The organism is Enterobacter sp. 4974935, from assembly GCF_058661735.1.
Map to the genome: position 1 here is coordinate 1,135,302 of NZ_JBZWGT010000003.1, position 461,373 is coordinate 1,596,674.

A 461,373-nucleotide genomic window follows, 5' to 3' on the forward strand; every position below is an offset into this window, starting at 1 on the left:
ACCCCCTCCGTGTAAAGGAGATGCTCTACCAACTGAGCTAATCGCCCAATCTCAATTCTTATCTACACTGCGAGTCTACCGAAGTAGATGGTGGGTGATGACGGGCTCGAACCGCCGACCCCCTCCGTGTAAAGGAGATGCTCTACCAACTGAGCTAATCACCCCCGCTGTGTGGAGTCGCATTATAGGGAGAGTTGAAAATGAGTCAACGCATTTTCTAAAGTTTTTATTCGTTCGTCGTAAAATTAGTCAAAACGATCGCAAAACGGACTGTGGTGCATGATTTCTAAACAAAAACAGCAATCTCGAACCGGATAAAGTGATCGACATTGAGGAATCGGCCCACAGTGATAGAATATTGCCCATTGTTTTCTTCCCAGGATTTGCCGATTACCGGCATCTTTATAACGTAAGGCCATTTCATGAAAATCAAAACTCGCTTCGCGCCGAGCCCGACAGGCTATCTGCATGTCGGTGGTGCACGTACTGCTCTCTACTCCTGGCTTTTCGCACGCCACAACAAAGGTGAGTTTGTGCTGCGTATTGAAGACACCGACCTGGAGCGCTCAACGCCGGAAGCAATTGAAGCCATTATGGATGGGATGAACTGGCTGAATCTGGAGTGGGACGAAGGCCCATACTTCCAGACCAAACGTTTTGACCGCTATAACGCCGTAATTGACGAGATGCTGGTCGCAGGCACGGCCTATAAGTGCTACTGCTCAAGGGAGCGTCTGGATGCGCTGCGCGAAGAGCAAATGGCAAAAGGCGAAAAACCGCGTTATGACGGTCGTTGCCGTCATGACCACAGCGAGCATGCTGCTGATGAGCCTTGCGTAGTGCGTTTTGCTAACCCGCAGGATGGCTCTGTTATCTTTGATGACCAGATCCGTGGCCCGATCGAATTCAGCAACCAGGAGCTGGATGACCTCATCATTCGTCGTACTGACGGCTCGCCAACCTATAACTTCTGCGTGGTTGTGGACGACTGGGATATGGAAATCACTCACGTGATCCGTGGTGAAGACCATATCAATAACACCCCGCGTCAGATCAACATTCTGAAAGCGCTGAACGCGCCTGTACCGGTGTATGCGCACGTATCGATGATCAACGGTGACGACGGTAAAAAGCTGTCCAAACGTCATGGCGCGGTGAGCGTGATGCAGTACCGTGATGACGGCTATCTGCCGGAAGCGCTACTGAACTATCTGGTGCGTCTGGGCTGGGCTCATGGTGACCAGGAGATCTTCAGCCGCGAAGAGATGATCGAGCTTTTCTCTCTGAACTCGGTAAGCAAATCAGCCAGCGCGTTCAACACTGACAAACTGCTGTGGCTGAACCATCACTACATCAATACCATGCAGCCAGAGTATGTGGCGACTTATCTGCAATGGCACATTGAGCAGGCAAACATCGATACCCGTACGGGCCCTGAGCTGGCGGATCTGGTGAAGCTGCTTGGCGAGCGTTGCAAAACGCTGAAAGAGATCGCCGAGAGCTGCCGCTACTTTTATGAAGAGTTTGACGCGTTCGACGCCGATGCGGCCAAGAAACACCTGCGTCCGGTTGCGCGTCAGCCGCTGGAAGTGGTGCGAGATAAACTCGAAGCCATTACCGAATGGACTGCAGAAAATGTTCACCACGCGATTCAGGCAACCGCTGATGAGTTGGAAATTGGCATGGGTAAAGTCGGTATGCCGCTGCGCGTTGCGGTGACGGGGGCAGGCCAGTCTCCGGCGCTGGACGTGACCGTTCATGCCATTGGCAAATCACGTAGCGTTGCGCGTATCAACAAGGCGCTGGGCTTTATTGCTGAGCGCGAAAGCCAGCAGTAATGCTCGTGAAATACAAATAACGGCAGGGTAACCTGCCGTTTTTTATGTCTGTTATTCAGCAATACCAAGACGCGTGAGAAAACCCTGCAAACCTTCGCGAGCGAGCAGCTTGTGCAAACGTTCCTGTTCGACAGTTGTCATGTTTTCCAGCGAGTCGATAATTTGTGGAAGCAGGCTGGATGAGGTCGCCACGCCATAGAGTGAAGGGCTTTCTGCCACATGGTAAACAGCCCGACTGTTACGAATGGCGGGAAGGCTAATGATGTGCTCCTTAACGTGCGCATCAATACATATCACCCTCGCTCTTCCGCCTTTTACACCGTTGATACCCTCCGTTTTCCATCCTTTCTGTCGTATCCAGCGATTAACGGTTTGTCGGGCGACGCCCAGACTGTCCGCCAGCTCTTCCGTGGTCATTTTGCTGCGTAATCTTTTCATATTAGCGTTGGTCGCGAATCCCTAAGCGTTGTAACAATCCGGTAATCCCTTCCCGCAGTAACAGAGATGTCATCTGCTTTTGCTCATCCGGCGTCATTTCATTCGCCAGCGTCAGGAGCAGGGCGTGAAGCGAGCCTTCGTGGTACGCCTTTTCTGGCATTTCCGGCGACTCTGTTACCCTGCGTGCGCTGCGAATAAAGTCGCGCACTTTTTCATTGACGTGTACCAGACGCGCCTTGCCGCCCTGAACGCCTGGTTTTGGCGATGTAATCCAACCCTCTTTGCGTACCCATTTATTGATGGTCTGTCGGCTATAGCCAGTCAGCAGGGCTAACTCTTCTGGCGTCATTCGTTCCTTGATCATACAATTTCCTGAATATCTGTGGGGTTAATTAGTGGTTCATTTTATAGCACCGTTTTACGTGAAAACGTGACAAGCTTAACTCCTGGCTGCGAGCAGACTCGCAAAGTGATTCATTTGCATGATTTTTCGGCGGTTGAAAGGCTGAGGTTGAATTTGCCGTTGACACTGTGCGGCGGAATTCATATTATGCCGCCCGTCAACATGACAGCTTTACGATGGGGCTATAGCTCAGCTGGGAGAGCGCCTGCATGGCATGCAGGAGGTCAGCGGTTCGATCCCGCTTAGCTCCACCAAACTCTGAACCCAACAGAGTACGGTAGGTAAAGTAACATGTGGGGCTATAGCTCAGCTGGGAGAGCGCTTGCATGGCATGCAAGAGGTCAGCGGTTCGATCCCGCTTAGCTCCACCAAAATTTAAACCCTCGTCGCCAGACGGGGGTTTTTTATATCTTGTAAAATATTTAGACTGTTTTTGTTGCAATTAACGTCATTTTCTATACCTCACCTCAATCCAAATCAATAAATAAGTCCATAAATAGACCTAAACTTGATTCGTCCAATTAATAAACCTATTATCGATCCGGTCAATAAGACGATGGTTAAATAGATTACCCGGATTAATGAATAGAAAAATTTACAATAATGTAAAAATATTTATGATTGCCCTGGCGCTAAGCCTGATTGCGATCCCCTTTTCCCGTTATATCTCTCCGCGCGCTATCGTTAACGAAAATGATGTTTATTTAGCGTGGCTGCCCTTAAGCGCCATGCTCGCCATCGTGTTGTTATTTGGACGACGGGCAATCATTCCTTTGTTGCTAAGTTTTAGTGTTACTAATGCTTATTACTTTGATTTAGCCCCGCTACAATCTATCGTTTTATTATGTTGTCAGACGTTTTCCGTCTTCGCCGCCTGTGGCGTTATCCGTTTGATGCTGGGCAAGCGCTGGCGCCACAGCATGCCGAATAAGTACATTGGTATACGTATTTTATGGCTCGGATTTATGGTGCCTGTGGGCATCAAATTATCGATGTATCTGGCGGGGTATTTATTTGATTTCCCGGTAACAATCTCCTCCTATTTCGGCGAAGGCTCTGCAATTTATAACGTTATCGATATTCAGAGTCTGATTTGCGCCGCCCTGATTTTCACCATGATGTTCTATTATCCATTAAGAATGATTATTAATCCTCGCTATGCCCGAACATTCTGGCGGCGAAGCGTGAAGCCCCTCTTTTGCAACAAAAAAGCGTTATTTATCGTTGTGTGGCTGATGCTGTTGGTCTCAATGATCGCTATTTTATGCGCGCCTTTTGAGTCGCAGTTTATTGCGGGTTATTTGATGCCGACCGTTTTCATTCTTTTTACCCTGGGTATTGGTCGTTTGAGCTATGCGCTCATCTCTTTATTCTGGGCAGCCTCAGCGCTCATGTTGTTGACCTATAATTATAATTTTCTCAATGGCGTTGAATCGGGCCACTCGCTCTCCTTTATTCTGTCGGTACTCATCTCTTTCGCTATCTGCCTGCTTTACATGTCGCAGATCTATCAGAAAAGTGAATGGCTGAAACAGGGGTGGCAGGATAGGGCGCTTACCGATCCGCTCACCGGTCTGCCTAACATTCGTGCGCTGGAAGTTTTTCTACAGCATCATCCTGAGGCCAAAGTCTGCTGCTTGCGTCTGGATAATCTGGAATTCCTGAGCCGTCACTACGGCATCCTCATGCGCGTGCACTGTAAAAAGATGATCACCGCGTCGCTGCAGCCGTTATTGCAAAAAGACGAGAAGCTCTTCCAGTTACCAGGCAGTGAACTGATGTTGGTCTTGCTGGGACCGGGCACGGCTGAACGTCTGCAATTTATGGTTGACCATCTGAACAGCCGTAAAATTATCTGGAACAAGACTGAGCTCGACATTGAGTTTGGTGCCTCCTGGGGGGAAGTGCCAAATGGAGAAAGCGTGCATCACACGCTGGGTCAGTTGAGCTGGCTGTCCGAGCAGTCCTGTTCCGGGCATAACGTCCTTGCGTTAACCAACAGTCTGGATGATGTTTCTGGTCATACGACGGACAGGGTGCTAATGCTGGCCCGTATAAAACGCGCCCTTGATATCGGTGGTCTCCATCTTTACGCGCAGCCAATTCACAACGCGCGCGGAGAAGGGTACTTTGAAATCCTTTCGCGTCTTGAAAGTGATGGTGAGATCATCACCCCTGACCGCTTTATTCCGCTGATTGCTCAGTTCAACCTGAGCCACCGATTCGACCTGAACGTGGTGGAAAAATTGCTGATGTGGATGCGCAGTCATCCATCCGGACGGGCCGGAACGCGGTTCTCCGTTAATCTGATGCCGCTGACGCTGATGCAGAACGAGATTGCAGCTGAGATCATCGCGCTTTTTGAACGCTACGCCGTTGCACCGCAAGATATCGTCATTGAGATCACCGAGGAACAGGCTTTCTCTGACTCGGGAAGCAGCATCAACAATATCCAGCAGCTGCGGGATTATGGCTTCCGCATTGCTATCGATGACTTTGGTACCGGCTATGCCAACTTTGAGCGCCTGAAGCGACTGGAGGCCGATATCATTAAGATCGATGGCTGCTTCGTGAAAGATATCTGCACCGACAGCATGGATGCGATGATCGTGCAGTCCATTTGCAACATGGCAAAAACGAAATCGCTTTGTGTGGTGGCTGAATATGTGGAATCGGCTGAACAACGCGAGATGTTGCTGCGATACGGCGTTGATTATTTGCAGGGCTATTTGATTGGTAAACCACTGCCCCTGACGGCGCTGGAGACATAAAAAAACCGGGAGCGATGGCTCCCGGTTTTCATTGAGCGGTATGGATTACAGCACCAATGCTGCGATAGAGGCAGACAGGACGCTCACCAGCGTTGAACCGTAAACCAGCTTCAGGCCAAAGCGAGAAACGACGTTACCTTGCTCTTCGTTCAGGCCTTTAATCGCACCAGCGATAATACCGATGGAAGAGAAGTTCGCGAAGGAGACCAGGAAGACGGACAGGATCCCTTCCGCACGCGGGGAGAGCGTGCTGGCAATCTTCTGAAGATCCATCATCGCCACGAATTCATTGGATACCAGTTTCGTTGCCATGATACTGCCCACCTGCAACGCTTCGTGAGCGGGCACACCCATTACCCAGGCGACCGGGTAGAAGATATAGCCCAGAATACCCTGGAACGAAATACCAAGTACGGCCGCAAACAGGGCGTTCAGCGCAGCGATCAGTGCGATAAAGCCAATCAGCATCGCGGCAACGATAATCGCAACCTTGAAACCCGCCAGAATGTATTCACCCAGCATTTCGAAGAAGCTCTGTCCCTCGTGCAGGTTTGACATCTGAATGTTCTCTTCGCTGGCATCCACGCGGTACGGGTTAATCAGCGAAAGAACAATAAAGGTGCTGAACATATTCAGAACCAGCGCTGCAACCACGTATTTAGGTTCCAGCATAGTCATATACGCGCCCACGATAGACATGGAAACGGTAGACATTGCTGTCGCCGCCATGGTGTACATGCGGTTACGGGACATCTTGCCGAGGATATCTTTATACGCAATGAAGTTCTCAGACTGACCCAGGATCAGCGAGCTGACTGCGTTAAAGGATTCCAGCTTGCCCATGCCATTAACTTTCGATAACAGGAAGCCGATTGCACGGATAACCACCGGCAGAACACGAATGTGCTGGAGGATCCCGATCAGGGCAGAGATGAAGACGATAGGGCAGAGCACTTTCAGGAAGAAGAAGGCCAAACCCTGATCGTTCATGTTGCCAAAGACAAAGTTAGTCCCGTCGTTGGCAAATCCGAGCAGTTTTTCGAACATTTCGGAGAAGCCTTTCACGAAGCCGAGGCCTACGTTGGAGTTCAGGAAGAACCACGCAAGTAAAACTTCAATGACCAGCAGCTGGACAACATAGCGAATACGAATATTTTTGCGGTCAGTGCTGACCAGCAATGCGAGTGCAGTAACGACAACGAGTGCCAGGACAAAATGAAGGACGCGGTCCATATTTGCTCCAAATATGAGGCAGGTTTAATTTCCGTGCACATTCTATGTAACAAGCACAAAGAAAACGAGATCAAGCCCACACTATAGTTACATCCTGTGACGAGTCTCAAAAATAGTGATCAACAATACATTTTTGTTATGTTAGGTAAATGAGTGAAAAGTTAAGTTTGTGTGCTACGCTTCACAAATGTCTGCGCATTTTCACATTCTGTGACCTTGCTCCACCTGCCTGTCCATTGTCCCTGGCTATCAGAGTAATCATGTTAACCATTACAAATGAACTTGATAATCATTCTCATTTTGATAGCATAAAACATAGCACAGGCTATATTTCCAGAGGCAGAAATGACGAATAGTCGCGTAGAGAGTAGCAGCGGCAGGGCGGCACGCAAGCTGCGGTTCGCATTAATGGGACCTGCATTCATTGCCGCGATTGGCTACATCGATCCGGGTAATTTTGCGACCAATATTCAGGCCGGGGCCAGTTTCGGCTATAAGCTGCTGTGGGTTGTGGTGTGGGCCAACCTGATGGCGATGCTGATTCAGATGCTTTCCGCGAAGCTGGGTATTGCCACCGGGAAAAACCTGGCGGAGCAAATCCGCGATCATTATCCGCGTCCGGCGGTATGGTTTTACTGGGTCCAGGCGGAAATTATCGCCATGGCCACCGATCTCGCCGAGTTTATCGGGGCGGCGATCGGCTTTAAGCTTATTCTGGGCGTCTCCCTGCTACAGGGCGCCGTGCTGACCGGTATCGCCACGTTCCTTATTTTGATGCTCCAGAGGCGGGGACAAAAACCGCTGGAGAAAGTCATCGGCGGCCTGCTGCTGTTCGTCGCTGCCGCCTATATTGTTGAGCTGATTTTCTCCCAGCCGAATCTGGTGCAGTTGACGAAAGGGATGGTGATCCCGTCGTTACCCACCTCTGAAGCCGTATTTCTGGCCGCCGGGGTGCTGGGGGCGACCATTATGCCGCACGTAATTTATCTGCACTCTTCTTTAACCCAAAATCTGCACGGCGGGACGAGTAAAGAGCGCTACTCCGCCTCGAAATGGGATGTGGCAATTGCGATGACCATTGCCGGATTTGTGAATCTGGCGATGATGGCGACTGCCGCCGCCGCGTTTCACTTTAACGGGCATACCGGGGTTGCCGATCTCGACCAGGCGTACCTGACGCTGGAGCCGTTGCTGAGCCATGCCGCTGCCACTATTTTTGGTTTAAGCCTGGTTGCTGCGGGACTTTCCTCTACGGTTGTGGGGACACTGGCCGGGCAGGTGGTGATGCAGGGGTTCGTACGTTTCCATATTCCACTGTGGGTTCGCCGTTCGGTAACGATGCTGCCTTCCTTTATTGTAATTCTGATGGGGCTGGATCCGACCCGCATTCTGGTGATGAGTCAGGTGCTGCTGAGTTTCGGTATTGCGCTGGCGCTGGTGCCGCTACTGATATTCACCAGCAACAAATCGCTGATGGGCGATCTGGTGAATTCGACGTGGGTGAAACGCGCCGGGTGGGCCATTGTGGTCGTGGTGGTGGCGTTAAACATGTGGTTGCTGATAGGCACAGCAGCAGGCCTGTAAAAGAAAAAGGAGCCGTGAGGCTCCTTTTTGCTGTTAATGGTGATGGCCGTGACCATGGCCTCTGCCTTTTCCGTGCCCCCTGCCGCCACGGCGGTCGTCACGATCGTTCCAGCCTTCGCGGTAGCCGCGCTCGTAGGCCTTACGCTTATCCCAGCCACGGTGATAGCCGTTATCGTGTTTCCACCAGCGGTTTTTACGCCACTCATAATGTCGGTGCCAGTAGTCACGGTCGCGCCAGTAGCCACCGTCCCAGTATCTGCCGTAGTCATCACGATCGCCAATTTGTAATTTAATCGATGGCAACAGGGTGATTTCGCCCGCATTGGCGACCAGCGGGGCCGAAGCCAGTAGTACCGCTGCAAGAATCAGTGACCTGAACATACTCTTCTCCTTCACGATCGGGGCCGCTGTGCGACCTGTTAACGCAATTTTACGAGTTGGTAAACATTCGTTTCATCGCCTCAACTCCTAAATCATGAACGAGAGCACTTTTTGCTAAAAGTGTTTTTAATCTGAACTGGACAGGATCGCTTCTATCGTCTTCAGCTCTTCTGCGGAGAAATGACGATTTTCAAGCATGCCTGCAGCATCATCAATTTGTCCGGTTTTGCTTGCGCCGATGAGCACGGATGTCACCGCATCGTGGCGCAGGATCCAGGCCAGTGCCATTTGCGAAAGCTTTTGCCCCCGTTTTTCCGCCAGCGCATTCAGCTTGCGTACCTTTTCCAGCTTTTTGTCGGTGACCTGTTCCGGATTAAGGAACTTACTGCCGCTTGCTGCGCGAGAATCTGCCGGGATGCCGTTCAGATAGCGATCGGTCAACTGTCCGCCCGCCAGGGGAGAGAAGGGGATACATCCCACCCCATTTTGCTGCAATACGTCCAGCAACCCCTCTTCAGGCGCACGTTCAAACATGGAGTACTTCGGCTGGTGGATTAGACAGGGCGTGCCCAGATCCTCCAGTATTTCAATCGCCTGCCGCGCCAGTTCTGCCGGGTAGTTGGACAGGCCGATGTACAGCGCTTTGCCCTGGCGCACCACATGGTCAAGCGCTTTCATCGTTTCACGTAGCGGCGTTTGTGGATCGGGGCGGTGGTGATAGAAGATATCAACGTACTCCAGCCCCATACGCCTGAGGCTCTGGTCCAGGCTGGAAATCAGATATTTACGCGAGCCCCAGTCGCCGTAAGGCCCGTCCCACATGGTGTAGCCCGCTTTGGTGGAGATGATTAGCTCATCGCGCCAGGGCAGGAAATCCTCCTGCAGGATGCGCCCGAAGTTGCGTTCGGCTGAACCAGGAGGTGGGCCGTAATTATTGGCAAGGTCAAAATGTGTAATACCCAAATCGAAGGCGCGCTGTAAAAGTTGACGGCTGTTTTCGAGCAGCGTCGCGTCGCCAAAATTATGCCAAAGCCCCAGCGAGATGGCGGGAAGCTTGAGGCCGCTTTGTCCACAGCGGCGATATTGCATTGTCTGGTAACGATTTTTGTCAGGTTGATAACCCATGAGCGAGACCTCTGGCGCTGGAAAGAAAAATCAGTGTATGCGTTTACACTAACCTGAAGAAAATGAGCATAGCTCAGCTTTTTTCGTAAAGCATTCTTTCCAGCCCCTGATTGTCGCCAATTCTGGACACCCTTCACGCTTATTTAATACTCAGAGTGAGGTCAACGTCAGAAGGACACCTATAATATGCGTACCCCCTATTGCGTCGCCGATTACCTGCTGGACCGACTAACAGATTGCGGTGCCGATCATCTGTTTGGCGTGCCGGGCGACTATAACCTGCAGTTTCTCGACCATGTGATAGACAGCCCGGACATCTGCTGGGTGGGCTGTGCCAACGAGCTGAACGCGTCTTACGCCGCAGACGGCTATGCCCGCTGTAAGGGATTTGCCGCACTCCTGACGACTTTCGGCGTTGGGGAGTTAAGCGCCATGAACGGTGTGGCGGGCAGCTTTGCCGAACATGTCCCCGTGCTCCATATTGTGGGGGCTCCGGGTATGGCGGCGCAGCAGCGAGGAGAGTTACTGCACCATACCTTAGGCGACGGCGAGTTCCGCCATTTCTACCACATGAGCGAACCCATCACCGTTGCACAGGCGGTGCTTACCGAACAAAACGCCTGCTATGAAATTGACAGAGTCCTGACCACCATGCTGCGGGAGCGCCGTCCGGGCTACCTGATGCTGCCCGCCGATGTGGCGAAAAAAGCCGCTACGCCCCCTGTAAGCGCTCTCACTCTTAACTCCGCACCGGCCGATTCAGCCTGCATGCAAGCGTTCCGTGAGGCTGCCGAAAAGCGTTTGTCAACGAGCAAACGCACCGCGCTGTTAGCGGACTTCCTGGTGCTGCGCCACGGTTTGCGCGCGGCCCTTCAGACGTGGGTGAAAGAGGTGCCGATGGCACACGCCACCATGCTGATGGGCAAGGGCATTTTTGACGAACGACAGAGCGGTTTTTATGGCACCTACAGCGGATCGGCGAGCGCCGCGGCGGTCAAAGAGGCAATCGAGGGGGCTGATACGGTGCTGTGCATTGGCACGCGCTTTACCGATACGCTCACAGCCGGGTTTACCCACCAGTTGACGCCAGATCAGACGATAGAGGTTCAGCCCCACGCGTCCCGCGTCGGCGACGTCTGGTTTACGGGTATCCCGATGAGGGAGGCCATTGAAACGCTGACAGCGCTGTGCAAAACGCATGTACGTGATACGCGAGCGCCATCGGATCACAGCAGCTCTTCTTTCCCCACTATCGAAGGGGCGCTGACTCAGGAGAGCTTCTGGCGAACCCTGCAAACGTTTATTCGCCCCGGAGACATTATTCTGGCTGACCAGGGGACGTCTGCTTTCGGCGCTATCGATTTGCGTTTACCGGCAGACGTGAACTTTATCGTCCAGCCGCTTTGGGGATCGATCGGCTACACGCTCGCGGCGGCGTTTGGCGCGCAAACAGCGTGTCCGAACCGACGCGTGATTGTCCTGACGGGTGACGGTGCCGCGCAGTTGACCATTCAGGAGCTGGGATCGATGCTGCGCGACAAGCAGCGCCCGATTATTCTGGTGCTTAACAACGAGGGATACACGGTTGAGAGAGCCATCCACGGGCCGGAGCAGCGCTATAACGATATCGCCCTCTGGAACTGGACGCAGATCCCGCAGGCGCTGAGCCTGGCGCCAGAGGCAGAATGCTGGCGCGTCAGCGAAGCGGAAACACTGGCGGAGGTGCTGGATAAAGTAGCACACCACGAGCGACTATCGCTGATCGAGGTGATGCTGCCGAAAGCCGATATTCCGCCGCTGCTGAGCGCGCTGACCAAAGCGCTGGAGGCGCGCAATAACGCCTGATTACCTGTCGTTTCGCCATGCCATCAACATCGGTTTGCCCGCCAGCAGGAGCCAGGCGGGCAACATCACGATACAAAGGAGCGGCAGAAGCGTGGTATCCGGCACAACAACGGCCGCCATAAACAGACTCAGCCATGCATCGCGCGTTACCACCAGTACCAGCCCCAGAATGGAGCAGGAGACGGTAATCGCCGCAGGGACAGCGTCGACGTGCTCATGCAGCATCAGCCCCAGCGCGACGCCAACAAATACCGCCGGGAAGATCCGTCCTCCCCGGAAACCACAGGCCGCAGCGATCACCAGCGCCGCCAGTTTTACCAGCGCGAACAGCAGATAATCGGAGACGCTAAAGACCTGGCTGAAGGCCAGTTGCTGCATCTCGTCCAGACCCTTAAACAGCGTAACCGTCCCGCCGATAGCGCCTAAAACGCCCAGAATAAAACCGCCCATACCCAGAATCAGCACCGGATGCTTCAGCCTGTGCATCAGACGATGCAGGCGCGGAAGACACCACACTGCGATCATTCCCAGCGCAATGGCTATCGCGACGACGACGGCACCGCTGACAATATCGGTGAGTTGCATCTGGCCATAGTGGGGGATGGGGAGTGAAAAATGGGGATGGAAAAACAGGCTGGTTGTGAGGGCCCCTGCTGCTGCGGCCATCAGTGGCGCAAAGAGTTTATCCCACAGCGGCACATCATTGTCGCTGCTGAGCGTTTGCGAAAAGATGAGCGCAGCCGCTATTGGGGTACCAAACAGTGCCCCGATGGTACCGGCGGAAGCCAGAATCGTCCAGTCCAGCGCGCCAACGCGCGGGAAAAGACGCGCTCCCAGAAAGACCGCCAGCGCGATATTAACCGCCATAATGGGATGTTCAGGCCCGAGGCTTACGCCGCCCGCAAGACCGATAATCAGCGCGATAACAAGCCCCGGCAGAGCAGAGGGAGATACTGGCGCACCAATCAAGGGTTCCAGTGCCGGGTCCGGCCCGGCATGGCCCGGGCTATAGCGGATCACCAGACCTACGGCAATTCCGGTCAGGGTCAGCATCATCATGATCCACCCTGGCGAGTCAGTGCTGATGCCAAGCTTAACCGGCAGCGCGGTCCATAAAATCGTTTGCAGCACTGCCGCTACTTTCATGACGACGATGAGCACCAGGCTCGACGCTACGCCAATAATTAGCGCCGGGACAGCCAATAACAGCATGGTTCTGGCTCGCGGATGGAGCATGATGATTTCCTTGTACAAAACGGCTTAACGTTACTTTGCACAATCAGCATTGTGGCAATAGTGCAAAAGGTGCTGAAACGGTAAAGTTATTATGTGACGAAGATCGATAATCCATGGGCAGTCACCTTCTGGTCGTTGTTGTTATCACGCCTTGAATTTACAGTGTCCCAAAGATTTATTCTGACTTTAGCGGAGCAGTAGAAGAATGACAAAGTATGCTTTGGTAGGTGATGTAGGCGGCACCAACGCGCGCCTTGCCCTGTGCGATGTAAACAGCGGTGAAATTTCTCAGGCGAAAACCTATTCAGGGCTGGATTACCCAAGCCTGGAAGCGGTAGTTCGCGTCTATCTTGAAGAGCATAAAGTGAGCGTTGAAGACGGTTGTATCGCCATCGCCTGTCCGATCACCGGCGACTGGGTGGCGATGACCAACCACACGTGGGCCTTTTCAATTGCCGAAATGCGGAAAAACCTCGGCTTCTCGCACCTTGAAATTATCAACGATTTCACTGCGGTTTCCATGGCTATCCCAATGCTTAAACCTGAGCATCTGATTCAGTTCGGCGGTACGGCCCCGGTTGAAGGCAAGCCCATTGCTGTTTACGGTGCCGGAACCGGTCTGGGGGTGGCGCACCTGGTTCACGTCGACAAACGCTGGGTCAGCCTGCCGGGTGAGGGCGGCCACGTGGATTTTGCGCCGAACAGCGAAGAAGAGGGCATTATTCTTGAGGAGCTACGCGCCGAGATTGGTCACGTGTCGGCCGAGCGCGTGCTTTCTGGTCCGGGTCTGGTGAACCTGTATCGGGCGATTGTAAAATCAGACGGTCGTCTGCCGGAAAATCTGCAGCCTAAAGATGTGACCGAACGCGCGCTGGCCGACAGCTGTATTGACTGCCGTCGTGCTTTGTCGTTGTTCTGCGTCATTATGGGGCGTTTCGGCGGCAACCTGGCCCTGAATCTCGGCACCTTTGGCGGGGTCTATATTGCGGGCGGGATCGTGCCGCGCTTCCTCGATTTCTTTACCGCCTCCGGTTTCCGTGGTGGCTTTGAAGACAAAGGCCGCTTCAAGAGTTACGTGCAGGACATTCCGGTTTACCTGATTGTCCACGACAATCCGGGCTTGCTTGGCTCCGGGGCGCATCTGCGTCAGGTACTTGGCCAGATCCTCTGACATCCGTCTCCCTCTCCTGCGGGAGAGGGAACGCGCTACAGGTGCATGAGCTGGCGGAACGCTTTCACTCTGCTGCGGCTTACCGGCACCTGAAAATCCAGATCCTTCAGCCGCAAAATATAGGTGTTATTAAACCAGGGTTCGATCTCGCGGATCTTGTTCAGATTGACGCAGAACGAGCGGTGGCAGCGGAAGAAGTGCGCTGCCGGGAGTTTGTTGCAAAATTCGGTGATGTTCATCGCCATTACGTAGGCCTCACGCCGCGTATAGACAAACGTCATTTTTTCGTGCGCCTCAGCATAGTAAATATCGTCGACAGGCGTGACGATGATCCGTTCGTCCTTGACCAGATTAATGGTGTCGTTTTCCCGCGCTACCGGACTGGCACTGGCGGGCAGCGACTGCTGCTGCCATGCGGCTTCCAGCTTATGCAGCATGCTGATAATACGTGACTCCTGATACGGCTTGAGAATATAGTCAAACGCCTCCAGCTCGAAGGCTTCCACGGCATGCTCTTTCCACGCGGTGACAAACACAATAAACGGCTTGTGGGCGAACTGATTGATATTTTGCGCCAGCAGAACGCCGTCCAGAGACGGAATATTAATATCGAGAAAAATCGCGTCGACCCGGTTATGCTGCAAAAATTTCAGCACGTCCAGACCATCCTCAAAACAGCCAACAATCTCCATCTGGCTGTGGGTTTTAATAAGCCAGCTCAACTCCTGCTGAGCCAGAATTTCATCTTCTACGATGATGACTTTCATCTGTTACTCCGGCCTACGGCAACAAGGATATGGGGGCATTAACGGGCGTTCGTTCGTTCGGGACATAAAAAGCAATCTCGGTGCCCGGCTCAAGGCGGTGAATGTGCAGCCCGTCACCGTACAGCAGCTTGACCCGGTGGTGTACGTTCAGCAGCCCGATTTTATTTCCCGGCATTTCGTTTGATTCGACGCGCTCGATAACTTTCGGATCGATGCCGTGTCCGGTATCGCGCACGGCGATTCGCACGCGGTTACCGCTTTCCGTCACGCTAATCGTGACCACGCCTTTTCCTTTACACGGCTGAATGCCGTGAACAATGGCGTTTTCCACCAGCGGCTGGATCAGCAGGCTTGGGATCACGCAGTTGACCTCTTCATCAATATCGTAAATGACCGTCAGCTTATCGCCAAAGCGTGCCTGCTCAATCGCGATGTAATCCTTGATTTGATACAGCTCTTTTTTGATGTCGATCTGCTCGTCGTCTTTTAACTCAATGTTGTAGCGCAGATAGCGCGACAGATTAAAAATCAGCTGCCGCGCGGTATCCGGATTAAGACGAATGGAAGAGGAGATAGCGTTCAGCGCGTTAAACAGGAAATGGGGATTGATCTTGCTTTGCAGGGCACGCAGCTCTGCCTTATTTGCCATCTCGCGCAACTGCTCCGCACGCGAAACTTCGAGTTGGGTGGAGATGATCTGCGACAGGCCAATCGCCATCTCCTGGAGCGAGGAGGTGATTTGGTGCGCATGGCAGTAGTAAATTTTCAGCGTCCCCGTGACCACGCCTTTTTCCCACAGCGGGATCACCAGCATTGAGTGGATCTCTGGCGTCCGGTGGGCTTCATCATTGTTTTTAATGATGATTTTTCCGTAGTTAATCGCCTGTCTGGTGGTCGGGCTGATGGTATCGTCGCTGTCGCGATAATTGTGCTCACCGACGCCAACATAGGCCAGCACGTGGTCAATATTGGTGATGGCAACCGCATCGGCGTGAATATCCCGGCGGATGATATCGCAAACCTGACGTAAAGATTCGGTGTTAACGTGTCGGAAAAGCGGCAGCGTTTTGTTGGCAATATCCAGTGCCAGCTTCGCCTGACGCGCGGCGCTGGCCTCTTTTTCGCCTTCCACGCTTTGCACCAGCAGCACGATAAAGCCTATACAGACGCTCCCGAGGATCATCGGAATACCGATCTTCGAGACGATATCCAGCCCCAGCGCAGTGGTCGGTGCCCAGACGACGACCAGGATCATGGTCAGCGTTTCGCAGACCATCCCCGCGATAATCCCCGCACGCCAGTGCTGTTTTTTCGGGATTTTGCGGTTAATCCAGCCGGAGAGTACCCCGGCAATAATGCTGGTGATAAAGCAGGGGACTGCCGTCACGCCGCCAATATCAATCAGGTATCGATGGGTGCCGGCGATAATGCCTGTGATAATCCCGACCCAGGGACCAAAGAGGATCCCGCCCGACATGACGGCGATGATGCGCACGTTCACCAGCGAGCCTTCTACCGGCACGCCGGACCAGGTGCTGAACAGGGCAAACATCGAAAAGATAAACGTAACGGCCAGCAGCTCTTTTGGCGAGTGGGCAGATTTATGCAACAGTTCGCGAAACAAGCGGATGCGGATAAGGAAAAAGAGACAGATCAGCATTAATGCCGCGCGGTCGAACACCGCCAGGAGCATATTGAAGATTTCGTGCACGGTCAGGCCTGGGAAAACGGGAAAAATCTATGATAGAAAACATAGGGCCAGATGACCAGCTATCCATCAGATTTATCAAATGGGGAAAAACCATAATTCTCAAAGGGGATTGCTGGCTTTTGACTGAAAGTCGCTGCTTTTTCGTTTGTGGAGAAACGTCAGGTAACGATACTGAAAACATTGTGTTAAATCGCAGCGCTTAAAACTGCCTGTTCACGCTAAGAGTTCCGCTTTTCACTGCAATCGCATTCCCGTTTTAGCGCAATATATTGTTTTGCCGTTATCCCCTCGACAGCGTCTTTTTCTTCAGGTTATTTTCTAAGCATGCCACACGGGTGGCAGCGTCGCTCGGACGGTCCGGGCGCTAACGTGACTCTGAGGAATCTATGGCTGAATTCAGTCCTGAACGCCGTTTTACGCGTATCGATCGTCTCCCCCCTTATGTTTTCAATATCACTGCTGAACTGAAAATGGCTGCGCGTCGGCGCGGTGAAGACATTATCGATTTCAGTATGGGTAACCCTGACGGCCCAACGCCGCCGCATATCGTTGAGAAACTCTGCACAGTTGCCCAGCGTCCCGATACCCATGGGTATTCAACCTCACGCGGCATTCCACGCTTGCGTCGGGCGATCTCCCGCTGGTATCAGGATCGTTATCAGGTGGATATCGATCCTGAAAGCGAAGCGATTGTGACCATTGGCTCCAAAGAGGGGCTGGCCCACCTGATGCTGGCGACGCTCGATCACGGCGATACCGTCCTGGTGCCGAATCCGAGCTACCCAATTCATATTTATGGGGCGGTGATTGCTGGCGCGCAGGTGCGTTCTGTCCCACTGGTGGAAGGCGTCGACTTCTTCAACGAGCTGGAACGGGCGATTCGTGAAAGCTATCCGAAGCCGAAAATGATGATCCTCGGTTTCCCGTCAAACCCAACGGCACAATGCGTTGAACTCGAATTCTTCGAGAAAGTGGTCGCGCTGGCTAAGCGTTACGACGTGCTGGTGGTACACGATCTCGCCTACGCCGATATCGTTTATGATGGCTGGAAAGCGCCGTCAATTATGCAGGTACCGGGTGCCCGTGATGTGGCGGTTGAGTTTTTCACCCTGTCGAAAAGCTACAACATGGCGGGCTGGCGAATTGGTTTTATGGTGGGAAACAAAACGCTGGTGAGCGCTCTGGCGCGTATTAAAAGCTACCATGACTATGGCACCTTCACGCCGTTACAGGTCGCGGCTATCGCGGCGCTGGAAGGAGATCAGCAGTGCGTGCTCAATATTGCCGCTCAGTACAAACGCCGCCGTGATGTGCTGGTAAAAGGGCTTCATGAAGCAGGCTGGATGGTGGAAATGCCTAAAGCCTCCATGTACGTCTGGGCGAAAATCCCCGAGCCGTATGCGGCGATGGGTTCTCTGGAATTTGCCAAAAAACTGCTTCAGGACGCGAAGGTTTGCGTCTCTCCAGGCATTGGCTTTGGTGACTACGGTGACACGCACGTGCGTTTCGCGCTGATTGAAAACAGCGACCGTATCCGTCAGGCAGTGCGGGGCATTAAAAGCATGTTCCGCGCGGATGGCCTGCTTGCAGCGAAGAGCGTTGCGGAACAACCCGAGTCGTAACGGACACCAAAAAAAACAGGCGCCAACGGCGCCTGTTTTTTTGACTGCATTTTCTTAACTAGATCATCAGAGCAAACGTTCCGGCCCAAACTAAAACAATAACCGAAATGCCCATAAAGAAATATTTCACGTTTCATCGCTCCGCGTATCTTCCGGTACGCATTAAAAAAACAGAGTCCAACTGAGTATAGAGAGTTGAAATCATGCGAAAGGGGAAATCGGAATTATCCCGTTACGTCGCTAACTTCAGCTCTGAATTCTGTGCTTTCCTGTCGCCAGACGGCGCTAATGTACGCCTAAATTTCAGGAGTGACAAGAGGCATTTTTTTAAATAATTTCCTACACTTACGAGTGTCGTGGAACGGCGACAGTTTGATTTCGGTACGCAATAAATGCCTGTTGAGCGACGGTCGAAAAAAGCCGTTACGCACTGCGATTACAGGTGCTTGAAAAGGTTAGTTTCTTAGCGAAACTAACCTTCGAAAGGGGTTAGATATAAAGTGAGGCTTCGCCCAGAGGGCGGGTTTTAAAGCGGCGGTGCATCCACAGATACTGCTCAGGTGCTCGCATAATCTCAAACTCAATCACCTTATTGATAAAGGTCGCGGCTTCACTCTCATCCTCAGGATAGTTCGCCATCTCCGGTGAGATATGCAGACGATAGCCTGACTTATCCGCTTTTCTGACCATGGTCACCGTTAACATCGAGGCGCCAGAAAGACGTGAAATCACAAAGGTACCGTTCGTCGTAGCGACATCTTTAACCGCAAAGAAAGGGGCAAAGCTGCTGCCTTTAGGGCCGTAGTCCTGGTCCGGGGCAAACCAGACGGCTTCACCTTTTTTCAGGGCGCCAACCATACCGCGCAGATTGTTACGGCTGATCATCGCCTTATTTGAACGCATGCGGCCCCGCGTTTGTACCCATTCCATCAGTGCGCTGTTATGCGGGCGATAGGTTGCCATCATCGGCTGACAAAGACCCATAACGCGGCCGCCCAGCTCAAGCGACATAAAATGCACACCCACAACCATCACGCCGCGTTTTTGCATCTGGGCATGTTTGAGGTTATCCAGACCTTCAACGTCAAACCATTTACGGACACGCTCGTCTGGCCAGAACCAGGCCATACCGGTTTCAAGCAGCGCCATACCGATAGATTTAAAGTTTTCAGCGATCAGCGTTTCACGCTGCTGCGCGTTGTAATGCGGAAAGCAAAGTTCAAGATTTTTTCGGGCAATGGACTCGCGACGCTTAAGAAAGTGACGCGATGCGCTGCCGAGCTTCGAACCCAGGAAGCGAATCACGGGATAAGGAAGCTGGACCAGCAGCCAAAGTACGCCAAGGCCGAACCATGTAAACCAGTAGCGCGGGTGCAGAAACGCCCGCTGAAATTTGGATTGAGACAAAATAGTGGAACCTTTGTAAAGCCTGTGAAGGTAGCGCAGACTTCGCGATACCACGTGCCATTGAGACCGTAGGACGAGGTCATGGTTGCAGGCTTTACCGTTCTTTACGACGTTGCCTGGCCATTGCTGACTTGGGTGGGCGGCTTAATGTAGCACCGTTATACATTATGAGCTATTACTCGTTTTTGCTTAAAAAAGCGGCAATTGCAAAGCGGATTGATAAATCAGGGATTATAGGGGGAAATTAAAAGTGTCCCCTGCAGGAATCGAACCTGCAACTAGCCCTTAGGAGGGGCTCGTTATATCCATTTAACTAAGGGGACGAAGCGGCAAGAGTATAGCGTTATTTACACTTCTCGTTAAGCGCATTGCCGCCTGACTGGTCAAAGAGTCACCGTTCACGCCGATTTTTCGGCAGTTTTATCCTTTTTTTCCTGAGCCTTAAGTTCGGCCTTACGCTTGTTGGACATGTCGTTACGGATTTGCGCATGGCTCAGCAGTGCAAAGATAAAGGTTCCGCCACAAATGTTGCCTGCGAGAGTAGGCAGGGCGAACGGCCAGAAAAAGTCGCTCCAGTGGAGTGTGCCGTTAAATACCAGATAAAGGATTTCAACGGTCCCGACAACAATGTGCGTGGTATCGGCGAGTGCGATAAGCCAGGTCATCAGGATAATCACCACGATTTTCGCGCTGCCCGCTGACGGGAACATCCAGACCATAGTGGCGATGATCCAGCCGGAGATAATGGCATTAGAGAACATTTCAACCGGCGTATTTTTCATTACGTCCATGCCAATCTTCACAAATGCGTCGCGGGTCGGTTCATCAAAAATTGGCATATACTCGAAGGCCCAGGCTGCAACGCCCGTACCGATCAGGTTCCCCAGCAGCACGACGCTCCACAGGCGCATCAGTAAACCAAAATTACCAAGGGTCGGATTTTGCATGACGGGCAGTACGGCAGTGACGGTGTTCTCCGTGAAAAGCTGCTGTCGCGCCATAATGACGATAATAAAGCCGAACGTGTAGCCTAAATTCTCCAGCAAAAAACCGCCCGGCACGCCTTCCAGCTGAACGTGAAATATACCTTTGGCGAGCAGAGAGGCACCCATCGACAGACCGGCTGCGATGGCCGACCACAGCAGGGCCATTGCGTCACGCTCCATCTCCTTTTCGCCATCCTGGCGAATATGCTCATGAATGGCCATGGCGCGCGACGGCAGGCGATCCTCATCGACTTCTATCTCTTCTCCCCGGTCTTTCTCCTCACTTTCAATCTCATGTTCCTCATTGTTCTCGCCAATTTTTTCTTCGTTAATATCTTTCATAACTGCTCCTTCGGGGTAATCGCTCATTTAAGCGTAGCGGCTTTTGGCGCCTTGCCCGTGGGGAAGCTCTTAAATTGCTGAAAATGGCAATAAAGGTGAGACATCTCTTTCAAAGCCAATATAAAATTGCCAGCGAAACGAATTCTTAAAGACAGGCTATGCTGAAATTAGCGTGATGACACGAGCGGGTCGTCATTGTCCTCGTAGACATCGGTAAGCGTGCTGTTACAATCACTTGCACGTTTCAGGCGGAGCCTCACAGGCTCCGTCACAGATGGCATTCAACGATAGCCATATTGAACAGGGAGAAATATATGAAGCTTCGGCTGTCGGCGCTTGCGCTGGGCGTAACGATGCTTGTGGGCTGCGCCAGCTCTGGCGAGCAAACGGGACGCTCCGATCCTCTCGAAGGATTTAACCGTTCAATGTACAACTTTAACTATAATGTGCTGGATCCATATCTGGTTCGTCCGGTTGCCGTGGCATGGCGTGACTACGTTCCGCAGCCAGCGCGTAACGGGCTGAGCAACTTTACCAGTAACCTGGAAGAGCCAGCGGTGATGGTGAACTACTTCCTCCAGGGCGACCCGTATCAGGGGATGGTGCATTTCACCCGTTTCTTCCTGAACTCTCTGCTGGGTATGGGCGGCTTAATAGATGTCGCAGGCATGGCGAACCCGAAATTACAGCGTGAACAGCCGCATCGTTTCGGCAGCACACTGGGGCATTATGGCGTAGGTTATGGGCCGTATGTGCACCTGCCATTCTACGGCAGCTTTACCGTGCGTGATGATGGCGGCGACATGGTGGATACGCTGTATCCGGTGCTGTCATGGCTCACCTGGCCGCTGTCGATTGGTAAATGGACCGTGGAAGGGATTGAAACGCGTGCGCAACTGCTGGACTCTGACGGTCTGCTGCGTCAGTCTTCCGATCCGTACATCATGGTCCGCGAGGCCTATTTCCAGAACCATGACTTTATTGCCAACGGCGGTAAGCTGAAGCCGGAAGATAATCCGAACGCGAAAGCCATCGAGAACGAATTAAAAGATATCGATTCGGAATAAATAAAAAAGGTGAGCGATGCTCACCTTTTTTAATCGTGTTGGGATTAGAACGCGTAGTTGAAGTTGGTACCAAACAGCCAGGCTTTACCTTCAGAGGTAAACTCGTAAGGGCCTTCCTGGAAGGTCACTTTCTGTCCATGCATGTACGACACGCCCGCGTCGATAGAGGCATTCTCGTTGAACGCGTAGGTTGCCCCCGCACTTACCCAGAAACGGTCCTGATCCGGAATGGAGATAGAACGCTTATCTGCCGGTACCGGACTGTCATCAAATGCCACGCCGGTACGGAACGTCCAGTTGTCATCCATATAATAGGTCGTACCAAGTGCGATACGGTAAGCATCGTGGAAGCTTTCGTCTTTATAGAACAGCGTCTGGCCGTTGCTGCCGGTGGCTTTCAGCTCCTGGAACTGGCTCCAGCTGGTATACGCGAGGCTATAGTGAATAGCCCACTGCGGCGCAACGCGGTTATAACCTGACACTTCCCACATTTCTGGCAGATGCAGTGACAGTGAACCCGGTACGGTTTGATTCGAGGTACCCCATGGAATGGTGGTGCCTGCGCCCGGTACCATACCGTTGACTGGGCTCAGGATGCCGCTTTTGTAATCGCCATCGAAGTCAATCTTCACTTCTGAGCGGTAGGTCAGACCCCAGCGGTTGTTTTTATCCAGTTCATACAGGATACCGGCGTTCCAGCCGTAACCCCACTCGTCACCTTTCAGGCTGGCAATTTTATTGCTGTTTTTCGGCAGCGCAGCAGTTTGCTCCCCGGAATAACGCTCGATTTTTGCATCAGCGTAGACAGCATCAAAGCCCAGACCAAAGCTCCAGTTATCGTTCAGACGATATGCGCCGCTCAGGTTAAGGTTCAGGGTCGTCAGGTCGGTTTTACCGCCGTATTCCCCGGCCGGGTAGTTGTTATTGAACTCCGTTGCCAGGCCATAGTTAGAGGTGACAGAGGCACCCCAACCAAACTGTTCATTGATTGGCGCAACAAAGTGCAGGTTAGGCACCCACGCCGTTGGTGCAATGTTATCCGCCTTCAGATCTGCGCCGGTATACTGAGATTTGCCAGAAATGTTGACATCAGGATCGATGTAAACCGCACCGGCAGAGAAGGTAGGGCGATCAAACATCATGATAAGCGCCGGGTTACGGCTTGCGTTGCCTGCGTCATCGGCAATCGCACCTTCCCCGGAATACGCACGGCCAAGGCCAGAGGAAGAAAATTCGTTTAACTGGAAGCCCGCTGACCAGGCGGACGTTGAGACGATTGCCACTGCAACTGCTAAAGCAGTTTGTTTGAACAGGGTTTTCTGGCTCATGACCATAACCTCATTGAGTTATTTTTATTCAATAATTGTTACATACCGTAACAGGAGCGCGAAGTGTAGGGTCTGAGGTATGACATACAAATCAGACCAGTGGCGAGAGTATAGGTCTGACCAGCTGGGATGTTGCAAGTTTGTTTATTAATATTTTCAAACATGTTTCATGAAACGAGATCTGGTTGGCAAAATTGTGACCAGTACGATTCATCCGAAAAGGTGAATTTTGTTTTAGATCATTTTTTAGTGTGATATTGCTCACTTATCCGGTTTTGCGCCATTAACGGCTGGAGGGGGCTCGTCCGGGGGCGTAAAATAGTCGCATCGTGTTTATCTCGCGCGCTGCGCGAATACAGAGGAAATTGAGCTATGAGTAAATGCAGTGCTGATGAAACCCCGGTTTGCTGCTGTATGGATGTTGGCACCATTATGGACAACACCGATTGCACCGCCTCTTACAGCCGCGTATTCCCTAACCGCGCTGAAGCGGAAGAGACGCTGGCCGCGCTGAGCAAGCGTGCGCGTGAAGTCGAATCCGATCCATGTGAAATCAAATCTACCTTCACGGAAGTGGAAGGCGGCGTACAGCTGGATATCGACTTTGTGTTCGCCTGCGAGGCAGAAACGCTGATCTTCCAGCTGGGCCTGCGTTAATTCCTGCGGTCTGGTGCCCTCACCCCAACCCTCTCCCACGGGAGAGGGCGCAAACACTAAAAACGGTAACCCACGGGTTACCGTTTTGCTTTTACCCTGGGCATTTTCTTTTTCTTCTCTGTGCCTTAGCTCGCAATTTTTCGCTTCCCCGATTGGCTCAATGTAAAAAAATAGTTAAGACTATTATCAGGTCAGACCACTTAACGTGCGCGCAAAATTTTTTTACAGGGGAGTGTTATGAGTCAGGCATTACCGCTTATCACCCGACACGGTGACCGCATTGCCATTGTCAGCGGGTTACGTACGCCGTTTGCACGTCAGGCAACCGCGTTTCACGGTATACCGGCTGTCGATCTGGGAAAAATGGTGGTGGGGGAGATGCTGGCTCGCAGCGAGATCCCGCCAGAGGTTATTGAGCAACTGGTTTTCGGCCAGGTGGTACAGATGCCGGAAGCACCCAATATCGCGCGTGAAATCGTGCTGGGTACCGGCATGAATGTTCATACCGACGCCTACAGCGTCAGCCGCGCCTGCGCTACCAGTTTCCAGGCGGTGGCGAACGTGGCGGAAAGCCTGATGGCGGGGACCATTCGCGCGGGGATCGCCGGCGGCGCTGATTCCTCCTCCGTGCTGCCCATCGGCGTCAGCAAACAGCTGGCCCGCATCCTCGTGGATGTCAACAAAGCTCGCACTACCGGTGCAAAGCTTAAACTCTTCTCGCGTTTACGCCTGCGCGACCTCATGCCCGTGCCACCTGCCGTTGCTGAATACTCCACCGGCCTGCGCATGGGCGATACAGCCGAGCAGATGGCAAAAACCTATGGTATTACCCGCGAACAGCAGGATGCGCTGGCGCATCGCTCGCATCAGCTGGCAGCGAAAGCCTGGTCGGAGGGCAAACTGACCAACGAAGTGATGACCGCCTATGTACCGCCTTACCGGGAACCGCTCGCGGAAGATAACAACATTCGCGGCACCTCAACCCTGGCAGATTACGCAAAACTGCGCCCGGCCTTTGACCGTAAACATGGCACCGTTACGGCGGCCAACAGTACGCCGCTGACGGACGGTGCCGCCGCCGTGATCCTGATGACGGAATCCCGGGCGAAAGAGCTGGGCATCACACCGCTGGGCTATTTGCGCAGCTACGCCTTTACCGCCATCGATGTCTGGCAGGACATGCTGCTCGGACCGGCCTGGTCCACGCCGCTGGCGCTGGAGCGCGCGGGGCTAACGCTCTCCGATCTCACGCTAATTGATATGCACGAAGCCTTTGCCGCACAAACGCTGGCAAACGTGCAGCTTATGGCGAGCGAACGTTTTGCCCGTGACGTGCTGGGCCGCGCGCATGCCACAGGCGAAGTGGATCAAAGTAAATTCAATGTGCTGGGCGGCTCTATTGCCTACGGTCATCCGTTTGCAGCGACCGGGGCGAGAATGATTACCCAGACGTTGCACGAACTGCGTCGCCGTGGCGGCGGCTTTGGTCTCGTCACCGCCTGTGCGGCGGGTGGCCTGGGCGCAGCAATGGTTCTGGAGGCTGAATAATGGAAACGACATCTGCATTTAACCTTGCTGTTCGCCTTGATAACGTGGCCGTTATCACCATTGATGTGCCCGACGAAAAAATGAATACCCTGAAGGCGGAGTTCGGCGTTCAGGTGCGTGCGATGCTCAGACAGATCCGCGAAAACAAAGCGATACGTGGCCTGGTATTTATCTCGGCAAAGCCGGATAACTTTATTGCCGGGGCCGATATCAACATGATTGCCCGGGCGACAAGCGCTCAGGAAGCAGAAGATCTGGCGCGTCAGGGGCAGCAGGTGATGGCGGAGATCCATGCGCTGTCGATACCCGTTGTCGCTGCGATCCACGGGGCTTGCCTGGGCGGCGGGCTTGAGCTGGCGCTGGCCTGCCACAGTCGCATCTGTACCGACGATGCGAAAACCGTACTCGGACTGCCTGAAGTACAGCTTGGATTGCTTCCCGGTTCAGGTGGCACGCAGCGCTTGCCGCGGCTGGTGGGCGTCAGTACGGCGCTGGAGATGATTTTAACCGGTAAACAGCTGCGCGCCCGTCAGGCGTTAAAGGCGGGTCTGGTTGATGAGGTCGTTCCGCACGCAATCTTGCTTGAGGCTGCCGTTGAGCGGGCGCTGAAAGGTCGTCAGGCGAAACGCCCCCTGCCGGTGCGTGAGCGTATCCTCGCCGGGCCGCTGGGGCGCACGCTGCTGTTTAATATGGTGGGTAAAAAAACCGAGCAAAAAACCAGAGGGAATTATCCGGCAGCGACGCGCATTCTGAAGGTGATTGAAACCGGTTTATCCCAGGGCAGCAGCAGCGGTTATGCCGCGGAAGCGAAAGCGTTTGGCGAGCTGGCGATGACGCCGCAGTCGCAGGCGCTGCGCGGCATTTTCTTTGCCAGCACGGAGGTTAAAAAAGATCCGGGCAGTGAAGCTGAACCGGCTCCGCTGCGCGCCGTTGGGGTTCTGGGTGGTGGGCTGATGGGCGGCGGCATCGCGTTTGTCACCGCCAGCAAAGGCAAATTGCCCGTACGTATCAAAGATATCAATCCTCAGGGCATCAACCACGCGTTGCAGTACAGCTGGCAGAACCTTGATCGCAAAGTGAAACGCCGCCATATCAAGGCCAGCGATCGCGATAAAACCCTCGCGATGATCACTGGCGCCACCGACTACAGTGGGTTTGCACACCGCGATCTGGTGATTGAAGCCGTGTTCGAAGATCTGGCCCTTAAGCAGCAGATGGTAGCGGACGTTGAACAGCATTGCGCGCCGCACACCATTTTCGCGTCAAACACCTCGTCTTTGCCGATCGGCGACATCGCGGCGAAAGCCATGCGCCCGGAGCAGGTGATAGGGCTGCACTATTTCAGTCCTGTCGAAAAAATGCCGCTGGTGGAGGTTATCCCTCATGCCACAACCAGCCCGCAAACTATTGCCACCGTGGTGAAGCTGGCGAAAAAACAGGGCAAAACTCCTGTTGTGGTCGCGGACAAAGCCGGCTTCTACGTCAACCGCATTCTGGCGCCGTATATTAACGAAGCGATGCGGTTGCTGACGGAAGGGGAGAAAATTGAGCACGTCGATGACGCCCTGGTGAAGTTTGGTTTCCCCGTCGGCCCAATCCAACTTTTGGATGAGGTAGGAATTGATACGGGGACTAAAATTATCCCTGTGCTGGAAGCGGCTTATGGCGATCGTTTTGCGCCGCCTGCAAACTTTGTTTCCGCAATTTTGAAGGACGATCGCAAAGGCAGAAAAAATGAACGCGGTTTCTATCTTTACGCCGCGAAAGGGCGTAAAAGCAAGAAACAGGTCGACCCTTCGGTTTATGCGCTTATTCCTGTCACGGGTCAGGGAAAATTGTCGGCGGTTCAGTGTGCTGAGCGCTGCGTGATGATGATGCTCAATGAAGCGGCGCGCTGCTTTGGTGAGCAGGTGATCAAAAGCGCGCGCGACGGCGACATCGGTGCCGTGTTTGGTATCGGTTTTCCGCCATTCCTTGGCGGCCCGTTCCGGTATATGGATACCCTCGGGGCGGGTGAAGTGGTTGCGATCCTGCAACGTCTGGCCTCGCAATACGGTCCACGGTTTACACCTTGTGACGAATTATTGCAGATGGCGGAACGGGGTCAGACATTCTGGCCCGCAAGGGAAACTGATTGCGTAAACTGAAGTCAAAGAAGGGTAAATCCTGAGGTGATGGAACCTGTTTTGGCGAAATTGTAAACAGAGATTGACTATACTTACGCCATTGAGGTAAAAAACAGCGTTTCATTCACCGAATGGATCAGGCACAATGCCCGGCCATCGGGTTTTCTACCTCAGAGCATTAATCGCGGGTAGTTAACGCCGGTGATTCTGGTTAACAAAAGCGGTGCAATATGCAAGTTTTTATCATGCGTCACGGCGACGCGGCACTCGATGCCGCCAGTGACTCAGTACGTCCTTTAACCGTCTGTGGCTGCGACGAATCCCGTCAGATGGCGACATGGCTTAAAGGTCAAAAAGTGGACATTGAACGCGTTCTGGTGAGTCCGTTCCTGCGGGCAGAACAGACGCTGGATGTGGTAGGAGAGTGTATGAACCTGCCATCCAGTGTGGATGTTCTCCCTGAACTCACGCCGTGTGGCGATGTTGGCCTTGTCAGTGCTTACCTTCAGGCGCTGTGCAACGAAGGTGTCGCTTCCGCACTGGTCATTTCCCACCTGCCGCTGGTCGGCTATCTGGTATCTGAGCTGTGCCCGGGCGAAACGCCACCAATGTTCACAACGTCCGCCATTGCCAACGTCACCCTCGACGAAACCGGCAAAGGGGTCTTTAACTGGCAAATGAGTCCGTGCAACCTGAAGATGGCTAAAGCTATCTGACGTGACGTGCGATATGGCGGGGTGCCGCGTGCCTCCCGCCATCCTGTCAGGGCAACTCTGGCGGCTGCCACTCCTCAACCTCAATCAACACCAGCAATGCGGCATCTCCGCCGTACTCTTTTGGTGCCTGATGAAAAGCCATTACGTGCGGATGCTGAGCCAGCCACAGCGGCGTCTGTTGTTTGAGAATATGTTTGCCGTGACCGTGCATCACGCAGGCGCAAAAAACATGCTCGCGTCGGCACGCCGCGATCAACGCCCCCAGCTCCTGCTTCGCCTGCATCTGGGTCAACCCGTGCAGATCGAGGAACAGCTCCGGCGAGTAATCTCCCCGGCGTAATTTTTTCAGTTCAAAATGGCTAACGTCTTCGCGCACGTATTTCACCGCGCCCTGCGTATTTAGCAGCGGCTGAAACTCATCTGAAAAATAGTGGCTGTTATCGGCCTGCTCCTGGAGCAGACGTTTGACCGGAACCTCGCTGATTTTTTTACGCTGCGGGCGATGGACAATGGTGTCGTGCGTGATTTTACGCGTCCCGGTCATCAGCTGGCGGAAGAGAGCCTGATCCTCCTCGCTGAGCGATGTTTTCTTTTTCATTCGTCATTCTCATCTCGTATTTCCGATAGTGTACCCGACTAAACGCATTTTTTAACCTCAAGCGACACGCGTCATTGCTGATTTATCGCCGTCTTCATGGCAAACTAGCCGCCGAAAATTATGCGAGCATGCCCTGGAGGAAAGAGTGGATAAAATTTTTGTCGATGAAGCAGTAAACGAGCTGCATACCATACAGGACATGTTGCGCTGGTCGGTTAGCCGCTTCAGCGCCGCCAATATCTGGTACGGACACGGCACCGATAACCCGTGGGATGAGGCCGTCCAGCTGGTGCTGCCGTCACTCTACCTGCCGCTGGATATTCCGGAAGACATGCGCACCGCGCGCCTGACCTCCAGTGAAAAACACCGCATCGTTGAGCGCGTGATCCGTCGCGTGAACGAGCGTATTCCGGTGGCTTACCTGACCAACAAAGCCTGGTTCTGCGGCCATGAGTTCTATGTTGATGAGCGTGTGCTGGTGCCGCGTTCGCCGATTGGCGAGCTGATCAACAACCACTTTGACGGCCTGATTAACCATCAGCCGCAGCACATACTTGATATGTGCACCGGCAGCGGCTGCATCGCGATTGCCTGCGCGTACGCCTTCCCGGAAGCGGAAGTGGACGCCGTCGATATCTCCACCGACGCGCTGGCCGTCACCGAACACAACATTGAAGAGCACGGCTTGATCCATCACGTCACGCCTATCCGCTCTGACCTGTTCCGCGACCTGCCGACGCTGCAATACGACCTGATCGTCACCAATCCACCGTACGTGGATGCCGAAGACATGTCCGATCTGCCGAACGAGTACCGTCACGAGCCGGAGCTGGGCCTGGCGTCAGGCTCTGACGGGCTGAAGCTGACCCGCCGCATCCTGGCCTGCGCGCCGGATTATCTGACCGACGATGGCGTTCTGATTTGTGAAGTGGGTAACAGCATGGTACATCTGATAGAGCAGTACCCGGATGTGCCGTTCACCTGGCTTGAGTTCGACAACGGCGGTGACGGCGTCTTTATGCTGACCAAAACGCAACTGCTTGATGCACGCGAATACTTCAGCATTTACAAAGATTAATCCAGCGGGCTTCGGCCCGTTTCACAACGCTCAAACACAAACAACAACATCGGAGCCGTGATGGCAGGAAACAGTATTGGACAGGTATTCCGTGTGACCACCTTTGGCGAGTCGCACGGTCTGGCACTGGGTTGTATCGTTGATGGCGTCCCGCCAGGCATCGAACTGACCGAAGCCGATTTACAGCATGACCTTGACCGCCGTCGTCCGGGTACCTCTCGCTACACCACGCAGCGTCGCGAGCCGGACCAGGTCAAAATTCTCTCCGGCGTTTTTGAAGGCCGTACCACCGGGACCAGCATTGGTCTGCTGATTGAAAACACCGATCAGCGCTCCCAGGACTACGGCGCGATTAAAGACGTCTTCCGTCCGGGCCACGCCGACTATACCTACGAACAAAAATATGGCTTTCGCGACTATCGCGGCGGTGGACGTTCTTCCGCGCGTGAAACCGCGATGCGCGTGGCGGCAGGTGCGATTGCCAAAAAATATCTCCAGCAGAAATTCGGCATCGTTATCCGCGGCTGTCTGACCCAGATGGGCGACATTCCGCTGGCAATCAAAGACTGGGATCAGGTAGAACTTAACCCGTTCTTCTGCGCCGATGCCGACAAGCTGGACGCGCTGGACGAGCTGATGCGTGGCCTGAAAAAAGAGGGCGACTCCATTGGTGCGAAAGTCACCGTGGTGGCCGACGGTGTGCCGGCTGGCTGGGGCGAGCCGGTATTTGACCGCCTCGACGCTGACATCGCCCACGCGCTGATGAGCATCAACGCGGTGAAAGGCGTTGAAATCGGCGACGGTTTTGACGTGGTTAAGCTTCGCGGCAGCCAGAACCGCGACGAAATCACGAAGGCGGGTTTCCAGAGCAACCATGCGGGCGGCATTCTGGGCGGCATCAGCAGCGGGCAGCAAATTATTGCCAATATCGCGCTGAAGCCAACGTCCAGCATTACCGTGCCGGGCCACACGATTAACCGCTCAGGCGATGAAGTAGAGATGATCACCAAAGGGCGGCACGATCCATGCGTGGGGATCCGCGCGGTACCGATCGCAGAAGCGATGCTGGCGATCGTGCTGATGGATCACTTCCTGCGCCAGCGCGCGCAGAATGCGGATGTGTCGACCACCATTCCACGCTGGTAACTATGAAAAAAACCGCAATCGCTCTGCTGGCGCTGCTGGCCAGTGGAGCAAGCCTGGCCGCCACGCCGTGGCAGAAAATCACCCACCCGGTAGCGGGAAGCGCGCAGTCCATTGGCGCTTTCTCCAACGGGTGTATCGTCGGCGCGCAGGAACTTCCGCTGCAGTCGGACACCTATCAGGTGATGCGCACCGACCAGCGCCGTTACTTCGGCCATCCTGACCTGGTGCTGTTTATTCAGCGTCTTGGCAACCAGGTGCATAACCTGGGGCTGGGGACGATGCTGATTGGCGATATGGGGATGCCTGCAGGTGGTCGCTTCAACGGCGGTCACGCCAGCCACCAGACCGGACTGGATGTGGACATCTTCCTGCAACTGCCGAAAACGCGCTGGAGCTCAGCGCAGCTGCTGAAACCGCAGGCGCTGGATCTGGTCTCGGCCGACGGTAAACGGGTCGTGGCCTCGCGCTGGTCGCCGGAAATTTCCAGCATGATTAAGCTGGCGGCAGAGGATAACGACGTCACACGGATCTTTGTTAACCCGGCCATAAAGCAGCAGCTTTGCCTGGATGCGGGAACGGATCGCGACTGGCTGCGTAAAGTGCGCCCATGGTTCCAGCACCGGGCGCATATGCATGTTCGCCTGCGCTGCCCGGCGAACAGCCTGGAATGTGAAGATCAGCCGCTGCCACCGCCTGGCGATGGTTGTGGTTACGAACTGCAAAGCTGGTTTGAACCGGCCAAGCCTGGAACCTCTAAGCCTGAGAAGAAGACACCGCCTCCGTTGCCGCCTTCCTGCCAGGCGCTACTGGATGAGCATGTACTTTAATGGATAATTTCGTCGATCTGTTTATGGTGTCACCGCTGCTGCTGGCGGTGCTCTTTTTTGTTGCGATGTTAGCCGGATTTATCGATGCCCTGGCGGGCGGTGGCGGGTTGCTCACCGTTCCGGCGCTGCTGGCGGCAGGCATGAGCCCTGCCCAGGCGCTTGCCACCAACAAACTCCAGGCATGCGGCGGTTCGCTCTCCTCATCGCTCTACTTTGTTCGGCGCAAAGTGGTGAATCTCGCCGATCAGAAGCTCAATATCCTGATGACGTTTATTGGCTCGACGGCGGGCGCGCTGCTGGTCCAGCACGTACAGTCCGACATTCTGCGCCAGATCCTGCCGATTCTGGTTATCTGTATTGGCCTCTATTTCTTACTGATGCCAAAGCTCGGCGAGGAAGACCGGGCGCGGCGACTGCACGGCCTGCCGTTTGCGCTGATTGCCGGTGGCTGCGTCGGTTTTTACGACGGCTTCTTTGGTCCGGGAGCAGGCTCGTTTTACGCGCTGGCATTCGTGACGCTGGCCGGGTTCAACCTCGCCAAATCCACCGCCCACGCCAAAGTCCTCAACGCAACCTCCAACGTTGGCGGTCTGCTGCTGTTTATCATTGGCGGCAAGGTTATCTGGGCTACCGGATTTGTGATGATGGCGGGGCAGTTTTTGGGCGCGCGCGCAGGCTCGCGTCTGGTATTAAGCAAAGGGCAAAAGCTGATCCGCCCGATGATTGTTGTCGTCTCGGCGGTGATGAGCGCCAAACTTCTTTATGACAGCCATGGACAGGAGATCCTCACCTGGTTGGGGATGAACTAATGAACAGTACGCATAAATACGAACAGCTGATTGAGATCTTCGACAGCTGTTTTGCTGATGATTTTAATACCCGTCTGATTAAAGGCGACGACGAACCGATCTATCTTCCTGCTGATGACCAGGTTCCATACAACCGCATCGTCTTTGCCCACGGCTTTTACGCCAGCGGTTTGCACGAGATTTCGCACTGGTGCATCGCGGGGAAAGCGCGTCGCGAGCTGGTGGACTTTGGTTACTGGTACTGCCCGGACGGGCGCGACGCCGCCACCCAGGGGCAGTTCGAAGATGTGGAGGTGAAACCGCAGGCGCTGGAGTGGCTGTTCTGCGTGGCGGCGGGTTTCCCGTTCAACGTCAGCTGTGACAACCTTGAAGGCGACTTCGAGCCAGACCGTATCGTCTTCCAGCGCCGCGTGCATGCGCAGGTGATGGAATATCTTGAGAAAGGCATCCCGGAACGTCCGGCACGCCTGATCGAGGCTTTACAAAATTATTACCATACGCCGGAGATCACGGCGGAATGCTTCCCGTGGCCGGAAGATTTATAACAGAGGAAAGAAGATGATCGCAGAATTTGAATCACGCATTCTGGCGTTAATTGATGACATGGTGGAACACGCCAGCGATGATGAGCTGTTCGCCAGCGGTTATCTGCGTGGTCACCTGACGCTGGCGGTAGCCGCGCTGGAAGCAGGGGACGATCACTCTGCCGACGCCGTTCACGCGGAAGTTACTCGCAGCCTTGAAAAAGCCATTCTGGCCGGGGAACTGTCTCCACGCGACCAGTCTTTAGTGCTGGGCATGTGGGACAATTTGTTCCAGCAGGCTAAACGCTAAGTTGCCGCCTTCTCTTCCCTCTCCCTTTTGGGGAGAGGGCCAGGGTGAGGGCACCAGACCGCACCCTACTTAACCCTTTTCCCCTTCAGCAATTTCCGCACCCATAGTCGGTTCGGATTAAGCCCCGCGAGCGTAACCCTGTCCAGCGGAACCGGCTCATCGCTCATTTGCGCGGCTAGCACTTCAGCCAGCAATGGCGCAGAGCATAATCCCCGCGAGCCTAAGCCACCCAACATAAACAGTTCCGGATAAACGGGCGCACTTACCGCCGTTTCTTTGTTGTCTGCAAGATCCTGATAGACTTCAAGCGTGGCGTCATAGTCCGGCACGTTTCCCGCCATCGGCAGGTGATCGCGGGTCGCGCAGCGTACGCCGCAGCGCGCCTGACCCTCACTGACATCAACCTCTTTCGCCCACGACGCATTCGGGAAACAGTCGAGCAGGCGCTGGCGGTTTTGCTGCTGATCCGCTTCGCTGTATTGCATATCTGTTTCACCGCGATGATAGCTGGCACCGATGCAGTGATGGCCGTTGGACGGATTTTGCGGCGTCGCGTAGCCGTCGTAACACAGCACCTGACGCAGTTTGCTCAGTTCGGGCGCGGTCGGGATATGGCTCACCTGGCCGCCGACTGGATAAACCGGCAATGACGCTGTCTGGGTAAACTGAGTGATGTGATGTCCGTTGGCCAGCACAACGCTGGCATGCTGCGACGCTTTGCCGTCAGCAAAACGCAGTTCCCAGTGGGCTGTGCGAATAAGCGATTCAACCTTGTGGGCATAATGCACTGTCAACCCACGCGACTGCCCGAGGGCTATCGCCGCAGAAGTCAGTTCAGCCGGACACAGCCAGCCGCCGAGTGGATACTGAATACCCCCGCAGCCGGTGTCGACGCCAGCGGTCTCAGCAACCTGCTGTGCCGTCACTGCATGGGCGATGGCCTCCGGCAGACCCAGCGACAGCATTTGTGTGATTTTCTGCTGGCTCTTCTCGTCCCAGCCGAGCTGCGTCACGCCGCACCAGTTGTGGTCGAACGCAACCGGCAGGCTATCGTAAAGGCGACGAGCAAACGTAAACGCAGCCGGGAAGAACTGGAACAGTGCTGGATCGTGTGAACTTAATAAGGGATAAAGCGCGCCCTGACGGTTGCCTGATGCACCCATCGCCGGTGCCTCGTCAGCGCAGTAGAGCGTCACCTGCCAGCCACGGTGCAGCAGCGCCAGTGAGAGCAGGGCGCTGGCAATACCTCCGCCCACAATGGCGACCTCACGCGACGCACTGGGGCGGCGAGCAAACCAGGGTGCCTGTGCCGGGATCGCCAGATCGTGTTCCATCACCCCCACCAGCATGTCGCGTTTGCGGCCAAAGCCTTTGGTTTTCCGCATGGTAAACCCCGCCTCCTGCAACCCACGGCGGACAAAGCCCGCCGAGGTGAAGGTGGCAAGCGTCGCGCCCGGGCGTGCCAGACGTGCCATTGCGCTGAACAGGTGCGGACTCCACATGTCAGGGTTTTTGGCGGGCGCAAAACCGTCCAGGAACCAGGCGTCCACTTTCTGATGCATTGAGTCATCGAGCTTATCGGTCAGGTCGTTAATGTCGCCAAGCCACAGGTCGAGCGTGACGCGTCCGTCGTCCAGAATCAGACGATGACAGCCGCCGATAGCCGGTGGCCACTGGGCCTGAAGCTGTTCCGCCCAGTGGGCAAGCTCCGGCCAGCGCTGATGGGCAAGCCGCAGATCGTGTGCGGTAAGCGGAAATTTTTCGAAACTGATGAAATGTAATCTTTGTAAGGTAGCCTCGGGGTGTGCAGCGCGAAACTGGTCGAAGGCCTGCCAGAGGGTCAAAAAATTCAGCCCGGTGCCGAAACCGCTCTCCGCGACGACAAACAGGCTGCGCGGATGCTCAGGGAAGCGGGTGCTGAGATGATTTCCTTCGAGGAAGACATAGCGCGTCTCTTCCAGTCCGTTATCATTAGAAAAGTAGACGTCATCAAAATCTCGGGAAACAGGTGTACCCTCAGCGTTGAATTCGAGGTTGGCAGGTTGTATGGCGTTTTGTTTCACGTAAGTTACTCGTCCGACAGGCAGTGGCACGATCTTAGCGATGTGAGCCCATCGGTGCAAATTTCCACAGAAAATCGCTGATCGGACTTGTTCGGCGTACAAGTGTACGCTATTGTGCGACTCGAAACTTTTTATAGTGCGACTTACAGAGGTATTGAATGAAACGTGCAGTGATTACTGGCCTGGGCATCGTTTCCAGCATCGGTAATAACCAGCAGGAAGTCCTGGCATCTCTGCGTGAAGGACGCTCCGGGATCACTTTCTCTGAAGAGTTTAAAGATTCTGGAATGCGTAGCCACGTATGGGGTAACGTTAAACTGGATACCACCGGTTTAATTGACCGTAAAGTGGTTCGTTTCATGAACGATGCCTCTATCTACGCCTATCTTTCCATGCAGGAAGCGATCAAGGATTCTGGTCTGAGCGAAGACGCTTACCAGAACAACCCACGCGTGGGCCTGATTGCAGGCTCCGGCGGTTCCTCTAAAGCTCAGGTGTTCGGTGCTGACGCCATGCGCAGCCCGCGCGGCCTGAAAGCGGTCGGTCCATATGTTGTGACCAAAGCCATGGGTTCAGCGGTTTCCGCGTGCCTGGCAACGCCGTTCAAAATCCACGGTGTGAACTACTCCATCAGCTCCGCATGTGCGACCTCCGCACACTGTATCGGTAATGCGGTTGAGCAGATCCAGCTGGGCAAACAGGACATCGTATTTGCTGGCGGCGGCGAAGAACTGGGCTGGGAAATGGCCTGTGAGTTCGACGCGATGGGCGCACTGTCCACCAAATACAACGAAACGCCAGACAAAGCATCCCGTACCTATGATGCACACCGCGACGGTTTTGTTATCGCTGGCGGCGGCGGTATGGTTGTGGTTGAAGAGCTGGAACACGCGCTGGCGCGTGGCGCGCACATCTACGCTGAGATCGTGGGCTACGGCGCAACGTCTGACGGCGCTGACATGGTTGCTCCATCCGGCGAAGGCGCGGTGCGCTGCATGAAGATGGCGATGCACGGCGTTGATACCCCAATCGACTACCTGAACTCTCACGGCACCTCAACGCCGGTAGGTGACGTGAAAGAGCTGGGTGCGATCCGTGAAGTGTTCGGCGACAACAGTCCGGCGATCTCTGCAACCAAAGCCATGACCGGTCACTCTCTGGGTGCTGCGGGCGTGCAGGAAGCGATCTACTCTCTGCTGATGCTGGAAAACGGCTTTATCGCGCCAAGCATCAACATCGACGAGATGGACGAGCAGGCGGCTGGCCTGAACATCGTGACTGAAACCACCGAACGTGAGCTGACGACCGTTATGTCCAATAGCTTCGGTTTCGGCGGCACCAACGCCACGCTGGTGATGCGTAAGCTGAAAGCGTAAGCGTTTGAAGATATAGTAGAAGGGAGCCACGCGGCTCCCTTTTTTTATGCCTGAACACGGAGTTATGCATGACGGCTGTTACCCCTGAGAAGAGCGCTCCTTCCGGGAACCTTTCCCTTTTCCGCATCGCCTTTGCGGTGTTTCTGACCTACATGACCGTTGGTCTGCCGCTGCCGGTGATCCCCTTGTTCGTTCACCAGGAGCTGGGCTATGGCAACACCATGGTCGGTATTGCGGTGGGCATTCAGTTTTTAGCGACGGTTTTAACCCGGGGCTACGCCGGTCGCCTGGCGGATCAGCACGGCGCAAAACGCTCGGCGTTGCAGGGCATGTTTGCCTGCGGGCTGGCGGGGGGAGCCTGGCTGCTGGCGGCGCTGTTGCCGATAGATGCAGCGTATAAATTCGCGCTGCTGGTGGCGGGGCGCCTGATCCTCGGCTTTGGCGAAAGCCAGCTGCTGACCGGCACCCTGACCTGGGGAATGGGGCTGGTGGGACCTGCGCGTTCCGGAAAAGTGATGTCCTGGAACGGGATGGCGATTTACGGCGCGCTGGCGGCAGGCGCACCACTGGGGCTGCTGATCCACAGCCAGTTTGGTTTTGCGGCGTTGGCAGGCACCACCATGGTATTACCGCTGCTGGCGTGGGCGTTTAACGGTTCGGTGCGTAAGGTGCCCGCCCATAAAGGCGAGCGTCCTTCGCTGTGGAGCGTGGTGGGGCAAATCTGGCAACCGGGGCTTGGGCTGGCGCTTCAGGGGGTAGGCTTCGCGGTTATTGGTACCTTTGTCTCCCTCTATTTCATGAGCCGCGGCTGGGCGATGGCTGGCTTTACGCTGACGGCCTTTGGCGGCGCGTTTGTATTGATGCGCGTGCTGTTTGGCTGGATGCCGGATCGCTTTGGCGGCGTGAAGGTGGCGGTGGCGTCACTGGTCATTGAGACCGTGGGTCTGGTACTGCTCTGGCAGGCGCCGTCCGCATCCGTTGCGCTGCTGGGTGCGGCGTTAACCGGCTGCGGCTGTTCGCTGATCTTCCCGGCGCTGGGCGTTGAAGTGGTGAAGCGCGTCGCTCCGCAGGTGCGCGGCACGGCGCTAGGCGGCTATGCGGCGTTTCAGGATATCTCTTACGGCATCACCGGGCCGCTGGCGGGGCTGCTTGCAACGTCGTTTGGCTATCCTTGCGTATTTCTCGCCGGTGCGGTGTCAGCGGTGGTGGGGATTGTGGTGACGCTGGTGACGTTTCGCAGGTCGTAGTTCTTGCCCGGTGGCGCTCCGCTTACCGGGCCTACAACCGCGCGAACCGTAGGCCGGGTAAGGCGTAGCCGCCACCCGGCAGTTTTAAGCAACCAGCCAGAAAATCGCCAGCGCAATCAGCAACGCGATAAACATCAATCCCGGACGTGCAGAAAGCGTCTTGAACGTGTCAACAACGGGGGCAAACAGCGGGTTGTAGATCGGCTGAATGTTTCTTACCTCCGGCACGCCGCCTTCCCGCTCGGCGCGGCGAACGAAGATCTGATTCAGTAAATCCTGTACCTGCGCGGTGGTCAGCACGGTTTGCGGTGTCGCCTGCCAGCTCTGCTGGGCGTAATCCCGGATCATATCGAACTCGTGCGGTTCCAGCGGTTGTTTCAGTGCCGCCTGTACGCTGTGCAGGGTCGGAGCGCTCTGGGTGCTGAGCGTCTGACGCGCCTGGAGCCAGGTGACCAGATGGGTAAACTGTTTTGCCGGGATCATCTCGCCCGCTTTCACACCGGAAAGTTCCAGCATGGATTGCCAGATAAGCTTTGTCGGTTCGCCGGTGGCGGCAGCCAGCTTAGTGACCATCTGCTTGAGCGTATTATGCTCCGCAGGCTGTAATGGCCGCTCTGTAGACGGGCGCTGTTGCGGCTGCGGGATAGAAAGCTGATTGCTTTGCAGCAGGGTCAACACGGTTTTCAGCTGTTCCGGCGAAAGCTGGCTCAGGGCGGTATGACCGTACTGTTGACGGATAAAATCACTCACTGCCTGACGATTATTCCCCTGGCCCAGCAGCTCGGTCAGCTGCGAGATAATCTGGCGGGTAGTATGTTGCTGCTGTGCGCTGGTAAGACGCTGGTTCAGGTTTTGTTCGGCGGCAGGGAAATGGCGCGACTGTAGCGGCGCATCGTTTCTGACGCCCAAATCGTGCTTAACGCCGGCCCATACCTCTGCGTTTTGCTGTGAGGTCAACGCAATAAGACGCGTGATAAGACGCTCCAGTACGGTGCGTTGCTGCGTGGAGAGCGGTTGTTCGCCTGGCGTGTTGGGCGTTACGGGGCCTTCACCCGGAGGGCGCGGAGGCGTACCTGAAATGGGCTGCATCGTCAAAAATCCTTAAAGTCAAACTCTGCGTAACCGGGCGGAGATATATGCCCGGCGGCGAGATTATGGCACACTTGGCAGGTTTACTTCCTCTCAAACAGGTACTCAGACGTGAAAATCCTCGTTGATGAAAATATGCCTTACGCCCGTGAGCTGTTCAGCCGCCTGGGTGAGGTTAAGGCTGTCCCTGGTCGCCCGATTCCGGTCAGCGAACTGGACGATGCAGACGCCCTGATGGTGCGCTCGGTGACCAAAGTAAATGAGGCGCTGCTCACCGGCAAAGGGGTTAAATTTGTCGGGACGGCAACGGCCGGGACCGATCATGTGGATGACCAGTGGCTTAAGCAGGCGGGGATTGGTTTTTCCGCGGCACCAGGCTGTAACGCCATTGCCGTCGTGGAATATGTATTCTCCTCGCTATTGATGCTGGCCGAGCGCGATGGTTTTGCGCTGAAAGACCGCACCGTCGGGATTGTGGGTGTGGGCAACGTGGGCGGACGTCTGCAAAAGCGTCTGGAAGCCTGGGGCATCCGCACTCTGCTGTGCGATCCGCCGCGTAAGGATAACGGCGATGAGGGCGATTTCCGCACGCTGGATGAGCTGGTCGACGAGTGCGACGTCATCACCTTCCATACGCCGCTCTTTAAAGAAGGGCCGTACAAGACTCTGCACCTGGCCGACGAAAAGCTGATCCGCCGTCTGAAGGCTGGCACTATTCTGATAAATGCCTGCCGGGGACCGGTGGTGGATAACGCGGCGCTGCTGACATGTCTCGACGAGGGTCAAGATCTTAGCGTCGTACTGGACGTCTGGGAGCCAGAGCCGGATCTCAACGTCGCATTGCTGAATAAGGTGGACGTGGGTACCGCGCATATCGCGGGTTATACCCTTGAAGGCAAAGCGCGTGGTACAACCCAGGTGTTTGAGGCTTACAGCGCCTTTATCGGCCATCCGCAGCAGGTCGCGCTGGATACGCTGCTGCCCGCCCCGGAATTTGGTCGCATTACCCTTCATGGACCGCTGGATGAGGCAACGCTGAAAAGACTGGTGCATTTGGTGTATGATGTGCGCCGCGATGACGCGCTGCTGCGTAAAGTGGCGGGTATTCCGGGTGAGTTTGACAAGCTGCGCAAAAATTACCTTGAGCGCCGCGAGTGGTCCTCCCTGTATGTGATGTGCGATGACGCCCCCGCGGCGGCGCTGCTGCATCAGCTGGGATTTAACGCCGTTCACCACCCGGCACGTTAATGTCTTCTTAATGCTCCCTGTCGGATATTCCGGCAGGGACGCTTTTTTATTTCTGGAGTAAACCACCATGTCTGAAGGCTGGAACATTGCCATTTTGGGTGCCACTGGTGCCGTGGGCGAAGCCCTGCTTGAAACCCTTGCTGAGCGTCAGTTCCCGGTGGGCGACATTTACGCGCTGGCGCGTACCGACAGCGCAGGAGAACATCTGCGTTTCGGCGGGAAATCCGTGATGGTGCAGGATGCCGCCGCGTTTGACTGGACACAGGCTCAGCTGGCGTTTTTTGCCGCAGGTGCGGAAGCCACGGCATCCTACATTGAAGAAGCGACCAATTCAGGCTGTCTGGTGATCGACCTGAGCGGCCTGTTCTCCCTGGAGCCGGATGTGCCGCTGGTGGTGCCGGACGTCAACCCGTTTGTGCTGGCTGACTACCGCAACCGCAATATCATTGCAGTACCGAACAGCCTCACCAGCCAGCTGCTGACCGCGCTGAAGCCGCTGATCGACGACGGTGGCCTGTCGCGTATTTCCGTGACCAGCCTGCTGTCAGCCTCCGCTAACGGCAAAAAAGCCGTAGACGCACTGGCAGGGCAGAGCGCGAAGCTGCTGAACGGTATCCCGATCGACGAAGATGATTTCTTTGGCCGCCAGCTGGCGTTCAACATGCTGCCGCTGCTGCCGGATCGTGAAGGTTCGGTGCGGGAAGAGCGTCGTATCGTCGATGAAGCACGCAAAATTCTGCAGGATGACGGTCTGATGATCTCCGCGAACGTCGTGCAGTCTCCGGTCTTTTACGGCCACGCGCAGATGGTCGGGTTTGAAGCCCTGCGTCCGCTGGCGGCTGAAGAAGCCCGCGACGCGTTTGGCCGCGGAGAGGACCTTGTCCTGTCCGAAGAGAGTGAATTCCCGACGCAGGTGGGCGACGCTACCGGCAGCGCGCATCTCTCTGTGGGCTGCGTGCGTAACGATTACGGTATGCCTGAGCAGGTGCAGTTCTGGTCCGTTGCCGACAACGTGCGTTTTGGCGGCGCGCTGATGGCGGTCAAAATCGCGGAAAAACTGGTGCAGGAGTATCTGTACTGATGTCAGATGTGGAACAAAAGCCGGTCCACAGAATTGCCCTCGGCATTGAATACGATGGCAGTAAATACTATGGCTGGCAGCGGCAGAATGAGGTGCGCAGCGTCCAGGAGAAGCTGGAGAAAGCGCTCTCTCAGGTGGCGAATGAACCGATAAGCGTCTTCTGTGCGGGCCGCACCGATGCCGGCGTTCACGGCACGGGGCAGGTGGTGCATTTTGACACCACCGCCGTGCGCAAAGACGCGGCCTGGACGCTGGGTGTAAATGCGAATTTGCCTGGTGACATTGCCGTGCGTTGGGTGAAAGCTGTGCCGGATGATTTTCACGCGCGTTTCAGCGCGACGGCGCGGCGCTACCGTTATGTCATCTACAACCAGCGCCTGCGCCCGGCGGTGTTAAGCCAGGGCGTGACGCATTTTTATGAACCGCTGGATGCAGAACGTATGCAGCGTGCGGCGCAGTGTCTGATTGGAGAGAATGATTTTACGTCGTTTCGTGCGGTGCAGTGTCAGTCCCGTACGCCGTGGCGTAACGTCATGCACATTAACGTCAGTCGTTATGGCGCGTATGTGGTGGTGGATATCAAAGCCAATGCCTTTGTACATCATATGGTGCGGAATATTGTAGGCAGCCTGATGGAAGTGGGCGCCGGACACCAGCCGGAGAGCTGGATTGCAGAACTGCTGGCAGCGAAGGACAGAACGCTTGCGGCAGCAACGGCGAAAGCGGAAGGTCTGTATCTGGTTTCGGTGGATTACCCGGACCGGTTCGACCTGCCAAAACCGCCAATGGGCCCGCTGTTTTTAGCGGACTAAACAAAGGCGCAATTAGGGCTTAGACAATATGGACGTAATACGTTTTCTGATTGATTTCATCCTGCACATTGATGTTCACCTGGCGGAGCTGGTCGCGCAGTACGGCGTCTGGGTATACGCCATTCTGTTCCTCATTCTGTTCTGTGAAACCGGCCTTGTGGTTACGCCGTTCCTGCCGGGAGATTCACTGCTGTTCGTGGCGGGCGCGTTATCCGCACTGCCAACGAATGACCTGAATGTCCACCTGATGGTCGTCCTGATGATCATCGCCGCGATTATTGGTGATGCGGTCAACTACACTATCGGGCGGGTGTTTGGCGAGCGGTTGTTCAGTAATCCGGACTCGAAGATTTTCCGCCGCAGTTATTTAGATAAGACCCATGCGTTCTATGAGCGCCATGGCGGTAAAACCATTATACTTGCCCGTTTTGTGCCTATTGTGCGCACATTTGCACCGTTTGTAGCGGGAATGGGTCACATGTCCTATCGTCATTTTGCCATGTACAACGTGGTGGGCGCGCTGCTGTGGGTACTGCTGTTTACCTATGCGGGCTACCTGTTTGGCGATCTGCCGGTGGTTCAGGAAAACCTTAAGTTACTGATTGTAGCGATTATTGTGCTTTCCGTTCTGCCGGGTGTGATCGAAATTATTCGTCACAAACGCGCGGCGGCAAAACAAGCGAAGTAAATGCACGCTGGCGGTTCGACCACTTTTTTATCCAAAGTTTCGGGCTGTTATGTTTTAATGTGCAACATTCATGGTCTGTTGGAGGCAAAAATGGCATTATTCGCCTCTTACAGCAAAACTGGCATACGACCAGGTTCAGGCAGAAAGGTTATCAATGAGCTGGATTGAACGAATTAAAAGCAACATTACCCCAACGCGTAAAGCGAGCATTCCTGAAGGGGTATGGACGAAGTGTGATAGCTGCGGCCAGGTTCTGTATCGCGCAGAGCTGGAACGCAATCTTGAGGTGTGTCCGAAGTGTGACCACCATATGCGTATGTCGGCGCGCAACCGCCTGCATAGCCTGCTGGACGAAGGTTCTCTGGTAGAACTGGGCAGCGAACTGGAGCCAAAAGATGTGCTTAAGTTCCGCGACTCCAAAAAATACAAAGATCGTCTGGCCTCTGCACAGAAAGAGACCGGCGAGAAAGACGCGCTGATCGTCATGAAAGGCACCCTGCATGAGATGCCGGTGGTTGCCGCCGCGTTTGAGTTCGCCTTTATGGGCGGCTCAATGGGCTCTGTGGTTGGTGCGCGTTTCGTGCGTGCCGTTGAGCAGGCGCTGGAAGACAACTGCCCGCTGATCTGCTTCTCCGCCTCCGGTGGCGCACGAATGCAGGAAGCGCTGATGTCCCTGATGCAGATGGCGAAAACCTCTGCCGCGCTGGCGAAAATGCAGGAGCGCGGTCTGCCGTACATCTCGGTACTGACCGACCCAACCATGGGCGGCGTTTCTGCAAGCTTCGCGATGCTGGGCGACCTGAACATCGCTGAGCCAAAAGCGCTGATCGGCTTTGCCGGTCCTCGCGTTATCGAGCAGACCGTACGTGAGAAACTGCCGCCGGGCTTCCAGCGCAGTGAGTTCCTCATTGAGAAGGGTGCTATCGACATGATCGTCCGCCGCCCGGAGATGCGCCTCAAACTGGCAAGCGTCCTGGCGAAGCTGATGAATCTGCCGTCGCCGAGCCCGGACGAGCCGCGCGAAGGCGTGGTGGTACCGGATCAGGAACCCGAGGCCTGATAACTGAAAAGGGCAGGGCCAAATGGCGCTGCCCTTTTGCTTTCTAAACCGTTAATGACAACCGGGCATCATGGAAAATAAAAGCATTCCTCAAGCCACGTCGCCCCTGGCCGCGTGGCTTTCTTATCTGGAAAACCTGCACAGTAAAACTATCGACATGGGCCTTGAGCGCGTAAGCCAGGTTGCCGCGCGCCTTGACGTGCTGAAACCTGCGCCTTTCGTGTTTACCGTGGCCGGCACTAACGGTAAAGGCACCACCTGCCGCACGCTGGAATCTGTCCTGATGGCAGCCGGTTATAAGGTAGGCGTTTACAGCTCGCCGCATCTGGTGCGCTACACCGAGCGGGTGCGGGTGCAAAACACCGAGCTGGCCGAATCGGCCCATACGGCGTCGTTTGCCGCTATCGAAGCCGCGCGCGGCGATACCTCATTAACCTATTTCGAATACGGCACCCTGTCGGTGCTGTGGCTGTTTAAGCAGGCGCAACTGGACGTGGTGATCCTGGAAGTGGGGCTGGGCGGGCGTCTGGATGCCACAAATATGGTAGATGCGGATGTCGCCGTCGTCACCAGCATCGCGCTGGATCACACCGACTGGCTGGGGCCCGACCGCGAAAGCATTGGCCGTGAGAAGGCCGGTATTTTCCGGGCCGATAAGCCTGCCGTGGTTGGCGAACCGGACATGCCACATACCATCGCTGAAGTGGCGAAAGAGAAGGGTGCTCGACTGCTGCGTCGCGGCGTGGACTGGCAGTATGAGGTGCAGGACAACGGCTGGCGCTTCAGCGACGCGCAGGGCGTGCTGGAGAATCTGCCGCTGCCGCAGGTGCCACAGCCTAACGCGGCGACTGCGCTGGCAGCCCTGCGCGCCAGCGGGTTAACGGTGAGCGAGCAGGCAATCCGCGATGGCATTCAGAACGCACTGCTGCCGGGACGTTTTCAGATTGTGAGTGAGTCACCGCGTCTGATTCTGGATGTTGCACATAACCCGCATGCGGCGGCGTACCTCGCAGGACGTCTCAAATCGTTACCAAAAACCGGGCGCGTGCTGGCGGTTATCGGTATGCTTCATGATAAAGATATCGGCGGCACGCTGGCCTGCATGGAGAGTGTGGTCGATAGCTGGTATTGTGCTCCTCTGGAAGGGCCGCGCGGCGCGACTGCTGAGCAGTTGATGGAACATCTCGGCAAAGGCGAAATCTACAGCAGTGTGGTTTCGGCCTGGCGTGCCGCGATGGCGGAGGCTAAACCAGAAGATACCGTGCTGGTGTGTGGGTCATTCCACACGGTGGCACATGTCATGGAAGTGATGGACGCGGGGAGAACCGGTGGCGAGTAAGTTTCAGAACCGTTTAACAGGAACCATTGTGCTGGTCGCGCTCGGGGTGATTATTCTCCCGGGATTGCTCGACGGGCAGAAAAAGCATTACCAGGATGAATTTGCGGCCATTCCGCTGGTACCCAAACCGGGCGATCGCGACGAGCCCGATATGCTGCCAGCGGCAACGCAGGCGCTGCCAGCCCAGCCGCCTGAAGGCGCAGCGGAAGAGGTGCGCGCAGGTGATGCAGCCGCGCCGTCTCTTGACCCGTCGCGTCTGGCGACGAACAATAACATCGAGATTGATCCGGTGCCGGTAGAACAGCCTAAGCCTGTTGAGAAGCCGAAACCGGTGGAGAAGCCGCAGCCGAAACCGCAGCGGGATAAAGCGGCCGAGCAACTGGCAGCCGCTTCAGAAACGCCACCGCCGGCGAAACAGGACGCGGCCCCTACCGGCAAAGCCTATGTCGTTCAGCTCGGTGCATTGAAAAATGCAGATAAGGTCAATGAGATTGTGAGTAAACTGCGCGGCGCGGGATACCGTGTTTATACTTCACCCACCACGCCGGTACAGGGTAAAATTACCCGTATCCTCGTGGGGCCGGATGCGTCTAAAGATAAGCTCAAAGGTTCGCTTGGCGAGCTGAAGCAAATCTCCGGCCTGAGCGGTGTGGTGATGAACTACAGCGCAAACTGATAAGGCTCCCCTCACCCCGGCCCTCTCCCCAAAGGGGAGAGGGTTAGGGTGAGGGGGAGAAAGCAGACGTCCACAGAGACGTCAGGCGGAGGGGCGTTGAGCATTTTTTCAGCGCCTTTTTTATTTACGCGTGGGAAGGAAATCCCTACGCAAACGTTTTCTTTTTCTGTTAGAATTCGCCCCGAACTGGATGACAGGGCGTTTAATCGTGGGACACATATGGTCTGGATTGATTACGCCATCATTGCGGTGATTGGTTTTTCCTGTCTGGTTAGCCTGATCCGTGGCTTTGTTCGTGAAGCGTTATCGCTGGTAACCTGGGGTTGTGCTTTCTTTGTTGCCAGTCATTACTACACTTACCTGTCTGTCTGGTTCACGGGCTTTGAAGATGAACTGGTCCGAAACGGAATCGCCATCGCGGTGCTGTTTATCGCGACGCTGATTGTCGGCGCTATCGTCAATTACGTGATAGGTCAGCTGGTCGAGAAAACCGGTCTGTCAGGAACGGACAGGGTGCTCGGCATCTGTTTCGGCGCGTTGCGAGGCGTGCTGATTGTGGCCGCGATCCTGTTCTTCCTGGATACCTTTACCGGGTTCTCCAAAAGTGAAGACTGGCAAAAATCGCAGCTCATTCCGGAGTTCAGCTTCATCATCAGATGGTTCTTTGACTATCTGCAAAGCTCGTCGAGTTTCTTGCCCAGGGCATAAACCCTGAGATGTGGCTTAACGAGGAAAAGACGAATGTGCGGTATTGTCGGTATCGCCGGTTTCATGCCGGTAAACCAGTCGATTTATGACGCGTTAACGGTGCTTCAGCACCGTGGGCAGGATGCTGCGGGTATCATCACCATTGATGCAAACAACTGCTTCCGTTTACGCAAGGCGAATGGCCTGGTAAACGATGTGTTTGAAGCCCGCCATATGCAGCGTCTGCAAGGTAATATGGGGATCGGTCACGTTCGTTATCCTACTGCTGGCAGTTCCAGCGCCTCTGAGGCTCAGCCTTTTTACGTTAACTCCCCGTATGGCATCACGCTTGCCCACAATGGCAATCTGACCAATGCCCACGAGCTGCGTAAAAAGCTGTTCGAAGAGAAACGTCGCCACATTAACACCACCTCTGATTCTGAAATCCTGCTCAATATCTTTGCCAGCGAGCTGGATAACTTCCGCCATTATCCGCTGGAAGCAGACAACATTTTTGCCGCCGTTGCCGCGACTAATCGCCAGATCCGTGGCGCGTACGCTTGCGTGGCGATGATTATCGGTCACGGCATGGTGGCCTTCCGCGATCCAAATGGCATTCGCCCGCTGGTGCTCGGCAAACGTGACCTCGGCGATGGCCGTTCCGAGTACATGGTTGCCTCCGAAAGCGTGGCGCTGGACACGCTGGGCTTCGAATTCCTGCGTGATGTCGCGCCAGGCGAAGCGGTCTATATCACCGAGAAGGGCCAGCTGTTTACCCGCCAGTGCGCCGACAATCCGGTGAGCAACCCGTGCCTGTTCGAATACGTTTACTTCGCGCGTCCGGACTCGTTCATCGACAAAATTTCCGTTTACAGCGCGCGCGTCAACATGGGGACGAAGCTGGGCGAGAAGATTGCCCGCGAGTGGGACGATCTCGACATCGACGTCGTGATCCCAATCCCTGAAACCTCCTGTGATATCGCGCTGGAAATTGCCCGTATTCTGGACAAGCCGTACCGTCAGGGCTTCGTGAAAAACCGCTACGTTGGCCGCACCTTTATCATGCCGGGCCAGCAGCTGCGTCGTAAGTCCGTACGTCGTAAGCTGAACGCTAACCGTGCCGAGTTCCGCGACAAGAACGTGCTGCTGGTGGACGACTCCATTGTGCGCGGCACGACGTCTGAGCAGATCATTGAGATGGCGCGTGAGGCCGGGGCGAAGAAAGTATATCTCGCCTCCGCAGCGCCGGAAATTCGCTTCCCGAACGTGTATGGCATTGATATGCCAACCGCTAATGAGCTGATTGCGCATGGCCGAGAAGTGGATGAGATTCGCCAGATCATCGGGGCCGACGGCCTGATTTTCCAGGATCTGAACGATCTGATCGATGCGGTGCGCGCCGAGAACCCGGATATTCAGCAGTTCGAATGCTCGGTATTCAATGGGATCTACGTGACAAAAGACGTAGACCAGCAGTATCTCGACTACCTTGATTCTCTGCGTAACGACGATGCGAAAGCCGTCCAGCTGCAAAACGATCTCGAAAGCTTAGAGATGCACAACGAAGGTTGATGCTCCGGCAAGTGAGGGGGCTCGCCCTCACTTGCAACTCCCCGTAAAATCCTGCACAGTCAGCCCTGAAATCAGCAAGGGCAAAAATCATGAAAAGACTCATTGTAGGGATCAGCGGTGCCAGCGGCGCGATTTATGGCGTCCGGCTGTTACAGGTGCTGCGTGACGTTGCAGGCGTAGAAACTCATCTGGTGATGAGCCAGGCGGCGCGTCAGACCCTCTCTCTTGAAACCGATCTCTCTCTGCGCGACGTTCAGGCGCTGGCTGATGTTGTCCACGATGCCCGCGATATCGCCGCCAGCATCTCTTCGGGCTCGTTTAAAACGGCCGGCATGGTTATTTTGCCCTGTTCGATTAAAACCCTCTCCGGTATCGTAAACAGCTATACCGACACGCTGGTGACGCGTGCGGCGGACGTGGTGCTGAAAGAGCGTCGTCCTCTGGTGCTCTGCGTGCGGGAAACGCCGCTGCACCTGGGACATCTGCGTTTAATGACGCAGGCAGCCGAACTGGGAGCTGTGATAATGCCGCCGGTCCCCGCGTTCTATCATCGTCCGCAAACGCTGGACGATGTCATCAACCAGACCGTTAACCGCGTGCTGGATCAGTTCGATATAGACCTGCCGGAAGATCTCTTTACCCGCTGGCAGGGGGCGTGAAGCTGTGCACAAACAAGGTGCATGAAATGACTGTTTGCCCTGTTTCAGGGCAAAACTGCAACCGCGATCATATCCTCGACATTTAATTCGCTTTTTCCCTTTTTCTCTTTCCGGTTCGTTCGGCAGACCTGCTATCTTTCACCATTAAGGCAGTATCGCAACGTTTTATTAACATATTTAACGTCGTAGTTTTAACCCGACGACAATGTGGCATAAGACCTGCAAGAGCAGCCTGCAACACAACACACAACATAAACCATAATAAAATCACGGTTCTTGAGGGTAAATGTATGAAGAAGACGGTTCTGGCTCTGTCTTTGCTCGTGGGCTTGAGTGCAGCAGCAAGTAGCTATGCAGCGCTACCACAGACAGTTCGTATCGGTACAGACGCAACCTACGCGCCATTCTCCTCCAAGGATGCGAAAGGCGACTTCGTGGGGTTTGATATCGATCTGGGAAATGAGATGTGCAAACGCATGGAAGTGAAATGCACATGGGTGGGCAGTGACTTTGACGCGCTGATCCCGTCGCTGAAAGCCAAGAAAATTGATGCCATTATCTCTTCTCTCTCCATAACGGAAAAACGTCAGCAGGAGATCGCCTTCTCAGAGAAGCTCTACGCTGCCGACTCACGTTTGATTGCCGCGAAAGGCTCGCCAATCCAGCCGACCATCGACTCGCTGAAAGGCAAACATGTTGGCGTGCTTCAGGGCTCGACCCAGGAAGGTTACGCCAATGCTAACTGGCGCGAGAAAGGCGTCGATGTGGTCGCTTACCAGAACCAGGATCTGATCTACTCTGACCTGGCGGCAGGCCGTCTGGATGCCGCGTTTCAGGATGAAGTCGCCGCGAGCGAAGGCTTCCTGAAACAGCCTGCGGGTAAAGAGTACGCCTTTGCCGGCCCGTCGGTGAAAGACAAAAAATACTTTGGCGACGGCACCGGTATTGGCCTGCGTAAGGATGATACCGAGCTGAAAGCCGCCTTCGACAAAGCGTTTAATGAGCTGCGTACAGACGGTACCTACGACAAACTGGCGAAGAAATACTTCGATTTCAACGTCTACGGTGATTAATACCTGAATGAGATGCACTGATGTGGTGCATCTTTAGGGGGAGTGTTCCAGTATGGTGCAAGCAATGCACCATATTGGAACGCTGTGTGCATAGTTAAGCATTTTAAATGCAAAAATTCCCGTTCAGAGGCATTAATCTTTGCCTGAGTGAGGGGATTAATGGCACATTAACGGCACCCCATAGTCGTAAAATCTCGTATTTAGACAGTTTGTTGAGGACAGATATGAAAAAACTGGTGTTGTCACTTTCTCTGGTACTGGCCTTTTCCAGCGCCACCGCAGCATTCGCAGCCATTCCGCAGAAAATTCGTATTGGGACTGACCCAACCTACGCGCCTTTCGAATCGAAAAATGCGAAGGGGGAACTGGTCGGTTTTGACATCGATCTGGCTAACGAGCTGTGCAAACGCATTAAAGCGCAATGTACCTACGTTGAAAACCCGCTGGACGCGCTAATCCCGTCCCTGAAAGCGAAAAAAATTGACGTGATCATGTCCTCCCTGTCTATCACCGAAAAACGTCAGCAGGAGATTGCCTTCACGGACAAACTCTACGCGGCTGACTCACGTCTGGTGGTGGCGAAATCTTCTGACATTCAGCCAACCCTTGAATCTCTGAAGGGCAAACGCGTGGGCGTGTTGCAGGGTACGACGCAGGAAACCTACGGTAACGAGCACTGGGCGCCAAAGGGGATTGAAATTGTCTCTTACCAGGGTCAGGAAAACATCTACGCAGACCTGACGGCAGGCCGTATTGACGCGGCATTCCAGGATGAAGTGGCGGCAAGCGAAGGCTTCCTGAAACAGCCTGTGGGTAAAGATTACAAGTTCGGCGGTCCGTCCATTAAGGACGAAAAACTCTTTGGCGTTGGCACCGGTATGGGCCTGCGGAAAGAAGACAACGAACTGCGTGAAGCCCTGAACAAAGCGTTCGCCGAGATGCGCGCGGACGGCACTTACGACAAGCTGGCGAAAAAGTACTTCGATTTTAATGTTTACGGCGGCTAATCGCCCCGTCTGATAACGTGCGGCCCCTCCCGTTGCGGGAGGGGAAAAGACACGGTTCCACCACTCACGAGACGACAGGGCACGCGGTATGCTGTACGGATTTTCTGGCGTTATTTTACAGGGCGCGCTTGTCACCCTTGAGCTGGCTATCAGCTCCGTGGTGCTGGCGGTGCTGATAGGCCTGGCGGGCGCGGGGGCAAAGTTATCCGCCAACAGACCGCTGGCGCTGATATTTGAAGGCTATACCACGCTGATTCGCGGCGTGCCTGACCTGGTGCTGATGCTGCTGATCTTTTATGGCCTGCAAATCGCACTTAACGGTGTCACGGATGCCATCGGCATGGATCAGATCGATATCGACCCGATGGTGGCCGGTATTATTACCCTTGGTTTTATCTACGGTGCTTATTTCACTGAGACCTTTCGCGGCGCTTACATGGCCGTGCCGAAAGGGCACATTGAAGCGGCGACCGCCTACGGTTTTACCTCCTCACAAACGTTTCGCCGGATCATGTTCCCGGCCATGATGCGCTACGCGCTGCCGGGCATCGGTAACAACTGGCAGGTTATTCTCAAGGCAACGGCGCTGGTCTCCCTGCTGGGTCTGGAAGATGTGGTGAAGGCCACGCAGCTGGCGGGTAAAAGTACCTGGGAACCGTTCTATTTTGCGGTGGTCTGCGGCGTAATCTATCTGGTCTTTACGACCGTCTCCAATGGTGTGCTGCTTCTGCTCGAACGTCGCTACTCCGTGGGTGTGAAGAGGGCTGACCTGTGATTGAGATTATTCAGGAGTACTGGAAATCCCTGCTGTGGACGGATGGCTACCGCTTTACTGGCGTGGCGATCACGCTGTGGCTGCTGATCTCCTCGGTGGTCATGGGCGGCATTCTGGCGGTGTTTCTCGCCATTGGCCGCGTGTCGAACAATAAATTTATCCAGTTTCCGATCTGGCTGTTCACCTACGTGTTTCGCGGTACGCCGCTGTACGTGCAGCTGCTGGTGTTCTATTCCGGAATGTACACGCTGGAGATCGTGAAAGGCACCGAGATGCTGAACGCGTTCTTCCGCAGCGGTCTGAACTGTACGGTGCTGGCGCTGACCCTTAATACCTGCGCCTATACCACCGAAATCTTCGCCGGGGCCATTCGTTCCGTGCCGCACGGTGAGATTGAGGCGGCGCGCGCGTATGGCTTCTCCTCCGTGAAGCTCTACCGCTGTATTATTCTGCCTTCAGCGCTGCGCATTGCGCTGCCGGCGTACAGCAACGAAGTGATTTTAATGCTGCATTCGACGGCACTGGCGTTTACCGCCACGGTGCCTGATCTGTTAAAGATTGCCCGCGATATTAACTCTGCCACCTACCAGCCGTTTACGGCGTTTGGCATTGCGGCAGTGCTCTATTTGATCATTTCTTACGTCCTGATCAGCCTGTTCCGTAAGGCTGAAAAACGCTGGTTGCAGCATATAAAACCGTCGACGCACTGAGAATTTATGATGGCTGAGAACAAATTAAACGTAATTGATTTGCACAAGCGCTACGGCGAACATGAAGTGCTGAAAGGGGTGTCGCTGGAGGCTAACGCGGGCGACGTGATCAGTATTATCGGCTCATCAGGTTCGGGTAAAAGTACCTTCCTGCGCTGCATCAACTTCCTCGAAAAGCCGAGCGAAGGATCGATTGTGGTGAGCGGACAGAACATCAACATGGTCCGTGATAAAGACGGTCAGCTTAAAGTGGCGGATAAAAATCAGCTGCGCCTGCTGCGTACGCGCCTGACCATGGTATTCCAGCACTTCAATCTCTGGAGCCACATGACGGTGCTGGAGAACGTGATGGAAGCGCCGGTTCAGGTGCTCGGCTTAAGCAAGCAGGAAGCCCGCGAGCGTGCGGTCAAATACCTGGCGAAAGTGGGTATCGACGAGCGGCAGCAGATCAAATATCCGGTGCACCTGTCAGGGGGACAGCAGCAGCGTGTTTCCATCGCCCGCGCGCTGGCGATGGAGCCGGAAGTATTACTGTTTGACGAACCGACTTCCGCGCTGGATCCTGAACTCGTTGGCGAAGTGCTGCGCATCATGCAGAAGCTGGCGGAAGAGGGCAAAACGATGGTGGTGGTGACGCACGAGATGGGCTTTGCCCGTAACGTTTCTAACCACGTTATCTTCCTGCATCAGGGCAAGATTGAGGAGCAGGGGCATCCGGACGAAGTGCTGGCGAACCCGCAAAGCCCGCGTTTGCAGCAGTTCCTGAAAGGCTCGTTGAAGTAATCTTTCGCCTTTCTCCCTCTCCCTGTGGGAGAGGGCCGGGGTGAGGGCATCAGGCCGCAGAGCCGCCCAATCGCCCGGTGGCGCTTCGCTTACCGGGCCTACAAAAACCGTAGGCCGGGCAAACGCAGTGTCGCCCGGCATTCAGACCGCACCACACTCCAGCCGATACACCCAGTCGTCATACCGTACGCCGTTAATCTCGTACGCCTTCTCCAGTACCTGCGTGCGCACAAAACCTGCTTTCTCAAGAACCCGCACCGACCCAACGTTATCCGCAAGCACGTACGCGTTTATCGCCTTCACGCCCGTCTGGTTAAATGCATACTCACACACCGCCCGCAGCGCCTCGCTGGCAATGCCTTTTCCCTGCGCGGCAGGCACAACCGTGTAGCCAATGTCCGCCTCTTCACGGTTCGCCGCACTGATTTGCAGGCCGATATCCCCGAGCGGCGTAACGTCGTTATGCAGACGGATCACAAAGACATGCTCCGCCATCAGGCGCGCGGCAAATACGCGGCGCGTCTCTTTTTCAGGCATGATAGCGGCCATATAGCGCATGATGTTGGGGTCTTCGCGCAGAGAGCGAAAGAACGCCCAGTCAGAAGGTTCGAAAGGGGTGAGGTGAAGCCGGGTTGTGGTGATGGTTGCCATAGTTACGCCATATCATCCAGAGATGGCGTATAACTCTAACATATTCACTGCACCACATCCCCCAGCGCCTCTTCCAGGTCATACCAGCGGAACGTAAATCCGGCCGCTTCCAGCCGTTTTGGCAGCGCGCGCTGGCCGCCCAGCACCAGCACAGAAGATTCGCCCATCAACAGCCGAATCGCCGTCGCAGGCACGCGCAGTACCGCCGGGCGATGCAGGGCATGACCCAGGGCGTGAGCAAACTGTTCATTACGTACGGGGTAGGGAGATACCATGTTAAACGGCCCGCGCAGGTCGTTATCCAGCAGCCAGAGAATACCGTTGACCATATCGTCGATATGGATCCACGCCAGATACTGACGACCGTTGCCGATGGGCCCGCCAAGCCCCATTTTAAACGGCGGCAACATTTTACCGAGAATACCGCCTTTCGGAGCAAGCACCACGCCGGTGCGCAGCAGGCAGACGCGGGTGTTATCGCTCTGCGCCCCGCAGGCGATACGCTCCCACTGGGCGCAGAGTTTATGGGTAAACTCGTTGTGCGGCGGCTCTTCTTCGGTCACCACCACTTCACCAAGATCGCCATAGTAGCCTGTTGCAGAGCCGGAAATCAGCACCGAGGGCGGCATCTCGCTGTTACGAATCAGCTCAACCAGCCTTTCGGTCATGTTCCAGCGGCTGCTGCATAAACGCTGTTTTTGCTCTTCGGTCCAGCGTTTATCAGCGATAGGCTCGCCTGCGAGGTTGATGACGGCGTCAAAGCCGTTCAGATCCTGCCGTTCCGCCAGGCCTTTCCAGATCTCAACGCCGGTGCCCAGCACCTGGCGCGCTTTCTCCGGGCTGCGCGTGACCACGGTAATGTCGTGATGCAACGCCTGCAAACGTGGAATGAGATGGCGACCAATCAGCCCCGTACCGCCGGTGAGCAGGATCTTCATACAACCTCCAGGTTTACGCCTGGCGCTGCCAGCTTAACGTCATGGAGACGGAGTCGGCGTAGCGCAGGGCGTGAAGTTTATCGATCTCCACTTCAGCATAAGTGACCCAGTGGTGTTCGCGTGCGATGTCGAGCACATCCTGAGTTAATTTTTCCAGTAGCGCAAAACGGTTGTTCTCAACGTACTGGATGATGCTTTTGGTGATCGTGCGATAGTTCAGCGCGTCATTGATGTCTTCGCTGGCGCGCGCCTTGTCTGCCGGGTAATGGATCACTACATTCACCACGATATCCTGGCGATTCGCGATCTCCTCCTCTTTGATACCAATGAATGTGCGTAAGCGTAGGTTTTTTATACGAATAATAGCGTCATGCTGGGACATTGCAGGTCTTCTCCGTGTCAGTATTTTTACCTCATCATACATGAGGAGAACACCTGCACCCAACGGGGCACAGGCTCAAATCTGATGGATTTTTTGCATGGCGCGTTCGGTTGCCGGGCGGGTCCGGATGCGCTCAAACCAGTTGTTCACCGCCGGATAAGTGGCCAGGTCGATCCGGTGGCGTTCATGGGTGTTGATCCACGGCCAGCAGGCGATATCTGCGATGCTGTAATGCTCACCTCCCAGCCATGGTGATTTTTCCAGCCGACGGTTCAGTACCCCGTACAGGCGCTGGGTTTCGACCTGATATCGCTCAATGGCGTAAGGGATCGTCTGCGGCGCATAGGCGGTAAAGTGATGATTCTGCCCCAGCATCGGCCCCAGGCCGCTCGACTGCCAGAATAACCATTGCAGCGTGTGATGACGCTCGCGCAACTCCCCGCTCAGGAGCTTGCCGGTTTTCTCTGCCAAATAAAGCAAAATCTCTCCGGACTCAAACAGGCTTAACGGTTTGCCCCCGTCAGAAGGCAGGTTATCAATGATGGCCGGAATTTTATTGTTGGGCGAGATGGCCAGAAAAACGGGGCGGAACTGATCGCCTTTGCTGATATCCACGCGAATGATCCGGTAGTCCAGTTCGGCTTCTTCAAGAAAGAGGGTGATCTTATGGCCATTAGGGGTGGGGGCATAATAGAGATCTATCATTCTCAACTCCTGTCAGTGCGAATAGTGTTGCCATGAAAAATCAGTATAGGTGCTTGTTGTAAATCGTGAGTTTTCATCAAGTGACAGCGAGGCAAAGAGATTATATGTTGAGTGAAAACCGATCAGCCGATGAGGATGTTATGAGCCAGCCTGTAATAACGTTGTGGTCCGATGCGAACTTTTTTTCTCCTTATGTCATGAGCGTTTATGTGGCGCTGGCAGAAAAGGGGCTAACTTTTAGTCTGAAAACCGTTGACCTGGACAGCGGCGAACATCTGAAGCCTCAGTGGCAGGGCTACGCGCTCACCCGCCGTGTCCCTGTGCTGGAGATTGACGGTTTTGAGTTGAGTGAATCCTCAGCGATTGACGAGTACCTTGAAGACCGCTTTGCCCCACCAGAGTGGGAACGCATCTATCCTCACGATCTGCAAAAGCGCGCCCGCGTCCGCCAGATCCAGGCGTGGCTGCGTAGCGACCTGGTGCCGATTCGCACAGAACGCTCCACGGACGTGGTGTTCGCTGGCGTCAAAAAGCCCGCCCTCAGCGAGGAAGGCTTATCCAGCGCCCGGAAGCTGATTGATACCGCGTCATCGCTGCTGTCACAGGGTAACCCAAACCTGTTTGGCGAGTGGTGTATTGCCGACACCGATCTGGCGCTGATGCTCAATCGCCTGATCCTCAACGGCGATGACGTCCCACAGCTGCTGGTGGATTACGCCACCTTCCAGTGGCAACGCGCGTCGGTACAGCGCTATCTGGCACTCTCTGCTAAGCGCGCGGGCTGATAAGACGGGGCGCTTGAGGTATGATAGGGCAGTCTGTATTCCCGAGGAGTAACTGATGAAACTGATGTTTGCGTCGGATATTCATGGATCGCTGCCCGCGACCGAACGCGTGCTTTCTCTGTTCGTCCAAAGCGGGGCGCAATGGCTGGTGATCCTAGGCGATGTGTTAAACCACGGCCCACGCAATGCGTTGCCGGAAGGCTATGCTCCCGCGCAGGTGGCGGAAAAACTTAATCTTTTTGCCTCGCGCATTATCGCCGTTCGCGGCAACTGCGACAGCGAAGTTGACCAGATGCTGCTGCAATTTCCCATCACCGCTCCCTGGCAACAAGTGTTGATGGAAAACAGCCGTTTGTTCCTGACCCACGGGCACCTGTTCGGCCCGGATAACCTGCCGTCACTCGCCGCTGGCGATGTCCTGGTTTATGGTCATACTCATATTCCGGTGGCGGAAAAACGCGGGGCGTTTTACCACTTTAACCCCGGGTCTGTCAGCATTCCTAAAGGCGGTAACCCGGCAAGCTACGGCATGTATGAAGACGGGACATTAAGCGTTATCGCACTTAATGATCAGCAAGTTATTGCGCAGATAGCGATTAATCCGTAAGTTACACCACAACTGCAAACGCGCCGAAAGAGCGCTTAGACGAGAAGGTTTCCCGATGGTGGAGCAGAATCATTTGGCAAGTACTGAGTGGGTTGACATTGTCAGCGAAGAGAATGAAGTGATCGCGCAGGCCAGCCGCGAACAAATGCGTGCGGAGCGTCTGCGTCACCGCGCGACTTACATCGTTGTTCATGACGGCATGGGCAAGATTCTGGTCCAGCGTCGCACCGACACCAAAGATTTTCTTCCTGGTATGCTGGATGCCACAGCGGGTGGCGTCGTGCAGGCCGATGAAGTATTGCTGGATTCCGCGCGTCGTGAAGCGGAAGAAGAGTTAGGTATCGCTGGCGTGCCGTTTGCCGAGCACGGACAGTTTTATTTCGAAGATGAGCATTGTCGCGTCTGGGGCGGGCTGTTTAGCTGCGTTTCCCACGGACCTTTCGCCTTGCAGGAAGAGGAAGTGAGCGAAGTGTGCTGGATGACGCCGGAAGAGATCACCGCGCGTTGCGACGAATTCACGCCGGATTCCCTTAAAGCACTGGCGCTGTGGATGACCCGCAACGCCAAAAACGAATCCGCTAAACCGGAAAATAAGGCGGAAAAAGAGGAAGAGGCTGAGTAAGCCTTAACAGCTTTCCCGCAGACACAGGCTGGACGCGATGGGTTTATGGTCGCGCCAGTCTCCGTCATTCAGACGTTCCAGTAACGCTTTCCCGGCTTCAATCCCAATCTTGCGATGCGGTACTGCCATCGTCGTCAGCGGCGGCTGACAGACGCGGCTGACGTCGCTGTCGCCAAAGCCCACGACCGCTAAATCGTCCGGCACCTTGATGCGCCGACGCTGGCACTCATATAGCGCGCCGCAGGCCAGTTCATCTGATACGCACACCAGCGCATCCAGCTCCGGCCACGCCAGCAGAAACTCTGGCAATTGTGCCGCACCGGTGGAGAAGTTCGGCGGCATGGCGGCATTAATCACTCTGTTTGGCGACAGGTGGTGGCGCAGCATCGCCTTGTACCAGCCCTGCAAATGCTGCTGAAAAATCCACTGCTCCTGGTTAGCGCACAGCAGGCCGATATTCTGGTAGCCGCGCTGAATCACCATTTCGGTAAGTTCATACATGGCGGCGACGTTATCAATCCCGATATTCATATCAATAGGATCGGCACGCATTGCACCCATTTCCATCACCGGGATAGAGGCGTTTTTTAGCCAGTGTCGCACGGTATCGGAGTGCTCGACGCTGAGCAGTATCGCCGCGGCGATGTTCGAGGCCAGCAGCGTTTCAAGCAGTTTCTCTTCCTGTTCAAGACGATGCTGAGATTCCGCCAGCATAATCTGATATCCGGCTGGCTGGAGCACCTGCTGTAGCCCGGCGAACATCTCGGAACAGCCAGCTTCGGAAAGATTGGGTACTACCATCGCAATCGTCCATGACGATGCCGATGCCAGTGCGCTGGCGGCAAGATTGGGCATGTAACCCAGCTCCTGCACCGCGGCTTCAATTTTTTCACGCAGTTTATCGGAAACCTGTTCGGGCGTGCGGAGGGCACGGGAAACAGTCATCGTGCCTACGCCGGCAAGCTGCGCGACATCCGCGAGCGTTACTTTTCCGGTACTGCGCCGTTTTCGGGTTAAAGACATACATCTTCCTGCTGACAGGACGCGATTTAGTTTCATCCTTCATTTTACGTGACAGGCAGTATACGCCTTAAATCCCTTTTTTTGCTGTGATTTCGCACCAGGATAGCAATTTGATAGCGCTATCACAGTTCTGCATGTTGGTCGTTGGTAGCGCTATCTTTGTGATCGCGATCGCAGTCATTAATTGATGGGTTGAATAGAGTTTGCCCATGTCTGGTCTTTAGCGGGAGTGAAAAATGCTCAAAAAGTGGATATATGATACAACCATCATCCTACAGGATAGCGTTGAAAGCTGGCCCCAGGCGCTGGAACTGTGCGCGAAACCGCTGCTGGATTTGCAGGTCATTGCGCCGGAATATGTCACGGCTATCATTGAGCAGCATCACAGGTTAGGTCCCTACTATGTGCTGGCTCCTGGGCTGGCAATGCCACATGCGCGACCGGAAGAAGGGGCGAAAGGACTTGGCCTGTCATTATTAAAACTGAAACAGGGCGTCTCATTTGGTGCTGGTGAGTTTGACCCCGTCGATGTGATTGTGATGCTGGCGGCGCCGGACAAACATAGCCATATCGAAATGATCTCTGCCTTAGCAGAATTATTTTCCAGCGACGAAGATATGGCTGAATTACATCGGGCGAATACGCTGGAGGAGATAAAAACCGTCATCAATCGCTTCTGATTTAATTATTTAATCCGATTCATCTCAACATTACGCGTCAGCGTGATGGGGCGTACTCTACTCAAAAAAGGGGATAACAATGAAAATTATGGCTATTTGCGGCTCCGGCCTGGGCAGCAGTTTTATGGTCGAAATGAATATTAAAAAGGTGCTCAAAAAACTGGAAATTGAGGCAGAGGTTGAACACTCCGATCTCTCCTCGGCCACGCCTGGCGCGGCGGACCTGTTTGTGATGGCGAAAGACATTGCCGCCAGCGCCAGCGTGCCGGAAAGCCAGCTGGTGGTGATCAACAATATTATCGATATCAATGAACTCGAAGCGCAGCTGCGCGCCTGGTTCGAAAGACAATAATCCTGAAAAGGCGAGGTGGATATGTTTATCCTTGAAACGCTGAATTTCGTTGTTGATATTTTAAAAGTCCCTTCAGTCCTGGTCGGGTTAATTGCCCTGATTGGTCTGGTGGCGCAGAAAAAAGCCTTTTCAGATGTGGTAAAAGGCACAATTAAAACCATTCTCGGCTTTATTGTACTGGGCGGCGGCGCAACCGTGCTGGTGGGCTCTTTAAATCCGCTCGGTGGTATGTTTGAGCACGCCTTTAATATTCAGGGCATTATTCCCAACAATGAAGCTATTGTGTCAATTGCCCTGGAAAAATATGGTGCCTCCACCGCGCTCATTATGGCTTTCGGGATGGTGGCGAATATTATTGTCGCGCGCTTTACCCGCCTGAAGTACATCTTCCTGACCGGGCATCACACCTTCTACATGGCGTGCATGATTGGCGTGATCCTGACGGTCGCAGGCTTCGAAGGGGTAGGGCTGGTCTTCACCGGTTCGTTGATCCTCGGCCTGATTATGGCCTTCTTCCCGGCGATTGCGCAGCGCTATATGAAGCGTATTACCGGCAACGATGAGATTGCCTTCGGTCATTTCGGCACGCTGGGCTACGTGCTGTCCGGCTGGATTGGCAGCAAGGTCGGTAAAGGCTCGCGCTCCACCGAAGAGATGAACCTGCCGAAGAACCTCAGCTTCCTGCGCGACAGTTCGATCTCCATCTCACTGACCATGATGATTATCTACCTGATTATGGCGGTGAGCGCCGGGCGTGAGTACGTGGAGGCCACCTTCAGCGGCGGCCAGAACTACCTGGTGTACGCCATCATTATGGCCATCACCTTCGCGGCAGGCGTGTTTATCATCTTGCAGGGCGTGCGCCTGATTCTGGCGGAAATTGTCCCGGCCTTTACCGGCTTCTCGGAAAAACTGGTGCCCAATGCGCGGCCTGCGCTGGACTGCCCGGTGGTCTACCCGTATGCGCCAAACGCGGTGCTGATTGGCTTCCTGTTCAGCTTCCTCGGCGGGATTGTAGGCTTGTTCATCTGCGGTCAGTTTAGCTGGGTGCTGATCCTGCCGGGCGTCGTGCCGCATTTCTTCACCGGTGCAACGGCGGGCGTGTTTGGGAACGCCACCGGCGGACGTCGTGGGGCGATGATTGGCGCCTTTGCTAACGGCCTGCTGATCACCTTCCTGCCGGTCCTGCTGCTGCCTGTTCTGGGCGCGATTGGCTTTGCGAATACGACCTTCTCGGACGCCGACTTTGGCGCCGTCGGGATTGTGCTCGGCAACCTGGCGCGCTTCCTGTCGCCGCTTGCCATCACCGGACTGGTTGTTGTGTTGTTTGCGCTGCTGGTGGCCTACAACGTCTTCGCTAAAAACAAACCTGCCAGCGGTAACGCGCAGGAAAACCCCGGAGCCAAATCATGAATGAAAATGAAATAACCGAACTGGCGCGTCAGATCCGCCTTGAGACGCTGAAATCCCTGACGCAGCTGGGTTTTGGTCACTACGGCGGCAGCATGTCAGTCGTTGAAACACTGGCCGTTCTGTACGGCGCGGTAATGAAAATTGACCCGGCCGATCCGGACTGGCCAGAGCGCGATTACTTTGTGCTGTCGAAGGGACATGCGGGCCCGGCGCTGTACAGCACGCTGGCGATTAAGGGCTACTTCCCGATTGAAGAGCTGAGCACGCTAAACCAGAACGGAACGCGTCTGCCAAGCCACCCGGATCGCCTGAAAACACGCGGCGTGGATGCCACCACCGGATCGCTGGGGCAGGGGATCTCCATTGCAGGCGGCATGGCGCTGTCGCACAAGCTGGCAGAAAGGCCAAACCGGGTGTTTTGCATCGTTGGCGACGGGGAGCTGAACGAAGGGCAGTGCTGGGAAGCCTTCCAGTTTATTGCTCACCATCGACTGAACAATCTGACGGTGTTCGTGGACTGGAACAAACAGCAGCTCGACGGCGAGCTGGACGAAATCATCAGCGCCTTCGATCTGGAAGGCAAATTCCGGGCCTTTGGTTTTGACGTGGTGACGGTGAAAGGGGACGACATTCCGGCGCTGCTGGAGGTGACCGCGCCGATCCCTGCGACCGATGCGCGTCCGCGGGTTGTGATCCTCGACAGCATCAAAGGGCAGGGGGTGCCATACCTGGAACAGCTCAGCAACTCGCATCACCTGCGATTAACTGAGGAGAGCAAAGCGGCGCTCAACGAGACGATTCGCCAACTGGAGGCTTCACATGATTAAGGTTGCACCGACAGTACAGAAAGATGCCGTTGAGATGCGTAAGGTCTATGCGGGTTTTGTGGCAAAACAGATTGAGGCCGGGAGCGAGATTATTGCGCTCGAAGCGGATCTGATGAGCTCGATGGCGATGGACGGCGTAGCGCGTGATTATCCACAGCACGTCATCAACTGCGGCATTATGGAGGCTAACGTGATTGGGACGGCCGCCGGGCTGTCGCTCACCGGACGTAAGCCGTTCGTCCATACCTTTACCGCCTTTGCCAGCCGTCGCTGCTTCGACCAGCTGTTTATGTCCCTGGACTACCAGTGCAATAATGTGAAGGTGATTGCCTCGGATGCGGGCGTGTCGGCCTGCCACAACGGCGGGACGCATATGTCGTTTGAGGATATGGGCATCGTGCGCGGTCTGGCGCATTCAGTAGTGCTGGAGGTGACCGATGCGGTGATGTTCGAAGATGTGCTGCGTCAGCTTATCGACCTGGAAGGCTTCTACTGGGTGCGGACCATCCGTAAACAGGCGCCGAGCGTCTATGTCCCGGGGTCAACCTTCACCATCGGCAAGGGCAACGTGCTGCGCGAGGGAACCGATATTACCCTGATTGCTAACGGCATTATGGTGGCGGAAGCGCTGGAGGCGGCGCGCCAGCTGGAGCAGGAGGGGGTAAGCGCAGCGGTCATCGACATGTTTACCCTGAAGCCCATCGATCGGATGCTGGTGAAAAATTATGCCGAGAAAACCAGGCGTATTGTGACCTGCGAAAACCACAGCATTCACAACGGGCTGGGGTCGGCGGTGGCGGAAGTGCTGGTGGAAACCTGTCCGGTGCCGATGCGGCGGGTTGGGGTGAAGGAGCGTTACGGTCAGGTAGGCACGCAGGACTTCCTGCAGAAGGAGTATGGCCTGACGGCACATGACATTGTGTCGGCGGCACGAGAGTTGCTGTAATAAAAAAGGCGACCGTTGAATGGTCGCCTTTTTTGCCGGATGGCGCTTCGCTTATCCGGCCTACAAAACCCTGGGCCCGGTAAGCGCTAGCGCCACCGGGCTTTTTAGCTTACTGCTGCTGCGAAGACTGGATCGCCGTCAGCGCGATGGTGTAGACGATATCGTCAACCAGCGCACCACGAGACAGGTCGTTCACAGGCTTGCGCATACCTTGCAGCATTGGCCCGATGGAGATCAGGTCTGCTGAACGCTGTACCGCTTTATAGGTGGTGTTACCGGTGTTCAGATCCGGGAAGATGAACACGGTAGCGCGACCTGCAACCGGCGAGTTAGGCGCTTTAGATTTCGCAACGTCAGCCATTACCGCGGCATCGTACTGGAGCGGGCCGTCGATCATCAGATCCGGACGTTTTTCCTGCGCAATGCGGGTCGCTTCACGGACTTTCTCTACGTCGCTGCCTGCACCAGAGGTACCGGTGGAGTAGGAGAGCATCGCGACGCGCGGTTCGATACCGAAGGCAGTCGCGGAGTCCGCAGACTGGATAGCGATTTCTGCCAGTTGCTCTGCGGTTGGGTCCGGGTTGATCGCGCAGTCGCCGTAAACGTAAACCTGTTCAGGCAGCAGCATGAAGAACACGGAGGAGACCAGAGAGCTGCCCGGTGCGGTTTTGATCAGCTGCAACGGTGGACGGATGGTGTTCGCGGTGGTGTGAACCGCACCGGAAACCAGGCCGTCAACTTCGTCCTGCTCCAGCATCAGCGTACCCAGCACGACGTTGTCTTCCAGCTGCTCGCGCGCAACGGCTTCGGTCATGCCCTTGTTCTTACGCAGCTCAACCAGGCGGGCAACGTAGCTTTCGCGAACCACTTCCGGGTCAACGATCTCAATGCCAGCGCCCAGCTCAACGCCCTGAGACGCCGCAACGCGGTTGATCTCATCCGGGTTACCCAGCAGCACACAGGTCGCGATACCGCGCTCTGCACAGATGGCCGCCGCTTTAACGGTACGTGGTTCGTCACCTTCTGGCAGAACCACGCGTTTGCCCGCTTTACGCGCCAGCTCGGTCAGCTGGTAACGGAAGGCTGGAGGAGACAGACGACGGCTGCGCTCGGACGTCGCCGTCAGGGATTCGATCCAGTCTGCGTTGATGTAGCCCGCAACGTATTCCTGAACTTTCTCGATACGCTCGTGGTCATCAACCGGCACTTCGAGGTTGAAGCTTTGCAGGCTCAGGGAGGTCTGCCAGGTGTTGGTGTTCACCATGAATACTGGCAGGCCAGTGGCGAACGCACGTTCGCACAGCTTGCTGACGCGCGGGTCCATCTCGTAGGCACCGGTCAGCAGGATCGCACCGATTTCCACGCCGTTCATCGCAGCCAGGCACGCTGCAACCAGCACGTCTGGACGGTCAGCAGAGGTCACCAGCAGGGAACCTGCGCGGAAGTGTTCCAGCATGTGCGGAATGCTGCGCGCGCAGAAGGTCACGGACTTCACGCGGCGGGTGTTGATATCGCCTTCGTTAACGATGGTGGCATTCAGGTGACGCGCCATATCGATTGCACGGGTGGCAATCAGATCGAAGCTCCATGGCACCGCACCCAGCACCGGCAGTGGGCTGGAATCCTGCAGCTTAGCCGGGTCAACTTTGATGACTTTCGCTTTGGAAGAGTCGTCGAAGATTTCGGACAGGTCAGGACGCGTACGGCCCTGCTCATCTACTGGCGCGTTCAGCTTGTTAACAATCACGCCGGTGATGCTGGTGTTTTTCGCACCGCCGAAGCTGCTGCGCGTCAGTTCGATACGCTCTTTCAGCTGCTCTGGGGTGTCAGTGCCCTGAGACATCACGAAAACAATCTCTGCGTTCAGGGTTTTCGCGATTTCAAAGTTCAGAGACTGGGCAAACTGGTGTTTACGGGTCGGGACCAGGCCTTCAACCAGCACCACTTCAGCGTCCTGCGCGTTTGCGTGGTAGTTGGCGATGATCTCTTCCATCAGCACGTCTTTCTGGTTGCTGGAGAGCAGAGATTCAACGTGGCTCATCTTCAGCGGTTCAGCCGCTGGCAGATTGGAGTTCTTACGAACGATGGAGGTGGTCTGGTCTGGCGCATCGCCACCGGCACGTGGCTGGGCGATAGGCTTAAAGACGCTCAGACGAACGCCTTTGCGTTCCATAGCGCGGATCACGCCGAGGCTGACGCTGGTCAGGCCGACGCTGGTTCCGGTAGGGATCAGCATAATAGTACGGGACACGGTTTATCCTCTTTCGTTACCGCCGCGTTGGGCGGGCTACAAAACAGCACCGCCAGCATTGCTGGCGGTGTGGAATCAGGCAGTCAGGCGGCACGCGTCTTGCGCGATGACCAGCTCTTCGTTAGTTGGGATAACGATAGCCGGGCGGGTGCCTTCTTTGTTGATGAAGCCAGACTTGCCGAAGCGGGCAGCCAGGTTACGCTCGTGATCGACTTCGAAGCCCAGTACGCCCAGTTTGCCCAGGGACAGCTCACGTACCATTGCCGCGTTCTCACCGATGCCGCCGGTGAAGATAACCGCGTCCAGACGACCGTCCATCAGCGCGGTGTAAGAACCGATGTACTTCGCCAGACGGTGGCAATAAACGTCCATTGCACGTTTAGCGTCAGCTTTTTCTGCGTAGTTGTCTTCAACGTAACGGCAGTCGCTGGTGACTTCGGTCAGACCCAGCAGGCCAGACTCTTTGGTCAGCATTTTGTTGATGTCGTCAACGCTCATGCCCAGGGTGTCGTGCAGGTGGAAGATGATCGCCGGGTCGATATCACCGGAACGGGTACCCATCACCAGACCTTCCAGCGGGGTCAGACCCATAGAGGTATCAACACACTTACCGTTGCGGATAGCAGAAACAGAACCACCGTTGCCCAGGTGGCAGGTGATGATGTTGACTTCTTCAACCGGCTTGTTCAGTACTTTTGCGGCTTCCTGAGTCACATAGAAGTGGCTGGTGCCGTGTGCGCCGTAGCGACGTACGCCGTGCTCTTTGTACAGGCTGTATGGCAGGGCATAGAGGTAAGACTCTTCCGGCATGGTCTGATGGAACGCGGTGTCAAACACGGCCACGTTTTTATCTTTCAGATTCGGGAAGGATTTCAGTGCTTCAGCGATACCGATCAGGTGAGCCGGGTTATGCAGCGGTGCGAAAGACGCAGAGTCTTTGATGCCCTGAATCACAGAGTCGTCGATTACCACGGAGCTGGTGTATTTTTCGCCGCCGTGGACGATACGGTGACCAATCGCAGTCAGCTGAGCAGACAGTTCTGGTTTTTGTGCCAGAATAGTGTTAACGATAAAGTTCAGCGCTTCACTGTGAGCGGCGCCTGCACCTAAAGCCGCTTCTTGTTTGCTGCCGTCCATCTTCCACTTGATACGTGCTTCAGGCAGATGGAAACATTCGGCCAAACCAGAGAGGTACTCATCACCGTTGAGCGCATCGATGATGGCGAATTTCAGTGAAGAGCTACCGCAGTTCAGAACCAGTACTAACTTACTCGACATGGAAGTACCTATAATTGATACGTGGCTAAAAAAACGTCAATGAGTCTAAAGCGTAACGCATGCTGACTCAGACATTTATGATTAACATCATGCCAAACGAACATTCTGGCAGGATGGAAGAAATACCTATGATTTTAAGCCATTTTGAACATTTTTCAGACAATGGCATAATATGCGATAATTTGACGAGTTAACGCTTCTCGTCTACGGCCTATCAGGCTGGCACAGGATACCCGATACGGGGTAGCGATGACAAAATATTTTGAACGTTGTCATAGCCTGTTGTGGTTTTGCACGAAAATTTTAATTTTTATATGTGAAGTTGAGGTACAGCCATGTCAACACCTGAAATCCCGTCCGTGAACTTTTTTAGTCTGTTTCGTCGGGGACAGCATTACGCAAAGACATGGCCGATGGAAAAGCGCCTCGCGCCCATGTTTATTGAAAATCGCACTATTCGCGCCACGCGCTATGCGATTCGCTTTATGCCCCCGATCGCCGTCTTTACTCTTTGCTGGCAAATTGCGCTGGGTGGACAGCTTGGACCTGCCGTCGCGACGGCGCTCTTTGCGTTAAGCCTGCCGATGCAGGGATTGTGGTGGTTAGGTAAACGTTCCGTCACGCCACTTCCGCCTTCTATTTTACACTGGTTTTATGAAGTGCGTGGAAAACTGGAGGAGGCCGGCCAGGCGCTCGCCCCGGTTGAAGGCAAGCCGGATTATCAGGCGCTGGCGGACACCCTCAAGCGCGCGTTTAAACAGCTTGATAAAACATTCCTCGATGACTTGTGATTGATCATCGAAACGACGACCAAAAGAAGGCACAGTAACAATCAGTTACCGTGTCTTTTTTTTACAGTGCAATGCGCTACAGGAGTCGAAAGATGGAAATGACCCATGCTCAACGTCTGATTTTGTCTAACCAGTACAAGATGATGACTATGCTTGATCCCGATAACGCTGCGCGCTACAGCCGCCTGCAAACCATTGTTGAACGTGGTTTTGGCTTGCAGATGCGCGAACTGGATCGCGAATTTGGCGAACTGAAAGAGGAAACCTGCCGTATCGTTATCGACATCATGGAGATGTACCATGCACTGCATGTGTCCTGGACCAATCTGAAAGACCAGCAGTCCATTGACGAGCGCCGCGTAACGTTCCTGGGCTTTGATGCCGCGACAGAAGCGCGCTATCTGAGCTATGTGCGCTTTATGGTGAACACCGAAGGGCGCTACACTCATTTTGATGCGGGTACGCACGGCTTCAACGCCCAGACCCCAATGTGGGATAAGTATCAACGTATGCTGAGCGCGTGGCACGCCTGTCCGCGTCAGTACCATTTAAGCAGCAACGAAATTCAACAAATCATTAATGCCTGACGGAGGTGCGTGTGCAGTGTAAAGGTTTTCTGTTTGATCTGGACGGTACGCTGGTGGATTCGCTGCCGGTAGTGGAGCGTTCCTGGTGTCATTGGGCCGACAGGCACGGCATTGACCATCAGGATGTACTGAATTTCATCCATGGCAAACAGGCCATTACCTCATTGCGGCACTTCCTGGCGGGACGTCCTGAGGAAGAGATTCAGGCGGAGTTCAAATATCTGGAGCAGATTGAAGCTACCGACACTGAGGGCATCACCGCGCTGCCCGGTGCGCGCGAATTGCTTGAGCATCTGAATGAAGCGCAGATCCCGTGGGCTATCGTCACCTCCGGCTCGGTTCCTGTCGCGCATGCCCGCCATAAGGCGGCCGGTTTACCGACGCCGGACGTCTTCATTACCGCTGAGCGCGTAAAGCGCGGCAAGCCCGAACCGGATGCGTTTCTGCTCGGCGCTGAACTGCTCGGCCTTGCGCCAGCGGAGTGCGTGGTGGTGGAAGACGCGGCGGCAGGCGTGCTGGCCGGGCTGAACGCCGGAAGCCACGTCATTGCCGTTAACGTCCCGGCGGGGTCCCCCCGGCTGGAGGAGGCGGATTTTGTGCTTAATACTCTGACCGCCATCGACGTCTCGAAGGCATCAGACGGCGTTGTAACCGTCTCGCTAAAAATGTAATCCCATGATATAGCCCCGCATTACCGGGGCTTTTTTATGGCAAAATTGCTTCTCCTCCACTGACAAGGACATGTTGTGAACGGTGAACTGATTTGGGTCCTGAGCCTGCTGTTAATCGCCATCATTCTTTTTGCCACGGGCAAGGTGCGCATGGATGCCGTCGCCCTGTTTGTGATTGTCGCGTTCGTTCTGAGCGGTACCCTTTCCCTGCCGGAAGCCTTTTCCGGGTTTAGCGATCCCAACGTTATTTTGATTGCCGCCCTGTTTATTATTGGCGACGGGCTGGTACGCACCGGCGTGGCGACAATGATGGGGTCGTGGCTGGTTAAAGTGGCGGGCAGCAGCGAAACCAAAATGCTGATTTACCTGATGCTGACGGTCGCCGGACTGGGTGCGTTTATGAGCTCGACGGGGGTCGTGGCCATCTTTATTCCGGTTGTGCTGAGCGTCTGCATGAGGATGCAGATCTCCCCGTCGCGGCTGATGATGCCGTTGAGCTTTGCCGGGCTCATCAGCGGCATGATGACGCTGGTCGCGACCCCGCCGAACCTCGTCGTGAACAGCGAACTGATCCGTGAGGGGCTTGAGGGGTTTAGCTTTTTCAGCGTCACGCCGATCGGGCTGGTTGTACTGGTGATGGGCATTATCTATATGCTGTTGACCCGTTTCGCGCTGAAAGGGGAGAAGCAGGACAAAGCCAAAGAGGGCTGGAAGCGGCGAACTTTTCGCGATTTGATCAAAGAGTACCGTCTGACCGGGCGCGCCCGTCGGCTGGCTATCCGCCCCGGTTCGCCGATGATAGGCCAGCGGCTGGACGACCTTAAGCTACGCGAACGCTATGGCGCGAACGTCATCGGGGTTGAGCGCTGGCGTCGTTTTCGTCGGGTAATCGTTAACGTGAATGGGGTGTCAGAGTTTCGCGCGCGTGACGTCCTGCTGATTGATATGTCCACCGCGGACGTGGATCTGCGAGAGTTTTGTAGCGAGCAACTGCTGGAGCCGATGGTGCTGCGCGGCGAGTATTTCTCCGACCGGGCGTTGGATGTGGGTATGGCCGAGGTGTCTCTAATCCCGGAATCGGAGTTATTGGGCAAAACCGTGCGCGAAATCGGCTTTCGTACCCGCTATGGCCTCAACGTGGTGGGCCTGAAGCGCGATGGCGTAGCCCTTGAAGGGGCGGTGGTGGATGAGCCGATCCTGCTGGGGGATATCTTCCTCGTGGTCGGCAACTGGAAACTGATAAGCCAGCTCGGGCAGAAAGGCCGCGATTTTGTGGTGCTGAATATGCCGATTGAAGAGAGTGACGCGTCACCGGCGCACAGTCAGGCGCCCCATGCGATTTTTTGCCTGGTTTTGATGGTCGCGTTGATGCTGACGGACGAGATCCCTAACCCGGTGGCGGCGATAATCGCCTGTCTGTTAATGGGCAAATTCCGCTGTATCGACGCCGAAAGCGCTTACAAAGCGATTCACTGGCCAAGCATCATTCTCATCGTTGGGATGATGCCCTTCGCCCTGGCGCTACAGAAAACCGGCGGGGTGGATTTGATCGTAAAAGGCTTAATGGACGCGGGCGGGGGATATGGTCCGTACCTGATGATGGTTTGCCTGTTCGTCATGTGCGCCACCATTGGTTTGTTCATCTCCAATACCGCAACGGCGGTGCTGATGGCGCCTATTGCGCTGGCGATGGCAAAATCGATGGGCGTTTCGCCCTATCCGTTTGCGATGGTGGTAGCGATGGCGGCGTCCGCGGCATTTATGACGCCGGTATCTTCCCCGGTCAATACCCTGGTGCTGGGGCCGGGAAACTATCGATTCAGCGATTTTGTAAAGCTGGGCGTGCCGTTCACCGTGCTGGTGATGCTGGTATGCGTGGTGCTGATTCCGGTGTTATTCCCGTTTTGAGAACATCGCCGGGTGGCGGCTACGCCTTACCCGGCCTACGTGATTCGTAGGCCCTGCAAGCGCAGCGCCGCTGGGCGAAAAACTACAGCGGCGAATCCTGACTGATCTCATCCAGCGACAAATGGAAGCTCGGCACAAACACCTGCATAAAGTAATCCATCTCTTCGCTACGGCGGGAGTCGAGCGTTTTCTCCAGGCGCGTTTTCGCCAGCAGGAACTCGTTATTCCCCGCGGATAACTCTTCCAGACATTTCAGGTAGGCGCACAGCGCATCGGCCTGCTTAACCAGGGATTTCTCCTCTTCCGTATACTGATGCTCGTCGATCAGCGGCCCGAAGATATCACGCAGCTCATCAGGCACCATATCGATCAGCTTCTGCTGGGCAATCTTCTCAATGGCCTTATATTCCTGGGCAATCTGCGAGTTGAAATATTTCACCGGCGTAGGCAGATCCCCGGTCAGCACTTCCGATGCATCGTGGTACAACGCCAGCAGGGCGATACGTTCGGCATTAACCTGCCCGTTGAATTTGCGGTTTTTAATTGCTGCCAGCGCATGAGCGACCATAGCAACCTGCAAACTGTGCTCAGACACATTTTCAGTGCGCACGTTGCGCATCAGCGGCCAGCGGTTGATGAGTTTCAGGCGGGAGAGGTGGGCAAAGAAATGACTCTGACTCATAGGTTACCTTATGTCTTCACTGCGACGGACTTCATTGTGCGGGGAGGGGAGGGAAGATGCAAATTTGCAGATGTTACAGGCCGGGTAAGCGCAGCGCCACCCGGCGGAAAGTCAGCGTTACTGATGGTACCCCGAAAGGAATCGCCCGAAGCGGCTGATGGCCATTTCGAGATCGTCTTCGCGCGGCAGGGTTACAATACGCACGTGATCCGGCCACGGCCAGTTAAACGCCGTCCCCTGAACCAGCAGCACTTTTTCCTGCAACAGGAAGTCGAGCACCATTTTCTGGTCGTCGTGAATATTGAAGCGCTTCGCGTCGATTTTCGGGAACATATACAGCGCGCCGTTAGGCTTCACGCAGGAGACGCCCGGAATATCATTAATTAATTCCCATGCACGGTTGCGCTGTTCATAGAGGCGGCCGCCTGGAACGATAAACTCGCTGATGCTTTGATAGCCCCCGAGTGCTGTCTGGATCGCATGTTGCGCCGGTACGTTGGCGCACAGACGCATGGATGCCAGCATCTCCAGCCCTTCAATGTAGCCTTTCGCATGTTTTTTCGGACCGTTCAGTACCATCCAGCCCTGACGGAAACCGGCAACGCGGTAAGTTTTAGACAGTCCGTTAAAGGTGACCGTCAGCAGATCGGGCGCCAGCGCGGCGATAGAGTGGTGCTGCGCCGCGTCGTACAGGATCTTGTCGTAAATCTCGTCGGCAAAGATGATCAGGTTGTGCAGGCGGGCGATCTCGACGATCTCCATCAGCAGCTCTTTTGAATAGACCGCGCCCGTCGGGTTATTCGGGTTAATGATCACGATTCCCCGGGTGCGCGGTGTTATTTTGGCGCGAATGTCATCCAGATCCGGGAACCAGTCCGACGATTCATCGCAAAGATAGTGCACCGCTTTACCGCTGGAGAGCGATACCGCAGCCGTCCACAGCGGATAGTCTGGAGCGGGAACCAGCATTTCATCGCCGCTGTTCAGGAGCGCCTGCATCGCCTGAACGATCAGCTCCGAGACACCGTTGCCAATGTAGATATCTTCAACGGTGACGTCGCGCATACCGCGAGCCTGATAGTGCTGCATAATGGCTTTACGGGCGGAATAAAGCCCTTTTGAATCGCAGTAGCCTTGTGCAGTGGGCAGGTTACGGATCACATCCACCAGGATCTCATCCGGCGCTTCAAAACCAAATGGCGCGGGGTTGCCGATGTTGAGTTTCAGAACCTTATTGCCTTCCTCTTCAAGGCGTTTTGCCTCTTTGAGTACCGGGCCACGGATGTCGTAACAGACGTTGTCGAGCTTGCTGGATTTTTCGATAGGGGACATGAACCTTTAACCTTTTCGCTATTATTGCAACTTCCTGCCGTGGAAGCAGCACGGAACAATGTACTCCCACCGCGCTTCGTTTTGAAGGGCGCACAGAAGAAGATTTTGTCCAACCAGGCAGCACTGCTGTGATTGCTTAATCTAATGATGGAGTGATTTTGCGCCTGAAATTACCGTGAAAACGCTTATTGTTGGGTTTTTTATGCTGAAAGTTTCACATAAATATTAATATTATTCTGATTTAAATAAAAAGACGATCCGGGCTGAAGCGTTAGTCCCCCTGAGTGACCATTCGTAAAACCTGAATGCTGAGATACAGTTTGCTCTATTAGCAAAGCCAGGTTAAAAGTTACTCATGTGAAATTAATGTTAAGTGTTATTAATGAATGGCCTGAATCTAAATTAAACTTTATTTATTATTAACGACGAAAATGCAACTTTCGTTAATTTTAATAAAAAGAGTGTAGTTGCTTATCATTGGCGTTAAATCCGTTATATTGCAATAAGACTTATAAATATAGTGGATTTGGGTTAAGATGTGTTTTGGGAATGCAGCGTAGCGATAGGCCTGTTACGTATATCAGCTTCTGCCTTCCTGTATTAATCGATTGTTATTGTTAAAGTAATCTCTGGCTGATTGGGTAAGTCACATCTTGCTACGCTGGCAACGCTGCGATATAGATGGCAGAAAACATGTCTTACTCTTAATGGAATTTACATCTACCTTCAGATAACGAAATATCCTGAACGCAAGAGAATAAAAATAACGTCATGAAACGTGATTTCTGACTGTTGATATACCAAAGTACAATAACTATCTGTCAGGCAGTCTGCCGGGCCGGGACGCGAGGGAAACTCTTCAGAAGGAATTGCTTAACTGTTACACACAGCTTCAACCCGGGCAGCTCCGCACGAGCAACCTGAAAGTGAAAAGATATGATAAATGCAAATCGTCCGATAATGAATCTCGACCTCGATCTGCTGAGAACGTTTGTTGCGGTCGCCGATCTCAACACTTTTGCAGCAGCTGCTGCCGCCGTTTGCCGTACCCAGTCCGCCGTGAGTCAGCAAATGCAGCGGCTGGAACAACTGGTTGGTAAAGAGCTTTTTGCGCGTCATGGACGTAATAAGCTTTTAACAGAACATGGTATTCAGCTTCTGGGTTATGCCAGAAAGATACTGCGCTTTAATGATGAAGCCTGTATGTCATTAATGTTTAGCAACCTTCAGGGAGTGTTAACATTAGGGGCGTCAGATGAATCAGCAGATACCATTTTGCCCTTCCTTCTCAACCGAATTAGCTCGGTTTATCCGAAGCTTGCCCTGGACGTTAGCGTTAAACGCAATGCCTTCATGGTTGAGATGCTGAAAGAAAACGAGGTTGACCTGGTGGTCACCACGCATCGACCTGGCCAGTATGACTGCCTGACGCTGCGTACTTCTCCTACGCACTGGTACTGTGCCGCGGAGTACGTATTGCAAAAAGGTGAGCCAATACCCCTGGTCCTGCTGGACGATCCTAGTCCGTTCCGCGATATGGTGCTGACTGCGCTCAACGAAGCCAGTATTCCGTGGCGCCTGGCGTACGTTGCGTCAACGTTGCCTGCGGTACGAGCGGCAGTGAAGGCCGGACTTGGCGTAACAGCCCGTCCGGTGGAGATGATGAGCCCCGATCTGCGTGTGCTGGGTCAATCTGAGGGACTCCCGTCGTTGCCGGATACGGAGTACCTGCTGTGCCATAATGCCGCCAGCAACAACGAGCTAGCGAAAGTGGTATTCGAGGCAATGGAAAACTACCACAATCCATGGCAGTACGCGCCTGTTACTCCGGAAGGAGGGGATGACTCCCTGATTGTGGAAAGGGATTTTGAGTGATCATTCCCCCAAAATTCTCGTAACAAAATGTAAGTGCAAAAAAGAGCCACTCGCATGATTTTTTCCTGCGAGTGGTTTTTTTTGCTATTCATAACCGCGAACGGAGCAGGGTTAAAGCAAATACCGCTTATTTATCAATGCAGAAAATGCTTTTGGTTAAGTTGTAAACGATACCTCTTCTAACTTGCTTAATACCCCGCCGATGTTAAAAAAACAGGAAATATGTTGCTGTTTTTTTGATTGAATTAACAAAAGCGTGTCTCAGATCAAGAAAATACTCCCATTTGGGGGGAGGAATCGTTGGCAAATCCTGTCAAAATAGGAGGGTTATTTTTTTTACTTCCAAAACGGACACGATTCAACAAGATGCATTTGACGTAAAGTCATGTACCCACCAGGGTTAAAGGGCACCAAATGTTAATGAGAATCGCACGTTGTAATTTAATGTGAAGAAACCTTTGTTAAAGTTGACAAAAGGTTATAGAAAGGAGTAAAAAACCCCATCATTTTGCTGTCTATGTCTCATTTCTGACAGTTAGTGTAAGGTTATTTTGTTCCTCCCCATGAATCGATGTGATGCCCATCTGCCAGCAAGAGCAGTGTCGTCGGTATCACTTTTGATGAGTAAGCAATGAGTATGTCAACATCCACAGAAGTCATCGCTCATCACTGGGCATTCGCAATCTTTCTTATTGTAGCCATTGGCCTGTGCTGCCTGATGTTAGTCGGCGGCTGGTTCCTGGGCGGTCGCGCCCGCGCAAGGCACAAAAACACACCTTTCGAATCAGGTATTGATTCAGTAGGTACCGCTCGCTTACGCCTGTCTGCCAAGTTCTACCTGGTAGCCATGTTCTTCGTCATTTTCGACGTGGAAGCGCTTTACCTCTTCGCGTGGTCTACCTCCATTCGCGAAAGTGGTTGGGTGGGCTTTGTCGAGGCCGCAATTTTCATTTTAGTGTTACTGGCCGGTCTGGTTTATCTGGTGCGTATTGGCGCGCTGGACTGGACACCTGTGCGTTCACGCCGTGAACACATCAACCCGGAAAACAGTATCTCTAATCGTCAGCAGTAACAGCGAGGCAATAAGATGGATTATACGCTCACCCGCATAGATCCTAACGGTGAGAATGACCGTTACCCCCTGCAAAAACAGGAGATCGTTACCGACCCCCTGGAGCAAGAAGTCAACAAAAGCGTGTACATGGGCAAACTCGAACATGCCATGCACGATATGGTCAACTGGGGTCGTAAGAACTCCATCTGGCCATACAACTTTGGCCTTTCTTGCTGCTACGTTGAAATGGTGACGTCATTCACTGCGGTGCATGACGTTGCGCGTTTTGGGGCCGAGGTACTGCGTGCTTCTCCACGTCAGGCTGACCTGATGGTGGTGGCCGGGACCTGCTTTACCAAGATGGCACCGGTTATTCAGCGTCTTTATGACCAGATGCTGGAGCCAAAATGGGTAATATCCATGGGCGCATGTGCAAACTCCGGCGGTATGTACGACATTTATTCCGTTGTGCAGGGCGTTGATAAGTTCATTCCGGTGGATGTGTACATCCCGGGCTGCCCGCCGCGTCCAGAGGCCTATATGCAGGCGCTGATGCTGCTGCAGGAGTCAATCGGTAAAGAACGCCGTCCGCTCTCCTGGGTTGTTGGCGATCAAGGTGTCTATCGCGCGAACATGCAGTCTGAGCGCGAGCGTAAACGTGGTGAACGTATTGCCGTCACCAACCTGCGTACGCCTGACGAAATTTAATTTGCGCCTGTGGGCCTGGAGAACACCTTCGCATATCACTACTCAAATAGCGCGAAGCCAGGCTTAACAGTCACCACGGACCATTTGCAATGGTGAACAATATGACCGACTTAACCGCGCAAGAAGCCGCCTGGCAGACCCGGGATCATCTCGATGACCCCGTCATTGGCGAACTGCGCAACCGTTTTGGGCCGGATGCCTTTACTGTTCAGGCCACCCGCACCGGGGTACCCGTTGTTTGGGTGAAGCGTGAGCAATTACTGGAAGTTGTCGATTTCCTCAAGAAATTGCCAAAACCTTACGTCATGCTGTTTGACTTACACGGCATGGACGAACGTCTGAGAACGCACCGCCAGGGTCTCCCTGCTGCGGATTTTTCCGTTTTCTACCACCTGATCTCAATAGACCGCAACACGGATATCATGCTCAAGGTGGCATTGTCTGAAAACGACATGCATCTGCCGACGATCACCAAACTTTTCCCAAACGCTAACTGGTACGAGCGTGAAACCTGGGAAATGTTCGGCATGACCTTCGACGGCCACCCGCATCTGACGCGCATCATGATGCCGCAGACCTGGACCGGCCACCCGCTGCGTAAAGACTACCCGGCACGCGCCACCGAATTCGACCCGTTTGAGCTGACCAAAGCCAAGCAGGATCTGGAGATGGAAGCGCTGACCTTCAAGCCGGAAGACTGGGGCATGAAGCGCGGCACCGAAAACGAGGACTTCATGTTCCTTAACCTCGGTCCAAACCACCCGTCTGCGCACGGTGCATTCCGTATTATTCTTCAGCTTGACGGCGAAGAGATTGTCGACTGCGTGCCTGACATTGGCTACCACCACCGTGGTGCTGAGAAGATGGGCGAGCGTCAGTCCTGGCACAGCTACATTCCGTATACCGACCGTATCGAATACCTCGGCGGCTGCGTAAACGAGATGCCATACGTGCTGGCTGTTGAGAAACTGGCAGGCATCACCGTCCCGGATCGCGTTAACGTGATTCGCGTGATGCTGTCTGAACTGTTCCGTATTAACAGCCACCTGCTGTACATCTCCACGTTCATTCAGGACGTCGGCGCGATGACGCCGGTCTTCTTCGCCTTTACCGACCGTCAGAAAATCTACGATCTGGTGGAAGCGATTACCGGTTTCCGTATGCACCCGGCCTGGTTCCGCATCGGCGGCGTGGCGCACGATCTGCCGCGCGGCTGGGACCGCCTGCTGCGTGAATTCCTCGACTGGATGCCGAAACGTCTGGCGTCTTACGAGAAAGCCGCGCTGCGTAACTCCATCCTGAAAGGCCGCTCCCAGGGCGTTGCCGCCTACGGCGCGAAAGAGGCGCTGGAGTGGGGGACCACAGGTGCTGGCCTGCGCGCAACCGGGATTGATTTCGACGTGCGTAAAGCCCGTCCTTACTCTGGCTACGAGAATTTCGACTTTGAAGTCCCGGTTGGCGGCGGCGTTTCCGACTGCTACACCCGCGTGATGCTGAAAGTGGAAGAGCTGCGCCAGAGCCTGCGCATCCTTGAGCAGTGCCTCAACAACATGCCGGAAGGCCCGTTCAAGGCGGATCACCCGCTGACGACGCCGCCACCGAAAGAGCGCACGCTGCAACATATCGAAACCCTGATCACCCACTTCTTGCAGGTTTCCTGGGGCCCGGTCATGCCGGCACAAGAATCCTTCCAGATGATTGAAGCGACCAAGGGTATCAACAGCTACTACCTCACCAGCGACGGCAGCACCATGAGCTACCGTACCCGCGTGCGTACGCCAAGCTTTGCGCACCTGCAGCAGATCCCGGCCGCCATTCGCGGCAGTCTGGTCTCCGACCTGATTGTGTATCTGGGTAGTATCGATTTTGTTATGTCAGATGTGGACCGCTAATTATGCACGAGAATCAACAACCACAAACCGAGGCTTTTGAGCTGAGTGAAGCAGAGCGTGCCGCCATTGAGCACGAGATGCACCACTACGAAGACCCGCGTGCGGCGTCCATTGAAGCGCTGAAAATCGTACAGAAACAGCGTGGTTGGGTGCCGGATGGGGCGATCTATGAGATCGCAAAAGTGCTGGGCATTCCGGCGAGTGACGTAGAAGGCGTAGCCACGTTCTACAGCCAGATCTTTCGTCAGCCGGTCGGCCGCCATGTGATCCGCTACTGTGACAGCGTTGTCTGCCACATTACCGGTTATCAGGGCATTCAGGCTGCGATTGAGAAGAAACTTAATATTAAGCCGGGCCAGACCACGTTCGACGGACGCTTTACCCTGCTGCCAACCTGCTGCCTGGGTAACTGCGACAAGGGACCGACCATGATGATTGATGAGGACACTCACAGCCATCTGACGCCGGAAGCGATTCCTGACCTGCTGGAGCAGTACAAATGAAAACTGTAATTCGTACTGCTGAGACGCATCCGCTGACCTGGCGTCTGCGCGATGACAAACAGCCGGTCTGGCTCGACGAATATCAGAGCAAAAACGGCTATGCCGGTGCGCGTAAAGCCCTCGGCGGCATGGCGCCAGACGACATTGTTAATGCGGTAAAAGATTCTGGCCTGAAAGGGCGCGGCGGTGCGGGCTTCTCCACCGGTCTGAAGTGGAGCCTGATGCCGAAAGATGAATCCATGAACATCCGTTACCTGCTGTGTAACGCCGATGAAATGGAGCCGGGTACCTATAAAGACCGCCTGCTGATGGAACAGCTGCCGCACCTGCTGGTGGAAGGCATGCTGATCTCAGCGTTCGCGCTGAAAGCGTACCGTGGCTACATCTTCCTGCGCGGTGAATACATCGAAGCGGCTGAAAACCTGCGTCGCGCGATTGCCGAAGCCACTGAAGCCGGACTGCTGGGTAAAAACATCCTGGGCACCGGGTTTGACTTCGAGCTATTCGTGCACACCGGTGCCGGGCGTTATATCTGCGGTGAAGAAACCGCGCTGATTAACTCCCTGGAAGGCCGCCGCGCGAACCCGCGCTCCAAGCCACCGTTCCCGGCAAGCTCCGGCGTGTGGGGTAAACCGACCTGTGTAAACAACGTCGAAACCCTGTGTAACGTTCCGGCTATCCTTGCGAACGGCGTGGAGTGGTATCAGGGCATCTCATCAAGTAAAGATGCCGGTACCAAGCTAATGGGCTTCTCCGGTCGCGTGAAGAATCCTGGCGTCTGGGAGCTGCCGTTCGGCACCACCGCACGTGAAATTCTTGAAGACTACGCCGGCGGCATGCGCGATGGCCTGAAATTCAAAGCCTGGCAGCCGGGTGGGGCAGGGACAGACTTCTTAACCGAAGCCCACCTTGACCTGCCAATGGAGTTCGAAAGCATTGGTAAAGCAGGCAGCCGTCTGGGTACCGCGCTGGCGATGGCCGTCGACCACGAGATCGGCATGGTATCCCTGGTGCGTAACCTGGAAGAGTTCTTCGCCCGCGAGTCCTGCGGCTGGTGTACACCATGCCGTGACGGTCTGCCGTGGAGCGTGAAGATCCTGCGCGCTATCGAACGTGGCGAAGGCCAGCCTGGCGATATCGAGACACTTGAGCAACTGTGTCGATTCTTAGGGCCAGGTAAAACCTTCTGTGCCCACGCACCGGGTGCCGTCGAGCCGCTGCAGAGCGCGATTAAATATTTCCGCGACGAATTCGAAGCAGGCATCAAGCAGCCGTTCAGCAATACCCATTCTATCAATGGTATTCAGCCGAACCTGCTGAAAGCACGCTGGTAAAAACAGAATTTTGATTAACGCTCGGTTTCGGCCGAGCCAACTGGAAGCATGCTAATGGCTACGATTCATGTAGACGGCAAAGAATACGAAGTCAACGGGGCGGACAACCTGCTGGAAGCTTGTCTGTCTCTTGGCCTCGATATTCCGTACTTTTGCTGGCATCCGGCGCTGGGCAGCGTCGGTGCTTGCCGCCAGTGTGCGGTGAAGCAATATCAAAACGCGGAAGACACGCGTGGTCGACTGGTGATGTCCTGTATGACGCCAGCCACCGAAGGCACTTTTATTTCGATTGATGACGAAGAAGCCAAACAGTTCCGCGAAAGCGTAGTGGAGTGGTTGATGACCAACCACCCACACGACTGTCCGGTGTGTGAGGAGGGTGGTAACTGCCACCTTCAGGATATGACCGTCATGACCGGTCACAGCTTCCGTCGCTATCGCTTTACCAAGCGTACCCACCGAAATCAGGATCTGGGGCCGTTCATCTCTCACGAAATGAACCGCTGCATCGCCTGCTACCGCTGCGTGCGTTACTACAAAGATTATGCAGACGGTCAGGATCTGGGCGTGTATGGCGCGCATGACAACGTTTACTTCGGTCGTCCGGAAGACGGTACGCTTGAAAGCGAATTCTCCGGTAACCTGGTAGAAATCTGCCCGACCGGCGTGTTCACGGATAAAACCCACTCCGAGCGTTACAACCGTAAATGGGACATGCAGTTTGCGCCAAGCATCTGCCAGCAGTGCTCCCTCGGCTGTAACACCAGCCCGGGTGAACGTTACGGTGAACTGCGTCGTATCGAAAACCGTTACAACGGTACCGTTAACCACTACTTCCTCTGCGATCGCGGTCGTTTTGGCTATGGCTATGTGAACCTGAAAGACCGTCCGCGTCAGCCGGTTCAGCGCCGTGGCGACGACGTCATTACTCTCAACGCTGAACAGGCGATGCAGGGCGCGGCAGATATTCTGCGCCAGTCGAAGAAAGTGATCGGCATCGGCTCCCCGCGCGCCAGCATCGAAAGCAACTTCGCGCTGCGCGAGCTGGTTGGGGCGGAAAACTTCTATACCGGTATCGCCCATGGCGAGCAGGAACGTCTGCAACTGGTGCTGAAAGTGCTGCGTGAAGGCGGTGTACACACGCCTGCGCTGCGCGAAATCGAATCCTATGATGCGGTTCTGGTGCTCGGGGAAGACCTGACGCAGACCGGCGCACGCGCGGCTCTGGCGGTTCGTCAGGCGGTGAAGGGTAAAGCACGTGAAATGGCAGCGGCGCAGAAAGTGGCTGACTGGCAGATTGCGGCGATCCTCAACATCGGCCAGCGCGCGAAGCATCCTCTGTTTGTGACTAACGTCGACAACACCCGTCTGGACGATATCGCCGCGTGGACCTACTGCGCACCGGTTGAAGATCAGGCGCGCCTCGGCTTTGCCATTGCCCACGCGCTGGACAGCAACTCGCCGGCCGTTGAACTGGATCGCGACCTGCAGAACAAGGTCGACGTGATTGTTCAGGCGCTGGCGGGGGCGAAAAAACCACTGATCATTTCCGGTACCAACGCCGGTAGCGCTGAAATCATTCAGGCCGCAGCGAACGTTGCCAAAGCCCTGAAGGGCCGTGGCGCTGACGTCGGTGTGACCATGATTGCCCGTGCGGTGAACAGCATCGGACTGGGCATGATTGGCGGCGGCTCGCTGGAAGAAGCGTTAAGCGAACTGGAATCCGGTTCTGCTGATGCGGTGGTAGTGCTGGAAAATGACCTGCATCGCCACGCTTCCGCCGCTCGCGTTGACGCCGCGCTCTCCAAAGCACCGCTGGTGATGGTTATCGACCATCAGCGCACCGCGATCATGGACAAAGCACACCTGGTGCTCTCTGCGGCAAGCTTCGCAGAAAGCGACGGGACGGTGATCAACAACGAAGGCCGCGCACAGCGCTTCTTCCAGGTTTATGACCCGGCCTACTACGACAGCAACACCGTGATGCTGGAAAGCTGGCGCTGGCTGCACTCTCTGCACAGCACCGTGCAGAGCCGTGAAGTGGACTGGACGCAGCTCGACCACGTTATCGACGCGGTTGTTGAGAAACTGCCTCAGCTGGCGGGCATTAAAGACGCCGCGCCTGACGCAAGCTTCCGTATTCGCGGCCAGAAACTGGCGCGTGAGCCGCACCGCTACAGCGGTCGTACTGCGATGCGTGCCAACATCAGCGTGCACGAACCGCGTCAGCCGCAGGATAAAGACACCATGTTCGCCTTCTCGATGGAAGGGAACAACCAGCCGTCTGCGCCGCGTTCGCAAATCCCGTTTGCATGGGCACCGGGCTGGAACTCCCCGCAGGCATGGAACAAATTCCAGGCTGAAGTGGGTGGTCATCTGCGCCACGGCGATCCGGGCGTGCGTCTGATTGAAGCCTCCGAAACCGATCTGGACTTCTTCTCTAACGTTCCGGAACGTTTCCAGGCTCAGGAAGGCCACTGGCGTATTGCGCCGTACTACCATCTGTTCGGTAGCGACGAAATGTCCCAGCGTTCTCCGGTATTCCAGCAGCGTATGCCGCAGCCGTACATCAAGCTCAACCCGGCGGATGCCGCGAAGCTTGGCGTTAACGCGGGTGCGAACATTGCCTTTAGCTACGACGGCCAGACAATCAGCCTGCCGCTGATTATTTCTGAAAGCCTGTCAGCAGGGCAGGTGGGTCTGCCGATGGGTATGCCTGGCATCGCGCCGGTCCTGGCGGGTGCGCATCTTGATAACCTTCAGGAGGCAAAAGCATGAGTTGGTTAACGCCGGATCTTATCGACATCCTGCTGAGCATTCTGAAAGCGGTCGTCATTCTGCTGGTGGTCGTCACCTGCGGCGCGTTCATGAGCTTTGGTGAACGTCGTCTGCTCGGTCTGTTCCAGAACCGTTACGGACCGAACCGCGTGGGCTGGGGTGGTTCACTCCAGCTGGTGGCGGACATGATCAAGATGTTCTTTAAAGAGGACTGGGTTCCGCGCTTCTCGGACCGCGTGATCTTTACGCTGGCGCCGATGATCGCCTTTACCTCGCTGCTGCTGGCGTTTGCTATCGTTCCCGTCAGCCCGACCTGGGTGGTGGCTGACCTGAACATCGGCATTCTGTTCTTCCTGATGATGGCAGGCCTCGCGGTGTACGCGGTGCTGTTCGCAGGCTGGTCCAGTAACAACAAATACTCGCTGCTGGGTGCGATGCGTGCTTCCGCGCAGACGCTGAGCTACGAAGTGTTCCTGGGGCTCTCCCTGATGGGCGTGGTGGCGCAGGCCGGTTCATTCAACATGACCGACATCGTCAACAACCAGGCCGACATCTGGAACGTTATCCCGCAGTTCTTTGGTTTTGTGACCTTTGCTATCGCGGGCGTGGCGGTGTGTCACCGTCACCCGTTTGACCAGCCAGAAGCCGAACAGGAACTGGCCGACGGTTACCACATTGAATATTCCGGTATGAAATTCGGTCTGTTCTTCGTGGGCGAGTACATCGGTATCGTCACCATTTCCGCGTTGATGGTAACGCTGTTCTTTGGTGGCTGGCATGGCCCGTTCTTACCGCCGTTCATCTGGTTCGCGCTGAAAACCGCGTTCTTCATGATGATGTTCATTTTGATTCGTGCGTCCTTACCGCGTCCGCGTTATGACCAGGTAATGTCCTTCGGCTGGAAAGTGTGCCTGCCGCTGACGCTCGTCAACTTGTTGGTAACGGCGGCTGTCATTCTCTGGCAGCAGCCATAAGGGGCTTTGAGATCATGACCTTAAAAGAATTACTCGTAGGCTTTGGCACCCAGGTACGCAGTATCTGGATGATCGGCCTGCACGCGTTTGCCAAACGCGAAACCCGGATGTATCCGGAAGAGCCGGTATATCTGCCGCCGCGCTACCGTGGCCGTATCGTGCTGACGCGCGACCCGGACGGTTCCGAGCGCTGCGTAGCCTGTAACCTGTGTGCGGTAGCGTGTCCGGTAGGCTGTATCTCTCTGCAGAAAGCCGAGACGGTAGACGGCCGCTGGTACCCTGAGTTCTTCCGCATCAACTTCTCACGCTGCATTTTCTGCGGTCTGTGTGAAGAAGCGTGCCCAACCACGGCGATTCAGCTGACTCCAGACTTCGAGCTGGGTGAGTACAAGCGTCAGGACCTGGTGTACGAGAAAGAGGATCTGCTGATTTCCGGTCCGGGCAAATACCCGGAATATAACTTCTACCGGATGGCGGGTATGGCAATCGACGGCAAAGATAAGGGCGAAGCAGAGAACGAAGCTAAGCCTATCGACGTCAAGAGCCTGTTACCGTAAGGAGAGGGCAATGGAATTCGCTTTTTATATCTGTGGCCTTATCGCCATCCTGGCTACGCTGCGAGTGATCACGCACACCAATCCGGTGCATGCGTTGCTGTATTTAATCATTTCGCTGCTGGCTATTTCCGGGGTGTTCTTTGCGCTGGGCGCGCATTTTGCCGGTGCGCTGGAAATTATCGTCTACGCGGGTGCCATTATGGTGCTGTTCGTGTTCGTGGTGATGATGCTCAACCTGGGCGGCTCTGAAATTGAGCAGGAACGTCAATGGTTAAAACCGCAGGTGTGGATTGGCCCGGCAATTTTGTCGGCCATCATGCTGGTGGTGATTGTTTACGCTATTCTGGGCGTTAACGACCAGGGCATTGACGGCACGCCAATCAGCGCCAAGGCTGTTGGAATTGCGCTGTTTGGTCCGTACGTTCTGGCGGTTGAACTGGCCTCTATGCTGCTGCTGGCGGGCCTGGTTGTTGCCTTCCACGTCGGTCGCGAAGAACGTGTTGGTGAGGTGCTGAGCAACCGCACTGATGACCGTGCGAAAAGAAAAACGGAGGAGCGCGCATGATCCCCTTAACACATGGACTGATCCTCGCTGCGATTTTGTTCGTTCTGGGCTTAACCGGTCTGGTTATCCGCCGCAATCTGCTGTTTATGCTGATCGGTCTGGAAATCATGATCAACGCTTCCGCGCTGGCCTTTGTGGTCGCCGGCAGCTACTGGGGCCAGGCCGACGGTCAGGTGATGTACATTCTCGCCATCAGCCTCGCGGCTGCCGAAGCGAGTATTGGCCTGGCGCTGTTGCTGCAGCTCCATCGTCGCCGCCAGAACCTGAACATCGATTCAGTAAGTGAGTTGCGTGGATGAACATGCTTGCCTTAACCATTATTTTTCCGCTGATTGGCTTCGTGCTGCTGGCATTTTCTCGCGGCCGCTGGTCTGAGAATCTGTCTGCCACCGTGGGCATTGGCTCAATCGGTCTGGCTGCGCTGGTGACAGCGTATGCGGGTATCGATTTCTTTAACAATGGACGTCAGGCCTACAGCGTGCCGCTGTGGAACTGGATGTCGGTCGGTAACTTCAACATCGGTTTCAACCTGGTGCTGGATGGTCTGTCTCTGACCATGCTCTCCGTGGTCACCGGCGTGGGCTTCCTGATCCACATGTTCGCCTCCTGGTATATGCGCGGTGAAGAGGGATACTCCCGCTTCTTCGCCTACACCAACCTGTTTATCGCCAGCATGGTGGTTCTGGTGCTGGCCGATAACCTGCTGCTGATGTATCTGGGCTGGGAAGGCGTGGGTCTGTGCTCTTACCTCCTGATCGGTTTCTACTACACCGATCCGAAGAATGGCGCAGCGGCCATGAAAGCGTTCGTCGTGACCCGCGTGGGTGACGTCTTCCTCGCTTTCGCGCTGTTCATTCTCTACAACGAACTGGGCACGCTGAACTTCCGCGAAATGGTGGAACTGGCGCCAGCGCACTTCGAAGCAGGCAACAACATGCTGTGGTGGGCAACGCTGATGCTGCTGGGTGGTGCTGTGGGTAAATCCGCACAGCTGCCGTTGCAGACATGGCTTGCCGACGCGATGGCGGGTCCAACCCCTGTCTCCGCGCTGATCCACGCCGCGACCATGGTCACCGCCGGTGTCTACCTGATTGCGCGTACCCATGGCCTGTTCCTGATGACCCCGGAAATTCTGCATCTGGTGGGTATCGTCGGTGCGGTTACGCTGGTGCTGGCAGGCTTTGCCGCACTGGTGCAGACCGACATCAAACGCGTTCTCGCGTACTCCACCATGAGCCAGATTGGTTACATGTTCCTGGCGCTGGGCGTGCAGGCGTGGGACGCAGCCATTTTCCACCTGATGACGCACGCGTTCTTTAAAGCGCTGCTGTTCCTCTCATCCGGTTCGGTGATCCTGGCCTGCCACCACGAGCAGAATATCTTCAAAATGGGCGGACTGCGTAAGTCCATCCCGCTGGTCTATGTCTGCTTCCTGGTAGGCGGCGCGGCGCTGGCGGCACTGCCGCTGATTACCGCAGGCTTCTTCAGTAAGGATGAAATCCTGGCGGGCGCCATGGCGAATGGTCATATCAATCTGATGGTTGCGGGTCTGGTCGGTGCGTTTATGACCTCCCTGTACACCTTCCGTATGATTTTCATCGTCTTCCACGGTAAAGAACAAATTCACGCCCACGCAGGGAAGGGGATTACCCACCACCTGCCGCTGATTGTGCTGCTGGTACTCTCCACCTTCGTTGGCGCGATGATTGTGCCACCGTTGCAGGGCGTACTGCCGGCAACAACCGAGCTTGAGCACGGTCGCGTTCTGACGCTTGAAATCACCTCCGGCGTTGTGGCTATCGCGGGCATCCTGATTGCCGCATGGCTGTGGCTGGGCAAACGCACGCTGGTGACTGCCGTTGCCAACAGCGCGCCCGGCCGTCTGCTGGGCACCTGGTGGTACAACGCATGGGGCTTCGACTGGCTGTACGACATGATCTTCGTGAAGCCGTTCCTGGGCATTGCGTGGCTGTTGAAGCGCGATCCGCTGAACAGCCTGATGAATATCCCGGCGATCCTCTCTCGCTTTGCAGGTAAAGGCCTGCTGTACAGCGAGAACGGCTATCTGCGCTGGTATGTGGCATCCATGAGCATCGGTGCGGTTGTCGTGCTGGCGCTGCTGATGGTGTTGCGATAGTGGTTTTTGCCCGGTGGCGCTGCGCTTACCGGGCCTACGAGACCGTAGGTCGGGTAAGCGTGAGCGTCACCCGACACCACAAACCGCACTAACACGTGAATTTTGTCGAATTCGTTGAAAATCGGTCCCTGAGGGACTTTAACAAGGAATAAAAATCGCCATGTTATTACCCTGGCTAATATTAATTCCCTTCATCGGCGGCTTCCTGTGCTGGCAGACTGAACGCTTTGGCGTGAAGATGCCGCGCTGGATCGCGCTGATCACCATGGGATTGACGCTCGCGCTTGGCCTGCAACTGTGGTTGCAGGGTGGCTACTCATTGACTCAGTCTGCGGGCCTTCCGCAGTGGCAGTCTGAGTTCATTCTGCCGTGGATCCCACGTTTCGGTATCACGATCCACCTTGCGATTGACGGTCTGTCGCTGCTGATGGTCGTGCTGACCGGTCTGCTCGGCGTTCTGGCGGTACTCTGCTCCTGGCGAGAAATCGAAAAATACCAGGGCTTCTTCCACCTGAACCTGATGTGGATCCTGGGCGGCGTTATCGGCGTGTTCCTGGCCATCGACATGTTCCTGTTCTTCTTCTTCTGGGAGATGATGCTGGTGCCGATGTACTTCCTGATCGCGCTGTGGGGCCACAAGGCATCCGACGGTAAAACGCGTATCACGGCGGCCACCAAGTTCTTCATCTACACCCAGGCGAGCGGTCTGGTGATGTTGATTGCCATCCTGGCGCTGGTGTTTGTGCATTACAACGCCACCGGCGTCTGGACCTTCAACTATGAAGATCTGCTGAAGACCCCGATGTCCCACGGTGTGGAATACCTGCTGATGCTCGGCTTCTTCATCGCCTTCGCGGTGAAAATGCCGGTGGTTCCGCTGCACGGCTGGCTGCCGGACGCGCACTCTCAGGCGCCAACGGCGGGTTCCGTTGACCTGGCGGGTATCTTGCTGAAAACGGCGGCCTACGGTCTGCTGCGTTTCTCCCTGCCGCTGTTCCCGAACGCCTCCGCAGAGTTCGCGCCGATTGCCATGTGGCTTGGCGTGATCGGTATCTTCTACGGTGCATGGATGGCCTTCACGCAGTACGACATCAAACGTCTGATTGCTTACACCTCCGTTTCCCACATGGGCTTCGTACTGATTGCCATCTACACTGGCAGCCAGCTGGCGTACCAGGGCGCGGTGATCCAGATGATTGCGCACGGCTTGTCCGCTGCCGGTCTCTTCATCCTGTGCGGTCAGCTGTACGAACGTCTGCATACCCGCGACATGCGTATGATGGGCGGCCTGTGGGGCAAAATGAAATGGCTGCCTGCACTCTCCATGTTCTTCGCGGTTGCCACCCTGGGTATGCCAGGTACCGGTAACTTCGTTGGCGAATTTATGATTCTGTTCGGCAGCTTCAAAGTGGTTCCGATGATTACCGTCATCTCCACCTTTGGTCTGGTGTTCGCCTCCGTGTACTCGCTGGCGATGCTGCACCGCGCCTACTTCGGTAAAGCGAAGAGCGAAATTGCTGCTAAAGAACTGCCGGGGATGTCGCTGCGTGAGCTGTCCATCATCCTGCTGCTGGTCGTACTGCTGGTGCTGCTGGGCTTCTATCCGCAGCCGATTCTGGATACCTCGCACTCCGCGATGGGTAACATCCAGCAGTGGTTTGTTAATTCTGCTTCTACTACAAGGCCGTAATTCGCCATGACAATAACTCCACAACAACTGATCGCGCTGCTACCGCTGCTGATCGTCGGATTGACGGTGGTGGTTGTGATGCTCTCCATTGCGTGGCGACGCAATCACTTCCTGAATGCGACCCTGTCCGTTCTGGGTCTGAACGCTGCGTTAGTCTCCCTCTGGTTTGTTGGCCAGGCGGGCGCAATGGACGTCACGCCGCTGATGCGCGTTGACGGCTACGCCATGCTCTACACCGGTCTGGTGCTGCTGGCGAGCCTGGCAACCTGTACCTTTGCGTACCCGTGGCTCGAAGGGTACAACGACAACAAAGAAGAGTTTTACCTGCTGGTACTGATTGCCGCACTGGGCGGCATTCTGCTGGCGAACGCGAACCACATGGCCGCGCTGTTCCTCGGTATTGAGCTGATCTCACTGCCGCTGTTCGGCCTGATTGGTTACGCTTTCCGTCAGAAGCGCTCTCTGGAAGCGGCGATCAAGTACACCATCTTGTCCGCTGCTGCGTCGTCGTTCCTGCTGTTCGGTATCGCGCTGCTGTATGCACAGACGGGTAACCTCTCCTTCCTGGCGCTCGGTAAGAGCCTCGGCGACGGTATGATGCACGAGCCGCTGCTGCTGGCGGGTCTGGGCATGATGATTGTTGGCCTTGGCTTTAAACTCTCTCTGGTGCCGTTCCACCTGTGGACGCCAGACGTTTATCAGGGTGCGCCAGCGCCGGTCTCTACCTTCCTGGCGACGGCGAGTAAAATCGCTATCTTTGGCGTGGTCATGCGTCTGTTCCTGTACGCCCCGGTGGGTGACAGCGAAGCGGTTCGCGTGGTGCTGGGCATTATCGCGTTCGTTTCCATCATCTTCGGTAACCTGATGGCGCTGAGCCAGACCAACATTAAGCGTCTGCTGGGCTACTCCTCAATCTCCCATCTGGGCTACCTGCTGGTGGCGCTGATTGCGCTGCAAAGCGGTGAGATGTCGATGGAAACCGTGGGTGTGTATCTGGCCGGTTACCTGTTCAGCAGCCTCGGCGCGTTCGGCGTGGTGAGCCTGATGTCCAGCCCGTACCGTGGCCCGGATGCAGATTCCCTGTTCTCCTACCGTGGTCTGTTCTGGCACCGTCCGATTCTGTCTGCGGTAATGACCGTGATGATGCTCTCTCTGGCGGGTATCCCGATGACGCTGGGCTTTATCGGTAAGTTCTACGTGCTGGCCGTCGGTGTGCAGGCGGGTCTGTGGTGGCTGACTGCCGGTGTCGTTATCGGCTCCGCGATTGGTCTTTACTACTACCTGCGTGTGGCTGTGAGCCTGTACCTGAGCGCGCCTCAGCAGCTCAACCGTGATGCGCCGTCCAACTGGCAGTACAGCGCCGGGGGGATCGTGGTGCTGATCTCCGCGCTTCTGGTGCTAATCTTCGGTATCTATCCGCAGCCGCTGATTGAGATTGTGCAGCGCGCGATGCCGCTGATGTAAAAGCAAAAAACCCGCCTCGGCGGGTTTTTTATTGCCCAACGGCGCTACGCTTGCAGGGCCTACAGGTCTTGTAGGTCGGGTAAGCGAAGCGCCACCCGACTAAGCTAACTGCTTCCTGCTTATAAGCGGCCCGTCAATCTTCTTCATCGAGCGGTCCAGCACCTCTTCAATCACCGACGACAGCTCATTCAGCTCAAACTTCGCCACATAGCCGTCAGCCTTCACTTTGCGTATATGATCTTCGTTCGCGTTGCCGGAAAGAGACGAGTGGATCACCACCGGAATATCTTTCAGTACCGGGTCAGTTTTGATTTTGCGCGTCAGCGTAAAGCCGTCCATCTCCGGCATTTCGAGGTCGGTTAATACCAGGGCAATCTTATCGGTAACGGGGACGCCCTCAGCCTGAGCCTGCGCGGCCAGCTGAGTGATTTTCTCCCATGCGTCTTTGCCGGTGATATGCAGCTGAGCCGGGATCTCCATTGCCTGCAATCCCTTCTCCAGCATTGAGCGCGCTACTTTCGAGTCTTCAGCAACAATCGCGACAGAGCCAGGCTTGATGTTGAATTTGGTGGTTTCCAGATGGGGGGCGTGCAGATCGTGGTTCGCCGGGGTGATGTCATACAGGATCTGCTCCACGTCGAGCACCATTGCCAGATCGTTGGTATCGGTCTTATCGTCCAGACAGGCAATGCTGGTGATGTAGCGACCGCTGACGGCGGTTTCCGCGGCGTGCACCTGCTTCCAGTCGAGACGCATGATGTTCTCCACCGATTCCACGGCAAACGCCTGCACGCTGCGGGCATATTCGGTGATCAGCAAAATGTTTAGCCCGGTGGCTGGCTTGCAGCCGGCGACGGCGGCCAGATCGATCACCGGGATCACCTGGTCGCGAATATTTACCATCCCCATCAGCGGAGACTTCATTCCCGCTGGTTTGGTGAAGGTCGGCATCGGCACAATTTCGCGCAGTTTGAACACGTTGATGCCGAACAGCTCGGATTTATTTTCGTTCAGAGAGGTGCCAAGACGGAACAGCAACAGTTCAAAACGGTTGGACTGGGTCAGGTTCGCCCTGTCATCAATATCTTTCTGGAAATTATCCATTCTACCCTCAAGAGAAATGCTTGCCTTTTAATCGTTATCGGCACCCTGAGGGAAAAATGAAGGACTAAACGCTGACCTGAGCAAAATCTTCCGCCAGCTCGCATGCCGGGAACACCTCCCGACACTCTGCCAGCAGGCTTTCACAGCCGCGGACGTCATAGCGTGAGCTGACGTGAGTGACAATCAGTTTCCGGACGCCAGCCTCGCGCGCCAGCTGCGCGGCCTGACGCGTTGAGCTGTGCCCCCGGCTGTTGGCTTTCTCTTCCATCGCCGCTTCCAGCGTTGCCTCATGCACCATCACATCCACACCCCCGGCAAGCCGGAGCGCCGAAGGGCAGGGGGCGGTATCCCCAAAAATAGCCAGTTTTTTGCCCGGCTGCGGCGGCGCAAGGTAATCCTGACCGTTGATAACGCGCCCGTCTTCCAGCGTGACGGTCTCGCCGTGCTTCAGACGCTGGAACAGCGGGCCAGGTTTCACCCCATCGGCCTGCAACGCGGCAGCGTTCAGCGCCCCGGGCTTGTCATGCTCCTCAACGCGATAGCCGTAGCATTCCACCGGATGGTTAAGCGGGTAAGCGCGCACCTGGTAATCTCCGTCGTCGAACACCAGACCTTCGCCGATCTCAACCACCTCCAGCGGATAATCGGTCCACGAGCCGCTCAGGCGCAGCGTGGTCTCAACGAATGCCTGAATACCCGCAGGGCCATAAATGGTCAGCGGGTTAGCGTTACCGGCCATCGAACGGCTACACAGCAGGCCCGGCAGGCCAAACAGATGGTCGCCGTGCAGATGGGTGATAAATATTTTATCCACTTTCCCCGGGTGGTATGAGGTATGCAGCAACTGATGCTGCGTACCTTCGCCGCAGTCAAACAGCCACAGCCCGCCGCGGGTAGGATGCTTAAGATCCAGCAGAATAGCCGTCACGTTTCGTGAGCGGGTTGGCACGCCCGCGGACGTACCCAGAAAAATCAGTTCCATAACGCAATCAGCCCTTTGCCGAATGGGAAGGGGTTTAGTATAACGTGATGAACCCCAGGAAGGAGAAACACATGATCCAGTGGCAAGATCTACACCACAGCGAACTGACTATTCAGTCACTCTACGCCCTGCTCAAACTGCGCTGCGAAGTTTTTGTGGTTGAACAAACCTGCCCGTATCAGGATATCGACGGCGATGACCTGGTCGGCGAGAACCGGCACATCCTCGGCTGGCGCGATAACGAGCTGGTGGCGTATGCGAGGATTCTGAAAAGCGAAGAGGATTTTGACCCTGTCGTCATTGGCCGCGTCATTATCAGCGGAAGCGCGCGCGGTGAAAAGCTGGGCTATCAGCTGATGGAAAAAACACTGGACGCATGCCAGAAACGGTGGCCAGACAAGGCGTTATACCTGGGCGCGCAGGCGCATTTGCAATCATTCTATGGCCATTTTGGTTTTACCCCGGTCACGGACATTTACGATGAAGATGGCATCCCACACATCGGTATGGCGCGCGAAGCGAAACAGGCGCAATAGCGAGACGTTGTCTATAGTTATCGGACTGGTGTACTAACATGGAGAAAAATATGTCATTTCAATCCTGGGATACCCGAGCAGACGACGATCTAACGCTGTTAAGCGAAACGCTGGAAGAAGTACTGCGCTCTTCAGGCGATCCTGCCGATCAGAAGTACATTGAGCTTAAAGCCCGCGCCGAGCAGGCGCTGCATGACGTGAAAAACCGCGTCAGCAACGCATCCGACAATTACTACTACCGCGCCAAACAGGCGGTTTATCGTGCCGACGATTATGTGCACGAAAAGCCGTGGCAGGGCATTGGGGTCGGTGCGGCCGTAGGGCTGGTGCTGGGCCTGCTGTTAGCCCGTCGTTAAGCCGGTAAACCCCTCCCTACACGTGGGTACTGCTATTTATCATCAGTACCCCGTATAATGTAAGGTTTTAACAGGGAGAGGTTCGCGTGCATTCGATTTCCATCGCGCTGGAACGCCTGCGCACTCAGCTTGCGCAAGCGTTACCCGCTACACCCGGTTTACGCCATTTCGATGTCTCTTTCCCGTTAAACGACGCCTTCGATCCGCTGGCCTGGCTGGGTGTGCAGCGATGCTATCCCCAGTTTTACTGGCAACAGCGGAGCGGTGATGAAGAACTTGCCGCGCTCGGAAGCCTCGCCCATTTTGACTCTCTGGCCTCGGCCTCCCGGTTTTTGCACACCCATGACGTAGCCAATGATACCCGTATCTGCGGCCTGAACGCCTTCAACCCGGCACAGGGAAAGCTGTTTTTACCGCGCCTTCTCTGGCGACGGTCTGGCGGGGTCGCCACGCTGCGCCTGCAACTGTGGAGCGAAACGTCGCTGTGTGACGATGCCGGTGACGCACTGAAGTTTATTGATAACCTGCGCGACGCCGCGCCGATCCGCCCGTTGTCCGTGCAGATTGTGCAGGAAACCCATCATCCGGAAAAACCGGAATGGCTGGCGTTGATTCGTCAGGCGACGGATACCCTTGCTCGCGGCGATTTTGAGAAAGTGGTGCTCGCACGTGCTACAGACGTGCAGTGCCAGCAGCCCGTGAACGCCATCGCGCTAATGGCCGCCAGCCGCGCGCTAAACCTCAACTGCTATCATTTTTGTATGGTCTTTGACGCCAGCAACGCGTTCCTTGGCTCGACGCCCGAGCGACTTTGGCGGCGACGCGGCATGCTGCTGCGCACTGAAGCGCTGGCAGGCACCGTCGCCAGCCATTCTGACGATAAGCAGGCCCAGCGTCTGGGCGACTGGCTGATGAACGACGACAAAAATCAGCGGGAAAATATGCTGGTGGTGGAAGATATCTGCCAGCGTCTTCAGCACCATACCCGGACGCTGGAGATCCTCCCAGCGCAGGTGCTGCGTCTGCGCAAGGTGCAGCATTTACGCCGCTGTATCTGGACTGAACTCAAACAGTCTGATGACGAGCAGTGTCTGCATATTCTGCAACCGACGGCGGCGGTGGCCGGGCTGCCGCGTCAGGCAGCGCGAGAATTTATTGCGAAAGTGGAGCCGTTTGACCGGGAGTGGTACGCCGGATCGGCGGGCTATTTATCGCGCGATCAAAGCGAGTTCTGCGTGGCATTACGCTCCGCCCGCGTTCATGACGCCGCGCTGCGTCTTTATGCGGGGGCGGGCATCGTCAGCGGCTCCGATCCAGAGCAGGAGTGGCAGGAGATCGAAAATAAGGCCGCCGGGCTGCGTTCCCTCCTCCTGAGGGATTAATACTGATTCGTGCAATCCCGATTCATATCAAAATTCTGACTTTTTCTATTATTTATACTGTGTCGCATTCTTGATACTGGACAATCTCATGTCAGTAAGTTCTTTTAACCGACGCTGGGCGACGGTGATCCTTGAAGCCCTGACCCGCCATGGTGTCAGGCATGTGTGTATTGCTCCGGGCTCTCGCTCCACGCCGCTCACCCTTGCTGCGGCGGAAAACAGGGCTTTTATTCATCACACCCATTTTGACGAGCGTGGTCTCGGCCACCTGGCGCTCGGGCTGGCGAAAGTCAGCAACGCGCCCGTGGCGGTGATAGTGACTTCCGGCACGGCGGTGGCAAACCTCTATCCGGCGCTGATTGAAGCGGGGTTAACCGGCGAAAAGCTGATTTTACTCACCGCCGATCGTCCTCCGGAACTTATTGACTGCGGCGCGAACCAGGCGATTCGTCAGCCTGGCATTTTTGCCTCGCATCCTTCACAGACGGTCTCGTTGCCGCGCCCCACCCAGGATATTCCCGCCAGCTGGCTGGTCTCAACTCTCGACCACGCCATGAACGCACTGCGCAGCGGCGGGCTGCACATTAACTGCCCGTTTGCCGAACCGCTGTACGGCGAAATGAACGAGACCGGCCTAGCCTGGCAACAGCACCTGGGAGAATGGTGGGAGAGCGAAAAGCCCTGGCTGCGTGAGCAGACGCATCTGGAAAGCGCTAAGCAGCGCGACTGGTTCTTCTGGCGCCAGAAGCGCGGGGTGGTGATTGCCGGGCGGATGAGTGCGGCGGAAGGCAAGCTGGCGGCGGAGTGGGCACAAACGCTTGGCTGGCCGCTGATTGGTGACGTGCTTTCCCAGACGGGCCAGCCGCTGCCCTGCGCTGACCTCTGGCTGGGGAACGCGAAAGCGGTCACCGAGCTGGCGCAGGCGCAAATTGTCGTCCAGCTGGGCTCGAGCCTGACGGGCAAGCGACTGCTCCAGTGGCAGGCCACCTGTACGCCAGAAGAGTACTGGCTGGTGGACCCGCTCGAAGGACGCCTTGATCCGGCGCACCATCGCGGTCGCCGCCTGGTGAGCGATATTGACAGCTGGCTGGAATTGCATCCGGCGGAAAAACGCAAACCCTGGGCGGTGGAGATCCCGGCGCTGTCGCGTCAGGCGTGGGAACTCACCAAAGCGCAGTGCGAGGAGTTCAGTGAAGCCGGGCTGGCGCACCGTATCCGCAAATATCTTCCCGAGCAGGGGCAACTTTTTGTCGGTAACAGCCTGGTGGTGCGCCTGATTGACGCCTTTTCGCAGCTGCCCGCGGGTTATCCGGTATACAGCAACCGGGGCGCGAGCGGCATTGACGGACTGATCTCCACCGCCGCTGGCGTACAGCGTGCCAGCGCAAAATCCACGCTGGCGATTGTGGGGGATCTCTCAGCCCTCTACGATCTCAACGCGCTGGCGCTCCTGCGTCAGGCGTCGGCTCCGTTCGTGCTGATTGTTGTTAACAATAACGGCGGACAGATTTTCTCCCTGCTGCCGACGCCGCAAAGCGAACGTGAGCGCTTCTATCTGATGCCGCAAAACGTGCAGTTCGAACACGCCGCCGCCATGTTCAGCCTGAAGTACCATCGCCCGGAAAACTGGGACGCGCTGGAGACGGCGCTGAACACCGCCTGGCGGCAGCCTGGCGCGACGCTGATTGAGCTGGTGGTAAACGATTCTGACGGCGCGCAGAAGCTGCAACATCTGCTGGCGCAGGTGAGTCACCTGTGATCCTCGCTGGCGTCACTCAGCCCGGAAAACCAGGCTACCCCTGGCTGGTTTTCCTGCACGGTTTTTCCGGCGACTGTCGTGAGTGGCAGACCGTTGGGGTGTCGCTGCATGACTACCCCAGGCTCTACCTTGACCTGCCCGGGCACGGTGGTTCAGCGGATACGGGCGTGACGGGGTTTGCAGAGGTAAGTGAATTGCTCACGTATACCTTAATTAGTTACAACATACTAAATTACTGGCTGGTAGGGTACTCTCTCGGTGGCCGCATTGCGATGTTCCATGCCTGCCAGCATCCTGCGGGGTTAGACGGGGTGATTGTGGAAGGTGGACACCCTGGGCTGCAAGACGTCGAGGCGCGCCAGGCGCGGCTGACCTCGGACCGCCGCTGGGCGTTACGTTTTCGCAGTGAGCCGCTTGAAGCCGTCTTTGCCGACTGGTATCAACAGCCGGTCTTTACCTCCCTTACGGATGAACAGCGCAACGCGCTGATCGCGCTGCGTAGCCGGAACAACGGCCCGAGGCTGGCTGAAATGCTGGAAGCCACCTCGCTTGCCGTTCAGCCTGATTTACGTCCCGCGCTCACCGCGCGTGATTTTTCTTTCGACTATCTCTATGGCGAACGTGACGGGAAGTTTGCAGCCATCGCTGCTGAACTTAACGCCATGCGTCATGCTATCCCTCATGCCGGACACAACGCCCACCGGGACAACCCGGAAGCGGTTGCCGCGAGTCTGGCTCAGATACTACGTTATCGAACAAAGGACACGCTATGATCTATCCTGATGAAAACATGCTTTACGCGCCGGTTGAATGGCAGGACTGCTCCGAAGGCTACACCGACATTCGCTACCACAAATCCACCGATGGTATCGCCAAAATCACCATCAATCGTCCACAGGTACGCAACGCGTTTCGTCCGCTGACCGTAAAAGAGATGATCCAGGCGCTGGCGGATGCCCGCTACGACGACAACATCGGCGTCATCGTCCTCACCGGGGAAGGGGAGAAAGCCTTTTGCTCGGGCGGCGATCAGAAAGTCCGCGGCGACTACGGCGGATACCAGGATGATGCCGGCACGCACCACCTGAACGTGCTGGATTTCCAGCGCCAGATCCGCACCTGTCCAAAACCGGTGGTTGCGATGGTGGCAGGTTATTCCATCGGCGGCGGTCACGTGCTGCACATGATGTGTGACCTGACTATCGCGGCGGAAAATGCCATTTTCGGTCAGACTGGCCCGAAAGTTGGCTCCTTCGACGGCGGCTGGGGGGCATCCTACATGGCGCGCATCGTCGGCCAGAAAAAAGCCCGCGAAATCTGGTTCCTGTGCCGTCAGTACAACGCCCAGGAAGCGCTGGACATGGGGTTGGTTAACACCGTGGTGCCGATCGCCGATCTGGAAAAAGAGACCGTGCGCTGGTGTCGCGAAATGCTGCAAAACAGCCCAATGGCGCTGCGCTGCCTGAAAGCGGCCCTCAACGCCGACTGTGACGGTCAGGCGGGACTTCAGGAGCTGGCGGGTAACGCCACCATGCTGTTCTATATGACCGAAGAGGGTCAGGAAGGGCGCAACGCGTTCAACGAAAAACGCCAGCCAGACTTCAGCAAATACAAACGGAACCCGTGATGCGTCGCGCGCAGGTTTACCGCTGGCAGATACCGATGGACGCGGGCGTGGTACTGCGTGAAAGGCGGTTAAAAACCCGTGATGGCTTTTTCGTGCATCTCCGGCAGGGCGAGCGGGAAGGGTGGGGCGAAATCGCCCCGCTTCCGGGCTTTAGCCTGGAAACGCTGGATGAGGCGCAGGCGGCGCTGATGGCCTGGACACACGAATGGCGTGAGGGGGCAGATCCGTCGCTGCCGGACGTTCCTTCCGTCGCGTTCGGCATCAGCTGCGCGCTGGCAGAGCTGGACGGCTGTTTGCCGGATGCGGCGAATTATCGCGCCGCGCCGCTCTGTTCCGGCGATCCGGATGAACTTTTCGCGCTGCTCTCCGGGATGCCTGGCGAGAAGGTGGCGAAAATTAAGGTCGGCCTGTACGAAGCGGTGCGCGACGGAATGGTGGTTAACCTGTTACTGGAAGCCATTCCCGATCTGCACCTGCGCCTGGACGCCAACCGCGCCTGGACGCCGCTCAGGGCGCAGCAGTTTGCGAAGTACGTCAACCCGGCGTACCGCAACCGCATCGCGTTTCTCGAAGAGCCGTGCAAAACGCGCGACGACTCTCGCGCCTTCGCCCGGGAAACCGGCATTGCCATTGCCTGGGATGAGAGCCTGCGCGAAGCCGGTTTTACGTTTGCCGCCGAGCCGGGCGTCGGGGCCGTGGTCATTAAGCCAACGCTGACCGGCAGCCTCGACAAGGTGCGCGAGCAGGTTGCGGCGGCCCATGCCGCAGGGCTGACGGCGGTGATCAGTTCATCCATCGAATCCAGCCTCGGGCTGACGCAGCTGGCGCGCATCGCTGCATGGTTAACGCCGGACACCGTTCCCGGTCTTGATACGCTAAACCTGATGCAGGCCCAACTGATTCGCCAGTGGCCGGACAGCACCTTACCGTGCCTCGACGTCGGGACGCTGGAGCCGCTGCAATGACTTTTACCGACTGGCCGTGGCGGCACTGGCGCTCCAGGAGTGCCGATACACCCGCGCTGCGTTTAGACGATATAACGCTCAACTGGTCACAGTTGGGCGAGCGTATCGATCGTCTGGCAGCCGGTTTTCAGTCTCAGGGTGTCAGGGACGGTGACGGCGTCATGCTGCTCGCCCACAACCATCCGCAGACCCTGCTGGCCTGGCTGGCGTTGCTTCAGTGCGGCGCCCGCATTTTGCCGGTGAACCCTCAGCTTCCCCGTCCGCTGCTGGACGTCCTCCTGCCGCAGATGACCCTGCGCTTTGCGCTGGTGCTTAACGGTGAGTATGACGGTCTGCCTGGGCTGGTATTAAGAGAGGGCGAGGAGCAGGGCGGCGTGACGTGGCGGGCAGAACGGCTGGCCTCAATGACGCTCACCTCCGGCTCCACCGGCTTGCCGAAAGCGGCGGTGCACACCTGTGCCGCCCACCTTGCCAGCGCAAAAGGCGTGTTGTCGCTGATGCCTTATGGCGGTGATGACGACTGGCTGCTGTCCTTGCCGCTGTTTCACGTCTCCGGTCAGGGGATTTTGTGGCGCTGGTTGCAGGGCGGAGGCCGTCTCACCGTGCGTGAAAAACAGCCGCTGGAGCAGGCCCTGCAGGGCTGTACCCACGCCTCGCTGGTGCCGACGCAGCTGTGGCGGCTGCTCAATTCACACCATCCCGTTGCGCTGAAAGCCGTGCTGCTCGGCGGGGCGGAAATCCCCGTTGAGCTGACCGAACAGGCGCGCAAGCAGGGGATCCGCACGTTCTGCGGCTACGGTCTGACCGAGTTCGCCTCCACCGTCTGCGCCAAAGAGGCCGACGGCGCGCCGGACGTGGGCAGCGCGCTGCCGGGCAGAGACCTTCAGGTGGTGAACGGTGAAGTCTGGATCCGGGCGGAAAGCATGGCGGCGGGCTACTGGCGAGACGGCGCCTTACTGCCGCTGGTCAACGAGCAGGGCTGGTTCGCCACCCGCGATCGCGGCGAGTGGCATGACGGACGCCTGACCATTCTGGGCCGAATGGACAATCTCTTTTTCAGCGGCGGAGAAGGGATCCAGCCGGAAGCGCTGGAGCGCGTTATCGTCACACATCCGCAGGTAAGCCAGGTGTTTATCGTCCCGCTGGATGACGCCGAATACGGGCAACGCCCGGTGGCGGTAGTGGAATGTGAGCCGGGCACGGATATCACGCTGTTGCCGGAGTGGGTTCAGGGCAGGCTGGCACGCTTTGAGCAGCCGGTACACTGGCTGGCGCTGCCGTCAGAACTGAAAAATGGCGGGATAAAGATCTCCCGCCAGGCGTTAAGGCAGTGGGTCAATGCCCTGTTGAGGGGCTAATCAGCCGATATCCGGCTGCGGTTTCTGCTGGCGTCGACGCATCCAGCGCAGCACCGGCGGCACGACAATCACCATGATCGCCATCGCCAGCAGGATCTTCGTCACGCTGCTCTCCCACAGGATCGCCATGTTGCCATTGCTGATGGAGAGGGCGCGGCGCAGGTTCTGCTCCAGCATTTCGCCCAGCACAAACCCTAAAATCAGCGGCGACATCGGGAAGTGCATCTTGCGCAGAATGTAGCCCAGCACGCCGAGCAGCACCATTAACACCAGGTCGAAGGTGGTGCTGTGCACCGCGTATACCCCAACCGCAGAGACGGCGGCGATGGCCGGGACCAGGAACCACAGGGGAATGGTCAGCATACGGGTGAATAGCCCGATCAGCGGGATGTTCATCACCAGCAGCATCACGTTGGCGATCAGCAGGGCGGCAATCAAACCCCAGACGATATCGGGCTGCTCGGTAAACATCGCCGGACCGGGAGTGATGTTATAGAGCGTCAGCGCGCCCATCATCACCGCCGTGGTGCCGGAACCCGGCACGCCGAGGGTCAGCATCGGGATAAACGAGCCGCAGGCCGAGGCGTTATTCGCCGCCTCCGGTGCCGCCACGCCGCGGATATCGCCTTTGCCGAAGCTGTCGCTGTTACCGCTCAGCTTTTTCTCGGTCATGTAGGTGATGGCGCTGGCGATAGTCGCCCCCGCGCCGGGCAGAATGCCGACGAAGAAACCGATCACCGCTGAACGCAGGGTGGCACCCACACACTGCGCCCCCTCTTTGGCATTAAAGAGCATACGTCCGGTTTTACGCACCAGCGTCTGCCCGCTGCTGGTATGTTCCAGCATCAGTAAGATTTCTGAGACAGAGAACAGACCAATCACCACGACGATAAACTGCACGCCGTCAGACAGGTGGACGCTGTCGAAGGTAAAGCGATAAACCCCGGTGTTGGCATCCACGCCGACGGTGGCCAGACTGAGGCCAATCAACGCAGACAAAAACGACTTCAGCGGATTCTGCGCCATCATGCTGCCGAGACAGGCGATGGCGAATACCATCAGGGCAAAATACTCGGCCGGACCAAACGCCAGCGACCACTGGGCCAGCGCCGGGGCGAAGAGGATGATGCCGCCAATGGCGATCAGGGAGCCAAAGAACGAGCTGACGGCGGAAATAGAGAGCGCCACGCCGCCGCGTCCCTGCTGTGCCATCGGATAGCCATCCAGCGCGGTCATAATGGCGGCGGCATCGCCGGGAACGTTAAGCAGTATTGAGGAAATACGCCCCCCGTATTCGCAGCCGATATAAACCGTCGCCAGCAGGATCAACGCCGATTCCGCAGGCAGGTGCAGCGCAAAGGCCAGCGGCAGTAAAATCGCCACGCCGTTGATAGGCCCAAGGCCCGGCAGCAGGCCAACGATCGTCCCGACGAAACAGCCGATCAGGGCGATCACCAGGTTTTCCGGGGTCATCGCTACCGCGAACCCCTGAGAGAGATAGATCCAGGTATCCATAGCGTGCTCCGTTAGTTAAACCATGCGCCGAGCGGCAGGGTCACGTCAAGCAGGCGGTCGAAGGCGTACCAGAGTAAAATGCCCAGTACGACCCCGGAGATCCCCGCCGCAGGCAGCGAGGCGTTAAACAGTATGCCAATCACCATCGTCAGCAGGGCGGTGGCGATCGGGAAGCCGAGCCACTCAAAGCCCCACGCGTACATCAGCAGAACAATCACCATTACCAGCAGACGTTGCAGCGTGCGGCGTGGCGGCCACTCCACGGTGTCCGGATGGCGCAGCAGCAGGGCCACCGAGCAGAGCAGCATCAGGCCGACAATGCCGACGGGAAAGGGGCGTGGCCCCACGGGTTCATAGCTGTATTCGCTGTGGATCTGCCAGGCGACGAACAGGCCGCCAATGCAGAGCAGCAGCCATATCCCGGCAAAAATGCGATCGCTCATAGCGCCTCCGGTTATTTCGCAAGACCAAAGGCTTTCGCCTGTTCGCGGTAGTCATTCACCTGTTTTTTCACGTACTCGTCCAGCTGCTTGCCGTTCAGGTTGAACTCAAACAGCCCGCGCAGATCGCGCTGTTTTTTGAACTCCTCGGTTTGCTGAAGTTTTGCGAAGGTATCCACCCACCACTGGTACTCGGCGTCGGTCACTTTTGGCCCGACGAAGAAGCCACGGATGATCGGCCAGACCAGGTTATAACCCTGCTCTTTGGCGGTTGGGACGTCTGCCAGCTGGCCCGGCAGACGGTTTTCCGAAAAGACCGCCAGCACGCGGATCTTATCCCCGCTCAGGTAGGGCACCATTTCGCTGAGATCGCCCGATACTGCCTGCACGTGATTGCCCATCAGCGCCGTCACCGGCTCACCGCCGCCTTCAAAGGCCACGTAACGCATTTTGTGCGGATCCACTTTGGCCTGCTGCGCCAGCAGCGCGGCTTTCATCCAGTCCTGGCTGCCGATAGAGGCGCCTGCGCCAATCACCACGCTGTTCGGATCTTTTTCCATGGCGGTCAACAGATCTTTCAGGGATTTCCACGGGGAGTCCGCGCGAACGGCGATCATGCCGTAATCGGTGCCCACGGTGGCGAGCCAGCGCACGTCATTTACGTCATAACGACCAAATTTCCCCTGCGACAGGTTCAGCAGCGAGCCGCCGGAGAAGGCCACCACGGTGCCGGGTTCAGCAGGGCGCTGGGCGACGATGGCGTTATAGGCTACCGCGCCCACGCCGCCGGGCATGTAGGTGACGCGCATTGGTTTCTCGATGGCCTTCGTCTCCAGCAGGCTGACCTGAATCAGCTTACAGGTCAGGTCGAAGCCGCCGCCGGGTTTGGCCGGGGCGATACACTCGGTGCGGGACGGGGTGTCCTGCGCCTGGACGACAGAGGCACTCAACAGCAATACGCTTGCAGCAAGGGTAGAAAGTAATTGTTTTTTCATCGTTTATCCTCACGCCGGAGAACCGGGAGTACGGGTACGGGTGTCTTTTTTCTGATTATGTGAACCACCTTGTAGCGGTTCCGTTGCGTGATTGTTAAAACAATAACCTTTCATTTCCCTTTCACTGCGACACCAACTTTACAGGATGTGATATGCGTCTCTTACTGGCGGAAGATAATCGTGAGCTGGCTCACTGGCTGGAGAAAGCGCTGGTACAAAACGGATTTGCCGTGGATTGCGTCAACGATGGACGGGCGGCCGATCACCTTTTACAGGGGGAAAACTATGCCGTCGCGATCCTTGATATCGGCATGCCCGGCTTCGACGGGCTGGAAGTGGTGCATCGTCTGAGAAAGCGCGGGCAGACGCTGCCGGTGCTGTTTCTTACTGCCCGCAGCAACGTGGCAGACAGGGTGAAGGGGCTGAATGCCGGGGCGGATGACTACCTGCCGAAACCGTTCGAGCTGGAGGAACTTGATGCCCGTCTGCGCGCGCTGCTGCGCCGCAGCGAAGGACGAACCCAGGAGCGCCAGCGGCTGGGAGAGCTGGAGTACGATGATGAAGGCTTTTTTCTGCTGCGCGATGAACCCCTCTCCCTTACGCCGCGGGAACTCTCTTTGCTGAAGGTGCTGATGCACCGCCGGACCCGTCCCGTCTCCCGGCAACAGCTTTTCGACCAGGTGTTCAGCCTGAACGACGACGTCAGCCCCGAGAGTATCGATCTCTATATTCACCGCCTGCGTAAGAAGCTGACCGGCAGCGGCGTGCGGATCACCACCCTCCGGGGACTGGGCTACGTGCTGGAGTGCGGCGATGAAGTGGGTTAAGCCGCAGTCGCTTTACCTGCAACTTTTGCTCTTTCTGGGTTTGCCGCTGCTGCTGTTATGGGGGCTGTCAGCCTTTAACAGCTACGTTAGCGCGCTACAGGCGGCGACGCAGGCCTATGACCGCACGCTGTTATCCTCGGCGCGCACCGTGTCTGAGCGGCTGGTGGTGCACAAGGGCAAGCTGCTGGTGAACGTGCCCTGGGTCGTGCTCGACAGCTTTGAGCTGAACATGAACGATCGCCTCTACTACAAGGTGGTTGACCCTGACGGGCGGACGATCTCCGGCTATGACGATCTGCCAAATATGCCTCCCTCCACGTCGCGCACCACTCACTATCCGGCGCTGGCGTGGTTTTATCATACCGAGTATCGCGGGCAGGCGATCCGCGTGGCGAAGCTGCTCCAGCCGGTTAACGAAGATAATGTGTTCGGGATGGCGGAAATTTACGTCGCAGAAACGTTGCAGTCGCGGCGCTATCTGGCCACTCAGCTGCTGTTTTCCTCACTCGTGTCGCAGGGGCTGCTGGTGCTGCTGACGCTGGTCCTGACCGCCTGGCTGCTGCGCCGCGTGCTGCGCCCAATGCGGCAACTCTCTTCGCTGATGGTGCGCCGTGAGCCCGGGCTGCTGGCCCCGCTGCCGGAGCTGCTGCCCTGGTCGGAAACGCGGCTGCTGATTGTGGCGTTTAACCGTTACATCGACCGGTTGCGCGGCGTACTTTCGCGGCAGGAGCGCTTCAATGCCGATGCCTCACACCAGCTCAAAACGCCGCTGGCGGTGCTAAAAACGCAGGTATCCGTTGCTCTGACGCGTAACGATCCGGCGCTGTGGCAGGAGAGCTTACGGGCAATGAACGTTACGCTGGATAACACCATCGTGCTGACGGAAAGGCTTTTACAGCTTTCGGCGGTGAAGCGGAAAGAGCAGGGGGAGCGACAGTTTGCCCCTGTCGATCTGGTCCAGGTGGTGCAAAACTGCTGCTTTTCGCGGCTGGCACAGGCGCGCAGCAAGGGTATCGATCTCGGTTATGACGGCGTACAGCAGCCGGTAATGATTGAGGGGGATGACGTTTTGCTGGGCGAACTCTGCGCTAACCTGCTGGAGAATGCGATCAAATACACGCCGGAGCAGGGCATCGTGACGGTATACCTGCGCATGGATAACGATGCCGTTGAGCTGAGCGTGGAGGACAGCGGACCGGGTATTGCCGAAGACCAAATCTCCCAGGCCATGCTGCCGTTTCATCGGCTGGATAACGTGGGCGATGCCGCCGGGTCCGGCATTGGCCTGGCGCTGGCCAACGATATTGCCCGCCTGCACCGCAGCCATCTTCAGCTGATGCCCAGTGAAAATCTGGGCGGCCTGTGCGTAAAAATGCGTTTTTTATTGATGATATAAATACCGATATTATCAAATCGTTACAAACTAATTGCCCGATGTCCACTGAGCGCATTGATCCCACAGACAGTCAGGTTAAAATCTCGCGGTTTTTGGACATCTCTGAATATATTGTGCGGGATCACGACAATGAAAAAAGTGGCATTAATGGGCTTAGGCCTGATGTTTGTATCGGCAGCAGCCAACGCTATTTCCTTCAACGGCTCGGCGGGCGAAGATTATACCCACCTGGGCTTTGGTCTTGGCACGGATAGCGCAGGCCTGGCGATGACCGGCGGCTGGACGCATAACGACGACGATGGGGATGCGGCAAGCCTGGGGCTGGGCTTCAACGTACCTTTGGGTCCTTTCCTGGCGACCGTCGGCGGTAAAGGGATTTACACCAACCCGAACGACGGCGACGAAGGTTATGCGGCGGCAGTGGGCGGCGGTTTGCAGTGGAAAATCGGCGACAGCTTTGGCCTGTTCGGTGAGTACTACTACTCTCCGGATTCCCTCTCCAGCGGTATCGATAGCTATGAGGAAGCCAACGTGGGTGGACGCTGGACCATCATCCGTCCTGTCACCATCGAAGCGGGTTATCGTTATCTGAACCTGGCGGGTAAAGACGGCCACCGCGACAACGCGCTGGCAGATGGTCCCTACATCGGTGTGAGCGCAGGTTTCTAATCCTTTCGGCGCGGCGTTCAGTCGCGCCAGTTTCTCTCTTCCCCCGGTCTTCGATTGCGCTATAGTGTTTTGACCATTGAAATGGGAGAACACAATGATAAACGTGGAAATGTTATCCACTGGCGACGAAGTGCTGCATGGGCAAATCATTGATACCAATGCCGCCTGGCTCGCCGATCTCTTCTTTGAGCAAGGATTACCGTTAACGCGCCGCAACACCGTGGGTGACAATCTTGAGTCGCTGGTCAACGTTCTGCGCGAGCGCAGCGAACGCTGCGACGTGCTGATTGTGAACGGCGGGCTTGGGCCCACCAGCGATGATCTCAGCGCGCTGGCCGCCGCCACGGCCAGAGGTGAAGGCCTGGTCCTGCACGAGGCGTGGCTGGCACAGATGGAGCGATTTTTCTCCGAGCGTGGCCGCGTGATGGCCCCCAGCAACCGCAAGCAGGCTGAAATTCCCGCCAGCGCGGAACTGATTGATAACCCGGTCGGCACCGCCTGCGGGTTTGCCGTTCAGCTGAACCGCTGCCTGATGTTCTTCACTCCGGGCGTGCCGTCGGAATTTAAAGTGATGGTCGAGCAGCAGATCCTGCCGCGCCTGCGCGCGCGCTTCACGCTGCCTGAACCGCCGCTGTGCCTGCGTCTGACCACCTTTGGCCGCTCGGAAAGCGACCTGGCCCAGAGCCTCGATCACCTGCAACTGCCTCCCGGCGTGTCGATGGGCTATCGCTCCTCCATGCCGATTATTGAACTGAAGCTGACCGGACCGGCGTCAGAGAAAGCCGCTATGCTGGCACTATGGCCGGAAGTGCAGCGCGTCGCCGGGGAAAGCCTGATTTTCGAAGGAACGGAAGGGCTGCCGGCGCAGATCGCAGCGCATTTGCAGTCCCGCCAGCTGAGCGTGACGCTAAGCGAGCAGTTTACCGGTGGGCTTCTGGCGCTTCAGCTTACCCGGGCGGGTGCGCCGCTGCTGGCCAGTGAAGTGGTGCCGTTCCAGCAGGAGACGCTGGCGCAGACGGCGCGCTGGGCATCCGAGCGCAGAGTGAAGCATTTCGCCGGACTGGCGCTGTTTGTGGGCGGGCTGGATGAAGAGCATCTCAACTTCGCCCTGGCAACCCCGGAAGGAACGCACGCCCTGCGGGTCAGGATGAGCATTACCCGCCACAGTCTGGCCGTGCGTCAGGAGGTGTGCGCGATGATGGCGCTGAACATGCTGCGCCGCTGGCTGAACGGGAAAGAGGTCGCCAGCGAGCACGGCTGGATCAACGTCGTGGAATCGCTGTTTGTAGAGTGAGAATGTGCCGGGGGAGTGTCCCCGGCAACGGTTACGCCAGTGCGTTTGCCAGCAAGGTAATGGGATGTTCACAGCGTTTGCTGGTGGACATCTCGATCTGCCACTTGCAGGTTTCACAATCCGTCACCACGATATCTGCGCCGCTCTCTTCAATCTGCCGGAACAGCGGCGCGCCAATGGCCTGTGACGTTGGGTAGTTTTCACGCTTGAATCCGTAGGTGCCAGCGATGCCACAGCAGCGTGAGTCCAGCACCGTCAGCTCCAGCCCCGGGATCAGCCGCAGCAGCTCCAGCGTATAGATCGACCAGCCCATCTTCTCCATATGACATGGCGTGTGATACACCACCTTCAGCGGCAATTTGCCCAGCGGTAACGTCTGCCCACTGTCAAGCTTGCGCCAGAGAAAGCGGGTCGCCAGCTCAATGTGCTCGCGCAGGCCGGTGTTATCCACCTCCAGCAGATGCGGATATTCATCGCGCAGCGTGAAGGTACAGGTTGACGACGTCGCCAGTACCGGTATCCCTTTGTCGACGATCGCCTCACGTAAAGAGGTGACGTTGCTTTTCGCCTGCCTGCGCGCTTTGTCGGTAAAACCGTTGGCAATCAGCGGAACGCCGCAGCACTTCTCTTTGCTCAGCAGCTGAACGCCCGTCCCCATGGCGTTCAGCACTTTCAGCAGGTCTTTTCCCAGCTGCGGATGGTTGTAGTTCACGTAGCAGCCGTGGAAGAAGGCAACCTGCTCAGCGAACTGCGCCTGTTCTGCCGCCACGGATTTATACCAGCGGCGGAAGGTGCCGTGAGAATATTTCGGCAGACTGCGGTGATGGTCGATTTTGAGCGTAGCATCCAGCAGTCTGCGCACCGGCTTCAGGGCGGTGGCGGCATTGACGACCGGCGCGAAAGGCGCCGAGAGGCTGCCCATCAGATCGGTGTGGCTTAGTATCGCGTCGCGCAGCGTCGGTTTTTGCGTACTGTAGCGGGCGCGGGCGCGCTGGATGATATCGCCTATTTTCACGTCCGACGGGCAGGCAACTTCGCAGCGTTTACAGTTGATACAGTATTTCAGCGCCTCGTCGTAGAGCGCGCCGTCCTTCAGGCGCAGACGTTCCCCGTCGGGGCCGGCCTGTTTCGGGCCGGGATAGCGCGGATCGACGCCGCTGACCGGGCAAACCGTGGTGCAGACCGTGCATTTGATACAGCTTTCAAATCGGGTGTCGTTCATTGTGCTCCCTCCCTGCGCTGGATAATCTGCTCCGCGACATGCAGCGCGGTGACGGCGCAGACGCCGCCACCGCAGCCCTGTGCCACGGGATCGTACCCGCCCAGAACCGAGCCGATGGCGTAAAGATTTTCAACCGGTTCCCCGCCCAGCTGCGGGCGCAGCTGGGTATCGACGATCACGCCGAACTGCTGCCAGGGCTGCGGGGTGAAGAAATCGCTTTGATACCAGTCCGCGCGGGAAGCGCTTTGCCGGACATCCAGCCCGAGAATTGCCTCACGCACGCCATCCCGGCTGCTCAGCAGACCGTTACTGAAGAAGCTGCCGCTTGCCAGCACCGTATAGCGTGCACGAAGCGGGATGTCGCCGTGGTTGCGGGTCCAGATTTCGCTTACCGCGCCCTCTGCCAGGGTGATTTTTTTCACCTCGTCGCCTGCCAACCAGACGCCACCCTGGGCGACAAACTGACGTTGAAGCTGGGTATGCAGACGAATGCCGGGCACGGAAGGGGGGAGCGTCGGCAGTAAACCGAGCGTACAGGGCAGGCGCGCCGAGAGCCAGCGCCAGAGCCGGTTGTCCGTTAAGCCAAAACAGGCGGGCATAAACAGGGCGTCGCAGGTCTCGCCGAGCGGTTGAAGCGCTGCGTACAGCTGCGGCCAGTAGCGTTCATTATCAAGCAGGCGGGCAATGTTCACCGCACGAAACTCGCTGGGGTTTTCGCGCAGCACGTCGTGCTCGGGGAGATCAATCTCCGCCGTATCCACCTGAATCCCTTGCTGTCTGAGAGACGCGGCGGCAAGATGCGGCTGGAAATCGAGGAAACCGCTGATCCCTACCACGCGCACGCGCCCGGCAGCGATGGGGGCGACAGGCACCTCTTCCGGGCTAAGCCAGGCGGCGCGCAGAGTGCCGAGCGGCGTGACGCGCTGATGATTTTGCTCGGCGTCACCCTGCATGCGTGCGCCGCAGGCGGTCAGCAGGTGTTCGGTTTCGCAGGCAAAGCGGGCCATATTCTCTGCGCCCGTCAGGCGGTAGGGATGTTCAGGCGGCAGATCGGCGAACGATAGCGCGCCCAGTAAATCCAGCGAGCCGGAGGAGAAGTGCAGGGCACTTTGACCGCGAGTGACAATGGCGCAGCGCAGACCCCGCTGCGTCAGTTTGAGACCGCACAGCAGGCCCGCCAGCCCTCCACCCACAATCACGGTATCAAATTTCATGGTTGTGCTCCTTCTCCAGACCGCAAAGTCCCTGATAGACCCAGCGGGTAAACTCACTTTCGCGCAGGGCATCGCCCCAGGCGACGGGCTGAATGCCTTTCCAGCGCTCATTTAAAAAATCGCTGAGCTGGGCGAGCGACTGGGTTGAGGAGGTGGCATGAAAACGTTGTAGCAGCCCGGCGGCACGGCAGGCGCACAGTTCCCCCTGACAGGTGCCCATCCCGACTCGCGTGCGGCGGCGTAAATCAAGCAGGTTGTTCACCGTCAGGTTTTCCACGGCATATTGCACCTCGCCTGCGGTCACGGCTTCGCATTCGCACACCAGACTGCGGCTGAGTCGCCCTTCACCAAGCCAGGTCGGGGTGCGGTCGCCGTGGCGGTAAATCGCCGAACCGCGAAGCGGGGCAGGAAGTGAAATGATTTTGTGCAGCGTTTTTTCTGTCGATTGCTGCGAGCCGGGCAGAGCCTGTTCCGCCGTCACGCACGGCGCGGTGTTGCCGAGCTTACGGCAGACGGCATCGGTGGCCCACTCCGCCATCAGCCGGTAGGTCATCAGCTTGCCGCCGGTAATGGTGATAAACCCGTCCATGCCGTCGCGTTCGGCGTGATCGAGCAGCACGATGCCGCGGCTGACGTTACGCCCGCTCGGATCGTTGTCGCTGGCGATGAGGGGACGCACGCCCGCGTAGGCACGCAGAATACGCGTCTGCGCCATCACCGGGGCCAGCTTTTCCCCTTCGCGCAGCAGAATATCCACCTCTTCGGCGGTAACGCGGTTGTAATCAATTTCGCTGTAGTCCACATGCATTGAGGTCGTGCCGATCAACGAAATGGTGTCCCCCGGCACGAGGATGTCGGCGTCAGACGGTTTACGGCAGCGGTTGATGACATGGTTATTGATGCGATGGTCGAGGATCAGCAGCGAGCCTTTGGCCGGGAACATGCGGACGGATAAATCGGCGTATTCCGCGATGCGCTGGCCCCAGATCCCTGCCGCGTTGACCACGACGGTGGCATACAGCTCGCGGTGTTCATTGTACTGCGTATCACACACGCGCACCCCGCGCACGGTATTACCTTCACGAATAAGCCCGGTGACGTGATGCCCGGTCAGGATCTGTGCGCCGTGTTCCCGCGCGTCGAGCATATTGGCGGCGGTCAGGCGGAAAGGATCAATGGTTCCGTCAGGCACTTTTACCGCGCCCAGTAATGCCGGGTTCACCGAGGGTTCCAGACGGCACGCCTGCGCAGGATCGAGCGCCTCGGCCTGAATGCCTGCCGCCGTGCAGGCGGTGATAAAGGTTTGCTGAAAGCCGAGGTCATCCTCGGGAAGGGTGATAAAAAGGCCGTTGGTCGGTTCAACGCAGTGGCGGGCGATGCGCCTGAGGATCTGGTTTTCAGCAATACACTCGCGCGCGGACTCAGCGTCAGTGACCGCATAGCGGGCGCCGCTGTGCAACAGACCGTGGTTACGCCCCGTTGCGCCGGTGGCGATGTCGTGGCGTTCCAGAAGCGTGACGCTCAATCCCCGCAGGGCGCAGTCGCGTGCGATGCCGGCACCCGTCGCGCCACCGCCAATGATAATCACATCGCTGAAGCGTGGATCGTGAATTGTCATTGCCTTTCCTCTATGTTCGTTTTTTAGCATTTAGCCACATTGATCGTGTGGTTTGTTTGATTTCGAACATAAACGCGCGAAATTCGAAAGTGAAACGTGATTTCATGCGCTTTTTTGCGCATTCTGTCATATTTCTGTAACAATCTGTGCGTTGATTCACAGTAACATTCACCGTGATTTCTTAACATCGCCGCCTCTGTAGCCGGGCGCGAGATGCCCGGTCATTTTTGAAAGGCCACGGAGGCTGTTATGCTCAGTATCTTTAAACCTGCGCCACACCGGGCGCGACTGCCAGAGGCAGAGATTGATCCTCTCTACCGCCGTCTGCGTTGGCAAATCTTCCTCGGGATCTTCTTCGGGTATGCGGCGTACTATCTGGTACGTAAAAACTTTGCGCTCGCCATGCCGTACCTGGTGGAACAAGGCTTCTCCCGCGGCGATCTGGGCTTTGCGCTGTCGGGGATCTCCATCGCGTACGGTTTTTCGAAGTTCATTATGGGGTCGGTGTCGGATCGCTCGAATCCGCGCGTGTTCCTGCCCGCCGGTCTGATCCTCGCGGCAGCGGTGATGCTGTTCATGGGCTTTGTGCCATGGGCGACCTCCAGCATTGCCGTCATGTTCGTACTGCTGTTCCTCTGCGGCTGGTTCCAGGGGATGGGGTGGCCGCCATGCGGACGTACCATGGTGCACTGGTGGTCACAGAAAGAGCGCGGTGGGATTGTATCGGTCTGGAACTGCGCGCATAACGTCGGGGGCGGGCTTCCGCCGCTGCTGTTCCTGCTGGGGATGGCCTGGTTCAACGACTGGCACGCGGCGCTCTATATGCCTGCCTTTGGCGCCATTCTGGTGGCGATTATCGCCTTCGCCCTGATGCGCGACACGCCGCAGTCCTGCGGCCTGCCGCCGATTGAAGAGTACAAAAACGACTACCCGGATGATTACAGCGAGAAGCACGAAGAAGAGCTGACCGCGAAACAGATCTTCATGAAGTATGTGCTGCCAAACAAGCTGCTGTGGTACATCGCGGTGGCGAACGTGTTTGTCTACCTGCTGCGCTACGGCATCCTCGACTGGTCCCCGACTTACCTGAAAGAGGTGAAGCACTTCGCGCTGGATAAATCCTCCTGGGCCTATTTCCTGTATGAATACGCGGGCATTCCCGGCACGCTGATCTGCGGCTGGATGTCGGACAAAGTGTTTAAGGGCAACCGTGGGGCGACGGGCGTGTTCTTTATGACGCTGGTGACCATCGCGACGGTCGTTTACTGGCTTAACCCGCCGGGTAATCCGGGTGTGGATATGGCCTGTATGATCGTAATCGGCTTCCTGATTTATGGTCCGGTTATGCTGATCGGCCTGCACGCGCTGGAGCTGGCGCCGAAGAAAGCGGCAGGCACGGCGGCAGGCTTTACCGGTCTGTTTGGCTACCTCGGCGGTTCAGTGGCGGCAAGTGCCATCGTCGGTTACACCGTCGATTTCTTCGGCTGGGACGGTGGCTTTATGGTGATGATTGGCGGCAGCGTGCTGGCGGTTCTGCTGTTGATCGTCGTGATGATCGGTGAAAAACGTCACCATGCCGAGGTGCTGGCGCGTCGTCAGTAAGGAGCATTGCGATGAAATTAACTCAGTTAGCGACAGGCCTGCTGCTGGCGGGCCTGATGACAGGCTCCGCGCTGGCGGCGGATAAAATCGTGATCGCCCACCGTGGCGCCAGCGGTTATCTGCCGGAGCATACGCTGCCGGCAAAAGCGATGGCCTATGCCCAGGGCGCGGATTATCTGGAGCAGGATCTGGTGATGACGAAGGACGACCAGCTGGTCGTTCTGCATGACCACTATCTTGACCGCGTGACGGACGTGGCGGAGCGTTTCCCGAACCGCGCCCGTAAAGATGGCCGCTACTACGCCATCGACTTCACGCTGGCGGAGATCCGCTCGCTGAAGTTTACCGAGGGCTTCGAGATTGAGAACGGTAAGAAGGTGCAGGTCTATCCGGGGCGTTTCCCGATGGGCAAGTCTGACTTCCGTATTCACACCTTCGAAGAGGAGATCGAGTTTGTTCAGGGGCTGAACCACTCGACGGGCAAAAATATCGGTATCTACCCGGAAATCAAAGCGCCGTGGTTCCACCATCAGGAAGGAAAAGACATTGCCGCGAAGACGCTGGAGGTACTGAAAAAGTACGGCTACACCAGCAAGCAGGATAAGGTTTTCCTGCAATGTTTCGATGCCGCGGAACTGAAGCGCATCAAAACTGAGCTGGAGCCGAAGATGGGAATGGATCTCAATCTGGTGCAGCTGATTGCCTATACCGACTGGAATGAAACTCAGGAAAAACAGCCGGACGGGAAGTGGGTGAACTACAGCTACGACTGGATGTTTAAGCCGGGCGCGATGAAGCAGATTGCGCAGTACGCCGACGGCATCGGGCCGGATTACCACATGCTGGTGGCGGAAGGCTCAACGCCGGGCCACGTGAAGCTGACGGCGATGGTGAAAGAGGCGCATGCGAGCAAGATGCAGGTGCATCCGTATACCGTGCGTGCAGACCAGTTGCCGGAGTATGCGACGGACGTGGATCAGCTTTACGACGTGCTGTATAACCAGGCGGATGTGGACGGATTGTTTACGGATTTCCCGGATAAAGCGGTCGAATTCATTCACCGTAAGTAGGTTTTGTAGGTCGGGTAAGGCGAAGCCGCCACCCGACAATCAGGCTCTGCGGCCTGATGCCCTCACCCTAACCCTCTCCCACCGGGAGAGGGGATAAGGACAACATCACATCTCGATCTCTATATCGCCTTTTGCCCGGCAGCAGCAGGGCAAAATTTCCCCTTCACTGATAAAGGCTAGCGGTTCGGTCAGCCAGTCTACCTGGCCTGCGACCAGACGGCAGCGGCAGGAGCCGCAGTAGCCTTCACGACACTGGTACTCGACTTCTACCTGATGTGCTTCAAGCGCCACCAGCAGAGAAGGGTGCTCTTCCTGGCACAACACCTCTGTACCCGAAAGGCTCAGCGTTACGCGGCTCATCAGAGCTGGAAATCGCTCAGGTCGTCGGTGTTGACTTCAGAATCAATCTGACCGACCAGGTAAGAACTCACTTCCACTTCCTGCGGCGCGACCTGCACGTTATCGGACACCAGCCAGGTGTTGATCCACGGGATTGGGTTAGAGCGCGTCTGGAACGGCAGGTCGAGACCGACGGCCTGCATGCGGATGTTGGTGATGTACTCAACGTACTGGCACAGAATGTCTTTGTTCAGGCCAATCATGGAGCCGTCGCGGAACAGGTAGTCTGCCCACTCTTTCTCCTGCTGGGCCGCCAGCACGAACAGGTCGTAGCATTCCTGTTTGCACTCTTCCGCAATTTCCGCCATCTCCGGATCGTCTGCACCGCTGCGCAGCAGGTTCAGCATATGCTGAGTCCCGGTCAGGTGCAGGGCTTCGTCACGGGCAATCAGACGGATAATTTTGGCGTTGCCTTCCATCAGTTTGCGCTCGGCAAACGCGAAGGAGCAGGCGAAGCTCACGTAGAAGCGGATTGCTTCCAGGGCGTTGACGCTCATCAGGCACAGATAGAGCTGTTTTTTCAGGATCCGCAGGTTTACGGTGACGGTTTTACCGTTCACGTTGTGCGTACCTTCGCCCAGCAGATGCCAGTAGCTGGTCATCTCGATCAGTTCGTCATAGTAGTGCGCAATGCCTTCGGCGCGCTTCTGGATCTGTTCGTTGGTGACGATATCATCAAACACCACCGCCGGATCGTTCACGATGTTGCGGATGATGTGGGTGTAAGAGCGGGAGTGGATCGTCTCGGAGAACGCCCATGTCTCAACCCAGGTTTCCAGCTCAGGAATCGAGATCAGCGGCAGCAGCGCCACGTTCGGACTACGACCCTGAATGGAGTCCAGCAGCGTCTGGTATTTCAGGTTGCTGAGGAAGATGTGCTTTTCGTGTTCCGGCAGCGCCTGGAAATCGATACGGTCGCGGGAAACGTCAACTTCTTCCGGACGCCAGAAGAAAGAGAGTTGCTTTTCAATCAGCTTTTCGAAGATGTCATATTTTTGCTGATCGTAGCGTGCCACGTTGACCGGCTGGCCGAAGAACATCGGCTCTTTGAGCTGGTCGTTTTTCGTCTGTGAAAAGGTGGTATATGCCATTGCGGTGAGTCCTGTGGTGTTATTTCCCCTCACCCCGGCCCTCTCCCACAGGGAGAGGGGGAAAGAGTTCCCTCTCCCTGTGGGAGAGGGTTAGGGTGAGGGAATTTATTAGATCTTACATGCGCCGCTTTCGCAGCCATCGTCCTGAATTGACGGCGCCAGGTCGTCCTGCGCGTCTTCCGCACCATCACGGGTGTTGTGATAGTACAGCGTTTTCACGCCAAATTTGTAGGCGGTGAGCAGGTCTTTCAGCAGTTGCTGCATCGGAACCTTGCCTGACGGGAAGCGCGTCGGGTCGTAGTTGGTATTGGCAGAGATCGACTGGTCGATAAACTTCTGCATGATACCCACCAGTTGCAGGTAGCCATCGTTGTTTGGCATTTCCCACAGCAGCTCGTAGTTATTGCCCAGCGTTTCGTAGTCCGGTACCACCTGACGCAGCACGCCGTCTTTCGACGCTTTGATGCTGACGTGGCCGCGCGGTGGCTCAATACCGTTGGTGGCGTTGGAGATCTGCGAAGAGGTCTCGGACGGCATCAGGGCAGAGAGCGTGGAGTTACGCAGGCCGTGAGTTTTAATGGACTCGCGCAGGCCTTCCCAGTCGAGGTGCAGCGGCTCGCTGACGATCGCATCCAGGTCTTTTTTGTAGGTGTCGATCGGCAGAATGCCTTTCGCGTAGGTGGTTTCATTGAACCACGGGCACGCGCCTTGCTCTTTCGCCAGCTCGTTGGAGGCTTTCATCAGGTAGTACTGAATGGCTTCGAACGTCTGGTGCGTCAGATTGTTGGCGCTGCCGTCGGAGTAACGCTTGCCGTTTTTCGCCAGCCAGTAGGCGAAGTTGATCACGCCGATACCTAAAGTGCGACGGCCCATTGCGCCGCGTTTTGCCGCCGGGATTGGGTAATCCTGGTAGTCCAGCAGGGCGTCGAGCGCACGAACCGCCAGCACGGCCAGCTCTTCCAGCTCGTCCAGGCTCTTAATCGCACCCAGGTTGAACGCAGAGAGCGTACACAGGGCGATTTCACCGTTTTCATCGTTCACATCGTCCAGCGGTTTGGTCGGCAGGGCGATCTCCAGGCACAGGTTGGACTGGCGCACTGGCGCAACCACCGGATCGAACGGGCTGTGGGTGTTGCAGTGGTCAACGTTCTGGATGTAGATACGGCCGGTAGAGGCACGTTCCTGCATCATCAGGGAGAACAGATCGACCGCCTTCACGCGCTGCTTGCGGATGCTGTCGTCTTTTTCGTATTTGGTGTACAGACGCTCGAATTCGTCCTGATCGGCGAAGAACGCGTCGTACAGACCCGGGACGTCGGATGGGCTGAACAGGGTGATATCTTCACCTTTCAGCAGGCGGGTGTACATCAGCTTGTTGATCTGCACGCCGTAGTCCATGTGACGCACGCGGTTGCCTTCCACGCCGCGGTTGTTCTTCAGAACCAGCAGGCTTTCCACTTCCAGGTGCCACATTGGGTAGAACAGGGTGGCAGCGCCACCGCGCACGCCGCCCTGAGAGCAGGATTTTACTGCCGTCTGGAAGTGCTTGTAGAACGGGATACAGCCGGTGTGGAACGCTTCACCGCCGCGGATCGGGCTGCCCAGCGCACGGATACGACCAGCGTTGATGCCGATACCAGCACGCTGGGAGACGTATTTCACGATGGCGCTGGAGGTCGCGTTGATGGAATCCAGGCTGTCACCACACTCGATCAGTACGCAGGAGCTGAACTGACGGGTAGGGGTACGCACGCCAGACATGATTGGCGTAGGCAGAGAAATCTTGAACGTAGAGACCGCATCGTAGAAACGCTTCACGTAGTCCAGACGGGTTTCACGTGGATAATTAGAGAACAGGCAGGCGGCCACCAGAATATAGAGGAACTGGGCGCTCTCGTAGATTTCGCCCGTCACACGGTTCTGAACCAGGTATTTGCCTTCGAGCTGCTTCACCGCCGCGTAGGAGAAGTTCATGTCGCGCCAGTGATCGATAAACCCGTTCATCTGCTCGAACTCTTCTTCCGTATAGTCTTCCAGCAGATGCGTGTCGTATTTGCCCAGCTCAACCATTTTCACTACGTGATCGTAAAGCTTCGGCGGCTCGAACTGGCCGTAGGCTTTCTTACGCAGGTGGAAAATCGCCAGACGCGCAGCGAGGTACTGATAATCCGGTGCGTCGCGGGAGATCAGATCTGCCGCTGCTTTGATAATGGTTTCGTGGATATCAGACGTTTTGATGCCGTCGTAGAACTGAATGTGAGAACGCAGTTCGACCTGGGATATAGATACGTTGTTCAGTCCTTCTGCTGCCCAGTCGAGAACTCGATGGATTTTGTCCAGATTGATACGCTCGGTAGTACCGTCGCGCTTTGTCACCAGCAGACTCTGATTCATGTGGGTTTTTACCTGTCCGTGAAATAAAAAAATATCCCCCGCTTATCCACAGAACCGTCTTGTGACTAACTCTGTGGATAAATACTACATATAGGGGTTTTGCGATAAGAAGAACGCTATATGGTGAGTATTCTAGTATCGAATCTTTTCAGCACAAGGGTTGATTTTGACGTTAAATTGAGGTTGTGAAAGGGTAAAAAAGGCTAAGTCCTCGTACCGTAAGGCCTGGAAGAGATGTCAATATTCCAGAAAAAAAATTCAAAATTTGATCGAGTGCTGATTTCTTCAACGGGAGGTCAGAATTGCGCAACATGATGTCGCGCAATCTTTATAAGAATAACGAATGACGTTAGTCGTTTTTGGCGGTTGTGTGCAACATATAGTTAACATCCACGCCCGGGGCAAGTTTGAATTTATCCGTCAGAGGATTGTAGTGCAGACCCGTCATGTGCTGCTCCTTAAGCCATGTCTGGTCAACCCAGCCCAGCAGTTCGGCAGGCTTGATGAACTTCTTCACGTCGTGCGTCCCTTTCGGCACCATGCGCAGCACATATTCCGCGCCTACCACGGCCATCAGCCAGGCTTTGCCGTTGCGGTTGATGGTCGAGAAGAAGACCTGTCCACCCGGTTTCACCAGTTTTGCACAGGCGCTGACGACCGACTGCGGATCGGGAACGTGCTCCAGCATCTCCATGCAGGTCACCACGTCATACTGGTGCGCATGTTTAGCCGCGTGCTCTTCCACGGTTTCCTGGACATATTCTACCTGTACGCCGGACTCCAGCGCATGAAGACGCGCAACCTGTAGAGGTTCGAAGCCCATGTCCAGACCGGTGACGGTGGCCCCTTCGCGCGCCATGCTTTCCGCCAGGATGCCGCCACCGCAGCCGACGTCGAGCACTTTCTTACCGAACAGACCGCCGGAACGCTCCGCGATATAGCCCAGACGTAGCGGGTTAATACGATGCAGAGGTTTGAACTCACCTTCGAGATCCCACCAGCGGGACGCCACCGCTTCAAATTTGGCAATCTCTTCGTGGTCAACGTTGTGAGCCACCGGGGATTTTTCGGCATTCATGGGCGCTTTTACTCCTTATTTAGCAAGACAAATGAGTATATCAGGCAATCCCTGTGAATAAAGCGTATAGGTTTACCTGTATCACCGCGGCTGTGTTATAATTTGCGACCTTTGAATCCGGGATACAGTAGAGGGATAGCGGTTAGATGAGCGACCTTGCGAGAGAAATTACACCGGTTAACATCGAGGAAGAGCTGAAAAGCTCCTATCTGGACTATGCGATGTCGGTCATTGTTGGCCGTGCGCTGCCGGACGTCCGCGATGGCCTTAAGCCGGTACACCGTCGCGTACTATACGCCATGAACGTATTGGGCAATGACTGGAATAAAGCCTACAAAAAATCTGCCCGTGTCGTTGGTGACGTAATCGGTAAATACCATCCCCATGGTGATTCCGCGGTGTACGACACCATTGTCCGTATGGCGCAGCCTTTCTCGCTGCGTTACATGCTGGTAGATGGTCAGGGTAACTTTGGTTCTATCGACGGCGACTCCGCCGCGGCAATGCGTTATACGGAAATCCGTCTGGCGAAGATTGCCCATGAGCTGATGGCTGACCTGGAAAAAGAGACGGTTGATTTCGTTGATAACTACGACGGCACGGAAAAAATTCCTGACGTTATGCCAACGAAGATCCCAAACCTGCTGGTGAACGGTTCGTCCGGTATCGCAGTGGGTATGGCAACCAACATTCCGCCGCACAACATCACGGAAGTGATTAACGGCTGCCTGGCCTACATCGACGATGAAGACATCAGCATTGAAGGGCTGATGGAACACATCCCGGGCCCGGACTTCCCGACGGCGGCAATCATCAACGGCCGTCGCGGTATTGAAGAAGCGTACCGTACCGGTCGCGGCAAGATTTACATCCGTGCCCGCGCCGAAGTGGAAGCGGACGCCAAAACCGGTCGTGAAACCATTATTGTTCACGAGATCCCGTATCAGGTGAACAAGGCGCGTCTGATTGAAAAAATCGCCGAGCTGGTAAAAGAAAAACGCGTTGAAGGCATCAGCGCGCTGCGCGACGAGTCTGACAAAGACGGTATGCGCATCGTGATTGAAATCAAGCGCGACGCGGTGGGTGAAGTTGTGTTGAACAACCTTTACTCCCAGACTCAGCTTCAGGTCTCCTTCGGTATCAACATGGTTGCGCTGCACCATGGCCAGCCGAAGATCATGAACCTGAAAGAGATCCTGAGCGCGTTCGTGCGTCACCGCCGTGAAGTGGTGACTCGCCGTACCATCTTCGAACTGCGCAAAGCGCGCGACCGTGCCCATATCCTTGAAGCACTGGCCGTTGCGCTGGCGAACATCGACCCGATCATCGAGCTGATCCGCCGTGCGCCGACGCCAGCAGAAGCGAAGGCGTCGCTGGTTGCGCGTCCATGGGATCTGGGCAACGTGGCGGCGATGCTGGAACGTGCCGGCGATGACGCTGCGCGTCCTGAGTGGCTGGAGCCGGAATTCGGCGTGCGTGACGGTCAGTACTACCTGACTGAACAGCAGGCCCAGGCGATTCTGGATCTGCGTTTGCAGAAACTGACCGGCCTTGAGCATGAAAAACTGCTCGACGAGTACAAAGAGCTGCTGGAGCAGATTGCCGAGCTGCTGCATATCCTGGGTAGCGCAGAGCGCCTGATGGAAGTGATCCGTGAAGAGCTGGAGCTGGTTCGCGATCAGTTCGGCGACGAGCGTCGCACCGAAATCACGGCCAACAGCTCTGATATCAACATTGAAGATCTGATCAACCGCGAAGACGTGGTCGTGACGCTGTCTCACCAGGGTTACGTGAAGTATCAGCCGTTGACCGACTACGAAGCACAGCGTCGTGGCGGTAAAGGCAAATCTGCGGCGCGTATTAAAGAAGAAGACTTCATTGACCGTCTGCTGGTGGCCAACACCCACGACACGATCCTCTGCTTCTCCAGCCGGGGCCGTCTGTACTGGATGAAAGTCTATCAGCTGCCGGAAGCGAGCCGTGGCGCGCGGGGTCGACCTATCGTTAACCTGCTGCCGCTGGAAGCGAACGAACGTATCACCGCCATTCTGCCGGTACGCGAGTACGAAGAGGGCGTGAACGTCTTTATGGCAACCGCGAGCGGTACCGTGAAGAAAACCGCGCTGACCGAATTCAGCCGTCCACGTTCCGCCGGGATCATCGCGGTGAACCTGAACGAAGGCGACGAGCTGATCGGCGTGGATCTGACCTCTGGTTCTGATGAAGTGATGCTGTTCTCTGCGGCCGGTAAAGTGGTGCGCTTTAAAGAGAACGCTGTGCGCGCAATGGGTCGTACGGCGACCGGCGTGCGTGGTATCAAGCTGGCGGGTGAAGACAGCGTGGTTTCCCTGATCGTTCCGCGTGGCGAAGGCGCAATCCTGACCGTCACCCAGAACGGCTACGGTAAACGTACGGCGGAAAGCGAATACCCGACCAAGTCTCGCGGCACGCAGGGCGTTATCTCCATCAAAGTGACCGAGCGCAACGGTTCCGTTGTTGGCGCGGTACAGGTGGACGACGCGGACCAGATCATGATGATCACCGATGCCGGTACGCTGGTGCGTACCCGCGTGTCAGAGATCAGCGTGGTGGGTCGTAACACCCAGGGCGTTATCCTCATCCGTACTGCGGAAGATGAAAACGTCGTCGGTCTGCAACGCGTTGCTGAGCCGGTGGATGACGAAGAGCTCGACTCTATCGACGGCAGCGTCGCGGAAGGGGATGATGAAATCGTCCCGGAAGCGGACACCGATGATGAAGCAGCGGATGACGCTGACGAGTAACGTCTCCTGACGCATAAAGGGCCGGTTTCCGGCCCTTTTGTTTTGCGCAAGCAGACAAGTGAACGTTGCGACAAGCCGCGTTTACCGCTACCTTAACCACATTCTTTTTTCCCCGATGGCGGAGCCTCGCCCCTTTGAAATACCTCGTCTCCTTTCGTACCACGTTAAAAGTTTCTCGCTATCTGTTTCGGGCGCTTGCGCTACTGCTATGGTTGCTGGTGGCACTGCTCTCGGTGTTTTACATCGTTAACGCGTTACACCAGAAAGAAGCGGAGATCCGCCAGGAGTTTAACTTAAGCTCGGATCAGGCCCAGCGCTATATCCAGCGCACGTCTGACGTGATGAAAGAGCTTAAGTATATCGCTGAGAATCGACTGACGGCGGAGAACGGCATTCTTGCCCTCCGCGGTCGGGATGAAAAAACCGAAGTACCTGATTTCGAACCGCTCTTCCCGGACTCCGATTGTTCCGCGATGGGCAAAGCCTGGCGTGGCTCACTGGAGTCCCTGTCATGGTTTATGCGCTACTGGCGCGATAATTTTTCGGCCGCTTACGATCTAAACCGCGTCTACCTGATTGGCAACGAAAATCTTTGCATGGCGGACTTCGGTCTGCGAGATATGCCCGTCGAACGCGAAGACGCGCTGAAAAGCCTGCATGAGCGCATAGTGAAATACCGCAATGCGCCTCAGGAAGAGCGCGGGAACAACATCTTCTGGATAAGCCAGGGGCCGCGCATGGGTGTCGGCTATTTCTATGCCCTGACTCCGGTTTACCTCGGAAACCGCCTGCAAGCGCTGCTGGGGATTGAACAAACCATCCGCATGGAAAACTTCTTCACGCCGGGCAGTCTGCCGATGGGCGTGACCATTCTGGATGAGAACGGCCACCCACTCATCTCCCTTACCGGGCCTGAAAACCGCCTGAAAGTGGAGCCCAGCTGGATGCAGGAGCGGTCATGGTTTGGCTATACCTCCGGGTTCCGCGAGCTGGTGCTGAAGAAAAGTTTACCGCCATCGTCGCTGAGCATTGTCTATTCGCTGCCGGTGGACAAGGTGCTGGAGCGCATTCGCATCCTGATCCTTAACGCCATTTTGTTGAACATCGCGGTAGGCGTCGCGCTGTTTATGCTGGCGAGAATGTATGAGCGGCGGATCTTTATTCCGGCGGAAGCGGATGCTCAGCGTCTGGAGGAGCACGAGCAGTTTAACCGTAAGATTGTCGCCTCGGCGCCGGTAGGGATCTGTATCCTGCGTACTCAGGACGGGACAAATATCCTCAGTAACGAGCTTGCCCATAACTACCTGAACATGCTCACGCATGAAGACCGCCAGCGGTTAACGCAGATCATCTGTGGGCAACAGGTTAACTTTGTGGATGTGCTGACCAGCACGCACACCAATCTGCAAATCAGCTTCGTCCATTCGCGCTACCGCAATGAAAACGTGGCGATTTGCGTGCTGGTGGACGTCTCCGCGCGCGTTAAGATGGAAGAGTCATTGCAGGATATGGCGCAGGCGGCGGAGCAGGCCAGCCAGTCGAAATCGATGTTCCTCGCGACCGTCAGCCATGAGCTGCGTACGCCGCTGTACGGCATTATCGGTAACCTCGATCTTCTCCAGACCAAAGAGCTGCCGAAAGGGGTCGACCGCCTGGTGACGGCCATGAACAACTCGTCCAGCCTGCTGCTGAAAATTATCAGCGATATTCTCGACTTCTCTAAAATTGAATCCGAGCAGTTGAAAATAGAACCGCGTGAGTTCTCCCCGCGCGAGGTGATGAACCATATCAGCGCCAACTATCTGCCGCTGGTGGTGCGCAAACAGCTGGGGCTGTACTGCTTTATCGAGCCGGATGTGCCGCTGACGCTGCATGGCGATCCGATGCGTCTGCAACAGGTCATCTCGAACCTGCTAAGCAACGCCATCAAATTCACCGATATCGGCTGTATTGTGCTGCATGTCTGCCGGGCAGGGGAGTACCTGACGATTCGCGTACGCGACACGGGTGTTGGCATTCCGGCGAAAGAGGTCGTTCGCCTGTTCGATCCGTTCTTCCAGGTGGGGACGGGCGTCCAGCGTAATTTCCAGGGGACCGGGCTGGGTCTGGCGATTTGCGAGAAGCTTATCAGCATGATGGACGGGGATATCTCCGTCGATACCGAGCCGGGTATGGGCAGCCAGTTCACCATCCGTATCCCGCTCTACTCGGCACACTATCCGGTGAAAACCACGGTCGACGGGCTGAGCGAAAAGCACTGCTGGCTGGCGGTGCACAACGCCTCCTTACATGATTTCCTGACCTCGATGCTGACCAGCAGCGGCGTGCGGGTCTCACGCTATGAAGGCCAGACGCCGGACGCAGATGACATGCTGATTACTGACGTTGAGCCAGACAAGGCGTGGGCGGGGCGGGGCGTGGTGATGTTCTGCCGCCGTCATATCGGTATTCCGATTGAGCGTTCGCCCGGGGTATGGGTGCACAGCGTGGCGACACCGCACGAAATGTTGGGCTTGCTGGCGCGTATTTACAGCGTACAGCTTGAGGACAGCGATGGCGCTACCGTGCTGGCTTCCCCTGATGAGCTGGCATCGGTGAATGACGATATGATGATTCTGGTCGTCGACGATCATCCGATTAACCGTCGTCTGCTCGCAGACCAGCTTGGCTCTCTGGGCTATCAGTGTAAAACGGCCAATGATGGCGTGGATGCCCTGAATGTCTTAAGTAAGAATCATATTGATATTGTGCTCAGCGATGTGAACATGCCTAACATGGACGGCTATCGTCTGACGCAGCGTATCCGACAGCTGGGGCTGACGCTGCCGGTGGTGGGGGTGACAGCCAACGCACTGGCGGAGGAGAAGCAGCGCTGTCTGGAGTCGGGAATGGACAGCTGCCTGTCGAAGCCGGTCACGCTGGATGTACTGAAGCAGACGCTATCCGTGTATGCGGAGCGGGTGCGAAAAGCAAGACAATAAAAAAGGCCCGAAAGGGCCTTTTTTATTTGTCCGACGGCACTGCGCTTGCGCGGGCCTACGGGGTCTTTAGACCGGGTAACCGCGAGGGGCACCCGGCGTAGACAGCGACGATCAATCTTTGTCCGTTGCGCTCAGCGTCACGGAAGAGAGATAGTTCAGCAGGGCGATATCGTTATCCACACCCAGCTTCATCATCGCGGATTTTTTCTGGCTACTGATGGTTTTGATACTGCGGTTCAGCTTCTTGGCGATTTCAGTAACCAGGAAACCTTCAGCGAACAGACGCAGAACTTCACTCTCTTTAGGCGAGAGACGCTTGTCGCCATAGCCACCTGCGCTGATTTTTTCAAGCAGGCGTGAGACGCTCTCAGGCGTGAATTTCTTCCCTTTCTGTAGCGCCGCCAGCGCTTTAGGCAGATCGGTAGGTGCGCCTTGTTTCAGCACAATCCCTTCAATATCAAGATCCAGAACGGCGCTCAGGATCGCCGGGTTATTGTTCATGGTCAGAACAATGATCGAAATGTCCGGGAAGTGGCGTTTAATGTATTTGATGAGCGTAATCCCATCACCGTATTTATCCCCAGGCATGGAGAGATCGGTAATGAGCACGTGCGCATCAAGTTTAGGCAGGTTGTTAATAAGGGCTGTGGAATCTTCAAATTCACCGACTACATTCACCCACTCGATCTGTTCAAGTGATTTGCGAATACCGAACAGTACAATCGGATGGTCATCGGCAATAATTACGTTCATATTGTTCATGTATAAGGCTACCTTGCTACAGCAAGCTCTTGACGTAAGCGTCAATGTCGCTGATGTATTTTTCAATGCCAGAGGCATCTTTCTCACGAATTAGATGTTCCAGCGTTTCACATAACTGCTTGCCGGGAACCAGATTAAGCATGGCAAACACCCCTTTAAGCCGGTGTGCTGTCTGTGCCAGCGCTGCAAAATCCTGCGCAGCGGACTCAGTATACAACCGCTTAACATCATCTGGTACTGTATCAACGAAGAGCGAATAATATCCGCTGGCATGGAGTTCGGCATTTTCATCGCCGCCTAACGGTGACTCCAGGATCTCTTCCTGCGCCAGATTCTCTTCAATCAGTTGTAATACAGCTTCCTGCATTGCATTGCTCATATTAAAGTTGACGCGCAGCTGCCCAGGGCCGATTTTCCGCACGCCTGGCTCATCATCGCTTAAAAGCAAGCCGGAGGCAGTAAGATTAGACGGATTATCAGTTAAAAATAGATCAAATTCTTGACTCGCGAGCCTTTCGTCCGGGGTAATGCAGGACGCGCCCCAGTTTTCCAGCTGACGAACGACGATATTACGGATCTCACTGGAGGTCACGTCCACCATCACCACCACATCATCCAGCAGACGCTCTTCATCCTCTTCCTGAGGATTCGCCGCCATTTTAACATGCAAGGAGTAGCGGGTGCCGAGGGATTCGCGCGCCTTAATGTTCAGATGACCGCCCAGCTTACGCGCCAGCTGATCGCAGAGCCAGAAGGTGAGGGCATTCGCCTTACCGTAGTGGTCGCGCTGGGTATCGTTCAGGAACGGGAAGTGCAGGTTATCGATTTCGCTCACGGTGACGCCTTCGCCCGTATCCAGAATACGGAACGTCAGACGATCGTCGGTGGACTCATCGGTGCTGACTTCAAGGGTGATCTTGCCGATCTGTGTCGTGGTGACGGCATACTGAATCAACATCATCAGGATGCGACGCAGGGCATCGCGATCGCCGTGACGCTCGTCGTTGGCCGGTAAATGGTTGTTGATCAGCAGCTGGAGCCCTTTGCGCTTGATCACCGGCAGGACTTCCGGAACCACCTCATCAATCAGATCCTGGATGGAGAAGAGCGTAGGGGTGCCCTTCCAGATGTCATTCTCCAGCATGTTCGCAAGCTGGATTTCGTCCACCAGACGAACCAGCGAGTCGGCCTGGCTGCTAAGCTGTCGGCTTTCCGGCGTGCTTAAATCAGCAATCTGCGTGGCGAGTGACTTCAGCGGCTGTTTAAAGGCATCGCCAATGTTTTGCATAAACGCCGCGCGGCCATGCTGGTTTTTCTCATACAGCCTTTGCGCCTGCTTGAGCTTTTTATTCACCAGCACTTCGCGATCCTGATCGCGGATGATGAAGATTTGCGTGCGCGAGGCGACCTGACTGCGGAACTGACGGATCTCATACAGTTCATTATTAATGGTGGCCTGAATGACGCCCTGATGCTGGTCCGCCATGGCCGTAATATTTTGCAGGTTAAGATGCGGCAGAAGGTGATCGGCAATTTTGTTGCTCATCACCGTCCGGTTTGCCTCCTGATCGTGAACAAGCACCCCAAGCGGCAGCACGGAAATAATCTCTTCATTCAGGGCACGAAGAACACGCAACTCGTTGCTGGTCCCGGCTGATACCGATGTCGAGTCGCTCTGGCGGCCCGACTGGAAACGGAAGGTGCTGTAGCCAAACAGCGCCAGCGCCAGCAGGCCGATATTCAACAGCAGCGGCAGCATAATGTTTTGCAGGGTATCAAGCATCAGGGTGCCAAAAGGCACCTGCCACACCAGCCGCATACCGGTTGAGTTGAGCGATGAGGCAATCTCAATCTTCGAGCCATTAAAGGAGATCGCTACGCTGTCCGGGCCTTCTTTATCCGACGGCGTGCGCATATTTTGGGTGCTGTTGTCTGGCTCCAGTCGGAAACTGTCCAGCGGCATATCCGGCGGGATAAGATCGTTAATTGGCAGATCGAAGGCAACCACGGTCGCCAGATGGCCCGGCTGGTTAAAGGTGGTTCGCAGCGTAAAGTAGTGGCCATTCTGCCAGGCAAGACGGCGTAATGACGAGAAACTTTCGCGCTCGTCCAGCGCGTTGGCCTGTTGCAGCATTTCTGCCCGACGGGAATCGACAATGCTGCCAACGGTGGTCTCTTTAAAGCCCGACGAGAGATCCTTAAGCGGCAGGGTCGAGATTAGGATCATGCTGTTGTCCTGACCGTTCAGGTAATACATGGACCACGGTACGGTCTCGGCGCCCCACAGGGTGTCCAGATAGGAGGAGATCCGCTGCGTCATCTCAAGCGTTGCGCTGTCGTGCGAGCCGAAAATCAGGGCTTCCGTCTTGCGCTGCGGTTTTTCAAGGTAATACACATCCTGCTTAAGGCGCGTTTCCTGCAACCCTTCGCCTGATGAGGTGGCAGGTGCGGCGGCGATATTGTCGTAGATTTGCCAGGTCGCGTAGCGCCACGTATCAATGCGCTTATGCACCGCATGGGTGATATCGACAATTTGATAGCTTTTATCTTTAAGCCAGGTATTCACGGCGCTCTGAACCATCACTCCCATTGTGACTAACAGCACAACGATCAACAGAAGAAAGAAACGGGTGATGCTGCCCGGTAGAAGGGAGAATTTGCTCGGGGCGGTAGTTTCAGTCTGACTCATCGATGTGTTTAACCCGTAATGGCCGCGCGGTAATGGGATAGGGCAGTATAAAGGGTAATAACTGAATTTCCAGCGTCGTTATCGGTATGACCTTGACTTTTTATCTGTCGCAACCCGCTTCAACGTCATCCGTGTGAAAGATGTACAAAACCCAGTGAAATGTACAAATATGCTGTTACAACGGCAGTAAAATAGCACGAATTAACAAGAAATTAATTTTGAAAGTGAAAAGGAAAATCTGTAAACGCCGGGCGATGGATTTAGTTAATAGTCGTTATCATTACAGACGGGTAGCACATAAAATGTCTGTTGACGTAAAGAAAGGTAAAAAAAAACCGAATGCGGAGCATCCGGTTCAATTAGGGATAAACAGACATTCAGAACTGAATGACGGTAATAAATAAAGTTAATGATGATAGCGAGGGTTATTTTAGTGGTGTTGACGGGAATTTTTTTGTCATTCAGTGCTGTACTCTTTTTTAAGTTAGTCTTTTGAATTTTATAGGATATATTTTTGTTTTGATTATCCGTGCTATATTTTTAAACTTTTGATGCTTTGTGAAAGTTCCTTGAAATTTACATATTGAAACATCTTGGTGGTAAAGTGAAACATCTTCAAAGTTTTCGTATCATATTCCTGTTGGATTATTCTGCATTTTTGAGGAGAATGAACTTGCCGACTGGTTAAGAGGGTTGATCAGTAAGCAGTGGTAAATAATAAGGCATATAACAGAGGGTTAATAAAATGAAAGTTAAAGTACTGTCCCTCCTGGTACCAGCTCTGCTGGTGGCAGGCGCAGCAAATGCGGCTGAAATTTATAACAAAGACGGCAACAAATTAGATCTGTACGGTAAAGTGGATGGCCTGCACTATTTCTCTGATGACGACAGTGCAGACGGCGACCAGACCTACATGCGTCTGGGCTTCAAAGGCGAAACTCAGGTTAACGACCAGCTGACCGGTTACGGCCAGTGGGAATACCAGATCCAGGGTAACTCTGGTGAGAACGAAAACAACTCATGGACGCGTGTGGCGTTCGCAGGTCTGAAATTCGCTGATGCGGGTTCATTCGACTACGGTCGTAACTACGGCGTTGTTTACGATGTGACTTCCTGGACCGACGTTCTGCCGGAATTCGGCGGCGACACCTACGGTTCTGACAACTTTATGCAGCAGCGTGGTAACGGCTTCGCGACCTACCGTAACCAGGACTTCTTCGGTCTGGTTGATGGTCTGAACTTCGCGTTGCAGTACCAGGGTAAAAACGGCAGCGCAAGCGGCGAAGGCCAGACCAACAACGGTCGTGAGGCACTGCGTCAGAACGGTGATGGCTACGGCGGCTCTCTGACCTATGATCTGGGCGAAGGCTTCGCACTCGGTACGGCAGTCACCAGTTCTAAACGTACTGCTGACCAGAACGCTGCGGGCTACTACGGTGAAGGCGATCGCGCAGAGACCTACACCGGTGGTCTGAAATACGACGCGAACAACATCTACCTGGCTGCACAGTATACTCAGACTTACAACGCGACCCGCGTTGGCGATCAGGGCTGGGCTAACAAAGCGCAGAACTTCGAAGTGGTTGCTCAGTATCAGTTCGACTTCGGCCTGCGTCCATCCGTGGCTTACCTGCAGTCTAAAGGTAAAGACATCGAAAACTATGGCGATCAGGATATCCTGAAGTATGTTGACGTGGGTGCGACTTACTACTTCAACAAAAACATGTCCACCTATGTTGATTACAAAATCAACCTGCTGGATGAAAATGACTTCACCCGTCAGACAGGTATCGGTACTGACGATATCGTCGCGCTGGGTCTGGTTTACCAGTTCTAATTGCTCATACAGCAACAAAGGGGCCAACAGGCCCCTTTTTTCATGCTTTTTTAGGGTCTTACAAATACGCTGTTTTAGTGTACTCTTGCCGCCCTGGCATGAGGATAATAACCAATGGATATGACTTTTTTACGCGCCAGCGTTCTGGCGACTTTTTTACTCCTGACCGCGTGTGACTCTTCTACACAGCCCGCAAAAATCGACGCACCCGCCGCGACGGTGCTGGAAGGGAAAACCATGGGGACCTTCTGGCGCGTCAGCGTGATGGATATTGATAAGTCCCGCGCTGAAGAACTACGCGGTAAAATTCAGGCGCAGCTGGATGCCGACGATCAGCTACTCTCTACCTATAAAAATGACTCAGCGCTGATGCGTTTCAATCGCTCCAGCAGCACCTCGCTGTGGCCGGTGAGCGAAGCAATGGCCGATATCGTCACGGAAGCCATGCGCGTGGGCTACAAAACCAACGGCGCAATGGACGTGACCGTGGGGCCGCTGGTGAACCTGTGGGGATTTGGCCCCAACAAGCAGCCGGTGACCACACCCGATCAAGCCGCCATCGACGACGCCCGCGCGCGTACAGGGTTACAGCATCTGGCGGTGATCTCCCAGTACGGTCAGCAATACCTGCAAAAAGACATTCCCGACCTGTTTGTGGATCTCTCCACGGTAGGCGAGGGGTATGCTGCGGATCATCTCGCGGCCCTGATGGCGCAGGAAGGTATTCCCCGTTATCTGGTTTCAGTCGGGGGCGCGCTCGTCAGCCGGGGCATGAACGCCAGCGGCAGGCCGTGGCGAGTGGCCATCCAAAAACCAACCGATCAGCAGAACGCGGTGCAGGCGATTGTCGACATCAACGGGCACGGTATCAGCACCTCCGGAAGCTACCGCAACTATTACGAGCTGGATGGCAAACGTATCTCGCATGTGATTGATCCGCAAACCGGACGCCCGATTACCCACAACCTGGTGTCCGTGACGGTGATAGCGCCAACTGCGCTGGAAGCCGACGCCTGGGATACCGGATTGATGGTGCTCGGCACGGAGAAGGCCAAAGAGGTGGTGCGTCAGGAAGGGCTGGCCGTTTATATGATCACCAAAGAGGCTGACGGGTTTAAAACCTGGAGTTCACCGCAGTTCAACAGCTTCCTGGTGAGCGAAAAAAATTAAAAAGCAAGGTTGCGGGTTTTTGTTCGGTGGCGTTCAGGCAAGCTGAGCGTATGCTTGTAAGAGGAGCCGATGATGAAAAACACAACCTATCTTACCGATGAGGATCGCTGGCAGGCTGTTCTGGCCCGCGATCCGCGTGCGGATAACCAGTTTGTCTTTGCCGTGCAGACGACCGGCATTTATTGTCGTCCGTCCTGCCGTGCCCGCCACGCGCTGCGTAAAAATGTCTGCTTTTATCCTGATGCTCACCAGGCCGCGCAGGCGGGTTTCCGCCCCTGTAAGCGCTGTAGGCCGGACCAGGTCGACCCTATGGCGCAGAAAAAGGCCAACGTTGCGCTGGCCTGCCGACTGCTTGAGCAGGATGCCGCGCTGAACCTGGAGGCCCTGGCGCAGCAGGTTGGCATGAGTCCGTTCCATTTCCACCGCTTGTTTAAATCCGTCACCGGCATGACGCCGAAAGCATGGCAGCAGGCCGCGCGTGAACAACGCCTGCGTAGCCTGCTTGCACAGGGCGGTAAAATCACCGACGCCGTACTGGCCGCTGGCTTCCCGGACGGCAGCAGCTACTACCGTAAAGCCAACGGCGCGCTGGGCATGACGGCGAAACAGTACCGTAACGGAGAGGCTGCGGTCCGCTATGCCATCAGCGACTGCTCGCTGGGCCACTGTCTGGTGGCGGAAAGCGAGCGCGGGATCTGCGCAATACTGCTGGGTGATGACGACGCCGGGCTGACGGCTGAGCTGCTGTCACTGTTTCCGCTTGCCGTCCGTGAACCGATGGAAGGCGCATTTGCCGGGCGTGTTCGTCAGGTGATTGCCTCTGTCGACAGCCGCGCGACGCCGTTGACGTTACCGCTGGATATCCGGGGTACCGCCTTCCAGCAGCAGGTCTGGCAGGCGCTGCGGGCTATCCCCTGCGGTGAAACGGCGAGCTATCAGCAGGTGGCGAAGGCCATTGGTAAACCCAATGCCGTACGTGCCGTGGCGGGGGCCTGCGGAGCCAACAAACTGGCGATAGTTATCCCCTGTCACCGCGTGGTGCGTAACGACGGTGCGCTGTCGGGTTATCGCTGGGGCGCAGCGCGTAAGGTGCTATTGTTGAAACGTGAGGCGAACAACCCGGAGGGATAATGCTCGATCTTTTTGCTGATGCTGAACCCTGGCAGGAGCCGCTCGCGCCGGGGGCGACGATCCTGAGACGTTTTGCGCTTTCCCGCGCGGCGGCGCTGTTCGACGGTATTGATACCGTCACCGCCCGTTCGCCGTTTCGCCATATGGTCACGCCGGGCGGGTATACCATGTCCGTGGCGATGACCAACTGCGGCGAACTGGGATGGGCGACGAATGAGCGGGGCTATGTATATGCCGCGAACGACCCGCTGACGGATAGGCCGTGGCCGCCGATGCCGGAGGCGTTTCAGGCGCTGTGTCACGATGCCGCCGTCGCGGCCGGCTATCCTGATTTTCGTCCCGATGCCTGTCTGATCAACCGCTATGCCGTCGGGGCAAAACTCTCCCTGCATCAGGATAAGGACGAGCCTGACCTGCGCGCGCCGATTGTGTCGGTATCCCTTGGGTTGCCCGCTGTCTTTCAGTTTGGCGGCCTGCGGCGCAACGACCCGCTCAAACGGCTGATGCTGGAGCATGGCGATGTGGTGGTCTGGGGCGGTGAATCACGGCTTTTTTATCACGGCATTCAGCCGCTTAAAAATGGCGATCACCCGGTGGCGGGGGCGTTTCGCTACAACCTCACGTTCCGCCAGGCAGCGTACAGAGAATAAAAATAAGAATTATTCTTGATGTGTGTGAAAGGCAGTTTACACTGCTGGCTGATTTTTCTTGTCCGGATTGCTCTGCATGCAACTACTTCTTCTTGTCTGGCGGCAGTATCGCTGGCCTTTTATCGCGGTGATGGCGCTAAGCCTTGCCAGCGCGGCGCTGGGGATCGGCCTGATTGCCTTCATTAACGTGCGTTTGATCGAAATGGTCGACACGTCACTCTCCGTCCTGCCGGAATTTCTGGGTTTACTGCTGCTGCTGATGGCAGTCACGCTCGGGTCACAGCTGGCGCTGACCGCGCTCGGCCACCACTTCGTTTTCCGTCTGCGCAGTGAGTTCATCAAACGGATCCTTGATACTCAAGTGGAACGCATCGAACAGCTGGGAAGTGCTTCTCTGCTGGCGGGGCTGACCAGCGATGTGCGCGCCATTACCATCGCCTTTGTGCGCCTGCCGGAGCTGGTGCAGGGGATCATCCTGACCTTTGGCTCGGCAGCCTATCTCGCCTGGCTCTCCAGCAAAATGCTGGCGGTAACGGCGCTGTGGATTGTTATTACCATCTGGGGCGGGTTCCTGCTGGTATCACGCGTCTATAAGCACATGGCGGTGCTGCGCGAAACGGAAGACAAGCTCTATAACGATTATCAGACAGTGCTGGAAGGGCGCAAAGAGCTGACGCTGAACCGCGAGCGCGCCGAACATATCTTCAACCATCTCTATATCCCGGATGCGCACGAATATCGTCATCACATTATTCGCGCCGATACGTTCCACCTGAGCGCCGTGAACTGGTCCAACATCATGATGCTGGGTGCCATTGGCCTGGTGTTCTGGATGGCGAACAGCCTGGGGTGGGCGGATACCAACGTGGCGGCAACGTACTCCCTGACGCTGCTGTTTTTACGCACGCCGCTGCTGTCGGCCGTTGGCGCACTACCGACGCTGCTGAGCGCACAGGTGGCCTTCAACAAGCTGAAGAAGTTCGACCTTGCGCCGTTTAAGGCTGAGTTCCCGCGCCCGCAGGCCTTCCCGAACTGGCAAACGCTGGAGCTGCGTAACGTTACCTTCCGCTATCAGGATAACGCCTTCTCCGTGGGGCCGATAAATCTGACCATTCACCGCGGCGAACTGCTGTTCCTGATCGGCGGTAACGGCAGCGGCAAATCCACGCTGGCGATGCTGCTGACGGGCCTCTACCAGCCGCAGTCGGGTGAAATTTTGCTGGATGGTAAAGCGCTGAGCGCGGAGAAACCGGAGGACTACCGCAAGCTCTTTTCGGCGGTATTTACCGACGTCTGGCTGTTCGACCGGCTGCTGGGCCCGGAAGGGCAGCAGGCGGATCCGGCGCTGGTGGAGAAGTGGCTTGCGCACCTGCAAATGTCGCACAAGCTGGAGCTTCAGGATGGCAAAATCCTGAATCTCAAGCTGTCGAAAGGGCAGAAGAAGCGCGTGGCGCTGCTGCTGGCGCTGGCCGAAGAGCGCGACATCATCCTGCTGGATGAATGGGCCGCCGATCAGGACCCGCACTTCCGTCGCGAGTTTTATCAGGTCCTGCTGCCGCTGATGCAGGCGATGGGGAAAACCATTTTTGCCATCAGCCATGACGATCACTACTTCATTCACGCCGACCGTCTGCTGGAGATGCGCGACGGCAAACTGAGCGAGCTGACCGGCGATGAGCGCGATGCGGCGTCACGGGACGCGGTGGCGCGCACGGCCTGATTGCAATTGTGCCGGGTGGCCCCCGGCACACTCATTTTTCATATATGCCGTTTTTTTCTCCATCCCGACCCGCCGTTTATTCTTATTTACATATCCCCGCGCTATGCTTAACGCCAACTCATTTAATGGATTTATGATTGATGTCGGTATTAAAGAAAAACAGCGCCAGGCAGCGTGACCAGGAGCGTGCGCGGCTCATCTGGCTCCTGACGACCGATAAAGCGGTCACGTCAACGTTATTGGGTAAGCTAACCCTGGCTGAGCAATATGATGTCGGCACGCTGGCCGACGATATTGCTGAGGTAGGTGCGCTGGTTGCACATTTACCACCTCCGGATCTGGCGGACACCCTGGAGGCATTGCCTTCCGAGGAGCGCCACGCCCTGTGGCGGCTGGTGCAGGATCATGAGCGCGGTCAGGTGCTGCTTGAAGCCTCGGAAAACGTCTGGGATGACCTTATCGATGAGATGAGCGATCGGGACATTCTTGACGCCCTGCAAACGCTGGATATCGATGAGCAGATTTACCTCGTTCAGCATCTTCCGCGCAACCTGACCGGACGCCTGCTGGCTTCCCTGCCTGCCGAGGAGCGGGCGCGCGTGCGTCAGGTGATGCACTACGAGAAAAATAGCGTCGGCGCGATCATGGAGTTTGGCGTCATCACCGTGCGTCCGGACGTCACCCTGGGTACGGTGCAGCGCTATCTTCGTCGCCTGGGCAGTATGCCGGACAACACCGATAAACTGTTCGTCACCTCGCGGGATAAAACCCTGCTCGGGGAGCTGGAGCTGAAAACGATCCTGCTGAACAGCACCCAGCAGCGGGTAAGTGAGGTCATGGAAACCGAGCCGATGGTCTTCTCGCCGGAAGACGATGCCGAAAAAGCCGCGCGTACCTTCGAACGTGATGACCTGGTGAGCGCGGCGGTGGTGGATTCGGTGGGCAAGCTGATGGGGCGTCTGACCATTGATGAGATCGTTGACGTGGTCTATGAAGAGACCGATAACGACCTGCGTGCCCTTGGCGGTATCAGTGCCGAAGACGATGTTCATGCCTCCGTCGGCAAGGCCGTCAAAACCCGCTGGGCGTGGCTCGCCATCAATTTATGCACCGCGTTCGTGGCGTCCCGCGTTATTGACGGCTTCGAACATACTATTTCCCAACTGGTGGCCCTGGCGTCGTTGATGCCGATTGTGGCGGGGATCGGCGGGAACACCGGCAACCAGACTATCACCATGATCGTTCGCGCCCTGGCGCTGGAAAACATTCAGCCGGGTAATTTTTCGTGGCTGATTTTCAGGGAGATGGGCGTCGCGCTGATTAACGGCCTTGTCTGGGGCGGCATCATGGGCGGCATTACCTGGTGGCTGTACGATGATATGGCGCTGGGCGGGGTCATGATGCTGGCGATGGTGCTGAACCTGCTGGTGGCGGCGATGATGGGCGTGATTATCCCATTAACGATGACCCGGCTGGGGCGCGACCCCGCGGTGGGGTCGAGCGTGATGATCACCGCCATTACCGATACCGGCGGTTTCTTTATTTTTCTTGGACTGGCGACGATTTTTCTTCTGTAGCCAGTGCTTTTTGCTTAAGTCGGGCAGGGAGGATGAACATCATCACAATCCCGCCCAGCACGCCAATCGCCAGGTTGCCGGTGGAAACCGTTGCCACAACCGTCACCAGCATCACGACGGTTTCAGCCACCGGCGCGTTTTTCAGCGTTCCGGGCTGAACGCTATGCCAGCTAAAGGTCTTGACGGCCACAATGGCCATAATACCCGCCAGTACCGCCATCGGGATTTTGGCCATCACCTCGCTGAGCGCCGTAACCAGCACAAGCAGTACGATACCCGCCGCAAGGGTGGAGATACGGCTTCTGCCTTTCCCCATCTCCACGTTAACGATGGTCTGCCCAATCATCGCGCAGCCCGCAATGCCGCCGTAGAACCCGGCCATAATATTCCCCACGCCCAGACCGATGCTCTCGCGGCGCTTGCTTGAAGGGGTAACGGTCAGTTCATCCACCAGTTTTGCCGTCAGCAAGGATTCCAGCAGGCCAACAAAAGCGATACTTAGCGCACACGGCCAGATAATGCTCAGGGTTTCCAGATTGAGCGGCACCAGCAGTTGCGTAAAGCCCGGCAAACCGCCGCTCATGGAGCCTTCATCCCCTACCGTTGGCAGGATTTGCCCGCTGGTGACGGTGAACAAAGTCAGCAGCACAATGGCAATCAGCGGGGAGGGTACGCTTTTAATATAGCGTGGCACCCACAGCACAATCAGCAGCGTCAGCACGAACAGGCCTACTATCAGCGGGCTTCGGCTCCAGAAATGGGGCACCTGGGCAAAGAAAATCAAAATGCCAAGGGCGTTAACAAACCCGGTCATCACCGACTGGGGAATAAAGCGCATCAGCCGCGCCATTCCCAGCGCGCCGAACAGGATCTGAATCACGCCAGCCATCACCACCGCGGGCAGAATGTACTGTACGCCGTGTTGATGGACCATCGGGCCAATCACCAGCGCGACGGAACCGGCCGCCGCCGTCACCATGGCCGGACGCCCGCCGAGCAGGGAAAGGGCGAAACAGAGCACCACGGAGGCGATAAGGCTCACTTTCGGATCCACGCCCGCGACCACGGAAAACGAAATCACTTCCGGGATCAGCGCCAGCGCGGTAATCACGCCGGCCAGGGTTTCGCGCATCAGACGTTGAGGCGAACGTAAAACGGTGGCGACATGGCCTTCTTGGGGTACAGACGAGTGAGGTAATGACATAACAATTCGCTGGTAGGGGCAGGCTTCCGTGCGCGCGATCACAAAGTGCAGCATCATAGCCAGGAAAATCGTCGGGTGCCAGCCTGTATGCCAAAACCCTACAAACAATCCATCATTAAATTTCACAATTACAATAATTTCGTAACCTTTAAACAATATTTAAAAGTTGCTACCGTGCCACCGCAGCGTGTTTCACCTGTAATTTCTACGCATCAAGCACTATTCAACTAAGGCATAAATGATGAAAAAAATGACTGCCGTGCTCTTTTCTCTGGCCGTGGGGCTGAACGCCGTCTCGCTGGCGGCGAAGGCTGACGCACCAAAAGAGCAGGAAACGGATGTCCTTTTAATTGGTGGCGGCATCATGAGCGCCACGCTGGGCACATATCTTCAGGAATTAGAGCCGAACTGGTCCATGACCATGGTCGAGCGCCTTGATGGCGTGGCGCAGGAAAGCTCTAACGGCTGGAATAACGCCGGGACGGGGCACTCGGCACTTATGGAACTGAACTATACGCCGCAGAAAAAGGACGGTTCCATTAGTATCGAGAAGGCGGTAGAGATCAACGAAGCGTTCCAGATCTCACGTCAGTTCTGGTCTCACCAGGTGAACAGCGGTGTGTTGCACAATCCGCACTCCTTCATCAACACCGTTCCGCACATGAGCTTTGTGTGGGGCGATCAAAACGTCAACTTCCTGCGCGCGCGCTACGCAGCCCTGCAACAGAGCACGCTGTTCCGCGGGATGAAATACTCTGAAGATCACGCTCAAATCAAAGAGTGGGCGCCGCTGGTTATGGAAGGCCGCGATCCGAACCAGAAAGTGGCGGCGACCCGCACTGAAATTGGTACTGACGTTAACTACGGTGAAATCACCCGTCAGCTGGTGGCCTCTCTGAAGAAAAAAGAGAACTTTAACCTGCAACTCAGCTCCGAAGTACGTGGTTTCAAGCGCAACGCGGATAACAGCTGGAGCGTGACCGTTGCCGATCTGAAAAACAACGAAGCCGAGCATGTGATTAAGGCGAAGTTCGTGTTTATCGGTGCTGGCGGCGCGGCGCTGAAACTGTTGCAGGAGTCCGGTATTCCGGAAGCGGACGACTACGCCGGCTTCCCGGTTGGCGGCCAGTTCCTGGTGTCAGAAAACCCTGAAGTGGTTAACCGTCATCTGGCTAAAGTGTACGGTCAGGCTTCTGTTGGTGCGCCACCGATGTCCGTTCCCCATATCGACACCCGTATGCTGGACGGTAAGCGCGTAGTGCTGTTCGGGCCGTTCGCCACATTCTCCACCAAGTTCCTGAAAAACGGTTCCCTTTGGGATCTGCTGAGCGCGACCACGACGTCGAACGTCAAGCCAATGATGGACGTGGGACTGGATAACTTCGATCTGGTGAAATACCTGATTAGCCAGGTGATGCTCTCTGATGAAGAACGCTTCGAGGCGCTGAAAGAGTACTATCCGCAGGCGAAGAAAGAAGACTGGCGTCTGTGGCAGGCGGGTCAGCGCGTGCAGATCATCAAACGCGATCCGAAAGAGGGCGGTGTGCTGCGTCTGGGTACCGAAGTAGTAAGCGATAAGGATGGCACTATTGCCGCGCTGCTGGGAGCATCCCCGGGGGCGTCTACCGCTGCGCCAATCATGCTACACCTGATGGAAAAAGTGTTTAAGGACAAAGTATCCAGCCCGGAATGGCAGGCGAAGCTGAAAACCATTATTCCATCCTACGGTACGAAGCTGAACGGTAACGTTGACGCCACGGAACAAGAGCTGGAATACACCAGTCGCGTTCTGCAACTGCAATACGTCAAACCGCAGGCTGCGGATGCTGCGCCACAGGCAGAGCTGAAGCCTCAGGCGGAAAACAAGCCGGTTGCGGATATCGCGCTGTAAGGTAAACGCAAAACGGTAACATCCGTTACCGTTTTTCGTGTTTTCTCCCTCTCCCACCGGGAGAGGGTTGGGGTGAGGGCACCAGAACGCACCCTTTCCAGGTCGGGTAAGCGTGAGCGCCACCCGACTTATTTTTAACGAACTACTGCTTGTCCTACCGTCTCATCCGCCTTCCATACGCGATATTTCACATCCACGTTTTCCGGCGTATAAACGACAATCGGCAGCTTGCTGTTATAGCGCAGCAGACTGTTATCACCCAGATAGGCGGTGATAAATTTCTTCTCTTTCTTGCCGTCCGGGCACGCCATCATGGTGGAGACTGGCGAGGTTACTTTGTCGAAGACATAGTAGTCATAACCCCAGCCTTCCAGCGTTTTGCTTTCCAGTTGGCCGCCCAGACGATGCTGGTTGCAGTCCACTTCCAGCGTCTGGCCGATTAACAGCTCGACTTTGAAATTCCCTTCATTCTGCTGAGCCGGGAGCTGAATAACCTGGCGCTTCATCCCTTTGTCCGCTTGCGGATACGGGGCAACTTTTTCCAGCGGCTGCTCTTTTGGGGTTTCGCTGGCGAAAGCGCTGGTGCTCGCGCACGCAGCGGCGATAAGGGCGATGGCAAATTTAGGTGCGTTTTTCACTGTCATTCCTTTTTGTTAAAACGATCCCGGAAAGACTAACATAATGTATGTGAATGGTTGGCGTAATTTACTCACATTTTCATTTTAAACGGAGTAAAGCACTGCTTTTATGCTCTTTTATTGGTGTTTAATGCTGTGGTGGAGTCGGTGCAGAGATCGTGTTATTTTACGCGTTAATTATTGTTATTCATCTGTAAAGGGAGAAGAGATGGTACGGGAAAAACTGAAGACACCTGAAGGCCGCAAGTTCCTGCTGGCGTTACTGGTTGTGTTTATGATTGCTGCTGCATGCGTGGGGCGAGCAACCATTGTCGGCGTGATCGAGCAGTACAACATCCCGCTCTCTGCGTGGACAACCAGCATGTTTGTCCTGCAATCAGCGATGATCTTTGTTTACAGTCTGGTGTTCACCGTCCTGCTGGCGATTCCGCTGGGGATTTTCTTTCTCGGTGGGCGTGAGAAGCACTAAGCATTGTGCATGCGAAGACAGGCAATAAAAAACCAGCCATAAGCGGCTGGTTTTTTTGTGTAGTTTTGGTCGGCACGAGAGGATTTGAACCTCCGACCCCCGACACCCCATGACGGTGCGCTACCAGGCTGCGCTACGTGCCGACGCATAAAAGGAATACTACTCGATTCCTTTTTGATTGCAAGGGGGAAGCAACGCTAACTGATTCATAAATAATCAGTTAGCGATAAAGCGCTTCTCGTCTGTCAGCACCTGCAACAGCAAGCTGAGCTGCGGTTTCTGGTCTTTCAGCTTCTCACCTTCGAGGCTGTACGTCTGGTAATTGCCGTTGCTGTTCAGCACAAGGGACAGCGTCGGCGTGGTCACCACCAGCGTGTTTTCGCCAGCAGCCGTGACCCAGTTATGACGCCGCGTGGCGTTAAAGAGGTCTTGTCCCTGCGAGTATTCAATTGCCGGCGTGCTAACGTGCAGCAGCCGCTGCATTAACGTGGTCATGACGTCTTTATGGTCGGTCAGCATATTGATGCGTTGCGCGGGAGTGCCCGGCCAGTGGATCACCAGCGGGACATGCAGGTTCGGGCGCGACCAGTCCATGCCCTTCGCTTCGTCGCCGAGCGGCACGCCATGCCCCGCCGTGATAATGACGACCGTATTGTCCAGCTTGCCCGCGTCGCGCAGGGCGGTCAGCACGCGAGCGATCTGCGCATCGACATCACCCGCCGCACGGCTATAGCGGCGCGCGAAGCCTTTCTGATTGCTGTCATCAAGATTTGTGCCGTTAAACGCAACCCAGGAGAACCAGCGGTTATCTTCCTGTGCATAGCGCTTCAGCCAGTCTATCCACTGGTCAGCAGTCCGATCGTCAGACTGGCTCTGCGCGGCTGGCAGTGAGAAATCAGACAGCAGCGCCTGGCGGTACAGCGAGCTGTTGAAACCATCAGAGGCGAACAGCCCCAGCTGGTAGCCCTGCTGATTAAGCCCGGTAATCAATGCAGCCGGAATACGGGCCGACAGCACGCCGTCCATATAGCTCGGTGAAATGCCGTAGAACAGACCGAAAATACCCGCGTCGGTCGAATTACCGGAACTCATATGCTGAGTGAATACGATGTTGTTCTCAGCGAATTCAGCCAGGGCAGGCATCTGCTTCTCATAGCGAGAATAGTTCAGGCCATCGACGGTAATCAGCAGCACGTTCTGACCGCGCCCCATGTCGCGATATTTCAGATCGCTCAGGGGATACTGCACGCTGACCGCTTCCGGATTACCCTGTTCGACCAGACGACGCTGATACTCCTGCGCGTCCAGCAGACCGTGTTTTTCAAGGAAACGACGTGCCGTCATCGGATAGGAGAGCGGCAGATTCGCGCGCTGCATGGTAATAGGGCGGTAGAAGTTCGCATCTGCCCAGATATACATCAGGTGCGAACCGATAAATGAGGCGAAAAAGAGCGCCGCGACGGGCTTCGCATAATGTCGGCGTCGGGTCAGGCTGCGGAGCTTTTGCCAGCTCCACGTCGCGAACAACATTTCGATCAGCAGGATAATCGGCACGCTGATAAACATCAGCTGCCAGTCGCGGGCGGTCTCGTTCTGATCCGGGTTAATCACCAGCTCCCAGACGACAGGATTCAGGTGCAGGTGGAACCGGGTAAAGACTTCGCTGTCGATAAGCAACAGCGTCATGCCCGCCGTCGCAAGAATGGCGGACAGGAAGCGCATCAGCCGCTGCGACATGACGATAAACGTCAGTGGGAACAGGATCAGCAGATAGGTGGCGAAGACCAGAAAGCTAAAGTGACCAACAAGGCTCATCCACGAGTAGATACGCCCGGTTAACGTGGTTGGCCAGTCTGCCACAAACAGATAACGGCAGCCGAGCACCATCGCCAACAGAATGTTGAACAGGGCAAACCAGTGCCCCCAGCTGACCATCTGGGAGACTTTTTCACGGTAGCGCTGACGATTCGTCACCATAAACTGTTGTTCGTTTCCCTTAGTGTGCCTGGTCGTCGCTAACGGATGACTGCAAAGCCTGGGCGAAAGATTTGGCGATCGCCTGACGCTGAGCCGGAGCAACGCTGGTATTGATCAGGTTGGTAACCATATTTCCCAAAACCATCAGGGAGAGATCGGTTGGCGTTTTATGTTTTTCCAGTACGTTGACCAGCTCACTGAGCAGTTGTTCAACGTGTTCGTCACTGTAGCGGGAATGTTGTGGCATAAATCAAAATCAGTTTGTTGAGAGAAGGGCGACATATTACCGTAGCAACAGCTTTTTTTCCCCTTTTTTATCTTCTGTTGCACACATGCGTTGGTGGTGGTTGAATACCGCCCGGTCTAAAAGGAGAGTTTATCATGAGTCTGGAAATCAACCAGATTGCCTTGCACCAGCTTATCAAGCGTGATGAGCAAACCCTTGAAGTGGTGCTACGCGATTCGTTACTGGAACCAACGCCTACCGTTGTCGAGATGATGGCGGAGTTGCATCGCGTCTACAGCGCGAAAAATAAAGCCTATGGCTTGTTCAGCGAAGAGAGCGAGCTGGCGGATAGCCTGCGCCTGCAACGTCAGGGCGAAGAGGATTTCCTGGCATTCAGCCGCGCTGCAACCGGCCGTCTTCGTGACGAACTGGCGAAATATCCCTTCGCCGATGGCGGTATCGTCCTGTTCTGCCACTACCGCTATCTGGCGGTAGAGTATCTGCTGGTCACCGTGCTGAATAATTTAAGCAGCATGCGTGTGAACGAGCAGTTGGATATCAGCTCAACGCACTATCTGGATATCAACCATGCGGATATTGTGGCGCGTATTGATTTAACCGAATGGGAAACCAATCCGGAATCGACGCGCTACCTGACCTTCCTTAAAGGCCGCGTGGGCCGCAAAGTGGCCGATTTCTTTATGGACTTCCTCGGTGCCAGTGAAGGGCTGAACGCCAAAGCGCAGAACAAAGGTCTGCTCCAGGCGGTGGATGACTTTACCGCTGAGGCGCAGCTGGATAAATCTGAGCGTCAGACCGTGCGTCAGCAGGTTTACAGCTACTGTAACGAGCAGTTACAGGCCGGGGAAGAGATTGAGCTGGAGTCGCTGTCCAAAGAGCTGGCGGGCGTCAGCGAAGTCAGCTTCCAGGAATTTACCGCAGAAAAAGGCTATGAGCTGGAAGAGAGCTTCCCGGCGGATCGCAGTACGCTGCGTCAGCTGACGAAATTTGCCGGTAGCGGCGGTGGGTTAACCATTAACTTTGATGCCATGCTGCTCGGGGAACGTATCTTCTGGGATCCGGCGACCGACACGCTGACCATTAAAGGCACGCCGCCGAATCTGCGCGATCAGCTCCAGCGTCGCACCTCAGGCGGTAAGTAGCGGCCATAAAAAAACCCCGCAGAAGCGGGGTTTTTCTCGACAGGTTTGCGATTACGCGCGAACGAAGTCGATGTGAGACAGTTTTGGCTTGAACGGGTGACGCTGAACAGCCTGAACTTTCACTTTTTCTTCTTTACCGCCAACAACGATGGTCAGAACTTCGCTGTAGAATTCAGCTTTGTTCTGCATGTTCCACACTTTGTCGTGATCCAGTTCGATTGCAACTGGAGCAGCTTCGCCACCGTAAACGATAGCCGGGAACTTGTTAGCGTTACGCAGGCGGCGGCTCGCACCCTTACCCTGCACGTTACGTACTTCTGCTTCGATAGTGAACATTGATTTCTCTCTGTATTTAAAACCCTGCTACAGGCGACCCAGCAGCAGGTGAGTGTTCTGCCTCACGGATGTGAAGCGGGCGGCATTTTATACTCAAATGGCTCGCGCATCAACGAAAAGTCCCGTTAACCGCGCAATTCGTTTGCCCGGCGAAAGCGTCCTTCATAGTCAAAGACCTTCTCACGCACCTGCCAGAACTGCCCTTTTTTACGGGCGACAACAAAATCAGGATGGCGCAGCAGCGCCTGCTGGCGCACGATATCGGCAACGGTTATCCAGCGCAGCGGCACGCCGGGCGTGCGGGTATGCGGGCGGATAAAGAGCTGTTCGAACGCGGTGCGCTGGGCGGGCGTCTGGACCCTGAACCGCTCGCTGACGTCTGCGCCGTCCTCGTCGTAATAGGTAATCTTTAGCCACTCGCCTTTTTCATCCGCACCGGGCTGTAAGACCATGCCGGAACAGCGCAGCACCAGCGCATCTTTCAGTTTCAGCGCCGCTTTCAGCATGTCATCCGGGTCGACCAACACCGTGTCACACTCCCGACAGCGGCGGGCAGCGATATCGTTCTCGGCGTTGCACTGCGGGCAGTTTTTGAAGCGGAAGCGGAAATCACACTGTTCGCGATGGCCTTCATCGTCTTCAAACCAGCCCTGACAGCGGCGGCCAAAATGTTCGATCAGCGTGCCGTCGGCGGTAGTTTTGCCCCAGAAAGTGTTGGCAAACCCGCAGGCCGGACAAAACACCTGTACCGGCACGTTGTCGCTCTTGCCTTTTGGCGTGCCCACTTCCGGGGAGTAGAGATCGTGCGGATTACCGGCATAATCGAGGATCAGACAGTCGGTTTTGCCCGGTGCCAGGCGCAGGCCACGGCCGACAATCTGCTGGTACAGGCTGACGGATTCGGTCGGGCGAAGAATCGCAATCAGGTCAACGTGCGGGGCGTCAAACCCGGTGGTTAATACGGAGACATTCACCAGGTAGCGGAACTGCTGGGCTTTGAAAGCCTCAATCAGGCTGTCGCGCTCCGGCCCGGGGGTTTCACCGGTAATTAACGCCGCGTCGTTGGTGGGCAGAAGCCCCGTGATTTCACGCGCGTGTTCGACGGTAGCAGCAAAAATCATCACCCCTTTGCGCGTTTGCGCAAACTCTTCAATCTGGCTGATGATATGCGGCGTGATCCGCTTCTGTTTTTTCAGCTCATGGTTAAGATCCGCCTCGCTGAACAGCCCGTTGCTCTGCGCCTGTAAGCGGCTGAAATCGTACTGCACGACCGGCATATCCAGCCGCTCCGGTGGCGTCAGATAGCCATGCTTGATCATGTAGCGCAGCGGAAGCTCATAGATACAGTCGCGGAACAGGGCCTTTTCATCGCCACGCACCATGCCGTGATAATGAAACTGATAAATCCAGCCCTTGCCCAGACGAAATGGCGTGGCGGTCAGGCCAAGCAGGCGTAAGTGAGGGTTCACCTCTCTCAGATGAGTGAGGATTTGCTGATACTGGCTGTCGTCGTCATCGCTGATGCGGTGACACTCATCGACAATCAGCAGGGAAAACTCGCTGCGAAACAGGTCCAGGTTGCGCGCAACGGACTGTACGCTGCCAAACACCACTTTCCCGTGGCTCTCTTTGCGCTTCAGCCCGGCGGCAAAAATATCGGCCTCCAGGCCGAGCGCGCAATATTTGGCGTGGTTTTGCGCCACCAGCTCTTTTACGTGCGCCAGCACCAGCACGCGCCCGCGAGCCAGGCGCGCCAGTTCGGCAATCACCAGGCTTTTACCGGCTCCGGTCGGGAGCACGATGGCGGCGGGTTCCCGGTGCTTGCGAAACCAGGCGAGGGTGGCATCAACGGCTTCTTGCTGATAGGGGCGTAGTGTGAACGTCATGGCTTCTCTATTCAGTTAACTCGCATATAGTATGCCACGAAACTTTTTCCCTTGAGTGGCGCAACCAGACCATTATACTGAACTGTTTCTGAATGCTTCTTTTTCGGACGCGTAGTCCGACTTCCAGCACCATTAAGGCTAAAAAGATTTCATGCGACTTGATAAGTTTATCGCTCAGCAACTCGGCGTAAGCCGCGCTATTGCCGGGCGTGAAATTCGCGCCAGCCGCGTAACCGTGGACGGCGACATTGTGAAAGACAGCGCTTTTAAACTCCAGCCTGACCACCAGGTGGAGTATGACGGCAACCCGCTGACCCAGCAGAATGGCCCGCGCTACTTCATGCTCAACAAACCGGAAGGTTACGTCTGTTCAACGGACGATCCGGATCACCCGACGGTGCTCTACTTCCTCGACGAACCTGTGGCGCACAAGCTGCATGCGGCAGGGCGACTGGATATTGATACCACCGGCCTGGTGCTGATGACCGATGACGGTCAGTGGTCGCACCGCATCACCTCCCCGCGCCATCACTGTGAGAAAACCTATCGGGTGACACTTGAGTCGCCGGTCTCGGATGACACGGCAGAGCAATTCGCGAAAGGCGTTCAGCTACATAATGAAAAAGATCTGACCAAACCGGCGGTGCTGGAAGTCATTACCCCAACGGACGTCCGTCTGACCATCAGTGAAGGCCGTTACCACCAGGTGAAACGGATGTTTGCCGCCGTGGGCAACCACGTTGTGGGGCTGCATCGTGAACGTATCGGCGCGATTGAACTCGATCCAGACCTGGCGCCAGGGGAATATCGCCCGCTGACGGAAGAAGAGATTGCCAGCGTCGGGCTGCTTTCACGCTAAATTCAGGAGAACCCTGTGACCACCAGGCCACACTCGTCGTTTAAAATCGTATTTATCCTTGGCCTGTTGGCCATGCTGATGCCGCTGTCTATCGATATGTATCTGCCCGCGCTGCCGGTGATTTCCGCGCAGTTTGGCGTACCGGCAGGCAGCGCACAGATGACGCTCAGCACCTACATTCTTGGTTTTGCGCTCGGCCAGCTCTTTTATGGCCCAATGGCAGACAGCCTGGGGCGCAAACCCGTTATTCTGGGCGGGACGTTGATATTTGCCGCAGCGGCGGTGGCCTGCGCGCTGGCGCAGAGTATCGATCAGCTGATCGTGATGCGTTTCTTCCATGGCCTGGCTGCGGCTGCGGCAAGCGTGGTGATTAACGCGCTGATGCGCGACATCTACCCGAAGGAAGAGTTCTCACGCATGATGTCGTTCGTCATGCTGGTCACAACCATTGCGCCGCTGGTCGCCCCCATGGTGGGCGGGGCGGTGCTGGTGTGGTTCAGCTGGCATGCGATTTTCTGGATCCTGGCGATTGCCGCGCTGCTGGCCTCGGTGATGATCTTCGTCTTTATCGATGAAACGCTGCCGGTCGAGCGCCGTCAGAAGTTTCACGTCCGCACCACGCTTGGCAACTTTGCCTCGCTGTTTCGCCATAAGCGCGTGCTGAGCTATATGCTGGCCAGCGGCTTTAGCTTTGCCGGGATGTTTTCGTTCCTGAGCGCGGGGCCGTTTGTGTACATCGAACTGAACCATGTGTCACCCCAGCACTTTGGTTACTACTTCGCGCTGAATATCGTGTTCCTGTTTGTGATGACCATTATCAACAGCCGCTTTGTCCGGCGGGTCGGGGCGCTGAATATGTTCCGCGCCGGGCTGTGGATCCAGTTCGTGATGGCTATCTGGCTGGTATTGAGCGCATTGTTGGGCGTAGGTTTTTGGGCGCTGGTGGTGGGCGTGGCGGCGTTTGTTGGCTGCGTCTCGATGGTCTCATCCAACGCGATGGCGGTGATCCTCGACGAATTCCCGCATATGGCGGGCACCGCCTCGTCGCTGGCAGGGACGTTCCGTTTCGGGATTGGCGCGATTGTCGGGGCGCTGCTCTCAATGGCGACGTTTAATACTGCCTGGCCGATGCTGTGGGCGATTGCCCTCTGCGCGACTTGCTCCATCCTCTTCTATCTTTACGCCAGCCGGCCCCGTAAGACGGCGCATAAATGAGCACTTAAGGCCCGAAACGGGCCTTTTTGTTGACCCATATCAACCAACCCTCGGTTCGTTTACCCGGTGTTTGTTTCTTTTATGTAAAATCTATTTATGTAAAAAGTCACATCATTGTATTTAAAAAGGTTGAGTTAGATCGCAGAAACGGGTACATATAGCGCCGACGTGAGCCTGCAACGCCTATAAAATCCGCTAAACAGTGCAGGTTGGCGATGATGTGTTACTATAAATGTAAATAAATTGTGAAGTAAATTTGCTTCCGGGGATCTGAACGTGAATACATTACAACTCTCCATTGTCCATCGCTTGCCCCAGAGCTATCGCTGGTCGACGGGTTTTGCAGGTTCGAAAGTTGAACCGATTCCGCAAAGCGTTGCCGGGGAGGATAATTGTCTGGTGGCGCTCAAGCTGCTTAGCCCGAGCGATGAAAATGCGTGGCCGGTTATGGAACGTCTCAGCCAGGCGCTGACGGACATCGAAGTAGACAGCTCCGTGCTGGAATGCGAAGGTGAGCCGTGCCTGTTTGTTAACAGCCAGGATGAATTTGCTGCGACCTGCCGTCTGAAAAACTTCGGCGTGGCGATTGCCGAACCGTTCTCCGGTCAATATCCTTTCTGAGTGCTAGTCAGCGGACAATAGCTGGCGCGTGTAATCCTGCGCAGGCGCAGTGAATACGCGCTGGCACTCTCCCTGCTCAACGACTTCTCCCTGCCGCAATACCACCACCTGATGGCAAAGCGCACGCACCACCTGTAAATCGTGGCTGATAAAGATATAGGCCAGCCGATGCTTTTCCTGTAGCCCCTTCAGCAGCGCCAGAATTTGCGCCTGCACGGTGCGGTCCAGTGAAGAGGTAGGCTCGTCCAGCACGATCAGCTCCGGTTTCAGGATCAGCGCGCGGGCAATCGCTATACGCTGCCGCTGTCCGCCGGAAAACTCAGCCGGATACCGGTGCCGGGTATCGGGATCTAAACCCACTTCCGCCATCACGCGCTTCACGTCGATTTCACGCTGTTGTGCCGTCAGCGCGGGCTGATGAACGCGCAGGCCCTCTTCAATAATCTGCAATACGCTCAGCCGCGGGTTCAGCGAAGAGTTCGGATCCTGAAAGACCACCTGCATCCGCGGGCGGACGGGCAGCATTTGGCGGCGGCTCAGGTTTTGCAGCGGCATGCCGTCAAAGAGAATGCTTCCCTGCGAGGCGATCAGGCGCAGCAGCGCCAGGCCGGTGGTGCTTTTGCCCGAACCGGATTCGCCCACAAGCCCAAGCGACTCGCCCGGACGCAGAGAGAAGCTCATGTTTTTCAGAACATGATTGTGATCGACCACGCGACGCAAAATGCCTTTGCGGATCGGGAATGACACCGACAGGTCCTCAACCTTCAGCAACGGTGCGCTGTCAGCGTTAAGCGGAACCGGGTCGCCAGAGGGTTCGCTATCGAGCAGGCGCTGTGTATACGGGTGCTGAGGCGCGCTCAGCAGGGCAGTTGCCCTGTTCTGTTCGACGCAGCGGCCGTTTTGCATCACGGCCACCGCGTCAGCGAGCTTTTTCACGATGCCCAGGTTATGCGTAATAAACAGCAGGCTCATGTTCAGCTCGTCGCGCAGTTCACGCAGCAGTTGCAGAATTTGCGCCTGCACCGTGACGTCCAGCGCGGTGGTGGGTTCATCCGCAATCAACAGTTCGGGGCGCGTCAGCAGCGCCATCGCGATCATCACGCGCTGGCGCTCGCCGCCGGAAAGCTGATGCGGGAAATCGTTCAGCCGTTTCGCCGCATTACGAATGCCGGTGCGTTCAAGGCAGTCCAGAATTTCCCCCCGCGCTGCCTCTTTACGCATTCCCCGATGAAGTGACAGCACTTCATAGAGCTGTTTTTCCAGCGTATGCAATGGATTGAGCGACACCATCGGCTCCTGAAAAATCATGGCAATCTTATTGCCACGAATGCCGCGCAGGGTTTGCTCATCAGCGTTCAGCAGGGATTGTCCATGGAACAGAATATCCCCGTGCGGATAGCTGACCGGCGGGGAAGGGAGCAGGCGCAGCACCGACAGTGCCGAAACGCTCTTACCGGAGCCGGATTCCCCGACCAGCGCCAGCGTCTCTCCGCGCTGGATCTGCAACGATAAATCCGTCACCACCGGGCGAGATTCGCCCTGCTTTGAAAACGCAATCGACAGATTTTCTATGCTCAGAAGAGGCCGGGTCATGTCATACCGCCTTGTTGGGATCGAAGGCATCGCGCACGGCTTCGCCAATAAAAATCAGCAGGGAAAGCAGCACAGCCACGGAGAGGAATGCGGCGATGCCCAGCCAGGGGGCCTGGAGGTTGTTTTTGCCCTGCAACAGCAGTTCGCCAAGAGACGGTGAGCCCAGCGGCAAACCGAAACCAAGAAAATCAAGCGACGTCAGGGTGGTAATGGAGCTACACAAAATAAACGGCAGGAAGGTGAGGGTCGCCACCACTGCATTGGGAAGCATGTGACGGAAGATGATTGCGCGATCGCTCACGCCTAACGCCTGCGCGGCGCGAATATAATCGTAATTTCGCGTGCGCAGAAACTCCGCACGCACCACGCCGACCAGTGCCATCCAGCCGAACAGGACGGTGATGCCTAACAGCCACCAGAAGCCAGGCTGTACTACGCTGGACAGCAGGATAATCAGAAACAGCGTCGGCATACCGGACCAGACTTCAATTACGCGCTGCCCCCACAAATCGATTTTTCCACCGTAATAGCCCTGCACGGCGCCCGCCACGACGCCCATTACGCTGCTAAAGAGCGTCAGCAGCAGCCCAAACAGGAGCGAGATGCGGGTGCCATAGAGGATGCGCGCCAGCACATCGCCGCCGTTGGCGTCCGTTCCCAGCCAGTTCTGCGAGGAAGGCGGGGAAGGGAAGGGGGTGGACGTGGCGTAGTTAATACTGTTCGCGCCAAAGCGAATCGGTGCCCAAAGCGCCCAGCCATGCTGCGCGATCTGTTCACGTAACCAGGGATCCTGATACTCGGCTGGCGTCGCAAACGGACCGCCAAAATCGCTTTCGCTATAGGTAGTAAGCACCGGCACGTACCAGCGATCTTTGAAATGCACCAGCAGGGGTTTATCGTTGGCAATCAGTTCGGAACACAGACTTAAGGCGAACAGGACGGCGAAGATCCACAGCGACCAGTAGCCGCGACGGTTGTGGCGAAAGCGCGCCCAGCGGGCCTGATTGACGGGGCTTAAACGCAACATCAGCGGCCCTCAAAATCGATACGGGGATCGACCAGCGTATAGCTGATATCGCTGATGATATTCAGCAGCAGGCCGATCAGGGTGAAAATGTACAGTGTGCCAAACATCACCGGGTAATCACGGGAGACGGTGGCCTCATAGCCGAGCAGCCCTAAACCGTTGAGAGAGAACATCACTTCTATCAGCAGAGAGCCGGTAAAAAACATACTGATGAACGTGGCGGGAAAACCGGCAATCACCAGCAGCATGGCGTTACGAAAAACGTGCTTCCACATAATCTGCTTTTCACCGACGCCTTTGGCGCGCGCGGTGACGACGTACTGTTTGCGGATCTCATCAAGAAAGGCATTTTTGGTCAGCATCGTAAGCGCCGCAAAACCGCCGATAACCGTCGCCAGCACGGGAAGCGTGATGTGCCAGAAGTAATCGGTGATTTTCTGATACCACGGCAACGTGCTGAAATCCGCAGAGACCAGCCCGCGCAGCGGGAAGAGGTCGAAATAACTGCCGCCAGCGAAAAAGACAATCAGCAGCACGGCAAACAGAAACGCCGGGATAGCGTAGCCGATGATAATGAACGTGCTGCTCCAGATATCAAAACGGCTACCGTTGTAGACCGCTTTGCGGATCCCCAGCGGAATGGAGACCAGATAAATAATCAGCGTCCCCCACAGTCCGAGCGTGATGGAAACCGGAAGGCTTTGCTTGATCAGGGTTAGCACCGAGGCGCTGCGAAACAGGCTGTCGCCAAAATCGAAACGGACATAATCCCAGAGCATCCTGAAATAACGCTCGTGCAGCGGCTTGTCAAAACCATAGCGATGGGTGATCTCGGCGATCACCTCCGGATCCAGTCCCCGACCGCCCCGGTAGTGGCTTTCGCTGATATTGCCCACGCCCGTCCGGGCATGGCTGGCCCCCATTCCTTCACCGCCGCCGCCCGGCATGCCGCCAGCGTGACCAAATTCTATGGCCGCAATCGCCTGGTCCACCGGGCCGCCGGGGGCAATCTGCACGATAAAAAAGTTAATGGTAATGATGGCCCATAGCGTCGGGATAACCAGCAGCAGCCTGCGGATAAGATAAGCGCCCATCGTCACTCCTCAACGCCGCGCTGCGGGCAGTTTTGCGGCTTTATTCACGTCATACCACCACGTATCAAAACCAAGCGTATAAACCGGGCGAACGGCGGGCAGGGAGAATTTGTCCCAGCGGGCCACGCGATCTTCACCCATGTACCACATCGGCAGCATGTAATAGTTCCAGGTTAACACCCGGTCAAGCGCGCGCCCGAGCGGCAGAAGTTTCTCTTTATCGCCCTGAGCGGCAACGATTTTCGCGATCAGCGCATCAATCACCGGACTCTTTACCCCCGGAGCGTTGTAGGAGGAGTCGATATACCCCGATGCCCAGGAGATTTGCAGGTCTGAACTCGGCCACGGCTGGGCAGCCCACAGGGTTTGCATCATGTCGTAATCGCGACTGCGCTTGCGGTTGGTCAGCTGGGCAATATCGACCTGGCGGATATTCATGGTCACCCCAAGACGGGCAAGGTTCTTCTTAAACGGCAGCACCCACTGATCGTTTGCGCCGGAGGCAATCAGCAGTTCGAAGCTGAGCGGCTTACCAGTTTTAACATTTACTCGTAGCCGATTTTTCAACACCCAGCCAGCGTCATCCAGCAGTTTGCTGGCTTTCAGCAGGTTGTCCCGGTCGAACCCGTTTCCGTCGGATTTTGGCGGTTCAAATAGGCGGGTGAACACTTCCGGCGGGAGCTCCGCTTTCATTGGCGCCAGCAAAACCAGCTCGTCCGCGTGGGGATAATCACGGGCGGCATATTCAGTATTCTGGAAATAGCTGTTCGCCCGGCTGTAGGCTCCGTAAAACAGCGCTTTGTTCATCCATTCGAAATCAAACGCCAGGGTAATAGCTTCACGCACCCGACGATCGGAAAAAACCGGGCGCTGAATATTAAACGCCAGCCAGCGCGTGTCCTGCGCGGATTCGTTTTTATGTTCGTCTTTAACGATATAGCCTTTCGCGAAATTTTTTCCGATATACCGGGTCGCCCAGTTTTTGGCGCTGTTCTCGACACGTAAATCAAATGCGCCTGCCTTAAACGCCTCGAAGGCCACGTTATCATCCAGGTAGTAGTCGTAGCGGATTGTATCGAAGTTCCAGCGGCCCCGGTTTACCGGCAGCGTGGCTGCCCAGTAATCTTTCACGCGGGAATAGATCACGTACTGGCCCATTCGCCAGTCGGTAATGCGATACGGTCCTCCGGCCAGCGGCGGGGAAGAGAGGGGATCGCTCAGCTTATGGTTTTTCCAGAATGATTCGGGCATGACGGGCAGGGAGAACAGGCTCAGCATATTCTCTTTGTTTGGCTCAGGGAGTTCGATTCGCACGGTCAGCGGGGCGATGGCTTTCACCGTGGTGCCCTTGTACACCAGACGAAACTGCGGCACGCCTTCGGTCATAAATTTATGAAAGGTGAACGCCACATCGCGGGCGCTAACCGGCGTACCGTCGTGAAAACGCGCCCGCGGATTAATCGCGATTTCTGCCCAGCTAAAATCATCGGCGTAACGCACATTCTCAGCGACCAGGGGATAATAGCTGCCGGGCTCGTCGTCGGAGGTGACGAACAGCGTGTCATAGAGGGATTCGGTACGCGCTGCCGCCACGCCGCGCAGGGCGAAGCGGTTAAAGTTGTCAAACATTCCGATCGCGGAAAGCGTCACGTTCCCGCCTTTCGGGGCGGCGGGGTTCACATAATCGTAGTGAGTAAAGTTGACCGCATACTTCGGCTCGCCAATGACGGCAAAGGCCGTGCTCTCTTTGATGGTCTGCGCCTGGCCCGACAGGCTCACCAGCGCCAACAGCATCAATACAACGCGCATAATCATAGTGCGGCGGATCCCTTTGTTCACAGGCAGGCTCGGTTGAGGAGAATAATAAGGGACAGCGCCGTGATTGTGAAATTATTCCCCGAGCGTGATGTCGGGTTGCCACGTCCTGAACTGCTCCAGCGGCATTGGTCGGCCGATCCAGTAGCCCTGAAGATAGTTCACGCCATGCTCGCGCAGCCACGCCGCCTGCTCGGGCGTTTCAACACCCTCGGCGACGGTTAACATATTCAGGCGTTCTGCCAGCGTCAGCACCGCGTCAAGCACTGGCGAGGTAACGGTTTCAGTCCCGATGGCATTCACGAAGCCACGGTCAATTTTCAGGTAATCCATCGTGAAGCGTTCCAGATAGATCAGCGCGCTGTGGCCGGTGCCAAAATCATCGATGGCGATTTCAAAACCTTCATTGTGCAGCCATTCAAACAGCTGATTTGCCTCGCGGTGGTTGATCATGTCGCGCTCGGTTATTTCCAGCACAATCTGGAAGTGATCGGGCGGAAGGGCAGCGGCAAACGCGCGCATATCCTCCTTAAAGCTTTCCGCATGCAGATGACCGGGCGCGATGTTGATCCCAAACTTGGCCCCAGGCGGGAGCACCGTTTGCAGGACAGGGGCATCGCGGATAATCAGGTCAAAAAGATGCAGCGTCAGCGGGACAATCAGCTTCTGCGCTTCAGCGAAGTTAATAAAGGCATCCGGTGGAATTTCGCCCATCACCGGGTGCTTCCAGCGCATCAGGACTTCCAGCCCGGTCATTCTGAGCGACTGCGCATCCACGACGGGCTGATAGACCACGTAGAACTGGTCGTGCTTGATGGCCGTAAGGATCTCTTTCCCGGGATTAAGACGGATAGTGAGAATATAGAAATTCAGCAGACCTGCCGCAATACCGCAGACCAGGCCGAAGAACACGGCGTAAAGCAGTTCATCGGTCTTCCAGGCTTGCGCATAGACGTTAACGGTCAGAGGAATATTTTTCAGCGTGGCGGTGCGAGCGGGGACGTCAGGCAAATCCCGCGCCTGAACCAGCATTCCGGACTGGGTGGATAACGCGGAGTCGCCAATGACGATCGATATTCCGGAAAATTCATCCTGACGTGACGTATAAAGAAGGTAAGGCGTCAGGTTGATGTTCACGGAGGTAAATACGCCGCCGTCTTTTACCAGCGGATTGCGATACCAGATAGCGATCGCGGGTTTATCCGGCAGCATGGGCGTACCCGGCAGGAGCGCGATATCAACAGGTTTGCTGATGTGTAGCTGAGGGATAAGCGTTTCCATCGGGGTATTCATCGGACCTGTTGCCGAAGAGCAGAAGGCCTGTTTATCCCGGACCAGCAAAAAGGCGCGCACGTTAATACTGAAGGCCGCGCGTGAGGTGAGCGCCGCACTGACCTCTTCACAGCTGTTCAGCGTGAGCGGCTGGAGCGTATCAATAGAGGTTTTAAGCTCGTCGAAAAAGTTCTCCATGTAGACGCTTAAATCCGTAATGAGGGTATCGTACCTGACTTCTCGCTTGTGATAACTCCAGTAAAACTGTAACGCACTCAGAAGCAGGGCGGTAAACAACCCCGTCAGAATACTGAGAAACAGTATCTTGCGGTTGCTGGAGAAGTAGCGGGTAAACATAGATGTCGTGATTCCTGAAATGACGCTGGATGTCTATCAGTGTAACGGGCAAAAAAAAACACTGCCGGAGCAGTGCTTTTTTAATCGTATCGCCAGCCAAGGGATAACCAACGATACGACAGCAATATTAACTACGGCTCAGAACGCGGCGAGCTTCGTTGTAGCGCTTCTTCCAGTAAGGTTCGTTCATGCTGGAAATCGTCACACCACTGCTGGTGGAAGCATGGACAAACTGATCGTTACCGATATAGATGCCAACGTGTCGACCGGTTGAACCTGCTCTGAACAGGACTAAATCGCCCGTACGCAGTTTAGTGCGCGAAATGGACTTGCCCATTTCCTGCTGTTCATAAGTAGAACGCGGAAGGTCTAACCCAAACTGCTCACGGAAAGTACGCTGTACGAATGCGGAGCAATCGATGCCTTTCTTGGTGCTGCCGCCCAGGCGGTAACGCACGCCTTTCCAGTCAGCATACTGATCCATAATACGCGACTTAACGTCGAGATTACGTACCATATTTTCAAATTCATCCTGAGAGGCTTGCAGTGAAGAGGAATCTTCCATTCCCACAACACGCGTCTCAGGATGCATATTCTTCGCGGTGTTCGTCGTACTACATGCCGAAAGCAGAACCGCCACTGCAATCGCCGGGATCCCCCGCAAGATATATCTCAAAATTGGTTGAGATTTGACCATTTTGTTTGTTTTCCCTTGAAGTCCTTAACGAAAATATCGTTATAAAAATGCCAACCGTGACGAGACTAATTATCTGTTCACAATGAGACAATTCTTTATGGTGAAATCTGTGGCACAACGCACAAAATTATTCACCACGATAATAATTATCTCAATGGGGCAAAACGAGTTCGAGGTTAACCGATTGCAAAGGGCATTGCGAGCAAAAAAGACCGTTTTTTTATAAGAAAATGTGATACACAACGTTACAGCGCGGAATTGCTCAAAATGCCGCCATTCATACCGGTAATCCCTGCAATTGCTTCATTTTTATCACGAATTGTATGACGGAATGATGACAGCGCTGAATGATGCCGGAAAGAAGTGACTCAGGGATCGAAAACGATCCCTGATGAATGGTGTTAATTAGCGTTATTTATTTGTTTCAGACTTGTTTAAATTTGCCGGGAAGATAGCGATCAAAAATACTTATTACGCGATCGCTCAGGGGAGTCATCAGCACCCAGGGTAAACCAATTAACACCGCCGTGAGGGAGCCTACGGCGATATCTGTCAGCCAGTGAGCGCCAATCATCACCCGCGGGAATGCAAATACCACCACAATAACCAGGGCGATGGCGAAGGCTTTTTTACCGAAATAGCGCAGCATGAAGCCAGCAAAAATCAGCAGCATCATACCGTGGTCGCCCGGGAAGCTGTCCTTCGAGGCGTCTTTGGTTGGAATATGAAGCAGCTCGCTGACGCGGTTAATATTCGGGAAAGAGAGCGACGGACTGGCGCGTTTAACCGGCATCAGATGCTGCGCCAGCTGGTTGATAATCACGGCTGCCAGCAGCATGACCAGGCCGATAATCAGAATACGGCGACGACCCGTTTTGTCTTCCTTCAGCCAGAAGGAGAGCATCAGACAGCCCATTGCCAGCAGCGAACAGCCGTCAAACGCGCGGTTGTTGGTGATCGCCACCAGCCACAGGAAGGCTTCACTCTTCGCCAGCGCCTGGTTAAAGAAGTGGAACAGCCCGGAATCCAGCGGGAACCAGAATCCGTGATCCGCCGGGATATACCAGGAGAAAAAGATCGCCAGACCGGCAGCGTTGAGCAATAAAATAGCAGGAAGTCGAGTCGTCATAGTCTTCAGCAATGTGTGAAATCAGGGGCAACGTTAGCCGCCCAAACTTAAACGAAGCTTCAACAGGCTTGACTGGAGGGCATTCCAGTCGGTATTAACCGCACTAATTAACTCTACCCGGCTGTCGGGTGGCGCGACGTTCTGGGTTTCTATAAAGAAATCCTCGCCCTGACGATTAATGCGCACCAGACCATCCGGGGTGCGCATGATCCCTTTTACCCGCTCAACCGGCGCCAGTCTCGCCCATTCCAGTATACCAATGGTGTCGAAAACCGTATCGGCATCGAAGATCCAGCCGCAGGCCTGGTGTCCCTGGCCGCTGTTCAGATTTCGACGCCAGCGCTGATGTTCCGGCAGGCTCAGCGCTGCCAGACCTTGCTTCGCGCCGTGGCTATGCGAATGCTCAGCGCTGGCAGGCAGTTGCGTCTGGTTGAGGCGGGGAAGATCGAGCAGGGCGCCATCAATGTTGCCCTGGGTGGTCTGCACGTACTGACGTCCACCGCCAGCCTGCTGCCACCAGGCATTGAACGCGGCCTGACTCTCAGCCGTCGCGCGATCGGATTTATTCGCCACGATGATATCTGCCGAGGCGAGCTGGTCGCGGAAATTGTCGTTATTGATCGCTTTTTCATCCAGCAGCTGGCGGGGGTCGAGCAGGCAAAGCGTCGCACGCAGCTCAAGCCACGGCTCGTAGACCGGGGCGGTCAGTAAATCAAGAATTTGCTTCGGATGACCCAGCCCAGTGGGTTCAATCAGCAGACGGTCAGGCTTGCCCTGACGCAGCAGCGTATTCAGCCCGACCTGCATCGGCAGACCATTCACGCAGCACATACACCCGCCCGGGATCTCTTTCACCATCGCGCCGCTGTCGGCGAGCAACGCGCCGTCGATCCCCACTTCGCCAAATTCGTTGACCAGCACGGCCCACTTTTCCGCCGGATCTTTATTGGCCAGCAAATGCAGAATGGACGTAGTTTTACCGCTGCCGAGAAAACCGGTGATCAGGTTGGTTTTGGTCACGTGCGCTCCGATAAATAATTGTGATGTAGTAACAACTATCTATCATCCTGACGAAAAAATCGGGCATTGAGAAGAGGGAGGGCGAACGGAGCGTAAAACCGTTCGCCTTAAACGCAATAATCGCTAAATTTTTAACGTTTCGATAACGGCCTGACGCGCGCCGAGCCGGACGAGGCGCTGGTACGCGCCGGTGATTGCCTCGACAAAGACAGGGTTTTGCGGCAGGTCGTCGCCAAAGATTTCTTTTAGCGTCAGCAGGGCGCTAACGCGTTCTGCGTCACTGCTGGAAGCGACAATGGCCTGAAACTTGTCGCTCAGCGGATCGCGCACGTCAATGGCGTTGCCCTGGTCGTCCGTCCCGCTGACGTAGCGCATCCAGCCTGCGACGCCCAGCGCCAGTAATGGCCAGGCGGTGTTACGCTCAAGATGCATGCGGATCCCATCCAGCATGCGCTGAGGCAGCTTCTGACTGCCGTCCATAGCGATTTGCCAGGTGCGGTGCTGTAGCGTCGGGTTGGCGAAGCGGTCAAGCAGGCTGTCAGCATAGGCTGTCAGATCGACGTTGGTGATGCGCAGCGTAGGGGCCTGCTCATTCAGCATCAGCCTGCGGGCAGCCTCGCGGAAGCTGTCGTCCTGCATACATTCATTTATGTGCGCGTAGCCGGCAAGGTAGCCCAGATACGCCAGGAAGGAGTGGCTGCCGTTCAGCATCCGCAGCTTCATCTGCTCCCAGGGCAGGACATCCTCAACCATCTGTACGCCTGCAACCTCCCATTCCGGACGCCCGGCGACAAAGTTATCTTCCACTACCCACTGAATGAACGGTTCACAGCTGATGGCGCAGGGATCTTCAACGCCAAGTTCCTGGGTGATTTCCGCGAGTGAGGCGTCAGTGGCGGCGGGCACGATTCGGTCGACCATGGTGCCAGGGAAGCTCACGTGCGCCTCGATCCATCCGGCCAGCTCTGCGGAACGCTTTCCGGCCATGCCGAGAACGGCATTTTTCACCACGTGGCCGTTATCGGGAATGTTGTCGCAGGAGAGCACGGTAAACGCCGGCAGGCCGCGCTCGCGGCGGCGATGAAGCGCTTCGACCAGAATACCCGGCGCGGAATGCGGCTCAGACGGATGCTCAAGATCGTGCAGAATGCGGCTGTTGTGCATATCCAGTTTCCCCGTCGCCGGATCGATGCAGTAGCCTTTTTCGGTAATGGTGAGGGAGACAATGGCCACCTGCGGTTCGCAGAACTTCTCAATAATGGCTGCCAGCGAGTCGAGTTTTGCGTTCAGGCACTCTTTTACCGCACCGATAATAATGGGCTGATTGCCTTCGGCACCTTTCTCCAGCACGGTAAACAGATGATCCTGCGCGCGGAGCTGGCGCATGAGAACATCGCCGCTAAAGAGGCTAATCTCACAAATACCCCAGTCGCCTCCTTTGGCGTTCAGCACCCGGTTTGTTAACAACGCCTGATGCGCCCGGTGGAACGCGCCAAAGCCGAAATGGACGATGCGGGAGCGTAACTGCTCGCAATCGTAGCGGGGCTGCTGGACATGAGCAGGAAGCGCGGTGGAGGCAATAGTCTTCATGTAGTACACACCTGATTAACCATTAATTAACAATGCCAGTGTAAAGTTATATGACAACAAATTAAATTGGTAAGCCGTAAATATCCCGGTTATGTGAGTTTGATCAATCAATGTCGCGCGCTGTGTTGACCACTTCGATTAAACATGTATGGTAGTCGTCATTGAGGTAATCCATATTGGTATAACAACTTGAGAGGGTGGGGCAATGGAACAAACCTGGCGTTGGTACGGGCCGAACGATCCGGTTTCTCTTGATGATGTGCGTCAGGCTGGCGCAACGGGTGTGGTCACGGCGCTGCATCATATTCCGAACGGTCAGGTGTGGCCGGTGGAGGAAATCCAAAAGCGTCAGGCACAGCTGGCAGAGAAGGGTCTAACCTGGTCTGTCGTGGAAAGTATTCCGGTTCACGAAGATATCAAAACCCACTCCGGTGAGTGTGAAACCTGGATTGCGAATTATCAGCAGAGCATTCGTAACCTGGCGGCCTGCGGTATTGATACCGTCTGCTATAACTTTATGCCAATTCTGGACTGGACGCGTACCGACCTGGAATATGAAATGGCCGATGGTTCGAAGGCGCTGCGTTTCGATCAAATCGCTTTTGCGGCTTTCGAGCTGCACATTCTGAAGCGTCCGGGGGCGGAAGCAGACTACACCGCCGAAGAGCAGCAGCAGGCGCTGGCGTGGTTCAATGCCGCCAGTGAAGCGGACATTGAGAAGCTGGTTCGCAATATTATCGCGGGCCTGCCGGGGGCGGAAGAGGGCTATACCCTCGATCAGTTCCGCGCGCGCCTGGCGGAATATGGCGATATCGATAAAAACCAGCTGCGTGAAAACATGGCGCACTTCCTGCGCGCTATCGTGCCGGTGGCAGAAGAAGCGGGCGTGCGGCTGGCGGTCCATCCGGACGATCCTCCCCGCCCAATCCTCGGCCTGCCGCGTATCGTGTCGACCATTGAGGATATGCAGTGGCTAAAAGAGACGGTGGACAGCATCTACAACGGCTTTACCATGTGTACGGGCTCTTACGGCGTGCGTGCGGATAACGATCTGGTGCGGATGATCGAAACCTTTGGGGATCGCATTCATTTCACTCACCTGCGTGCAACCTGCCGTGAAGAGAATCCAAAAACCTTCCATGAAGCAGCCCACCTTGGCGGCGACGTGAACATGGTTGCGGTGGTGGATGCCATTCTCTCTGAAGAAGTACGTCGTAAGCAGGCGGGGGATGTACGTCCTATCCCGTTCCGTCCGGATCACGGGCATCAGATGCTGGACGATCTGCGCAAGAAAACGAATCCAGGGTATTCGGCGATTGGCCGTCTGAAAGGGATGGCGGAAGTGCGCGGTATTGAGCTGGCGCTGAAAATGACGAAGTATCCAGAGCTTCTGTAAGCCTGATTGCCCGGTGGCGCTACGCTTACCGGGCCTACGAAAAACCGGCTCTGAGGCCGGTTTTTGTGTTTTTGTAGGCCGGGTAAGGCGCAGCCGCCACCCGGCAAACGCCACAATCAGTCAGCGCGACCCATATAGCGTTTTTCTTCGATATGGATACGGATTTTCTCGCCCGCTGACAGGTATTCTGGCACCTGTACGACCAGACCGGTAGTCAGGGTAGCCGGTTTGTTACGCGCGCTTGCAGACGCGCCTTTGATGCCCGGTGCCGTTTCAACGATTTCCAGATCAACGGTCTGCGGCAGCTCCAGCGCCAGCAACACGCCATCCCAGGTCAGCACCTGCATGTCCGGCATTCCACCTTCAGGAATAAACAGCAGCTCTTCTTCGATCTGATCTTTGGTGAAGATATACGGGGTGTAATCTTCTTTATCCATGAACACGTATTCGTTGCCGTCGATATAAGAAAAATCAACGTAGCGACGGGTCAGGGTCACGGTATCCACGATATCGTCGCCTTTAAAACGTTCTTCCACTTTCAGGCCGGTACGGACATCGGAGAAACGCATTTTATACAGCGTTGCTGCGCCACGGGCGCTGGGTGCCTGAATGTCGATATCTTTCACAATCAGCAGTTTGCCGTTGTAATTCAGTACCATACCTTTCTTGATTTCGTTCGCTCTTGGCATTGCAGTAATCCTGTTTACGGGAGGTAAAAAATATCGCGCCAAATTACTCGCGCGCGGCCTTTCAGGCAAGCGGAATTCGTGGGTTTTGCTATCAATACATAAAAGGTGTTACTGTGCGCGCAATGCCCGACTGCGCGGGCATCTGCCACCAACAGAGAGCATGTATGGATTGTCGTTCCGACTGTGGCGCGTGCTGTACCGCACCGTCCATCTCAAGCCCCATTCCAGGCATGCCACAAGGCAAGCCTGCCAATACCCGCTGCGTTCAGCTCTCTGACTCCAACCTGTGCATGATCTTTGGCTCGCCTTTACGCCCGAAGGTGTGCTCCGGGCTCCAGCCTGGCGCCGAAATGTGCGGCAGCACGCGCCAGCAAGCCATCACTTACCTGCTTGAGCTGGAAGCGCTCACCGCGCCTTAAACGTCTTTGATCCGCGTCAGGCAGCTCAGCGTCAGGACGCACATCACCAGCGCAATCCAGAACACCGTATGATAGTTCCAGATTTCAGCCACAACGCCCGCCAGTGAGCCTGCAATAATCCAGCCCACGCGGGTGGTATTAGTATAAAGGGTGGTGGCAGCGCCTGCCTGACCCGGCATCAGATCCTGGAAGTAGAGCATGCCGATACCGGCCAGAATGCCGATGTAAATGGCGTTCAGCAGCTGTAAAGCAAGAAGCAGGGCTGGCGTATGAACCGTCAGCATACCGACATAAAACAGCAGCCCGGCAACGGCGGCGATGCGCATCAAAAAGCGCTTGCCGAAGCGCTTCGCGTAATAGCCCGCAATCAGCATGGTGGGGATCTCAAGCCCCGCGGCGGTTCCCATCATGATCCCGGCCAGCTTCTCCGGCAGATGCAGCTCATCAATAATAAACAACGGCATATTAATGATATAGAGGCTGTTCGTTCCCCACATCAGCGTACAGATAATGAATAACAGTAGTGCGTCGCGCCGGTTACGCCGCGGTGCTTCCAGCGTACCGGTCGCCACTTTCGGCTCTTTACGCATGGAAGGCAGGAAGAACCATACCATTGCGCCACACACCACGAAGGCTACCGCCGCGCTGAGGTACATTACCGTAAAGCCAAAACCCATTGCCAGTGCGTAGGCGAGCGGGGGGCCAATCACCCACGCAAGCGACACCTGCGCGCGCAGTATCGAGCTGAACATCACCGCTTCCCGCCCGGTGCGGTCGGCATGCTCGCGGGCAAGGGCGAACATCTGCGGGTTGGCGGTCGAGCCGAAGCTGCTCAGGAACACCCCAACAAACAGCAGAATGAAATAGTTGCGGTTCCAGGCAAACAACACGCAGGCGAAAACGCCCAGCAGACAGCAAAAAACAATCAGGCTTTTGCGATCGCCTTTTCTGTCGGAACGCCCGGCCAGAAACTGGCTGACCAGGATGCCAATGATGGCGCTCCCGGTGAAGAAGAAGCCAACCATCGCCGGACGCGCGTGGACTTCGTTGGTCAGAAACAGGCTCAGCGTAGGCGTTTGTAACGCACCGGCAATACCGGTGAGGAAAGCAACAATCAAAAACGCCGTTGACGTCAAATCAAAGGGCTTTGGTGAGGCGGCAGCGGGGGTGTTATGCATGTTCAGTCTTTGCGAGTAACAGAGAGAGGCGGAGTTTACGCCGCCTGTCATTAAATAAACAGAGGGCAAAATCAAGATTGCCACAATAAATCAAAATAGCATTTCAGTTTAACGCTGTTTCGCTGAAGCGTGCTGAACCTGTTTGCTGAACATCAGCAAAAACCTCCCTATTGAAGAAGAAATGTGCTGCACTTCTAAATTCTGCAACAAGAAATGTAACTTTTCTTGCAACCTTTTGTAGAAAAGACAAGACTTCTTGAAACGTTTCAGCGCTATCTTGCATGTCCTGTAGAAGCAGGTTAGCGCATATTTTCTCAGTTAAGCTGAAACGATTCAATTTCAGCAGGAGAGGAGAATCATGTTCCAGTTATCTGTTCAGGATATCCACCCGGGCGAACAGGCCGGGAATAAAGAAGAGGCTATTCGCCAGGTCGCCGCTGCGCTCGTGCAGGCTGGCAACGTGGCGGACGGCTACGTCAACGGCATGCTGGCGCGTGAACAGCAGACCTCCACCTTCCTCGGTAACGGTATTGCAATTCCGCACGGCACCACGGACACCCGCGATCAGGTGCTGAAAACCGGCGTGCAGGTTTACCAGTTCCCGCAGGGCGTGCTCTGGGGCGAGGGGCAGGTGGCTTACGTGGCGATCGGTATCGCGGCCAGCGGTGACGAACATCTGGGCCTGCTGCGTCAGCTGACGCACGTGCTGAGCGATGATGCCGTCGCGGAACAGCTTAAATCCGCCACCACTGCTGAAGAGCTGCGTGCCCTGCTGATGGGCGAAAAACAGAGCGAAGCGCTGAAGCTGGATAATGAAACCCTGATGCTGGACGTCGTTGCGTCCGATCTGGTGACGCTCCAGGCGCTGAACGCGGCTCGCCTGAAAGAGGTGGGGGCGGCTGATACCGCCTTTGTGACCCGCACCATCAATGATAAGCCTTTGAACCTGGGTCAGGGCATCTGGCTGAACGACAGTGCTGAAGGCAACCTGCGCAGTGCTATCGCGGTCAGCCGTGCTGCGGTTGCCTTTGAGACAGACGGCGAACGCGCCGCGATGCTGGTAACCGTTGCCATGGCTGACGATCAGCCGGTATCCGTCCTGAAGCGCCTTGGCGATCTGCTGCTGAACAATAAAGCTGAAAAACTGCTGAACGCAGACGCGGCGACGGTGCTGGCCCTGCTGACCAGCGACGATGCGCTGACGGACGACCTGCTGAGCGCAGAGTACGTGGTGCGTAACGAACACGGCCTGCATGCCCGTCCGGGCACCATGCTGGTGAATACCATTAAACAATTTGAAAGTGAGATCACCGTGACCAATCTGGACGGTTCGGGTAAACCAGCCAACGGGCGCAGCCTGATGAAAGTTGTCGCGCTGGGTGTGAAGAAAGGCCATCGTCTGCGTTTTACCGCGCAGGGTGCTGATGCTGAACAGGCGCTGAAAGCGATTGGCGACGCCATCGCGGCCGGTCTGGGGGAGGGCGCATAATGAGCAGACGTGTTGCGACCATTACGCTGAACCCGGCTTACGATCTGGTGGGCTTCTGCCCGGAAATTGAGCGTGGCGAAGTTAACCTGGTGCGAACCACCGGCCTGCATGCCGCAGGGAAAGGGATTAACGTGGCGAAGGTGCTGAAAGATCTCGGCATCGACGTCACCGTTGGCGGCTTCCTTGGCAAAGACAACCAGGACGGTTTTCAGCAGTTGTTCAGTGAACTGGGCATCGCTAACCGTTTTCAGGTTGTGCAGGGCCGTACCCGTATTAACGTTAAGCTGACCGAGAAAGACGGTGAAGTGACCGATCTGAACTTCTCCGGCTTCGAAGTGACCCCGGCTGACTGGGAGCGCTTCGTTGCCGATTCCCTGAGCTGGCTGGGCCAGTTTGACATGGTGTGCGTCAGCGGCAGCCTGCCGTCCGGCGTCAGCCCGGAAGCGTTCACCGACTGGATGACGCGCCTGCGCAGCCAGTGCCCGTGCATTATTTTTGACAGCAGCCGCGACGCGCTGGTCGCCGGTCTGAAAGCCTCGCCATGGCTGGTTAAGCCTAACCGCCGTGAACTGGAAATCTGGGCGGGCCGTAAGCTGCCAGAATTAAAGGATGTGATTGACGCTGCCCATGCGCTGCGCGAGCAGGGTATCGCTCATGTGGTGATTTCGCTGGGTGCAGAAGGTGCCCTGTGGGTTAACGCCTCCGGGGAATGGATTGCCAAACCGCCTTCTATGGAAGTGGTCAGCACCGTGGGTGCCGGGGATTCGATGGTTGGCGGCCTGATCTACGGTCTGCTGATGCGCGAATCCAGTGAACATACCCTACGCCTTGCTACCGCCGTTGCGGCCCTGGCCGTGAGCCAGAGCAATGTCGGTATTACCGATCGTACCCAGTTAGCCGCGATGATGGCGCGCGTTGACTTAAAACCTTTTAACTAACAGCAGGAGAGGAATAATGAAAACGCTGCTGATCATTGACTCCGGTCTCGGACAGGCTCGTGCCTATATGGCGAAGACCCTGCTGGGCGCGGCGGCACAAAAAGCGCACCTGGATATCATTGATAACCCGGGTGATGCTGAAATGGCGATTGTTCTGGGCGACAAAATCCCCGCGGACAGCGCCCTGAACGGCAAAAAAGTGTGGCTGGGCGATATTAACCGCGCGGTGGCACACCCTGAACTGTTTCTGAGCGAAGCAAAAGGTCATGCGACGGTTTACAGCGCACCCGTTGAGGCCGCGCCGGTCGCAACCGCTGGTCCGAAACGCATTGTTGCGGTAACGGCCTGCCCGACAGGTGTGGCTCACACCTTTATGGCGGCTGAAGCCATTGAAACCGAAGCGAAAAAACGCGGCTGGTGGGTGAAGGTTGAAACTCGCGGCTCTGTTGGCGCGGGTAATGCCATCACGCCGGAAGAGGTGGCCGAAGCCGATCTGGTGATCGTGGCGGCCGATATCGAAGTGGATCTGGCGAAGTTTGCCGGTAAGCCGATGTACCGCACCTCAACCGGCCTGGCGCTGAAGAAAACTGCGCAGGAGTTTGATAAAGCGCTGGCGGAAGCCAAACCTTATCAGGCGACCGGTGCGGCTAAGACGCCTGGCGAAGGTAAGAAAGAGTCTGCGGGTGCCTATCGTCACCTGTTAACCGGGGTTTCCTACATGCTGCCGATGGTGGTGGCGGGCGGCCTGTGTATTGCGCTCTCCTTTGCCTTTGGTATCGAAGCCTTTAAAGAGCAGGGCACGCTGGCGGCAGCGTTGATGCAGATTGGTGGCGGCTCCGCGTTTGCGCTGATGGTGCCGGTGCTGGCGGGCTTTATCGCCTTCTCCATCGCTGACCGTCCGGGTCTGACGCCGGGTCTTATCGGCGGTATGCTGGCCGTGAGCACTGGTTCTGGCTTTATCGGCGGTATTATTGCCGGTTTCCTTGCCGGTTACGTGGCGAAGCTCATCAGCTCTAAGCTGAAGCTGCCGCAGAGTATGGAGGCGCTGAAACCTATCCTGATCATCCCGCTGATTTCCAGCCTGGTGGTCGGTCTGGCGATGATTTACCTGATTGGTAAGCCGGTCGCGGGCATTCTGGAAGGTCTGACCCACTGGCTGCAAACCATGGGGACGGCGAACGCGGTGCTGTTGGGCGCAATCCTCGGCGGTATGATGTGTACCGACATGGGCGGTCCGGTAAACAAAGCGGCATACGCGTTCGGCGTTGGCCTGCTGAGTACCCAGACCTACGCGCCGATGGCGGCGATCATGGCGGCAGGTATGGTGCCTCCGCTGGCACTTGGCCTGGCGACAATCATTGCCCGTCGTAAGTTCGATAAAGCGCAGCAGGAAGGCGGCAAAGCGGCGCTGGTGCTGGGTCTGTGCTTCATTACCGAAGGCGCAATCCCGTTTGCGGCGCGCGATCCAATGCGTGTTCTGCCATGCTGTATCGTCGGCGGTGCGGTAACGGGAGCTATCTCCATGGCGGTAGGTGCGAAACTGATGGCACCGCACGGCGGTCTGTTCGTCCTGCTGATCCCTGGCGCCATCACGCCGGTGCTGGGCTACCTGCTGGCGATTGTTGCCGGTACGCTGGTGGCGGGTCTGTCTTACGCGGTGCTGAAGCGTCCGGAAGCGGAAGTGGTCGCAAAAGCAGCCTAAAAGAGGTGTCGGGTGGCGGCTTCGCCTTACCCGACCTACAAAAAAGCCGGGTCGCGTTAAGCGCCCGGCTTTTTTTATGCCGCCTGTTCAGCGGTCTGCTGTGCCTTCAGCCAGGCAATCTCTTCTGCCCAGATATCCGGATTGATGGTTTCCAGCACCATTGGAATGCCGTCGAAGCGGGCATCCTGCATGATAAAGCGGAACGCATCGTGGCCGATATTACCTTCGCCCAGGCTGTGGTGACGGTCTACGCGGCTGCCGAACGCGCTTTTCGCATCGTTTAAGTGCATACCGCGAAGATATTTAAAACCAACAATACGCTCGAACTCTTCGAAGGTATTTTTTGTGGCCTCGGTTGTGCGCAGGTCATACCCGGCGGCAAACGCGTGGCAGGTATCAATGCACACGCCCACGCGGGATTTGTCTTCCACGCCGTCGATGATCGCCGCCAGATGCTCAAACTTAAAGCCCAGGTTGCTGCCCTGACCGGCGGTATTCTCAATCACCGCCGTCACGCCCTGGGTTTTATCCAGCGTCATGTTGATGGACTCGGCGATGCGCGCCAGACAGGCGTCTTCGTCGATTTGCATCAGATGGCTACCGGGATGGAAGTTCAGCAGCGTCAGCCCCAGCTGTTCACAGCGCTGAACCTCATCCAGGAATGCTTCGCGGGATTTTTCCAGCGCCTCAGCAACCGGGTGGCCGAGGTTAATCAGGTAGCTGTCGTGCGGGAGGATCTGCCCAGGCCCATAGCGGTATTTCTCGCAGGCGGCTTTGAAGTCATCAATCACTTCCGCGGTGAGGGGAGCTGCGCGCCACTGGCGCTGGTTTTTGGTGAACAGGGCGAAAGCGGTCGCCTCGATTTCGGCGGCGCGAATGGCGGCATTCGCAAGGCCACCGGCAGCGCTGACGTGCGCTCCAACATATTTCATAAAAAGACTCCTGTTAACCCGAAATGCCTATGATAGCGGGTTAACAGGAGAAGGACGAGATGGTTTATGCCAACAGGCTGTGTACCGCAAGGTTAATCGCACCGCCGCCAACAATCAGCCAGATGAACAGCACCAGCGCCATCAGCAGCGGTTTCGACCCGGCTTTTTTCAGCGCGCTGACGTGCGTGGTGACGCCCAGCGCCGCCATTGCCATCGCCAGCAGGACCGTATCCAGCGTGACCAGCATATCCACCATCGCTTTTGGCAGCAGGTGGAAAGAGTTGAAGATAGCGACCACGATGAACAGGATCGCAAACCACGGAATGGTGATTTTGCTTTTCTCGCTGCCGCCTGCAGGAGCCAGCTGTTTAACCCGCGCCGCGAGGAAAATCAGGAACGGGGCCAGCATCATCACGCGCAGCATTTTGGCAATGACCGCCGCGTTTTCCGCTTCCGGGTTAATGGCGTGACCTGCCGCCACCACCTGCGCCACTTCGTGCATGGTTGAGCCGATATAAATGCCGTAGGTTTCCGGGCTAAACCAGTGCGCCACCAGCGGATACATGGCTGGATACAGGAAGATCGCCAGCGTACCGAAGATAACTACCGTCGCGACGGCAACCGTGACTTTACTGGCTTCGGCTTTGACTACCGGCTCTGTTGCCAGTACAGCCGCTGCGCCGCAGATGCTGCTACCCGCACCGATCAGCCAGCTGGTCTGTTTGTCCAGTCCAAAGATCTTCTGGCCGATAAAGCACGCCAGTAAAAAGGTGCTCGAAAGGGTCAGGACGTCGATGGCAATCCCGCTGACACCCACATCCGCAATCTGCGAAAAGGTGAGACGGAAGCCATAAAGGATGATCCCGAGACGTAATAAATGCTGCTTGGCGAAAATCACGCCGCCGTCGCAGGATTTCCAGATGTGCGGGTAAACGGTGTTCCCGACCACCATGCCGAGCAGAATGGCCAGCGTCAGGGCGCTGAACCCTGCACCGGCAACCGCCGGTATACTGCCGCCCCATAAGGCCACGCCGGTAACCACGGCGCTGAGCGCGAGACCCGGCACGAAGTGCCACACTGTACGATGATGTTGTAAGGTGATTTCTGACATAACCTTCTCCTTTGTCTGACTAAAGGTTACGGCGCTCTGGCTTAAAAATAAAATTGATTATATATTTATAATCAATCTTTATAAGTGGTAAGCAACCATGCACATTACATTGCGTCAGCTGGAAGTTTTTGCCGAGGTGCTGAAAAGCGGCTCGACAACCCAGGCGTCACAAATGCTGGCGCTCTCGCAGTCCGCCGTTAGCGCGGCCTTGACCGATCTTGAAGGGCAACTGGGCGTCCAGCTTTTCGACAGGGTAGGAAAGCGACTGGTGGTGAACGAACATGGCCGCCTGCTGTATCCGCGTGCCCTGGCCTTGCTTGAGCAGGCAACGGAGATCGAACAGCTGTTCCGCGAGGACAACGGCGCTATTCGCGTCTACGCCAGCAGCACGATCGGTAATTACATCCTGCCGGAAGTGATCGCCCGCTACCGCCGGGATTTTCCGACCCTGCCGCTGGAGATGAGCGTCGGCAACAGCCAGGACGTGATTAACGCGGTGATTGATTTCCGCGTGGACATCGGTCTTATCGAAGGGCCGTGCCACAACGTCGATATCATTGCGGAGCCCTGGCTTGAGGATGAGCTGGTGGTGTTTGCTTCCCCGGCCTCTTCTTTACTCCAGGGCGAGGTTACGCTGGAGCGTCTGGCGCAGGCGCAGTGGATCCTGCGAGAGCAGGGCTCCGGCACGCGTGAGATTGTCGATTATCTACTGCTGTCCCATCTGCCGCAGTTCCAGCTAGGGATGGAGTTAGGTAACTCCGAGGCCATTAAGCATGCCGTACGTCATGGCCTGGGCATTAGCTGTCTTTCCCGACGGGTGATCGCCGAACAGCTGGAAACCGGCTCTCTGGTTGAGATCCCCGTTCCGCTGCCGAAGCTGGTGCGCACGCTGTGGTGCATCCACCATCGTCAGAAACACCTTTCCAGCTCGCTCCAGCGTTTTCTGCGCTATTGTGCCATTTAACGTCCCCGGTGGCGCTTCGCTTACCGGGGCCAGGTGCGCTTATCACTCCACATTTTTATGCTTTACTTATAATCCTGGCCGAGTCATGAAGCTCTCTTATAACTGAGCATTTCTGCCGGAAGCAACGCAGATCGTCTGCTACAATCGCGCCTCATTTATTGAATGGACAGCATTTTCACATGGTTTCAGAAACTAAAACCACAGAAGCGCCCGCGCTACGTCGCGCACTTAAGGCGCGTCACCTGACGATGATCGCCATTGGCGGCTCCATCGGTACGGGTCTTTTCGTTGCCTCTGGCGCAACAATTTCGGCAGCCGGCCCGGGTGGGGCATTATTCTCTTATATCCTGATTGGCCTGATGGTCTACTTCCTGATGACCAGCCTGGGCGAACTGGCGGCATACATGCCGGTGTCTGGTTCGTTTTCGACCTACGGACAAAAATACGTTGAGGAAGGCTTCGGCTTCGCGCTGGGCTGGAACTACTGGTACAACTGGGCGGTGACCATCGCCGTTGACCTCGTCGCCGCACAGCTGGTGATGACCTGGTGGTTCCCGGACACGCCCGGCTGGATCTGGAGCGCCCTGTTCCTGGCGGTCATCTTCCTGCTGAACTACATCTCCGTGCGCGGTTTCGGCGAAGCGGAATACTGGTTCTCTTTGATTAAAGTGGCAACCGTCATCATCTTTATCGTCGTCGGTGTGGCGATGATCGTTGGTATTTTCAAAGGGGCCGAACCGGCGGGCTGGAGTAACTGGACAATAGGCGATGCGCCGTTTGCCGGGGGCTTCTCGGCGATGATTGGCGTGGCGATGATTGTCGGCTTCTCCTTCCAGGGCACCGAACTGATTGGCATTGCGGCCGGTGAATCCGAAAACCCGGAGAAGACCATCCCGCGCGCGGTGCGTCAGGTGTTCTGGCGTATCCTGCTGTTCTATGTGTTCGCGATCCTGATTATCAGCCTGATCATTCCGTATACCGACCCAAGCCTGCTGCGTAACGATGTGAAAGACATCAGCGTCAGCCCGTTCACCCTGGTCTTCCAGCACGCGGGTCTGCTCTCTGCGGCGGCGGTGATGAACGCGGTGATCCTGACGGCGGTACTGTCTGCGGGTAACTCCGGGATGTACGCCTCTACCCGCATGCTCTACACCCTGGCCTGCGACGGTAAAGCGCCACGTATTTTCTCGAAACTGTCTCGCGGTGGCGTGCCACGCAACGCGCTGTATGCGACCACGGTGATTGCGGGTCTCTGTTTCCTGACCTCCATGTTCGGCAACCAGACGGTCTACCTGTGGCTGCTTAACACCTCTGGTATGACGGGCTTCATTGCCTGGCTGGGCATTGCCATCAGCCACTACCGTTTCCGTCGCGGATACGTCAAGCAGGGGCATGATCTGAATAATCTGCCGTACCGGTCAGGGTTCTTCCCGCTGGGGCCGATCTTCGCCTTCGTTCTGTGCCTGATCATTACCCTGGGCCAGAACTATGAGGCCTTCCTTGCGGACACCATTGACTGGGGCGCCGTCACGGCTACCTATATTGGCATTCCGCTGTTCCTGATCATCTGGTTTGGCTACAAACTGACGAAAGGAACGCGCTTCGTTCGCTACAGTGAAATGGATTTCCCGGAACGATTTAAACAATAACCGCACTTCCTCTCTTTTAGCCCGCTCAATCGAGCGGGCTTTTTTATGGGCAGATCAGAAGCTGTAAGTCATGCCAACGGTATAGCGACGGCCATCCAGCACGGTGTCATACGTATCGTAGTCAATCTGCTTATCGAGCACGTTATACACACCGGCAGTAACCAGCAGGTTTTTGTTGGCGTTGTAGCGCATACCGACATCAACCTGAGTGTAGGACGGTGTACCCTGGGACATTGACGTGCGGCTCAGGTACTCAGACGTTTTACCGCGCAGGTTCAGACGGCTCCAGAAGCCGACGTCGGGCGTCGCCTGCCAGTCCAGGGTGGTGTTGAACATGTGTTTTGGCATTTTGTTCAGTGGCTTGCCGGAGAACTGGCCGCTCTTCTGCTCGGATTCCGTATAGGTGTAGTTTGCAGTCCAGTTCACATCGCGCGTGATTTTCCAGCCGAACGAGGACTCCACACCGCGCATATTGGCTTTGTCCACGTTGACGCGATCGCTGACGAAATCATAGCTATGATCGCCAATCGTACAGGCGGGATCGGCGCTGCTGTTACAGCGGCGAACTTCCGTAATTTTATCCTTGAAGTCGGTATTAAACAGGGTCACACCGGCATTGAGGTTATCGTTGTTATCCCAGAGCAGGGCGAGCTCTTCGCTCAGGCTCTTCTCGGGTTTCAGATCCGGGTTGCCGACGATGATACCGTCAAGACGGCCGCCACCTGTCACCTGGCCCCAGCTGGCAGACGACTGACGCAGATCCGGCGCACGATAGCCAGCAGAAACCCCGCCTTTCAACGTCCACTGATCGGCCAGGTGCCATACGCCGTAACCGCGCGGCGTCCAGTTCGTCCCGTAGTTTTGGTCTTTGTCCATACGCAGGCCGCCGGTCAACGTAAAGCTTTCCGTCATTGACCATTCATCTTCGGCAAACAGGGCCCAGCTCCAGCGCGTCAGTTTGTTCAGGCCGTCAGCAGCTTCCAGCTGATTACCGTTGTCGCGCAGTTTCTCATAGCGGTACTGCCCGCCGAGGGTCAACGTATGATCGCCGAGGAAGATCTGGTTCTGGTTGTTAAAGGTGGTGTTGTAGGAACGCATTTTGCGACCTGGATTATTGGTCTCTTCCTGCTGGATATAGCTGGTGGTATTGAAGTCGTCGTAATAACCACTGTGGGTTAACGAGTAGGTCGTGTGCTCATAGCGCGAGTCGCTTTTGGTATTTGGCGTACAGGTTGTTCCCCGGCAGGTTTCAGCTGCTTTCGACATCCCCGGGGTGCTGTTTCTGTCCTGAAGCTCGCGAGCAAAGTCGAGATCGAAATCGTTCTTCTCGTCCGGCGTGAAGTTCAGCGTAATGCCACCGTTACGCATTTTCTGCTCGTTATAGCCGTTCACGATTTTATCTTCTGCGCGGCGTGACAACAGCCCCGTCACTTTTGCACCCAGCAGCCCGTCAATCAGGGGACCAGAGGCGTAGGCGTTGGTCTGGAAGATATCGCCGGAATCATGGTTTTCCTGGAAGGTTGCATCGCCATGCAACGAACCGGTCCAGGCTTTGGTGTTCGAGACTTTTTTGGTAATGACGTTAATGACGCCACCCATAGCATCGGAGCCGTAAAGCGAGGACATCGGGCCGCGGATGACCTCGATGCGCTCAATGGACTCCAGCGGCGGCAGCCAGCCTTGTTCAATACCCGAGTTGTCGCTGTTTGGGCGGGTGCTTCGCGTACTGACGCGTTTGCCGTTCACCAGGAACAGGGTGTACTGAGAGGCCATGCCGCGAATACTGATATCACTGCTACTTCCACCGCCGGTGACGACGACGCCCGGGACATCTCTCAGGGCATCGGTAACATCACGGTAGGCTTTATCTTCAATCTGCTGTTTTGAAATCACAGAGATGGAGGCGGGGGCATTCTGGATCTTTTGTTCAAAACCCGTCGCGGTAACGACAACGGTGTCCTGATCGGCTGCGTGAACGAAGGGGGAACATGTGGCAGCGCCAATAGCGACGGCCAGGAGCTTAATGCGTGGTATTGTCATTTGTACATTCCGTATAAAAATGAAAAAAACTCCATCGGGATAACCCTGAGAACTGTATGTTTTTGTCTTGTAAGAACTCTTTGAGATGGAGAAGAGCCTGGAATTGTACAAAAGAATGTAGAATTGTAAACACAAATGATAATTGAAATCATTTGTGTTTGAGTGATGGCGACGGAAAACAGGCTGGATTCAAGCGGATAGGATTATGTAAATGAGGGGAAAGGCCCGACAGGCGAGAGGCTATCGGGCAAACAGCTGTATTTACGCGAACAAATGTGTCGCATGGAAGCGAAGATGATCTTCAATAAAGGACGCCATAAAGTAATAGCTGTGATCGTATCCCGGCTGTATGCGCAGCGTCAGCGGCCAGTCCTTCTGGCGCGCGGCTTCCGCCAGCACCGCAGGCTGTAACTGCCCGGCGAGGAACTGATCGGCATCACCCTGATCCACCAGCATCGGGATAGCGTCTTCTGGCTGGCTTGCCAGCAACAGCGCACAGCTGTCCCATTCCTGCCATTTCTCTGCATCCTCACCCAGATAGTGCGTGAAGGCTTTTTGCCCCCACGGCACCTGCGTTGGGTTCACAATCGGCGCAAATGCGGACACGCTGGTGTATTTCCCCGGATTTTTCAGCGCCATTATCAGCGCCCCGTGGCCACCCATCGAATGTCCGCTTATCGCGCAGCGCTCGCTGACCGCGAACTGAGAGTGCACCAGGGCAGGCAGTTCATCGCGAATGTAGTCATACATGCGGTAATGGCTCGCCCAGGGTTGTTCCGTGGCGTTGAGATAGAACCCGGCGCCTTTACCCAAATCGTATCCGGCATCGTCGGCCACGTCATCGCCACGCGGGCTGGTATCTGGCATCACCAGCGCAATGCCCAGTTCGGCAGCAATACGCTGGGCACCCGCTTTGGTGGTGAAATTTTCGTCGTTGCAGGTCAGGCCTGAAAGCCAGTACAACACCGGTGGATTGTCCGCAGGGGGCAGGAAAATGCTGAACGTCATAGTACAGTTCAGCGTGGTGGAGTCGTGCCGCCAGCGCTGCTGCCGACCTTCAAAACAACGATGCTCTTCGAGCAGTTCCATGCAGGGCTCCTTATCCGAAAGACTATTCATAAAACGCATAATACAGAGTTTTCATTGACCTGTGAGCAACTTTCACTTTCGCAGGACGGCGAGATGTTGCATCATAAATTTACTTTTCTTTAACAATTGGAGCGATCATGGCGCTGCGTATCGCGCTCAGCGGATTTGTGGTTCTGGTCGTGGCGATGGGGATAGGGCGCTTCGCCTTCACGCCTCAGGTGCCGCTGATGATTACCGCCGGGCAACTCACGCTCACCAGCGCGGGGCTGGTGGCGGCAATGAACTACCTGGGCTATCTGGTGGGGGCATGGGATGCTATGCGCGCTCATCGCTTCGTTGAAACGCGTCTCTGGCTTGGCATCACTGGCGCGGTGGCGCTGACGCTGCTCTCTGCGGCGGCAGATAATGCCGTCGTTCACGGTCTGCTGCGCTTTGTAATCGGCTGCATGAGCGGCTGGTCGATGGTGCTGATTGCCGCCTGGACCAACGAGCGGCTGGGGCAGCTGGGCAAGCCGGGGCTTAGTGCAGCCGTCTTTGCCGGACCCGGGGCAGGCATCGCCCTGAGTGGCCTGCTGGCGGTCTATATTCAGGCGAGATCCCTGTCTGCCGGCGCGGCATGGCAAATCTACGGCGTACTGGCGCTGGTGCTGATTGCGCTGGTGGCGCGCTATCTGCCGCGCGCGGGCCAGCTTCATCGCCCCGGTACCGCGCCTGAGCCGCTGTTGTTGACCGCGGATCTCAGGCGTCTGGTCTGGAGCTACAGTCTGGCAGGATTCGGCTATATCCTCCCCGCGACCTTCCTGTCGCAAATGGCGGCGGTGCGTTTCCCGGGCAGCCTGTTTGCCCAGTTTGTCTGGCCAATATTTGGCGCCGCCTCGGTGGTGGGGATTGCGATCAGTATTGCCCTGCGGCATACATCAAGCGCTAACCGCAGGCTGGCGATTGTTCTCTGGTTACAGGGGATAGGCGTGCTGGCGGCCTGGCTGCTGCCGGGCATTGGCGGCTTGCTGACGGGTGGGCTGCTGGTGGGCGGCGGGTTCCTCTGCGCCGTGCAGCTCTCTCTTCAGTACGGTCGCGAGCTGGCGCCAGATCATACGCGTTATATGGCGGGACTGCTCACCACCGGGTATGCCATTGGTCAGCTGATTGGTCCGGTCACGTCGGCACTCTCGACCTGGCTCACGCACCGGCTGGAACCTGCGCTGGGGCTGGCGGGGATCGCGCTGTTCGCTGGCGGAGCGTTAGTCTGGAACCGTCAGGCTGAAAGGCAACAGCAATTGCAATAATTATCGACGTGAATACTGGATTATGTGCGTCGCCTCACGCACAATGAGCGCACACTTTTGCCACAACGAGGGCAAAAGACGCCACACCTGCAGGAGAAAAGAATGTCATCACTCAGTAAAGAAGCAGCCCTTGTCCATGAAGCGCTGGTTGCGCGCGGTCTTGAAACGCCACTGCGCCCGCCCGTGCAGGAGCTGGACAATGTTACCCGCAAGAGTCTGATCGCCGGCCATATGACGGAGATCATGCAACTGCTGAATCTCGATCTGAGCGACGACAGCCTGATGGAGACGCCGCACCGCATCGCGAAAATGTACGTCGACGAAATTTTCTCCGGCCTGGATTACGCGAACTTCCCGAAAATCACCGTCATTGAAAACAAGATGAAGGTCGATGAGATGGTGACGGTACGCGATATCACGCTGACCAGCACCTGCGAGCATCACTTTGTGACCATCGATGGTAAAGCGACGGTGGCCTATATTCCAAAAGATACGGTCATTGGCCTGTCCAAGATCAACCGCATCGTGCAGTTCTTTGCCCAGCGTCCTCAGGTGCAGGAGCGTCTGACGCAGCAGATCCTGACCGCACTGCAAACCCTGTTAGGGACTAACAACGTGGCGGTGTCTATCGACGCGGTTCACTACTGCGTGAAAGCGCGTGGCGTGCGTGATGCAACCAGCGCGACTACCACCACCTCGCTGGGCGGCCTGTTCAAATCGAGCCAGAACACCCGCCAGGAGTTTCTGCGCGCCGTGCGCCACCACAACTAATCAGACAGGGCAGGGACCATGGAGCGAAACGTCACGCTCGATTTTGTTCGCGGCGTCGCCATTCTCGGTATCCTGCTGCTGAATATTAGCGCCTTCGGTCTGCCGAAGGCCGCCTATCTGAACCCTGCGTGGTATGGCGACATCACGCGCAGCGACGCCTGGACGTGGGCAATCCTTGATCTCTTCGCACAGGTTAAATTTCTGACCCTCTTTGCGCTTCTGTTTGGCGCGGGACTTCAGCTTCTCCTCAAACGCGGTACGCGCTGGATCCAGTCGCGTTTAACGCTGCTGGTTATCCTCGGTTTTATTCACGGGCTGCTTTTCTGGGACGGCGATATTCTGCTCGCGTATGGTCTGGTGGGCCTGATTTGCTGGCGGCTGATCCGCGACGCGCCCGGTGTAAAAAGCCTCTTTAACACTGGCGTGATGCTCTATGTCATGGGACTGACCGTGTTATTGCTGCTTGGCATGATTGCCGATGCTTCCACCAGTCGTTCGTGGATCCCGGATGCGGCCAATCTGCAATATGAGCAGTTCTGGAAGCTGAAAGGTGGCATGGAAGCGATCGGCAACCGGGCCGATATGCTCGGCGATAACCTGCTGGCGCTGGGGGCGCAATACGGCTGGCAGCTGGCGGGGATGATGCTGATGGGCGCAGCCCTGATGCGCACCGGCTGGCTGAAAGGAGAATTTAGCCTGCGACACTATCGTCTCACAGGCGCTGGCCTGGTACTGCTCGGCGTGATGATTAACCTTCCGGCGGTGATCTTACAGTGGCATCTTCAGTGGGATTACCGCTGGTGCGCGTTCCTGTTGCAGGTGCCGCGAGAGCTGAGCGCGCCGTTCCAGACCATTGGCTATGCGGCGCTGATCTATGGCTTATGGCCCCGGCTTTCTCGCCTGTGGATCGTCAGTGCGGTGGCCTGCGTTGGACGGATGGCGTTAAGCAATTACATCCTGCAAACGCTGATATGCACCACGCTTTTCTACCGATTCGGCCTGTTTATGAAATTCGACCGCCTGACGCTGCTGGCGTTTGTTATTCCGGTCTGGATTGTTAACGTGGTGTTTTCAGTTATCTGGCTGCGTTTTTTCCGCCAGGGCCCGCTGGAGTGGGTATGGCGACGGTTAACCGCCCTTGCGTCGGGCGTGTCATTGCGTAATACATCCAGATAACGATCTGGATCACAATCATTAACAAAACGGATGTAAGCGTTTTCATCTGTGTGAGCTTCTTCACGTAGTCTCTTCTCTCTCGCTGCCAGAATAGCCACCTTGCTAAACACAGGGGGTGTCTGTGAGTTGCTGCAATCCTTTTAAGGGTGGTGAATATGATCACCATTCGTGACGTCGCCCGCCAGGCGGGTGTTTCTGTTGCTACTGTCTCCCGCGTGCTGAACAACAGTGCGCTGGTCAGCCCTGAAACGCGTGAAACCGTAATGAAAGCCGTGACCCAGCTGGGGTACCGGCCAAACGCCAATGCTCAGGCGCTGGCGACGCAGGTCAGCGATACCATTGGTGTCGTGGTGATGGACGTGTCGGACGCCTTCTTCGGCGCGCTGGTCAAAGCGGTGGACGTCGTTGCCCAGCAGCACCAGAAATATGTGCTGATTGGCAACAGCTATCACGAGGCTGAAAAAGAGCGTTATGCCATTGAGGTACTGATCCGCCAGCGCTGTAACGCCCTGATTGTGCACTCAAAAGCCCTGAGCGATGAAGAGCTGGCCGGGTTTATGGAGCAGATCCCCGGTATGGTGCTGATCAACCGTATCGTCCCCGGTTATGCGCACCGCTGTGTCGGTCTGGATAACATCAGCGGCGCGATGATGGCGACGCGGATGCTCATCAGCAACGGCCATCAGCGCATTGGTTATCTGGCTTCAAGCCACGGTATTGAAGACGACATGATGCGCCGCGAGGGCTGGCAAAACGCCCTGAAAGAGCAGGGCATTGCGCCGCTGGAGAGCTGGGTTGGTACCGGTTCGCCGGACATGCAGGGCGGTGAAGCGGCAATGGTTGAACTGCTGGGGCGTAACCTTCAGCTGACCGCCGTGTTTGCCTATAACGACAGCATGGCGGCAGGTGCGCTTACCGCGCTGAAAGATAATGGCATTGCGGTGCCGCAGCATTTATCGCTGATCGGTTTTGATGATATTCCGATTGCCCGTTACACCGATCCGCAGCTGACAACGGTGCGTTACCCCATTGCGTCGATGGCGAAACTGGCGACAGAGCTGGCGTTACAGGGGGCGGCAGGGCTGTTAGATCCTGACGCAACGCATTGTTTTATGCCGACTTTAGTACGCCGCCATTCGGTCGCTATCCGACAAACTGTGGCTCCGATCACTAACTGATAACATCACGTGATGTAACCGTTTTCAATCTGTGAGTAAATTCACAGTATCTTAACAAGCCGCTGTCTATGATGTCAGCGTTTTAGGGGCTGAAACACAATGTAACGGTGATTATTCACTTTTACCGTTACCAGAATGCCTCAAACAACGAATAAAACGCATTTCTGGAGCGTTACCGAACACGGAAGCTGGACATTTTATAAGTGAACTTCGGCGATCAGTAACGTTTTATTAACATCTGCCCGCCGACCGTTTTTCACAAGAACTACCCTGCATAAAAAAAACCGGAGATACCATGAATAAGAAGGTGTTGACTCTGTCTGCTGTCATGGCAAGCATGCTTTTTGGCGCAGCAGCACACGCAGCGGATACCCGTATTGGCGTGACTATCTATAAATACGACGACAACTTCATGTCCGTTGTGCGTAAAGCAATTGAAAAAGATGCTAAATCAGCGCCAGACGTGCAGCTGCTGATGAATGACTCCCAGAATGACCAGTCCAAACAGAACGATCAGATTGACGTTCTTCTGGCAAAAGGCGTGAAAGCGCTGGCTATTAACCTGGTTGACCCGGCTGCGGCAGGTACGGTGATCGAGAAAGCACGCGGCCAGAACGTGCCGATTGTCTTCTTCAACAAAGAGCCTTCCCGTAAAGCGCTGGACAGCTACGATAAAGCCTATTACGTGGGTACTGACTCCAAAGAGTCCGGGATTATCCAGGGCGATCTGATTGCGAAACACTGGGCGGCGAACCCAAACTGGGATATGAACAAAGATGGTCAGATTCAGTTCGTTCTGCTGAAAGGCGAACCGGGCCATCCGGATGCTGAAGCACGTACCACCTACGTTATTAAAGAGCTGAACGACAAGGGCCTGAAAACCCAGCAGCTGGCGTTAGACACCGCAATGTGGGACACCGCTCAGGCGAAAGATAAGATGGATGCGTGGCTCTCTGGCCCGAACGCCAACAAAATTGAAGTGGTCATCGCCAACAACGATGCAATGGCAATGGGTGCAGTTGAAGCGCTGAAAGCACACAACAAATCCGCCATTCCTGTATTCGGTGTGGATGCCCTGCCAGAAGCGCTGGCGCTGGTGAAATCTGGCGCAATGGCCGGTACCGTGCTGAACGATGCTAACAACCAGGCGAAAGCCACCTTCGATCTGGCGAAAAACCTCGCTGATGGTAAAGGCGCTGCTGACGGCACCAGCTGGAAAATTGAAAACAAAATCGTTCGCGTTCCTTACGTGGGCGTAGACCAGTCCAACCTGGCTGAGTTTATCGGTAAATAAGTTATCTGAATTGTCTTCACTGGGCGCAATTCGTTGCGCCCTTTTATAACGCGATATGCGAGGCCAACAAGGTATAATTATGGTCAGCACAACTACTCAGTCGTCCGGTGAATACTTGTTGGAAATGACCGGTGTTAACAAGTCATTCCCCGGTGTTAAGGCGCTCGATAATGTTAATTTAAAAGTTCGTCCTCACTCTATTCATGCGTTAATGGGTGAAAACGGTGCGGGTAAATCAACATTATTAAAATGCCTTTTTGGGATCTATCAAAAAGATTCTGGCAGCATTCTTTTTCAGGGAAAAGAGATCGACTTCCATTCAGCGAAAGAAGCGCTGGAGAACGGTATCTCGATGGTACACCAGGAATTAAACCTGGTTCTGCAACGTTCAGTTATGGATAATATGTGGTTGGGCCGCTATCCAACCAAAGGTGTCTTTGTCGATCAGGATAAAATGTATCGCGACACCAAAGCCATTTTCGATGAGCTGGATATTGATATTGACCCGCGCGCACGCGTCGGGACATTATCCGTTTCCCAGATGCAGATGATCGAAATTGCCAAAGCGTTCTCCTATGATGCGAAAATCGTGATCATGGATGAACCGACATCGTCATTGACGGAAAAAGAGGTTAACCACCTTTTTACCATCATCCGTAAGCTGAAAGATCGCGGCTGCGGCATTGTCTATATCTCACATAAAATGGAAGAGATCTTCCAGCTGTGCGATGAAATTACCATCCTGCGCGATGGCCAGTGGATTGCCACCCAGCCGCTGGAAGGGCTGGACATGGACAAGATCATCGCCATGATGGTTGGCCGTTCATTGAACCAGCGCTTCCCGGATAAAGAAAACAAGCCGGGCGAAGTGATTCTGGAGGTGCGTAACCTGACCTCACTGCGTCAGCCGTCCATCCGCGATGTCTCTTTCGATTTGCACAAGGGCGAGATCCTTGGTATCGCAGGGCTGGTGGGCGCTAAGCGCACCGATATCGTGGAAACCCTGTTTGGTATCCGTGAGAAAGCCGAAGGCACCATTACCCTGCACGGTAAGAAAATCAACAACCATAATGCCAACGAAGCCATTAATAATGGCTTCGCGCTGGTGACGGAAGAGCGGCGTTCCACCGGTATTTACGCTTATCTTGATATTAACTTTAACTCGTTAATTTCTAATATTCGCAATTACAAAAACAAGGTCGGGTTGCTGGATAATTCCCGCATGAAGAGCGATACCCAATGGGTGATTGACTCCATGCGCGTGAAAACGCCGGGCCACCGCACGCAAATTGGCTCACTCTCGGGAGGGAACCAGCAGAAAGTCATTATTGGTCGCTGGCTATTAACCCAGCCTGAAATACTGATGCTGGATGAACCTACGCGCGGTATCGACGTGGGTGCAAAATTCGAGATTTACCAGCTGATCGCAGAGCTGGCGAAAAAAGATAAAGGGATCATTATTATTTCTTCCGAAATGCCGGAATTGTTAGGGATCACAGACCGTATTCTGGTTATGAGCAATGGTCTCGTTGCCGGTATTGTTGAAACCAAAACGACAACGCAAAACGAAATTTTGCGTCTTGCGTCTTTGCACCTTTAAGATCAGGGGCTCCTCATGAGTGCGTTAAATAAAAAAAGTTTTCTCACTTATCTGAAAGAAGGCGGTATTTACGTTGTTCTTTTAGTCTTGCTGGCGATAATTATTTTCCAGGACCCAACGTTCTTAAGTCTGCTGAACTTAAGTAATATTCTGACCCAGTCTTCCGTACGTATTATCATCGCGTTGGGCGTGGCAGGGCTCATCGTTACCCAGGGGACAGACCTTTCGGCAGGGCGCCAGGTGGGTCTGGCGGCGGTTATTGCGGCAACCCTGTTGCAGTCGATGGAAAACGCCAACAAGGTGTTCCCGGAGATGGCGACCATGCCGATTTTCGTGGTGATCCTGATCGTATGCGCCATCGGCGCGGTAATTGGCCTGATTAACGGCATCATCATTGCTTACCTGAACGTGACGCCATTCATCACCACGCTTGGCACGATGATCATCGTTTATGGTATCAACTCCCTGTACTACGATTTCGTCGGCGCGTCTCCAATCTCTGGCTTCGAAAGCGGCTTCTCGACCTTCACGCAGGGGTTTGTTGCGCTGGGCAGCTTCCGTCTCTCCTATATCACCTTCTATGCGCTGATTGCGGTGGCGTTCGTCTGGATCCTGTGGAACAAAACCCGCTTCGGTAAAAACATCTTTGCTATCGGCGGCAACCCGGAAGCGGCGAAAGTCTCCGGCGTCAACGTGGCTCTGAACCTGCTGATGATTTATGCCCTGTCCGGTGTGTTCTACGCCTTCGGCGGGATGCTGGAAGCAGGCCGTATCGGCTCTGCCACCAACAACCTCGGTTTTATGTACGAGCTGGATGCGATTGCGGCCTGCGTGGTCGGCGGCGTCTCCTTCAGCGGCGGCGTGGGTACCGTGCTGGGCGTGGTGACCGGTGTGATCATCTTCACCGTGATCAACTACGGCCTGACCTACATCGGCGTGAACCCGTACTGGCAGTACATCATCAAGGGCGCGATCATTATCTTCGCGGTTGCCCTGGATTCACTGAAGTACGCGCGTAAGAAATAAGTTCTTCAGAATGGAAAGGCCCGCTCACGTAGCGGGCCTTTTTTTGCCCGGTGGCGCGACGCTTACCGGGCCTACAAAATCGCGATCGTAGGTCGGGTAAGGCGAAGCCGCCACCCGACATCAGTTATTACTTCTTCTGCATTTCCAGCAGCTGCTCCGGCGTCACCGCCGGATAACCTTGCGCATTTTCAGGCACTTCGTGCATCGTTGGGATCGGCACCAGCGGGCCTAAAAAGCGCGGTTCACGCTTGAACAGGTACAGGTCAGCCAGCGCGCCAAAACGGGCGCCAAACTCACGTACGCGTACGCTCAGCATATCTTTTGGCGACGGCACGGCGTAGCACTGGGCCTGGATCCCCATATGCAGGGCGATAAACAGCGCCCGCTCGCAGTGGAAACGCTGGGTGATGATGATGAAATCGTTGGTGTCGAACACCTTGCGGGTACGCACGATGGAATCAAGCGTGCGGAATCCGGCGTAGTCGAGCACGATATCGGCCGGGTCGACGCCTGCGGCAATCAGGTCTTTGCGCATCGTCACCGGCTCGTTATAGCTTTGCAGCGCGTTATCGCCGCTCAGCAGCAGATAGTTCACCTTGCCGCTGTTATAGGCGTTCAGCGCGCCCTGAATACGATACCGGTAATACTGATTGATGACGCCGGTGCGGTAATACTTGGCGGTGCCAAGCACCACGCCAACCTGGCGGTAGGGGAGGTCCTGTAGGTCATCAAAAATGTAGGGAGCTGTTTTCCAGCTCATCCAGCGGTCGAGACCCAGCACGATCAACAGCAGTATGCCGACCAGGACAGACAGGCTGTAAAACACGCGCTTTAACATGCAGATGGCTCGTACCGATGATGAAATTTCCCTCAGGCTACTGTACCCGCCTGGTTAGCGCAAGAAACAGCGATTCAACTGAGGGGTTTTTCGTCAGACTGGCGGGCAAATTTGCCCGCCGAACAGATTATGCCAGCAGCACGCGGTCGATGGTTGAACAGCCCAGCGCTTTCAGCGTGGCTGCGGTCGCGTCCCACTGGATCAGCGGTGCATCGGCCTTTTCAGCGAGGATCGTGCGCTGAATATCCGGGTAGTCATACCCGTTCAGGCTGAGCAGGTTCAGGGCGCCCTGGAGCGGAGGCAGCGTCGGGTTAAACGCGGCGTTCTCTGCATAGCTGCCGGTGAAGATGCGGCCGTCGCGGCACTGAAGGGCGACGCCGCTTGGTGATTTGCTGTATGGCGTGTGGCTTTTATTGGCGGCGGCAATGGCCGCTTCGCTGAGCGCATCCCCTGAGAGCGCGTAACCGTGGTCCTGCTCGTCCATCAGCAGGGTTTTGATCTCAAGATCTTTAGGGCCAAAAGCATCCGGCAGGTAATCACCCAGCGTATGCGGCGCGCGTCCCGGCAGGTTGATACGCAGTTCAAGACCGCTGTTCAACTCATTCATAAACTGACGGCAGTGGCCGCAAGGGGTATAGTTGACGGTGATGGCGCGCAGGGCCTTTTCGCCGCGCAGCCAGGCGTGACTGATGGCACTCTGCTCCGCATGAACGGTTTGCTGCATGGTCGCACCGAGAAACTCCATGTTCCCGCCGAAGTACCAGGTCCCGCTCACGCCGCGCGCAATTGCGCCTACGTTAAAATGGGAAAGGTCAGCGCGGGCGCAAGCAGCCGCCAGCGGTAGCAGGGCGAAAGCCAGCGCGTCTTCGTCCAGCCCCGTTGCCTGTTTAAGCGTCGTGACCTGATCTGCCGTCAGCAGGGCGGGGAAATGCGCATCCGCCAGAACCGGAGCCAGGGCTGATTGCAAATTCTCTGCAAGCTGAGAGAAAGCAGCTTGAAAACGTGGATGCATGACGTTGCCTCATCAAGGTTAATGGATCGGTAGTGTACGGAGCCGTACGGCCTTTATATGTGATCCAAATCTCATTATGTATGCAACTTATGAAATGAAAATGAAATTTGCGCGACGCATCGCAAATTTTAGCCCATTACTGCCAGAATAATCGGGAAGATAAACGGCGCGAGCAGGGAGGTTATAATCCCGCAGATCACCAGTGCCAGCGAGCTGAATGCCCCTTCCTGATAATCCAGCTCCGCGCAGCGTGCGGTGCCCAGCGCGTGCGAGGCGGTACCCATCGCCAGACCGCGCGCCGCTTTGGTCCGAATTTTCATGATATTCAGCAGCGTATGACCAAACACCGCGCCCAGGATACCGACGAAAATCACGCACACGGCGCTGATGGCCGGAATGCCGCCGATACTGCCGCCCACGGCCATGGCAATCGGCGTAGTAACGGATTTAGGCAGGATAGAGGCGGCGATCTGCGGCGATGCGCCCATCAATAAGGCCACCGAGGTACCGGTGATCATCGCAACAAGGCTACCCACAAAGCAGATGGTTATGATGGATTTCCAGCGCGCGCGGATCTGATGCAGTTGCTCATATAAAGGAAACGCCAGCGCCACCACGGCAGGCTGCAACAAATCGTTGAGGATCTTGCTCCCGGCGAAGTAACGTTCATAAGAAATGCCGGTGAGCAGCAGAAAAGGAATAATCACCACCATGGCGACCAGCAGCGGGTTGAGCAACGGCATTTTGAAACGAACCGCAAGCTTACGCGCAGCAAAGAACACCACCAGGGTTAACGGCAGGGACCACCAGATATTCGCCATCATTTTTTTGTTTTCTCCCCGATGACCTTACGTTCGCCATGCACAATGTGTGAGCTCCAGCTGACGACCAGGAAAACCACCAGCGTACTGATGGCGCAGGAGACCACTATCGGGCCGAACTGCGCCTTAAGCACATCGTAATACTGCATAACCCCAACGCCGATAGGCACAAAAAGCAGGGCCATATAGCGAATGAGAACGAAGCACCCCGGGTTGACCCATTTCGCGGGCAGCACCTGTAATGCCAGCAGCACAAACAGGATCAACATGCCGATAATGCTGCCGGGGATGGTAATAGGCAGCAGCGACGCGATAAAAATGCCGGCGTACAGGCAGGCATAAATCAGGACGAAGGCGCGAAGGTATTGCCAGATAGTATTCAGTGATTTGCTCATGGTGAAAGTCCTTGCTGAGACGTATTCATCATACAATTAAACCTGAAAATGTGCCACGGATCACATCATGAATTTTGGGCATACCAGACATTCCAGAATGGAACGCCGGGCTTTCAACATACATAGAGAGCAGCTACTATAGCGCGTCTTTTTTCACAGGTACTCAGAATGCGTGTTTTACTGGCCCCGATGGAAGGCGTGCTCGACTCTCTCGTGCGCGAGCTGCTTACCGAGGTGAACGATTACGATCTCTGCGTGACGGAGTTTTTGCGCGTGGTCGATATGTTGCTGCCAGAAAAATCATTTTATCGTCTCTGTCCGGAACTGCATCGTCAGAGCCGCACCCCCTCCGGTACGCTGGTGCGCGTCCAGCTGCTCGGCCAGTATCCTGAGTGGCTGGCGGAAAACGCCGCCCGCGCGGTAGCGCTTGGCTCGTACGGTGTCGATCTTAACTGCGGCTGTCCGTCAAAGCTGGTCAACGGCAGCGGCGGCGGGGCGACGTTACTCAAAGATCCGGAATTGATTTATCGCGGCGCAAAGGCCATGCGTGAGGCGGTGCCATCGCATCTGCCGGTGACGGTCAAAGTGCGTCTGGGATGGGACAGCGGCGACAAGCAGTTTGAAATTGCCGACGCGGTGCAGCAGGCGGGCGCCACCGAGCTGGTGGTGCACGGGCGAACCAAAGAGGATGGTTATAAAGCCGAGCGCATTAACTGGCAGGCGATTGGCGAGATCCGCAAACGGCTTACTATTCCGGTGATTGCTAACGGCGAAATCTGGGATTATGAGAGCGCGCAGGCCTGCCTCAAAGAGACCGGCTGTAATGCCGTGATGATTGGCCGCGGTGCGCTGAACGTGCCGAACCTCAGCCGGGTGGTGAAATACAATGAGCCGCGGATGCCGTGGGCGGACGTGGTGAAACTCCTGCAAAAATACACGCGGCTGGAAAAGCAGGGCGATACCGGGTTGTATCACGTCGCGCGCATTAAGCAGTGGCTGAGTTATTTACGGAAAGAGTACGACGACGCGCTGGGATTATTTCAGGAGATCCGTACGCTACAGACGTCGGCGGATATTGCCCGTGTGATCCAGTCGAAGCACTGAGCGAAGTGTGAATACGTTTGCCCGGCGCGGAGCCGGGCAAACGTATCAGAAAATCATTTTGAATACGCCGGTTACCACCAGCAGCCCTATCAGAAATATAATCAAAATAGCCCACAATAATATTTTCATTCGCCTCTCCTGCGTATGTCTGTCGTCAGTAAGTGTAGCAGTCAATTCATAATTGGTATGAATAGGTGAAATTAAATCATTCGCTTGGGGAATAAATTTCCGGATATGAAAATGTATAACAATATGCGGATTGCCACGCGTTACTAAAAAACGGAACGTCAGTAAGCGTAAGTTGCGCCTTTATTTTTTTTGAGTTTATGGCGTAATGAAACGTTCTCTTACTTTATCTCTGAGTGCTCCCCTTATTTTTATGCTGTCCGCCTGCGCGCCGGAACATGCCACGGTGTCTCCAGTGAAAACGCAAGCCGCCGCCGCTGCTGTAAATACCCAACTAAGTCATGCCGACTGGCCAAAAAACGAATGGTGGAAAGATTTTAATGACCCTCAGCTTAACGCGCTGATTGCTAAAGCGCTGGCGGATGCACCGGATATGCAAATTGCCCGGCAGCGCATCACCCTGGCAGAAGCACAGGCGAAAGCCGCTGTCGCTGCTGATGGTCCACACATGGATTTTTCCGCAGATGTGGAACGGCAAAAGATGTCGGCAGAGGGGCTGATGGGGCCATTCGCCCTGACTGACCCGGCGGCGGGGACAACCGGACCCTGGTACACCAACGGCACCTTTGGTCTGACGGCCGGATGGGATCTGGATTTATGGGGTAAAAACCGCGCCCAAATTGAGGCCCGCATCGGTAAGGTGAATGCGCAAAAAGCGGAGCTGGAGCAGACCCGCCAGCTGCTCGCCAGCAGCGTCGCGCGGCTGTACTGGGACTGGCAGACCGAGGCCGCGGTGGGTGACGTGCTCGCGCAGATCAAACGGGAGCAGGAAAATATCATCGGTGCCGATCGTGAGCTTTATCAGCACGGCATTACCTCCTCGGTGGAAGGCGTTGAAACAGATATCAATGCCAGCAAAACCGATGAACAGCTCGCTGACGTGCACGGCAAAATGAAGGCCATTGAGGCGCGTCTGAATGCATTGACCAATACCCCTTCAGTCACGCTCGCCCGGCATGCCTTACCTGACGCAGAGGCGTCGCTGCCGTCAACGCTCGGTTATGAGCTGCTGGCTCGCCGCCCGGATTTGCAGGAGGCGCACTGGTATATCGAAGCGTCCATGAGCGAAGTGGATGCCGCCAGAGCCGCGTTCTACCCTGACATCAATTTGATGGCGTTCTTGCAGCAGGATGCATTGCACCTTAGCGACCTGTTCCGCTCATCTGCTCAGCAAATGGGCGTAACCGCGGGGCTGACGCTGCCAATTTTTGACAGTGGTCGGTTGAATGCGAACCTGGATATCGCCCGGGCGCAAAACAACCTCTCCGTGGCGAACTACAACAAGGCCGTAGTGGACGCCGTAAACCAGGTCGCCCGGACGGCCAGCGAAGTGGAAACCCTGACCGCCAAAAATCAGCACCAGCAGCAGATCGAAAAAGATGCGGCGCGCGTCGTTGCGCTGGCACAGGCGCGCTTCAGTGCGGGGATCATTGCCGGCTCGCGGGTGAGTGAAGCAAAAATTCCGGCGCTCAAAGAGCGTATTGCCGGGTTGATGCTGAAAGGTCAGTACGTGGATGCCACGCTCCAGCTCACCTCCGCGCTGGGTGGCGGATATCATCACAGCTAAAATCGCGCATTATCTATACTTACCTCTTTGCAGATTTTCAGGAGGTGAGTATGACGCGAGTCGCAATTGTTACCGCATCGGATTCAGGAATTGGCAAAACGACGGCCCTGATGCTGGCCGAACGCGGGTTTGATATCGGGGTGACCTGGCATTCAGATGAGGAAGGGGCGCTGGCAACCTGCCGTGAAATTGAAGCGCGCGGGCAGCGTGCCGAGGCCATCCAGCTCGACTTAAGCAATTTGCCGGAAGGCGCAAAGGCCATTGAAACCCTGATTACGCGTTTCGGGCGGCTGAATGTGCTGGTAAACAATGCCGGGGCGATGAACAAAGCGCCATTTCTGGACCTGTCGTTTGACGACTGGCGGCACATATTCACCGTTGACGTGGACGGCGCGTTTCTCTGCTCGCAAATCGCGGCGCGTCAGATGGTGAAGCAGGGAGAAGGGGGGCGGATCGTGAACATCACCTCGGTGCATGAACATACGCCATTGCCGGACGCCAGCGCCTATACGGCGGCCAAACATGCGCTGGGCGGGTTAACAAAATCGATGGCGCTGGAGCTGGTTAAACATAAGATTCTGGTGAACGCCGTTGCGCCTGGTGCGATCGCCACGCCGATGAATGATATGGACGACAGCGAAGTGAAAGAAGGTTCAATGCCGGAAATCCCGCTGGCACGGCCAGGGCATACCAAAGAAATAGCCAGCCTGGTGGCGTGGCTGTGTGACAGCGACGCCAGCTACACCACCGGGCAGTCGTTTATCGTCGACGGCGGTTTTATGCTGGCGAATCCGCAGTTTAAGCCAGCAGAATAAACATTCCCCTCACCCCAGCCCTCTCCCCAAAGGGGAGAGGGTGTATAGAGTTCCCTCTCCCCTTTGGGGAGAGGGGTAGGGTGAGGGGCAGCAGGCCGCACTCACTCTTCATCCCGCCGCTTTTCACGATGCTTGAGCCACAGCCGTACCCCAATCACCACCGCAACAACCAGGATCAACCAGGCCCAGTGTTTAAGATGCTGATCGAGATTATGCAGCCACGGGCCTATCACTTCGCCACCCACGTAGCCAAGCGTGGTAAAAATCAGCGCCCAGGCAATCGCCCCGATAATGTTCAGCGGCAGGAAAATTTTCGGCGGTAAGCGGCTCGCGCCAATCAGTATTGGCCCAATGATGCGAAAGCCATACATAAAGCGGGTGCCAATCACAAACATATAGGGATGCCGCTGGATAAGCCGCTGAGCACGACGAATTTTCTTTTGATGCTTAGCAAAACGTTGTAAAAGCGTCGGACCAAAGCGCAGACCCAGAAAGTAGAGCAGCTGGTCGCCAATCATACCGCCCAGTGCGACGGCGGCGACCACCAGCGGGAATTTCAGCAATCCCTGATGTGCGGCCACTCCGCCCAGCAGTGTGATGGTTTCACCCTCTGCCACGCTGCCGATGACCAGCGCGGCGTATCCATATTGTTCAATAAGACCGTTGATATCCATTAAGTAAATGTCGTCTCCCTTACTGTGCCTGCGTTAATCATATACCCCATCCATCAACCACGCGGCAATCAACGGAAATTTCCCACTGTACATAAAATAATCTAAAGCCTGCATTATACTTTAGCTATCGCTGACGGGCCGACAACAAGGGGGCGTTATGAACCATGTCTGGGGACTTTTCTCCCATCCCGATCGTGAAATGCAGGTCATCCGTAACGAGAACGAAACGGTCGCGCATCACTACACCCACCACGTCCTGCTGATGGCAGCGGTGCCGGTGGTCTGCGCGTTTATTGGTACTACGCAAATAGGCTGGAACTTTGGTGACGGCACCGTGGTTCAGCTTTCCTGGTTTACCGGACTGTACCTGGCCATTCTGTTTTATGGCCTGATGCTGGCCGGGGTGGCGGTAATGGGGCGGGTCATCCACTGGATGGCGCGCAACTATCCGCAGCGCCCGTCGCTGGCACACTGTATGGTCTTCGCCGGATACGTCGCGACCCCGCTGTTCTTAAGCGGTATTGTTGCGCTCTATCCACTGGTCTGGCTGTGCGCGCTGATCGGTACGGTTGCCCTCTTTTACACCGGTTATCTGCTGTATGTAGGAGTGCCAACCTTCCTCAACATCAATAAAGAAGAGGGCCTGAGCTTCTCCAGCTCTACGCTTGCCATCGGCGTGCTGGTCCTTGAGGCGCTACTGGCCCTGACAGTTATTCTTTGGGGTTATGGATACCGTCTCTTTTAAGTCCCCTGCATTGCTGGCGTAAATGCCAGCAATGCAGCATCTGGTTATGATTCTCCGCTGGCGACAACGCACGGTGACCGCTATGATGCCGAAGCCAGCCTGTGTTTATCCGTCGACACAGGCGGTGTACGTCATAACGTGCGTGAATCATTATCAGAAGTCTCATCATGCTGAAATTTCGAGTGTCACTCCTTAGTCTTGCGCTACTGTTGGGCGTCTCCGCTACCGCGCCAGCCATCGCCAAAACGCCCGCAGTTGCCATCGCTGCTGCGCAACCCCAGATTGCGTCCGGCAGCGCGATGATCGTTGACCTGAATACCAACAAGGTGATCTACGCCAGTCACCCGGATCTGGTGCGCCCGATCGCTTCCATAACCAAAGTCATGACCGCGATGGTGGTGCTTGATGCACGACTGCCGCTGGATGAAAAGCTAAAAGTGGATATCAGCCACACGCCAGAGATGAAAGGGATCTACTCTCGCGTGCGTCTGAACAGTGAAATCAGCCGTAAAAATATGCTGCTGTTGGCGCTGATGTCCTCAGAGAACCGCGCGGCGGCGAGCCTTGCCCACCATTATCCTGGCGGTTACGACGCGTTTATCCGCGCGATGAATGCCAAAGCCAAAGCGCTGGGGATGAAAAATACCCATTTCGTGGAGCCAACCGGTCTGTCGATCCATAACGTCTCGACGGCGCGTGATTTAACCAAGCTGCTGATCGCCAGTAAGCAATACCCGCTGATTGGTCAGCTCAGCACCACGCGTGAGGAGATGGCGACATTCTCGAACCCGGCGTATACGCTGCCGTTCCGCAACACTAACCATCTGGTGTATCGCGATAACTGGAATATTCAGTTAACCAAGACCGGATTCACCAATGCGGCAGGGCACTGCCTGGTGATGCGCACCGTGTTTAACGGTAAACCAGTGGCGCTGGTGGTGATGGATGCCTTCGGCAAATATACCCACTTTGCGGATGCCAGCCGCCTGCGCACCTGGATTGAAACCGGGAAAGTGCAGCCGGTGCCGGCTTCAGCGCTGGCGTATAAAAAGCAGAAAGCGGAACAGATGGCGACGGCGCAGAACGACTGAGTCACCTGTCTGTGCCGGGTGGCGGCTTCGCCTTACCCGGCCTACGGCCCTAAAGCGGCCCCGATACGTAGGCCCGGTAAGCGGAGCACCACCGGGCGAAAGCGCCTACTCCGGCAGCGTCCAGTCACCATCGTTGAGTGGACGCTGCATGATCAACGTATCCCGCCAGTCGCCCTTCTTATACCCCACGCTGCGCAGTTGACCGACAACCTCGAAGCCATGTTTTTTATGCAGCCGTAACGATCCCGCATTATTGTTTCCGTCACCGACCACAGCAATCATCTGCCGCCAGGGACCTTGCTCACACCGTGCAATCAGGGCATCCATCAGCGCCGAGCCAAACCCGCGCCCGGTGGTGCTGGCATCCACATAGATGGATTCCTCAAGGGTGTACCGGTAGGCCTGACGTGGACGATAAAACGTGGCGTAGCAGTAGCCGACGACAATGCCGCGATACAGCGCAACCAGCCACGGTAAACCGCTGTCGGTCACACTCTTCATCCGCTGACGCATCTCATCGACGGTGGGGGGAACTTCCTCGAAGGACGCACGGCCATGAAGCACATGCCAGGCGTATATCGCCGAGATGGCATGTGCATCGTCAGGAAGGGCGTCGCGCACCTCGATTTCAGTTTCGGGTAAAATCTCTACAGCCGACATGTTCTGCCCGCTCCTTGTTTGGAAAGCCAGAGAAACGTTTCTCTGGCAACAGGCAGATACTCTAGTACGATTGAGGAGAGCTTAACAATCTCTTATATTTGGCTATAGGCATTCATCAGAGGCTTGCGTATTTTGCTCCTCTGTTTCGGCACTCTCTTTCCAGTATTTCTTCCGCGTCGTCTTACCAATGCCGGGGTTCATACTGTTTGTAGGGTCATTTTTGCGATAAAACTGTTTAAGCGTCTCCGGCGCTTTGTACAAATGCCCCACGTTGTGCTCGGCAGGATATTGCGCGCCACGCTCGTGCAGCAACGCCAGCATCTGCTCTTTCAACGCATGCGCATCCACCCCTTTTTTGACGATGTAATCCTGGTGGAAGACATAGCACATGAAGTGGCCGTAATAGAGCTTGTGCACCAGCTTGCTGTCAATCTCCGGCGGCAGATGTTCAAACCACTCGGTATCGTTGCGACGCAGGGCAATATCCAGCGCCAGAATATCCTCTACCTCTTCGGAATGCACAGCCTGATAACGGATAGCCGCACCCGCCGCGGCGAAGCGGTGCAGGAAGGCTTTGCTGCCTTCTTCCGGCGTGCAGGCGAAGAAATCCCCGTCGGCAGTTTTGAAGAACTCGGTGAGCCAGCTCTGCGCTTCGGCAATTCCGTCCCCGGCCATTTTCAGCAGCAGGTGGTGCTCATACTTATCGCGCCAGGTCTTCATCCGCTCCGGTAAATGCGCCGGGAAGGCGTTGCCCAGTTTCTGCATAAAGCGGTCGGTGAAGTGCGGTTTGAACAGCGACACTTTCTCCAGCATCGCGTCGGTGCGGCCCTTCATGGTGAAGAAGAACGGCATTTTGTCGGTGCCGAGCTTGTCGATCATCAGGAAGGTATCTTTGCCGTAGCGCTCAGCGATGTCATAAATGTCCCGGTGCATATACTCGCCCGCCACCGGCAGGTGAGTGAACTCGGCCAGAATATGACGGCGGATCTCCGTCAGCACCTCCGGCTGATTGGTGCCAATGTAAAACACCTGCTGCTTTTTCTCTGCCGGGAAGGTATCGAGGCGCACCGCAAAAACGGCCAGCTTGCCCGCGCAGCCGGAGGATTCAAACAGGCGATCCGGATCGGCGTTATAGCGCGCTGGCGTATCGGCATTGATATCGCGCACGCGGGTGATGTAATCGTGGTCATGCGCGTGACGGCCATCGTGCTGAACGTCTTCGTCCTTCACGCGGTCATCGTCAAGTTTGCTGAGGATCTGCTCTGGCGTTACACCCAGATCGATCCCCAAATGGTTAACCAGCGTCAGCTTGCCGTTTTCATCGATACGGGCAAACAGCGACATCTCCGTGTAGGCCGGGCCGCGCTGCACCAGCGAGCCGCCGGAGTTATTGCAGATCCCGCCGATCACCGAGGCACCAATGCACGAAGAGCCGATCACCGAGTGCGGTTCGCGACCCAGCGGCTTAAGCGCCTTTTCCAGCGAGTAGAGCGTGGTGCCGGGGAAGGCGAGTACCTGTTCACCCTTGTCCAGCAGGTGCAGTTTGTCGAGGCGCAGGGTGCTGATAATCACGATGTCACGATCGTAATCGTTGCCGTTCGGCGTGGAGCCTTCAGTCAGGCCGGTGTTAGCAGCCTGCATTAAAATAATCTTGTCTGCCGCAACGCAGGCGCTGAGCACGCGCCACAGTTCGAGCAACGTACCGGGGAAGACCACCGCCAGCGCGTCGCCCTGGCCGGAGCGAAAGCCCTTACGGTAGCGGGCGGTTTTGGCCGGGTCGGTAAGCAGGTGAGAGTGACCAACCAGGCGCGACAGTTCGTTAATAAAAGTAGTGTTATCGTTAGTTCGAACAGAAGACATCTTCCACTCCTTGTGGTGGGGCAAATTTCTCGCTGTAAAGCATAGCGCGATTAGCCGTTGAGCGGTCGGGTATTCATGAGAAAAATCAGAGAATAACCCTGCAAGGTTTTCAGGCTTTGTGGCACACTGCGCTTTTCGCACGGTCTGGCCGGGTGCTTCCCGCGGTTATTGATTAGAGAGAATAACAACATGAAATGGCTATGTTCTGTAGGTGTCGCCGTCAGCCTGGCGCTGCAACCTGCGCTGGCAGAGGATTTGTTTGGTAATCACCCGCTCACGCCTGAAGCCCGCGACGCCTTTGTCACGGATTTACTCAAAAAGATGACGGTCGATGAGAAAATCGGCCAGCTGCGCCTGATCAGCGTCGGCCCGGATAACCCGAAAGAAGCCATTCGCGAGATGATCAAAGACGGGCAGGTAGGAGCCATTTTTAACACCGTTACCCGCCAGGATATCCGCAAAATGCAGGATCAGGTGATGGAACTGAGCCGCCTGAAAATTCCGCTGTTCTTCGCCTACGACGTGGTGCACGGCCAGCGTACCGTCTTCCCGATTAGCCTCGGCTTAGCCTCCTCCTTTAACCTCGATGCGGTGAAAACCGTCGGGCGCGTATCGGCATATGAAGCCGCAGACGACGGCCTGAACATGACCTGGGCGCCGATGGTAGACGTCTCCCGCGATCCGCGCTGGGGCCGCGCTTCGGAGGGCTTTGGGGAAGATACTTATTTAACCGCCACGATGGGCAAAACCATGGTGGAAGCGATGCAGGGCAAAAGTCCGGCAGATCGTTACTCGGTGATGACCAGCGTCAAGCACTTCGCCGCCTATGGCGCGGTGGAAGGCGGCAAAGAGTACAACACCGTGGACATGAGTCCGCAGCGCCTGTTTAACGACTATATGCCGCCGTACAAAGCGGGGCTGGACGCGGGCAGCGGCGCGGTGATGGTGGCGTTGAACTCTCTCAACGGCACGCCTGCCACCTCCGATTCGTGGCTGCTGAAAGATGTGCTGCGCGACCAGTGGGGCTTCAAGGGCATCACCGTTTCGGATCACGGGGCGATTAAAGAGCTGATCAAGCACGGCACAGCGTCTGACCCGGAAGATGCGGTACGCGTGGCGCTCAAGTCCGGCATCAACATGAGCATGAGCGACGAATACTACAGCAAATACCTGCCGGGGCTGGTGAAGAGCGGCAAGGTGACGATGGCGGAGCTGGACGATGCCGCTCGCCACGTGCTGAACGTGAAATATGACATGGGGCTGTTTAACGATCCTTACAGCCATCTGGGGCCGAAGGAGTCTGATCCGGCGGACACCAATGCTGAAAGCCGCCTGCACCGCAAAGAAGCCCGCGAAGTGGCGCGCGAAAGCCTGGTGCTGCTGAAAAACCGTCTCGACACGCTGCCGCTGAAAAAATCCGGCACCATTGCCGTGGTCGGTCCGCTGGCCGACAGCAAGCGTGACGTCATGGGCAGCTGGTCCGCCGCAGGCGTGGCGGATCAGTCCGTTACCGTGCTGACAGGCATTAAGAGCGCTGTGGGTGATAATGCAAAAGTGGTTTACGCCAAAGGCGCAAACGTCACCGACGATAAAGACATCGTGACCTTCCTCAACCAGTATGAGGAAGCGGTGAAGGTGGATCCACGCACGCCGAAAGAGATGATCGACGAAGCGGTTAACGCCGCGAAGCAGTCCGACGTGGTGGTCGCCGTGGTAGGTGAAGCGCAGGGGATGGCGCACGAAGCCTCCAGCCGGACCGACATCACTATCCCGCAAAGCCAGCGTGACCTGATCGCGGCCCTGAAAGCCACCGGCAAGCCGCTGGTGCTGGTGCTGATGAACGGGCGTCCGCTGGCGCTGGTGAAAGAAGACCAGCAGGCTGACGCCATTCTGGAAACCTGGTTCGCCGGTACCGAAGGCGGTAACGCCATTGCCGACGTGCTGTTTGGCGATTACAACCCGTCCGGCAAGCTGCCGATGTCCTTCCCGCGCTCCGTCGGGCAGATCCCGGTTTACTACAGCCACCTGAATACCGGTCGTCCGTACAACGCCGACAAGCCGAACAAGTACACGTCCCGTTACTTCGACGAGGCTAACGGCCCGCTCTATCCGTTTGGCTATGGCCTGAGCTACACCACGTTTAAGGTCTCTGACGTGAAAATGTCGGCGCCGACCCTGAAGCGTGACGGCACAGTGACCGCCAGCGTGGAAGTGACCAACAGCGGCAAACGCGAAGGCGCGACGGTGATCCAGATGTACGTTCAGGATGTCACGGCCTCCATGAGCCGTCCGGTGAAACAGCTGCGCGGATTCGAGAAGGTCAACCTGAAACCGGGCGAAACCAAAACGGTCAGCTTCCCGATTGACGTAAATGCGCTGAAGTTCTGGAATCAGCAGATGAAATACGATGCCGAGCCTGGCAAATTCAACGTCTTCATCGGCGTGGATTCCGCCCGCGTGAACAAAGCCGAGTTCGAACTGCAATAATCTTACCTTCCTCCCCATCCCCCGCCTGGCGGGGGATGCCTCTCATCTGGTACGAAAAACGGTTAAATTCACTGTTTTAAGCTACGCTTTTCTCTCAAGCCTATGAAAAAGGCCACAAAATAATGAGGAAAGCAGAATGACGATTATTAAGGGGATTACAGGGCCGGCGGTGCTTCTGGCGGCGCTGAGCCTGCCGTTACAGGCCGCAGAGCCGGTTAAGGTGGGTTCCAAAATTGATACCGAGGGCGCGTTGCTCGGCAATATCATTTTGCAGGTGCTCGAAAGCCACGGCGTGAAAACGGTCAATAAAGTGCAGCTTGGCACCACGCCTGTCGTGCGCGGTGCTATCACTTCCGGCGAGCTGGATATCTACCCGGAATACACCGGCAACGGGGCATTCTTCTTCAAGGATGAAAACGATCCGGCCTGGAAAAATGCCAAAGCCGGGTACGAAAAAGTCAAAAAGCTGGACGCGGAAAAAAATAAGCTGGTCTGGCTTACACCGGCACCGGCCAACAACACCTGGACCATCGCGGTGCGCAAAGATATCGCCGAGAAAGGCAAGCTCACCTCGCTTGACGATCTCAGCCGCTACCTGAAAGAGAAGGGCGAGTTTAAGCTCGCGGCCTCGGCAGAGTTTATCGAGCGCGCTGATGCCCTGCCAGCGTTTGAAAAAGCTTATGATTTCAAGCTCGATCAGGCACAGCTACTCTCTCTGGCGGGCGGCGACACGGCGGTGACCATTAAGGCGGCGGCGCAGAAAACCTCCGGCGTCAACGCGGCGATGGCTTACGGCACCGACGGCCCGGTCGCGGCGCTTGGTCTGCAAACCCTGACCGACCCGAAAGGCGTTCAGCCAATTTACGCCCCAACCCCGGTCGTGCGCGAGGCGGTGCTGAAAGCCTACCCGGATATCGACGATTGGCTCAAACCGGTGTTTGAAAAACTGGATGCGAAAACGCTGCAACAGCTGAATGCCAGCATTGCCGTAGAGGGGCTGGATGCCAAAAAAGTGGCTGCCGACTTCCTGAAACAACAAGGGCTTGTGAAGTAACGGGATAAGGCTGTGCCAATAAAATGTCATAACCGCGTCCTGCTGCTGTTGGTCTGTGTGGCCATCGTGGCGGTCGCGTTACCTTTTGTGAATGTCGCGCCAAACCGTCTGGTGTCGGGCGAACCGCGCGCGCTGTGGCAGATCTGGGCATTTACGCCGCTGCTGCTGGGCGCGACGCTGGCGAGTACCGTAGTCTTAGCCTTCTGGCCGGGGCGAACCGCGCTGTGGCTGACGCTTCTGCTCAGCGAAGCGCTGTTTATCGTACTGTTCTGGAGCGCAGGACAGGCGGCAACGCAGATGGCCTCGGTTGAAAGCCCGCTGGCGCGCACGTCGATTGGCAGCGGCCTGTGGCTGTGGCTGGCACTCTGCCTGCTGGCCTGTAGCGATGCCATTCGCCGCCTGACGCCGATACCTGTGTGGCGCTGGCTGCTGAACGCGCAATTCTGGGTTATTCCCCTGCTGATCCTCTTCAGCGGCGATCTGAATCAACTCTCGCTGTTAAAAGAGTACGTCAACCGCCAGGAGGTGTTTGACAACGCACTGGCGCAACATCTGACGATCCTGTTCGGGACGCTGGTCCCGGCGCTGCTGCTGGGCGTGCCGCTGGGCATGTGGTGCTACCGACATCCCAGCCGCCAGGGTGCCGTCTTTACCGTGCTCAACGTTATTCAGACCATCCCCTCCGTTGCCCTGTTTGGCCTGCTGATTGCCCCCCTCGCCGGTCTGGTTAAATCCTTCCCTGCGTTGGCCGCGGCAGGCATTGCCGGAACCGGGCTGACCCCGGCGCTGATTGCCCTTGTGTTGTATGCGCTGCTGCCACTGGTGCGCGGCGTGGTGGCGGGGTTAAGCCAGGTTCCGCCCGACGTGCTGGAAAGCGCCCATGCGATGGGGATGAGTGCGCGCCAGTGTTTCTGGAAAATACAGCTGCCGCTTGCGCTTCCGCTGCTGGTTCGCAGCCTGCGGGTGGTGGCGGTGCAAACCGTTGGGATGGCGGTAATTGCCGCGCTGATCGGGGCGGGCGGCTTTGGGGCGCTGGTGTTCCAGGGGCTGCTCAGCAGCGCGCTGGATCTGGTGTTGCTGGGCGTTGTGCCCACGATTGCGCTGGCGGTCGTGCTGGATGCCCTGTTTGCCCTGTGGCTCGCGCTGCTCAGGAGAAGAGCCAATGATTGAATTTCATGATGTGAGTAAAACCTTTGCGGGCCGTCCGGCGGCAAGCCATCTCAATCTGCATTTTGCCGAGGGGGCGTTCTCGGTATTGATCGGGACGTCGGGGTCGGGAAAATCGACGACGCTGAAGATGATCAATCGGCTGGTGGAGCACGACAGCGGGACGATTCGCTTTGCCGGAGAGGAGATCCGCAGCCTGCCGGTGCTGGAGCTGCGGCGGCGTATGGGCTACGCCATTCAGTCCATCGGCCTGTTTCCCCACTGGACGGTGGCGCAGAACATTGCCACCGTGCCACAGCTGGAAAAATGGTCCCGGGGGAAGATCAATGAGCGTGTCGACGAGTTGATGGCGCTGCTGGGCCTGGACGCGTCGCTTCGCGACCGCTACCCGCACCAGCTTTCCGGCGGACAACAGCAGCGGGTCGGGGTGGCGCGCGCGCTGGCCGCTAACCCGCAGGTACTGCTGATGGATGAGCCCTTCGGCGCGCTGGATCCGGTCACCCGCGGCGTACTTCAGGCCGAGATGAGCCGCATCCACCGTATTCTCGGGCGCACCATCGTGCTGGTGACGCATGATATCGACGAAGCACTGCGGCTGGCCGATCGTCTGGTACTGATGGATCACGGCGAAGTCGTCCAGCAGGGTACGCCGCTTGAGCTGTTAACGTCGCCGGCAAACGATTTTGTGCGTGAGTTCTTTGGCCGCAGCGAGCTGGGTGTCAGGCTGCTCTCGCTGCGCACCGTCAGGGACTATCTGCGTCCGCAGGATGCGCAAATCGGTGGTGAACCGCTGCATGACGGGATGAGCCTGCGCGATGCCCTTTCGGCGTTTGTCGCCCGGCAGTGTGAGGTGTTACCCGTTGCGGACGGGCAGGGGACACCATGCGGGACGATCCATTTTCGCGATCTGCTGGCGGGGGAGGTGACGCGTGAAGTGGGTCCGTGATCCGTTACTCTGGCTGACAGGGCTGTTTATCGCCTTACTCTACCTGATGCCGCACAGCGCGGCGCTGTTTAATGCGCTTATTCCCGGGCTGCCGCGCCCGGTGTACCAGCAGGAGAGCTTTGTTAATCTCACCCTGGCGCACTTCTGGCTGGTAGCGGCGTCAAGCGTGATTGCCATCGTGCTGGGCACAGGTGCCGGTATTGCGGTGACGCGGCCTGCGGGCAGGGAGTTCCGTCCGCTGGTGGAGACCATCGCCGCAACGGGGCAGACCTTCCCGCCGGTGGCCGTGCTGGCGATTGCCGTGCCGGCGATCGGTTTTGGGCAGGAGCCTGCCATCATTGCGCTGATCTTGTACGGCGTGTTGCCCATTCTGCAAGGGACGCTGGCGGGCATTGCCGCGGTGCCTGCATCGGTGCTGAGCGTAGCGGAAGGGATGGGAATGAGCGCCTGGCAGCGGCTACTGAAGGTTGAACTGCCGCTGGCCGCACCGGTGATTATTGCCGGTGTGCGGACGTCCGTGATCATCAACATTGGTACGGCAACCATCGCATCGACGGTCGGGGTCAATACGCTGGGGACGCCGATCATTATCGGGTTAAGCGGGTTTAACACGGCCTATATTATTCAGGGGGCGGTTCTGGTTGCGCTGGCGGCGATTGTGGTGGATCGCCTGTTTGAACGCCTGGCCGGATACCTCAGCCAACACCGCCGCGAACAATAAACGAGTAACCTGCAAGCATAACGCCACCGATACCGCTGACGGCCATCAGTGCAAAAAGGGTAATTACGGCCAGTTTCGTTGCCTTCATCATGTGCTCCTGTTGTTAACGGAACAATTATACGGTGAAGCGCAGCTGTTAATGAACCATTAAATGCCGTTACAACGCATTTGGCCCCAGCGAGTAAACGGGATAACCATGTTCGCGCCATTCCGTGAGGAGCTGCTGTTGGGAAGCGGAGGGGACTTCGCCACACCAGACCAGCAGCGTCTGCCCCTCAAACAGTTCCGGCCTGAGCTGTGCCAGGGAGTGTGCAAGCACGTCAACGCGCCAGCCCTGCTGGGTGGCAATCCAGGCTTCGAGCCACAGCCGGGTGGTATCGTGGACGTTCCAGCCGATCACCAGCGCATCTTTGCTGTTTTTATTCCGCGCTGAGGCAAGACAGACGGAAATATAGTTAATCAGCACGCCATCAAGCATACTGAGCAGTGCCTGTAAGGTGGTTTGCTGACACTGAAGCCGACGCCGTAGGGGAATAAAAAGATGGGTGATCAGGGTTTGCGCGGGGTAGTCTCGACCCTGTTCTTTGATCCAGCCGCGCAGACGCTGCAAATTGCCGGTCTGCAACAGCCTCAGCAGCGTTTCCTGCTGCTCGCGCCAGAGATGCTGCGTATCAGGATCGTCCTGGCTCAGAAGCGATTTCACCTTGCCGACCTGTACGCCATTGTCGATCCAGCTTTTGATCTCGCGGATCCGGTCAATATCCGCATCGTTAAACAGGCGGTGCCCGCCGTCCGTTCTTTGCGGCTTAAGCAATCCATACCGTCGCTGCCACGCCCGTAGCGTAACGGGATTGATATCACACAGGAGTGCCACTTCACCTATCGTGTAAAGCGCCATTTTCGCCCCCAGGCTTGCGCGTCCCCAGCTTAACTGTAGACCCACTTTGCGGAACCAGGAAGATTTGATTCTTTTTTGTACAAATTATACGAAAGACAGGTTATCTCCGGCAAAAGGTGTGATGACGGACACGATTTATCGCTTTTTTGGCACGTTTCAAAGAAAGTTAACCGCCATCAGTGTATGTTACGCGTTTTTAGAATGTGCGGTTTGTGAGTATGTACGAGTTTAATCTGGTGCTGCTGTTGCTTCAGCAGATGTGCGTGTTTCTTGTCATCGCCTGGTTGATGAGCAAAACGCGCCTGTTCATTCCGCTGATGCAGGTCACCGTCCGTCTGCCGCACAAATTCCTCTGCTACGTCGTATTTTCCATATTCTGCATTATGGGGACCTGGTTTGGTCTCCATATTGAAGATTCCATCGCCAATACGCGCGCCATTGGCGCGGTAATGGGCGGGCTGCTCGGAGGCCCGGTCGTGGGCGGTCTGGTGGGGTTAACCGGCGGCCTGCACCGCTATTCGATGGGCGGTATGACGGCACTAAGCTGCATGATCTCCACCATTGTCGAAGGGCTACTCGGTGGTCTCGTCCACAGCTATATGATTAAGCGCGGACGGCCGGATAAAGTGTTCAGTCCCCTTACCGCCGGGGCGATTACCTTCGTGGCGGAAATGGCGCAGATGGCGATCATCCTGCTGATCGCGCGCCCGTTTGACGATGCGTTACATCTGGTCAGCAGCATTGCCGCACCGATGATGGTCACCAATACCGTAGGTGCGGCGCTGTTTATGCGCATTCTGCTCGACAAACGCGCCATGTTCGAAAAATACACCTCGGCATTTTCTGCCACCGCATTAAAAGTTGCGGCGTCGACGGAAGGGATCCTGCGGCAGGGATTCAACGAGGAGAACAGCATGAAGGTGGCGCAGGTGCTGTATAAAGAGCTGGATATCGGGGCCGTGGCGATTACCGATCGCGAAAAGTTGCTGGCGTTTACCGGTACCGGGGACGACCACCATCTTCCAGGTAAGCCGATCTCCTCGGCCTACACTTTGCGCGCTATTGAAACGGGTGAAGTGGTGTATGCCGACGGGAATGAAGTGCCGTACCGCTGTTCCCTGCATCCGCAGTGCAAACTTGGCTCTACGCTGGTTATTCCCCTGCGGGGCGAAAACCAGCGCGTCATGGGCACCATTAAGCTTTACGAAGCCAAAAATCGCCTGTTCAGCTCCATCAACCGCACGCTGGGGGAGGGTATCGCCCAGCTGCTTTCGGCGCAAATCCTGGCGGGGCAGTATGAACGGCAAAAAGCGCTGCTGACGCAGTCAGAAATTAAGCTCCTGCACGCTCAGGTGAATCCGCATTTCCTGTTTAACGCGCTCAACACGCTGAAGGCGGTGATCCGCCGCGACAGCGATCAGGCCGCGCAGCTGGTGCAATTTCTGTCGACATTTTTCCGCAAAAACCTGAAGCGTCCCTCGGAGATCGTCACCCTCGCGGACGAGATTGAGCATGTAAACGCCTATCTGCAAATTGAAAAAGCGCGCTTCCAGTCACGATTACAGGTGTCGTTATCCGTCCCGGATGAGCTGGCGTATCAGCATCTTCCGGCCTTTACCCTGCAACCGATTGTGGAGAACGCCATTAAGCATGGGACGTCGCAGCTGCTGGGAACCGGAGAACTCATGATTTCCGCTTCCCGTTTTAACCACCATCTGGTGCTGGATATTGAAGATAACGCGGGGCTGTATGAAGTCTCCGCGTCAGGCGGTCTGGGCATGAGCCTGGTGGATAAGCGCCTGCGCGCACATTTTGGTGATGACTGCGGTATCACCGTCGCCTGTGAGCCAGACCGCTATACCCGAATTACCTTACGATTGCCGCTGGAGGAGAACGCATGTTAAGAGTGCTGATTGTTGATGATGAGCCGTTAGCACGGGAAAACCTGCGTGTCCTGTTGCAGGAGCAGAGTGATATTGAGGTCGTGGGGGAATGCGCCAATGCCATTGAAGGCATCGGTGCTGTGCATAAACTGCGCCCGGACGTGCTGTTCCTCGATATTCAGATGCCGCGCATCAGCGGTCTGGAGATGGTCGGCATGCTCGACCCGGAGCACCGTCCCTATATCGTCTTTCTGACGGCTTTTGATGAGTACGCGGTAAAGGCGTTTGAAGAGCACGCGTTTGATTATCTGCTGAAACCGATTGAAGAGAAACGCCTTGAAAAGACCCTGACCCGTCTGCGCCAGGAGCGTACCGCGCAGGACGTGACGCTGCTGCCGGAGCATCAGCAGCCCCTGAAGTTTATCCCCTGTACCGGGCACAGCCGGATTTACCTCCTGCAAATGGACGACGTTGCCTTTGTCAGCAGTCGTCTGAGCGGGGTATACGTCACCAGCGCTGAAGGCAACGAAGGCTTTACCGAGCTTACGTTACGCACGCTGGAGAGCCGCACGCCGCTGATTCGCTGTCATCGACAGTATCTGGTGAACATGGCGCACCTGAAGGAGATCCGCCTGGAAGATAACGGCCAGGCCGAACTGGTGCTACGTGCAGGGCAAACCGTGCCCGTCAGTCGTCGCTATCTGAAAAGTTTGAAAGAGGCGATAGGGCTGTAAAACTGGTACACTGCGCGCCATTGCATCATCGACATTCGAAGGCTCTATGCTAAGTAACGATATTCTTCGTAGCCTGCGCTACACCCTGAAAGCGAACAATAATGACATGGTGCGCATTCTTGCGCTCTCCGACATGGAATCCCCGTCCACCGGGTTCGACACCTGGATGACTAAAGAAGATGAAGAGGGTTTTGTTCGCTGCCCGGACATCATTCTGTCGGGCTTCCTGAACGGCCTGATCTACGACAAGCGCGGCAAAGATGAATCTGCGCCTGAGCTGGCGCTGGAGCGTCGGGTGAATAACAACACGGTGCTGAAAAAGCTGCGTATTGCGTTCTCCCTGAAAACTGACGACATTCTGGCGATCATGACCGAGCAGAAATTTCGCGTGTCGATGCCGGAAATCACCGCCATGATGCGCGCGCCGGATCATAAAAATTACCGCGAGTGTGGGGATCAGTTTCTGCGTTATTTCCTGCGTGGGTTGACGCAGCGGGTGCATAACCAGAAGGGGTGATTTTTAGCCGGGTGGCGGCCTCGCCTTACCCGGCTAAAAACTCGTTGGCCCGTGCAAGCGTAGCGCCGCCGGGCAAAAAAAAGCCGGATTCTCATCCGGCTTATTTATTACTTCACCTGCTGACCCGGCTTCGCGCCTTCGTCAGGGCTTAACAGGAAGATGTCTTTTCCGCCCGGGCCTGCGGCCATCACCATCCCTTCAGAGATGCCGAAGCGCATTTTACGCGGCGCCAGGTTTGCCACCATCACGGTCTGACGACCGATCAGCACCTGCGGATCAGGGTACGCGGAACGAATGCCGGAGAAGACGTTACGTTTCTCGCCGCCCAGATCCAGCGTCAGACGCAGCAGTTTGTCAGAACCTTCCACGAACTCCGCGTTTTCGATCAGCGCCACGCGCAGGTCGACTTTGGCGAAATCATCAAAGGTGATGGTCTCCTGAATCGGATCGTCCGCCAGCGGGCCGGTCACCGGCGCGGCAGCCGCTTTCACCTCTTCTTTTGATGCTTCCACCAGCGCGTCAACCTGTTTCATCTCGATGCGGTTATACAGCGCCTTGAAGGTGTTCACCTTGTGGCCGAGCAGCGGCTGCTGGATGGCATCCCAGGTCAGTTCGGTGTTCAGGAATGCTTCCGCGCGGGCTGCCAGCTGCGGCAGAACCGGCTTCAGCCAGGTCATCAGCACGCGGAACATGTTCAGACCCATGGTGCAGATCGCCTGCAAGTCGGCGTCGCGGCCTTCCTGTTTCGCCACCACCCATGGTGCCTGCTCGTCGACATATCGGTTGGCCACGTCTGCCAGCGCCATGATTTCGCGAATGGCTTTACCAAATTCACGACTTTCCCAGGCTTCGCCAACCGCAGCGGCGGCGTCGGTGAAGGTTTTATACAGCTCAGGATCGGCCAGTTCGGCAGAGAGCACGCCGTCAAAGCGTTTAGCGATAAAACCTGCGTTACGGGACGCCAGGTTCACCACCTTGTTGACGATGTCCGCGTTCACGCGCTGCACGAAATCTTCCAGATTCAGGTCGATATCGTCGATGCGGGAAGAGAGCTTCGCGGTGTAGTAGTAGCGCAGGCTATCCGCATCGAAGTGGTTCAGCCAGGTGCTGGCCTTAATAAACGTCCCGCGAGATTTGGACATCTTCGCACCGTTGACCGTTACGTAGCCGTGTACGAACAGGTTAGTCGGCTTGCGGAAATTGCTGCCTTCAAGCATCGCTGGCCAGAACAGGCTGTGGAAGTAAACGATGTCTTTGCCGATGAAGTGGTACAGCTCGGCGGTGGAATCTTTCTTCCAGTACTCGTCGAAGCTTAGGGTATCGCCGCGCTTGTCACACAGGTTCTTGAAGGAGCCCATGTAGCCGATTGGCGCATCCAGCCAGACGTAGAAATATTTGCCCGGCGCGTTCGGGATTTCGAAGCCGAAGTATGGCGCATCGCGGGATATATCCCACTGCTGCAGACCGGATTCAAACCACTCCTGCATCTTGTTCGCCACCTGCTCCTGCAGCGCGCCACTGCGGGTCCACGCCTGCAGCATTTCGCTGAACGACGGAAGGTCGAAGAAGAAGTGCTCGGAGTCACGCATCACCGGCGTGGCGCCGGAAACCACGGATTTCGGCTCGATAAGCTCGGTCGGGCTGTAGGTCGCGCCACACACTTCGCAGTTATCGCCGTACTGGTCCGGGGATTTACATTTCGGACAGGTGCCTTTGACGAAACGGTCCGGCAGGAACATGCCTTTTTCCGGATCGTACAGCTGAGAGATGGTGCGGTTTTTAATGAAACCGTTCTCTTTCAGACGGGTGTAGATCAGCTCTGACAGCTCGCGGTTCTCGTCGCTGTGCGTGGAGTGATAGTTGTCATAGCTGATGTCAAAGCCAGCAAAATCGGTCTGATGCTCCTGACTCATTTCGGCGATCATCTGTTCCGGGGAAATTCCCAGCTGCTGCGCTTTCAGCATGATTGGGGTGCCGTGGGCATCGTCCGCACAGATGAAGTTCACCTCGTGGCCGCGCATTCGCTGGTAACGGACCCAGACATCAGCCTGGATATGCTCCAGCATGTGGCCGAGGTGGATTGAGCCGTTGGCGTACGGCAGGGCGCACGTTACCAGAATTTTTTTCGCGACTTGAGTCATAGTAGGCATTACTTCTTTTAACTGTGAAAAGGGTTTTCGATATTACCAAAAGGGGCATTATTAAGTAAGCACAAACCACGGCCTTTCAGGTAAACTTGTTCATCTAAGGTCTTATTCACAAGAACAAAGGAGTCGGGATGAGTTCTCAATCCCAGGCCAAATCACCGGAAGCCTTACGAGCAATGGTCGCCGGGACGCTGGCTAATTTTCAGCATCCAACCCTGAAGCACAATCTCACGACGCTGAAAGCGCTTCATCATGTCGCATGGCTGGACGATACGCTGCACATTGAGCTGCAGATGCCGTTCGTCTGGACCAGCGCCTTTGATGCCCTGAAAGAGCAAACCAGCTCTGAGCTGCTGCGCATTACTGGCGCAAAAGCAATTGACTGGAAGCTAAGCCACAGCATCGCCACGCTCAAGCGCGTGAAAAATCAGCCGGGCGTTAACGGCGTGAAGAACATCATCGCCGTCAGTTCTGGCAAGGGTGGGGTGGGTAAATCGTCGACCGCCGTGAACCTGGCGCTTGCGCTGGCGGCAGAAGGGGCGAAAGTCGGCATCCTGGATGCTGATATTTATGGCCCGTCCATTCCGAACATGCTGGGTGCTGAAAACCAGCGTCCAACTTCGCCGGACGGTACCCACATGGCGCCGATCGTGGCGCACGGTCTGGCGACCAACTCCATTGGTTACCTGGTCACGGACGATAACGCAATGGTCTGGCGCGGCCCGATGGCCAGCAAAGCGTTGCTGCAAATGTTGCAGGAGACAATGTGGCCTGACCTCGATTATCTGGTGCTGGACATGCCGCCGGGCACCGGTGATATCCAGCTGACGCTGGCGCAGAACATTCCGGTCACCGGCGCCGTCGTGGTCACCACGCCGCAGGATATCGCGCTGATCGACGCCAAAAAAGGCATCGTCATGTTCGAGAAGGTGGAGGTGCCGGTACTCGGCATCGTCGAAAACATGAGCATGCACATTTGCAGCAACTGTGGACACCATGAGCCGATCTTCGGTACCGGCGGTGCGGAGAAGCTGGCGGCGCAATATCACACCCAGCTGCTGGGGCAACTGCCGCTGCATATCACACTGCGTGAAGATCTGGATAGCGGTAAGCCGACGGTGGTCAGCCGTCCTGATAGCGAATTCACGGAAATCTATCGTCAGCTGGCGGGGCGCGTTGCGGCGCAACTGTACTGGCAGGGGGACGTGATCCCGAGCGAGATCGCCTTCCGCGCGGTGTAACGCCTCTGCGCGTCAGTGCCGGGTGGCGGCTTCGCCTTACCCGGCCTACCTCGATTTTGTAGGTCAGGTAAGCGTAGCGCCACCTGACTTTACCCAAGCCGATAGTGCATCAAATAATACTCTCCTTCCGGAGAATCCCCCGTCGCCTCAATGTGCCAGCCGTGGCGCTGGTAAAACGCAACCGCCCGCTCATTCTTCACCAGACACTTCAGCGCGCCTGTACTGGTAAACGTCCTCTGTACTTGTTCCAGTAACAAACGGCCAACTCCCAGACGCTGATACTGCGGGTCGACAAACAGATTGTGCAAAAAGTTATCATTTTCCCAGACGGAGGCAAACCCTACCCGGTGACCGTCGTGAATCGCAACCCAGATCTGCTCGTCACGCGTTGCGGCGTCAAAATCCTCAAGCTGCCATTCAGAATTGTCCAGCCATGGCCAGGCCACGCGTCGTGCATGCAGGTACAGCGTGCGCAGAAATGGCCGGTCGTCCTCCTGCCAGGGCCGGATCATCGTATCAGCGGTGATAGAAAATATCTCCGTTATAGGCTTTGTAGATTTTGCCATCAGCATCGCCAATCAGAACGTAATTTTCACCCATGTAGGTCCAGTGCGTACCGGCATCGGGCGCGGGAAGGTTACGTAGCTGGTACTGTTTGATGGTGTACTCTGGCGTCTGATACTGCGCGGGCGCGGTATCGCCAATCTTAAATTTGGTGAAGTCGGCGATGAACTCCTGCTCTTCATAAGCCTTAATGCCGGAAGGCGCGGCGGCCGTTTGCGGGGCTGCGAATGCGGAGCCCGCCAGAGAGAGTAATACACCCAGAAGCACCAATTTACGCTTAGCCATTTTTTCTCCAGTGATATCGTTACGGATACGCTTGTCTGCGGGGGACAGTGCCGCAGACAGCCCATTTTAAGTATCAAAACAGGGTGTGTTTGAAAAAAAATGTAACAAAAGTGAACGGTTTTGTGTAGTGCCAGCGGTTGTGAGTATTTTTGATATGAATGCGTGCTGACGGGAATAATTCATTGTAACTATCGTTTTGCTGAATTAATTCTGAAAATACATTGTTGCCGTAATTTTATAAACTGTAGATCGTGCTTTTTTTTGCCACAGGCTTTAAGATTTTCAGGAAGATTATATTTTAATTAATTGCCCGTCACAGATCGGGCAATTCGTGTCTTCACTTTTAGATTACGTTTTAGTATTCCCTTGAAAAGAAACTTATTTCAAGCGTGGGTTAGCGCAGGGCTGCGCCCCGTCGGGCGTTCGCTACGAGCAGGGATGATAAGTATATATAAATGAAAAACACAACAGCATTATCTGTAATATTCTTAGCAATAAGTCAGTTGGCGGGGTGCGTAATTTCTCCCGGTCAAACGTTAAGTTCCGCAGGCAAAAAAATAATTGCGCCGGCTGATCTCAATAATAGTTTAGATAAACAAATCGAAATTTATCCACTAACGCCCGGATTAATTGAGAAACTACGTCCCGCAGCAGCTAAATCTCAGGCAAATCCTAATCTTGATGAGCAGGTCAAAAACTGGGAATACCGTATTGGAATCGGTGACATCCTGACGGTCACCGTCTGGGATCACCCGGAGCTGACTACGCCCGCGGGACAGTATCGCAGCGCAAGCGATACGGGAAACTGGGTCAATGCCGATGGCACGCTCTTTTATCCTTACGTGGGTAAACTGCACGTGGCGGGAAAAACGGTTTCCAGAGTGCGCGAGGAGATCACCGCGCGGCTGGATAACGTCATTGAAAGCCCCCAGGTCGACGTCAGCGTTGCCGCTTTCCGTTCGCAAAAAGCCTACGTTACGGGAGAAGTGGCGAAATCTGGCCAGCAGGCCATCACCAACATTCCGCTGACGGTTATGGATGCCGTTAATGCCGCAGGTGGGCTTACTGCTGATGCGGACTGGCGGAACGTGGTGCTGACTCACAATGGTCAGGATTCCCGAATTTCCCTTTATGCCCTGATGCAGCATGGCGATTTAACCCAGAATAAGCTGCTCAACCCTGGCGACATCTTGTTTATTCCCCGCAACGATGCGCTGAAAGTATTCGTGATGGGCGAAGTTGTTAAACAGAGCACGCTGAAGATGGATCGCAGCGGCATGACGTTGGCCGAAGCGCTCGGCAATGCCGGTGGCCTGGACCAGAATATGGCTGATGCGACGGGTATTTTTGTTATCCGCTCGGTACGCGAGTCCGGGAAAATTGCGAATATCTATCAACTGAATGCAAAAGACGCTTCGGCCATGGTGCTGGGCACCGAGTTTCAGCTTGAGCCTTACGACATTGTCTATGTCACCACTGCTCCACTCTCCCGCTGGAATCGCGTAATAACACAGCTTGTTCCGACAATCAGCGGGGTGCATGACCTCACCGAAACGGTTCGTTATATCAGATCGTGGCCGCAATAATGTTCGAATCAATACTCGTGGTATGTACCGGAAATGTCTGCCGTTCTCCGATTGGAGAACGGCTTTTGCGCCAGCACTTGCCCGACAGACACATCACCTCGGCGGGAATACTCGGCCTTGAGGGGTATCCGGCGGATGAGTGCGCCCAGGACGTGGCCTGGCGGCATGGGATCTCCCTCGACGGTCATGTGGCGCGCAGGCTGACACGCAGGCTGATGCAGGGATCCGATCTCATCCTGGTTATGGAGCCGGAACATCTTCGCTTCATTGCAGCCATGGCACCGGAAAACAGGGGGAAGTCGCTGCTTTTTGGGCAGTGGCTGGAGCCGCAGGATATCCCAGACCCCTATCGTAAAAGCCGTGAAGCGTTTGAATATGTGTTCGGGCTATTGGGTAAAGCCAGCCAGGAATGGGCACGTCGTTTAGGACAGAAAGGAATAAAGCATTAATGTCGTCTTACACAACAGACAGTTATGGTGCAGGGGCACCCGAACAAAATGAAATCGATCTCGTTCGTTTGCTCGGCGAAATGATCGACCACCGCACGATGATATTGTGCGTGACTTTCCTTTTCACTTTATGCGCGGGCCTCTATGCCTGGGTTACGCCACCTGTTTATCAGGCGGATGCTATGGTGCAAATAGAAAGCAAACAGGATAACGGCCTGCTCAAAGGCTTGAGCCAGCTGGGCACCGATATTTCGCCGGATGTTGCCCCTGAAATTTTACTGTTGAAATCTCGCATGATCCTCGGCGAGACCGTCGACAAATTAGATCTGACGTATCAGGCAAAGCAGCGCGTTTTGCCTGTGGTGGGGCGTCTCTGGCAGCGTCTGCAAGGGCGTGGCCAGGGCAACATAACGTTAGGCGAACTCCAGATCCCGCAGGTGGAGGGCAAAGCGCAAGAAGTCACGCTGACCGTACAGGAAGCGGGAAGGTATCACCTGACGGGCGAAAACATTGAGGCAGACGGCCAGGTGGGTAAAACGCTGGTTACGCAAGGGATCGTGCTGCGGGTGACCTCGATTGAGGCGACGCCAGGCACACAGTTTTCGCTTAAGTCGTTGACGCGCCTGGAGACGATCAACACGCTGAAGAAGCGTCTGACGGTCGTGGAATCGGAGAAACAGAGCGGTATTGTGACCTTAACCCTGACGGGTGAAGATCCTGACAAAATCGCCCGGGTGCTGAATGCGATTGCTGAAAATTATCTTCAGCAAAATATCGCGCGCCAGGAGGCTCAGGATTCGCGTAGTCTGGATTTTTTACAGGAGCAGTTACCGAAAATCAGAGCGGACCTGGATCAGGCTGAAGCGCGGCTGAATGCCTACCGGGCGCAGCGCGACTCTGTGGATCTGTCTTTAGAGGCAAAATCCGTCCTGGATCAGGTTGTGAACGTTGAGAATCAGCTAAATGAGCTGACGTTCCGGGAGGCAGAAATTTCCCAGCTCTTTAAAAAGAGTCACCCTACCTACCGTGCATTGCATGAAAAAAGACAAACCCTTGTGCGGGAACGGGATCGTCTGAATAACCGTGTGTCCTCGATGCCCTCCACGCAGCAGGAGATTTTACGCCTGAGCCGCGATGTTGAGTCGGGCCGCACGATTTATTTACAGCTTTTGACGCGTCAGCAGGAGCTGAATATTTCCCGCTCCAGCGCTGTCGGGAACGTGAGGATCATTGATGAGGCGGTTACACTCCCGGATCCGATAAAACCGCGAAAAGCGCTAATCATTGCGCTTGGCGCGCTGTTCGGGCTCATCCTTTCAATGGGGACCGTACTGGTACGTCAGGCGTTCAAACGTGGGATCACGCTTTCCGAACAGCTGGAAGCGCAGGGGATGCCGGTTCTGGCGACGTTACCACGTTCACAGTGGCTGTGGAGTAAAACGCATTTGCGCAGAAAAAATCCGTTTTCTCGTCGCTGGACACACAAAACCTCGGATGTACCTTTCCTGCCAGTCGATCGACCTGCTGATATGTTTGTTGAAGCGGTACGCGGGCTGCGAACCAGTCTGCATTTCACCATGATGGAGGCTGAGAATCGCATTGTGATGATTTCTGGCCCCACGCAGGACTGCGGAAAAACGCTGGTGGCGACGAACCTGGCGGCCATTGCCGGGCAGAGCGGTCAGCGGGCGCTGTTTATTGATGCGGATATGCGCCAGGGTTATGTGCATAATATTTTTGGCCTGGAGAACCGCCACGGATTATCCTGCCTGCTGGAAGGGAAGCGCGACTTTGGGGAGGTCATTCAGCATGCTGAAAAAGGGGGAATTGACGTCATCACCTGCGGCCCGGAACCCCTGCGTCCGTTAGAAATGCTGTTAAGCGAACGGTTCATTGACATCATGTCCTGGGTTAACGAGCACTATGACATTGTCATCATCGATACACCCCCAGTTCTTGCCGTCAATGATGCCGCGCTGGTTGCCAGAGCAGCCGGAACAACGCTAATGGTTGCCCGTTACGATAAAACCAGCGTGAAAGAGATGGAGAATACCGTTAAACGTCTACAGCACGTTGGCGTGAAGGTCAGCGGCACAATCCTCAACGATATTGTTAAATCCGCAGCGCTGTTTTACAGCTCGGGGTACAGCCAGTATGACTACGGTTATGCTTCGAGGAAAAAAGGATAGGGGCGTCAGGACGGGAAAATAAACCCTCTCCCGGATGGGAGAGGGAAAAGCATTACTTCGCCATCACTTCCTGCGCGGTACGCTCAACCAGAGACAGCAGGACTTTAACGTCCTCCAGCGTCACGGTTGGGTTCAGCAGGGTCAGCTTCAGGCAGGTGACGCCGTTATGCTCGGTCACCCCGACGTTTGCGCGGCCGGATTCCAGCAGTGCATCGCCAATTTTCTGGTTCAGCAGGGCGATACCGGCGTCAGCCATCTGGGTCTGCGGACGGAAGCGGAACAGCACGCTTGCCAGCTGGGGTTGCATAACCAGTTCCAGAGCAGACTGCTCTTTTACGTAAGCCGCAACCTGCTGTGCCAGCGTCACGCCGTGATCGATAATTGCCGCGTATTGCTCCTGACCCAGCGCTTCCAGGCTCATCCACAGTTTCAGCGCGTCGAAACGACGGGTGGTTTGCAGAGATTTGGAAACCAGGTTAGGCACGCCCGCTTCTTCATCGAACTCAGAGTTCAGGTAAGCCGCCTGATAGCGCATCAGCTCATAATGACGTGCTTCTTTTAGCAAGAAGGCACCGCAGCTGATGGTCTGGAAGAACTGCTTGTGGAAGTCCAGCGTTACGGAGTCCACAAGTTCAATACCGTCCAGATAGTGACGATACTGCTCAGACATCAGCAGCGCGCCGCCCCAGGCCGCATCAACGTGTACCCAGATATTCTGTTTCGCAGCCAGCTCAGCAATAGCACGCAGCGGATCGATAGCACCCGCATCCGTCGTGCCGGCCGTGGCCACAATCGCCAGAATCTGTTCGCCGTTCGCGTTGCACTGTTCGATTTTCGCCGCCAGATCGGTGAGATCCATGCGGGAGAATTCATCAGTTTTCACCTGCACCACGGACTGGTAGCCCAGGCCCATCAGCGCCATGTTTTTCTGCACGGAGAAGTGGGCGTTTTCAGAGCACAGCACGCGAATTTTGCGCAGATCGCCCACCAGACCGTCCTGCTGTACCGAGTGGCCTTGACGCGCGAAGAACGCATCACGCGCCAGCATCAGGCCCATCAGGTTACTCTGGGTGCCGCCGCTGGTGAAGACGCCTGCGTCGCCAGCCTGATAACCCACGCGGGTACGCAGCCATTCGATCAGCTTGATCTCAATAATGGTTGCGGACGGGCTTTGATCCCAGGAGTCCATACTCTGGTTGGTGGCGTTAATTAGAACTTCCGCCGCCTGGCTTACGACCAGGCTTGGGCAGTGCAGGTGCGCCACGCACTGCGGGTGATGAACGGACAAACTGTCTTTCAGGAAGAACTCCACGGCGCGTTCAATCGCCGCTTCGTTGCCCAGCCCTTTCGGGTTGAAATCCAGCTTAATACGGTCGCGCAGCTCCGCGACCGTTTTGCCCTGGTACATCTCAGGCTGTTTCAGCCACTGCATCACAGCCTGAGTGCTTTGTTCAATCGCCTGCTGGTAAGCTTCAATGCTCTGGGCAGAGGAGAACAAAATTGGGTTTGAATCAGACATCGTAATCAACAACTCCGGTTACGCCGGGCGAACGCCCGCAGCAAGCAGTGCCTGCTCGAATTTATCCAGGAAGACTTTCAGCTCGTCATCGCTGATCAGCAGTGACGGCAGCAGACGCAGAACGATACCGTTACGGCCGCCACGCTCCAGAATCAGGCCTGCTTCGAAGCACTTCTTCTGGATCAGTGCAGACAGCTCGCCATCGCCCGGGAAGCAACCCATGTGGTCGGCGGCTTCATGTGGCTTAACGATTTCAATACCGATCATCATGCCCAGACCGCGAACGTGGCCGATAACCGGATAGCGTTTCGCCATCTCTTTCAGCTGGCCTTTCAGCCATTCGCCCTGTGCGGCAACTTTGCCCGCGATATTCTGGTCTTTCAGGATCTTCAGCGTCGTCAGACCGGTTGCCATCGCCAGCTGGTTGCCGCGGAAGGTACCGGTGTGGTGACCAGGCGCCCACGCATCGAACTGCTTCTTGATACCGAGCACAGCCAGTGGCAGACCGCCGCCAACTGCTTTGGACATCACGATGATGTCAGGCTCAATGCCTGCGTGTTCGAAGGCAAAGAATTTACCGGTACGGGCAAAGCCAGCCTGAACTTCGTCGAGGATCAGCAGAATGCCGTGTTCCTGAGTCACTTTACGGATGCGCTGCAACCACTCAGCCGGAGCCGGGTTCACGCCGCCTTCGCCCTGAACAGCTTCCAGGATCACCGCGGCAGGTTTACGCACGCCGCTTTCAACGTCGTTGATCAGGTTATCGAAGTAGTAGGTCAGCGCCTTCACGCCCGCTTCACCACCGATACCCAGTGGGCAGCGGTACTCGTGTGGGTAAGGCATGAACTGGACTTCTGGCATCATACCGTCAACCGCTTCTTTCGGAGACAGGTTACCGGTGACGGACAGTGCACCGTGGGTCATACCGTGGTAACCACCAGAGAAACTGATGATACCGCTGCGACCGGTTACTTTTTTCGCCAGCTTCAGCGCCGCTTCAACGGCGTCAGCCCCGGACGGGCCAGTGAATTGCAGACAGTACTCTTTGCCCTGACCAGGCAACAGAGAGAGGAGGTATTCTGAAAACGCGTCTTTCAACGGCGTAGTCAGATCCAGGGTATGTAACGGCAAGCCGCTGGTAATGACATTTTGGATGCTTTTCAGCACATCAGGATGATTGTGGCCAAGCGCGAGGGTGCCTGCGCCTGCTAAACAGTCAAGGTATTCTTTATTATCTGCATCGGTGATCCACACGCCTTCTGCTTTCGTGATCGCTAAAGGCAGTTTGCGCGGATAACTCCTGACGTTAGATTCAAACTCGGCCTGACGGGCCAGATAGGTTTCGTTGCTTTTGTGGGCATCTACGGTGTCAATACGGACTTTATCCGTCATCATATCACTCCTACAACCGCCGCTTCGTTATGAGCAACGATTGAATAAAAAGTTAAAAAACAGATGGGGCCTGAAAAAAACGCCGCCAATATAGAGCCTTTTGTCACCGGGCTCAATGGTTAATTTGTTTACTGTTTTGTGACACAGGGCACAGGGGAGGGGATAACCTCATTTTCCGGCAAAAATATGCAGTTTATTCTCAATAAAAACAGTGGCTTATATATGGATTGTCAGCATTGTAAAATCAGATGAAAGAGTGTGGCAAATTGTGCGCCTGGCAGGCTAAAAGGAGGCGGAGAGCCTCCTTAGACTGTTTATTTTTGAGTAACGCGTAAAACGCCGTGTTCACGTCCCTTTGTTTTATTCCATGACGCGTCCGTAATACCGTTTTCATCCAGGCTTATCGATATCACAAAACCGTTACCATGGATCTCATAGAAATTCGCATTCAGACGTTTAACGCTGGCTTTTTTGCCGTTCACGGTAGCGCTAAAAAAGCCGTTAGAAAGGGTAGCGTTAACCGTATCCGACGAGAACGAGGCTTCGCGAAGGGGATCGTGTACGGATGCCGTTGGTTCGTGTTGTGCCGCGTTTTCCGCTTTGGTTTTGCTGATATCGCAAGATCCATCGCCAGCGCTAATTTGCGTGCATCCCGAGCGCTCTAACTGAGCACGATAGTGTGCGCTAATGGCGTGTGCAGGCGAAATACACCCAGCAAGTACGGCAGCGCTTAACACTAGCATCATTGATTTTTTCATTTTATCACCTTAAAAACGACACAAATAATAAGAAACGTACATAATGCCGATCCAGACCCCGACCGAAATAAGCAATAGATACAGGGCAGCTGAAATAAAAATGTGTTTGAGCATGTTATTGGCCATCATCATACTTTCCATCAGCGAAGTACTGTCGCCCTGAAAAGCTTCCTCTATTATGAATGTAGTCGAGTTACGTGTTTTTCTTAAAAGCCAATCCCGATGCCTGCGCCCATAGCAAGATCATTATTTGTAGAATCGCTTACGCCAGCTTTAACGATGGTGTTGCTACCAACGTGGAAGGATGCACCCACACTAACAGCTTGCTCGTCTTTAAAGCTACCTACACCAGCAGAGAACATGACAGCCTGTTCTTTCTCTACTTGAGGCATAGAGGCGATAGCTACAGCGCTAGCAGCACCTGAACGGGCTTCTTTCTTATTGCTATCAACTTCATCTTTCAGGCTCTTGAATTGAGAGTTAGTGTTAGCTTGCGCTTGTGCGAACACTTGTTGAGCAGCTTTCAGATCTTTAGCTTGTGCTGTAGTTTGGGTATTGAGTGACTTAACCAGATTGATAGTTTTAGTATCAACTTCTTTCTTAGTGATGGTAGTTGTGATTCCGTTAGAGCCAGCTTTACCTGCATCCCCTTTATCACCTTTAGCGCCAGTGTCGCCCTTATCACCTTTGATGGAATCTCCTTTATCTCCTTTCTCACCCTTAACACCTGGAGCACCATCTTTCCCAGCTATTCCTTGTGCGCCTGTATCACCTTTTAAACCTTGCGCACCAGTTGCACCTGCAGCGCCTGTAGCACCCGTTGCCCCGTCTTTACCGTCAACACCATCTTTACCATTAACACCGTCTTTAGGTGGTGTTTGGTTTTCTAAAGCGGTGATCCGTTGATCATGGTTAATCAATACAGAACCTTGTAACGCGCTTTCATCTTGGAATGATTTAATATCGGAACCATTGTTAACAACACCTTGTAAAGCAGTGTCTGCTTTGTTGTTAATGTCATTAATCAAAATATTTTGTTTGTTGTCGGTGGAGATCTGATCAGCTTTGTTATCATCTACTTTCTGATTCAAAGTAGAGTTAAATTGTGCATTAGCATTAACACCAGCTTGAGCAGCATCAGCTTTATTTACAGCAGTGTTAGCAGTATCTTGCGCATTATTGATAGCTATGTTTGCCTTCTCAACATCCCCTTGCAGATTATAGATTTGTCCGTCTTGTTGAGTGTTGCTAGCCTTGATGTTATCAAGGTTATATGCGGTGTTGTTAGTCCCTTGAACCTGAATAAAAGTACCTGAATTGGTAACATTATCGTTAAGAGTTACATTTACATCAGCAGCTTTAGCTACGTTCATTGTACCAGCAAAAAGAGCACCGATAATAGCGACAGCGATGACGGTTTCACTAACAGGTTTCATTTGAAATGACTCACAGTGTTTGGCAGATAAAATATACGCTAGCGATATTGCTAACGTTTGTTTAAGCAGAGCTGAATGGGTAAGTTTAAGTGTGTCGAATTTTATAGTTGTATTTAATATTTATGTTGGTAACGGAGCGAAACTATAGATATTTCGCGGCGAGAAATATTGATTTTGATCATGTTTCTTATTAATGATAAGAATGATGAGAAATAATGCTCTTGCATTGTTTCTTCTTTAAAATCAATTTGTTGTGATGCGCTTGCGAACTGTCTTAATTTAACCTTATGATTTTCATGAGGTTTTATTTTAACACTTATGCGGGTTTTATTTAAGTGATGGAAATTAAGGTTTACACGGGGTTTTCAAATGAAAATCACGACCTTTAAAGCTGAAAGTAAACATTATCGAGTGGGTGTGTTTAAATAAAGGGCAAGATATTCTTCCGTAAGATTTTCAATGTAGACATTAAATAAAGATATTTTTAATGTGAATTCAATGTTAGTTATTTATTCAGTACAAATAATACCGGAAAATGAACAATAGAATTTCTCATTTTTTGTGTAACCTGAACCCGTCTGTACCTTATAAGGCAGTGAGATAAAGGGAAAATGGTTGTCACCAGGCTCAACCACGGGTACACTAAATAACAAAGTATTGTTTAAACTTTTGTTTTATAAATGATTTGACTCGGGGTGCCCTTCCTTGTGAAGGCTGAGAAATACCCGTATTACCTGATCTGGATAATGCCAGCGTAGGGAAGTCAGATGCCTACCCGGTCATCGCTTCTTTCCGCACGGCAGGAGCGAAACCATGCAGCCTGACCTGCTCGACTCACACGTTTTACATCAATTCCGAACCCGTTCCCCGCTCACGCACTGTATGACCAACGATGTCGTGCATACCTTCACCGCCAACGTTCTGCTCGCGCTCGGTGCTTCCCCGGCAATGGTGATCGAAGCCGAGGAAGCGGAACAGTTTGCCGCGCTTGCCGATGCCCTGCTCGTCAACGTTGGCACGCTCACCGCGCCGCGCGCCCAGTCGATGCGTCGGGCTATTGAGAGCGCGGTAGCCGCGGGCACACCCTGGGTTCTGGACCCCGTCGCGGTTGGCGCGCTGGCGTTCCGCACCCGTTTTTGCCAGCAAATATTATCCCTTAAACCTGCGGCCATTCGTGGCAACGCCTCCGAAATCCTCGCCCTTGCCGGAATGAGTGCGGGCGGACGTGGGGTCGATTCCACCGATACGGCAGCGAGCGCGTTGACCGCTGCGCAGGCGCTTGCCCGCCAGACCCACGCCGTTGTAGTCGTCACAGGGGAAGTGGATCACATCACCGACGGCCAGCGAACCCGTACGGTCGCGGGGGGCGACCCGCTGATGACCCGCGTGGTAGGAACTGGCTGTGCGCTCTCGGCGGTCGTCGCCGCCTGCTGCTCGCTGCCTGGCGACAGGCTTGATAACGCGGCGGCAGCCTGCGGCTTTATGAAGCGCGCAGGGTCAGTTGCCCTGACTCAAAGCCGGGGGCCTGGCAGCTTTGTCTCCGCGTTTCTGGACGCGCTTTACGCGCTGGAGGAACAGGTATGACGCGCATTAATGCCCTGACTATTGCGGGAACCGATCCCAGCGGCGGAGCGGGGATCCAGGCAGACCTGAAAACCTTCTCTGCGCTCGGCGCATACGGGTGCTCGGTTATCACCGCGCTGGTTGCGCAAAACACGCGCGGCGTACAGTCGGTGTATCGCATTGACCCGGATTTTGTCGCCGCGCAGCTGGACTCGGTATTCAGCGACGTACGTATCGACACCACCAAGATCGGCATGCTGGAAGAGGCGGACATTGTTGAAGCGGTCGCTGAACGTCTCAAACACTACCAGATAAAAAACGTGGTGCTTGATACCGTGATGCTGGCCAAAAGCGGCGATCCGCTGCTCTCCGCCTCGGCTGTCGACACCCTGCGTAAAAAGCTGCTGCCGCAGGTTGCGCTGATCACGCCAAACCTGCCTGAAGCCGCCGCGCTGCTGGATGCGCCACACGCGCAAAACGAACGTGAGATGAAAGAGCAGGGGAATGCGCTGCTGGCGATGGGGTGTCGCGCGGTGCTGATGAAAGGCGGCCATCTTGATGATGCAGAAAGCCCGGACTGGCTTTTCACCCACGATGGCACGCAACGTTTCACCGCGCCACGTGTCCAGACCAAAAACACCCATGGCACGGGCTGTACGCTCTCGGCGGCGCTGGCGGCGCTGCGTCCTCGTCACGCCACATGGGCGGATACGGTGCAGGAGGCGAAGGTCTGGCTCTCGGGCGCGCTGGCAAAAGCCGATTCTCTGGAAGTGGGTCACGGTATTGGTCCGGTTCACCATTTTCATGCATGGTGGTAAGCCGTATACTGGCATGAAACTCATGCCAGAGAAAAACAGAGATGGAACAAGCGCATACCCGGTTAATTGCTCAACTCAAGGAACGAATTGCCGCACCGGACAACACGCCGCTGTATCTGAAATTTGCCGAAACGGTCAAGAACGCGGTGCGCAGCGGTGTGCTCGCGCACGGTAATATTTTGCCCGGCGAGCGCGATCTGAGCCAGCTGGCCGGAGTGTCGCGTATTACGGTGCGTAAAGCCATGCAGGCGCTGGAAGAGGCTGGCGTCGTTACCCGCGCGCGTGGATACGGGACGCAAATCAACAATATCTTTGAATATTCGCTGAAAGAGGCGCGCGGCTTTTCTCAGCAGGTGGTGCTGCGTGGCAAAACGCCCAACACCCTGTGGGTCAATAAACGCATCGTGAAGTGCCCGGAAGAGATCGCCCGCCATCTTTCCCTTGCGCCGGAAAGCGATGTGTTTTTGCTTAAGCGCATCCGTTACGTGGATGACGATGCGGTATCGATAGAGGAGTCCTGGGTACCGGTAGGATTAATTCCCAACCCGGACGACATTGGCGTCTCGCTTTATGATTACTTCCGCAGCCAGAATATCTTTCCGCAGCGCACCCGTTCCCGCGTCAGCGCCCGGATGCCGGACAGCGAGTTTCAGGCGCATATCAAGATGGACGATAAGATACCGGTGCTGGTGATCAAGCAAGTCGCGCTCGATCAACAGCAGCGGCCAATTGAGTACAGCATCAGCTACTGCCGCAGCGACCTATACGTCTTTGTGTGCGAGGAGTAGGGCCTCGCGCGTGGGGGCGCAGTCTCCACCGCGATGGCTGACTACCCAGGCGGCCACGGCATTGCCAAGCTGCACCGACTCTGGCAGTGACCATCCCGCAGCCAGCCCGGCAAGGGTACCTCCCGCATGGCTGTCACCGGCGCCGATGGTATCGACGACGGTAGCAGGAAACGCCGGAACGTGTCCGGAAGCGTCACCGTCGTACCAGACCGCCCCGTCTTTATCATGGCGTACGATTAGCGCAGCGCCAAACCGTTGCTGCCACTGAGTGCCGAGCTGTTCCACGTTCACGCCAAGCCATTCGGCGGCAAGTTCCGCCTCCTGCCGATTGAGCGAGACAACCGGTTTACGGGCCATAATCCGCGCCATCAGCGGGTCGGGAATATCCGCGATGCGCGGACCGAAATCGATAAAGAGCGTCACATCCTGAAGACGTTCCACCCAGGCCGTCAGCAGCTCGCCGCTGGGCGACGCCAGCTGGTAGCCGGACAAATAGATCAGGCTTTTCTCTGGCACGCTTAACCCGTCCAGCCAGCGTTGCTGCCACTGATTCTCCACACCGCTAAACGACATGAAGGTCCGTTCACCGTCAGGCTCCACCAGCGCCAGGCACCAGCCGTTATCGCCCGTTTCCGCTTCCACGGCGCTGTGCAGATCCTGCTTCGCCATGGCATTACGGATAATATCGGCCCACACGCCGTGGCCAACGGGAAGCGCGTTTTGCGCTGCAATGCCGAGCCGCTTGAGGGCGATGGCGATATTCAGCGCACAGCCGCCAATATTCACTCCCTGTTGCTTCAGCTCGATATCACACCCGCGCCAGGGCAGGGCGTAGGCGTCGGCAATCACGTCGATGACCGCCGCGCCGAGCACCGTTACGGGGCGCGTAGCGTGAAGGGTTTCGAGACGGCGGGCAAAAGCACTCATACGCCCTCCCTTTGCTCCCGGAAGTGCAGTAGTTTTTCGCAGTAGCGTCCGAAATCAAGCTGGTTTACGGCATCAAGTTCGCTTTTAAGCGCCGGATCAATGGCCTGTACACCGTGCAGCGCGCCACAGATGGCCGTTGCCATCGCGCCGATAGTGTCCGTATCACCGCCCAGGTTAGCGCATAACACCGCGCAGCGGTTCGGATCGGTGCCCGCAAGTTCGACCATCGCAATCGCCGCCGGAACGGACTCCAGGGTGCTCGTGCCCGCGCCAATAAGCTGATAGATCTGCTCGCTGGCGGACTCCGTACCGTTGGCTTCGCGCACGGTTTTCAGGGCCAGCTCAATACGAGCGGAAAGCGATGCGCTGAAAGTGGTCGTGTTCGCCTCCTGCGCCGCACGGGCAATACCCGGCAGGGCATCGGCGATGTTCTGCCAGCGCTCGCCGTCGATAGCGCGTGAAACCGCCCACGCGATCACCACCGCACCGGCGATGGCGAGATCCGATTTATGGGTCGGGCTGGAGGCTAACGCAACCTGTTCAACAAAATGTGCCAGACGCGTGGCCGGTAGCAGGCATCCCAGCGGGGAGGCGCGCATCGCCGCCCCGTTGGTGACGCCGTTATTTTCCAGCTCGCTCACCGGCTTGCCGTCACGGATGGCGTTCAGGGCAATTTTGGAGGTCGGGCCGAGCACATTCTTATTGAACGCGTCAAAATCCAGCGCCCAGTCCAGAATATGCTTACCGATAACGTCAGGATTAATTTCCCCGTCGCATTCGATAATCGCGTCGGCCAGGCACAGCGCCATCGACGTATCATCCGTAAATTCGGCCTGATTAAAGTAGCAGGCGGCATTATTCTCAGCCGGGCCGGGTAAGAAACGGTCGATCCAGCCGAAGTGCGCTTTCACCCGCTTGCGCGGCCACAGTTCAGACGGCATCCCCATCGCATCCCCTAACGCCTGCCCGTAAAGAGCACCGAGAATACGGTCTTGTTTCATTTAACTTCCCCTCGTGTCAGCGCGGTATCGCCATCAACCACCTCAATTGCGGTGATCTCTTTATCCGATTCGCGGAAAAACAGCATAAACAGCACGGCAATCACCACAATCATGATTGCACCAAACGTCCACATTCCGGCCCAGTTGAAGGTCAGCCCATTCACCGGCTCTTTATATGCGAACATTTTTTCCATCATCACGCCGCCGAGACGGTAACCCAGCAGGCTACCAAAGCCCTGACAGCACAGCGTGATCAAGCCCTGCGCCGCGTTGCGCATATGCACGGGCGCTTTTTTATCCACGTAGATGTACGCGGTGACGTAGTAGAAGTCATAGCTTACGCCGTGCAGCAGAATGCCGAGGAACAGCAGGGCGTAGGTGAAGTATTGTTCGGCGCCGCCGTAAACAAAGAAGCCGTAGCGAATGGCGGCGGTGATCAGGCCCAGCAGCAAGACCTTCTTAATACCAAAGCGTTTGGTAAAGAACGGCAGAGCGAGCATGAAGAAGATTTCAGAGAACTGGCCGAGGGTCATCCAGCCGGTGGCGTTTTTCATCCCCACTTCGGTGAGATAGCCGTTGGCAAAGATGTAGTAGAAAGCCAGCGGCATGGCGAACAGGAATGAGCAGAAGAAGAACACCAGGAAGTTTTTATCGCGCAGCAGGATCAGCGCATCCAGCCCCAGCATCACTTTGATATCCAGCTTGCCGGTGCTCTTCGGCGGGGTATTCGGCAGGAAAAGTGCGAAGACGCCGAGCAGAAGGGAGCTGGCAGCGGTCATCAGCAGCGGGATATTGGTGTCAGAGATGTCGCTATAGCCCATCATCTGCGGCAGGAAGCCGCACGCCAGGCCGGATGCAATCCAGCCGATGGTGCCCATCACGCGGATGCGCGGGAAATCAGCCTCCACGTCATCGACGTTCGCAAAAGCGATGCTGTTCGTCAGCGCGATGGTCGGCATATAGGTCAGGGAGTAGGCCAGTAACAGCGGGAAGAAGGTGCTGAACTGGGTTTGCTGTGCTGCGAAATACATCAGAATCGCGCCAGCGAACATCAGCACGGCCAGCACTTTCTGGGCGGCGAAGAAACGGTCGGTCAGCGAGCCGACCAGGATAGGAGAGAGGATCGCGGCAATAGCGGTACAGGCATAGGACCAGCCAATTTCCCCGGCGGTAAACCCGCTCTTGCTCAGCCACAGCCACAGCGGCACAAACCACGCGCCCCAGATAAACCATTCAACAAACATCATGAATGACAGTTGGACTTTCGTTTTCATTTTTTAATCCTGCATGTCAGAGGTACGCATGTAACATACCATGTGATAATACCTTTTAAATACCTTTAAGGCGATTGTTTGATCAGTGTAACAAAAATGTTGTACATGAAACGAGCCAGCAGATTGTGCTTAAAAAAGTTGCAAATGGTGGAAAATAGGTTAAGTCGGTACCAGGCTTAGTCTGCCTGCAAAAACGTGGGCTTGGATCACACGCTCCGACATCATGTCGGACATACGGGAGCATCACTATGACTGATATTGCGCAGCTGCTTGGCAAAGACGCCGACAGCCTTTTACAGCATCGTTGTATGACCATTCCAGCCGACCAGCTTTATCTGCCTGGCCATGATTACGTAGACCGCGTCATGGTCGACAACAACCGTCCTCCTGCCGTACTGCGAAACATGCAGACGCTTTATAATACCGGCCGCCTGGGCGGAACCGGGTACCTCTCTATTCTGCCCGTTGACCAGGGCGTTGAACACTCTGCGGGGGCATCGTTTGCCGCGAACCCGCTCTATTTTGATCCGAAAAATATCGTCGAGCTGGCGATTGAGGCGGGCTGTAACTGCGTGGCCTCCACCTACGGCGTGCTGGCCTCCGTGTCGCGTCGCTATGCCCACCGCATTCCGTTCCTCGTTAAGCTGAACCACAACGAAACCCTGAGCTACCCAACCGAATACGACCAGACGCTCTACGCCAGCGTCGAGCAGGCGTTCAATATGGGTGCGGTGGCGGTCGGGGCAACCATCTATTTCGGTTCTGAACAGTCGCGTCGTCAGATAGAAGAGATCTCCGCGGCGTTCGAGCGCGCCCACGAGCTGGGCATGGTAACCGTGCTGTGGGCCTATCTGCGTAACGGCTCGTTCAAAAAAGACGGTGTGGATTACCACGTGTCTGCGGATCTGACCGGTCAGGCAAACCACCTTGCGGCGACCATCGGCGCGGACATCGTGAAGCAGAAAATGGCCGAGAATAACGGCGGCTATAAAGCGGTGAACTTTGGCTATACCGACGACCGCGTCTACAGCAAGCTGACTAGCGACAACCCGATCGATCTGGTGCGCTACCAGCTGGCAAACTGCTATATGGGCCGCGCCGGGCTGATTAACTCCGGCGGTGCGGCAGGCGGTGAAACCGATCTGACCGACGCGGTGCGCACGGCGGTGATTAACAAACGCGCTGGCGGCATGGGGCTGATCCTCGGCCGTAAGGCGTTCAAAAAATCTATGGCCGACGGCGTGAAGCTGATCAACGCGGTTCAGGACGTCTATCTGGACAGTAAGGTCACGATCGCTTAAGTCTTTTCCCCTCACCCTAACCCTCTCCCCAACGGGGAGAGGGGACTGTTCAGTGCATACGGGAAGAGGGCCGCCACCCGGCAACACATCAGCGCAAAAGCTGACAGTCCGGCGGCAACCGGCACTGCAACGCCCCGGGCAACACCTCAATGCGGAATCGCTCGCCGCTGAGCGGCTCTCCGTCGAGGTTAAAGGTCATGCCGTGTGGGGCGATCACTTCAAACCACGCGGATTTCCCGTCGATGATATTGGGGCTCTCCTCTGGCTGCGTCAGCGTCGTAAACAGCGCAGGCAGCAGCCCGTCGCCGGTAAAAATACGCAGCTGTAATTGACCGTCATTAATCAGCGCTTCCGGGCAAAGCTGCTGTCCGCCGCCTGCCTGCCGCCCGTTGCCGATACCAATCACCAGCGCGTCGCCCTGCCAGTGGAAGTTTTCACCTTGGATCTCACAGCTGTCGGGCCTGAGCGTGTCCATGCGCATCAGACCATGGATGAGATACGAAACGCCGCCCAGCGCGGCCTTCAGTTTTTCCGGCGTTTCGCTGGTAATGCGGGTGCCGAAACCGCCCGTCGCCATATTGATAAAGCAGGTTTTTTCATTCACCTGAGCAATATCGACGGCGGTAGCCTTACCGAGAATGGCCAGCTGTAGCGCTTTTCCTACATCCTCCGGAATACCGGCGCTGGTGGCAAAATCGTTGGCGGTACCGAGCGGTAAAATGCCCATCGCCGGGCGAGCTGCGGCGTTGAGGTCAATGAGCGCACCGGCGATCTCGTTGATCGTTCCGTCGCCGCCGCCGGAAATGATGGTCTGAACACCTAACCTGATGCCCTCGTCGATGTAGCGCGCCGCATCGCCTTTTTCAAACGTTACTCGCACGTGTATGCATGCTCCGTCTTCACGCAATTCGGTAATCGCCTGGCGCAGCAGATCGTTGCCTGCACTCTTGCCGTTAAGAATTAATAAACTGTCTGGATAGGTTGCCATCCGGGTTGCTCCCTTTTTTAGCTATAGAAAGAGTGTATCCCAGAGAGGGAAAAAGCGGGTAAGAACAGGATGAAAGGCAAAAAATAAGCCCGCGTAAGGGCTTTGAAATCGACTAAAGAACCCCGTAGCGCTTACAATGCATACTACTGCCGCTCAATTGACTATTGTGGTCAACGTTTGAGGTGTGACATTGGCCTTGCCTCGATTTTGAGCTGCTTACGCCAGACCCGATTATGTAGCGTTAGCGCAATGGAGCGGTAAAAAATCGATGAATTCATCCACATAATGTTCAGAAAGAAACATCCCAGCCCCAGCAAAGAGGTTATTTGCGGTGTGTAGTTCTCAACAGGGCCGAATAAAAGCGAAATCCCCGTCCAGATGAAATAAATGATGCTCATTATGCCTGTCAGCGTAATGACGAAAATATGCAGTTTATATCCAGGTAAAGAACCTCGTGTAGTCAGAAACATCGTGCTCATCACTACCAGACAATACACAATCGCTGCAATGAATACTCCCATCATAACCTTAAATTCGGGTAAGCCGAGCCAGCGAAACAGCAACAACCAGAGGGATACTTGCAGCATGGCGTAGCAAAAAATAGCCAGTAACGTGCTCACTGCCAAAGGAATTCCTGTCATATGGACGCCCACAGGAACGCCGAACCGATCTTTTAACTGTTCTTTTAATGTTTCAAGCTGGTTGGGATCATCGGTCGCCATTTTACTTTTAACCAAAGCACTTAATGCAAGGCTATCTTTAATGTATTTCATCATGGACGGGTCAATAACTTCCTGTAAATGAAAAAGACTGAATTAAACCAAAAATGTATTTACCCGTTTGTGCAACATTCTGTGGATTTCTGATATTTCCTGAGATGGCACTTCCAACGAAGGCAGAAGAATTTGAAATGGTATTCAGCAACTCACGCTGTAAGAGCAACTGCAACGCTTCTGACGGATAACGTTTGGGATACACGCCTGCCTTCATTGCTGCTTTTACACCTGAATTCGAGATGCCGGGATTGCGGATACGAATAATCTCCTCTGTTAATCGCGTACGGTCGGCCCGGCTCATTTTTTGTAATAAGGAGAGCAAACTCTCAGACGATGAACGGTTAAGAAGGCGATATGTTAATGCAGCGCTTTTTAAACCCGCAGCAGCCCCGGCAAGAGAAATCGCATCCAGGGCTGTGTTGGTTGCTGTATACCACTCCTGGGAGTCCATCCACGCAACGTAGTCATCGTGATTCATAGCAATCAACGATAGTCGGCCAAGCCCATTTGCACATTGAATTCCAGTTGCTACACCACCGGCTAAAATCACAGCGGCTATAGCACCGGAAGACCCTGCAGTGAGAGGTATAGCCATACCGGCCCCTGCCGCAAGTACAACAGTAAGAATTGCGGCTCCGCAGGAAATTGCCGTTGAACCAATTTCAGTCGCCAGGGAAGGGGACTGAATCGTAGCCGTTGTTGCGTGAACGGGGTTAACTTGTGAGGCATTTACTTTGGTTATGACTACATGACTAACCGAGCTTTCGTTTGGTGTCGCAATCCTTCTTGATGGCCGTACTAGCCACTGACGTGTACCGTCTGAGTAGATAATCCCGGCCTGGCTAAAATTTCTGCTGCAGTCCAGTTGACCTGCAAGTGCTGTGAAATTTATATCGCCGCCAGAGGCAAGACCAAGACTGCGTGCGAGTTCGTAATCTGGAAGATCCTTTGAAAGTTGTCCTGTGAATGTCACTTCATCTCTCCGTCCGTGTGAAACGTTGATTGTTAATAAATCAAGAGTAAAGGTCCTGTTAACACTTAAAATTAGGAATGTTCCGAATAGTGTTCATCCCTCTCAAATCCATTAAAAATGTGATTAGGATCCTTTGTTCGTTCGACTTGCTTAGATGATACGCCTAATGCTGACACAAACCTTTCCCGGGTCAATGCAACGCCATATTTATCAGGGGGAAAAATTTCAGGAGTTAACAAAAAAATAAGCCCGCGTAAGGGAGATTACGCAGGCTAAGGAGGTGGTTCCTGGTACAGCTAGCATTTATGGGTTATGTTTTTCAGCGGGGGGATAATACCCGTATTGAACGAAGCGGTATGTGATCCGATTCTAAGAATTATCCCAGCGTGAAAAAATCCCGTTGATTGACTATTTGCCGTGCGGATTTCGGGTATTTTCACCTTCAAAATTGCGCATCAGCAGCGCAAACTCCAGCTCTACTTCTTCAGGAACCGGCAGCCAGACCACATGGCCGTCGCCAGGTGCGACCTCAATCGCCTCACCTTTTTTGTTTTCCAGATGCTCCAGGCGGAAGTTCATGTTGCCCTGCGGTGTCATCAGCTCCAGGCTGTCGCCTTTAGTGAATTTGTTTTTTACGGCGACGGCGGCCAGCGGGCCTTTACGCTCGCCGGTGAAGTCGCCTACAAACTGCTGGCGTTCGGAAATCGAATAGCCATGCTCGTAGTTCTGGTAGTCGTCGTGGGTATGTCGACGCAGGAAACCTTCGGTATAACCGCGATGCGCCAGGCCTTCCAGCGTTTCCAGCAGGCTGGTGTCGAACGGTTTACCGGCGGCGGCATCGTCGATGGCTTTGCGATACACCTGCGCGGTACGAGCGCAGTAGTAATAGGACTTGGTGCGGCCTTCGATTTTCAGGGAGTGCACGCCCATCTGGGTTAAACGCTCCACGTGCGCGATGGCGCGCAGATCCTTCGAGTTCATGATGTAGGTGCCGTGCTCGTCTTCGAAGGCGGTCATGTACTCACCCGGACGTTTGGCTTCTTCGATCATAAACACGCTGTCGGTAGGCGCGCCGATACCCAGCGTTGGCTCAACGTTGGTGACCGGGATCGGCTCGTGTTTATGCACGATGTTACCGATGTCATCCTCTTTGCCTTCCTGAACGTTATATTCCCAGCGGCAGGCGTTGGTGCAGGTGCCCTGGTTCGGGTCACGCTTGTTGATATAGCCAGAGAGCAGGCAGCGGCCGGAGTAGGCCATGCACAGCGCGCCGTGAACGAAGATTTCGATCTCCATATCCGGCACCTGGGTGCGGATCTCTTCGATCTCTTCGAGAGACAGCTCGCGAGACAGAATGACGCGGGTCAGCCCCATCTGTTTCCAGAATTTCACCGTTGCCCAGTTGACGGCGTTAGCCTGCACCGAGAGGTGAATGTCCATCTCCGGGAAGTTCTCCCGAACCAGCATGATTAAACCCGGGTCTGACATGATCAGCGCGTCCGGCCCCATCTCCACGACCGGCTTCAGGTCACGAATGAATGTTTTCAGCTTGGCGTTGTGCGGCGCGATGTTCACCACCACGTAGAATTTTTTGCCCAGGGCATGCGCTTCGTTGATGCCGAGCTGAAGATTCTCGTGGTTGAATTCGTTGTTACGCACGCGCAGCGAATAGCGCGGCTGGCCCGCGTAGACGGCGTCGGCACCATAGGCGAAAGCGTAACGCATATTTTGCAGCGTTCCCGCCGGGGAAAGGAGTTCCGGTTTAAACATGTTTGTTCTCGTTCTGATGACAGGTCAGATCCGCGTGCACCAGGTGCAGCGGTAAGGGGAGATCCCCCACTTTAAGGGCGGGCATTGTAGCGCTGCGGGGCGGGGAGGTAAAGTCCGGACCCCTCACCCTAACCCTCTCCCCAGGGGGGAGAGGGGACTAAAACACCCTCTCCCCCCTGGGGAGAGGGCAGGGTGAGGGGAGAATGTTGTCAGGCAATCCTGCACGCATCCGCTTCCCAGCGATACCCCACGCCGTACACCGCACGAATAAACGACTGGTCGGCGTCCAGCGCCTCCAGCTTGCGGCGCAGGTTTTTGATGTGGCTGTCGATGGTGCGGTCGGTCACCACGCGGTAATCGTCATACAGATGGTTGAGCAGCTGCTCGCGGGAAAACACTTTTCCCGGCTCGTGGGAGAGGGTTTTCAGCAGGCGGAACTCCGCGGGGGTGAGATCCAATAGTTTGCTGCGCCAGCTCGCCTGGAAGCGGCTTTCGTCGACGATCAGCGGGCTTTGTGCATCCAGCACCTGCAATTCACGCTGCGGCTTGCAGCGGCGGAGGATGGTTTTCACGCGAGCGACCACCTCCCGCGGGCTGTAAGGCTTGCAGATGTAATCGTCAGCGCCGATTTCGAGCCCCAGCAGACGGTCGATCTCTTCGATTTTGGCCGTCACCATCACGATGGGTACATCGGAGAAACGACGAATTTCCCGGCACAGGGTCAGGCCGTCAGTACCCGGCAGCATCAGATCCAGCAGGATCAGATCCGGCGGCGTCTGGCGCACGTAGGGCAGCACCTGGTCGCCGTGGCTGATAAGCGTTGGCGCATAGCTCGCAGCGCGCAAATAGTCGATCAGCAGTTGCCCAAGTTTAGGCTCGTCTTCCACGATCAAAATACGCGGTGTGTTGTCGTCAATCGGTAACTCGGTCATGCTTCCCTCGATAAATCCCGTTCCAGAGGTAACTCTACTGTAATGCTAACCCCGCCAAAAGGCGAATGGGCGGCGCGGATGGTGCCGCCGTGGGCCTCCACAATATTAACGCAAATCGCCAGGCCAAGGCCGGAGCCGCCGCTGGCGCGGTTGCGTGAACCTTCGGTGCGATAGAAGCGCTCGAACAGTTTTTCCAGCTGCGCATCCTTCACGCCAGGGGCAGAGTCCGCAAAGGTCAGGGCAAAGCGCCCGTTTTCCTGCTTGCCGGAGATATGCAACCCGCCGCCGCCGTCGGTGTAGCGGAGGCTGTTCTCCAGCAGATTATTGAACAGCTGCATCAGGCGATCTCTGTCACCGAATACCACCGCGCTGTCAGGCAGCGAGAGGTTGATTTTCAGGTCACGGCTGGCGAAGCGTTCGCGGAACGCGCCGGTCACGACTTCAAGGATATTGATCGCGTCGATTGGGGCTTTCTGGTAGGCCAGGGCGCCTTCATCGGACATGGAAAGCTGATGCAGATCGTCCACCAGCTTGGTCAGCGTACCGACTTCCGCCTGTAGCGAGGCCACGGATTCGGGGGTGAACTGCCGCAAGCCGTCCTGAATCGCCTCCAGCTCACCGCGCAGCACCGCCAGTGGGGTGCGCAGCTCGTGCGAAATGTCGGCCATAAAGTCGCGGCGCATCTGCTGGTTTTTCTCCAGCGTGCTGGCGAGCTGGTTGAAGTCCTGCGCCAGCTTGCCCAGTTCATCCTGACTGCGGGTGTCCACGCGGGTCGAGAAATCACCCGCCGCCAGCTTATGCGTGCCTTCCACCAGGCGTTTAACCGGCGCCAGCAGGCCGCGCGCCAGCGGGAAGGTGGCGAGCGCCGCAAGCAGGGTAGAAAGCGCGACAATCAGCCAACTGGTCTGGCGCTGCTGGCGGTCAAAGTTGATGTCGGTGTTGCGCGTCAGCCGCTCGACCGGCGAGGCAATAACCCAGCCCACCGTGGCGCCGTTCGAGGTGATGGCGCGCTTTGTACCGTCCGGCGGTACCGGCGAGCGTGGGCCAACAAGCACGCGCATCTCCTGATCAATCACCCAGAACTGGGTGCGCCAGCCGTGCGGCGGCATGCCCGGCCCCGGACGGTCGTCGTCATTATCGTGCTCCAGCGAGCGCAGAATTTGAAATATAAAACGATCGTTATTGCGCAGAAAACGCCAGTTACCGTGCAGGCTATACTGTTCCCCCAGCGCGTCGCTTAAGCCCTGTAAGCGCTGTTCGTTACCGTGCTTGATGTAGTCAATAAAGCCGCGCTCAAAGCTGACCCGCACCGCCCAGTGCATGGTAATCAGCAGGACGATACAGGTAGCGAAAATCGCCACAAAAAGCTTACCGGTGATCCCCGGACGCCAGAATTTCATGGTGCACTCCTTTTGCCGCGTCGGATCACAACGTTTTTGGTCGTGTCATTCGGTACTCTGGCAAAGATAAAAGCGGGCAGGGCGATAATTACCGCCATGCTGAGGTAGGTGTATAAAAAGACCTGATGCGCGACGGGGGTGTCGGCGCTGAGATGGTGCTGACCGTACATGCCGAGCAGCAATCCGGCGACCGTGACCCCCACGCTCATAGAGAGCTGCATGATCATCGACAGCAGGCTGTTACCACTGCTCGCCAGTTCGTCCGGCAGATCTTTCAGCGTCAGGGTGTTCATCGACGAGAAGCGCATGGAGTTGATGATCCCCTGGCAGAACAGCACCAGTGGCAGGATGTAGTACCAGCCCAGCAGCGCCACGGTCATAAACAGCAGACTAACCAGCGCCAGCCCGAGCGTGGCGGCCACCAGCACCCGGCGATAGCCAAAGCGGTTTACCACCTGCACCACAATACGCTTCATCCCCATGCTGCCGAGCACCATCGGGATCATCATCAGCCCGGCATGGAACGGCGAGAAGCCCATCCCAATCTGTAAAAATACCGGCGTCATAAACGGCAACATGCCGCTGCCGATGCGTCCGGCAAAGCTGCCGAACAGACCAAGACGGTAGGTGGGATTCTTGAACAGGTTCAGGCTAAACAGCGCGTTAGCGTTGCCTCTGGCATGCCACAGATACCAGAGAATGGCGGTGACACCCAGCGCTACCAGCAGGGCGAGCGACAGGGAGGAGATCCCCAGCCCTTTTTGCCCGTCGAGCGCCAGGGTGAGCGTCGCCATGCCAGCTGCCAGCAGGATGAAGCCAAAGAAATCAAAGCGCCGGGTCTGCATTTTATAGTTCGGCATCAGCGTCAGGGTGGCAATCGCGCCGATAATACCGACCGGCAGGTTGATCAGGAAGATCCAGTGCCAGGAGGCATACTCCACCAGAATACCGCCCAGCGCCGGGCCCAGCAGCGGGCCGACCTGACCGGGCAGGGTGACGAAGGTCATCGCCGCCATATACTGCGCGCGCGGAACAATTTTCATCACCGTTAACCGCCCGACGGGCACCATCATCGCGCCGCCGACGCCCTGTAGCACGCGCGCCACCACCAGCTGGTCGAGGGTATTGGCCTGGGCGCAAAACAGCGACCCGGTGGTAAACAGCACAATGGCGGTGAAGAAGATGTTCCGTACGCCGACTTTATCCGCCAGCCAGCCGCTGGCGGGCAGCATCACGGCGACCGTCAGCACGTAGGCGACAATCACCATATGCATGTGCAGCGGGCTCTCCCCCAGGCTTTTCGCCATTGAGGGGAGGGCTGTGTTCACGATGGTCGTGTCCAGCGACTGCATAAAGAAGCCGAACGCGACGATCCACAATTGCCAGCGAACGTTACTGGGTAGGTCGGTCATTTACTCGGTCACCGTGGTTCTCTTTTTTCGCGAAAAACGCAGCCGCAGGCGGTCAAAGAACAGATAGACTACCGGCGTGGTGTAGAGCGTCAGCAACTGGCTCATCACCAGGCCGCCAACGATCGTGATCCCCAGCGGCTGGCGCAGTTCAGAGCCGTCACCGCCGGATATGACCAGCGGCAGTGCGCCGAACAGCGCGGCCAGCGTAGTCATCATGATCGGGCGAAAACGCAGCAGACAGGCCTGGAATATCGCCTCGTCCGGCGTCAGGTTGCCGTTGCGCTGGGCGTCCAGGGCAAAGTCGACCATCATTATCGCGTTTTTCTTCACAATACCTATTAATAGCATGATCCCAATGAGCGCGATGAGGCTGAATGGAGCACCGAACAGCTCCAGCGCCAGCAGCGCCCCCACGCCCGCAGAGGGAAGCGTGGAGAGAATGGTCAACGGGTGCACGTAGCTTTCGTACAGCACACCCAGCACGATATAAACCGTGGCAATGGCCGCCAGAATCAAAATAACCTGCGAGTTCATGGTGTCCTGGAACACCTGCGCCGTACCGGCAAAGCTGCCGCGCACGGAGGAGGGCACCCCGAGCTGGGTCATGGCGCGATTAATGGCATCGCTGGCCTCAGACAGCGACGAGCCGGTTGGCAGGTTAAACGAGACGGTCGAGGCGGCGGAAAGCCCCTGGTGGTTCACCGACAGCGGGGCGTTCGACGGCTGCCAGCTGGCGAAGTACGACAGCGGAATCGCCTTACCGTCATCATTGATCACAAACATCTTGTCCAGCGCGCTGATGTCCTGGGTGTAGCGCGGATCAACTTCCATTACCACCTTGTACTGGTTCATCGGCTGATAGATGGTGGAGACTTCACGTTGCCCGAAGGCGTTGTTAAGCAGGCTGTTGGCCGCCTCCACGTTAATGCCCAGGCGGGCCATAGTTTCACGATCGTAGGTGAGCGCCATCTCCGCGCCGTTGTTCTGGCTGTCGGAGTTCACGTCCGCCAGCTGCGGCAGCGCGGCCAGCGCTTTACGGATCTTCGGCTCCCACTCGCGCAGGGCGGCTAAGTCATCCGAGAGCAGGGTGTACTGATAGCTGGCGTTAGCCTGTCGTCCGCCGACGCGGATATCCTGAACGGCCATCAAAAACAGGTTTGCCCCCGGCTCTTTGGCGAGCTTCACCCGCAAGCGGTCAATGATCTGCTGCGCCGTTTCGTGACGTTCACCGCGCGGCTTAAGGGTAATAAACATCATCCCGCTGTTAACGCGCGAGCCGCCGGTAAAGCCGGTAACGTTGTCTACGGCCGGATCTTCCCGGATGATTTTCATAAAGTCCTGAAGCTTGCCGCGCATCGCCTGGAACGAAATGCTCTGGTCTGCCTGAATACCGCCCATCAGCACGCCGGTATCCTGCTCCGGGAAGAAGGTTTTCGGGATGGTAATGTACATCCAGACGTTGAGCACGATGGTGCCCATCAGCACCAGCCCGACAATACGCGTGTGGTTCAGCACCCATTTCAGCGATTTGCCGTAGCCGGACTGCATCGCCATCAGGACGTGGCCAAAGCCTTTCCTGCGCGGCTGTGAGTGTGGTTGGCTGCGCTTTAGCATCCAGCCGCACATCATCGGCGTTAGCGTCAGCGAAATCACCAGTGAGATACCAATGGCGACGGAGAGCGTGACGGCAAATTCGCGCAGCAGTCGCCCCGGCAGGCCGCCCATCAGCAGCAGCGGCAGGAACACCGCCACCAGCGACAGGCTCATGGACAGGACCGTGAAGCCCACTTCGCGCGTCCCCTGAAGCGCCGCCTGGAGCGGCTTCATGCCCGCTTCCAGATGACGCGAGATATTCTCCAGCACCACGATGGCATCATCCACCACAAACCCGGTGGCAATCGTCAGCGCCATCAGCGACAGGTTGTTAAGGCTAAACCCGCACAGGTACATGGCGGCAAAGGTGCCTATCAGCGATACCGGGACCGCTACCGCCGGGATCAGCGTGGCGCGCCCCGAGCGCAGGAACAGGAACACCACCAGAATTACCAGCGCGACGGAGATGATCAGCGTTTGCTCTACCTCTTCAAGCGAGGCGCGGATGGTGGGGGAGCGGTCCTGCGCAATCTGGAGATCGATGGCCGCCGGAATGGTTTCCTGAAGCTCCGGCAGCCGCGCGCGGATGCTGTTCACCGTCTGAATGATGTTGGCTTCCGGCAGCTTGCGGATCATCAGCAAAATCGCCGGTTTGGCATTGGTCATCCCGGCGTTACGCACGTCCTGCACCGAATCGGTGACGCTGGCGACGTCGCTCAGGCGCACCGCCGCGCCGTTGTTGTAGTGAATAATCAACGGCTGATACTCGGCGGCGGTTTTCAGCTCGTCGTTGGTCTGGATCTGCCAGCGGTGGCTGCTGTCCTCAATCGCACCCTGCGGCTTACGCACGTTGGCGTTGCTGATGGCGGAACGCACGTCGTCCAGCGACACGCCCTGATTAAACAGCGCCTGCGGATTCAGCCCCACGCGCACGGCGGGCAAGGAGCTGCCGCCGACATCCACGTCACCCACGCCGTCAATCTGGGCGATGGTTTGCGCCAGCTGGGTGGAGGCAAAATCGTACAGCTCGCCCTGGGAGTAGGTCTCTGACGTAAGCGTCAGGATCATGATCGGCGCATCGGACGGGTTGGCCTTGCGGTAGGTTGGACGGCTCGGCATGCCGCTCGGCAGCAGGCTTTGGGCGGCGTTAATCGCGGCCTGCACGTCGCGCGCCGCACCGTTGATATCCCGGTCGAAGTTAAATTCCAGAATGATGCGCGTGCTGCCCAGCGAACTGCTGGAGGTCATCTCGTTAACCCCGGCAATCCGCCCAAGCGATCGCTCAAGCGGCGTCGCCACCGATGAGGCCATGGTTTCCGGCGATGCGCCCGGCAGCGAGGCGCTGACCATGATCACCGGGAAATCGACCTGCGGCAGCGGGGCCACCGGCAGCAGCCGGAAGCCGAGCACGCCGCACAGGGTGATAGCGACGGAGAGTAAAATCGTCGCCACCGGACGGTAAATGAAGAGGGCGAAAAACTTCACTTACGCCTCCTCTTCACGTTTCGGGAAGCGGCTTTTCGTCCACAGGGCCAGACGGTCAAACAGCAGGTAGATAACCGGCGTGGTAAACAGCGTCAGCACCTGGCTCACGAGCAGACCGCCGACCATGCCGATGCCCAGCGGACGGCGCAGTTCGGCCCCCACGCCGGTGCTCAGCATCAGCGGCAGTGCGCCCAGCAGGGCGGCGAGAGTGGTCATCAGGATCGGGCGAAAACGCAGCAGGCAGGCCTGGTAAATGGCCTCGCGCGGCGCCATACCCTGCTCGCGCTCGGCGGCCAGCGCAAAGTCGATCATCATGATGGCGTTTTTCTTCACGATGCCGATAAGCAGGATGATGCCAATTATCGCAATCACGTCCAGTTCGCTCCCCGCCAGCATCAGCGCCAGCAGCGCCCCCACGCCCGCTGTCGGCAGGGTGGAGAGGATGGTGATCGGGTGGATGAAACTCTCATACAGCACGCCAAGCACGATATACATCGCCACCACCGCCGCGACAATCAGCCAGACGGTGCTGCCCAGCGCGGCCTGGAACGCCAGCGTACTGCCCTGAAACTGGGTCTGAATATCGGACGGGAAGCTGAGTTCTTTCTCCGCGCCCAGAATGGCCTCCACCGCTTCGCCCAGCGAATACCCATCCGGCACGTTGAACGAAATGGTGGTGGACGGGAACTGATCGAGATGGTTAATCGACAGCGGGGTGTGGCGCTCTTCCACGCTGGCAATGGCGCTGAGCGGCACAATCCCGCCGTCTTTGCTGGTCAGGCGTATCGAGTCCAGCGCGGCAAGCCCGGGCGTGTTCTCGGTGTTATGTTCCAGCACCACGCGATACTGGTTGGCCTGGGTGTAAATGGTGGAGATCAGTCGCTGACCAAAGGCGTTATACAGGGCGTTATCCACGTCGGACATGGTAATGCCCAGACGGCTGGCAGTGTCGCGGTTGACGTTCACGTACGCCGCCAGCCCTTTATCCTGCCAGTCGCTGCTGACGTCAGAAACCTGCGGCAGTGCTTTCAGCTTATCCACCAGCTGCGGCACCCAGGTGCTGAGTGCATCAAGCGAGGTGGCCTGGAGCGTAAACTGGTACTGCGTGCGGCTCACCTGCGTATCAATGGTTAAATCCTGGATCGGTTGCAGATACAGCTCAATGCCCGGCACGCGCGCCACCGCGCTTTGCAGTCGCTCAATTACCGCGTTGACGCGATCGTCGCGGTCATCGAGCGGTTTAAGGTTAATTTGCAGGCGCGCGCTGTTGAGCGACGGGTTGGTGCCGTCCACGCCCACGTAGGCAGTCAGGCTTTCCACCGCCGGATCTTTCATGATGATCTCAGACACCTGCTGCTGGCGCTGCGCCATGTTGGCGAAGGAGACCGTCTGCGGCGCCTGAAGCGTGCCCTGAATAATGCCGTTGTCCTGAATCGGGAAGAAGCCTTTCGGAATGAAAATCCACAGCATCACGCTGAGCGCCAGGGTGCCGAGCGCCACGCCGAGCGTCGCCCAGGGATGATTCAGGACTTTCGCCAGCACGCGGCCGTAGGCGGCAATAATGCGCTCGAACATCCGCTCGGAGGCGCGCGAGAAGCGGTTTTGCTTGCGCAAAGATTCGTGGCTCAGCATGCGGGCGCACATCATCGGCGTCAGCGTCAGCGACACCACGGCAGAGATCAGAATGGCGACCGCCAGCGTCACGGCAAACTCGCGGAACAGCCGCCCGACGATATCGCCCATAAACAGCAGCGGGATCAGCACCGCAATCAGCGAGAAGGTGAGCGAGATGATGGTAAAGCCAATTTCTCCTGCGCCCTTCAGCGCGGCGGCTAAGGGCTTTTCACCTTTTTCGATATAGCGCGAGATGTTCTCGATGACCACGATGGCATCGTCCACCACGAACCCGGTGGCGATGGTGAGCGCCATCAGCGTCAGGTTATTAATCGAAAAGTCGAGGAACACCATCACCGCAAACGTCCCGACCAGCGAGAGCGGCACGGCGACGGCGGGAATGATGGTTGCCGGAACGTTGCGCAGGAACAGGTAGATGATCATCACAACCAGCGCAATCGCCAGCATCAGCTCGAACTGGGTGTCTGACACCGAGGCGCGAATATTCGTGGTGCGGTCAGAAAGCACTTTCACGCTCACCGATTTTGGCAGGCTTTCCACCAGCTGCGGCAGCATGGTGCGAATGCTGTCGGCGGTATCAATAATGTTCGCGCCCGGCTGGCGCTGAACGTTCATGACAATCGCCTGCTGCTTATTGGCCCACGCCCCGAGCCAGCTGTTTTCCGCGCCTTGTTCGACGGTTGCCACGTCGCCGAGGCGGATCGGCGCGCCGTTTTGATAGGCCACAATCAGCTGGCGGTATTCATCGGCGGACTGCATCTGGTCGTTGGCAGAGAGCGTGACCGCACGGGTTGGGCCGTCCAGCGAGCCCTTCGCTGAGTTAACGTTGGCGCTGCTGATGGCGGTGCGAATGGTTTCGCTGGTTAACCCCAGCGCGGCAATGGCCTGGGCATTGAGCTTAACGCGCACAGCGGGGCGTTGACCGCCCGCCAGCGTCACCAGTCCCACGCCGGTCACCTGCGAAATCTTCTGCGCCACACGGGTTTCAACCATGTCTTCCACCTGCGTCATCGGCATGGCGGAGGAGGTGACGGCAAGGGTCATGATCGGTGGATCCGCCGGGTTGACCTTGCTGTAAACCGGTGGATTCGGCAGGTCAGACGGCAGCAGGTTAGTGGCAGCGTTAATCGCGGCCTGCACCTCCTGCTCGGCGACGTCCAGCGACAGCGTGAGCTGGAACTGAAGCGTGACGACCGAGGCGCCGCCTGAGCTCTGGGAGGACATCTGCTTCAGGCCAGACATCTGGCCGAACTGACGCTCCAGCGGGGCGGTGATGGCGGACGTCACCACATCCGGACTGGCGCCCGGATAGAGGGTGACAACCTGAATGGTCGGGTAGTCCACTTCCGGCAGCGCCGACACGGGCAGAAAACGGTAGCCAATGATCCCGGCCAGCAGGATCGCCACCATCAACAGGGTCGTCGCAACCGGACGTAAGATAAACAGGCGTGATGGCCCACCTGTAGAGCTCGGCGGCATCACCTGCATCAGGCTTTTGCTCCTGTATTTTGCGCTTCCACCACCTCGACCTGCGCCCCTTCGGTCAGACGGTCAATACCGTCGGTTACGACGCGGTCGCCAGCGGACAGCCCGGCACTGATTACCACCGTCTGACTGTCCTGGATCCCGGTTTTCACCAGATGTTTGCTGACCTTGTTTTCGCTGTTCAGCACCCAGACAAAGTTGCCTTCACTGCCCATTTGCAGGGCCGCCGTCGGGATCACCACGGCGTTTTCTTCTGTCGCGACCAGCATTCGCGCATTGACGAACTGATTCGGGAACAGGGCATCGTCCTGATTGTTGAAGCGTGCTTTAAGCTTGATGGTGCCGGTGGTGGTATCGATCTGGTTATCCAGGCTCAACAGCGAACCTTCGCTCAGCTTCTGCTTGTTGGTGCGATCCCAGGCTTCAACCACCAGCGCTTTTCCGGCCTTCTGCGCCTGTATCACCGTCGCAATGTCGCTTTCCGGCAGGGTAAAGACGAGATCGATAGGGTGCGTCTGGGTGATCACCACGATGCCCGTGGTATCGCCGCTGGAGATTTGGTTGCCGATATCAACCTGTTTCAGGCCCACGCGGCCGTCAATCGGCGCGGTGATCCGGCTCCAGTCGAGCTGGAGCTGGGCGCTGGCGACCGCGGCTTCGTCGGCCTTGATGGTGCCCTGAGATTCACTGACCAGAGACTGCTGGGTATCCAGCTCCTGGCGCGACACGAGGTTGGTTTTTACCAGCTGCTGATAGCGGGCTAAATCGCGGCGGGCATTGGCGAGGGTGGCTTTGTCTTTCGCGAGCTGCCCCTGCGCCTGCGCCAGGGCCACCTTAAACTGGCTTGGGTCGATTTCCGCCAGCAGATCGCCGGCTTTCACCTGCTGGCCTTCCTGGAAGTGGATGGCCATCAGCTGACCGTCCACGCGGCTACGTACCGTCACGGTGTTGGCGGCGGTAATGGTTCCCAGCCCGGAGAGATAACGAGGCACCGCTTTATTCACCGCCGTTGCCGCCTGCACCGGTGCCAGCGCCGCGCCGCGCATACCGTGGCGCCCGCCGCCCGTTGGACGTTGTGAGGGGCTATTGGCGCCAGCAGGTGCCGTGGAGTTCGCGGACTGGCTGTGCCAGTACCAGGCGGCGGCCAGGACCACCACAATCAGACCAACGGCGATTGCCCAGCGGGATTTGTTACTGCCTTTCATCGTTATACGTTCTCGTCCTGAAACACTTTCGGGGAATGATACTAGTTTAGTCAGGTAACACAGCGGAAAAATGGAGGAAATATGGAAGACTGTCAGGAATGGTCTGAGTGTGGTGCGTTGTTTCGCCGGGTGGCGGCTTCGCCTTACCCGGCCTACAAGATCCTCGAACCGTAGGCCGGGTAAGCGCAGCGCCACCCGGCACAACCCCATTAGCTAAACACCACCTGCGCCCAGCGGGCCAGTCCTGCCGTAACGGAGCCAAAGTCATCGCCGCCGGCAATCGGGATCCCCGGCAGCTGTTCCGCCAGCGCTTTCTTGATCAGCGGTGAACGGGCGCTACCGCCGGTCAGGTAAATCACGTCCGGTTTCTCTTTGCCATTCTCAAGCGCCAGCTGCACCTGCTCCAGAATACGCTGTAGCGGCTGAGCCAGCGCCATTTCCAGCCCTTCCTGGGTGATAGCCGTAGCCAGATCGTCACTGATAAACGGTAGCGTAACCGCATGCTCAGGACGATCGGAAAGGGCGATTTTGCTCTCTTCGGCGGTGCGCACCACGCGGTAGCTCAGGCGCTGACGCCACACCTTATACAGCAGCGCGACCTTCTCTGCATCCTGCGCATCACGCACCAGATCGTTAAGGAAACGCCCATTCGCGGTGCTGTAAAAATCACTCTGGGCAGGGACGTCGTTGATGGCAATCGCATTCCACCATGGCAGGATCGGCAGGGCGATGCCTTTCTCGGTTTGACCGCCCATGCCGAGCAGCGGCATCAGGCTCTTGAATGCCAGGGCGATATCCAGATCGTTACCGCCCACGCGGCAGCCGCTGTGCCCCAGCAGGCTGTTTTCACGATCGCGACGATGATGCCACTGCGGACCCATCAGCAGTAATGAACAGTCCGTCGTACCGCCGCCGATGTCCACCACCAGCACCCGTTTCTCTTCCGTCAGCGTGGCTTCAAAATCCAGTCCCGCCGCAACCGGCTCATACTGGAACACCACGTCACGGAAGCCAGCCCGGTGCGCTGCACGCTCAAGGATCCCCTGCGCCTGCTGGTTGGCTTCGTCGCCGCCCAGCCCCTGGAAGTTGATCGGACGGCCAATCACCGCCTGGGTGATGGCATCCGGCACCTGGGATTGCGCCTGATTGCGGATGTGCAGCATCATCGCGCAGACCAGATCTTCAAACATCGCCACCTGCTGTGGCTTCAGGCCGCTGGCGCCGAGGAAGGATTTCGGCGATTTAACGAAGTAGACCTCTTCCGGGTCTTCAATGTACTGCCCGAGGGAAGAGAGGCCGAACTGCACGCTGGAAGGGGTAACGTCGATATCTTCCTCGCGGTTAAAGCTGACCGCACGGCGCAGCAGCGCCTGGGTCTCCGCCGCCGTGGCCGGAACCTGATGGTGGCGGAACAGCCACTCGCTCACCGCTTCACGCGTGGGCGCACAGAGCATTGACGGCAACAGCGTACTGCCGTTTTCCATTTTCAGGAGCTGCGGTTGTCCGTTTTGCATTATCGCAACCGAGCAGTTTGCGGTGCCGTAGTCGAATCCAATAAACACAATAAATCCCCATGCCGGTGAGAAGGGGCGAGACTTTAGCGAAATGTCTGCCAGGCGACAACAGGAATATGAAAGCAAGGCGCAACGCGATCTTTCGGTTTATGCTGAGGTAAATACAAAAGGAGAGACGATGTTCACCCTGAACTGGCAACCGCCCTACGACTGGCAGTGGATGTTTGGCTTTTTTGCCGCGCGTGCGGTCACAGGGGTTGAGACCGTTACGGAGGATTACTACGAACGCAGTTTTGGCTATGCGGGGCATCAGGGCATATTTCGGGTTGTGCCAGACAGCGCAACCCATACGCTGGCGGTGTCGCTCAGCCCTGGCCTGATCCCGGTGGCGGATATTTGCCTGGATCGCATTGCCCGCCTGTTCGATCTTGATTGCGACCCGCTAAGAATTGCGAAGACCCTGGGCGACCTCGGCGCGGCGCGGCCGGGGTTACGTTTGCCGGGCGCGATGGATGCCTACGAGCAGGGCGTGCGCGCCATTCTCGGGCAACTGGTGAGCGTGGCGATGGCGGCAAAACTGGCGTCAAGAGTGGTGGCGCTGTGCGGTGAACCCATCCAGGACGCGCCGGGCTACCTCTGTTTTCCTCCGCCAGAGGTACTGGCCGCGGTGGATCCGCTGGCGTTGAAAGCCCTTGGGATGCCGCTCAAGCGTGCGGAGTCGTTGATTCATCTGGCGCAGTCGGTGGTGGACGGTGAATTCCCGCTGTTCCCGCCTGCGAACGTCGAGGCCGGGATGAAGGCGCTACAGCAGCGCCCCGGCATCGGGCGCTGGACCGCAAATTATCTAGCCTTGCGCGGCTGGCAGGCGAAGGATGTATTCCTGCCGGATGATTATCTCATTAAACAGCGCTTTGCCGGTATGACGCCCGCGCAGATCCGTCGCTATGCCGAGCGCTGGCAGCCGTGGCGCTCGTATGCGCTGTTACATATCTGGTACACCGACGGCTGGTCGCCGTCAGTTGATGGCGAAATAGCTGGTATTCAGCAGTAGATCGAGCGGCTGCGCTTCCCCGATGGTGTCGCCGTAAATAAAGTCAATGCCGATGCCCGACAGCGTATTCATCATGATCGACTGATGGCATGGCCCGGCAATGGTTTTTATGCCCAGACGCTGGGCGTGGCCCTGAATGATGGTCACCATCATCTCATCCATCAGATTGCCGTGGACGTTGGTCACCACGTCTGCATCCAGCAGCAGATAATCAGCGGTGTTGGCGCTGAGCTGGCTGAAGACGTTCATATCGCGTCCAACCCGGGTCAGCACCACGCGACAGCCAGCCTGACGAAGCTTTTGCAGACCCTGCTGCACGTTTTCATCCGTATTGCTCAGCACATCAACGGCGATCGCCAGATGCAGCAGCCGCGCCGGCAGCGGACCTCTGGTGATCAGGTCGAGCAGCTCATCCACCAGCGTGACGCTGGCTAAACCCGCTTCTGAGAGCGGCAGCGCGACGCCCATCCCTTTGGCCGCCACCTGTGCGGCATAGGTACGGAAAAATTCGCTGAATATACGTCGGTCAAGGGCGTGCAGCAGCTCCGGCTCCGCCAGCCCGGCGCGGAAGGCATGCTCTTCCAGCACTTCCCCCTGGCTGGTCCACAACCGCAGGGAAATCAGCCAGAAGCTACTGCTCTCGGGAATGCGCGGTGAGGCGACGCTGCGGGCGATCATCAGCAGATGATTATCTTTGATCATGTGCCACTGCTCATCCAGCGACATCATGCTGCGCGTGCTGTGGATCCGCTCCTGCTGGGGTTCATAGACGGTGACCACACCGCGCCCGCTGTTTTTCGAGGCGTAACAGGCGATATCGGCCTGAGACATCACTTCCGCTGTCTGATAATTAGCGTCGTCAATCAATGTGATCCCCGCGCTGGCGCCGATGCGGTGCAGGCGTCCTTCCCAGGAAAAATGATAGTTGTTGATGGCGTCGATCAACCGGCCCGCAATATAGCGTGCGCTTTCGACGTTGCAGTCCGGCAGCAGCAGGCCAAACTCGTCGCCGCCCAGACGCGCCAGCACGTCGCTGGAGCGCAGCATGGTCAGCATCAGCGAAGAGAGTTCGCGCAGGAGCGCGTCGCCCGCCGCGTGGCCTGCGGTATCGTTCACCGCCTTAAAACGGTCAAGATCGATAAAGACCAGCGCGTGACGCTGATGGGTCTCCTGTACCGTCTGCAACAAGCGCTTAAGATGGTTTTCAAAACTGACGCGGTTCGCCAGGTGGGTAAGGGCGTCATGGGAAGCGCTGTAGCTCAGCTGGCGCAGCATTTTGCGCGACTCGGTGACATCCTGAATCACCAGCACCGAGCCGATAGCGTGCCCCTCCAGGGTGCTGAGCGGGGTAATGCTGTAATGAATGTCGAAACTGCCGCCATTCCGGCAGTTTAGCACCACATCCTGTTCGATATCGGTACGGGACATATCGCCGCTGTGGATGTTTTCCATTAACGGGCCGTTCTCGCCGAAGGTAATGTGCAGCACCTTCAGAACGGGCTGACCCAGCGCTTCGCTTTGCGACCAGCCGCTCATCTTCTCGGCGACCGGGTTCATAAAGGTGATGTTCATGTCGATATCGGTGCACAGCACCGCTTCGCCGATGGAGTCGAGGGTGATATGCAGGCGCTCTTTTTCCTGGAACAGCGCCTCGTTCAACTGCTTCACCTCGGTCATATCCATGTTGATCCCTAACAGCCGCTCCACTTCGCCCTGTTTGTTCAGCACCCGGTTCGCCAGCGAACGAATGTGGCGAATGCCATCCTTGACGCGAATGCGAAATTCCAGCTTGAAAGGCACCCTGGCCTGGAGTGACTCACGCAGTACCTGTTCGGCGTGCGCACGATCTTCAGGCACCATGGCCGCATGCCAGAGCTGCCAGGTGGGTTTAATGTGCGGGGGGATCTCGTACAGCTCAAACATCCGTTTATCCCAGCTGATCACGTCCGGCTCGAGATCCCACTCCCAGATCCCGATGCCGCCGGCTTCGTTCGCGAGGGTGATACGCTCCATCAGACGCTTATTCACCCACTCGGTCTGTTTCAGGTCGTTGATGTCTTCAATCTGGGCAATAAAGTAGAGCGGCGTGCCGTCTGCATGGCGCACAACGGAAACGGCCAGCAGCGCCCACACCACCTCGCCGCTGCGGGTGTAGTAGCGTTTTTCGAGGCTGTAGCTGTTGATCTCCCCGTTAATCAGCTGTTGCAACTGCTCCAGGTCGGTATTTAAATCTTCCGGCCAGGTTAACTGCTGGAACGTGAGCGATTGAAGCTCAGACTGACTGTAACCGAGGAAATTGCACAGCGCCTTGTTGGCCTGAAGCCACTGGCCCTCAATGCCCACCAGCGCCATACCAATCGCGGAATATTCCATCGCATTACGAAAACGTTCTTCGCTTTCAGTAATATGTTTACGCTCGGCCCGGAAGGCATACATCACCATCGTCATAATGTTGGCGGGGAGCAGCATCATCAGAAAGGGAAGCCATGGCGCGTTGAAGGTCACCATCATGTTTGAAGGTGTCATGGAGGGCGGGTTTCGCGCCATCATCAAGGACACCATCATGATGGTGAATAAAAAAATCAGGAATGCTTCCATTCGCGGCAGGCGTACCGCGCTCCACATCAGCAAAACGATGATGCAGGTGAACGGCCACGGCAGCCAGGTGATTGCCGTCCAGCTAAGAACCAGCGTAACGACCAGGGTCACCAGCGTTTCCAGCAGCAGTCTCGGGTTTCGGTGGCGCAGCAAGTAATGCGGTTTAAACAGCAGACCTAACGGTACAAGCGCCAGCGCGCCAATGGCTTCTGAAAGTACCCAAAACAGAAAATTACGCAGCGGCTCCGCGCCTGGCACCAGAAAATGAACCAGAATGCCGCCCACCAGCGGCGGCACCAGGGCGCTGCCGAGGGCAAGGCGTATCCAGTCGTTGAGGTTTTGCAGCGGGTTATACCAGGGGAGCAGCTTACGCAGCAACACCGCACCAACACAGGCCTCAATAATATTGATTGCCGTGTAGGTTAAGTTGATTGATTCCCATGAAAAGAGCATCCACGAGGCAAAAATATTGCCAAAGGAGCAGGCGAGGGCGATGCCGGGCCACATTTTTCCCGCATGGCGGTAAAACGCCACCATCATAATGGAGGTCGGGAACCACAATGGCGCCAGCAGCGTACCGAAGCGAGTCAGCTCAAGGGAAAATAAGGTGAAGATGAACGTGACCAGACCCAGACAGACAAGCCGCAGTAAAGGATGTGGGGTAGTAACCAAAACCCGCTGGTATTGTTTATTCATTACCGCTCTATCCAGGGACGCCGTGTTGTCAGGAGCCAGCTCCGGACGCGTGAAATCATTAATTTGGTTTATGCTAGTACAAACATTTTACAATTCATATGCTGAGTGCTCAGATTTTGACTTCATAGACTTATAAAATAGTTACTCTGCGAAGAAGGGGGATGAAATGGTGAAAATCCGTGCGTAAAAATTTCGCTAAAGGCGTGAAACGGCGCTTTTCAGCCCGCCTCGCATAACCTGCGCATTCGACTGGTATCACGCCCCCGAAATCCCTATAATTGCCGCGTTTGACGCTCCGGCGTCGTCCTTCCTTACATCCAGGTTAATCAGGTCGCTAAATTTATGACTGATAAGTCTCATCAGTGCGTCATCATAGGCATCGCCGGCGCATCGGCTTCAGGTAAAAGTCTTATTGCCAGTACGCTTTATCGCGAACTGCGTGAACAAGTGGGTGATGAGCATATCGGTGTTATTCCCGAAGATAGCTATTACAAAGATCAATCCCATCTTTCGATGGAAGAGCGCGTAAAAACCAACTACGACCACCCCAGTGCGATGGATCACAGTCTGCTGTTCCAGCATCTGGAAGCGCTGAAGCGCGGCGAGGCGATTGAGCTGCCCGTCTACAGTTACGTGGAACATACCCGCACCCAGGAAACGATCCGCATTGAGCCCAAGAAGGTGATTATCCTTGAAGGGATTTTGCTGCTCACCGACGCCCGTCTGCGCGAATCAATGAACTTCTCGATTTTCGTCGATACCCCGCTGGATATCTGCCTGATGCGGCGTATTAAACGCGACGTTAACGAACGCGGTCGCTCCATGGACTCCGTGATGGCGCAGTATCAGAAAACCGTTCGTCCGATGTTCCTGCAATTTATTGAGCCTTCTAAACAATACGCCGATATTATTGTGCCTCGCGGCGGTAAAAACCGTATTGCCATTGATATCTTAAAAGCGAAAATCAGTCAGTTTTTTGAATAAGCCGTGTGAATTGTGTACCGTTCAGAGATAACCTGGTTTTGCCCTGACGCCGTAAGGATTCAGGGCGCGATGCACGAAAGGAGAAAGTGCCATGCGTCTTTGTGACCGCGATATAGAAGCCTGGCTGGATGAAGGCCGCCTGTCTATCACCCCGCGTCCGCCGGTTGAGCGTATTAACGGCGTGACCGTCGATGTACGCCTGGGGAATAAGTTCCGCACCTTCAGCGGCCACACGGCACCGTTTATCGACCTCAGCGGGCCGAAAGACGAAGTCAGTGCGGCGCTGGATCGCGTCATGAGTGACGAAATCGTCATCGAAGAAGGAGAGGCGTTTTATCTCCATCCTGGCGAACTGGCGCTGGCGGTGACCTTTGAATCGGTCACGCTGCCTGCGGATCTGGTCGGCTGGCTTGACGGACGCTCTTCTCTGGCGCGTCTGGGCCTGATGGTGCACGTCACCGCGCACCGTATCGATCCGGGCTGGTCTGGCCGTATCGTGCTGGAGTTCTTTAACGCCGGTAAACTGCCGCTGGCGCTTCGCCCGGGAATGATGATCGGTGCGTTGAGCTTCGAACCGCTGACCGGCCCGGCAGACCGTCCTTATAACCGCCGTCAGGACGCAAAATATCGCGACCAGCAGGGTGCGGTTGCCAGCCGTATCGATAAAGACTGATCTGTGAGTTCACTGAGGAAGCCATGAGAAGAGTTCTGACAACGCTGATGATTTTGCTGGTGGTGCTGGTGGCTGGCCTTTCAGCGTTGGTGCTGCTGGTTAACCCGAATGACTTCCGGGCCTACATGGTGCGGCAGGTTGAAACGCGCAGCGGGTATGAACTCAAGCTGGACGGGCCGCTGCGCTGGCACGTCTGGCCGCAGCTCAGCATTCTCTCCGGACGTATGTCGCTCACCGCGCCAGGCGCCGCGCAGCCGCTTGTTACGGCGGATAACATGCGTCTTGATGTCGCGCTCATCCCGCTCTTATCCCATCAGCTCCAGGTTGAACAGGTGATGCTGAAAGGGGCGGTGATTCAGCTTACGCCACAAACCGAAGCCGTTCGTCAGGCGAATGCTCCGGTCGCACCGCGTGAAAATACTTTGCCTGACGTTCCGTCTGACACCGGCTGGTCTTTCGATATTGGTAATCTGAAAGTCGCTGACAGCGTGCTGGTTTTCCAGCATGAGGATGACGAACAGATCACCGTCCGCAATATCAACCTCAAGATGGAGCAGGACGCCAACCATCACGCGACCATGGAGTTCTCCGGGCGGATCAACCGTAATCAGCGCGATCTCAACCTGTCGATGAATGCGAACGTGAACGCCTCTGACTACCCGCACCAGCTGACGGCGGACGTTCAGCAGGTCAACTGGCAGCTGACCGGCGCGGATTTACCCGCGAAGGGGATCGCCGGCCAGGGCACGATGCAGGCGGTGTGGCACGAAGAGCGCAAACAGCTCGAACTGAACGCGCTCAACCTCCAGGCCAACGACAGTTCCCTGAAGGGGCAGGCGAGCGTCACGCTTGATGAGAAACCCAAGTGGGTGTTGGATCTGCAATTCGACAAGCTGAACCTTGAGAACCTGCTCGCGGCCCAAACGGTGAATGCGACCGATGAGGGTGTCGCGCAGGTAGGGCAAAGCCAGGTCACGCAGTCGCGTCCGGTGATCTCCTCCAGTCTCAATCTGCCTGACTACAATGGTCTGCGCGGATTTACCGCCGACATTCTGCTGAAAGCGAACAGCGTGCGCTGGCGTGGGATTGATTTTACTGACGTCAACAGCCAGATGTTCAACCACAACGGCCTGCTGGTCATCTCTGAGCTCAGCGGAAAAATGGGGGCAGGAAATCTCTCCCTGCCGGGCACGCTGGACGTACGTAAAGACGTTGCCAGCGCCGCGTTCCAGCCGCGTCTGGAAAACGTTGAAATTGGCACCATCCTGAAAGCCTTTAATTACCCGATTTCCCTCACGGGGCAGCTGTCGCTGGCCGGGGATTTCTCCGGCACGAAGATTGATGCGGACGCCTTCCGTCGTAGCTGGAAGGGGCAGGCGCACGTTGAGCTAAAAGATTCGCGCATGGAAGGGCTGAACTTCCAGCAACTGGTGCAGCAGGCGGTAGAGCGCAGCAGCAGCGTGAAGGCGAATGAAAACTACGATAGCGCAACCCGTCTCGACAGCTTTACCAGCGAGCTTGCCCTCGACAACGGTCAGCTCTCGCTCGACGAGATGCAGGGAATCTCGTCCCTGCTGGCGCTGACCGGAAACGGCGCGCTGGATCTGGTGAAGGAGACGGTTGACACCCGCTTCAACGTCCGCGTGAAGGCCGGCTGGGAAGGGGAAGGCCAGCTTGTCGAGTTCCTGAAAGAGACGCCGATACCGCTGCGCGTGTACGGAAAATGGCAGGAACTGAATTACAGTTTGCAGGTCGATCAGATCCTGCGTAAGCACCTTCAGGATGAAGCGAAACGTCGGCTGAATGACTGGGCGGACCGCAATAAAGAGTCTCAGTCTGGTAAAGACGTGAAAAAGTTGCTCGATAAGCTCTGATGCCTGTTGTGCCGGGTGGCGGCTTCGCCTTACCCGGCCTACAAAAGCCAGACACCGTAGGCCGGGTAAGCGAAGCGCCACCCGGCTTTTTTACACCTCAAAATCCATCTCATCTTCACCGCGCAGCGGTATCAGCTGCACCTTCTGCACGCGATGGCTCTCTACCTGCAAGGTTTTGATCATGTAATTCCCCACCTGGACCTCTTCGCCCGGCTGCGGAATACGTTGCAGATATTCCATCAGCAAACCGGCGATAGTGTGGTATTCGCGCTTCTCGTCCAGCGGAAGCGGAACGAACTGCACCAGATCTTCGAGCGGCATATGGCCGTTGGCGGTCCAGCTGCCGTCTGCGTTTTTCTGAATATCGTGGCGTGCATCGATCTCATCCACCTCATTAGGCAGATTACCGGCGATGGTTTCCATCACGTCGCTGAGCGTCACCAGCCCTTCCACAGAACCAAACTCATCAACGACAAACGCGAAGTGAGTACGCGCGTTGCGGAACTGCTCCAGCGCGGAGAGCAGCGGCAGCGCTTCCGGGAAGACCAGCGGCTGGCGCACCAGCGCGCGCAGGTTGAGCGGCTCACCGTGAAGCTGCTGTTGCAGCAGGTCAATCACGTGTACCACGCCCAGCAGCTCTTCTTCCTCTTCTCCGCCGGTCACCACCACGCGGGTGTGCTGGTTTTTATCCAGCAGGACACGGATCTGCTCTTCCGGTGCCGTCAGGTCAATATGCTCAATGTCGTGGCGGGAGGTCATGATACTGCTGACCGAGCGCTGGTTGAGGTTAAGCACGCGCTCTATCATCCGGCGTTCCTGCGGGTTGAAGATCTGCCCGTCGCTGTGGTCGGCTAGCATCGCAGCGGATTCAGCATCCAGCTCGGCATCCTCTTTTTTGCCGCTCAGCAGGCGCATCACCGTATCTGCGGTGCGCTGTCGTAATGTCTGGTTCGCGGAAAGAAAACGGCGGCGGTTGAAAATGGCCAGTTGGTTAAGAAACTCAATAAGCACCGAGAAACCAATGGCTGCGTACAGATATCCTTTCGGGATATGGAAGCCAAAACCATCCGCCACCAGGCTAAAGCCAATCATCAGCAGGAAGCTCAGACAGAGAATGACGATAGTCGGGTGACTGTTCACGAAGCGCGTCAGGGCTTTACTGGCGAGCACCATCAGGGTGATGGCAATGATCACGGCGGCCATCATCACCGCCAGATGGTCAACCATCCCGACGGCAGTAATCACGGAGTCGAGAGAAAAGACGGCATCCAGCACCACTATCTGCGCGACCACCGGCCAGAATTTAGCGCCTCGCCGCTGGGTGGGGTTTTCACTGTCTTTTCCTTCCAGCCGCTCATTAAGCTCAACCGTGGCTTTGAACAGCAGGAACAATCCGCCGAAAAGCATGATCAGGTCGCGGGCGCTAAAGCTCAGACCCTGCACGCTGAATAAGGGTTTGGTGAGCGTGACCAACCATGATATTGAGGCCAGTAACAGCAGACGCATCACCATGGCGAGCAGAAGACCCGTCACGCGGGCGCGGTCGCGTTGTGAAGGGGGTAATTTATCGGCAAGGATGGCGATAAACACCAGGTTATCAATGCCGAGCACTAATTCGATGACGACCAGCGTCACCAGCCCGGCCCAGATTGATGGATCGGCAATCCATTCCATAGTAAATGCAATACCTTCTGTTATATGACTAATGTCACACTTCGATCATGGATAAAGCAGACGTAAATTGCAATGCCGGGGTGAGATTTCTCTTAATGCTACACTCAGGTAAAACCCATTTGCGGGGCGGTGTAAATAAGGTAATTGCGAAGATTTAATTACAAAAGACGATATTTAGGATATATCGCAATAAATGGTCTGGTGCTCTATTTTGTCAATATAAAGAAAATCCGAAAACCTCAAAACTTTGCTCTTAATATTAATCTTAAAAACGAATATTAGGACGGTTGTCTCCTTGCCTGCTATTAGGTTAGCTGCAACAATTCTTCCAGCATCAAATGTTAAATCTCCTTGTTGCTATTTTTGTTTCAGTCTTTGGTGAAGGTTATACATTATCAATCACCCGTTTAAGGTGGCGGATATATTTCTCAAAAGGCCTGATCCAAGAGGGTGTCTAACCATAACGCATTGTTTAGTCAGTGGATTGGTAACTGAAAGCCAAGGGCGGTAGCGTGCCTGAAAGCGTGTGAATCAGCCTCAATTATTCTGTCAATAGCCAATGGATGAATAAGCTTTTTTTAGGACTGATGCCAGTTATATTGCTAAATGATTAACTGCATTCTGATTGTCACCACGACCCGCGCTTATTTTAATTGCACAGGATAATTACTCTGCCAAAGTGATAAATAATCAATGATGAAATCCAAAATGAAATTGATGCCATTATTGGTGTCTGTGACCTTGATGAGTGGTTGCACGGTCTTTCCCGGCAGCAATATGTCAACAATGGGCAAGGATGTGATTAAACAGCAGGATGCTGATTTTGATCTCGACAAAATGGTGAATGTTTACCCATTAACCCCACGTCTGGTAGAACAATTACGCCCACGTCCGAATGTTGCTCAGCCAAATATGTCTCTGGACCAGGAAATTGCCTCTTACCAGTATCGCGTTGGTCCGGGTGACGTCATTAACGTGACCGTCTGGGATCACCCGGAACTGACCACACCTGCGGGCCAGTACCGTAGCTCAAGCGACACCGGTAACTGGGTACAGTCCGATGGCACCATGTTCTATCCCTACATTGGCAAAGTGCACGTCGCGGGCAAAACGCTTGCTGAGATCCGTAGTGATATTACCGGCCGCCTGGCGCAGTACATTGCTGACCCGCAGGTGGACGTTAATATCGCCGCGTTCCGATCTCAGAAAGCCTATATCTCAGGCCAGGTCAACAAATCCGGCCAGCAGGCTATCACCAACGTCCCGCTCACCGTTCTTGATGCGATCAATGCCGCAGGCGGCTTAACCGACGGTGCTGACTGGCGCAACGTGGTGCTAACCCACAACGGCAAAGAGCAGCGCATTTCGCTTCAGGCGCTGATGCAAAACGGTGACCTGACCCAGAACCGTCTCCTCTATCCGGGCGATATTCTTTACGTGCCGCGCAACGACGATCTGAAAGTGTTCGTGATGGGTGAAGTGAAGAAACAGAGCACCCTCAAGATGGACTTCAGCGGTATGACCCTGACCGAAGCCCTGGGCAACGCGGAAGGTATCGATCTGACCGCCTCCAACGCCAGCGGTATCTTTGTGATCCGTCCAATCAAAGGCGAAAACGCGAAAGGCAAGATTGCCAACATCTACCAGCTGGACATGTCCGACGCGACGTCGCTGGTCATGGCAACGTCGTTCCGTCTCCAGCCATACGATGTGGTCTATGTCACCACCGCGCCGGTTGCCCGCTGGAACCGTCTGATCAACCAGTTGCTGCCTACCATCAGTGGCGTTCGCTACATGACGGATACGGCGAGCGACATTCATACCTGGTAAGCCGCGATGTTTAACAAAATTCTGGTGGTGTGTGTGGGGAACATTTGCCGTTCCCCCACGGCTGAAAGGCTGTTGAAAAATTACCAGCCTGCGTTAACGGTCGACTCCGCAGGGCTGGGCGCGCTGGTCGGAAAAGGTGCCGACGAACGTGCCGCAAGCGTCGCCCTTGAGCATAACCTCTCACTCGACGGGCACGTTGCCCGTCAGGTCTCTGGCCGAATGTGCCGGGAATATGACCTGATCCTCGCGATGGAAAAACGCCACATTCACGCGCTGTGCGATATCGCACCGGAGATGCGCGGCAAGGTGATGCTGTTTGGTCACTGGGATGGTGAGCGAGAAATTCCCGATCCGTATCGCAAGAGCCGCGAGGCCTTTGAGGCGGTATACACCTTACTAGACCAGTCTGCCCGCCAGTGGGCGCAGGCACTGAAAGCTCAGCAGGGATAACAATGACAGAAAAAACAAGACCTTCTGCCGCCCCGACGTCGGGCAGTGATGAAATCGATATCGGTCGCCTGGTCGGGACCGTTATTGAAGCGAAATGGTGGGTGCTGGGTATAACCGCCATCTTTGCCGTGGCGGCGATCGTTTATACGCTGTTCGCGACGCCTATTTACAGCGCCGACGCGCTGGTGCAGATCGAACAAAATACCGGAAACTCGCTGGTTCAGGATATCGGCTCTGCGCTGGCCAACAAGCCGCCGGCATCGGAGGCTGAAATTCAGCTGATCCAGTCGCGCCTGGTATTGGGCAAAACGGTTCACGATCTGGGGCTGGATATCGCGGTCACCAAAAACACCTTCCCGGTGTTTGGCGCAGGCTGGGATCGCCTGATGGGGCGCAGTAACGATACGGTAAAAGTGACCGACTTCGTGATTCCAAAAGGGGCAGGGGACCAAACCTTTACCCTGACCGTGCTGGGACCAAAACAGTATCAGCTGACCAGCGACGCAGGCTTCAGCGCGCGCGGCGAAGTGGGGCAGATGCTGACCAAAGAGGGCGTGAGCATCAGGGTTGGTGCCATTCAAGCGCACGAGGGCGGTGAGTTTACGGTCACCAAATTCTCGACGCTCGGAATGATCAACAATCTGCAAAACAACCTGACCGTCACCGAAAACGGCAAGGACACCGGCGTCCTGAGCATGACCTTCACCGGTGAAGACAAGGATCAAATCCGCGACATCCTGAACAGCATCACCCGTAACTACCTTGAGCAGAACGTTGAGCGCAAGTCAGCGGAAGCCGCTAAAAGCCTCGCGTTCCTCAGTAAACAGCTGCCGGAGGTGCGCGCCCGTCTGGATGACGCCGAGAACAAGCTGAACGCATACCGTCAGGATAAAGACTCCGTCGACCTGCCGCTGGAGGCGAAATCGGTTCTCGACTCCATGGTCAATATTGATGCGCAGCTAAACGAGCTGACCTTTAAAGAGGCGGAAATTTCCAAGCTCTATACCAAACGTCACCCGGCGTACCGCACGCTGCTCGAGAAACGTCGTACCCTGGAAGAAGAGAAGGCGAAGCTGAATGACCGCGTGACCGCGATGCCGAAGACGCAGCAGGAAATCGTACGCCTGACGCGTGATGTGGAATCCGGCCAGCAGGTTTACATGCAACTGCTGAACAAGCAGCAGGAGCTGAAAATCACCGAAGCCAGCACCGTGGGCGACGTGCGTATCGTTGACCCGGCGATTACCCAGCCGGGCGTGCTGAAGCCGAAGAAAGCGCTGATTATCCTCGGCAGCATTATTCTCGGCCTGATGCTCTCTATCGTCGGCGTGCTGCTGCGCTCGCTGTTCAACCGCGGTATCGAAAGCCCGCAGGTGCTGGAAGAGAACGGGATCAGCGTGTACGCCAGCATCCCGCTTTCGGAGTGGCAGAAGTCCCGTGACAGCGTCAAAACTGTTAAGGGCGTCAAGCGTTACAAACAGAGCCAGCTGCTGGCCGTGGGTAACCCGACCGACCTGGCGATTGAAGCGGTGCGTAGCCTGCGTACCAGCCTCCACTTCGCCATGATGCAGGCCAAAAACAACGTCCTGATGATGACCGGTGTCAGCCCGTCAATTGGTAAGACCTTCGTCTGTGCCAACCTGGCGGCGGTGGTGAGCCAGACCAACAAGCGCGTGCTGCTGATCGACTGCGACATGCGTAAGGGCTACACCCATGAGCTGCTGGGTACCAACAACGTTAACGGCCTGTCGGAAATCCTGCTGGGTAAAGGGGAGATCAGCGAGAGCGCCAAGCCGACCTCGATTCCGAAATTTGACCTGATCCCGCGTGGCCAGGTACCGCCGAACCCGTCTGAACTGCTGATGAGCGAGCGCTTCACGCAGCTGATCGAGTGGGCAAGCAAAAACTATGACCTGGTGCTGATCGATACCCCACCAATTCTGGCGGTCACCGACGCCGCCGTGGTAGGGCGTCATGCGGGCACCACGCTGATGGTTGCACGCTATGCGGTGAACACCCTGAAGGAAGTGGAAACCAGCCTGAGCCGCTTTGAGCAGAACGGTATTGAGGTGAAAGGGGTCATTCTGAACTCCATCTTCCGCCGTGCGACGGGTTATCAGGATTACGGCTACTACGAGTACGAATACAAGTCTGACTCTAAATAACAAAACACACCCCACACCCCTCACCCTAACCCTCTCCCCTGAGGGGAGAGGGGACTGCCTGGTGCGGTCTTTCACCCTCTCCCCTCCGGGGAGAGGGCCGGGGTGAGGGGCAGGAGGAATACATGAGCACACAACGCCCTTTGATTTCTATCTATATGCCGACATGGAATCGTCAGCAGCTGGCGATCCGCGCGATTAAATCGGTCCTGCGTCAGGATTACGATAACTGGGAACTGATTATCGTGGATGACTGTTCCTCCTCTTACGAACAGCTGCAAAAGTTTGTCGAAGACCTGAACGACCCGCGCGTGGTGTACACGCACAACGCCATCAACTCCGGGGCGTGCGCGGTGCGCAATCAGGCGATTATGCAGGCGAAAGGGCAGTATCTGACCGGTATCGACGATGATGACGAATGGACGCCAAACCGTCTGTCGATCTTCCTGTCGCACAAAGCGCAGCTGGTGACCCACGCGTTTCTGTATGCCAACGACTATGTCTGTCAGGGCGAGGTCTATTCGCAGCCGGCCAGCCTGCCGCTGTATCCGAAATCACCGTATTCCCGCCGCCTGTTCTACAAGCGCAACATCATTGGCAATCAGGTATTTACCTGGGCCTGGCGCTTTAAGGAGTGTCTGTTCGATACCGAGCTGAAGGCCGCACAGGATTACGACATTTTCCTGCGGATGGTGGTGGAGTACGGCGAGCCGTGGAAGGTGGAAGAGGCCACGCAGATCCTGCACATCAACCACGGGGAGATGCAGATCACCTCGTCACCGAAAAAATTCTCGGGCTACTTCCATTTTTACCGCAAGCACAAGGACAAGTTTGACCGTGCCAGCCGGAAGTATCAGCTCTTCACCCTGTATCAGATCCGTAACAAGCGCATGAACTGGCGCACGCTGCTGACGCTGCTGTCGGTGCGTAACGGCAAGCGTCTGGCTGACGGGCTTCGGGGGAAATAATGTTTCTGGAAGATTGCCGCGCTAACAGCTGGAGCCTGCGCCCGTGCTGCATGGTTCTGGCCTACCGTATTGCGCACTTTTGCTCGGTGTGGCGCAAAAAAAATGTGCTGAACAATATCTGGGCCGCGCCGGTGCTGGTGCTGTACCGCATCATCACCGAATGCTTTTTTGGCTATGAAATTCAGGCCGCTGCCACCATTGGCCGCCGCTTTACCATTCATCACGGCTATGCGGTCGTCATCAACAAGTTCGTCGTCGCGGGTGATGATTTCACCATTCGCCACGGGGTGACAATCGGCAACCGTGGGCCAGACAGCCTGGCCTGCCCGGTGATTGGCAATAACGTCGAGTTGGGCGCCAACGTGGTGATGATCGGGGAGATTACCGTGGGCAATAACGTGACGGTTGGCGCAGGCAGCGTGGTGCTGGACAGCATTCCGGACAATGCGCTGGTGGTGGGCGAGAAAGCCCGCGTGAAGGTGATTAAATGAACATTCTGCAATTTAACGTACGCCTCGCAGAGGGCGGGGCGGCAGGCGTAGCGCTGGATCTGCACCAGCGCGCGCTGCAAAAAGGATTACAGTCGCGCTTTGTTTACGGTTACGGCAAGGGCGGCAAGAAAAGCGTCAGCCATGATAACTATCCGCAGGTGCTGAAGCAGACGCCACGTCTGACCTCCATCGCCAATATTGCGCTGTTCCGCCTGTTTAACCGCGACCTGTTCGGCAACCTGAATAATCTCTACCGCACCGTCACCCGCACCCGCGGGCCGGTTGTGCTGCACTTCCACGTGCTACACAGCTACTGGCTGAATCTGGAAGAGGTGGTAGCGTTTTGTGGCAAAGTGAAGGCGCACAAGCCGGACACCCGTTTCGTCTGGACGCTACACGACCACTGGAGCGTGACCGGACGCTGCGCCTTTACCGACGGCTGCGAAGGCTGGAAAGATAACTGCCAGAAATGCCCTACGCTCAGCAACTATCCGCCGGTGAAGGTCGATCGCGCGCATCAGCTGGTTGAGGGCAAGCGTCAGCTGTTCCGCGACATGCTCTCGCTCGGCTGCACCTTTATCTCTCCAAGCCAGCACGTGGCAGATGCTTTTAATAGCCTGTACGGAGCAGGGCGCTGCCAGATTATCAACAACGGTATTGATGTGGCGACGGAAGAGATCCTGGCCGAACTGACGCCCGTAGCCATTACCACCGGCAAGCCGAAAATTGCGGTCGTCGCCCATGACCTGCGCTACGACGGCAAAACCAACCAACAGCTGGTGCGCGACATGATGGCGCTCGGCGACAAAATTGAACTGCATACCTTCGGCAAATTCTCGCCGTTCGAAGGCGCTAACGTGGTGAATCACGGGTTTGAAACCGACAAGCGCAAACTGATGAGCGCGCTCAACGGTATGGACGCGCTGGTGTTCAGCTCCCGCGTGGACAACTACCCGCTGATCCTGTGCGAAGCGCTCTCCATTGGCGTGCCGGTCATTGCCACCCACAGCGACGCGGCGCGCGAAGTGCTGGAGAAATCGGGCGGTAAAACCTTCAGTGAGAACGAGGTGCTGCCGCTGGTGCAGCTGTCGAAGGCCGATATCGCGCAGGCTGTTTTTGGCACGGACCTGGAATCGTTCCGCAACCGCAGCCGCAAAGCGTACAGTGGACAACAGATGCTGGAGGAGTATGTCTCGTTCTATCAGAATCTGTAGTTATCTGCTGCTGCCGCTGATCTACCTGCTGGTCAACGTCAAGATTGCCCAGCTCGGTGAAAGCTTCCCAATCACCATCGTCACCTTCCTGCCGGTTCTGCTGTTGCTATACGTTGATAAGCTTAACCTCAAAAAGCTGATGATTGCGCTGGGGATCGGGTTTGGTCTGACGGCGTTTAACTACATCTTTGGTCAGTCGCTGGACGCCAGCAAATATGTCACCTCCACCATGCTGTTTGTTTATATCGTAATCATTATTGGCATGGTGTGGAGTATTCGTTTTAAAACTATCTCTCCGCACAATTATAGGAAAATCCTCAGGTTCTTTTATATTGTCGTCGGGCTGATTGTTATGCTTGCGGCATTGGAGATGGCGCAAATTATTCTCACAGGCGGCAGTAGCCTGATGGAAATAATTTCGAAATATCTTATATACAGTAACAGCTATGTACTGAACTTCATTAAGTTTGGTGGCAAGCGTACCACTGCGCTCTATTTTGAACCGGCGTTTTTTGCTCTGGCATTAATCTCAATTTGGCTCAGCATCAAACAGTTCGGTATCAAAACCCCCAAGACCGATGCTATGATTCTTGCAGGAATCGTTCTGTCAGGGTCGTTCTCAGGGGTAATGACTTTTATTCTGTTTTACCTGTTGGAGTGGGCGTTCCAGTACCTGAACAAAGAGGCGATTAAGAAAAAACTGCCGCTGGCGATCATTTCTCTGACGGTATTTTTAGTGGGCGTAATATTCGCCTTCCCGTACATTTCTGAACGTCTGGGTGATTTGGGAACGGAAGGTTCGTCGTCCTATTATCGCATCATTGGTCCACTGGTGATGGTGGGTTATTCCTTAACCCATATTGATGGCGTAGTAAGATTCGGCTCACTTTACGAATATGTTGCATCATTCGGAATCTTTAACGGTGCGGATGTCGGTAAAACCATAGACAATGGTCTGTATCTGTTAATTATCTATTTTTCCTGGTTCGCCGTACTGTTGACACTGTGGTATCTGTTTAAAGTTTTCAAAATGATGATTAACGCGTTTGGTGATAACCAGAACTTTCGCGTGCAACTTTATCTGTTCACACCGGTGTCGTTGTTTTTTACCGGGTCAATATTTAGCCCGGAATATGCATTCTTAATTGTATGTCCGTTTATTTTGCGCAAAGCGTTGAATATTACGAGCGTATGACGAAATGAGGTGATTTATGTTTCTTAGCGTCATTACTGTCGCCTTTCGTAACCACGAAGGGGTGGTAAAAACCTGGCGCTCGCTGCGCAACCTGGCGCGCGATCCGAGCCTCACCTTTGAGTGGATCGTGGTCGATGGCGGCTCGAACGACGGCACGGCGGAGTTCCTGGAAAAACTTAACGGTGAGTTCAACTTACGTTACATCAGCGAGAAAGATAAAGGCATTTATGATGCCATGAATAAAGGCATCAACATGGCGCAGGGGCGCTACGCCATCTTCCTCAATTCCGGCGACGTGTTCCATGAAGATGTGGCGCTGTTTGCACGCCAGCTGGCGCGCCAGAAAGAAGATGCCATGTTTATCGGTGATGCGCTGCTTGATTTCGGCGAGGGGAAAAAAGTGCTGCGCGGCGCGAAACCAGGCTGGTATATCTACCACAGCCTGCCGGCAAGCCATCAGGCTATTTTCTTCCCGATGAGTGGCCTGAAAAAGCAGCCTTACGATTTGCAATATAAAGTGTCATCAGATTATGCCCTGGCCGCCAGCCTGTACAAATCTGGCTACCCGTTCCGTCGAATTAAAGGACTGGTATCCGAATTTTCAATGGGCGGCGTGTCAACCTCGAATAATCTGGAATTGTGCCAGGATGCCAAAAACGTGCAGCGTAAAATATTACGCGTACCGGGGTTCTGGGCGGAATTATCTTATTTCTTACGTCTGAAAACGACGGGTAAAGCGAAAGCCTTATATAACAAAGCCTGAGATATAAGGAAACGTAATGCAGGAATTAAATGGATTCTCCGTGCCGAAAGGTTTTCGGGGCGGGAGCGGTATTAAAGTTCAACTGTGGTGGGCTGTACAGGCAACGTTATTTGCCTGGTCGCCGCAAATACTGTACCGCTGGCGCGCATTTTTACTGCGTCTGTTTGGCGCAAAAATAGGAAAAAACGTAGTCATTCGTCCTTCGGTGAAAATTACTTACCCCTGGAAATTAACGCTTGGGGATTACGCCTGGGTTGGGGATGATGCGGTGTTATATACCCTTGGCGAGATTACGATTGGCGCAAATTCGGTGGTTTCACAGAAGTGTTATTTGTGCGCCGGCAGCCACGATTTTATGAGCCCGCATTTTGATATTACCGCTTCGCCTGTTGTGATCGGTGAAAAATGCTGGCTGGCAACAGACGTCTTTGTTGCACCCGGTGTTTCTGTTGGCGATGGCACGGTAGTCGGTGCCCGCAGCAGCGTTTTTAAATCGCTACCGGCAAATAAAATTTGCCGTGGCAACCCCGCAGTGGTGATACGCGAACGCGTTGAAACTGATTAAATTCATAAGTAGAGGAATATAAACATGTCTAAAGTCGCTCTCATCACCGGCGTTACCGGGCAGGATGGTTCTTACCTGGCAGAGTTACTGCTGGAAAAAGGGTATGAAGTACACGGTATTAAACGTCGTGCGTCTTCATTTAACACCGAACGTGTCGATCATATTTATCAGGATCCTCACGCGGCGAACCCGAAATTCCACCTGCACTACGGCGACCTGACCGATACCTCCAACCTGACCCGCATCCTGCAGGAAGTACAGCCGGATGAAGTCTACAACCTGGGCGCGATGAGCCACGTTGCGGTCTCCTTCGAATCCCCGGAATACACCGCTGACGTGGACGCCATGGGTACGCTGCGTCTGCTGGAAGCGATTCGCTTCCTGGGTCTTGAGAAGAAAACCCGTTTCTATCAGGCATCTACCTCTGAGCTGTATGGTCTGGTGCAGGAAATTCCGCAGAAAGAGACTACGCCGTTCTACCCACGTTCTCCGTACGCGGTAGCGAAACTGTACGCTTACTGGATCACTGTGAACTACCGTGAATCCTACGGCATGTACGCCTGTAACGGCATTCTGTTCAACCACGAATCCCCACGTCGTGGCGAAACCTTCGTGACCCGTAAAATCACCCGCGCTATCGCCAACATCGCTCAGGGCCTGGAGTCTTGCCTGCACCTCGGCAACATGGACTCCCTGCGTGACTGGGGCCATGCGAAAGACTACGTGAAAATGCAGTGGATGATGCTGCAGCAGGAACAGCCAGAAGACTTCGTGATCGCGACCGGCGTGCAGTACTCCGTACGTCAGTTCGTTGAGATGGCTGCGGCACAGCTGGGCATCAAGCTGCGCTTCGAAGGCACCGGCGTGGAAGAGAAGGGTATCGTTGTTTCCGTGACCGGCCACGACGCACCGGGCGTGAAGCCAGGCGACGTGATTGTTCAGGTGGATCCGCGTTACTTCCGTCCTGCTGAAGTGGAAACCCTGCTGGGCGACCCAACCAAAGCGCACGAGAAGCTGGGCTGGAAACCAGAAACCACCCTGCAAGAAATGGTATCCGAGATGGTGGCCAAAGATCTTGAAGCAGCGAAAAAACACTCCCTGCTCAAGTCCCATGGCTACGAGGTTGCCATCGCGCTGGAGTCCTGAGAATGACAAAACAACGTATTTTTGTCGCCGGTCATCGCGGAATGGTGGGTTCCGCGATTGTCCGCCAGCTTGAACAGCGCGGCGACGTTGAGGTGATTGTTCGCACCCGCGACGAGCTGAACTTGCTTGACAGCAAAGCGGTGCAGGACTTCTTCGCCAGCGAACGTATCGACCAGGTGTATCTGGCGGCGGCGAAGGTGGGCGGCATTGTCGCTAACAACACCTACCCGGCGGATTTCATCTACGAGAACATGATGATTGAGAGCAACATCATTCACGCGGCGCATCTGCACAACGTGAACAAGCTGCTGTTCCTCGGTTCATCCTGTATCTACCCAAAAATGGCGAAACAGCCGATCGCCGAGAGCGAACTGTTGCAGGGCACGCTGGAAGCCACCAACGAGCCGTACGCGATTGCCAAAATTGCCGGGATCAAGCTGTGTGAATCCTACAACCGTCAGTATAACCGCGACTATCGCTCGGTGATGCCGACCAACCTCTACGGACCGCACGACAACTTCCACCCGAGCAATTCGCACGTGATCCCGGCGCTGCTGCGTCGTTTCCACGAGGCGACTGCCGAAAACGCCCCGGACGTGGTGGTGTGGGGCAGCGGTACGCCAATGCGCGAGTTCCTGCACGTGGACGATATGGCGGCTGCCAGCATTCACGTCATGGAGCTGGATCGCGAGGTGTGGCAGGAAAACACCGAGCCGATGCTGTCGCACATTAACGTCGGGACCGGCGTGGACTGCACCATTCGCGAGCTGGCGCAGACCATCGCGCAGGTGGTGGGCTACAAAGGACGCGTGGTGTTTGATGCCACCAAACCGGACGGCACGCCGCGCAAGCTGCTGGACGTGACCCGTCTGCATCAGCTGGGCTGGTATCACGAGGTCTCACTGGAGCAGGGGCTGGCCAGCACCTACCAGTGGTTCCTGGAAAACCAGCACCGCTTCCGGGGGTAATGATGTTTTTAAGTCAGGAAGATTTTGCCACGGTGGTGCGTTCCACTCCGCTCATCTCAATTGATTTGATCGTGGAGAACGAACGCGGCGAGTTCTTGCTGGGGAAACGAACCAATCGTCCTGCACAGGGCTTCTGGTTCGTGCCCGGCGGGCGCGTGCAGAAGGATGAGACGCTAAGCGATGCGTTTGAGCGTCTCACTCTGGCGGAACTGGGCCTGCAACTGCCGATGGCAGCGGGCCAGTTTTACGGGGTCTGGCAGCACTTCTATGACGATAACTTTTCGGGCACCGGGTTCACCACGCACTACGTCGTGCTGGGGTTCCGCCTGAAGGTGAGTGAGGCAGACCTGCGTCTGCCTGATTCTCAGCATGACGATTACCGCTGGTTAACGCCAGAGGCGCTGCTGGCAAGCGACAATGTCCATGACAACAGTCGGGCGTACTTCCTTGCGGAACGTCAGGCCGAGGTGCCAGGCCTATGAAAATCCTCGTCTACGGAATTAACTACTCGCCGGAGCTTACCGGTATCGGGAAATACACCGGCGAGATGGTCGAGTGGATGGCGAGCCAGGGACATGACGTGCGGGTGATTACCGCCCCGCCGTATTACCCGGAGTGGAAGGTAGGCGAACGCTATTCCAGCTGGCGCTACCGCCGCGAAGAGGGGGCTGCGACCGTCTGGCGCTGCCCGCTCTACGTGCCGAAACAGCCCTCGACGCTGAAACGTTTAATTCATCTGGGCAGCTTTGCCCTGAGCAGTTTCTTCCCGCTGATGGCGCAACGTCGCTGGAAGCCGGATCGCATCATCGGCGTGGTGCCGACCCTGTTCTGCACGCCAGGCATGCGCCTGCTGGGCAAACTCTCCGGCGCGCGCACCCTGCTGCACATTCAGGATTATGAAGTGGACGCCATGCTCGGACTGGGGATGGCCGGGAAAGGCAAGGGCGGCAAGGTGGCGAAGCTCGCCAGCGCCTTTGAGCGCAGCGGCCTGCACAACGTGGATTACGTCTCGACCATCTCGCGCTCGATGATGAACAAGGCGCAGGAGAAGGGTGTCCCGGCGGAGAAGGTGATCTTCTTTCCGAACTGGTCCGAAGTGGCGCGTTTCCGCGATGTGACAGACCAGGATGCGCAGGCGTTACGCGCGCAGCTCGGTTTGCCTGAAGATCAAAAAATCATTCTTTACTCAGGCAACATCGGCGAAAAACAGGGGCTGGAGAGCGTGATTGACGCCGCGCTTCAGCTGAGCGAACACCCGTGGATGTTCGTGATAGTCGGGCAGGGCGGGGGTAAAGCGCGGCTGGAAAAAATGGCCAGCGAGCGCGGACTGACCAACATCCGCTTCTTCCCGCTTCAGTCTTATGACGCGCTGCCCGCGCTGCTGAAAATGGCAGATTGCCATCTGGTGGTGCAAAAACGCGGCGCGGCGGATGCGGTGCTGCCGTCCAAGCTGACCAACATTCTGGCAGTGGGCGGAAATGCGGTGATTACGGCAGAAGCCGCAACAGAATTAGGCCAGCTGTGCAACAGCTACCCGGGCATTGCCGTTTGCGTAGAGCCAGAATCGGTTCCTGCGCTGGTGACCGGAATTGAGCAGGCACTCGCCATGCCAAAAGAGAACACGGTGGCACGTGAATATGCCGAACGCACGCTCGAGAAAGAGAACGTGCTGAGCCAATTTATTGCAGATATACGGGGATAAATCATGAGTCAAACCACTTTGTATCCGGTCGTAATGGCGGGTGGATCCGGGAGCCGGTTGTGGCCACTGTCCCGCGTGCTTTATCCAAAACAATTTCTGTGTCTGAAGGGCGACCTCACCATGCTGCAAACGACGGTTAACCGTCTGCACGGCGTGGAGTGTGAAAGCCCGGTGGTGATCTGTAACGAGCAGCACCGCTTTATCGTTGCCGAGCAGCTGCGCCAGCTGAATAAACTGACCGAAAATATCATTCTGGAGCCTGCCGGACGCAACACCGCGCCTGCTATTGCTCTTGCGGCGCTGGCGGCAAAACGCAGCAGCCCGGACTGCGACCCGCTGATGCTGGTGCTGGCGGCTGACCACGTTATTCAGCAGGAAGACGCCTTCCGCGACGCGGTTCGCGCGGCGATTCCTTACGCTGAGAACGGCAAGCTCGTGACCTTCGGCATCGTGCCGGATCTCCCGGAAACCGGCTATGGCTACATTCGCCGCGGCAGCGTTACGCCTGGTGAAGGCGACAGCGTGGCCTTTGACGTGGCGCAGTTTGTCGAAAAACCGAATCTGGAAACCGCCCAGGCCTACGTGGCCAGCGGTGAATACTACTGGAACAGCGGTATGTTCCTGTTCCGCGCCGGTCGCTACCTGGAAGAGCTGGAAAAATATCGCCCGGATATCTTAAATGCCTGCGAAAAAGCGATGGCGGTGGTGGATCCGGATCTTGATTTTATCCGCGTGGACGAAGAAGCCTTCCTCGCCTGTCCGGAAGAATCCATTGACTATGCGGTGATGGAACGTACGGCAGATGCGGTAGTGGTGCCGATGGATGCGGGCTGGAGCGACGTTGGCTCCTGGTCGTCACTGTGGGAGATTAGCGCCCATACCCCGGAGGGTAACGTCCATCACGGTGATGTGATCAGCCACAAAACGGAAAACAGCTACGTCTACGCCGAATCTGGCCTTGTCACCACGGTAGGGGTGAAAGATCTGGTGGTCGTGCAGACCAAAGACGCGGTGCTGATTGCCGACCGTAATGCCGTGCAGGACGTTAAAAAAGTGGTGGAGAAGATCAAGGCCGATGGCCGCCACGAACACCATATTCACCGCGAAGTCTACCGCCCGTGGGGCAAATATGACTCCATTGACGCCGGCGAGCGTTACCAGGTGAAACGCATCACCGTGAAGCCGGGTGAAGGGCTGTCGGTGCAGATGCACCATCACCGCGCCGAACACTGGGTAGTGGTGGCGGGAACCGCCAAAGTGACCATCAACGGTGAAGTGAAGCTGCTGGGTGAAAACGAATCCATTTATATTCCGCTGGGTGCCACGCACTGCCTGGAAAACCCGGGGAAAATTCCACTCGACTTAATTGAGGTGCGTTCCGGTTCGTATCTGGAAGAGGACGATATCGTGCGCTTCCAGGACCGCTACGGGCGGGTGTAGCGCCGTCTTAACGCCGGATGGCGCTTCGCTTATCCGGCCTACGAATGAATAAAAAACAATTAAGCCTGTTAACGGGCGGGCCAACTGTTGCCTGAAAAAGGGGTCATCATGGAAAAATTAACCTGTTTTAAAGCCTACGATATTCGCGGCAAGCTGGGCGAAGAGCTGAACGAAGATATTGCGTGGCGCATCGGCCGCGCGTACGGCGAATACCTGAAACCACAAACTATCGTACTGGGCGGCGACGTGCGTCTCACCAGCGAATCCCTGAAGCTGGCGCTGGCGAAAGGGCTACAGGACGCGGGCGTCGACGTGCTGGACATTGGCCTTTCCGGTACCGAAGAGATCTATTTTGCCACCTTCCACCTGGGCGTGGACGGCGGTATCGAAGTGACGGCCAGCCATAACCCGATGGACTACAACGGCATGAAGCTGGTGCGCAAGGGCGCGCGTCCTATCAGCGGCGACACCGGTCTGCGCGACGTGCAGCGTCTGGCCGAGGCCAACGACTTCCCGCCGGTGAACGAAGCGAAGCGCGGCAGCTATAAGCAGATCAACCTGCAAAAAGAGTACATCGACCACCTGCTGGGCTACATCAACGTGGCGAACCTCAAACCGCTGAAGCTGGTGATTAACTCCGGCAACGGCGCGGCAGGCCCGGTTGTCGATGCACTTGAAGCCCGCTTTAAGGCGCTGAACGTGCCGGTGACCTTCGTCAAAGTGCACAACACGCCAGACGGCAACTTCCCGAACGGTATTCCTAACCCGCTGCTGCCGGAGTGCCGCGACGACACTCGCAACGCGGTGATTGAGCACGGCGCCGATATGGGTATCGCCTTTGACGGCGATTTCGACCGCTGCTTCCTGTTCGACGAGAAAGGGCAGTTTATCGAAGGCTATTACATTGTCGGTCTGCTGGCGGAAGCGTTCCTTGAGAAAAACCCGGGGGCGAAGATCATTCATGATCCGCGCCTCTCCTGGAACACCGTCGACGTGGTGAAGGCCGCGGGCGGCGAGCCGGTGATGTCTAAAACCGGCCACGCGTTTATCAAAGAGCGTATGCGCGAGGAAGACGCCATCTACGGCGGCGAGATGAGCGCCCACCACTATTTCCGTGATTTTGCCTACTGCGACAGCGGGATGATCCCGTGGCTGCTGGTGACTGAGCTGCTGTGCCTGAAAGGGCAGAGCCTGGGCGAACTGGTGCGCGACCGCATGGCGGCCTTCCCGGCGAGCGGGGAGATCAACAGCAAACTGGCACAACCAGCCGAGGCCATCGCCCGCGTCGAACAGCACTTTGCCATTCATGCGCTGGAGATTGACCGTACCGACGGTATCAGCATGGCGTTCCCGCAGTGGCGCTTCAACCTGCGCTCTTCCAACACTGAGCCGGTGGTGCGCCTGAACGTTGAGTCCCGCGCCGATACCGTGCTGATGGAAGCCCGAACGAAGGACATTCTGGCGCTGTTGAATCAGTAAAAAGAAAACCTTACCCCTCACCCTAACCCTCTCCCCAAAGGGGAGAGGGAACTTGAACACCCTCTCCCCTTTGGGGAGAGGGCCGGGGTGAGGGGCGAGGGGAAAGGTTTAGAACTAAAGGAACAACGATGACAAATCTAAAAAAGCGCGAGCGAGCGAGAACGAATGCATCGTTAATCTCTATGGTGCAGCGTTTTTCTGATATCACCATCATGGTCGGCGGACTGTGGGCGGTGTGTTGGGTCAGCGGGCAGCCGTTCTTATACATGCACTTGCTGATGGCGTTGATTGCGCTGGTGGTGTTTCAGATGATCGGCGGCATGACCGATTTCTATCGTTCATGGCGTGGCGTCAAAATGACCACCGAACTGATGCTGCTGCTCCAGAACTGGACCTTAAGCCTGATTTTCAGCGCAGGCCTGGTGGCGTTCAGCCATGATTTTGATAATCGGCTTGTGACCTATCTCTGCTGGTATCTGTTAACCAGCGTTGGCATGGTGGTCTGCCGCTCGCTGATCCGCTTTGGCGCGGGCTGGCTGCGCAACCGTGGGTATAACCGTCGCTTTGTTGCCGTGGCGGGCGACCTGCCGGTGGGACAGGTGTTGCTCGACAGCTTCCGCAAAGAGCCGTGGTTAGGTTTTGAAGTGGTCGGGGTTTATCACGACGCGAAGCCCGGCGGCGTACCATCTGACTGGGCGGGCAGCTACGAACAGCTGATAGAAGACGCGAAAGCCGGCAAAATTCACAACGTCTACATCGCCATGCAGATGAAAGATGAATCCCGCATCAAGACACTGATGCGCGAGCTGGCCGATACCACCTGCTCGGTGATCCTCATCCCTGACGTGTTTACCTTCAATATTCTCCACTCCCGTATTGAAGAGGTTAACGGGGTACCGGTTGTTCCGTTGTACGACACGCCGCTGTCGGGGATTAACCGCGTGCTGAAGCGCGTGGAGGATATCGTACTTTCGTCCCTGATCCTGCTGCTCATCTCCCCGGTGCTGTGCTGCATTGCGCTGGCGGTGAAGCTCAGCTCGCCGGGGCCGATCATCTTCCGTCAGACCCGCTACGGCATGGACGGTAAGCCGATCATGGTGTGGAAATTCCGCTCCATGAAGGTGATGGAGAACGACAAGGTGGTGACCCAGGCGACGCAGAACGATCCGCGCGTCACCCGCGTGGGTAACTTCCTGCGCCGTACCTCGCTCGATGAGCTGCCGCAGTTCATCAACGTGTTCACCGGCGGGATGTCCATCGTCGGGCCTCGTCCTCACGCCGTGGCCCATAACGAGCAGTACCGTACCCTGATCGAAGGCTACATGCTGCGCCATAAGGTGAAGCCAGGCATCACCGGCTGGGCGCAGATCAACGGCTGGCGCGGCGAGACCGACACGCTGGAAAAAATGGAAAAACGCATCGAGTTCGATCTGGAGTACATCCGCGAGTGGAGCCTCTGGTTCGATATCAAGATTGTTTTTCTGACCATTTTCAAAGGCTTCGTGAACAAAGCGGCGTACTAAGATGAGCTTACGAGAAAAAACCATCAGCGGCGCAAAATGGTCAGCCATGGCCACCATCGTCATCATTGGCCTCGGCCTGGTGCAGATGACGGTGCTGGCGCGCATTATCGATAACCACCAGTTTGGTCTGCTGACCGTCTCGCTGGTGATTATCGCCCTGGCCGATACGCTGTCGGACTTTGGTATCGCCAACTCCATTATCCAGCGCAAAGAGATCAGCCATCTTGAGCTGACCACCCTCTACTGGCTGAACGTCGGGCTGGGTATCTTCGTCTTTGTGCTGGTGTTCCTGCTGAGCGATGTGATTGCTGGCGTGCTGCATAACCCGGACCTGGCGCCGCTGATGCGCACCCTGTCGTTTGCTTTCGTGGTGATCCCGCACGGGCAGCAGTTCCGCGCGCTGATGCAGAAAGAGCTGGAGTTCAACAAGATCGGCATGATTGAAACCAGCGCCGTGCTGGCGGGCTTTACCTTCACCGTTGTCAGCGCCCATTTCTGGCCGCTGGCGATGACCGCCATTCTCGGCTACCTCGTTAACTCTGCCGTGCGCACGCTGCTGTTTGGCTTCTTTGGCCGCAAGATTTATCGCCCGGGACTGCATTTTTCGCTGGCGTCTGTTTCATCCAACCTGCGCTTCGGCGCGTGGCTGACGGCAGACAGCATTATCAACTATGTGAATACTAACCTCTCTACGCTGGTGCTGGCGCGCATTCTGGGCGCGAGCGTCGCGGGCGGCTACAACCTGGCGTATAACGTCGCGGTTGTCCCGCCGATGAAGCTCAACCCAATCATTACCCGCGTGCTGTTCCCGGCGTTCGCCAAAATTCAGGACGATACCGAGAAGCTGCGCGTGAACTTTTACAAGCTGCTCTCCGTGGTGGGGATCATCAACTTCCCGGTACTGCTGGGGCTGATGGTGGTCGCCAGCAATTTCGTACCGCTGGTGTTTGGCGAGAAGTGGAACAGCATCATCCCGATCCTGCAACTGCTGTGCGTTGTGGGGCTGCTGCGCTCGGTGGGGAATCCAATTGGTTCTCTGCTGATGGCGAAGGCGCGCGTGGATATCAGCTTCAAGTTCAACGTGTTTAAAACCTTCCTGTTTATTCCGGCAATTATTGTGGGCGGGCACATGGCGGGCGCCATTGGCGTGACGCTCGGCTTCCTGCTGGTGCAGATCGTCAATACCGTGCTGAGCTACTTCGTGATGATCAAACCGGTGCTGGGCTCCAGCTACCGTCAGTACATTCTCAGCCTGTGGCTGCCGTTTTATCTCTCCTTACCGACTCTGGCGTTGAGCTACGGCCTGGGCGTGGTGCTCAACGGGCATCTGCCGCTGGCGGCGCTGCTTGCGGTGCAGGTCGCGGCAGGCGCGCTGGCATTCGGCGTGATGATTGTGCTGTCACGCAATGCGCTGGTGGTTGAGATAAAGCGCCAGTTTTGCCGTAACGAAAAAATGAAAACGCTGCTTCGCGCAGGCTAATTTTACGAGGCCATTATGAAATTACTTATTCTTGGCAACCATACCTGCGGCAACCGTGGCGACAGCGCCATCCTGCGCGGTTTATTGGATGCAATTAACACCCTTAAGCCTGAGACAGAAGTGGATGTGATGAGCCGTTATCCGGTCAGCTCATCCTGGTTACTGAACCGCCCGGTGATGGGCGACCCGCTCTACAGCCAGATGAAACAGCACAACAACGCTGCGGGCGTGATGGGGCGCGTGAAGAAAGTGCTGCGTCGCCGCTACCAGCATCAGGTGCTGCTTTCTCGCGTAACCGACACCGGCAAGCTGCGCAACATCGCCATCGCGCAGGGCTTTACCGATTTCGTGCGTCTGCTGTCCGGCTATGACGCCATTATTCAGGTGGGCGGCTCGTTCTTCGTCGACCTGTACGGCGTGCCGCAGTTTGAGCATGCGCTCTGCACCTTTATGGCGAAAAAACCGCTGTTTATGATTGGCCACAGCGTCGGGCCGTTCCAGGATCCGCAGTTCAACCAGCTGGCGAACTATGTCTTCGGCCACTGTGACGCGCTGATCCTGCGCGAATCGGTCAGCCTCGACATGATGAAGCGCAGCGAAATCGACACCACCAAAGTGGAGCACGGCGTAGACACCGCCTGGCTGGTGGATCATCAGGATGACAGCTTCCAGGCCAGCTACGCGGTACAGCACTGGCTGGACGTGGCGGCAAAACAGAAAACCGTCGCCATTACCCTGCGTGAACTTGCGCCCTTCGATAAACGCCTCGGCACGACTCAGGCTGCGTATGAAAAAGCCTTTGCCGAGGTGGTGAACCGCGTGCTGGACAGCGGTTACCAGGTGCTGGCGCTTTCCACCTGTACCGGTATCGACAGCTACAACAAAGATGACCGCATGGTGGCGCTCAACCTGCGTAACCTGGTCAACGACCCATCCCGCTACCACGTGGTAATGGACGAACTGAACGACCTGGAGATGGGCAAGCTGCTCTCCGCCTGCGACCTGACCGTGGGCACGCGTCTGCACTCGGCCATTATCTCGATGAACTTCGGCACGCCAGCCATCGCTATCAACTACGAGCACAAGTCTGCAGGCATTATGCAGCAGCTCGGTATGCCGGAAATGGCCGTCGATATTCGTCATCTGCTGGACGGATCGCTGGGTGCGATGGTGGGCGACACGCTCGGCCAGCTGCCTGCGATCAACGAACGTCTGGCGGTGGCGGTGAAAGCCGAACGCGAAAAAGGTATTGGCATGGTGAAATCCGTCCTCGACCGCGTCCGGGAGGGGAAATGAAGGTTGGTTTCTTCTTACTGAAATTTCCGCTGTCGTCTGAAACCTTTGTGCTGAACCAAATCACCGCGTTTATCGATATGGGGTATGACGTGGAGATTATCGCCCTGCAAAAGGGCGATACGCAAAACACCCATGCGGCGTATACCCAGTATGGGCTGGAGGCGAAAACCCGCTGGTTGCAGGACGAACCCGCCGGACGGATGAACAAACTGCGCCATCGCGCTGGCCAGACGCTGCGCGGCCTTCATCGCGCCTCGACGTGGCGGGCGCTGAATATGTCGCGCTATGGGGCGGAGGCCCGCAACCTGATCTTATCCGCCATTTGCGGGCAAACGGCCCAGCCGTACCGGGCCGATGTCTTTATCGCTCACTTTGGCCCGGCTGGCGTCACGGCGGCAAAACTGCGTGAGCTGGGGGTGATTGACGGCAAAATCGCCACCATTTTCCACGGTATCGATATCTCCAGCCGTGAAGTGCTGAACCACTACACGCCGGAATATCAGCAGCTGTTTCGCCGTGGTGACATGATGCTGCCGATAAGCGACCTGTGGGCCGGGCGCCTGAAAACCATGGGGTGCCCGAGCGAGAAAATCACCGTTTCACGCATGGGCGTGGACATGGAACGCTTCACCCAGCGACCCGTCAAGGTGCCGGGCAAGCCGCTGCAAATTATCTCTGTTGCCCGCCTGACCGAAAAGAAAGGGCTGCACGTAGCCATCGAAGCCTGTCGCCAGCTGAAGGCGCGTGGAGTGGACTTCCACTACCGCATCCTGGGTATCGGGCCGTGGGAGCGTCGCCTGCGCACGCTGATTGAACAGTATCAGCTGGAAGACGTGGTGGAGATGCCGGGCTTCAAGCCGAGCCACGAAGTGAAAGCCATGCTCGATGAGGCGGATGTGTTCCTGCTGCCTTCCGTAACCGGTGCCGACGGCGATATGGAAGGCATTCCCGTGGCGCTGATGGAGGCGATGGCGGTCGGCATTCCGGTGGTCTCGACCCTGCACAGCGGCATCCCGGAGCTGATCACCTCTGAGCATTCCGGCTGGCTGGTCCCTGAAAACAATGCGCTGGCGCTGGCGGACCGTCTGGCCGCGTTCAGCGATATCGATCAGCAGACGCTGATCCCTGTGCTGCAAAATGCGCGGCAAAAAGTTGAAGCAGAATTCAATCAGCAGGTGATTAATCGCCAGTTAGCGAGCCTGCTGCAAACGCTGTAACGCTGAGGTTGTATGCTGAATAAGATTACCCGACGCCGATTTGTCTCTTCTTTATCCGTCCTGGCTGCCATGCCGCTGCTGTCGCCCCGCGCTGTGCGGGCGGCAACCGGGAAGACGGTTTCTGTCGATCGCTACAACAATAACGACTGGATCGCCGCCTTTAAGCAGGCATTTACCGAGGGCGATACCGTTGTTGTTCCCGCCGGGTTTACCTGTGAAAACATCAATACCGGCATTTTCATTCCTGATGGCAAAACCCTGCTGATCCGCGGTGCGCTGAAGGGCAACGGCCGCGGACGATTTGTACTCCAGGAAGGCTGCAAGGTCATTGGGGAAGGAGAAGGGCGCACGCATAACATCACGCTGGACGTGCGTGGCTCCGACTGTGTCATTAAAGGGCTGGCGATGAGCGGCTTCGGCCCCGTCACCCAGATCTACATCGGTGGTAAAAAACGGCGAGTGATGCGCAACCTGCTCATCGATAACATCACCGTGACGCAGGCCAACTACGCGATCCTGCGTCAGGGGTTCCACAATCAGGTGGACGGTGCGCGCATTACCAATAGTAAATTCAGCCACTTGCAGGGTGACGCGATTGAGTGGAACGTGGCGATTAACGACCGTAACATCCTGATCTCGGACCACGTGATCGATAACATCAACTGCACCAACGGCAAGATCAACTGGGGCATAGGCATCGGGCTGGCCGGCAGTACGTACGACAATGATTATCCGGAACAGCAGACCGTTAAAAACTTCGTGGTGGCGAATATCACCGGCAGCAACTGTCGGCAGCTGGTGCATGTTGAAAACGGTAAACACTTTGTGATCCGTAATATCAAGGCCAGCAATATTACCCCTGACTTCAGTAAAAAGGCCGGAATTGATAACGCGACAGTAGCTATTTATGGCTGTGATAATTTCGTTATTGATAATGTCGATATGGTCAACAGCGCCGGAATGCTAATTGGCTATGGCGTGATCAAGGGCGATTATCTGTCGATACCGCAGAACTTCAAACTTAACGATATTCGCCTGGATAACCGACAGCTTGCCTATAAGCTGCGCGGGATACAGATTTCCTCCGGCAATGCCACGTCGTTTGTTGCCATCACCAACGTGGAGATGCAGCGGGCAACGCTTGAGCTGCATAACAAACCCCAACACCTTTTCTTACGTAATATCAACGTGATGCAGGAGTCAACAACGGGACCGGCCCTGAAGATGAACTTCGATTTGCGCAAAGACGTGCGCGGGAAGTTTATGGCTAAAAACGAGACGTTGCTGTCGCTTGCGAACATAAAAGCGGTTAATGAAAAGGGGCAGAGCTCGGTGGATATTGATCGGGTCGATCAACATGTGGTGAATACGGAACGGTTGAATTTTGCGCTGCCGCACAGGTGACGGTGGAAGCCTTAGGCGTATTCCATTCAATCTGATGTAACCCCTAAAAATTTGTTACTGAATTCAGCGGTTTTAAGGTTTATAATCCGTGAAATTACTTTGCAAGTTTTGTTTAATCAACAGCGCTACCTCAGGGAAAGAAGCGATTGCCAGAGGTTCGCCAAACACACATAACGCATTGAGTGGATTATGAACGATAAGGTTTTGTTTATTGGCGCGTCTGGTTTTGTCGGCACTCGTTTAATCGAGATTTCCAAGACTGATTTTGATGTTACTAACTTCGACAAACAGCAAAGTCATTTTTATCCGGATATTACTGTTTCCGGTGATGTTCGTAATCAGGATCAACTCGATCAGGCGCTTGCTGGTTTTGATACTGTCGTGCTGCTCGCCGCTGAGCACCGTGATGACGTTAGCCCAACATCGCTATACTACGATGTAAACGTACAGGGTACTCGTAACGTATTGTCTGCTATGGAAAAAAATAACGTTCAGAACATTATTTTTACCAGTTCTGTGGCTGTGTATGGTCTTAACAAAGTGAACCCTGACGAATCCCATCCCCATGATCCTTTCAACCATTACGGCAAAAGCAAATGGCAAGCGGAAGAAGTTCTGCGCGAGTGGTTTAATAAAGCTCCAGAGGAAAGATCCCTGACAATTGTCCGGCCTACGGTCATCTTCGGTGAGCGTAACCGTGGAAACGTGTATAACCTGCTTAAGCAAATCGCAGGTGGTAAATTCGCCATGGTAGGCGCTGGAACCAACTATAAGTCAATGGCTTATGTCGGTAACATTGTTGAATTTATCAAATTTAAGCTGGCAAATGTTAGATCGGGTTATGATGTCTACAACTATGTAGACAAGCCAGACCTGAATATGAATCAGCTAGTTTCAGAAGTTGAGAAGAGTCTCAGTAAAAAAATCCCTTCAGTTCATCTCCCTTACCCGCTTGGAATGTTAGGTGGATATTGCTTTGACATTCTTAGCAAAGTTACCGGGAAGAAATATGCAATAAGCTCTGTGCGCGTGAAGAAATTCTGTGCAACTACACAGTTTGACGCGACCAAGGTACACAGCTCTGGATTTAAAGCGCCTTATACCTTATCTCAAGGTCTGGACCGTACGCTGAAGTATGAGTTCGTTCATGAGAAGAAAGATGACATCACGTTTGTATCTGAATAATGCCTCAAAGGTTGCGATTTGTCGGAAACAGAGGGCTGAGCGATTTTCGCGACAGGGTTTCCGATAATTCTGGGTCACACTTAATGCATACTCATGTTTAGTAATGTGAGTTTTAGCGCGAAACGTGATTTGCATAAGGCGCAGTAGACTTCTTGATCGGGCAATTTTCCTGATTAGGTCTATACTTCGTCAACCATTTTAAGGTGGAAGATAAAATGACCAATTTGAAAGCAGTTATACCGGTAGCGGGTCTGGGCATGCACATGTTGCCCGCCACAAAGGCCATTCCTAAAGAGATGCTGCCGATCGTTGACAAGCCGATGATTCAATACATCGTCGACGAGATTGTTGCTGCTGGGATTAAAGAAATCGTTCTGGTGACGCACTCTTCTAAGAACGCCGTTGAGAACCACTTCGACACCTCTTATGAACTCGAAGCGTTGCTTGAGCAGCGCGTTAAGCGTCAGCTTCTGGCAGAAGTTCAGTCTATCTGTCCTCCTGGCGTGACCATCATGAACGTGCGTCAGGCGCAGCCGCTGGGTCTGGGCCACTCAATCCTCTGCGCGCGGCCAGTGGTGGGCGATAACCCGTTCATCGTGGTTCTGCCGGACATCATTATTGATACCGCTTCCGCCGATCCGCTGCGTTACAACCTGGCGGCAATGGTGGCACGTTTCAATGAAACGGGCCGTAGCCAGGTGCTGGCGAAACGTATGAAGGGCGATCTCTCCGAGTATTCTGTTATTCAGACTAAAGAGCCACTGGAGACGGAAGGGCAGGTGAGCCGTATCGTTGAGTTTATCGAAAAACCCGATCAGCCGCAGACCCTGGACTCCGACCTGATGGCAGTCGGCCGTTATGTGCTGAATGCGGATATCTGGGCTGAGCTGGAAAAAACTGAGCCGGGTGCCTGGGACCGTATCCAACTGACCGATGCGATTGCTGAGCTGGCGAAGAAGCAGTCGGTTGATGCGATGCTGATGACCGGCGATAGCTATGACTGCGGTAAGAAAATGGGGTATATGCAGGCGTTTGTGAACTATGGCCTACGTAACCTGAAGGAAGGGGCGAAGTTCAGAAGCCGGATTGAGAAGTTATTGGCTAACGATTAATTTTTACTTTAACGACTTGAACAAGCGGCAGCCATCATTGGGAATATGTTGAAACATAACCAAATGATAACTGCCGTTTTTTGTTATTAATTATAATAATAATAAAGAGTTAAATGAATCAAAACTAGACACTTTTGTAACGATTTGTACTTGTTTCTGGGGGCGATTAGGACGACAATTAACGCTACTTTTGTCGTTGTCTGGCGATACAACCACTCCAGTTTCAGACAGCATTACATGTAACACTCCAACATCTTTCAGTGCACTGGTAGCTGTTAAGCCAGGGGCGGTAGCGTGTCTTTTTATGGACGGTATTCATAGAAACACTTATGTACGTCTCATGCAGTTAGCTTGTTGAGGCAATTTGCATTTTTGCATTAGTGAAATTAACTCAATCGGTTTTTGTCTAATCTTTCGTAATCAATTGGATTATAAAATGGATAATATTCTTCAGCTCATTGGACGAAATAAAAAATTGTTCAGTGAAGATATCTCTCAAAGTGAAAATAAATTAAAGCAAATAGTTTCTGAATCTCGATTTTTAGTTTTGGGTGGTGCGGGTTCAATTGGGCAGGCTGTAACAAAAGAAATATTTAAACGCAACCCTAAAAAGCTACACGTTGTTGATATCAGTGAAAACAATTTGGTCGAACTAGTTAGGGATATTCGCAGTTCCTTTGGCTATATTGAGGGAGATTTCCAAACGTTTGCACTTGATATCGGCTCTTTCGAGTATGACGCTTTTATTAAGGCGGATGGTAAATTTGATTATGTTCTTAATTTATCTGCTCTTAAACATGTTCGTAGCGAGAAAGATCCATTTACTTTGATGCGTATGATTGAGGTAAATATCCTTAACACCAACAAAACCATTGAACAGTCTATTGCTGCTGGTGTGAAAAAATTCTTCTGTGTATCGACCGACAAGGCCGCGAATCCAGTAAATATGATGGGTGCATCTAAACGTATTATGGAAATGTTCCTGATGCGTAAAAGCGAGCAAGTTGCTATTTCTACTGCGCGATTTGCTAATGTTGCCTTCTCAGATGGTTCGCTTTTGCATGGATTTGATCAACGTATCCAGAAGCAGCAACCTTTGGTAGCGCCAAATGATATCAAGCGTTACTTTGTTACCCCTCAGGAGTCCGGTGAACTCTGTCTGATGTCATGCATTTTTGGTGATAATCGTGACATCTTCTTCCCGAAATTGAGCGAAGCACTCCACCTTATCTCTTTTGCCGATATTGCGGTCCTCTATCTTAAACAACGTGGTTATGAACCTCATCTATGTGAAACTGAAGATGAAGCGCGAGAGCTGGCAAAAACGTTACCAGCACAAGGTAAGTGGCCATGCTTGTTCACTCCAAGCGATACAACTGGTGAGAAAGATTTTGAGGAATTTTTCACTGAGAATGAGACGCTGGATATGCAGCGTTTTAATAATTTGGGGATCATTAAAAATGAACCTCTATACGATCCAGCGTTACTTTTACACTTTGAAGAACGCATCGAAAAAATGAAAACATCTTTGGAATGGAATAAAAACGATATTGTAAAACTGTTTTTTGAAATGATTCCTGATTTTGGGCATAAAGAAACAGGAAAATATCTCGATAGCAAAATGTAAGCAAGGCCTCCAAGAATGAATATTAAATCAATTGTCGAATTTGTTCGCGATGTATACAAGACGGATGAATTTATTCCATTGCATGCGCCAGTATTCAATGGTAACGAAAAAAAATATGTACTGGATACTCTTGACAGCACATTCGTATCAAGTGTCGGTAAATATGTTGATGACTTCGAACGGAAGATGGAATCATTCACAGGAACGGCACGAGCAGTCGCAACGGTTAACGGCACAGCAGCGTTAAGCGCTGCGCTTTACCTGGCAGGTGTTAAGCGGGGCGATCTCGTTATCACACAGGCATTAACTTTTGTTGCAACCTGTAATGCGCTTTATCATCTCGGAGCAGAACCGGTTTTTACCGATGTCTCCCCGGTAAGCCTGGGTCTTTGCCCGGTCGCACTTGAAAATTGGTTAAGTGGAAATACCGAATTGACAGATAAAGGTTGCATTCACCGCAAAACACATCAGGTTATTCGTGCTGTGGTCCCTATGCATACCTTCGGTCACCCGGCTGAACTGGATGAGCTCATTGCTGTTTGTAAGAAATGGCATATTATTCTTGTGGAGGATGCAGCAGAGAGTCTCGGTTCTTTTTATAAAGGTAAACATACCGGAACTCTCGGAGAGTATGGTGCGCTAAGTTTCAATGGCAATAAAATTATTACGACTGGCGGGGGAGGAATGGTGTTCTGTCGCTCTTCGGAGGCTGGTGTACGTGCGAAACATGTCACTACTACTGCAAAAGTCCCCCATCCATATGAGTTTTATCATGATGAACCGGGCTTCAATTATCGCATGCCAAATCTTAATGCTGCGCTAGGTTGCGGACAGATGGAACGCCTTGATTCTTTTATTAAACAAAAACGAGCCCTGGCCCAGCGCTATGAAGAATTCTTTACTGGTTCAGAATTTAAGTTTGTAAAAGAACCTGAATATGCACAATCTAACTACTGGCTAAATGCCATTATTTGTGAAAATCTGGACGCTCGTAATGAAATGTTGGCTCAAATGAATGAAGCCAAAGTGATGGTTCGACCAATCTGGAAATTAATGCACCGACTGCCTATGTTTGAGCATGCAATGCGAGATGAGCTCACAAACTCTGAGCAAATTGAAGCTCGTTTGATCAACCTCCCAAGCTCTCCGATGGAATAATGGCTATGGGTTCAGCAAAACGCAAAGTTGCGGTGTTTACCGGTACCAGAGCTGAGTATGGCTTGCTCTATTGGCTTTTAAAAGATATCCAAAATGATAAAGAATTGGAACTTCAGCTCCTTGTTAGTGGCATGCATCTCTCTCCAGAGTTTGGAAATACATGGCAGCAAATAGAGAGTGACGGTTTTACAATAGATGAGAAAGTTGAGATTTTACTTTCTTCAGATACGCCAGTAGGAACTGCGAAAAGTATGGGGCTGGGGGTATTAGGTTTTGCTGATGCTCTAAGCAGATTAAAGCCTGAAATTATAATAATACTCGGCGACCGTTTCGAAGCTCTTGCAGTCGCGCAAACTGCCATGATTCTCCGTATTCCAATTTTGCATCTACATGGTGGAGAAATTACTGAAGGTGCTTACGATGATGCAATTAGACATGCTATAACTAAACTCAGCTATCTTCACTGTACTTCTACAGAAGAATATAAAAAAAGAGTTATTCAGCTGGGAGAGGATCCTGTTCGCGTTGCGAATGTAGGAGCTATTGGGTTGGATCATTTAAAACGAAGCCATTTCTTATCCCTAGAACAACTATCAGATTCATTAAATTTTAGACTTAAGAATCCGTATTTCATTGTAACGTACCACCCTGTAACTTTGGGAAAAGAATCACCAGAAGAAAGTTTTAAAGCCTTATTGAAGGCTCTTGATTCTTATCCCGATTATCAAGTCATTCTGACATATCCCAATGCGGATGATGGTGGCCGTAAAATTATTCCTTTGTTGGAAGCTTATGCTTCATCGCAACCAGAACGAGTAATCGCTATTCCGTCGCTAGGACAGATGCGCTACTTAAGCGCTGTCAAACATGCCGCGGTTGTAATCGGAAATTCGTCGAGTGGGATTATAGAAGTTCCTGCATTCGACGTACCGACAGTAAATATAGGAGACAGGCAAAAAGGACGGCTTGCCGCTAAGAGTGTCCTTAATTGCCCTGCAACCAGTCAATCTATTGTTGAGACGATAAGAATAGCCTTAACACGAAGCTATAAGGGACCAAATGAAAGGATTACTAATCCTTATGGTCAAGGCAACGCTAGTTCAAAAATCATTGAGATGATCAAATCTATGAATTTTGAACGTAGTAAGATTTTCTATGACATCAAGTGATACACTATGACACTAATTATTGCTGAAGCAGGCGTTAACCATAACGGCGATGAAAAGCTAGCATTTGAACTTGTCGATGCGGCATATCAAGCAGGTGCTGATATTGTCAAGTTTCAGACGTTCAAGGCGAAAAATATTGTTACTGAAGACGCGGTACAAGCGGATTATCAGATAACAAATACCGGCAAGAAAGAATCACAGTTAACTATGCTTAGTCGACTTGAATTATCATGGGAAGCGCATCATGCTTTATTAGCATATTGTAAACAGTTAGGAATAGAATTTCTTTCTACAGCGTTCGATCATGAAAGTCTGGATTTTCTTGTAAAAGACTTAGGGTTGACAAGATTGAAATTACCCTCCGGCGAATTAACCAATGCTCCTCTTGTCTTGCAACACGCGAGAACAGGCTGTGATATTATTGTTTCAACAGGAATGGCTACATTATCAGAAATTGAGATGGCTTTAGGTGTTATTGCTTTTGGTTATACTACAGATAATAATGCTGTGCCAAATGTTGATGCTTTCCAGACCGCATATGCTTCGCCAGAGGGGCAGCGAGCTTTGAAGGAAAAAGTAACAATTCTTCACTGCACAACAGAATATCCTGCACCACTCAATGAAATTAATTTACGAGTCTTAGATACCCTTCAACACGCTTTTGGCCTATCTGTTGGTTATTCGGACCATAGTGAAGGGATTGTTATTCCAATCGCTGCTGTTGCCAAAGGTGCTACGGTAATAGAAAAGCATTTTACGCTAGATAATACTATGGAAGGTCCCGACCATAAAGCGTCGCTGGAACCAGAAGAGCTAAAGAACATGGTAGAGGGGATTCGGCAGGTAGAGTTGGCTTTAGGTGCTACGCTAAAAAGCCCAACTGTTTCAGAGATAAAAAATAAAAACATAGCCAGAAAAAGTATTGTTGCATCCACCAACATTAAAGTTGGCGAAAAAATAACAGAAAAAAACATTACAGTAAAACGACCAGGTGGTGGTATGTCACCTTACCGTTACTGGGATATTTTAGGTAAAAACGCAAATAAAGATTATTTACCAGGAGAATATATAATTGAATAATACCCGCTCATCTAGTTATGTTTTTATAGGTTCTGGTGGACACTCCAGCGTTTTAGCAGAAATCATTCAAAAACTTAATAAAGATGTATGTTGCCTGGTGACGTTAACGCCACCAGATAATAATGGGATTTTTTCAAAAACCGAGTTCTTATCGGATAATGATTTTATCAAGAAATATGATAAAAAAGATATAATTTTAGTAAATGGTATTGGGCAAGTACCTTATAAAAGAACTCGTGAAGATATTTATAAGAAGTACACTGATTTGGGATATAAATTTGGTGAGATAATATCGCCAAGTGCAATTATATCACCTTATTCTTTGTTGGACGCCGGTGTGCAAATACTTACGGGTGCCATCATTCAATATGGGGCAAAAATCGGTAGTAATTCAATTGTAAATACCGGTGCTATTGTAGAGCATGATTCAATAATTGGAAATAATTGCCATATAGCTCCTGGAAGTGTTATCTGTGGCGGTGTGAAGATTGGGGATTCAACAATTATTGGTGCTGGAGCAACTGTCATTCAAGGGGTTAGTATAGGTAACAATTGTATCATCGGCGCAGGAGCAGTTATCACAAAAGATATTAGTTCAAATAATATTTGCTATCCAGCGCGTGTACATATTGAAAAGATCATAAGTGAGAAAATGAGATGAGTAAGAATTGGGAAAATGTCTTAATTTCACCACAGCATAATGTAAAGACAGCATTAAAAATAATTAATGATGAAGCACTGAGAATTGCGATTGTCATAGACGAAAATCGACGTTTACTCGGTGTTGTAACGGATGGCGATATCAGGCGTGGTATACTAAACAACGTGGATCTCGACGCAAGTGTAACAAAGGTTATGAATGTTACACCCAAGATCGCTTTTTCTGATATGACTCAAGCGCAACTTATCAACACAATGGTTGAAAATGGTATATTAGCTATTCCAATTGTTGAAGTTGGTACGAGTAAAATCATTGGGCTTGAAACGTTAGAAGATAAAATAAAGCGTAAGCGTTATGATAATCCAGTCTTTATTATGGCTGGGGGTTTTGGTACAAGATTGCGTCCCCTTACTGACTCATGTCCAAAGCCAATGCTTAAAGTAGGTGATAAACCTATCTTAGAAACTTTATTACTTCAGTTTATTGAGGCTGGTTTTAGCAATATTTACATTTCAACGCATTATATGCCTGAATTGATAACCGAATACTTTGGTAATGGCTCAAAATGGGGTGTAAATATTCAATATGTATTTGAAAAGGAACCGTTAGGTACGGGAGGTGCGTTAGGTTTATTGCCTAAAAATGCACCTGATTTACCGTTAATCATGATAAATGGTGATGTTCTTACAACTGTTGATTTAAATAAGATACTTGATTTTCATCAAAGTGCCGGTGGGATAGCAACTATGTGCGTCCGCGAATATGAATATCAGGTTCCGTATGGAGTAATTGAAGGTAAGGGAAATAAGATCACAAGTATGATTGAGAAGCCAATACAGCGTTTTTTTGTTAATGCTGGCATCTATGTCGTTGAGCCAAATATTTTCAAAAAAGTACCAGAGAATTATAAAATTGATATGCCTTCTTTATTAGAGGAACATATCAATGCAGGCAAGTCGGTTATGATGTTTCCAATTCATGAATATTGGCTTGATATTGGACGGATGGATGATTTCAATAAAGCTCAACAAGATTATAAAGGCCTTTTTAAATGACATATAAAATTGCTTTAATTCCTGCACGTGGAGGAAGTAAAAGGCTTCCTGATAAAAATATTAAACTTTTGAATGGAAAACCACTTATCGCTTGGACTATAATCGCCGCAAAAGAAAGTGCCTTATTTGATGAAGTGATAGTTAGCACTGATTCAGAAAATATTGCGGCTATAGCAAAGCATTATGGTGCAAATGTTCCATTCATCCGACCTCAGAATATTTCTAATGATAACGCTACCACAGCTGAAGTTGTAAATCATGCTGTGAATTTTATACAAGATGTAGAAAAAGTATCTATTGATACAATTTGTCTATTGCAACCTACTTCCCCTTTAAGAACAACTACTCATATTAAAGAAGCGTTTGCTTTATACAAAGAAAAAAAGGCAAAATCTGTTATATCTGTATGCAAAGTAGAGCACTCTATACAGCTCTGCAATAAGCTAAGTGATACTTTATCTATGGAAGGCTTTATTAAACCAGAGAATAACATACGTAGCCAGGAACATGCTGTTTATTATCGTTTAAACGGAGCTATCTATATCTTTGACAAAATACACTTTAAAGACATTTCAAAAATATATGATAAAAATAGTTATGCATACATAATGAATAGAACTTCGTCTATTGATATTGACGAGAAAGAAGATTTTATTTTTGCTGAGTCGTTATTACGATTACAATAATTATGAAGCACGGTACAAATTATAAAATGCAAGATAACGTATTTGTTTTTGATTCGCCTTACACGCTGTTAATATATTGTGTTCTATATCCTAATAATATAACAAACACCATTTTTATCCATTCTGATAATAACGCATTGAATGGCCTAAATTTCATCGATAAAAAACAAATAATCATAAAGAAAGGTAAAGGGAAGCTGAGCAAAATATATTATTATTTATTATTTAAGTTTAGGTTGTTATACGACCGAGATTTAATGAAATTAATAAAACATCGTGATAAATATAATTTTTTTGGGCAAGATCATTTATTTTTCTCTAGTCCTTTCATCCATGATTTCGTGTTGATTGAAGATGGTTTAGCAAATTATCAACCTCCTAGATACTCAAAATCACAGGAATTTATTTTAGGAAGGGAAACGTTTGGTCGTTCTGATTCAGTAAAAGCGATTTTATTATCAGGGATGAAAGCAATTGAAGATTTAAAAATTATTAGTAAAGTGCAGTATTTTGATTTGTTATCTAAATGGCAAGAGTTGAGGCAAGAACAAAAACAGAGAATTAATGATTTTTTTAAATTCGAAAATAAAGATAGAATTGAGGCGGAAGTTATTATATTGACTCAGCCGCTAAGTGAATATGGTTTTATCGAAGAGGAACAAAAAATATCAATTTATAGGAAACTTATTTCTGAATATGGCGATAAAAAAATAGTTATCCGCAGTCATCCACGTGAAACCACCGATTATAAAGAACATTTTCCTGACATCAAGATCAATGATTCTAAAGTACCGATTGAATTAATTGTATTAAATTCAGCTGAAATTCAACGCTGTGTGACCCTATTTTCCGGTGGGATATTTAATTTACCTTGTAAATATAAAGATTTTAAAGGTACATGTTATCATCCTTTGTTGATTGAAAAATTCGGGTACATAACTCCTTAACTTATGAGTATGGTATTTATTAAATATGACGTCGTACATAATATATAATTCTGCTGTACTTTTTTGCCTCTTATTTGCATATTTATATGAAAGAGCAAACGAGGTAGTATCTCAAGGAGTGAAAAGACTATACTTATCTTTGTCGTTCTCTTCGCTTCTGCTTCTTTCAGCACTAAGATTTGATGTAGGACCTGATTATGAGACGTATGTCGATATTTATTATAATTTTATAAATGCTGTTATTTCTTTCTCACCTGATAAAATATTTTATGGTTTTTTATCATTATCATTCAGTACGTTTGAACGTGGATATATTTATGTTTTAGGTATTTATGCATTCTTAACATTGTTCTTTGTTTATAAAACACTTATTGAACGCCAAATACTTATTTGGGGATTGGTTGTTTTTTGTTTTATTGGATTCTATTTAGATTCATTTGATCGGGTCAGGCAACTATTGGCTGTTGCAATTTTCTTATATTCAATAAAATATATCGAAGAACAGAGACTGTTAAAGTACACATCATGGCTTTTATTTGCTACTTTGATTCATTTTTCAGCAATATTACTGTTTCCAGTTTATTTATTTAACAAATTCAGGATTAAACCTTTAGCTGCGTTCTCCATTTTGATATGCTTATTTGTAATGCATATTATAGGGCTTACCTCAACTATACAAACATATATTTATTCACATATTCCATATTATAATAGCATTTATGGTGATTCACAATTTTCGGAATCGCAGGGTGGATTTGGTACAGGGTTGGGTTTTTTATTTAATATAGTAATAATTTTCTACACACTTTTATTGCTTAAGAATAATAAAGTATTATGGAATTTACTTTTTGCTGCTTGCTTTTTGATGCTATTATCACCTGGAAATTTAAATATTATGAGGTTTTCACAATATTTCTATATCTCATTGATTGTTGCCTTCCCTTACACTTTTAAATTATACAGGCATTCAGGAATTAATAAATTAATCGCATTTAGTTTGCTTTTTGTTTTCTTTCAGGCTCAACAAGGCCGAAATAATTACAATTATCAATCTATTTTTTCTACAAATTTCGAGCAAGAATATTTCATTCCAAGAGTGTCTGATCGACCAATTCTACGACAAAATTAATAATTATGAAAAAAATTCTATTTATAAATAATGCCCTTAGTGGGACAGGTGGAGCACGAGTAATTCTAAATTTGGCCAAAGTGTTGGCTGAACGTGGCAATTCAATTTCGATATTACTTGACCGCTCCGATAATATTCAATATGAAATAGACACAAATATATGTGTCTATGTTCGTAAGGGTAATGAAATTGTCAAAGTCCAGGATTTTAGTGGTCACAATTCAACAGGGAAAATTTTAGTTGGCAATAAATCCCCCAAATTAAGAATGATCAAAAATATTACTAAGAAGATCTTCAATTACTATAAATTTCTTATTATCCCATATCAATTGAAAGGTTATAAGAAATTTGTTGAAAATAATAAATTTGATCTGATTGTTAATAACAATATTTATCTTAATCTTGATAGATCCTATTACGAAAGTAAATTAACCTGCAACTACGTTTTTAACTTTCATAATAGCCCATCTGAAGTTTTTGCTCGTTCGGAATTTAGTCATGTTTTATCGTTAAGTAAAATATTCTCGCATTCTACAATTCTTACAGTATCGAATGATATTGCTTGTGAATTAAAAAAAATTAAAGCATTTAAAAATAATAGGATCCATACAATCTATAACCCATTTGATTTCTGTGAGCTAATTGAAAAATCCCATTATACTAATGGCAGCTTAAATCCTCTTCCTGATAAGTATATCATTACAGTTTCTACTTTAACGCCGCGAAAAAGAGTAGAAAGATCAATTCGAGCATTCTGCGAAATAAAAAAAAACCATCCGGACTTCAAATTAGTTATTTTAGGTGAAGGGGAGCTTTATTCGAAACATCTTAATGATGTTAGAAAGTTAGGCTTAGAAAACGAAGTCATTTTTCTTGGTTTTCAAAAAAACCCATATTATTATATTAGTAATGCGAAATTATTAATGTTGACTTCGGATTCAGAAGGATTGCCAACTGTACTGATTGAGTCCTTAATTCTTGGCGTTCCTGTAATTAGTACTGATTGCCCGACTGGTCCAGCAGAGATCTTACAGGGTTGGGGATACGACTTTTTGGTAACATTGAATGATGGTCGTTCAGAAGAAGATATTATCAATGATTTGGCAGTTAAGGCTTCTAACATAATTTCAGAATCTTTTACGAATGAAGAGGTTGCTCTCAGATCGAAGCTTCATCGGTTCGAGCAGCATAATATTGCTAAGCAGTGGGAAGGCCTTACTGAAAATTATGATTAAGAAATATTTCAATTCCTTTTTTTCTCTTGCTTTAAGAATGACAACTATTATTTCGTCATTTTTGTTCAGTTGGATTGTTTCCCGTTACTTTGGTGCAGAAAACGCTGGCGCTATTTTTTTCTATATAACATTACTAACAATTGTTGTCACCTTTTCTTCACAAGGAGCTGAAATAGGAATAGCAAAAGCTGCGGCTCGGCTTGATGTCGAAGATAAATTTAGGATCAATGCGCTTTTTAATTACGTTCTGACTAAAAGCTACAGACTATATTTCTTATTATCTCCATTGTTATTCATCTATTTACTTTATGAAAAGCTAAGTATCGCTCAAACCCTATTTTTAACTATAGCTTTGATTATCATTGGCGCTTGCTTTGTTTATATGAATGTACTTTCTTATCTCTATCAAGGGTTAGGAAATATTCTTATGATGATTCTTAGTCAACGGACGCTATTTAATTTTTTATCTTTCATTTTAATTGCTATTTTTTGTTTTATTTTTGCTAAGAATGAAATTAAATATAATGATATCGCTATCGACAAACAAATTGCGATGATTGCATTTGCAGCAATAATTGCAACGTTGTATTTTGCTATTCTCTTTAAAATAAAAAGCGGGCCACTAAAAGAAAAATTTAAACCGGAAGGGTTTGATTACTCGTGTAAACAACTATTCAGAATACAAATGATGCAGTTGATTACTATGTATGGTTCTCAGATTATAATCAATTTTTGTGCCACCAAGACTGATATTGCTGGATTTATCGTATCCCAAAGAATTTCAACCCTGCTGGGTTTTTTTGTTCTAGCTGTAAGTGGTGTTGTTTCAAGTCAGATTTCCCGTGCATATTCAATTAAAGATTTTTCCTCTGTCCAAAAGTACGCCTATCAGTCCTTTGTTTTTTCTGCATCATTGGGTTTTCCAGTTGGGATTGGCCTTATCTTTTTTGCTAAAGAGTTTCTTTCTGTTTTCGGTTCGGATTTTATACATTTTTACGTGGTTCTTATTATTCTTGTTATATCGCAAATGATAAATTGTTTAACTGGTGCATGTGATATTGTATTGATGTTCATTGATGGTGAAAAAGAGCATAAACGTAATGTGATAATTGGTACATGTATAGCAATAAGTCTTTCTCTTATTTTAATTCCTTTTTATTCTGCGATTGGCGCAGCAGTCGCCGCTACTGTATCCGCAGTGATAGTGAATATTTTGGATGTAATATCTATCAAGCAGAAAGCAGGTTTTTGGATCTTTAAATCAAAATGATAAGTTAGGAAATTAAATGAAATTCTCACTACTGCTTTCATTGTATAACAAGGAAAATCCTTATTTTCTTTCTGAGTGTCTTAAAAGTATCGAAACTAACTCTCATTTGCCTGAGCAAATAGTTATTGTGTTCGATGGGCCTATTGGCAAGGAATTGGAAGAAATAGTTAATAATTATGCCGTTCGATTGCCTATTGATATCGTTCCAATCAATAAAAACGTTGGGTTGGGTCCTGCTTTAAATTATGGGTTAAAGTTTTGCAAAAATGAAATGGTTATGAGAATGGATACTGATGACATATGCATGCCAGATCGTTTTGCAAAACAAATAGATTTTCTAAAGTTACATCCCAGTATTGGACTGATGGGCGGCGCGATACAAGAGTATGACGAAAGTATGAATGAATCGAAAGGGATTCGGTTTTCAAAATGCCAGCATAAAGAGATAGTGGAATATGCAAAAAAGAGAAATCCCTTTAATCATATGACTGTTGCGTTTAGAAAAAGTTTAGTTGAGCAAGTTGGTGGGTATCAACACCATCATTTGATGGAGGACTATAACCTTTGGCTGCGTATGATTGCAGCAGGTGTTGAATGCTATAATATGGTCGATGTACTTGTTAAAGTTAGAGCAGGAAACAACATGCTCGCAAGACGTAAAGGAATATTTTATGCTAAAAGTGAAATCAAGATTGCTAGACTTAAATACAATCTAAAAATTGATCATCTGTGCGGATGTATTTCTTGCGCAGTCATTAGGATGATACCTAGGTTACTTCCTGTTTTTGCTTTAAATTATCTCTATAGAGTATTGAGGGAGTAATTAATTATTTAACTGATTTTTTTCTAATTTGTTTTCTTTTTTCAGCGGATAAGTCAGTTTTAATCTGCTATTCATTTCATTCATCATGAGTTAGTATATTTGACACACTTCAAGCCGTGCAACAGTCGCGGCGACCACACCTGACAGGAGTATGTAATGTCCAAGCAACAGATCGGCGTTGTCGGTATGGCAGTGATGGGGCGCAACCTGGCGCTCAACATCGAAAGCCGTGGTTATACCGTCTCCGTTTTCAACCGCTCCCGTGATAAGACCGAAGAAGTCATCGCTGAGAATCCAGGCAAAAAACTGGTTCCTTTCTATACGGTTAAAGAGTTCGTTGAGTCTCTGGAAACACCTCGTCGTATCCTGTTAATGGTGAAAGCGGGCGCAGGTACCGATGCAGCTATCGATTCCCTGAAACCGTATTTGGATAAAGGCGACATCATTATTGATGGCGGCAACACCTTCTTCCACGACACCATTCGTCGTAACCGTGAACTGTCTGCTGAAGGCTTCAACTTCATTGGTACCGGCGTATCCGGCGGTGAAGAGGGCGCTCTGAAAGGTCCATCCATCATGCCTGGCGGTCAGAAAGAAGCGTACGAACTGGTTGCGCCTATTCTGACTAAAATCGCAGCCGTGGCTGAAGACGGCGAGCCATGCGTGACCTATATCGGTCCTGATGGCGCTGGTCATTACGTGAAAATGGTTCACAACGGCATTGAATATGGCGACATGCAGCTGATTGCTGAAGCCTACTCTCTGCTGAAGGGCGGTCTGAACCTCTCCAACGAGGAGCTCGCAGAGACCTTCACCGAGTGGAACAAAGGCGAGCTGAACAGCTACCTTATCGACATCACCAAAGATATCTTCACCAAGAAAGATGAAGAGGGTAAATACCTGGTTGATGTGATTCTGGATGAAGCCGCTAACAAAGGCACCGGTAAATGGACCAGCCAGAGCTCTCTGGATCTGGGTGAGCCATTATCCCTGATCACCGAATCCGTATTTGCACGTTACATCTCTTCTCTGAAAGAGCAGCGCGTTGCGGCATCTATGGTGCTGTCTGGTCCTCAGGCTAAACCCGCTGGTGACAAAGCTGAATTCGTTGAAAAAGTCCGTCGTGCACTGTACCTGGGTAAAATCGTCTCTTACGCGCAGGGCTTCTCTCAGCTGCGTGCAGCTTCAGACGAGAACAACTGGGATCTGAACTACGGTGAGATTGCGAAGATCTTCCGTGCCGGCTGTATCATTCGCGCCCAGTTCCTGCAAAAAATCACTGATGCCTATGCTGAAAATGCGGCTATCGCCAACCTTCTGCTGGCGCCTTACTTCAAGCAGATTGCTGACGAATATCAGCAGGCGCTGCGTGATGTTGTTGCGTACGCGGTGCAGAATGGTATCCCGGTTCCAACCTTCTCCGCTGCGGTGGCGTACTACGACAGCTATCGTGCTGCCGTTCTGCCAGCGAACCTGATTCAGGCACAGCGTGACTACTTCGGTGCGCATACCTATAAGCGTACGGATAAAGAAGGTGTGTTCCACACCGAATGGCTGGATTAATATACGGTTAGCCATGCCATCAAGCCCGGTAGCGATACCGGGCTTTTTTATCTTACCCGATCCACCTACTGTTTAATGGAATAGATTGCGTGAAAATTCTAGTTACTGGCGGTGCCGGTTTTATCGGTTCCGCGGTTATCCGACATATTATTAGCAATACTCGGGATAGCGTTGTTAACGTTGATAAATTGACCTATGCCGGTAATCTGGAATCCTTGCGTGAAGTAAGCGATAGCGAGCGCTATGTTTTTGAGCATGCCGATATATGTGATAAAGAGGCAATGGCGCGTATTTTTGCTACCCATCAGCCTGATGCGGTAATGCACCTGGCTGCCGAGAGCCATGTCGACCGTTCTATTACCGGTCCCGCTGCGTTTATTGAATCCAATATTGTTGGCACGTATAACCTGTTAGAAACGAGCCGTGCTTACTGGTCTTCACTGGACGAGGCAGCAAAATCTACCTTCCGTTTCCATCACATTTCAACTGATGAGGTTTACGGCGATCTGCCACATCCTGATGAATATCATGATTCTGTCCCGTTACCGCTGTTTACCGAGAAAACAGCGTACCAGCCAAGTAGCCCTTACTCAGCGTCAAAAGCGTCCAGCGACCATTTAGTTCGAGCCTGGATACGCACCTATGGTTTACCTGGGGTTGTGACAAATTGTTCGAATAATTATGGCCCATACCACTTTCCTGAAAAGCTGATCCCTCTTGTTATCCTTAATGCGCTGGATAATAAACCATTGCCGATCTACGGTAAGGGCGATCAAATCCGTGACTGGTTATACGTTGAAGATCATGCTCGTGCACTGTATACGGTTCTGACCACGGGTAAGCCGGGCGAAACCTATAATATTGGCGGCCATAACGAGAAGAAAAATATTGAGGTCGTCCAGACCATTTGTGATCTGCTCGATGAAATGGTACCGAAAGAAACATCCTATCGCGCACAAATTACTTATGTCGCGGACCGACCAGGTCACGATAGACGATATGCAATCGATGCTCATAAAATTAGCGACGAGCTAGGATGGACTCCTGTGGAAACCTTTGAAAGCGGCATCCGTAAAACGGTTGAATGGTATTTAAATAACCATGAGTGGGTCTTGAATGTGAAAAGTGGCGCCTATAAGAGCTGGATTGAGCAAAATTATGGGGAGCGTAAGTAAATGACCAAACGTAAAGGGATTATATTAGCTGGCGGATCGGGTACACGTCTTTATCCCGTGACTATGGCCGTAAGTAAGCAATTGTTGCCAATTTACGATAAGCCAATGATCTATTATCCGCTCTCTACGCTTATGCTGGCAGGTATACGGGATATTCTGATTATCAGCACGCCTCAGGACACTCCCCGTTTTGAACAACTTCTCGGAAACGGTAGCCAGTGGGGATTGCATATTCAGTACAAAGTGCAACCAAGTCCTGATGGACTGGCACAAGCTTTTATTCTGGGTGAAGAGTTTATCGGTGAGGATAATTGTGCGCTGGTATTAGGCGATAATATTTTCTACGGACACGATCTCCCCAGACTGCTTGAAGGCGCAGCAAGCCAGCAAGAGGGGGCGACCGTATTCGCCTATCATGTCAGCGATCCGGAACGCTATGGCGTCGTTGAGTTTGATAAAGACGGTACTGCAATTGGTCTTGAGGAGAAGCCTCAGCAACCCAAGAGTAATTACGCAATAACCGGTCTTTATTTTTACGACAACGATGTGATTGAGATGGCCAAAAGTTTAACGCCGTCCGAGCGAGGAGAACTCGAAATTACCGACATCAACCGCATCTATATGCAGCAAGGACGATTGTCTGTCGCGATGATGAGGCGCGGTTACGCCTGGCTGGATACCGGAACGCATCAGAGTATGATCGAAGCAAGCAATTTTATCGCCACAATTGAAGAGCGACAGGGGCTAAAAGTTTCATGTCCTGAAGAGATTGCGTTCCGACGAGGTTTTATTGATGCCGAACAACTTCGGGTACTCGCTGAACCATTGAAAAAGACCGGGTATGGTCAGTATCTGCTGAATCTGACCAAGGGATTAGTCTGATTTGAATCCCTCTGTCATTTATCATTTTTAAGTGCCGTTAATTGTTTTAGGCTGCATTAATGCTGGTCAGAAGGCACTTTACATTGCATTTAGAAGGTTTCGGATTCTAGATTTAGTCACTGGTCAGACAAGGCATGAATCTTGACATCGAATTGGTATTAGCGATAAAAAATCACCAGTTAACTATTGTGGTGGGCTTCTGGATGCCACCCGAAACTCATACTGAAGAAGTCAAGTAAATGAAAATAACTATCTCCGGAACAGGCTATGTTGGTCTCTCTAACGGTATTCTGATTGCACAAAACCATGAAGTGGTTGCGCTGGACATCGTGCAGGCCAAAGTGGATATGCTCAATCAGAAGAAGTCTCCGATTGTCGATAAAGAGATTCAGGATTACCTTTCTAATAAGTCGCTTAATTTCCGCGCTACCACGGACAAAGAAGACGCTTACCGCGATGCGGATTTTGTCATCATTGCCACGCCGACCGACTACGATCCTAAAACTAACTACTTCAATACCTCAACCGTTGAAGCGGTGATCAAAGACGTTACGTCAATCAACCCTAATGCGGTGATGATCATCAAGTCGACGATTCCAGTAGGCTTCACCAAATCGATTAAAGAAGAGTTGGGTATTGATAATGTCTTCTTCTCGCCGGAGTTTCTCCGCGAGGGCAGGGCGTTATACGATAACCTGCACCCATCCCGTATCGTGATTGGCGAGCGTTCCGAGCGTGCAGAGCGTTTTGCTGCCTTGCTCCAGGAAGGCGCCATTAAAAAAGACGTGCCGGTGCTGTTCACCGATTCCACCGAGGCAGAAGCGATTAAGCTTTTCGCTAACACCTATCTGGCCATGCGCGTGGCTTACTTCAACGAGCTGGACAGCTATGCCGAGAGTTTAGGTCTGAATACCCGTCAGATCATCGAGGGCGTGTGTCTCGACCCGCGTATCGGTAACCACTACAACAACCCGTCCTTCGGTTACGGTGGTTACTGCCTGCCAAAAGATACCAAGCAGCTGCTGGCAAACTATCAGGCGGTGCCGAACAACCTGATTTCTGCCATTGTGGATGCCAACCGCACGCGTAAAGACTTCATCTCAGATTCCATTCTCGCGCGTCAGCCGAAAGTGGTGGGCGTGTATCGCCTGATCATGAAGAGCGGTTCCGATAACTTCCGCGCTTCTTCCATTCAGGGGATCATGAAGCGTATTAAGGCGAAGGGCGTGCAGGTCATTATTTATGAACCGGCCATGCAGGAAGACGAGTTCTTCCATTCACGTGTGATCCGCGATCTGGATGCGTTTAAGAAAGAAGCGGACGTGATTATCTCCAACCGTATGGCGGAAGAGCTGGCGGACGTGAAAGATAAAGTCTATACCCGCGATTTGTTCGGCAGTGACTAATCAAAATCGTGATATAAAAAAACCCGGCAATCTGCCGGGTTTTTTGTTTTTAAACGTTATAGAAGTTGCGGTACCAGTCGACGAAGTTTTTCACGCCTTCTTTGACTGAGGTTTGTGGTTTAAACCCAATAACGTCATACAGAGCTTTGGTGTCCGCACTGGTCTCCAGCACGTCCCCCGGCTGGATCGGCATCATATTTTTCACCGCTTCTTTGCCCAGCGCCTCTTCAAGCGCAGTGATGTAATCCATCAGTTCGACAGGTGAACTGTTACCGATGTTATACACGCGATACGGGGCAGAGCTGGTTGCTGGCGAACCGGTTTCGACCGTCCAGTCGGCATCGGCCTGAGGAATGACGTCCTGTAGGCGAATAATCGCCTCCGCAATATCATCGATATAGGTGAAGTCGCGCTTCATCTTGCCGTAGTTGTATACGTCGATGCTGTTGCCGTCAATCATGGCTTTGGTGAATTTGAACAGCGCCATGTCCGGGCGTCCCCACGGGCCATAGACGGTAAAGAAGCGCAGGCCAGTGGTCGGCAGGTTATACAGATGCGAATAGGTATGCGACATCAGCTCATTGGCTTTTTTGGTTGCGGCATACAGGGATACCGGATGGTCTACGGAGTCGTCAGTAGAAAACGGCATCTTACGGTTGAGGCCGTAAACAGAGCTGGATGACGCATACAGGAGATGCTGAACCTTGTTGTGGCGACAGCCTTCCAGCACGTTCAGGTGACCTACCAGGTTCGCATCTGCGTAGGCATGCGGGTTTTCCAGCGAGTAACGCACACCCGCCTGTGCGGCAAGATGGATCACGCGGTCAAATTTTTCATTGGCGAAGAGCGCAGCCATGCCCTCGCGGTCCGCTAAGTCCAGCTTGTGGAAGGTGAAACTCTCGGATTTGAGCAGATCGAGGCGAGCGAGCTTGAGGCTAGGATCATAGTAATCATTCAGATTATCAATCCCAACAACTTCATGCCCTGCATCAAGCAGGCGCTTGCTGACATGAGAACCGATAAAGCCCGCCGCGCCCGTAACCAGAAATTTCATAGCTTCCCTCATTTACAGTGTTCTTGTTGATGTCCCAGGACATCAGAATCCGACTATGATAGCGCGTCGCACTTCACTTACATAACCCATCTTTCCGATATAACTCATCGGATTCTTATAGAAAAATCGCCAGCAATAGATACACTAAGGAAACGAGATTATTTTTGCCCTTTTTAATCTGTTAGGGATAGTATGACGCAAAACAACAACAACCTGGTCACACGCAACAATGACCCGGAGCAAATTGATTTACTTGATTTATTGCTACAGCTGTGGCGTGGGAAGTGGGTGATTGGGGCATTCGTTGCTGCTTTCATTGTTCTCGCCTTTGTTTACATCACTGTTGCTAAAGAGAAATGGACATCCTCTGCCATCATAGCTCAACCTGATGCGGCACAAATCGCCACTTATTCCAATGCGTTGAATATCCTCTACGGTGGGGCAGCACCTTCAACATTAGATATACAAAATCGGGCTATTGGTCGTTTTAATTCTTCTTTTTCAGCATTAGCGCAAGCGTTGGAGAACCAGGAATTTCCCGAGAAATTGACCATTGAGCCTACTGTAAAGGGACAGAGTGTACCTTTAACGGTCAGTTATCAGAGCGATTCTGCTGAAGCAGCGCAAAAGCAGTTGGCCCAATACATCCAACAGGTCGACGAACAAACGGCAAAAGAATTGACGCTTGACCTCAGAGACAACCTCAAGCAACAGATCACAACCCTGAACGACTCCCTTCAAAACCAGGAAAAAGTGGCACAGGAGCAAAAAGATCTGCGTATCAAGCAGATTTCTGAGGCGCTTAAGAACGCGGAAGCCGCGAAGATCAATACACCGCAGCTTCAGCAAACGCAGGATGTCACTCAGGAAACCATGTTCCTGCTTGGTACTGTAGCGCTCAAATCAATGGTTGATAACGAGGCGTCCCGTCCGCTGGTCTTCCCTGGCTCTTACTATCAGACCAAAAAGAACTTACTGGATATTGAAAACCTCAATGTTAACCCAGACACAGTACACGTGTATCGTTACGTGATGAAACCAGATCTGCCAATCAAGCGTGACAGCCCTAAAAAGGCCATCACCCTCATCCTTGCCGTTCTCCTCGGCGGGATCATCGGTTCTGCTGTCGTCCTTGGCCGTAACGCGCTGAGAAACTACAAACCAAGAGCCTGATTTACATACAAAAAAAGACCGGGTTTCCCCGGTCTTTTTTTATTTATGCCGTTTCCGCAGATTCTCAATCACCGTCGTTAAATCCAGCTCCTGATCCTGAAGCAGCACCAGCAGGTGATACATCAAATCCGACGCTTCGTTCGTCAGCTCCTCCCGATCATGCACGGTGGCCGCCAGCGCCGTTTCAACGCCTTCCTCACCCACTTTCTGCGCAATACGTTTGGTGCCGCTGGCGTACAGCTTCGCCGTGTATGAGCTCTCGGGATCCGCTGATTTACGCTCTGCCAGCAGCTGTTCCAGCTGATAGAGGAACAGCCACTGGTGGCTCGCCTCGCCGAAGCAGCTGCTGGTGCCTTTGTGGCAGGTCGGCCCAATCGGGTTGACCAGCACCAGCAGGGTGTCGTTGTCGCAGTCAGGCGTAATGCTGACCACATTCAGGAAGTGACCCGAGGTTTCCCCTTTCGTCCACAGGCGCTGTTTGGTGCGCGAGAAAAACGTCACCTTGCCGCTGTCGATCGTTTTTGCCAGTGCCTCCTGGTTCATGTATCCCAGCATCAGCACTTCGCCTGAAACGGCATGCTGTACAACCACCGGCAGTAATCCGTCAGTTTTTTCCCAGTCCAGCTGCGCCTGTTGTTGCTCTGTTAACATACCCTGATCTCCACGCCCTGGTCGGCCAGGTACGTTTTTAACTCACCAATATTGATAATCTGTTTGTGGAACACGGAAGCGGCCAGCGCGCCGTCAACGTTCGCATCGCGGAAGGCTTCAAGGAAGTGTTCCATGGTGCCCGCGCCGCCGGAAGCAATCAGCGGAACCTGGCAGACCGCGCGCACTTTTTTCAGCTGCTCGAGGTCGTAACCGTTACGAACGCCGTCCTGGTTCATCATGTTCAGCACGATTTCACCCGCACCGCGTTTTTGCACTTCCTGCACCCAGTCCAGCGTCTCCCATTGGGTGACGCGCGTGCGGCTTTCATCTCCGGTGTACTGGTTGACGTGATATTTTCCCGTTGCGGCATCAAACCAGGTGTCGATCCCCACGACAATGCACTGCACGCCAAAGCGATCCGCCAGACGCGTAATCAGCTCCGGATCGGCCAGGGCAGGGGAGTTAATGGAAATTTTGTCCGCACCGAAAGAGAGAATCTTCGCCGCATCGTCAGCAGATTTAATCCCGCCCGCCACGCAGAAGGGAATATCAATCACTTCCGCCACGCGCGCCACCCAGCTTTTGTCCACCACGCGGCCATCGCTGGAGGCGGTGATATCGTAAAATACCAGTTCGTCTGCGCCTTCATCGGCATAGCGTTTAGCCAGGGGAACGATGTCGCCAATGATCTCGTGGTTGCGGAACTGCACGCCTTTTACAACCTGACCATCACGCACGTCCAGGCAGGGTATTATCCGTTTTGCCAGCATTTAATCGCCTCCTTAACCGTAAATTTGCCTTCCAGCAGCGCGCGACCCACGATCACGCCGCGTACACCGGTTCCGCGCAGAGCGGCGATATCCACCAGGTCGCCGATACCGCCAGAGGACTGGAACGCTACCTGCGGATAACGCGCGCAAACCTCTTCATACAGCGAGACGTTAGAGCCTGCGAGCGTACCATCGCGTGAAATATCCGTGCACAGCACATGCTTTAGCCCCACGGGGAGATACATCTCAACCAGCTCTTCCAGCGTCACGCCGGAGTTTTCCTGCCAGCCGCTGACCGCGACCTGCTTATTACCCTGCTCGTCAATGCGTACATCCAGCGCCAGCACCAGCGCATCCGCACCGAAGCGGCGGAACCAGCCCTTGACCGTCTCAGGATCTTTCACAGCGGTCGAACCGACCACCACGCGCGCCACGCCCGCGTCCAGTAAGGCGGCAACATCGGCTTCCGTACGCACGCCGCCGCCCACCTGCACCGGGACGTCCACGCCAGCCACCAGTGTTTTAAGCAGCGGGATCTGGCGTTTGGCCGGATCTTTCGCGCCGGTCAGATCGACCAGGTGCAACACCTCAGCGCCCTCGGCGGCGTAAGCCTGTAACCGCGGCAGCGGGTCGTTGCCGTAGTCGCGCTGCTGCCCGTAATCACCCTGATGGAGACGAACAACCGTGCCGTCAATCAAATCTAAAGCGGGAATTATCATCACATCTCCAGGAAATTTTTCAGCAGCTGCGCGCCGGCGGCGCCGGAGCGTTCCGGGTGAAACTGCACGCCGTAAAAGTTATCTTTCTGCACGGCGGCGGTGAACGCCTCGCCGTAATTGCACTGGGCGATGGTGTAGGTATTCACGGGCATGGCGTAGCTGTGGACGAAGTAGAAGTACGCGCCGTCTTCGATTCCCTGGAACAGCCTGTTGCCCGCCTTCGGATAAACGCGGTTCCAGCCCATGTGCGGCAGCGGCAGGCCGTGGTCGGTCATTTTCGGCACGTCTTCTTCAATAATGCCCAGCAGATCAACGCCGTTGCTCTCTTCGCTGCGGCGGCCAAGCAGCTGCATGCCGAGGCAAATGCCCAGCACCGGTTGAGTACAGGCTTTGATGAGATCCACCAGCTCGCGCTCGTGGATCTGATCCATCGCCGCCTGGGCGGTGCCTACGCCCGGCAGAAAGAGTTTATCCGCGCGCAGCACCACGTCCGGATCGCGGCTCACCACCGGCTCGTAGCCGTGGCGCATAATCGCCGACTGTACGGAGTTCAGGTTGGCGCATCCGGTGTCCAGAATCACCACGTTCATTACAGCACTCCTTTCGACGAGGGAAGGGCGTCACCTTCCACGCGGATCGCCTGGCGCAGGGTACGGCCAAAGGCTTTGAACAGGCTCTCGACGCGGTGGTGATCGTTTTTGCCTTTGGTTTTCAGATGCAGCGTCAGGCCCATAGTGTAAGAAAGCGAGCGGAAGAAGTGCTCCACCATCTCGGTGCTGAGATCGCCCACGCGCTGGTAGGTGAAGTCGGCTTTATATTCCAGGTGCGGACGCCCGGAGATATCCATCGCGCAGCGCGCCAGGCACTCGTCCATCGGCAGAACAAAGCCGAAGCGGTTGATGCCGCGTTTGTCGCCGAGCGCTAGCTTCAGGGCTTCGCCCAACGCCAGGCCGGTATCTTCCACGGTGTGGTGATCGTCGATATACAGGTCGCCCTTAACGGCGATCTCCATGCGGAAGCCGCCGTGAGTGGCGATTTGATCCAGCATGTGGTCGAAGAAACCGACCCCGGTGTGGATCTTGCTGCCGCCTTCACGATCGAGCCAGACCTTCACGTCGATCTGCGTCTCTTTGGTGTTGCGTTCTACGTGAGAATAGCGGTCGCGTCTGGTGAGCTGCTCGCTAATCATCGCCCAGTTTAGCGTGTCGCGGTTATAGCGCAGGCCTGCAATGCCCATATTTTCGGCCAGCGTGATGTCCGTGAGGCGATCGCCAATCACATAGCTGTTCGCTTTATCCAGCGCCTCTTCCGCCAGATAACGCTCAACAAGCTTCACTTTTGGCTTGCGGCAGTCGCACTCGTCGGCAGGCATGTGCGGGCAGATCAGCACCTCGTCGAAGGCGATGCCCTGCGAGGTCAGCACCTGCATCATCAGGTTGTGCGGGCCGTCAAAGTCCGCCTGCGGGAAGCTGTCGGTGCCCAGACCGTCCTGGTTGGTGATCATCACCAGCTTATAGCCTGCTTTCTGAAGCTTCAGCAGCACCGGGATCACGTCGGGTTCAAAGGCCAGCTTGTCGAAACGATCGACCTGAAAATCGCTGGGTGGCTCCGAGATGATGGTGCCGTCACGATCGATAAAGAGATACTTCTGACTCATACTTTCTCCGCTTTCAGGGCGTCAATCACGCGCTGGCTCTCCGCGCGGGTGCCGACGGTAATACGCAGGCAGCCGCTCAGGGTAGGTTGTTTATTCTGGTCTCGTAAGATAATGCCCTGATCCCACAACGATTTAAATATCGCGCTTGAGGCGGTGAAGCGCACCAGAACGTAGTTGGTCTCCGAGTCGAACACCTGCTCTACGCACGGAATCGTTTTCAGGGCATCGACTAGATACTGACGCTCCTCCAGGATCTGCACCACACGCTCGCGCATCGCGCTGATGCCCTGCGGGGCCAGCGCCTGTGCCGCAATATCGGCAACTGGCGTTGAGAGCGGATACGGGGCGATCACTTTCAGCAGCAGGTCGATAACCGCTTTATTTGCCAGCGTAAAACCGCAGCGAAGACCGGCGAGAGCGAAGGCTTTCGACAGGGTACGCAGCACGACGAGATGTGGATACTCTTCAATCCAGCCTGCCAGCGTCGCCTGCGGGCAGAACTCAATATAGGCTTCGTCGGCCACAACCAGCGCTTTGCCGCGCGTCATTTCCAGCAGGGAACGGATATCCTGCGGATTGATAATCTGCCCGGTCGGGTTGTTCGGGCTACAGACAAACACCACCTTCACGCCGTCGAGGTTATCGGCGATGCCCTGCAAATCCAGCTGCCAGTTGTCGAGCGCCTGTACGTTGCGGCAGGCCACGCCAAAGGTTTCGGCGCTGACGCTGTACATCCCGTAGGTGGGCTGGCAGTACATCACCGCGTTTTTACCCGGCTCGCAGAAGGCGCGGATCAGCAGCTCAATCCCCTCATCCGCCCCGCGGCTGACCAGCACCTGCTCAGGCTTCACGCCTGCGTACTGCGCATAGTTCTCGATCACCGCTTTCGGCTGACACTCCGGGTAGCGGTTCAGCGTCTGCTGCGAGAGCTCAAAGGCCACCGCCGTGGGGTATTCGTTGGCATTCAGCCAGACGTCGCCGTTCCCGCCGAGACGACGCGCAGACTGATAGGGCGTCAGGCGACGGACATTTTCGCGGGCTAATTCTTCGATGTTCATGCTTGCTCCTTCAGGGCGGCAACGCGCAGCGTCACGGCATTTTTGTGGGCAGTCAGGCGCTCGGCGGCGGCCAGGGTTTCGATGGTCGACGCCAGCGAGGCAAATCCCTCGCGGGAGAGTTCCTGCACGGTCATGCGCTTTTGGAAATCCGCCAGCCCCAGGCTGGAGCAGGTTGAGGTATAGCCATACGTGGGCAGCACGTGGTTGGTGCCGGAGGCGTAATCCCCGGCGGATTCCGGTGACCAGTCCCCGAGGAACACCGAGCCTGCGCTGGTTATGCTGTCGACCAGATCGCGCGCGTTACGGGTCTGAATAATCAGGTGCTCAGGACCGTACTGGTTGGAGATGGCGATGCACTGGTCGATATCGCGAGCCACAATCAGTCGGCTGGCCGATAGCGCCTGACGCGCCGTTTCCGCACGCGGCAGGTCGGCCAGCTGACGCTCAACGGCCTCGCCCACGCGTTTTGCCATGTCGGCATCTGGCGTCAGTAAAATCACCTGCGAGTCAGGGCCGTGCTCGGCCTGCGAGAGCAGGTCAGAGGCCACGAAATCCGGTGTAGCGCCGCTGTCGGCAATCACCAGCACTTCAGACGGACCGGCAGGCATATCAATCGCCGCGCCGTCCAGACGCTGACTGACCTGGCGCTTCGCTTCGGTAACGTATGCGTTACCCGGGCCAAAGATTTTGTCGACTTTGGGAACAGACTCCGTCCCGAACGCCAGGGCGGAAATCGCCTGCGCGCCGCCCACTTTATAGATCGCCTGTACGCCGCACAGCTTCGCCGCATACAGGATCTCATCGGCGATCGGTGGCGGAGAGCAGAGCACCACCTTTTGACAACCGGCAATACGTGCCGGGGTGGCCAGCATCAGGACGGTCGAAAACAGCGGGGCAGAGCCGCCAGGAATATAGAGGCCAACGGACGCCACCGGGCGCGTCACCTGCTGGCAGCGCACGCCGGGCAGGGTTTCCACATCCACCGCCTGCAATTTCTGCGCGGTGTGGAAGGTATCAATATTTTTCACTGCGACGGCCATCGCCTGTTTGATCTCATCCCCAAGGCGGCTTTCCGCCCCGGCGAGCTCCTGTGCGGTGACCTGTAACGCGTCGACCTCAGTTTTATCAAACTTGGCGCTGTACTCGCGCAGCGCGTCGTCTCCGCGGGCTTTGACGTTATCGAGGATCTCCGCCACGGTGCGGGTGATGCTCTCTGAGGCTGAAATTGCAGGGCGCATCAGCAGCTCGCGCTGTTGCGCGTCGCTACAGGTATTCCAGTCGATGATTGTGTTAAAGCTCATGGTCGTTACTCCATCATCTTCTCAATTGGCAGCACCAGAATAGAACTCGCGCCCAGCGCCTTCAGTTTTTCCATCGTTTCCCAGAACAGGGTTTCGCTGCTCACCATGTGCATCGCCACGCGCTGCTGGTCGCCCGCCAGCGGCAGAATGGTTGGGCGCTCAGCACCTGGCAGCAGGGCAATCACTTCGTCCAGGCGCTCGGTTGGCGCATGCATCATGATGTATTTGGATTCACGCGCCTGAATCACGCCCTGAATACGGGTCAGCAGCTTGTCGATGAGCTGCTGTTTAGCCTCCGCCATCTCGCCGTCGCGCTGGATAAGGCACGCTTTGGAGCGGTAGATCACCTCCACTTCGCGCAGGCCGTTCGCTTCGAGCGTGGCGCCGGTGGAGACGAGGTCACAGATGGCATCGGCCAGGCCCGCGCGTGGCGCCACTTCAACAGAGCCGTTCAGCAGACAAGATTTAAACTGCACGCCTTTTTGATCGAGGTAACGCTTCAGCAGGTGAGGGTAAGAGGTGGCGATACGTTTGCCGTTCAGCGCGGCCGGGCCATCCCAGGCTTCATCAACCGGCGTGGCCAGCGACAGGCGGCAGCCGCCGAAGTCCAGACGACGCAGGGTAAAGTAGCGTGGATCTTCGCCCTGCGCGCGGCGGGTTAATAACTCTTCTTCCAGTACGTTTTCGCCGATGATGCCGAGGTCAACGACGCCATCCATGACCAGGCCCGGAATATCGTCATCACGTACGCGCAGAATGTCGATCGGCATATTTTCAGCCAGGGCGATCAGGCGCTGGGTGTGCAGGTTGATTTTAATCCCGCAGCGGGCCAGCAGTTCGCGTGAATCATCGCTTAAACGGCCTGATTTTTGAATAGCTATGCGTAAACGTGAGTTATCTAACATTCTGTGTTCCTCGTTAACCTGTTTTAACCTGTCTGAATGCGGTCCAAAAAAAAGCCCCCGGAAGAAGATCTTCCGGGGGCTTTTTCATGCGTTCATGCACCACTGGAAGATCCAAACGTCTTCCAGCACACATCGCCTGAAAGACTAGTCAGGATGATGGTGATGATGGTGGTTTTTAAAAGGAACGCGTGTCATATAAATTCTCGTTGAATGCTTATGCATTTGATGTCTTTTAACCTAAACCAGTTGTACGCCATAAAGCAAGGGCTTTTTTTGATCATTAATTCATTTCATATTGATGGTATGAATTGTGCGTTCCATAAGGCTGGCGTAGCCTTATAACAGGCGTCGTTAAGCGGAGAATGTCATGAAAAAGGTCGCGATTGTCGGATTAGGGTGGTTAGGAATGCCACTGGCGATGTCATTAGCCGCGAAAGGCTGGCAGGTGACAGGGAGTAAGACCACGCGGGACGGGGTTGAGGCGGCGCGCATGTGCGGCATTGATGGTGTCGAGCTGCGTCTCGAACCCGAGCTTATCTGCGATACCGACGAGCTGGATGAACTGATGAATGTGGACGCGCTGGTCATTACCTTACCGGCGCGGCGCAGCGGGCCGGGCGAGACGTTTTACCTGCAGGCGGTGCAGGAGATTGTCGACAGCGCCCTGGCGCACCATATTCCGCGTATCATTTTCACCAGCTCGACCTCCGTCTATGGCGATATCGACGGTACGGCGAAAGAAAACACCGAGCGCCGTCCGGTAACCGCCAGCGGACGGGTACTGAAAGAGCTGGAAGACTGGCTGCACAATCTGCCTGGCACGCAGGTGGATATTTTACGCCTCGCCGGGCTGGTGGGGCCGGGGCGTCATCCGGGACGCTTCTTTGCCGGTAAATCCGCGCCGGATGGTCAGCACGGCGTTAACCTTGTACACCTTGAAGATGTTATCGGTGCGATAGAGCTGCTTTTACAGGCTCCGAAAGGGGGGCACATCTATAATATATGTGCGCCTTCGCATCCGCCACGCAGCACCTTTTATCCGCTGATGGCGCGCCAGCTGGGTCTGGCGCCGCCGGTGTTCAGTGAGGCGCAGGGGGAGCGCAAAGGCAAAATTATTGATGGCAATCGTATTTGCCATGAACTGGGATTTGAATATCAGTATCCCGATCCGCTGGTTATGCCCATGGAATAATTGCGCCGGCGGAGGCCATCGCACACCGCAAGGGGGCGAAGATGAAACCGCTGCTGGATGTTCTTGTTATTCTGGATGCGCTGGAAAAAGAGGGGAGCTTTGCCGCCGCCTCGGCGAAGCTCTATAAAACCCCTTCGGCTCTGAGCTACACCGTGCAAAAGCTCGAGAGCGATCTTAATATTCAAATTCTTGACCGCACTGGCCATCGCGCGCGTTTCACCCGTACTGGGCAGATGCTGCTGGAAAAAGGGCGTGACGTGCTGCATACGGTTCGCGAGCTGGAAAAACAGGCCGTCAAACTTCACCAGGGCTGGGAAAATGAGCTGGTGATTGGGGTTGATGATACATTCCCTTTCTCCCTGCTTACCCCGCTTATTGAGGCGTTCTATCAGCGCCACAGCGTCACCCGGCTGGTTTTTATCAATGGCGTGCTGGGCGGTTCCTGGGAGGCCCTGACGCAGGGCAGGGCGGATATCATCGTTGGGGCGCTGCATGAGCCTCCCCAGTTGAGCGAATTTGGTTTTGCGCGGCTGGGTGTTCTGGAGCAGGTTTTTGCCGTTGCGCCTCATCACCCGCTGGCGAATGAACCGGAGCCTGTTTCAAGACGCGTCATTAAAAACCACCGCGCCATTGTGGTGGGAGACAGCTCCCGCCCCGAGTGCGGCATTTCATCGCAGCTTCTGGATGAGCAGGAGGCCATCACCGTTTTTGATTTTAAAACCAAGCTGGAACTGCAAATAAGCGGCCTGGGGTGCGGCTACCTTCCCCGTTATTTAGCACAGCGCTTTATTGAAAGCGGCGCGCTGGTGGAAAAACAGGTTTTAGCGCAGAGCAGTAACGAATCGGTATGGGTGGGCTGGAATGAACAGACCGCCGGGCTTGCCAGCGCCTGGTGGCGAGACGAAATTTTAGCAAATAGTGCTATCGCGACAGTTTACACTCAGGCAGATGATGGGAAATCAACCAGTTAGTAAAATTAATTTATGGGCAGGTTTCTCAATGTATTGCCTTTTTTATCTGGAATAGGGCAAAATGCCGCCGCTGCAAACAAATGAATAATCGACGATATAAAAGGCGTCGGTTATTTTTTTTTGCATGTACGAAACGAAACTAAAAACCAAGAGGCCGGGCTTCGTACCGGATAGATATTTACTAAAATCCGACAGTTGTTGTCGCTGAGGAAGAAAGAAATGGGGCAATTTTTCGCTTACGTGGCGGTTATCACCGTAAAGGAGAATAACTATGTCGCATAACGCAACTCCAAACACCTCTCGCGTGGAATTACGTAAAACGCTTACGTTGATTCCGGTTGTTATGATGGGCCTTGCCTATATGCAACCGATGACGCTGTTCGATACATTCGGTATCGTATCAGGCCTTACTGACGGTCACGTTGCAACGGCGTACGCCTTTGCACTGGTCGCCATTCTCTTTACAGCGCTGAGCTACGGTAAACTGGTTCGCCGTTTCCCGTCCGCAGGCTCTGCGTACACCTATGCTCAGAAATCCATTAGCCCGGCTGTTGGCTTTATGGTGGGCTGGTCATCACTGCTGGACTACCTGTTCATGCCGATGATCAACATTCTGCTGGCAAAAATTTACTTCGAAGCGCTGGTACCTTCTGTACCGTCGTGGATCTTCGTTGTGGCGCTGGTGGCCTTTATGACCATCTCTAACCTGCGCAGCATCAAGACCGTGGCTAACTTCAACACCCTGATCGTGATCCTTCAGATGGGGATTGTTGCGGTTATCGTTGGGCTGATCATCTACGGCGTTTCCCACGGTGAAGGCGCAGGTACGCTGACCAGCACCCGTCCGTTCTGGTCTGAAGGTGCGCACGTTGTGCCGATGATCACCGGGGCGACTATCCTGTGCTTCTCGTTCCTGGGCTTCGACGGTATCTCTTCTCTGTCTGAAGAGACCAAAGATGCCGAGCGCGTGATCCCGAAAGCGATTTTCCTGACCGCGCTGATTGGCGGCCTGATCTTCATCGGTGCGTCTTATTTCTTACAGCTGTACTTCCCGGATATCTCTCGCTTTAAAGATCCGGATGCATCGCAGCCTGAAATCATGCTGTACGTGGCGGGTAAAACCTTCCAGTGGGGCGTGCTGATCTTCTCCAGCGTCACCGTACTGGCATCCGGTATGGCAGCGCACGCGGGCGTTTCTCGTCTGATGTACGTGATGGGCCGTGACGGTGTGTTCCCAACTCGCTTCTTTGGTTACGTGCATCCGAAATGGCGTACCCCGGCGTGGAACGTGCTGCTGGTGGGCGCAATTGCCCTGCTGGCAATCAAGTTCGACCTGGTAACGGCCACTGCGCTGATTAACTTTGGTGCGCTGGTGGCGTTCACCTTCGTTAACCTCTCCGTGATTTCGCAGTTCTGGATCCGTGAGAAGCGCAACAAGACGCTGAAGGACCACATCAACTATCTGGTGCTGCCAGTGTGTGGTGCCCTGACGGTGGGCGCCCTGTGGATCAATCTGGAAGAGAGCTCAATGGTTCTGGGTCTGATCTGGGGTGCAATCGGTCTGATTTACCTGGCTTGCGTAACGAAGAGCTTCCGCAACCCGGTTCCTCAGTACGAAGACGTCGCGTAAGACTGTGTCGGGTGGCGGCTATGCTCAACCCGACCTACAGTTTTGTAGGCCGGGTAAGCGTTAGCGCCACCCGGCAAAAAAAAGCCGGAGACATCGCCTCCGGCTTTTTTGTACCCGCTACTCAGACAATTTCTTGCGCGTACTGGAACAGCGCTTTCAGCAGCGCCTGTTTCTCAGCATTCCCTTCATACTGGCCGTAAAGCATCTCCAGCTCCTGGGCGTAGCTATTAAGAAACTCCGGCGTAAACACGTTGCGCCGATGCTGTAACCAGCGCTCCTGCTCTGCTTCATCCAGCGAGCCGGGATAGTTACGCGCGCGATAATTGAACATCAGCTTCTCAATGCGCTTATCTGCGAAGGTGATATCCAGCGCGGGCAGGTTACGCGGGTCGGTTTGCAGCACGATGTTCATCGCCGCGCGATCGGCATCGCTGAAGAAGCCGTTATAAAGCTGCGCATCCACATTATCAGACGGCATGAACGGCTCTGCTTCGGCAAAAATGGCGACGACTTTCTCGCGCACCTGCGGGTTGTCGCGCAGCACTTTCAGGTTATCGAGGCAGTGCTGACGGTTAATCCCCAGCCGGTCGGCGTCTTCCGGGCGCAGCGTGTTGGCCTGCGCAAGCACCGGGCATTTATTGATGTGCACCAGTTTTACCGGTACGGCTGGCAGGTCACCCAGCGCCTCTTTCGGCGTATAGAGCCGTTCACGTAAGGTGTCGCTGTCGAGCTCAAGCAGCGGCGAGATATCCCCGGCAAGATCCACCATGATGACGGCGTTACGGTTGTCCGGATGCCAGGCAAGCGGCGCCACCCAGCTTGTGTTCCCGCGCCACGCACCGAACATCCCTGAAATATGCACCAGCGGTTTCATCTGCGGCACGTCAATCAGCGTCATCAGCTTTTGCTTGCTGCGATGGCTCAGCAGATACTCAAACAGGCGCGGCTGCGCGGTTTTTACGAGCTTCGCCATAGCGATGGTCGCGTAGACGTCTGCCATCGCGTCGTGGGCGTTGCTGTGCTCGATGCCGTTGGCCCGCGTCAGGTGCTCGAGCCTGAAGCTCGGCAAGCCGTCGTCGTTCTCCGGCCAGTTAATTCCCTCCGGGCGCAGCGCATAGCAGGCGCGCATAATATCCAGCAAATCCCAGCGCGAATTGCGGTTCTGCCAGCTCCAGGCATACGGATCGTAGAAGTTGCGGTAGAAGATATTGCGCGTCACTTCATCGTCAAAACGGATGTTGTTGTAACCCACCACGCAGGTATCAGGCACCGTGAACAGGTCGTGGATGCGACGGGCAAATTCTGCTTCGCTAACGCCTTTATCCCGCGCTTCCTGAGGCGTGATGCCCGTCACCATCACCGCGCCCGGCTGCGGCAGATAGTCATCGGCGGGTTTACAGTAAAACACCTCGGGTTCGCCGATGACGTTAAATTCGTCATCGGTTCGGATAGCCGCAAACTGCGCCGGTCGGTCCAGCGCCGGATGGGTGCCAAAGGTTTCGTAATCGTGGAACAAAAAAGTCGGGCGCGCGGCAGAGTCAGACACCAGTAATCTCATCCTGTTAAAAATTGACGTCTCTATGGTAAACGATTGGGGTGAGCAGTCCGAATAAAAAGCACCTTCAGGCAAGAAATTTGCGAGATTTGTTCCGAAAAAATCTGCGTGCTGTCACATTTTTTTGCAATTAAGGCAGGTAACGACATCAGAACTCCCGTAAAAAGGTCATCGATTTTTACTGACCTGAGGATATACCGTTGAAACGCCGTCTGTTTATTGCTGTTTCTTTACTCGCTTCGAGTATTTCATCCGCGTTGGCTGCCGAGCCGCTGGATTTTTCACCTCAGCCGCCTGCCATCCAGGCAGGATCCTGGGTATTGATGGATTACACCACGGGTCAAATCTTAACGGCGGGCAACGAACATCAGCAGCGTAATCCGGCGAGCCTGACCAAACTGATGACGGGGTACGTTGTCGATCGTGCCATTGATAGCCACCGCATCAGCCCCGATGACATTGTGACGGTCGGACGTGACGCCTGGGCAAAAGGCAATCCGGTCTTTGACGGTTCGTCTCTGATGTTTCTGAAGCAGGGCGATCGGGTTTCTGTGCGCGATCTCAGCCGCGGCCTGATTGTTGATTCCGGCAATGACGCCTGCGTGGCGCTGGCGGATCACGTGGCGGGCGGTCAGCCGCAGTTCGTCAGGATGATGAATGACTACGTTGAAAAGCTGAACCTGCGCGATACCCACTTCGAAACCGTACACGGGCTGGATGCACCGGGTCAGCACAGCTCCGCTTACGATCTCGCCGTGCTTTCCCGGGCCATCATCCACGGCGAGCCTGAGTTCTACCACATGTACAGCGAAAAGAGTCTGACCTGGAACGGCATCACTCAGCAGAACCGCAACGGCCTGCTGTGGGATAAGACCATGAACGTGGATGGTCTGAAAACGGGACACACCTCGGGCGCGGGCTTTAACCTGATCGCCTCCGCAGTGGATGGTCAGCGTCGACTGATTGCGGTGGTGATGGGGGCAGACAGCCCGAAAGGACGTGAAGATCAGGCGCGCAAGCTGCTCCACTGGGGACAGCAAAATTTCGATACGGTGCAGATCCTGCATAACGGCAAAAAAGTGGGAACCGAACGCATCTGGTATGGCGATAAAGAGCAGATCGCGCTGGGCACGGATCAGGATTTCTGGCTGGCATTACCCAAAACGGAAGTGCCGAACATCAAGGCGAAATATGTAATGGATAAAAAAGAGCTGGAAGCGCCGATCGCCGCGCATCAGCGGGTAGGGGAGATCCAGCTGTACGATCGTGACAAGGTGGTAGCGCACTGGCCATTGGTTACGCTGGAGCGCGTTGAAAAGGGCGGCCTTTTCTCCCGCCTCGGCGATTATCTGCATCATAAACTCTAACCTTTTCGGGCAGACTGGCAGTGTTGCGAGTCTGCTCACATAATAAACACTCCTGGTTTGCCGATAATCTCGATTCTGCTTTATAGTGTATATATATACAGTAATAAACGGAGGCAGCATGGACTACAGCATCAGGCAGCAACAGAAACGTACGATCGCTGGCTTTCATCTCGTGGGGCCGTGGGAAAAGACGGTCAAGCAGGGATTTGAACAGCTGGTTATGTGGGTAGATGGACGTCATATTCAGCCGCAGGAGTGGGTGGCCGTTTATTATGACAATCCGGATGACGTGCCGGCAGAAAAGCTTCGCTGCGTTACCGCCGTAACGGTAGCGGACGATTTCACTATCCCTGATAACAGCGAAGGGGTAATGCTGACCGAAATTGCTGCCGGAGAGTATGCTATTGCCGCCGCGCGCGTCGAAAATCATGATTTCGCCACCCCGTGGTATCAGTTCTTCAACTCCCTGCTGGAAGACAGCAAATTCCAGATTGCGCCAAAACCCTGCTTCGAACGCTATCTGAACGATGGCAATGCTGACGGCTACTGGGATATTGAGATGTTTGTACCGGTAGAGCACAAAGTGGGATAATCCTGCGAAACGCAGGGTTTTTCAGCCGGGCGCGATCCACCCGGCTGAAAACACAGTACAATTGTGGTTTGCCGTAGAGCTGGAGACGGGTGTGCGCCCCGACAAGTCATTAACCCCTTTTGAAATTCGGTTATACAAACATTATCGCGTGGTGCACGGTTGCCGCATTGCGCTGGCGTTTGTGCTGACCTTCGTACTGGTTCGTTTGCTGGATATCCCGGAAGGAACGTGGCCGCTGATCACGCTGGTGGTGGTGATGGGGCCGATCTCATTCTGGGGGAACGTGGTCCCTCGCGCTTTCGAACGCATAGGCGGTACCGTTTTAGGCTCGGCGCTTGGGCTTATCGCCCTGAAGCTGGAGCTAATTTCATTTCCGTTCATGTTGCTGTGGTGCGCGGTGGCGATGTTTCTTTGCGGATGGCTGGCCCTCGGCAAGAAACCGTATCAGGCGCTGCTGATTGGCATTACGCTCGCGGTAGTGGTCGGCGCACCGGCGGGCGATATGACCACCGCATTGTGGCGAAGCGGGGACGTGATCCTCGGCTCGTTGCTCGCCATGCTGTTTACCGGCATCTGGCCGCAGCGCGCCTTCCTGCACTGGCGCATTCAGATGGCAAACTACGTCACGGCATTTAACCGGGTTTACCAGGCCGGGTTTTCGCCGAATCTGATTGAGCGTCCGCGGCTGGAAAAGCACCTGCAAAAAATCCTTAATGATGTGGTCAAAATGCGCGGGTTAATTACCCCGGCAAGCAAAGAGACGCATATCCAGAAAGCCATTTTTGAAGCCATTCAAACGGTCAGCCGTAATCTGGTCTGTATGCTTGAACTGCAAATCAATGCCCACTGGGCCTCACGCCCCAGCCATCTTCTGATGCTCAACGCGCATACGCTGAAAGAGACGCAGCAGATGACGCAGCAAACCCTGCTGACCATCGCTCATGCACTTTACGAAGGTAACCCACAGCCGATACGGGCGAACAGCGAGCGGCTGAATGACATCGTCATCGAGCTCAAACAGCTGATGAATGAGCGTCAGGGCGACAATGTGTCGGAAACGCCCATCCACGGCTATGTCTGGCTGAGTATGGAGCTGGCGCGACAGCTGGAGTTGTTATCGCAGCTGATTTGCCGGGCACTGCGCAAATAAAAAGCGTATGTGATGCCTGCTGCTTCGATTCAGCAACAATTAGGGTTATGATGGTTTTAAACGATATACTCATTGTCATTCGCAGCCGCTGTCTGTTAAAACGGTTGCTTTAACGAATCCGAATCTCACATTATCAGGGGTGTAAAAATGGAAACTACCAAGCCTTCGTTCCAGGATGTTCTGGAGTTCGTCCGCCTGTTCCGCCGCAAAAACAAGCTACAGCGCGAAATCCAGGACGTAGAGAAGAAGATCCGTGACAACCAGAAACGTGTCCTGCTGCTGGACAACCTGAGCGACTACATCAAGCCAGGTATGAGCGTTGAAGCCATTCAGGGCATCATCGCCAGCATGAAGAGCGATTATGAAGATCGCGTTGATGACTACATCATCAAAAACGCTGAGCTGTCCAAAGAGCGTCGCGACATTTCCAAAAAGCTGAAAGTGATGGGCGAAATCAAAAACGTCGACGCTAAAGGCGAGTAATCGCATACTCTGTTGCCCGGTGGCGCTGCGCTTACCGGGCCTACAGGACCCTAGGTCGGGTAAGCGTAGCGCCACCCGACAATTTACATGGTGCAGAAAAGCAAAAAGCCTGCTCTAAAAGCAGGCTTTTTAAATTTGGCTCCTCTGACTGGACTCGAACCAGTGACATACGGATTAACAGTCCGCCGTTCTACCGACTGAACTACAGAGGAATCGTTGTGGAGGCTTATCTTAGCGGCGAAAAAACTTTTGTCAAACCTGATCTCAGGCAAAAGTGATTGTTTGATGATTCTGTCGTCATTTTGTTGTAAATCCAAACATAATTTTATGGAAAATACTTTGCAGGATACGCATTTCTGCCCCATCATTTGAAATGGAGTTTCAACTTTCTCGTTAAGGCCCATTTTGAACGTCACCGCACCCCTGCGCCAGGCGATTATGCGCACGCCCTGGTATGCAAAACGTAAGAGTTATCGAGTTCTGTTCTGGCGTGAAATCACCCCCCTTGCTGTGCCTATTTTCCTGGAGAATACCTGCGTCCTGTTGATGGGGGTGTTAAGCACCTTCCTGGTGAGCTGGCTCGGTAAAGAAGCCATGGCCGGGGTAGGGCTGGCGGACAGTTTCAACATGGTTGTGATGTCCTTCTTTGCCGCTATCGATCTCGGTACAACGGTAGTGGTGGCGTTTAGTCTTGGGAAACTTGATCCAAAACGCGCCCGGGAGGCGGCCAGACAGTCGCTGATGATCATGACCCTCTTTTCGATCATCCTGGCGGCGGTTATCCATTATTACGGCAAAGAAATTATCGACATCGTCGCGGGTGAAGCGACAAGTGAAGTGAAGGATCTGGCGCTCACCTATCTGGAAATGACGGTGCTGAGCTATCCGGCGGCTGCCATCGCGCTGATTGGTAGCGGTGCGCTTCGTGGCGCAGGGAATACCAAAATTCCGCTGTTAATAAACGGCGGCATGAACATCCTGAACATCATTATCAGCAGCGTTTTGATTTACGGCGTCTTTTCCTGGGAGGGGCTGGGCTTTGTCGGCGCGGGATTAGGGCTGACCATTTCCCGCTATATTGGTGCGGCGGCGATAATCGGCGTGCTGATGGCGGGAATTACGCCATCGCTGCGCTTGACGCTTAAAAGCTATTTCCGTCCGCTTAACTTCGCCATTATCTGGGAAGTGATGGGGATCGGTATTCCGGCCAGCATCGAATCCGTGTTGTTTAACGGTGGGAAACTGCTGACGCAGATGTTTGTTGCCGGGATGGGAACAGACGTCATCGCCGGCAACTTTATTGCCTTCTCCATCGCCTCGCTCATTAACCTGCCCGGAAACGCACTGGGATCGGCGTCGACGATCATCACCGGCAGACGCCTCGGAAAGGGGCAGATAGGGCAGGCGGAACGGCAGCTTCGGCATGTCTTCTGGCTTTCAACCATTGGACTGACGGCGATTGCGTGGGGAACTGCGCCTTTAGCCGGGCTGATGGCCTCGTTCTATACGCACGAAAATGACGTGAAAGAGGTCGTGAAGGTGCTGATTTGGCTCAACGCGGCGTTTATGCCAATTTGGGCCGCGTCCTGGGTACTTCCTGCCGGGCTGAAAGGCGCGCGCGATGCCCGGTTTGCGATGTGGGTCTCCATGCTCGGCATGTGGGGCTGCCGCGTCGTGGCGGGCTACACGCTGGGGGTAATGTTAGGTATGGGCGTTGTCGGCGTCTGGCTGGGGATGTTCCTTGACTGGGCCGTGCGCGGGGCGCTGTTCTACTGGCGCATGGTGAGCGGACGCTGGCTGTGGAAATATCCGCGAAAAAAACCGGAGCAGGAGGTTTCGGAAACGGCAAGTGCCTGACAAATGTGCGAAGTGGAGAATAAATCGGCAAACGATTGAAAATCTGCATTCACCCTTTGACATCCTCAGGGCGCATCGATAATATGCGCCCCGTTCACACGATTCCTCTGTAGTTCAGTCGGTAGAACGGCGGACTGTTAATCCGTATGTCACTGGTTCGAGTCCAGTCAGAGGAGCCAAATTTGAAAAGCCTGCTTTTAAGCAGGCTTTTTGCTTTTCTGCGTTCAGTAAAATTGTCGGGTGGCGCTCCGCTTACCCGACCTACAAAAACATCGAATCGTAGGCCGGGTAAGGCGAAGCCACCACCCGGCAAAAGCCGCACTACCGGTTCACACGTATTGGCGCCGTTGCCTCCACCAGCCACGGCCGCGCATCGCTGTCCACCCGGGGTGAAAGCGCCTCTCGTACCTGCTGGTGGTACTCATCCAGCCACTGTTTTTCTGACTCGCTCAACAGATGCAGCTCCACCTGGCTTAAATCGATTGGGATCAGCGTCAGCGAGGCAAACTTACAAAATCCCGGACGGCTTTCGACAATCTCCACCTGGTTTTCAATGCGAATACCGTGGCTATCGCCCAGGTAGTAACCCGGCTCAATGGTCATAATATTGCCCGCCACCAGCGGCCACGGGTTGACCTTTTGCGCAAAACGGTGCGGGTTCTCGTGGATCAGAAGCTGATGCCCTACGCCATGCCCGGTGCCGTGGTCGTAATCCAGTCCCAACTCCCACAGCGGACGGCGCGCAAAGGCATCCAGCTGGTGCCCCTGAGTGCCGGACGGGAACTGAAGGGTAATCAGCGACAGGAAGCCTTTAAGCACTGCGGTGTAGTGCAAACGCTGCTGTGGATCGACCTTTCCCCAGGCCAGGGTACGCGTCGCGTCCGTGGTGCCGTTGCGGTACTGCCCCCCGGAATCATTCAGGTAAAAGTGGTCGTGGCCGATGGGCTTGTTGCTGGCCTCGCTTGAGTGGTAATGGCACATCGCCGCGTTACTCGCGGAAGCGGAAATGGTGGCGAAACTCGGCTCGACAAAGCCAGGCTGTTGCAGGCGGAACGCAAGCTGTTTCGCCTGCACGTCAAGCTCGGTCAGCGGCATTCCCGACGCGGCCCGCTGAGGAACTTCCCGGCTCAGCCAGGCCAGGAAATTCACCCATGCCGCACCGTCCTGGTGATGACATTCACGATAGCCCGCCAGCTCCACCGGGTTTTTCGTAGCTTTCATCAGGGTGATCGGGTCGGTCTGCCAGATAATTTCCCCCTGAGGTTCAACCGCAAAGCGTAACGCCACCGGTGCGGAATCGGGATCGATCATGACCCGCTTACCCTGCGCAAGCTGCCTACAGCGCGGGATAAAGGCTTCCTGAGGCGCAATCGTGAAGGCGTTCCGCACGGCATCCGGCAGCGCATTCAGCTTGCTGTCATCCACAAACCATTCCACCGCACCCTCGCGGCTCAGCAGGGCAAACGACAGAGGCACCGGGCAAAAGGGGATATCTGAGCCCCGCACGTTCAGCAGCCAGGCGATATTGTCCGGCAGGGTAACGGCCAGATAATCCGCGCGGTGCTCTGCCAGCACGGCGGCGGCGCGCTGGCGTTTGGCGGCGCTGCTTTCGCCGCTGATGTCTACAGGCATCTCGCGGATAAGCCCTGCGGGGGCGGCAGGGCGGTCAACCCAGAGGGTATCGAACGGAGAGCGCGCGAGCGGTACCAGTTCGCACGGCGTGGCCGAGAGCCGCGTAAACTCTGCATTGGTCATCAGCAGCGTATCAAAGCCGATGCGCGTGCCGGCCGCAACGTTTTTCGCCAGCCACTCGGCCAGCGGCTCGTTGTGCAGATGGTGGATCTCCACCTCGTCGAGATTGACCTGTACGCGGGCCTGAACCTGATAGCGTCCGTCAACAAACAGCAGCGCTCTGTCTTTCAGTACCAGCGCAAGCCCCGCCGAGCCGTCAAAGCCCGTCAGCCAGGCCAGCTTTGCATCATACGGTGCGCAAGATTCGCTCTGCCAGGCATCGGCGCGCGGCACAATCATCCCGTCGAGCTGATTGTCCTGTAGCCACTGGCGCAGGGCCGTAAGCGGTGATGTGGTGTGCATATTGTGTCCTTAGTATCACCTAAACGGTGGCTCATTGAAGGTGCGCAGCTTGCGGGAATGCAGTTTGTCGCCCTCTGCACGCAGTAAATCGATGGCGCGAATTCCAATCTGAAGGTGCTCTGAGATCGCCCCTTCGTAGAAACGGTTCGCCTGACCCGGCAGTTTGATCTCGCCGTGCAGCGGTTTATCGGACACGCACAGCAGCGTGCCGTACGGGACGCGGAAGCGGTAGCCCTGCGCGGCAATGGTGGCGCTTTCCATATCGATCGCGACCGCACGGCTGAGATTGAAACGCAGAGCGGAGGCGGAATAGCGAAGCTCCCAGTTACGATCGTCGGTGGTGACGACCGTACCGGTACGCAGGCGCTGCTTCACCTCTTCACCCGGCATGCCGCTCACCTCTTTGGTGGCGTCGTACAGGGCGCGCTGTACTTCCGCAATACTCGGGATAGGAATGTCCGGCGGCAGAACCGCGTCAAGGACATGGTCGTCACGCAGATAAGCGTGGGCGAGGACATAATCACCAATCAGCTGGCTTTCACGCAGGCCGCCGCAGTGGCCGATCATCAGCCAGACGTCCGGGCGCAGAACCGCCAGATGGTCGCAGATGGTTTTTGCATTCGACGGGCCAACGCCGATGTTAATCAACGTAATGCCCTGACCGTCGGCGGTGACCAGGTGCCAGGCGGGCATCTGGTGCTTTTTCCACGCCAGGTCGGAGATGGCCTCTTCCGGTGCTTCGGTTTCGGCGGTGATCCAGATCCCGCCCGCGCAGGAGAGAGCGATGTAAGGGCTGTCCGGGTCAAGGATCTGGCTACAGCCCCAGCGGACAAATTCGTCTACATAGCGGGTGTAGTTGGTAAACAGTACGAACGGCTGGAAATGTTCGGCTGGGGTGCCGGTGTAGTGGCGCAGGCGTGCCAGCGAAAAATCGACACGGCGGGCATCAAAGTGCGACAGCGGTGAAAACTCTGCCGGGTGATAGATCCCGTCCGCCGTCTCATCGCCAATCTGCGACAGCTCAGTGGTCGGGAAATGGCGGGTCAGCCCCGCGCTCATGGAGCGATCCAGCGTCAGCGCTGAGCCGTCTATCACGTACGGGTAGGGGATCTCGTGCAGGGACGGTTCAACGCTGATATGCGCGCCGTAATCCTGATACAGCAGGGTAAGCTGCTCTTCCAGGTAGGGGCGGAACAGCGCAGGACGCGTGATGGTCGTGCTGTAACAGCCGGAGTGGGTGAAACGCGCATAGGCGCGGGTTTTCGGATTGCTGCTGGCGCTGCCGTCCCAGGTGACAGAGAGCGATGGATAAACAAAAAGGCCCTGGGTTCTGGCCTTTTCATCGGGAAGTTTCCCTGTTTCGATATAGTCACTGATGGCGCTGCGCAGTGCATTGACGGACTGTTCATACAGCGCGTCGAGTTTTTCCAGCGCCTGAGCCGGGGTCAGGCTGGAGCCCTTATTATTCATGTCTGTCTCCTTGTTCCACAGGTGTGCGGCTATACCCGATAGTATGTCACACGCCTGTGAAACAAAAGTGAGGAGATCAGCTGTGCGCGGTTTCCTTCATCAACAGGGCGGTGGCAGCAGAAAGCAGGCAACCTGCCAGCAGATAAATCGCCACGCTATGCCAGTTCCCGCCGGAGAACGTCACCAGCGCGGCGGCGATAAACGGCGTAAACCCGCCGCCGACCACGCTCGCCACCTGATATCCCACGCCCGCGCCGCTGTAGCGGTAGCTTGCGCCAAACAGCTCGGTAAACATCGGCTGCTGCACGCAGACCACCATATCGTGAGCGATGTTCGCAAGCATGATCGCGAAGAAGACAATCCAGAAGACCGACTGTGCCTCCAGCGCCATAAAGAACGGCCAGGCGCTGAGTGTGCCGGTGAGCGCGCCCGTGATGTATACCCGTCGACGGCCAAAGCGATCCGCCAGCCAGGCGAAGCAGGGGATGGTCAGGCAGCTGATCCCGCCCACCACCAGGCCAATGTTCAGGAACAATTCCCGCGGCAGACCGAGGTTTTGCGTGGAGTAGTTGAGGGCGAAGGCGGTGACGATATACATCGTCAGCAGTTCGCACAGGCGCAGGGCGATAATTTTCAGAAAAGCGCCAGGGTGCTGCACCAGCGCTTCCATCACCGGCAGCCGTTTTTTCGCGACCGGTTTTTCGCGTTGCTGCCGCTCAAACTCAGCCGACTCTTCCATGCCGTTACGGATCCACAGGGCCACCACGACCAGCACAATGCTGAAGATAAACGGAATACGCCAGCCCCAGCTCAGGAACTGCTCGTCTGTCGTGAGCTGGCTAATGAGCGACACCAGGCCCGTGGAGAGCAGCAGACCCACGCCATAACCTACCTGCACGCCGCTGCTGTAGAACGCTTTCTTGTTCTTCGGCGCGCTTTCCACGGACAGCAGTGCCGCGCCGCCCCATTCACCGCCGACGGCAAAGCCCTGAATGGCGCGAAGCGTCACCAGCAACACCGGGGCCCACCAGCCAATCGATGCAAAGGAGGGCAAAATACCGATCAGCGCGGTGGCAATGCCCATCATCCAGACGGTGAGCATCAGCATGCGCTTACGGCCAAGGCGATCGCCGAAGTGGCCGAAAATTATCCCGCCCAGCGGACGAAACAGAAAACCGACGCCGAAGGTGGCAAACGCAGCAAGCGTGCCCATGGCGGGGCTGATCTGAGGAAAGAATTCACGGTTAAAGACCAGCGCAGCGGTAATACCGTAGAGCAGAAAGTCATACCAGTCGACGACGGCGCCTGCGAAGCTACCTAAAGCGGCGCGGCGGGCGCGGTTAAGCGAAGGTGTCTCCTCGTTGCGGCGAGCGGAGATGAGGGTGGAGTCCATAGTTGTCCTGTCTGTACTGATTTTTAATTATTGGTATAAGAAAAGGTCACTCACGTTGCAGCCGTCATATTGACGGAACGTATGAGACTACCGCGACAGACGGCCTGAGAAAACGTTTTTATCTTTCCTGAAAGCGCAGAATCAATAAATTTCATCTTATCGGGTCCCAATATAAATCAGCCTGTTTGGCTCCGGTTAGGGCTGAATGGTTTACAGTAATAATGATCGCTGTGTGACGTAAGCTGAGGGAATAATGATGCAACGCCTCTTTCCTGCACTCTGGGTAGTCCTGTTTTTGGTGTCTTCGCCGCTGCATGCGGAGCCAAAAGTCTACGGCGAACAGCGCATCCACCGCTGGTGGGATGCGGTAACAGACGATATTTCCCAGACCTGGGAACAGCCGGATCGTTACGATCTCTACCTGCCGTTTCTGAGCTGGCATGCCCGCTTTATGTATGACAAAGAGAAAACGGATAACTACAACGAAATGCCGTGGGGCGGCGGACTGGGCGTTTCTCGCTACAACGACGAGGGCAACTGGAGCGCACTCTTTGCCATGATGTTTAAAGATTCACATAACGAGTGGCAGCCCGCGATGGGCTACGGCTGGGAAAAGGGCTGGTATCTGGATAACGCAAAAGATTTCCGTCTGGGGCTGGGGGCCGCCGCGGGGATCACCGCGCGCGACGACTTTGCCAACTATGTCCCGCTGCCGTTTATCTTCCCGCTTTTCTCTGCCGGATATAAGCGCGTCACCGTCCAGTTCACCTATATTCCCGGTACCTACAACAACGGCAACGTGCTGTTTGCCTGGCTGCGCCTGGGCTTTTAAAGGGTAATCACTTTTTTGGCCACTGCGTTGGACAGGATCAGCAGCGAAAACAGGACCGACGTAACAAAGGTGAGCACAATCAGAGCAAGTTTGGTGCTCAGGGACGTTACCGGAATGAGCGCCGTCAGCAGGTGAAACACCGAGTAGTGCATGATATAGACCCCGGTCATCGTTTTGCTAATGGCGGCCAGCACGGACTCTTTAAACTCCACATTGCGGCGAAAACGTACGCCGTTGGCCGCAATCACCAGGGCAATAATCAGGATGTAGATTTGCGATCCGGTGAGGATAAAGGCGTTTCTGTCCGCTTTAAATAGCGCAAAAAAGAAATGCCGTTCGTAAAACCACGTGAAGAGATAAATAAACGGTATGGCAATCACCGCTGCCCTGACCACATTTTTGCGGCCGATCCACGCCGCAATCTGCGGATCGCAAAAGAGCTGCCCCGTCAGATAAAACAGCAGCCACGTCCACAGGCGATACTGCGGCGACAATGAAAGCACGTGGACATCAGGATAGAGGGCTGACAGCAAATCGTACCCGTATGAGAAAAGCAGCAGGGTGGCAATCACCCCGCAAAACAGCGTTCGCCGCTGGCTGAGCCACTCCACCGCCGGATGAAAAGTGTAAATCACGACAAACGCGAACACGAACCAGGGCTGGATCAGATATCCGCGCTGATAGGGCTCCCACAGATAGTAAATGGTTACCCAGAACAGAAAGACGATCACCAGGCTTTTGATCTTATCCAGCTGCCAGCGCGTGCCGTGTCGGGATTGCCCATCCAGATACCCTGCAACCACAAAAAACAACGGCGTGGCGATGGTCGAAATGAAGGTTAAAAAACCGAGGATCCAGTGATAGTCATAATCGTAATGGTCCCAGGTGTTGTAGATGGTGAAGAAGGTGACCGCCGTCATACAGCCCAGCGTCTTGATGATGTTCAGCCCTGTCGCATTCATTGTTGTTCAGCTTCGTCCTTACGATGAAAACACGCGTAAATTACGGGGAGTACCAGCAGCGTCAGGATTGTAGCAAACCCAAGCCCAAACATAATCACAACGGCCATGCTCTGGAAGAACACATCCAGCAGCAGGGGGGCGAGGCCAAGCACGGTCGTAAAGGCGGTGAGCAGGATGGGACGCAGGCGCGACGTGGCGGCGTAAACGATCGCAGTGTGCTGATCCTGCTGCGCTTTCTGCTGCTCAATCTCTTCCACCAGCACAATGCCGTTGCGGATCAGCATCCCGCTCAGGCTCAGCAGGCCAATCAGTGCCATAAAGCCAAAGGGGATCCCGGTAAGTAAAAAACCGGGCGTAACGCCGATCAGCGCCAGCGGCACGGTCAGCCAGATAGCGACGGCGTTTTTTACCGAACTGAACATCAGCACCGTGATCACAAACATCACCAGATACCCGAGCGGCAGCGTGGTAAATAGCCCCTGCTGCGCTTCGCTGGAGTTCTCCGCGTCCCCGCCCCATTCAATGCTGTAGCCATGGGGCAGAGGCAGGGCATCTATTTGCGGCTTCACGCGGGCGAGAATATCGCCGGACGTTTGCTGGCTTAGCGGGTCAGGGTCGGTCTGCACGGTCAGCACGCGCGAGCGGTCGCGACGCAGGATCAGCGGATCTTCCCACTCCAGCGCGAAGCCGCTGACGACGTTGCTCAGCGGAATATACTGCTGACGGGTCTGGCTCCATACCAGGACGTTATTCAGGTGATTGGCGTCCAGCCGTTCACTTTCCGGCGGGCGCACCACCACGGGTAACAGGTCGCTTCCTTCTCTGTACAGTCCCGCCCGGCTGCCGGAGAAATTCATCTCCAGGGCGTTATCGACGTCTTGCTTATCCACGCCAAGCTCACGTCCGAGCGCGGTGACGTACTGCGGGCGGATCACTTTGCTGCGGTTTTGCCAGTCGTTCCTGACGCTGTCCGTCGCCGGATCGCGCGTAAGAATGTTGTCTACCTGGCTGGCGATCAGACGCAGCCTGTCCGGATCGGGGCCCTTAATACGTATTTCAATGGCGCTGTCACCGGAGGGGCCAAACATCACCCGTTTCGTGCTGGCGTTAACCTGCGGGTAGTTCCGTGCAATGTACTCATCAACGTGGCGGGTCAGGGCGGGGATGTTACGCTGGTCGTCCATTCTCACCATGATTTGTGCATAGTTGCTGTACTGCCGCTGTCCGCTGTAGGTCAAAATAAATCGCATACTTCCCTGACCAATCGTCGAGACCGTAGTTTCCACGCCAGGCTGGCCGTTAATGGTTTTCTCGATATCACCGGTCATCTTCTCGGTCCAGTTAATGTCGGTCCCGTAAGGGAGCCAGAGGTCGACAAAGAAAATTGGCGTACTGGATGAGGGGAAAAAGTTCTGCCGCACCGAGCCAAAGCCCCAGATGGCGGCAGCCAGCAGTGCGGCCATCACCATCAGCGTTGGCGCTTTACGCCGTAACAGTGCATTGAGCAAACCCCGGTAGATCCGATAGATGCGTTTGTCGTAGGGATCCGTTTCGTCGGCGTCTGGCGGTGCAGCGTCATGTTTAAACAGCCACCATTTAATCAGCACCGGCGTAATGGTGAGGGCTGAGAACCAGCTCAGCATCAGTGAAATCAGCAACACCTGAAACAGCGACTTACAGTATTCGCCGGTGGAGTCCTGCGACAGCCCGACGGGCGCAAAAGCCAGGATGGCGATGACCGTCGCACCCAGCAGCGGCAGCGCAGAGCGGCGAATAATAGCGTTAATGGCGTTAAGCAGGGGCGAGCCCTGCTGCCGGGCTATCAGTACCCCTTCGACAACCACGATGGCGTTATCGACCAGCATACTGAGGGCGATGATCAGCGCCCCCAGTGAAATACGCTGTAGTTCTATGCCCCAGAGATACATGATCAGCAGCGTGCCCAGCACGTTGAGCGCGAGGGAAAAGGCGATAATGAGCCCGCTGCGTAAGCCCATAAAGATCAGCAACACACCGACGACAATCGCCAGCGCCATCAGGAAATTAATGATAAATCCATTGACGGAATGCCCGACCTCCGCCGCCTGATCGTAAAACAGGTCGATATGGATACCTGCCGGTTTCTCGGCTGACATCTGCTCAAGCTTCGCCTCCAGGGCATGTCCCACGTCGATCACGTTAACGCCGGGGATAAAGGAGACGCCCATGGTGACGGCTTTTCTGCCGTTGGCATGGTAGATGCTGGCAGGGGACGCATCCAGCCCACGTGACAGGGTGGCAATATCCCGTAAGCGGGTAGCCGCCCCAACGCCGGGCGGGGTCACTATGAGATCGGCTAGCTCGTCAATACTTTCGAATTCTCCGGTAGGATGCAGACGAATTGACTCAGTACCGGAGGGGATCTCTCCCGCGCTGGAAACCACGTTCAGCCTGCTGAGCTGGGCAGAAAGCTGGTTAAGCGTAATCCCGCGCGCGGCCATTTTGCTCAGAGAAATGTCCACGTTAATCTGCTGGGTGAGGGCTCCGCCGATGGCCACTTTGCCCACGCCCGGCACGAGGACCAACTCCCGGCGCAGCTGCTCGGCATACCGCACCAGTTCCGGATTGCTGAATTCATCGCCGGAAATGGCAAAGAAAAAGCCGAACACATCGCCAAAATCGTCATTCACAAACGGGGTCACTACCCCCGGTGGAAACTGTCGGGCGGCATCTCCCACCCGGCGACGCAGTTCATCCCAGATTTGCGGCAGCGCATTTGAGTGGTAGCGCGAGGCTATATTGACCGTGATCTGCGACAGGCCGCTGGAGGAGATGGAGCTGACGTTATCCAGGTAAGGTAACTGCTGAAGCGCGTTTTCCAGCGGCAGGGTGACCTCTTCCTCAACCTGCTGCGCCGACGCGCCCGGATAATGAGTGATTACCACCGCCGTTTTGATGGTAAACGCCGGATCTTCCAGTCTGCCGATGTTCAACAGGGCAATAATGCCACCTACGCCCAGCAGCAGAATAGTCAGCCAGACGCGAACCGGGTTGCTGATAAACTGACGAGAGATATCCATTACAGTCCCCGTTCACGCGTCCAGATACGTACCGGCTGGTTGGGATGTAACTCCCCAACGCCTGCGGCCACCACGCGTTCACCGGCCTTAAGCCCACCGACGATGACGACCCCCTCAGCGCTGACTTGCCCGACGCTGACCTTACGATCTTCCAGGTGCAACGTATCGCCTTCGCCCGTCACCACCCAGACGTGTGGCTCATTGCGCGGGCGGTTATCCGGGTTAAAGACCGCTTCAACCGGCACCACCAGCGCCTCACTGCCCACGCCCGCCGGTAGGTTGGTTAAATTGATGGTGACCGTTCCGCTGACGCCGCCCACGACGGGAAAATCATCCGGGCGGGGCATGGTTAAAATCACCTGCCAGGTCAATGTGTTGCTGTCGCTACTGCCTGAGTGCTCTTTGTACACAGCGGTAAACTCGCGACCGGGCAGGGCGTTGATCCTCACTACCGGTTTGTACTGCGCATTGCGGATATCGAAGGTGTTAAACAGGTTCTCTGGAAGGCTGAACACCACGTCCAGCAGGTCGGTACGGGTCAGGGTGACGACGGGCTGGCCGGCTGAGACGACCTGATGATTTCGCACATGTACGCTTGCCGCTGTCCCGCTAAAGGGGGCGACGAGCGTCATCTGGCTTAATTCCTCGCGAGCAATCTGTAGCGCGGCGTTTGCAGAATCGCGGTTTGCGCGCTGGACATCCATCTCGGCCTTCGACACGGCCTGGCGTCCTGCCAGGGTCTGGAAGCGGTCGAATTGCCGCTGAGCCAGGGTCGCCGCCGTTTGTCTGTCGTTCAGACGCTGCCGGGCTTCGCGATCGTTAAGACTGGCGAGCCGTTGCCCCTGTTTGACAACGGCACCCTGGCGAATGTCCAGAGTCTCAATCTGCCCGGCACGTTTGAACGCGAGATCGGTGGCGTCGCCGGATTCGATACGCGCGGGAAATACGCGCTGCTGCGCGTTGCCGGCCTTGACCACCTCTGTGACTTTTACCATTTTTGGCAGGGGTGCGGCGCGGTCGGGTTTGGGGTCGCACGCCGTCAGCAGCAATAAAACAGCAGGCAGAAGAGAGAGGTAGCGCTTCACAGTATTCCCCTGATAATAATTGTTTTATTTATTTCGTCATCAATGCTGGGGTGGCGCTATTCCGCCAGGGCCGAGACGACCACATAGGTAAATAAACCGATTGCTGTGCTGGCGATAATGGCAAGCGCAATAAACAAACCAAGGCGAATCAGGCTCAAACCGTACATGCATTCCTCCATGAGGTTGAAGGTGGCGCGGGATAATGAGAATGAACATGTTGCATGTCTGACTATGAGCATAGTCGGTGAATAAATAAATGTTAAATAACCATTATTAGTGGCGTGACATACTCAGGCGAAACAAGCGATACGATAGCGTATCCCCTTTGAATAACATCCTGATATTCCTGTGCTACGTTTAATAGCATCCATTCCTTTTTCCGTAAAAGGCATTCACGCCTGTACCCATAGGTTTGATGCGATCTCTCCTGATTCACTCACTGTTGTGTTGGTTATAAAAAGGATGCTTGATATGTATAAAACGATTCTGGTGCCGGTGGATGTATACGAAACAGCGTTGTCTGATAAAGCGCTACAGCATGCCCAATTCCTGGCGCAAAGCGCATCGGGTAATGTCCATCTGCTGTACGTTATGCCAAAGTTCTCGGCGGAACTGACCCGCGGTTTTATTGCAGACGCGAGAAAGATGGATGAATATATGATTAATAATGCTAAAGAAAAACTGGCCGCGCTGGTAAAAAAAATCAGCCTGCCGGAAGCAAATGTCCATCTACATGTTCGCAGCGGGAATATACGTGATGAGGTAATCAAACTGGCGGATGAACTTAACGTCGGCGCGATTATTGTGGGGTCGCGCAATCCCAATATTCAAACCCATTTATTAGGGTCAGAGGCGGCGAGTATCGTTCGTTATGCACATGTTCCTGTTTTCGTTATTCGTTAATGACATGAAAGCAAGGTGATTTCTGAAAAGAACCCGAGGAAGGAACGATGATAACAGAAAAGCCTCACCATCCGTATTATCAACAGACCGTTGATGAAACCCTGACAAATATCCAATCCAGCCTGGACGGACTTACCAGTGCAGAAGCCACCGCCAGACTGGAAAAATACGGTGAAAATGCCTTACCGCAAAAACCGGGTAAACCTGGCTGGCTGCGCTTTCTGGCCCATTTCAACGATGTCCTTATTTACGTCCTTCTGGCGGCGGCGCTGCTGAAGCTGATAATGGGACACTGGGTGGATATGTTTGTCATTCTTGGGGTGGCCATCATCAACGCCCTGATTGGACATATTCAGGAGAGCAATGCGGAGAAATCGCTGCAAAGCATTCGTAATATGCTCTCCAGCGAGGCTGTGGTCATCCGGCAGGGCAACCATGAAACTATCCCGACGACAGCGCTGGTGCCGGGAGATATCGTGGTGATACGCGCCGGGGATCGCATTCCTGCCGACCTTCGCGTAATAGAGGCGCACAACCTGCGGGTGGAAGAAGCTATTCTTACCGGCGAATCCACGGTAGTGGAGAAAAGCAGCGATGCGCTCCACGGGGAGTTGCCGTTAGGCGACCGTTACAACCTGCTTTATTCTGGCACCACCGTCAGCTCCGGCGGGGGAAAAGGGCTGGTGGTGGCGACCGGGGGGGAGACCGAACTCGGCCATATCAACCAGATGATGTCGGACATTGAAAAACACCGTACCCCGTTGATGGTGCAAATGGACAAGCTCGGCAAGACCATTTTTATCACCATTCTGGTGATGATGCTGGCGCTGTTCGTTTTCAGTCTTATCTTCCGTGATATGCCCGTATCAGAGCTGGTGCTGTCGCTGATTAGCCTTGCGGTGGCGGCGGTGCCGGAAGGTTTACCGGCCATTATCTCCATCATACTCTCGCTGGGCGTGCAGGCGATGGCGCGTCGCAAGGCGATTATTCGCAAGCTGCCTACCGTGGAAACGCTGGGGGCGATGACGGTGATCTGCTCGGATAAAACCGGCACCCTGACCATGAATGAGATGACGGTAAAAGCGGTGATTACCGCGGACACCACCTACCGCGTGGAGGGAGACAGCTACGAGCCGGTGGGCAATATTCACCCTGTTGACGATCCAACACCGGTAACCGTGACCCAGGGGTCTGTGCTGGAGCGCTATCTGCGCACCGTCGATCTCTGTAATGACAGCCAGCTGATCAAAGATGAGCAGGGGCTATGGAAAATCACCGGCGGGCCCACCGAAGGCGCGCTGAAGGTGCTGGCGGCAAAAATCCCGCTTCCGGCAATTGACGCCGAATTGCGCAGTAAAATCCCATTCGATTCGCAATATAAATACATGTCCACCCTGTATCGCCTGGGCGACGAAGAGGTGATGTTAATCACCGGTGCGCCGGACGTCCTTTTCCGTCTTTGCCAGCACCAGCAGACTCAAAACGGGCTGGAGCCGTTCAACCTGCACTATTGGGAAGAGAAGATTGAAGAGTATGCGCGCGAAGGATTGCGCATGGTGGCTGCGGCCTGGAAACCGGCCGCCAGCGGGCAGCGCGAGCTGACGCATGCGGATCTGCAAGAGGGGGTCATACTGCTCGGCATTGCGGGCATGATGGATCCCCCGCGCCCGGAAGCCATTTCGGCCATTGCCGACTGCTTGCAGGCGGGCATTCGCGTGAAAATGATTACCGGGGATCATCCACAAACGGCGATGAGCATTGGTCAGATGCTGGGTATTGGCAACGCGGCGAGCGCCATTACCGGGCGCGAACTGGAGGCGATGGACGACCACCAGTTGAGCGAGGCGGCGCAAAAATACGATATCTTTGCCCGAACCAGCCCGGAAGATAAATTCCGTCTGGTGCAGGCGCTGCAAAGTAAGCAGGAAGTGGTCGGGATGACCGGGGACGGCGTGAACGATGCGCCTGCGCTGAAGCGGGCGGATGTCGGCATCGCGATGGGGATCAAAGGTACTGAAGTCACCAAAGAAGCCGCCGATATGGTGTTAACGGATGATAACTTTGCCACCATTGCCCGGGCGGTCCATGAAGGGCGTCGGGTCTACGACAACCTGAAAAAGACCATTCTGTTCGTTATCCCGAGCAACATCGCCCAGGCCCTGCTGATCATTATTGCCCTGCTGGCGGGGAACCTTATCCCGTTAACACCGGTACTGATCCTGTGGATGAACATGGCAACCTCGGCAACGCTGTCGTTTGGTCTGGCGTTTGAAGCGGGTGAGAAGGACATCATGAACCGGCCGCCGCGTAAGTCTAACCTGCACGTGATGGACGGTTACGCCATCTGGCGTGTGGTGTTTGTCGGCCTGATGATTGCCATCAGCGCCTTTGTGCTGGAGGCCTGGCTGCAACCGCGCGGTTACTCGGCGGAGTTCATCCGCACCGTGTTGCTGCAAACGCTGGTCACTGCCCAGTGGTTTTACATGCTCAACTGCCGCGTCACCGACGGCTTCTCCCTGAGTAAAGGTCTGCTGGCTAACAAGGGCATATGGATCGTGAGCGGCGTACTTCTGGCCCTTCAGCTTCTGATCGTCTATGCGCCGTTTATGCAGATGTTGTTCGGTACCGAAGCGCTGCCGTTCCGCTACTGGATCATTACCTTCCTGATCGGGTTCGCAATGTTCATGATTGTGGAAGCGGAAAAAGTCCTTACCCGGAGATGGCGCACGACGAAAGGTTAACTGAATGAGTTGGCTAAGCCTGCCCACCGGCAGGCTTTCTCTTTGACCGAGTACAGAACACTATGATTCGATTTGCCGCGTTCGTTTTTACGCTTTGTATACTGGTTCCCGCTGCATCTGCTGTAACCTACCCACTCCCCCCCGAGGGGAGCCGCCTGGTGGGAGCGCCGATAACTGTCACCGTTCCTGAAGGCAATACCCTGCCGCTCGAAGCGTTTGCAGCGCAGCACGGGCAAGGGTTAAGCAATATGCTGGAAGCTAACCCGGGGGTAGATCCGTTTTTACCACGTGCCGGTACAGCGCTGGTGGTGCCGCAGCAGCTTATTCTGCCGCCAACCGTGCGTGAAGGGATTGTGGTGAACGTCGCGGAAATGCGTCTTTACTATTATCCACCCGGCAGCAACACGGTTGAGGTGCTGCCTATTGGCATCGGTCAGGCCGGGCGCGAAACGCCGCGTAACTGGGTAACCGCCGTTGAACGCAAGCAGGAAGGCCCAACCTGGTCACCCACGCCAAACACGCGACGTGCTTACGCGAAGGAGGGGAAAACGTTGCCCGCGTTCGTGCCCGCCGGGCCGGATAACCCGATGGGGCTGTATGCCCTTTATATCGGCAGGCTGTACGCGATCCACGGTACCAACTCAAATTTCGGCATTGGCCTGCGCGTCAGCCAGGGCTGCATTCGCCTGCGTAATAACGATATCAAATACCTGTTCGATAACGTTTCGGTGGGGACGCGGGTACAGCTTATCGATCAGCCCGTAAAAGTGACCACCGAGCCGGATGGTAGCCGCTGGGTAGAGGTTCACGAGCCGCTTTCACGCAATCGCGCGGAATTTGAATCAACCCGAAAAGTGCCGCTGCCCATTTCGGCCGCGCAAAGGACGCAGCTGATAAGTGAAGGGGCGGGCGCTGAGCTGGAACGGCGGTCGGGGATGCCGGTGAGGCTTGCAATGCCCGGTGGCGTTGCGCTTTCCGGGCCTACAGGACCGTAGGTCGGGTAAGCAGAGCGCCACCCGACAAACTTACCAAACGCAGAAAAGCAAAAAGCCTGCTTAAAAGCAGGCTTTTTAAATTTGGCTCCTCTGACTGGACTCGAACCAGTGACATACGGATTAACAGTCCGCCGTTCTACCGACTGAACTACAGAGGAATCGTGTGAACGGGGCGCATATTATCGACCTGCGTACGCCTTGTCAAAGGATGGATCGCCGACTTTAGACTGTTTGCTGACAAAAACAGCAAACTGACGTTTTTGCCAACGGAATGCACCATTATTGTGCAGATATACCCCGAATGGGGCAGATCGGAATCCGTTGTCGCTGTCTGAAAACAGGCACCAGCGATTGGCTTTCCTTATTTTCAGCCGCTTAGCAAAGATATTTATTCGCTGCCAAAACCTGGCATCCATATTGCAAAACCTGTTTAACAATACAGCCGTTACCGGCACGCTATTTTCGAACAGGGGGCAACATGAACTTAAGACGACTGAAATACTTCGTAAAAATCGTCGATATCGGCAGCCTGACCCAGGCGGCTGAAGTGCTGCATATCGCGCAGCCTGCGCTGAGCCAGCAGGTCGCGACTCTGGAAGGCGAAATGGACCAGCAACTGTTGATCCGCACCAAGCGCGGCGTAACGCCTACCGAAGCGGGAAAAATTTTATATACCCATGCCCGTACGATCCTGCGTCAGTGCGAACAGGCGCAACTGGCCGTGCACAACGTAGGTCAGACCCTGAGCGGGAATGTCTCCATCGGCCTGGCACCGGGAACGGCCGCATCGTCGGTAACCATGCCGCTGCTTCAGGCGGTGCGCGCGGAGCTACCGGAAGTGCTGGTTTATCTGCATGAGAACAGTGGTTCCGTGCTCAATGACAAACTGCTCAACGGTCAGCTGGATATGGCGGTGCTGTACGATCGCTCACCGGTTGCCGGGATTACCAGCCAGCCGCTGCTTAAGGAAGATCTTTATCTGGTCGGGACCCGTGATTGCCCCGGCCAGAGCATTGATTTAACCGCCGTGGCAGAGATGAACCTGTTCCTGCCGCGCGACTACAGCGCCGTGCGCGTTCGCGTTGACGAAGCGTTCTCGCTGCGCCGTCTGACGGCGAAGATTATCGGGGAGATTGATTCCATCTCCACGCTGACTGCCGCCATTGCCAGCGGCATGGGGGTAACGGTACTGCCCGAGTCTGCCGCACGTTCACTGTGCAGCGCGGCGAATGGCTGGATGGCCCGCATCACCACGCCATCCATGAGCTTACCGCTGTCGTTGAATATGTCCGCGCGCGGCTCCCTGTCACCGCAGGCGCAGGCGGTGAAAGAGATCCTGATGTCTCTGGTCAGTAAGCCGTCGCTGGAAAATCGCGAGCTGCAACTGGTCAGCTGATATTCCAAATAAGCATAAGATGCTGGTTTTTATTATTTGTTCTCCAGCCCGGCTGACTCTAACAATAGCCTTATGTCAGATGCGCCGGAGTGAATCGTGAATTTCCAGCAACTTAAAATTATCCGTGAGGCGGCCAGGCGGGATTACAACCTGACCGAGGTCGCTAACATGCTTTACACCTCTCAGTCGGGTGTCAGCCGACATATCCGCGAGCTTGAGGAGGAGTTAGGCATTGAGATTTTTATCCGTCGCGGCAAGCGCCTGCTGGGCATGACGGAGCCAGGCAAGGCATTGCTGACCATCGCTGAGCGCATTCTCAACGAGGCCAGCAACGTTCGTCGGCTGGCAGATCTCTTTACCAACGACGCGTCAGGTGTGCTGACAATCGCCACCACCCATACGCAGGCGCGCTACAGTCTTCCGACCGTTATCAAAGCATTTCGTGAGATCTTCCCGGACGTACGTCTGGAACTGATCCAGGGCACGCCGCAGGAAATCGAAGTGCTGCTGCATAACGGTGGGGCAGATATTGGTATCGCCAGTGAACGGCTGAGCAACGACCCGCTGCTGGTGGCGTTCCCGTGGTTCCGCTGGCATCACAGCCTGCTGTTACCCGCCGATCACCCGCTGAATCAGGTTTCGCCCTTGACGCTGGAAGAGATCGTCAAATGGCCGCTGATTACCTACCGGCAGGGCATTACCGGACGCTCGCGCATTGATGAAGCGTTCAAGCGTAAAGGGCTCACACCGGACGTGGTGCTGAGCGCACAGGATTCCGACGTGATCAAAACCTACGTCGAGTTAGGGCTGGGGATTGGCCTGGTGGCCGAGCAGTCTGGCGGAGAATATGAAGCCGGAAATCTGGTGCGCCTGGATACGCGTCATCTTTTCGACGCGAATACCGTCTGGCTGGGGCTAAAGCGCGGGCAGCTTCAGCGCAACTACGTGTGGCGATTTATCGAGTTGTGCAATGCAGGGCTGTCCGTGGATGAGATCAAACGCCAGGTGATGGAGCCGGAAGAGGTGGCGATTGATTATCAGATTTAGTCGCTAATCAGTAGGCCGGGTAAGGCGCAGCCGCCACCCGGCAAATTTACCGAACCCACAAAAGCAAAAAGCCTGCTTTAAAAGCAGGCTTTTTAAATTTGGCTCCTCTGACTGGACTCGAACCAGTGACATACGGATTAACAGTCCGCCGTTCTACCGACTGAACTACAGAGGAATCGTGTGAACGAGGCGCATATTATCGACCTGCGTGCGCCTTGTCAAAGGGGAAAACACCGTTTTTGTTCGTTTGCCGACAATTTCAGCAAACCGATGATTTAATAGCAAATTTGCTTTCAAATTGCACAGCAAATCGCGCCGCCCGCAGACAGGCGGCGCGCAGGATCAGAACAGAACGGAGTAGTTCAGACCAAACGTACGTCCACGGCCTTTATAAGTATAAAGACCCGGTGCACCGTAGGTTGGACTATACAGCCCCGGTGCGCGCTGGCCCCAGGCGGTGGTGTAGTCTTTGTCCAGCAGGTTCTCCACGCTGAAGCTGACTTTGCCCACCGGCAGGGCGTAGCTACCCAGGAAATCAACGGTGTTATAGCCATCAATCTTCTTACCGTCGGCGTCAGACACGTCGAAGGTTTGTGTGCTCTGCACGCGCAGGGCCCAGTCGCCCGGCGCCCAGTTCACCCATGCGCTGGCTTTCGACGGGCTGGCGCTGTCGACCGTCAGCTTCTCCCATTTCCCGTTTTCACGCGTTTCGGACTTGATGGCGTTAAAGTTCGCCCCGGTGCTCCAGTCGCTGTCGGTGAAGAAATAATCCACCTGGCCTTCAATCCCATAGATACGACGTTTGTCGTCTTCCAGGTTGATGGTCATGTCGCTCTTGTTGATGGTGATGGTTTTATCCGAGAGCGAGTAGTAGGCCGCCACCTGGGTACGCAGGTTATCGCCGGTGAAGCGCCAGCCCAGCTCGTAAGCATTGACCTTAATACCGTCCAGCGTTGAGTCGTTCACGTTCACGCTGTTTTGCAGGCGATAGTGACCATCGACCAGCTGATAGGTGCCGGAGCCGTAGTACTTCGCCAGGTCTGGAATTTCGAAGCCCTGGGAGAAGTTAAACCACAGCTGTTGCTGTTCGGTCAGACGTCCAAGGATCCCGGCGTTAAACAGGAAGTTGTTGTAGTCGGTTTTCCCGCCCGGCACCGCGTCAGCGGAGGTGGCTTTGCCCGTGGCGATTGCCTGCTGCTGGGCGTAACCGACAAAATCGTCCACCTTGTTTTCGGTGTACTGGTAGCGCACGCCACCGCTCAGGGTGATAGCGTCAATGTCATAGCTGGCTTGCAGGAACGGCGCGAGGTTGGTAATGCTGTATCCCGGGTAACGGCCCACGTTGTAGGCGTTGTCCAGCTCCATGCCGCCGCTCGCCGCCGCTTTGCTTAAGTCGAAGAACTGCTGGTTGGCGTCGAACGTTTCGTGATCGGCATCCACACCCCAGGTGAGGGTCAGGTCGTCCATCGGCTTGCTGTTTAGCGTCAGCTTGCCGCCGTAAAAATCGGTTTTCTGCTGGGACGCGCCAATGCTGGTCACCGCGCCTTTGCTCAGCGTCGGGAACGGGTAGTAGGTCAGGCTCTCATCACGGTAGTAAATCTGCGCAACCAGATCCTGCCCCCAGAAGTCGGTGTTCGAGTACTGCAGGTTGATCAGGTGACGCTCTGTGCCCGGGATACGGTCAGAGTCCAGGTTGTCTTTGTTATAGGCTTTGGCATCGCCCGTGACCGCAGCGAAATTCTCTCCGAGGAACAGCCCGTGTTTGCCGTCGGATTCGCTCTTGTAGTACTGAGTGGTTAACTGGAGCTGCTGATGATCGTCGATGTTGATGGTGCCCGTTCCCATCACGTCGATACGGTCGGAATACTGCAAGCCGGTCTGGGTGTTATCGATAATCACCTCGTCGCCGTTGCCGTCATACCAGCCGCCGTAGCGCTGATAGGAGACCGACAGACGTCCAGAGGCGTTGTCGTTGCCGCCGCTCACGGCTGCTGAGACGTTCTCATCATGGTCGTTATGGCTGTTAAACCCGCTTTTTGCCCCGGTCTGGAACTCCACTTCGGTCTCCGGCTGGCCTTTTTTGGTGACGATGTTCACCAGACCGCCGGTACTGCCGCCGCCGTACAGCGAGGTGGCGCCGGAAATGACTTCGATACGGTCAATGTTGAACGGATCGATAGAGTCGAGCTGGCGGCTGTCGCTGCGGGACGAGTTCAGGCGCACGCCGTCCACCATCACCATCATGGAGCGACCGCGCAGGTTCATGCCGTAGTTGGTACGTCCCTGGCTGCTGACGTCCATGCCGGGGATCAGCTGGGCCAGCACCTCTTTAATCTCTTTCCCGCCCTGAACCTGCTGCTCAATTTCCGCCCGCTCTATAACCCAGGTGGTTTGCGCCATCTCTGCCACGCTGCGATGTGCCCGGCTGGCAGAAACCACAATATCTTCTTCCTTTTGTTCTTCCGCCCACGCAGAGGTAGAAAGCATGGCAAGCAAGCACGGATTTAAAACCCAAAGATGAGAACGTTTCATTGTTATGTTGATCCTGAATGTGTGTGTCAGTACTCGGTGGTCTTCATTAATGATTTAAAAACCTGGCTGCTCTCCGGGCTGGTGGTGCTCCGCCAGTGGATCACGCCGGGGGTGGTTGCCAGTTCAAACGGCTCGTCATCGTGAGCGCGATTCAGAATTCGCGCCGCGCGCCAGGCCATCAGGCTGAGCTGGGGTTCGGCAATACCGAGACGGTGCATCCCGGCATTGACGGCAAACAGGCGGTTGCTCTGCGGGCCGTCCCATTCAAGGGTAAAATCGTTGTTGATGCAGAAGGCTTCATCCTCATCCAGACGCAGTCGGGAAGAGAGCGGGGCGAGAAACGCGGGCTGCACGGCGCGGTAGCCGGTGGCGAAAATCACCACATCGCTCTCCAGCTGTTCGCGCCCGCCGTCCAGGTGATGCTGGATGCTGAGGCGCTGCCCGTTCTCCTGGCGCGTCAGCGCCGTCACCGAGCGGGACGGCATCAGGTGCGCCCAGGGTTTTTCCCGCAGCACTTCGAAGCGGTGATACATGGCACGATAGATGGCCAGCAGCGACTCCGTGGTGATCCCGTCGGAGGTCATCTTCTGCTCCTGCAACATCTGGCGACGGGCGTCGTCACCGAGGGTGGAGAAGCTGTCCACATACTCCGGCGTGAAATACTCGTTAGCAAACGCGGCTTCATCCAGCGCGTTGTAGTTGTTGCGACGCGAGATCCAGTTGAGGCTCAGCGGCTGGCCCCATTCCCCACGGAAGATATTCAAAAACAGATCCGCACCGCTCTGGCCGCCGCCGACGACGGTGACGCGCTTGCCTGCTAAATCCGGCGTGCGCAGCATCATTTCGCTGGCATGGAAGCAGGTGTCGTCCTGCGCGGTGACGCAGTCTGGCAGATTGATCTGCTTCCCAATCCCCACGCAGACGTGGCGCGCCAGGAAGCGATCCCGCTGGGTCACGACCTCAAACAGACCGTTTTGCTCATCAAAGCTGACCTGCTGCACCTGCTGGCTGAAGGCCAGATTAGTCAGGTTATCCGCCGCCCAGCACAGGTAGTCGGCAAACTCCTCGCGCGAGACGGTGCGCTGCTCGGTAGTGAGGAAACGGTAGAACTTTTTGCGCTGTACCAGGTAGTTCAGGAAGCTGTGGCGGTTGGTTGGCTCCACGGCGCTGACCAGATCCTTCAGGAAGCTGGTCTGCATATGGCAGTCCGGTACCATCATTCCCGGGTGCCAGGAGAAGTGCGGCTTGCGTTCAAGAAACAGCGAGCTAAAACCGTCCAGCCCCTCTGCCAGCGCGGCAATACTGAGGTTGAACGGACCGATACCAATGCCGATGAAATCATAGGTTTTCATTGCGCTGACTCCTGGGAGACCAGAAAAAGAGGGTTATCAAGATCGCAGACGTAGTTCGGCAGCATGCGGTTGCCGCCATCGTGTTCAGAGAAGGTCAGTTTGACCGGGTTGAGGATCACGCGAATAATCTGCGGCTTAAACAGGTCGAACTTCGCGAAGCGCGCCGCAAGATCCGGATGGGCGGCCATATAGCGACGTAACACCTGCGCCAGGATCTGATAGAAGCGGGTTTCGCTCACGCCGCATTGCAGGGTGAGACGGGAAATAAAGCGCAGCACCGTGACAAAGTTGCCGGTTTGCAGGTCGTGGATGATGTAATCCGCACTGAGGCGTGCGGTGACGGCTTTTACCTGCTCCGGCAGGCTCTGCGCCTGCGGGAAATCCTCGTCCACCAGGCGCATGTCGCCCTGGAAATCCTTCAGCAGAATGCGCTGTGGGACGTAATCTTTCATCACCAGCGTGACGTTCTGGCCGTGGGCGATGAGCGCCACCCCGTAGCGGCAGAGCAGGTGATAGAAGGGGATCACCGTCGCCTCAAACAGCTTTTCCAGCCATGCGTCTGCGGTTAACCCCGAGCGTTTGATCCATGCGTCAATCAGCGGGCGCCCGTCGTTATCGGTTTCCATCAGCGCGGCCATCAGCACCGCCTGTTCGCCATCCTGTAAATAGCAGGATGGGTTCTCGCGCCAGATCACCCCCAGCATCTCCTGATAGCGGTACGGCGCCTCAGGCAATGCGGCATAACCCGGATGCGACAGATATCCGGCTGCGGGTTCGCCAAGCACCTGCGCCCCGGAGTGAATCAGCGTGGCATCGCTGGCGAACTGCTGCTGTAGCCAGCGCGAGGCCAGCGGACCGGCGGCAATATACTTGCCCGGAATACCGCGGTAGCAGGAAGTGTTGTAGATGGTCAGCGGCAGCTTGATGTCATACGGCGCGCGACGGCTGGCGTTGGTCAGCGTGCGCAGGGACTGCTGCGCCAGATACTCATCGCCGAACTCTCCCAGCTCCACCATCTCACCGCGCGCGAGCTGTGCCAGGAAATGAATGGCAATTTTTTGCTGCCACTGCCACGGATGCAGCGGCACCGGCAGCCAGCTGTCGTCCAGATCCAGTTCCTGCCAGCGGGCGTCGAATCGGTTGCGCTCGGCATCGTCCATGGCGCTGGCGAGCAGGGTGTTGATATCGCAATCGGCGTCACTGCTCCAGACCAGACGATCGCGTTGCACGGCGACCCAGTGCAGACGAAAACGCCCGCGATATTCCGGCGCGTAAAGGCGCAGGGCATCCAGCCCCCAGCCGCGGCGTCCCTTGTTGAAAATAAACTTCGGGTGACCGCGCATAAGGCACTGTAATTCGTCCGGGTCGAGGTGGATCAGCGCATCGGCATCCAGCGTGTCACGCGCCTGCAACAGCTGCATGTCGCCCCGCAGCGTGGCGTAGAGATCTTCCATGTGCTCCGCCGTTTGCGCGTCGCTCATCTCCAGCACGGTGGCCAGTTGCAGCAGCGCGTTTTCCGCTTCGACCGCCGCGCTGCTGGCGGTGGTCAGGGTATCAGGGTCAATATGCAGCCAGCCCCAGATCCCACGCGTGGCGCTAAACTGCCAGGTCGCGTTGCCCATACTGATGCGCCAGTAGTCCGCCGAAACCGGCTCGGCGCGCAGGGTGCGTTCATATTCCAGTTCAGCGAGGATCTTCGCCACCATCTCGCGGTTCACTTTCTGCCAGAGCGCGTTCACAGTTCCACCTCATGGAAGAAGCGGTGACGCTCGCTCATGATGAGACGGGAACGTTTGTGCGGGAAGTCGAACTCTTTCAACGTGTCAAAACCGGCGGATGCCAGATGGCGGAACAGACGCTGGTTGTCGAAGCGCGGTTCCGCCACAATGCGCGCCGTACGCGGTTCATCGAGATACAGATAGTGGCTGAGGCCGCGTAGCCAGCTGCGGATATACTGCGCCCCGCGCCAGTTCTCTTCACCCACCAGCATGTGCAGTCCGCGATCATAGGGCTGCCAGCGATAGTGGCGGCCAATGCGGTCTTCCGCCGCCCAGTAAAGTTCAAAATAGCCGAACGGCTGGTCGTCAAAGCAGCCGATCACCGGGTAGCAATAGGTCGAGTCGAGCTGACGGCGCAGGTAGTTCTCCTGCTCGGCCTGCGGGCCCGCCATCTCCCAGAAGGCGTTCACGCGTGGGGTGTTCATCCAGCGGGTAAAACGCTCGCCGTCCAGCGCCACGTCCGCCACGCGGAAGCTCAGGGTGCGCTTAATCTGCGGATCGTAACGGCGATACACTTCGCCCTGCGGACGATGAGGGCGCAGCGGGAAGTACAGCTGACGGCTTTCATCAAACTGCATTCCGCCGCTCGCCTGCGGACGTTCGCCTTTCAGCCACAGCGGCAGCTGCCAGAATATTTCGCGCGCCAGATAATCCCCGTTTGCGAGGCTAAACAGCGCCTGCGCCTGAGGTTCATCCTGCCAGGCGGCCCACGGCAGGGTAATGCCGGTCAGGGCGGGTGCGGCAACAAACAGCTGGTCGAGGGCGTCCACCAGCCAGCCGTCCGGGAGCCCGGCCAGACGCGCAAGGACCGCGCTGCCGTCAAGACCCAGCGTCAGCGGCAGGTTTTGTTCCGTGGCCGTACAGCGAAAGCCGTAGCCGGAATGGACGATATTCGCGTTTGCCATCACGCCTTCTCCTTATAAAACGGGTTGCTAAAGTCGAAATAGATCACCGCCGGATCGACGATGGTGTTTTCGTTGCGATCGTGCAGGTAGCAGAAGAAGTTGCCTTTGCAGTTCCAGGTCGGGCTGTCGAGCACATAATCAAGGCAGCGGGTCTGCTTCGCCGTCGTGCGCAGTTTGGCCAGCGCGTCACGCACGCGGGGCATCAGGTTCTCTTCGTTGTCGAAGCCGGCAGCGGCGAGCGCGGCGGTGACGGCAAGGGTAGAGTTCAGCAGCAGGTAATAAGGGAAGTAGCGCAGCAGCTGGCTCTCACCGAAGCGGTTTTCCACCTCGGTTTCGCCTGCCTCTTTCAGCCACGCGTCGGCCCCTTCGGTCCAGGCGCTGCCCTGACAATCGCGGTAGATCAGCCCAACGGGGAAATCCTGCTGCATCTCAACGAGGATATTTTGCTGGTGCGCCAGCAGGACCAGACCGTAGTCCGCCTCGGCGCTGAACAGCGGAAGCAATACGCGGTCGCAGTAGGCGTCCAGCCAGCAGCGTGCGGCCTGGGCGAGCGGGAGATCCAGACGCTGGCTCAGACGGCGCACCGCCGCCGCCAGCAGGCTGTCGCCGCCGTCCGGTGCCGCCTGGGTCAGGCTCACCAGCACGTTGGTTTGGGTATCTGGCGTATCAAACAGCAGGTTGACGCGCAGGGCCATCAGGCTCTCTTCCTGAATGACGCCGCTTTCATCGCGCAGCCCGGCCCAGCCGTCTTCCTGCATCACGCGCATGGTCGGGTAGCGCGCCTGGAGTTCCTGCCAGCGTGCCGTTTTCGCCAGCCGCGCCAGGCGCATGCCGCGCTTAACTTCTTTGACCGACAGCGTGCGCACGGAGTTGGTCAGCCGCACGCTGAGGGAAAACTTAATCATGTCGCTATTGGTTTCGCTGTACAGCGAGCGGGAAGAGCTGGTAGGCAGCCACTGTGCGCCCGCCTCGCCAAGATCCCGCAGGGCGCCTTTTTCAACCAGACGCTGGCACCACGGCTGCTCCAGCAAATAGGCAGCCTGCCACGGATGCATCGGCAGCAGCCAGCGGGTGTCGGTGAAGTGGCCGAGAAGATCCGGCGCACTCTGGGCCGCGAAGCGCAGCAGACGTTCACGCAGGGAGACGTTCAGACTGTCCCCGGCAATCAGTTCATGCTCAACCGCAAACCAGCGCAGCGGGAAGCGCGAGGCGAAATCCGGCAGATAGCGGCGCGCCTCGGCCTCGTTAAACGGCTCGTGCGATTTTGGGGCAGGATGAAAAGCATGGCCGACCAGCAGCGCCTGTTCCGCTTCGGCAAAGGTCAGCGGCTTATCGCGCAGGTTTGCCCAGTTGTGGCGTAAATCAATGGCTTGCCAGGTGTGCGTATGGCTCTCCAGGACGCGCTGCTTAAAGCGCGCCAGCGTATCGGCGTCCAGAGCGCCTTTTACTGTCTCTTTTTCAAGTATGAAATCAATCAGTTGATGGAATGTGACCGTGTCACCGCCGTCGCTGTCGGCCTGAATCAGCGTGGCCGGGAAACAATACTGGTGATGCTGCGTGGGGGAGAAATAGCGTACCGGAACCCGGATGGCCTGGGTTGGTGAGAGCGGGATATGTATCTGCGATAACTCATCCGCACGGGTTGCGGGAAGATAGTGCCAGTCCTTCGTTTCGCGCAGCAGCGCGTTCAAAAAACACTGGGCCGCAACATCTGTACCGGCGGAGCGGGGCAGAGCACGCATAGATGTACCTCATTCCATGACTGATAATAATTCTCGTTATGATATTCATTCTGTTTACAGCCGCAACTATTTTTGCAATATTTGTTTTCATAAACTTCATAATTTCCACACATTTATTGACATTATCTTCACAATTCTATGCGCACCTGTACTGAGAACATCACAGACAATATGGCCCCGAAGGCAAACTGGCCCCTTGCACTGGGCGCCGGTTTATTGGGTATCGGACAAAACGGTTTGCTGGTCATGCTGCCGCAGCTGGTCTCCCTGACCGGACTGTCGCTCTCCGTCTGGGCCGGGCTGCTGATGTTCGGCTCGATGCTCTTTTTACCCGCATCGCCCTGGTGGGGACGCCAGAGCGAGCGGCACGGCTGTAAGGTCGTGATGCTGGCCTCGTTAGGCGGCTATCTGGCGAGCTTCGTCGTGATGGCGCTGGTGGTCTGGGCGATGGCCAACGGCGCGCTGAATGCCCTCTGGGGACTGGCGGGCCTGGTTCTGTCGCGCATGCTGTACGGCCTGACGGTATCGGGGCTGGTGCCTGCGGCCCAGACGTGGGCCATTCAACGCGCGGGGCTGGATAAAAGAATGGCAGCGCTGGCAACGATAAGCTCTGGCCTTAGCTGCGGGCGTCTGCTGGGACCGCCTCTGGCCGCGCTGATGCTCAGCGTCAGCCCGGTCGCACCGCTCTGGCTGATGGCGCTGGCGCCGTTTATCGCGCTGCTTCTGGTGCTGCGCGAAGCCGCCGATCCCCCGCTGCCGCCGGTGGCGCACCAGTCGACGCGGTTACAGGCCTCTATGATGCCTTTCCTGCTGCTGGCGCTGCTGCTGGCGGCGCTGGTCAGCCTGATGCAGCTTGGTTTATCGCCGCATCTTCATCCGTTATTTAATGGCGATGCCGTGCAAATCAGCCATCATGTCGCCCTGCTGCTGAGCCTGGCCGCGCTGGCGACCCTGGCGGCGCAGTTTCTGGTGGTCCGCCCGCAGCATTTTAGCCCGAGGGTTTTACTCTTAATTGCCGCGGTCTTGATGGTGGCGGGGCTTGGGCTGATGTGTCTCGCCAGTTTAGCCCTGTTCTACGTGGGCATTGTCATCACCTCGCTGGGTGCCGCCATGGCCACGCCGGGATACCAGCTTTTGCTCAACGATCGGCTGACGACGGGCAAAGGGGCAGGGGTGATCGCCACCAGCCATACGCTGGGGTACGGGGCCAGTGCGCTGCTGGTACCCGTGGTGACGCGCTTTTACGGTGAGCAGTTTTTGATTACTGCCGCATGGGGAATGGCGCTGCTGTTTCTCGCGGTGAGCGTGTGGGTACGATCGACCGATCGTACCCCTGCTGAACATTAGTGGAACGGATGAGAGGAGGTGCTGGCTGCGTCCTCACTTTGCCGCAGACGCTGGAGCGGATCCTGCTGGTAAAACTGGCAGAAACGCTGCCACAGCGCCGGGAAGCGTGGGGCGAAAAGCTCAGGTGCGCTAAAGAAATACTCGGACAGCACCGCGAAGCACTCGGCGGGATCGGTCGCGGCATAGGCATCAATGCTGGCCGCGCTTTCACCCACCAGGTCTATCTCATCCTGAATGTTTTCCATCGCCGCGTGCAGGTCGTGCTCCCATCCCGCGACTTCACGCAGCGGGATCAGCGGCACGCCGCTGGCGCGATCGCCGTTGCGGGTATCCAGCTTATGCGCTACTTCGTGAATGATCAGGTTGAAGCCCGAGGCATCGAACGAGTCCTGAATATCCAGCCAGTTGAGGATGATCGGCCCTTGCTGCCAGCTCTGCCCGGACTGCACCATACGCTGGTTGTGCACCAGCCCGATGTCATCCTCCCACTCATCATCGACGATAAACGGCGCCGGGTAGATCAGCACTTCATGGAAGCCATCCAGCCATTCGATACCCAGCTCCAGTACCGGTAAGCAGAAGAGCAGGGCGATGCGCGAATTTTTAAGCGGATCCAGTTCGAAGCCCTGTAGCGGCACCAGCCGTTTTTGCTGTAAGAAACGCTCGGCCAGCTGAATCAGCTTTGATTGCTCTTCAGGCAAGAGATTAGCCAGCACGGGGATCGCCAGAGCCTCATCCCAGGGCAGCGCCATATTTCGACCAGCTTCGTTCGTTTTCCAGGGCCACTTAATCATCGCTTTGCTCGTTACTCGCACGTGAACAAAATGGAAAGGTCAGGGGCTGTTAGCATGCCAACATACTCTGTTAAGCAGTATGACACTCCTCTTCGGCGGCATGCAGACTGGCAGCCTGTTTAAGAGGAATCCAGCCCGCATAAACTATCACTATGTGCCGTCAGGTTGATAGCGCTTTAGGGGTATCCCCTTCATTTTGTGAAGTATGTCGTACGCGGCTATGATAAATCTCTTCTTACCCTACCGTGCTTAAGGATCCCGTCAGTATGCCCGTCAATTTTGACCTCAACGATCTCTACGCCTTCCGCGCTTTACTGGAATACGGCAATTTCCGTCTTGCGGCAGAGTCTATTTGCCTTTCCCAGTCGGCGTTGAGTCGCAGAATTGAAAAGCTGGAGGCGGCACTGGGGACAAAACTGTTCGACAGAACCACCCGGCGCGTCACGCTGACCCTGTATGGACAGACCTTTGCCGACCGGTGCGGGCAACTGCTTGTCGACGTGGAGTCCATGCTTTCGGATATCGATAAGGCCAGCGAGGAGCGCACGGGATTGATCACCGTGGCGACGGTGCCGTCAGCCGCCTGTTACTTTATGCCGGATGTGATCCGCCGCTTTCAGTCCCGTTACCCCCGCGTGCGCATTAAACTTATCGACAGCAGCGCCGGAAATGTTATCGAGGCCGTCACACGCGGACAGGCGGATTTTGGTATCTGCTTTGCCCGGAGTTTACAGCCCGACATCGAGTTTGTCCCGCTGGTGGAGGACGTCTACGTGGCCGCCTGCCGACGAGACAGCCCGCTAGCAAAAAGAAAAAGCCTGACGTGGCAGGCTTTTTATCAGCAGGATTATATCGGTCTGGATAAGACCTCCGGCAACCGCAATCTTCTCGACCAGCGGGTCGGACATATTCGGCCTGAGCGCCCCAGCATCTGCGAAACGCGTCACGTGACGACTATGCTCGGGATGGTTGAAGCCGGGATCGGCATTGCGGCCGTTCCCGCCATGTCAATGCCCCGCGCAGAGCATTCGCTGCTGACGTCGGTGCCTTTAACCGAGCCAGAGGTCAGGCGAACCGTGGGGTTGATTCGCCGCCGCGGGCGGATCCAGTCCTACATTGCTGCCGAACTCGAAACGCTGATCACCGAGCAGTATCGCGAGGTGCACTGACGGGCGTTAAGCCCGTTGCCGTAATGACGCTGGCCGCCTGTGGCGAGGAGAGAAAGGCCAGCAGCGCTTTTCCCTGTTCGGGATGGTCGGCCTTCTGCGTTACGGCTCCGGCGAAACGGGTAATGTACTGCATGTCGTCAGGCAACTTACCCACAAACGTCACGCCCGGGACCGGCAGAAGCTCGCTCACCTGCTGAAAGCCGAGATCGTATTTCCCTTTTGCCACTTCAGACGCCACCGGGATGCGCTCAACCCGGTGCGCTTTATTTTGGACCTGGCCGTCGATGCCCAGCTTACGGAACAACTGGCTCTCAACATACCGGCCGCTGGCGCTGTCGGAATAAGCCATGGAATGCGCCTTCAGCAGCGTTTGCCGCAGGGCGGGTACCGTACTGATATCCGGCACCGGCGCGCCCGCTTTGACGACCATCCCGACGGGCGAATCCGCCAGCTCCACGCGGGAGCCCGCCGCCGTCCTGCGATCCTGTTCCAGTTTCGCCAGCGCATCGCCCACCATAATCACCACGTCCGCTTTTTCGCCCCGGGCGAGCCGGGCCGGAATGGCCTGCGGTGTTTTGCCCATCGACGGGCCGGAGACCACAATGAGCCTGTCGCCGCTTTGCGCTTCGTACTGCGGCGTCAGCTTCTCCAGCGCCGCTTTGAAGCCACCAGAAATCATCACCGTTACCTCCTGCGCAAGCGTGCCCGCGCTGAGGGTGGCGAAGGTCAGGGCGGCAATCACCGTTCTGAATGTAAGCATGAGGGATCACTCCTTAACGGCGGTTTGCAGGATTAACGTGCGACGACGATAGAGATAAAGCGTTGCCAGCAGGGCGCAAACGGCGGCAAAGCTCATCCAGTAGCCCGGGGAGGCTTTATCGCCGGTGTACTCAATTAAGGCGGTAGAAATCACCGGCGTGAAACCGCCAAAGACCGCCGTTGCCAGGCTATAAGCCAGCGAGAAGCCCGCCACACGCACCTCTGCTGGCATGATCTCCGTCAGGGCCGGGATCATCGCGCCGTTATACAGGCCGTAGAGGAAAGAGAGCCACAGCAGCACGGTCAGCATCATGGAGAAACTCGGGGCTGCCGCCAGCATCGTCAGTGCCGGATAGCTGGTCGCCAGCGCCAGCAGCGTCATGGCGATCAGCACCGGTTTGCGTCCGAAGCGGTCCGACAGCGCACCGCCAATCGGTAGCCAGATGAAGTTAGAAATGGCTACCAGCAGCGTGACCAAAAGACTGTCCGAGGCGCTGAGCATCAGGACTTTTTTACCGAAGGTCGGTGCGTAAACGGTGATCAGGTAAAACGCGGTGGTGGTCATCGCCACCATCAGCATGCCCGCGATGACTACTGGCCAGTTGGCGAGCAGCGTTGTGAAGACCTGACGCATCGCCAGATGGTGGCGACGGGCGCTGAATTCCTCGGTCTCTTCGAGTTTGCGGCGCAGGAAAAAGATGAACGGCACAATCAGACAGCCAAACAGGAACGGAATACGCCACCCCCATTCGCGAATGGCACTCTCTTCCAGCACCATATTCAGCGCAAAGCCCATCGCCGCCGCGATCATAATGGCGACCTGCTGGCTACCCGACTGCCAGCTGGTGTAGAAACCCTTGCGGCCCGGCGTGGCGATCTCCGCCAGATAAACCGAAACCCCGCCCAGCTCGGCGCCTGCCGAAAAGCCCTGCAACAGGCGGCCGGTCAGCACCAGCAGCGGCGCCCACAGGCCAATGCTCTGATAAGAAGGGATCAGCACAATCAGAAAGGTTCCGGCGGCCATAATCGACAGGGTGACGATCAGCCCTTTACGGCGGCCCACTTTATCAATGTAAGCCCCCAGCACAATGGCCCCGATCGGACGCATCAGAAAGCCCGCGCCAAAGACGGCGAAGGTCATCATCAGCGACGCAAATTCACTGCTTGCCGGGAAGAACGTGTGGGCGATGTAGGTGGCATAAAAGCCGAACAGAAAGAAGTCGAATTGCTCAAGAAAGTTGCCCGACGTGACGCGGAAAATTGCGCCCGCTTTCGAACGAACCGTTGCAGGTGAGGTTGAGGAAACCATGATTATCTCCAGTTTTATAGTGACGTTATGCTCGTCTGTTTCTGAAAACTGGATCAGGAAGTGGAAATTGATAAGCGCAAATCGCGCATGGACTGATGCGTGTGGTGCATTAATGACAAAGCGTTGACCAGTATTTACATATTCAACAATAACTTAACATTTCGGTGATCTTTTATTTACCACATTTCGCTAAGTTGCTGATATATCAGTTTTGTGACACCGCGCAGGTGAGAAGCCAGGCGGGGCCTGGCTTGGGATTATCAGCGCAGCGCGTTGGCAATCGCGCTAAACATCAGCGACGCTTCCAGCGGCTGGGCGCTGAATGACGGCTCTGCCTGCGGCCAGGTGGACCACTGGACGATAACCAGTTTTTCTTTCTGATTAACCACGATCATCTGACCAAAAATACCCAGCGCCCACAGGGAATCCTTCAGCGAATTTTCGACTTTCGGCTCCACGTTTGTGGCGGTGGCCGGCACTTCGTTGTTCCACCACTGGTAGCCGTACAAGCCTTTCGGATGCGCGGCGGACACCGATCCTTTGGCCTGTGTCCAGGCTGAGGACTGCTTCACCCAGCCCTCGGGGAGGATCTGCTTTCCGTCCGGCAATGTACCGTTATGCAGGATAAACTCCCCGAAACGCCCCCAGTCTTCCAGCGTGGCGTTGAACCCATGCGCTCCCACGTCGTGCTGGCCTTTGCTGTAGGCATGCCACACGCCGTCGCTCGCCATGCCGTACGGCTGCCAGATGCTTTTCTCCAGATACGCCGCGAGCGTCATGCCGGTGGCGCGCTCAAGCACATCGCCTAACAGCCAGGCGCCACCCGAGGAATAGGACCAGTTTTCACCCGCCGGGTGTTCACGGTGTAATCCTTTCACCAGGGTGCGCACGCAGTCGTAGGTGCCCGGTTTCGCTTCGCATTCGGTAAGCCGGGCGAAGTCTGACTGCGGGTTAGTGTAATCTTCGTTCCACGCCACGCCCGAGGTGTGGGTGATGAGCTGTTTTAGCGTTACGCCCTCCCAGGCGGTGCCTTTTAAATCCGGTTCGTACTGGGTGATGAGGTCGTCCAGGGAGTGGATTTTACCCTCTTTTATCGCAACGCCCACCAGCGCGGAAACCACCGATTTGCCCACGGAACGCGACGTCCAGAGCGTTGAGTTGGTATTGCCTTCTCCCAGGTATTTATAGGCCACTTTGCCATTTTTCAGCACCAGCATGCCGCTGACGTTCTGGCGTTTCAGGTAATCCTGAAGATTGTAAATCTTACCCTTCACCTGATAGCGGGCATCGGTGAGCGGTTTTTCTGCGGGCAGCAGCGGCGTTGCGTTGCCGTGGCGGAACACATCGCCCGCGTAGTTGCGGTAGTCATTGCGAAAGCCCACCACGCGATCGGCCTGGCTCCAGGTGAGCATGGTATGTGCGTCCGGGAGTCTGGCATCGAAAGGCGCCGGACAGGTCGTGAGGTCGGTACCGTTGCAGGCCGCCATGACGGCGGGCGAGAGCAGGCTGCTGACAACCAGCGCCGCGAGCAGTGTGCGGTTTGTTTTGATTTTCATATTTATCTCGTTTGGCTCAGGAAGGACTTCAGTTTAAGAACCTGCGGCCTATAATAAAAAACGCGTTATGGGGGAAAATCCCCCGGAAAAATCGCGTGGAGAATGACGTGGCATCCCTGATCTATTCCTTTGCCCAACTTGAGGCGTTCACCGCCGTCGCTGAGCACGGCAGCCTGATGAAGGCGGCCAGTAAACTCGGCAAAGATCGTACAACCTTGCGGGATCTGATCGATTTTCTTGAGGATGGGCTGGGCTACGCTCTGTTCCTGCGGGAGGGGCGCAGCCTGCGCCTGACGCCGGAGGGGGAGCAGCTTCAGCGGCAGGCGCACCTGCTGATGCGGCAGGTCAAAGCATTTGAGGCGTTTGCCCGATCGGTGCCCGACAGCGCCACGCAGGACATTGCCCTCGTTTACGATCCGTTCACCCCCAGAGCTTTTTTACAGGCGCTGATTGCCACACTGGCGGCGAAAAAGATCCGCCTGAGCCTGACCAGCGCATCGCGCGATGAGGCGGAAGCCATGCTGGCGGACGGTCAGGCCGATCTGGGGATCTGCCAGGCGCGCAACCGCAGCGTGGGCAATGAGATGGAGTGGCGGGCGCTAGGGGCGATCGAAATGGATTTTTACGCCGCAACGACGCTTTTTGCGGAGGTTGCGTCGCCGGTGTCGCTGCTCGATCTCTCTCTGGTTCCGCAGGTGATTATGCATGCCGCGTCAGACGAGCCGGTTGCCCGTCGCCTGCAAATTTCAGGGCACACGCTTTTCACTAACGAACTGGAGATGCTGCGCGGCCTGCTGGAGCAGGGCTGCGGCTGGGGGTTTTTGCCGACCCATCTTCACGCAACGCAGTGGAAAAATGTAAAAAGGCTGCCCACCGAAGTGGGCAGCCAGGGGATCGGTCAAACGATGGTGACGATCTGGAAACCGGGCAGCGACAAGCGCGGGTTAATTAATGAAACGCTGTCGCTGCTGCCGTCATTGTGGAAAGACTCAGCGCTGTGAACAGCCTTTGCACTGCTTGTTCTGGATCTGCTGGAAGAAGTCGTTGCCTTTGTCATCCACCAGGATAAACGCCGGGAAGTTCTCCACTTCAATTTTCCAGATCGCTTCCATACCCAGCTCCGGATAAGCGACGCACTCCAGGCTCTTGATGCTGTTTTGCGCCAGCACCGCCGCCGGGCCGCCAATGCTGCCGAGGTAGAAGCCGCCGTGTTTATGGCAGGCGTCCGTCACCTGCTGGCTGCGGTTACCTTTCGCCAGCATGATCATGCTCGCACCGTGGGATTGCAATAAGTCCACGTAGGAGTCCATACGCCCGGCGGTGGTTGGACCTAAGGAGCCAGACGCGTAGCCTTCTGGCGTTTTGGCCGGGCCTGCATAGTAAATCGGGTGATCTTTGACGTACTGCGGCAGGGCTTCGCCGTTATCGAGCAGCTCTTTCAGCTTCGCATGGGCGATGTCGCGCGCCACAATAATGGTGCCATTCAGCGACAGGCGGGTGGAGACCGGGTGCGCGGAAAGCTGCGCCAGGATATCGGGCATCGGCTTGTTCAGATCAATGCTTACTACGTCGCCTTCCCCCTGCTGGCGCAGGGATTCAGGAATATACTGGCCCGGATTGTGCTCCAGCTTCTCAATCCAGATCCCCTCGCGGTTAATCTTCGCCTTGATGTTGCGGTCGGCGGAGCACGAAACACCCATGCCGATCGGGCAGGAGGCACCGTGGCGCGGCAGACGGATCACGCGAATATCGTGGGCGAAGTATTTCCCGCCAAACTGCGCGCCAAGGCCGAGGTTTTGCGCTTCCTGAAGCAGTTCCTGCTCGAGCTGGACGTCGCGGAACGCCTGGCCGTGCGCGTTGCCTTCGGTTGGCAGGCTATCGTAGTAGCGCGCAGAGGCGAGCTTGACGGTTTTCAGCGTAGCTTCCGCGGAGGTGCCGCCGATAACAAAGGCAATATGGTACGGCGGGCAGGCTGCGGTGCCGAGGGTCCGCATCTTCTCAACCAGGTAGTTTTTCAGCTTCGCCGGGGTAATCAGCGCCTTGGTTTCCTGGTAGAGATAGGTTTTGTTGGCAGAGCCGCCGCCTTTCGCCATGCACAGGAATTTATACTCGTCACCGTCGACACTGTAGAGGTCAATCTGTGCGGGCAGGTTGGTGCCAGTATTCACCTCTTTATACATATCCAGCGCCGCATTCTGCGAGTAGCGCAGGTTGTCTTCAATATAGGTGTTATACACGCCCTGGCTCAGCGCGGCTTCGTCACCGCCGCCGGTCCAGACGCGTTGGCCTTTCTTACCCATAATAATCGCGGTGCCGGTATCCTGGCAGGTCGGCAGCACGCCTTTCGCCGCAATCTCGGAGTTGCGCAGGAATTGCAGGGCAACGTACTTATCGTTCTCGCTAGCTTCCGGGTCGCTCAGAATAGCCGCAACCTGCTTCTGGTGAGAGGTGCGCAGCATAAACGCTGCGTCGTGGAAGGCCTGCTGGGCCAGCAGGGTCAACGCCTCTGGCTCGACTTTCAGCACTTCCTGACCGTCGAACTCGGCAACGGAAACGTGCTCTTTGGTCAGCAGATAATATTCGGTGTCGTCATGCGCGAGTGGGAAGGGGTTCTGGTAGATAAAGGGTTTGTTTGACATAGCTTGCTCCACAAAAATTTAACCGCCGGAGGAAATGTCCGGCGGTCAGAAATCAGAACATCATGGACATCCACGGGTAACCAATCAGCAGCAGAGCTGCCAGGAAAATGGCACCGAAGATGGTGCCGAGGCGCCAGTAGTCTTTGGTTGGCAGGTAGCCGCTACCGTAGTAAATCGGGCTTGGGCCAGTACCGTACGGGGTGATGATCCCCATCACGCCCAGCGAGGTCACCATCAGCAGGACGAACACTTCCATATTCATGCCCGGAATGGTGGAGGCAATCGTCAGCATCGCTGGCAGTAGCGCGGTAGTGTGCGCGGTGGTGCTGGCAAACAGGTAGTGCAGCAGGTAGAACGCCAGCAGCAGGACGATGGTGGCCACACCCGGAGAGATACCGCTCATCAGCATGCCGCCTTCTTTACCCAGCCAGCTGATAAAGCCGGTGGAGGAGAGACCATCCGCCAGTGCCACCAGGGTGGCGAACCAGACGAAGGTATTCCACGCGGCTTTGTTGCCGGTGATGTCGTTCCACTCCAGCACGCCGGTCCACAGCATCAGGCCAACGATCAGCAGGGCAGCCATGGCCGGTTCAATCCACGCCGCGGCGAAGATCCACATCAGCAGCGCGCAGCACACGAATACCAGCAGCAGAATCTCATTGCGCGACAGTTTGCCCAGTTTTTCCAGTTCGCGGGTCGCCCACAGTGGTACTTCATTATTTACCTTCACTTCTGGCGGGTAGAACCAGTAGGCCAGCAGCGGCATGGTCAGGATCAGCAGGATACCCAGCGGCAGGAAGGCGAGGAACCAGGTCCCCCAGGAGATATCAATTCCAACGGTGCTTTTCACCAGCGCCAGTGCCAGCAGGTTAGGTGCCAGAGCGGAAAGGAACATCGAGCTGGTGATACAAGCCGCGGTGATTGCCACCCACATCAGATAGGAACCGATTTTGCGCGCGCTTGGGTCGTTGGGTTTTGAACCGTACAACGGCGGCAGGTTAGCGATAATCGGGTAGATGGTCCCGCCGCTGCGCGCGGTGTTGGACGGGGTGAACGGGGCCAGCAGCAGGTCCGCGAAGGTAATGGCGTAACCGAGCGTCAGGCTGCGACGGCCCAGGTACTTCACCAGAATCAGCGCCAGACGGCGGCCGAAGCGGGTTTTGTCGTAGCCTGCGGCGAACATAAAGGCACCGAAGATCAGCCAGACGGTGGAGTTACCAAACCCGCTCACCGCCCATTTAAAGGAGGCGCCCGCCAGCTTGAATTTCGGGTCAGCCAGCTGTTCCGGGCTAAAGAGCACCCACTGGCTGCACAGCGCAATCGCCACGACGCCGGTGAGGCCGATTACGGCGCCCGGCAGCGGTTCGAAAATCAACCCGACGATGACGCCGACAAAGATAGCGAAGTAGTGCCACGCATATGGCGGCAGCCCTTCCGGAACGGGGACAAACAACAGCAGGACGGCGACAATGACGGGCAGGGCCATCATCAGCAGGCGTTTTGCTGTTCCATTTGATGCCAGATTCGCCGCAGGAGGCGTTACAGCAGTTTTTGTTTTCATAGTTTCACGTCTTAAGTTGTCAAAAATTCGTCGTACAGCGAAAACACAAATTCGATTGCTTTATTCGTTTTGCTTTTTTTAGTTATTTAAGGTGCGTTTTTGTGTTTTCAGTAATAGCGATTTAACGCATTATTGTTTGCGCTAAATAAAAAATGATGATGTTTTTATATTGCGCCTTTAGATGCCATTACTATTGATCGCGATCAAAAAAACAGAATTGAGGACGTAATTTTATACTTTTTATAATAACCACTCTGAGTAGTGTGGTTATTCGCTATTTTTAAGCATTTTATTTATCAATTTTATAACATTATTAGTTTGGGTTGTATTTTACCTTTTGATTTTAAAGTGTTTTTTGGTGTGTATGGTGTATTGGCTTTACCATTGTTGATTTAACTTTTTTTAAATTAATGTGAACGTATAAAACATTCGCGCTAACACCAATGTGTTATTAATGTTATCGCAGGGATTAAATAGTTTATTAACTAACGTAATGACTTTAGAAACTAAAAAAAGCTTTATATTAATGTCATGACATCGGCAAAAACACGAAATAAAAAATCCATACCGATAACGAATTCTTAATTTTTAAAGTTTGGAGTTTCTATTATGAGCACTAACGAACGTATTTTAAGCCCCTTCACATTACCGAATGGTACTGAACTGAAAAACCGTTTGTTAATGGCCCCGATGACAACCTGTACGGGGTATTACGATGGCACCGTGACCAGCGAGCTGGTGGAGTACTACCGTGCCCGCGCTGGTAGCATCGGCACCATTATCGTTGAATGCTGTTTTGTTGACGATCTCGGCCTTGCGTTCCCGGGCGCAATTGGTATTGATAACGACGAAAAAATCGCCGGACTGGCAAAAATCGCTGACGCCATTAAGTCCAAAGGTTCCAAAGCCCTTCTGCAAATTTACCACGGCGGCCGTATGGTCGACCCAAAACTGATCGGCGGCCGCACGCCGGTTGGCCCAAGCGCGGTTGCCGCGCCGCGTGACGGTGCCGCGACGCCGGTTGCTCTGACTTCAGAAGAAGTGGAAGGCATGATCGGCAAGTTCGGCGAAGCCGTACGCCGCGCAATTCAGGCCGGCTTCGATGGCGTCGAAATCCACGGGGCGAATACCTATCTGATCCAGCAGTTCTACTCCCCGAACTCTAATCAGCGCGACGACGAGTGGGGTGGCAGCCGCGATAACCGCGCGAAATTCCCGCTGGCGGTGCTGGACATTACCCACAAGATGGTGCGCCAGTATGCGGACGACGCGTTCATCGTTGGCTACCGCTTCTCACCGGAAGAGCTGGAAGTCCCCGGCATTCGCTTCGAAGACACCCTGTATCTGCTGGAAAAACTGGCCGCTCGTGGGGTGGATTATCTGCACTTCTCCCTTGGCGCCGCCCTGCGTCCTTCTATCGTCGATACTCAGGACCCGACGCCACTTATCGAAAAATACTGCGCCATGCGCTCTGACACGCTGGCGCAGGTACCGGTGATGGGCGTTGGCGGCGTGGTGAATGCCACGGATGTGAATGAAGCGCTGGATCACGGTTACGACCTGATAGCCGTTGGCCGCGCCACCATCGCCTATCCGGACTGGACCGATCGCATCGCGGCGGGCGAAAGCCTGGAGCTGTTTATGGACAGTACCCGACGCGAAGAACTGAGCATCCCGGAACCGCTGTGGCGCTTCTCGCTGGTGGAAGCGATGATCCGCGACATGAGCATGGGCGAATCTAAATTCAAACCGGGCACCTTTATTGAAAAAGTGCAGGACGATGCTAACGAACTGGTGATTAACGTCAGCCTCGAAACCGACCGCATCGCCGATATCGAACTGGCCTCCGGCCCGAGTGAAGACGTCGAGTTTGTCACCAGCTTCGAAGAGATCCGTACCCGAATTCTGGATGCCAATACCCCGCACGTGGATGCTATCACCGGCGCAACCAGCCAGAGCGAGGCGGTGAAAAAAGCGGTCTCGAAGGCGATGCTGAAATCCAGCAAAGCGCTGGCGGCAGAAGAGGGCGCTGACCCGAATGAGACTAAAAGCGTGGACGTGGTGGTGGTCGGCAGCGGCGGTGCCGGTCTGGCGGCGGCGATTCAGGCGCATGACGAAGGCGCGAGCGTGCTGATCGTTGAGAAAATGCCGACTATTGGCGGGAACACCATTAAAGCCTCTGCCGGTATGAACGCGGCTGAGACCCGCTTCCAGCGCGTGAAGGGCATTCAGGACAGCAAAGAGCTGTTCTACCAGGAAAGCCTGAAAGGCGGTGGCAATAAGAACAACCCTGAACTGCTGCGTCGCTTTGTCGAGAACGCGCCGGAGGCCATCGAATGGCTGGCAACGCGCGGCATTATGCTCAACGACATCACCACCACCGGCGGGATGAGCATCGACCGTACGCACCGTCCGAAAGATGGTTCCGCGGTGGGCGGATATCTGATTAGCGGCCTGGTGCGCAATGTCAACAAACGCAACATCGAGGTGATGCTGGATACCTCCGTGAGCGACATCATCTTCGAAAACGGCGAAGTGACCGGCGTGCGTCTGACCACCGAAGAGAACGAAACCCTCACCGTGGCAACTAAAAGCGTAATTGTCGCGACGGGCGGCTTCAGCGCCAACAGCCAGATGGTGGTGAAATACCGTCCGGACCTGGAAGGGTTCGTGACGACTAACCACAAAGGCGCAACCGGCGGCGGTATCGCACTGCTGGAGCGTATTGGCGCAGGCACCGTCGATATGGGCGAAATCCAGATCCACCCAACCGTTGAGCAGAAAACGTCGTACCTGATTTCCGAATCCATCCGCGGCGGCGGGGCGATTCTGGTAAACCAGCAGGGCAACCGCTTCTATAACGAAATGTCGACCCGCGACAAAGTCTCGGCGCAAATCATCGCGCTGCCGGAGAAATACGCTTACATCGTCTTTGACGAGCATGTTCGCGCCAAAAACAAAGCCGCGGATGAGTACATCGCGAAAGGGTTTGTCACCAGCGCCAGCTCGCCAAAAGCCCTGGCGGAAGCGCTGGGGATGGATCACCACCAGTTCCTGGCAACGCTGGAACGCTACAACGGCTTTGTGGAAAAACAGCATGACGATGATTTTGGCCGCACCACCGCGCTGCGTGCGCCTATCAACGAAGGGCCGTTCTATGCCATTCAGATTGCGCCGGGCGTGCACCACACCATGGGCGGTGTGACCATCAATACAGAAACCTGCGTGCTGGACAGCAACCACAACGTATTGCCGGGAGCCTTTGCTGCGGGTGAGGTTGTCGGGGGTATCCACGGCGGTAACCGCATCGGTGGTAATGCGGTGGCAGATATCATTATTTTTGGTACGCTTGCCGGACATCAGGCGGCTATGCGTTCGAAAACACGGTAAGGCTCCTGTTTCCCCGGCGGCGCGGTGCTTGCCGGGGCTACATCTGAGGACTTATGTAATGCCTGATAGCCATCGCGTTTACAGCTACAACGCCGTTCTGATGGGCTCGCCCATCCTCCTGAAACTCTTCTCCCATGACGAAGCTCTCGCGTCCCGCGTGTTTCGCCTGATCAAACAGTACGAAGATCTCCTCACCGTCAACCGTGCGGATTCGCAGGTGATGGATGTCAACCATGCTGCCGGTCAGCATCCGGTTGTCGTCAGTCGCCCGGTGTTTGACCTGATCCGCTGCGCGAAAGCGGCCAGCCTGCCTACAGACAGTGCGTTCAACCTGGCGATAGGTCCGCTGGTCAAACGCTGGAAAATTGGCTTTAAGGGGGACGCTGTACCGCCCGCGGACGAGATCGCCGCCTTGCTGAGTATCACGGATCCTGCGAACGTGGTACTGGATGACGCCAACAGCAGCGTGTTTCTTACACGCCAGGGAATGGAGATCGATCTGGGGGCTATCGCCAAAGGTTATATCGCCGACAGGGTGCGGGATTACTTGCATAAAGAGGGCGCCGAACTCGGGTTGATCAACCTTGGCGGCAACGTCCAGACGTTAGGCTCGCCGGAGGACGGCTGGCACGTCGGCCTGAAAAAACCGTTCGCCGGTGATGCGCTGATTGGCGCCATAACGGTAGAAAACCGGTCGGTTGTGACGTCAGGCACCTATGAGCGCTACTTCGAGCAGAACGGCAAACGTTATCATCACATACTTGACCCGCGTACCGGCTACCCGCTGGATAACGAACTGGACAGCGTGACGATTATTTCGCAAGACTCCCTCGACGGTGATATCTGGACCACGCTGATCTACGGCATGGGCGTGGAGCAGGGCTGCGCCGCGCTGCGTTTGCGCCCCGATATTGAAGCCATTTTTGTCACCAAAACAAAAGAAGTGGTGATCTCCTCGATGCACCACTTCCGTTTTACCCTTCTTGACGACAGCTACCGAATTACTGGCAGTACTGTTTGAGCAGGCCGACCTGTTCCGGCTGCAAACGGTAGCGATATACCGGTCGACCGGTGGCGCCGTAGTGAATGCTGGTGAACAGGATATTGATTTGCGCCAGCCAGATCAGGTATTTGCGGCAGGAGACGCGGGAAATGTTGACCGCATTCGCCAGATCGTCGGTGGAAAATTCTATCTCCGGATGGCTGTCGATCCACTGGCAAATGGTGCGCAGCGTCTGCGGCGTTAAGCCTTTCGGTAATTTTTTGCTGTCGGCCAGCTCCGGCGCGCCGCCGTGGATCAGCCTGTCGACGTCGGCCTGTTCATAATACTGATGCGAGCCCATCAGACTGCGCTTTGCCTTCCAGCCGTTCAGCGCCTCTTCAAAACGCGGGAACTGGAACGGTTTAATCAGGTAATCCACCACGCCATAGTGTATCGACGTCTGGATCGTTGCGGCGTCGGATGCTGACGAAATCATGATAACGTCAATCGGGCGGCCCGATGCCCGGATGATGGGCAATAGATCCAGCCCGTTATCCTGCTGCATATAGACATCCAGCAGCACCAGATCGATCGGCTGGCCTGGGTTTGCGATCAATGCTTCGGCCTGGTTGAGCGTGGAAGCGACGCCGCAGCAGTTAAAACCCTCAACGCGGTTAACATACAGACGGTTGAGGTCGGCTACCATGGCGTCATCATCGACAATTAATACATTTATCACGCGATATTCCTCTCGCTATCCCAGGGGATCTGAACAAAAAATTGGGTAAATACGCCAGGCTCCGACTCGACGGTAATATCTCCGCCCAGGTTCTGGATCTGCTGACGTGCAAGGAACAGCCCAACGCCACGGTTTTCACCTTTTGTTGAGTAGCCCTTTGTAAAAATAGCCTCCAGCCGCTCGGGATCAATGCCGGGACCGTCATCGCTGACCTCACCGCTCAGCCAGCCGTTCTGATAATGCAGCAGCAGGCCGATCTCGCCTTCCGGCTGACCTTCCATCGCATCCAGGGCATTTTCGATTAAATTGCCCAGCACGGTGATCAGAACCGCAACCTGCTCTTCATTGCTGGTGTCAGGAAGCTGACTCTCTTCCGCCAGCGTCAGGGTCACTCCCGCCTCTTTGGCGCGGTTGATTTTACCCAGCAGGAAACCCGCAATGACCGGCGATTTAACCTTGCGCTGTATCGCGCCGATATCCGTCTGATAATTCTGTGCGGTCTGGATGATGTACTCTTCCAGCTTATCGTAGCGCTTCATGTGCAGCAGGCCGAGGATCACGTGCAGCTTGTTCATAAACTCATGCGTATGTGAGCGCAGGGCATCAACATAGTTGACCATACCATCGATACGCTGCATTAACTGGCTGATTTCGGTTTTATCGCGGAAGGTGCTGATTGCCCCGATGACCTGATTCTGGCTTTTCACGGGGACCATGTTGCACAGCAGTAGCCGTCCGTTACAGCCGATCTCCTGATCCTGGCGAGCAATGCCGGTTTTCGCCACTTCCCGCAGGCTGACCAGCAATGGTTCGCCGCTGCTCTCGGAGTGCTCACCCGAGCTCAGGAGCAAAATTTCTCTGGCGGTGTGGTTAATCATCGTCACGCGCCCGTGCATATCAACAGCCATCACGCCTTCGCGCAGGGACTGCAACATGGCCTGGCGCTGCTCAAAGAGGGCAGAGATCTCGTAAGGCTCCAGCCCGAAGAGAATACGTTTCAGAACCCGGACCAGACCCCATATCGCCACTGAGCTCATCAGAACGCTGAATAAGATGGTCCACACGGCATTGAGCCGACCGCGGGCAATCTGATCTTCAACTTTATTCAGCGAAATACCCACCACGACCACGCCGATCTGGTCGTGCCGATCGTCATAAACGGGCGTAAAGACGCGCAGTGCTTCCGCGAGTGCGCCGCGGTTCACGGAGACATTCTCTTTCCCTTCGAGGGCGGGCGTCAGATCGTCGCCAATAAAATGCAAACCTAACAGCGCTTCGTTTGGATGGGAATAGCGGATCCCACGCAGGTCGGTAACCACGGTAAACAGCAGGTCGTTGCGCTTCGTCACCGCCTGGGCAATCGGCTGGATGATGCCGGCCTGCGGCGATTCCATCAGACCACGCTTGATCTCCGGGCTGTCGGCCAGCGTTCGGGCGATACCCAGCGCAGTATCTTTCACGTCATCGCGCGTGGCACGGGTGATCTGTACAGAGTACAGCGCGAAGACCACCAGCAGCACAGAGCCGATAATGGCGCACACCATCAGCGTAACCAGCGTATTCAGCTTCATAGGGCGCTTGCGCGTCGGGGGGAAGGGCTGCAAATCGCTCATTAACACTCCGCGATGAAAAAGAAAGGGCTAATTATCGCTGATGACGGGCATTTCATAAAGCCATGTAAAGAGAGGCGTTTCGTGAGCCTTCTCTCATGTGACCTGTATAAAACACTTTATAGTGTGGGGGTACTCATAATAAGGAGGCAGTTTATGAGCATTATGCTTACCGGTACGGCCAGGGAAAGACGGCACGCCAGCACGATGAACATCGACAGATTATCTACGCTGGATATGCTTAATGTCATACACCAGGATGACGCACAAATCTCTTCTGCACTTACCCCTCACTTAAGTATGCTGGCTCGCGTGGTGGATAACGCGGCGGCGACGCTTAGTCACGGCGGACGTCTGGTGCTGATCGGCGCAGGCGCGTCCGGAGGCGTGGCGAAGCAGGCGGCAGAAGCGTTCGCGCCGGGAAAACATCCGGTCATTGCGATGACAGCAGGCGATAACGCCGGAAGCTACGCGCGCGGCGTTGCAGACCTTCAGACGATAAAATTCGGCGAGCACGACATGATGCTGGCGCTGTCCGTCAGCGGCAAAACGCCATGGGTTTGGGGCGCGATGCGTCATGCGTGGTCTCTGGGCTCAACGGTCGCGCTCATTACGGAGGATGCGCAAAGTGAAGCGGCGCAGCTGGCGAGCATGGTTATTGCCCCCGATCTGGGCGCGGATGTGGTTGCCGGGTATACCAACGCCAAAGCGGGCATTGCGCAAAGCATGATAATGCATATGGTCACCACCGGTCTGGCGATACGGACAGGACGGGTGTACAGCAACCTGCGTGTTGATCTGGAGGCAAGCAATACCAGATGGGCCGAGCGACAAATTGCCATTGTAATGGAAGCGGGGGGATGCTCCCGGGCGCAGGCGAAGGCGGCGCTGGAAAGCTGTAACCATCAGTGTAAAACGGCGGTGCTAATGGTGCTGACGGGTATGGATGCCTGGAAAGCACATGAATTACTGGCGCAGAATAACGGGTTTGTTCGCCTGGCCTTGCAGGAAGCGCCGTAATATTTCAGCGTCAAATAAAAAAAGCCCGCGTTGCGGGCTTTGCTATTTATGGGGATCAGAACTGGTAGATCATACCGATGCCAACGATGTCATCGGTTGCAATACCGTTGTCATTGTAGAAGGCATCATCTTCGTCCAGCAGGTTGATTTTATAATCAACGTAGGTGGAGAAGTTCTTGTTGAAGCTGTAGGTCATGCCCACGTCGATGTAGTTAACCAGATCCTGGTCTACATAGTCATAACCATTGCCTGGATGATAATCGTTACCACCCAAATCGATGCCTTTTGAATAGACCCACGCCAGGGATGGACGCAGACCGAAGTCAAACTGGTACTGCGCTACGGCTTCAAAGTTCTGAGTTTTGTTGGCGATGCCATCGTTGCCGTACGGAGTCATGTTGCGGGTTTCCGCATACATCATTGCCAGGTAGACATCATTCGCATCGTATTTTGCACCGATTGTCCACGCTTCCGCACGTTCACCGCCGGCATATTTGCTGAAGCGATTATAGGTACCTGCGCCGTAAGCAACCTGGTCGTTGGTACGGTCAGACGATGAATAAGCGGCACCCAGCGACAGACCGAAATCGAAGTCATAGGTAGTTGACATACCGAAGCCGTCGCCGTTCTGGAAACGAACATCATCATGGCCGTTTTTGGTGCCTTCCTGATTTTCGTTTGCGTTAGCACCTTCATTATCACCCTGATATTGCAGTGCAAAGTTCAGGCCGTTAACCAGACCGAAGAAGTCATTATTACGGTAGGTCGCCACACCGTTAGTACGGCCAACCATATAGTTGTCGGTCCAGGTATAGGAGTCGCCACCAAATACTGGCAGCATATCGGTCCAGGCTTCAACGTCATACACGACGCCGTAATTACGGCCATAATCGAATGAGCCATATTCGCCGTATTTCAGGCCAGCAAAGGCCAGACGGTTAAAAGAGGTGTCGCCTGCGCCTTCGGTATCGTTAGCGTAGGTTTTATATTCCCACTGGCCGTAACCAATAAGATCGTTATTAATTTGTGTTTCGCCTTTGAAACCAATCTGGACATAGGTTTCATCGCCGTCGTCGCCTGGGTTGTCGGAGAAGGTATGACGTGCATCAACTTTACCGTACAGGTCAACTTTGTTGCCGTCTTTGTTATACATTTCCGCCGCATTTGCTGCGCCAGCCATTAATAACGCGGGTACGAGAATTGCCAGAACTTTTCTTTTCATTATATATTCCCTTTAAATATAAATTGTCTGAATATATGTAATTACCCTCCGTAACTACATGGCTGATACTATTCTATGGATTATTATTTAGGTTCAAAAATAAATGTAATTAAACTGGTAAAAATATTACAAAATATTTCTTTTTATCTCTTTATTTTTCGCGTGAATTAATTCATTGAAAATATAGCGGGTAATTATTATTAAGTATTTCTAAATTCTATTTATTAAGGATTTTGATTCGGGTGTATTATAATTCATTCTCTTTTGAGCAACAGGATGGGATGATGGAACTTGCGCAGTGGCAGCACCGTTTTGAGCGCTGGCTCGACGAAAATCATTTTACTGATGATGCGGCGCACGATATCGCCCATTTTCGCCGCGTCTGGATGACGGCGCAGGCCATTATGGCTGACGGGGATTGCGATCCGCTGGTTGTGTTGACCGCATGCTACTTCCATGACATTGTCAGCCTGCCGAAAAATCACCCGCAGCGTAGCCACTCCTCGCGGCTGGCAGCGCGAAAAACGCGTGAGATCCTGAGCCGCGATTTTCCTGATTTTCCGCCCGATCGGTATGCGGCCGTTGAGCATGCCATTGAAGCGCACAGCTTCAGTGCCGGTATCGCGCCGCAAAGCCCGGAGGCCAAAACGGTCCAGGATGCCGACCGGCTGGAGGCGTTAGGCGCCATCGGCCTTGCGCGCGTCTTTGCCGTGTCCGGTGCGCTGGGCACCGCGTTGTTTGATGCCGACGACCCGTTTGCCGGGGCGCGTGCGCTGGATGATAAAGCTTTCGCGCTCGATCACTTTCAGACCAAACTCCTGCGCCTGCCGGACACCATGCAAACCGCACGGGGACGCGAACTTGCGCGTCACAATGCCGATTTTCTGATCCAGTTTATGGCGAAGCTGAGTGCCGAATTACAGGGCGATTACCTCGGAACCGACAGCCAGATATTGACCCATTTCCGTCGCAGTGTGCGATCCTGAACTGTGGTACTCTGTTTTCTGTCTTTATTGTCCGGTTAAGAGAATGCAGGAAAATCGATCAGTGACTGTGCCCGCGCCTGAGCGGGTTGAGAAATCAACGGCAGCCGTGCAGGCACTCCTGCGTCAGCTGCTGGAAATGTACGATGCTAAAACGCTGGCAAACCAGCTGGTGGCACATGGCGAGAGCCACTGGAGCCCGGCAATACTCAAGCGACTGCTGATAAGCGACAGGGCAGGGCACCGCCTGAGCGACGGCGAGTTCTGTTATCTGCGTAACCTGCTGCCGCACCCGCCTGCTGCGCATCCGAATTATGCCTTTCGCTTTATCGATCTCTTTGCCGGTATTGGCGGCATTCGCCATGGCTTTGAAGCTATTGGCGGGCAGTGCGTGTTCACCAGTGAATGGAACAAACATGCCGTCCGCACCTATAAGGCGAACTGGTACTGCGACCCCGACGAGCACCAGTTCAATGCCGACATCCGCGACGTCACCCTGAGCCACAAAACCGGCGTCAGCGACGAAGAAGCCGCTGAGCACATTCGCAACACCATTCCGGCGCACGATGTGCTGCTGGCAGGCTTCCCGTGTCAGCCGTTCTCACTGGCTGGCGTGTCGAAAAAGAACGCGCTGGGACGTGCGCACGGCTTTGCCTGTGATACGCAGGGCACACTGTTCTTTGATGTTGCCCGGATTATTGATGCCCGCCGCCCGGCAATTTTTGTGCTGGAGAACGTCAAGAATTTAAAGAGTCATGACGGCGGCAAAACCTTCCGCATTATCATGCAAACGCTGGATGAACTGGGTTACGACGTGGCGGATGCAGAGGACATGGGGCCGGACGATCCGAAAATTATCGACGGCAAACACTTCCTGCCACAGCACCGCGAACGCATCGTGCTGGTGGGATTCCGCCGCGATCTCAATCTGAAAGGCGATTTTACGCTGCGCGATTTGCCCTCGCTGTATCCGGCGCGCCGTCCGACAGTGGCCGATCTGCTGGAGCCCGCCGTCGATGCGAAATTCATTCTGACGCCAGTGCTGTGGAAATACCTCTATCGCTATGCCAAAAAGCATCAGGCCAAAGGCAATGGCTTTGGGTTTGGCATGGTCAATCCGCTTAATCCTGACAGCGTGACGCGTACGCTGTCGGCGCGCTATTACAAAGATGGCGCGGAAATTCTTATCGATCGGGGCTGGGATAAGGCGCTGGGCGAAAAAGATTTCGACGACCCTCAGAATCAACAGCACCGACCGCGGCGCTTAACGCCGCGCGAGTGCGCCCGCTTAATGGGCTTTGAGGCGCCGCAGGGCTACAGTTTTCGCATTCCGGTGTCGGATACACAAGCCTATCGTCAGTTTGGCAACTCGGTGGTGGTGCCAGCCTTTGCCGCCGTCGCAAAACTGCTGGCCTCACGCATCAGCAAGGCCGTTCAGCTGCGTCAGAGTGAGGCCGTCAATGGCGGACGTTCACAATAAGGCCACGCGGAGTAAAAACATGCGTGCCATCGGCGCGCGTGATACCGCGATCGAAAAACGGATCGCTGGCCTCCTTACCTCCATCGGGTTTGAATTCAGGGTTCAGGATGCCACGCTTGCCGGGCGTCCTGATTTCGTGATCGATGCGTATCAATGCATCATCTTTACCCACGGCTGTTTCTGGCATCATCACGACTGCTATCTGTTTAAAGTCCCGGCGACACGCACCGACTTCTGGCTGGAGAAGATTGGCAGGAACGTCGAGCGTGATAAACGCGATGTTTCGCAGCTTTACGCCCAGGGCTGGCGGGTGCTGATTGTCTGGGAGTGCGCACTGCGCGGAAGAATGAAGCTGAATGACGTGGAACTGACGGAGCGGCTGGAAGAGTGGATCTGCGGCGGCGGTCAGGCCGCGCAGATCGATACCCAGGGCATTCACCCGATCACGGTTTCTCCACCTCACACGCCGTGACAATGGGTTTCGCGGGCAGTAAATATTTACCCAGCGTGACCAGCACCACGGCAAAGACAATCACGCCCAGCGCCAGCCATTCAATCGTCGACAGCACTTCGCCCGCAAAACCGGTACCCAGCAGCACGGCAACCACCGGGTTAACGTAGGCGTAGCTGGTGGCAACCGCCGGTGAGACGTTGCGGATCAGGTACATATAGGCGTTGATGGCAATAATCGAGCCAAACAGGGCCAGATACCCGACGGCCAGGAAACCTGAGAGATCTGGCATTGCCGTCAGTTTTTCACCCGTCAACGCCGAGGCAATCAGCAGCACGATGCCTGCCGCGAGCATTTCAATGGCACCCGCCATCATCCCGGAGGGCAGCTCAATGCGGGAGCCGTAGACCGAGCCGAAGGCCCAGCTCATCGAGCCGATCATGATCATAACGGCAGCCCAGGGGTTTCCGCTCAGGTTTCCGCCGCTGTTCAGCATGATAATACCTACAAGCCCAATCGCGATGCCCAGCCATTCGAGCTTACGGGTGCGGATCCCGAACAGACGACTAAAGCAGAGCGTAAACAGCGGCACGGTCGCGACGACCACGGCGGCGATGCCCGACGGCACGTTCTGGTGTTCGGCGACGGTTACTGCGCCATTGCCCACCGCCAGCAGCAGCAGGCCAATCAGGGCGGCGTTAAGCAGGGGACGCAGCGGCGGTAGCTTGTGGCCGCGCAGCAATAAAAACGCCATCAGCAGCACGCCAGCCGTAAGGAAACGAATACCGGCCATCATCAGCGGGGGCCAGCTTTCCACGCCAATACGAATGACAAAGTAGGTGGATCCCCAGATGATATACAGGGAAAAAAGTGCTCCAATGAGCGGTAATAAATGCCGAAAACGCATAGTCCCTCACGACGAAATAAAAAGTTCGCTCATAGTTAACGCCAAAACTATCGGGCTGGCGAGTGCTTTAATTGTGTTGTTAATGTGAAATTTTTGTTGACGTGAGGTGCCTGTTTCCGGGCGCTGAGTTTTGTTCCATACTATTCACTTAATTAGCAAAAAAAGAAGGATAGAGATTTTGGCAGGAAGTAGCTTATTAACATTACTGGACGATATCGCCACCTTGCTGGATGACATTTCAGTCATGGGGAAACTGGCAGCGAAAAAAACCGCCGGGGTACTGGGGGATGACTTGTCACTTAACGCGCAGCAGGTCAGCGGCGTGCGGGCGAACCGTGAGCTGCCGGTGGTGTGGGGCGTAGCGAAAGGGTCCTTTATTAACAAGGTGATCCTTGTTCCGCTGGCGCTTCTCATTAGCGCCTTTATACCCTGGGCCATTACGCCATTGCTGATGATTGGCGGGGCGTTCCTGTGCTTCGAGGGTGCCGAAAAAGTGTTGCATATGTTTGCCGCACGCAAAGAGAAAGACACCCCGGAAATGCGCCAGCAGCGTCTGGAAGCGCTGGCCGCGCAGGATCCAAAAACGTTCGAGCGCGATAAGGTCAAAGGTGCGATCCGTACTGACTTCATCCTTTCGGCCGAGATTGTGGCGATTACGCTTGGGATCGTATCCGAAGCACCGCTGATGAATCAGGTCATGGTGCTTTCGTTGATTGCCATTCTTGTAACGGTTGGGGTGTATGGGCTGGTCGGTCTGATCGTCAAGCTGGATGATATCGGCTTCTGGCTGGAAAAAAAATCCAGCGCCATTGCCCGCGTTATCGGCAAAAGCCTGCTGGTGCTGGCGCCGTGGCTGATGAAAAGTTTGTCGATAGTGGGAACTCTGGCGATGTTCCTGGTCGGCGGCGGTATTATCGTGCACGGCGTTGCTTCGCTGCATCATGCAATTGAACATCTGGCGTCGGGACATGGTTCGGTGATCGCCGCCATTCTGCCGACGCTGCTTAACCTTGTGTTGGGCTTTATCGTAGGTGTCATTGTGGTGGCAGTGGTCAAGCTGGTAGAAAAAGTACGCGGAAAATCGCATTAATTTTTGCTGACCCCGGATGCAAAAAGACCATTCCTCGTCTAAATTGAAAACGTTTCACCCTGATACAGGAGGCAGGTATGGTCTTTTTGGTCAGTGATGAAGTTAAGCCAAAAAATGGTGGTCCATGCATGATTGTCACCGGTTATTCCAGTGGAATGGTGGAGTGCCGGTGGCATGACGGATACGGCATTAAGCGGGAGGCTTTTCGTGAAGATGAGCTTCAGCCTGGTGATAAAAGGCAAAAACGCGATAAGGCTTAATCACACAACGCCCGGCCTTGCCGGGCGTTTTTACTGGCAGAAGACTTATCATATCGGATGGTGAGCGACACTCAGGGAGTGCGTGTGCAGCACAATACCTTTGTTGTAAAACAATCTTTTTTGCAGTGGCTGCATAAGCGTAGCAATCCCCGTTTGGTTGTTAACCTCTGTTTTATCGTTGTCCTGATCTTTTCCACCCTCCTGACCTGGCGCGAAGTTGTGGTACTGGAAGATGCCTATATCTCCAGTCAGCGTAACCATCTGGAAACGGTTGCCAGTGCGCTGGACAGACAACTCCAGTTCAGCGTCGATAAAATGCTGTTTTTTCGCCACAGCATGCGTGATGCGCTGGAAACGCCGCTGGCGTTTGGCGTGCTACATGATGCGGTAAAGCGTTTTGCCCGTTTGCGCGCATCCCCCACCTGGCAAATTGAGGTTGATAAACAGCGCACATTGCCGATCAACGGTGTGTCTGATGCCTTCGTTGAAAAGACCACCCTTCTGAATCGCGATGATGAGTTTCTTGATAATGAACTGTCCGCCGCGCTTGAAGTGGGGTATTTATTGCGTCTGGCATCCAGTTCTTCCGGCAACGAAGAGCGCGTGATTTATGTTTCTCGCGCCGGATTCTTTCTGGAAACGGATACGCCGGAAAATGCCAGCGATATCGTGCAGCGTTACTACTATCTGGTCACTCAGCCCTGGTTTACCCAACAGTCCGAGCGTGGGAACCGTGCGCGTGCCGTGCGCTGGTTTATCTCGCCTCCTTCCTCCTTTGTGGGCAAGAAGCCGCTGATCACCGCCAGTGTGCCTGTTTATTACAATCACGTCTGGTATGGCGTGGTGGCGATGGATTTCACCTTTGCCACCCTGCGTCGTCTGCTGGTGGAGGCCGTAGGCGATAACCCGGAAGGGGAATACCAGCTGTATGACAGTCGTCTCACCCTGCTCGCGACGTCTGGATCATCTGCTGCGGACGTTAATCATTTTGACGCGCCCGAACTAGCGCAGATAGCGCACGCAATAGAATCGGATTCCGAAGGCGGCATTCGCCTGGGGAGTCGTTTTGTCAGTTGGGAGCGTCTCGACCACTTTGATGGCATCGTCCTGCGCGTGCACACCCTGGAAGAAGGGGTGCGCGGCGATTTCGGCAGCATCAGTATTGTGCTGGCATTGCTTTGGGCGCTGTTCACCGCGATGCTGCTCATCTCATGGCTGGTGATCCGGCGCATGGTCAGTAATATGTATTCGTTGCAGAATTCGCTGCAATGGCAGGCCTGGCACGACCCTCTGACCCGGTTGAATAATCGTGGGGCGCTGTTTGAGCGGGCGAAAATACTGGCGAAGCAGTGTGAACAGCAGGCGCTGCCTTTCTCTGTCATCCAGATCGATCTTGACTGCTTTAAGAGCATTAATGACCGGTTCGGGCACCAGGCGGGTGATAAGGTGTTGTCCCATGCTGCGGGGCTGATTGCCAGTACCCTGCGCACTAAAGATATTGCCGGGCGCGTCGGCGGCGAAGAGTTCTGTGTGGTGCTGCCCGGCATGACGCTTGAAGAGGCGGCGGAAGTTGCAGAGCAGATCCGTGAGCGTATCGACAGCAAAGAGATCCTGATTAAGAAAAGTACTACCCTGCGCGTGAGCGCGTCGTTTGGCGTCTCTGGCGCGCAGGAGAAGGGCAATTATCACTTCGAAAATCTGCAATCCACCGCCGATGCGCGTCTGTATGAGGCGAAACAGCGCGGGCGTAACCGGGTCATCTGGCAGGATCACGTTAAAAAGTAATCAAGCCCCTCGCGCCAGCCGGCCGGTCCGGTGTGCTGAGTGCGATAAACCCGTGTGGGATCGTTGTTCTTAAGGCTGACCCCCTCCCGGTTGAAGCCTTTCACCACCACGGCGAAGGCTACGCTGTCCAGCAGAGGGGCATCATTGGGGCCGTCGCCCAGGCCCAGCGTTGTCGGGTCAAATCCGTCGTGCAGGTGATACTGTTCCACAAGCCAGTGCACCGCCACGTCTTTGCCACAGCTCGTGTCCAGAATATGCCAGAAGCGAGCACCCGGGACGATCTTCAGCCCCTGCCGGGCCAGTTCGGCTGCGAAGCGTTTCATTTGTTCATCACTGTCACGCCAGATCAGCGTCACGGAAGCCTCGTGTTTACGTGCAAGCGCCGCACGGGGACGGCTTAGCCCGGTCCATTCGGCGACCACGCGCTCATCCACATCGTCGAAGGTGGTGAATTTCAGATGCATCTCCTGGCGTACCCGGGCAATAAACTGCCAGATATCGTCATGCTTCTTTTCTGAGATGAACCGTGCGGCGTTTTCCCACCGTACGTCAGGCTGGATCACCGCGCCGTTTTCCGCAATGTAGGGCAGCCCGCCAAGGCCAAGTTCCTGCTGGATGTCACGCATTTCGGACGCGGTTTTGCTGCTGCACAGAATGACTGGTACCTGTTCATCCTGTAATCTCTTCAGCCAGGAAGCGGCAGGCTGCCAGTCGAGAGTGTGAAAATCCAGCAGCGTACCGTCGAGATCGGTAAAGACGAGCAGAGTCTCCTTTAGCGAAGGCATAACGTCTCCTGAATAATGATGTTCATCTAAGAAAAGTCTTAAAAAAACTCAGCATTGATGTCCCGTTGAAGTGGAAACGATCCCGATAAACCCACACGCAGCGCATGATTATACTCATAACCAAAATTCACATGTATAAAATATAATATTCGCTAAGAGAATATATGCTTGTAAGACAAATCTGTTGGGGATAATGTCTTACCTGCATCAGATTTCCTGGTGTAACGAATTTACAAGTGCTTCTTGCATAAGCAAGTTTGATCCCGGTCATCCCCATGACCGGGATTTTTTTCGCCTTAGCGGTTCGTTTCCGAGACGCTAAAGTCATGGATATCCAGCTCGAATGCTTCAGCCAGTTCACGGTAGGTATGGTAATCACGACCATTGACCACGACACGGTCTGAATTATCCTCCGCGCGATGAACTTCGGACTCACTGATTTCATTAATGGCGGCAAGCAGGGCATCGACATCCACTTCCACCTCACGCTTAATGGTGTCGCTGTACTCTTTGTCAGTCTTCATGGCGGGCTCCTCATTTAACCGTCTCAACAGCTAAGTATAGACCGCACACAAAAACGCCATTCGCGTCAGGCGGCGATGCCAGCCAGGGTAATTTGTTCTACACTGGCTCAAAACCACAGGAGGAATGTATGAAGGTCAACGATCGGGTAACCGTCAAAACGGACGGTGGGCCGCGCCGCCCGGGCGTGGTGCTGGCAATAGAAGAGTTTAATGAAGGCACAATGTATCTGGTGTCGCTGGAAGATTACCCGCTCGGCATCTGGTTCTTCAACGAACTGGGGCACCCGGATGGGATCTTTGTGGAAACGGCGGAATAGGGCGGCGTCGGGGGCGTCTTCTCCCCGGCCCGGCTGCTGAAAAGCAAAATCTCTGGCCAGGCCAGAGATCAAGGTAGGGTACAACATGGCCGTGCAAATTAGCGCATATTAACGAAAATCCCATTCGTCACATTATCTGTCAGGCGTACGACATGGTATATCACTTGCTTATTATGCGTTTTAATTTTCCTTTTAATATTTCCTTTGTGTGACGATACTGTTTTTGCCTTGATATTCATCTGGTCTGAGATCTGAATTGTCCCTTGTCCAGCCATCCACATTCTTAGCATACTTGATTCAGTTCTGCTTAATGATAGAGTGGGTAAGTTAACCGCCCCTACATTCTTAACTTCTTTATTCAAATAATCGCCCAGAATGTCATCAAGCGACTCTGGTTTAATCGATTTCGAACTGATTAATAAGTTTTTACGCACCAACAAATACTCATCGAAATGAATATTGGCGATCGCCATAAAAACAATAAACAGGGTTCTGGGATGCTGATTAATGATCTGCTTAATGTGCTGACTGTTAGCGGGGTCGTGAATGAAACAGTCCTCATTAATAAACACCACGCCGGGCTTGTGAGTCTCACAAGCGGCTGCGAGTTCTTCAACGGTGTGTGCATCGTTGATGTCTCTCTTTCTTACCCCTCTGCTTGCTAAGTACCCGGTTAACCCTAGCCGGGTGTAGCTGCATAAATCCATAATGATCGTTGACATGGCATACCCTCACTCAATGCGTAACGATAATTCACCACCTGCCTGAGAGCTCATAAACAGCCATACGGGATGGAAAAAATCTAATAAAACCTGTGAGCATGACAAAGACTTTCAGGCGAACTCACTATCCCGTAAAGTTACGTATAATTTGCCAGGAATCATCTTAAAGTAAAGTAAATATTAAGTATTGTGAGGTGGTTAGAAACATTTAAACCGCGTCAGATATATCCTGGTAGATGTTTTTCAAGATTATTTTTAGGAATATCCTCAGAAAGACATTGCAAACACTGCGGGTTATTATTTGCGTGGAAGTTCGCTGACAATATCCGCTAAGAGATTGAATATCTCGCTGAATAAATGCTCGCAGAAGGGGGCGATAAGTGGCATCAATAATGACATTAATAAAAGGCCAACCGTCAACGTCACCGGAAAGCCGATGACGAATACCGACAGCTGCGGGGCCATTCGGTTGAGTAAACCCAATGCGAGGTTAACGGTGAGCAGCAGGGTTATGACAGGCAGCGCCAGCATCAGCCCGTTGAGGAAGATCAGCCCGGCAGCCCGCACCAGAGCCAGAAAAGCGTTACTGTTCACCGGGTTGTCGCCAATCGGCAGCGTGTGGAAGGTGTCCACCAGCATAGAGATGAGCCACAGGTGGCCGTTGAACGAGAGAAACAACAGCATCGCCAGCAGGTCGATAATACGCGCCAGCACGGGCATATTCAGATGGCTGCCCGGGTCAACGAACGTTGCGAAAGACAGACCCATCTGCAAACCGATCAGTTCGCCCGCCGTTCGTACCGCGGCGAAGGCGAGCTGCATCGTAAACCCGACCGCCACGCCAATCATTACCTGTTGCAGGGCAATCCATATCGCATTCGGGGAAAAAATCGGAATATCCACCGCCGGCAGGGAAGGGGCAACGATAATGGTGATAACCATGCCCAACCCAATTTTGATGCGTTTAGGCACCGACTTTTCACTGAGTATGGGGGCGGTGGAGATCAGCGCCATGATGCGCAGCATCGGCCAGAAATAGATCCCGAGCCACTGAACAAACTGATCGCTGGTGAAATGCAGCATCGTCCGTCAGCCGATGATGTAAGGCAGATTGGTGAACAGGTTGCGCATGTAGTCCAGCAGCAAATTGAGCATCCAGGGCCCGGCAACGATAATCGCCACTAAGACGGCGATGATCTTCGGGATGAACGACAGGGTCATTTCGTTAATCTGCGTGGCGGCCTGAAGAATACTGATAATTAGACCGGTTACCAGCGCAACCAGAAGCAGGGGCGCGGCGACGGCAATCGCGACTTTCATCGCTTCCGTGCCCATCATCATGACCGACTCAGGCGTCATTGCGCGCTCCTCAACTGTAGAAACTCTGCGCCAGCGAGCTGACCAGCAGCTGCCAGCCGTCGACCAGTACGAACAGCATGATCTTAAAGGGCAGGGCAATGGTTGCGGGCGGGACCATCATCATCCCGAGCGCCATCAGGACGCTGGCGATCACCAGGTCAATAATCAGGAACGGAATGAAAATGGTGAAGCCAATCTGGAACGCCGTTTTCAGCTCACTGGTCACATACGCTGGCAGCAGAATGCGCATCGGCACCGCTTCCGGTCCCTGTAACTCGCCCGTGTTAGCGAGACGGGCAAACAGGGCCAAATCCGCTTCGCGCGTCTGGCGAAGCATAAATTCACGTAATGGCTGAGCCCCCTTTTCCAGGGCAACCTGCATGGAAATTTTATCTTCGCTGAACGGCTGGTACGCCTCGGTGTAAATCTTGTCGATCACCGGCGACATAATGAAAAAGGTCAGGAACAGGGCTAAACCCAGCAGCACCTGATTGGGCGGCGCGGACGGCGTGCCGAGCGCATTTCGCAGCAGACCAAACACAATGATGATGCGGGTGAAACTGGTCATCATCAGCAGGATCGCCGGGATAAAGGTCAGTGAGGTGATGAACACCAGCGTCTGCACGGAGAGGGACCAGCTTTGTCCCCCGTTCGCCAGCGGCGTGGAAACCAGCCCCGGCAGCTGCGCATACACAGAAGGCGCGAACAGGCCCAGACCTGCCAGCGTAAGCAATAACAAACGGCGCATCAGGATCTCCCGGAACGCTTGAGCAAACTCTTCATAACGGACTGAAAATCCGCAGGGGCCTGGGCGTTAGCCTCCACCGTGACAGGCGAAGGGGGCAGCGTGTGAAGAACATTAATGCTGGAGGCAGTCACGCCCAGCACCAGTCGCGCATCTTCCACTTCCACAATGACCACGCGCTCGCGTGGCCCGAGTGTGTTGCTGGCGCTGACCTTCAGTCCGCGCGTGCCGGCCGTTTTCCCCGCCAGCCCGAAACGCTTTGCCAGCCAGGCAGCGATAAGGATAAAGGCAATAATACCGAACAGCGCGCCGCTCACCTGAAGCAGCGGGGAGCCGGGTACGGCGGAGGGCGCGGACAGTGTTGCCTGGGTTTTCATACTTAACGGCTCAGGCGACGCATACGTTCGGAAGGGGTAATGATGTCGGTGATACGTACGCCGTATTTATCGGCCACCACCACAACTTCGCCCTGTGCAATCAGGTAGCCGTTGATCAGAATATCCAGTGGCTCACCCGCTAAACCGTCCAGGGCTACAACGGAACCCTGCGTCAGGCGCAGCAGCTCTTTAATAGTCATGCGGGTGCGGCCCAGCTCAACGGTCAGCTTGACCGGAATGTCCATAATCAGGTCGATGTCCTGTAACGTCCCGCTGACGTCGCCGCCGCCTAACTGCTGGAAGACCGCGTCTGCCGCGCTTTTCGTCGGCGTCGTTTTTTGCTCGTTTAACGCGTCAGCCCACAGATCGTCCAGTGCTCCGCTGTTTTCATCGGACGGATTGTTCATGTCACTCATTTGGGCTGTTCCTCATTCAGCGAATTCAAAATCGGGTTGATCAAGTGCTCAACGCGTAACGCATACTGGCCGTTAATCGTGCCGTACTGGCTTGTCAGCACGGGTACGCCATCCACATGGGCAATAATGCGGTCGGGTTTATCTATCGGCAAAACGTCGCCGGGTTGTAATTTCAGGATCTGCGATAACCGCATGGAGATGTCGGCAAAGTTAGCCACCAGCTCCAGCTGCGAGTGCTGAACCTGGCGCACCAGGTTCTCACGCCAGTTCTGATCTTCATGGCGTGAGTTCTCCAGCGGCGGGTTCACCAGCAGTTCGCGCAGCGGTTCAATCATGCTGAACGGCAGGCAGATGTTGAACTCGCCCGTCAGGTTGCCGATCTCGACGTGGAACGGGGTGTTCACCACGATGTCATTCGGTGAAGTGGTGATGTTGGTAAACTTCACCTGCATCTCGGAACGGACGTACTCCACTTCCAGAGGGTTAATCGCTTTCCACGCGTCGCTGTAGGATTCCAGTGCCAGCTTCAGCATGCGGTTGATAACGCGCTGTTCGGTATGGGTAAACTCGCGGCCTTCCACTTTGGTCGGGAAACGGCCATCGCCACCGAACAGGTTGTCCACTGCGATGAATACCAGGCTTGGCGAGAACACCACCAGGCCGGTACCGCGCAGCGGTTTCAGATGGATCAGGTTAAGGTTGGTTGGCACCGGCAGGTTGCGGGCAAACTCATGATACGGCTGAATGCGGATCGCACCGACGGTGATATCCGGGCTACGACGCAGCAGGTTAAACAGCCCCATTCGGAACTGACGTGCGAAACGTTCGTTGATGATCTCCAGCGCCTGTAAACGCTCGCGCACCACGCGACGCTGGGTATTGGGATCGTAGGGACGAATATTATCGTCGCCGGTCAGACCCGGCTTCGGATCGTCACTCTTATCGCTGTCGCCATTGAGCAGCGCATCGATTTCTGCCTGAGAAAGAATACTGTCGCCCATGTCGTTACCGCAGAATGAAGGCTGTATACAGAACGTCAGTGACTTCCTGCTTAGGTTGGCCGTTGACCAGCGGGGTCGCCAGCGTCTGTTTGATCGCATCGACCAGCTTTTGCTTGCCCACATCGGTGGCGAGCGCGGAGGCATCCTGACGCGAAAACAGCAGCAGCAGACGGCTACGCACTTCTGGCAGGTAGTCGTTCAGACGTGCACGGGTCGCTTCATCTTTCAGACGCAGCGTAATGCCCACGTAAAGCACGCGATCCGCATCGCCGAGGTTCACGGTGAATGTATCCAGCGGGTAGAAGACCGGCGCCGGTGGAGGCGGCGCTTCAGCTTTGGCGGCTGCGCTGGAGGGTTCCTGCTGCATACGCCAGTAACTGTAGCCTGCGGTGGCGCAGGCCGCGAGGGTAATCAACACCAGCAGAGGGATCCAGATGGAACGCTTGCTTTTTTTGGTGATAGCGGAGTCTGTCATCTGATACGAGCTTCCTGTTTCGGTACAGCTTAATACGGTGATTATCCCGTGTCCGGCTTAGGTCAAAGCGTGGAAAAGACGGGGATAATCACGTTACCTCTGGCGTTTAGGCAAAGATGTCTACGGCACGGCTGCCGCGCGCGGCGGATTGCAGGGCGGCAGGGGTTGGCAATAACTCTTCGCTCTCCTCGCTAAACCCGCCATGCTGGCCTGAACGCGAAGCGTGCTGTTGTTGCCCGGATGAAGATTGCTGCTGCCCGGCAAAGCCTTCGCTGCTGACGCTGCTTTGGGAAAGCTGAATGCCGTTTTCCGCAAGCTGCGTGCGCAGGATCGGCAGGGCCGCTTCCAGCGCCGCACGAACGTGGCTGTGGGGCGAAACCATCTGCAACTGCGCCTGGTTGTCATCCAGCTTAAGCGAAATTTGCACCTGACCCAGATCTTCCGGGTGCAGGCGTAGCTCTGCGGTCTGTTGGCCCTGTCTGGTGAACAGGGTGATGTGCTGGCTTAGATTCTGCTGCCATTCGTGCGTGCCCAGCGGCTGGCTTAACACCGGCGCGGTCGCAACGGTAGCGGCAGGCTGGGGGGGTGCCAGGTGACTAACGATCGGGGCCAGCGTCGCGGTTGGGCTGGCGGCAGACGACGCCGTGCTCACTACGTCCTGCTTCTCCGCGAGGGCGGCAACAGCTGGCGTAACGGCTGCCGTGGCGGGCAGCGACGTGTCGCTGTCCTGAACCGACGTTTTTTCCTGACCCGTTAACGCATGGCTAAGCGGCTGATGCTGGCCGTTGTCCGTCTGGGCTAGCGCAGAGGGTAGGGCGGCACGAGGGGCGACCTCCCCGGTGCTTGCTGGCTGCGTCGCCATTGGGGTGGTAGTCTGCTGGTGCGGTAACATCGCCATCAGCGCGCTTAACCCGGCCAGCTCCTCTTCTTCAGTCGTGGTCTCGCTATTTGCTTTCGCGTCCGTCCGGGTAAGCGCCTTCAGCGCATCCGTATTCGCTGCGGGTTTCAGGCCGGAGACGAGGCTTTGCAGGGAGACGGCGGTATCTTCATCAGTCAGGGTCTCCTGGCGGGAGAGCAGCTCGGCGATTTTGGCCTGGAGCGTGGTATCACCGTTTTTTTCCTGTGCCGCTGTCGACAGCTTGCTTCCCGCCGCTTTCAGATCGGCCAGCGTCAGCGGAGCATCTTTGCCTTTGCCGGTGGTCTCGGTCAGCGCGCCCGCCAGCAGAGAGAGAAAATCTTGCGCGCCCTCAGCGCCTTTTCCGGTCAGCGTGCCGCCGGACGGGTCGCTGTCGGTCATCAGCAGTTGTTGCAGTGTGATCATTCTGGTTTCCTCATTGATGCGCGCTGGGCAAACTCATCCATTTTTTTCTGATCCAGACGGTTTTCCGCCAGGGTCGAGGCTGCAATCTGCCGGTCCTGTAAGGTTTGCCAGGCCTGCAACCGCTGTTTTTTCTCGCGCCAGAAATTCAGCGCGGTATCGACTTTTTGCGTCCACTGGTTAAGCTGCTGGCGATGCTGCTCAATCGCCTTTTCCAGCGTCTGGATAAACTGCTGATAGTTAATCCAGCGCTGGCTACCAATGCCCTGCGTCATGTCGGTGTTAAGGTTGGTGCGATATTCATGCTGATAGTCGATTAACATCTTCAACTGTTCTTCAGCCTGCTGGCACCCGCGTCGCATTGCGCCAAGTTGCAATGCGGCATCATCAACTTCTTTTTCAGCCAGATCTTTCAGCGTTGATAACGCGCTGTTCTGCGCCATGACCTTCGCCCTCCACCTGTGTTACACCTGCGGGAAAATCAGCTCCAGTGCCTGGAGGGAATCTTCCCAGTCGGCGCGTTCAAAAATACCCTGTTGCAGAAATGCCTCCAGCTGCGGCCACAGGGCAATCGCTTTATCGAGCATCGGATCGCTGCCTTTGGCGTACGCCCCGACGCTTACCAGATCGCGGTTGCGCTGGAAGCTGGAGAGCAGTTGTTTGAAGTTACGCACGCGGGCGTAGTGTTGTTCGGTGATCAAGGCCGTCATCGCACGGCTGATCGACGCTTCAATATCAATCGCCGGGTAGTGCCCGGCTTCGGCCAGACGGCGCGACAGCACGATATGGCCGTCGAGGATCGCGCGCGCGGAGTCGGCAATCGGGTCCTGCTGGTCATCGCCTTCGGTCAGTACCGTATAGAACGCGGTGATGGAGCCTCCGCCGCTGATGCCGTTCCCCGCACGCTCAACCAACGCCGGGAGCTTGGCGAAGACCGACGGCGGGTAACCTTTGGTCGCGGGCGGCTCGCCGATGGCCAGCGCAATCTCACGCTGCGCCATCGCGTAGCGGGTCAGGGAGTCCATAATCAGCAGCACGTGCTGGCCCCGGTCGCGGAAATCCTCCGCGATACGCGTGGCGTAGGCGGCACCCTGCATACGCAGCAGCGGCGACACGTCCGCAGGCGCGGCGATCACCACCGAGCGGGCGCGGCCCTCCGTACCAAGAATGTTTTCGATGAAATCTTTGACTTCGCGGCCACGCTCACCAATCAGGCCGACGACGATAACGTCCGCCTGGGTATAACGCGCCATCATGCCGAGCAGGACCGATTTACCCACGCCGGAGCCGGCAAACAGCCCCATACGCTGGCCGCGTCCCACGGTGAGCAGGGCGTTAATCGGCCGCACGCCGGTATCCAGTACGTGCTCGATTGGCGTGCGTTGCAGCGGGTTAAAGGGTTGGGTGATCAGCGCGCCGGTTTCGGTGGTATCAGGGGAGGGCAGGCCATCGAGCGGTTTGCCGCTCCCGTCCAGCACGCGGCCCAGCAGCGCCGGACCGAGCGGGAGCTGTTTGCCGCTTTGCAGGCCGTCACCGCTGATGTTTTTCGCGTAGACGCGGGCGCCGGGCAAAATCCCTTCCACTTCCTCAAGGGGCATCAGAAACAGTCGCTGGCCGTTAAACCCGACCACTTCACTTTCCACTTCACGCGTCTCACTCCCGTCCTGACGCTCAATCACGCAGGTGGCGCCGAGCGGAAGTTGCAGACCCGTGGCTTCCAGGACCAGACCGGTGGCACGCGTCAGGCGTCCATAACGACGAACGGATGGCAGCTGCGCCATCTTCGTTTCAAAATTATCGAGCGTGTTAAGCCAGCGCGTAAGGCGAGCGGTCATCAGACGACTCCCGGTGCCGCCAGGCGGCACAGTTCCTGCCAGCGGGTCGCGACGCTGGCATCCAGATCGCCCTCATCCGCCGAGACCTTACAGCCTCCGTGATGGAGCGACGGATCGCCGCGCAGCCGCCAGCCGTGCAGGCTCAGCGTCGCGCCGAGGCTCTCTTCCACGCGCTGCAAATCATCAGGATGCACGCGCAGCTGCGGTTTGCCGCTGAACAGCGGCTCCTGCTGGAGCAGCCCCTGGATTTGCTTAATCAGCGCGGCGTTATCCACGACCGGCGTCTGGCCGATCACCTGACGGGCCGCCTCCAGCGCCATCTGCATCAGGCGCGAAGCAATCACGCTGTCCAGCGCATCCAGCGTGTGCTGAAACTCGCTCACCAGCTGCTGCATGCGGGCATGCAGCGGCGCCTGCTGCTGGCGCGCCTGCTCAATGCCCTGCTCTAAACCTTTCGCCAGCCCTTCCTGATAACCCTGTGCGTGCCCGGTCTGACGGCCTTCGTTCATCCCGGCGTTGAAGCCCTGCTCGTGCGCCTGCATTTGCATCTGGGCCAGCATCTGGGCGCGCTGTTCCTCTTCACTCAGCTCGGGCACGCCCGCCCCGGCGTCGCCCTCATCGGACGACACTATGGCAGGGGTGAACTCTGCGGTGGGAGGGGAGAGGTCGTCAGGCGTCCAGCGCTTCCACGACAGTTCATCAGACATAGGTGTCGTCTCCGCTGCCAATCACCATCTCGCCGGTTTCTGCCAGACGACGAACAATAAGCAGGATCGCTTTCTGTTCGTTCTCCACCTGAGACAAACGCACCGGGCCACGGTTGGCCAGGTCGTCGCGCAGGATATCGGCCGCACGCTGGGACATGTTGCGCAGGAACTTCTCGCGCAGCGGCTGCTCGGCGCCTTTGAGGGCGATAAGCAGGGACTCCGAATCCACTTCCTGAAGCAGGCGCTGGATGCTGCGATCGTCCACTTCGACCAGGTTTTCGAACAGGAACATCTCGTCGATAATTTTCTGCGCCAGTTCGCCGTCGAACTCGCGCACCGCCGTAATAACCGCCTCTTCCTGCTGCGTTTTCATCAGGTTGATGATTTCCGCTGCCGTTCTCACGCCGCCCATTTTGCTGCGCTTGAGGTTCTGGCCGTCGAGCAGGTTGTTCAGCACTTCGGTCAGCTCCGCCAGCGCGGCTGGCTGGACGCCGCCGAAGGTGGCGATACGCAGCATCACGTCGTGGCGCAGGCGCTCGTCGAACAGCGCCAGAATATCGGCCGCCTGGCCCCGTTTGAGGTGGACCAGAATGGTGGCGATAATCTGCGGGTGCTCGTCGCGAATAAGATCGGCGGCGCTTTGCGGCTCCATAAAGTTGAGCGTTTCGATCCCGCTGGCGGTGTCGCGCGTTTCGAGAATATCTTCCAGCAGGCTGGCGGCGCGCTCTTCGCCCAGCGCCTTAACCAGCACGGAGCGCAGGTATTCGTTGGCGTTGACGTTGAGCGCAGCAAACTGCTCGGCTTCCTGCTCAAACTCCGCCAGCACTTCGGTCAGTTGCTTGTTGGAGATCTGGCGCACGTTGGCCATCGCCGCGCTGAGGATCTGCACTTCTCGCTGAGAGAGGTGTTTAAACACCTCCGCCGCGCGATCTTCGCCAATGGTCATCAGCAGGATGACGCTCTTATCGGTGCCTGTAAGCGTATTACTCATGTTCGTTACCCATCCAACCGCGGATGACCAGCGCGACGACGCGCGGATCGTTATCTGACATTTCGCGAATGCGCTGGCTCATCACCTCTGCGCCCATACGCTGGTTAGCACGACGCTGCTGCATCTGTTCATCTTTGCTGAGACGAACTTCAACCGCTTCTTCCTCGTCCGGACGCGCGTTCTTCTGTTCCAGCGCAGCTTTTTCGGCTTCAGCGCGACGCTGAAGCTGAGGACGGACACCCTTACGCCACAGCAGCCACGCGACAATCAGCACCAGCAGCCAGCGGCCTGCGGACATCAGCTGATCGAAGAACGCCTGCTGTTGCCAGAACGGCAGTTCGCCACCGGTCTCATCCACCGGGTTGAACGGTGAGTTCACAACGTTGAGGGTATCGCCACGTTTTTCAGAGAAGCCCATCGCTTCGCGGGTCAAATCTTCGATCTGCTTCATCTGCTCTGCCGTGAGCGGCAGCGGTTTACCGTCCGGCAGCGTTTTGTAGTTCACCACCACGGCAACAGAGAGACGCTGAATATCGCCCGTGTTCAGTTTGGTATGGCGGATAGTCCGGTCGACTTCGTAGTTGGTCGTTTCGTTACGGCTGCTGTTACGCGGGCCGGCACTGTTCGCGGTCGAGGTCGTCTGCTGATTCGTTTGCTGACCGTTCTGCGGGTTGGCCGGCGGCGTGGAGATTGGCGCGGCGTTGGCAGGCGCAGGCTGGTTAGAGAGCGCACCCGGCACACCGCCAGGATACTGGCCACCGACCTGTTCCGTCTCATTGATCTGACGCGAGCGTAACACGGCGCGAGAAGCATCCCCGTTCGGGGCGTACTGCTCTTCGGTCTGTTCTTTATTCGAGAAATCAATCTGCGCGGTGACCTGCGCATGCACGTTGCTGTTGCCCACCACCGGGCCCAGAATCGCTTCGATGCGACGCTGGAGACGGCCTTCCACGTCGGCGGCGTATTTCAGCTGGGCGTCGTTGAGATCGCGCCCGGCGGTGTTGGACTGCGTCAGCAGGTGACCGCTCTGATCCACCAGCGTAACGTTACCCGGCGGCAGACCGGCTACTGCACTGGAGACCAGGTGCGTGACGGCGCTGATCTGCCCTTCATCCAGCGCACGACCGGGTTCGAGGTTAACCGTCACAGAGGCAGAAGGGGACTTTTGTTCGCGGACAAACAGGGACGGCTTAGGCATCGCCAGGTGCACGCGGGCACTTTTCACCGGGCCTAAGGTTTCAATCGTACGGGCCAGCTCACCTTCCAGCGCGCGCTGGTAGTTAACCTGCTCGCTGAACTGGCTGATGCCGAATTTTTCCTGATCCAGCAGTTCAAACCCAACCGCGCCGCCTTTCGGCAGCCCCTGCTGGGCGAGACGCAGGCGAAGCTCGTGCACTTTATCTGCCGGCACTTCAAGCGCACCGCCGTTATCGGCAAAGCGATACGGGATGTTCATCTGGGTCAACTGGGTGACGATGGCACCGCCATCCTGGTCGGAAAGGTTGCTGTAGAGCGTGCGGTAATCCGGGCTTTTTGCCCATAAGACCATCGCGACAACGATCGCAATGGCGGCAGCGCCTGCCACAATCAACGGGATCTTAGGGTTGGCGCGAAGGCGGTTCATCCACTCGAGTGATTTATTCTGCGGCGCTGTCGATGCTGCTGTCGCACTCATTGCGCACCTCTTAAATCCTGGTGGTTTACGTTATTCGTGTAGAGAAACAAAACTGACTCCCGGGTCGGCAAACACGACAAAAGTTCCATACTGATGGCCCTGCCATTATTTGATGAATCGGGATTTTCTATGCGTCAAATAACCTGGTTTTTTAACGCTATTTACCGCCATTATCTTATTGACAAGCTGTTAGTCTTTACCTCGTAAAAAACCATCCAGGGGAGAGTCATGGCTATACAGGGCATTGAAGGGGTACTCAGTCAGTTACAGGCGACGGCGATGACCGCCCGTAATCAGAGCGTAACTGACCAGCCGCAGGGCATTAGCTTCGCCGGTCAACTGCATGCGGCGCTGGACCGGATCAGCGATAAGCAAAACGCGGCCCGTACCCAGGCTGAGAGATTTACTCTCGGTGAACCCGGCGTGGCGCTCAACGATGTGATGGCCGATCTGCAAAAAGCGTCGGTGTCATTGCAGATGGGGTTGCAGGTGCGTAACAAGCTGGTGTCGGCGTATCAGGACGTGATGTCCATGCAGGTGTGAAACCTTCCAATCTTACGCTGGCAGCCTGATGGCTTTAATGCCACAATATTTTTTTCTTCGCATGCAGGAAAGATGATGAAAAAAGTAGCAATTGTGGCTGCAATGCTGACGTTAGCGGGATGCGTTCAGGTCGAAAACTATCAGGAAGTGGTTAAGCATCCGGCACCTTCGCATCTGGCAGGTTACTGGCAGTCGAAAGGGCCGCAGAGCGCGATGGTGAGCCCGGAGGCGATTGCCACGCTGGTGGTGACGCCAGAGGGTGATACCCTGGACTGCCGTCAGTGGCAGCGCGTTATCGCGGTGCCGGGTAAGATCATGCTGCGTTCAGATGATTATTATAACGTGACCGAAAAACGAGACGTCTATCCGCTCGATCGTGATGGGGCGGCGCTGGAGTATGACGGCATGGAACTGTACAAGGTTGACCGCCCAACGGTGGAATGCGCAGATTACCTGAGCAAGAATCCGCTGGAGAGTAAGCTTCCGTAACCGTTTTGGAGTTTGCGCCCTCTACCCGTGGTCTGAGGGATCTCCACAAAATAATGCCTTCACCGTCGGCCCCCTCTCCCTGGAGGGAGAGGGCTGGGGTGAGGGGGAACATACGGCTCTGGTGGTCATTCCGTTCACTTTATGTTCCTTGCTACTCTGTAGCGACATGAGCGGTGAACGTGCCAGGGTGGCTCAGTCGCCACCACCCTGGCGACCCGGGCTCCCGGCGGAAAATCGCCGCTTCGCGGTACCCTCAGCTTTTTCCTTCAGGCTATCGGGTCGGGCATGAGCCTGCATCCATGCAAGCCACGCCCTCTCGGCGCTTCCCTGCGCCTCGCCCCGGCCTTACGGAAACGCTTCGGCGATTTACAGCCGGACCAAGGCATCGCTGAAAGTCCTCAGTTATTATGAAGGCAACGTTATTGCTTCTGCTTTCAAATTACTGGAGATATCTCTCCCTGTGGGAAAGGGTCGGGGTGAGGGCATCAGGCCGCACCTTTCCCGTACTACAGCGCGTCTTCAATCACCCAGACGCTGACGCTTCCCCCGTTACAGAAGAACGTCCCTTCGCCATCCGCCGCCGTGGTCACGGTTTCCTCGCGGTTGCCTAAAAAATCCCGCCAGGTCTTATTGCCGTAATTCTCGCCGAGGCAGATCGTCTTCTCACCGTTATCACCATTCGACAGCACCACCACACAGCCCGGGTGCTCCTCTGTCCCGCTGCGGCTAAACGCAATGCAGTTTGGATGATCGAAAAAGAGGGTTTGCACGCCGTGGGCAAAACGCTGCCGGGCGAGGATCAGCTCGTGGAGCTGTTCAATCACCGGCATATCAATGTGATACGTCTCACCATCCCCGCCAGTGTCGTCATAGCTGGCGCCAAAAAGATCCGGGTAGAACACGCTCGGCACGCCGTTTTCACGCAGCAGGATGAGCGCGTAGGCCAGCGGTTTGAACCAGGCTTCAACCGGGGCTTCCAGCGCCTGCAAGGGCTGGGTGTCATGGTTGGCCACCAGCGTTACGGCATGGAACGGATCGGCTTCCACCAGCGTACCGGTGAAAATCTGGCTCATATCGTAGTCGCGTCCCTGGCGTGACGCTTCGTGAAATTTCATTTGCAGTGGCGCATCAAACAACATGGTTTTGCCGTCCACCTGATTGATGTATTGCTGCAATTTATCCACTTCGTGAGACCAGTATTCCGCCACAATAAATAGCGGCTGCGGGGCCACCTCCTGGACATGTTCAATCCACTCTTTATAGAACCAGGCCGGAATGTGTTTTACCGCGTCCAGGCGGAAGCCGTCGCAGTGGGTTTGCTCCATCACCCAGCGCGCCCAGTATTTGATCTCCTCCGTCACCGCGTGGTTGCGAAAATCAATATTTTCACCCATCAGGTAATCGAAATTGCCCATCTCGTCGTCGACCTGATCGTTCCAGCCTTCGCCGGTGTAGTCGTTAACGATTTTGAAGATACCGTCCTCACTGGGATTTTCAATGTGGTCGATACCGCTAAAGCATTTGTAATCCCAGATGAACTGCGAATACTGCCCGGCCCGAACGGGGAAGGTGTAGCGCGTCCAGGCTTCACATTCGATGATCTCATCGCTGATTTGGGTGCGATCCTGAGCATCCACGCGCTGCACGCGGACGGGTTCCTTTTCATCGGCCCCCATTTTATGGTTGACCACCACGTCCAGAAGCACCGCAATCTGGTTGCTTTTTAAGGCGTTGATGGCCTCCAGCAGCTGGGCTTTATCGCCGTATTTGGTGGCGACGCTGCCTTTCTGGTCAAACTCACCGAGGTCGAAAAGGTCATAAGAGTCATACCCGACGGAATAGCCGCCAGATGCGCCTTTGTAGGCCGGGGGTAACCAGACCATATTGATGCCGATTTCGTTCAGGTTGGGGGCTAATGCCGTGACTTCTCGCCACAATTCACCGCCGGTGGGGTAGTACCAGTGAAAACATTGTAAAAGTGTTGGGTTGCGCATGCACCATCTCCATGAGGTCGCGAAACTCAAGTATGGAGCAGGTTTGGCAGAAATGCCTGGCGAACGAAACGGTTAACGCTTGCCCGCCAGTTAAATGGCTAATTAATATCGCTATTACTTTGCGGAACAAGGACATGACCGCCCTGGTTACCGTAGGTGGAGAGAACGGTTTTCTGGATGGAGGATTGCCCAACCAGCTTCGCCAGCTCATCCATTCTGGCTTGCAGCAATGTTTTTACCTGGCCTTCGTTGTCCAGGATCACCCGCAGCGTCGGGCGAAGCTGCTCCTGAATCTGCATCGAAGGTTCACTTTCCTGAGTGAGACGAGCCAGTGAGTGCACCGCATTAACATAGTCGGTTTCACAGATGATTAGATCATCCCATAGTCCCTGCCGCGCCAGTCGCAACATCAACTGGCTCTGCTCAAGGAGTTGCTGATAAAGGGCATAAAGTTGCGGTGCGTTACTCATTAGACGGCGTCCTGCATCAGTTGTGGCGTACCGGCAACCTCCTTCCACCCGTCAGCGATATTGCGCAGCAGGTTTTCCACCTCTTCGATGGCGCTGGCGTCGTTATTCACGTTGGCGTGCAGGAGGCGACGTACCATATAGGCATAAAGGGCAATCAGGTTTTGCGTAAGCTCATCACCGTTATTTTCCACCAGGCCAACCTTCAGCCCGTTTTCGATAATGTTGATGGCTTTTGAGAGCGCCAGCCCTTTAGCAGGAATATTACCGTCTGCCAGGAACAGACGCGCGCGTACCAGCGCGCTGAGGGCTCCATCAAATAGCATGATTACCAGCTGCTGCTGGCTGGCGCTCATCACCGCGCTTTCAACTTCTATCTTTGCGTAGGCCTGCGTGCCTTTTGCGCCGTACATGTTATCCCCCTCGGGTCTGATTAGCGTTTACTACTTGTTGCTGGACGTATTTTCGAACTGCTGCGTCAGGTAGCTGCTGGTGTTGTTCAGCGAGGTCATCAGTACGTCCAGCTGGGTAAACTGGGCTTTGTACTGCGCCACTCTTGCATCAATACGTTCGCTCACGGCGTTATATTGATCCGTTAACTTGTTCAGCGTTTTGCTGACGCCATCTTTGGCCGCCTGGATAATGCCTTTACTGGAAAGCCAGTCAGTCAGATGGGTGGCCATGGTGGTGGTGATCCCGGTGGTTTTACCGTCACCTACAACCAGATCTTTCACCGCAGACGGGTTATCCGTCAGCGCTTTTTTCAGCTTGTCGCTGTCCAGCTCCAACTTACCCGTACTTGGATCGGAGGTAATGCCGACCTGAGACAGCGTTTTATAGGCGGTTCCGCCGACGGAGTTGCCCAGCATGGTTTTCAGCTGCGTCTGGATAGTACGCAGCGTACTGTCTCCGAGCAGGGCGCCGTTGCTGGAATCCTGCGCATCTGTACCCGCATCAACCGCCGTATATTTGGTTAATGATGCAAAGCTGTCCTGAAGGGTGTTGTAGGCATCCACCCAGGCTTTCATCGCCGTTTCCGCTTTCGATGTATCTTTAGCGATCGTCAGCGTCTGGTTACCGGTGGTGACATCGTTCAGGTTCAGGGTGATATCTTCCAGCGCATCGCTAATGGTGTTGCTGCTGTTTTCGATATCTACGTTATTCACCTTCAGCTTCGCGTTTTGCGCGGTAACGCTTTCCATCATACCGTTGCTGGCATCGGTGCTGGTGCCGTTGTAACCCATAAAGGATTGCAAGGCGCTATCGCCGCTTACGCTGATGCTGACCGCGTTGTCCGCTCCGGTTTCGGTGGAGGTGATGGACAGACGATATTGACCATTACCGACGTTAATAATACTGGCGGTCACGCCGGCGTCAGCTTTGTTAATCGCATCGCGAATGCCGGTCAGCGAGGAATTTGCCGCGCTGATATCGATGGTCACCGGATCTTTACCGTTTCCGGCGGTAAAGGTGATCTTGCTGTCAGCCGTGGCAATGGCCGTTTTGGTATCCGGCTGTGCGTTTTTGGTCGTCAGGGTTTGCGCCTGCGCCAGCTGCGACACGCTGATGGTGTATTTACCGGCAATCGCGCTGCCGGTAGTGGTGGCGCTGAATGCCGTGGAGCTACTCGACGTGCTGGTCGCCGTAAACAGGTCGGCTTTATTCAGCGCGGTGTTTGCAGTCTGAAACGCTTCCAGCGAACTCTTCAACGTGCCGTAAGCGCTAAGCTTGGCGGTATAAGATGACTGTTGTTTGGTTATCGGCGTCAACTGTGCTTTTTCGGCCGTGGTCAGACTATCCAGAATGTCTGCTAACTTAAGACCCGAACCGATCCCCAATGATGAAATACTTGCCATATTTATTCCTTAATCTATCGACACGTAGAACGAATAGTGGGGTTATCGGCTTTTATGGGGGAAAGTTTACGGTTAATTTCTTTTTTTTAATGGCGGGAATAACGGTAATAGAGAAGAGCTTTTCCGTGGCTAAAAAAATTAACGCGATCCTGAAAAAAGATCTAAAGGTTGGTTTGGACCAGACGATAACACCTTTGACGGCGATGAAGCCGAAGGGTGGAAACCCAAATCTAACCAAACAGATTTGATGAACAACAGGAATCGAAATCATGGCACAAGTCATTAATACCAACAGCCTCTCGCTGATCACTCAGAACAACATCAACAAGAACCAGTCCGCTCTGTCTTCTTCTATCGAGCGTCTGTCTTCTGGTCTGCGTATCAACAGCGCGAAAGATGACGCTGCGGGCCAGGCTATCGCTAACCGCTTCACCTCTAACATCAAAGGTCTGACTCAGGCTGCACGTAACGCTAACGACGGTATCTCTCTGGCACAGACCACTGAAGGCGCGCTGTCTGAAATCAACAACAACCTGCAGCGTGTTCGTGAACTGACCGTTCAGGCAACTACCGGTACTAACTCTGATTCTGACCTGTCTTCAATCCAGGACGAAATCAAATCCCGCCTGTCTGAAATCGACCGCGTATCTGGTCAGACTCAGTTCAACGGCGTGAACGTACTGGCTAAAAACGGTTCTATGGCGATTCAGGTTGGTGCAAACGACGGCCAGACCATCAACATCGACCTGCAGAAGATTGACTCTTCTACTCTGGGTCTGAGTGGCTTCTCTGTATCAAGTAATGCACTGAAACTGAGCGATTCTATTACTCAGGTTGGTGCGAGCGGCGCTCTTCAGGATGTAGATCTGAGCAGCATTGCAACAGCTTTGAAAGTTGATGAAAGCTCTCTGACTCTGCACAACGTACAGACCGCTGCTGGTGCTGCTACAACCAAGTATGTTGTAAGCTCTGGTTCTGACAACTATGCCGTTTCAATTGATGACGCTGACGGCACTGTAACGCTCAACACCACAGATATTACATATACTGACACCGATAACGGCGTCACTGCAGGTGCAATGGGTGATCAGTATGTCAAAGTTGGTGCTGACGCTACTGGTGCAGCTGTTGGTTATGTAACTGTTCAGGGTAAAGATTTCAAAACTGACGCTACAGCTATTGATAACGGTGATGGCACTAACAAAACCAACCTTGATGTAGCTTCAAATATTGGTGATATCGCATCTGCAACCAATGCTAATGCATTTAAAGGTGCATCCACTGCAGACCCACTGGCTCTGCTGGACAAAGCTATCGCGTCCGTCGACAAATTCCGTTCTTCACTGGGTGCGGTACAGAACCGTCTGAGCTCTGCGGTAACCAACCTGAACAACACCACTACCAACCTGTCTGAAGCGCAGTCCCGTATTCAGGACGCCGACTATGCGACCGAAGTGTCAAATATGTCCAAAGCGCAGATCATCCAGCAGGCCGGTAACTCCGTGCTGTCCAAAGCTAACCAGGTTCCTCAGCAGGTTCTGTCTCTGCTGCAAGGCTAATCGCCTGATTACGCTTAAACCCCGCTTCGGCGGGGTTTTTTCTATCCACGCACAAGCGTAACCCCCCAAATAACCCCTCATTTCACCCACTATTCACCCGATTAAAACCCCTCCAGAATCGGATAATCATGCCGATAACTCAACTAACGCAGGGCTGTTTATCGTGAATTCACTCTATACCGCTGAAGGTGTAATGGATAAACACTCGCTGTGGCAGCGTTATGTTCCGCTGGTGCGTCACGAAGCATTGCGCCTCCAGGTGCGTTTGCCGGCGAGCGTGGAACTGGACGATCTGCTACAGGCGGGCGGTATCGGGTTATTGAATGCAGTTGACCGGTACGACGCTCTGCAAGGAACGGCATTTACGACTTACGCAGTGCAGCGTATTCGTGGTGCGATGCTGGACGAGCTGCGCAGCCGCGACTGGGTGCCGCGCAGCGTTCGCCGCAACGCGCGCGAAGTGGCGCATGCGATGGGGCAGCTGGAACAGGAACTGGGGCGCAACGCGACGGAAACCGAAGTGGCGGAGCGTCTGGGTATTCCTGTTGAAGAGTATCGTCAGATGTTGCTCGATACCAATAACAGCCAACTCTTCTCTTATGATGAGTGGCGCGAAGAGCATGGCGATAGCATCGAGCTGGTGACGGATGAGCATCAGCAAGAAAACCCGTTACACCACTTACTGGAAGGGAATTTACGCCAGCGCGTGATGGAAGCGATTGAAGCTTTACCTGAACGTGAGCAACTGGTGTTAACCCTCTATTACCAGGAAGAGCTCAATCTCAAAGAGATTGGCGCCGTGCTGGAGGTGGGCGAGTCACGGGTGAGCCAGCTGCACAGCCAGGCCATTAAACGCCTGCGCACAAAACTGGGTAAGTTATAGGTGAGTCATTCGCCTTGGAAATGCCGCACAACGTATTGACAACCAGGAGTTATCATGACGGTGCAGCAATCTAAAAGACGGCCTTTAAGCCGCTACCTGAAAGACTTTAAACACAGCCAGACGCATTGCGCCCACTGTAAAAAATTACTCGACCGCATCACGCTGGTTCGTCGCGGTGAAATCGTGAATAAGATTGCGATTTCCCGCCTCGACACGCTGATGGATGAAGCCGCCTGGCTTGAAGAGCAAAAAGAGTGGGTAGCGCTTTGCCGTTTCTGTGGCGATCTCCACTGCAAAGAGCAAAGCGACTTCTTCGATATTATCGGCTTCAAGCAATTCCTGTTTGAACAAACGGAGATGAGTCACGGCACCGTGCGTGAATACGTGGTTCGCCTGCGCCGCCTGGGTCAGCATTTGACCATGCAAAATATCTCCCGCGATCTGCTGACGACCGGATACCTGGATGAAAATCTGGAGCCCTGGCTGCCCGCCACCAGTACCAACAATTACCGCATCGCGCTGCGAAAGTACGCGCAATATAAAGTCCAGATGCCGGGCGTCATAAAGCAGAAAGTCCGCGCCGGAACAACTTCTGATATATATTAAAAAAGAATAAGATGTAGCGCAGCCGCCTTTGACGTTGCAGGCGATTTCTCTACACTACTCAAAAATTCCACTGTATCGGGGTACTTATGAAATTAGCACTTCTGGGTCGTCAGGCGCTGATGGGGATGATGGCCGTTGCGCTGGTCGCGGGGATGAGCGTGAAAACGTTCGCGGCAGATAATCTGCTCAACAAAGTCAAAGAGCGCGGCACGCTGCTGGTTGGGCTGGAAGGAACCTATCCTCCGTTCAGCTTCCAGGGCGACGACGGTAAGCTGACCGGTTTTGAAGTGGAGTTTGCGCAGGAGCTGGCCAAGCATCTCGGCGTCAAAGCCTCCCTGAAACCGACCAAATGGGATGGTATGCTGGCGTCACTGGATTCCAAACGTATCGACGTGGTGATTAACCAGGTGACCATTTCTGACGAGCGTAAGAAGAAGTATGACTTCTCCACGCCGTACACCGTGTCCGGTATCCAGGCGCTGGTGAAGAAAGGTAACGAAGGCAGCATCAAATCCGCCGCGGATCTGAAAGGTAAGAAAGTCGGCGTCGGTCTGGGCACCAACTACGAAGAGTGGCTGCGCCAGAACGTGCAGGGCGTGGACATCCGCACCTATGATGATGACCCGACGAAATACCAGGATCTGCGCGTAGGCCGTATAGACGCCATTCTGGTTGACCGCCTGGCAGCGCTGGATCTGGTGAAGAAAACCAACAATACCCTGGCCGTCGCGGGCGATGCGTTCTCCCGTCAGGAGTCCGGCGTGGCGGTGCGTAAAGGTAACGAAGATCTGCTGAAAGCCATTGATGCTGCCATTGCTGAAATGCAGAAAGACGGCAGCCTGAAGGCGCTTTCTGAGAAGTGGTTCGGCGCAGACGTGACGAAATAAGTCTCTGACCGACAAAAAAAGGCGCTTTTAAAAGCGCCTTTTTTATTTCTCGCGCGTCTGCGTGCATAATGAAATAACAATTGTTTGCGTGACCGGAGGAACCATGTCACTACAGAATTTAACGCGCTTTCCTCGTCTGGAATTTATCGGCGCACCCACGCCGCTGGAGTATCTGCCGCGATTTTCTGACTATCTGGGGCGCGATATTTTCATTAAGCGTGACGATGTGACGCCCATGGCGATGGGCGGGAATAAGCTGCGCAAGCTGGAATTTCTCGCCGCCGATGCCCTGCGCGAGGGCGCGGATACGCTGATCACCGCCGGGGCAATTCAGTCTAACCACGTTCGCCAGACGGCGGCAGTGGCGGCGAAGCTGGGCCTTCACTGCGTAGCCCTGCTGGAGAACCCGATTGGCACGCAGGCAGAGAATTACCTGACTAACGGTAACCGCCTGATGCTGGATCTGTTCAACGTCCAAGTTGAAATGGTTGACGCGTTGACCGACCCGGCTGCACAGCTTGATGAACTGGCGACGCGCCTGGAAGCGCAGGGCTTTCGTCCGTACGTCATCCCGGTTGGCGGCTCGAATGCGCTTGGTGCCCTCGGCTATGTTGAGAGCGCGCTGGAAATCGCCCAGCAGTGCGAAGGCGCGGTGAGTTTGTCCTCGGTGGTAGTGGCGTCCGGCAGCGCGGGTACCCATGCCGGTTTAGCGGTCGGGCTTGAGCAACTGATGCCGGACGTAGAGTTGATTGGCGTGACGGTTTCCAGAAGCGTTGCGGATCAAAAGCCGAAAGTCGTCACCCTGCAACAGGCGGTGGCAGAACAGCTTGCGCTTCAGGCGAAGGCGGAAATATTGCTGTGGGATGACTACTTCGCGCCGGGCTATGGTACCCCCAATGATGAAGGGATGGAGGCCGTTAAGCTGCTGGCCCGCCTCGAAGGTATTCTGCTTGACCCGGTCTATACCGGTAAGGCGATGGCGGGCCTTATCGACGGTATCGCCCGCAAGCGCTTTAAGGATGAAGGACCCATTTTGTTTGTTCATACTGGCGGGGCGCCTGCGCTGTTTGCCTATCATCCCCATGTCTAAAAATCAGGTAGAAAAATAATAATGCAAGAAAGTATTCAACTGGTTATTGATTCGCTGCCGTTCTTGCTTAAGGGCGCGGTGTTTACTTTACAGCTCAGTATCGGCGGGATGTTCTTCGGGCTGGTGCTCGGGTTTGTGCTGGCACTGATGCGCATGTCGAACATCTGGCCGGTGCGGTGGCTGGCGCGGTTTTACATCTCCGTGTTTCGCGGAACGCCGCTTATCGCCCAGCTGTTTATGATTTACTACGGGCTGCCCCAGTTCGGTATCGAGCTGGATCCGATCCCGGCGGCGATGATTGGCCTGTCGCTGAATACGGCGGCGTACACCTCTGAAACGCTGCGTGCGGCGATCTCGTCCATCGATAAAGGACAGTGGGAAGCGGCGGCCAGTATCGGGATGACCCCGTGGCAGACGCTGCGCCGGGCGATCCTGCCCCAGGCGGCGCGCGTGGCGCTACCTCCGCTGAGCAACAGCTTTATCAGCCTGGTGAAAGACACCTCGCTTGCGGCGACCATTCAGGTGCCGGAGCTGTTCCGTCAGGCGCAGCTGATCACCTCGCGCACGCTGGAAGTGTTTACCATGTATCTGGCGGCCTCGCTGATTTACTGGGTGATGGCGACGGTGCTGTCCGCCCTGCAAAACTATTTTGAAAACCAGCTTAACCGCCAGGAGCGAGATCCAAAATGAGTGCAATTGACGTCAAAAACCTGGTGAAAAAATTCCACGGGCAAACGGTGCTGCACGGCATTGACCTTGAGGTTGAGCAGGGCGAAGTGGTGGCAATTATCGGCCCGAGTGGGTCAGGGAAAACCACGCTGTTGCGCAGCATTAATTTGCTTGAGCAGCCTGAAGGCGGGACGATCCGCGTGGGCGATATCACCATTGATACCGGGAAACCCATCAGCCAGCAAAAAGGGCTGATTCGCCGCCTGCGTCAGCATGTCGGCTTCGTATTCCAGAGCTTTAATCTCTTTCCGCACCGTACGGTGCTGGAAAATATTATTGAAGGCCCGGTCATCGTAAAGGGTGAACCAAAGGAAGACGCGACGGCCCGCGCCCGCGAGCTGCTGGCGAAGGTTGGCCTGGCCGGGAAGGAGACGAGCTATCCGCGTCGGTTATCTGGCGGACAGCAGCAGCGTGTCGCCATTGCGCGCGCGCTGGCGATGCGCCCGGAGGTGATCCTGTTCGACGAACCCACATCCGCACTCGATCCTGAGCTGGTCGGGGAAGTGCTTAACACTATCCGACAGCTGGCGCAGGAAAAACGCACGATGGTGATTGTGACGCATGAAATGAGCTTCGCTCGCGACGTTGCCGATCGGGCAATTTTCATGGATCAGGGGCGAATAGTAGAGCAGGGGCCAGCTAAGGCGCTGTTTGCCAATCCTCAGCAGCCTCGAACCCGCCAGTTCCTTGAAAAATTCTTAATGCAGTAGCATTTTCACGCTCAATTTGCTCCAGATGTCGCTTCTGGAGCAAATTATCCTCCCATAACTTCAGTTTTGTTGATTTTTTATTCCACCCGATGGGGATAAGCCATCGCCAAATTAAAGATAATCCGTCTGTGGTCGATATTTTATATAAATGATCCTGCTTTATGTGTTAGGTTATATTCACCATAATAATGATTATCTTTATCAGAGGCTTCATTCGGCAAGTATGAGGGATATAGACTTTTTCACCTGGCGACGGGAATGCGTCCTCCGGTTTCAGGAAATGACCTGTGCTGACGAGGTATATCAGGAACTTCAGCGACAAACGCAGGCGCTTGAATTCGATTATTATGCGCTTTGTGTTCGACACCCTGTGCCATTTACCCGCCCGCGAACATCCGTCCATTCCAGTTATCCGCAACAATGGATGGCGCAATATCAATCCGAGAATTATTTCGCCATTGACCCGGTACTGAAGCCGGAGAATTTCATTCAGGGTCATTTGCCCTGGACGGATGAATTATTCACGGATGCCCAGCAATTATGGGACGGCGCTCGGGACCACGGTTTACGTAAGGGAATAACCCAGTGTCTGATGCTGCCAAATCATGCGCTCGGCTTCCTCTCCGTGTCATGTACTAGCTTACAGGCACACTCGATATCCAGTGAAGAGATTGAGCTGCGTTTACAAATGCTGGTTCAGATGGCGCTCACTACACTGTTGCGCTTTGAACATGAGACGGTGATGCCGCCGGAAATGAAATTCAGCAAGCGTGAACGGGAAATTCTGAAGTGGACCGCAGAAGGGAAGACGTCGGCAGAAATCGCCATCATTCTTTCCATCTCGGAAAATACCGTCAACTTCCATCAGAAGAATATGCAGAAGAAATTCAACGCGCCGAATAAGATCCAGATAGCGTGTTATGCCGCGGCGACTGGGCTTATTTGACTGATATCACGTTCTGCGTGTCAGACGAGGAGAAGGCTGAATGCATTGCATCCAGCCTTTTTTGTTACTGGCGGTAGGCTTGTTTAATTTGCTTAACTGTATTGGCAAAAACAGCGGATTCCGCCTGATCTTCCATCTGCGCGATCTGTTTTTCCATTTTAATGATCACACGTCCAGCATCAGCCTGGCCCATCGCCTGTAGCATAAGCGTCAGCAGCGACTTCAGGCAGTTTACTTCCTGTGCCAGTTCCTGGTTATTCTCGGCAGTGGCAAATTCAGGTGTGCTCATTTATTTTCCTCATTATAAAACAGCGCATGAGCGCGACGATGAAAGTTAAGGCGGCGGAGTATACCACAAGCTGCGGCAAAAAATGCAGTGGTTGTTTTTTATACTTTTACGCGTATTGATTATTGGCCGGTGCGGATTATGAAGGTAATCTGCCCAATATGTTAGCGACAATTAAATGTTTATCGCCGGTACGCCATCCGTTAATTGTTGTTACAAAAAAATGAGAGCATTTTTTAGTTTACGTTAACAAATGTTTTGGTGGCTTTTTGAATGCTGGTGCTAAAAAAATAGCGGTAAAGCCCAGTACACATGGGTTTTCTTTCCACTTACTGTACAGCCTAATTTCCAAAAACGAGACCCGAATCGTATAGCCGATTTTTTAGCGTTTTAATCTTGCATGGAAAACCGTTAATATAAACCCCATTAGCAGTCAGTAGCGTTATCCCTATTCTGGAGACATTTCCTTTGATCAACGTCCTTCTTGTTGATGACCACGAACTGGTGCGCGCAGGGATACGACGCATTCTTGAAGATATAAAGGGTATTAAAGTTGCCGGCGAGGCGTGCTGTGGCGAAGATGCCGTCAAATGGTGTCGCGCGAACTCCGCAGACGTGGTGCTGATGGATATGAACATGCCCGGTATTGGCGGGCTTGAAGCCACGCGCAAAATCGCGCGCATGTTCGTTGATACCAAAGTCATCATGCTGACCGTCCATACCGAAAATCCGCTGCCCGCCAGGGTCATGCAGGCGGGGGCTGCGGGGTATCTCAGTAAAGGTGCTGCACCGCAGGAAGTCGTCAATGCGATCCGCACCGTTCACGCAGGGCAGCGCTATATCGCTTCTGATATTGCTCAACAGATGGCGTTGAGTCAGATTGAACCGGAAAAAACGGAATCTCCGTTTGCCAGTTTGTCTGAGCGCGAATTGCAGATTATGCTGATGATCACTAAAGGTCAGAAGGTGAATGAGATTTCTGAACAGCTGAATCTCAGCCCGAAAACGGTCAACAGCTATCGCTATCGGATGTTCAGTAAACTGAACATCCACGGTGATGTCGAACTGACTCACCTGGCCATTCGCCATGGTTTGTGCAATGCGGAGTCGTTAATAAGTCAGTGAGTGAAGCGTTCGATTCAAAAGCATTTCTGAAAACCGTCACCAGCCAGCCTGGCGTCTACCGGATGTATGATGCTGGCGGTACGGTTATCTATGTCGGTAAGGCGAAAGATCTGAAGAAACGCCTTTCAAGTTATTTCCGCAGCAACCTTGCCTCCCGTAAAACCGAAGCGCTGGTCGCACTTATACACAACATTGATGTCACCGTAACGCACACGGAAACGGAAGCGCTGCTCCTTGAGCACAACTACATTAAGTTGTATCAGCCGCGCTACAACGTTCTGCTGCGTGATGACAAGTCCTATCCGTTTATCTTCCTGAGCGGCGACACGCACCCGCGGCTGGCGATGCATCGTGGCGCTAAGCATGCGAAAGGAGAATATTTCGGCCCTTTCCCGAATGGTTATGCCGTGCGGGAAACGCTGGCGCTTTTGCAAAAAATCTTCCCTGTTCGCCAGTGCGAAAACAGCGTTTATCGCAACCGCTCCCGGCCATGCCTGCAATATCAGATTGGCCGCTGCCTGGGACCATGCGTTGAAGGGCTGGTGAGCGAAGAAGAGTACGCGCAGCAGGTGGAATATGTCCGCCTGTTTTTAGCCGGGAAAGACGATCAGGTGCTGACGCAACTGATTACCCGCATGGAAAAAGCCAGCGCGGCGCTGGAATTTGAGGAGGCCGCACGCATCCGCGACCAGATCCAGGCGGTGCGCAGGGTGACCGAGAAGCAGTTTGTTTCCAATACGGGCGACGACCTCGATGTCATCGGCGTTGCCTTTGACGCCGGCCTGGCCTGCGTTCACGTGCTGTTTATTCGTCAGGGCAAAGTGCTCGGCAGCCGCAGTTACTTCCCGAAAGTGCCGGGCGGGACTGAGATGGGTGAAGTGGTGGAGACCTTTGTCGGCCAGTTTTATTTGCAGGGCAGCCAGATGCGTACGCTGCCCTCGGAGATCCTGCTCGACTTCACGCTGGACGATAAAACCCTGCTGGCGGACTCACTTTCAGAGCTGGCAGGCCGCCGGGTGAATGTCCAGACGAAACCGCGCGGCGATCGTGCGCGTTATCTGAAGCTGGCGCGAACCAATGCCGCCACGGCGCTGACCACCAAACTTTCCCAGCAATCGACCGTCAGCCAACGTTTAACCGCGCTTGCTGCGCTGCTCAAGCTGCCGGAAGTGAAACGCATGGAATGCTTCGACATCAGCCATACGATGGGTGAGCAGACCGTGGCGTCGTGTGTGGTCTTTGATGCCAATGGCCCACTGCGGGCAGAGTATCGTCGCTATAACATCACCGGTATAACGCCCGGTGACGATTATGCCGCCATGAATCAGGTGCTGCGTCGTCGCTATGGTAAAGCGATTGAAGAGAGTAAAATCCCGGACGTTATCCTTATCGACGGCGGGAAAGGGCAGTTGGGGCAGGCGAAGGCGGTATTCGAATCGCTCGACGTGGAGTGGGATAAGAACCATCCGTTGCTGCTAGGGGTAGCTAAAGGGGCAGATCGTAAGGCTGGCCTGGAAACGCTGTTCTTTGAGCCGGAAGGCGAGGGCTTTAGCCTGCCGCCAGATTCCCCTGCACTGCACGTGATCCAGCACATCCGAGATGAGTCGCACGATCATGCCATTAGCGGACACCGCAAAAAACGGGCGAAAGTGAAAAATACCAGTACCCTTGAGACGATTGAAGGCGTCGGGCCAAAACGTCGCCAGATGCTGTTGAAGTATATGGGCGGATTGCAAGGATTACTCAACGCCAGTATGGAAGAAATTGCAAAAGTGCCGGGTATTTCGCAAGGGCTGGCAGAAAAGATCTACTACTCGTTGAAACATTGAGGGCTCTGTAGCAACATAGAGCTAAATTTTACTGACAACAGACAGTTACCGTCATCATGCGATTTAATATCCCTACGTTGCTTACTCTCTTTCGCGTTGTGCTCATTCCGTTCTTCGTCCTGGCATTTTACCTGCCGGTCGTCTGGGCGCCTTTTGCCTGTGCGCTTATTTTCCTGATTGCCGCCGTGACTGACTGGTTTGACGGTTATCTGGCGCGTCGCTGGAACCAGAGTACCCGCTTTGGCGCGTTCCTCGATCCGGTTGCGGATAAGGTGATGGTGGCAATCGCGATGGTGCTGGTGGCGGAACATTATCATACCTGGTGGGTGACGCTGCCTGCCGCGACCATGATTGGCCGTGAGATTATTATCTCTGCCCTGCGCGAGTGGATGGCGGAGCTGGGTAAACGCAGCAGCGTGGCGGTGTCCTGGATCGGTAAAGTTAAAACCACTGCGCAGATGGCGGCGCTGGTGTGGATGCTGTGGCGTCCGAATGCCTGGGTAGAGTGGGCCGGCATTGGTCTGCTGTGGGTTGCGGCGGTGCTGACATTGTGGTCAATGTTGCAATACTTGAACGCTGCGCGCGGTGATTTGCTTGAACAGTGATCGTTTCGGCTTAATTTTCAGCAAACGATCCTGAGATGCAAAAAATAACGTTGACTCATAACGTCATATCAGTAGAATGCAACGCATCGAACGGCGGCACAGTAAGCCGGACGATAATGAAATCAAGTGCTTAGCAAGTCGTTAAATAGTTACTTGATAACATGCGGGAATAGCTCAGTTGGTAGAGCACGACCTTGCCAAGGTCGGGGTCGCGAGTTCGAGTCTCGTTTCCCGCTCCAGATTAATGCATCGGCAGTTTGCGGGTGCAGGTCGAAAGACAAAAGATTTAAGGCGCGTTAGCAAAGCGGTTATGTAGCGGATTGCAAATCCGTCTAGTCCGGTTCGACTCCGGAACGCGCCTCCACTTTCTTCCCTGGCCGGATGGTGGAATCGGTAGACACAAGGGATTTAAAATCCCTCGGCGTTCGCGCTGTGTGGGTTCAAGTCCCACTCCGGCTACCATGGGAAAACTAGAATAAAATCAATGATAAGCAGTGTCGTGTAAACCACCGAAAGGTGGTTTTTTATTGCCTAATTTTCGCCATTCGCCATTCGCCATTCTTTCGCCATTCAGCTTCACCACAAAAAGAGGGCATTACTGCCCTCCGACTACCGGAACTATAGGAATTTTTCTATCATAACGTGCTGTCTGTGACGCGTTTTTATGACCAGCGATTCCCTGTTTTTCGTTAAGCGTTCCTTCCAGATCCGATATCCCTTTAGATTTGCTGCTACGAAGTTAGGTTATGGTAATAACCAGGCTGAGTTAGTCTATGGCGTCGTTGATCTCTCTTTATCGGCATATGGTGCGGGCAGAAAAGTTTTGGGTCCCAGAGAGAAGTCCTGGAGTTTATTCCACAATATCCAATCCGTTTATATCAGAGGCTGGCAAGAGGCATCTAAAACCGCAATGGCGCTGGATTTGACCAGTGGGAGCATTACGGGTTGGCAGATGTACCAGATAGCAAAAGAGAATTGATTATGTCTCAAGAGTTAGAATTTTCGCTTCATCCACCTGTTTGGCCTGCCGTGGCCTATTTCATTGTATCTATTGCAATTTTTTTCTTGCTTTATCTCGGCAAACTAAAAGTTAACAGGCTGCATAAATACCCGCTATTTATCGCGTATAGGGTGTTTGTAATCGCTATTGCAGCCGTTCAGATAAACATCTTTGCCAATGGCTACGAGTTTGTCAGCAGCTTTTTGCATATAGATTTTGACCCCTATCGCTGTGACTCGGTATATTGGGGATCATTGTTTTTCACCATAATTTACTTGCTGGCGTTGCCCCGGAACAAGTTTTAGCATAATGAAATTTTCATTTAAGGGACGCTATGTCTTTACCGCCATTGTATGCACTGCGTGCGTTTGAAGTTGCTGCGCGGTTGAACTCCTTCAGTAAAGCCGCTGAAACGCTCAATATTACGCCGGGCGCGGTCAGCAGACATGTCCGTACCCTTGAACTGTGGTTCGACTGCGAGCTTTTCAAAAGGCTAGGTCCTCGCGTGGAGGTCACTGAAGCCGGGCGAGTGCTTGCCGGACAGCTGAACGAAAGCTTCACGAGCATTGAATGGGCCTGCCGGGCATTTCGCAGTGAAAACCATCTGCTGCGGTTAAAAACACCCAGCACCCTGACCATGAGATGGCTTCTCGACGTGCTGCGATCTTTTCGCAACAACCATCCAAAACCGCAGGTGGAGATTGCCAGCGTCTGGATGGACATTGACACCGTTGATTTCAGTCTTGAGCCATACGACTGCGCCATCCTTCTCGGTAATGGCCGTTTTGGTGAGACAACGGAAAGCCAGCTGCTTTTTCATGAATGGCTTATCCCGGTTTGCACCCCATCGCTTATCGAACCGGCCCGGCAGCAGCTTTCGCAATGCGATTTGATCCATCCTTCACCGGACAGACGTGACTGGCGGCGCTGGCTGCGAAGAACAGGATTGTTTCCGGGGCTCGATATGAGCAGCGGCATGGTGTTTGATACCCTTGAACAGGGAAGTATCGCCGCGATGAACGGGCACGGCATCGCTATCGCCGACCTGCATCTCACGCTTGATGCCCTGAAAAGCGGCCTGCTGGGCCTGCCGTTCAGGGAAGCTATCGCGACGGGAGATGGTTACTACCTCGTCTGGCCAAAAAATTCGCTCAAAAGAGAGAGCATCCAGCACCTTCTGGGCTGGCTGCAAAACCATACCCCGGTCGTTCCGGCTCTGGATATCGATTACCTGGAATACGATGAAAGCCGGGTTTATTAATACCGTTATGAGTAAGAGATGTTTGCCATCTTTTTATAGCGTTCTGGCAAAGCGCTGTTCAGGCTGAGTACCTTATCCAGAATATAAAATGCTGGCGTGTTTTTCTGCTGCTCAGCGTCAATAATTGCACCGCGTAATATCGTGGCGGCAGACGAAATCCTGTGAAAATATTCTTCAGTCTCATGCGTCTGTAATTCACCCGACGTGGCGTAACGCACGTGCGGCCAGCCGGAGAAGTCGAGCAGCGGAAGGGGCTTTCCTGCTTCAGGATGACAGGCTGAAATCAGCGCAGCCGCTTGCTTAGGGTCGCGATGGGCAACGGACAGCATGTATACGCGCTGCGAAAACGGTGACAGAGCCTCTGAGTGATGTTTCTTAGCCATAAGCATGGCCATAAAATCCTGTAAATCATCGGCTGAATCGGTGTCAGGTGGTAATACAGTTTTCATTAACTGATATAACGCATCAAGTGTCATATTTGCCCCGGATCCTCTTATCATTATTATTCAGTTTGCGGCTGAACGTTTTATCGACCCACGCAAAGGCGGGTCGTAAAGATGATATTTGAATGCGGTCGCATCAGAAAAACGATTAATAATGGCAATCACTGTGAGTTTTTCTCACTATAGCCTCCAGGCTTCACACGCCGCCCAGGTACGCCTTCCTCACCTCCGGATCCTTCAGCAACGCCTCGCCGCTGCCGCTTAACCGAATCTGCCCGTTAACCATCACATAGCCGCGGTCGGACAACTTCAGCGCGTGGTGGGCATTCTGCTCGACCAGAAAAATCGTCATTCCGTTACGGGCCAGTTCGCGCAGCGTCTGGAAGATCTGTTTAACCACGATGGGTGCGAGGCCGAGGCTGGGTTCATCCAGCAGCAGAAGTTTAGGACGGCTCATCAGCGCCCGGGCAATAGCCAGCATCTGCTGTTCACCGCCGGAGAGCGTCATCGCCCGCTGGTTACGCCGCTCCTTGAGGCGAGGGAAGAGGTCGAACATGCTTTGCATATCTTCAGCTGCATGCTGATTGCCGACGGGGATTGTCCCCATCAGCAGGTTCTCTTCTACAGACATATCCGGGAAAATGCGTCGTCCCTCAGGTGCCTGCGCGATGCCGCCGGTGGCAACATAGTGGGTGGATTTGTGGCTGATATCCTCGCCGCAGAAGAGGATCTGCCCGTTGCGGATCCGGGGCTGACCAAAGACAGACATCAGTAATGTTGACTTCCCCGCGCCGTTAGCGCCAATCAGGGCCACGGTTTCCCCTTTGTTTACCTCAAGTGAAACCTGCTTCAACGCCTGGATCACCCCGTAAAAAACGTCCACATTATGAAATTGAAGCATCGGTGCGCTCACAGATTAACCTCGGTTTCGTCGGTGCCCAGATACGCGGCAATCACTTTTTCATTGTGCTGGATCTCAGCCGGTTTACCTCTGGCAATCACATCGCCGTGATCGAGCACAATGATGTCATCTGAAATGCCCATCACCATCCCCATATCATGCTCGATCAGCAAAACCGTGATGTCGTGGTGGTCGCGCAGGAACCGGATGATCTCGCTCAGCTTGTGCGTCTCCACCGGGTTCAGGCCGGCAGCAGGTTCATCGAGACAAATCATCTCCGGGCCGGTGCACATGGCGCGGGCGATTTCGAGGCGTCGTTGCTGGCCATAGGACATTTCCCCGGCCAGACGGTTCGCGCAATCTACCAGATCCACCACCTCCAGCCAGTAAAACGCCCGGTCCAGCGCCTCGTTCTCTGCCCGACGATACGCAGGGGTGTTCAGCACCCCCGCCAGCAGATTGCGGTTGACGCGCATGTGCTGTGCCACCAGCAGGTTTTCCACAACGGACATCTCGCGGAACAGGCGGATGTTCTGAAACGTGCGCGCAAGACCCGCGCGGTTCACCAGATGCGTGCCGCCAAACATCTTATAGAACAGGCGTTGACCAAGCTGCGCCGGGCTGAGCCAGTCGCCCGGCTGGAGTTTCTGGCCGAGCACCTGAATGACATTGGTGGTTTTATTTCGTGCATTGAACAGAATGTTGCCGCCGGAGGCCCGGTAGAAACCGGTCAGGCAGTTAAAGACGGTTGTTTTTCCCGCGCCGTTAGGCCCAATGAGTGCAGTAATAGAGCCGCGCTGCACCTCAAGATTGATGTCGTTTAAGGCCTTGATCCCGCCGAAGTGCATCATCAGATGTTCTACACGCAAAATCGTTGCGTTCATGGCGCCACTCCTTTACGCACGGCAAATCCGCTGCGGTTGATGCGGATCAGACCGCGAGGACGCCAGATCATCATCACCACCATCAGCATGCCAAACAGTAGCACGCGGTATTCCGCAAAGCTGCGCAGCAGTTCCGGCGTGACGGTCAGCACAAAGGCGGCCAGTACGACGCCGACGGTGGAGCCCATCCCGCCCAGGACCACAATCGCGAGGATGAGGGCCGATTCAAAAAAGGTGAAAGAGGTGGGGTTAACAAACCCCTGCCAGGTGGCAAAAAACACCCCGGCGATACCTGCCGTCGATGCGCCCAGGGTGAAGGCCGAGAGTTTGACCAGAACGTGGTTGAGCCCCATGGAACGGCAGGCAATCTCATCCTCACGGAGCGCTTCCCACGCCCGTCCAATGGGCATTCGGGTCAGCCGGTGTTTAATGTACAGCACCAGCATGACTACCAGGAAAAGCACCGCATAGATGAAAATAAACTTCATGTTGGGGTTATAGGTCAGGCCGAAGAACTCGTGGAAAGGGATGCCACCTTCTTTGGCGCGTCGGCCAAACTCCAGGCCAAAAAAGGTCGGAGCAGGGGCTGAAACGCCGTTAGGCCCGCCGGTGAAGGTGAGCCAGTTGTTCAGCACCAGGCGGATGATCTCGCCAAACCCGAGCGTGACGATGGCGAGATAATCTCCGTGCATGCGCAGCACCGGAAAGCCGAGCAGGGCGCCCGCGCCCGCAGCCATTAGCGCCGCCAGCGGCAGCATGCTCCAGAACCCAAGCCCCAGATACTGATACCCGAGCGCCAGCCCGTAAGCGCCGATGGCATAGAAGGCGACATAACCCAGATCCAGCAGCCCTGCCAGGCCAACGACAATGTTCAGCCCAAGACCGAGCAGGACGTAGATCAGTCCGAGTATAGCGACCGTCAGAACGTATTTTGTGGCCACAAACGGGAAGCAGATCGCCAGCGTGACAATCAGCGGAATGATCCAGCGCATGCGGCTTTTATACGCCGGTGGCCGGACATACACCCCCGCATTGTCGGATTCAAACCGCGCCTGTAAACGTCTTCCGGCCGCCGTAGCTGAAAAGGCGCTCAGCAAAAAGCGTCCCAGCATCACCGTGCCTACAATCCACGCCAGCCGCTGGCCGTCAAAGGTAAAGCTGTAACCATCCAGTATCACGCCCGCAATCGGGCCGAAAATAATCAGGGCGATCATTCCGGAAAAAATCGCGTCCAGAATGCAGCGCTTCAGGGAAAAGCCGTCAGAGGTCATCGCGTTGTTCCTTACACTTTAGCCACGACAGGGCGGCCCAGCAGCCCCTGAGGACGGAAGATCAGGATTAATACCAGCAATCCAAACGAGAACACGTCTTTATAATCCGAGTTCACCATCCCGGAGAATTGCGCTTCTGCGACGCCCAGAATCAGCCCGCCAAGCATCGCACCGGGCAGAGAGCCGATGCCGCCCAGCACCGCCGCCGTAAAGGCCTTGATGCCGATAACGAACCCGACGTAAAAATCAAAGGTGCCGTAATTCATGGTGATCAGCACGCCCGCCAGCCCGGCCATGGCTGCGCCGATAACAAACACCAGCGAAATAATTCTGTCGGTGTTGATACCCAAAATGGAGGCCATCTTACGATCCTGCTGCACCGCACGGCACATGCGCCCTAAGCGGGTACGGTTGATAATCCAGGTCAGCACCAGCATGCCCGCGAACGAGGCGATGAGAATAAAGACTTTGGTATAGGTTATCTGGACAAACCCTTCGCCGAGGTGAAAACGCAGCACGCCATCCAGCATGGTCGGTACGCCCTGCTGCCGCGGGCCCTGACTGAGCTGGACGTAGTTTTGCAGTATCAACGACATCCCGATGGCCGAAATCAGCGGCGCCAGACGCGTCGAATTGCGTAGCGGCTTATAGGCGATGCGCTCAATCGTCCAGCCATAAACGCCGGTGACCACGATGGTGAAAACAAGGGTTCCCAGGATCAGCAGCGGAAAGGAGTGGAGTCCAAAAAACGCCAGCAGGGCCAGGCCAATGGCCGAGAGATAGGCGGAGATCATATACACTTCGCCGTGGGCGAAATTGATCATACCGATGATGCCGTACACCATGGTGTAGCCGATGGCGATAAGACCGTAGACCGAACCCAGCGTTAAGCCATTAATTAATTGTTGCAGGAAGAATGTACTCATGGTCGCGCACCTGAATAAAGGGTTACGCCGACAGTCAGACCTGCCGGCGTTGAGCAGATTCCGTCCCGTTATGGCACTTCTTTATATTTGCCTTTGTCGTCCCACTGGTAGACCACGTAGTCAGACACTTTGAGGTCACCTTTGCTGTCCCAGGCTTTTTTACCCATCACCGTGTCGACAGGGTTGGCCTTCAGCCACTCGCTGGCTTTTGCGGAATCCGTCCCTTTCGTGGCCTTGAATGCCGCTGCGATAGCCTGCACAGACGCGTAGGCGTAGAGGGTGTATCCTTCTGGTTCAAATTTACCGGCGCGGAATTTCTCGATGACGGCTTTTCCGTCCGGGATCAGGCGCGGGTCTTTACCGAAGGTCATGTAAATACCGTTGGTGTACTGCGCCCCACCGGCGGCGGTGACCATCTCTTCATTGACGATACAGTCTCCCGAGAAGAACTTCGCCTGCACGCCCTGTTCACGCATCTGGCGAACCAGCGGGCCCGCTTCCGGGTGACAGCCCCCGAAGAACACCACGTCTGGTTTTTGTGCGCCAATTTTGGTCACCAGCGCGTTAAAGTCTTTTTCCCCGCGGGACAACCCTTCGTACATCACTTCCTTAACGCCGCGTTTCGCCAGCGCCGCTTTAGTGGCGTCCGCCAGCCCCTGACCGTAGGTGTCTTTATCGTGGATGATGACGACCCGTTTGGCTTTAAGCTTATCAAGAATAAAATCGCTGGCGACCTGGCCCTGCTGGTCGTCACGTCCGCACATGCGGAACATATCGCTCATGCCCCGCTCGGTAATAAGCGGGTTCGTTGAGCCGGGGGTGATGGAGAGGATCCCGGCATCGCTATAGACCTCGGAGGCGGGCATGGTCGACGAGGAGCAGAAGTGGCCGACGACCGCTTTCACTTTATCCTGATCGACTAAGCGGTTGGCGACGGCAACGGCCTGTTTGGGTTCGCAGGCGTCATCGCCCTGAACCAGTTTGATTTTCTCACCGTTGATCCCGCCAGCGGCGTTAATGTCTTCCGCCGCCTGCGTAGCGCCATGCCAGTATTGATCGCCATAGGTTGCGTTCGGGCCTGTGAACGGCCCGGCCACGCCGATCACGATATCGGCCTGTGCAGAAAAGGCCGTCACCAGACAACCGGCCAGCAACAGGGAGAGGGGAGTTTTGGTAAATTTCAGCGACATTATTATGTTCCTTAGCAAAGAGGTTTTTGCACCAGGTATAAACCCGAACGCCTGATGGCATCGTAAATCCAAAAACAAGAGCGAGAACAAAATGCACTTTAGAAGCAATCTCGTGCTTAATACGGCGAGGATCCCACGCACCGCGAAGCGCGCAGAACATTAAGCAAAAAGGTTGCCAGAATGGTTAATCCCTTGACCGGGTCACAACACGTTGAGTATAGAGCGCCGTTTTATGCGCCTTTGCGGGATGAGATGAATTTACAGCGGAGATCACATCTCCTTAACAACAAAGCCCATAAGTTGTGCAACGGTCACGATTTGCACGTTTTTGCAGCAATAAAGACCTAAACTTCAGATAGGCATGCGCGGCGATATATGTCAGGATCGTTTTTTTTATCAGGAGTATCAGCAATGGCTGAAGGCCCATTAAATGAAAGCGAGATGGCGTGGCTGGAAGAGACATTAATCTCTTACGGACACGACGATGCATCCGTGATTGACGTGTCCGAACTGGACGGCATGCTTACCGCAGTACTTTCCGGTCCCGTTGTGGTGGAGCCCGACACCTGGCTGGTAGCGGTATGGGGTGGTGAGAAGTATATTCCACGCTGGAAAAACGATCGTGAAATGAACCGTTTTATCGATCTCTGCTTTAAGCACATGAACGATATTGCCGAGCGCCTGAGCGAATACCCGGATCAGTTTGAACCGCTGTTTGGCTATAACGACGTTGACGGTCAGAGCTATACCGTAGTGGAAGAGTGGTGCTATGGCTACATGCGCGGCGTGGCGCTGACGGACTGGTCATCCCTGCCGGAAGCGCTGGAAGCGGATCTGGCGGTGATTGCCCTGCACGGAACGGAAGAGAACAGCGAGAAGCTGGAAGCGCTGACCGAAGAGGAGTATATGGCCAGCATCGAGAGCATTCAGCCTGCGGCGCTGCGTTTGTACAACTACTGGGTGGCTAATCCGCAGCAGCCGGAAGCGAAAAAGCCGATCGTGAACGGGTCGAAGGTGGGACGTAACGATCCGTGTCCGTGCGGGAGCGGTAAGAAGTTTAAGAGTTGCTGTCTGCACTGAAAAAAGGGGCTATTCATAGCCCCTTTTTTTATCCCACTTCCGGCAGCATCCCCGCTGCAATCAAAATCTGCACCAGAATAATCACCACCCCACAACCAAACACCACGCACAGCAGCGGCTTACCACCCGCCACGCGGTATCCTTGCTGCGGATGTTGCTGGCGGCTCTTCCACGCCAGCAGGGAAGGCAGCAGCAGGGCCAGTACCGATAACGCCACGCCAGCATATCCTAGCGCCATCACAAACCCGCGCGGATAAAAGAGCGCGAAGGCCAGCGGCGGCAGGAAGGTCATCGCCCCCGTCTGTAGGCGTCCGGCAACGGTATTGCGACGCTGGAAAAGATCCGCCATATAGTCAAACAGGCCAAGCGCCACGCCGAGGAAGGAGGTTGCCAGCGCCAGGTCTGCAAACAGATGTACCGCCAGCTCCACGTGTGAAGAGGCCACCACGTTACGCAGGGCAACCAGGAATCCATTCAGACCAGAATGCTCTGCCATCAGGCCGATAAAGGTGGTGGAATCAATACTGCCCAGCGTCACCAGCTGCCAGAACAGGTAAGCAATCAACGGAATGGCGCTGCCGATCACAAAGACGCGGCGCAGCTTGCGAATATCCCCGTTCATATAGCTCACGATGCTCGGCACGCTGCCATGAAAACCGAAAGAGGTGAAAATCACCGGGATGGCCGAAAGCGCCAGACCTTTCTCAAGCGGGAGGGAGAGCAGGTTAACCTTGTGCACATGCGGTGCCAGCAGCACCAGCATCACAACAAGGAAGAGAATTTTGGCGCTGAACAAAAAACGGTTAAACAGATCGACCAGCGACGTGCCCGCACAAACCACACCGCCACCGATCAGCGTAAAGACAATGGCGCCTGTTTCCGGTGAAAGCGACGCACCGAAGCCGTCATTGATACTTGACGCAATTAGCTCCCCGGCGCCGCTGATGTAGGCGGCGGTCAGCGCGTACATCAGGAACATCATGCTGAAACCGGTGATCCACTGCCCGTAGCGTCCAAGATAGCGTGCAGCCAGGGAGCCTAAGCCGGTATCGGCAGGGACATGTTGATAAACCTCCAGCAATAATAGCGCGGTGTAACACATCAGGGCCCAAAGACCGCCCAGCAGCACTACGGTAACCCCAAACCCGACGCCGGCGGCAGCCAACGGCATGGCCAACATTCCTGCGCCAATTGTCGTTCCGGCGACGATAAAAATACTTCCCAGAGTTCTGTTCTTCACGCTTTCCTCTACAACGCTTCCATACCGCGACTCATTCTGCGGCGCAGAGTAAGGGAAAAGCACCATCTCGTCAAATCACCGTTACATAGGGTGTAATGATTAATTTACAAAAAGAAAGGGGGAACCTGCGCCAGCGCAAAGCGTGCCGTGGAGGGAGCATTTAGTCTGCTTTTTATTTGCGAGAGGTAATGATGTCAATTCACGGACACGACGTGCTGAATATGATGATTGAGTCAGGTGAGCGTTATACGAAGGAGAGTCTGGTTGAGGCGATACATGCCCGCTTTGGCGAAGCGGCGCGTTTCCATACCTGTTCAGCTTCGGAAATGACAGCCGCGGAGCTGGTGGCGTTTCTGGCAGCGCGCGGAAAATTCATTCCGGCAGCAGACGGATTTTCCACGCACGAAAGTAAAATTTGCCGTCATTGAATAAAGCGGTGCTGAAAACTCAGCACCGCTTTTCTATTAATTCTGCGTGTCGAGCGTCGACAGCTCTTTATCAATGAAGTACAGACCTTCCCCGGATTTACCTGCCAGAGATAATTTATCCAGCACGGATTTAAACAGCTTCTCTTCTTCGTGCTGTTCAGCCACATACCACTGAAGGAAATTAAAGGTTGGATAATCCTGACTGGTCATGGCGGCATGAGCCAGTTCATTTATTTTCTGGGTGATCAGCTGTTCGTGCTCATAGGTGGCACGGAACAGTTCATCAAGAGAGCCGTACTCGGCGAAAGGCGATACCACGTTATCAATGCGCGGCAGGCTGCCGGTGTCCGTCAGGTAATCAAACAGACGCTGCATGTGCGTCATCTCTTCCTGGGCATGACGACGCAGGAAGGCGGCAGCCCCTTCAAAGCTGTGATAGCTGCACCAGGCGCTCATCTGCTGATAAAGCAGGGAAGAAAATAGCTCAAGATTCATTTGCGCATTGAGCTTGTCGATCATTTCAGTTTTTAACATGGTGCAGCTCCGGTTTATTAATTCTGGTTCACGATGAGCGACACTATAATTTGTTATTTAATTATTTGCAAAAAGTAAAATAAATATTTATTTATTAAAAATACGAATGGGAATAAAACGCATTGCCGCCATTTGTATTTATTAATGAGAATTGTTTTTGTTCTTATTAAATAAACTGCCAGCGTGACTGGCAGTCGCGGTTAATACCACGGATTCTGGCTGGAAGAGGTAACGGCATATCCCTGACATTTATACTGAATGGTCACACTTTCGTTCAGACAGAGTGAACCGCTGATCAGGGTGCAGGTTTTAATCGGCTGCCCGTAGGCTGACGCGGAGGCGTAGCCCATGCGTTGGCAGGCCTTTGTTGCCGTACCGTTATTAACATAGTCATCAGACCAGGCGTTTTGGAGCATGGTCTGGCCATAGTCGAGGCGCACAATTCCGTTTGGGGCATCCGTACTACTGACTTCTGCCTGACGGTTGATGCTGCACCCGGCGAGCAACAGGATCGTTCCGGCTATGATTACACGTTTCATGTTTCACTCTGCGTGACGGGAAATACGCCATTGTAACCAACGCGACGGGACGCAATGGCCGGAATAGCCGGAGGATCTGCCCTTTCACTGTACAACGAGCCGGGCCACCGAGCGAAATTGTGAGCGCATCTTTGTTTTTTAAAACAAGTTTTCACTTAATTTGAAAGTGCGTTTGTTTGATAGTAAGGTTAAGTTGAAAAGGTATCCACAGCGGGATCGCCCGCCATGCATTCAGGAGAGACAAGATGAAAATTGCACTGATGATGGAAAACAGCCAGGCCGCTAAGAATCCCATCATCCTTAATGAGCTGAAAGCCGTTGCTGATGAGAAAGGTTTCCCGGTCTATAACGTTGGTATGAGTGATGAGAACGATCATCATCTCACTTATATTCACCTGGGCATCATGGCGAGCATTTTGCTTAACGCAAAAGCCGTTGATTTTGTTGTCACCGGCTGCGGTACCGGGCAGGGCGCGTTGATGTCCCTGAACATCCATCCGGGTGTGATTTGCGGTTACTGCATCGATCCTGCGGATGCTTTCCTGTTCGCGCAAATCAACAACGGTAACGCGCTTTCTCTGCCGTTTGCGAAGGGCTTCGGCTGGGGGGCAGAACTGAACGTACGCTTTATCTTTGAGAAAGCGTTTACCGGACGCAATGGCGAAGGCTATCCACCAGAGCGTAAGGAGCCGCAGGTGCGTAACGCCGGTATTCTGAACCAGGTGAAAGCGGCGGTGGTAAAAGAAAACTATCTGGATACCCTGCGTGCAATCGATCCTGAGCTGGTTAAAACCGCCGTCTCAGGCCAGCGCTTCCAGCAGTGCTTCTTCGAGAACTGCCAGGACAAAGAGATCGAAGCCTTCGTGCGCGGTATTGTTGGCTGATTTCCTTTGCCGGGCGGTGCGTTGCCCGCCCGGCACAGAGCCTTACTTTTTCGATGATACCGCGCTGCCTGCATTTTTGGTCAGACGCAGCGTGTCAACCATTCCCACCAGGCAGATCAGCGCGATCGCCACAAATGCCAGCCGGAAGCTCATTCCCGGCATGCCGGCAATCCCCATCGTCTCACTGACTTTTTCCCCGATACGAATACCAATTGCCCCGAGCGTGATCCCAAGTCCCACGGCAAGCTGCGTTGCGGTTGAAAACAGCGTATTGGCATAGCTCATCTGCGCCGAGGGTACATCCGCAAAGGCCAGCGTACTGATGGCTGTAAACTGGATCGAACGAAAAACGCCACCCAGATAGAGGATCAGCATGACGAGCCACACAGGAGTCTGCGGCGTAAGAAAGGCGCAGGCCAGCAGCGCCAGGACATTCAGTGAACCGTTAATCAGCAACAGCCGCTTAAACCCCAGGCTGCGGATCAGGGGCGTCGTTGCCGGTTTAATGGTGAGATTGCCTACGAAAACGGCCAGCACCAGCAGGCCAGAATGGAACGCGTCCATGCCAAAGCCGACCTGGAACATCAGCGGTAACAGGAACGGAACCGCGCTGATGGAGGCGCGAAACAGCGATCCGCCGTACAGGGTGACGCGAAACGTCGGCACTTGCATCGCATCGAGCCTGATCATCGGCCAGGTTGCCCGCTTAAAGTGGCGCAGCGCCAGGCTCAACGCGGCGACACCGACGATAAACAGCGTGGCGGTTAATCCTGTCCGCAGAGGCTCTGCGCCCATCAACTCCATCGCATAAACCAGGCTCACCATGGCAAGGGTGGTGACCACAAAACCCGGCAAGTCAAACGGTCGGCGCGTATCTTCATGCAGGTCCGGAATGATTCGCAGTGCCAGCAAAATGGCGATTATCCCCAGCGGCACATTAATAAAGAAGATCCAGCGCCAGTCGGCATAGCTTGTAATGAACCCGCCCAGCGGCGGGCCGATGATCGGCGCGACCAGCGCAGGCCACGTCAGGGTGGCGATTGCCGTGATGAGCTGATGCTTTGGCGTTGTACGTAACACGGCCAGGCGACCCACAGGCACCATCAGCGCGCCACCCATGCCCTGGAAGACGCGCATTGCGACAAACTCCTCGAGCGTGGTGGACAGGCCGCAAAATACCGAGGCCAGCGTGAAGATCGCCAGCGCGAGGGCAAATACTTTTCGCGCGCCGAAGCGGTCGGCGATCCAGCCGCTGGCGGGGATCAGCACGGCAAGGGTGATCAGGTAGGCGCTGATGCCGATATTCAGATCCACGGCCTGTACGCCGAAGCTTTTTGACATATCCGGCAATGCGGTGGCGATCACCGTCCCGTCCAGAAACTCCATAAAGAAAGCACCGGCCACCAGCAGTGCCGCAGGCGATAATCCACGGCTCTCTTTGCCGGATACGTTTTCACTCATTCTCTTCCTGCCCGCTCAAAAAATTTTATAAAAATTTACTGGAATTTATAAGTCTGTAACGTGCGGATTTATCGTGCCTTTTTTTAACAAACCGGCAGCACTGAGGGTTTATTAACCGTGATGCAGGTCACAAAATGGTTGATTTTTGTGATGGCGGTCATATTATAAGCGTATTGATAATAACACCTGCATAACACGTTACTGGAGCAACATAATGAAACTGCGCAAAATCCTGAAAAGCATGTGGGCTAACTACTGCACAACGTTTAAAGACGTCCCACCGGGTGCGATGTTCTGATAAAAAAACCTGCTTCGGCAGGTTTTTTTATGTCTGCGGACGACGAGAGGGAGATGGAAGGGCGTCTGTTTTGCTACTATGGCGGCCTTTGAATAAGGAGAACCCCATGTCACAAAACCTGAGCGCCGATCAGGAACTGGTATCTGACGTCGTCGCCTGCCAGCTGGTTATCAAACAAATCCTTGATGTGATTGACGTTATCGCGCCGGTTGAGGTACGCGAAAAGATGTCGACCCAGCTAAAAAACATCGATTTCACCAATCATCCTGCTGCGGCGGACCCGGTTACGCTCCGCGCGATCCAGAAAGCGATCGCGCTGATTGAACTGCGCTTCACGCCGCAGGGTGAGTCACATTAAAATAAACCGATGTTTTAAAATTAGAAACCGTTTTCTGATTTTACGTCGAAGGGCGACAGAGTCTGTCGCCCACAGAAGGCTCAAAAGAACGTCTGCACCAGCAGATAGCTCACCACGCAGGCACAGCTGACGCCAATCAGGCCCGGCAGAATAAAGCTGTGGTTGATGATGAATTTACCGATGCGGGTGGTGCCGGAGCGATCGAATCCAATACAGGCCAGATCGCTCGGATAGGTGGGCAGCACAAAGTAGCCGTAGGAGGCCGGGAAGAAGGCCACCAGCATTTTCGGATCGATGCCTAACATCAACCCCATCGGGGCGACTGCGGTTAAGGCCGCGGCCTGGCTGTTGACCAGTTTCGACACCAGAAACAACACGATGGCATACGTCCAGGGATGACTCTTCACTACCCCCTCCAGTGCCATTTTCAGTTCGTCGAGATGCGCCTGGAAAAAGGTATCGCTCATCCATGCCACGCCAAACACCGAGAAGATGGCGACCATCCCCGCCTTAAATACCGCTCCGTTTGAAATGGCCGACGCATTAACCTTACAGGTCATCAGCATGATGGCCCCGGCAATAAGCATCATCATTTGAATGACAAGGTTCATCGACAGGGCCGTCATTTTGCCTTTGATCTCAAACGCCGGACGCAACTCGGGCAACGCACCCAGCAGGACCACAACCGCAATCCCGGCGAAGAAGATCCACGTTGACCAGTAGGCCTGTTTAGGGAAACGCTGATCCATCAACGTCTCCGTTCCCCCATAGATAAACTCACGCTGTTTCGGATCTTTCAGCTTTTCCTGAAATTCAGGATCGTCTGCGAGGTTTTTCCCCCGGCGCAGGCTCCACAGTGCCGCAATGGCGACGCCAGACAGTGAGGCCGGTACGGAAACGGCGAGGATTTCGAGGATCCCCCACGCGTGGCCGATACCGTGCTGCGCACCCAGAATTGAGACCAGCGAAACGACGGCCACGGAAACGGGGGAGGCGGTGATCGCCATCTGTGAGGCCACCGAGGCCACCGCCATCGGCCGTTCCGGGCGAATGCCTTTTTTCAGGGCGATATCCGCGATAATGGGAAACATAGTGTAGACGACGTGGCCGGTCCCGCAGAGAAAGGTCAACATCCAGGTGGTAAACGGCGCGAGAAGGGTGATGTGCTGGGGATGTTTTCGCAGCAGGCGCTCTGCGAATTGCATCATCACGTTCAGGCCACCGGCGGTCTGTAGTGTTGCCGCGCAGCCGATGACGGCGAGGATCGTGAGCATCACGTCAACCGGCGGTTTACCGGGTTGCAGACCAAAGACAAAACTCAAAATAAACAGGCCGATGCCGCTTATCAGCCCCAGGCCCATCCCGCCGAAGCGGGTACCTACCAGCAGGCAGAGGATAATGACAATAAACTCAATGGTGATCATGATGCTCCCTCGTAAATGAATGTAATTAAACAAATCATTACACGATGTGTGGTTATTCATTGGGAGCAAGATCTGATTTGTTAAATGTCAGCAAAAGCAGGGAGTTGGCACCCACTCCCTGACGGGCTGAGGGATCCCCAGTAATTTGAAAGCAAAAGCGATAACGTTGCCTTCAGAATAACTGAAGGCTTTCAGCGATGCCTCGGTCCGGCTGTAAATCGCTGAGGCGTTTCCTGTAGGCCGGGGCGAGGCGCAGGGATGCGCCGAGAGGGCGGGCTTTACAGGGATGTTACCTCCGCCCGTCCCCGATAAGCCGGAAGGAATAAGCCGAAGGTACAGCGAAGCGGCGATTTTCCGCCGGAAGCCCGGGTCGCCAGGGTGGTGGCGACTGAGCCACCCTGGCACGTTCACCGGTTATGCCGTGACAGAGTAGCAAGGAACATAAAGTGAACGGAATGACCACCAGAGCCGTATGTTCCCCCTCACCCCAGCCCTCTCCCTCAAGGGAGAGGGGGCCGTCTGTGCAGGCATTATTTTGTGGGGAACTCTCAGCTCTGACGGGAGCGGGTGAAGGACTTAGTGGTGTTGCACGGTAGCTATGTCGAGAAGATGGCGGTCCGTCTGCTCCAGACAGATCCCCGCGCGTTTCGCGTTGCGGATTTCGTCTGCGAGCGTTTTCAGCAGCATGCCATCCTGCTGCTGCTCTCTGTCCATATCACGTAAAAACTTGAGGGTAATGATGTCCTGTTGCGCTTTGGCTTCATCGGCCAGCTTGTTCAGCTTTGTACAGCGTTGCTCATACTCTTCAAGCGTTTTCTGGAACAGTTCCTCCAGAGAGGAGTAATTATCTTCAATCGTTTCAAGCTCTTTGACTGTGGGATTGGCGCCGATGGCTTTCAAAAAGTTAAAGACACGCATCATGTGCGTGACGTTACTTTGCGCCTGAGTACGAAAGAAGGTGGCAGTGCCGTTGAGGCTTTTTCTGGAACACCAGGCGCTCAAATGCAGATGCAGATTTGAAGCATAAAACTCCAGGTTCATCTGGGCATTCAGTTTTTGCATCATCGTTTGGGTAGTCATACTCATATCCTTATTGACTGTGGGACTTGATGTCCGCTACGAAACCTGACCCGGCAGGTACTGACGATTGAATAACAGAAAAAGATTTCTGCAAGGTAAACAAACTCGAAAATTCACGTCCTGTGTTCGATTTAAATAAGCATACGCTTCTCTTGGAATTAAGAAAACTCTTAGTTGGGCTGTGTTTACCATACATTACAAATTTAAATATAGCGCAGAACAGAAAACAGGTGACGAGATATAATATTTTTTATCTATATGATTTTAATGATATTAAAATCAGTGCTTCCCATTTTTATCGTTTCAGGAAACCTTCTGTGGCGGGAAATTCTGTGAAAGTGTTAAATCAGAAATAATAACTGCAAATATATCCTGCTGTAGCAAATTTGAGCTAAATCAATTTTCACATAATATACGGTTCTGTGATCGCGTCGTAAGATTGTTATCTAACAAATCTGGAAAATGAAACGATGTTTTATATCTTTTCACCCGTAGAGGTTTATGATGACAAAAGTTGCGGTGCTGCTGGCACCTGGTTTTGAAGAAGCAGAAGCGATTATCACAGTCGATATCCTGCGTCGCTTGCAGATTGAGGTGGAAACGCTGGCCTGCGCGGAGTCCCGTACGGTAGTGAGTTACCACAATATCCCCATGGTGGCTGACAGTACATTTACGGAACGTATTAATACGCTGTATGACGCGGTCGTGTTACCCGGTGGGCCGCAGGGGAGTATCAATCTTGCGGCTAACCAGGAGGTGATACGCTTTGTTTCCGCGCATGACGAGCACGGCAAACTCATCTGCCCGATCTGCTCTGCGGCCGCGCGGGTGCTGGGCGCAAACGGGCTACTGAAGGGGCGGCGCTACGTCTGTTCCGGCGATCTGTGGCAGACCGTTGATGATGGAGTATATGTAGATGCGCCGGTGGTGGAGGATAACAACCTCATCAGCGGCAAGGGACTGGGGCACGCTTTTGACTTTGCGCTGACGCTCTCTGCGCGTCTGTTGGGCGACGATGCCCCCGTGCGCGATCATGCTGAACACATCTATTACCGCTGGTAAATTTCTACCGGACGCTACGGCGTCCGGGTTACAGGGATTTCTTAGCTGACCTTATGGATAATCCTGCTTAACTTCTTTCCATTTGTAGGACAATTACGTCCTTTTTTATGTCATTTTCCGCTGAATTTATGTACGCAATTACTGTAATTCTGCGGTGTGATGTCGCTCTCTTATGGATAATTAATTTCCCGCTAAAACTATCACCAGCAATAACGCTTATGACGAGGTAAGCGCTAATGCCTTGTTTTAAGTCCGATTAAATAAGTTGTTCGCCATTATTCCCTACAGATAAGAATGCTAAAGCTGGAGTTTACCATGCACAAATTTACTAAAGCGCTGGCGGCCATCGGCCTGGCTGCCGTTATGTCACAATCCGCTATCGCTGAAAATTTAAAGCTCGGTTTTCTGGTTAAACAGCCGGAAGAACCGTGGTTCCAGACCGAATGGAAATTTGCTGATAAAGCCGGAAAAGATTTGGGATTTGAGGTAATTAAAATCGCCGTACCTGACGGCGAGAAAACGCTTAACGCCATTGATAGCCTGGCGGCGAGCGGCGCGAAAGGTTTCGTTATCTGTACGCCGGATCCAAAGCTGGGTTCAGCGATTGCCGCGAAAGCGCGCGGTTATGACATGAAAGTGATTGCGGTGGACGATCAGTTCGTGAATGCCAAAGGCAAACCGATGGATACCGTTCCGCTGGTGATGATGGCGGCCACCAAAATCGGCGAGCGTCAGGGCCAGGAGCTCTATAAAGAGATGCAAAAACGCGGCTGGGATGTAAAAGAGACCGCCGTGATGGCGATTACCGCTGACGAGCTGGATACCGCCCGTCGTCGTACCACGGGCTCCATGGAAGCCCTAAAAGCGGCTGGCTTCCCGGAAAAACAAATCTACAAAGTCCCGACCAAATCCAACGATATCCCGGGCGCCTTTGATGCGGCGAACTCCATGCTCGTCCAGCATCCGGAGGTGAAACACTGGCTGGTGGTGGGGATGAACGATAACACCGTGCTGGGCGGCGTGCGTGCAACGGAAGGCCAGGGCTTTAAAGCACCGGACATTATCGGGATCGGCATCAACGGCGTGGACGCCGTGAGCGAACTGTCTAAAGCGCAGGCGACCGGCTTCTACGGCTCTCTGCTGCCAAGCCCGGATGTCCACGGCTATAAATCCAGCGAAATGCTTTACAACTGGGTGACCAAGGGGGTTGAGCCGCCGAAATTCACCGAAGTAACTGATGTGGTGCTGATCACCCGCGATAATTTCAAAGAGGAGCTGGCGAAAAAAGGACTGGGCGGTAAGTAATACGCTGTGATTGCGCCCCTCACACGCCGTGAGGGGCCTGACGTACACACTACAGGAATCACGGAGTCGTTATGCAACAGTCTGATCCGTATCTCTCTTTCCGCGGCATCGGTAAAACATTCCCCGGCGTAAACGCGCTGACCGATATCAGCTTCGACTGCTATGCCGGTCAGGTTCATGCCCTGATGGGGGAGAACGGCGCGGGAAAATCCACGCTGCTAAAAATTCTCAGCGGCAACTACACGCCCACCACCGGCACGCTGGCCATTCGCGGCGAAGAGGTGGCCTTTGCCGATACCACGGCAGCGTTAAACGCGGGCGTCGCCATCATCTATCAGGAGCTGCATCTCATTCCTGAAATGACCGTGGCGGAGAACATCTACCTGGGCCAGCTTCCGCATAAAAGCGGCGTGGTCAACCGCTCGCTGCTCAACTATGAAGCGGGCTTGCAGCTCAGGCACCTTGGGCTGGATGTCGATCCGCAAACGCCCCTTAAGTATCTCTCCATCGGCCAGTGGCAGATGGTGGAAATTGCCAAAGCGCTGGCACGTAACGCCAAGATCATCGCTTTTGACGAGCCAACCAGCTCGCTCTCGGCGCGTGAAATTGAAAACCTCTTTCGCGTGATCCGCGAGCTGCGCAAAGAGGGCCGCATCATTCTGTACGTCTCCCACCGTATGGAAGAGATTTTTGCCTTAAGCGATGCCATCACCGTGTTTAAGGATGGCCGCTACGTGCGCACCTTCACCGATATGCAGCAGGTCAATCATGACCAGCTGGTGCAGGCGATGGTCGGGCGCGATCTGGGGGATATTTACCACTGGAAGCCGCGCGAGTACGGCCCTGAGCGTCTGCGTCTGGATAGCGTTAAAGCCCCAGGCGTGCGCACACCTATTTCACTCTCGGTGCGCAGCGGCGAAATCGTCGGGCTGTTTGGCCTTGTCGGGGCAGGGCGCAGCGAGCTGATGAAAGGGCTGTTTGGCGGGACGCGCATTACCCAGGGCCAGGTCTTCGTCGACGGGAAAAAGGTCGATATACAGAAGCCTGCGCAGGCGATTAACGCGGGCATCATGCTCTGTCCGGAGGATCGAAAGGCCGAAGGCATTATTCCAGTGCACTCGGTGCGCGACAACATCAACATCTCTGCCCGGCGCAAGTTCATCCGCGCGGGATGTCTGATTAACGACGGCTGGGAGGCGCGCAACGCTGATCACCATATCCGTTCGCTGAACATCAAAACTCCCGGGGCTGAACAGCTGATCATGAATTTGTCCGGCGGCAACCAGCAAAAAGCCATTCTGGGGCGCTGGCTGTCGGAAGACATGAAGGTCATTTTATTGGATGAACCAACGCGCGGTATCGACGTGGGGGCGAAACACGAAATCTATAACGTCATCTATGAGCTGGCAAAACGCGGCGTGGCGGTGCTGTTCGCCTCCAGCGATCTGCCCGAGGTGCTGGGCGTCGCCGACCGCATTGTAGTAATGCGTGAAGGCGAAATTGCCGGTGAATTGCTGCATGAACAGGCGAATGAACAACAGGCGTTGAGTCTCGCCATGCCTAAAGTTAGCCAGGCTGTCGCCTGAGTAAGGAGTCAATGATGTCCTCTGTTACTACATCCGGAGCGCCGAAGTCGGCTTTCAGTTTTGGCCGCATCTGGGACCAGTACGGCATGTTGGTGGTTTTTGCCGCCCTGTTCGTTGCGTGCGCGATTTTTGTGCCAAACTTCGCGACCTTCATCAACATGAAGGGGCTGGGGCTGGCCATCTCCATGTCCGGCATGGTGGCCTGCGGAATGCTATTCTGCCTGGCCTCCGGCGATTTTGACCTGTCGGTCGCCTCGGTGATTGCCTGTGCCGGGGTCACCACTGCCGTGGTGATCAATATGACCGAAAGCCTGTGGATCGGCGTGCTGGCGGGGCTGATGCTCGGCGTGCTGAGCGGTCTGGTGAACGGCTTTGTGATTGCGCGCCTGAAGATTAACGCCCTGATCACGACGCTTGCGACCATGCAAATCGTGCGCGGTCTGGCCTATATCATCTCCGACGGTAAGGCGGTGGGGATTGAAGACGAGCGCTTCTTTACGCTGGGCTATGCCAACTGGCTGGGCTTGCCTGCGCCTATCTGGCTGACGGTAGCCTGTCTGATCCTGTTTGGTTTCCTGCTTAACCGCACCACCTTTGGTCGTAATACCCTGGCGATTGGCGGGAACGAGGAAGCGGCGCGTCTGGCGGGTGTCCCGGTCGTACGGACCAAGATCATTATCTTCGTGCTTTCCGGGCTGGTGTCGGCAGCGGCGGGGATTATTCTGGCGTCGCGTATGACCAGCGGCCAGCCAATGACCTCTATCGGTTATGAGCTGATTGTCATTTCAGCCTGCGTATTGGGGGGCGTATCCCTCAAGGGCGGCATCGGAAAAATCTCATATGTGGTGGCGGGGATCCTGATTCTGGGGACCGTGGAGAACGCCATGAACCTGCTTAATATTTCTCCGTTCTCTCAGTACGTCGTACGCGGCCTGATCCTGCTGGCAGCAGTGATCTTCGACCGTTACAAGCAAAAAGCGAAGCGTACCGTCTGATTTATTTTTAGCCACTTATCTGCTCAACTATTAACCATAGTTGACTCCCTGACCGGCCCGCCAGTTATGCTGACGGGCCGGTTGCTAAATGGCGAGCGCCGTCACACTGTCTATACTTACATGGCTGTTTTGTTCACTGTAAGGAGGATTAGGGTGGCTGACTTGTTAACCGCACCGCCTGTACTGCCCGGAAAATTTGCTTTCTTTTTTGACCTCGACGGGACGCTCGCCGGAATTGAACCGCATCCTGACGACGTCGTTGTACCGGATCTGGTGTTAGAGAATTTGCAGCAGCTCTCCCGACAGAACGAGGGGGCACTGGCATTGATTTCAGGGCGCTCAATGGCCGAGCTGGATGTGCTCGCCAGTCCTTATCACTTTCCGCTGGCCGGTGTGCACGGAGCGGAGCGCCGCGATATCCATGATCAACTGCATATAGTTTCACTCCCCGATACGCTGGTTCAGGCGCTGCATGCGCAACTCTCTTCTGCTCTGGAACTGCTTCCCGGTACGGAACTGGAAGCCAAAGGCATGGCCTTTGCGCTGCACTACCGTCAGGCGCCTCACCATGAGGCGGCGATCTTTTCGGTAGCAAGAAGCGTGGCGGAAGCCCATCCGGAGCTGGCGTTACAGCCCGGTAAATGTGTGGTCGAGATTAAACCAGCAGGAATTAATAAAGGCGCTGCTATTGCAGCGTTTATGGCGGAAGCGCCGTTTAAAGGGCGTACGCCAGTATTTTTTGGGGATGACCTGACCGACGAGGCCGGGTTCAGCGTGGTAAACCAGGCCAGTGGCATGTCTGTCAAGGTAGGGCCGGGTGAAACCGTTGCCGGATGGCGGCTGGAAAACGTCGCCAGCGTCTGGCAGTGGATATCTGATGTCGCTAACCAGCAACAACAACAAATAGCGCAAAACAACGGGAGAAATCATTATGGGTCGCTTAGTCGTCGTCTCTAATCGCATCGCACCGCCGGATGATAAAAAAGCCAGTGCCGGTGGCCTGGCGGTCGGGGTATTAGGTGCCCTCAAAGCCGCGGGTGGTCTCTGGTTTGGCTGGAGCGGGGAAATCAGTAATGATGAGAAACCGCTTAAAAAGGTGTCACGGGGCAATATCACGTGGGCTTCCTTCGCACTCAGTGAGAAGGACTATGATGAATATTATTCCGAGTTCTCAAACGCCGTGCTGTGGCCAGCGTTTCACTATCGTCTGGACCTGGTGAAATTCCAGCGTGAATCCTATGAAGGCTATATGCGCGTTAATGCGCTGCTGGCAGATAAACTGCTGCCGCTGATCGAAGAAGACGATATTTTATGGATCCACGATTACCATCTGCTGCCTTTCGCTAGGGAACTGCGAAAACGTGGTGTGAATAACCGAATCGGTTTTTTCCTGCACATTCCTTTCCCGACGCCGGAGATTTTCACGGCACTGCCGCAGCATGAAGAGATCCTTGAGGCGCTGTCCGATTACGACCTGCTCGGTTTCCAGACGGAAAACGACAGGCTGGCCTTCCTCGACAGCGTGTCCGGTAAAACCCGACTGGTTACTCACGGCGGCAAATCTCACACCGCGTGGGGACGTAATTTCCACACCGAGGTCTACCCGATTGGTATTGAGCCAGACGAAATTGCCGAGCAGGCCTCCGGTCCATTGCCTCCGAAGCTTGCCCAGCTTAAGGATGAACTCAAGCACGTTAAGAATATCTTTTCGGTTGAACGACTTGATTATTCCAAAGGGTTGCCGGAGCGATTCCTCGCGTACGAAACCCTGCTGGAAAAATTCCCGCAGCATCACGGCAAGATTCGTTATACCCAGATAGCGCCGACCTCGCGCGGTGAGGTTCAGGCCTATCAGGATATCCGTCACCAGCTTGAGACCGAAGCAGGGCGCATCAACGGGCGCTACGGGCAGCTTGGCTGGACACCACTTTTCTATTTGAATCAGCACTTTGAGCGCAAAATTCTGATGAAAGTGTTCCGCTATGCGGACGTCGGGCTGGTCACGCCCCTGCGCGACGGGATGAATCTGGTGGCAAAAGAGTATGTTGCAGCACAAGATCCTGCTGACCCGGGTGTGCTGGTGCTGTCTCAATTTGCCGGTGCGGCAAACGAGTTAACCTCAGCGCTGATTGTAAACCCTTACGATCGCGATGACGTGGCAAATGCCCTGAACCGTGCGTTAACTATGCCGCTTGCGGAACGTATTTCACGCCATTCGGAAATGATGGAGACCATCATGAAGAATGATATTAACCGCTGGCAGGCGCGTTTTATTGACGATTTGCGCGCGATCCAGCCGCAAAGTCAGGAAGGTGATCTGCAAAAAAAGATCGCGACCTTCCCTAAACTCGCCTGATTTTCTCCGGGGGCATTAATTGCCCCCAAGAGGCACCAGCAGGACATCAACCTGGCTTGACGAAACGATAGATTTTGCCGAGCATGCCGCACGAGAAAAAAAACTCTGGTTATGATTTCCGCAAATAACCAGGTCAATATTCTCTTTCTGACAGATGTCGAGTATATGCGCGCTTAATTCACCGGTCGCGATAACGGTCTGATGAATCGGATAGTCTGCCCTCTCCACTAACTCTTGCAGGAATTGGTGCGTTTCCTCCTGCAATACCTCACGTATATCTTCCAGCATCGGCGCAGCCAGCTGATTATACATTTCGGGTTCTGCAGCCAGCGTGATCAGGCTGATGCGGGCATTGGCGGGGCGGGCGATGGATACGGCTCGGGCGACAAGCTGGTGGCTTTCGGGAGAAACAGCAACTGAAACAAGCAGATGGGAGTAACTCATCACGCACTCCTTTGATGTCAGAATGACAAGTTTCCCCAGCTTTACCGCGAAACTGCCATTACTGCAAGAGGTGAATGCGTCATTAGTGTGAAGCTTATCATAATTATTCATTAATTATTCTTATAAGAAGAATAACTGAAAAGATGGCCTAAATGAAAAAAATTAACAGCTTAACGTAAATTACACATTTTCCCTTCCGGGTGGTTAACTCGCCTTAACTCATCATCAACCCGGCGTAGATCGTTACGCAACGAAACTGATTTTTGTGTTGCCAGCGTTAACCCCCTGTTTTTACTTTATTAATTAATGGTAGTTTCAACGTGAAGTTTTCCCCATAGCAGATCAATGCGGATTTGCCCTGTCTTTACATTTCCCAGACCCAATTCCCCCGTCCGGATGCATGAGTATTCGTTCCTGAAGAATATAAACAAGCTTGGGTTGGATAAAAAACACCCAAATTACAAGTCACGCTGATGGATTTATGGGTTACATTCGCGTAAATTATGTGACGCAGATCACATTTTTTTTAAATTCCAGGGGGGGCTGCATTGTATGTGTCAAAACTGACGAGTAGAGTTTGCGTCGAATTAGGAAAAATCTTAGTTATTTGTAAGAAAAGATAAAATGTGTAACCGACATTTTGGCCATGTTAACCGGTCACGCGCTTTACGACGTACAAACCTAAATTCAACTATGCATTTGGCCTTTTCTTTTTATACCGGGTGATTTCCCGGCGACATCACGGGGTGCGGTCTTTCCGCATAAAAATAATAGTTGGTTATTCGGGATGGGAAAAATGCATACATCCGAGTTGCTAAAACATATTTACGACATCAATTTGTCGTATTTATTGCTCGCGCAGCGTTTGATTAGTCAGGACAAACCGTCAGCGATGTTTCGTCTGGGTGTTAACGAAGAGATGGCAACCATGCTGGGGGGATTAACACTTCCGCAGATGGTCAAGCTGGCTGAAACCAATCAGCTTGTCTGCCAGTTCCGTTTCGATAACCCGCAGACCATTACGCGTCTGACTCAGGAATCCCGCGTGGACGATCTGCAACAGATCCACACCGGTATTCTTCTCTCCACCCGCCTGCTCAACGAAATCAGCCAGCCTGACGACGTAGCCCGGAAGAAAAGGGCTTAACAATGAGCGAAAAAAGCATTGTTCAGGAAGCCCGTGATATCCAGCTGGCAATGGAACTCATCACGCTGGGTGCGCGTTTACAAATGCTGGAAAGCGAGACGCAACTGAGCCGTGGTCGTTTGATCAAGCTGTATAAAGAATTGCGTGGTAGCCCACCGCCAAAAGGCATGCTGCCGTTTTCGACTGACTGGTTCATGACCTGGGAGCAGAACATCCATGCTTCCATGTTCTGTAACGCCTGGCAGTACCTGCTTAAAACGGGCTTATGCAGCGGCGTGGATGCCGTGATTAAAGCCTACAAACTTTACCTTGAGCAATGCCCGCAGCAGGAACAGGGACCCCTGCTGGCGCTGACCCGCGCCTGGACGCTGGTGCGTTTTGTTGAAAGCGGAATGCTTGAATTGTCGCGCTGCAACTGCTGTGACGGCAATTTTATTACCCACGCGCACCAGCCTGCGGGCAGCTTCGCCTGTAGTTTATGCCAGCCTCCATCCCGAGCCGTAAAAAGACGTAAACTTTCCCGGGATGCTGCCGATATTATTCCACAACTGCTGGATGAACAGATCGAACACGCTGTTTAACCCGAACCTGTGGGCAAGATTCCAGCAGCGGTAAGCGATTACCGCTGCTTTTTTTTACCCTGCGTTCAGGTCACGCGCTCGAAATGAACGTCCTGCCATAGTCACTAGCGGAAGGATGATGTCGTGCTTATCTTATTAGGTTACCTGGTAGTTCTCGGTACAGTTTTCGGCGGTTACATGATGACCGGCGGGCACCTTGGAGCACTCTATCAACCGGCTGAACTTGTCATCATCGGCGGTGCAGGGGTAGGGGCTTTTATCGTTGGTAACAACGGTAAATCGATCAAGGGCACGCTGAAGGCGATTCCGCTGCTGTTTCGTCGCTCGAAATACACCAAAAGCATGTATATGGATCTTCTGGCGCTGCTCTATCGCCTGATGGCGAAGTCACGTCAGCAAGGAATGTTCTCGCTGGAGCGGGACATTGAAAACCCGAAAGAGAGCGAAATTTTCGCCAGCTACCCGCGTATTCTGGCTGACGCGATGATGCTCGATTTTATCGTCGATTACCTGCGACTGATCATCAGCGGCAACATGAACACCTTCGAAATTGAAGCCCTGATGGACGAAGAGATCGAAACCCACGAGAGCGAATCCGAAGTGCCGGCCAACAGCCTGGCGCTGGTGGGCGACTCGCTTCCGGCGTTCGGTATCGTGGCGGCGGTCATGGGCGTCGTTCATGCCCTGGCCTCGGCGGATCGCCCGGCGGCTGAACTGGGCGCCCTGATTGCCCACGCAATGGTGGGGACGTTCCTCGGTATTTTACTGGCATACGGCTTTATCTCCCCGCTGGCGAGCGTGCTGCGCCAGAAGAGCGCTGAAACCACCAAAATGATGCAGTGCGTGAAAATTACGCTGCTCTCAAACCTCAACGGTTATGCGCCACCGATCGCCGTTGAATTTGGCCGTAAGACGCTCTACTCCAGCGAACGTCCGTCGTTTATCGAACTGGAAGAGCATGTGCGCGCGGTGAAAAACCCCAACCAACAGACGACAACTGAGGACGCATGAAAAACCAGTCCCATCCGATCGTCATCGTAAAAAAACGCAAGCATAAGGGGCACGGGCACGGTTCTCACGGCTCATGGAAGATCGCGTACGCCGATTTTATGACCGCCATGATGGCCTTCTTTCTGGTGATGTGGCTGATCTCCATCTCCAGCCCGAAAGAGCTTATTCAGATTGCGGAATATTTCAGAACGCCGCTGGCGACGGCGGTCACCGGCGGGCCGCGCATATCGAACAGCGACAGCCCGATCCCCGGCGGCGGTGACGATTACACCCAGCAGCAGGGCGAAGTGAAAAAACAGCCTAACATCGACGAGCTGAAAAAACGGATGGAGCAGGCGCGCCTGAAAAAACTGCGCGGTGACCTGGATCAGCTGATTGAGGCGGACCCTAAATTGCGCGCGCTGCGTCCGCATCTGAAAATTGACCTGGTGCAGGAAGGGCTGCGTATTCAGATCATCGACAGCCAGAACCGACCGATGTTCAAAACCGGCAGTGCCGACGTGGAGCCCTACATGCGCGATATTCTGCGTGCGATTGCACCGGTGCTGAACGGCATTCCGAACCGCGTTAGCCTCTCCGGTCACACGGATGATTTCCCGTACGCCACGGGAGAGAAGGGATACAGCAACTGGGAGCTTTCTGCCGATCGCGCCAACGCCTCGCGTCGCGAGCTGGTGGCGGGTGGGCTTGATGATGGCAAGGTCCTGCGCGTGGTCGGCATGGCTGCAACCATGCGCCTGACCGACCGCGGACCGGATGACGCCATCAACCGTCGTATCAGTCTTTTAGTGCTGAACCAGCAGGCGGAGCAGGCCATCCTGCATGAAAACGCCGAAAGTCAGAATGAGTCACTGGACGATTTAAAACAGCCTGGGGCCGTCCCTTCGGCTGCCGTTCCAACATCGCCACCAGCCAATCCGAGGTGATAGCGTGAGCATGGATATTACCGATTTTTACCAGACATTTTTTGATGAAGCCGACGAATTGTTGGCCGATATGGAGCAACATTTGCTGGATCTGGTGCCCGAGGCACCGGACTCAGAACAGCTCAACGCCATCTTCCGTGCGGCGCATTCCATTAAAGGCGGAGCCGGAACGTTTGGATTTACCATTTTGCAGGAAACGACCCATTTAATGGAAAACCTGCTGGATGAAGCACGACGCGGTGAGATGCAGCTCAATACCGACATTATCAACCTGTTTTTGGAAACGAAAGATATTATGCAGGAACAGCTCGACGCCTATAAAAGTTCGGCAGAGCCTGATGCCGCCAGCTTTGAATACATCTGCAACGCGCTGCGTCAGTTAGCGCTGGAAGCCAAAGGTGAGGCGTCTGCGCCCGTTGTCCCTGCGGCAAAACTGAGCGTTGTTGACGCCGCGGCCAAACCAGACAGTGCGCCTGATGCGCCCGCAGGAAAATTGCGCGTAGTGCTGTCACGGCTGAAAGAGAACGAGGTCAACCTGCTGGAAGAGGAGCTGGGTAACCTGGCGACGCTCAGCAACGTGGTGAAGGGTAAAGACAGCCTGGCCGCGACGCTCGACGGCGGGATCGGTCAGGATGACATTGTGGCGGTGCTGTGCTTCGTGATTGAAGCGGATCAAATTGCGTTTGAAACCGAGGCGGCGGCCGTTGAAGTGCCCGCGCCGGCAGAAATTGCCCCTGCGGTAGTTGCCGCTGCTCCGGCCCTGAAAGCCGTGCCAAAAGAGACGGCCGCCCCGGCCCGCGGTGAAAAACCGGCGGCGCGTTCCAGCGAGTCCACAAGCATTCGCGTGGCGGTGGAGAAAGTGGATCAGCTGATCAACCTGGTGGGTGAACTGGTGATCACCCAGTCGATGCTGGCCCAGCGCTCCAACGAGCTGGACCCGGTGACCCACGGCGATCTCATCACCAGCATGGGCCAGTTACAACGTAACGCCCGCGATTTGCAGGAATCGGTGATGTCCATCCGTATGATGCCGATGGAATATGTCTTCAGCCGCTTCCCGCGCCTGGTGCGCGACCTGGCCAGCAAGCTCAACAAACAGATCGAACTCACGCTGATGGGCAGCTCCACCGAGCTGGATAAGAGCCTGATTGAACGCATTATCGACCCGTTAACGCACCTGGTGCGTAACAGCCTCGACCACGGCATTGAGCTGCCGGAAAACCGCGTGGCAGCCGGAAAATCGCCAGTGGGCAACCTGGTCCTGTCAGCAGAACATCAGGGCGGCAACATCTGCATCGAAGTGACCGATGACGGCGCGGGCCTGAACCGCGAGCGCATTCTGGCGAAGGCGATTTCGCAGGGCATGGCGGTCAACGAAAACATGACTGACGAAGAAGTGGGCATGTTGATTTTTGCCCCGGGCTTCTCAACCGCAGAGCAGGTCACCGACGTTTCCGGCCGCGGCGTGGGCATGGACGTGGTGAAACGTAACATTCAGGAGATGGGCGGTCACGTTGAGATCCAGTCTAAGCAGGGCGCGGGCACCACGATCCGTATCCTGCTGCCGCTGACGCTGGCCATTCTTGACGGCATGTCCGTTAAAGTGGCGGATGAAGTCTTTATTCTGCCGCTGAACGCGGTGATGGAATCCCTCCAGCCGCGCGAAGAAGATCTGCATCCGCTGGCGGGCGGCGAGCGCGTGCTCGAAGTGCGCGGCGAGTACCTGCCGCTGGTGGAACTGTGGAAAGTGTTCGAAGTGGACGGGGCAAAAACCGAGGCCACGCAGGGTATCGTTGTGATCCTGCAAAGCGCCGGACGCCGCTACGCGCTGCTGGTCGATCAGCTGATTGGTCAGCATCAGGTGGTGGTTAAGAACCTGGAAAGTAACTACCGCAAAGTGCCGGGGATCTCTGCTGCCACCATACTGGGTGATGGTAGCGTCGCGCTGATCGTCGATGTATCGGCACTTCAGGGATTAAATCGTGAACAACGTGTGGCGAACACAGCCGCCTGATTAAGTAAAAGGTAATAACATGACCGGTATGAGTAACGTAACGAAACTGGCGGGCGAGCCATCTGGGCAGGAATTCCTGGTTTTCACTTTAGGTGATGAAGAGTACGGTATCGACATCCTGAAAGTGCAGGAAATTCGCGGGTACGATCAGGTAACGCGCATCGCGAACACGCCAGCGTTTATCAAGGGTGTGACCAACCTGCGCGGTGTGATTGTGCCTATCGTGGATCTGCGCGTGAAGTTCAGCCAGGGTGATGTGGAGTACAACGATAACACGGTGGTGATTGTTCTGAATCTGGGGCAGCGCGTGGTGGGGATTGTGGTGGACGGCGTGTCAGATGTGCTGTCGCTGACCGCCGATCAAATCCGTCCTGCGCCGGAGTTTGCGGTCACGCTGTCGACGGAATACCTGACGGGGCTGGGTGCGCTCGGCGAGCGTATGCTGATTCTGGTGAATATTGAGAAGCTGCTGAACAGCGAAGAGATGGCGCTGCTGGATATTGCGGCGAATCACGTGGCATAAAATAATGCCGGGTGGCGGCTTCGCCTTACCCGGCCTACAAATGGCTCGAACACGTAGGCCGGGTACGCGCCAGCGCCACCCGGCTCTTTTGTATCTTTACGCCTCCTGCTCCACCAGCTCTGCCTCCGCTTCCCGCGCCCCTTCATTCTGCGACAGCATCGCCGTCGCAATCCCGTTCCCCAGCACGTTAATGGCCGATCTCCCCATATCCAGGAAATGGTCAATCCCCATCAGCAGCAGGATCCCGGCTACCGGAATGTTAAAGCTCGGAATGGTTGCCGCCAGCACCACCAGCGACGAGCGCGGTACGCCCGCAATGCCCTTCGAGGCCAGCATCAGCGTTAACATCAGCACCGTCACCTCGGTAAAACTCAGGTGAATGTTGTACGCCTGGGCAATAAACATTGAGGCGAACGAGCAGTACACCATGGAGCCGACCAGGTTAAACGAGTAGCCGATCGGCAGGACGAAAGAGGCGATATTCCGTGAACAACCAAAGCGCGCTAACTGCTCCAGCGTTTTTGGGTATGCCGCTTCAGAGCTGCTGGTGGTAAACGCCACCAGCACCGGATCTTTCAGCATCGCCACCAGACGGAAAATCTCTTTCTTCAGTACCATGTAACCCACGGCCAGCAATACAAGACAGGTCAGGAGGATCGCCACATAATAACCGCCAATAAACGAGGCATAGTTCAGCAAAATGCCCAGCCCCTGGGTGGCAATGACGGACGAAATCGCCGCGAAAATGGCCAGCGGCGCAACGTACATCACGTAGCCCGTCACCTTCAGCATAATGTGGGATACCACATCCAGCGCCGCGACCAGCGGGGCGTTGAATTTTTGGCCCAGTGACGCGCCGCCAATGCCGAAGAACATCGAGAAGACCACAATTTGCAGGATCTCATTGTTCGCCATCGCGCCGGCAATGCTGGTTGGAATGGTGTGTGACAGGAAGGCTTTCAGCGACATCCCGCTCACGGCCAGGCCGGTATCAACCGTCTCTGTCGGAATGCTCAGGTTCAGACCGCTGCCGGGTTGTTCAAGGGTAACAATAAACAGCCCCACCAGAATGGAAAGTACGGATGAGCTGATAAACCACACCATCGCTTTACCCCCGACGCGCCCAATCGTAGACGTTTCACCCAGCCTCATAATGCCCACCGTCAGGGTGCTGAACACCAGCGGGGCTATCACCATCTTGATCAGCCGCAGGAAAATATCGGTCAGCAGGGTGATGTTCTCCGACCAGGCCTGTATCGCGTCGGACGAAGCATACTCATGGATCGCCGCACCGGAAAGAATGCCCGCCAGCATGAAAATCACAATGAAGAGCGTGAGTTTGTTTGCACTTGCCACAAAAAGATCCTCTATGCGCTAAAAGAGTTTCCTGCGTCAATGCATACAAAATTTTTATTTAAGCGCAGGAAAATATTCGGGGCATAAATTGAAGTAAAGCTGCGTGAGTTACAACTTGTTTTTAATTTTTATGAAATTCGTTGTTTTTATCATGACGATATATTGTGACTCAGATCACACTACAGGCGATATATCCTCAAGTTAAGCAAGAATAATGCCCATTTTTTTTTGCTAACCCTTTGTAATGTTTGTTAATAACCTGTTAATTCGAGCGGGGTTGCCCTCTTTTTGATGAAAGTGGTTGAAGTGCTAACCATAAACTAAATTCTCAATAACCGCGCCGGGGAATGTTTAAGCGGGGCTAACATACTGAACAGTATGAATAAAATATGGCAAGCGAACCTATATTTCTTCTGGAGGGTGGTAAATGAAAAGAAAACTTCTTTTTATCTGCGCGGGCACGCTGCTGACGGCGGCAACGGTCGGTCAGGCTCTCGCGGTCACCAGTAGCGGCACTATCGGCGCGACGTTGACGCTGACCAACGGCTGCTTGATCAACGGCTCGCCAACGCAAAACGGCATTAACTTCGGGACGCTCGATTTCGGCACTCATCCTGCAACATTCTCCACCCTGACAACCCAGTTAACCGGTGCCAGCGGAGGAAACACCTTTACCATTCAATGTACCACTGCCAGTTACACGGTGGCGATCACCGGCAACACTAACGCTACCGCACCCGGAACCGTTGTCGGCACCCCAGGTACGCCGGGCCGCTATCTGGTCAACACCGCCAATGCGGCGCAGGGCGTTGCCTACAGCCTGTTCAGCGATAGTGGTTACAACAACGTGGTTGCGAACAATGCCGCGTTGCCGGTCGCCTCTACTGCGGGTGGGGTGGATAGCTACACCCTCTACGCACGCATTACGGGCGGCGGCAATAGCGTGACGGTCGTACCGGGAACCTATACCGACACGATTAACGTCAGCGTCACCTACTGATTCAGCCATGAAGGCATTGTTATGTCTGCGCGACAGCGCAGAGGGCGTCGTGCACCCTTTTTTGACCCTGTTCGTCGGGCTGATGTTGATCCCAGACGCCGGGGCGGTGACGTCTCAGTCATTCAGGGTGAGCGCGACGGTTGTGCCTGGATGCTCGGTGAGCACCGGCACCGGCGGGCGTTTCGGTACGCTGAATTTCGGGACCCGCAGCGGCGTGGAGAGCGCACCGGTCAGCACCAGCTTTGTTGCCGACGGCGCGTTGTCCATCGCCTGCACACCGGGTGTGGCGCTAAGTATGAGCATTAATGGCGGTCAGAATTATAGCTCTGTGCGGCGGATGACGCGTTCAGGCGGGACAGAGGTGGTCGGTTACCGGCTCTACAGCAGCAGCTCTCTGGCCGCAAACAGTGAAATTGGGGTTAACCAGGCAATACCGATTACCTATACCAACAGCAATAACATCGCGCTGCCTCTTTTTGGCGTCGCGCTTTTGACCGGGTTTAGCCCGTCAGGAACGTATTCAGATCAACTCACCGTGACCTTGTCATGGTAGGAAAGGGAGAGCATTGATGAAGCCATTTTTCAGGCGGTCAGGCCTGTTGAGTCTGTTGGGGATAACGGCCCTTACAGCGGTTAAGGCGCAAGCAGCCGCAACCATTCTTCTTTGGCCTATCGATCCGTGGCTTTCGGCAGACGCCAGAGCAACTGAATTGTGGATCCAGAATCAGGGCAACAGCGCCACGACAATGCAGATACGCATTGTGCGCTGGAAACAGGAGGGCGGATATGAGCGTTACACCGCCCAGCAGGATGTGGTCGCCAGCCCGCCGATCGTGACTATCGCTAAGGGCAGTAAACAGCTTATTCGCCTGATTAAGCAGGGGACGATCCCGTCCGGCGTCGAGCAAGCCTACCGCATCATTGTGGATGAGATTCCCCAGCCGGATGCCAAAGCGGAACCGTCTATGGGCCTCAAACTGCAAATGCGCTATTCCATTCCCTTATTTGTTTATGGACAGGGGATCCCCACCCTCAACGAAGGAGAGCATCACGCGCTGGCGAACACTCAGCAGCTCAACTGGCGGGTCATTCAGGAGGAGGGGAAACCCGCGCTTGAGGTCCGCAATCAGGGGAACGTTCACGTCAGGCTCAGCCAGGTTGCGGTTGAGCAGGGCGGGCAAAAACGCACGGTTGCCGAGGGGCTGCTGGGTTATGTGCTGCCAGGCAGCACCCGAAGCTGGCCGCTTCCGGCAGGGATTTATCAGCCGAATCGGATGAGCGCGCAAATTAATGCCAGGGATACGCAATGGCAATCGACGCCCGTCAACTGAAACCGGCGATGATGATCCTGCTTTGCGTCAGTACCAGCGCATTTGCCGAAACCGGCGACGACAGTTTACCGCCGCCGCCGGACGCGCGGACGATGAACGGCGAAGCTGTATTCCAGCTCGCCCTGGTGCTGAACCACTATCACACGGGTCTGGTGGTGCCGGTGACGCAGCGCGAGGGCGCCTGGTTTATTTCAGGAGCGGATTTGCTTCGCGCCGGACTGCCGCAGGAGCATGTGCCTGCCGGAGAGGTGAACCTTTCAACGCTCTCATCGGTACGCGTAGAGTATGACAGCAGCGCCCAGCGGCTCATGCTGACGGTCCCCCGGGACTGGGTTGCGGCGCGGATCACGTCGTTTAGCGGTCAGAGCGCGCAAAGCAAGCCGCATTATGGCCGGGGCGCGCTGCTCAACTACGACGTTTATACCAACCATACCGAGCACACGGGCGGCCAGGCGTCGGTGTGGCATGAGTTCCGCTATTTCAACGAAGACTATTCGTTTTCTTCGACAGGGTACGCCCGACAGAATTTCGCCGGAAGCAGCGGGCAGCAGGAAGGATACGTGCGCTATGACTCAACCCTGCTGATCACCAACGAGGAGGATGCCACCACCTGGACCGTCGGGGACGTCATCAGCGATGCGCTGAGCTGGAGCACCAGCGTGCGGATGGGCGGGATCAGCTACGGGCGCGACTTCTCCCTGCGTCCGGATCTGGTGACCTGGCCGCTGCCGGCGTTTTCCGGTGAGGCGGCCGTCCCGACCTCGGTCGATCTCTTTATTAATGGCTACCGTTCCGGCTCCACCCGCCTTCAGCCGGGGCCGTTTACCCTCACTAACCTGCCGTACATCAACGGCGCAGGGGATGCGGTACTGGTCACCACCGACGCGCTGGGACGTCAGGTGAGCACCACGCTGCCGTTTTATGTCAGCAGCGATCTGCTGAAGCAGGGGTTAAGCGACGGCGCCGTGACGCTGGGCAGCCTGCGGCGCAACTACGGTATAGAGAATTTTGACTATGGCCCGGCGGCGGGCAGCGGATCGTATCGCTACGGGGTGACCGACTGGCTGACGCTGGAGGGGCATGCGGAAGGGGCGGAGTCGCTGGCGCTCGGCGGCGCGGGCACGGTGCTGAAGCTCGGGCGTTTTGGCGTGGTGAACACGTCTTATACCCAAAGCCGGATGCGCGGCGACGAAGGGGGCCAGATGAACTGGGGCTATCAGTACAGCACCAGCGAGTTTAGCGTAGCGACCCAGCATACCCGACGCGACCGCGGCTTCGGCAACCTCGCCCTGTACGATCAGCCCACCGTTTATGATGAATATGATAACCCCGTTGCCAGCCTGAGCCGCAATACCGACCAGTACTCCTTAACCTTTAACCTCGGTGATTACGGCAATATCGGTGCGGCGTGGATCGGCGTGGAGAGTTTTGACAGCCGGAAAACCGAGCTGCTCAACCTCTCCTGGAGCCGAAATCTGTGGCGCTCAAGCAGTATTTACCTGGCGGCCAGCCGTGACCAGCAGCGGGACGACTGGACGGTTGCGCTGTCGTTGCAGGTCCCTCTGGGCGAACGTGACAGCGCCGCCGTTACCTTTGAAAACACGCCTGACGCAGGCAGCACTCAACGCATTAACTACAACCACTCGATGCCGTCTGACGGCGGCTTTAGCTGGAACATGGCCTGGGCCAACCAGTCGCGGTCGAGTAACTATCAACAGGCCACGCTCGGCTGGCGGAATAACAATGTTGAGCTTCAGGGCGGCGGCTACGGTGAGAAGGGGATGATGACCTGGTGGGGCGAGGCGATGGGCTCTGTCGTCCTGATGGACGGTGAGCTGTTTGCGGCGAACAAAATCAACGATGCGTTTGTGGTGATAAGCACCGACGGACATCCGGACGTACCCGTCAGCTACGAGAACCAGCCGGTTGGTAAAACCAATAATAAAGGTTATCTGCTGGTCAGCGGCGTTTCCGCCTATTACCCGGCAAGCTACCGCATTGATACCCTGAACTTACCTGCGGATACCCGGCTGAAAGAGACCGAGCGTCGGGTGGCGATTCGTCGGCATAACGGTTATCTGGTGGATTTCCCGATGGAGCAGGAGCGGGTTGCCAGCGTGATCCTGCATGACACGCAGGGCAATGCGATCCCGGTGGGAAGCCAGGTCAAACGCGCGTCCCGCAGTAGCGCGGTTGTTGGCTACGACGGCCTCGCCTGGCTGGAAAACCTCAACGATGTGAATCCTCTGGAGGTCATCACCCCGGACGGTAAACGCTGTATCGCAACGTTGAACGTGGGCGCAAATCCCGAGCATAAGCTGCAAACCTACGGTCCGCTGACCTGCCGGGAGGCACCGTGAAACGCCTGTTGATAGCCATACTGTTGCTGTTCTCGGGCAGCGGCTGGGCGGCCTGCACCGTCAGTACGGTGAACGCCTCGTTTGGCAGCGTCACCTCATTCGCCCTGAGCAGTACGGGGGAGGTGCAAACCACCGGCACGCTGGTGGTGTCCTGCGATACGGTCCTCAACCTGCTAACCAACGACTCGGTGACGCTGACCTACACCTCGGCGTCGATAGCCGCCAACAGCCGCGCCACCATGAAACGTACCGATAATGCGGCCATCGCGGACGTTATCCCCACGCGCCTGTGCGGTGCCACTGGCTGCGGCGGAAACAGTGAAGTACAAATCAGCAAAACCTATACCTGGAATGGCAACACCCTGCTCGGGCTGCTGGGGTCAAGGCGCTACAACATTCCGCTTTATTTCCGTACTGTGCCGGGGCAGAACGTCACGGCCGGGCCGTACCAGGTGTTGTTAACGTTCAGCATCAACTACAACGTGTGCGCCGTTGGCGCGGGCGGGCTATGCCTGACCCCGCAAACCGGCACGGCAACTACCTCCATTCTCCTCAACATGACCGTCACCAACGATTGCAGCACGATGACCACGCCGGACGTGAATTTTAACAGCGCGCCGCTGGTGCAAAATTTTCCCACCGTTTCGCAGTCGATCGCCGTCACCTGCACCAAGGGCAGCACCTACACCATAGGCATTAATAATGGAGCAAACGCCCTGAACAACGTTCGTCGTATGGTTAGCGGCAGCAATTTTATGAGTTACGACATCTATAAAGAGGCGACCAGCAACCGCTGGGGCGGCAGTGGCAGCGAGCGCTGGGCCAGCGCCAGCTCATCCCAGGTCAGTACCGACGGGCTTTTACGCACCTATAACTACAGCGCTAAGGTCCTGACCAGCCAGGCCACGCCGCCTGCCGGAACCTACACCGACACGCTGATCGTTGACGTCGCGTTCTGACTCCCCGCGCTTTTCCCTTTCGCAAATGTAAAGTTCCCGTGGCCCCTGCCGATAACACCGTTAATCAATCGATGAGAAGGTGTTGTATGTTGAACCGTATCCGCGTTGTCACAATGCTTATGATGGTGCTGGTCATTTTCGCACTTCTTCAGCTTATTTCTGGCGGCCTCTTTTTCTCCTCGTTAAAACAGAACCAGGACAGCTTCGCGGCCTCGAACGATTTGCGGATGCAGCAAAGCGAACTGACCACAACCTGGGATCTGATGTTGCAGACGCGTATCAATCTGAGCCGCTCGTCTGCCCGCATGATGATGGATCCGAACAACCAGCAGAGCAGCGCAAAAACGGAACTGCTGAAGAATGCGCGCGCCACCCTGGCAGACGCGGCGAAACATTACGAGGCCTTCAAAAAAATCGCCCCTCAGCCCGCAATGGCGCAGGCGAGCGCGAACATAGATGAAAAATATCTGGCCTACTTCGCCGGCCTCACGGAGCTGGTGCAGTTCCTGGAGAAGGGCAATATGGATGCCTATTTCGCGCAGCCGACCCAGGGCATGCAGAACGCACTCGGCGCGGCGCTCGGCGAGTACGCCAAAGCCAGCGGCGAGCTTTATCACTCCGCCTTTACGCAAAGCCAGAACGACTACCGTTTCGCGAAATGGCAGATGGCGGTGCTCGCCCTCGCGCTGGTTATCGTGCTGGTGGCCGTGTGGTACGGCATTCGTCATATCCTTCTTAATCCGCTTGGCCGCGTCATTGCCCATATCCGCGATATTGGCCGGGGCGATCTCACGAAAACGCTGACCGTTTCTGGTCGCAACGAGATCACCGAGCTGGCGACCAGCGTCGACCATATGCAGCGTTCGCTGATTGATACCGTCGCCAACGTGCGCGAGGGGGCGGATGCCATCTATACCGGCACGAGTGAAATCGCGATGGGCAACAACGATCTCTCGTCCCGTACCGAACAGCAGGCGTCCGCTCTGGAAGAGACGGCGGCCAGCATGGAGCAGCTCACCGCGACCGTGAAGCAGAATGCCGACAACGCCCGTCAGGCGTCGCAGCTTGCAGAAAGCGCGTCCGACACCGCCCAGCGCGGCGGTCGGGTGGTCGACGGCGTGGTGAAAACCATGCATGACATTGCCGACAGCTCGAAGAAAATCGCCGATATCATCAGCGTTATCGACGGCATCGCCTTCCAGACCAACATTCTCGCGCTGAACGCGGCCGTTGAAGCGGCGCGTGCGGGCGAGCAGGGACGTGGGTTTGCCGTGGTCGCTGGCGAAGTACGTAACCTCGCCAGCCGCAGCGCCAATGCGGCGAAAGAGATCAAAGCCCTGATTGAAGACTCTGTTTCACGCGTGGATACCGGCTCGGTGCTGGTGGAAAGTGCGGGTGAAACCATGAATGACATCGTGAATGCCGTGACGCGCGTGACGGACATCATGGGTGAAATCGCCTCTGCATCGGATGAGCAGAGTCGTGGTATTGACCAGGTCGCTCTGGCGGTATCGGAAATGGATCGTGTGACGCAGCAAAACGCCGCCCTGGTGCAGGAGTCCGCTGCCGCGGCCGCTGCGCTTGAGGATCAGGCGAGCCGCCTGAAAATGGCCGTCTCGGCGTTCCGTCTTACTTCAAAAACAACAAATACGGTCAGCTCGCGGTCGGCGTACAGCGAAGCAACCCCGGCGCCCGTGACAACACCTACGCGCGCAGCGGTGACCGGACAAGATGAAAACTGGGAAACATTTTGACTGACAATTAAACCGCGGCTGCTTGCCGCTTGATGGGAGCGTGGATGTTAAATCGTATTCGTATCTCGACCACACTGTTTTTGATTCTGATCCTGTGTGGGGTTTTGCAGGTTGGCAGTAACGGGTTGTCTTTCTGGGCGTTTCGCGATGGCTATCAGAATTTGCAGGAAGTTGAGACGAGTAATCAGCAGCGCTCCGCACTGGCACAAACGCGTGCCGTGCTGTTACAGGCAAGCACTGCGCTGAACAAAGCAGGGACGTTAACCGCGCTGAGCTATCCGCCGGATGATATTAAGGCGCTGATGGTCGTGGCCCGCAGCAGCCTGAAGCAGGCCGACGCGCAGTTTAAGGCGTTTACGGCGCAGGAGGCGGTGAGTGAGAAAGAGAAAACGCTGAAGGTCGCCATGAAAAAGAACTTTGATGTGTGGTACGGCGATCTCGACCATCAGGCGACGTGGCTGGAGAACAACCAGCTTTCTGACTTCCTGACCGCGCCGGTGCAGGCGTCTCAGGCGGCATATGACGACAGCTTTAACGCATGGCAGCAGGATATTAACCAGTTTGTGGCGCGTGCCGGTGCGGACAGCCGTACCAGCTACCGCATGTCAGGGGTGATTTTCCTGACCATGGTGATCCTGGCCGCCCTGCTGACCGGCGGCTCGCTGTGGTGGTCGCGCAAAATGATCGTCCAGCCGCTGGCGATCGTCAGCAGCCACTTCGACAGTATGGCGAAGGGCGACCTGGCGCGTCCGGTGGCCGTGTATGGCAGGAATGAAATATCAGCGATTTTCGCCAGCCTGAAGGCGATGCAGAGTTCGCTGCGGGAAACCGTAAGCAACGTTCGTCAGGGCAGTTACGCCATGCATACCGGGATCTCCGAGATTGCGGCAGGCAATAACGATCTCTCATCCCGCACCGAACAGCAGGCGGCATCGCTGGCGCAGACGGCGGCCAGCATGGAGCAACTGACCGCGACGGTAAGCCAGAACGCCGATAACGCGCGTCAGGCGTCCGACTTGTCAAAACAGGCGGCGATGACGGCGAAACGTGGGGGCGACCAGGCTTCTCACGTCGCCAGCACGATGCAGCAGATTGCCGCCAGCTCGCAGAAAATTGGCGACATTATCAGCGTCATCGACGGTATCGCGTTCCAGACCAATATTCTGGCGCTGAACGCGGCCGTTGAAGCGGCGCGTGCCGGAGAGCAGGGGCGCGGGTTCGCGGTGGTTGCCGGTGAAGTCCGAAACCTCGCCAGTCGCAGCGCCAACGCGGCGAAAGAGATCAAAGGGCTGATAGAAGAGTCGGTCTCCCGCGTTCAGCAGGGCTCCGCGCTGGTGGATACCGCCGCGCAGACCATGCACGAGATTGTCACCTCCGTGACGCGGGTTAACGACATTATGGGCGAGATTGCCTCGGCGTCTGATGAACAACGCCGTGGTATTGAGCAGGTGGCGCAGGCCGTTACACAGATGGATCAGGTTACGCAGCAGAACGCCTCACTGGTGGAAGAGGCGGCGGCGGCTACCGATCAGCTGGCAAACCAGGCGGATCACCTTACCGGGTTGGTCGCCGTATTTAATGTGAAAGAGCACGTTGAAGCAGTAACAGAAGTCGGACGGTCACAGGCCGTACCCGTTGTATCCTGAATGTGATTGAGAAGGCGCTATGACATCACCCATGCCCTCAGGGCAAACGTCATTATTGTTGCAGATGACACAGCGCCTCGCGCTGTCCGACGCGCATTTTCGTCGGATATGTCAGTTAATCTACCAGCGTGCGGGGATCGTGCTTGCGGACCATAAGCGAGACATGGTCTACAACCGGCTGGTGCGGCGCTTGCGCACGCTGGGGCTGGATGATTTTGGCCGCTATCTGAGCATGCTCGAAGCGAACCAGAACAGCGCCGAATGGCAGGCATTTATCAACTCATTAACCACCAACCTGACCGCGTTTTTCCGCGAGGCGCATCACTTCCCGGTGCTGGCGGAACACGCCCGTCGCCGTAGCGGAGAGTATCGCGTCTGGAGCGCGGCAGCCTCTACCGGGGAAGAGCCGTACTCGCTGGCCATCACCCTTGCAGACACCCTGGGAATGGCGCCGGGCCGCTGGAAAGTGTACGCCAGCGACATCGACACCGAAGTGCTGGAAAAAGCCCGTAACGGCGTTTATCGCCAGGATGAACTAAAAACGCTGTCTCCTCAGCAGCTACAGCGTTACTTCATGCGCGGTACCGGCCCGCATGAAGGACTGGTGCGCGTACGCCAGGAGCTGGCGAACTGCGTGGAATTTGCTCCCGTTAATTTACTGGATAAGCAGTACAACGTGCCGGGGCCATTCGACGCCATTTTTTGCCGTAACGTGATGATCTATTTTGATAAAACGACGCAACAGGACATTCTGCGTCGCTTTGTTCCGTTGCTCAAGCCTGACGGTTTACTGTTTGCCGGGCACTCGGAAAACTTCAGCAACCTCGTGCGTGAGTTTAGCCTGCGTGGGCAAACGGTTTATGCGCTGAGTAAGGAAAAAGCATGAGTAAAATCAGGGTATTGTCTGTCGATGATTCTGCGCTGATGCGTCAGATCATGACCGAAATCATCAATAGCCACAGCGATATGGAGATGGTGGCAACAGCGCCCGATCCGCTGGTCGCGCGGGATTTAATCAAAAAATATAACCCCGACGTGCTGACGCTGGATGTCGAAATGCCACGCATGGATGGCATCGATTTCCTGGAAAAATTAATGCGCCTGCGCCCGATGCCGGTGGTGATGGTGTCATCTCTGACCGGTAAAGGTTCAGAAATCACCCTGCGCGCGCTGGAGCTGGGGGCGGTGGATTTTGTCACCAAGCCGCAGCTCGGCATTCGCGAGGGGATGCTGGCGTACAGCGAGATGATCGCCGAGAAAATCCGTACCGCGTCGCGCGCAAAACTGGCGGCCCACAAGCCGATGGCCGCGCCGGCAACCCTGAAGGCCGGACCGTTACTCAGCTCGGAAAAACTGCTGGTCATTGGGGCGTCAACCGGAGGAACAGAGGCAATTCGCCATGTACTCCAGCCATTGCCGCTCTCAAGCCCGGGTATCCTGATTACGCAACATATGCCGCCGGGGTTTACCCGCTCATTCGCGGAGCGCCTGAATAAGCTGTGCCAGATCAGCGTGAAAGAGGCGGAAGACGGCGAGCGCGTGCTGCCAGGTCACGCGTATATCGCCCCGGGTGACAAACATATGGAGCTGGCGCGCAGCGGGGCGAACTATCAAATCAAAATTCATGACGGGCCGCCGGTTAACCGGCACCGTCCGTCGGTGGATGTGCTGTTTCATTCGGTGGCGAAACATGCGGGGCGCAACGCCGTGGGGGTGATCCTGACGGGGATGGGCAACGACGGCGCCGCCGGAATGCTCGCGATGCACCAGGCTGGCGCCTGGACGATTGCGCAGAATGAAGCAAGTTGTGTGGTGTTCGGCATGCCGCGCGAGGCCATCAATATGGGTGGCGTAAGCGAAGTGGTCGATCTTAGCCAGGTAAGCCAGCAGATGCTGGCGAAAATCAGTGCCGGACAGGCAATACGTATTTGACTCAGGAGTATTATTTTATGGCGGATAAAGAGCTTAAGTTTTTGGTTGTGGATGACTTTTCCACCATGCGTCGCATTGTGCGCAACCTGCTAAAAGAGCTAGGCTTCAACAACGTTGAAGAAGCAGAAGACGGGGTGGATGCGCTGAACAAACTCCAGGCTGGCGGGTTTGGTTTTGTGATTTCCGACTGGAACATGCCGAACATGGACGGTCTCGAACTGCTGAAAACCATCCGCGCGGATGCAGGCATGGCCTCTCTGCCGGTGCTGATGGTGACCGCAGAAGCGAAGAAAGAGAACATTATTGCCGCTGCACAGGCGGGCGCAAGCGGCTACGTGGTGAAGCCATTCACCGCGGCGACTCTGGAAGAGAAGCTCGGGAAGATCTTCGAGAAACTCGGCATGTGAGGTGATTGAAATGTTGCAACCTGCTATGAAACCCGTTGAAGAACATTCGCCGAGCGACATTATTGCCCGTATTGGTAGCCTGACCCGCATGCTGCGCGACAGCCTCCGTGAGCTGGGGCTGGACCAGGCTATCGCCGAAGCGGCGGAAGCCATCCCCGACGCGCGCGACCGTCTGGACTACGTGGTGCAGATGACCGCGCAGGCGGCCGAGCGAGCGCTGAACAGCGTTGAGGCGTCACAGCCGCACCAGGATGCGATGGAGAAGGGGGCGAAAGCGCTGACCCAACGCTGGGATGAGTGGTTTGAGAACCCCATTGAGCTGGCGGATGCCCGCGAACTGGTAACGGACACCCGTCAGTTCCTGGGCGATGTGCCAGGGCACACCAGCTTCACCAATGCGCAACTGCTGGACATCATGATGGCGCAGGATTTCCAGGACCTCACCGGCCAGGTGATCAAGCGCATGATGGATGTGATTCAGGAGATTGAACGTCAGCTGTTGATGGTGCTGCTGGAAAATATTCCGGAACCGGCTGCCCGTCCGAAACGCGAGAACGAAAGCCTGCTCAATGGTCCACAGCTTGACACCAGCAAAGCGGGCGTGGTGGCAAGCCAGGATCAGGTGGACGATCTGCTGGACAGTCTTGGTTTCTGATTGCCCTTCTGCCTCAGGCTGTGAACGCGGCCTGAGGTTGTTCAGAACAAAAACAGCGAAAAGAGCCCGAATAAACGGGCTTTTCCCGCCATTGGATTTTCTCTGCGCTGGCATGATACCCGTGAATTAATGGGCTGCGAGCAGGCACAGTGGCAGAAGAGAACGACGACAAAACAGAAGCCCCCACACCCCACCGACTTGAAAAAGCCCGTGAGGATGGGCAGATCCCCCGATCCCGAGAGCTGACCTCCCTGCTGATCCTGGTGGTGGGCGTCTGCATAATCTGGTGGGGCGGGGAGATGCTTGCCCGCAGACTGGCGGGAATGCTCTCTGCTGGCTTACGTTTTGATCACAGCATGGTCAATGACCCCAATCTGATCCTCATTCAGATCATCAACCTGGTAAAAAGCGCCATGATCGCTCTGCTGCCGTTGATTGCCGGGGTGGTCATCGTGGCTCTTGTTTCGCCGGTCATGCTCGGTGGCCTGGTGTTCAGCGGTAAATCGCTGCAACCGAAATTCTCCAAGCTCAACCCGCTACCCGGTATTGCGAAAATGTTTTCAGCTCAAACCGGGGCTGAGCTTCTTAAAGCGATCCTGAAATCGCTTCTTATGGGCAGTGCTGCCGGGTTTTTTCTGTGGCACCACTGGCCGGAGATGATGCGTCTGATCAGTGAATCCCCCATGACGGCGATGAAGAATGCCCTGAACCTGGTCGGATTAGGCTCGCTGCTGGTGGTTCTCAGCATTATTCCGATGGTGGCGTTCGACGTTATCTTCCAGATCTTTTCCCATATCAAGAAGCTGCGAATGTCGCGTCAGGATATTCGCGATGAATATAAACAGATGGAAGGCGACCCGCACGTCAAGGGCCGTATCCGCCAGATGCAACGTGCTGCCGCGCGTCGTCGCATGATGGAAGATGTGCCGAAAGCCGATGTGATTGTCACTAACCCGACCCACTACTCCGTGGCGCTTCAGTACGACGAAAACAAAATGAGCGCACCGAAAGTGGTGGCGAAAGGGGCCGGGCTGATTGCGCTGCGCATTCGTGAGATCGCGACGGAAAACCGCGTACCGATCCTTGAAGCACCGCCATTAGCCCGTGCGCTGTATCGCCACGCGGAAATTGGACAACAGATCCCGGGCCAGCTCTACGCCGCTGTCGCAGAGGTGCTGGCCTGGGTGTGGCAACTGAAACGCTGGCGTTTAGCGGGCGGTCAACGACCTGTAAAACCTGAGAACCTTCCGGTGCCTGAAGCACTGGATTTTTTGAACGAGAAGGACACTGATGGCTAATCTGGTGGCAATGTTGCGCCTGCCCGGCAACCTGAAATCGACGCAATGGCAGATCCTTGCCGGACCGATTCTGATCCTGCTAATTCTGTCGATGATGGTGCTGCCGTTACCGGCATTTATCCTCGACCTGCTTTTCACCTTCAACATTGCGTTGTCCATCATGGTGCTGCTGGTGGCGATGTTCACCCAGCGCACGCTGGAGTTCGCCGCGTTTCCAACGATCCTGCTGTTCACCACGCTGCTGCGCCTCGCGCTGAACGTTGCCTCCACGCGTATCATCCTGATGGAAGGGCACACCGGCGCGGCGGCGGCGGGAAAGGTGGTCGAAGCCTTCGGTCACTTCCTGGTGGGCGGCAACTTCGCCATCGGTATCGTGGTGTTCGTCATTCTGGTGATTATCAACTTCATGGTTATCACTAAAGGGGCGGGGCGTATCGCAGAAGTGGGCGCGCGCTTCGTGCTCGACGGGATGCCGGGCAAGCAGATGGCAATCGACGCCGACCTGAATGCCGGGCTGATTGCGGAAGATGAAGCAAAAAAACGCCGTGCCGAAGTGACCCAGGAGGCAGATTTCTACGGCTCCATGGACGGTGCGAGTAAGTTTGTGCGCGGTGACGCCATCGCGGGCATTCTGATCATGGTGATTAACGTCGTCGGCGGCCTGCTGGTCGGCGTGCTGCAACACGGCATGGACATGGGCCACGCAGCGGAAAGCTATACGCTGCTGACCATTGGTGATGGTCTGGTGGCGCAGATCCCGGCACTGGTGATCTCCACCGCGGCGGGCGTAATTGTGACCCGCGTCAGCACCGATCAGGATGTAGGCGAGCAGATGGTGGGGCAGTTGTTCAGCAACCCGCGCGTTATGCTGCTCTCCGCGGCGGTACTGGGCCTGCTCGGTATGGTGCCGGGCATGCCAAACCTGGTATTCCTGCTGTTCACTGCCGCGCTGCTGGGCCTTGCCTGGTGGATGCGTGGCCGCGAAACGCAGCCTAAGGCAGAGCCAGCGCCGGTCAAAATGCCTGAGAACACCCAGGCGGTGGAAGCCACCTGGAACGACGTTCAGCTCGAAGATTCGCTGGGGATGGAAGTGGGGTACCGCCTTATCCCGATGGTGGACTTCCAGCAGGATGGCGAACTGCTTGGCCGTATCCGCAGCATTCGTAAAAAATTCGCCCAGGACATGGGCTTCCTGCCGCCGGTGGTGCATATCCGGGACAATATGGATCTCCCGCCCGCACGCTACCGCATCCTGATGAAAGGGGTGGAAATCGGCAGCGGTGATGCGTACCCCGGCCGCTGGCTGGCGATTAACCCTGGCACGGCCGCTGGCACGTTGCCGGGTGAGCAGACGACCGACCCGGCCTTTGGTCTGGCGGCCATCTGGATTGAGAGCGCCCTGAAAGAGCAGGCGCAGATCCAGGGTTACACGGTTGTTGAGGCCAGTACCGTGGTCGCGACGCACCTCAACCATCTGATTGGCCAGTTCTCCGCGGAACTGTTTGGACGTCAGGAGGCGCAGCAGCTGCTTGACCGCGTAACGCAGGAGATGCCGAAGCTAACCGAAGATTTGGTGCCGGGCGTGCTGACCTTAACCACCCTGCACAAAGTGCTGCAAAATCTGCTCGATGAGAAGGTGCCGATCCGCGATATGCGCACCATTCTGGAAACACTGGCCGAGCATGCGCCGCTCCAGAGCGATCCACATGAGCTGACGGCGGTGGTGCGCGTGGCGCTCGGGCGCGCCATAACCCAGCAATGGTTCCCGGGAACCGGCGAAGTGCAGGTGATTGGCCTGGACACGCCGCTGGAACGTCTGCTGCTTCAGGCCCTACAGGGCGGTGGCGGGCTGGAGCCGGGTCTGGCGGACAGATTGCTGGCGCAAACCCAGGAGGCGCTGGCGCGTCAGGAGATGCTGGGCGCGCCGCCGGTGCTGCTGGTGAATCATGCGCTGCGTCCGCTGCTGTCGCGCTTCCTGCGCCGGAGCCTGAACCAGCTGGTGGTGCTGTCGAATATGGAGCTGTCCGATAACCGCAATATTCGCATGACGGCGACCATAGGAGGGAAATAATGCGTAAGTGGCTGTGGATCTTATATTTCCCGCTGGCGGTGCAGGCCGCAGGCGAGGGGGCATGGCAGGCCAGCAGCATCGGCTTAACGCTCAACCATCGGGGGGAGTCGATCTCCTCCCGTCCGCTGTCAGCCTCTGAGCCCGTCTCCGGGCAGATGACGCTGGTGGCCTGGAATTACACCCTGACGGGACCCACACCGGCCGGGTTGCGGGTGCGGCTGTGCTCGCTGACCCGCTGCGCGGAAATCGAGGGCCAAAATGGCATCACCCAGGCCTTCAACGGGGTGTCTGCTCAGGAACCTTTACGCTTTATCTGGGAAGTGCCAGGCGGCGGACGTCTGATCCCGGCGCTGAAGGTTCAGCGCAACGAGGTGCTCGTCAACTACCGCTAACTGCCCGCCTTTTCGCCAGTCTTCAGGCATTTCTGAAGGCTGGCTCGCAAAATTGACCTTCCCTTTTGATACAAAAGAAACGCTGTTTTATAAATCAGTGACACGCGTATTGACACTCTTTGCATTTTTGCCATTCACCACCCTGTGATGGCAGAAACAGAAAGGTTTCACCAGGTCGATACTTTTACTGTAGCCGTGTAAAAGCTCCCGGACGAGGTTTGCTTACAGGGAGTCTCCCAAAACTGATTAGGGTTGACGGCAATGAAAACACGTAAAATTGGACTCGCAAATTATCTTGCTTACGGTTCAGGGGACTTCCTCGGAGCGGGGACTACCGCCCTGACGGCCGCCTGGCTTTTGTATTTTTATACGACCTTCTGTGGACTCACACCGATTGAAGCAACCTTTATCTTCGCCGCCGCAAGGGTGCTGGATGCGGTTGTCAGTCCGTTAATGGGCTTCTTAACCGATAATTTTGGTACCACCTGGCTGGGTAAGCGTTTTGGCCGGCGTAAGTTCTTCATCCTGCTCGGTATTCCCTGCGTTTTCAGCTACTCGCTGATGTGGGTAGGGGACATGAGTTTCTGGTATTACCTGCTGACGTATCTGATCTTTGATATTGTTTACACCATGATTCTGGTGCCGTATGAAACGCTGGTGCCGGAAATGACTGACGATTTCAAACAAAAAACCAAATTCTCCGGGGCGCGTATCTCCATGGCCCAGATGTCCGCCATTCTGGCCTCCTTCCTGCCGGGGATCCTGCTCACGCATTTCGGCAAAGACAACGCGATCTCCTTCTTCTATGCAAGCCTGGTCTTCTCCGTACTCTGCGCGCTGATGCTTACTTTCGTCTGGTTCTTCACCTGGGAGCGTCCGCGGGAAGAGTGGTCTGAAGCAGCCCTGCGCGCTGAAGAAGAGAAGAAAAAGCTGACCCTGGGACAGAGCCTGAATCGTCTTTTTGTCGAATTAAGTTCGACGCTGCGTATCAAGATTTTCCGCCAGCATCTGGGCATGTATCTCGGCGGCTATATTGCCCAGGATGTGTTCAACGCCGTATTCACCTATTACGTGGTGTTTGTACTGATGCAGGAAGCATCCATGGCGTCCAACCTGCTGGGCACGATGGCCATCTTCCAGTTCCTCGCCGTGATTGGCATGATCCCGCTGTGCATTCGCTTCGGACCTGCGCCGTCTTACCGCATGGTGGTCGTGCTGTTTGGCCTGGCCTCGCTCTCTTACGCGGTGCTTTATTACGCGGGCCTGAGCGACGTTTACGCTCTGCTGCTGCTGATCTCTGCGGTTGCCGGTCTTGGCCGCGGGGGTATCAACTACGTACCGTGGAATACCTACACCTACATTGCTGATGTGGACGAAGTGATCACCGGTCAGCGTCGCGAAGGGATCTTCGCGGGCATCATGACGCTGACCCGTAAAGCGTCCCAGGCCGGTGCGGTAATGCTGGTGGGGATCGTGATGCAGATGTCTGGCTTTGTCAGCGGTCAAAAAGTGCAGCCTGCGGAAGTGAGCCACACTATCCTGATGATCCTGAGCGTCGGCACCATTCTGGTACTGTTCTGCGGCTTCCTGGTCTCCCTGCGCTTCAAACTCAATTTGCAGACCCACAGCACCCTGCGTGAAGAGACCGCGAAAATGCGCGAGTCCGGCCATGCGATGCCGGAGGCGGCGACCCCGCAGGCCCGCGCCACCGTGGAGATGCTGGCCGGTATGCCGTATGAATCCCTGTGGGGCAACAACAATATCGGTTACCTGAATCGCAACAAGCCGGCGGCCCCTTCACTGAAGGATCGTGCGGTACTGAATTCGACATACAACAGAGGTTAAGATGATGAAAGTTTGGCCTGTCAAACATAGCCCGTTACTGCGTCAGCCTGAGCGCTTTATCGCCAGGGATGAACTGAAATCGCTGATTCAAAAGGTGACGCATAATCTGGTCAATATCCACGACAAAACGGGCGAGTTTTTGCTGCGGCTGGACGACGGACGCGTAATCGACACCAAAGGCTGGGCCGGATGGGAATGGACGCACGGCGTTGGTTTGTACGGTATCTGGCAGTATTACTGCCAGACCGGTGACGCAGGCATGCGCGAGATTATCGACAGCTGGTTTAATGACCGTTTCGCAGAAGGCGCAACCACCAAAAACGTGAATACCATGTCGCCGTTCCTGACACTGGCGTATCGCTACGAAGAGACCAAAAACCCGGCCTGGCTGCCGTGGCTGGAAAGCTGGGCGGAATGGGCGATGAATGAGATGCCGCGCACCGAACATGGCGGCATGCAGCACATCACACTGGCGGAAGAGAACCATCAGCAGATGTGGGATGACACGCTGATGATGACGGTGCTGCCGCTGGCGAAAATCGGCAAGCTGCTTAACAAGCCGGAGTACGTCGAGGAGGCGATCTATCAGTTCCTGCTCCACGTACAGAACCTGATGGATCGTGAGACGGGGCTGTGGTTCCACGGCTGGAATTACGACGGCAATCACAACTTTGCCCGGGCCCGCTGGGCGCGCGGCAACAGCTGGCTGACCATCGTGATCCCGGATTTCCTCGAACTGGTGGATCTGCCAGAAAACAACGCCGTTCGTCGCTATCTGGTGCAGGTGCTAAATGCGCAGATCGCCGCACTGGCAAAATGTCAGGATGAGAGTGGATTGTGGCATACGCTGCTGGACGATCCTGATTCTTATCTGGAGGCGTCGGCCACGGCAGGGTTTGCCTACGGCATTCTGAAAGCCGTGCGCAAGCGGTATGTCGGCGCAGAGTATGCAGAGGTGGCGGAGAAAGCGATCCGCGGTATCGTGCAAAACATCTCGCCGGAAGGGGAACTGCTGCAAACGTCCTTCGGGACGGGGATGGGCAGCGATCTGGCGTTTTACCGCCAGATACCGCTGACCTCGATGCCGTATGGCCAGGCAATGGCGATTCTGTGTCTGACGGAATATTTACGGAAATATTTTTAATACCTGAATAATAATCTCATTACTGAAAAGCCTCTTTTAGAAGAGGCTTTTTTTATAATGGCACCGGGAAAATACCTTACGCCATCAATATCAGGCATGTTATATATTGATGGAGTGAATACTAGGCTAGAAATACATTACGCTTAGTATTAAATCGTGATTTTCTTCACAAAACACAATCCATATTTATCCTATTTTTTATCTGCGTTAAGATTCTTCTAATATTTATACAAGGAGTGATGCAATGGAAAATACAATGGGCGGTATTATCGTTAACCCTGCTGTAAATATGCATGCCGATAAAATGTCTGATGAACATATCAATATGTTCGACACGGTTTTCAAGGATATTGATGGTGCGGGTTATTTCCCACTACTGTATGTCGGAAGCCAGCTTGTGGCTGGCCAGTTCCATACCTTTATTGCGCTTCGCCGTTTTATCCATGCGGAAGGCCCGGAAAAATCACTGGTTAAGGTGATTATTTTTCAAAGCCTGAATAATGACTTTGCCATTCATTCAATTTCTGAGTTTTAATGATTTTAACTACGGATAATTATTTAGACTGAAAAGGACATCATTATGTGGAAATCAGCGAAAAGAGATGATTTTATCCCATTGGACGCGCCTGTAGCAGGTTATGAAATAGGTGTTCCTGGTATCAAAGGACCATCTCCATTGTTTATTATTCGCGCAAAAGTGAATGGTGGGATTCATCCGGGGAAATGGGTGTTCGGCAATACGGCATGGGTCCCATGGGGAGGAAGAGAGCACTTTTGTAATGAATTTGAAGTTTACGTGGGCGCTTTAAAATGGGTAGACGTTAAGGATAAACATTTCCCACCGAATATGGTTGAGGCGGGACATGAAGCCAATGGCACTAAGCTCTACGTTGCCCGCGCAAAATTCGATAACGGTCTCTTTGTGGGTAAAGCTGGAAGTCACCTCAGCAGAGGTTGCTGCATCGGCTATAACGGCAGAGAGTATGAATTAGATACCTTCCAGGTACTCGTTCACGACTGATGGCGTTCATTTATAAAAAAACCCGGCAACCGCCGGGTTTCTTTTTTACATACGTTCTATGGTTTCGATACCCAGAGTATCCAGACCCAGTTTCAGGGTCTTCGCCGTCAGCTGCGCCAGCTTCAGGCGGCTGTTACGCACCGCTTCGCTCTCGGCGGTCAGGATAGGGCAGTGTTCGTAGAAGCCAGAGAACAGACCGGCCAGATCGTAAAGGTAAGCACACATAACGTGCGGCGTACCGTCGCGCGCGACCACAGAGAGCGTCTCTTCGAACTGAAGCAGGCGGGCAGCCAGCTGTGCTTCACGGTCTTCGGTAAGGGTCACCGTGGCGTTCGCCAGCACGCTTTCGTCAATACTGGCTTTACGGAAGACGGAGAGTACGCGGGTGTAAGCGTACTGCATGTATGGCGCCGTGTTGCCTTCAAACGCCAGCATGTTGTCCCAGTCGAAGATATAGTCGGTGGTACGGTTCTTGGAGAGATCCGCGTATTTTACCGCACCGATCCCAACCGCGTTAGCCAGTTTCTCCAGCTCGTCAGCAGGCATGTCCGGGTTCTTCTCGGCCACCAGGCGACGGGCGCGCTCCAGCGCTTCATCCAGCAGATCGGAGAGCTTCACGGTGCCGCCTGCACGGGTTTTGAACGGCTTACCGTCTTTACCCAGCATCATGCCGAACATGTGGTGTTCCAGCGGCACGGAATCCGGCACATAACCCGCTTTACGCACGATAGTCCACGCCTGCATCAGGTGCTGGTGCTGACGGGAGTCGATGTAATACAGCACGCGGTCCGCATGCAGGGTTTCGTAACGGTATTTCGCACAGGCGATATCGGTGGTGGTGTAGAGATAGCCGCCATCCTTTTTCTGGACGATCACGCCCATCGGTTCGCCTTCCTTGTTTTTATACTCATCAAGGAATACTACCGTTGCGCCTTCGCTTTCCACCGCCAGGTTTTTGGCTTTCAGGTCTGCCACAATGCCCGGCAGCATCGGGTTATACAGGCTTTCACCCATTACGTCGTCGCGGGTCAGGGTCACGTTCAGACGGTTATAGGTAAGCTGGTTCTGGGACATGGTGATGTCCACCAGCTTGCGCCACATCTCGAGGAAGTACGGATCGCCGCCTTGAAGTTTCACCACGTAGCTGCGCGCGCGCTCGGCAAAGGCTTCGTCTTCGTCGTAGTGTTTTTTGGCTTCACGGTAGAAACCTTCCAGGTCTGCCAGCGCCATTTCGCCTGCGTTTTCCTGCTGCTGTTTTTCCAGATATGCGATCAGCATACCGAACTGCGTGCCCCAGTCGCCTACGTGGTTAGCGCGGATCACCTTGTGACCGAGGAACTCCAGGGTACGCACGGCCGCATCACCGATGATGGTGGAGCGCAGGTGACCGACGTGCATCTCCTTCGCCACGTTTGGCGCGGAGTAGTCAACCACCACAGTCTGCGCTTCTGGCTGAGCCACGCCAAGACGGTCAGATTTCAGCGCCGCGTCAACGTGGCTTGCCAGGAACGCAGGCTCAAGGAAAATGTTGATAAAGCCCGGACCGGCGATTTCGGTTTTGCTGGCGATGCCGTTGAGATCCAGATGCGTCAGTACCTGCTCAGCGAGCTGTCGCGGCGGCATGCCCAGTTTTTTAGCCACTGCCATCACGCCATTAGCCTGATAGTCGCCAAACTGTACTTTCGCTGACTGACGAACCTGTGGTTCGCAATCCGCAGGCGCACCTGCGGCAATCAGTGCCTGACTGACTTTTTCTGAGAGAAGAGCCTGAATATTCACCTGGATACCTTACGTTTTTGATGCGGGTAAAAAACACCCACGCCAGTTTAAGAATTTAGGGCGGGAGTATACTGCAAATGGCCTCGGGCGTCAGCCCTGCGGGGGGCGAAGATTGCTTAGAATCCAGGCGAAGATGGTATGCATAATCATGCAGTCAAAAAAACCGTGATTCTGCGGTTGGTCGACAGAGGGCAACAGAGTAAATTAGCGGCTTTGCGACACGAAACGAGACTGACCTATGGCGAACTGGCACACCATTGACGAACTGCATGATATTTCCGCAGATTTACCGCGCTTCACCCAGGCGTTCACAGAACTTGCCACCCGTCTCGGGCTGGATATCGCGCCGCTTGAGGCCGATCACATCTCTTTGCGCTGCCACCAGAATGCCACCGCAGAACGCTGGCGGCGTGGCTTTGAGCAGTGCGGAGAACTGCTGTCGGAGAATATCATTAACGGTCGCCCGATTTGCCTGTTCAAACTTCACGCGCCGGTTACGGTGGCGCACTGGCAATTCACCGTTGTGGAACTGCCCTGGCCAGGAGAGAAGCGTTATCCGCACGAAGGCTGGGAGCATATCGAAATTGTTCTGCCTGGGGAGCCCGAGACGCTGAACGCCCGTGCGCTGGCGCTGCTTTCCGACGAGGGGTTAAGCCAGCCGGGTATTTTCGTCAAAACCAGCTCGCCAAAAGGTGAGCGCGAACGCTTACCGAACCCTACGCTTGCCGTAACGGACGGCAGCGTGACGGTGAAATTCCATCCCTGGACTATTGAGCAGATCGTCGCCAGCGAAGCGTAAGCACTGTGAGCGTCGATCCAGACACGAATCGGGCAACGTGCCACGATGGTACGTTGAGTGAAATTTAAGGAGGATGACATGGCGCTGCTGGAAATTTGTTGTTACAGCGTGGAGTGTGCCGTCACTGCGCAACGGCAGGGGGCCGATCGCATCGAGCTTTGCGCGGCACCGAAAGAAGGAGGATTAACCCCGTCCTTTGGCGTGCTGAAATCAGCCCGTCAGGCCATCACCATTCCGGTGCACCCGATTATTCGCCCGCGCGGCGGTGATTTTTGTTATACGGCGGGTGAGTTCAGTGCCATGCTTGAGGATATCGCCCTCGTCCGTGATTCCGGTTTTCCGGGCCTGGTGATCGGTGTGCTGGACGAAGACGGAAACATCGATCTTTCGCGTATGCGCCAGGTCATGCGCGCAGCCCAGGGAATGGCGGTCACTTTTCATCGTGCGTTCGATATGTGTCAGGATCCGATACAAGCCTTTGATACGCTGGCAGAACTGGGCGTGGCGCGCGTTCTGACGTCGGGCCAGCAGCCCTCGGCTGAAAAAGGACTGAAATTAATTACGGAACTAAAAGCACATTCCGGTGTTCCAATAATCATGGCGGGCGCAGGAGTACGCGCCAGCAATCTGGAACTGTTTTTAAACGCAGGGGTGGAAGAGCTACACAGCTCGGCGGGTAAATGGATACCTTCACCCATGCGTTATCGCAATACAGGGTTGTCAATGTCGACGGATGCTGAAGCGGATGAGTACTCGCGCTACGGTGTGGATGGAGAGTCGGTTGCGGAAATGAAATCGCTGATTGAACGTCATCACGTGTAGCAACGTACCGATTTTTACCGCGCATCATGTCGCCCAATATGATGCTTGCTTGTACCAGGCCCCTGCAATTTCAACAGGGGCCTTTTTTTATTCTTGCCCCTCACCCTAACCCTCTCCCCACAGGGGAGAGGGGACTGCACGGTGCGGTCTTTTCACCCTCGCCCCTTTGGGGAGAGGGCCGGGGTGAGGGGATAAATACTACGGCTTGGTCGCAATCAATACCGCACGCATCGGGGCCGGATAGCCTTCGATGGTTTTACTGTGATCGTCCGGGTCGAGGAACTGCTCCAGCGATTCGGTGATCATCCAGTCGGTGCGGCGCTGTTCCTCAACCGACGTCACGCACACATCGGCGATGCGTACATCGACAAACCCACATTTCTCCAGCCAGTTCTTCAGCGCCAGCGCGGAAGGGATGAAGTAAACGTTGCGCATCTGCGCATAGCGATCGCCCGGCACCAGAACGGCATGTTCATCCCCTTCGATGACCAGCGTTTCCAGCACCAGCTCACCGCCGCTGACCAGCTGATCTTTCAGTTGCCAGAGATGCTCCAGCGGGGAACGACGGTGGTACAGCACGCCCATCGAGAACACGGTATCAAAGGCTTTCAGAGCAGGGAGTTGCTCGATGCCCAGCGGCAGCAGGTGCGCGCGCTGGTCGTTACCCAGCAGCTTTCGCACCGCTTCAAACTGGCACAGGAACAGCTGCATCGGATCGATACCGACGGCCAGATGCGCGCCTGCGCCGATCATGCGCCACATGTGATAGCCGCTACCGCAGCCCACGTCCAGAATGGTGCGCCCGGTCAGGTCGGATAAATGCGGCAGAACGCGATCCCACTTCCAGTCTGAGCGCCATTCGGTATTGATGTTCACGCCGTACAGCGAGAACGGCCCTTTGCGCCACGGCATCAGGTTACGCATCAGCGTTTCGATGCGGTTGATCTGCCCGGCCGGGAGCGGCTCTTCGCTCTCCGCCGTCACGCTGTGCAGTAAATCCAGACGATGAGGCGTCAGTTCAGGCAGAAACTCCACGGCGTTGGACCACTGCTTCAACAGACCATGCTGCTGATCGCGCTGCCAGGTGGCAATTTGCGCAGGCAGGGTTTCCAGCCAGTGGGAAAGGTGGTTTTTGGCAATCAGTTGATAGAAATTACCGAACTCGATCATGCTGTGTCTCCGGCTTTCAGCGCCACCAGAGAACCAAAATTAAAGCACTGGAACCACAGTTCGCTGTGTTCAAATCCGGCTTTGCGCAGGCGCGCTTTGTGTGTTTCAACGGAATCCGTCAGCATGACGTTTTCAAGCATGCTGCGCTTCTGGCTGATCTCCAGCTCGCTGTAGCCGTTTGCACGCTTGAAATCATGGTGCATGTTGAACAGCAGTTCGCCCACGCTGGCGTCTTCAAAGCTGAATTTCTCAGACAACACCAGCGCGCCGCCCGGGTTCAGGCCCTGATAAATCTTATCCAGCAACCGCTGACGATCGTCCGGCACCAGGAACTGAAGGGTAAAGTTCAGGACCACCATCGAGGCGTTCTGGATGTCGATATCGCGGATATCGCCTTCCACCACCTCCACAGGCGTAGGGGCTTTATACGCGTCAATGTGGCGACGGCAGCGTTCAACCATGGCCGGTGAGTTATCGACAGCCACAATGTTGCAGCCTTCGTGATGAACGTTACGACGAATGGACAGCGTTGCCGCTCCCAGCGAACAGCCCAGGTCATAGACCTGCGTGCCGGGTTGAACAAAACGCTCCGCCAGCATGCCGATCATGGAGATGATATTGGAATAACCGGGAACAGAGCGCTGGATCATATCCGGGAAGACTTCGGCTACCCGTTCATCAAAGGTCCAGTCGCCCAGGCTGGCGATAGGCGCGGAAAAAAGCGTGTCGCGATCTGACATAACGTAAAAATCCGGGAAAAATAAAGGGGCATATTGTGCGCTAATGGAAGGAGAAAACCAACTCCCACGGCATATACCAAAGGTTAGCCAGCACCATCAGCAAAAGCGAGCACCAGGTCGCGCTCATGCCGGAACGACGCCAGCGGATCAGGCGGTGGTGAAAACCATAATAATGCATCAAACGACCTGCAATCAGCAGCAGCCCACAGACGTGCACCATCCAGGTTTCAGCGCCATCCATCTCCATTAACAGCAGTAAAATTAACGCGACGGGAATGTACTCGACCGCGTTGCCGTGGATCCGGATTGCGCTTTGCAGCTCAGAAAAGCCCCCGTCACCGTAGGAGACGCGGTACTGCATTCTCAGGCGCACAACATCAAATGAAAATTTAATCAGCAGTAATGCACCTAACACCGCATACAGCGCGCTGACCATACTAACTCCCTGTTTTTGGCAGATGGCACGTCTCTATGATAGGGGGTGATTTCAGAAAAGAGAAGATTGTTGTGGGATGGACGGCGCGGGGCCAACCGACGGAACCGCCTGCTGCAAGGCCTGCCAGAGAGCATCGACCAGTTCAGGTGCCTGGGCAATATCCGGCGTATGTAAAAACAGGTACGGGGTGGTGGTTTGCTCCCATTTCGCGAGCGTTTGCAGCCAGACGGCGAACATCTCCTCATTCTGTTGCATGTTATCGCTGCCGATAAACCGGACCATCGGGTTCTGCGCGGTAACAATGGCGTGAACCGGTACTTTCGGTTTTTTGCGCTGGGCATCAACAACGGCTTCGCTGTGCGGGATTGCGCTGTGCACGGGGCGGCTGTCGAGGATCACGCGGTTGACCGATCGTTCATGCAGGCCGCGATTCAGCGCTTTCTCCGCGTCACCTTTGGCAAAGAAATCTGGATGCCTCACCTCCACACCGTACGTGAAATCGTGGGGCAGGGCGTCGAGAAACTGCCAGAGGGCTTGTAGATCGCGCGGGCCGAACGTGGCGGGCAGCTGGAGCCAGTACTGGCCAACACGGTTTGCCAGGGGCGACATCCGGGTGAAAAACTCGTAGGTTAAATCATCGCAGTTTCGCAGTGCGGCGTTGTGGGAGATGGTTGCCGGAAATTTGAAGCAAAAGCGGAAATCGTCGGTGGTTTGCTCGCGCCAGCGCTCGACGATCTCCGTGCGTGGCAGAGCGTACAGCGTGGTATTGCCCTCCACGCAGTTAAAGTGTCGGGCATACTCTTCAAGGCCAGTAATACCCAGGCGCACCCATTTCGGGTGCGACCACTGGGGCAAACCCACGTACATCATAGCGCGCTGAGGATCTCATCCGTGCTGCGCACGCGACCAATACGCGGGAAGATATGGGTCATGCTGCCCTGATGCTGATCCGCAGAGGCTGCGCTGCACGCATCTTCCGCTATCACCAGGTTAAAGCCCAGCTCCCAGGCGTTACGGGCGGTGGATTCCACACCGATGTTGGTGGAGATCCCGCACAGAATAATAGTGTCTATCCCGCGACGGCGCAGCTGGAGCTCCAGGTCAGTGCCATAGAATGCGCCCCACTGGCGTTTGGTGACTTCTAAATCGCTGTCGCGTTTACCGAGCGAGACCGGGTATGTCCACCAGTTGTCCGGCAGCGCATGCGCCGGGGCCTGAGCATCAACTGGCTGCTTTAGCGCTTCGGCGAAATCAGTGGACCAGCCGACGCGCACCATGACGACAGGCGCACCGCTGGCCCGGCATTTTTCCGCCAGACGCGCAGCACGGCTTACAACATCGTCAGCGGTGTGTGGACCACCGGCAAAAGGCAGGATCCCTTCCTGTAAATCAATGACCACAAGGGCGGTTTTGGTGGCATCAAGCGTTAACATTGTCACTCCAGTAAAATTAATTGCTTTTTTACACCTTACGACGGGATGGCCTGTTATCGGTCGGATAATTTTGTTAATTTTTGTGAGAATAGACAATAAGAGCACAGCAAACACGCGTCAGGCCGTGCTTCGCTCTTATCGTGCGGCAGAATTTCCAGTATAATAGCCGCCTTTTTTCATCCAGTTGTGACATACAGAAAGCTGCGACATCGTAGCCTGTAAGACAGGCGACAATCAGCCTGCGGCTAATTAAGGGATATCTCATGCGTACAGAATATTGCGGGCAGCTGCGTCAGTCCCACGTCGGGC

414 protein-coding genes, 13 tRNA genes, 2 pseudogenes, 1 riboswitch and 1 other annotated feature (2 of these 431 running past the window's edge) are annotated in these 461,373 nt (G+C 55.1%); of the genes and pseudogenes, 254 read left to right on the forward strand and 175 right to left on the reverse strand.

The features are described 5' to 3' along the window. Positions 1-47 (reverse strand) — tRNA-Val (locus tag AC4OVS_RS06640); it reaches 29 nt to the left of the window's first position. Positions 48-88: 41 nt separating this feature from the next. Then, positions 89-164, reverse strand: a tRNA-Val gene (locus AC4OVS_RS06645). A gap of 258 nt (positions 165-422) precedes the next feature. On the opposite strand from AC4OVS_RS06645, the gene gltX reads away from it, so the two are divergent. Beyond that, positions 423-1,838, forward strand: a complete 1,416-nt coding sequence (gene gltX / locus AC4OVS_RS06650) for a glutamate--tRNA ligase (RefSeq protein WP_022648938.1) — start codon at positions 423-425, stop codon at positions 1,836-1,838. 51 nt (positions 1,839-1,889) lie between these two features. Here gltX and AC4OVS_RS06655 read toward each other — a convergent pair whose 3' ends face one another. Together AC4OVS_RS06655 and AC4OVS_RS06660 are read right to left on the reverse strand one after the other, a co-directional pair. Beyond that, positions 1,890-2,276, reverse strand: a complete 387-nt coding sequence (locus AC4OVS_RS06655) for a YfeC-like transcriptional regulator (RefSeq protein ID WP_032622330.1) — start codon at positions 2,274-2,276, stop codon at positions 1,890-1,892. Between the two features lies 1 nt (position 2,277). Continuing rightward, positions 2,278-2,640 (reverse strand): YfeC-like transcriptional regulator, encoded by a 363-nt coding sequence (locus AC4OVS_RS06660; RefSeq protein WP_022648936.1) that lies wholly within the window; start codon positions 2,638-2,640, stop codon positions 2,278-2,280. Positions 2,641-2,857: 217 nt separating this feature from the next. Between AC4OVS_RS06660 and AC4OVS_RS06665 the strand changes: the two genes are divergently transcribed. The 3 genes from AC4OVS_RS06665 (at position 2,858) to AC4OVS_RS06675 (ending at position 5,450) form a co-directional block, all read left to right on the forward strand. Further along, a tRNA-Ala gene (locus AC4OVS_RS06665) sits at positions 2,858-2,933 on the forward strand. 41 nt (positions 2,934-2,974) lie between these two features. Continuing rightward, positions 2,975-3,050: transfer RNA gene (locus AC4OVS_RS06670), tRNA-Ala, on the forward strand. Between the two features lie 210 nt (positions 3,051-3,260). Next, entirely contained in the window at positions 3,261-5,450 is a 2,190-nt protein-coding gene (locus AC4OVS_RS06675) for an EAL domain-containing protein (protein WP_108367186.1), read from the forward strand. Positions 5,451-5,495: 45 nt separating this feature from the next. On the opposite strand, the gene nupC is transcribed toward AC4OVS_RS06675, so the two are convergent. After that, complete coding sequence (gene nupC, locus AC4OVS_RS06680) at positions 5,496-6,683, reverse strand: nucleoside permease NupC (protein ID WP_022648934.1); 1,188 nt, start codon at positions 6,681-6,683, stop codon at positions 5,496-5,498. A gap of 345 nt (positions 6,684-7,028) precedes the next feature. On the opposite strand from nupC, the gene AC4OVS_RS06685 reads away from it, so the two are divergent. Beyond that, a complete protein-coding gene (locus tag AC4OVS_RS06685; protein WP_023300656.1) occupies positions 7,029-8,267 on the forward strand; it encodes an Nramp family divalent metal transporter in 1,239 nt (412 codons plus the stop codon). A gap of 33 nt (positions 8,268-8,300) precedes the next feature. Here AC4OVS_RS06685 and ypeC read toward each other — a convergent pair whose 3' ends face one another. Together ypeC and mgrA are read right to left on the reverse strand one after the other, a co-directional pair. Then, positions 8,301-8,648: a DUF2502 domain-containing protein YpeC gene (ypeC, locus tag AC4OVS_RS06690; RefSeq protein ID WP_022648932.1), complete on the reverse strand. Its 348-nt coding sequence runs from the start codon at positions 8,646-8,648 to the stop codon at positions 8,301-8,303. 126 nt (positions 8,649-8,774) lie between these two features. Continuing rightward, complete coding sequence (gene mgrA / locus AC4OVS_RS06695; RefSeq protein ID WP_023300655.1) at positions 8,775-9,773, reverse strand: L-glyceraldehyde 3-phosphate reductase; 999 nt, start codon at positions 9,771-9,773, stop codon at positions 8,775-8,777. A 186-nt stretch (positions 9,774-9,959) separates the two neighbouring features. Between mgrA and ipdC the strand changes: the two genes are divergently transcribed. Continuing rightward, positions 9,960-11,618, forward strand: coding sequence for an indolepyruvate decarboxylase (gene ipdC, locus AC4OVS_RS06700; RefSeq protein ID WP_022648930.1), 1,659 nt, complete (start codon positions 9,960-9,962; stop codon positions 11,616-11,618). Here the strand turns inward: ipdC and AC4OVS_RS06705 are convergent, their stop codons facing one another. Next, positions 11,619-12,854, reverse strand: coding sequence for an ion channel protein (locus AC4OVS_RS06705; RefSeq protein ID WP_038416469.1), 1,236 nt, complete (start codon positions 12,852-12,854; stop codon positions 11,619-11,621). A gap of 205 nt (positions 12,855-13,059) precedes the next feature. On the opposite strand from AC4OVS_RS06705, the gene glk reads away from it, so the two are divergent. Continuing rightward, positions 13,060-14,025 (forward strand): glucokinase, encoded by a 966-nt coding sequence (gene glk, locus AC4OVS_RS06710; protein ID WP_022648928.1) that lies wholly within the window; start codon positions 13,060-13,062, stop codon positions 14,023-14,025. A gap of 35 nt (positions 14,026-14,060) precedes the next feature. On the opposite strand, the gene AC4OVS_RS06715 is transcribed toward glk, so the two are convergent. After that, on the reverse strand, positions 14,061-14,792 hold the full coding sequence (locus AC4OVS_RS06715) for a LytR/AlgR family response regulator transcription factor (protein ID WP_032622329.1): 732 nt from the start codon (positions 14,790-14,792) through the stop codon (positions 14,061-14,063). Between the two features lie 13 nt (positions 14,793-14,805). Continuing rightward, positions 14,806-16,503 carry a sensor histidine kinase gene (locus AC4OVS_RS06720; RefSeq protein WP_022648926.1) on the reverse strand — a complete coding sequence of 566 codons (1,698 nt, stop codon included), beginning with the start codon at positions 16,501-16,503 and terminating at the stop codon, positions 14,806-14,808. Between the two features lie 386 nt (positions 16,504-16,889). On the opposite strand from AC4OVS_RS06720, the gene alaC reads away from it, so the two are divergent. Further along, positions 16,890-18,125 carry an alanine transaminase gene (gene alaC, locus AC4OVS_RS06725; RefSeq protein ID WP_228338499.1) on the forward strand — a complete coding sequence of 412 codons (1,236 nt, stop codon included), beginning with the start codon at positions 16,890-16,892 and terminating at the stop codon, positions 18,123-18,125. A 58-nt stretch (positions 18,126-18,183) separates the two neighbouring features. On the opposite strand, the gene ypdK is transcribed toward alaC, so the two are convergent. The 4 genes from ypdK to AC4OVS_RS06745 form a co-directional block, all read right to left on the reverse strand. After that, complete coding sequence (gene ypdK, locus AC4OVS_RS06730; RefSeq protein ID WP_099458937.1) at positions 18,184-18,255, reverse strand: membrane protein YpdK; 72 nt, start codon at positions 18,253-18,255, stop codon at positions 18,184-18,186. Positions 18,256-18,614: 359 nt separating this feature from the next. Then, a complete protein-coding gene (gene lpxP, locus AC4OVS_RS06735) occupies positions 18,615-19,535 on the reverse strand; it encodes a kdo(2)-lipid IV(A) palmitoleoyltransferase (RefSeq protein ID WP_168713920.1) in 921 nt (306 codons plus the stop codon). Positions 19,536-19,783: 248 nt separating this feature from the next. Continuing rightward, positions 19,784-19,855, reverse strand: a tRNA-Arg gene (locus AC4OVS_RS06740). A 75-nt stretch (positions 19,856-19,930) separates the two neighbouring features. Beyond that, complete coding sequence (locus tag AC4OVS_RS06745) at positions 19,931-20,860, reverse strand: formate/nitrite transporter family protein (RefSeq protein ID WP_022648872.1); 930 nt, start codon at positions 20,858-20,860, stop codon at positions 19,931-19,933. A gap of 314 nt (positions 20,861-21,174) precedes the next feature. Here AC4OVS_RS06745 and mlaA point away from each other — a divergent pair, with 314 nt between their 5' ends. Next, positions 21,175-21,927: a phospholipid-binding lipoprotein MlaA gene (gene mlaA / locus AC4OVS_RS06750; protein WP_022648871.1), complete on the forward strand. Its 753-nt coding sequence runs from the start codon at positions 21,175-21,177 to the stop codon at positions 21,925-21,927. 44 nt (positions 21,928-21,971) lie between these two features. On the opposite strand, the gene fadL is transcribed toward mlaA, so the two are convergent. After that, the gene (gene fadL, locus AC4OVS_RS06755; RefSeq protein WP_022648870.1) at positions 21,972-23,255 is read right to left on the reverse strand and encodes a long-chain fatty acid transporter FadL; all 1,284 of its coding nucleotides are present in this window, start codon (positions 23,253-23,255) and stop codon (positions 21,972-21,974) included. A gap of 372 nt (positions 23,256-23,627) precedes the next feature. Here fadL and AC4OVS_RS06760 point away from each other — a divergent pair, with 372 nt between their 5' ends. The 4 genes from AC4OVS_RS06760 to sixA all read left to right on the forward strand — a co-directional run bounded on the left by AC4OVS_RS06760 (position 23,628) and on the right by sixA (position 28,302). Next, on the forward strand, positions 23,628-23,912 hold the full coding sequence (locus AC4OVS_RS06760; RefSeq protein WP_022648869.1) for a YfcZ/YiiS family protein: 285 nt from the start codon (positions 23,628-23,630) through the stop codon (positions 23,910-23,912). Positions 23,913-24,149: 237 nt separating this feature from the next. Beyond that, positions 24,150-25,460 (forward strand): acetyl-CoA C-acyltransferase FadI, encoded by a 1,311-nt coding sequence (gene fadI / locus AC4OVS_RS06765; protein WP_491922279.1) that lies wholly within the window; start codon positions 24,150-24,152, stop codon positions 25,458-25,460. Then, positions 25,460-27,607 (forward strand): fatty acid oxidation complex subunit alpha FadJ, encoded by a 2,148-nt coding sequence (gene fadJ / locus AC4OVS_RS06770; RefSeq protein ID WP_063146673.1) that lies wholly within the window; start codon positions 25,460-25,462, stop codon positions 27,605-27,607. Before fadI ends, fadJ begins: the two co-directional genes overlap by 1 nt. 209 nt (positions 27,608-27,816) lie before the next feature. Next, positions 27,817-28,302 carry a phosphohistidine phosphatase SixA gene (gene sixA / locus AC4OVS_RS06775; RefSeq protein ID WP_003861375.1) on the forward strand — a complete coding sequence of 162 codons (486 nt, stop codon included), beginning with the start codon at positions 27,817-27,819 and terminating at the stop codon, positions 28,300-28,302. Between the two features lie 46 nt (positions 28,303-28,348). On the opposite strand, the gene smrB is transcribed toward sixA, so the two are convergent. Next, a complete protein-coding gene (gene smrB, locus AC4OVS_RS06780) occupies positions 28,349-28,900 on the reverse strand; it encodes an endonuclease SmrB (protein WP_022648866.1) in 552 nt (183 codons plus the stop codon). Between the two features lie 145 nt (positions 28,901-29,045). Here smrB and prmB point away from each other — a divergent pair, with 145 nt between their 5' ends. From prmB to AC4OVS_RS06810, 6 genes are read left to right on the forward strand one after another with little or no spacing between them, the layout of a single operon-like run. Continuing rightward, a complete protein-coding gene (gene prmB / locus AC4OVS_RS06785) occupies positions 29,046-29,978 on the forward strand; it encodes a 50S ribosomal protein L3 N(5)-glutamine methyltransferase (protein ID WP_022648865.1) in 933 nt (310 codons plus the stop codon). Positions 29,979-30,038: 60 nt separating this feature from the next. Next, the gene (gene aroC, locus AC4OVS_RS06790; protein ID WP_022648864.1) at positions 30,039-31,124 is read left to right on the forward strand and encodes a chorismate synthase; all 1,086 of its coding nucleotides are present in this window, start codon (positions 30,039-30,041) and stop codon (positions 31,122-31,124) included. Between the two features lie 2 nt (positions 31,125-31,126). Further along, a complete protein-coding gene (gene mepA / locus AC4OVS_RS06795; protein ID WP_003861385.1) occupies positions 31,127-31,951 on the forward strand; it encodes a penicillin-insensitive murein endopeptidase in 825 nt (274 codons plus the stop codon). After that, entirely contained in the window at positions 31,951-32,760 is an 810-nt protein-coding gene (locus AC4OVS_RS06800; RefSeq protein WP_022648863.1) for a sulfite exporter TauE/SafE family protein, read from the forward strand. Before mepA ends, AC4OVS_RS06800 begins: the two co-directional genes overlap by 1 nt. Further along, the gene (locus AC4OVS_RS06805) at positions 32,760-33,305 is read left to right on the forward strand and encodes an elongation factor P hydroxylase (protein ID WP_022648862.1); all 546 of its coding nucleotides are present in this window, start codon (positions 32,760-32,762) and stop codon (positions 33,303-33,305) included. The genes AC4OVS_RS06800 and AC4OVS_RS06805 overlap by 1 nt, the downstream gene beginning before the upstream one ends. Before the next feature lie 13 nt (positions 33,306-33,318). After that, positions 33,319-33,594, forward strand: a complete 276-nt coding sequence (locus AC4OVS_RS06810) for a YfcL family protein (RefSeq protein WP_022648861.1) — start codon at positions 33,319-33,321, stop codon at positions 33,592-33,594. Positions 33,595-33,659: 65 nt separating this feature from the next. Here AC4OVS_RS06810 and mnmC read toward each other — a convergent pair whose 3' ends face one another. Continuing rightward, the gene (mnmC, locus tag AC4OVS_RS06815) at positions 33,660-35,657 is read right to left on the reverse strand and encodes a bifunctional tRNA (5-methylaminomethyl-2-thiouridine)(34)-methyltransferase MnmC2/FAD-dependent 5-carboxymethylaminomethyl-2-thiouridine(34) oxidoreductase MnmC1 (protein WP_491922280.1); all 1,998 of its coding nucleotides are present in this window, start codon (positions 35,655-35,657) and stop codon (positions 33,660-33,662) included. A 158-nt stretch (positions 35,658-35,815) separates the two neighbouring features. Between mnmC and fabB the strand changes: the two genes are divergently transcribed. Together fabB and AC4OVS_RS06825 are read left to right on the forward strand one after the other, a co-directional pair. Further along, a complete protein-coding gene (gene fabB, locus AC4OVS_RS06820) occupies positions 35,816-37,033 on the forward strand; it encodes a beta-ketoacyl-ACP synthase I (RefSeq protein WP_022648859.1) in 1,218 nt (405 codons plus the stop codon). Positions 37,034-37,101: 68 nt separating this feature from the next. Further along, positions 37,102-38,280, forward strand: coding sequence for an MFS transporter (locus AC4OVS_RS06825; protein ID WP_491922281.1), 1,179 nt, complete (start codon positions 37,102-37,104; stop codon positions 38,278-38,280). 84 nt (positions 38,281-38,364) lie between these two features. Here the strand turns inward: AC4OVS_RS06825 and flk are convergent, their stop codons facing one another. Next, positions 38,365-39,369 (reverse strand): flagella biosynthesis regulator Flk, encoded by a 1,005-nt coding sequence (flk, locus tag AC4OVS_RS06830; protein WP_045621148.1) that lies wholly within the window; start codon positions 39,367-39,369, stop codon positions 38,365-38,367. A 111-nt stretch (positions 39,370-39,480) separates the two neighbouring features. Between flk and pdxB the strand changes: the two genes are divergently transcribed. From pdxB to hisP, 15 genes are all read left to right on the forward strand, one after another. Further along, positions 39,481-40,617, forward strand: a complete 1,137-nt coding sequence (gene pdxB, locus AC4OVS_RS06835) for a 4-phosphoerythronate dehydrogenase PdxB (protein ID WP_023306650.1) — start codon at positions 39,481-39,483, stop codon at positions 40,615-40,617. 67 nt (positions 40,618-40,684) lie between these two features. After that, positions 40,685-41,698, forward strand: a complete 1,014-nt coding sequence (locus AC4OVS_RS06840) for an aspartate-semialdehyde dehydrogenase (protein ID WP_023306649.1) — start codon at positions 40,685-40,687, stop codon at positions 41,696-41,698. Beyond that, on the forward strand, positions 41,698-42,510 hold the full coding sequence (gene truA, locus AC4OVS_RS06845; RefSeq protein ID WP_001286071.1) for a tRNA pseudouridine(38-40) synthase TruA: 813 nt from the start codon (positions 41,698-41,700) through the stop codon (positions 42,508-42,510). Before AC4OVS_RS06840 ends, truA begins: the two co-directional genes overlap by 1 nt. A 28-nt stretch (positions 42,511-42,538) precedes the next feature. After that, on the forward strand, positions 42,539-43,198 hold the full coding sequence (locus AC4OVS_RS06850; RefSeq protein ID WP_006811410.1) for a DedA family protein: 660 nt from the start codon (positions 42,539-42,541) through the stop codon (positions 43,196-43,198). Between the two features lie 154 nt (positions 43,199-43,352). Beyond that, positions 43,353-44,258, forward strand: a complete 906-nt coding sequence (accD, locus tag AC4OVS_RS06855) for an acetyl-CoA carboxylase, carboxyltransferase subunit beta (RefSeq protein WP_022648854.1) — start codon at positions 43,353-43,355, stop codon at positions 44,256-44,258. 70 nt (positions 44,259-44,328) lie between these two features. Next, positions 44,329-45,597, forward strand: coding sequence for a bifunctional tetrahydrofolate synthase/dihydrofolate synthase (gene folC / locus AC4OVS_RS06860; protein ID WP_491922282.1), 1,269 nt, complete (start codon positions 44,329-44,331; stop codon positions 45,595-45,597). Next, entirely contained in the window at positions 45,587-46,273 is a 687-nt protein-coding gene (dedD, locus tag AC4OVS_RS06865) for a cell division protein DedD (RefSeq protein ID WP_023300639.1), read from the forward strand. The genes folC and dedD overlap by 11 nt, the downstream gene beginning before the upstream one ends. 219 nt (positions 46,274-46,492) lie before the next feature. Further along, positions 46,493-46,981, forward strand: coding sequence for a colicin V production protein (gene cvpA / locus AC4OVS_RS06870; RefSeq protein ID WP_000262116.1), 489 nt, complete (start codon positions 46,493-46,495; stop codon positions 46,979-46,981). A gap of 33 nt (positions 46,982-47,014) precedes the next feature. After that, the gene (gene purF / locus AC4OVS_RS06875) at positions 47,015-48,532 is read left to right on the forward strand and encodes an amidophosphoribosyltransferase (protein WP_008502595.1); all 1,518 of its coding nucleotides are present in this window, start codon (positions 47,015-47,017) and stop codon (positions 48,530-48,532) included. Between the two features lie 89 nt (positions 48,533-48,621). Further along, on the forward strand, positions 48,622-49,191 hold the full coding sequence (locus tag AC4OVS_RS06880; protein WP_015572254.1) for a UbiX family flavin prenyltransferase: 570 nt from the start codon (positions 48,622-48,624) through the stop codon (positions 49,189-49,191). A 290-nt stretch (positions 49,192-49,481) separates the two neighbouring features. Next, on the forward strand, positions 49,482-50,264 hold the full coding sequence (gene argT, locus AC4OVS_RS06885; RefSeq protein ID WP_491922283.1) for a lysine/arginine/ornithine ABC transporter substrate-binding protein ArgT: 783 nt from the start codon (positions 49,482-49,484) through the stop codon (positions 50,262-50,264). 224 nt (positions 50,265-50,488) lie between these two features. Continuing rightward, positions 50,489-51,271 (forward strand): histidine ABC transporter substrate-binding protein HisJ, encoded by a 783-nt coding sequence (gene hisJ / locus AC4OVS_RS06890; RefSeq protein ID WP_003861421.1) that lies wholly within the window; start codon positions 50,489-50,491, stop codon positions 51,269-51,271. 88 nt (positions 51,272-51,359) lie between these two features. After that, a complete protein-coding gene (locus tag AC4OVS_RS06895) occupies positions 51,360-52,046 on the forward strand; it encodes a histidine ABC transporter permease HisQ (protein WP_006811404.1) in 687 nt (228 codons plus the stop codon). After that, positions 52,043-52,756: an ABC transporter permease gene (locus tag AC4OVS_RS06900; protein WP_003861424.1), complete on the forward strand. Its 714-nt coding sequence runs from the start codon at positions 52,043-52,045 to the stop codon at positions 52,754-52,756. The genes AC4OVS_RS06895 and AC4OVS_RS06900 overlap by 4 nt, the downstream gene beginning before the upstream one ends. A 9-nt stretch (positions 52,757-52,765) precedes the next feature. Continuing rightward, positions 52,766-53,539, forward strand: coding sequence for a histidine ABC transporter ATP-binding protein HisP (gene hisP, locus AC4OVS_RS06905; RefSeq protein ID WP_003861426.1), 774 nt, complete (start codon positions 52,766-52,768; stop codon positions 53,537-53,539). A 141-nt stretch (positions 53,540-53,680) separates the two neighbouring features. Here the strand turns inward: hisP and AC4OVS_RS06910 are convergent, their stop codons facing one another. The 4 genes from AC4OVS_RS06910 to yfcG form a co-directional block, all read right to left on the reverse strand. Then, positions 53,681-54,190, reverse strand: coding sequence for a GNAT family N-acetyltransferase (locus tag AC4OVS_RS06910; protein ID WP_320684102.1), 510 nt, complete (start codon positions 54,188-54,190; stop codon positions 53,681-53,683). 44 nt (positions 54,191-54,234) lie between these two features. Further along, a complete protein-coding gene (locus AC4OVS_RS06915) occupies positions 54,235-55,128 on the reverse strand; it encodes a TIGR01777 family oxidoreductase (RefSeq protein WP_023300635.1) in 894 nt (297 codons plus the stop codon). 13 nt (positions 55,129-55,141) lie between these two features. Next, the gene (gene folX, locus AC4OVS_RS06920) at positions 55,142-55,510 is read right to left on the reverse strand and encodes a dihydroneopterin triphosphate 2'-epimerase (RefSeq protein WP_003861432.1); all 369 of its coding nucleotides are present in this window, start codon (positions 55,508-55,510) and stop codon (positions 55,142-55,144) included. 75 nt (positions 55,511-55,585) lie between these two features. Further along, the gene (gene yfcG, locus AC4OVS_RS06925) at positions 55,586-56,215 is read right to left on the reverse strand and encodes a GSH-dependent disulfide bond oxidoreductase (protein WP_022648841.1); all 630 of its coding nucleotides are present in this window, start codon (positions 56,213-56,215) and stop codon (positions 55,586-55,588) included. 140 nt (positions 56,216-56,355) lie between these two features. Here yfcG and yfcF point away from each other — a divergent pair, with 140 nt between their 5' ends. From yfcF to yfcD, 3 genes are read left to right on the forward strand one after another with little or no spacing between them, the layout of a single operon-like run. Next, entirely contained in the window at positions 56,356-57,000 is a 645-nt protein-coding gene (yfcF, locus tag AC4OVS_RS06930) for a glutathione transferase (RefSeq protein ID WP_180243031.1), read from the forward strand. Positions 57,001-57,055: 55 nt separating this feature from the next. Beyond that, on the forward strand, positions 57,056-57,607 hold the full coding sequence (gene yfcE / locus AC4OVS_RS06935; RefSeq protein ID WP_395029649.1) for a phosphodiesterase: 552 nt from the start codon (positions 57,056-57,058) through the stop codon (positions 57,605-57,607). Positions 57,608-57,662: 55 nt separating this feature from the next. After that, entirely contained in the window at positions 57,663-58,229 is a 567-nt protein-coding gene (yfcD, locus tag AC4OVS_RS06940) for an NUDIX hydrolase YfcD (protein ID WP_006811396.1), read from the forward strand. A gap of 3 nt (positions 58,230-58,232) precedes the next feature. Here the strand turns inward: yfcD and AC4OVS_RS06945 are convergent, their stop codons facing one another. Further along, positions 58,233-59,252, reverse strand: a complete 1,020-nt coding sequence (locus AC4OVS_RS06945; RefSeq protein ID WP_017383439.1) for a LacI family DNA-binding transcriptional regulator — start codon at positions 59,250-59,252, stop codon at positions 58,233-58,235. A gap of 236 nt (positions 59,253-59,488) precedes the next feature. Here AC4OVS_RS06945 and AC4OVS_RS06950 point away from each other — a divergent pair, with 236 nt between their 5' ends. The 5 genes from AC4OVS_RS06950 (at position 59,489) to AC4OVS_RS06970 (ending at position 63,470) form a co-directional block, all read left to right on the forward strand. After that, a complete protein-coding gene (locus AC4OVS_RS06950) occupies positions 59,489-59,932 on the forward strand; it encodes a PTS sugar transporter subunit IIA (RefSeq protein WP_022648839.1) in 444 nt (147 codons plus the stop codon). A gap of 79 nt (positions 59,933-60,011) precedes the next feature. After that, the gene (locus AC4OVS_RS06955; RefSeq protein WP_003861447.1) at positions 60,012-60,284 is read left to right on the forward strand and encodes a PTS sugar transporter subunit IIB; all 273 of its coding nucleotides are present in this window, start codon (positions 60,012-60,014) and stop codon (positions 60,282-60,284) included. A 21-nt stretch (positions 60,285-60,305) separates the two neighbouring features. Then, on the forward strand, positions 60,306-61,697 hold the full coding sequence (locus tag AC4OVS_RS06960) for a PTS ascorbate transporter subunit IIC (RefSeq protein WP_017383437.1): 1,392 nt from the start codon (positions 60,306-60,308) through the stop codon (positions 61,695-61,697). Beyond that, complete coding sequence (locus AC4OVS_RS06965; RefSeq protein ID WP_023300630.1) at positions 61,694-62,524, forward strand: transketolase; 831 nt, start codon at positions 61,694-61,696, stop codon at positions 62,522-62,524. Before AC4OVS_RS06960 ends, AC4OVS_RS06965 begins: the two co-directional genes overlap by 4 nt. Continuing rightward, on the forward strand, positions 62,517-63,470 hold the full coding sequence (locus AC4OVS_RS06970; protein ID WP_491922284.1) for a transketolase family protein: 954 nt from the start codon (positions 62,517-62,519) through the stop codon (positions 63,468-63,470). The genes AC4OVS_RS06965 and AC4OVS_RS06970 overlap by 8 nt, the downstream gene beginning before the upstream one ends. Before the next feature lie 109 nt (positions 63,471-63,579). Here AC4OVS_RS06970 and pta read toward each other — a convergent pair whose 3' ends face one another. Then, entirely contained in the window at positions 63,580-65,721 is a 2,142-nt protein-coding gene (gene pta, locus AC4OVS_RS06975; RefSeq protein WP_022648836.1) for a phosphate acetyltransferase, read from the reverse strand. 75 nt (positions 65,722-65,796) lie between these two features. Continuing rightward, on the reverse strand, positions 65,797-66,999 hold the full coding sequence (gene ackA, locus AC4OVS_RS06980) for an acetate kinase (protein WP_022648835.1): 1,203 nt from the start codon (positions 66,997-66,999) through the stop codon (positions 65,797-65,799). 335 nt (positions 67,000-67,334) lie between these two features. Here ackA and yfbV point away from each other — a divergent pair, with 335 nt between their 5' ends. The 4 genes from yfbV to AC4OVS_RS07000 all read left to right on the forward strand — a co-directional run bounded on the left by yfbV (position 67,335) and on the right by AC4OVS_RS07000 (position 70,956). Then, the gene (gene yfbV, locus AC4OVS_RS06985; protein ID WP_003861459.1) at positions 67,335-67,790 is read left to right on the forward strand and encodes a terminus macrodomain insulation protein YfbV; all 456 of its coding nucleotides are present in this window, start codon (positions 67,335-67,337) and stop codon (positions 67,788-67,790) included. Positions 67,791-67,882: 92 nt separating this feature from the next. Further along, positions 67,883-68,377, forward strand: a complete 495-nt coding sequence (locus AC4OVS_RS06990; RefSeq protein WP_008502874.1) for a YfbU family protein — start codon at positions 67,883-67,885, stop codon at positions 68,375-68,377. An 11-nt stretch (positions 68,378-68,388) separates the two neighbouring features. Beyond that, entirely contained in the window at positions 68,389-69,048 is a 660-nt protein-coding gene (locus AC4OVS_RS06995; RefSeq protein ID WP_022648834.1) for a sugar phosphatase, read from the forward strand. Positions 69,049-69,123: 75 nt separating this feature from the next. Further along, a complete protein-coding gene (locus tag AC4OVS_RS07000) occupies positions 69,124-70,956 on the forward strand; it encodes an SLC13 family permease (protein WP_022648833.1) in 1,833 nt (610 codons plus the stop codon). 82 nt (positions 70,957-71,038) lie between these two features. Here the strand turns inward: AC4OVS_RS07000 and yfbR are convergent, their stop codons facing one another. Both yfbR and alaA read right to left on the reverse strand, forming a co-directional pair. After that, a complete protein-coding gene (gene yfbR / locus AC4OVS_RS07005; RefSeq protein WP_022648832.1) occupies positions 71,039-71,638 on the reverse strand; it encodes a 5'-deoxynucleotidase in 600 nt (199 codons plus the stop codon). A 117-nt stretch (positions 71,639-71,755) separates the two neighbouring features. Then, positions 71,756-72,970 (reverse strand): alanine transaminase AlaA, encoded by a 1,215-nt coding sequence (alaA, locus tag AC4OVS_RS07010; protein ID WP_022648831.1) that lies wholly within the window; start codon positions 72,968-72,970, stop codon positions 71,756-71,758. A 936-nt stretch (positions 72,971-73,906) separates the two neighbouring features. Here alaA and lrhA point away from each other — a divergent pair. From lrhA to nuoN, 14 genes are all read left to right on the forward strand, one after another. Further along, a complete protein-coding gene (gene lrhA / locus AC4OVS_RS07015; protein WP_032622483.1) occupies positions 73,907-74,845 on the forward strand; it encodes a transcriptional regulator LrhA in 939 nt (312 codons plus the stop codon). 631 nt (positions 74,846-75,476) lie between these two features. Next, on the forward strand, positions 75,477-75,917 hold the full coding sequence (gene nuoA / locus AC4OVS_RS07020; protein ID WP_003861475.1) for an NADH-quinone oxidoreductase subunit NuoA: 441 nt from the start codon (positions 75,477-75,479) through the stop codon (positions 75,915-75,917). Between the two features lie 15 nt (positions 75,918-75,932). Further along, positions 75,933-76,607: an NADH-quinone oxidoreductase subunit NuoB gene (gene nuoB, locus AC4OVS_RS07025; protein ID WP_003861482.1), complete on the forward strand. Its 675-nt coding sequence runs from the start codon at positions 75,933-75,935 to the stop codon at positions 76,605-76,607. A gap of 89 nt (positions 76,608-76,696) precedes the next feature. After that, the gene (nuoC, locus tag AC4OVS_RS07030; protein WP_003861484.1) at positions 76,697-78,499 is read left to right on the forward strand and encodes an NADH-quinone oxidoreductase subunit C/D; all 1,803 of its coding nucleotides are present in this window, start codon (positions 76,697-76,699) and stop codon (positions 78,497-78,499) included. Positions 78,500-78,501: 2 nt separating this feature from the next. Continuing rightward, positions 78,502-79,002: an NADH-quinone oxidoreductase subunit NuoE gene (gene nuoE / locus AC4OVS_RS07035; protein WP_006176513.1), complete on the forward strand. Its 501-nt coding sequence runs from the start codon at positions 78,502-78,504 to the stop codon at positions 79,000-79,002. Further along, positions 78,999-80,336: an NADH-quinone oxidoreductase subunit NuoF gene (gene nuoF / locus AC4OVS_RS07040; protein WP_006811381.1), complete on the forward strand. Its 1,338-nt coding sequence runs from the start codon at positions 78,999-79,001 to the stop codon at positions 80,334-80,336. The genes nuoE and nuoF overlap by 4 nt, the downstream gene beginning before the upstream one ends. Positions 80,337-80,390: 54 nt before the next feature. Further along, positions 80,391-83,114 (forward strand): NADH-quinone oxidoreductase subunit NuoG, encoded by a 2,724-nt coding sequence (gene nuoG / locus AC4OVS_RS07045; protein WP_161177125.1) that lies wholly within the window; start codon positions 80,391-80,393, stop codon positions 83,112-83,114. Further along, entirely contained in the window at positions 83,111-84,088 is a 978-nt protein-coding gene (gene nuoH, locus AC4OVS_RS07050; protein WP_022648828.1) for an NADH-quinone oxidoreductase subunit NuoH, read from the forward strand. The genes nuoG and nuoH overlap by 4 nt, the downstream gene beginning before the upstream one ends. Positions 84,089-84,102: 14 nt before the next feature. Beyond that, positions 84,103-84,645: an NADH-quinone oxidoreductase subunit NuoI gene (gene nuoI / locus AC4OVS_RS07055; RefSeq protein WP_003861491.1), complete on the forward strand. Its 543-nt coding sequence runs from the start codon at positions 84,103-84,105 to the stop codon at positions 84,643-84,645. 10 nt (positions 84,646-84,655) lie between these two features. Then, entirely contained in the window at positions 84,656-85,210 is a 555-nt protein-coding gene (gene nuoJ / locus AC4OVS_RS07060; protein WP_006176507.1) for an NADH-quinone oxidoreductase subunit J, read from the forward strand. Next, entirely contained in the window at positions 85,207-85,509 is a 303-nt protein-coding gene (gene nuoK, locus AC4OVS_RS07065) for an NADH-quinone oxidoreductase subunit NuoK (RefSeq protein ID WP_006176506.1), read from the forward strand. Before nuoJ ends, nuoK begins: the two co-directional genes overlap by 4 nt. Further along, positions 85,506-87,347 (forward strand): NADH-quinone oxidoreductase subunit L, encoded by a 1,842-nt coding sequence (gene nuoL / locus AC4OVS_RS07070; RefSeq protein WP_022648827.1) that lies wholly within the window; start codon positions 85,506-85,508, stop codon positions 87,345-87,347. Before nuoK ends, nuoL begins: the two co-directional genes overlap by 4 nt. Before the next feature lie 160 nt (positions 87,348-87,507). Beyond that, positions 87,508-89,037, forward strand: coding sequence for an NADH-quinone oxidoreductase subunit M (gene nuoM / locus AC4OVS_RS07075; protein WP_023300624.1), 1,530 nt, complete (start codon positions 87,508-87,510; stop codon positions 89,035-89,037). A gap of 6 nt (positions 89,038-89,043) precedes the next feature. Further along, the gene (gene nuoN, locus AC4OVS_RS07080; protein ID WP_022648825.1) at positions 89,044-90,501 is read left to right on the forward strand and encodes an NADH-quinone oxidoreductase subunit NuoN; all 1,458 of its coding nucleotides are present in this window, start codon (positions 89,044-89,046) and stop codon (positions 90,499-90,501) included. A 99-nt stretch (positions 90,502-90,600) separates the two neighbouring features. On the opposite strand, the gene AC4OVS_RS07085 is transcribed toward nuoN, so the two are convergent. Together AC4OVS_RS07085 and rbn are read right to left on the reverse strand one after the other, a co-directional pair. Then, positions 90,601-91,605: a chemotaxis protein gene (locus tag AC4OVS_RS07085; RefSeq protein WP_058646999.1), complete on the reverse strand. Its 1,005-nt coding sequence runs from the start codon at positions 91,603-91,605 to the stop codon at positions 90,601-90,603. 64 nt (positions 91,606-91,669) lie between these two features. Then, on the reverse strand, positions 91,670-92,587 hold the full coding sequence (gene rbn, locus AC4OVS_RS07090) for a ribonuclease BN (protein WP_022648823.1): 918 nt from the start codon (positions 92,585-92,587) through the stop codon (positions 91,670-91,672). Positions 92,588-92,658: 71 nt separating this feature from the next. Between rbn and AC4OVS_RS07095 the strand changes: the two genes are divergently transcribed. The 8 genes from AC4OVS_RS07095 to menE all read left to right on the forward strand — a co-directional run bounded on the left by AC4OVS_RS07095 (position 92,659) and on the right by menE (position 100,570). Then, entirely contained in the window at positions 92,659-93,123 is a 465-nt protein-coding gene (locus AC4OVS_RS07095) for a GNAT family N-acetyltransferase (RefSeq protein ID WP_038416448.1), read from the forward strand. 50 nt (positions 93,124-93,173) lie between these two features. Then, positions 93,174-93,479 carry a stress response protein ElaB gene (gene elaB / locus AC4OVS_RS07100; protein WP_022648821.1) on the forward strand — a complete coding sequence of 102 codons (306 nt, stop codon included), beginning with the start codon at positions 93,174-93,176 and terminating at the stop codon, positions 93,477-93,479. Between the two features lie 86 nt (positions 93,480-93,565). Next, positions 93,566-94,861 carry an isochorismate synthase MenF gene (gene menF / locus AC4OVS_RS07105; RefSeq protein ID WP_023306637.1) on the forward strand — a complete coding sequence of 432 codons (1,296 nt, stop codon included), beginning with the start codon at positions 93,566-93,568 and terminating at the stop codon, positions 94,859-94,861. Positions 94,862-94,949: 88 nt separating this feature from the next. Next, positions 94,950-96,620 carry a 2-succinyl-5-enolpyruvyl-6-hydroxy-3-cyclohexene-1-carboxylic-acid synthase gene (gene menD, locus AC4OVS_RS07110; RefSeq protein ID WP_171936325.1) on the forward strand — a complete coding sequence of 557 codons (1,671 nt, stop codon included), beginning with the start codon at positions 94,950-94,952 and terminating at the stop codon, positions 96,618-96,620. Then, positions 96,617-97,393 (forward strand): 2-succinyl-6-hydroxy-2,4-cyclohexadiene-1-carboxylate synthase, encoded by a 777-nt coding sequence (gene menH, locus AC4OVS_RS07115; RefSeq protein WP_491922285.1) that lies wholly within the window; start codon positions 96,617-96,619, stop codon positions 97,391-97,393. Before menD ends, menH begins: the two co-directional genes overlap by 4 nt. Continuing rightward, complete coding sequence (menB, locus tag AC4OVS_RS07120) at positions 97,390-98,247, forward strand: 1,4-dihydroxy-2-naphthoyl-CoA synthase (RefSeq protein WP_014832749.1); 858 nt, start codon at positions 97,390-97,392, stop codon at positions 98,245-98,247. The genes menH and menB overlap by 4 nt, the downstream gene beginning before the upstream one ends. Next, on the forward strand, positions 98,247-99,212 hold the full coding sequence (gene menC / locus AC4OVS_RS07125; protein WP_023306635.1) for an o-succinylbenzoate synthase: 966 nt from the start codon (positions 98,247-98,249) through the stop codon (positions 99,210-99,212). Before menB ends, menC begins: the two co-directional genes overlap by 1 nt. Continuing rightward, entirely contained in the window at positions 99,209-100,570 is a 1,362-nt protein-coding gene (menE, locus tag AC4OVS_RS07130) for an o-succinylbenzoate--CoA ligase (RefSeq protein WP_022648815.1), read from the forward strand. The genes menC and menE overlap by 4 nt, the downstream gene beginning before the upstream one ends. On the opposite strand, the gene AC4OVS_RS07135 is transcribed toward menE, so the two are convergent. Genes AC4OVS_RS07135 through AC4OVS_RS07145 form a run of 3 tightly spaced genes read right to left on the reverse strand, consistent with a single transcriptional unit; the run spans position 100,571 to position 103,520 of the window. Then, positions 100,571-102,085 carry a tripartite tricarboxylate transporter permease gene (locus AC4OVS_RS07135; protein WP_022648814.1) on the reverse strand — a complete coding sequence of 505 codons (1,515 nt, stop codon included), beginning with the start codon at positions 102,083-102,085 and terminating at the stop codon, positions 100,571-100,573. Between the two features lie 11 nt (positions 102,086-102,096). Next, on the reverse strand, positions 102,097-102,528 hold the full coding sequence (locus AC4OVS_RS07140; protein WP_022648813.1) for a tripartite tricarboxylate transporter TctB family protein: 432 nt from the start codon (positions 102,526-102,528) through the stop codon (positions 102,097-102,099). An 11-nt stretch (positions 102,529-102,539) separates the two neighbouring features. Next, on the reverse strand, positions 102,540-103,520 hold the full coding sequence (locus AC4OVS_RS07145) for a Bug family tripartite tricarboxylate transporter substrate binding protein (RefSeq protein ID WP_038416442.1): 981 nt from the start codon (positions 103,518-103,520) through the stop codon (positions 102,540-102,542). A 152-nt stretch (positions 103,521-103,672) separates the two neighbouring features. On the opposite strand from AC4OVS_RS07145, the gene tctD reads away from it, so the two are divergent. The 4 genes from tctD to AC4OVS_RS07165 all read left to right on the forward strand — a co-directional run bounded on the left by tctD (position 103,673) and on the right by AC4OVS_RS07165 (position 107,706). Next, positions 103,673-104,347: a transcriptional regulator TctD gene (gene tctD, locus AC4OVS_RS07150; protein WP_017693014.1), complete on the forward strand. Its 675-nt coding sequence runs from the start codon at positions 103,673-103,675 to the stop codon at positions 104,345-104,347. After that, positions 104,334-105,743 (forward strand): sensor histidine kinase, encoded by a 1,410-nt coding sequence (locus AC4OVS_RS07155; RefSeq protein WP_023306632.1) that lies wholly within the window; start codon positions 104,334-104,336, stop codon positions 105,741-105,743. The genes tctD and AC4OVS_RS07155 overlap by 14 nt, the downstream gene beginning before the upstream one ends. 129 nt (positions 105,744-105,872) lie before the next feature. Continuing rightward, positions 105,873-106,412 carry a YfaZ family outer membrane protein gene (locus AC4OVS_RS07160; protein ID WP_022648809.1) on the forward strand — a complete coding sequence of 180 codons (540 nt, stop codon included), beginning with the start codon at positions 105,873-105,875 and terminating at the stop codon, positions 106,410-106,412. Positions 106,413-106,506: 94 nt separating this feature from the next. Next, positions 106,507-107,706 (forward strand): nicotinamide mononucleotide deamidase-related protein YfaY, encoded by a 1,200-nt coding sequence (locus tag AC4OVS_RS07165; protein ID WP_022648808.1) that lies wholly within the window; start codon positions 106,507-106,509, stop codon positions 107,704-107,706. A 31-nt stretch (positions 107,707-107,737) separates the two neighbouring features. Here AC4OVS_RS07165 and glpC read toward each other — a convergent pair whose 3' ends face one another. From glpC to glpA, 3 genes are read right to left on the reverse strand one after another with little or no spacing between them, the layout of a single operon-like run. Continuing rightward, a complete protein-coding gene (glpC, locus tag AC4OVS_RS07170) occupies positions 107,738-108,928 on the reverse strand; it encodes an anaerobic glycerol-3-phosphate dehydrogenase subunit GlpC (RefSeq protein ID WP_332952131.1) in 1,191 nt (396 codons plus the stop codon). Continuing rightward, entirely contained in the window at positions 108,925-110,142 is a 1,218-nt protein-coding gene (gene glpB / locus AC4OVS_RS07175) for a glycerol-3-phosphate dehydrogenase subunit GlpB (protein ID WP_491922286.1), read from the reverse strand. Before glpB ends, glpC begins: the two co-directional genes overlap by 4 nt. Further along, positions 110,132-111,760, reverse strand: a complete 1,629-nt coding sequence (glpA, locus tag AC4OVS_RS07180) for an anaerobic glycerol-3-phosphate dehydrogenase subunit A (protein WP_491922287.1) — start codon at positions 111,758-111,760, stop codon at positions 110,132-110,134. The genes glpB and glpA overlap by 11 nt, the downstream gene beginning before the upstream one ends. A gap of 249 nt (positions 111,761-112,009) precedes the next feature. On the opposite strand from glpA, the gene glpT reads away from it, so the two are divergent. Together glpT and glpQ are read left to right on the forward strand one after the other, a co-directional pair. Next, the gene (gene glpT / locus AC4OVS_RS07185; protein ID WP_022648804.1) at positions 112,010-113,362 is read left to right on the forward strand and encodes a glycerol-3-phosphate transporter; all 1,353 of its coding nucleotides are present in this window, start codon (positions 112,010-112,012) and stop codon (positions 113,360-113,362) included. Positions 113,363-113,373: 11 nt separating this feature from the next. After that, a complete protein-coding gene (gene glpQ / locus AC4OVS_RS07190) occupies positions 113,374-114,432 on the forward strand; it encodes a glycerophosphodiester phosphodiesterase (RefSeq protein ID WP_063841593.1) in 1,059 nt (352 codons plus the stop codon). A gap of 105 nt (positions 114,433-114,537) precedes the next feature. Here the strand turns inward: glpQ and yfaE are convergent, their stop codons facing one another. The 4 genes from yfaE to ubiG form a co-directional block, all read right to left on the reverse strand. Next, positions 114,538-114,792 carry a class I ribonucleotide reductase maintenance protein YfaE gene (yfaE, locus tag AC4OVS_RS07195; protein WP_003859419.1) on the reverse strand — a complete coding sequence of 85 codons (255 nt, stop codon included), beginning with the start codon at positions 114,790-114,792 and terminating at the stop codon, positions 114,538-114,540. Then, entirely contained in the window at positions 114,792-115,922 is a 1,131-nt protein-coding gene (gene nrdB, locus AC4OVS_RS07200) for a class Ia ribonucleoside-diphosphate reductase subunit beta (protein WP_023306627.1), read from the reverse strand. Before nrdB ends, yfaE begins: the two co-directional genes overlap by 1 nt. Positions 115,923-116,030: 108 nt before the next feature. Further along, positions 116,031-118,316, reverse strand: coding sequence for a class 1a ribonucleoside-diphosphate reductase subunit alpha (nrdA, locus tag AC4OVS_RS07205; RefSeq protein ID WP_023300610.1), 2,286 nt, complete (start codon positions 118,314-118,316; stop codon positions 116,031-116,033). Positions 118,317-118,665: 349 nt separating this feature from the next. Then, positions 118,666-119,394, reverse strand: coding sequence for a bifunctional 2-polyprenyl-6-hydroxyphenol methylase/3-demethylubiquinol 3-O-methyltransferase UbiG (ubiG, locus tag AC4OVS_RS07210; RefSeq protein WP_006811346.1), 729 nt, complete (start codon positions 119,392-119,394; stop codon positions 118,666-118,668). A gap of 146 nt (positions 119,395-119,540) precedes the next feature. Here ubiG and gyrA point away from each other — a divergent pair, with 146 nt between their 5' ends. Next, a complete protein-coding gene (gyrA, locus tag AC4OVS_RS07215) occupies positions 119,541-122,177 on the forward strand; it encodes a DNA topoisomerase (ATP-hydrolyzing) subunit A (protein ID WP_023300608.1) in 2,637 nt (878 codons plus the stop codon). A gap of 134 nt (positions 122,178-122,311) precedes the next feature. Continuing rightward, positions 122,312-125,158 (forward strand): two-component system sensor histidine kinase RcsC, encoded by a 2,847-nt coding sequence (gene rcsC / locus AC4OVS_RS07220; RefSeq protein WP_023300607.1) that lies wholly within the window; start codon positions 122,312-122,314, stop codon positions 125,156-125,158. A 111-nt stretch (positions 125,159-125,269) separates the two neighbouring features. On the opposite strand, the gene rcsB is transcribed toward rcsC, so the two are convergent. Continuing rightward, positions 125,270-125,920 carry a response regulator transcription factor RcsB gene (rcsB, locus tag AC4OVS_RS07225; RefSeq protein WP_003859405.1) on the reverse strand — a complete coding sequence of 217 codons (651 nt, stop codon included), beginning with the start codon at positions 125,918-125,920 and terminating at the stop codon, positions 125,270-125,272. 16 nt (positions 125,921-125,936) lie between these two features. Beyond that, positions 125,937-128,609 carry a phosphotransferase RcsD gene (gene rcsD / locus AC4OVS_RS07230; RefSeq protein WP_023300606.1) on the reverse strand — a complete coding sequence of 891 codons (2,673 nt, stop codon included), beginning with the start codon at positions 128,607-128,609 and terminating at the stop codon, positions 125,937-125,939. Positions 128,610-129,354: 745 nt separating this feature from the next. Between rcsD and AC4OVS_RS07235 the strand changes: the two genes are divergently transcribed. The 6 genes from AC4OVS_RS07235 to mgtE all read left to right on the forward strand — a co-directional run bounded on the left by AC4OVS_RS07235 (position 129,355) and on the right by mgtE (position 136,694). Next, a complete protein-coding gene (locus AC4OVS_RS07235) occupies positions 129,355-130,446 on the forward strand; it encodes a porin OmpC (RefSeq protein WP_046619097.1) in 1,092 nt (363 codons plus the stop codon). Between the two features lie 114 nt (positions 130,447-130,560). Next, a complete protein-coding gene (gene apbE / locus AC4OVS_RS07240) occupies positions 130,561-131,616 on the forward strand; it encodes an FAD:protein FMN transferase ApbE (RefSeq protein WP_023300605.1) in 1,056 nt (351 codons plus the stop codon). Between the two features lie 72 nt (positions 131,617-131,688). After that, positions 131,689-132,747, forward strand: a complete 1,059-nt coding sequence (gene ada, locus AC4OVS_RS07245) for a bifunctional DNA-binding transcriptional regulator/O6-methylguanine-DNA methyltransferase Ada (protein ID WP_023300604.1) — start codon at positions 131,689-131,691, stop codon at positions 132,745-132,747. Next, positions 132,747-133,397 carry a DNA oxidative demethylase AlkB gene (alkB, locus tag AC4OVS_RS07250; protein WP_023300603.1) on the forward strand — a complete coding sequence of 217 codons (651 nt, stop codon included), beginning with the start codon at positions 132,747-132,749 and terminating at the stop codon, positions 133,395-133,397. The genes ada and alkB overlap by 1 nt, the downstream gene beginning before the upstream one ends. Positions 133,398-133,473: 76 nt before the next feature. Then, positions 133,474-135,117, forward strand: coding sequence for a multidrug ABC transporter permease/ATP-binding protein (locus AC4OVS_RS07255; RefSeq protein WP_003859392.1), 1,644 nt, complete (start codon positions 133,474-133,476; stop codon positions 135,115-135,117). A gap of 140 nt (positions 135,118-135,257) precedes the next feature. Then, the gene (mgtE, locus tag AC4OVS_RS07260; RefSeq protein ID WP_006811337.1) at positions 135,258-136,694 is read left to right on the forward strand and encodes a magnesium transporter; all 1,437 of its coding nucleotides are present in this window, start codon (positions 135,258-135,260) and stop codon (positions 136,692-136,694) included. On the opposite strand, the gene AC4OVS_RS07265 is transcribed toward mgtE, so the two are convergent. After that, complete coding sequence (locus AC4OVS_RS07265; RefSeq protein WP_045308675.1) at positions 136,657-137,952, reverse strand: SulP family inorganic anion transporter; 1,296 nt, start codon at positions 137,950-137,952, stop codon at positions 136,657-136,659. The genes mgtE and AC4OVS_RS07265 overlap by 38 nt on opposite strands. Before the next feature lie 187 nt (positions 137,953-138,139). On the opposite strand from AC4OVS_RS07265, the gene mqo reads away from it, so the two are divergent. Next, positions 138,140-139,789, forward strand: a complete 1,650-nt coding sequence (mqo, locus tag AC4OVS_RS07270) for a malate dehydrogenase (quinone) (RefSeq protein WP_032622479.1) — start codon at positions 138,140-138,142, stop codon at positions 139,787-139,789. A 134-nt stretch (positions 139,790-139,923) separates the two neighbouring features. Here mqo and eco read toward each other — a convergent pair whose 3' ends face one another. Beyond that, positions 139,924-140,433 (reverse strand): serine protease inhibitor ecotin, encoded by a 510-nt coding sequence (gene eco / locus AC4OVS_RS07275; RefSeq protein ID WP_032622478.1) that lies wholly within the window; start codon positions 140,431-140,433, stop codon positions 139,924-139,926. 202 nt (positions 140,434-140,635) lie between these two features. On the opposite strand from eco, the gene AC4OVS_RS07280 reads away from it, so the two are divergent. Next, positions 140,636-140,896 carry a DUF2534 family protein gene (locus AC4OVS_RS07280; RefSeq protein WP_006811332.1) on the forward strand — a complete coding sequence of 87 codons (261 nt, stop codon included), beginning with the start codon at positions 140,636-140,638 and terminating at the stop codon, positions 140,894-140,896. Between the two features lie 66 nt (positions 140,897-140,962). On the opposite strand, the gene AC4OVS_RS07285 is transcribed toward AC4OVS_RS07280, so the two are convergent. The 3 genes from AC4OVS_RS07285 to AC4OVS_RS07295 all read right to left on the reverse strand — a co-directional run bounded on the left by AC4OVS_RS07285 (position 140,963) and on the right by AC4OVS_RS07295 (position 143,120). Continuing rightward, a tRNA-Pro gene (locus tag AC4OVS_RS07285) sits at positions 140,963-141,039 on the reverse strand. A 73-nt stretch (positions 141,040-141,112) separates the two neighbouring features. Continuing rightward, complete coding sequence (gene yejM, locus AC4OVS_RS07290) at positions 141,113-142,873, reverse strand: LPS biosynthesis-modulating metalloenzyme YejM (RefSeq protein WP_491922288.1); 1,761 nt, start codon at positions 142,871-142,873, stop codon at positions 141,113-141,115. 19 nt (positions 142,874-142,892) lie between these two features. Beyond that, positions 142,893-143,120 carry a YejL family protein gene (locus AC4OVS_RS07295; RefSeq protein ID WP_001135586.1) on the reverse strand — a complete coding sequence of 76 codons (228 nt, stop codon included), beginning with the start codon at positions 143,118-143,120 and terminating at the stop codon, positions 142,893-142,895. A gap of 134 nt (positions 143,121-143,254) precedes the next feature. On the opposite strand from AC4OVS_RS07295, the gene yejK reads away from it, so the two are divergent. Continuing rightward, entirely contained in the window at positions 143,255-144,262 is a 1,008-nt protein-coding gene (yejK, locus tag AC4OVS_RS07300; RefSeq protein WP_017693031.1) for a nucleoid-associated protein YejK, read from the forward strand. Between the two features lie 51 nt (positions 144,263-144,313). On the opposite strand, the gene rplY is transcribed toward yejK, so the two are convergent. Both rplY and radD read right to left on the reverse strand, forming a co-directional pair. Continuing rightward, the gene (rplY, locus tag AC4OVS_RS07305; RefSeq protein ID WP_022648733.1) at positions 144,314-144,598 is read right to left on the reverse strand and encodes a 50S ribosomal protein L25; all 285 of its coding nucleotides are present in this window, start codon (positions 144,596-144,598) and stop codon (positions 144,314-144,316) included. Positions 144,599-144,723: 125 nt separating this feature from the next. Continuing rightward, the gene (gene radD / locus AC4OVS_RS07310; RefSeq protein WP_022648732.1) at positions 144,724-146,484 is read right to left on the reverse strand and encodes a DNA repair helicase RadD; all 1,761 of its coding nucleotides are present in this window, start codon (positions 146,482-146,484) and stop codon (positions 144,724-144,726) included. Positions 146,485-146,635: 151 nt separating this feature from the next. Here radD and rsuA point away from each other — a divergent pair, with 151 nt between their 5' ends. From rsuA to AC4OVS_RS07325, 3 genes are all read left to right on the forward strand, one after another. Further along, entirely contained in the window at positions 146,636-147,343 is a 708-nt protein-coding gene (gene rsuA, locus AC4OVS_RS07315) for a 16S rRNA pseudouridine(516) synthase RsuA (RefSeq protein WP_022648731.1), read from the forward strand. 15 nt (positions 147,344-147,358) lie between these two features. Further along, positions 147,359-148,558, forward strand: coding sequence for a Bcr/CflA family multidrug efflux MFS transporter (locus tag AC4OVS_RS07320; protein WP_022648730.1), 1,200 nt, complete (start codon positions 147,359-147,361; stop codon positions 148,556-148,558). 276 nt (positions 148,559-148,834) lie between these two features. After that, a complete protein-coding gene (locus tag AC4OVS_RS07325) occupies positions 148,835-149,179 on the forward strand; it encodes a YejG family protein (protein ID WP_003859372.1) in 345 nt (114 codons plus the stop codon). Positions 149,180-149,182: 3 nt separating this feature from the next. Here AC4OVS_RS07325 and yejF read toward each other — a convergent pair whose 3' ends face one another. From yejF to AC4OVS_RS07370, 9 genes are all read right to left on the reverse strand, one after another. Then, the gene (gene yejF / locus AC4OVS_RS07330) at positions 149,183-150,772 is read right to left on the reverse strand and encodes a microcin C ABC transporter ATP-binding protein YejF (protein ID WP_022648729.1); all 1,590 of its coding nucleotides are present in this window, start codon (positions 150,770-150,772) and stop codon (positions 149,183-149,185) included. 1 nt (position 150,773) lies between these two features. Continuing rightward, entirely contained in the window at positions 150,774-151,799 is a 1,026-nt protein-coding gene (locus tag AC4OVS_RS07335; protein WP_045308660.1) for a microcin C ABC transporter permease, read from the reverse strand. Next, positions 151,799-152,893 carry a microcin C ABC transporter permease YejB gene (locus tag AC4OVS_RS07340; protein WP_003859369.1) on the reverse strand — a complete coding sequence of 365 codons (1,095 nt, stop codon included), beginning with the start codon at positions 152,891-152,893 and terminating at the stop codon, positions 151,799-151,801. Before AC4OVS_RS07340 ends, AC4OVS_RS07335 begins: the two co-directional genes overlap by 1 nt. 9 nt (positions 152,894-152,902) lie before the next feature. After that, positions 152,903-154,708, reverse strand: a complete 1,806-nt coding sequence (locus AC4OVS_RS07345) for an extracellular solute-binding protein (protein ID WP_491922289.1) — start codon at positions 154,706-154,708, stop codon at positions 152,903-152,905. A 75-nt stretch (positions 154,709-154,783) separates the two neighbouring features. Further along, on the reverse strand, positions 154,784-156,337 hold the full coding sequence (locus tag AC4OVS_RS07350) for a cyclic di-GMP phosphodiesterase (protein ID WP_045308658.1): 1,554 nt from the start codon (positions 156,335-156,337) through the stop codon (positions 154,784-154,786). Between the two features lie 127 nt (positions 156,338-156,464). Beyond that, positions 156,465-157,034, reverse strand: a complete 570-nt coding sequence (gene mepS / locus AC4OVS_RS07355; RefSeq protein ID WP_003859364.1) for a bifunctional murein DD-endopeptidase/murein LD-carboxypeptidase — start codon at positions 157,032-157,034, stop codon at positions 156,465-156,467. A 424-nt stretch (positions 157,035-157,458) separates the two neighbouring features. Then, positions 157,459-158,163, reverse strand: coding sequence for a phosphatase PAP2 family protein (locus tag AC4OVS_RS07360; RefSeq protein ID WP_022648725.1), 705 nt, complete (start codon positions 158,161-158,163; stop codon positions 157,459-157,461). Positions 158,164-158,196: 33 nt separating this feature from the next. Then, positions 158,197-159,183, reverse strand: coding sequence for a CobW family GTP-binding protein (locus AC4OVS_RS07365; protein WP_491922290.1), 987 nt, complete (start codon positions 159,181-159,183; stop codon positions 158,197-158,199). A 123-nt stretch (positions 159,184-159,306) separates the two neighbouring features. Continuing rightward, entirely contained in the window at positions 159,307-160,773 is a 1,467-nt protein-coding gene (locus AC4OVS_RS07370; protein WP_491922291.1) for a mannitol dehydrogenase family protein, read from the reverse strand. 205 nt (positions 160,774-160,978) lie between these two features. Between AC4OVS_RS07370 and uxuA the strand changes: the two genes are divergently transcribed. Then, positions 160,979-162,169 carry a mannonate dehydratase gene (gene uxuA, locus AC4OVS_RS07375; protein WP_022648722.1) on the forward strand — a complete coding sequence of 397 codons (1,191 nt, stop codon included), beginning with the start codon at positions 160,979-160,981 and terminating at the stop codon, positions 162,167-162,169. Positions 162,170-162,285: 116 nt separating this feature from the next. Here the strand turns inward: uxuA and yeiP are convergent, their stop codons facing one another. After that, positions 162,286-162,858, reverse strand: a complete 573-nt coding sequence (gene yeiP / locus AC4OVS_RS07380) for an elongation factor P-like protein YeiP (protein WP_003859355.1) — start codon at positions 162,856-162,858, stop codon at positions 162,286-162,288. A 164-nt stretch (positions 162,859-163,022) separates the two neighbouring features. Here yeiP and AC4OVS_RS07385 point away from each other — a divergent pair, with 164 nt between their 5' ends. After that, positions 163,023-163,277 carry a YkgJ family cysteine cluster protein gene (locus tag AC4OVS_RS07385; protein ID WP_023300591.1) on the forward strand — a complete coding sequence of 85 codons (255 nt, stop codon included), beginning with the start codon at positions 163,023-163,025 and terminating at the stop codon, positions 163,275-163,277. On the opposite strand, the gene setB is transcribed toward AC4OVS_RS07385, so the two are convergent. Continuing rightward, a complete protein-coding gene (setB, locus tag AC4OVS_RS07390; protein ID WP_032622475.1) occupies positions 163,274-164,455 on the reverse strand; it encodes a sugar efflux transporter SetB in 1,182 nt (393 codons plus the stop codon). The genes AC4OVS_RS07385 and setB overlap by 4 nt on opposite strands. A 103-nt stretch (positions 164,456-164,558) precedes the next feature. Then, entirely contained in the window at positions 164,559-164,738 is a 180-nt protein-coding gene (locus tag AC4OVS_RS07395; protein ID WP_139152663.1) for a hypothetical protein, read from the reverse strand. Between the two features lie 75 nt (positions 164,739-164,813). On the opposite strand from AC4OVS_RS07395, the gene fruB reads away from it, so the two are divergent. The 3 genes from fruB to fruA are packed head-to-tail and all read left to right on the forward strand — an operon-like array spanning position 164,814 to position 168,584. Further along, positions 164,814-165,944 (forward strand): fused PTS fructose transporter subunit IIA/HPr protein, encoded by a 1,131-nt coding sequence (gene fruB, locus AC4OVS_RS07400; RefSeq protein WP_022648705.1) that lies wholly within the window; start codon positions 164,814-164,816, stop codon positions 165,942-165,944. Then, positions 165,944-166,882 carry a 1-phosphofructokinase gene (gene fruK, locus AC4OVS_RS07405; protein ID WP_006811313.1) on the forward strand — a complete coding sequence of 313 codons (939 nt, stop codon included), beginning with the start codon at positions 165,944-165,946 and terminating at the stop codon, positions 166,880-166,882. Before fruB ends, fruK begins: the two co-directional genes overlap by 1 nt. A 16-nt stretch (positions 166,883-166,898) precedes the next feature. Continuing rightward, positions 166,899-168,584 (forward strand): PTS fructose transporter subunit IIBC, encoded by a 1,686-nt coding sequence (gene fruA / locus AC4OVS_RS07410; protein WP_022648704.1) that lies wholly within the window; start codon positions 166,899-166,901, stop codon positions 168,582-168,584. A 74-nt stretch (positions 168,585-168,658) separates the two neighbouring features. Here the strand turns inward: fruA and nfo are convergent, their stop codons facing one another. Both nfo and AC4OVS_RS07420 read right to left on the reverse strand, forming a co-directional pair. Continuing rightward, positions 168,659-169,516 carry a deoxyribonuclease IV gene (gene nfo / locus AC4OVS_RS07415; RefSeq protein WP_032623904.1) on the reverse strand — a complete coding sequence of 286 codons (858 nt, stop codon included), beginning with the start codon at positions 169,514-169,516 and terminating at the stop codon, positions 168,659-168,661. 64 nt (positions 169,517-169,580) lie between these two features. Further along, positions 169,581-170,627 (reverse strand): YeiH family protein, encoded by a 1,047-nt coding sequence (locus AC4OVS_RS07420; RefSeq protein ID WP_154051447.1) that lies wholly within the window; start codon positions 170,625-170,627, stop codon positions 169,581-169,583. Between the two features lie 97 nt (positions 170,628-170,724). Here AC4OVS_RS07420 and yieE point away from each other — a divergent pair, with 97 nt between their 5' ends. Next, positions 170,725-171,591 carry a DNA-binding transcriptional regulator YeiE gene (gene yieE / locus AC4OVS_RS07425; protein WP_017383387.1) on the forward strand — a complete coding sequence of 289 codons (867 nt, stop codon included), beginning with the start codon at positions 170,725-170,727 and terminating at the stop codon, positions 171,589-171,591. 179 nt (positions 171,592-171,770) lie between these two features. Further along, positions 171,771-173,240 carry an amino acid permease gene (locus AC4OVS_RS07430; RefSeq protein ID WP_022648700.1) on the forward strand — a complete coding sequence of 490 codons (1,470 nt, stop codon included), beginning with the start codon at positions 171,771-171,773 and terminating at the stop codon, positions 173,238-173,240. Positions 173,241-173,294: 54 nt separating this feature from the next. Here AC4OVS_RS07430 and AC4OVS_RS07435 read toward each other — a convergent pair whose 3' ends face one another. Together AC4OVS_RS07435 and fghA are read right to left on the reverse strand one after the other, a co-directional pair. After that, positions 173,295-175,280, reverse strand: coding sequence for a ligand-gated channel protein (locus AC4OVS_RS07435; protein WP_023306610.1), 1,986 nt, complete (start codon positions 175,278-175,280; stop codon positions 173,295-173,297). Positions 175,281-175,541: 261 nt separating this feature from the next. Beyond that, entirely contained in the window at positions 175,542-176,369 is an 828-nt protein-coding gene (gene fghA, locus AC4OVS_RS07440; RefSeq protein ID WP_155025866.1) for an S-formylglutathione hydrolase, read from the reverse strand. Between the two features lie 137 nt (positions 176,370-176,506). On the opposite strand from fghA, the gene AC4OVS_RS07445 reads away from it, so the two are divergent. The 7 genes from AC4OVS_RS07445 to mglC all read left to right on the forward strand — a co-directional run bounded on the left by AC4OVS_RS07445 (position 176,507) and on the right by mglC (position 184,700). Further along, positions 176,507-177,655 (forward strand): YbfB/YjiJ family MFS transporter, encoded by a 1,149-nt coding sequence (locus AC4OVS_RS07445; protein WP_491922292.1) that lies wholly within the window; start codon positions 176,507-176,509, stop codon positions 177,653-177,655. A gap of 102 nt (positions 177,656-177,757) precedes the next feature. Continuing rightward, complete coding sequence (gene folE, locus AC4OVS_RS07450; RefSeq protein ID WP_017383384.1) at positions 177,758-178,426, forward strand: GTP cyclohydrolase I FolE; 669 nt, start codon at positions 177,758-177,760, stop codon at positions 178,424-178,426. Between the two features lie 18 nt (positions 178,427-178,444). Next, complete coding sequence (gene yeiB / locus AC4OVS_RS07455) at positions 178,445-179,602, forward strand: DUF418 domain-containing protein YeiB (RefSeq protein WP_023300585.1); 1,158 nt, start codon at positions 178,445-178,447, stop codon at positions 179,600-179,602. Between the two features lie 155 nt (positions 179,603-179,757). Next, positions 179,758-180,780 carry an HTH-type transcriptional regulator GalS gene (gene galS, locus AC4OVS_RS07460; protein ID WP_003859324.1) on the forward strand — a complete coding sequence of 341 codons (1,023 nt, stop codon included), beginning with the start codon at positions 179,758-179,760 and terminating at the stop codon, positions 180,778-180,780. Between the two features lie 295 nt (positions 180,781-181,075). Continuing rightward, positions 181,076-182,074 carry a galactose/glucose ABC transporter substrate-binding protein MglB gene (gene mglB / locus AC4OVS_RS07465; protein ID WP_022648695.1) on the forward strand — a complete coding sequence of 333 codons (999 nt, stop codon included), beginning with the start codon at positions 181,076-181,078 and terminating at the stop codon, positions 182,072-182,074. Between the two features lie 79 nt (positions 182,075-182,153). After that, positions 182,154-183,674: a galactose/methyl galactoside ABC transporter ATP-binding protein MglA gene (gene mglA, locus AC4OVS_RS07470; protein ID WP_003859320.1), complete on the forward strand. Its 1,521-nt coding sequence runs from the start codon at positions 182,154-182,156 to the stop codon at positions 183,672-183,674. Between the two features lie 15 nt (positions 183,675-183,689). Beyond that, on the forward strand, positions 183,690-184,700 hold the full coding sequence (gene mglC, locus AC4OVS_RS07475) for a galactose/methyl galactoside ABC transporter permease MglC (RefSeq protein WP_022648694.1): 1,011 nt from the start codon (positions 183,690-183,692) through the stop codon (positions 184,698-184,700). A 127-nt stretch (positions 184,701-184,827) separates the two neighbouring features. Here the strand turns inward: mglC and sanA are convergent, their stop codons facing one another. The 4 genes from sanA to AC4OVS_RS07495 form a co-directional block, all read right to left on the reverse strand. Continuing rightward, positions 184,828-185,538 carry an outer membrane permeability protein SanA gene (sanA, locus tag AC4OVS_RS07480; protein ID WP_022648693.1) on the reverse strand — a complete coding sequence of 237 codons (711 nt, stop codon included), beginning with the start codon at positions 185,536-185,538 and terminating at the stop codon, positions 184,828-184,830. Between the two features lie 127 nt (positions 185,539-185,665). Further along, positions 185,666-186,550 (reverse strand): cytidine deaminase, encoded by an 885-nt coding sequence (cdd, locus tag AC4OVS_RS07485; protein ID WP_491922293.1) that lies wholly within the window; start codon positions 186,548-186,550, stop codon positions 185,666-185,668. 128 nt (positions 186,551-186,678) lie between these two features. After that, positions 186,679-187,374 carry a CidB/LrgB family autolysis modulator gene (locus AC4OVS_RS07490; protein ID WP_022648691.1) on the reverse strand — a complete coding sequence of 232 codons (696 nt, stop codon included), beginning with the start codon at positions 187,372-187,374 and terminating at the stop codon, positions 186,679-186,681. Continuing rightward, positions 187,371-187,766 carry a CidA/LrgA family protein gene (locus AC4OVS_RS07495; RefSeq protein WP_022648690.1) on the reverse strand — a complete coding sequence of 132 codons (396 nt, stop codon included), beginning with the start codon at positions 187,764-187,766 and terminating at the stop codon, positions 187,371-187,373. The genes AC4OVS_RS07490 and AC4OVS_RS07495 overlap by 4 nt, the downstream gene beginning before the upstream one ends. Positions 187,767-187,934: 168 nt before the next feature. Between AC4OVS_RS07495 and dusC the strand changes: the two genes are divergently transcribed. Next, positions 187,935-188,870, forward strand: a complete 936-nt coding sequence (gene dusC / locus AC4OVS_RS07500) for a tRNA dihydrouridine(16) synthase DusC (RefSeq protein WP_022648689.1) — start codon at positions 187,935-187,937, stop codon at positions 188,868-188,870. A 45-nt stretch (positions 188,871-188,915) separates the two neighbouring features. Here dusC and yohP read toward each other — a convergent pair whose 3' ends face one another. Then, the gene (gene yohP, locus AC4OVS_RS07505; RefSeq protein ID WP_000698460.1) at positions 188,916-188,999 is read right to left on the reverse strand and encodes a small membrane protein YohP; all 84 of its coding nucleotides are present in this window, start codon (positions 188,997-188,999) and stop codon (positions 188,916-188,918) included. Between the two features lie 205 nt (positions 189,000-189,204). On the opposite strand from yohP, the gene mdtQ reads away from it, so the two are divergent. Both mdtQ and AC4OVS_RS07515 read left to right on the forward strand, forming a co-directional pair. Beyond that, complete coding sequence (gene mdtQ, locus AC4OVS_RS07510) at positions 189,205-190,623, forward strand: multidrug resistance outer membrane protein MdtQ (RefSeq protein WP_320678403.1); 1,419 nt, start codon at positions 189,205-189,207, stop codon at positions 190,621-190,623. Between the two features lie 50 nt (positions 190,624-190,673). Continuing rightward, positions 190,674-191,438: an SDR family oxidoreductase gene (locus AC4OVS_RS07515; protein WP_320678402.1), complete on the forward strand. Its 765-nt coding sequence runs from the start codon at positions 190,674-190,676 to the stop codon at positions 191,436-191,438. A gap of 101 nt (positions 191,439-191,539) precedes the next feature. Here the strand turns inward: AC4OVS_RS07515 and AC4OVS_RS07520 are convergent, their stop codons facing one another. After that, positions 191,540-192,112, reverse strand: a complete 573-nt coding sequence (locus AC4OVS_RS07520; protein WP_022648686.1) for a DedA family protein — start codon at positions 192,110-192,112, stop codon at positions 191,540-191,542. Between the two features lie 157 nt (positions 192,113-192,269). Between AC4OVS_RS07520 and AC4OVS_RS07525 the strand changes: the two genes are divergently transcribed. Further along, positions 192,270-192,857, forward strand: coding sequence for a Yip1 family protein (locus AC4OVS_RS07525; protein WP_003859296.1), 588 nt, complete (start codon positions 192,270-192,272; stop codon positions 192,855-192,857). A 167-nt stretch (positions 192,858-193,024) separates the two neighbouring features. Beyond that, positions 193,025-193,948, forward strand: coding sequence for a D-alanyl-D-alanine endopeptidase (pbpG, locus tag AC4OVS_RS07530; protein WP_032623916.1), 924 nt, complete (start codon positions 193,025-193,027; stop codon positions 193,946-193,948). A 105-nt stretch (positions 193,949-194,053) separates the two neighbouring features. On the opposite strand, the gene AC4OVS_RS07535 is transcribed toward pbpG, so the two are convergent. Then, positions 194,054-194,608: a GNAT family N-acetyltransferase gene (locus tag AC4OVS_RS07535; RefSeq protein WP_022648685.1), complete on the reverse strand. Its 555-nt coding sequence runs from the start codon at positions 194,606-194,608 to the stop codon at positions 194,054-194,056. A 102-nt stretch (positions 194,609-194,710) separates the two neighbouring features. Next, positions 194,711-196,468, reverse strand: coding sequence for a D-lactate dehydrogenase (gene dld, locus AC4OVS_RS07540; RefSeq protein WP_063146227.1), 1,758 nt, complete (start codon positions 196,466-196,468; stop codon positions 194,711-194,713). Positions 196,469-196,657: 189 nt separating this feature from the next. Between dld and bglX the strand changes: the two genes are divergently transcribed. From bglX to AC4OVS_RS07565, 5 genes are all read left to right on the forward strand, one after another. Beyond that, on the forward strand, positions 196,658-198,955 hold the full coding sequence (bglX, locus tag AC4OVS_RS07545) for a beta-glucosidase BglX (RefSeq protein WP_161177084.1): 2,298 nt from the start codon (positions 196,658-196,660) through the stop codon (positions 198,953-198,955). Positions 198,956-199,091: 136 nt separating this feature from the next. Continuing rightward, positions 199,092-200,009: a glycine betaine ABC transporter substrate-binding protein OsmF gene (gene osmF / locus AC4OVS_RS07550; RefSeq protein WP_367076028.1), complete on the forward strand. Its 918-nt coding sequence runs from the start codon at positions 199,092-199,094 to the stop codon at positions 200,007-200,009. Positions 200,010-200,021: 12 nt separating this feature from the next. Next, complete coding sequence (locus AC4OVS_RS07555; RefSeq protein WP_491922294.1) at positions 200,022-201,179, forward strand: ABC transporter permease; 1,158 nt, start codon at positions 200,022-200,024, stop codon at positions 201,177-201,179. Then, complete coding sequence (locus AC4OVS_RS07560; RefSeq protein WP_491922295.1) at positions 201,172-202,122, forward strand: ABC transporter ATP-binding protein; 951 nt, start codon at positions 201,172-201,174, stop codon at positions 202,120-202,122. The genes AC4OVS_RS07555 and AC4OVS_RS07560 overlap by 8 nt, the downstream gene beginning before the upstream one ends. Further along, the gene (locus AC4OVS_RS07565; RefSeq protein ID WP_022648679.1) at positions 202,106-202,843 is read left to right on the forward strand and encodes an ABC transporter permease; all 738 of its coding nucleotides are present in this window, start codon (positions 202,106-202,108) and stop codon (positions 202,841-202,843) included. The genes AC4OVS_RS07560 and AC4OVS_RS07565 overlap by 17 nt, the downstream gene beginning before the upstream one ends. Here AC4OVS_RS07565 and AC4OVS_RS07570 read toward each other — a convergent pair. Both AC4OVS_RS07570 and mlrA read right to left on the reverse strand, forming a co-directional pair. Continuing rightward, the gene (locus AC4OVS_RS07570) at positions 202,818-202,931 is read right to left on the reverse strand and encodes a protein YohO (RefSeq protein ID WP_022648678.1); all 114 of its coding nucleotides are present in this window, start codon (positions 202,929-202,931) and stop codon (positions 202,818-202,820) included. The genes AC4OVS_RS07565 and AC4OVS_RS07570 overlap by 26 nt on opposite strands. Positions 202,932-203,000: 69 nt before the next feature. Then, the gene (mlrA, locus tag AC4OVS_RS07575) at positions 203,001-203,741 is read right to left on the reverse strand and encodes an HTH-type transcriptional regulator MlrA (protein ID WP_022648677.1); all 741 of its coding nucleotides are present in this window, start codon (positions 203,739-203,741) and stop codon (positions 203,001-203,003) included. A gap of 218 nt (positions 203,742-203,959) precedes the next feature. Between mlrA and AC4OVS_RS07580 the strand changes: the two genes are divergently transcribed. The 3 genes from AC4OVS_RS07580 to AC4OVS_RS07590 are packed head-to-tail and all read left to right on the forward strand — an operon-like array spanning position 203,960 to position 206,875. After that, on the forward strand, positions 203,960-205,645 hold the full coding sequence (locus AC4OVS_RS07580; protein ID WP_491922296.1) for a LytS/YhcK type 5TM receptor domain-containing protein: 1,686 nt from the start codon (positions 203,960-203,962) through the stop codon (positions 205,643-205,645). After that, positions 205,639-206,358: a two-component system response regulator BtsR gene (gene btsR / locus AC4OVS_RS07585; RefSeq protein ID WP_022648676.1), complete on the forward strand. Its 720-nt coding sequence runs from the start codon at positions 205,639-205,641 to the stop codon at positions 206,356-206,358. Before AC4OVS_RS07580 ends, btsR begins: the two co-directional genes overlap by 7 nt. 46 nt (positions 206,359-206,404) lie before the next feature. Continuing rightward, positions 206,405-206,875 carry a YehS family protein gene (locus AC4OVS_RS07590; RefSeq protein ID WP_491922297.1) on the forward strand — a complete coding sequence of 157 codons (471 nt, stop codon included), beginning with the start codon at positions 206,405-206,407 and terminating at the stop codon, positions 206,873-206,875. A gap of 107 nt (positions 206,876-206,982) precedes the next feature. Here AC4OVS_RS07590 and metG read toward each other — a convergent pair whose 3' ends face one another. Then, positions 206,983-209,016: a methionine--tRNA ligase gene (gene metG, locus AC4OVS_RS07595; protein ID WP_023300575.1), complete on the reverse strand. Its 2,034-nt coding sequence runs from the start codon at positions 209,014-209,016 to the stop codon at positions 206,983-206,985. Positions 209,017-209,153: 137 nt separating this feature from the next. On the opposite strand from metG, the gene apbC reads away from it, so the two are divergent. Then, entirely contained in the window at positions 209,154-210,263 is a 1,110-nt protein-coding gene (gene apbC, locus AC4OVS_RS07600) for an iron-sulfur cluster carrier protein ApbC (protein WP_023300574.1), read from the forward strand. Between the two features lie 89 nt (positions 210,264-210,352). Here the strand turns inward: apbC and AC4OVS_RS07605 are convergent, their stop codons facing one another. Next, on the reverse strand, positions 210,353-210,829 hold the full coding sequence (locus AC4OVS_RS07605; protein ID WP_032622520.1) for a GNAT family N-acetyltransferase: 477 nt from the start codon (positions 210,827-210,829) through the stop codon (positions 210,353-210,355). Then, positions 210,780-211,112, reverse strand: a complete 333-nt coding sequence (locus tag AC4OVS_RS07610; protein WP_022648672.1) for an RcnB family protein — start codon at positions 211,110-211,112, stop codon at positions 210,780-210,782. Before AC4OVS_RS07610 ends, AC4OVS_RS07605 begins: the two co-directional genes overlap by 50 nt. 455 nt (positions 211,113-211,567) lie before the next feature. Here AC4OVS_RS07610 and AC4OVS_RS07615 point away from each other — a divergent pair, with 455 nt between their 5' ends. Genes AC4OVS_RS07615 through AC4OVS_RS07625 form a run of 3 tightly spaced genes read left to right on the forward strand, consistent with a single transcriptional unit; the run spans position 211,568 to position 215,336 of the window. After that, positions 211,568-212,698: a polysaccharide export protein gene (locus AC4OVS_RS07615; RefSeq protein ID WP_022648671.1), complete on the forward strand. Its 1,131-nt coding sequence runs from the start codon at positions 211,568-211,570 to the stop codon at positions 212,696-212,698. Continuing rightward, on the forward strand, positions 212,698-213,147 hold the full coding sequence (locus tag AC4OVS_RS07620) for an arsenate reductase/protein-tyrosine-phosphatase family protein (protein ID WP_022648670.1): 450 nt from the start codon (positions 212,698-212,700) through the stop codon (positions 213,145-213,147). The genes AC4OVS_RS07615 and AC4OVS_RS07620 overlap by 1 nt, the downstream gene beginning before the upstream one ends. Next, a complete protein-coding gene (locus AC4OVS_RS07625; RefSeq protein ID WP_491922298.1) occupies positions 213,147-215,336 on the forward strand; it encodes a polysaccharide biosynthesis tyrosine autokinase in 2,190 nt (729 codons plus the stop codon). Before AC4OVS_RS07620 ends, AC4OVS_RS07625 begins: the two co-directional genes overlap by 1 nt. A gap of 52 nt (positions 215,337-215,388) precedes the next feature. Here the strand turns inward: AC4OVS_RS07625 and AC4OVS_RS07630 are convergent, their stop codons facing one another. The 4 genes from AC4OVS_RS07630 to AC4OVS_RS07645 all read right to left on the reverse strand — a co-directional run bounded on the left by AC4OVS_RS07630 (position 215,389) and on the right by AC4OVS_RS07645 (position 220,441). Then, a complete protein-coding gene (locus AC4OVS_RS07630) occupies positions 215,389-216,855 on the reverse strand; it encodes a pyridoxal phosphate-dependent decarboxylase family protein (protein ID WP_022648668.1) in 1,467 nt (488 codons plus the stop codon). A gap of 18 nt (positions 216,856-216,873) precedes the next feature. After that, a complete protein-coding gene (locus tag AC4OVS_RS07635; protein WP_032623920.1) occupies positions 216,874-218,250 on the reverse strand; it encodes a diaminobutyrate--2-oxoglutarate transaminase in 1,377 nt (458 codons plus the stop codon). 311 nt (positions 218,251-218,561) lie between these two features. Continuing rightward, positions 218,562-219,005 carry a hypothetical protein gene (locus tag AC4OVS_RS07640; RefSeq protein ID WP_022648666.1) on the reverse strand — a complete coding sequence of 148 codons (444 nt, stop codon included), beginning with the start codon at positions 219,003-219,005 and terminating at the stop codon, positions 218,562-218,564. Positions 219,006-219,211: 206 nt separating this feature from the next. Beyond that, positions 219,212-220,441 (reverse strand): YadA C-terminal domain-containing protein, encoded by a 1,230-nt coding sequence (locus tag AC4OVS_RS07645; RefSeq protein ID WP_491922299.1) that lies wholly within the window; start codon positions 220,439-220,441, stop codon positions 219,212-219,214. A 681-nt stretch (positions 220,442-221,122) separates the two neighbouring features. After that, a riboswitch (TPP riboswitch) is annotated at positions 221,123-221,219 on the forward strand. 35 nt (positions 221,220-221,254) lie between these two features. On the opposite strand from AC4OVS_RS07645, the gene thiM reads away from it, so the two are divergent. The 3 genes from thiM to AC4OVS_RS07660 are packed head-to-tail and all read left to right on the forward strand — an operon-like array spanning position 221,255 to position 223,610. Beyond that, entirely contained in the window at positions 221,255-222,025 is a 771-nt protein-coding gene (gene thiM, locus AC4OVS_RS07650) for a hydroxyethylthiazole kinase (RefSeq protein ID WP_491922300.1), read from the forward strand. Further along, the gene (thiD, locus tag AC4OVS_RS07655; protein ID WP_491922301.1) at positions 222,022-222,822 is read left to right on the forward strand and encodes a bifunctional hydroxymethylpyrimidine kinase/phosphomethylpyrimidine kinase; all 801 of its coding nucleotides are present in this window, start codon (positions 222,022-222,024) and stop codon (positions 222,820-222,822) included. Before thiM ends, thiD begins: the two co-directional genes overlap by 4 nt. Before the next feature lie 41 nt (positions 222,823-222,863). Beyond that, positions 222,864-223,610, forward strand: coding sequence for a GntR family transcriptional regulator (locus AC4OVS_RS07660; protein WP_022648658.1), 747 nt, complete (start codon positions 222,864-222,866; stop codon positions 223,608-223,610). Here the strand turns inward: AC4OVS_RS07660 and AC4OVS_RS07665 are convergent. The 3 genes from AC4OVS_RS07665 to AC4OVS_RS07675 are packed head-to-tail and all read right to left on the reverse strand — an operon-like array spanning position 223,584 to position 226,812. Beyond that, a complete protein-coding gene (locus tag AC4OVS_RS07665) occupies positions 223,584-224,537 on the reverse strand; it encodes a PfkB family carbohydrate kinase (protein WP_023306586.1) in 954 nt (317 codons plus the stop codon). The two genes, AC4OVS_RS07660 and AC4OVS_RS07665, sit on opposite strands and share 27 nt — an antisense overlap. Continuing rightward, entirely contained in the window at positions 224,534-225,538 is a 1,005-nt protein-coding gene (locus AC4OVS_RS07670; protein WP_023300562.1) for an ADP-ribosylglycohydrolase family protein, read from the reverse strand. Before AC4OVS_RS07670 ends, AC4OVS_RS07665 begins: the two co-directional genes overlap by 4 nt. Next, entirely contained in the window at positions 225,535-226,812 is a 1,278-nt protein-coding gene (locus tag AC4OVS_RS07675) for a nucleoside permease (RefSeq protein WP_022648655.1), read from the reverse strand. Before AC4OVS_RS07675 ends, AC4OVS_RS07670 begins: the two co-directional genes overlap by 4 nt. Positions 226,813-227,060: 248 nt before the next feature. Between AC4OVS_RS07675 and fbaB the strand changes: the two genes are divergently transcribed. Next, entirely contained in the window at positions 227,061-228,113 is a 1,053-nt protein-coding gene (gene fbaB / locus AC4OVS_RS07680) for a class I fructose-bisphosphate aldolase (RefSeq protein WP_022648654.1), read from the forward strand. Positions 228,114-228,201: 88 nt separating this feature from the next. Here fbaB and yegS read toward each other — a convergent pair whose 3' ends face one another. From yegS to yegD, 11 genes are all read right to left on the reverse strand, one after another. Beyond that, positions 228,202-229,101 (reverse strand): lipid kinase YegS, encoded by a 900-nt coding sequence (gene yegS, locus AC4OVS_RS07685; protein WP_038416387.1) that lies wholly within the window; start codon positions 229,099-229,101, stop codon positions 228,202-228,204. A gap of 170 nt (positions 229,102-229,271) precedes the next feature. Continuing rightward, positions 229,272-229,877: a hypothetical protein gene (locus AC4OVS_RS07690; protein WP_023306583.1), complete on the reverse strand. Its 606-nt coding sequence runs from the start codon at positions 229,875-229,877 to the stop codon at positions 229,272-229,274. Between the two features lie 7 nt (positions 229,878-229,884). Then, a complete protein-coding gene (gene ssp4, locus AC4OVS_RS07695) occupies positions 229,885-230,850 on the reverse strand; it encodes an Ssp4 family T6SS effector (RefSeq protein ID WP_023300559.1) in 966 nt (321 codons plus the stop codon). A 408-nt stretch (positions 230,851-231,258) separates the two neighbouring features. Beyond that, positions 231,259-232,620, reverse strand: coding sequence for a prephenate-dependent tRNA uridine(34) hydroxylase TrhP (trhP, locus tag AC4OVS_RS07700; RefSeq protein ID WP_017383261.1), 1,362 nt, complete (start codon positions 232,618-232,620; stop codon positions 231,259-231,261). Positions 232,621-232,829: 209 nt separating this feature from the next. Continuing rightward, positions 232,830-233,552, reverse strand: coding sequence for an envelope stress response regulator BaeR (gene baeR / locus AC4OVS_RS07705; RefSeq protein ID WP_015572364.1), 723 nt, complete (start codon positions 233,550-233,552; stop codon positions 232,830-232,832). Continuing rightward, positions 233,549-234,952, reverse strand: a complete 1,404-nt coding sequence (gene baeS, locus AC4OVS_RS07710) for an envelope stress sensor histidine kinase BaeS (RefSeq protein ID WP_199159820.1) — start codon at positions 234,950-234,952, stop codon at positions 233,549-233,551. The genes baeR and baeS overlap by 4 nt, the downstream gene beginning before the upstream one ends. Beyond that, positions 234,949-236,364, reverse strand: coding sequence for an MFS transporter (locus AC4OVS_RS07715; protein WP_491922302.1), 1,416 nt, complete (start codon positions 236,362-236,364; stop codon positions 234,949-234,951). The genes baeS and AC4OVS_RS07715 overlap by 4 nt, the downstream gene beginning before the upstream one ends. Further along, the gene (gene mdtC, locus AC4OVS_RS07720) at positions 236,365-239,442 is read right to left on the reverse strand and encodes a multidrug efflux RND transporter permease subunit MdtC (protein WP_163347522.1); all 3,078 of its coding nucleotides are present in this window, start codon (positions 239,440-239,442) and stop codon (positions 236,365-236,367) included. After that, positions 239,443-242,565, reverse strand: coding sequence for an MdtB/MuxB family multidrug efflux RND transporter permease subunit (locus tag AC4OVS_RS07725; protein ID WP_023300557.1), 3,123 nt, complete (start codon positions 242,563-242,565; stop codon positions 239,443-239,445). Beyond that, complete coding sequence (locus tag AC4OVS_RS07730) at positions 242,565-243,767, reverse strand: MdtA/MuxA family multidrug efflux RND transporter periplasmic adaptor subunit (protein ID WP_032623941.1); 1,203 nt, start codon at positions 243,765-243,767, stop codon at positions 242,565-242,567. The genes AC4OVS_RS07725 and AC4OVS_RS07730 overlap by 1 nt, the downstream gene beginning before the upstream one ends. Before the next feature lie 209 nt (positions 243,768-243,976). Then, the gene (gene yegD / locus AC4OVS_RS07735) at positions 243,977-245,329 is read right to left on the reverse strand and encodes a molecular chaperone (RefSeq protein ID WP_063857602.1); all 1,353 of its coding nucleotides are present in this window, start codon (positions 245,327-245,329) and stop codon (positions 243,977-243,979) included. Positions 245,330-245,459: 130 nt separating this feature from the next. Here yegD and alkA point away from each other — a divergent pair, with 130 nt between their 5' ends. Next, positions 245,460-246,332: a DNA-3-methyladenine glycosylase 2 gene (alkA, locus tag AC4OVS_RS07740; RefSeq protein ID WP_126291210.1), complete on the forward strand. Its 873-nt coding sequence runs from the start codon at positions 245,460-245,462 to the stop codon at positions 246,330-246,332. On the opposite strand, the gene AC4OVS_RS07745 is transcribed toward alkA, so the two are convergent. Next, entirely contained in the window at positions 246,297-249,626 is a 3,330-nt protein-coding gene (locus AC4OVS_RS07745) for a diguanylate cyclase (protein ID WP_023306576.1), read from the reverse strand. The two genes, alkA and AC4OVS_RS07745, sit on opposite strands and share 36 nt — an antisense overlap. 342 nt (positions 249,627-249,968) lie before the next feature. Here AC4OVS_RS07745 and udk point away from each other — a divergent pair, with 342 nt between their 5' ends. From udk to asmA, 3 genes are all read left to right on the forward strand, one after another. Further along, entirely contained in the window at positions 249,969-250,610 is a 642-nt protein-coding gene (gene udk, locus AC4OVS_RS07750) for a uridine kinase (protein WP_000130320.1), read from the forward strand. A gap of 91 nt (positions 250,611-250,701) precedes the next feature. Next, a complete protein-coding gene (gene dcd, locus AC4OVS_RS07755; protein ID WP_006811250.1) occupies positions 250,702-251,283 on the forward strand; it encodes a dCTP deaminase in 582 nt (193 codons plus the stop codon). Between the two features lie 23 nt (positions 251,284-251,306). Further along, positions 251,307-253,157: an outer membrane assembly protein AsmA gene (asmA, locus tag AC4OVS_RS07760; RefSeq protein ID WP_154051433.1), complete on the forward strand. Its 1,851-nt coding sequence runs from the start codon at positions 251,307-251,309 to the stop codon at positions 253,155-253,157. Positions 253,158-253,247: 90 nt separating this feature from the next. Here asmA and AC4OVS_RS07765 read toward each other — a convergent pair whose 3' ends face one another. After that, the gene (locus tag AC4OVS_RS07765; protein ID WP_367075998.1) at positions 253,248-254,831 is read right to left on the reverse strand and encodes a TerC family protein; all 1,584 of its coding nucleotides are present in this window, start codon (positions 254,829-254,831) and stop codon (positions 253,248-253,250) included. A 693-nt stretch (positions 254,832-255,524) separates the two neighbouring features. Between AC4OVS_RS07765 and AC4OVS_RS07770 the strand changes: the two genes are divergently transcribed. From AC4OVS_RS07770 to ugd, 38 genes are all read left to right on the forward strand, one after another. Further along, on the forward strand, positions 255,525-256,661 hold the full coding sequence (locus AC4OVS_RS07770) for a polysaccharide export protein (protein ID WP_022648641.1): 1,137 nt from the start codon (positions 255,525-255,527) through the stop codon (positions 256,659-256,661). A gap of 6 nt (positions 256,662-256,667) precedes the next feature. Continuing rightward, positions 256,668-257,111 carry a low molecular weight protein-tyrosine-phosphatase Wzb gene (gene wzb, locus AC4OVS_RS07775; protein ID WP_003862078.1) on the forward strand — a complete coding sequence of 148 codons (444 nt, stop codon included), beginning with the start codon at positions 256,668-256,670 and terminating at the stop codon, positions 257,109-257,111. A 2-nt stretch (positions 257,112-257,113) separates the two neighbouring features. Beyond that, positions 257,114-259,276: a tyrosine-protein kinase Wzc gene (gene wzc, locus AC4OVS_RS07780; protein ID WP_063147728.1), complete on the forward strand. Its 2,163-nt coding sequence runs from the start codon at positions 257,114-257,116 to the stop codon at positions 259,274-259,276. Positions 259,277-259,398: 122 nt separating this feature from the next. Then, the gene (gene wcaA / locus AC4OVS_RS07785) at positions 259,399-260,241 is read left to right on the forward strand and encodes a colanic acid biosynthesis glycosyltransferase WcaA (RefSeq protein WP_006811246.1); all 843 of its coding nucleotides are present in this window, start codon (positions 259,399-259,401) and stop codon (positions 260,239-260,241) included. Continuing rightward, complete coding sequence (wcaB, locus tag AC4OVS_RS07790) at positions 260,241-260,732, forward strand: colanic acid biosynthesis acetyltransferase WcaB (RefSeq protein ID WP_023300548.1); 492 nt, start codon at positions 260,241-260,243, stop codon at positions 260,730-260,732. Before wcaA ends, wcaB begins: the two co-directional genes overlap by 1 nt. Continuing rightward, complete coding sequence (gene wcaC, locus AC4OVS_RS07795) at positions 260,729-261,946, forward strand: colanic acid biosynthesis glycosyltransferase WcaC (RefSeq protein WP_023300547.1); 1,218 nt, start codon at positions 260,729-260,731, stop codon at positions 261,944-261,946. The genes wcaB and wcaC overlap by 4 nt, the downstream gene beginning before the upstream one ends. Continuing rightward, on the forward strand, positions 261,921-263,141 hold the full coding sequence (gene wcaD, locus AC4OVS_RS07800; protein ID WP_022648637.1) for a colanic acid polymerase WcaD: 1,221 nt from the start codon (positions 261,921-261,923) through the stop codon (positions 263,139-263,141). The genes wcaC and wcaD overlap by 26 nt, the downstream gene beginning before the upstream one ends. Before the next feature lie 16 nt (positions 263,142-263,157). Continuing rightward, positions 263,158-263,904: a colanic acid biosynthesis glycosyltransferase WcaE gene (gene wcaE / locus AC4OVS_RS07805; RefSeq protein ID WP_023300546.1), complete on the forward strand. Its 747-nt coding sequence runs from the start codon at positions 263,158-263,160 to the stop codon at positions 263,902-263,904. Positions 263,905-263,920: 16 nt separating this feature from the next. Next, positions 263,921-264,469 carry a colanic acid biosynthesis acetyltransferase WcaF gene (gene wcaF, locus AC4OVS_RS07810; RefSeq protein WP_063841327.1) on the forward strand — a complete coding sequence of 183 codons (549 nt, stop codon included), beginning with the start codon at positions 263,921-263,923 and terminating at the stop codon, positions 264,467-264,469. A gap of 24 nt (positions 264,470-264,493) precedes the next feature. After that, positions 264,494-265,615 carry a GDP-mannose 4,6-dehydratase gene (gene gmd / locus AC4OVS_RS07815; protein WP_003863514.1) on the forward strand — a complete coding sequence of 374 codons (1,122 nt, stop codon included), beginning with the start codon at positions 264,494-264,496 and terminating at the stop codon, positions 265,613-265,615. 2 nt (positions 265,616-265,617) lie between these two features. Next, positions 265,618-266,583: a GDP-L-fucose synthase gene (gene fcl / locus AC4OVS_RS07820; protein ID WP_015572377.1), complete on the forward strand. Its 966-nt coding sequence runs from the start codon at positions 265,618-265,620 to the stop codon at positions 266,581-266,583. A 2-nt stretch (positions 266,584-266,585) separates the two neighbouring features. Next, positions 266,586-267,065 carry a GDP-mannose mannosyl hydrolase gene (locus tag AC4OVS_RS07825; protein ID WP_072201098.1) on the forward strand — a complete coding sequence of 160 codons (480 nt, stop codon included), beginning with the start codon at positions 266,586-266,588 and terminating at the stop codon, positions 267,063-267,065. After that, positions 267,062-268,285: a colanic acid biosynthesis fucosyltransferase WcaI gene (wcaI, locus tag AC4OVS_RS07830; protein WP_022648633.1), complete on the forward strand. Its 1,224-nt coding sequence runs from the start codon at positions 267,062-267,064 to the stop codon at positions 268,283-268,285. Before AC4OVS_RS07825 ends, wcaI begins: the two co-directional genes overlap by 4 nt. Before the next feature lie 3 nt (positions 268,286-268,288). Beyond that, the gene (gene cpsB, locus AC4OVS_RS07835; RefSeq protein ID WP_023300545.1) at positions 268,289-269,725 is read left to right on the forward strand and encodes a mannose-1-phosphate guanyltransferase; all 1,437 of its coding nucleotides are present in this window, start codon (positions 268,289-268,291) and stop codon (positions 269,723-269,725) included. A gap of 108 nt (positions 269,726-269,833) precedes the next feature. Continuing rightward, the gene (cpsG, locus tag AC4OVS_RS07840; RefSeq protein WP_395029076.1) at positions 269,834-271,204 is read left to right on the forward strand and encodes a colanic acid biosynthesis phosphomannomutase CpsG; all 1,371 of its coding nucleotides are present in this window, start codon (positions 269,834-269,836) and stop codon (positions 271,202-271,204) included. Between the two features lie 128 nt (positions 271,205-271,332). Next, complete coding sequence (gene wcaJ, locus AC4OVS_RS07845; protein ID WP_023300544.1) at positions 271,333-272,727, forward strand: undecaprenyl-phosphate glucose phosphotransferase; 1,395 nt, start codon at positions 271,333-271,335, stop codon at positions 272,725-272,727. 1 nt (position 272,728) lies between these two features. Continuing rightward, positions 272,729-274,207: a colanic acid undecaprenyl disphosphate flippase WzxC gene (gene wzxC, locus AC4OVS_RS07850; RefSeq protein ID WP_395029078.1), complete on the forward strand. Its 1,479-nt coding sequence runs from the start codon at positions 272,729-272,731 to the stop codon at positions 274,205-274,207. A 15-nt stretch (positions 274,208-274,222) separates the two neighbouring features. Continuing rightward, positions 274,223-275,503 carry a colanic acid biosynthesis pyruvyl transferase WcaK gene (gene wcaK, locus AC4OVS_RS07855; protein ID WP_022648628.1) on the forward strand — a complete coding sequence of 427 codons (1,281 nt, stop codon included), beginning with the start codon at positions 274,223-274,225 and terminating at the stop codon, positions 275,501-275,503. Then, complete coding sequence (wcaL, locus tag AC4OVS_RS07860; RefSeq protein ID WP_032623954.1) at positions 275,500-276,720, forward strand: colanic acid biosynthesis glycosyltransferase WcaL; 1,221 nt, start codon at positions 275,500-275,502, stop codon at positions 276,718-276,720. Before wcaK ends, wcaL begins: the two co-directional genes overlap by 4 nt. A gap of 12 nt (positions 276,721-276,732) precedes the next feature. Continuing rightward, on the forward strand, positions 276,733-278,124 hold the full coding sequence (gene wcaM / locus AC4OVS_RS07865; RefSeq protein WP_163347860.1) for a colanic acid biosynthesis protein WcaM: 1,392 nt from the start codon (positions 276,733-276,735) through the stop codon (positions 278,122-278,124). Positions 278,125-278,313: 189 nt separating this feature from the next. Further along, entirely contained in the window at positions 278,314-279,309 is a 996-nt protein-coding gene (locus AC4OVS_RS07870; RefSeq protein WP_395029081.1) for an NAD-dependent epimerase/dehydratase family protein, read from the forward strand. Between the two features lie 215 nt (positions 279,310-279,524). After that, the gene (gene galF / locus AC4OVS_RS07875) at positions 279,525-280,421 is read left to right on the forward strand and encodes a GalU regulator GalF (protein ID WP_032669522.1); all 897 of its coding nucleotides are present in this window, start codon (positions 279,525-279,527) and stop codon (positions 280,419-280,421) included. A gap of 436 nt (positions 280,422-280,857) precedes the next feature. Continuing rightward, positions 280,858-282,048 carry a UDP-N-acetylglucosamine 4,6-dehydratase gene (locus AC4OVS_RS07880; protein ID WP_369113937.1) on the forward strand — a complete coding sequence of 397 codons (1,191 nt, stop codon included), beginning with the start codon at positions 280,858-280,860 and terminating at the stop codon, positions 282,046-282,048. A 15-nt stretch (positions 282,049-282,063) separates the two neighbouring features. Next, positions 282,064-283,206 (forward strand): LegC family aminotransferase, encoded by a 1,143-nt coding sequence (locus tag AC4OVS_RS07885; RefSeq protein ID WP_395029083.1) that lies wholly within the window; start codon positions 282,064-282,066, stop codon positions 283,204-283,206. 5 nt (positions 283,207-283,211) lie between these two features. Beyond that, positions 283,212-284,375 (forward strand): UDP-N-acetylglucosamine 2-epimerase, encoded by a 1,164-nt coding sequence (gene neuC / locus AC4OVS_RS07890; protein ID WP_059295510.1) that lies wholly within the window; start codon positions 283,212-283,214, stop codon positions 284,373-284,375. 6 nt (positions 284,376-284,381) lie between these two features. Continuing rightward, positions 284,382-285,455, forward strand: a complete 1,074-nt coding sequence (gene neuB / locus AC4OVS_RS07895; protein WP_395029087.1) for an N-acetylneuraminate synthase — start codon at positions 284,382-284,384, stop codon at positions 285,453-285,455. After that, on the forward strand, positions 285,448-286,116 hold the full coding sequence (locus AC4OVS_RS07900; protein ID WP_395029089.1) for an acetyltransferase: 669 nt from the start codon (positions 285,448-285,450) through the stop codon (positions 286,114-286,116). The genes neuB and AC4OVS_RS07900 overlap by 8 nt, the downstream gene beginning before the upstream one ends. Beyond that, entirely contained in the window at positions 286,113-287,171 is a 1,059-nt protein-coding gene (locus AC4OVS_RS07905) for a nucleotidyltransferase family protein (RefSeq protein ID WP_059295504.1), read from the forward strand. The genes AC4OVS_RS07900 and AC4OVS_RS07905 overlap by 4 nt, the downstream gene beginning before the upstream one ends. After that, complete coding sequence (pseF, locus tag AC4OVS_RS07910; protein ID WP_395029091.1) at positions 287,168-287,857, forward strand: pseudaminic acid cytidylyltransferase; 690 nt, start codon at positions 287,168-287,170, stop codon at positions 287,855-287,857. Before AC4OVS_RS07905 ends, pseF begins: the two co-directional genes overlap by 4 nt. A gap of 26 nt (positions 287,858-287,883) precedes the next feature. After that, the gene (locus tag AC4OVS_RS07915; protein WP_395029093.1) at positions 287,884-288,804 is read left to right on the forward strand and encodes a glycosyltransferase family 52; all 921 of its coding nucleotides are present in this window, start codon (positions 287,884-287,886) and stop codon (positions 288,802-288,804) included. A gap of 118 nt (positions 288,805-288,922) precedes the next feature. Then, on the forward strand, positions 288,923-289,933 hold the full coding sequence (locus tag AC4OVS_RS07920; RefSeq protein ID WP_395029095.1) for an EpsG family protein: 1,011 nt from the start codon (positions 288,923-288,925) through the stop codon (positions 289,931-289,933). Between the two features lie 5 nt (positions 289,934-289,938). Then, entirely contained in the window at positions 289,939-291,168 is a 1,230-nt protein-coding gene (locus AC4OVS_RS07925; protein ID WP_491922303.1) for a glycosyltransferase, read from the forward strand. After that, entirely contained in the window at positions 291,161-292,438 is a 1,278-nt protein-coding gene (locus AC4OVS_RS07930) for an MATE family efflux transporter (RefSeq protein WP_395029099.1), read from the forward strand. The genes AC4OVS_RS07925 and AC4OVS_RS07930 overlap by 8 nt, the downstream gene beginning before the upstream one ends. A 16-nt stretch (positions 292,439-292,454) precedes the next feature. Continuing rightward, positions 292,455-293,261 carry a glycosyltransferase gene (locus AC4OVS_RS07935; protein ID WP_395029100.1) on the forward strand — a complete coding sequence of 269 codons (807 nt, stop codon included), beginning with the start codon at positions 292,455-292,457 and terminating at the stop codon, positions 293,259-293,261. A 156-nt stretch (positions 293,262-293,417) separates the two neighbouring features. Continuing rightward, the gene (gnd, locus tag AC4OVS_RS07940) at positions 293,418-294,824 is read left to right on the forward strand and encodes an NADP-dependent phosphogluconate dehydrogenase (protein ID WP_491922304.1); all 1,407 of its coding nucleotides are present in this window, start codon (positions 293,418-293,420) and stop codon (positions 294,822-294,824) included. 89 nt (positions 294,825-294,913) lie between these two features. Continuing rightward, the gene (gene rfbB / locus AC4OVS_RS07945; RefSeq protein WP_395029104.1) at positions 294,914-295,999 is read left to right on the forward strand and encodes a dTDP-glucose 4,6-dehydratase; all 1,086 of its coding nucleotides are present in this window, start codon (positions 294,914-294,916) and stop codon (positions 295,997-295,999) included. After that, the gene (gene rfbA / locus AC4OVS_RS07950) at positions 296,000-296,881 is read left to right on the forward strand and encodes a glucose-1-phosphate thymidylyltransferase RfbA (protein ID WP_017693099.1); all 882 of its coding nucleotides are present in this window, start codon (positions 296,000-296,002) and stop codon (positions 296,879-296,881) included. It abuts the gene before it with no gap. Positions 296,882-297,120: 239 nt separating this feature from the next. Further along, positions 297,121-298,287, forward strand: a complete 1,167-nt coding sequence (ugd, locus tag AC4OVS_RS07955) for a UDP-glucose 6-dehydrogenase (protein WP_046619190.1) — start codon at positions 297,121-297,123, stop codon at positions 298,285-298,287. Between the two features lie 49 nt (positions 298,288-298,336). Here the strand turns inward: ugd and AC4OVS_RS07960 are convergent, their stop codons facing one another. Next, on the reverse strand, positions 298,337-299,341 hold the full coding sequence (locus tag AC4OVS_RS07960; RefSeq protein WP_395029107.1) for an NAD-dependent epimerase: 1,005 nt from the start codon (positions 299,339-299,341) through the stop codon (positions 298,337-298,339). 192 nt (positions 299,342-299,533) lie between these two features. Here AC4OVS_RS07960 and wzzB point away from each other — a divergent pair, with 192 nt between their 5' ends. Then, a complete protein-coding gene (gene wzzB, locus AC4OVS_RS07965; protein ID WP_126490542.1) occupies positions 299,534-300,514 on the forward strand; it encodes an LPS O-antigen chain length determinant protein WzzB in 981 nt (326 codons plus the stop codon). 39 nt (positions 300,515-300,553) lie between these two features. On the opposite strand, the gene hisIE is transcribed toward wzzB, so the two are convergent. From hisIE to hisL, 9 genes are all read right to left on the reverse strand, one after another. Beyond that, the gene (hisIE, locus tag AC4OVS_RS07970; RefSeq protein ID WP_017693103.1) at positions 300,554-301,165 is read right to left on the reverse strand and encodes a bifunctional phosphoribosyl-AMP cyclohydrolase/phosphoribosyl-ATP diphosphatase HisIE; all 612 of its coding nucleotides are present in this window, start codon (positions 301,163-301,165) and stop codon (positions 300,554-300,556) included. Continuing rightward, on the reverse strand, positions 301,159-301,935 hold the full coding sequence (hisF, locus tag AC4OVS_RS07975; RefSeq protein WP_063868365.1) for an imidazole glycerol phosphate synthase subunit HisF: 777 nt from the start codon (positions 301,933-301,935) through the stop codon (positions 301,159-301,161). Before hisF ends, hisIE begins: the two co-directional genes overlap by 7 nt. Further along, on the reverse strand, positions 301,917-302,654 hold the full coding sequence (hisA, locus tag AC4OVS_RS07980; protein ID WP_150311903.1) for a 1-(5-phosphoribosyl)-5-[(5-phosphoribosylamino)methylideneamino]imidazole-4-carboxamide isomerase: 738 nt from the start codon (positions 302,652-302,654) through the stop codon (positions 301,917-301,919). Before hisA ends, hisF begins: the two co-directional genes overlap by 19 nt. Next, complete coding sequence (hisH, locus tag AC4OVS_RS07985) at positions 302,654-303,244, reverse strand: imidazole glycerol phosphate synthase subunit HisH (protein ID WP_003859485.1); 591 nt, start codon at positions 303,242-303,244, stop codon at positions 302,654-302,656. The genes hisA and hisH overlap by 1 nt, the downstream gene beginning before the upstream one ends. Continuing rightward, positions 303,244-304,311, reverse strand: a complete 1,068-nt coding sequence (gene hisB / locus AC4OVS_RS07990; protein WP_038416352.1) for a bifunctional histidinol-phosphatase/imidazoleglycerol-phosphate dehydratase HisB — start codon at positions 304,309-304,311, stop codon at positions 303,244-303,246. The genes hisH and hisB overlap by 1 nt, the downstream gene beginning before the upstream one ends. Further along, positions 304,308-305,369, reverse strand: a complete 1,062-nt coding sequence (gene hisC, locus AC4OVS_RS07995; RefSeq protein ID WP_491922305.1) for a histidinol-phosphate transaminase — start codon at positions 305,367-305,369, stop codon at positions 304,308-304,310. Before hisC ends, hisB begins: the two co-directional genes overlap by 4 nt. Next, positions 305,366-306,670: a histidinol dehydrogenase gene (gene hisD, locus AC4OVS_RS08000; RefSeq protein ID WP_491922306.1), complete on the reverse strand. Its 1,305-nt coding sequence runs from the start codon at positions 306,668-306,670 to the stop codon at positions 305,366-305,368. The genes hisC and hisD overlap by 4 nt, the downstream gene beginning before the upstream one ends. Before the next feature lie 5 nt (positions 306,671-306,675). Then, positions 306,676-307,575, reverse strand: a complete 900-nt coding sequence (gene hisG / locus AC4OVS_RS08005; protein WP_032623983.1) for an ATP phosphoribosyltransferase — start codon at positions 307,573-307,575, stop codon at positions 306,676-306,678. Positions 307,576-307,620: 45 nt separating this feature from the next. Next, positions 307,621-307,744: a sequence feature (His leader region), on the reverse strand. Next, entirely contained in the window at positions 307,720-307,770 is a 51-nt protein-coding gene (hisL, locus tag AC4OVS_RS08010; protein WP_099516347.1) for a his operon leader peptide, read from the reverse strand. It overlaps the preceding feature by 25 nt. 172 nt (positions 307,771-307,942) lie before the next feature. Between hisL and AC4OVS_RS08015 the strand changes: the two genes are divergently transcribed. The 4 genes from AC4OVS_RS08015 (at position 307,943) to AC4OVS_RS08030 (ending at position 311,368) form a co-directional block, all read left to right on the forward strand. Next, positions 307,943-308,767 carry an SDR family oxidoreductase gene (locus AC4OVS_RS08015; RefSeq protein ID WP_006811206.1) on the forward strand — a complete coding sequence of 275 codons (825 nt, stop codon included), beginning with the start codon at positions 307,943-307,945 and terminating at the stop codon, positions 308,765-308,767. Positions 308,768-308,808: 41 nt separating this feature from the next. Then, positions 308,809-309,738 carry a LysR substrate-binding domain-containing protein gene (locus AC4OVS_RS08020; protein ID WP_491922307.1) on the forward strand — a complete coding sequence of 310 codons (930 nt, stop codon included), beginning with the start codon at positions 308,809-308,811 and terminating at the stop codon, positions 309,736-309,738. 219 nt (positions 309,739-309,957) lie between these two features. Continuing rightward, on the forward strand, positions 309,958-310,020 hold the full coding sequence (gene yoeI, locus AC4OVS_RS08025; protein ID WP_099458931.1) for a membrane protein YoeI: 63 nt from the start codon (positions 309,958-309,960) through the stop codon (positions 310,018-310,020). After that, positions 310,010-311,368, forward strand: a complete 1,359-nt coding sequence (locus AC4OVS_RS08030; protein WP_022648602.1) for an APC family permease — start codon at positions 310,010-310,012, stop codon at positions 311,366-311,368. Before yoeI ends, AC4OVS_RS08030 begins: the two co-directional genes overlap by 11 nt. Positions 311,369-311,489: 121 nt before the next feature. Here AC4OVS_RS08030 and sbcB read toward each other — a convergent pair whose 3' ends face one another. Continuing rightward, positions 311,490-312,926 (reverse strand): exodeoxyribonuclease I, encoded by a 1,437-nt coding sequence (gene sbcB / locus AC4OVS_RS08035; RefSeq protein ID WP_375792639.1) that lies wholly within the window; start codon positions 312,924-312,926, stop codon positions 311,490-311,492. 191 nt (positions 312,927-313,117) lie between these two features. Here sbcB and dacD point away from each other — a divergent pair, with 191 nt between their 5' ends. The 4 genes from dacD to AC4OVS_RS08055 all read left to right on the forward strand — a co-directional run bounded on the left by dacD (position 313,118) and on the right by AC4OVS_RS08055 (position 316,515). Next, the gene (gene dacD, locus AC4OVS_RS08040; RefSeq protein ID WP_139153368.1) at positions 313,118-314,290 is read left to right on the forward strand and encodes a serine-type D-Ala-D-Ala carboxypeptidase DacD; all 1,173 of its coding nucleotides are present in this window, start codon (positions 313,118-313,120) and stop codon (positions 314,288-314,290) included. Positions 314,291-314,408: 118 nt separating this feature from the next. Next, positions 314,409-314,882 carry a DNA gyrase inhibitor SbmC gene (gene sbmC, locus AC4OVS_RS08045; RefSeq protein ID WP_022648599.1) on the forward strand — a complete coding sequence of 158 codons (474 nt, stop codon included), beginning with the start codon at positions 314,409-314,411 and terminating at the stop codon, positions 314,880-314,882. Positions 314,883-314,973: 91 nt separating this feature from the next. Continuing rightward, positions 314,974-316,032 (forward strand): FUSC family protein, encoded by a 1,059-nt coding sequence (locus AC4OVS_RS08050; RefSeq protein ID WP_022648598.1) that lies wholly within the window; start codon positions 314,974-314,976, stop codon positions 316,030-316,032. 147 nt (positions 316,033-316,179) lie between these two features. After that, positions 316,180-316,515, forward strand: a complete 336-nt coding sequence (locus AC4OVS_RS08055) for a DUF496 family protein (RefSeq protein ID WP_000450410.1) — start codon at positions 316,180-316,182, stop codon at positions 316,513-316,515. Positions 316,516-316,651: 136 nt separating this feature from the next. On the opposite strand, the gene AC4OVS_RS08060 is transcribed toward AC4OVS_RS08055, so the two are convergent. After that, positions 316,652-316,727: transfer RNA gene (locus AC4OVS_RS08060), tRNA-Asn, on the reverse strand. Between the two features lie 226 nt (positions 316,728-316,953). Between AC4OVS_RS08060 and emmdR the strand changes: the two genes are divergently transcribed. Beyond that, complete coding sequence (gene emmdR / locus AC4OVS_RS08065; protein WP_045623434.1) at positions 316,954-318,372, forward strand: multidrug efflux MATE transporter EmmdR; 1,419 nt, start codon at positions 316,954-316,956, stop codon at positions 318,370-318,372. Positions 318,373-318,475: 103 nt separating this feature from the next. Continuing rightward, a tRNA-Asn gene (locus AC4OVS_RS08070) sits at positions 318,476-318,551 on the forward strand. A 142-nt stretch (positions 318,552-318,693) separates the two neighbouring features. On the opposite strand, the gene AC4OVS_RS08075 is transcribed toward AC4OVS_RS08070, so the two are convergent. From AC4OVS_RS08075 to shiA, 3 genes are all read right to left on the reverse strand, one after another. Further along, entirely contained in the window at positions 318,694-320,466 is a 1,773-nt protein-coding gene (locus tag AC4OVS_RS08075; RefSeq protein ID WP_276349358.1) for an aminopeptidase P family protein, read from the reverse strand. Positions 320,467-320,481: 15 nt separating this feature from the next. Then, complete coding sequence (locus AC4OVS_RS08080; RefSeq protein ID WP_022648595.1) at positions 320,482-321,936, reverse strand: AMP nucleosidase; 1,455 nt, start codon at positions 321,934-321,936, stop codon at positions 320,482-320,484. A 76-nt stretch (positions 321,937-322,012) separates the two neighbouring features. After that, entirely contained in the window at positions 322,013-323,329 is a 1,317-nt protein-coding gene (gene shiA / locus AC4OVS_RS08085) for a shikimate transporter (RefSeq protein WP_491922308.1), read from the reverse strand. A gap of 256 nt (positions 323,330-323,585) precedes the next feature. Here shiA and pagP point away from each other — a divergent pair, with 256 nt between their 5' ends. After that, positions 323,586-324,161 (forward strand): lipid IV(A) palmitoyltransferase PagP, encoded by a 576-nt coding sequence (pagP, locus tag AC4OVS_RS08090; RefSeq protein WP_491922755.1) that lies wholly within the window; start codon positions 323,586-323,588, stop codon positions 324,159-324,161. Here the strand turns inward: pagP and AC4OVS_RS08095 are convergent. The 3 genes from AC4OVS_RS08095 to AC4OVS_RS08105 are packed head-to-tail and all read right to left on the reverse strand — an operon-like array spanning position 324,158 to position 329,267. Next, entirely contained in the window at positions 324,158-325,081 is a 924-nt protein-coding gene (locus AC4OVS_RS08095) for an acyltransferase (protein WP_197092517.1), read from the reverse strand. The two genes, pagP and AC4OVS_RS08095, sit on opposite strands and share 4 nt — an antisense overlap. Before the next feature lie 38 nt (positions 325,082-325,119). Continuing rightward, on the reverse strand, positions 325,120-328,182 hold the full coding sequence (locus AC4OVS_RS08100; RefSeq protein WP_491922309.1) for an efflux RND transporter permease subunit: 3,063 nt from the start codon (positions 328,180-328,182) through the stop codon (positions 325,120-325,122). Further along, positions 328,182-329,267: an efflux RND transporter periplasmic adaptor subunit gene (locus AC4OVS_RS08105; protein WP_023300515.1), complete on the reverse strand. Its 1,086-nt coding sequence runs from the start codon at positions 329,265-329,267 to the stop codon at positions 328,182-328,184. The genes AC4OVS_RS08100 and AC4OVS_RS08105 overlap by 1 nt, the downstream gene beginning before the upstream one ends. 471 nt (positions 329,268-329,738) lie before the next feature. Between AC4OVS_RS08105 and AC4OVS_RS08110 the strand changes: the two genes are divergently transcribed. From AC4OVS_RS08110 to ldtA, 3 genes are all read left to right on the forward strand, one after another. Then, positions 329,739-330,170 (forward strand): universal stress protein, encoded by a 432-nt coding sequence (locus tag AC4OVS_RS08110; protein ID WP_023300514.1) that lies wholly within the window; start codon positions 329,739-329,741, stop codon positions 330,168-330,170. Positions 330,171-330,217: 47 nt separating this feature from the next. Further along, entirely contained in the window at positions 330,218-332,911 is a 2,694-nt protein-coding gene (locus AC4OVS_RS08115; protein ID WP_023300513.1) for a cation-transporting P-type ATPase, read from the forward strand. A gap of 62 nt (positions 332,912-332,973) precedes the next feature. Next, positions 332,974-333,906 carry a L,D-transpeptidase gene (gene ldtA / locus AC4OVS_RS08120; protein ID WP_032671311.1) on the forward strand — a complete coding sequence of 311 codons (933 nt, stop codon included), beginning with the start codon at positions 332,974-332,976 and terminating at the stop codon, positions 333,904-333,906. A gap of 82 nt (positions 333,907-333,988) precedes the next feature. Here ldtA and AC4OVS_RS08125 read toward each other — a convergent pair. Continuing rightward, positions 333,989-334,064: transfer RNA gene (locus AC4OVS_RS08125), tRNA-Asn, on the reverse strand. 320 nt (positions 334,065-334,384) lie between these two features. On the opposite strand from AC4OVS_RS08125, the gene nac reads away from it, so the two are divergent. Together nac and cbl are read left to right on the forward strand one after the other, a co-directional pair. After that, positions 334,385-335,302, forward strand: coding sequence for a nitrogen assimilation transcriptional regulator NAC (gene nac / locus AC4OVS_RS08130; protein WP_022648585.1), 918 nt, complete (start codon positions 334,385-334,387; stop codon positions 335,300-335,302). A 96-nt stretch (positions 335,303-335,398) separates the two neighbouring features. Beyond that, complete coding sequence (gene cbl, locus AC4OVS_RS08135; protein ID WP_003859532.1) at positions 335,399-336,349, forward strand: HTH-type transcriptional regulator Cbl; 951 nt, start codon at positions 335,399-335,401, stop codon at positions 336,347-336,349. Between the two features lie 99 nt (positions 336,350-336,448). Here cbl and AC4OVS_RS08140 read toward each other — a convergent pair. The 6 genes from AC4OVS_RS08140 to AC4OVS_RS08165 form a co-directional block, all read right to left on the reverse strand. Further along, positions 336,449-336,524 (reverse strand) — tRNA-Asn (locus tag AC4OVS_RS08140). A gap of 167 nt (positions 336,525-336,691) precedes the next feature. Continuing rightward, entirely contained in the window at positions 336,692-338,881 is a 2,190-nt protein-coding gene (locus AC4OVS_RS08145) for a TonB-dependent siderophore receptor (protein ID WP_048966154.1), read from the reverse strand. 26 nt (positions 338,882-338,907) lie between these two features. Next, positions 338,908-340,233: a lysine N(6)-hydroxylase/L-ornithine N(5)-oxygenase family protein gene (locus AC4OVS_RS08150; protein ID WP_023306541.1), complete on the reverse strand. Its 1,326-nt coding sequence runs from the start codon at positions 340,231-340,233 to the stop codon at positions 338,908-338,910. Next, positions 340,230-341,972 carry an aerobactin synthase IucC gene (gene iucC, locus AC4OVS_RS08155; protein ID WP_425968102.1) on the reverse strand — a complete coding sequence of 581 codons (1,743 nt, stop codon included), beginning with the start codon at positions 341,970-341,972 and terminating at the stop codon, positions 340,230-340,232. Before iucC ends, AC4OVS_RS08150 begins: the two co-directional genes overlap by 4 nt. Next, the gene (locus AC4OVS_RS08160; protein ID WP_045623407.1) at positions 341,969-342,916 is read right to left on the reverse strand and encodes a GNAT family N-acetyltransferase; all 948 of its coding nucleotides are present in this window, start codon (positions 342,914-342,916) and stop codon (positions 341,969-341,971) included. Before AC4OVS_RS08160 ends, iucC begins: the two co-directional genes overlap by 4 nt. Beyond that, positions 342,916-344,658, reverse strand: a complete 1,743-nt coding sequence (locus tag AC4OVS_RS08165) for an IucA/IucC family protein (RefSeq protein ID WP_491922310.1) — start codon at positions 344,656-344,658, stop codon at positions 342,916-342,918. Before AC4OVS_RS08165 ends, AC4OVS_RS08160 begins: the two co-directional genes overlap by 1 nt. A gap of 138 nt (positions 344,659-344,796) precedes the next feature. Between AC4OVS_RS08165 and AC4OVS_RS08170 the strand changes: the two genes are divergently transcribed. Further along, a complete protein-coding gene (locus tag AC4OVS_RS08170) occupies positions 344,797-346,005 on the forward strand; it encodes an MFS transporter (protein WP_491922311.1) in 1,209 nt (402 codons plus the stop codon). On the opposite strand, the gene mtfA is transcribed toward AC4OVS_RS08170, so the two are convergent. Continuing rightward, a complete protein-coding gene (mtfA, locus tag AC4OVS_RS08175; RefSeq protein WP_022648578.1) occupies positions 346,002-346,799 on the reverse strand; it encodes a DgsA anti-repressor MtfA in 798 nt (265 codons plus the stop codon). The genes AC4OVS_RS08170 and mtfA overlap by 4 nt on opposite strands. Before the next feature lie 266 nt (positions 346,800-347,065). Here mtfA and psrA point away from each other — a divergent pair, with 266 nt between their 5' ends. Further along, positions 347,066-347,968: an L-proline-binding transcription factor PsrA gene (gene psrA / locus AC4OVS_RS08180; protein WP_023300505.1), complete on the forward strand. Its 903-nt coding sequence runs from the start codon at positions 347,066-347,068 to the stop codon at positions 347,966-347,968. Here psrA and AC4OVS_RS08185 read toward each other — a convergent pair. The 3 genes from AC4OVS_RS08185 to AC4OVS_RS08195 form a co-directional block, all read right to left on the reverse strand. Beyond that, complete coding sequence (locus AC4OVS_RS08185; RefSeq protein ID WP_063150055.1) at positions 347,940-348,728, reverse strand: substrate-binding domain-containing protein; 789 nt, start codon at positions 348,726-348,728, stop codon at positions 347,940-347,942. The two genes, psrA and AC4OVS_RS08185, sit on opposite strands and share 29 nt — an antisense overlap. Positions 348,729-348,734: 6 nt before the next feature. Next, positions 348,735-350,036, reverse strand: coding sequence for an MFS transporter (locus AC4OVS_RS08190; protein WP_023300503.1), 1,302 nt, complete (start codon positions 350,034-350,036; stop codon positions 348,735-348,737). Between the two features lie 260 nt (positions 350,037-350,296). Further along, positions 350,297-351,592, reverse strand: coding sequence for a serine hydrolase domain-containing protein (locus AC4OVS_RS08195; protein ID WP_045308603.1), 1,296 nt, complete (start codon positions 351,590-351,592; stop codon positions 350,297-350,299). A gap of 95 nt (positions 351,593-351,687) precedes the next feature. Between AC4OVS_RS08195 and AC4OVS_RS08200 the strand changes: the two genes are divergently transcribed. After that, positions 351,688-352,593 (forward strand): LysR family transcriptional regulator, encoded by a 906-nt coding sequence (locus AC4OVS_RS08200; protein WP_491922312.1) that lies wholly within the window; start codon positions 351,688-351,690, stop codon positions 352,591-352,593. Here the strand turns inward: AC4OVS_RS08200 and fumA are convergent. Both fumA and AC4OVS_RS08210 read right to left on the reverse strand, forming a co-directional pair. Continuing rightward, on the reverse strand, positions 352,582-354,231 hold the full coding sequence (gene fumA / locus AC4OVS_RS08205; protein WP_063135752.1) for a class I fumarate hydratase FumA: 1,650 nt from the start codon (positions 354,229-354,231) through the stop codon (positions 352,582-352,584). The genes AC4OVS_RS08200 and fumA overlap by 12 nt on opposite strands. 52 nt (positions 354,232-354,283) lie before the next feature. Beyond that, positions 354,284-355,792, reverse strand: a complete 1,509-nt coding sequence (locus tag AC4OVS_RS08210; RefSeq protein WP_072201094.1) for an anion permease — start codon at positions 355,790-355,792, stop codon at positions 354,284-354,286. Positions 355,793-356,401: 609 nt separating this feature from the next. Between AC4OVS_RS08210 and AC4OVS_RS08215 the strand changes: the two genes are divergently transcribed. Continuing rightward, a complete protein-coding gene (locus AC4OVS_RS08215) occupies positions 356,402-359,182 on the forward strand; it encodes a flavocytochrome c (protein ID WP_046619333.1) in 2,781 nt (926 codons plus the stop codon). 58 nt (positions 359,183-359,240) lie between these two features. Continuing rightward, positions 359,241-360,203: an FAD:protein FMN transferase gene (locus tag AC4OVS_RS08220; RefSeq protein ID WP_155019320.1), complete on the forward strand. Its 963-nt coding sequence runs from the start codon at positions 359,241-359,243 to the stop codon at positions 360,201-360,203. On the opposite strand, the gene dcuR is transcribed toward AC4OVS_RS08220, so the two are convergent. Both dcuR and AC4OVS_RS08230 read right to left on the reverse strand, forming a co-directional pair. After that, complete coding sequence (gene dcuR, locus AC4OVS_RS08225; RefSeq protein ID WP_022648568.1) at positions 360,184-360,903, reverse strand: two-component system response regulator DcuR; 720 nt, start codon at positions 360,901-360,903, stop codon at positions 360,184-360,186. The genes AC4OVS_RS08220 and dcuR overlap by 20 nt on opposite strands. After that, complete coding sequence (locus AC4OVS_RS08230; RefSeq protein ID WP_032624010.1) at positions 360,900-362,516, reverse strand: sensor histidine kinase; 1,617 nt, start codon at positions 362,514-362,516, stop codon at positions 360,900-360,902. The genes dcuR and AC4OVS_RS08230 overlap by 4 nt, the downstream gene beginning before the upstream one ends. A gap of 153 nt (positions 362,517-362,669) precedes the next feature. Between AC4OVS_RS08230 and AC4OVS_RS08235 the strand changes: the two genes are divergently transcribed. Next, the gene (locus AC4OVS_RS08235; protein WP_023300495.1) at positions 362,670-363,533 is read left to right on the forward strand and encodes an N-acetylmuramic acid 6-phosphate etherase; all 864 of its coding nucleotides are present in this window, start codon (positions 362,670-362,672) and stop codon (positions 363,531-363,533) included. 55 nt (positions 363,534-363,588) lie between these two features. On the opposite strand, the gene ompC is transcribed toward AC4OVS_RS08235, so the two are convergent. Then, positions 363,589-364,755 (reverse strand): porin OmpC, encoded by a 1,167-nt coding sequence (gene ompC / locus AC4OVS_RS08240; RefSeq protein WP_491922313.1) that lies wholly within the window; start codon positions 364,753-364,755, stop codon positions 363,589-363,591. A gap of 284 nt (positions 364,756-365,039) precedes the next feature. Between ompC and AC4OVS_RS08245 the strand changes: the two genes are divergently transcribed. The 3 genes from AC4OVS_RS08245 to AC4OVS_RS08255 are packed head-to-tail and all read left to right on the forward strand — an operon-like array spanning position 365,040 to position 367,690. Beyond that, the gene (locus AC4OVS_RS08245) at positions 365,040-365,741 is read left to right on the forward strand and encodes a phosphohydrolase (protein ID WP_165715656.1); all 702 of its coding nucleotides are present in this window, start codon (positions 365,040-365,042) and stop codon (positions 365,739-365,741) included. Positions 365,742-365,784: 43 nt separating this feature from the next. Continuing rightward, positions 365,785-367,218, forward strand: coding sequence for a DNA cytosine methyltransferase (locus AC4OVS_RS08250; protein WP_114138773.1), 1,434 nt, complete (start codon positions 365,785-365,787; stop codon positions 367,216-367,218). Continuing rightward, positions 367,199-367,690, forward strand: coding sequence for a very short patch repair endonuclease (locus AC4OVS_RS08255; protein ID WP_491922314.1), 492 nt, complete (start codon positions 367,199-367,201; stop codon positions 367,688-367,690). The genes AC4OVS_RS08250 and AC4OVS_RS08255 overlap by 20 nt, the downstream gene beginning before the upstream one ends. On the opposite strand, the gene yedA is transcribed toward AC4OVS_RS08255, so the two are convergent. Then, entirely contained in the window at positions 367,662-368,576 is a 915-nt protein-coding gene (yedA, locus tag AC4OVS_RS08260) for a drug/metabolite exporter YedA (protein ID WP_022648561.1), read from the reverse strand. The genes AC4OVS_RS08255 and yedA overlap by 29 nt on opposite strands. Positions 368,577-368,751: 175 nt before the next feature. Here yedA and AC4OVS_RS08265 point away from each other — a divergent pair, with 175 nt between their 5' ends. From AC4OVS_RS08265 to dgcQ, 3 genes are all read left to right on the forward strand, one after another. Next, positions 368,752-369,666, forward strand: a complete 915-nt coding sequence (locus tag AC4OVS_RS08265) for a DUF808 family protein (RefSeq protein WP_169441341.1) — start codon at positions 368,752-368,754, stop codon at positions 369,664-369,666. A 77-nt stretch (positions 369,667-369,743) separates the two neighbouring features. After that, positions 369,744-369,926 (forward strand): YodC family protein, encoded by a 183-nt coding sequence (locus tag AC4OVS_RS08270; RefSeq protein ID WP_022648559.1) that lies wholly within the window; start codon positions 369,744-369,746, stop codon positions 369,924-369,926. Positions 369,927-370,010: 84 nt separating this feature from the next. Then, positions 370,011-371,711 (forward strand): cellulose biosynthesis regulator diguanylate cyclase DgcQ, encoded by a 1,701-nt coding sequence (dgcQ, locus tag AC4OVS_RS08275; protein ID WP_126490207.1) that lies wholly within the window; start codon positions 370,011-370,013, stop codon positions 371,709-371,711. On the opposite strand, the gene AC4OVS_RS08280 is transcribed toward dgcQ, so the two are convergent. Both AC4OVS_RS08280 and yodD read right to left on the reverse strand, forming a co-directional pair. After that, positions 371,696-372,496, reverse strand: coding sequence for a mannosyl-3-phosphoglycerate phosphatase-related protein (locus tag AC4OVS_RS08280; protein WP_252065411.1), 801 nt, complete (start codon positions 372,494-372,496; stop codon positions 371,696-371,698). The two genes, dgcQ and AC4OVS_RS08280, sit on opposite strands and share 16 nt — an antisense overlap. Positions 372,497-372,792: 296 nt before the next feature. After that, positions 372,793-373,020, reverse strand: a complete 228-nt coding sequence (gene yodD / locus AC4OVS_RS08285) for a YodD family peroxide/acid resistance protein (RefSeq protein ID WP_017383339.1) — start codon at positions 373,018-373,020, stop codon at positions 372,793-372,795. Positions 373,021-373,148: 128 nt separating this feature from the next. On the opposite strand from yodD, the gene dsrB reads away from it, so the two are divergent. Next, a complete protein-coding gene (gene dsrB, locus AC4OVS_RS08290; RefSeq protein WP_003859583.1) occupies positions 373,149-373,337 on the forward strand; it encodes a protein DsrB in 189 nt (62 codons plus the stop codon). Positions 373,338-373,435: 98 nt separating this feature from the next. Here the strand turns inward: dsrB and rcsA are convergent, their stop codons facing one another. From rcsA to fliF, 14 genes and pseudogenes are all read right to left on the reverse strand, one after another. Further along, entirely contained in the window at positions 373,436-374,059 is a 624-nt protein-coding gene (gene rcsA, locus AC4OVS_RS08295; RefSeq protein ID WP_022648556.1) for a transcriptional regulator RcsA, read from the reverse strand. Positions 374,060-374,349: 290 nt separating this feature from the next. Beyond that, positions 374,350-375,142, reverse strand: a pseudogene (gene fliR / locus AC4OVS_RS08300) (flagellar biosynthetic protein FliR); the annotation flags it as partial. Between the two features lie 6 nt (positions 375,143-375,148). Further along, the gene (gene fliQ / locus AC4OVS_RS08305) at positions 375,149-375,418 is read right to left on the reverse strand and encodes a flagellar biosynthesis protein FliQ (protein ID WP_491922315.1); all 270 of its coding nucleotides are present in this window, start codon (positions 375,416-375,418) and stop codon (positions 375,149-375,151) included. Positions 375,419-375,428: 10 nt separating this feature from the next. Beyond that, the gene (fliP, locus tag AC4OVS_RS08310) at positions 375,429-376,166 is read right to left on the reverse strand and encodes a flagellar type III secretion system pore protein FliP (protein ID WP_022648554.1); all 738 of its coding nucleotides are present in this window, start codon (positions 376,164-376,166) and stop codon (positions 375,429-375,431) included. Further along, positions 376,166-376,540, reverse strand: a complete 375-nt coding sequence (gene fliO / locus AC4OVS_RS08315) for a flagellar biosynthetic protein FliO (protein WP_491922316.1) — start codon at positions 376,538-376,540, stop codon at positions 376,166-376,168. Before fliO ends, fliP begins: the two co-directional genes overlap by 1 nt. A gap of 2 nt (positions 376,541-376,542) precedes the next feature. Then, positions 376,543-376,956: a flagellar motor switch protein FliN gene (gene fliN / locus AC4OVS_RS08320; protein ID WP_003859592.1), complete on the reverse strand. Its 414-nt coding sequence runs from the start codon at positions 376,954-376,956 to the stop codon at positions 376,543-376,545. Beyond that, entirely contained in the window at positions 376,953-377,957 is a 1,005-nt protein-coding gene (fliM, locus tag AC4OVS_RS08325) for a flagellar motor switch protein FliM (RefSeq protein WP_006811158.1), read from the reverse strand. Before fliM ends, fliN begins: the two co-directional genes overlap by 4 nt. 4 nt (positions 377,958-377,961) lie before the next feature. Then, the gene (fliL, locus tag AC4OVS_RS08330; RefSeq protein ID WP_003859598.1) at positions 377,962-378,432 is read right to left on the reverse strand and encodes a flagellar basal body-associated protein FliL; all 471 of its coding nucleotides are present in this window, start codon (positions 378,430-378,432) and stop codon (positions 377,962-377,964) included. Between the two features lie 106 nt (positions 378,433-378,538). Continuing rightward, on the reverse strand, positions 378,539-379,753 hold the full coding sequence (gene fliK / locus AC4OVS_RS08335; RefSeq protein WP_155019317.1) for a flagellar hook length control protein FliK: 1,215 nt from the start codon (positions 379,751-379,753) through the stop codon (positions 378,539-378,541). Next, positions 379,750-380,193 (reverse strand): flagellar export protein FliJ, encoded by a 444-nt coding sequence (gene fliJ, locus AC4OVS_RS08340; RefSeq protein WP_006811155.1) that lies wholly within the window; start codon positions 380,191-380,193, stop codon positions 379,750-379,752. The genes fliK and fliJ overlap by 4 nt, the downstream gene beginning before the upstream one ends. Before the next feature lie 21 nt (positions 380,194-380,214). After that, positions 380,215-381,585, reverse strand: coding sequence for a flagellar protein export ATPase FliI (fliI, locus tag AC4OVS_RS08345; protein ID WP_022648551.1), 1,371 nt, complete (start codon positions 381,583-381,585; stop codon positions 380,215-380,217). Next, a complete protein-coding gene (gene fliH, locus AC4OVS_RS08350; RefSeq protein ID WP_022648550.1) occupies positions 381,585-382,292 on the reverse strand; it encodes a flagellar assembly protein FliH in 708 nt (235 codons plus the stop codon). The genes fliI and fliH overlap by 1 nt, the downstream gene beginning before the upstream one ends. After that, on the reverse strand, positions 382,285-383,283 hold the full coding sequence (fliG, locus tag AC4OVS_RS08355) for a flagellar motor switch protein FliG (RefSeq protein ID WP_003859608.1): 999 nt from the start codon (positions 383,281-383,283) through the stop codon (positions 382,285-382,287). Before fliG ends, fliH begins: the two co-directional genes overlap by 8 nt. Then, a complete protein-coding gene (gene fliF / locus AC4OVS_RS08360) occupies positions 383,276-384,958 on the reverse strand; it encodes a flagellar basal-body MS-ring/collar protein FliF (RefSeq protein WP_022648549.1) in 1,683 nt (560 codons plus the stop codon). The genes fliG and fliF overlap by 8 nt, the downstream gene beginning before the upstream one ends. 228 nt (positions 384,959-385,186) lie before the next feature. Between fliF and fliE the strand changes: the two genes are divergently transcribed. Further along, positions 385,187-385,501 carry a flagellar hook-basal body complex protein FliE gene (gene fliE, locus AC4OVS_RS08365; protein ID WP_022648548.1) on the forward strand — a complete coding sequence of 105 codons (315 nt, stop codon included), beginning with the start codon at positions 385,187-385,189 and terminating at the stop codon, positions 385,499-385,501. Between the two features lie 75 nt (positions 385,502-385,576). After that, positions 385,577-385,990 carry a lipoprotein YedD gene (gene yedD / locus AC4OVS_RS08370; protein WP_022648547.1) on the forward strand — a complete coding sequence of 138 codons (414 nt, stop codon included), beginning with the start codon at positions 385,577-385,579 and terminating at the stop codon, positions 385,988-385,990. A gap of 506 nt (positions 385,991-386,496) precedes the next feature. On the opposite strand, the gene amyA is transcribed toward yedD, so the two are convergent. The 4 genes from amyA to fliD all read right to left on the reverse strand — a co-directional run bounded on the left by amyA (position 386,497) and on the right by fliD (position 390,307). Next, the gene (gene amyA, locus AC4OVS_RS08375; RefSeq protein WP_045622418.1) at positions 386,497-387,984 is read right to left on the reverse strand and encodes an alpha-amylase; all 1,488 of its coding nucleotides are present in this window, start codon (positions 387,982-387,984) and stop codon (positions 386,497-386,499) included. Between the two features lie 98 nt (positions 387,985-388,082). Further along, positions 388,083-388,454 (reverse strand): flagella biosynthesis regulatory protein FliT, encoded by a 372-nt coding sequence (gene fliT / locus AC4OVS_RS08380; protein WP_006811148.1) that lies wholly within the window; start codon positions 388,452-388,454, stop codon positions 388,083-388,085. Further along, entirely contained in the window at positions 388,454-388,864 is a 411-nt protein-coding gene (fliS, locus tag AC4OVS_RS08385) for a flagellar export chaperone FliS (protein ID WP_003859616.1), read from the reverse strand. The genes fliT and fliS overlap by 1 nt, the downstream gene beginning before the upstream one ends. Positions 388,865-388,894: 30 nt before the next feature. After that, the gene (gene fliD / locus AC4OVS_RS08390) at positions 388,895-390,307 is read right to left on the reverse strand and encodes a flagellar filament capping protein FliD (RefSeq protein ID WP_491922317.1); all 1,413 of its coding nucleotides are present in this window, start codon (positions 390,305-390,307) and stop codon (positions 388,895-388,897) included. Positions 390,308-390,576: 269 nt separating this feature from the next. Here fliD and AC4OVS_RS08395 point away from each other — a divergent pair, with 269 nt between their 5' ends. The 8 genes from AC4OVS_RS08395 to sdiA all read left to right on the forward strand — a co-directional run bounded on the left by AC4OVS_RS08395 (position 390,577) and on the right by sdiA (position 397,717). Then, positions 390,577-391,866, forward strand: a complete 1,290-nt coding sequence (locus AC4OVS_RS08395; RefSeq protein ID WP_491922318.1) for a FliC/FljB family flagellin — start codon at positions 390,577-390,579, stop codon at positions 391,864-391,866. A 163-nt stretch (positions 391,867-392,029) separates the two neighbouring features. Then, on the forward strand, positions 392,030-392,749 hold the full coding sequence (locus tag AC4OVS_RS08400) for an RNA polymerase sigma factor FliA (RefSeq protein ID WP_003859623.1): 720 nt from the start codon (positions 392,030-392,032) through the stop codon (positions 392,747-392,749). 54 nt (positions 392,750-392,803) lie between these two features. Beyond that, on the forward strand, positions 392,804-393,355 hold the full coding sequence (gene fliZ / locus AC4OVS_RS08405) for a flagella biosynthesis regulatory protein FliZ (protein WP_015570235.1): 552 nt from the start codon (positions 392,804-392,806) through the stop codon (positions 393,353-393,355). 86 nt (positions 393,356-393,441) lie between these two features. Further along, entirely contained in the window at positions 393,442-394,242 is an 801-nt protein-coding gene (gene tcyJ / locus AC4OVS_RS08410) for a cystine ABC transporter substrate-binding protein (RefSeq protein ID WP_045622422.1), read from the forward strand. Between the two features lie 103 nt (positions 394,243-394,345). Beyond that, the gene (dcyD, locus tag AC4OVS_RS08415; RefSeq protein WP_022648541.1) at positions 394,346-395,332 is read left to right on the forward strand and encodes a D-cysteine desulfhydrase; all 987 of its coding nucleotides are present in this window, start codon (positions 394,346-394,348) and stop codon (positions 395,330-395,332) included. A gap of 21 nt (positions 395,333-395,353) precedes the next feature. Continuing rightward, positions 395,354-396,022 carry a cystine ABC transporter permease gene (gene tcyL / locus AC4OVS_RS08420; protein ID WP_003859632.1) on the forward strand — a complete coding sequence of 223 codons (669 nt, stop codon included), beginning with the start codon at positions 395,354-395,356 and terminating at the stop codon, positions 396,020-396,022. Next, a complete protein-coding gene (tcyN, locus tag AC4OVS_RS08425) occupies positions 396,019-396,771 on the forward strand; it encodes an L-cystine ABC transporter ATP-binding protein TcyN (RefSeq protein WP_473002991.1) in 753 nt (250 codons plus the stop codon). The genes tcyL and tcyN overlap by 4 nt, the downstream gene beginning before the upstream one ends. Positions 396,772-396,994: 223 nt before the next feature. Beyond that, positions 396,995-397,717, forward strand: coding sequence for a quorum-sensing transcriptional regulator SdiA (gene sdiA, locus AC4OVS_RS08430; RefSeq protein ID WP_032622448.1), 723 nt, complete (start codon positions 396,995-396,997; stop codon positions 397,715-397,717). 64 nt (positions 397,718-397,781) lie between these two features. Here the strand turns inward: sdiA and AC4OVS_RS08435 are convergent, their stop codons facing one another. Together AC4OVS_RS08435 and AC4OVS_RS08440 are read right to left on the reverse strand one after the other, a co-directional pair. Further along, complete coding sequence (locus tag AC4OVS_RS08435) at positions 397,782-398,006, reverse strand: DUF2594 family protein (protein WP_003859644.1); 225 nt, start codon at positions 398,004-398,006, stop codon at positions 397,782-397,784. Then, entirely contained in the window at positions 397,993-398,073 is an 81-nt protein-coding gene (locus AC4OVS_RS08440; RefSeq protein ID WP_418235935.1) for a hypothetical protein, read from the reverse strand. The genes AC4OVS_RS08435 and AC4OVS_RS08440 overlap by 14 nt, the downstream gene beginning before the upstream one ends. A gap of 398 nt (positions 398,074-398,471) precedes the next feature. Here AC4OVS_RS08440 and uvrY point away from each other — a divergent pair, with 398 nt between their 5' ends. From uvrY to AC4OVS_RS08470, 6 genes are all read left to right on the forward strand, one after another. Continuing rightward, positions 398,472-399,128 carry a UvrY/SirA/GacA family response regulator transcription factor gene (gene uvrY, locus AC4OVS_RS08445; RefSeq protein WP_017384478.1) on the forward strand — a complete coding sequence of 219 codons (657 nt, stop codon included), beginning with the start codon at positions 398,472-398,474 and terminating at the stop codon, positions 399,126-399,128. Beyond that, positions 399,125-400,957 carry an excinuclease ABC subunit UvrC gene (gene uvrC / locus AC4OVS_RS08450; RefSeq protein WP_022648536.1) on the forward strand — a complete coding sequence of 611 codons (1,833 nt, stop codon included), beginning with the start codon at positions 399,125-399,127 and terminating at the stop codon, positions 400,955-400,957. Before uvrY ends, uvrC begins: the two co-directional genes overlap by 4 nt. 56 nt (positions 400,958-401,013) lie before the next feature. After that, positions 401,014-401,562 (forward strand): CDP-diacylglycerol--glycerol-3-phosphate 3-phosphatidyltransferase, encoded by a 549-nt coding sequence (gene pgsA / locus AC4OVS_RS08455; protein ID WP_003859652.1) that lies wholly within the window; start codon positions 401,014-401,016, stop codon positions 401,560-401,562. Between the two features lie 163 nt (positions 401,563-401,725). Beyond that, positions 401,726-401,801, forward strand: a tRNA-Gly gene (locus AC4OVS_RS08460). A gap of 51 nt (positions 401,802-401,852) precedes the next feature. After that, positions 401,853-401,926 (forward strand) — tRNA-Cys (locus tag AC4OVS_RS08465). A gap of 11 nt (positions 401,927-401,937) precedes the next feature. After that, positions 401,938-402,024, forward strand: a tRNA-Leu gene (locus AC4OVS_RS08470). 133 nt (positions 402,025-402,157) lie between these two features. Here the strand turns inward: AC4OVS_RS08470 and AC4OVS_RS08475 are convergent. Next, a pseudogene (locus AC4OVS_RS08475) lies at positions 402,158-402,289 on the reverse strand (integrase); the annotation flags it as partial. Here AC4OVS_RS08475 and AC4OVS_RS08480 point away from each other — a divergent pair. From AC4OVS_RS08480 to AC4OVS_RS08490, 3 genes are read left to right on the forward strand one after another with little or no spacing between them, the layout of a single operon-like run. Next, complete coding sequence (locus AC4OVS_RS08480) at positions 402,227-402,541, forward strand: DUF4225 domain-containing protein (protein WP_225455094.1); 315 nt, start codon at positions 402,227-402,229, stop codon at positions 402,539-402,541. The pseudogene AC4OVS_RS08475 and the gene AC4OVS_RS08480 overlap by 63 nt on opposite strands. Before the next feature lie 2 nt (positions 402,542-402,543). Then, positions 402,544-402,867 (forward strand): hypothetical protein, encoded by a 324-nt coding sequence (locus AC4OVS_RS08485; RefSeq protein WP_491922319.1) that lies wholly within the window; start codon positions 402,544-402,546, stop codon positions 402,865-402,867. A 29-nt stretch (positions 402,868-402,896) separates the two neighbouring features. Continuing rightward, the gene (locus AC4OVS_RS08490) at positions 402,897-403,823 is read left to right on the forward strand and encodes a LysR substrate-binding domain-containing protein (RefSeq protein ID WP_063853250.1); all 927 of its coding nucleotides are present in this window, start codon (positions 402,897-402,899) and stop codon (positions 403,821-403,823) included. A gap of 5 nt (positions 403,824-403,828) precedes the next feature. Here AC4OVS_RS08490 and AC4OVS_RS08495 read toward each other — a convergent pair whose 3' ends face one another. The 6 genes from AC4OVS_RS08495 to AC4OVS_RS08520 form a co-directional block, all read right to left on the reverse strand. After that, positions 403,829-404,299: a hypothetical protein gene (locus AC4OVS_RS08495; protein ID WP_491922320.1), complete on the reverse strand. Its 471-nt coding sequence runs from the start codon at positions 404,297-404,299 to the stop codon at positions 403,829-403,831. Positions 404,300-404,462: 163 nt separating this feature from the next. After that, positions 404,463-405,179 (reverse strand): ABC transporter ATP-binding protein, encoded by a 717-nt coding sequence (locus AC4OVS_RS08500; protein ID WP_032622411.1) that lies wholly within the window; start codon positions 405,177-405,179, stop codon positions 404,463-404,465. Then, the gene (locus AC4OVS_RS08505) at positions 405,176-406,051 is read right to left on the reverse strand and encodes an ATP-binding cassette domain-containing protein (protein WP_163347392.1); all 876 of its coding nucleotides are present in this window, start codon (positions 406,049-406,051) and stop codon (positions 405,176-405,178) included. The genes AC4OVS_RS08500 and AC4OVS_RS08505 overlap by 4 nt, the downstream gene beginning before the upstream one ends. Then, a complete protein-coding gene (livM, locus tag AC4OVS_RS08510; RefSeq protein ID WP_063842108.1) occupies positions 406,048-407,322 on the reverse strand; it encodes a high-affinity branched-chain amino acid ABC transporter permease LivM in 1,275 nt (424 codons plus the stop codon). The genes AC4OVS_RS08505 and livM overlap by 4 nt, the downstream gene beginning before the upstream one ends. An 11-nt stretch (positions 407,323-407,333) precedes the next feature. Beyond that, a complete protein-coding gene (locus tag AC4OVS_RS08515; RefSeq protein ID WP_003859667.1) occupies positions 407,334-408,248 on the reverse strand; it encodes an ABC transporter permease subunit in 915 nt (304 codons plus the stop codon). Positions 408,249-408,316: 68 nt separating this feature from the next. Beyond that, positions 408,317-409,438 (reverse strand): branched-chain amino acid ABC transporter substrate-binding protein, encoded by a 1,122-nt coding sequence (locus tag AC4OVS_RS08520; protein WP_023300472.1) that lies wholly within the window; start codon positions 409,436-409,438, stop codon positions 408,317-408,319. 411 nt (positions 409,439-409,849) lie between these two features. Here AC4OVS_RS08520 and AC4OVS_RS08525 point away from each other — a divergent pair, with 411 nt between their 5' ends. After that, complete coding sequence (locus tag AC4OVS_RS08525) at positions 409,850-410,518, forward strand: YecA/YgfB family protein (protein WP_023306505.1); 669 nt, start codon at positions 409,850-409,852, stop codon at positions 410,516-410,518. A gap of 28 nt (positions 410,519-410,546) precedes the next feature. On the opposite strand, the gene tyrP is transcribed toward AC4OVS_RS08525, so the two are convergent. After that, positions 410,547-411,758 carry a tyrosine transporter TyrP gene (gene tyrP / locus AC4OVS_RS08530; protein ID WP_032622450.1) on the reverse strand — a complete coding sequence of 404 codons (1,212 nt, stop codon included), beginning with the start codon at positions 411,756-411,758 and terminating at the stop codon, positions 410,547-410,549. A 188-nt stretch (positions 411,759-411,946) separates the two neighbouring features. Here tyrP and AC4OVS_RS08535 point away from each other — a divergent pair, with 188 nt between their 5' ends. Further along, positions 411,947-412,186: a YecH family metal-binding protein gene (locus AC4OVS_RS08535; RefSeq protein ID WP_032622412.1), complete on the forward strand. Its 240-nt coding sequence runs from the start codon at positions 411,947-411,949 to the stop codon at positions 412,184-412,186. Positions 412,187-412,222: 36 nt separating this feature from the next. On the opposite strand, the gene ftnA is transcribed toward AC4OVS_RS08535, so the two are convergent. After that, positions 412,223-412,720, reverse strand: a complete 498-nt coding sequence (ftnA, locus tag AC4OVS_RS08540) for a non-heme ferritin (protein ID WP_022648525.1) — start codon at positions 412,718-412,720, stop codon at positions 412,223-412,225. Positions 412,721-412,920: 200 nt separating this feature from the next. Then, a complete protein-coding gene (yecR, locus tag AC4OVS_RS08545; RefSeq protein WP_022648524.1) occupies positions 412,921-413,259 on the reverse strand; it encodes a YecR family lipoprotein in 339 nt (112 codons plus the stop codon). A 245-nt stretch (positions 413,260-413,504) separates the two neighbouring features. On the opposite strand from yecR, the gene AC4OVS_RS08550 reads away from it, so the two are divergent. Beyond that, positions 413,505-414,143, forward strand: a complete 639-nt coding sequence (locus AC4OVS_RS08550; RefSeq protein ID WP_003859680.1) for an RpiB/LacA/LacB family sugar-phosphate isomerase — start codon at positions 413,505-413,507, stop codon at positions 414,141-414,143. A gap of 42 nt (positions 414,144-414,185) precedes the next feature. Here AC4OVS_RS08550 and AC4OVS_RS08555 read toward each other — a convergent pair whose 3' ends face one another. Beyond that, positions 414,186-415,604 carry an MFS transporter gene (locus AC4OVS_RS08555; RefSeq protein WP_058646925.1) on the reverse strand — a complete coding sequence of 473 codons (1,419 nt, stop codon included), beginning with the start codon at positions 415,602-415,604 and terminating at the stop codon, positions 414,186-414,188. 214 nt (positions 415,605-415,818) lie between these two features. Between AC4OVS_RS08555 and azuC the strand changes: the two genes are divergently transcribed. Both azuC and AC4OVS_RS08565 read left to right on the forward strand, forming a co-directional pair. After that, positions 415,819-415,902 (forward strand): stress response protein AzuC, encoded by an 84-nt coding sequence (gene azuC, locus AC4OVS_RS08560; RefSeq protein ID WP_003859682.1) that lies wholly within the window; start codon positions 415,819-415,821, stop codon positions 415,900-415,902. Between the two features lie 106 nt (positions 415,903-416,008). Beyond that, the gene (locus AC4OVS_RS08565; RefSeq protein WP_003859683.1) at positions 416,009-416,260 is read left to right on the forward strand and encodes a DUF2766 family protein; all 252 of its coding nucleotides are present in this window, start codon (positions 416,009-416,011) and stop codon (positions 416,258-416,260) included. 80 nt (positions 416,261-416,340) lie between these two features. On the opposite strand, the gene AC4OVS_RS08570 is transcribed toward AC4OVS_RS08565, so the two are convergent. Both AC4OVS_RS08570 and AC4OVS_RS08575 read right to left on the reverse strand, forming a co-directional pair. Then, positions 416,341-417,684 (reverse strand): anaerobic C4-dicarboxylate transporter, encoded by a 1,344-nt coding sequence (locus tag AC4OVS_RS08570; RefSeq protein ID WP_022648521.1) that lies wholly within the window; start codon positions 417,682-417,684, stop codon positions 416,341-416,343. 576 nt (positions 417,685-418,260) lie between these two features. Continuing rightward, complete coding sequence (locus tag AC4OVS_RS08575; RefSeq protein WP_022648520.1) at positions 418,261-418,764, reverse strand: non-heme ferritin-like protein; 504 nt, start codon at positions 418,762-418,764, stop codon at positions 418,261-418,263. Between the two features lie 504 nt (positions 418,765-419,268). Here AC4OVS_RS08575 and AC4OVS_RS08580 point away from each other — a divergent pair. The 6 genes from AC4OVS_RS08580 to otsA all read left to right on the forward strand — a co-directional run bounded on the left by AC4OVS_RS08580 (position 419,269) and on the right by otsA (position 426,068). Continuing rightward, positions 419,269-419,826: a DJ-1/PfpI family protein gene (locus tag AC4OVS_RS08580; RefSeq protein ID WP_491922756.1), complete on the forward strand. Its 558-nt coding sequence runs from the start codon at positions 419,269-419,271 to the stop codon at positions 419,824-419,826. Between the two features lie 315 nt (positions 419,827-420,141). Next, on the forward strand, positions 420,142-421,131 hold the full coding sequence (gene araF / locus AC4OVS_RS08585) for an arabinose ABC transporter substrate-binding protein AraF (RefSeq protein WP_063151904.1): 990 nt from the start codon (positions 420,142-420,144) through the stop codon (positions 421,129-421,131). Positions 421,132-421,202: 71 nt separating this feature from the next. After that, complete coding sequence (araG, locus tag AC4OVS_RS08590) at positions 421,203-422,717, forward strand: L-arabinose ABC transporter ATP-binding protein AraG (protein ID WP_023300465.1); 1,515 nt, start codon at positions 421,203-421,205, stop codon at positions 422,715-422,717. A gap of 14 nt (positions 422,718-422,731) precedes the next feature. Then, positions 422,732-423,712, forward strand: coding sequence for an arabinose ABC transporter permease AraH (gene araH, locus AC4OVS_RS08595; protein ID WP_022648516.1), 981 nt, complete (start codon positions 422,732-422,734; stop codon positions 423,710-423,712). A 153-nt stretch (positions 423,713-423,865) separates the two neighbouring features. Continuing rightward, positions 423,866-424,669 (forward strand): trehalose-phosphatase, encoded by an 804-nt coding sequence (otsB, locus tag AC4OVS_RS08600; protein WP_022648515.1) that lies wholly within the window; start codon positions 423,866-423,868, stop codon positions 424,667-424,669. Beyond that, positions 424,644-426,068: an alpha,alpha-trehalose-phosphate synthase gene (gene otsA / locus AC4OVS_RS08605; RefSeq protein WP_022648514.1), complete on the forward strand. Its 1,425-nt coding sequence runs from the start codon at positions 424,644-424,646 to the stop codon at positions 426,066-426,068. Before otsB ends, otsA begins: the two co-directional genes overlap by 26 nt. A 15-nt stretch (positions 426,069-426,083) precedes the next feature. On the opposite strand, the gene uspC is transcribed toward otsA, so the two are convergent. After that, positions 426,084-426,512 (reverse strand): universal stress protein UspC, encoded by a 429-nt coding sequence (gene uspC / locus AC4OVS_RS08610; protein ID WP_022648513.1) that lies wholly within the window; start codon positions 426,510-426,512, stop codon positions 426,084-426,086. A 796-nt stretch (positions 426,513-427,308) separates the two neighbouring features. Between uspC and flhD the strand changes: the two genes are divergently transcribed. The 6 genes from flhD to cheW all read left to right on the forward strand — a co-directional run bounded on the left by flhD (position 427,309) and on the right by cheW (position 432,714). Further along, positions 427,309-427,659, forward strand: a complete 351-nt coding sequence (gene flhD, locus AC4OVS_RS08615) for a flagellar transcriptional regulator FlhD (RefSeq protein WP_003859693.1) — start codon at positions 427,309-427,311, stop codon at positions 427,657-427,659. A gap of 2 nt (positions 427,660-427,661) precedes the next feature. Further along, the gene (flhC, locus tag AC4OVS_RS08620) at positions 427,662-428,240 is read left to right on the forward strand and encodes a flagellar transcriptional regulator FlhC (RefSeq protein WP_022648512.1); all 579 of its coding nucleotides are present in this window, start codon (positions 427,662-427,664) and stop codon (positions 428,238-428,240) included. Positions 428,241-428,363: 123 nt separating this feature from the next. Continuing rightward, positions 428,364-429,251: a flagellar motor stator protein MotA gene (gene motA / locus AC4OVS_RS08625; RefSeq protein ID WP_003859696.1), complete on the forward strand. Its 888-nt coding sequence runs from the start codon at positions 428,364-428,366 to the stop codon at positions 429,249-429,251. After that, on the forward strand, positions 429,248-430,177 hold the full coding sequence (motB, locus tag AC4OVS_RS08630) for a flagellar motor protein MotB (RefSeq protein ID WP_022648511.1): 930 nt from the start codon (positions 429,248-429,250) through the stop codon (positions 430,175-430,177). The genes motA and motB overlap by 4 nt, the downstream gene beginning before the upstream one ends. Positions 430,178-430,181: 4 nt before the next feature. Then, positions 430,182-432,191 (forward strand): chemotaxis protein CheA, encoded by a 2,010-nt coding sequence (gene cheA / locus AC4OVS_RS08635; RefSeq protein ID WP_023300462.1) that lies wholly within the window; start codon positions 430,182-430,184, stop codon positions 432,189-432,191. Positions 432,192-432,210: 19 nt separating this feature from the next. Next, a complete protein-coding gene (cheW, locus tag AC4OVS_RS08640) occupies positions 432,211-432,714 on the forward strand; it encodes a chemotaxis protein CheW (RefSeq protein WP_003859699.1) in 504 nt (167 codons plus the stop codon). A gap of 96 nt (positions 432,715-432,810) precedes the next feature. Here cheW and AC4OVS_RS08645 read toward each other — a convergent pair whose 3' ends face one another. Then, a complete protein-coding gene (locus AC4OVS_RS08645; RefSeq protein ID WP_032624032.1) occupies positions 432,811-434,070 on the reverse strand; it encodes a dicarboxylate/amino acid:cation symporter in 1,260 nt (419 codons plus the stop codon). A 427-nt stretch (positions 434,071-434,497) separates the two neighbouring features. Here AC4OVS_RS08645 and AC4OVS_RS08650 point away from each other — a divergent pair, with 427 nt between their 5' ends. The 18 genes from AC4OVS_RS08650 (at position 434,498) to AC4OVS_RS08735 (ending at position 453,885) form a co-directional block, all read left to right on the forward strand. Beyond that, complete coding sequence (locus AC4OVS_RS08650; RefSeq protein ID WP_022648508.1) at positions 434,498-435,070, forward strand: spore coat protein U domain-containing protein; 573 nt, start codon at positions 434,498-434,500, stop codon at positions 435,068-435,070. 7 nt (positions 435,071-435,077) lie between these two features. Next, on the forward strand, positions 435,078-435,623 hold the full coding sequence (locus tag AC4OVS_RS08655) for a Csu type fimbrial protein (RefSeq protein WP_063849179.1): 546 nt from the start codon (positions 435,078-435,080) through the stop codon (positions 435,621-435,623). Between the two features lie 16 nt (positions 435,624-435,639). After that, on the forward strand, positions 435,640-436,401 hold the full coding sequence (locus tag AC4OVS_RS08660; protein WP_023300459.1) for a fimbrial biogenesis chaperone: 762 nt from the start codon (positions 435,640-435,642) through the stop codon (positions 436,399-436,401). After that, positions 436,377-438,761, forward strand: a complete 2,385-nt coding sequence (locus AC4OVS_RS08665; protein ID WP_491922321.1) for a fimbria/pilus outer membrane usher protein — start codon at positions 436,377-436,379, stop codon at positions 438,759-438,761. Before AC4OVS_RS08660 ends, AC4OVS_RS08665 begins: the two co-directional genes overlap by 25 nt. Then, the gene (locus AC4OVS_RS08670) at positions 438,758-439,720 is read left to right on the forward strand and encodes a Csu type fimbrial protein (RefSeq protein WP_023300457.1); all 963 of its coding nucleotides are present in this window, start codon (positions 438,758-438,760) and stop codon (positions 439,718-439,720) included. Before AC4OVS_RS08665 ends, AC4OVS_RS08670 begins: the two co-directional genes overlap by 4 nt. 86 nt (positions 439,721-439,806) lie before the next feature. Continuing rightward, positions 439,807-441,474 carry a methyl-accepting chemotaxis protein II gene (tar, locus tag AC4OVS_RS08675; protein WP_023306492.1) on the forward strand — a complete coding sequence of 556 codons (1,668 nt, stop codon included), beginning with the start codon at positions 439,807-439,809 and terminating at the stop codon, positions 441,472-441,474. A gap of 44 nt (positions 441,475-441,518) precedes the next feature. After that, positions 441,519-443,120 carry a methyl-accepting chemotaxis protein IV gene (gene tap, locus AC4OVS_RS08680; protein WP_491922322.1) on the forward strand — a complete coding sequence of 534 codons (1,602 nt, stop codon included), beginning with the start codon at positions 441,519-441,521 and terminating at the stop codon, positions 443,118-443,120. A gap of 19 nt (positions 443,121-443,139) precedes the next feature. Then, positions 443,140-444,006, forward strand: a complete 867-nt coding sequence (gene cheR, locus AC4OVS_RS08685; protein ID WP_017384409.1) for a protein-glutamate O-methyltransferase CheR — start codon at positions 443,140-443,142, stop codon at positions 444,004-444,006. Further along, positions 444,003-445,052, forward strand: coding sequence for a protein-glutamate methylesterase/protein-glutamine glutaminase (locus AC4OVS_RS08690; protein ID WP_014884341.1), 1,050 nt, complete (start codon positions 444,003-444,005; stop codon positions 445,050-445,052). Before cheR ends, AC4OVS_RS08690 begins: the two co-directional genes overlap by 4 nt. A 17-nt stretch (positions 445,053-445,069) precedes the next feature. Further along, positions 445,070-445,459: a chemotaxis response regulator CheY gene (gene cheY / locus AC4OVS_RS08695; RefSeq protein WP_000763862.1), complete on the forward strand. Its 390-nt coding sequence runs from the start codon at positions 445,070-445,072 to the stop codon at positions 445,457-445,459. A gap of 10 nt (positions 445,460-445,469) precedes the next feature. Next, a complete protein-coding gene (cheZ, locus tag AC4OVS_RS08700) occupies positions 445,470-446,114 on the forward strand; it encodes a protein phosphatase CheZ (protein ID WP_022648501.1) in 645 nt (214 codons plus the stop codon). A 149-nt stretch (positions 446,115-446,263) separates the two neighbouring features. After that, on the forward strand, positions 446,264-447,412 hold the full coding sequence (gene flhB / locus AC4OVS_RS08705; RefSeq protein ID WP_022648500.1) for a flagellar biosynthesis protein FlhB: 1,149 nt from the start codon (positions 446,264-446,266) through the stop codon (positions 447,410-447,412). Further along, the gene (gene flhA, locus AC4OVS_RS08710; RefSeq protein ID WP_003859723.1) at positions 447,405-449,483 is read left to right on the forward strand and encodes a flagellar biosynthesis protein FlhA; all 2,079 of its coding nucleotides are present in this window, start codon (positions 447,405-447,407) and stop codon (positions 449,481-449,483) included. The genes flhB and flhA overlap by 8 nt, the downstream gene beginning before the upstream one ends. Beyond that, positions 449,483-449,875: a flagellar protein FlhE gene (gene flhE / locus AC4OVS_RS08715; protein WP_161177039.1), complete on the forward strand. Its 393-nt coding sequence runs from the start codon at positions 449,483-449,485 to the stop codon at positions 449,873-449,875. The genes flhA and flhE overlap by 1 nt, the downstream gene beginning before the upstream one ends. Before the next feature lie 261 nt (positions 449,876-450,136). Further along, entirely contained in the window at positions 450,137-451,720 is a 1,584-nt protein-coding gene (locus tag AC4OVS_RS08720; protein ID WP_022648498.1) for an MFS transporter, read from the forward strand. 4 nt (positions 451,721-451,724) lie between these two features. After that, positions 451,725-452,864, forward strand: coding sequence for a beta-galactosidase BglB (bglB, locus tag AC4OVS_RS08725; RefSeq protein WP_032622451.1), 1,140 nt, complete (start codon positions 451,725-451,727; stop codon positions 452,862-452,864). A gap of 244 nt (positions 452,865-453,108) precedes the next feature. Then, positions 453,109-453,399 carry a hypothetical protein gene (locus tag AC4OVS_RS08730; protein WP_022648496.1) on the forward strand — a complete coding sequence of 97 codons (291 nt, stop codon included), beginning with the start codon at positions 453,109-453,111 and terminating at the stop codon, positions 453,397-453,399. A 45-nt stretch (positions 453,400-453,444) separates the two neighbouring features. After that, entirely contained in the window at positions 453,445-453,885 is a 441-nt protein-coding gene (locus AC4OVS_RS08735) for a DUF3421 domain-containing protein (protein WP_161177038.1), read from the forward strand. Positions 453,886-453,930: 45 nt separating this feature from the next. Here AC4OVS_RS08735 and argS read toward each other — a convergent pair whose 3' ends face one another. Beyond that, entirely contained in the window at positions 453,931-455,664 is a 1,734-nt protein-coding gene (argS, locus tag AC4OVS_RS08740; protein ID WP_022648494.1) for an arginine--tRNA ligase, read from the reverse strand. Between the two features lie 238 nt (positions 455,665-455,902). Between argS and AC4OVS_RS08745 the strand changes: the two genes are divergently transcribed. After that, the gene (locus AC4OVS_RS08745; protein ID WP_023306486.1) at positions 455,903-456,463 is read left to right on the forward strand and encodes a VOC family protein; all 561 of its coding nucleotides are present in this window, start codon (positions 455,903-455,905) and stop codon (positions 456,461-456,463) included. Positions 456,464-456,541: 78 nt separating this feature from the next. Then, positions 456,542-457,285: a copper homeostasis protein CutC gene (cutC, locus tag AC4OVS_RS08750; protein WP_023300450.1), complete on the forward strand. Its 744-nt coding sequence runs from the start codon at positions 456,542-456,544 to the stop codon at positions 457,283-457,285. A gap of 198 nt (positions 457,286-457,483) precedes the next feature. Here the strand turns inward: cutC and cmoB are convergent, their stop codons facing one another. Genes cmoB through AC4OVS_RS08775 form a run of 5 tightly spaced genes read right to left on the reverse strand, consistent with a single transcriptional unit; the run spans position 457,484 to position 461,064 of the window. Beyond that, positions 457,484-458,455 (reverse strand): tRNA 5-methoxyuridine(34)/uridine 5-oxyacetic acid(34) synthase CmoB, encoded by a 972-nt coding sequence (gene cmoB / locus AC4OVS_RS08755; protein ID WP_015570275.1) that lies wholly within the window; start codon positions 458,453-458,455, stop codon positions 457,484-457,486. Then, positions 458,452-459,195 carry a carboxy-S-adenosyl-L-methionine synthase CmoA gene (cmoA, locus tag AC4OVS_RS08760; RefSeq protein ID WP_045308573.1) on the reverse strand — a complete coding sequence of 248 codons (744 nt, stop codon included), beginning with the start codon at positions 459,193-459,195 and terminating at the stop codon, positions 458,452-458,454. Before cmoA ends, cmoB begins: the two co-directional genes overlap by 4 nt. A gap of 40 nt (positions 459,196-459,235) precedes the next feature. Beyond that, entirely contained in the window at positions 459,236-459,631 is a 396-nt protein-coding gene (locus tag AC4OVS_RS08765) for an MAPEG family protein (protein WP_003859737.1), read from the reverse strand. A 51-nt stretch (positions 459,632-459,682) separates the two neighbouring features. Continuing rightward, positions 459,683-460,501 (reverse strand): DUF72 domain-containing protein, encoded by an 819-nt coding sequence (locus AC4OVS_RS08770; protein WP_126291684.1) that lies wholly within the window; start codon positions 460,499-460,501, stop codon positions 459,683-459,685. After that, positions 460,498-461,064 (reverse strand): hydrolase, encoded by a 567-nt coding sequence (locus AC4OVS_RS08775; protein ID WP_022648490.1) that lies wholly within the window; start codon positions 461,062-461,064, stop codon positions 460,498-460,500. Before AC4OVS_RS08775 ends, AC4OVS_RS08770 begins: the two co-directional genes overlap by 4 nt. Before the next feature lie 263 nt (positions 461,065-461,327). Between AC4OVS_RS08775 and aspS the strand changes: the two genes are divergently transcribed. Next, positions 461,328-461,373 carry the 5' portion of an aspartate--tRNA ligase gene (gene aspS, locus AC4OVS_RS08780; protein ID WP_023300446.1) on the forward strand. The gene runs 1,727 nt beyond the window's last position, so the window shows 46 of its 1,773 coding nt (coding positions 1-46); it begins with the start codon at positions 461,328-461,330; its stop codon lies beyond the right edge, outside the window.

Coding starts and splice junctions, on each gene's coding strand:
- AC4OVS_RS07630 (WP_022648668.1), bottom strand. CDS start 216,855: ATGTCTGATTCAAACCCAATTTTGTTCTCCTCTGCCCAGAGCATTGAA.
- mtfA (WP_022648578.1), bottom strand. CDS start 346,799: ATGATTAAGTGGCCCTGGAAAACGAACGAAGCTGGTCGAAATATGGCG.
- fliL (WP_003859598.1), bottom strand. CDS start 378,432: ATGACAGACTCCGCTATCACCAAAAAAAGCAAGCGTTCCATCTGGATC.
- AC4OVS_RS07610 (WP_022648672.1), bottom strand. CDS start 211,112: ATGGCTAAGCGTAAATTGGTGCTTCTGGGTGTATTACTCTCTCTGGCG.
- AC4OVS_RS07590 (WP_491922297.1), top strand. CDS start 206,405: ATGCTAAGTAACGATATTCTTCGTAGCCTGCGCTACACCCTGAAAGCG.
- motB (WP_022648511.1), top strand. CDS start 429,248: ATGAAAAACCAGTCCCATCCGATCGTCATCGTAAAAAAACGCAAGCAT.
- psrA (WP_023300505.1), top strand. CDS start 347,066: ATGCCCGTCAATTTTGACCTCAACGATCTCTACGCCTTCCGCGCTTTA.
- fliQ (WP_491922315.1), bottom strand. CDS start 375,418: ATGACGCCTGAGTCGGTCATGATGATGGGCACGGAAGCGATGAAAGTC.
- yfbV (WP_003861459.1), top strand. CDS start 67,335: ATGTCAACACCTGAAATCCCGTCCGTGAACTTTTTTAGTCTGTTTCGT.
- AC4OVS_RS07645 (WP_491922299.1), bottom strand. CDS start 220,441: ATGAAACCTGTTAGTGAAACCGTCATCGCTGTCGCTATTATCGGTGCT.
- fliT (WP_006811148.1), bottom strand. CDS start 388,454: ATGAGTAACGCACCGCAACTTTATGCCCTTTATCAGCAACTCCTTGAG.
- yedA (WP_022648561.1), bottom strand. CDS start 368,576: ATGCGTTTTCGGCATTTATTACCGCTCATTGGAGCACTTTTTTCCCTG.
- AC4OVS_RS07370 (WP_491922291.1), bottom strand. CDS start 160,773: ATGAAGACTATTGCCTCCACCGCGCTTCCTGCTCATGTCCAGCAGCCC.
- hisC (WP_491922305.1), bottom strand. CDS start 305,369: ATGAACATCGAAGAATTAGCCCGCGAAAATGTCCGTCGCCTGACGCCC.
- AC4OVS_RS08770 (WP_126291684.1), bottom strand. CDS start 460,501: ATGATGTACGTGGGTTTGCCCCAGTGGTCGCACCCGAAATGGGTGCGC.
- cdd (WP_491922293.1), bottom strand. CDS start 186,550: ATGCATCCACGTTTTCAAGCTGCTTTCTCTCAGCTTGCAGAGAATTTG.
- AC4OVS_RS06895 (WP_006811404.1), top strand. CDS start 51,360: ATGCTGTACGGATTTTCTGGCGTTATTTTACAGGGCGCGCTTGTCACC.
- AC4OVS_RS08660 (WP_023300459.1), top strand. CDS start 435,640: ATGAAGCCATTTTTCAGGCGGTCAGGCCTGTTGAGTCTGTTGGGGATA.
- hisP (WP_003861426.1), top strand. CDS start 52,766: ATGGCTGAGAACAAATTAAACGTAATTGATTTGCACAAGCGCTACGGC.
- AC4OVS_RS07085 (WP_058646999.1), bottom strand. CDS start 91,605: ATGGATAATTTCCAGAAAGATATTGATGACAGGGCGAACCTGACCCAG.
- gmd (WP_003863514.1), top strand. CDS start 264,494: ATGTCTAAAGTCGCTCTCATCACCGGCGTTACCGGGCAGGATGGTTCT.
- AC4OVS_RS07935 (WP_395029100.1), top strand. CDS start 292,455: ATGAAATTCTCACTACTGCTTTCATTGTATAACAAGGAAAATCCTTAT.
- wcaI (WP_022648633.1), top strand. CDS start 267,062: ATGAAAATCCTCGTCTACGGAATTAACTACTCGCCGGAGCTTACCGGT.
- AC4OVS_RS06715 (WP_032622329.1), bottom strand. CDS start 14,792: ATGAAAGTCATCATCGTAGAAGATGAAATTCTGGCTCAGCAGGAGTTG.
- AC4OVS_RS08160 (WP_045623407.1), bottom strand. CDS start 342,916: ATGGCAAACGCGAATATCGTCCATTCCGGCTACGGCTTTCGCTGTACG.
- wzb (WP_003862078.1), top strand. CDS start 256,668: ATGTTTAACAAAATTCTGGTGGTGTGTGTGGGGAACATTTGCCGTTCC.
- AC4OVS_RS08185 (WP_063150055.1), bottom strand. CDS start 348,728: ATGCTTACATTCAGAACGGTGATTGCCGCCCTGACCTTCGCCACCCTC.
- nuoN (WP_022648825.1), top strand. CDS start 89,044: ATGACAATAACTCCACAACAACTGATCGCGCTGCTACCGCTGCTGATC.
- nuoG (WP_161177125.1), top strand. CDS start 80,391: ATGGCTACGATTCATGTAGACGGCAAAGAATACGAAGTCAACGGGGCG.
- AC4OVS_RS08110 (WP_023300514.1), top strand. CDS start 329,739: ATGTATAAAACGATTCTGGTGCCGGTGGATGTATACGAAACAGCGTTG.
- wzc (WP_063147728.1), top strand. CDS start 257,114: ATGACAGAAAAAACAAGACCTTCTGCCGCCCCGACGTCGGGCAGTGAT.
- hisH (WP_003859485.1), bottom strand. CDS start 303,244: ATGAACGTGGTGATTCTGGACACCGGATGCGCCAACCTGAACTCCGTA.
- elaB (WP_022648821.1), top strand. CDS start 93,174: ATGTCATTTCAATCCTGGGATACCCGAGCAGACGACGATCTAACGCTG.
- AC4OVS_RS06660 (WP_022648936.1), bottom strand. CDS start 2,640: ATGATCAAGGAACGAATGACGCCAGAAGAGTTAGCCCTGCTGACTGGC.
- fliN (WP_003859592.1), bottom strand. CDS start 376,956: ATGAGTGACATGAACAATCCGTCCGATGAAAACAGCGGAGCACTGGAC.
- AC4OVS_RS08555 (WP_058646925.1), bottom strand. CDS start 415,604: ATGAGTGAAAACGTATCCGGCAAAGAGAGCCGTGGATTATCGCCTGCG.
- glk (WP_022648928.1), top strand. CDS start 13,060: ATGACAAAGTATGCTTTGGTAGGTGATGTAGGCGGCACCAACGCGCGC.
- amyA (WP_045622418.1), bottom strand. CDS start 387,984: ATGCGCAACCCAACACTTTTACAATGTTTTCACTGGTACTACCCCACC.
- AC4OVS_RS06945 (WP_017383439.1), bottom strand. CDS start 59,252: ATGTCTTTAACCCGAAAACGGCGCAGTACCGGAAAAGTAACGCTCGCG.
- azuC (WP_003859682.1), top strand. CDS start 415,819: ATGAAACTGCGCAAAATCCTGAAAAGCATGTGGGCTAACTACTGCACA.
- AC4OVS_RS08550 (WP_003859680.1), top strand. CDS start 413,505: ATGAAAATTGCACTGATGATGGAAAACAGCCAGGCCGCTAAGAATCCC.
- AC4OVS_RS08255 (WP_491922314.1), top strand. CDS start 367,199: ATGGCGGACGTTCACAATAAGGCCACGCGGAGTAAAAACATGCGTGCC.
- nuoF (WP_006811381.1), top strand. CDS start 78,999: ATGAAAACTGTAATTCGTACTGCTGAGACGCATCCGCTGACCTGGCGT.
- bglB (WP_032622451.1), top strand. CDS start 451,725: ATGAAAGTTTGGCCTGTCAAACATAGCCCGTTACTGCGTCAGCCTGAG.
- AC4OVS_RS07825 (WP_072201098.1), top strand. CDS start 266,586: ATGTTTTTAAGTCAGGAAGATTTTGCCACGGTGGTGCGTTCCACTCCG.
- AC4OVS_RS06745 (WP_022648872.1), bottom strand. CDS start 20,860: ATGAAAGATATTAACGAAGAAAAAATTGGCGAGAACAATGAGGAACAT.
- AC4OVS_RS07620 (WP_022648670.1), top strand. CDS start 212,698: ATGTTCGAATCAATACTCGTGGTATGTACCGGAAATGTCTGCCGTTCT.
- thiM (WP_491922300.1), top strand. CDS start 221,255: ATGCAGCCTGACCTGCTCGACTCACACGTTTTACATCAATTCCGAACC.
- glpC (WP_332952131.1), bottom strand. CDS start 108,928: ATGAACGACACCCGATTTGAAAGCTGTATCAAATGCACGGTCTGCACC.
- nfo (WP_032623904.1), bottom strand. CDS start 169,516: ATGAAATATGTTGGAGCGCACGTCAGCGCTGCCGGTGGCCTTGCGAAT.
- tcyN (WP_473002991.1), top strand. CDS start 396,019: ATGAGTGCAATTGACGTCAAAAACCTGGTGAAAAAATTCCACGGGCAA.
- uxuA (WP_022648722.1), top strand. CDS start 160,979: ATGGAACAAACCTGGCGTTGGTACGGGCCGAACGATCCGGTTTCTCTT.
- sanA (WP_022648693.1), bottom strand. CDS start 185,538: ATGTTAAAGCGCGTGTTTTACAGCCTGTCTGTCCTGGTCGGCATACTG.
- AC4OVS_RS06825 (WP_491922281.1), top strand. CDS start 37,102: ATGACGGCTGTTACCCCTGAGAAGAGCGCTCCTTCCGGGAACCTTTCC.
- nuoE (WP_006176513.1), top strand. CDS start 78,502: ATGCACGAGAATCAACAACCACAAACCGAGGCTTTTGAGCTGAGTGAA.
- AC4OVS_RS08735 (WP_161177038.1), top strand. CDS start 453,445: ATGTGGAAATCAGCGAAAAGAGATGATTTTATCCCATTGGACGCGCCT.
- AC4OVS_RS08565 (WP_003859683.1), top strand. CDS start 416,009: ATGTCACAAAACCTGAGCGCCGATCAGGAACTGGTATCTGACGTCGTC.
- AC4OVS_RS07350 (WP_045308658.1), bottom strand. CDS start 156,337: ATGTTTACCCGCTACTTCTCCAGCAACCGCAAGATACTGTTTCTCAGT.
- AC4OVS_RS08145 (WP_048966154.1), bottom strand. CDS start 338,881: ATGAAACGTTCTCATCTTTGGGTTTTAAATCCGTGCTTGCTTGCCATG.
- AC4OVS_RS08165 (WP_491922310.1), bottom strand. CDS start 344,658: ATGCGTGCTCTGCCCCGCTCCGCCGGTACAGATGTTGCGGCCCAGTGT.
- rcsA (WP_022648556.1), bottom strand. CDS start 374,059: ATGTCAACGATCATTATGGATTTATGCAGCTACACCCGGCTAGGGTTA.
- fliG (WP_003859608.1), bottom strand. CDS start 383,283: ATGAGTAATACGCTTACAGGCACCGATAAGAGCGTCATCCTGCTGATG.
- yfaE (WP_003859419.1), bottom strand. CDS start 114,792: ATGAGCCGCGTAACGCTGAGCCTTTCGGGTACAGAGGTGTTGTGCCAG.
- alaA (WP_022648831.1), bottom strand. CDS start 72,970: ATGTCCCCTATCGAAAAATCCAGCAAGCTCGACAACGTCTGTTACGAC.
- AC4OVS_RS06850 (WP_006811410.1), top strand. CDS start 42,539: ATGGACGTAATACGTTTTCTGATTGATTTCATCCTGCACATTGATGTT.
- ugd (WP_046619190.1), top strand. CDS start 297,121: ATGAAAATAACTATCTCCGGAACAGGCTATGTTGGTCTCTCTAACGGT.
- nuoJ (WP_006176507.1), top strand. CDS start 84,656: ATGGAATTCGCTTTTTATATCTGTGGCCTTATCGCCATCCTGGCTACG.
- AC4OVS_RS06800 (WP_022648863.1), top strand. CDS start 31,951: ATGGATAATTTCGTCGATCTGTTTATGGTGTCACCGCTGCTGCTGGCG.
- apbE (WP_023300605.1), top strand. CDS start 130,561: ATGGATATGACTTTTTTACGCGCCAGCGTTCTGGCGACTTTTTTACTC.
- AC4OVS_RS08195 (WP_045308603.1), bottom strand. CDS start 351,592: ATGAAAATCAAAACAAACCGCACACTGCTCGCGGCGCTGGTTGTCAGC.
- tctD (WP_017693014.1), top strand. CDS start 103,673: ATGCGTCTCTTACTGGCGGAAGATAATCGTGAGCTGGCTCACTGGCTG.
- rfbA (WP_017693099.1), top strand. CDS start 296,000: ATGACCAAACGTAAAGGGATTATATTAGCTGGCGGATCGGGTACACGT.
- AC4OVS_RS08250 (WP_114138773.1), top strand. CDS start 365,785: ATGCAGGAAAATCGATCAGTGACTGTGCCCGCGCCTGAGCGGGTTGAG.
- AC4OVS_RS07445 (WP_491922292.1), top strand. CDS start 176,507: ATGGCGCTGCGTATCGCGCTCAGCGGATTTGTGGTTCTGGTCGTGGCG.
- AC4OVS_RS08495 (WP_491922320.1), bottom strand. CDS start 404,299: ATGACACTTGATGCGTTATATCAGTTAATGAAAACTGTATTACCACCT.
- mlrA (WP_022648677.1), bottom strand. CDS start 203,741: ATGGCGCTTTACACGATAGGTGAAGTGGCACTCCTGTGTGATATCAAT.
- truA (WP_001286071.1), top strand. CDS start 41,698: ATGTCAGATGTGGAACAAAAGCCGGTCCACAGAATTGCCCTCGGCATT.
- glpQ (WP_063841593.1), top strand. CDS start 113,374: ATGAAATTAACTCAGTTAGCGACAGGCCTGCTGCTGGCGGGCCTGATG.
- yfbR (WP_022648832.1), bottom strand. CDS start 71,638: ATGAGTCAGAGTCATTTCTTTGCCCACCTCTCCCGCCTGAAACTCATC.
- AC4OVS_RS08230 (WP_032624010.1), bottom strand. CDS start 362,516: ATGAGCGATTTGCAGCCCTTCCCCCCGACGCGCAAGCGCCCTATGAAG.
- AC4OVS_RS07905 (WP_059295504.1), top strand. CDS start 286,113: ATGAGTAAGAATTGGGAAAATGTCTTAATTTCACCACAGCATAATGTA.
- AC4OVS_RS07495 (WP_022648690.1), bottom strand. CDS start 187,766: ATGAGCAAATCACTGAATACTATCTGGCAATACCTTCGCGCCTTCGTC.
- pgsA (WP_003859652.1), top strand. CDS start 401,014: ATGCGATTTAATATCCCTACGTTGCTTACTCTCTTTCGCGTTGTGCTC.
- nuoC (WP_003861484.1), top strand. CDS start 76,697: ATGGTGAACAATATGACCGACTTAACCGCGCAAGAAGCCGCCTGGCAG.
- rplY (WP_022648733.1), bottom strand. CDS start 144,598: ATGTTCACTATCGAAGCAGAAGTACGTAACGTGCAGGGTAAGGGTGCG.
- AC4OVS_RS08220 (WP_155019320.1), top strand. CDS start 359,241: ATGCCTGATAGCCATCGCGTTTACAGCTACAACGCCGTTCTGATGGGC.
- AC4OVS_RS07670 (WP_023300562.1), bottom strand. CDS start 225,538: ATGAAACAAGACCGTATTCTCGGTGCTCTTTACGGGCAGGCGTTAGGG.
- AC4OVS_RS08505 (WP_163347392.1), bottom strand. CDS start 406,051: ATGAACGCAACGATTTTGCGTGTAGAACATCTGATGATGCACTTCGGC.
- menE (WP_022648815.1), top strand. CDS start 99,209: ATGACTTTTACCGACTGGCCGTGGCGGCACTGGCGCTCCAGGAGTGCC.
- wcaC (WP_023300547.1), top strand. CDS start 260,729: ATGAACATTCTGCAATTTAACGTACGCCTCGCAGAGGGCGGGGCGGCA.
- mglA (WP_003859320.1), top strand. CDS start 182,154: ATGGTCAGCACAACTACTCAGTCGTCCGGTGAATACTTGTTGGAAATG.
- wzxC (WP_395029078.1), top strand. CDS start 272,729: ATGAGCTTACGAGAAAAAACCATCAGCGGCGCAAAATGGTCAGCCATG.
- araH (WP_022648516.1), top strand. CDS start 422,732: ATGTCCTCTGTTACTACATCCGGAGCGCCGAAGTCGGCTTTCAGTTTT.
- fliD (WP_491922317.1), bottom strand. CDS start 390,307: ATGGCAAGTATTTCATCATTGGGGATCGGTTCGGGTCTTAAGTTAGCA.
- ldtA (WP_032671311.1), top strand. CDS start 332,974: ATGATTCGATTTGCCGCGTTCGTTTTTACGCTTTGTATACTGGTTCCC.
- udk (WP_000130320.1), top strand. CDS start 249,969: ATGACTGATAAGTCTCATCAGTGCGTCATCATAGGCATCGCCGGCGCA.
- AC4OVS_RS07140 (WP_022648813.1), bottom strand. CDS start 102,528: ATGAGCGATCGCATTTTTGCCGGGATATGGCTGCTGCTCTGCATTGGC.
- cheY (WP_000763862.1), top strand. CDS start 445,070: ATGGCGGATAAAGAGCTTAAGTTTTTGGTTGTGGATGACTTTTCCACC.
- AC4OVS_RS08490 (WP_063853250.1), top strand. CDS start 402,897: ATGTCTTTACCGCCATTGTATGCACTGCGTGCGTTTGAAGTTGCTGCG.
- AC4OVS_RS06805 (WP_022648862.1), top strand. CDS start 32,760: ATGAACAGTACGCATAAATACGAACAGCTGATTGAGATCTTCGACAGC.
- AC4OVS_RS08270 (WP_022648559.1), top strand. CDS start 369,744: ATGGTCTTTTTGGTCAGTGATGAAGTTAAGCCAAAAAATGGTGGTCCA.
- menB (WP_014832749.1), top strand. CDS start 97,390: ATGATCTATCCTGATGAAAACATGCTTTACGCGCCGGTTGAATGGCAG.
- AC4OVS_RS07625 (WP_491922298.1), top strand. CDS start 213,147: ATGTCGTCTTACACAACAGACAGTTATGGTGCAGGGGCACCCGAACAA.
- AC4OVS_RS08765 (WP_003859737.1), bottom strand. CDS start 459,631: ATGGTCAGCGCGCTGTATGCGGTGTTAGGTGCATTACTGCTGATTAAA.
- sbcB (WP_375792639.1), bottom strand. CDS start 312,926: ATGAGATTACTGGTGTCTGACTCTGCCGCGCGCCCGACTTTTTTGTTC.
- wcaK (WP_022648628.1), top strand. CDS start 274,223: ATGAAATTACTTATTCTTGGCAACCATACCTGCGGCAACCGTGGCGAC.
- wcaB (WP_023300548.1), top strand. CDS start 260,241: ATGTTTCTGGAAGATTGCCGCGCTAACAGCTGGAGCCTGCGCCCGTGC.
- AC4OVS_RS07730 (WP_032623941.1), bottom strand. CDS start 243,767: ATGAAAGGCAGTAACAAATCCCGCTGGGCAATCGCCGTTGGTCTGATT.
- yfcD (WP_006811396.1), top strand. CDS start 57,663: ATGGTGGAGCAGAATCATTTGGCAAGTACTGAGTGGGTTGACATTGTC.
- trhP (WP_017383261.1), bottom strand. CDS start 232,620: ATGTTTAAACCGGAACTCCTTTCCCCGGCGGGAACGCTGCAAAATATG.
- neuB (WP_395029087.1), top strand. CDS start 284,382: ATGACACTAATTATTGCTGAAGCAGGCGTTAACCATAACGGCGATGAA.
- argT (WP_491922283.1), top strand. CDS start 49,482: ATGAAGAAGACGGTTCTGGCTCTGTCTTTGCTCGTGGGCTTGAGTGCA.
- wcaF (WP_063841327.1), top strand. CDS start 263,921: ATGCAGGAATTAAATGGATTCTCCGTGCCGAAAGGTTTTCGGGGCGGG.
- fbaB (WP_022648654.1), top strand. CDS start 227,061: ATGACTGATATTGCGCAGCTGCTTGGCAAAGACGCCGACAGCCTTTTA.
- AC4OVS_RS06955 (WP_003861447.1), top strand. CDS start 60,012: ATGAAAATTATGGCTATTTGCGGCTCCGGCCTGGGCAGCAGTTTTATG.
- dcyD (WP_022648541.1), top strand. CDS start 394,346: ATGTCACTACAGAATTTAACGCGCTTTCCTCGTCTGGAATTTATCGGC.
- rsuA (WP_022648731.1), top strand. CDS start 146,636: ATGCGACTTGATAAGTTTATCGCTCAGCAACTCGGCGTAAGCCGCGCT.
- yejM (WP_491922288.1), bottom strand. CDS start 142,873: ATGGTGACGAATCGTCAGCGCTACCGTGAAAAAGTCTCCCAGATGGTC.
- yohP (WP_000698460.1), bottom strand. CDS start 188,999: ATGAAAATATTATTGTGGGCTATTTTGATTATATTTCTGATAGGGCTG.
- flk (WP_045621148.1), bottom strand. CDS start 39,369: ATGCAGCCCATTTCAGGTACGCCTCCGCGCCCTCCGGGTGAAGGCCCC.
- AC4OVS_RS08080 (WP_022648595.1), bottom strand. CDS start 321,936: ATGAATAATAAGGGCTCCAGCCTGACCCCGGCTCAGGCGCTGGAAAAA.
- tcyL (WP_003859632.1), top strand. CDS start 395,354: ATGCAAGAAAGTATTCAACTGGTTATTGATTCGCTGCCGTTCTTGCTT.
- rcsB (WP_003859405.1), bottom strand. CDS start 125,920: ATGAACAATATGAACGTAATTATTGCCGATGACCATCCGATTGTACTG.
- AC4OVS_RS08485 (WP_491922319.1), top strand. CDS start 402,544: ATGTCTCAAGAGTTAGAATTTTCGCTTCATCCACCTGTTTGGCCTGCC.
- asmA (WP_154051433.1), top strand. CDS start 251,307: ATGAGAAGAGTTCTGACAACGCTGATGATTTTGCTGGTGGTGCTGGTG.
- AC4OVS_RS07515 (WP_320678402.1), top strand. CDS start 190,674: ATGACGCGAGTCGCAATTGTTACCGCATCGGATTCAGGAATTGGCAAA.
- AC4OVS_RS08030 (WP_022648602.1), top strand. CDS start 310,010: ATGTCGCATAACGCAACTCCAAACACCTCTCGCGTGGAATTACGTAAA.
- AC4OVS_RS08235 (WP_023300495.1), top strand. CDS start 362,670: ATGAGCATTATGCTTACCGGTACGGCCAGGGAAAGACGGCACGCCAGC.
- nuoL (WP_022648827.1), top strand. CDS start 85,506: ATGAACATGCTTGCCTTAACCATTATTTTTCCGCTGATTGGCTTCGTG.
- AC4OVS_RS08570 (WP_022648521.1), bottom strand. CDS start 417,684: ATGATCACCATTGAGTTTATTGTCATTATCCTCTGCCTGCTGGTAGGT.
- AC4OVS_RS07665 (WP_023306586.1), bottom strand. CDS start 224,537: ATGAGTGCTTTTGCCCGCCGTCTCGAAACCCTTCACGCTACGCGCCCC.
- alaC (WP_228338499.1), top strand. CDS start 16,890: ATGGCTGAATTCAGTCCTGAACGCCGTTTTACGCGTATCGATCGTCTC.
- mlaA (WP_022648871.1), top strand. CDS start 21,175: ATGAAGCTTCGGCTGTCGGCGCTTGCGCTGGGCGTAACGATGCTTGTG.
- ompC (WP_491922313.1), bottom strand. CDS start 364,755: ATGAAAAGAAAAGTTCTGGCAATTCTCGTACCCGCGTTATTAATGGCT.
- cvpA (WP_000262116.1), top strand. CDS start 46,493: ATGGTCTGGATTGATTACGCCATCATTGCGGTGATTGGTTTTTCCTGT.
- araF (WP_063151904.1), top strand. CDS start 420,142: ATGCACAAATTTACTAAAGCGCTGGCGGCCATCGGCCTGGCTGCCGTT.
- fliK (WP_155019317.1), bottom strand. CDS start 379,753: ATGATCACACTGCAACAACTGCTGATGACCGACAGCGACCCGTCCGGC.
- ada (WP_023300604.1), top strand. CDS start 131,689: ATGAAAAACACAACCTATCTTACCGATGAGGATCGCTGGCAGGCTGTT.
- AC4OVS_RS06965 (WP_023300630.1), top strand. CDS start 61,694: ATGAATGAAAATGAAATAACCGAACTGGCGCGTCAGATCCGCCTTGAG.
- metG (WP_023300575.1), bottom strand. CDS start 209,016: ATGACTCAAGTCGCGAAAAAAATTCTGGTAACGTGCGCCCTGCCGTAC.
- AC4OVS_RS08580 (WP_491922756.1), top strand. CDS start 419,269: ATGACAAAAGTTGCGGTGCTGCTGGCACCTGGTTTTGAAGAAGCAGAA.
- tcyJ (WP_045622422.1), top strand. CDS start 393,442: ATGAAATTAGCACTTCTGGGTCGTCAGGCGCTGATGGGGATGATGGCC.
- AC4OVS_RS06760 (WP_022648869.1), top strand. CDS start 23,628: ATGAGTAAATGCAGTGCTGATGAAACCCCGGTTTGCTGCTGTATGGAT.
- AC4OVS_RS08210 (WP_072201094.1), bottom strand. CDS start 355,792: ATGAAAACAAAAACTGCTGTAACGCCTCCTGCGGCGAATCTGGCATCA.
- AC4OVS_RS07925 (WP_491922303.1), top strand. CDS start 289,939: ATGAAAAAAATTCTATTTATAAATAATGCCCTTAGTGGGACAGGTGGA.
- AC4OVS_RS08655 (WP_063849179.1), top strand. CDS start 435,078: ATGAAGGCATTGTTATGTCTGCGCGACAGCGCAGAGGGCGTCGTGCAC.
- AC4OVS_RS07360 (WP_022648725.1), bottom strand. CDS start 158,163: ATGACGACTCGACTTCCTGCTATTTTATTGCTCAACGCTGCCGGTCTG.
- AC4OVS_RS08190 (WP_023300503.1), bottom strand. CDS start 350,036: ATGGTTTCCTCAACCTCACCTGCAACGGTTCGTTCGAAAGCGGGCGCA.
- yieE (WP_017383387.1), top strand. CDS start 170,725: ATGCACATTACATTGCGTCAGCTGGAAGTTTTTGCCGAGGTGCTGAAA.
- ipdC (WP_022648930.1), top strand. CDS start 9,960: ATGCGTACCCCCTATTGCGTCGCCGATTACCTGCTGGACCGACTAACA.
- mdtQ (WP_320678403.1), top strand. CDS start 189,205: ATGAAACGTTCTCTTACTTTATCTCTGAGTGCTCCCCTTATTTTTATG.
- AC4OVS_RS08095 (WP_197092517.1), bottom strand. CDS start 325,081: ATGACGGCGGTCACCTTCTTCACCATCTACAACACCTGGGACCATTAC.
- AC4OVS_RS08525 (WP_023306505.1), top strand. CDS start 409,850: ATGGCTGAAGGCCCATTAAATGAAAGCGAGATGGCGTGGCTGGAAGAG.
- AC4OVS_RS07525 (WP_003859296.1), top strand. CDS start 192,270: ATGAACCATGTCTGGGGACTTTTCTCCCATCCCGATCGTGAAATGCAG.
- wcaE (WP_023300546.1), top strand. CDS start 263,158: ATGTTTCTTAGCGTCATTACTGTCGCCTTTCGTAACCACGAAGGGGTG.
- AC4OVS_RS07145 (WP_038416442.1), bottom strand. CDS start 103,520: ATGAAAAAACAATTACTTTCTACCCTTGCTGCAAGCGTATTGCTGTTG.
- AC4OVS_RS07560 (WP_491922295.1), top strand. CDS start 201,172: ATGATTGAATTTCATGATGTGAGTAAAACCTTTGCGGGCCGTCCGGCG.
- AC4OVS_RS07770 (WP_022648641.1), top strand. CDS start 255,525: ATGATGAAATCCAAAATGAAATTGATGCCATTATTGGTGTCTGTGACC.
- AC4OVS_RS08650 (WP_022648508.1), top strand. CDS start 434,498: ATGAAAAGAAAACTTCTTTTTATCTGCGCGGGCACGCTGCTGACGGCG.
- livM (WP_063842108.1), bottom strand. CDS start 407,322: ATGACCTCTGACGGCTTTTCCCTGAAGCGCTGCATTCTGGACGCGATT.
- fliP (WP_022648554.1), bottom strand. CDS start 376,166: ATGCGCCGTTTGTTATTGCTTACGCTGGCAGGTCTGGGCCTGTTCGCG.
- cheR (WP_017384409.1), top strand. CDS start 443,140: ATGACATCACCCATGCCCTCAGGGCAAACGTCATTATTGTTGCAGATG.
- neuC (WP_059295510.1), top strand. CDS start 283,212: ATGGGTTCAGCAAAACGCAAAGTTGCGGTGTTTACCGGTACCAGAGCT.
- fliI (WP_022648551.1), bottom strand. CDS start 381,585: ATGACCGCTCGCCTTACGCGCTGGCTTAACACGCTCGATAATTTTGAA.
- fliH (WP_022648550.1), bottom strand. CDS start 382,292: ATGTCTGATGAACTGTCGTGGAAGCGCTGGACGCCTGACGACCTCTCC.
- AC4OVS_RS07725 (WP_023300557.1), bottom strand. CDS start 242,565: ATGCAGGTGATGCCGCCGAGCTCTACAGGTGGGCCATCACGCCTGTTT.
- AC4OVS_RS07615 (WP_022648671.1), top strand. CDS start 211,568: ATGAAAAACACAACAGCATTATCTGTAATATTCTTAGCAATAAGTCAG.
- fliE (WP_022648548.1), top strand. CDS start 385,187: ATGGCTATACAGGGCATTGAAGGGGTACTCAGTCAGTTACAGGCGACG.
- AC4OVS_RS07960 (WP_395029107.1), bottom strand. CDS start 299,341: ATGAAATTTCTGGTTACGGGCGCGGCGGGCTTTATCGGTTCTCATGTC.
- AC4OVS_RS08575 (WP_022648520.1), bottom strand. CDS start 418,764: ATGACTACCCAAACGATGATGCAAAAACTGAATGCCCAGATGAACCTG.
- fliM (WP_006811158.1), bottom strand. CDS start 377,957: ATGGGCGACAGTATTCTTTCTCAGGCAGAAATCGATGCGCTGCTCAAT.
- AC4OVS_RS08075 (WP_276349358.1), bottom strand. CDS start 320,466: ATGCACACCACATCACCGCTTACGGCCCTGCGCCAGTGGCTACAGGAC.
- mgrA (WP_023300655.1), bottom strand. CDS start 9,773: ATGGGTTATCAACCTGACAAAAATCGTTACCAGACAATGCAATATCGC.
- AC4OVS_RS07605 (WP_032622520.1), bottom strand. CDS start 210,829: ATGGCAAAATCTACAAAGCCTATAACGGAGATATTTTCTATCACCGCT.
- fadL (WP_022648870.1), bottom strand. CDS start 23,255: ATGAGCCAGAAAACCCTGTTCAAACAAACTGCTTTAGCAGTTGCAGTG.
- alkA (WP_126291210.1), top strand. CDS start 245,460: ATGTTCACCCTGAACTGGCAACCGCCCTACGACTGGCAGTGGATGTTT.
- ubiG (WP_006811346.1), bottom strand. CDS start 119,394: ATGAATGCCGAAAAATCCCCGGTGGCTCACAACGTTGACCACGAAGAG.
- gltX (WP_022648938.1), top strand. CDS start 423: ATGAAAATCAAAACTCGCTTCGCGCCGAGCCCGACAGGCTATCTGCAT.
- cheZ (WP_022648501.1), top strand. CDS start 445,470: ATGTTGCAACCTGCTATGAAACCCGTTGAAGAACATTCGCCGAGCGAC.
- galF (WP_032669522.1), top strand. CDS start 279,525: ATGACCAATTTGAAAGCAGTTATACCGGTAGCGGGTCTGGGCATGCAC.
- yejF (WP_022648729.1), bottom strand. CDS start 150,772: ATGACCCGGCCTCTTCTGAGCATAGAAAATCTGTCGATTGCGTTTTCA.
- mqo (WP_032622479.1), top strand. CDS start 138,140: ATGAAAAAAATGACTGCCGTGCTCTTTTCTCTGGCCGTGGGGCTGAAC.
- mepS (WP_003859364.1), bottom strand. CDS start 157,034: ATGGTCAAATCTCAACCAATTTTGAGATATATCTTGCGGGGGATCCCG.
- AC4OVS_RS07580 (WP_491922296.1), top strand. CDS start 203,960: ATGTACGAGTTTAATCTGGTGCTGCTGTTGCTTCAGCAGATGTGCGTG.
- yfcE (WP_395029649.1), top strand. CDS start 57,056: ATGAAACTGATGTTTGCGTCGGATATTCATGGATCGCTGCCCGCGACC.
- aroC (WP_022648864.1), top strand. CDS start 30,039: ATGGCAGGAAACAGTATTGGACAGGTATTCCGTGTGACCACCTTTGGC.
- osmF (WP_367076028.1), top strand. CDS start 199,092: ATGACGATTATTAAGGGGATTACAGGGCCGGCGGTGCTTCTGGCGGCG.
- fruB (WP_022648705.1), top strand. CDS start 164,814: ATGTTCCAGTTATCTGTTCAGGATATCCACCCGGGCGAACAGGCCGGG.
- fghA (WP_155025866.1), bottom strand. CDS start 176,369: ATGGAACTGCTCGAAGAGCATCGTTGTTTTGAAGGTCGGCAGCAGCGC.
- AC4OVS_RS08690 (WP_014884341.1), top strand. CDS start 444,003: ATGAGTAAAATCAGGGTATTGTCTGTCGATGATTCTGCGCTGATGCGT.
- AC4OVS_RS06685 (WP_023300656.1), top strand. CDS start 7,029: ATGACGAATAGTCGCGTAGAGAGTAGCAGCGGCAGGGCGGCACGCAAG.
- AC4OVS_RS07385 (WP_023300591.1), top strand. CDS start 163,023: ATGGATTGTCGTTCCGACTGTGGCGCGTGCTGTACCGCACCGTCCATC.
- AC4OVS_RS07660 (WP_022648658.1), top strand. CDS start 222,864: ATGGAACAAGCGCATACCCGGTTAATTGCTCAACTCAAGGAACGAATT.
- fliF (WP_022648549.1), bottom strand. CDS start 384,958: ATGAGTGCGACAGCAGCATCGACAGCGCCGCAGAATAAATCACTCGAG.
- pbpG (WP_032623916.1), top strand. CDS start 193,025: ATGCTGAAATTTCGAGTGTCACTCCTTAGTCTTGCGCTACTGTTGGGC.
- alkB (WP_023300603.1), top strand. CDS start 132,747: ATGCTCGATCTTTTTGCTGATGCTGAACCCTGGCAGGAGCCGCTCGCG.
- fcl (WP_015572377.1), top strand. CDS start 265,618: ATGACAAAACAACGTATTTTTGTCGCCGGTCATCGCGGAATGGTGGGT.
- nrdA (WP_023300610.1), bottom strand. CDS start 118,316: ATGAATCAGAGTCTGCTGGTGACAAAGCGCGACGGTACTACCGAGCGT.
- flhC (WP_022648512.1), top strand. CDS start 427,662: ATGAGCGAAAAAAGCATTGTTCAGGAAGCCCGTGATATCCAGCTGGCA.
- yfcG (WP_022648841.1), bottom strand. CDS start 56,215: ATGATAGATCTCTATTATGCCCCCACCCCTAATGGCCATAAGATCACC.
- wcaJ (WP_023300544.1), top strand. CDS start 271,333: ATGACAAATCTAAAAAAGCGCGAGCGAGCGAGAACGAATGCATCGTTA.
- AC4OVS_RS07165 (WP_022648808.1), top strand. CDS start 106,507: ATGATAAACGTGGAAATGTTATCCACTGGCGACGAAGTGCTGCATGGG.
- AC4OVS_RS06675 (WP_108367186.1), top strand. CDS start 3,261: ATGAATAGAAAAATTTACAATAATGTAAAAATATTTATGATTGCCCTG.
- flhD (WP_003859693.1), top strand. CDS start 427,309: ATGCATACATCCGAGTTGCTAAAACATATTTACGACATCAATTTGTCG.
- AC4OVS_RS07280 (WP_006811332.1), top strand. CDS start 140,636: ATGGTACGGGAAAAACTGAAGACACCTGAAGGCCGCAAGTTCCTGCTG.
- ypeC (WP_022648932.1), bottom strand. CDS start 8,648: ATGTTCAGGTCACTGATTCTTGCAGCGGTACTACTGGCTTCGGCCCCG.
- AC4OVS_RS06880 (WP_015572254.1), top strand. CDS start 48,622: ATGAAAAGACTCATTGTAGGGATCAGCGGTGCCAGCGGCGCGATTTAT.
- AC4OVS_RS06840 (WP_023306649.1), top strand. CDS start 40,685: ATGTCTGAAGGCTGGAACATTGCCATTTTGGGTGCCACTGGTGCCGTG.
- galS (WP_003859324.1), top strand. CDS start 179,758: ATGATCACCATTCGTGACGTCGCCCGCCAGGCGGGTGTTTCTGTTGCT.
- AC4OVS_RS06705 (WP_038416469.1), bottom strand. CDS start 12,854: ATGCTCCATCCGCGAGCCAGAACCATGCTGTTATTGGCTGTCCCGGCG.
- AC4OVS_RS07095 (WP_038416448.1), top strand. CDS start 92,659: ATGATCCAGTGGCAAGATCTACACCACAGCGAACTGACTATTCAGTCA.
- AC4OVS_RS08245 (WP_165715656.1), top strand. CDS start 365,040: ATGGAACTTGCGCAGTGGCAGCACCGTTTTGAGCGCTGGCTCGACGAA.
- baeR (WP_015572364.1), bottom strand. CDS start 233,552: ATGACCGAGTTACCGATTGACGACAACACACCGCGTATTTTGATCGTG.
- AC4OVS_RS07765 (WP_367075998.1), bottom strand. CDS start 254,831: ATGGAATGGATTGCCGATCCATCAATCTGGGCCGGGCTGGTGACGCTG.
- glpT (WP_022648804.1), top strand. CDS start 112,010: ATGCTCAGTATCTTTAAACCTGCGCCACACCGGGCGCGACTGCCAGAG.
- AC4OVS_RS07340 (WP_003859369.1), bottom strand. CDS start 152,893: ATGGGCGCTTATCTTATCCGCAGGCTGCTGCTGGTTATCCCGACGCTA.
- AC4OVS_RS06950 (WP_022648839.1), top strand. CDS start 59,489: ATGCTCAAAAAGTGGATATATGATACAACCATCATCCTACAGGATAGC.
- AC4OVS_RS07635 (WP_032623920.1), bottom strand. CDS start 218,250: ATGATGACGGATAAAGTCCGTATTGACACCGTAGATGCCCACAAAAGC.
- fliJ (WP_006811155.1), bottom strand. CDS start 380,193: ATGGCGCAGAACAGCGCGTTATCAACGCTGAAAGATCTGGCTGAAAAA.
- dcd (WP_006811250.1), top strand. CDS start 250,702: ATGCGTCTTTGTGACCGCGATATAGAAGCCTGGCTGGATGAAGGCCGC.
- nuoA (WP_003861475.1), top strand. CDS start 75,477: ATGAGTATGTCAACATCCACAGAAGTCATCGCTCATCACTGGGCATTC.
- nac (WP_022648585.1), top strand. CDS start 334,385: ATGAACTTAAGACGACTGAAATACTTCGTAAAAATCGTCGATATCGGC.
- emmdR (WP_045623434.1), top strand. CDS start 316,954: ATGCGCACGCCCTGGTATGCAAAACGTAAGAGTTATCGAGTTCTGTTC.
- AC4OVS_RS07675 (WP_022648655.1), bottom strand. CDS start 226,812: ATGAAAACGAAAGTCCAACTGTCATTCATGATGTTTGTTGAATGGTTT.
- lrhA (WP_032622483.1), top strand. CDS start 73,907: ATGATAAATGCAAATCGTCCGATAATGAATCTCGACCTCGATCTGCTG.
- AC4OVS_RS07435 (WP_023306610.1), bottom strand. CDS start 175,280: ATGACAATACCACGCATTAAGCTCCTGGCCGTCGCTATTGGCGCTGCC.
- AC4OVS_RS06970 (WP_491922284.1), top strand. CDS start 62,517: ATGATTAAGGTTGCACCGACAGTACAGAAAGATGCCGTTGAGATGCGT.
- AC4OVS_RS07295 (WP_001135586.1), bottom strand. CDS start 143,120: ATGCCACAACATTCCCGCTACAGTGACGAACACGTTGAACAACTGCTC.
- AC4OVS_RS07155 (WP_023306632.1), top strand. CDS start 104,334: ATGAAGTGGGTTAAGCCGCAGTCGCTTTACCTGCAACTTTTGCTCTTT.
- sdiA (WP_032622448.1), top strand. CDS start 396,995: ATGAGGGATATAGACTTTTTCACCTGGCGACGGGAATGCGTCCTCCGG.
- dsrB (WP_003859583.1), top strand. CDS start 373,149: ATGAAGGTCAACGATCGGGTAACCGTCAAAACGGACGGTGGGCCGCGC.
- hisD (WP_491922306.1), bottom strand. CDS start 306,670: ATGAGCTTTAACACAATCATCGACTGGAATACCTGTAGCGACGCGCAA.
- flhE (WP_161177039.1), top strand. CDS start 449,483: ATGCGTAAGTGGCTGTGGATCTTATATTTCCCGCTGGCGGTGCAGGCC.
- AC4OVS_RS07490 (WP_022648691.1), bottom strand. CDS start 187,374: ATGATGGCGAATATCTGGTGGTCCCTGCCGTTAACCCTGGTGGTGTTC.
- smrB (WP_022648866.1), bottom strand. CDS start 28,900: ATGAAAAAGAAAACATCGCTCAGCGAGGAGGATCAGGCTCTCTTCCGC.
- bglX (WP_161177084.1), top strand. CDS start 196,658: ATGAAATGGCTATGTTCTGTAGGTGTCGCCGTCAGCCTGGCGCTGCAA.
- radD (WP_022648732.1), bottom strand. CDS start 146,484: ATGACGTTCACACTACGCCCCTATCAGCAAGAAGCCGTTGATGCCACC.
- AC4OVS_RS07430 (WP_022648700.1), top strand. CDS start 171,771: ATGGTTTCAGAAACTAAAACCACAGAAGCGCCCGCGCTACGTCGCGCA.
- sixA (WP_003861375.1), top strand. CDS start 27,817: ATGCAAGTTTTTATCATGCGTCACGGCGACGCGGCACTCGATGCCGCC.
- AC4OVS_RS07395 (WP_139152663.1), bottom strand. CDS start 164,738: ATGCAAGATAGCGCTGAAACGTTTCAAGAAGTCTTGTCTTTTCTACAA.
- hisJ (WP_003861421.1), top strand. CDS start 50,489: ATGAAAAAACTGGTGTTGTCACTTTCTCTGGTACTGGCCTTTTCCAGC.
- tap (WP_491922322.1), top strand. CDS start 441,519: ATGTTAAATCGTATTCGTATCTCGACCACACTGTTTTTGATTCTGATC.
- AC4OVS_RS08665 (WP_491922321.1), top strand. CDS start 436,377: ATGGCAATCGACGCCCGTCAACTGAAACCGGCGATGATGATCCTGCTT.
- setB (WP_032622475.1), bottom strand. CDS start 164,455: ATGCATAACACCCCCGCTGCCGCCTCACCAAAGCCCTTTGATTTGACG.
- folX (WP_003861432.1), bottom strand. CDS start 55,510: ATGTCCCAGCATGACGCTATTATTCGTATAAAAAACCTACGCTTACGC.
- nuoM (WP_023300624.1), top strand. CDS start 87,508: ATGTTATTACCCTGGCTAATATTAATTCCCTTCATCGGCGGCTTCCTG.
- fruK (WP_006811313.1), top strand. CDS start 165,944: ATGAGCAGACGTGTTGCGACCATTACGCTGAACCCGGCTTACGATCTG.
- AC4OVS_RS07880 (WP_369113937.1), top strand. CDS start 280,858: ATGGATAATATTCTTCAGCTCATTGGACGAAATAAAAAATTGTTCAGT.
- hisA (WP_150311903.1), bottom strand. CDS start 302,654: ATGATAATTCCCGCTTTAGATTTGATTGACGGCACGGTTGTTCGTCTC.
- hisIE (WP_017693103.1), bottom strand. CDS start 301,165: ATGTTAACAGAGCAACAACAGGCGCAGCTGGACTGGGAAAAAACTGAC.
- mglC (WP_022648694.1), top strand. CDS start 183,690: ATGAGTGCGTTAAATAAAAAAAGTTTTCTCACTTATCTGAAAGAAGGC.
- dld (WP_063146227.1), bottom strand. CDS start 196,468: ATGTCTTCTGTTCGAACTAACGATAACACTACTTTTATTAACGAACTG.
- AC4OVS_RS08115 (WP_023300513.1), top strand. CDS start 330,218: ATGATAACAGAAAAGCCTCACCATCCGTATTATCAACAGACCGTTGAT.
- AC4OVS_RS08730 (WP_022648496.1), top strand. CDS start 453,109: ATGGAAAATACAATGGGCGGTATTATCGTTAACCCTGCTGTAAATATG.
- fruA (WP_022648704.1), top strand. CDS start 166,899: ATGAAAACGCTGCTGATCATTGACTCCGGTCTCGGACAGGCTCGTGCC.
- flhA (WP_003859723.1), top strand. CDS start 447,405: ATGGCTAATCTGGTGGCAATGTTGCGCCTGCCCGGCAACCTGAAATCG.
- rbn (WP_022648823.1), bottom strand. CDS start 92,587: ATGGAACTGATTTTTCTGGGTACGTCCGCGGGCGTGCCAACCCGCTCA.
- AC4OVS_RS08170 (WP_491922311.1), top strand. CDS start 344,797: ATGCGCACCTGTACTGAGAACATCACAGACAATATGGCCCCGAAGGCA.
- AC4OVS_RS08535 (WP_032622412.1), top strand. CDS start 411,947: ATGATGTCAATTCACGGACACGACGTGCTGAATATGATGATTGAGTCA.
- fliZ (WP_015570235.1), top strand. CDS start 392,804: ATGACGGTGCAGCAATCTAAAAGACGGCCTTTAAGCCGCTACCTGAAA.
- AC4OVS_RS07690 (WP_023306583.1), bottom strand. CDS start 229,877: ATGATGAAATACATTAAAGATAGCCTTGCATTAAGTGCTTTGGTTAAA.
- cutC (WP_023300450.1), top strand. CDS start 456,542: ATGGCGCTGCTGGAAATTTGTTGTTACAGCGTGGAGTGTGCCGTCACT.
- AC4OVS_RS07335 (WP_045308660.1), bottom strand. CDS start 151,799: ATGTTGCGTTTAAGCCCCGTCAATCAGGCCCGCTGGGCGCGCTTTCGC.
- pseF (WP_395029091.1), top strand. CDS start 287,168: ATGACATATAAAATTGCTTTAATTCCTGCACGTGGAGGAAGTAAAAGG.
- AC4OVS_RS06810 (WP_022648861.1), top strand. CDS start 33,319: ATGATCGCAGAATTTGAATCACGCATTCTGGCGTTAATTGATGACATG.
- AC4OVS_RS08520 (WP_023300472.1), bottom strand. CDS start 409,438: ATGTCGCTGAAATTTACCAAAACTCCCCTCTCCCTGTTGCTGGCCGGT.
- AC4OVS_RS07885 (WP_395029083.1), top strand. CDS start 282,064: ATGAATATTAAATCAATTGTCGAATTTGTTCGCGATGTATACAAGACG.
- baeS (WP_199159820.1), bottom strand. CDS start 234,952: ATGAAATTCTGGCGTCCGGGGATCACCGGTAAGCTTTTTGTGGCGATT.
- folC (WP_491922282.1), top strand. CDS start 44,329: ATGGAAAATAAAAGCATTCCTCAAGCCACGTCGCCCCTGGCCGCGTGG.
- AC4OVS_RS06655 (WP_032622330.1), bottom strand. CDS start 2,276: ATGAAAAGATTACGCAGCAAAATGACCACGGAAGAGCTGGCGGACAGT.
- AC4OVS_RS08020 (WP_491922307.1), top strand. CDS start 308,809: ATGAAACCGCTGCTGGATGTTCTTGTTATTCTGGATGCGCTGGAAAAA.
- AC4OVS_RS07160 (WP_022648809.1), top strand. CDS start 105,873: ATGAAAAAAGTGGCATTAATGGGCTTAGGCCTGATGTTTGTATCGGCA.
- glpB (WP_491922286.1), bottom strand. CDS start 110,142: ATGAAATTTGATACCGTGATTGTGGGTGGAGGGCTGGCGGGCCTGCTG.
- yeiB (WP_023300585.1), top strand. CDS start 178,445: ATGGAGCGAAACGTCACGCTCGATTTTGTTCGCGGCGTCGCCATTCTC.
- araG (WP_023300465.1), top strand. CDS start 421,203: ATGCAACAGTCTGATCCGTATCTCTCTTTCCGCGGCATCGGTAAAACA.
- nuoH (WP_022648828.1), top strand. CDS start 83,111: ATGAGTTGGTTAACGCCGGATCTTATCGACATCCTGCTGAGCATTCTG.
- AC4OVS_RS06990 (WP_008502874.1), top strand. CDS start 67,883: ATGGAAATGACCCATGCTCAACGTCTGATTTTGTCTAACCAGTACAAG.
- eco (WP_032622478.1), bottom strand. CDS start 140,433: ATGACAGTGAAAAACGCACCTAAATTTGCCATCGCCCTTATCGCCGCT.
- pagP (WP_491922755.1), top strand. CDS start 323,586: ATGCAACGCCTCTTTCCTGCACTCTGGGTAGTCCTGTTTTTGGTGTCT.
- fadI (WP_491922279.1), top strand. CDS start 24,150: ATGAGTCAGGCATTACCGCTTATCACCCGACACGGTGACCGCATTGCC.
- AC4OVS_RS07345 (WP_491922289.1), bottom strand. CDS start 154,708: ATGATTATGCGCGTTGTATTGATGCTGTTGGCGCTGGTGAGCCTGTCG.
- fumA (WP_063135752.1), bottom strand. CDS start 354,231: ATGTCAAACAAACCCTTTATCTACCAGAACCCCTTCCCACTCGCGCAT.
- AC4OVS_RS08480 (WP_225455094.1), top strand. CDS start 402,227: ATGACCAGCGATTCCCTGTTTTTCGTTAAGCGTTCCTTCCAGATCCGA.
- AC4OVS_RS07745 (WP_023306576.1), bottom strand. CDS start 249,626: ATGAATAAACAATACCAGCGGGTTTTGGTTACTACCCCACATCCTTTA.
- apbC (WP_023300574.1), top strand. CDS start 209,154: ATGAGTTCTCAATCCCAGGCCAAATCACCGGAAGCCTTACGAGCAATG.
- AC4OVS_RS08215 (WP_046619333.1), top strand. CDS start 356,402: ATGAGCACTAACGAACGTATTTTAAGCCCCTTCACATTACCGAATGGT.
- yejK (WP_017693031.1), top strand. CDS start 143,255: ATGAGTCTGGAAATCAACCAGATTGCCTTGCACCAGCTTATCAAGCGT.
- AC4OVS_RS08745 (WP_023306486.1), top strand. CDS start 455,903: ATGGCGAACTGGCACACCATTGACGAACTGCATGATATTTCCGCAGAT.
- AC4OVS_RS06910 (WP_320684102.1), bottom strand. CDS start 54,190: ATGGCAACCATCACCACAACCCGGCTTCACCTCACCCCTTTCGAACCT.
- AC4OVS_RS07420 (WP_154051447.1), bottom strand. CDS start 170,627: ATGTCAGAAATCACCTTACAACATCATCGTACAGTGTGGCACTTCGTG.
- ackA (WP_022648835.1), bottom strand. CDS start 66,999: ATGTCGAGTAAGTTAGTACTGGTTCTGAACTGCGGTAGCTCTTCACTG.
- uspC (WP_022648513.1), bottom strand. CDS start 426,512: ATGAGTTACTCCCATCTGCTTGTTTCAGTTGCTGTTTCTCCCGAAAGC.
- wcaA (WP_006811246.1), top strand. CDS start 259,399: ATGAGCACACAACGCCCTTTGATTTCTATCTATATGCCGACATGGAAT.
- wzzB (WP_126490542.1), top strand. CDS start 299,534: ATGACGCAAAACAACAACAACCTGGTCACACGCAACAATGACCCGGAG.
- AC4OVS_RS08015 (WP_006811206.1), top strand. CDS start 307,943: ATGAAAAAGGTCGCGATTGTCGGATTAGGGTGGTTAGGAATGCCACTG.
- AC4OVS_RS07640 (WP_022648666.1), bottom strand. CDS start 219,005: ATGAAAAAATCAATGATGCTAGTGTTAAGCGCTGCCGTACTTGCTGGG.
- AC4OVS_RS06915 (WP_023300635.1), bottom strand. CDS start 55,128: ATGAAGATCCTGCTCACCGGCGGTACGGGGCTGATTGGTCGCCATCTC.
- wcaL (WP_032623954.1), top strand. CDS start 275,500: ATGAAGGTTGGTTTCTTCTTACTGAAATTTCCGCTGTCGTCTGAAACC.
- menD (WP_171936325.1), top strand. CDS start 94,950: ATGTCAGTAAGTTCTTTTAACCGACGCTGGGCGACGGTGATCCTTGAA.
- mepA (WP_003861385.1), top strand. CDS start 31,127: ATGAAAAAAACCGCAATCGCTCTGCTGGCGCTGCTGGCCAGTGGAGCA.
- cpsG (WP_395029076.1), top strand. CDS start 269,834: ATGGAAAAATTAACCTGTTTTAAAGCCTACGATATTCGCGGCAAGCTG.
- nrdB (WP_023306627.1), bottom strand. CDS start 115,922: ATGGCATATACCACCTTTTCACAGACGAAAAACGACCAGCTCAAAGAG.
- glpA (WP_491922287.1), bottom strand. CDS start 111,760: ATGACAATTCACGATCCACGCTTCAGCGATGTGATTATCATTGGCGGT.
- yodD (WP_017383339.1), bottom strand. CDS start 373,020: ATGAAGACTGACAAAGAGTACAGCGACACCATTAAGCGTGAGGTGGAA.
- AC4OVS_RS08395 (WP_491922318.1), top strand. CDS start 390,577: ATGGCACAAGTCATTAATACCAACAGCCTCTCGCTGATCACTCAGAAC.
- gnd (WP_491922304.1), top strand. CDS start 293,418: ATGTCCAAGCAACAGATCGGCGTTGTCGGTATGGCAGTGATGGGGCGC.
- otsA (WP_022648514.1), top strand. CDS start 424,644: ATGGGTCGCTTAGTCGTCGTCTCTAATCGCATCGCACCGCCGGATGAT.
- nuoK (WP_006176506.1), top strand. CDS start 85,207: ATGATCCCCTTAACACATGGACTGATCCTCGCTGCGATTTTGTTCGTT.
- AC4OVS_RS08720 (WP_022648498.1), top strand. CDS start 450,137: ATGAAAACACGTAAAATTGGACTCGCAAATTATCTTGCTTACGGTTCA.
- wcaM (WP_163347860.1), top strand. CDS start 276,733: ATGCTGAATAAGATTACCCGACGCCGATTTGTCTCTTCTTTATCCGTC.
- AC4OVS_RS07535 (WP_022648685.1), bottom strand. CDS start 194,608: ATGTCGGCTGTAGAGATTTTACCCGAAACTGAAATCGAGGTGCGCGAC.
- AC4OVS_RS07870 (WP_395029081.1), top strand. CDS start 278,314: ATGAACGATAAGGTTTTGTTTATTGGCGCGTCTGGTTTTGTCGGCACT.
- yedD (WP_022648547.1), top strand. CDS start 385,577: ATGAAAAAAGTAGCAATTGTGGCTGCAATGCTGACGTTAGCGGGATGC.
- hisG (WP_032623983.1), bottom strand. CDS start 307,575: ATGTTAGATAACTCACGTTTACGCATAGCTATTCAAAAATCAGGCCGT.
- mgtE (WP_006811337.1), top strand. CDS start 135,258: ATGTCGGTATTAAAGAAAAACAGCGCCAGGCAGCGTGACCAGGAGCGT.
- AC4OVS_RS08515 (WP_003859667.1), bottom strand. CDS start 408,248: ATGAGTACATTCTTCCTGCAACAATTAATTAATGGCTTAACGCTGGGT.
- AC4OVS_RS07570 (WP_022648678.1), bottom strand. CDS start 202,931: ATGAAGGCAACGAAACTGGCCGTAATTACCCTTTTTGCACTGATGGCC.
- mglB (WP_022648695.1), top strand. CDS start 181,076: ATGAATAAGAAGGTGTTGACTCTGTCTGCTGTCATGGCAAGCATGCTT.
- nupC (WP_022648934.1), bottom strand. CDS start 6,683: ATGGACCGCGTCCTTCATTTTGTCCTGGCACTCGTTGTCGTTACTGCA.
- fadJ (WP_063146673.1), top strand. CDS start 25,460: ATGGAAACGACATCTGCATTTAACCTTGCTGTTCGCCTTGATAACGTG.
- AC4OVS_RS07520 (WP_022648686.1), bottom strand. CDS start 192,112: ATGGATATCAACGGTCTTATTGAACAATATGGATACGCCGCGCTGGTC.
- nuoI (WP_003861491.1), top strand. CDS start 84,103: ATGACCTTAAAAGAATTACTCGTAGGCTTTGGCACCCAGGTACGCAGT.
- AC4OVS_RS07235 (WP_046619097.1), top strand. CDS start 129,355: ATGAAAGTTAAAGTACTGTCCCTCCTGGTACCAGCTCTGCTGGTGGCA.
- AC4OVS_RS08150 (WP_023306541.1), bottom strand. CDS start 340,233: ATGAAAACCTATGATTTCATCGGCATTGGTATCGGTCCGTTCAACCTC.
- hisF (WP_063868365.1), bottom strand. CDS start 301,935: ATGCTGGCAAAACGGATAATACCCTGCCTGGACGTGCGTGATGGTCAG.
- gyrA (WP_023300608.1), top strand. CDS start 119,541: ATGAGCGACCTTGCGAGAGAAATTACACCGGTTAACATCGAGGAAGAG.
- menC (WP_023306635.1), top strand. CDS start 98,247: ATGCGTCGCGCGCAGGTTTACCGCTGGCAGATACCGATGGACGCGGGC.
- AC4OVS_RS08775 (WP_022648490.1), bottom strand. CDS start 461,064: ATGTTAACGCTTGATGCCACCAAAACCGCCCTTGTGGTCATTGATTTA.
- fabB (WP_022648859.1), top strand. CDS start 35,816: ATGAAACGTGCAGTGATTACTGGCCTGGGCATCGTTTCCAGCATCGGT.
- AC4OVS_RS08055 (WP_000450410.1), top strand. CDS start 316,180: ATGGAAACTACCAAGCCTTCGTTCCAGGATGTTCTGGAGTTCGTCCGC.
- nuoB (WP_003861482.1), top strand. CDS start 75,933: ATGGATTATACGCTCACCCGCATAGATCCTAACGGTGAGAATGACCGT.
- btsR (WP_022648676.1), top strand. CDS start 205,639: ATGTTAAGAGTGCTGATTGTTGATGATGAGCCGTTAGCACGGGAAAAC.
- folE (WP_017383384.1), top strand. CDS start 177,758: ATGTCATCACTCAGTAAAGAAGCAGCCCTTGTCCATGAAGCGCTGGTT.
- AC4OVS_RS07915 (WP_395029093.1), top strand. CDS start 287,884: ATGCAAGATAACGTATTTGTTTTTGATTCGCCTTACACGCTGTTAATA.
- hisB (WP_038416352.1), bottom strand. CDS start 304,311: ATGAGTCAGAAGTATCTCTTTATCGATCGTGACGGCACCATCATCTCG.
- ftnA (WP_022648525.1), bottom strand. CDS start 412,720: ATGTTAAAAACTGAAATGATCGACAAGCTCAATGCGCAAATGAATCTT.
- thiD (WP_491922301.1), top strand. CDS start 222,022: ATGACGCGCATTAATGCCCTGACTATTGCGGGAACCGATCCCAGCGGC.
- cmoA (WP_045308573.1), bottom strand. CDS start 459,195: ATGTCAGATCGCGACACGCTTTTTTCCGCGCCTATCGCCAGCCTGGGC.
- fliO (WP_491922316.1), bottom strand. CDS start 376,540: ATGAAAACCCAGGCAACACTGTCCGCGCCCTCCGCCGTACCCGGCTCC.
- AC4OVS_RS08100 (WP_491922309.1), bottom strand. CDS start 328,182: ATGGATATCTCTCGTCAGTTTATCAGCAACCCGGTTCGCGTCTGGCTG.
- sbmC (WP_022648599.1), top strand. CDS start 314,409: ATGGACTACAGCATCAGGCAGCAACAGAAACGTACGATCGCTGGCTTT.
- cheW (WP_003859699.1), top strand. CDS start 432,211: ATGACCGGTATGAGTAACGTAACGAAACTGGCGGGCGAGCCATCTGGG.
- AC4OVS_RS07135 (WP_022648814.1), bottom strand. CDS start 102,085: ATGGATACCTGGATCTATCTCTCTCAGGGGTTCGCGGTAGCGATGACC.
- wcaD (WP_022648637.1), top strand. CDS start 261,921: ATGTCTCGTTCTATCAGAATCTGTAGTTATCTGCTGCTGCCGCTGATC.
- purF (WP_008502595.1), top strand. CDS start 47,015: ATGTGCGGTATTGTCGGTATCGCCGGTTTCATGCCGGTAAACCAGTCG.
- tar (WP_023306492.1), top strand. CDS start 439,807: ATGTTGAACCGTATCCGCGTTGTCACAATGCTTATGATGGTGCTGGTC.
- dusC (WP_022648689.1), top strand. CDS start 187,935: ATGCGTGTTTTACTGGCCCCGATGGAAGGCGTGCTCGACTCTCTCGTG.
- yecR (WP_022648524.1), bottom strand. CDS start 413,259: ATGAAACGTGTAATCATAGCCGGAACGATCCTGTTGCTCGCCGGGTGC.
- accD (WP_022648854.1), top strand. CDS start 43,353: ATGAGCTGGATTGAACGAATTAAAAGCAACATTACCCCAACGCGTAAA.
- yfcF (WP_180243031.1), top strand. CDS start 56,356: ATGAGCCAGCCTGTAATAACGTTGTGGTCCGATGCGAACTTTTTTTCT.
- AC4OVS_RS07715 (WP_491922302.1), bottom strand. CDS start 236,364: ATGACCGACCTACCCAGTAACGTTCGCTGGCAATTGTGGATCGTCGCG.
- AC4OVS_RS07930 (WP_395029099.1), top strand. CDS start 291,161: ATGATTAAGAAATATTTCAATTCCTTTTTTTCTCTTGCTTTAAGAATG.
- AC4OVS_RS08280 (WP_252065411.1), bottom strand. CDS start 372,496: ATGCCTTCGCTAAAGGAGACTCTGCTCGTCTTTACCGATCTCGACGGT.
- cpsB (WP_023300545.1), top strand. CDS start 268,289: ATGAGTCAAACCACTTTGTATCCGGTCGTAATGGCGGGTGGATCCGGG.
- cmoB (WP_015570275.1), bottom strand. CDS start 458,455: ATGATCGAGTTCGGTAATTTCTATCAACTGATTGCCAAAAACCACCTT.
- shiA (WP_491922308.1), bottom strand. CDS start 323,329: ATGGACTCCACCCTCATCTCCGCTCGCCGCAACGAGGAGACACCTTCG.
- yegS (WP_038416387.1), bottom strand. CDS start 229,101: ATGGCAACCTATCCAGACAGTTTATTAATTCTTAACGGCAAGAGTGCA.
- AC4OVS_RS07265 (WP_045308675.1), bottom strand. CDS start 137,952: ATGCTGCACTTTGTGATCGCGCGCACGGAAGCCTGCCCCTACCAGCGA.
- rcsD (WP_023300606.1), bottom strand. CDS start 128,609: ATGAGTCAGACTGAAACTACCGCCCCGAGCAAATTCTCCCTTCTACCG.
- fliS (WP_003859616.1), bottom strand. CDS start 388,864: ATGTACGGCGCAAAAGGCACGCAGGCCTACGCAAAGATAGAAGTTGAA.
- AC4OVS_RS06960 (WP_017383437.1), top strand. CDS start 60,306: ATGTTTATCCTTGAAACGCTGAATTTCGTTGTTGATATTTTAAAAGTC.
- AC4OVS_RS08435 (WP_003859644.1), bottom strand. CDS start 398,006: ATGAGCACACCTGAATTTGCCACTGCCGAGAATAACCAGGAACTGGCA.
- yeiP (WP_003859355.1), bottom strand. CDS start 162,858: ATGCCAAGAGCGAACGAAATCAAGAAAGGTATGGTACTGAATTACAAC.
- AC4OVS_RS07255 (WP_003859392.1), top strand. CDS start 133,474: ATGCAACTACTTCTTCTTGTCTGGCGGCAGTATCGCTGGCCTTTTATC.